This window comes from Streptomyces canus (assembly GCF_030816965.1).
Taxonomy (GTDB): Bacteria; Actinomycetota; Actinomycetes; order Streptomycetales; family Streptomycetaceae; genus Streptomyces; species Streptomyces canus_E.
The window spans coordinates 3,294,284-3,755,656 of record NZ_JAUSYQ010000002.1 but is presented as its reverse complement, the minus strand read 5'-3'; the positions used below and the strand labels follow the sequence as shown (position 1 = coordinate 3,755,656).

380 protein-coding genes, 8 tRNA genes and 13 pseudogenes (2 of these 401 only partly in view) are annotated in these 461,373 nt (G+C 70.8%); 225 read left to right on the top strand and 176 right to left on the bottom strand.

Translation table 11 applies throughout. The annotated features are described in order from the left end of the window. Nucleotides 1-375 carry the 5' end (the start) of a DUF4253 domain-containing protein gene (locus tag QF027_RS18035; protein WP_307075620.1) on the bottom strand. Its footprint begins 408 nt before the window's first position, so the window shows 375 of its 783 coding nt (coding positions 1-375); its start codon is at nucleotides 373-375; its stop codon lies beyond the left edge, outside the window. Nucleotides 376-466: 91 nt separating this feature from the next. Between QF027_RS18035 and QF027_RS18030 the strand changes: the two genes are divergently transcribed. Both QF027_RS18030 and QF027_RS18025 read left to right on the top strand, forming a co-directional pair. Continuing rightward, the gene (locus QF027_RS18030; RefSeq protein ID WP_307075618.1) at nucleotides 467-1,138 is read left to right on the top strand and encodes a class I SAM-dependent methyltransferase; all 672 of its coding nucleotides are present in this window, start codon (nucleotides 467-469) and stop codon (nucleotides 1,136-1,138) included. Between the two features lie 67 nt (nucleotides 1,139-1,205). Beyond that, complete coding sequence (locus QF027_RS18025) at nucleotides 1,206-1,793, top strand: DinB family protein (protein ID WP_307075616.1); 588 nt, start codon at nucleotides 1,206-1,208, stop codon at nucleotides 1,791-1,793. A gap of 46 nt (nucleotides 1,794-1,839) precedes the next feature. Here the strand turns inward: QF027_RS18025 and QF027_RS18020 are convergent, their stop codons facing one another. Further along, complete coding sequence (locus tag QF027_RS18020) at nucleotides 1,840-2,886, bottom strand: LacI family DNA-binding transcriptional regulator (RefSeq protein ID WP_307075614.1); 1,047 nt, start codon at nucleotides 2,884-2,886, stop codon at nucleotides 1,840-1,842. 265 nt (nucleotides 2,887-3,151) lie between these two features. Between QF027_RS18020 and QF027_RS18015 the strand changes: the two genes are divergently transcribed. From QF027_RS18015 to QF027_RS18005, 3 genes are read left to right on the top strand one after another with little or no spacing between them, the layout of a single operon-like run. Next, a complete protein-coding gene (locus QF027_RS18015; protein ID WP_306980999.1) occupies nucleotides 3,152-4,303 on the top strand; it encodes a Gfo/Idh/MocA family protein in 1,152 nt (383 codons plus the stop codon). Then, nucleotides 4,300-5,454 carry a dihydrodipicolinate synthase family protein gene (locus QF027_RS18010; RefSeq protein ID WP_307075612.1) on the top strand — a complete coding sequence of 385 codons (1,155 nt, stop codon included), beginning with the start codon at nucleotides 4,300-4,302 and terminating at the stop codon, nucleotides 5,452-5,454. The genes QF027_RS18015 and QF027_RS18010 overlap by 4 nt, the downstream gene beginning before the upstream one ends. Further along, nucleotides 5,451-6,281: a sugar phosphate isomerase/epimerase family protein gene (locus tag QF027_RS18005; protein ID WP_307075610.1), complete on the top strand. Its 831-nt coding sequence runs from the start codon at nucleotides 5,451-5,453 to the stop codon at nucleotides 6,279-6,281. The genes QF027_RS18010 and QF027_RS18005 overlap by 4 nt, the downstream gene beginning before the upstream one ends. 54 nt (nucleotides 6,282-6,335) lie before the next feature. Here QF027_RS18005 and QF027_RS18000 read toward each other — a convergent pair whose 3' ends face one another. The 12 genes from QF027_RS18000 to QF027_RS17945 all read right to left on the bottom strand — a co-directional run bounded on the left by QF027_RS18000 (nucleotide 6,336) and on the right by QF027_RS17945 (nucleotide 23,748). Next, nucleotides 6,336-7,193: a DUF1963 domain-containing protein gene (locus tag QF027_RS18000; protein WP_307075608.1), complete on the bottom strand. Its 858-nt coding sequence runs from the start codon at nucleotides 7,191-7,193 to the stop codon at nucleotides 6,336-6,338. Nucleotides 7,194-7,399: 206 nt separating this feature from the next. Further along, nucleotides 7,400-10,594 (bottom strand): RICIN domain-containing protein, encoded by a 3,195-nt coding sequence (locus QF027_RS17995; protein WP_306981008.1) that lies wholly within the window; start codon nucleotides 10,592-10,594, stop codon nucleotides 7,400-7,402. An 83-nt stretch (nucleotides 10,595-10,677) separates the two neighbouring features. After that, nucleotides 10,678-12,438, bottom strand: coding sequence for an amylo-alpha-1,6-glucosidase (locus QF027_RS17990; protein WP_306981011.1), 1,761 nt, complete (start codon nucleotides 12,436-12,438; stop codon nucleotides 10,678-10,680). 68 nt (nucleotides 12,439-12,506) lie between these two features. Next, complete coding sequence (locus tag QF027_RS17985) at nucleotides 12,507-13,331, bottom strand: carbohydrate ABC transporter permease (protein WP_307075606.1); 825 nt, start codon at nucleotides 13,329-13,331, stop codon at nucleotides 12,507-12,509. Next, entirely contained in the window at nucleotides 13,328-14,311 is a 984-nt protein-coding gene (locus QF027_RS17980; RefSeq protein ID WP_307075604.1) for a carbohydrate ABC transporter permease, read from the bottom strand. Before QF027_RS17980 ends, QF027_RS17985 begins: the two co-directional genes overlap by 4 nt. Nucleotides 14,312-14,331: 20 nt before the next feature. After that, nucleotides 14,332-15,576 carry a sugar ABC transporter substrate-binding protein gene (locus tag QF027_RS17975; RefSeq protein ID WP_306981018.1) on the bottom strand — a complete coding sequence of 415 codons (1,245 nt, stop codon included), beginning with the start codon at nucleotides 15,574-15,576 and terminating at the stop codon, nucleotides 14,332-14,334. Between the two features lie 164 nt (nucleotides 15,577-15,740). Next, nucleotides 15,741-16,796, bottom strand: coding sequence for a LacI family DNA-binding transcriptional regulator (locus tag QF027_RS17970; protein WP_306981019.1), 1,056 nt, complete (start codon nucleotides 16,794-16,796; stop codon nucleotides 15,741-15,743). Nucleotides 16,797-17,896: 1,100 nt separating this feature from the next. Then, the gene (gene rbsD, locus QF027_RS17965; protein ID WP_306981021.1) at nucleotides 17,897-18,286 is read right to left on the bottom strand and encodes a D-ribose pyranase; all 390 of its coding nucleotides are present in this window, start codon (nucleotides 18,284-18,286) and stop codon (nucleotides 17,897-17,899) included. After that, the gene (locus QF027_RS17960; RefSeq protein ID WP_306981023.1) at nucleotides 18,283-19,185 is read right to left on the bottom strand and encodes a ribokinase; all 903 of its coding nucleotides are present in this window, start codon (nucleotides 19,183-19,185) and stop codon (nucleotides 18,283-18,285) included. Before QF027_RS17960 ends, rbsD begins: the two co-directional genes overlap by 4 nt. A 66-nt stretch (nucleotides 19,186-19,251) precedes the next feature. Continuing rightward, entirely contained in the window at nucleotides 19,252-21,201 is a 1,950-nt protein-coding gene (locus tag QF027_RS17955) for an ABC transporter permease/substrate-binding protein (RefSeq protein WP_307075602.1), read from the bottom strand. Next, on the bottom strand, nucleotides 21,191-22,711 hold the full coding sequence (locus QF027_RS17950; RefSeq protein WP_306981027.1) for a sugar ABC transporter ATP-binding protein: 1,521 nt from the start codon (nucleotides 22,709-22,711) through the stop codon (nucleotides 21,191-21,193). Before QF027_RS17950 ends, QF027_RS17955 begins: the two co-directional genes overlap by 11 nt. Further along, the gene (locus QF027_RS17945; protein WP_306981028.1) at nucleotides 22,708-23,748 is read right to left on the bottom strand and encodes a LacI family DNA-binding transcriptional regulator; all 1,041 of its coding nucleotides are present in this window, start codon (nucleotides 23,746-23,748) and stop codon (nucleotides 22,708-22,710) included. Before QF027_RS17945 ends, QF027_RS17950 begins: the two co-directional genes overlap by 4 nt. Nucleotides 23,749-23,943: 195 nt before the next feature. On the opposite strand from QF027_RS17945, the gene QF027_RS17940 reads away from it, so the two are divergent. From QF027_RS17940 to QF027_RS17930, 3 genes are all read left to right on the top strand, one after another. Next, nucleotides 23,944-24,309: a hypothetical protein gene (locus QF027_RS17940; RefSeq protein ID WP_306981030.1), complete on the top strand. Its 366-nt coding sequence runs from the start codon at nucleotides 23,944-23,946 to the stop codon at nucleotides 24,307-24,309. 806 nt (nucleotides 24,310-25,115) lie between these two features. Continuing rightward, complete coding sequence (gene recD2 / locus QF027_RS17935; protein ID WP_307075599.1) at nucleotides 25,116-27,371, top strand: SF1B family DNA helicase RecD2; 2,256 nt, start codon at nucleotides 25,116-25,118, stop codon at nucleotides 27,369-27,371. A 231-nt stretch (nucleotides 27,372-27,602) separates the two neighbouring features. Further along, nucleotides 27,603-28,892 carry a citrate synthase gene (locus QF027_RS17930; RefSeq protein ID WP_057609626.1) on the top strand — a complete coding sequence of 430 codons (1,290 nt, stop codon included), beginning with the start codon at nucleotides 27,603-27,605 and terminating at the stop codon, nucleotides 28,890-28,892. Between the two features lie 614 nt (nucleotides 28,893-29,506). Here QF027_RS17930 and QF027_RS17925 read toward each other — a convergent pair. The 3 genes from QF027_RS17925 to QF027_RS17915 form a co-directional block, all read right to left on the bottom strand. Beyond that, nucleotides 29,507-31,729 carry a heavy metal translocating P-type ATPase gene (locus tag QF027_RS17925; RefSeq protein WP_307075597.1) on the bottom strand — a complete coding sequence of 741 codons (2,223 nt, stop codon included), beginning with the start codon at nucleotides 31,727-31,729 and terminating at the stop codon, nucleotides 29,507-29,509. Nucleotides 31,730-31,799: 70 nt separating this feature from the next. After that, entirely contained in the window at nucleotides 31,800-32,039 is a 240-nt protein-coding gene (locus QF027_RS17920) for a heavy-metal-associated domain-containing protein (RefSeq protein ID WP_306981040.1), read from the bottom strand. A 129-nt stretch (nucleotides 32,040-32,168) separates the two neighbouring features. Then, entirely contained in the window at nucleotides 32,169-32,825 is a 657-nt protein-coding gene (locus QF027_RS17915) for a TetR/AcrR family transcriptional regulator (RefSeq protein ID WP_307075595.1), read from the bottom strand. Nucleotides 32,826-32,947: 122 nt separating this feature from the next. On the opposite strand from QF027_RS17915, the gene QF027_RS17910 reads away from it, so the two are divergent. Next, on the top strand, nucleotides 32,948-35,251 hold the full coding sequence (locus QF027_RS17910) for an MMPL family transporter (protein WP_307075593.1): 2,304 nt from the start codon (nucleotides 32,948-32,950) through the stop codon (nucleotides 35,249-35,251). Further along, nucleotides 35,202-36,245, top strand: a complete 1,044-nt coding sequence (locus QF027_RS17905; RefSeq protein ID WP_307075591.1) for a zinc-dependent alcohol dehydrogenase family protein — start codon at nucleotides 35,202-35,204, stop codon at nucleotides 36,243-36,245. The genes QF027_RS17910 and QF027_RS17905 overlap by 50 nt, the downstream gene beginning before the upstream one ends. Here QF027_RS17905 and QF027_RS17900 read toward each other — a convergent pair. From QF027_RS17900 to QF027_RS17885, 4 genes are all read right to left on the bottom strand, one after another. Beyond that, the gene (locus QF027_RS17900; RefSeq protein ID WP_306981048.1) at nucleotides 36,226-36,792 is read right to left on the bottom strand and encodes a GNAT family N-acetyltransferase; all 567 of its coding nucleotides are present in this window, start codon (nucleotides 36,790-36,792) and stop codon (nucleotides 36,226-36,228) included. The two genes, QF027_RS17905 and QF027_RS17900, sit on opposite strands and share 20 nt — an antisense overlap. Before the next feature lie 154 nt (nucleotides 36,793-36,946). After that, complete coding sequence (locus QF027_RS17895) at nucleotides 36,947-37,147, bottom strand: helix-turn-helix transcriptional regulator (RefSeq protein WP_057609619.1); 201 nt, start codon at nucleotides 37,145-37,147, stop codon at nucleotides 36,947-36,949. A gap of 361 nt (nucleotides 37,148-37,508) precedes the next feature. Next, nucleotides 37,509-38,483, bottom strand: a complete 975-nt coding sequence (locus QF027_RS17890) for a helix-turn-helix domain-containing protein (protein WP_373432416.1) — start codon at nucleotides 38,481-38,483, stop codon at nucleotides 37,509-37,511. 116 nt (nucleotides 38,484-38,599) lie between these two features. After that, complete coding sequence (locus tag QF027_RS17885; protein WP_266527891.1) at nucleotides 38,600-39,517, bottom strand: sugar phosphate isomerase/epimerase family protein; 918 nt, start codon at nucleotides 39,515-39,517, stop codon at nucleotides 38,600-38,602. A 131-nt stretch (nucleotides 39,518-39,648) separates the two neighbouring features. On the opposite strand from QF027_RS17885, the gene iolC reads away from it, so the two are divergent. From iolC to mmsA, 5 genes are read left to right on the top strand one after another with little or no spacing between them, the layout of a single operon-like run. Beyond that, on the top strand, nucleotides 39,649-40,599 hold the full coding sequence (gene iolC, locus QF027_RS17880) for a 5-dehydro-2-deoxygluconokinase (RefSeq protein WP_307075588.1): 951 nt from the start codon (nucleotides 39,649-39,651) through the stop codon (nucleotides 40,597-40,599). Next, nucleotides 40,596-41,477 carry a Cgl0159 family (beta/alpha)8-fold protein gene (locus QF027_RS17875; protein ID WP_307075586.1) on the top strand — a complete coding sequence of 294 codons (882 nt, stop codon included), beginning with the start codon at nucleotides 40,596-40,598 and terminating at the stop codon, nucleotides 41,475-41,477. Before iolC ends, QF027_RS17875 begins: the two co-directional genes overlap by 4 nt. Nucleotides 41,478-41,487: 10 nt before the next feature. Continuing rightward, on the top strand, nucleotides 41,488-42,303 hold the full coding sequence (gene iolB / locus QF027_RS17870; protein ID WP_307075583.1) for a 5-deoxy-glucuronate isomerase: 816 nt from the start codon (nucleotides 41,488-41,490) through the stop codon (nucleotides 42,301-42,303). Then, nucleotides 42,300-44,177, top strand: coding sequence for a 3D-(3,5/4)-trihydroxycyclohexane-1,2-dione acylhydrolase (decyclizing) (gene iolD, locus QF027_RS17865; RefSeq protein ID WP_307075581.1), 1,878 nt, complete (start codon nucleotides 42,300-42,302; stop codon nucleotides 44,175-44,177). Before iolB ends, iolD begins: the two co-directional genes overlap by 4 nt. A 14-nt stretch (nucleotides 44,178-44,191) precedes the next feature. Next, on the top strand, nucleotides 44,192-45,694 hold the full coding sequence (gene mmsA / locus QF027_RS17860) for a CoA-acylating methylmalonate-semialdehyde dehydrogenase (protein WP_307075579.1): 1,503 nt from the start codon (nucleotides 44,192-44,194) through the stop codon (nucleotides 45,692-45,694). Between the two features lie 34 nt (nucleotides 45,695-45,728). Here mmsA and QF027_RS17855 read toward each other — a convergent pair whose 3' ends face one another. From QF027_RS17855 to QF027_RS17840, 4 genes are all read right to left on the bottom strand, one after another. Further along, the gene (locus tag QF027_RS17855) at nucleotides 45,729-46,265 is read right to left on the bottom strand and encodes a hypothetical protein (RefSeq protein ID WP_306981060.1); all 537 of its coding nucleotides are present in this window, start codon (nucleotides 46,263-46,265) and stop codon (nucleotides 45,729-45,731) included. Between the two features lie 464 nt (nucleotides 46,266-46,729). Then, complete coding sequence (locus QF027_RS17850) at nucleotides 46,730-46,861, bottom strand: hypothetical protein (protein ID WP_307075577.1); 132 nt, start codon at nucleotides 46,859-46,861, stop codon at nucleotides 46,730-46,732. A 43-nt stretch (nucleotides 46,862-46,904) separates the two neighbouring features. Beyond that, the gene (locus QF027_RS17845; RefSeq protein ID WP_307075575.1) at nucleotides 46,905-47,702 is read right to left on the bottom strand and encodes a DUF2637 domain-containing protein; all 798 of its coding nucleotides are present in this window, start codon (nucleotides 47,700-47,702) and stop codon (nucleotides 46,905-46,907) included. Then, nucleotides 47,695-47,901, bottom strand: coding sequence for a hypothetical protein (locus tag QF027_RS17840; protein WP_307075573.1), 207 nt, complete (start codon nucleotides 47,899-47,901; stop codon nucleotides 47,695-47,697). The genes QF027_RS17845 and QF027_RS17840 overlap by 8 nt, the downstream gene beginning before the upstream one ends. Before the next feature lie 430 nt (nucleotides 47,902-48,331). Here QF027_RS17840 and QF027_RS17835 point away from each other — a divergent pair, with 430 nt between their 5' ends. The 3 genes from QF027_RS17835 (at nucleotide 48,332) to QF027_RS17825 (ending at nucleotide 53,544) form a co-directional block, all read left to right on the top strand. Continuing rightward, on the top strand, nucleotides 48,332-50,980 hold the full coding sequence (locus tag QF027_RS17835) for an alpha/beta fold hydrolase (protein WP_307075571.1): 2,649 nt from the start codon (nucleotides 48,332-48,334) through the stop codon (nucleotides 50,978-50,980). After that, on the top strand, nucleotides 50,977-51,840 hold the full coding sequence (locus tag QF027_RS17830; protein WP_307075569.1) for an ABC transporter permease: 864 nt from the start codon (nucleotides 50,977-50,979) through the stop codon (nucleotides 51,838-51,840). The genes QF027_RS17835 and QF027_RS17830 overlap by 4 nt, the downstream gene beginning before the upstream one ends. A 147-nt stretch (nucleotides 51,841-51,987) precedes the next feature. Then, a complete protein-coding gene (locus QF027_RS17825; protein ID WP_307075567.1) occupies nucleotides 51,988-53,544 on the top strand; it encodes a vWA domain-containing protein in 1,557 nt (518 codons plus the stop codon). A gap of 654 nt (nucleotides 53,545-54,198) precedes the next feature. Here QF027_RS17825 and QF027_RS17820 read toward each other — a convergent pair. Further along, on the bottom strand, nucleotides 54,199-54,507 hold the full coding sequence (locus tag QF027_RS17820) for a hypothetical protein (RefSeq protein ID WP_307075565.1): 309 nt from the start codon (nucleotides 54,505-54,507) through the stop codon (nucleotides 54,199-54,201). 657 nt (nucleotides 54,508-55,164) lie between these two features. Here QF027_RS17820 and QF027_RS17815 point away from each other — a divergent pair. The 4 genes and pseudogenes from QF027_RS17815 (at nucleotide 55,165) to QF027_RS17800 (ending at nucleotide 58,565) form a co-directional block, all read left to right on the top strand. Beyond that, nucleotides 55,165-55,665, top strand: a complete 501-nt coding sequence (locus tag QF027_RS17815; protein WP_307075564.1) for a Mur ligase family protein — start codon at nucleotides 55,165-55,167, stop codon at nucleotides 55,663-55,665. Nucleotides 55,666-55,777: 112 nt separating this feature from the next. Beyond that, nucleotides 55,778-56,211 (top strand): annotated as a pseudogene (locus QF027_RS17810) (transposase family protein); the annotation flags it as partial. 650 nt (nucleotides 56,212-56,861) lie between these two features. Further along, nucleotides 56,862-57,107: a hypothetical protein gene (locus tag QF027_RS17805; protein WP_306981076.1), complete on the top strand. Its 246-nt coding sequence runs from the start codon at nucleotides 56,862-56,864 to the stop codon at nucleotides 57,105-57,107. 774 nt (nucleotides 57,108-57,881) lie between these two features. Beyond that, entirely contained in the window at nucleotides 57,882-58,565 is a 684-nt protein-coding gene (locus tag QF027_RS17800; protein ID WP_307075562.1) for an LPXTG cell wall anchor domain-containing protein, read from the top strand. A gap of 57 nt (nucleotides 58,566-58,622) precedes the next feature. Here the strand turns inward: QF027_RS17800 and QF027_RS17795 are convergent, their stop codons facing one another. Together QF027_RS17795 and QF027_RS17790 are read right to left on the bottom strand one after the other, a co-directional pair. Then, nucleotides 58,623-59,885, bottom strand: a complete 1,263-nt coding sequence (locus QF027_RS17795; RefSeq protein ID WP_307082412.1) for an NAD(P)-binding domain-containing protein — start codon at nucleotides 59,883-59,885, stop codon at nucleotides 58,623-58,625. Continuing rightward, the gene (locus tag QF027_RS17790) at nucleotides 59,885-61,144 is read right to left on the bottom strand and encodes a carboxylate--amine ligase (protein ID WP_307075560.1); all 1,260 of its coding nucleotides are present in this window, start codon (nucleotides 61,142-61,144) and stop codon (nucleotides 59,885-59,887) included. Before QF027_RS17790 ends, QF027_RS17795 begins: the two co-directional genes overlap by 1 nt. Before the next feature lie 173 nt (nucleotides 61,145-61,317). On the opposite strand from QF027_RS17790, the gene QF027_RS17785 reads away from it, so the two are divergent. Then, nucleotides 61,318-62,592 carry a glycoside hydrolase family 26 protein gene (locus tag QF027_RS17785; protein WP_307075558.1) on the top strand — a complete coding sequence of 425 codons (1,275 nt, stop codon included), beginning with the start codon at nucleotides 61,318-61,320 and terminating at the stop codon, nucleotides 62,590-62,592. Nucleotides 62,593-62,627: 35 nt separating this feature from the next. Here QF027_RS17785 and QF027_RS17780 read toward each other — a convergent pair. The 9 genes and pseudogenes from QF027_RS17780 to QF027_RS17740 all read right to left on the bottom strand — a co-directional run. After that, nucleotides 62,628-63,719 (bottom strand): annotated as a pseudogene (locus tag QF027_RS17780) (GNAT family N-acetyltransferase); the annotation flags it as partial. Between the two features lie 2 nt (nucleotides 63,720-63,721). Beyond that, nucleotides 63,722-64,381: a lipopolysaccharide biosynthesis protein gene (locus QF027_RS17775; RefSeq protein WP_306981087.1), complete on the bottom strand. Its 660-nt coding sequence runs from the start codon at nucleotides 64,379-64,381 to the stop codon at nucleotides 63,722-63,724. Then, entirely contained in the window at nucleotides 64,381-65,529 is a 1,149-nt protein-coding gene (locus QF027_RS17770) for a glycosyltransferase (protein WP_307082410.1), read from the bottom strand. The genes QF027_RS17775 and QF027_RS17770 overlap by 1 nt, the downstream gene beginning before the upstream one ends. 2 nt (nucleotides 65,530-65,531) lie before the next feature. Next, complete coding sequence (locus QF027_RS17765; protein WP_307075555.1) at nucleotides 65,532-66,296, bottom strand: polysaccharide deacetylase family protein; 765 nt, start codon at nucleotides 66,294-66,296, stop codon at nucleotides 65,532-65,534. Next, a complete protein-coding gene (locus tag QF027_RS17760; RefSeq protein ID WP_307075553.1) occupies nucleotides 66,280-68,076 on the bottom strand; it encodes a lipid II flippase MurJ in 1,797 nt (598 codons plus the stop codon). The genes QF027_RS17765 and QF027_RS17760 overlap by 17 nt, the downstream gene beginning before the upstream one ends. After that, nucleotides 68,073-69,428, bottom strand: a complete 1,356-nt coding sequence (locus QF027_RS17755; protein WP_307075551.1) for an O-antigen ligase family protein — start codon at nucleotides 69,426-69,428, stop codon at nucleotides 68,073-68,075. The genes QF027_RS17760 and QF027_RS17755 overlap by 4 nt, the downstream gene beginning before the upstream one ends. Nucleotides 69,429-69,433: 5 nt before the next feature. Beyond that, nucleotides 69,434-70,861 (bottom strand): exopolysaccharide biosynthesis polyprenyl glycosylphosphotransferase, encoded by a 1,428-nt coding sequence (locus tag QF027_RS17750; protein ID WP_306981099.1) that lies wholly within the window; start codon nucleotides 70,859-70,861, stop codon nucleotides 69,434-69,436. Then, a complete protein-coding gene (locus tag QF027_RS17745; RefSeq protein WP_306981101.1) occupies nucleotides 70,858-72,039 on the bottom strand; it encodes a glycosyltransferase in 1,182 nt (393 codons plus the stop codon). The genes QF027_RS17750 and QF027_RS17745 overlap by 4 nt, the downstream gene beginning before the upstream one ends. A gap of 50 nt (nucleotides 72,040-72,089) precedes the next feature. After that, the gene (locus QF027_RS17740; protein ID WP_307075549.1) at nucleotides 72,090-73,226 is read right to left on the bottom strand and encodes a DUF3344 domain-containing protein; all 1,137 of its coding nucleotides are present in this window, start codon (nucleotides 73,224-73,226) and stop codon (nucleotides 72,090-72,092) included. A gap of 337 nt (nucleotides 73,227-73,563) precedes the next feature. On the opposite strand from QF027_RS17740, the gene QF027_RS49610 reads away from it, so the two are divergent. From QF027_RS49610 to QF027_RS17720, 5 genes are all read left to right on the top strand, one after another. Beyond that, on the top strand, nucleotides 73,564-73,848 hold the full coding sequence (locus QF027_RS49610) for a DUF5949 family protein (RefSeq protein ID WP_373432415.1): 285 nt from the start codon (nucleotides 73,564-73,566) through the stop codon (nucleotides 73,846-73,848). Beyond that, complete coding sequence (locus tag QF027_RS17735) at nucleotides 73,803-74,420, top strand: tyrosinase family oxidase copper chaperone (RefSeq protein WP_307075547.1); 618 nt, start codon at nucleotides 73,803-73,805, stop codon at nucleotides 74,418-74,420. The genes QF027_RS49610 and QF027_RS17735 overlap by 46 nt, the downstream gene beginning before the upstream one ends. Continuing rightward, a complete protein-coding gene (locus QF027_RS17730) occupies nucleotides 74,407-75,270 on the top strand; it encodes a tyrosinase family protein (protein WP_307075545.1) in 864 nt (287 codons plus the stop codon). The genes QF027_RS17735 and QF027_RS17730 overlap by 14 nt, the downstream gene beginning before the upstream one ends. A gap of 74 nt (nucleotides 75,271-75,344) precedes the next feature. Further along, nucleotides 75,345-75,476, top strand: coding sequence for a transposase (locus tag QF027_RS17725; RefSeq protein ID WP_306981108.1), 132 nt, complete (start codon nucleotides 75,345-75,347; stop codon nucleotides 75,474-75,476). Continuing rightward, entirely contained in the window at nucleotides 75,473-75,817 is a 345-nt protein-coding gene (locus QF027_RS17720; protein ID WP_307075543.1) for a hypothetical protein, read from the top strand. The genes QF027_RS17725 and QF027_RS17720 overlap by 4 nt, the downstream gene beginning before the upstream one ends. Nucleotides 75,818-76,154: 337 nt before the next feature. Here QF027_RS17720 and QF027_RS17715 read toward each other — a convergent pair whose 3' ends face one another. The 3 genes from QF027_RS17715 to QF027_RS17705 form a co-directional block, all read right to left on the bottom strand. Next, on the bottom strand, nucleotides 76,155-76,565 hold the full coding sequence (locus QF027_RS17715; RefSeq protein ID WP_307075541.1) for a type II toxin-antitoxin system VapC family toxin: 411 nt from the start codon (nucleotides 76,563-76,565) through the stop codon (nucleotides 76,155-76,157). Next, on the bottom strand, nucleotides 76,555-76,833 hold the full coding sequence (locus tag QF027_RS17710) for a type II toxin-antitoxin system Phd/YefM family antitoxin (RefSeq protein WP_307075539.1): 279 nt from the start codon (nucleotides 76,831-76,833) through the stop codon (nucleotides 76,555-76,557). Before QF027_RS17710 ends, QF027_RS17715 begins: the two co-directional genes overlap by 11 nt. Nucleotides 76,834-76,967: 134 nt before the next feature. Next, nucleotides 76,968-77,040, bottom strand: a tRNA-Arg gene (locus tag QF027_RS17705). Nucleotides 77,041-77,363: 323 nt separating this feature from the next. On the opposite strand from QF027_RS17705, the gene QF027_RS17700 reads away from it, so the two are divergent. The 8 genes from QF027_RS17700 to QF027_RS17665 all read left to right on the top strand — a co-directional run bounded on the left by QF027_RS17700 (nucleotide 77,364) and on the right by QF027_RS17665 (nucleotide 87,140). Next, entirely contained in the window at nucleotides 77,364-78,971 is a 1,608-nt protein-coding gene (locus QF027_RS17700; RefSeq protein ID WP_307075536.1) for a dynamin family protein, read from the top strand. Between the two features lie 3 nt (nucleotides 78,972-78,974). Further along, a complete protein-coding gene (locus QF027_RS17695; protein WP_307075534.1) occupies nucleotides 78,975-81,023 on the top strand; it encodes a YfjP family GTPase in 2,049 nt (682 codons plus the stop codon). Between the two features lie 220 nt (nucleotides 81,024-81,243). Continuing rightward, entirely contained in the window at nucleotides 81,244-81,705 is a 462-nt protein-coding gene (locus QF027_RS17690) for a single-stranded DNA-binding protein (RefSeq protein ID WP_306981116.1), read from the top strand. Nucleotides 81,706-81,971: 266 nt separating this feature from the next. Next, complete coding sequence (locus QF027_RS17685; RefSeq protein ID WP_306981118.1) at nucleotides 81,972-83,384, top strand: Cys-Gln thioester bond-forming surface protein; 1,413 nt, start codon at nucleotides 81,972-81,974, stop codon at nucleotides 83,382-83,384. A gap of 33 nt (nucleotides 83,385-83,417) precedes the next feature. After that, nucleotides 83,418-83,783 (top strand): hypothetical protein, encoded by a 366-nt coding sequence (locus QF027_RS17680; protein WP_306981120.1) that lies wholly within the window; start codon nucleotides 83,418-83,420, stop codon nucleotides 83,781-83,783. A 611-nt stretch (nucleotides 83,784-84,394) separates the two neighbouring features. Beyond that, nucleotides 84,395-86,059 carry an energy-dependent translational throttle protein EttA gene (ettA, locus tag QF027_RS17675; RefSeq protein ID WP_306981122.1) on the top strand — a complete coding sequence of 555 codons (1,665 nt, stop codon included), beginning with the start codon at nucleotides 84,395-84,397 and terminating at the stop codon, nucleotides 86,057-86,059. Between the two features lie 2 nt (nucleotides 86,060-86,061). Beyond that, nucleotides 86,062-86,475: an acyl-CoA thioesterase gene (locus QF027_RS17670; protein ID WP_057609559.1), complete on the top strand. Its 414-nt coding sequence runs from the start codon at nucleotides 86,062-86,064 to the stop codon at nucleotides 86,473-86,475. After that, a complete protein-coding gene (locus tag QF027_RS17665) occupies nucleotides 86,472-87,140 on the top strand; it encodes a hypothetical protein (protein WP_307075532.1) in 669 nt (222 codons plus the stop codon). The genes QF027_RS17670 and QF027_RS17665 overlap by 4 nt, the downstream gene beginning before the upstream one ends. 11 nt (nucleotides 87,141-87,151) lie before the next feature. On the opposite strand, the gene QF027_RS17660 is transcribed toward QF027_RS17665, so the two are convergent. The 4 genes from QF027_RS17660 to QF027_RS17645 all read right to left on the bottom strand — a co-directional run bounded on the left by QF027_RS17660 (nucleotide 87,152) and on the right by QF027_RS17645 (nucleotide 94,851). Beyond that, nucleotides 87,152-88,108, bottom strand: a complete 957-nt coding sequence (locus QF027_RS17660; protein ID WP_307075530.1) for an ABC transporter ATP-binding protein — start codon at nucleotides 88,106-88,108, stop codon at nucleotides 87,152-87,154. Between the two features lie 139 nt (nucleotides 88,109-88,247). After that, entirely contained in the window at nucleotides 88,248-91,028 is a 2,781-nt protein-coding gene (locus QF027_RS17655) for an FtsX-like permease family protein (RefSeq protein ID WP_307075528.1), read from the bottom strand. Continuing rightward, nucleotides 91,021-94,251, bottom strand: coding sequence for an FtsX-like permease family protein (locus tag QF027_RS17650; protein WP_307075526.1), 3,231 nt, complete (start codon nucleotides 94,249-94,251; stop codon nucleotides 91,021-91,023). Before QF027_RS17650 ends, QF027_RS17655 begins: the two co-directional genes overlap by 8 nt. 186 nt (nucleotides 94,252-94,437) lie before the next feature. Then, nucleotides 94,438-94,851, bottom strand: a complete 414-nt coding sequence (locus tag QF027_RS17645) for a globin (protein ID WP_306981127.1) — start codon at nucleotides 94,849-94,851, stop codon at nucleotides 94,438-94,440. 68 nt (nucleotides 94,852-94,919) lie between these two features. Between QF027_RS17645 and QF027_RS17640 the strand changes: the two genes are divergently transcribed. Then, the gene (locus QF027_RS17640) at nucleotides 94,920-95,900 is read left to right on the top strand and encodes a methyltransferase domain-containing protein (protein WP_307075524.1); all 981 of its coding nucleotides are present in this window, start codon (nucleotides 94,920-94,922) and stop codon (nucleotides 95,898-95,900) included. A gap of 12 nt (nucleotides 95,901-95,912) precedes the next feature. Here QF027_RS17640 and QF027_RS17635 read toward each other — a convergent pair whose 3' ends face one another. From QF027_RS17635 to QF027_RS17605, 7 genes and pseudogenes are all read right to left on the bottom strand, one after another. Beyond that, complete coding sequence (locus QF027_RS17635) at nucleotides 95,913-97,655, bottom strand: FHA domain-containing protein (RefSeq protein WP_307075522.1); 1,743 nt, start codon at nucleotides 97,653-97,655, stop codon at nucleotides 95,913-95,915. A 38-nt stretch (nucleotides 97,656-97,693) separates the two neighbouring features. Next, complete coding sequence (locus QF027_RS17630; protein ID WP_306981134.1) at nucleotides 97,694-99,040, bottom strand: vWA domain-containing protein; 1,347 nt, start codon at nucleotides 99,038-99,040, stop codon at nucleotides 97,694-97,696. A gap of 98 nt (nucleotides 99,041-99,138) precedes the next feature. Next, nucleotides 99,139-100,440, bottom strand: coding sequence for a PP2C family serine/threonine-protein phosphatase (locus tag QF027_RS17625; RefSeq protein WP_306981136.1), 1,302 nt, complete (start codon nucleotides 100,438-100,440; stop codon nucleotides 99,139-99,141). Further along, nucleotides 100,441-102,975, bottom strand: coding sequence for a serine/threonine-protein kinase (locus QF027_RS17620; protein ID WP_306981139.1), 2,535 nt, complete (start codon nucleotides 102,973-102,975; stop codon nucleotides 100,441-100,443). It lies immediately after the preceding gene. 18 nt (nucleotides 102,976-102,993) lie between these two features. After that, nucleotides 102,994-104,328, bottom strand: a complete 1,335-nt coding sequence (locus tag QF027_RS17615) for a hypothetical protein (protein ID WP_306981141.1) — start codon at nucleotides 104,326-104,328, stop codon at nucleotides 102,994-102,996. 63 nt (nucleotides 104,329-104,391) lie between these two features. Then, complete coding sequence (locus QF027_RS17610) at nucleotides 104,392-105,456, bottom strand: glutamate ABC transporter substrate-binding protein (RefSeq protein WP_373430997.1); 1,065 nt, start codon at nucleotides 105,454-105,456, stop codon at nucleotides 104,392-104,394. Between the two features lie 14 nt (nucleotides 105,457-105,470). Next, nucleotides 105,471-106,881, bottom strand: a pseudogene (locus QF027_RS17605) (hypothetical protein). Between the two features lie 253 nt (nucleotides 106,882-107,134). Between QF027_RS17605 and QF027_RS17600 the strand changes: the two are divergent. Beyond that, nucleotides 107,135-107,725, top strand: coding sequence for an AAA family ATPase (locus QF027_RS17600; RefSeq protein ID WP_306981144.1), 591 nt, complete (start codon nucleotides 107,135-107,137; stop codon nucleotides 107,723-107,725). Here QF027_RS17600 and QF027_RS17595 read toward each other — a convergent pair. From QF027_RS17595 to QF027_RS17560, 8 genes and pseudogenes are all read right to left on the bottom strand, one after another. Then, a pseudogene (locus QF027_RS17595) lies at nucleotides 107,713-108,685 on the bottom strand (N-acetylglucosamine kinase). The gene QF027_RS17600 and the pseudogene QF027_RS17595 overlap by 13 nt on opposite strands. Beyond that, nucleotides 108,676-109,942: pseudogene (locus QF027_RS17590) on the bottom strand (6-phospho-beta-glucosidase). The pseudogenes QF027_RS17595 and QF027_RS17590 overlap by 10 nt, the downstream one beginning before the upstream one ends. Before the next feature lie 6 nt (nucleotides 109,943-109,948). Further along, complete coding sequence (locus QF027_RS17585) at nucleotides 109,949-110,842, bottom strand: carbohydrate ABC transporter permease (protein ID WP_306981151.1); 894 nt, start codon at nucleotides 110,840-110,842, stop codon at nucleotides 109,949-109,951. A 2-nt stretch (nucleotides 110,843-110,844) separates the two neighbouring features. Further along, complete coding sequence (locus tag QF027_RS17580) at nucleotides 110,845-111,786, bottom strand: carbohydrate ABC transporter permease (RefSeq protein ID WP_306981153.1); 942 nt, start codon at nucleotides 111,784-111,786, stop codon at nucleotides 110,845-110,847. A gap of 2 nt (nucleotides 111,787-111,788) precedes the next feature. Then, nucleotides 111,789-113,132 carry an ABC transporter substrate-binding protein gene (locus tag QF027_RS17575; RefSeq protein WP_306981156.1) on the bottom strand — a complete coding sequence of 448 codons (1,344 nt, stop codon included), beginning with the start codon at nucleotides 113,130-113,132 and terminating at the stop codon, nucleotides 111,789-111,791. Nucleotides 113,133-113,186: 54 nt separating this feature from the next. After that, on the bottom strand, nucleotides 113,187-114,380 hold the full coding sequence (locus QF027_RS17570; protein WP_266523559.1) for an ROK family transcriptional regulator: 1,194 nt from the start codon (nucleotides 114,378-114,380) through the stop codon (nucleotides 113,187-113,189). Between the two features lie 180 nt (nucleotides 114,381-114,560). Then, complete coding sequence (locus QF027_RS17565; RefSeq protein WP_306981159.1) at nucleotides 114,561-115,400, bottom strand: hypothetical protein; 840 nt, start codon at nucleotides 115,398-115,400, stop codon at nucleotides 114,561-114,563. A gap of 147 nt (nucleotides 115,401-115,547) precedes the next feature. Then, nucleotides 115,548-116,657, bottom strand: coding sequence for a mechanosensitive ion channel family protein (locus QF027_RS17560; protein ID WP_307075520.1), 1,110 nt, complete (start codon nucleotides 116,655-116,657; stop codon nucleotides 115,548-115,550). Between the two features lie 282 nt (nucleotides 116,658-116,939). Between QF027_RS17560 and QF027_RS17555 the strand changes: the two genes are divergently transcribed. After that, nucleotides 116,940-117,476: an HNH endonuclease gene (locus QF027_RS17555; RefSeq protein ID WP_020116449.1), complete on the top strand. Its 537-nt coding sequence runs from the start codon at nucleotides 116,940-116,942 to the stop codon at nucleotides 117,474-117,476. Nucleotides 117,477-117,565: 89 nt separating this feature from the next. Here the strand turns inward: QF027_RS17555 and QF027_RS17550 are convergent, their stop codons facing one another. The 3 genes and pseudogenes from QF027_RS17550 to QF027_RS17540 all read right to left on the bottom strand — a co-directional run bounded on the left by QF027_RS17550 (nucleotide 117,566) and on the right by QF027_RS17540 (nucleotide 120,186). Next, a complete protein-coding gene (locus QF027_RS17550; RefSeq protein ID WP_306986680.1) occupies nucleotides 117,566-118,912 on the bottom strand; it encodes an ABC transporter permease in 1,347 nt (448 codons plus the stop codon). 44 nt (nucleotides 118,913-118,956) lie between these two features. Further along, nucleotides 118,957-119,655, bottom strand: a complete 699-nt coding sequence (locus QF027_RS17545) for an ABC transporter ATP-binding protein (protein ID WP_306981164.1) — start codon at nucleotides 119,653-119,655, stop codon at nucleotides 118,957-118,959. Then, nucleotides 119,652-120,186, bottom strand: a pseudogene (locus tag QF027_RS17540) (PadR family transcriptional regulator). Before QF027_RS17540 ends, QF027_RS17545 begins: the two are co-directional and overlap by 4 nt. 151 nt (nucleotides 120,187-120,337) lie before the next feature. Here QF027_RS17540 and QF027_RS17535 point away from each other — a divergent pair. From QF027_RS17535 to QF027_RS17525, 3 genes are all read left to right on the top strand, one after another. Next, nucleotides 120,338-120,550: a hypothetical protein gene (locus tag QF027_RS17535; protein ID WP_306981168.1), complete on the top strand. Its 213-nt coding sequence runs from the start codon at nucleotides 120,338-120,340 to the stop codon at nucleotides 120,548-120,550. Further along, a complete protein-coding gene (gene malQ / locus QF027_RS17530; protein WP_306981170.1) occupies nucleotides 120,551-122,605 on the top strand; it encodes a 4-alpha-glucanotransferase in 2,055 nt (684 codons plus the stop codon). 240 nt (nucleotides 122,606-122,845) lie between these two features. Continuing rightward, nucleotides 122,846-123,136, top strand: coding sequence for a hypothetical protein (locus QF027_RS17525; protein ID WP_307075518.1), 291 nt, complete (start codon nucleotides 122,846-122,848; stop codon nucleotides 123,134-123,136). A gap of 102 nt (nucleotides 123,137-123,238) precedes the next feature. Here QF027_RS17525 and QF027_RS17520 read toward each other — a convergent pair whose 3' ends face one another. Continuing rightward, nucleotides 123,239-123,766, bottom strand: coding sequence for a TetR/AcrR family transcriptional regulator (locus QF027_RS17520; RefSeq protein ID WP_307082408.1), 528 nt, complete (start codon nucleotides 123,764-123,766; stop codon nucleotides 123,239-123,241). Between the two features lie 145 nt (nucleotides 123,767-123,911). Next, nucleotides 123,912-124,421, bottom strand: coding sequence for a MarR family winged helix-turn-helix transcriptional regulator (locus QF027_RS17515; RefSeq protein WP_306981174.1), 510 nt, complete (start codon nucleotides 124,419-124,421; stop codon nucleotides 123,912-123,914). A gap of 110 nt (nucleotides 124,422-124,531) precedes the next feature. Between QF027_RS17515 and QF027_RS17510 the strand changes: the two genes are divergently transcribed. From QF027_RS17510 to QF027_RS17495, 4 genes are all read left to right on the top strand, one after another. Next, entirely contained in the window at nucleotides 124,532-125,479 is a 948-nt protein-coding gene (locus tag QF027_RS17510) for an EamA family transporter (RefSeq protein WP_307082405.1), read from the top strand. A 254-nt stretch (nucleotides 125,480-125,733) separates the two neighbouring features. Continuing rightward, a complete protein-coding gene (locus QF027_RS17505) occupies nucleotides 125,734-127,044 on the top strand; it encodes a sigma-70 family RNA polymerase sigma factor (RefSeq protein ID WP_306981176.1) in 1,311 nt (436 codons plus the stop codon). Between the two features lie 77 nt (nucleotides 127,045-127,121). After that, nucleotides 127,122-127,880 (top strand): SDR family NAD(P)-dependent oxidoreductase, encoded by a 759-nt coding sequence (locus QF027_RS17500; RefSeq protein WP_306981178.1) that lies wholly within the window; start codon nucleotides 127,122-127,124, stop codon nucleotides 127,878-127,880. Between the two features lie 37 nt (nucleotides 127,881-127,917). Then, complete coding sequence (locus tag QF027_RS17495; RefSeq protein WP_306981180.1) at nucleotides 127,918-128,319, top strand: hypothetical protein; 402 nt, start codon at nucleotides 127,918-127,920, stop codon at nucleotides 128,317-128,319. Nucleotides 128,320-128,480: 161 nt separating this feature from the next. On the opposite strand, the gene pepN (QF027_RS17490) is transcribed toward QF027_RS17495, so the two are convergent. Beyond that, complete coding sequence (gene pepN / locus QF027_RS17490; protein WP_307075516.1) at nucleotides 128,481-131,057, bottom strand: aminopeptidase N; 2,577 nt, start codon at nucleotides 131,055-131,057, stop codon at nucleotides 128,481-128,483. Between the two features lie 142 nt (nucleotides 131,058-131,199). Between pepN (QF027_RS17490) and QF027_RS17485 the strand changes: the two are divergent. Both QF027_RS17485 and QF027_RS17480 read left to right on the top strand, forming a co-directional pair. Continuing rightward, a pseudogene (locus QF027_RS17485) lies at nucleotides 131,200-131,522 on the top strand (DUF1203 domain-containing protein); the annotation flags it as partial. Between the two features lie 174 nt (nucleotides 131,523-131,696). Beyond that, entirely contained in the window at nucleotides 131,697-131,882 is a 186-nt protein-coding gene (locus QF027_RS17480; RefSeq protein WP_373430998.1) for a DUF1203 domain-containing protein, read from the top strand. Here QF027_RS17480 and QF027_RS17475 read toward each other — a convergent pair. Then, entirely contained in the window at nucleotides 131,879-132,895 is a 1,017-nt protein-coding gene (locus QF027_RS17475) for an aspartate-semialdehyde dehydrogenase (RefSeq protein ID WP_306981184.1), read from the bottom strand. The genes QF027_RS17480 and QF027_RS17475 overlap by 4 nt on opposite strands. A gap of 207 nt (nucleotides 132,896-133,102) precedes the next feature. Between QF027_RS17475 and QF027_RS17470 the strand changes: the two genes are divergently transcribed. Then, nucleotides 133,103-133,624: a sigma-70 family RNA polymerase sigma factor gene (locus QF027_RS17470; RefSeq protein ID WP_306986683.1), complete on the top strand. Its 522-nt coding sequence runs from the start codon at nucleotides 133,103-133,105 to the stop codon at nucleotides 133,622-133,624. Nucleotide 133,625: 1 nt separating this feature from the next. After that, entirely contained in the window at nucleotides 133,626-134,321 is a 696-nt protein-coding gene (locus QF027_RS17465) for a hypothetical protein (protein WP_306981186.1), read from the top strand. Between the two features lie 60 nt (nucleotides 134,322-134,381). Here the strand turns inward: QF027_RS17465 and QF027_RS17460 are convergent, their stop codons facing one another. After that, nucleotides 134,382-137,690, bottom strand: coding sequence for a S8 family serine peptidase (locus QF027_RS17460; protein WP_306981188.1), 3,309 nt, complete (start codon nucleotides 137,688-137,690; stop codon nucleotides 134,382-134,384). Nucleotides 137,691-137,932: 242 nt separating this feature from the next. After that, a complete protein-coding gene (locus tag QF027_RS17455) occupies nucleotides 137,933-138,475 on the bottom strand; it encodes a CGNR zinc finger domain-containing protein (RefSeq protein WP_306981189.1) in 543 nt (180 codons plus the stop codon). A gap of 123 nt (nucleotides 138,476-138,598) precedes the next feature. Between QF027_RS17455 and QF027_RS17450 the strand changes: the two genes are divergently transcribed. The 6 genes from QF027_RS17450 (at nucleotide 138,599) to QF027_RS17425 (ending at nucleotide 144,943) form a co-directional block, all read left to right on the top strand. Then, nucleotides 138,599-139,042, top strand: a complete 444-nt coding sequence (locus tag QF027_RS17450) for a VOC family protein (protein WP_306981190.1) — start codon at nucleotides 138,599-138,601, stop codon at nucleotides 139,040-139,042. 2 nt (nucleotides 139,043-139,044) lie between these two features. Then, a complete protein-coding gene (locus tag QF027_RS17445) occupies nucleotides 139,045-139,926 on the top strand; it encodes a pyridoxamine 5'-phosphate oxidase family protein (protein ID WP_306981191.1) in 882 nt (293 codons plus the stop codon). A 9-nt stretch (nucleotides 139,927-139,935) separates the two neighbouring features. Further along, nucleotides 139,936-140,382 carry an NUDIX hydrolase gene (locus QF027_RS17440; RefSeq protein ID WP_306981193.1) on the top strand — a complete coding sequence of 149 codons (447 nt, stop codon included), beginning with the start codon at nucleotides 139,936-139,938 and terminating at the stop codon, nucleotides 140,380-140,382. 231 nt (nucleotides 140,383-140,613) lie between these two features. Then, nucleotides 140,614-142,377 carry a TIGR03767 family metallophosphoesterase gene (locus QF027_RS17435; RefSeq protein WP_306981195.1) on the top strand — a complete coding sequence of 588 codons (1,764 nt, stop codon included), beginning with the start codon at nucleotides 140,614-140,616 and terminating at the stop codon, nucleotides 142,375-142,377. Nucleotides 142,378-142,475: 98 nt separating this feature from the next. Then, nucleotides 142,476-143,615, top strand: coding sequence for a serine hydrolase domain-containing protein (locus QF027_RS17430; protein ID WP_306981198.1), 1,140 nt, complete (start codon nucleotides 142,476-142,478; stop codon nucleotides 143,613-143,615). A 143-nt stretch (nucleotides 143,616-143,758) separates the two neighbouring features. Beyond that, nucleotides 143,759-144,943, top strand: a complete 1,185-nt coding sequence (locus QF027_RS17425) for a glycosyltransferase (protein WP_306986684.1) — start codon at nucleotides 143,759-143,761, stop codon at nucleotides 144,941-144,943. Nucleotides 144,944-145,022: 79 nt separating this feature from the next. On the opposite strand, the gene QF027_RS17420 is transcribed toward QF027_RS17425, so the two are convergent. Both QF027_RS17420 and pepN (QF027_RS17415) read right to left on the bottom strand, forming a co-directional pair. Further along, a complete protein-coding gene (locus QF027_RS17420; RefSeq protein WP_306981200.1) occupies nucleotides 145,023-146,081 on the bottom strand; it encodes a hypothetical protein in 1,059 nt (352 codons plus the stop codon). A gap of 206 nt (nucleotides 146,082-146,287) precedes the next feature. Further along, on the bottom strand, nucleotides 146,288-148,873 hold the full coding sequence (pepN, locus tag QF027_RS17415; RefSeq protein WP_307082403.1) for an aminopeptidase N: 2,586 nt from the start codon (nucleotides 148,871-148,873) through the stop codon (nucleotides 146,288-146,290). A 136-nt stretch (nucleotides 148,874-149,009) separates the two neighbouring features. Between pepN (QF027_RS17415) and QF027_RS17410 the strand changes: the two genes are divergently transcribed. Continuing rightward, complete coding sequence (locus tag QF027_RS17410; protein ID WP_306981202.1) at nucleotides 149,010-149,672, top strand: DsbA family protein; 663 nt, start codon at nucleotides 149,010-149,012, stop codon at nucleotides 149,670-149,672. Here the strand turns inward: QF027_RS17410 and QF027_RS17405 are convergent, their stop codons facing one another. The 3 genes from QF027_RS17405 to QF027_RS17395 form a co-directional block, all read right to left on the bottom strand. Then, a complete protein-coding gene (locus QF027_RS17405) occupies nucleotides 149,673-149,870 on the bottom strand; it encodes a hypothetical protein (RefSeq protein WP_306981204.1) in 198 nt (65 codons plus the stop codon). Nucleotides 149,871-149,963: 93 nt separating this feature from the next. Next, complete coding sequence (locus QF027_RS17400) at nucleotides 149,964-151,391, bottom strand: FGGY-family carbohydrate kinase (RefSeq protein WP_306981206.1); 1,428 nt, start codon at nucleotides 151,389-151,391, stop codon at nucleotides 149,964-149,966. A gap of 13 nt (nucleotides 151,392-151,404) precedes the next feature. After that, nucleotides 151,405-152,448 (bottom strand): 2-hydroxyacid dehydrogenase, encoded by a 1,044-nt coding sequence (locus QF027_RS17395; RefSeq protein ID WP_306981208.1) that lies wholly within the window; start codon nucleotides 152,446-152,448, stop codon nucleotides 151,405-151,407. An 88-nt stretch (nucleotides 152,449-152,536) separates the two neighbouring features. On the opposite strand from QF027_RS17395, the gene QF027_RS17390 reads away from it, so the two are divergent. From QF027_RS17390 to QF027_RS17380, 3 genes are read left to right on the top strand one after another with little or no spacing between them, the layout of a single operon-like run. Further along, nucleotides 152,537-153,976, top strand: coding sequence for an FGGY-family carbohydrate kinase (locus QF027_RS17390; protein WP_307075514.1), 1,440 nt, complete (start codon nucleotides 152,537-152,539; stop codon nucleotides 153,974-153,976). A gap of 48 nt (nucleotides 153,977-154,024) precedes the next feature. After that, nucleotides 154,025-154,648: a histidine phosphatase family protein gene (locus tag QF027_RS17385; RefSeq protein WP_306981212.1), complete on the top strand. Its 624-nt coding sequence runs from the start codon at nucleotides 154,025-154,027 to the stop codon at nucleotides 154,646-154,648. A gap of 12 nt (nucleotides 154,649-154,660) precedes the next feature. Further along, on the top strand, nucleotides 154,661-155,437 hold the full coding sequence (locus QF027_RS17380; protein WP_306981214.1) for an SAM-dependent methyltransferase: 777 nt from the start codon (nucleotides 154,661-154,663) through the stop codon (nucleotides 155,435-155,437). Between the two features lie 129 nt (nucleotides 155,438-155,566). Here QF027_RS17380 and QF027_RS17375 read toward each other — a convergent pair. The 9 genes and pseudogenes from QF027_RS17375 to QF027_RS49605 all read right to left on the bottom strand — a co-directional run. Next, nucleotides 155,567-155,644, bottom strand: a pseudogene (locus QF027_RS17375) (superoxide dismutase); the annotation flags it as partial. A 101-nt stretch (nucleotides 155,645-155,745) separates the two neighbouring features. Then, entirely contained in the window at nucleotides 155,746-157,131 is a 1,386-nt protein-coding gene (locus tag QF027_RS17370) for an amino acid permease (RefSeq protein ID WP_307075511.1), read from the bottom strand. Between the two features lie 112 nt (nucleotides 157,132-157,243). After that, nucleotides 157,244-158,140, bottom strand: coding sequence for a TauD/TfdA dioxygenase family protein (locus tag QF027_RS17365; protein ID WP_307075509.1), 897 nt, complete (start codon nucleotides 158,138-158,140; stop codon nucleotides 157,244-157,246). A 13-nt stretch (nucleotides 158,141-158,153) separates the two neighbouring features. Then, on the bottom strand, nucleotides 158,154-159,497 hold the full coding sequence (locus QF027_RS17360; RefSeq protein WP_306981219.1) for an LLM class flavin-dependent oxidoreductase: 1,344 nt from the start codon (nucleotides 159,495-159,497) through the stop codon (nucleotides 158,154-158,156). Continuing rightward, on the bottom strand, nucleotides 159,494-160,219 hold the full coding sequence (locus tag QF027_RS17355; RefSeq protein WP_307075506.1) for an ABC transporter ATP-binding protein: 726 nt from the start codon (nucleotides 160,217-160,219) through the stop codon (nucleotides 159,494-159,496). The genes QF027_RS17360 and QF027_RS17355 overlap by 4 nt, the downstream gene beginning before the upstream one ends. Then, complete coding sequence (locus tag QF027_RS17350; RefSeq protein WP_306981223.1) at nucleotides 160,195-161,043, bottom strand: ABC transporter permease; 849 nt, start codon at nucleotides 161,041-161,043, stop codon at nucleotides 160,195-160,197. The genes QF027_RS17355 and QF027_RS17350 overlap by 25 nt, the downstream gene beginning before the upstream one ends. Continuing rightward, a complete protein-coding gene (locus QF027_RS17345; protein WP_307075504.1) occupies nucleotides 161,040-162,107 on the bottom strand; it encodes an ABC transporter substrate-binding protein in 1,068 nt (355 codons plus the stop codon). The genes QF027_RS17350 and QF027_RS17345 overlap by 4 nt, the downstream gene beginning before the upstream one ends. A gap of 154 nt (nucleotides 162,108-162,261) precedes the next feature. Continuing rightward, entirely contained in the window at nucleotides 162,262-163,485 is a 1,224-nt protein-coding gene (locus QF027_RS17340; RefSeq protein ID WP_306981227.1) for an ROK family protein, read from the bottom strand. A gap of 64 nt (nucleotides 163,486-163,549) precedes the next feature. After that, nucleotides 163,550-163,636, bottom strand: coding sequence for a putative leader peptide (locus tag QF027_RS49605; RefSeq protein WP_351988424.1), 87 nt, complete (start codon nucleotides 163,634-163,636; stop codon nucleotides 163,550-163,552). Between the two features lie 271 nt (nucleotides 163,637-163,907). Between QF027_RS49605 and QF027_RS17335 the strand changes: the two genes are divergently transcribed. Further along, complete coding sequence (locus QF027_RS17335; RefSeq protein WP_307075502.1) at nucleotides 163,908-164,483, top strand: biotin transporter BioY; 576 nt, start codon at nucleotides 163,908-163,910, stop codon at nucleotides 164,481-164,483. A gap of 187 nt (nucleotides 164,484-164,670) precedes the next feature. Here the strand turns inward: QF027_RS17335 and QF027_RS17330 are convergent, their stop codons facing one another. Continuing rightward, on the bottom strand, nucleotides 164,671-166,083 hold the full coding sequence (locus QF027_RS17330; protein ID WP_306981231.1) for an amino acid permease: 1,413 nt from the start codon (nucleotides 166,081-166,083) through the stop codon (nucleotides 164,671-164,673). Nucleotides 166,084-166,288: 205 nt separating this feature from the next. Between QF027_RS17330 and QF027_RS17325 the strand changes: the two genes are divergently transcribed. Continuing rightward, entirely contained in the window at nucleotides 166,289-166,774 is a 486-nt protein-coding gene (locus QF027_RS17325; RefSeq protein ID WP_307075499.1) for a ribose-5-phosphate isomerase, read from the top strand. 158 nt (nucleotides 166,775-166,932) lie between these two features. Continuing rightward, nucleotides 166,933-167,742, top strand: a complete 810-nt coding sequence (locus QF027_RS17320) for an Fpg/Nei family DNA glycosylase (RefSeq protein WP_307075497.1) — start codon at nucleotides 166,933-166,935, stop codon at nucleotides 167,740-167,742. Nucleotides 167,743-167,751: 9 nt separating this feature from the next. Here QF027_RS17320 and QF027_RS17315 read toward each other — a convergent pair whose 3' ends face one another. Beyond that, nucleotides 167,752-168,981, bottom strand: coding sequence for a GNAT family N-acetyltransferase (locus QF027_RS17315; RefSeq protein WP_306981237.1), 1,230 nt, complete (start codon nucleotides 168,979-168,981; stop codon nucleotides 167,752-167,754). 168 nt (nucleotides 168,982-169,149) lie between these two features. Here QF027_RS17315 and QF027_RS17310 point away from each other — a divergent pair, with 168 nt between their 5' ends. From QF027_RS17310 to QF027_RS17300, 3 genes are all read left to right on the top strand, one after another. After that, nucleotides 169,150-170,331 carry a PP2C family protein-serine/threonine phosphatase gene (locus QF027_RS17310; protein ID WP_306981239.1) on the top strand — a complete coding sequence of 394 codons (1,182 nt, stop codon included), beginning with the start codon at nucleotides 169,150-169,152 and terminating at the stop codon, nucleotides 170,329-170,331. A gap of 261 nt (nucleotides 170,332-170,592) precedes the next feature. Next, nucleotides 170,593-170,730 (top strand): hypothetical protein, encoded by a 138-nt coding sequence (locus tag QF027_RS17305; RefSeq protein ID WP_307075495.1) that lies wholly within the window; start codon nucleotides 170,593-170,595, stop codon nucleotides 170,728-170,730. After that, a complete protein-coding gene (locus tag QF027_RS17300; protein ID WP_307075493.1) occupies nucleotides 170,727-171,185 on the top strand; it encodes an HD domain-containing protein in 459 nt (152 codons plus the stop codon). The genes QF027_RS17305 and QF027_RS17300 overlap by 4 nt, the downstream gene beginning before the upstream one ends. Here the strand turns inward: QF027_RS17300 and QF027_RS17295 are convergent. Continuing rightward, nucleotides 171,182-172,300, bottom strand: a complete 1,119-nt coding sequence (locus QF027_RS17295) for an acyltransferase family protein (RefSeq protein WP_306981246.1) — start codon at nucleotides 172,298-172,300, stop codon at nucleotides 171,182-171,184. The genes QF027_RS17300 and QF027_RS17295 overlap by 4 nt on opposite strands. Nucleotides 172,301-172,665: 365 nt before the next feature. Here QF027_RS17295 and QF027_RS17290 point away from each other — a divergent pair, with 365 nt between their 5' ends. Beyond that, nucleotides 172,666-172,860 (top strand): hypothetical protein, encoded by a 195-nt coding sequence (locus tag QF027_RS17290; RefSeq protein WP_020136157.1) that lies wholly within the window; start codon nucleotides 172,666-172,668, stop codon nucleotides 172,858-172,860. Nucleotides 172,861-173,012: 152 nt separating this feature from the next. On the opposite strand, the gene QF027_RS17285 is transcribed toward QF027_RS17290, so the two are convergent. Further along, nucleotides 173,013-173,086, bottom strand: a tRNA-Gly gene (locus QF027_RS17285). 723 nt (nucleotides 173,087-173,809) lie between these two features. Between QF027_RS17285 and QF027_RS17280 the strand changes: the two genes are divergently transcribed. The 5 genes from QF027_RS17280 (at nucleotide 173,810) to clpX (ending at nucleotide 178,609) form a co-directional block, all read left to right on the top strand. Next, a tRNA-Pro gene (locus tag QF027_RS17280) sits at nucleotides 173,810-173,886 on the top strand. Nucleotides 173,887-174,081: 195 nt separating this feature from the next. Continuing rightward, nucleotides 174,082-175,482 carry a trigger factor gene (gene tig / locus QF027_RS17275; protein ID WP_306981250.1) on the top strand — a complete coding sequence of 467 codons (1,401 nt, stop codon included), beginning with the start codon at nucleotides 174,082-174,084 and terminating at the stop codon, nucleotides 175,480-175,482. Between the two features lie 333 nt (nucleotides 175,483-175,815). Then, a complete protein-coding gene (locus QF027_RS17270) occupies nucleotides 175,816-176,430 on the top strand; it encodes an ATP-dependent Clp protease proteolytic subunit (RefSeq protein ID WP_306986686.1) in 615 nt (204 codons plus the stop codon). Nucleotides 176,431-176,480: 50 nt separating this feature from the next. Beyond that, nucleotides 176,481-177,161, top strand: a complete 681-nt coding sequence (locus QF027_RS17265) for an ATP-dependent Clp protease proteolytic subunit (RefSeq protein WP_306981252.1) — start codon at nucleotides 176,481-176,483, stop codon at nucleotides 177,159-177,161. 161 nt (nucleotides 177,162-177,322) lie between these two features. Beyond that, nucleotides 177,323-178,609, top strand: a complete 1,287-nt coding sequence (gene clpX, locus QF027_RS17260) for an ATP-dependent Clp protease ATP-binding subunit ClpX (protein WP_007382022.1) — start codon at nucleotides 177,323-177,325, stop codon at nucleotides 178,607-178,609. Nucleotides 178,610-178,680: 71 nt separating this feature from the next. On the opposite strand, the gene QF027_RS17255 is transcribed toward clpX, so the two are convergent. Continuing rightward, complete coding sequence (locus QF027_RS17255; protein WP_306981254.1) at nucleotides 178,681-179,727, bottom strand: hypothetical protein; 1,047 nt, start codon at nucleotides 179,725-179,727, stop codon at nucleotides 178,681-178,683. A 136-nt stretch (nucleotides 179,728-179,863) separates the two neighbouring features. On the opposite strand from QF027_RS17255, the gene QF027_RS17250 reads away from it, so the two are divergent. The 11 genes from QF027_RS17250 (at nucleotide 179,864) to QF027_RS17200 (ending at nucleotide 195,291) form a co-directional block, all read left to right on the top strand. Continuing rightward, nucleotides 179,864-182,488 carry a valine--tRNA ligase gene (locus QF027_RS17250; protein ID WP_306981257.1) on the top strand — a complete coding sequence of 875 codons (2,625 nt, stop codon included), beginning with the start codon at nucleotides 179,864-179,866 and terminating at the stop codon, nucleotides 182,486-182,488. A 184-nt stretch (nucleotides 182,489-182,672) separates the two neighbouring features. After that, on the top strand, nucleotides 182,673-184,157 hold the full coding sequence (gene folC, locus QF027_RS17245; RefSeq protein ID WP_306981259.1) for a bifunctional tetrahydrofolate synthase/dihydrofolate synthase: 1,485 nt from the start codon (nucleotides 182,673-182,675) through the stop codon (nucleotides 184,155-184,157). A gap of 9 nt (nucleotides 184,158-184,166) precedes the next feature. Next, entirely contained in the window at nucleotides 184,167-184,523 is a 357-nt protein-coding gene (locus tag QF027_RS17240; protein WP_306981261.1) for a DUF4233 domain-containing protein, read from the top strand. A gap of 64 nt (nucleotides 184,524-184,587) precedes the next feature. Next, complete coding sequence (ndk, locus tag QF027_RS17235) at nucleotides 184,588-185,001, top strand: nucleoside-diphosphate kinase (RefSeq protein ID WP_306981264.1); 414 nt, start codon at nucleotides 184,588-184,590, stop codon at nucleotides 184,999-185,001. 308 nt (nucleotides 185,002-185,309) lie between these two features. Beyond that, nucleotides 185,310-186,329: a rod shape-determining protein gene (locus QF027_RS17230; RefSeq protein WP_266514304.1), complete on the top strand. Its 1,020-nt coding sequence runs from the start codon at nucleotides 185,310-185,312 to the stop codon at nucleotides 186,327-186,329. Between the two features lie 115 nt (nucleotides 186,330-186,444). Then, on the top strand, nucleotides 186,445-187,392 hold the full coding sequence (gene mreC / locus QF027_RS17225; protein ID WP_306981268.1) for a rod shape-determining protein MreC: 948 nt from the start codon (nucleotides 186,445-186,447) through the stop codon (nucleotides 187,390-187,392). An 11-nt stretch (nucleotides 187,393-187,403) separates the two neighbouring features. After that, the gene (gene mreD / locus QF027_RS17220) at nucleotides 187,404-188,081 is read left to right on the top strand and encodes a rod shape-determining protein MreD (RefSeq protein ID WP_306981270.1); all 678 of its coding nucleotides are present in this window, start codon (nucleotides 187,404-187,406) and stop codon (nucleotides 188,079-188,081) included. A gap of 131 nt (nucleotides 188,082-188,212) precedes the next feature. Then, entirely contained in the window at nucleotides 188,213-190,462 is a 2,250-nt protein-coding gene (gene mrdA, locus QF027_RS17215; protein ID WP_307075491.1) for a penicillin-binding protein 2, read from the top strand. Beyond that, a complete protein-coding gene (rodA, locus tag QF027_RS17210) occupies nucleotides 190,459-191,658 on the top strand; it encodes a rod shape-determining protein RodA (protein WP_306981274.1) in 1,200 nt (399 codons plus the stop codon). The genes mrdA and rodA overlap by 4 nt, the downstream gene beginning before the upstream one ends. A 64-nt stretch (nucleotides 191,659-191,722) precedes the next feature. After that, nucleotides 191,723-193,222 carry a CYTH and CHAD domain-containing protein gene (locus QF027_RS17205; protein ID WP_306981276.1) on the top strand — a complete coding sequence of 500 codons (1,500 nt, stop codon included), beginning with the start codon at nucleotides 191,723-191,725 and terminating at the stop codon, nucleotides 193,220-193,222. Nucleotides 193,223-193,311: 89 nt separating this feature from the next. After that, entirely contained in the window at nucleotides 193,312-195,291 is a 1,980-nt protein-coding gene (locus QF027_RS17200; protein ID WP_307075489.1) for a TIGR03960 family B12-binding radical SAM protein, read from the top strand. A 348-nt stretch (nucleotides 195,292-195,639) separates the two neighbouring features. Here the strand turns inward: QF027_RS17200 and QF027_RS17195 are convergent, their stop codons facing one another. After that, the gene (locus tag QF027_RS17195; RefSeq protein ID WP_306981279.1) at nucleotides 195,640-196,224 is read right to left on the bottom strand and encodes a TerD family protein; all 585 of its coding nucleotides are present in this window, start codon (nucleotides 196,222-196,224) and stop codon (nucleotides 195,640-195,642) included. Between the two features lie 91 nt (nucleotides 196,225-196,315). On the opposite strand from QF027_RS17195, the gene QF027_RS17190 reads away from it, so the two are divergent. From QF027_RS17190 to QF027_RS17120, 15 genes are all read left to right on the top strand, one after another. Then, nucleotides 196,316-196,843, top strand: a complete 528-nt coding sequence (locus QF027_RS17190; RefSeq protein ID WP_306981282.1) for a GNAT family N-acetyltransferase — start codon at nucleotides 196,316-196,318, stop codon at nucleotides 196,841-196,843. Between the two features lie 15 nt (nucleotides 196,844-196,858). Beyond that, the gene (locus QF027_RS17185) at nucleotides 196,859-198,040 is read left to right on the top strand and encodes a hypothetical protein (RefSeq protein ID WP_307075488.1); all 1,182 of its coding nucleotides are present in this window, start codon (nucleotides 196,859-196,861) and stop codon (nucleotides 198,038-198,040) included. 48 nt (nucleotides 198,041-198,088) lie between these two features. Further along, a complete protein-coding gene (locus tag QF027_RS17180; protein WP_307075485.1) occupies nucleotides 198,089-198,853 on the top strand; it encodes a TIGR03936 family radical SAM-associated protein in 765 nt (254 codons plus the stop codon). Nucleotides 198,854-199,116: 263 nt separating this feature from the next. After that, nucleotides 199,117-203,163, top strand: a complete 4,047-nt coding sequence (locus tag QF027_RS17175) for an Rne/Rng family ribonuclease (RefSeq protein WP_307075484.1) — start codon at nucleotides 199,117-199,119, stop codon at nucleotides 203,161-203,163. 211 nt (nucleotides 203,164-203,374) lie between these two features. After that, entirely contained in the window at nucleotides 203,375-204,442 is a 1,068-nt protein-coding gene (locus QF027_RS17170; protein ID WP_306981286.1) for a glucose-1-phosphate thymidylyltransferase, read from the top strand. After that, on the top strand, nucleotides 204,439-205,425 hold the full coding sequence (gene rfbB / locus QF027_RS17165) for a dTDP-glucose 4,6-dehydratase (protein ID WP_306981288.1): 987 nt from the start codon (nucleotides 204,439-204,441) through the stop codon (nucleotides 205,423-205,425). The genes QF027_RS17170 and rfbB overlap by 4 nt, the downstream gene beginning before the upstream one ends. After that, the gene (gene rfbD / locus QF027_RS17160) at nucleotides 205,422-206,315 is read left to right on the top strand and encodes a dTDP-4-dehydrorhamnose reductase (protein WP_306981290.1); all 894 of its coding nucleotides are present in this window, start codon (nucleotides 205,422-205,424) and stop codon (nucleotides 206,313-206,315) included. Before rfbB ends, rfbD begins: the two co-directional genes overlap by 4 nt. Next, on the top strand, nucleotides 206,312-207,904 hold the full coding sequence (locus QF027_RS17155; protein WP_307075482.1) for a glycosyltransferase family 2 protein: 1,593 nt from the start codon (nucleotides 206,312-206,314) through the stop codon (nucleotides 207,902-207,904). Before rfbD ends, QF027_RS17155 begins: the two co-directional genes overlap by 4 nt. Before the next feature lie 20 nt (nucleotides 207,905-207,924). Beyond that, a complete protein-coding gene (gene rfbC / locus QF027_RS17150; RefSeq protein WP_307075480.1) occupies nucleotides 207,925-208,512 on the top strand; it encodes a dTDP-4-dehydrorhamnose 3,5-epimerase in 588 nt (195 codons plus the stop codon). A 104-nt stretch (nucleotides 208,513-208,616) separates the two neighbouring features. After that, the gene (locus tag QF027_RS17145; protein ID WP_307075478.1) at nucleotides 208,617-209,411 is read left to right on the top strand and encodes a class I SAM-dependent methyltransferase; all 795 of its coding nucleotides are present in this window, start codon (nucleotides 208,617-208,619) and stop codon (nucleotides 209,409-209,411) included. 277 nt (nucleotides 209,412-209,688) lie between these two features. Continuing rightward, nucleotides 209,689-210,009, top strand: coding sequence for a 50S ribosomal protein L21 (rplU, locus tag QF027_RS17140; protein WP_030601628.1), 321 nt, complete (start codon nucleotides 209,689-209,691; stop codon nucleotides 210,007-210,009). Nucleotides 210,010-210,023: 14 nt separating this feature from the next. Next, the gene (gene rpmA, locus QF027_RS17135; protein WP_057615924.1) at nucleotides 210,024-210,278 is read left to right on the top strand and encodes a 50S ribosomal protein L27; all 255 of its coding nucleotides are present in this window, start codon (nucleotides 210,024-210,026) and stop codon (nucleotides 210,276-210,278) included. 105 nt (nucleotides 210,279-210,383) lie between these two features. Further along, on the top strand, nucleotides 210,384-211,820 hold the full coding sequence (gene obgE, locus QF027_RS17130) for a GTPase ObgE (protein ID WP_306981298.1): 1,437 nt from the start codon (nucleotides 210,384-210,386) through the stop codon (nucleotides 211,818-211,820). Between the two features lie 103 nt (nucleotides 211,821-211,923). Then, nucleotides 211,924-212,262 (top strand): hypothetical protein, encoded by a 339-nt coding sequence (locus QF027_RS17125; protein ID WP_307075476.1) that lies wholly within the window; start codon nucleotides 211,924-211,926, stop codon nucleotides 212,260-212,262. 2 nt (nucleotides 212,263-212,264) lie between these two features. Further along, nucleotides 212,265-212,399: a hypothetical protein gene (locus QF027_RS17120; RefSeq protein WP_307075474.1), complete on the top strand. Its 135-nt coding sequence runs from the start codon at nucleotides 212,265-212,267 to the stop codon at nucleotides 212,397-212,399. A gap of 81 nt (nucleotides 212,400-212,480) precedes the next feature. Here the strand turns inward: QF027_RS17120 and QF027_RS17115 are convergent, their stop codons facing one another. Beyond that, nucleotides 212,481-212,717 (bottom strand): hypothetical protein, encoded by a 237-nt coding sequence (locus QF027_RS17115; RefSeq protein ID WP_306981302.1) that lies wholly within the window; start codon nucleotides 212,715-212,717, stop codon nucleotides 212,481-212,483. 140 nt (nucleotides 212,718-212,857) lie between these two features. Here QF027_RS17115 and QF027_RS17110 point away from each other — a divergent pair, with 140 nt between their 5' ends. From QF027_RS17110 to QF027_RS17085, 6 genes are all read left to right on the top strand, one after another. Then, on the top strand, nucleotides 212,858-213,049 hold the full coding sequence (locus tag QF027_RS17110; RefSeq protein WP_307075472.1) for a hypothetical protein: 192 nt from the start codon (nucleotides 212,858-212,860) through the stop codon (nucleotides 213,047-213,049). A gap of 135 nt (nucleotides 213,050-213,184) precedes the next feature. Further along, nucleotides 213,185-214,735 (top strand): alkaline phosphatase D family protein, encoded by a 1,551-nt coding sequence (locus QF027_RS17105; RefSeq protein WP_306981306.1) that lies wholly within the window; start codon nucleotides 213,185-213,187, stop codon nucleotides 214,733-214,735. 89 nt (nucleotides 214,736-214,824) lie between these two features. Beyond that, entirely contained in the window at nucleotides 214,825-216,054 is a 1,230-nt protein-coding gene (locus QF027_RS17100; RefSeq protein ID WP_307075471.1) for a hypothetical protein, read from the top strand. Between the two features lie 144 nt (nucleotides 216,055-216,198). Beyond that, the gene (locus QF027_RS17095; protein ID WP_306981310.1) at nucleotides 216,199-217,698 is read left to right on the top strand and encodes a bifunctional cytidylyltransferase/SDR family oxidoreductase; all 1,500 of its coding nucleotides are present in this window, start codon (nucleotides 216,199-216,201) and stop codon (nucleotides 217,696-217,698) included. A 130-nt stretch (nucleotides 217,699-217,828) separates the two neighbouring features. Next, a complete protein-coding gene (locus tag QF027_RS17090) occupies nucleotides 217,829-219,904 on the top strand; it encodes a hypothetical protein (protein WP_306981312.1) in 2,076 nt (691 codons plus the stop codon). 161 nt (nucleotides 219,905-220,065) lie between these two features. Continuing rightward, the gene (locus tag QF027_RS17085) at nucleotides 220,066-221,259 is read left to right on the top strand and encodes a glycosyltransferase family 2 protein (protein WP_307075469.1); all 1,194 of its coding nucleotides are present in this window, start codon (nucleotides 220,066-220,068) and stop codon (nucleotides 221,257-221,259) included. On the opposite strand, the gene QF027_RS17080 is transcribed toward QF027_RS17085, so the two are convergent. Together QF027_RS17080 and QF027_RS17075 are read right to left on the bottom strand one after the other, a co-directional pair. Then, complete coding sequence (locus tag QF027_RS17080; RefSeq protein ID WP_373430999.1) at nucleotides 221,243-223,294, bottom strand: hypothetical protein; 2,052 nt, start codon at nucleotides 223,292-223,294, stop codon at nucleotides 221,243-221,245. The two genes, QF027_RS17085 and QF027_RS17080, sit on opposite strands and share 17 nt — an antisense overlap. A 101-nt stretch (nucleotides 223,295-223,395) precedes the next feature. Beyond that, nucleotides 223,396-225,408 (bottom strand): hypothetical protein, encoded by a 2,013-nt coding sequence (locus tag QF027_RS17075; protein ID WP_307075467.1) that lies wholly within the window; start codon nucleotides 225,406-225,408, stop codon nucleotides 223,396-223,398. A 301-nt stretch (nucleotides 225,409-225,709) separates the two neighbouring features. Here QF027_RS17075 and proB point away from each other — a divergent pair, with 301 nt between their 5' ends. The 5 genes from proB (at nucleotide 225,710) to QF027_RS17050 (ending at nucleotide 230,868) form a co-directional block, all read left to right on the top strand. Further along, nucleotides 225,710-226,816: a glutamate 5-kinase gene (gene proB, locus QF027_RS17070; RefSeq protein WP_307082401.1), complete on the top strand. Its 1,107-nt coding sequence runs from the start codon at nucleotides 225,710-225,712 to the stop codon at nucleotides 226,814-226,816. A 247-nt stretch (nucleotides 226,817-227,063) separates the two neighbouring features. Beyond that, nucleotides 227,064-227,618 carry a hypothetical protein gene (locus QF027_RS17065; RefSeq protein WP_306981318.1) on the top strand — a complete coding sequence of 185 codons (555 nt, stop codon included), beginning with the start codon at nucleotides 227,064-227,066 and terminating at the stop codon, nucleotides 227,616-227,618. Nucleotides 227,619-227,716: 98 nt separating this feature from the next. Further along, nucleotides 227,717-229,003 (top strand): glutamate-5-semialdehyde dehydrogenase, encoded by a 1,287-nt coding sequence (locus QF027_RS17060; RefSeq protein WP_306981321.1) that lies wholly within the window; start codon nucleotides 227,717-227,719, stop codon nucleotides 229,001-229,003. Between the two features lie 149 nt (nucleotides 229,004-229,152). Continuing rightward, a complete protein-coding gene (locus QF027_RS17055) occupies nucleotides 229,153-229,719 on the top strand; it encodes an SCO2584 family spore wall biosynthesis protein (RefSeq protein ID WP_306981323.1) in 567 nt (188 codons plus the stop codon). A 78-nt stretch (nucleotides 229,720-229,797) separates the two neighbouring features. Next, complete coding sequence (locus tag QF027_RS17050) at nucleotides 229,798-230,868, top strand: SCO2583 family membrane protein (RefSeq protein ID WP_307075465.1); 1,071 nt, start codon at nucleotides 229,798-229,800, stop codon at nucleotides 230,866-230,868. A gap of 101 nt (nucleotides 230,869-230,969) precedes the next feature. Here the strand turns inward: QF027_RS17050 and QF027_RS17045 are convergent, their stop codons facing one another. Further along, nucleotides 230,970-232,070, bottom strand: coding sequence for a M48 family metallopeptidase (locus tag QF027_RS17045; protein WP_306981327.1), 1,101 nt, complete (start codon nucleotides 232,068-232,070; stop codon nucleotides 230,970-230,972). Between the two features lie 145 nt (nucleotides 232,071-232,215). On the opposite strand from QF027_RS17045, the gene QF027_RS17040 reads away from it, so the two are divergent. The 7 genes from QF027_RS17040 (at nucleotide 232,216) to QF027_RS17010 (ending at nucleotide 236,629) form a co-directional block, all read left to right on the top strand. After that, the gene (locus QF027_RS17040; RefSeq protein ID WP_306981329.1) at nucleotides 232,216-232,374 is read left to right on the top strand and encodes a hypothetical protein; all 159 of its coding nucleotides are present in this window, start codon (nucleotides 232,216-232,218) and stop codon (nucleotides 232,372-232,374) included. Between the two features lie 117 nt (nucleotides 232,375-232,491). Beyond that, complete coding sequence (locus QF027_RS17035; protein ID WP_031051387.1) at nucleotides 232,492-232,656, top strand: hypothetical protein; 165 nt, start codon at nucleotides 232,492-232,494, stop codon at nucleotides 232,654-232,656. A gap of 79 nt (nucleotides 232,657-232,735) precedes the next feature. After that, the gene (gene nadD / locus QF027_RS17030; protein WP_057615891.1) at nucleotides 232,736-233,374 is read left to right on the top strand and encodes a nicotinate-nucleotide adenylyltransferase; all 639 of its coding nucleotides are present in this window, start codon (nucleotides 232,736-232,738) and stop codon (nucleotides 233,372-233,374) included. 16 nt (nucleotides 233,375-233,390) lie between these two features. Then, nucleotides 233,391-235,262 carry an LCP family protein gene (locus QF027_RS17025; RefSeq protein WP_307075463.1) on the top strand — a complete coding sequence of 624 codons (1,872 nt, stop codon included), beginning with the start codon at nucleotides 233,391-233,393 and terminating at the stop codon, nucleotides 235,260-235,262. A 114-nt stretch (nucleotides 235,263-235,376) separates the two neighbouring features. Beyond that, nucleotides 235,377-235,820, top strand: a complete 444-nt coding sequence (gene rsfS / locus QF027_RS17020; RefSeq protein ID WP_057615887.1) for a ribosome silencing factor — start codon at nucleotides 235,377-235,379, stop codon at nucleotides 235,818-235,820. Beyond that, nucleotides 235,817-236,476, top strand: coding sequence for a histidine phosphatase family protein (locus QF027_RS17015; RefSeq protein WP_306981337.1), 660 nt, complete (start codon nucleotides 235,817-235,819; stop codon nucleotides 236,474-236,476). Before rsfS ends, QF027_RS17015 begins: the two co-directional genes overlap by 4 nt. Before the next feature lie 80 nt (nucleotides 236,477-236,556). After that, nucleotides 236,557-236,629 (top strand) — tRNA-Ala (locus QF027_RS17010). Nucleotides 236,630-236,686: 57 nt separating this feature from the next. Here the strand turns inward: QF027_RS17010 and QF027_RS17005 are convergent. Continuing rightward, nucleotides 236,687-237,535 (bottom strand): helix-turn-helix transcriptional regulator, encoded by an 849-nt coding sequence (locus tag QF027_RS17005; protein WP_306981339.1) that lies wholly within the window; start codon nucleotides 237,533-237,535, stop codon nucleotides 236,687-236,689. A gap of 226 nt (nucleotides 237,536-237,761) precedes the next feature. Between QF027_RS17005 and QF027_RS17000 the strand changes: the two genes are divergently transcribed. From QF027_RS17000 to QF027_RS16985, 4 genes are all read left to right on the top strand, one after another. Continuing rightward, nucleotides 237,762-239,129 (top strand): MFS transporter, encoded by a 1,368-nt coding sequence (locus tag QF027_RS17000; RefSeq protein WP_307082399.1) that lies wholly within the window; start codon nucleotides 237,762-237,764, stop codon nucleotides 239,127-239,129. Between the two features lie 69 nt (nucleotides 239,130-239,198). Beyond that, complete coding sequence (locus QF027_RS16995; protein ID WP_306981341.1) at nucleotides 239,199-239,372, top strand: hypothetical protein; 174 nt, start codon at nucleotides 239,199-239,201, stop codon at nucleotides 239,370-239,372. A 3-nt stretch (nucleotides 239,373-239,375) separates the two neighbouring features. After that, complete coding sequence (locus QF027_RS16990; protein WP_003976229.1) at nucleotides 239,376-239,609, top strand: hypothetical protein; 234 nt, start codon at nucleotides 239,376-239,378, stop codon at nucleotides 239,607-239,609. Between the two features lie 98 nt (nucleotides 239,610-239,707). Beyond that, nucleotides 239,708-239,780, top strand: a tRNA-Ala gene (locus QF027_RS16985). A gap of 115 nt (nucleotides 239,781-239,895) precedes the next feature. Here the strand turns inward: QF027_RS16985 and QF027_RS16980 are convergent. Both QF027_RS16980 and QF027_RS16975 read right to left on the bottom strand, forming a co-directional pair. Beyond that, a complete protein-coding gene (locus tag QF027_RS16980) occupies nucleotides 239,896-241,509 on the bottom strand; it encodes an NADH-quinone oxidoreductase subunit NuoF family protein (protein ID WP_266564764.1) in 1,614 nt (537 codons plus the stop codon). Continuing rightward, nucleotides 241,506-242,840 (bottom strand): cytochrome b/b6 domain-containing protein, encoded by a 1,335-nt coding sequence (locus QF027_RS16975; protein WP_306981345.1) that lies wholly within the window; start codon nucleotides 242,838-242,840, stop codon nucleotides 241,506-241,508. Before QF027_RS16975 ends, QF027_RS16980 begins: the two co-directional genes overlap by 4 nt. 448 nt (nucleotides 242,841-243,288) lie before the next feature. Between QF027_RS16975 and leuS the strand changes: the two genes are divergently transcribed. The 8 genes from leuS to holA all read left to right on the top strand — a co-directional run bounded on the left by leuS (nucleotide 243,289) and on the right by holA (nucleotide 254,253). Beyond that, nucleotides 243,289-246,162 carry a leucine--tRNA ligase gene (gene leuS, locus QF027_RS16970; RefSeq protein WP_307075460.1) on the top strand — a complete coding sequence of 958 codons (2,874 nt, stop codon included), beginning with the start codon at nucleotides 243,289-243,291 and terminating at the stop codon, nucleotides 246,160-246,162. Nucleotides 246,163-246,278: 116 nt separating this feature from the next. After that, nucleotides 246,279-247,013: a hypothetical protein gene (locus QF027_RS16965; RefSeq protein ID WP_307075458.1), complete on the top strand. Its 735-nt coding sequence runs from the start codon at nucleotides 246,279-246,281 to the stop codon at nucleotides 247,011-247,013. 72 nt (nucleotides 247,014-247,085) lie between these two features. After that, on the top strand, nucleotides 247,086-247,931 hold the full coding sequence (locus QF027_RS16960; protein ID WP_307075456.1) for a DegV family protein: 846 nt from the start codon (nucleotides 247,086-247,088) through the stop codon (nucleotides 247,929-247,931). Between the two features lie 122 nt (nucleotides 247,932-248,053). After that, nucleotides 248,054-249,280 carry a helix-hairpin-helix domain-containing protein gene (locus tag QF027_RS16955; protein WP_373432059.1) on the top strand — a complete coding sequence of 409 codons (1,227 nt, stop codon included), beginning with the start codon at nucleotides 248,054-248,056 and terminating at the stop codon, nucleotides 249,278-249,280. Between the two features lie 14 nt (nucleotides 249,281-249,294). After that, entirely contained in the window at nucleotides 249,295-251,949 is a 2,655-nt protein-coding gene (locus tag QF027_RS16950; protein WP_307075452.1) for a ComEC/Rec2 family competence protein, read from the top strand. Continuing rightward, nucleotides 251,930-252,808, top strand: coding sequence for an arylamine N-acetyltransferase family protein (locus QF027_RS16945; RefSeq protein ID WP_306981357.1), 879 nt, complete (start codon nucleotides 251,930-251,932; stop codon nucleotides 252,806-252,808). The genes QF027_RS16950 and QF027_RS16945 overlap by 20 nt, the downstream gene beginning before the upstream one ends. A gap of 38 nt (nucleotides 252,809-252,846) precedes the next feature. Continuing rightward, a complete protein-coding gene (locus tag QF027_RS16940) occupies nucleotides 252,847-253,092 on the top strand; it encodes a hypothetical protein (RefSeq protein ID WP_306981359.1) in 246 nt (81 codons plus the stop codon). A 168-nt stretch (nucleotides 253,093-253,260) separates the two neighbouring features. Beyond that, a complete protein-coding gene (gene holA / locus QF027_RS16935; RefSeq protein ID WP_307075450.1) occupies nucleotides 253,261-254,253 on the top strand; it encodes a DNA polymerase III subunit delta in 993 nt (330 codons plus the stop codon). A 427-nt stretch (nucleotides 254,254-254,680) separates the two neighbouring features. Here holA and QF027_RS16930 read toward each other — a convergent pair whose 3' ends face one another. Then, entirely contained in the window at nucleotides 254,681-255,091 is a 411-nt protein-coding gene (locus QF027_RS16930; RefSeq protein ID WP_307075448.1) for a hypothetical protein, read from the bottom strand. Between the two features lie 646 nt (nucleotides 255,092-255,737). Beyond that, nucleotides 255,738-256,858 (bottom strand): IS630 family transposase gene (locus tag QF027_RS50025; RefSeq protein ID WP_444876089.1). Its coding sequence is split into 2 segments (ribosomal slippage): nucleotides 255,738-256,394 and nucleotides 256,397-256,858, totalling 1,119 coding nucleotides; the frame shifts between segments, so codons are not numbered across the junction. 314 nt (nucleotides 256,859-257,172) lie between these two features. On the opposite strand from QF027_RS50025, the gene QF027_RS16915 reads away from it, so the two are divergent. Beyond that, nucleotides 257,173-257,571 (top strand): nuclear transport factor 2 family protein, encoded by a 399-nt coding sequence (locus QF027_RS16915; protein WP_306981364.1) that lies wholly within the window; start codon nucleotides 257,173-257,175, stop codon nucleotides 257,569-257,571. A gap of 235 nt (nucleotides 257,572-257,806) precedes the next feature. On the opposite strand, the gene rpsT is transcribed toward QF027_RS16915, so the two are convergent. Next, a complete protein-coding gene (gene rpsT / locus QF027_RS16910; protein WP_306981366.1) occupies nucleotides 257,807-258,073 on the bottom strand; it encodes a 30S ribosomal protein S20 in 267 nt (88 codons plus the stop codon). 255 nt (nucleotides 258,074-258,328) lie between these two features. Here rpsT and lepA point away from each other — a divergent pair, with 255 nt between their 5' ends. Together lepA and QF027_RS16900 are read left to right on the top strand one after the other, a co-directional pair. Then, entirely contained in the window at nucleotides 258,329-260,197 is a 1,869-nt protein-coding gene (gene lepA / locus QF027_RS16905) for a translation elongation factor 4 (RefSeq protein ID WP_307075444.1), read from the top strand. Between the two features lie 232 nt (nucleotides 260,198-260,429). Then, nucleotides 260,430-262,304, top strand: a complete 1,875-nt coding sequence (locus QF027_RS16900) for an AMP-dependent synthetase/ligase (protein WP_307075442.1) — start codon at nucleotides 260,430-260,432, stop codon at nucleotides 262,302-262,304. A 112-nt stretch (nucleotides 262,305-262,416) separates the two neighbouring features. Here the strand turns inward: QF027_RS16900 and QF027_RS16895 are convergent, their stop codons facing one another. Together QF027_RS16895 and QF027_RS16890 are read right to left on the bottom strand one after the other, a co-directional pair. Further along, nucleotides 262,417-262,965: a response regulator gene (locus tag QF027_RS16895; protein WP_306981373.1), complete on the bottom strand. Its 549-nt coding sequence runs from the start codon at nucleotides 262,963-262,965 to the stop codon at nucleotides 262,417-262,419. Between the two features lie 13 nt (nucleotides 262,966-262,978). Further along, nucleotides 262,979-267,055, bottom strand: coding sequence for a HAMP domain-containing protein (locus tag QF027_RS16890; RefSeq protein ID WP_307075440.1), 4,077 nt, complete (start codon nucleotides 267,053-267,055; stop codon nucleotides 262,979-262,981). A 156-nt stretch (nucleotides 267,056-267,211) separates the two neighbouring features. Between QF027_RS16890 and QF027_RS16885 the strand changes: the two genes are divergently transcribed. After that, on the top strand, nucleotides 267,212-269,206 hold the full coding sequence (locus tag QF027_RS16885; RefSeq protein ID WP_306981377.1) for an ATP-binding SpoIIE family protein phosphatase: 1,995 nt from the start codon (nucleotides 267,212-267,214) through the stop codon (nucleotides 269,204-269,206). 31 nt (nucleotides 269,207-269,237) lie between these two features. Next, a complete protein-coding gene (gene hemW, locus QF027_RS16880) occupies nucleotides 269,238-270,470 on the top strand; it encodes a radical SAM family heme chaperone HemW (protein WP_306981379.1) in 1,233 nt (410 codons plus the stop codon). 117 nt (nucleotides 270,471-270,587) lie between these two features. Here the strand turns inward: hemW and QF027_RS16875 are convergent, their stop codons facing one another. Next, nucleotides 270,588-271,400 carry a DUF3097 domain-containing protein gene (locus tag QF027_RS16875; RefSeq protein ID WP_306981382.1) on the bottom strand — a complete coding sequence of 271 codons (813 nt, stop codon included), beginning with the start codon at nucleotides 271,398-271,400 and terminating at the stop codon, nucleotides 270,588-270,590. 31 nt (nucleotides 271,401-271,431) lie between these two features. Next, nucleotides 271,432-272,163 (bottom strand): MBL fold metallo-hydrolase, encoded by a 732-nt coding sequence (locus QF027_RS16870; protein WP_306981385.1) that lies wholly within the window; start codon nucleotides 272,161-272,163, stop codon nucleotides 271,432-271,434. Nucleotides 272,164-272,313: 150 nt separating this feature from the next. Here QF027_RS16870 and hrcA point away from each other — a divergent pair, with 150 nt between their 5' ends. Genes hrcA through QF027_RS16845 form a run of 5 tightly spaced genes read left to right on the top strand, consistent with a single transcriptional unit; the run spans nucleotide 272,314 to nucleotide 276,767 of the window. Beyond that, on the top strand, nucleotides 272,314-273,330 hold the full coding sequence (gene hrcA / locus QF027_RS16865; RefSeq protein WP_057615852.1) for a heat-inducible transcriptional repressor HrcA: 1,017 nt from the start codon (nucleotides 272,314-272,316) through the stop codon (nucleotides 273,328-273,330). Continuing rightward, nucleotides 273,331-274,470 (top strand): molecular chaperone DnaJ, encoded by a 1,140-nt coding sequence (gene dnaJ / locus QF027_RS16860; protein ID WP_007381949.1) that lies wholly within the window; start codon nucleotides 273,331-273,333, stop codon nucleotides 274,468-274,470. It abuts the gene before it with no gap. A gap of 52 nt (nucleotides 274,471-274,522) precedes the next feature. Next, a complete protein-coding gene (locus QF027_RS16855) occupies nucleotides 274,523-275,599 on the top strand; it encodes a nitronate monooxygenase (RefSeq protein WP_306981390.1) in 1,077 nt (358 codons plus the stop codon). Beyond that, nucleotides 275,596-276,357, top strand: a complete 762-nt coding sequence (locus QF027_RS16850; RefSeq protein WP_306981392.1) for a 16S rRNA (uracil(1498)-N(3))-methyltransferase — start codon at nucleotides 275,596-275,598, stop codon at nucleotides 276,355-276,357. The genes QF027_RS16855 and QF027_RS16850 overlap by 4 nt, the downstream gene beginning before the upstream one ends. A gap of 17 nt (nucleotides 276,358-276,374) precedes the next feature. Further along, complete coding sequence (locus QF027_RS16845; RefSeq protein WP_306981394.1) at nucleotides 276,375-276,767, top strand: VOC family protein; 393 nt, start codon at nucleotides 276,375-276,377, stop codon at nucleotides 276,765-276,767. Here the strand turns inward: QF027_RS16845 and QF027_RS16840 are convergent. Next, a complete protein-coding gene (locus QF027_RS16840) occupies nucleotides 276,709-276,999 on the bottom strand; it encodes a hypothetical protein (protein WP_306981396.1) in 291 nt (96 codons plus the stop codon). The two genes, QF027_RS16845 and QF027_RS16840, sit on opposite strands and share 59 nt — an antisense overlap. A 181-nt stretch (nucleotides 277,000-277,180) precedes the next feature. On the opposite strand from QF027_RS16840, the gene QF027_RS16835 reads away from it, so the two are divergent. The 5 genes from QF027_RS16835 to QF027_RS16815 are packed head-to-tail and all read left to right on the top strand — an operon-like array spanning nucleotide 277,181 to nucleotide 283,283. Continuing rightward, on the top strand, nucleotides 277,181-277,714 hold the full coding sequence (locus QF027_RS16835; protein WP_373431001.1) for a hypothetical protein: 534 nt from the start codon (nucleotides 277,181-277,183) through the stop codon (nucleotides 277,712-277,714). A gap of 45 nt (nucleotides 277,715-277,759) precedes the next feature. Next, nucleotides 277,760-280,975: a S41 family peptidase gene (locus tag QF027_RS16830; RefSeq protein WP_307075438.1), complete on the top strand. Its 3,216-nt coding sequence runs from the start codon at nucleotides 277,760-277,762 to the stop codon at nucleotides 280,973-280,975. A 33-nt stretch (nucleotides 280,976-281,008) separates the two neighbouring features. Then, entirely contained in the window at nucleotides 281,009-281,362 is a 354-nt protein-coding gene (locus QF027_RS16825) for a histidine triad nucleotide-binding protein (RefSeq protein WP_306981402.1), read from the top strand. A gap of 5 nt (nucleotides 281,363-281,367) precedes the next feature. Next, on the top strand, nucleotides 281,368-282,273 hold the full coding sequence (locus tag QF027_RS16820; RefSeq protein WP_307075436.1) for a ribonuclease Z: 906 nt from the start codon (nucleotides 281,368-281,370) through the stop codon (nucleotides 282,271-282,273). 20 nt (nucleotides 282,274-282,293) lie between these two features. Continuing rightward, nucleotides 282,294-283,283, top strand: a complete 990-nt coding sequence (locus tag QF027_RS16815; protein ID WP_306981406.1) for an adenosine deaminase — start codon at nucleotides 282,294-282,296, stop codon at nucleotides 283,281-283,283. An 8-nt stretch (nucleotides 283,284-283,291) separates the two neighbouring features. Here QF027_RS16815 and QF027_RS16810 read toward each other — a convergent pair whose 3' ends face one another. Together QF027_RS16810 and QF027_RS16805 are read right to left on the bottom strand one after the other, a co-directional pair. Beyond that, a complete protein-coding gene (locus QF027_RS16810) occupies nucleotides 283,292-284,476 on the bottom strand; it encodes an MFS transporter (RefSeq protein WP_306981408.1) in 1,185 nt (394 codons plus the stop codon). A 186-nt stretch (nucleotides 284,477-284,662) separates the two neighbouring features. After that, nucleotides 284,663-285,445 (bottom strand): IclR family transcriptional regulator, encoded by a 783-nt coding sequence (locus QF027_RS16805; RefSeq protein ID WP_307075434.1) that lies wholly within the window; start codon nucleotides 285,443-285,445, stop codon nucleotides 284,663-284,665. Nucleotides 285,446-285,602: 157 nt separating this feature from the next. Between QF027_RS16805 and QF027_RS16800 the strand changes: the two genes are divergently transcribed. From QF027_RS16800 to QF027_RS16790, 3 genes are all read left to right on the top strand, one after another. Next, nucleotides 285,603-286,505, top strand: a complete 903-nt coding sequence (locus tag QF027_RS16800) for a 5-dehydro-4-deoxyglucarate dehydratase (RefSeq protein WP_373432499.1) — start codon at nucleotides 285,603-285,605, stop codon at nucleotides 286,503-286,505. Beyond that, nucleotides 286,502-287,791 carry a glucarate dehydratase family protein gene (locus QF027_RS16795; RefSeq protein WP_307075430.1) on the top strand — a complete coding sequence of 430 codons (1,290 nt, stop codon included), beginning with the start codon at nucleotides 286,502-286,504 and terminating at the stop codon, nucleotides 287,789-287,791. Before QF027_RS16800 ends, QF027_RS16795 begins: the two co-directional genes overlap by 4 nt. A gap of 264 nt (nucleotides 287,792-288,055) precedes the next feature. Next, on the top strand, nucleotides 288,056-289,213 hold the full coding sequence (locus tag QF027_RS16790; RefSeq protein WP_306981417.1) for a carbohydrate kinase family protein: 1,158 nt from the start codon (nucleotides 288,056-288,058) through the stop codon (nucleotides 289,211-289,213). A gap of 171 nt (nucleotides 289,214-289,384) precedes the next feature. Here QF027_RS16790 and QF027_RS16785 read toward each other — a convergent pair whose 3' ends face one another. Then, entirely contained in the window at nucleotides 289,385-290,101 is a 717-nt protein-coding gene (locus QF027_RS16785) for an FAD binding domain-containing protein (RefSeq protein ID WP_307075428.1), read from the bottom strand. A gap of 227 nt (nucleotides 290,102-290,328) precedes the next feature. On the opposite strand from QF027_RS16785, the gene QF027_RS16780 reads away from it, so the two are divergent. Genes QF027_RS16780 through QF027_RS16765 form a run of 4 tightly spaced genes read left to right on the top strand, consistent with a single transcriptional unit; the run spans nucleotide 290,329 to nucleotide 293,558 of the window. Then, nucleotides 290,329-291,387, top strand: coding sequence for a PhoH family protein (locus tag QF027_RS16780; RefSeq protein WP_307075425.1), 1,059 nt, complete (start codon nucleotides 290,329-290,331; stop codon nucleotides 291,385-291,387). A 13-nt stretch (nucleotides 291,388-291,400) separates the two neighbouring features. Then, the gene (ybeY, locus tag QF027_RS16775) at nucleotides 291,401-291,898 is read left to right on the top strand and encodes an rRNA maturation RNase YbeY (RefSeq protein WP_307075423.1); all 498 of its coding nucleotides are present in this window, start codon (nucleotides 291,401-291,403) and stop codon (nucleotides 291,896-291,898) included. Beyond that, nucleotides 291,895-293,202, top strand: coding sequence for a hemolysin family protein (locus QF027_RS16770; RefSeq protein WP_306981425.1), 1,308 nt, complete (start codon nucleotides 291,895-291,897; stop codon nucleotides 293,200-293,202). Before ybeY ends, QF027_RS16770 begins: the two co-directional genes overlap by 4 nt. After that, a complete protein-coding gene (locus QF027_RS16765; protein ID WP_306981427.1) occupies nucleotides 293,199-293,558 on the top strand; it encodes an MmcQ/YjbR family DNA-binding protein in 360 nt (119 codons plus the stop codon). Before QF027_RS16770 ends, QF027_RS16765 begins: the two co-directional genes overlap by 4 nt. Here QF027_RS16765 and QF027_RS16760 read toward each other — a convergent pair. Continuing rightward, nucleotides 293,520-294,953: an MFS transporter gene (locus tag QF027_RS16760; protein ID WP_307075421.1), complete on the bottom strand. Its 1,434-nt coding sequence runs from the start codon at nucleotides 294,951-294,953 to the stop codon at nucleotides 293,520-293,522. The genes QF027_RS16765 and QF027_RS16760 overlap by 39 nt on opposite strands. 146 nt (nucleotides 294,954-295,099) lie before the next feature. Here QF027_RS16760 and QF027_RS16755 point away from each other — a divergent pair, with 146 nt between their 5' ends. From QF027_RS16755 to QF027_RS16735, 5 genes are all read left to right on the top strand, one after another. Next, a complete protein-coding gene (locus QF027_RS16755) occupies nucleotides 295,100-295,915 on the top strand; it encodes a helix-turn-helix transcriptional regulator (RefSeq protein WP_306986693.1) in 816 nt (271 codons plus the stop codon). A 607-nt stretch (nucleotides 295,916-296,522) separates the two neighbouring features. Further along, complete coding sequence (locus QF027_RS16750; RefSeq protein WP_059205404.1) at nucleotides 296,523-296,876, top strand: hypothetical protein; 354 nt, start codon at nucleotides 296,523-296,525, stop codon at nucleotides 296,874-296,876. 203 nt (nucleotides 296,877-297,079) lie between these two features. After that, nucleotides 297,080-297,553, top strand: a complete 474-nt coding sequence (locus QF027_RS16745) for a hypothetical protein (protein ID WP_306981431.1) — start codon at nucleotides 297,080-297,082, stop codon at nucleotides 297,551-297,553. Between the two features lie 143 nt (nucleotides 297,554-297,696). Further along, complete coding sequence (locus tag QF027_RS16740; protein WP_307075419.1) at nucleotides 297,697-299,013, top strand: beta-xylosidase; 1,317 nt, start codon at nucleotides 297,697-297,699, stop codon at nucleotides 299,011-299,013. A 49-nt stretch (nucleotides 299,014-299,062) separates the two neighbouring features. Further along, nucleotides 299,063-300,001: a WxL protein peptidoglycan domain-containing protein gene (locus tag QF027_RS16735; RefSeq protein WP_307075417.1), complete on the top strand. Its 939-nt coding sequence runs from the start codon at nucleotides 299,063-299,065 to the stop codon at nucleotides 299,999-300,001. Here the strand turns inward: QF027_RS16735 and QF027_RS16730 are convergent. Genes QF027_RS16730 through QF027_RS16720 form a run of 3 tightly spaced genes read right to left on the bottom strand, consistent with a single transcriptional unit; the run spans nucleotide 299,998 to nucleotide 302,037 of the window. Further along, the gene (locus tag QF027_RS16730; RefSeq protein ID WP_307075415.1) at nucleotides 299,998-300,369 is read right to left on the bottom strand and encodes a hypothetical protein; all 372 of its coding nucleotides are present in this window, start codon (nucleotides 300,367-300,369) and stop codon (nucleotides 299,998-300,000) included. The genes QF027_RS16735 and QF027_RS16730 overlap by 4 nt on opposite strands. A 10-nt stretch (nucleotides 300,370-300,379) precedes the next feature. Then, a complete protein-coding gene (locus QF027_RS16725) occupies nucleotides 300,380-300,718 on the bottom strand; it encodes a P-II family nitrogen regulator (protein ID WP_307075413.1) in 339 nt (112 codons plus the stop codon). Then, nucleotides 300,715-302,037: an ammonium transporter gene (locus QF027_RS16720; RefSeq protein ID WP_306981442.1), complete on the bottom strand. Its 1,323-nt coding sequence runs from the start codon at nucleotides 302,035-302,037 to the stop codon at nucleotides 300,715-300,717. Before QF027_RS16720 ends, QF027_RS16725 begins: the two co-directional genes overlap by 4 nt. Nucleotides 302,038-302,210: 173 nt before the next feature. On the opposite strand from QF027_RS16720, the gene era reads away from it, so the two are divergent. Further along, nucleotides 302,211-303,170, top strand: a complete 960-nt coding sequence (gene era, locus QF027_RS16715) for a GTPase Era (RefSeq protein ID WP_057615799.1) — start codon at nucleotides 302,211-302,213, stop codon at nucleotides 303,168-303,170. Nucleotides 303,171-303,338: 168 nt separating this feature from the next. On the opposite strand, the gene QF027_RS16710 is transcribed toward era, so the two are convergent. Then, the gene (locus QF027_RS16710; protein ID WP_307075410.1) at nucleotides 303,339-304,193 is read right to left on the bottom strand and encodes a helix-turn-helix transcriptional regulator; all 855 of its coding nucleotides are present in this window, start codon (nucleotides 304,191-304,193) and stop codon (nucleotides 303,339-303,341) included. 118 nt (nucleotides 304,194-304,311) lie between these two features. Between QF027_RS16710 and QF027_RS16705 the strand changes: the two genes are divergently transcribed. Next, entirely contained in the window at nucleotides 304,312-305,166 is an 855-nt protein-coding gene (locus tag QF027_RS16705; protein WP_307075408.1) for an NAD-dependent epimerase/dehydratase family protein, read from the top strand. A 94-nt stretch (nucleotides 305,167-305,260) separates the two neighbouring features. Here QF027_RS16705 and QF027_RS16700 read toward each other — a convergent pair whose 3' ends face one another. From QF027_RS16700 to QF027_RS16685, 4 genes are read right to left on the bottom strand one after another with little or no spacing between them, the layout of a single operon-like run. Continuing rightward, the gene (locus QF027_RS16700; RefSeq protein ID WP_307075406.1) at nucleotides 305,261-306,499 is read right to left on the bottom strand and encodes an MFS transporter; all 1,239 of its coding nucleotides are present in this window, start codon (nucleotides 306,497-306,499) and stop codon (nucleotides 305,261-305,263) included. Beyond that, nucleotides 306,496-307,818 (bottom strand): GH1 family beta-glucosidase, encoded by a 1,323-nt coding sequence (locus QF027_RS16695; RefSeq protein ID WP_307075404.1) that lies wholly within the window; start codon nucleotides 307,816-307,818, stop codon nucleotides 306,496-306,498. Before QF027_RS16695 ends, QF027_RS16700 begins: the two co-directional genes overlap by 4 nt. 58 nt (nucleotides 307,819-307,876) lie before the next feature. Beyond that, a complete protein-coding gene (locus tag QF027_RS16690; RefSeq protein WP_306981453.1) occupies nucleotides 307,877-308,143 on the bottom strand; it encodes a protealysin inhibitor emfourin in 267 nt (88 codons plus the stop codon). Nucleotides 308,144-308,164: 21 nt separating this feature from the next. After that, nucleotides 308,165-309,232, bottom strand: a complete 1,068-nt coding sequence (locus QF027_RS16685; RefSeq protein ID WP_307075402.1) for a M4 family metallopeptidase — start codon at nucleotides 309,230-309,232, stop codon at nucleotides 308,165-308,167. A gap of 329 nt (nucleotides 309,233-309,561) precedes the next feature. Between QF027_RS16685 and leuA the strand changes: the two genes are divergently transcribed. The 5 genes from leuA (at nucleotide 309,562) to QF027_RS16660 (ending at nucleotide 316,316) form a co-directional block, all read left to right on the top strand. Further along, nucleotides 309,562-311,283 carry a 2-isopropylmalate synthase gene (gene leuA, locus QF027_RS16680; RefSeq protein ID WP_307075399.1) on the top strand — a complete coding sequence of 574 codons (1,722 nt, stop codon included), beginning with the start codon at nucleotides 309,562-309,564 and terminating at the stop codon, nucleotides 311,281-311,283. Between the two features lie 185 nt (nucleotides 311,284-311,468). Next, on the top strand, nucleotides 311,469-312,161 hold the full coding sequence (locus tag QF027_RS16675; RefSeq protein ID WP_307075397.1) for a TerB family tellurite resistance protein: 693 nt from the start codon (nucleotides 311,469-311,471) through the stop codon (nucleotides 312,159-312,161). A 137-nt stretch (nucleotides 312,162-312,298) separates the two neighbouring features. Further along, entirely contained in the window at nucleotides 312,299-314,374 is a 2,076-nt protein-coding gene (locus QF027_RS16670) for an MMPL family transporter (protein ID WP_307075395.1), read from the top strand. Nucleotides 314,375-314,436: 62 nt separating this feature from the next. Continuing rightward, a complete protein-coding gene (locus tag QF027_RS16665) occupies nucleotides 314,437-315,654 on the top strand; it encodes a sensor histidine kinase (protein WP_307075393.1) in 1,218 nt (405 codons plus the stop codon). Then, the gene (locus tag QF027_RS16660) at nucleotides 315,651-316,316 is read left to right on the top strand and encodes a response regulator transcription factor (RefSeq protein ID WP_306981466.1); all 666 of its coding nucleotides are present in this window, start codon (nucleotides 315,651-315,653) and stop codon (nucleotides 316,314-316,316) included. Before QF027_RS16665 ends, QF027_RS16660 begins: the two co-directional genes overlap by 4 nt. 3 nt (nucleotides 316,317-316,319) lie before the next feature. Here QF027_RS16660 and QF027_RS16655 read toward each other — a convergent pair whose 3' ends face one another. The 3 genes from QF027_RS16655 to QF027_RS16645 all read right to left on the bottom strand — a co-directional run bounded on the left by QF027_RS16655 (nucleotide 316,320) and on the right by QF027_RS16645 (nucleotide 318,793). Next, nucleotides 316,320-317,255, bottom strand: coding sequence for a dihydrodipicolinate synthase family protein (locus QF027_RS16655; RefSeq protein WP_307075391.1), 936 nt, complete (start codon nucleotides 317,253-317,255; stop codon nucleotides 316,320-316,322). A gap of 93 nt (nucleotides 317,256-317,348) precedes the next feature. After that, the gene (locus QF027_RS16650; RefSeq protein ID WP_306981470.1) at nucleotides 317,349-318,269 is read right to left on the bottom strand and encodes a hypothetical protein; all 921 of its coding nucleotides are present in this window, start codon (nucleotides 318,267-318,269) and stop codon (nucleotides 317,349-317,351) included. After that, a complete protein-coding gene (locus tag QF027_RS16645; protein ID WP_307075389.1) occupies nucleotides 318,266-318,793 on the bottom strand; it encodes a SigE family RNA polymerase sigma factor in 528 nt (175 codons plus the stop codon). Before QF027_RS16645 ends, QF027_RS16650 begins: the two co-directional genes overlap by 4 nt. 81 nt (nucleotides 318,794-318,874) lie before the next feature. On the opposite strand from QF027_RS16645, the gene QF027_RS16640 reads away from it, so the two are divergent. After that, nucleotides 318,875-319,312: a phosphatase domain-containing protein gene (locus QF027_RS16640; protein WP_307075386.1), complete on the top strand. Its 438-nt coding sequence runs from the start codon at nucleotides 318,875-318,877 to the stop codon at nucleotides 319,310-319,312. On the opposite strand, the gene bla is transcribed toward QF027_RS16640, so the two are convergent. Next, a complete protein-coding gene (gene bla / locus QF027_RS16635) occupies nucleotides 319,305-320,216 on the bottom strand; it encodes a class A beta-lactamase (RefSeq protein WP_373432498.1) in 912 nt (303 codons plus the stop codon). The two genes, QF027_RS16640 and bla, sit on opposite strands and share 8 nt — an antisense overlap. A 96-nt stretch (nucleotides 320,217-320,312) precedes the next feature. On the opposite strand from bla, the gene QF027_RS16630 reads away from it, so the two are divergent. After that, a complete protein-coding gene (locus tag QF027_RS16630) occupies nucleotides 320,313-321,434 on the top strand; it encodes an abortive phage infection protein (protein WP_307075384.1) in 1,122 nt (373 codons plus the stop codon). On the opposite strand, the gene QF027_RS16625 is transcribed toward QF027_RS16630, so the two are convergent. Beyond that, nucleotides 321,422-322,903 (bottom strand): alpha/beta hydrolase, encoded by a 1,482-nt coding sequence (locus QF027_RS16625; protein WP_307075382.1) that lies wholly within the window; start codon nucleotides 322,901-322,903, stop codon nucleotides 321,422-321,424. The two genes, QF027_RS16630 and QF027_RS16625, sit on opposite strands and share 13 nt — an antisense overlap. A gap of 294 nt (nucleotides 322,904-323,197) precedes the next feature. Between QF027_RS16625 and recO the strand changes: the two genes are divergently transcribed. Next, a complete protein-coding gene (gene recO, locus QF027_RS16620; RefSeq protein ID WP_266523220.1) occupies nucleotides 323,198-323,950 on the top strand; it encodes a DNA repair protein RecO in 753 nt (250 codons plus the stop codon). A 19-nt stretch (nucleotides 323,951-323,969) separates the two neighbouring features. Beyond that, nucleotides 323,970-324,818 carry an isoprenyl transferase gene (locus tag QF027_RS16615; protein ID WP_306981480.1) on the top strand — a complete coding sequence of 283 codons (849 nt, stop codon included), beginning with the start codon at nucleotides 323,970-323,972 and terminating at the stop codon, nucleotides 324,816-324,818. A 31-nt stretch (nucleotides 324,819-324,849) separates the two neighbouring features. Here QF027_RS16615 and QF027_RS16610 read toward each other — a convergent pair whose 3' ends face one another. Both QF027_RS16610 and QF027_RS16605 read right to left on the bottom strand, forming a co-directional pair. Further along, complete coding sequence (locus QF027_RS16610) at nucleotides 324,850-327,249, bottom strand: M4 family metallopeptidase (RefSeq protein ID WP_307075380.1); 2,400 nt, start codon at nucleotides 327,247-327,249, stop codon at nucleotides 324,850-324,852. 253 nt (nucleotides 327,250-327,502) lie between these two features. Beyond that, entirely contained in the window at nucleotides 327,503-330,874 is a 3,372-nt protein-coding gene (locus QF027_RS16605) for an ALF repeat-containing protein (protein ID WP_307075377.1), read from the bottom strand. 392 nt (nucleotides 330,875-331,266) lie between these two features. Here QF027_RS16605 and QF027_RS16600 point away from each other — a divergent pair, with 392 nt between their 5' ends. The 4 genes from QF027_RS16600 (at nucleotide 331,267) to QF027_RS16585 (ending at nucleotide 337,286) form a co-directional block, all read left to right on the top strand. Continuing rightward, complete coding sequence (locus QF027_RS16600) at nucleotides 331,267-331,809, top strand: hypothetical protein (RefSeq protein ID WP_307075376.1); 543 nt, start codon at nucleotides 331,267-331,269, stop codon at nucleotides 331,807-331,809. A 55-nt stretch (nucleotides 331,810-331,864) separates the two neighbouring features. Then, nucleotides 331,865-334,066 carry a trypsin-like serine protease gene (locus tag QF027_RS16595; protein ID WP_306981488.1) on the top strand — a complete coding sequence of 734 codons (2,202 nt, stop codon included), beginning with the start codon at nucleotides 331,865-331,867 and terminating at the stop codon, nucleotides 334,064-334,066. Nucleotides 334,067-334,240: 174 nt separating this feature from the next. Continuing rightward, on the top strand, nucleotides 334,241-336,211 hold the full coding sequence (locus tag QF027_RS16590; RefSeq protein WP_307075374.1) for a DNA/RNA non-specific endonuclease: 1,971 nt from the start codon (nucleotides 334,241-334,243) through the stop codon (nucleotides 336,209-336,211). Between the two features lie 28 nt (nucleotides 336,212-336,239). After that, nucleotides 336,240-337,286, top strand: coding sequence for a hypothetical protein (locus tag QF027_RS16585; protein WP_306981492.1), 1,047 nt, complete (start codon nucleotides 336,240-336,242; stop codon nucleotides 337,284-337,286). A gap of 46 nt (nucleotides 337,287-337,332) precedes the next feature. Here QF027_RS16585 and QF027_RS16580 read toward each other — a convergent pair whose 3' ends face one another. Genes QF027_RS16580 through QF027_RS16565 form a run of 4 tightly spaced genes read right to left on the bottom strand, consistent with a single transcriptional unit; the run spans nucleotide 337,333 to nucleotide 340,430 of the window. Further along, nucleotides 337,333-337,749, bottom strand: a complete 417-nt coding sequence (locus QF027_RS16580) for a Fur family transcriptional regulator (RefSeq protein ID WP_307075372.1) — start codon at nucleotides 337,747-337,749, stop codon at nucleotides 337,333-337,335. A 58-nt stretch (nucleotides 337,750-337,807) separates the two neighbouring features. Further along, on the bottom strand, nucleotides 337,808-338,710 hold the full coding sequence (locus tag QF027_RS16575; RefSeq protein WP_306981496.1) for a metal ABC transporter permease: 903 nt from the start codon (nucleotides 338,708-338,710) through the stop codon (nucleotides 337,808-337,810). Further along, complete coding sequence (locus QF027_RS16570) at nucleotides 338,710-339,486, bottom strand: metal ABC transporter ATP-binding protein (protein ID WP_306981499.1); 777 nt, start codon at nucleotides 339,484-339,486, stop codon at nucleotides 338,710-338,712. Before QF027_RS16570 ends, QF027_RS16575 begins: the two co-directional genes overlap by 1 nt. After that, on the bottom strand, nucleotides 339,483-340,430 hold the full coding sequence (locus tag QF027_RS16565) for a metal ABC transporter substrate-binding protein (protein ID WP_307075370.1): 948 nt from the start codon (nucleotides 340,428-340,430) through the stop codon (nucleotides 339,483-339,485). The genes QF027_RS16570 and QF027_RS16565 overlap by 4 nt, the downstream gene beginning before the upstream one ends. Before the next feature lie 162 nt (nucleotides 340,431-340,592). Between QF027_RS16565 and QF027_RS16560 the strand changes: the two genes are divergently transcribed. The 4 genes from QF027_RS16560 to QF027_RS16545 all read left to right on the top strand — a co-directional run bounded on the left by QF027_RS16560 (nucleotide 340,593) and on the right by QF027_RS16545 (nucleotide 344,364). Continuing rightward, nucleotides 340,593-341,975, top strand: coding sequence for a glycine--tRNA ligase (locus QF027_RS16560; RefSeq protein WP_057615743.1), 1,383 nt, complete (start codon nucleotides 340,593-340,595; stop codon nucleotides 341,973-341,975). 86 nt (nucleotides 341,976-342,061) lie between these two features. Beyond that, nucleotides 342,062-342,673 (top strand): LysE family translocator, encoded by a 612-nt coding sequence (locus QF027_RS16555; protein ID WP_307075368.1) that lies wholly within the window; start codon nucleotides 342,062-342,064, stop codon nucleotides 342,671-342,673. A 67-nt stretch (nucleotides 342,674-342,740) separates the two neighbouring features. Then, the gene (locus QF027_RS16550; RefSeq protein WP_307075366.1) at nucleotides 342,741-343,751 is read left to right on the top strand and encodes an aldo/keto reductase; all 1,011 of its coding nucleotides are present in this window, start codon (nucleotides 342,741-342,743) and stop codon (nucleotides 343,749-343,751) included. A gap of 25 nt (nucleotides 343,752-343,776) precedes the next feature. After that, a complete protein-coding gene (locus tag QF027_RS16545) occupies nucleotides 343,777-344,364 on the top strand; it encodes a TetR family transcriptional regulator (RefSeq protein ID WP_307075364.1) in 588 nt (195 codons plus the stop codon). A gap of 6 nt (nucleotides 344,365-344,370) precedes the next feature. On the opposite strand, the gene QF027_RS16540 is transcribed toward QF027_RS16545, so the two are convergent. Beyond that, the gene (locus tag QF027_RS16540; RefSeq protein WP_069759084.1) at nucleotides 344,371-344,577 is read right to left on the bottom strand and encodes a hypothetical protein; all 207 of its coding nucleotides are present in this window, start codon (nucleotides 344,575-344,577) and stop codon (nucleotides 344,371-344,373) included. A 98-nt stretch (nucleotides 344,578-344,675) separates the two neighbouring features. Next, the gene (locus QF027_RS16535; RefSeq protein WP_307075361.1) at nucleotides 344,676-346,109 is read right to left on the bottom strand and encodes an MFS transporter; all 1,434 of its coding nucleotides are present in this window, start codon (nucleotides 346,107-346,109) and stop codon (nucleotides 344,676-344,678) included. Between the two features lie 95 nt (nucleotides 346,110-346,204). On the opposite strand from QF027_RS16535, the gene QF027_RS16530 reads away from it, so the two are divergent. The 6 genes from QF027_RS16530 (at nucleotide 346,205) to QF027_RS16505 (ending at nucleotide 355,280) form a co-directional block, all read left to right on the top strand. After that, nucleotides 346,205-347,104, top strand: a complete 900-nt coding sequence (locus QF027_RS16530; RefSeq protein WP_307075360.1) for an MmyB family transcriptional regulator — start codon at nucleotides 346,205-346,207, stop codon at nucleotides 347,102-347,104. A 382-nt stretch (nucleotides 347,105-347,486) separates the two neighbouring features. Continuing rightward, a complete protein-coding gene (locus QF027_RS16525) occupies nucleotides 347,487-348,236 on the top strand; it encodes a hypothetical protein (RefSeq protein WP_307075359.1) in 750 nt (249 codons plus the stop codon). Continuing rightward, a complete protein-coding gene (locus QF027_RS16520) occupies nucleotides 348,233-349,462 on the top strand; it encodes an MFS transporter (protein ID WP_307075358.1) in 1,230 nt (409 codons plus the stop codon). The genes QF027_RS16525 and QF027_RS16520 overlap by 4 nt, the downstream gene beginning before the upstream one ends. Nucleotides 349,463-349,475: 13 nt before the next feature. Next, the gene (locus QF027_RS16515; protein ID WP_306981518.1) at nucleotides 349,476-350,339 is read left to right on the top strand and encodes a LysR family transcriptional regulator; all 864 of its coding nucleotides are present in this window, start codon (nucleotides 349,476-349,478) and stop codon (nucleotides 350,337-350,339) included. 217 nt (nucleotides 350,340-350,556) lie between these two features. Further along, nucleotides 350,557-350,946, top strand: coding sequence for a hypothetical protein (locus QF027_RS16510; RefSeq protein WP_373432060.1), 390 nt, complete (start codon nucleotides 350,557-350,559; stop codon nucleotides 350,944-350,946). After that, nucleotides 350,943-355,280, top strand: coding sequence for a cation-translocating P-type ATPase (locus tag QF027_RS16505; RefSeq protein WP_307075354.1), 4,338 nt, complete (start codon nucleotides 350,943-350,945; stop codon nucleotides 355,278-355,280). The genes QF027_RS16510 and QF027_RS16505 overlap by 4 nt, the downstream gene beginning before the upstream one ends. Here QF027_RS16505 and QF027_RS16500 read toward each other — a convergent pair whose 3' ends face one another. Then, nucleotides 355,281-356,726, bottom strand: coding sequence for an MFS transporter (locus QF027_RS16500; RefSeq protein WP_307075352.1), 1,446 nt, complete (start codon nucleotides 356,724-356,726; stop codon nucleotides 355,281-355,283). Between the two features lie 96 nt (nucleotides 356,727-356,822). Between QF027_RS16500 and dusB the strand changes: the two genes are divergently transcribed. Continuing rightward, the gene (dusB, locus tag QF027_RS16495; protein ID WP_307075350.1) at nucleotides 356,823-357,977 is read left to right on the top strand and encodes a tRNA dihydrouridine synthase DusB; all 1,155 of its coding nucleotides are present in this window, start codon (nucleotides 356,823-356,825) and stop codon (nucleotides 357,975-357,977) included. Between the two features lie 587 nt (nucleotides 357,978-358,564). On the opposite strand, the gene QF027_RS16490 is transcribed toward dusB, so the two are convergent. The 3 genes from QF027_RS16490 to QF027_RS16480 all read right to left on the bottom strand — a co-directional run bounded on the left by QF027_RS16490 (nucleotide 358,565) and on the right by QF027_RS16480 (nucleotide 363,854). Continuing rightward, entirely contained in the window at nucleotides 358,565-360,316 is a 1,752-nt protein-coding gene (locus tag QF027_RS16490; protein ID WP_307075348.1) for a CDP-alcohol phosphatidyltransferase, read from the bottom strand. Nucleotides 360,317-360,492: 176 nt separating this feature from the next. Next, nucleotides 360,493-362,433 (bottom strand): amylo-alpha-1,6-glucosidase, encoded by a 1,941-nt coding sequence (locus QF027_RS16485; RefSeq protein WP_306981532.1) that lies wholly within the window; start codon nucleotides 362,431-362,433, stop codon nucleotides 360,493-360,495. Further along, nucleotides 362,430-363,854, bottom strand: a complete 1,425-nt coding sequence (locus tag QF027_RS16480) for an MGH1-like glycoside hydrolase domain-containing protein (RefSeq protein ID WP_306981533.1) — start codon at nucleotides 363,852-363,854, stop codon at nucleotides 362,430-362,432. Before QF027_RS16480 ends, QF027_RS16485 begins: the two co-directional genes overlap by 4 nt. 119 nt (nucleotides 363,855-363,973) lie before the next feature. Here QF027_RS16480 and QF027_RS16475 point away from each other — a divergent pair, with 119 nt between their 5' ends. Next, the gene (locus QF027_RS16475) at nucleotides 363,974-365,176 is read left to right on the top strand and encodes an ROK family transcriptional regulator (protein ID WP_307075346.1); all 1,203 of its coding nucleotides are present in this window, start codon (nucleotides 363,974-363,976) and stop codon (nucleotides 365,174-365,176) included. Nucleotides 365,177-365,594: 418 nt separating this feature from the next. Continuing rightward, a complete protein-coding gene (gene ppdK, locus QF027_RS16470) occupies nucleotides 365,595-368,315 on the top strand; it encodes a pyruvate, phosphate dikinase (RefSeq protein ID WP_306981538.1) in 2,721 nt (906 codons plus the stop codon). 166 nt (nucleotides 368,316-368,481) lie between these two features. Here the strand turns inward: ppdK and QF027_RS16465 are convergent, their stop codons facing one another. After that, nucleotides 368,482-368,790 carry an excalibur calcium-binding domain-containing protein gene (locus QF027_RS16465; RefSeq protein ID WP_307075344.1) on the bottom strand — a complete coding sequence of 103 codons (309 nt, stop codon included), beginning with the start codon at nucleotides 368,788-368,790 and terminating at the stop codon, nucleotides 368,482-368,484. Then, nucleotides 368,753-369,121, bottom strand: coding sequence for a MerR family transcriptional regulator (locus QF027_RS16460; RefSeq protein ID WP_306981546.1), 369 nt, complete (start codon nucleotides 369,119-369,121; stop codon nucleotides 368,753-368,755). Before QF027_RS16460 ends, QF027_RS16465 begins: the two co-directional genes overlap by 38 nt. Before the next feature lie 64 nt (nucleotides 369,122-369,185). On the opposite strand from QF027_RS16460, the gene QF027_RS16455 reads away from it, so the two are divergent. Next, complete coding sequence (locus tag QF027_RS16455) at nucleotides 369,186-369,917, top strand: alpha/beta fold hydrolase (RefSeq protein ID WP_307075342.1); 732 nt, start codon at nucleotides 369,186-369,188, stop codon at nucleotides 369,915-369,917. Further along, nucleotides 369,914-370,738 (top strand): TIGR03619 family F420-dependent LLM class oxidoreductase, encoded by an 825-nt coding sequence (locus QF027_RS16450; RefSeq protein WP_306981551.1) that lies wholly within the window; start codon nucleotides 369,914-369,916, stop codon nucleotides 370,736-370,738. Before QF027_RS16455 ends, QF027_RS16450 begins: the two co-directional genes overlap by 4 nt. 15 nt (nucleotides 370,739-370,753) lie before the next feature. On the opposite strand, the gene QF027_RS16445 is transcribed toward QF027_RS16450, so the two are convergent. After that, nucleotides 370,754-371,239 carry an excalibur calcium-binding domain-containing protein gene (locus QF027_RS16445; protein WP_307075340.1) on the bottom strand — a complete coding sequence of 162 codons (486 nt, stop codon included), beginning with the start codon at nucleotides 371,237-371,239 and terminating at the stop codon, nucleotides 370,754-370,756. A gap of 175 nt (nucleotides 371,240-371,414) precedes the next feature. Here QF027_RS16445 and QF027_RS16440 point away from each other — a divergent pair, with 175 nt between their 5' ends. Further along, nucleotides 371,415-372,341 (top strand): oxidoreductase, encoded by a 927-nt coding sequence (locus tag QF027_RS16440; RefSeq protein ID WP_307075338.1) that lies wholly within the window; start codon nucleotides 371,415-371,417, stop codon nucleotides 372,339-372,341. Nucleotides 372,342-372,356: 15 nt separating this feature from the next. Here QF027_RS16440 and QF027_RS16435 read toward each other — a convergent pair whose 3' ends face one another. The 6 genes from QF027_RS16435 to QF027_RS16410 all read right to left on the bottom strand — a co-directional run bounded on the left by QF027_RS16435 (nucleotide 372,357) and on the right by QF027_RS16410 (nucleotide 378,789). Then, complete coding sequence (locus tag QF027_RS16435) at nucleotides 372,357-373,007, bottom strand: LysE family translocator (protein WP_307075336.1); 651 nt, start codon at nucleotides 373,005-373,007, stop codon at nucleotides 372,357-372,359. Between the two features lie 101 nt (nucleotides 373,008-373,108). Then, a complete protein-coding gene (locus tag QF027_RS16430; protein ID WP_307075334.1) occupies nucleotides 373,109-373,870 on the bottom strand; it encodes an SDR family NAD(P)-dependent oxidoreductase in 762 nt (253 codons plus the stop codon). A gap of 130 nt (nucleotides 373,871-374,000) precedes the next feature. Continuing rightward, on the bottom strand, nucleotides 374,001-374,585 hold the full coding sequence (locus QF027_RS16425) for a TetR/AcrR family transcriptional regulator (protein WP_307075332.1): 585 nt from the start codon (nucleotides 374,583-374,585) through the stop codon (nucleotides 374,001-374,003). 46 nt (nucleotides 374,586-374,631) lie between these two features. Continuing rightward, nucleotides 374,632-374,982 carry a nitrite reductase small subunit NirD gene (gene nirD / locus QF027_RS16420; RefSeq protein ID WP_306981565.1) on the bottom strand — a complete coding sequence of 117 codons (351 nt, stop codon included), beginning with the start codon at nucleotides 374,980-374,982 and terminating at the stop codon, nucleotides 374,632-374,634. Continuing rightward, a complete protein-coding gene (gene nirB / locus QF027_RS16415; RefSeq protein WP_307075330.1) occupies nucleotides 374,979-377,573 on the bottom strand; it encodes a nitrite reductase large subunit NirB in 2,595 nt (864 codons plus the stop codon). Before nirB ends, nirD begins: the two co-directional genes overlap by 4 nt. 1 nt (nucleotide 377,574) lies before the next feature. Beyond that, nucleotides 377,575-378,789, bottom strand: a complete 1,215-nt coding sequence (locus tag QF027_RS16410; RefSeq protein ID WP_307075328.1) for an NAD(P)/FAD-dependent oxidoreductase — start codon at nucleotides 378,787-378,789, stop codon at nucleotides 377,575-377,577. A 303-nt stretch (nucleotides 378,790-379,092) separates the two neighbouring features. On the opposite strand from QF027_RS16410, the gene QF027_RS16405 reads away from it, so the two are divergent. Together QF027_RS16405 and cpt are read left to right on the top strand one after the other, a co-directional pair. After that, nucleotides 379,093-379,875: a sulfite exporter TauE/SafE family protein gene (locus tag QF027_RS16405; protein WP_307075326.1), complete on the top strand. Its 783-nt coding sequence runs from the start codon at nucleotides 379,093-379,095 to the stop codon at nucleotides 379,873-379,875. Nucleotides 379,876-379,889: 14 nt separating this feature from the next. After that, nucleotides 379,890-380,435, top strand: a complete 546-nt coding sequence (gene cpt / locus QF027_RS16400; RefSeq protein WP_307075324.1) for a chloramphenicol phosphotransferase CPT — start codon at nucleotides 379,890-379,892, stop codon at nucleotides 380,433-380,435. On the opposite strand, the gene QF027_RS16395 is transcribed toward cpt, so the two are convergent. Together QF027_RS16395 and QF027_RS16390 are read right to left on the bottom strand one after the other, a co-directional pair. After that, complete coding sequence (locus QF027_RS16395) at nucleotides 380,419-381,057, bottom strand: class F sortase (protein WP_307075322.1); 639 nt, start codon at nucleotides 381,055-381,057, stop codon at nucleotides 380,419-380,421. The genes cpt and QF027_RS16395 overlap by 17 nt on opposite strands. A gap of 111 nt (nucleotides 381,058-381,168) precedes the next feature. Then, complete coding sequence (locus QF027_RS16390; protein WP_307075320.1) at nucleotides 381,169-381,687, bottom strand: hypothetical protein; 519 nt, start codon at nucleotides 381,685-381,687, stop codon at nucleotides 381,169-381,171. A 277-nt stretch (nucleotides 381,688-381,964) separates the two neighbouring features. Here QF027_RS16390 and QF027_RS16385 point away from each other — a divergent pair, with 277 nt between their 5' ends. Beyond that, nucleotides 381,965-382,546, top strand: a complete 582-nt coding sequence (locus tag QF027_RS16385; protein ID WP_307075318.1) for an NADPH-dependent FMN reductase — start codon at nucleotides 381,965-381,967, stop codon at nucleotides 382,544-382,546. A 63-nt stretch (nucleotides 382,547-382,609) separates the two neighbouring features. Then, the gene (locus QF027_RS16380; RefSeq protein WP_307075316.1) at nucleotides 382,610-383,038 is read left to right on the top strand and encodes a VOC family protein; all 429 of its coding nucleotides are present in this window, start codon (nucleotides 382,610-382,612) and stop codon (nucleotides 383,036-383,038) included. 235 nt (nucleotides 383,039-383,273) lie between these two features. Here QF027_RS16380 and QF027_RS16375 read toward each other — a convergent pair whose 3' ends face one another. The 3 genes from QF027_RS16375 to QF027_RS16365 form a co-directional block, all read right to left on the bottom strand. Beyond that, complete coding sequence (locus QF027_RS16375; RefSeq protein ID WP_307075314.1) at nucleotides 383,274-384,173, bottom strand: aminoglycoside phosphotransferase family protein; 900 nt, start codon at nucleotides 384,171-384,173, stop codon at nucleotides 383,274-383,276. A gap of 76 nt (nucleotides 384,174-384,249) precedes the next feature. After that, on the bottom strand, nucleotides 384,250-384,597 hold the full coding sequence (locus QF027_RS16370; RefSeq protein WP_306981585.1) for a hypothetical protein: 348 nt from the start codon (nucleotides 384,595-384,597) through the stop codon (nucleotides 384,250-384,252). Nucleotides 384,598-384,673: 76 nt separating this feature from the next. Continuing rightward, nucleotides 384,674-386,320: a M4 family metallopeptidase gene (locus tag QF027_RS16365; protein ID WP_307075312.1), complete on the bottom strand. Its 1,647-nt coding sequence runs from the start codon at nucleotides 386,318-386,320 to the stop codon at nucleotides 384,674-384,676. A gap of 129 nt (nucleotides 386,321-386,449) precedes the next feature. Here QF027_RS16365 and QF027_RS16360 point away from each other — a divergent pair, with 129 nt between their 5' ends. Beyond that, nucleotides 386,450-386,869, top strand: a complete 420-nt coding sequence (locus QF027_RS16360) for a gamma-glutamylcyclotransferase family protein (protein WP_306981589.1) — start codon at nucleotides 386,450-386,452, stop codon at nucleotides 386,867-386,869. A gap of 1 nt (nucleotide 386,870) precedes the next feature. Here QF027_RS16360 and QF027_RS16355 read toward each other — a convergent pair whose 3' ends face one another. Both QF027_RS16355 and QF027_RS16350 read right to left on the bottom strand, forming a co-directional pair. Next, a complete protein-coding gene (locus QF027_RS16355; protein WP_307075310.1) occupies nucleotides 386,871-388,952 on the bottom strand; it encodes a molybdopterin oxidoreductase family protein in 2,082 nt (693 codons plus the stop codon). 276 nt (nucleotides 388,953-389,228) lie between these two features. Then, nucleotides 389,229-389,918 carry a SanA/YdcF family protein gene (locus tag QF027_RS16350; protein WP_306981594.1) on the bottom strand — a complete coding sequence of 230 codons (690 nt, stop codon included), beginning with the start codon at nucleotides 389,916-389,918 and terminating at the stop codon, nucleotides 389,229-389,231. A 213-nt stretch (nucleotides 389,919-390,131) separates the two neighbouring features. Between QF027_RS16350 and QF027_RS16345 the strand changes: the two genes are divergently transcribed. The 7 genes from QF027_RS16345 to QF027_RS16315 all read left to right on the top strand — a co-directional run bounded on the left by QF027_RS16345 (nucleotide 390,132) and on the right by QF027_RS16315 (nucleotide 399,753). Further along, nucleotides 390,132-390,926 (top strand): sirohydrochlorin chelatase, encoded by a 795-nt coding sequence (locus tag QF027_RS16345; protein ID WP_307075308.1) that lies wholly within the window; start codon nucleotides 390,132-390,134, stop codon nucleotides 390,924-390,926. A gap of 55 nt (nucleotides 390,927-390,981) precedes the next feature. Then, the gene (locus tag QF027_RS16340; RefSeq protein ID WP_307075306.1) at nucleotides 390,982-392,223 is read left to right on the top strand and encodes a deoxyguanosinetriphosphate triphosphohydrolase; all 1,242 of its coding nucleotides are present in this window, start codon (nucleotides 390,982-390,984) and stop codon (nucleotides 392,221-392,223) included. Between the two features lie 188 nt (nucleotides 392,224-392,411). After that, complete coding sequence (locus QF027_RS16335) at nucleotides 392,412-393,677, top strand: NAD(P)/FAD-dependent oxidoreductase (protein WP_306981600.1); 1,266 nt, start codon at nucleotides 392,412-392,414, stop codon at nucleotides 393,675-393,677. A gap of 29 nt (nucleotides 393,678-393,706) precedes the next feature. Then, entirely contained in the window at nucleotides 393,707-395,614 is a 1,908-nt protein-coding gene (gene dnaG, locus QF027_RS16330; protein ID WP_306981602.1) for a DNA primase, read from the top strand. 150 nt (nucleotides 395,615-395,764) lie between these two features. After that, nucleotides 395,765-397,054: an RNA polymerase sigma factor gene (locus tag QF027_RS16325; protein ID WP_306981604.1), complete on the top strand. Its 1,290-nt coding sequence runs from the start codon at nucleotides 395,765-395,767 to the stop codon at nucleotides 397,052-397,054. Nucleotides 397,055-397,099: 45 nt separating this feature from the next. Then, entirely contained in the window at nucleotides 397,100-398,566 is a 1,467-nt protein-coding gene (locus QF027_RS16320; protein ID WP_307075304.1) for a hypothetical protein, read from the top strand. Nucleotides 398,567-398,667: 101 nt separating this feature from the next. Continuing rightward, nucleotides 398,668-399,753 (top strand): IS630 family transposase, encoded by a 1,086-nt coding sequence (locus tag QF027_RS16315; RefSeq protein WP_307075302.1) that lies wholly within the window; start codon nucleotides 398,668-398,670, stop codon nucleotides 399,751-399,753. On the opposite strand, the gene QF027_RS16310 is transcribed toward QF027_RS16315, so the two are convergent. From QF027_RS16310 to QF027_RS16295, 4 genes are all read right to left on the bottom strand, one after another. Next, nucleotides 399,750-401,678, bottom strand: a complete 1,929-nt coding sequence (locus QF027_RS16310) for an ABC transporter ATP-binding protein (RefSeq protein WP_307075300.1) — start codon at nucleotides 401,676-401,678, stop codon at nucleotides 399,750-399,752. The genes QF027_RS16315 and QF027_RS16310 overlap by 4 nt on opposite strands. Further along, nucleotides 401,678-403,411, bottom strand: a complete 1,734-nt coding sequence (locus QF027_RS16305) for an ABC transporter ATP-binding protein (RefSeq protein ID WP_307075298.1) — start codon at nucleotides 403,409-403,411, stop codon at nucleotides 401,678-401,680. The genes QF027_RS16310 and QF027_RS16305 overlap by 1 nt, the downstream gene beginning before the upstream one ends. A gap of 169 nt (nucleotides 403,412-403,580) precedes the next feature. Beyond that, nucleotides 403,581-405,023, bottom strand: coding sequence for a xylulokinase (locus tag QF027_RS16300; RefSeq protein ID WP_306981611.1), 1,443 nt, complete (start codon nucleotides 405,021-405,023; stop codon nucleotides 403,581-403,583). A 141-nt stretch (nucleotides 405,024-405,164) separates the two neighbouring features. Beyond that, nucleotides 405,165-405,470 (bottom strand): YtxH domain-containing protein, encoded by a 306-nt coding sequence (locus QF027_RS16295; RefSeq protein WP_306981613.1) that lies wholly within the window; start codon nucleotides 405,468-405,470, stop codon nucleotides 405,165-405,167. A gap of 157 nt (nucleotides 405,471-405,627) precedes the next feature. On the opposite strand from QF027_RS16295, the gene QF027_RS16290 reads away from it, so the two are divergent. The 3 genes from QF027_RS16290 (at nucleotide 405,628) to QF027_RS16280 (ending at nucleotide 406,021) form a co-directional block, all read left to right on the top strand. Continuing rightward, a tRNA-Asn gene (locus tag QF027_RS16290) sits at nucleotides 405,628-405,700 on the top strand. 6 nt (nucleotides 405,701-405,706) lie between these two features. After that, nucleotides 405,707-405,779 (top strand) — tRNA-Asn (locus QF027_RS16285). 168 nt (nucleotides 405,780-405,947) lie between these two features. Next, nucleotides 405,948-406,021, top strand: a tRNA-Ile gene (locus QF027_RS16280). A 992-nt stretch (nucleotides 406,022-407,013) separates the two neighbouring features. On the opposite strand, the gene QF027_RS16275 is transcribed toward QF027_RS16280, so the two are convergent. Next, the gene (locus tag QF027_RS16275; protein ID WP_306981615.1) at nucleotides 407,014-407,142 is read right to left on the bottom strand and encodes a hypothetical protein; all 129 of its coding nucleotides are present in this window, start codon (nucleotides 407,140-407,142) and stop codon (nucleotides 407,014-407,016) included. Between the two features lie 129 nt (nucleotides 407,143-407,271). Next, the gene (locus QF027_RS16270; RefSeq protein WP_307075296.1) at nucleotides 407,272-408,111 is read right to left on the bottom strand and encodes an alpha/beta fold hydrolase; all 840 of its coding nucleotides are present in this window, start codon (nucleotides 408,109-408,111) and stop codon (nucleotides 407,272-407,274) included. Between the two features lie 131 nt (nucleotides 408,112-408,242). Here QF027_RS16270 and QF027_RS16265 point away from each other — a divergent pair, with 131 nt between their 5' ends. Beyond that, nucleotides 408,243-408,851 (top strand): TetR/AcrR family transcriptional regulator, encoded by a 609-nt coding sequence (locus QF027_RS16265; protein WP_306981620.1) that lies wholly within the window; start codon nucleotides 408,243-408,245, stop codon nucleotides 408,849-408,851. Nucleotides 408,852-409,645: 794 nt separating this feature from the next. On the opposite strand, the gene QF027_RS16260 is transcribed toward QF027_RS16265, so the two are convergent. Beyond that, nucleotides 409,646-410,059: a PIN domain nuclease gene (locus QF027_RS16260; RefSeq protein ID WP_306981622.1), complete on the bottom strand. Its 414-nt coding sequence runs from the start codon at nucleotides 410,057-410,059 to the stop codon at nucleotides 409,646-409,648. Beyond that, on the bottom strand, nucleotides 410,056-410,319 hold the full coding sequence (locus QF027_RS16255) for a type II toxin-antitoxin system VapB family antitoxin (RefSeq protein WP_306981624.1): 264 nt from the start codon (nucleotides 410,317-410,319) through the stop codon (nucleotides 410,056-410,058). Before QF027_RS16255 ends, QF027_RS16260 begins: the two co-directional genes overlap by 4 nt. A 677-nt stretch (nucleotides 410,320-410,996) precedes the next feature. On the opposite strand from QF027_RS16255, the gene QF027_RS16250 reads away from it, so the two are divergent. Then, nucleotides 410,997-411,506, top strand: coding sequence for a hypothetical protein (locus QF027_RS16250; protein ID WP_307075294.1), 510 nt, complete (start codon nucleotides 410,997-410,999; stop codon nucleotides 411,504-411,506). A gap of 173 nt (nucleotides 411,507-411,679) precedes the next feature. Here QF027_RS16250 and QF027_RS16245 read toward each other — a convergent pair whose 3' ends face one another. The 5 genes and pseudogenes from QF027_RS16245 to QF027_RS16225 form a co-directional block, all read right to left on the bottom strand. Continuing rightward, the gene (locus tag QF027_RS16245; RefSeq protein ID WP_373432496.1) at nucleotides 411,680-413,104 is read right to left on the bottom strand and encodes a family 43 glycosylhydrolase; all 1,425 of its coding nucleotides are present in this window, start codon (nucleotides 413,102-413,104) and stop codon (nucleotides 411,680-411,682) included. Nucleotides 413,105-413,171: 67 nt separating this feature from the next. Next, nucleotides 413,172-414,602: a family 43 glycosylhydrolase gene (locus QF027_RS16240; RefSeq protein ID WP_307082392.1), complete on the bottom strand. Its 1,431-nt coding sequence runs from the start codon at nucleotides 414,600-414,602 to the stop codon at nucleotides 413,172-413,174. A 308-nt stretch (nucleotides 414,603-414,910) separates the two neighbouring features. Then, nucleotides 414,911-415,132, bottom strand: a pseudogene (locus QF027_RS16235) (CoA-transferase); the annotation flags it as partial. Between the two features lie 125 nt (nucleotides 415,133-415,257). Then, nucleotides 415,258-415,509: pseudogene (locus QF027_RS16230) on the bottom strand (fumarylacetoacetate hydrolase family protein); the annotation flags it as partial. A gap of 342 nt (nucleotides 415,510-415,851) precedes the next feature. Then, a pseudogene (locus tag QF027_RS16225) lies at nucleotides 415,852-416,278 on the bottom strand (CGNR zinc finger domain-containing protein); the annotation flags it as partial. Nucleotides 416,279-416,454: 176 nt separating this feature from the next. On the opposite strand from QF027_RS16225, the gene QF027_RS16220 reads away from it, so the two are divergent. Beyond that, nucleotides 416,455-416,937 carry a Rieske (2Fe-2S) protein gene (locus tag QF027_RS16220; protein WP_307075290.1) on the top strand — a complete coding sequence of 161 codons (483 nt, stop codon included), beginning with the start codon at nucleotides 416,455-416,457 and terminating at the stop codon, nucleotides 416,935-416,937. Nucleotides 416,938-417,500: 563 nt separating this feature from the next. Then, nucleotides 417,501-418,565: a LacI family DNA-binding transcriptional regulator gene (locus QF027_RS16215; RefSeq protein ID WP_307075288.1), complete on the top strand. Its 1,065-nt coding sequence runs from the start codon at nucleotides 417,501-417,503 to the stop codon at nucleotides 418,563-418,565. Here the strand turns inward: QF027_RS16215 and QF027_RS16210 are convergent. The 4 genes from QF027_RS16210 to QF027_RS16195 all read right to left on the bottom strand — a co-directional run bounded on the left by QF027_RS16210 (nucleotide 418,528) and on the right by QF027_RS16195 (nucleotide 423,261). Continuing rightward, nucleotides 418,528-419,928 carry a glycoside hydrolase family 32 protein gene (locus QF027_RS16210; protein WP_307082390.1) on the bottom strand — a complete coding sequence of 467 codons (1,401 nt, stop codon included), beginning with the start codon at nucleotides 419,926-419,928 and terminating at the stop codon, nucleotides 418,528-418,530. The two genes, QF027_RS16215 and QF027_RS16210, sit on opposite strands and share 38 nt — an antisense overlap. 5 nt (nucleotides 419,929-419,933) lie before the next feature. Continuing rightward, a complete protein-coding gene (locus QF027_RS16205; protein ID WP_307082389.1) occupies nucleotides 419,934-420,794 on the bottom strand; it encodes a carbohydrate ABC transporter permease in 861 nt (286 codons plus the stop codon). A 65-nt stretch (nucleotides 420,795-420,859) separates the two neighbouring features. After that, on the bottom strand, nucleotides 420,860-421,855 hold the full coding sequence (locus QF027_RS16200) for a carbohydrate ABC transporter permease (protein ID WP_307075286.1): 996 nt from the start codon (nucleotides 421,853-421,855) through the stop codon (nucleotides 420,860-420,862). Then, nucleotides 421,852-423,261 (bottom strand): ABC transporter substrate-binding protein, encoded by a 1,410-nt coding sequence (locus QF027_RS16195; protein ID WP_307075284.1) that lies wholly within the window; start codon nucleotides 423,259-423,261, stop codon nucleotides 421,852-421,854. The genes QF027_RS16200 and QF027_RS16195 overlap by 4 nt, the downstream gene beginning before the upstream one ends. A 208-nt stretch (nucleotides 423,262-423,469) precedes the next feature. Here QF027_RS16195 and QF027_RS16190 point away from each other — a divergent pair, with 208 nt between their 5' ends. The 4 genes from QF027_RS16190 to QF027_RS16175 all read left to right on the top strand — a co-directional run bounded on the left by QF027_RS16190 (nucleotide 423,470) and on the right by QF027_RS16175 (nucleotide 427,661). Beyond that, the gene (locus QF027_RS16190; RefSeq protein ID WP_307075282.1) at nucleotides 423,470-425,047 is read left to right on the top strand and encodes a glycoside hydrolase family 32 protein; all 1,578 of its coding nucleotides are present in this window, start codon (nucleotides 423,470-423,472) and stop codon (nucleotides 425,045-425,047) included. Between the two features lie 372 nt (nucleotides 425,048-425,419). After that, complete coding sequence (locus QF027_RS16185) at nucleotides 425,420-425,821, top strand: hypothetical protein (RefSeq protein ID WP_306981653.1); 402 nt, start codon at nucleotides 425,420-425,422, stop codon at nucleotides 425,819-425,821. A 41-nt stretch (nucleotides 425,822-425,862) separates the two neighbouring features. Then, a complete protein-coding gene (locus QF027_RS16180) occupies nucleotides 425,863-426,693 on the top strand; it encodes a hypothetical protein (protein WP_307075280.1) in 831 nt (276 codons plus the stop codon). 110 nt (nucleotides 426,694-426,803) lie between these two features. Continuing rightward, on the top strand, nucleotides 426,804-427,661 hold the full coding sequence (locus QF027_RS16175) for a hypothetical protein (RefSeq protein WP_306981657.1): 858 nt from the start codon (nucleotides 426,804-426,806) through the stop codon (nucleotides 427,659-427,661). A gap of 134 nt (nucleotides 427,662-427,795) precedes the next feature. Here QF027_RS16175 and QF027_RS16170 read toward each other — a convergent pair whose 3' ends face one another. The 3 genes from QF027_RS16170 to QF027_RS16160 form a co-directional block, all read right to left on the bottom strand. Next, complete coding sequence (locus tag QF027_RS16170) at nucleotides 427,796-429,361, bottom strand: MFS transporter (RefSeq protein ID WP_307075278.1); 1,566 nt, start codon at nucleotides 429,359-429,361, stop codon at nucleotides 427,796-427,798. 174 nt (nucleotides 429,362-429,535) lie between these two features. Then, nucleotides 429,536-430,132 (bottom strand): NAD(P)H oxidoreductase, encoded by a 597-nt coding sequence (locus QF027_RS16165; RefSeq protein ID WP_306981661.1) that lies wholly within the window; start codon nucleotides 430,130-430,132, stop codon nucleotides 429,536-429,538. Nucleotides 430,133-430,207: 75 nt separating this feature from the next. Continuing rightward, the gene (locus tag QF027_RS16160) at nucleotides 430,208-430,957 is read right to left on the bottom strand and encodes an SDR family oxidoreductase (protein WP_307075276.1); all 750 of its coding nucleotides are present in this window, start codon (nucleotides 430,955-430,957) and stop codon (nucleotides 430,208-430,210) included. Nucleotides 430,958-431,191: 234 nt separating this feature from the next. Here QF027_RS16160 and QF027_RS16155 point away from each other — a divergent pair, with 234 nt between their 5' ends. Next, nucleotides 431,192-434,431 (top strand): BTAD domain-containing putative transcriptional regulator, encoded by a 3,240-nt coding sequence (locus QF027_RS16155; RefSeq protein ID WP_307075274.1) that lies wholly within the window; start codon nucleotides 431,192-431,194, stop codon nucleotides 434,429-434,431. A 392-nt stretch (nucleotides 434,432-434,823) separates the two neighbouring features. Here QF027_RS16155 and QF027_RS16150 read toward each other — a convergent pair whose 3' ends face one another. Together QF027_RS16150 and QF027_RS16145 are read right to left on the bottom strand one after the other, a co-directional pair. Beyond that, nucleotides 434,824-435,126, bottom strand: a complete 303-nt coding sequence (locus QF027_RS16150) for a DUF4232 domain-containing protein (RefSeq protein ID WP_307082387.1) — start codon at nucleotides 435,124-435,126, stop codon at nucleotides 434,824-434,826. Then, a complete protein-coding gene (locus tag QF027_RS16145; RefSeq protein ID WP_307075272.1) occupies nucleotides 435,127-435,519 on the bottom strand; it encodes a hypothetical protein in 393 nt (130 codons plus the stop codon). Between the two features lie 1,029 nt (nucleotides 435,520-436,548). Here QF027_RS16145 and QF027_RS16140 point away from each other — a divergent pair. From QF027_RS16140 to QF027_RS16090, 11 genes are all read left to right on the top strand, one after another. Beyond that, entirely contained in the window at nucleotides 436,549-437,616 is a 1,068-nt protein-coding gene (locus tag QF027_RS16140; RefSeq protein WP_307075270.1) for an ABC transporter substrate-binding protein, read from the top strand. A 2-nt stretch (nucleotides 437,617-437,618) separates the two neighbouring features. Continuing rightward, nucleotides 437,619-439,247: a sugar ABC transporter ATP-binding protein gene (locus QF027_RS16135; protein ID WP_307075268.1), complete on the top strand. Its 1,629-nt coding sequence runs from the start codon at nucleotides 437,619-437,621 to the stop codon at nucleotides 439,245-439,247. After that, entirely contained in the window at nucleotides 439,240-440,193 is a 954-nt protein-coding gene (locus QF027_RS16130; RefSeq protein ID WP_307075266.1) for an ABC transporter permease, read from the top strand. Before QF027_RS16135 ends, QF027_RS16130 begins: the two co-directional genes overlap by 8 nt. After that, on the top strand, nucleotides 440,190-441,155 hold the full coding sequence (locus QF027_RS16125) for an ABC transporter permease (protein ID WP_307075264.1): 966 nt from the start codon (nucleotides 440,190-440,192) through the stop codon (nucleotides 441,153-441,155). The genes QF027_RS16130 and QF027_RS16125 overlap by 4 nt, the downstream gene beginning before the upstream one ends. Beyond that, nucleotides 441,152-442,477, top strand: a complete 1,326-nt coding sequence (locus tag QF027_RS16120) for a M20 family metallopeptidase (RefSeq protein ID WP_307075262.1) — start codon at nucleotides 441,152-441,154, stop codon at nucleotides 442,475-442,477. The genes QF027_RS16125 and QF027_RS16120 overlap by 4 nt, the downstream gene beginning before the upstream one ends. Continuing rightward, nucleotides 442,468-443,205: an MBL fold metallo-hydrolase gene (locus tag QF027_RS16115; RefSeq protein ID WP_307075260.1), complete on the top strand. Its 738-nt coding sequence runs from the start codon at nucleotides 442,468-442,470 to the stop codon at nucleotides 443,203-443,205. Before QF027_RS16120 ends, QF027_RS16115 begins: the two co-directional genes overlap by 10 nt. Further along, entirely contained in the window at nucleotides 443,202-444,020 is an 819-nt protein-coding gene (locus QF027_RS16110; protein ID WP_306981682.1) for an IclR family transcriptional regulator, read from the top strand. The genes QF027_RS16115 and QF027_RS16110 overlap by 4 nt, the downstream gene beginning before the upstream one ends. Nucleotides 444,021-444,102: 82 nt before the next feature. Then, nucleotides 444,103-445,380 carry a hypothetical protein gene (locus QF027_RS16105; RefSeq protein ID WP_306981685.1) on the top strand — a complete coding sequence of 426 codons (1,278 nt, stop codon included), beginning with the start codon at nucleotides 444,103-444,105 and terminating at the stop codon, nucleotides 445,378-445,380. A 384-nt stretch (nucleotides 445,381-445,764) separates the two neighbouring features. After that, nucleotides 445,765-447,873: a xanthine dehydrogenase family protein molybdopterin-binding subunit gene (locus QF027_RS16100; protein ID WP_307082385.1), complete on the top strand. Its 2,109-nt coding sequence runs from the start codon at nucleotides 445,765-445,767 to the stop codon at nucleotides 447,871-447,873. A gap of 22 nt (nucleotides 447,874-447,895) precedes the next feature. Next, nucleotides 447,896-448,351: a (2Fe-2S)-binding protein gene (locus QF027_RS16095; RefSeq protein ID WP_306981686.1), complete on the top strand. Its 456-nt coding sequence runs from the start codon at nucleotides 447,896-447,898 to the stop codon at nucleotides 448,349-448,351. 85 nt (nucleotides 448,352-448,436) lie between these two features. Continuing rightward, entirely contained in the window at nucleotides 448,437-448,586 is a 150-nt protein-coding gene (locus QF027_RS16090; protein ID WP_306981689.1) for a hypothetical protein, read from the top strand. 232 nt (nucleotides 448,587-448,818) lie between these two features. Here the strand turns inward: QF027_RS16090 and QF027_RS16085 are convergent, their stop codons facing one another. The 3 genes from QF027_RS16085 to QF027_RS16075 all read right to left on the bottom strand — a co-directional run bounded on the left by QF027_RS16085 (nucleotide 448,819) and on the right by QF027_RS16075 (nucleotide 452,117). Beyond that, nucleotides 448,819-449,802 carry an HpcH/HpaI aldolase/citrate lyase family protein gene (locus QF027_RS16085; protein ID WP_307075258.1) on the bottom strand — a complete coding sequence of 328 codons (984 nt, stop codon included), beginning with the start codon at nucleotides 449,800-449,802 and terminating at the stop codon, nucleotides 448,819-448,821. After that, nucleotides 449,792-451,009, bottom strand: a complete 1,218-nt coding sequence (locus tag QF027_RS16080) for a CaiB/BaiF CoA transferase family protein (protein WP_306981693.1) — start codon at nucleotides 451,007-451,009, stop codon at nucleotides 449,792-449,794. The genes QF027_RS16085 and QF027_RS16080 overlap by 11 nt, the downstream gene beginning before the upstream one ends. A gap of 181 nt (nucleotides 451,010-451,190) precedes the next feature. After that, on the bottom strand, nucleotides 451,191-452,117 hold the full coding sequence (locus tag QF027_RS16075) for a LysR family transcriptional regulator (RefSeq protein ID WP_307075256.1): 927 nt from the start codon (nucleotides 452,115-452,117) through the stop codon (nucleotides 451,191-451,193). A gap of 179 nt (nucleotides 452,118-452,296) precedes the next feature. Here QF027_RS16075 and QF027_RS16070 point away from each other — a divergent pair, with 179 nt between their 5' ends. The 3 genes from QF027_RS16070 to QF027_RS16060 all read left to right on the top strand — a co-directional run bounded on the left by QF027_RS16070 (nucleotide 452,297) and on the right by QF027_RS16060 (nucleotide 456,676). Next, on the top strand, nucleotides 452,297-453,730 hold the full coding sequence (locus QF027_RS16070) for a CitMHS family transporter (RefSeq protein ID WP_307075254.1): 1,434 nt from the start codon (nucleotides 452,297-452,299) through the stop codon (nucleotides 453,728-453,730). Nucleotides 453,731-453,895: 165 nt separating this feature from the next. Beyond that, nucleotides 453,896-455,290, top strand: coding sequence for a prolyl oligopeptidase family serine peptidase (locus tag QF027_RS16065; RefSeq protein WP_307075251.1), 1,395 nt, complete (start codon nucleotides 453,896-453,898; stop codon nucleotides 455,288-455,290). 114 nt (nucleotides 455,291-455,404) lie between these two features. Continuing rightward, entirely contained in the window at nucleotides 455,405-456,676 is a 1,272-nt protein-coding gene (locus tag QF027_RS16060) for a poly(ethylene terephthalate) hydrolase family protein (RefSeq protein WP_307075249.1), read from the top strand. 419 nt (nucleotides 456,677-457,095) lie between these two features. Here the strand turns inward: QF027_RS16060 and QF027_RS16055 are convergent. Both QF027_RS16055 and QF027_RS16050 read right to left on the bottom strand, forming a co-directional pair. Then, nucleotides 457,096-457,212 (bottom strand): annotated as a pseudogene (locus tag QF027_RS16055) (class II glutamine amidotransferase); the annotation flags it as partial. A gap of 82 nt (nucleotides 457,213-457,294) precedes the next feature. After that, on the bottom strand, nucleotides 457,295-458,275 hold the full coding sequence (locus QF027_RS16050) for an FAD-dependent oxidoreductase (RefSeq protein WP_307075247.1): 981 nt from the start codon (nucleotides 458,273-458,275) through the stop codon (nucleotides 457,295-457,297). 108 nt (nucleotides 458,276-458,383) lie between these two features. Here QF027_RS16050 and QF027_RS16045 point away from each other — a divergent pair. Continuing rightward, nucleotides 458,384-459,232 (top strand): annotated as a pseudogene (locus QF027_RS16045) (LysR family transcriptional regulator); the annotation flags it as partial. Nucleotides 459,233-459,355: 123 nt separating this feature from the next. On the opposite strand, the gene QF027_RS16040 reads toward QF027_RS16045, so the two are convergent. Further along, nucleotides 459,356-461,373, bottom strand: partial view of an NPCBM/NEW2 domain-containing protein gene (locus QF027_RS16040; RefSeq protein ID WP_373432414.1) — the 3' portion only. Its footprint extends 1,210 nt past the window's final position; the window shows 2,018 of its 3,228 coding nt (coding positions 1,211-3,228); its start codon lies beyond the right edge, outside the window; its stop codon occupies nucleotides 459,356-459,358.

The following is a 461,373-nucleotide window of genomic DNA, read 5'->3' as shown; positions in this document are numbered from 1 at the left end:
CGGGCCGGCGGGCGCGAGCCCCGGCCATCTCTCGAACGGCGGCCCCGGACCGTGTGGCCAGGGCTCGACGTCCTCCGGCAGTTCAGAGGGGCCGGGGTCGGACCAGAACGGCAGCCGCTTGCGCCGGTACTCGGCGAAGTCGGCCGCGAGGACCTCGTCGAGCCGTACGGCGTCGGCGGCGGCCGGATCCGCGGGCCGCGGAGGGTCTTTGGGCCAACACAGGTGCGGGTACAGCCCGGTGACGGCAGCCTGCCTCAGCAGATCCGCCCACAACTCCTCGGCATCGTCCGGCAGTCCGTCGGAGAACCAAACCTCCGACGGCCCCCGTTGCTCGAACCGCCCCGAAGGCAGCCCGTCGGGCAGCGAAAAGACCATGCCAGGACGATAGAAGCGGCCACTGACAACGAGCCGTGAGCCGTGAGCGAACGGCAGGCCGTGGCACGGGAGCGGTGCCTAGCATCCAGGCATGACGACAGCGACGTACGACGACCACGCGGACTGGTACAACGACTACATGTCGCCGTCCTCCGCCGGGGACTTCATCGACAGGGTGCACACCACGCTCGGGCACCTGCTGGGTCCGGGCGAGGGAATCTGCCTGGACGTCTGCTGCGGCACCGGCGCGCACGCGGCCCCGGCGGCGGCACTCGGCTGGACACCGGTCGGCGTCGACCTCTCACGCGGCCAACTCCGGCACGCGGGCCACCGGTTGCCGGTGGTGGTCGGCGACGCGACGGCCCTCCCGCTGGCCGACGCTTCGGTCCCCGCCGCGATGTGCGTCCTGGCGAGCACGGACGTCCCCGACTACGCCGCAGTCCTGAGGGAGATCGCCCGCGTACTGACCCCCGGCGGCCGGTTCGTGCACCTCGGCGTCCATCCCTGCTTCATCGGCGCGTTCGCCGACTGGAGCGACGGGACGAGGATCGTGCTGGACGAGCGGTACGCCGACCGCACCCGCACCCTCGACTCATGGAACCCGGCCGGGGTGCGCGCCCGCGTCGGCGCCTGGCACATCCCGCTGGCCGACCTGCTCAACGCCACGCTCGCGGCGGGCCTGCGCCTGGAGCTGACCACCGAGACCGGGTCGGGCGGGATCCCCAACCTGTTCGGATTCGCGGCGGTGAAGGCCCGCCACTGACCATCAGGCGGTGAAGCCCCCACGGAATCTAGGTGGACAAAGATCGCGCCGACGACAGACTGACTCGATGACCGCAACAGACACCGGCACCGACCTTCGCCTCTACCTCCAGGACGCCCGCGACTCCCTGCTCCTGAAGCTCGACGGCCTCTCCGAGTACGACGTCCGCCGCCCCCTGACCCCGACCGGCACCAACCTCCTGGGACTGGTCAAGCACCTCACCGGTGCCGAGGCGATCTACTTCGGCGAAACCTTCGGCCGGCCGCTCCCCGGGGCCCAGCCCCTGTGGATCACCGGCGCCGCCGAACCGAACGCCGACCTCTGGGCGACCCCCGAGGAGACGCGCGAGCAGATCGTCGACGGCTACCGCCGGGCCTGCGCCCACGCGGACGAGACCCTCGAGTCCCTTCCCCTGGACACCCTCGGCCGCGTCCCCTGGCCCCCGCACTCCGAGCTCACCCTCCGCCGCATCCTGATCCACATGATCGCCGAGAGCCACCGTCACGTCGGCCACGCCGACGTCGTACGCGAACTCGTCGACGGGTCGGTGGGGCAGAGGGCGGAGGGGGACAACATGGCGCCGGGGGACGGGGATTGGTGGGAGCGGTACCGGAACCGGGTGGAGGAGGCGGCGAGGAAGGCGGGCGGGCGCTGACGGCTCCCTCGAAGGCGCCGTACAGCCACCCCCAGGGGGCGTCCCCTCAAGCCCGAGGAACCCCAGAAGACCCCCGGACCATCAGCTCCCCCCGAACCGTCGCGATCCCCCCGGGCGGCGGCTCCTCCCGTCCCATCGCGATCCGCCCCGCCCGGGCCCCCGCCTCCGCCAGCGGCAACCGCACCGTCGTCAGGGCAGGCACCGCGTCGATGCTGAACGGCAGGTCGTCGAACCCGGCGACCGACACGTCGTCCGGAATCCGCAGCCCGGAGTCCCGCAGGGCCGCGCACGCGCCCAGCGCGACGGAGTCGTTCGCGGCCACGACAGCCGTCAACGACGGATCCCGCCGCAGCAGCTCCAGCGTGGCCTCGTACCCGGACCGCCGGTCGTAGCGGCCATGGACGGTCCACCGCGGGTCCTCGGTGATCCCGTGCGCCTCAAGCGCCGCCCGGTGCCCCTCCAGCCGGTGCCGGGTCGTCGTGCGCTCCTCCGGCCCCGCGATGTACCCGAGCCGCCGGTGCCCGAGCCCGATGAGGTGCTCGGTGAGTTCCTTGCCCCCGCCCCGGTTGTCGAAGGTCAGCGCGAACGCCCCGGTCTCCGGCGCCGGCGGCCGCCCGCACAGCACGATCCGCGTGCCGGCGTCCGCGAGCTTGCGCAGCTTGGCGGACATCGCGGCCTTGTGCGGCGCGTCCTCCACCGCCCCGCCCGTCAGGACGACCGCCGCCGCCCGCTGCCGCTGCAGCAGGGTGAGATACGTCAGCTCCCGCTCCGGAGAGCCCCCCGTGTTGCAGACGACCCCGAGCCGCTCACCGCCCGCGCGCCCGCCCGGCCCCCCGATCTCCGACTGGATCGCACCGGCCATGATCCCGAAGAAGGGGTCCGCGATGTCGTTCACGAGGATCCCGACCAGATCCGAGGTGGCGGCGGCGAGCGAGCTCGCCGGACCGTTGAGCACGTAGTCCAGCTCGTCCACGGCCCGCAGCACCCGCTCACGTGTGGTCGCGGCCACGGGGTAGTTCCCGTTCAACACGCGCGACACCGTCGCGGGGGAGACCTGGGCGCGGGCCGCCACGTCCGCCAGGGTCACCGTCATCTCGTCGTCCTCCGGTCGTGCGCCGCAGCGCATCTCAGTCGTACTCCGTCGTACACGCGGGCACCAAGGTCCCGGTTCCGAGCCGACCTTAAGGCCATGACGCCCAGCTGTTCGCCCCCTCGAACAACTCACCCGGTTCGCGGTCTTGTCCAGACCGCTGGTCAGAGGCTAGCTTCTTCCTAGATAGAAAGCGCTTGCTGTAACGCTCATCAGTGGAGCGTGCGCGGCGCGAACAACCGCGTACGACTCCTACGAAGGGAATGACGTGACACGCAAGACGGTGCGTATCGCCATGAACGGTGTGACGGGGCGCATGGGCTACCGCCAGCACCTCGTCCGCTCGATCCTCGCGATCCGCGAGCAGGGCGGTCTCGACCTGGGCGACGGCACGGTGCTGTGGCCCGAGCCGATCCTGGTGGGCCGCCGCGAGCACGCCCTGAAGGCGCTGGCCGAGCAGCACGGCATCGAGCACATCTCCACCGACGTGGACGCGGTCCTCGCCGACCCGACCGTCGACATCTACTTCGACGCCCAGGTCACCTCCGCCCGCCAGGAGGCGATCAAGAAGGCGATCGCGGCGGGCAAGCACATCTACACGGAGAAGCCCACCGCCACCGGCCTGGAGGGCGCCCTGGAGCTGGCCCGTCTCGCCAATGAGAAGGGCATCAAGCACGGCGTCGTCCAGGACAAGCTCTTCCTCCCCGGCCTGCTCAAGCTGAAGCGCCTCATCGACGGCGGCTTCTTCGGCCGGATCCTCTCGATCCGCGGCGAGTTCGGCTACTGGGTCTTCGAGGGCGACTGGCAGACCGCCCAGCGCCCCTCGTGGAACTACCGCGCCGAGGACGGCGGTGGCATCGTTGTCGACATGTTCCCGCACTGGGAGTACGTGCTCCACGAGCTCTTCGGCCGGGTGAAGTCCGTCCAGGCCCTCACCGCCACCCACATCCCGCAGCGCTGGGACGAGAACGACAAGCCGTACGACGCCACCGCCGACGACTCCGCCTACGGCATCTTCGAGCTCGAGGGCGGCGCCATCGCCCAGATCAACTCCTCCTGGGCCGTCCGCGTCAACCGCGACGAACTCGTCGAGTTCCAGGTCGACGGCACCGAGGGCTCCGCCGTCGCCGGTCTGCGCAACTGCCGCGTCCAGCACCGCAGCGCCACCCCCAAGCCGGTCTGGAACCCCGACATCCCCGCCACCGAGGTCTTCCGCGACCAGTGGCAGGAGGTCCCGGACAACGCCGAGTTCGACAACGGCTTCAAGGCCCAGTGGGAGCTCTTCCTCAAGCACGTCTACGCCGACGCCCCCTACCAGTGGGACCTCCTGGCCGGCGCCCGCGGCGTCCAGCTCGCCGAACTGGGCCTGAAGTCCTCGGCCGAGGGCCGCCGTTTCGACGTACCGGAGATCTCGCTGTGACCATCCGACTTCCGGACTTCAAGGGGGGATTCAGGGCCTACGAGCCCCGCAAGGAACCCTTCGCCGCCACCCCCGGCACCCCCTTCACCTCCCGTACGGTCTTCTCGGCGGCGCACGTCGTCGCCGACCCGTTCGCCGACTCCACACCGGACTCCCCGGCCGCCGTCGACTGGGACGCCACCCTGGCCTTCCGCCGCCACCTGTGGTCGCACGGGCTCGGGGTCGCCGAGGCGATGGACACCGCCCAGCGCGGAATGGGCCTGGACTGGGCGGGCGCGGCCGAGCTGATCCGCCGCAGCGCCGCCGAGGCCACGTCGGTCGGCGGCCTCATCGCCTGCGGTGTCGGCACCGACCAGCTCACCGGCCCGGCGACCCTGGACGAGGTCCGGGCCGCCTACGAGGAGCAGCTCGCCCTCGTCGAGGAGTCCGGCGCCCAGGCCATCCTGATGGCCTCCCGGGCCCTCGCGGCGGCCGCCAAGAGCCCCGAGGACTACCTCGAGGTCTACGGCCACCTCCTGCGCCAGTCCGCCGAGCCGGTCGTCCTGCACTGGCTGGGCCCGATGTTCGACCCGGCGCTGGAGGGCTACTGGGGGTCGAGCGACCTGGACGCCGCCACGGACACGTTCCTCGAGGTCATCGCGGCCCACCCCGACAAGGTGGACGGCATCAAGGTGTCGCTCCTCGAGGCGCAGCGTGAGATCGACATCCGCCGCCGGCTCCCGCAGGGCGTCCGCTGCTACACGGGCGACGACTTCAACTACCCCGAGCTGATCGCGGGTGACGACCAGGGCTTCAGTCACGCCCTGCTCGGCATCTTCGACCCGCTGGGCCCGCTCGCGGCCGAGGCGGTCCGCGTCCTGGACACCGGTGACGCCAAGGGCTTCCGCGAACTCCTCGACCCCACCGTCGAGTTGTCCCGCCATCTCTTCCAGGCACCCACCCGGTTCTACAAGACGGGCGTGGTCTTCCTGGCCTGGCTGGCCGGCCACCAGTCGCACTTCACGATGGTCGGCGGCCTCCAGTCGGCCCGCTCCCTCCCGCACTTCGCGCGCGCCTACGAACTCGCCGACGGCCTGGGCCTGTTCCCGGACCCGAAGCTGGCGGAGGAGCGGATGAAGAACCTGCTGTCCCTGTACGGGGTGAACCAGTGACCGACCTGTCCCGCTTCTCCATCAACCAGATGACGGTCAAGCAGCTGTCGATGCCGGAACTCGTCGAAGCATGCGGCCAGTTGGGCGTCGTCAACGTCGGACTGTGGCGCGAGCCCGTCCAGACGTACGGCCTCGAGGCGACGGCCAAGCTGGTCCGTGACGCGGGCCTCACGGTCACCACCCTGTGCCGCGGCGGCTTCTTCACGGCGATCGACGCGGACGAGCGGGCCGCGGCGCTGGACGACAACCGCCGCGCGGTCGACGAGGCGGCGACGCTGGGCACCGACACCCTGGTGCTGGTCTCCGGCGGCCTCCCGGCCGGCTCCAAGGACCTGCACGGCGCCCGCGAACGCATCGCGGACGCCCTGTCCGTCCTGGGCCCGTACGCGGAGGAGCACGGGGTGAAGCTGGCCATCGAGCCGCTGCACCCCATGTACGCCTCGGACCGCTGCGTGGTCTCGACGCTCACCCAGGCCCTCGACCTGGCGGAGCGCTTCCCCGCCCAGCAGGTCGGCGTCACGGTGGACACGTACCACATCTGGTGGGACGACAACGCGCCCGCGCAGATCGCCCGCGCGGGCGCCGGCGACCGTATCCACACCTTCCAGCTCGCGGACTGGACGACCCCGCTGCCGGAGGGTGTGCTGAACGGCCGCGGACAGATCGGCGACGGCGCGATCGACATGCGGGAGTGGCAGCGGTACGTCGAGGCGGCCGGGTACACGGGCGCGATCGAGGTCGAGCTGTTCAACGACGCGCTGTGGGCCCGGGACGGCCGCGAGGTGCTCACCGAGACCGCCGAACGGTTCGTGGCCCACACCCTGTGAAGCGGGGGCCGGAGGGGAATCTCGGGACTTCCCCTCCGGCCCCGTCCGAAGCCCCTACGGATTCCGGAACACCGTCGTGAACGCGCGGTCGAAGCGTCGTGCCGCCAAGTCCGCGCGCTGGATCGACCAGCGGACGGTGGCGCCCTCCAGACCGTCGATCCAGGGATTCCACTCGGCGAGCAGCACCCAGTCCGCGAGGTCGTCCGACACCGGCTCGCGACGGCCCGCTTCCGCCTCCCTCAGCGCGCAGGTCATCGCCGTCCCCACGGGGTCGGTGTCGACGGCCTCCTGGTCGGCGTACCCGCCGAGCCGGAGCCGCCCCGCGGCGGCGATGTCGTCATGGGTCTCGGCCCACACCGCGGCCAGTTCCTGGGAGCGCGGATGCCCGGGCAGCGATACCCAGCGGGGCTCCTCGGGTATCTCGACCCAGTAGTGGTACGGCAGCGAGACGTCGACCGTCGCCCTGAGCGTCTCCTGCGGGAACTGCGCGAAGACCTCCTGGTACTCGTCGTCGTTCTCGAACCAGGCCCACCCCTCCTTGTCCCGCTCCTCCACGGCGGTCCCCGCCGGGACGTACACCACGTTGCCCATGTTGTCCCCGTCGCCGAAGTTCTCGGGATAGGCGAACAGCAGCAGGTGACCGTCGGGCGGCAGCGGAAGATCCGTCGCGCCGGCGGGCAGGGCCGCGAGGTCGATGGACGCGACGAAGGGGTGGAAGGGGTGCGGTGTCCCGACCGGAAGCATCAACGGCCCTCCGAACCGCCCCACCACCGGCCCGTCCCCGTCCTCGGCCAGCGTCGCGCAGGGCCTGGCGGTGCCCATCCACCGCTCCACGTCCTCGGCGGGTATCCCGCGCGCGAGCGCCTTGTCACGGAAGGGCCCTAATCTCTCTCGCATCTCGTCAGGAGTCATGGAGGAAACCTAGGGCCGGGCACTGACAAAAAAATCCGTGGACCCGTACAACCCTTCTCCCACCTCGCCTGTCGTACTTGGCATCAGGACTCTTGGAGGGGGATCCGGGGGGATCGCGGGGGTTCTGACGGGGAGGGAAAAGCCGAAGGGGTCCGGTCGTCAGACCGGGCCCCTTCGAAGTACGTGCGTGGTGGATCCGCCGCTGATCAGCTCTTGCCGAGCAGGCGCCAGATCTGGTTCTTCTTGGTGGTCAGCGTGCTCCCGGTGTCGCAGGTCCACTGGTGGACGAGGGCGCCGGGCGCGGTGGAGACGGTGCTGACGTCGACGCACTTGCCGCTGTGCACGGCGACCAGCTGGTAGTCGTGGCTGTTGCCGAGCGCGGTCACCGCTCTCAGCGTGAACCGCTGGTTGGTGCCGTTGAGGCAGGTCCACTGCTGGACGGCGGCCCCGTCAGCCGTGGAGAGGCCGGAGACGTCCAGACACTTGCCGCTGGAGTGGTTGACCACGGTGTAGGTGTCGGTCGTGCCGGTTACGGGGTGGAAGTCGAAGATCTGCTCCTGGCCGGTGCCGCAGGTGTTCTGCTGGTACTGGGTGCCGTTGGCGGTGGACTGGGCGGGGTCTTCGAGGCAGAGCGAGCTGTGCTGGGCGACCGCGGTGGAGGAGAAGCCGGTCGAGGCGCCGATGTGCAGGCTCGCGGGGGCGAAGGAGACCTGGTCGAGGTGGGGTGCGGAGCTGGAGCGCATGGGCTGCCCGATGTCGCTGCCGCCGCCGGAGTAGACGAGACCGATGGTGGTGCCGTCGTAGTTGTAGAGCTGCGAGGCGGTGAACTTGACGCTGTTGGCGCCCTTCGCGAGGGTCACCGGGACGGTGTAGTCGTTGAACTGGTTCCAGTGCAGGGTGCTGGCGAAGTTGACGCGGGTGGCGCTGCCGCCGTTGACGCTGACGTCCGCGTGCTCGGCGTACAGGTCCGGGTTGTAGTGGTTGGAGGGCAGTTCCTCGGCGTTGGCGTAGCGCATGGTCATGGCGTAGGTGCCGGCCGTGGGCGCGTTGACGTTGAGGGTGAGGGAGTTGGCGGTTCCGTTGCCGATGCCCGTGACGACGCCGCCGTTGGCCTGGCTGTAGGTGGTGTCGGTGGCCGCGGTGCCGGTGAGGGTGCCGTTCTCGGCCTGGTAGGTGACGACGTTCCCGATGGTGACGGCGTCGGTGGCGCTGAACGGGGTGACGGCCAGGTCGTCCAGGGCCAGGGTGCCGCTGGTGCCGGTCACCTTGACCTTGTTGATGCCGCCGTTGAGGTACACCCGGTTGGTCGAGGTGGACCAGGCTGCGGTTGTCGCCCCGGAGAGGGTCTGGTCGTCGGCGGTCCGGCCGTTGACGGTGAGGCCGGCCTGGCCGGTGTTGCGGTAGCGGGTCGTCAGGTCGGCGTATCCGTCCCGTGCGGAGTAGACCCAGAAGGTCGCGGACTTGCCGGAGGTGAGGTTCACCGCGCCGGCGCCGGACTGGCCCTGGGAGGTGTAGGTGGCGGTGCCGCTGTCCGAGAGGTTGGCCTGCTCGGCCTCGTAGAGCGTGGTGCCCTGCACGGAGGCGTCCTTGTACCGCAGGTCGATCTTGTCGATGATCGCGTCACCGACGGCCGCCCCGCCGTTGTCGCCGGTGGTGGCCAGGGTGATGGTGTGGCTGCCCGCGGTGAGGTGCACGGTGGTGTCGCTGTGCCCCCACACCACCCACTGGAAGCCCACCGGTATGTCGACCCTGGTCGAGGCGCCGCCGTCGACCCGCGCGTACACGTTCGTCGGGCCCTTGACGTCAGCGTCCTTGGCGTAGCTGCTGCCGAACACCGACAGGTCGTAGTCGCCGGTGGTGGGGACGGAGACGGGGAAGGAGATCACCGTGGTCGAGTTGGTGCGCAGGCCGCCGACGTCCTTGGTGCCGGAGGTGGCGAACTTGTCGACGTGTCCGGTGGTGCCCTCGGTGTTGATGTTGTAGCCGCTGCCGCTGAGCGTGGCGTTCTCGGCCTCGTACGTGCCCGTCCAGGTGGCGTCGGAGGCGGTGGCGCTGCCGGTGCCGCCCGGGGAGACGATCACCTGGTACGCGGACATCGCGTCGAGGGCGATGGGGACGGTGATCGAGCCGTCGGAGCCCACGGCGACGTCGGCGTCGGAGAGCCGGGTCGGGGTGGCCGACGAGCCGAGGTAGCCGCTGTAGCGGTCCTGGAACACGCTGACGTGCACGGTGCTGCCGAAGACGGCGGGGTCGATGTTCTTGATGACGGTGTCGGAGGCGCCGCTGGTGCCGCCCCCGGCGAGGATGACGCGCGCCTGCTTCTTGGCCGTGTCCAGGCCGGCCACGCCCTGGAGGGTGTACGCGGCGTTGGACGCGGCGCCGGTGACCTTGACGGTGTTGCCGCCCTTCATGGAGCTGTACCAGTTGTACAGCCACCACTGGGCGTTGGGGGTGTTCTGGGCCGCGGCGGAGTCGCCGAGGTTGCCGTTGATGTTCCAGTACGGCAGGTTGCCGTCGACCTTCTCGTCCTCGAGGGCCGCGATCCACTCGACCATCTGGCCGGGGTCGGTCAGGTGGTAGCGGTGCGCGTACTCGTTGAGGTTGACGGTGATCGGGGAGGTGATCCCCGCGGCGGTCTCCGCCGCGCGGTAGGCGTCGACGGTGCTGCGGACGTCCGCCGGGCTGCCCAGGGTGTGCCAGGTCGTGATGTCGGGCAGGCAGTTGTTGGCCTTGCAGTAGCTGAGGAAGCCGCTGTAGGCGAAGGAGTTGTAGCTGGTGAGGTTGGGTCCTGCCAGTCGTGCCGCGGGCCAGATGCCCTTGATGAAGTTGTAGGTCTGGCGCCACTCCGAGTTGAAGGCGGCCAGAGTCGACGAGTTGGTGCGCATGCCGCTGAACCAGCCTATGTCGGGCTCGTTGTAGGGCACGAAGACGATGTGGCTCGCGTAGGGGCTGGCCATCGCCTGCTCGACCTGGGTCTTCATGGTCGCCTGGTAGGCCGAGTAGCTCTCGCGCTCGTAGTTGGCCCGGTAGACGTCCGTCATGTAGATGAGGATGTCCCCGCCGCCGCTGTCGGTGAAGGGCTTGGCGATCTCCAGGGCGTCCGAGCCGGGGTGCTGCTGTCCGTCCTGGTACTTGGTGTTGGTTGTCGTCAGCCCCATCCCTTCGATGAGGTTGTTCGTCGGTACGTCCGGGCCGTACAGGCCGTACAGCGCCCCGGAGGCGCCGCCCCGGAAGGCTCCGGTGGAGGTGCCCAGATCGACGGTGAGGGTGGGGGTGGCGGCGGAGGCCGGCGCTGCCATCGCGGTGGTGACGCCGGCCAGGACGGTCAGCGGGAGCAGCGTCCTGGTGATGCCGTGGAGAAGGCGTCTGGTGGTCGAGCGCCTTTGCCCGATTCGTGGCATGTCCTTACGTCCCTTCAGGGATGTGGCTGGTTGTTGCTGCGCCGGCCCCCGTGCCGGACGTGTGGGTGGGTGTCGCTCGTCGGTCAGGCGACGGTGGTGTCGGCTGTGGCCTCCGCACGGCGCTGTCGGTGGTCGCGGGCGAGCAGCAGGTAGCTGCTCGCGGTCCAGGTGTAGGCGCGGTCGCGGAGTCCCTCGCCGGTCAGCGCGTCGAAGTTCTCGGCGAAGCCGGAGGTTTCGCACAGGGCGCGGAAGCGGGCGCTGATCTCGTCCGCGAGCCGGTCGTGCCCGGCGCGGCGCAGGCCGTCCTCGATGAGGACGGTGGCGGGGGCCCAGATCGGGCCGCGCCAGTAGCCGTCGGACTCGTAGTGGGGGGAGCCGGGGTGTTCGGTCGCCAGGCCGTACGCGGTGAGGTGGGCTTCGATCCGTTCGGCCAGCCGGTCGTGGACCTTGGCGGGGAGGCGGTCGCCGAGCACGATCGGCATCAGGTCGAGCAGGCTCGCGCTCGGGGAGAGGGCTCCGCCGTGGGCCGGGCGGCTCAGGAACCGTTCGCCGTCCCACAGCTCGTCCAGCAGGGCGGCCTGGAGGGCGTCGGCTGTCTCGGTGCGGCACCTGGCGTCGTCCGCGAAGCCGAGTTCGCCGGCCAGCCGGGCCAGTTCGTCGAGCTGGAGGATCAGCGTCGCGGTGAGGTCGGCGGTGACGGCGAGGCGTCCGGGGTCGAAGGTGGTGGCGTTGTCCCAGCCGCTGTCGTTGCCGTGCTGGTAGTGGGGCAGTGCGGTGCCGGGTGCGCGCCGGGCGGTGAGCCAGAAGTCCGTCCAGCGGGTCAACCTGTCGTACGCCTGCGCCAGTTGGGCCGGGTCGAGAGGTTCGGTGAGCCGGGTGCGCAGGTGACCCAGGGCCCAGCCGTGGATGGGCGGTTTGACGAAGTTGTAGAGGACCTCGGAGTGGGTGACGGAGTCGGGGAGGGCTCCGCTCTCGTCCTGGTGGTCGAAGGGCAGCGAGAACTGGTCCCAGGCGAGACCGGGGGATCCCGGGGCCAGCGCGAGGGCGTTGAAGCAGTGGTCCCAGCTCCACACCTTGTCCATCCAGTGCTTGGACATCAGCACACCGGGCCGGGTGACCAGGCCGGCCGGGCGTACGGTCGCCGACCACAGGACGTAGGCGGCGAGTTCGGCTGCCGGAGTGTCGTCCGAGCGCCAGGGGGCGACCGTGTCGGCGAACTCGGCGAACGATCGCCGCGCGGCCTCCATGACCTCGCCGAACGCCGCCGAGGTGCGGTAGGGCCGACGTGCACTGTCGAGTTCCTCGACCGCGACCTCCCACGATCCGTCGGCCTCGCCGGCGACCGTGAGACCGCGGTCCCCGGCGCCCAGGGCCTGGGAGCCGGACACCTCGGCGACCGTGCCGGACAGCACGGTGATCCGGTAGCGGCGCCCGGTCTCGTAGGAGGTGAACGTGTGGGCTCCGTCCACCGGGTCGCGGTAGAAGTAGGTGCCGCTGAACGGGGTCAGCGCCGGTGCCGCGGCGGAAACGCGCAGCGACAGACCCGCACCGCGCAGTCGTACGGTGTCTGGCGTCTCGTAGGCGAGGTCGACGCGTCCGGCCGCGCCGGTCCAGGTCAGCAGGCCCGGTGTGGCCTCGACGCGGGTCTCGGCGCGGTCGCCCGTCGCCGCGTCGAGGGGGACCAGGCTCAGGACGGCGTGCATGCCGTTCTGGTGCGAGACGAGGTGGAGGTCCTCCGCGTACGTCTTCTCCGCCACCACGGGGGAGATGCCGAACCAGGATCCGTGGGTGCTGAAGGGTATGTCGTGGACGGAGAAGGCCGGGCCGGACGGGGCGGCGGTCATGGTGGCGGTACTCGTTTCTTGAGCGGGGATCGTCGGAGATCTTCAGGGGAAGGGCCGCGCCGCGGACGTCAGTCCTTGACGGCGCCGGCGGTCACGCCTGCGGCGACGTAGCGCTGGGCGAGGACGAGGATGACCGTGGCGGGCAGGGAGGCGACGACGGCTGTGGCCATGATGGCGTTCCACTGCTGGTTGTTGTTGCCGATGTAGTGGTAGATGCCGAGGGTGATCGGCTCGTGGGCGCCGCCGTTGGCGAGGGTGCTGGCGAAGATGAAGTCGGACCAGGACCACAGGAAGGCGAACAGGGACACGGTGACGATCGAGTTGCGGCTCATCGGCAGGACGATGGACCAGAAGGTGCGCAGGGCCCGTGCTCCGTCCATCTGCGCGGCCTGGATCAGTTCGCCGGGGATGCCGGACATGAACGCGGTGAAGATGAGGACGGCGAAGGGGACGGCCAGGGTGGAGTCGGCGACGATCAGGCCGGGCACGGACTGGAGCAGGCCGAGGTTGAGGTAGATGGCGTAGAAGCCCATCGCCATGATGATGCCGGGGATCATCTGGGCTACCAGCAGGAGGAAGCTGAGTGCGCCCCCGCCGCGTGGGCGCAGTTTGGCCAGCGCGTAGCCGGCCGGGGCGGCCAGCGCCACGGTCAGCACGACGGTGCCCAGACCGATGACGAGGCTGGTGCCGAGGTAGGGCAACTGCTGGTCCAGGACGGCCCGGTAGCCCTCCAGCGTGCCGTGGGCGGGGAACAGGTCCGGTGGGGACTTGCGCATGTCCTGGTCGCGGGTGAAGGACACGTTGAGCATCCAGTAGACCGGGAAGAGCATGACCGCGGTGAGCAGGACGCCGAGGGGCGTCTTCCACCACGTACGGCTGGTGCCTGGGTTCATGACAGCGCCTGCTTTCGCTGGACCCGCACGTAGACCAGGCCGAAGACCAGGGCGGCGACGACGAGGAGGTTGCCGACGGCGGCGCCGGGTCCGAAGGCGGGCAGCAGGTTGCCGAAGCCGAGTTGGTAGGACCAGGTGGCGAAGGTGGTGGAGGAGTCGGCCGGGCCGCCCTTGGTCATGATCCAGATGATGTCGAAGACCTTGAGGGTGTAGACCAGGCCCAGCAGCAGGGTGATGGCGGAGACCGGGCGCAGCAGCGGGAAGGTGATGCTCCAGAAGCGCCGCCAGGGGCCCGCGCCGTCGAGGGCGGCCGCCTCGTACAGGCTGGTGGGGATGGACTGCAGGCCGCTGTAGAGGACGACCAGGTTGAAGGGGACGCCGATCCAGATGTTCGCGATGATCACCGAGGTCAGCGACCAGGTCGGCGAGGTCAGCCAGTTCACCGAGTCGACACCGATGGCGTGCAGGAGGGCGTTGACGATGCCGGAGTCGCTGTTGAGCATCCACGACCAGGTGGACGCCGACACGATCAGCGGCAGCAGCCAGGGCACCAGGAACAGGGCCCTCAGGGTGGCGGAGAGCCGGAAGTGCTGGTTGAAGAAGACGGCCAGCGCCAGGCCGATGCTGTACTGGAAGACCAGGCACACGCCGGTGAACACCACGGTGTGGAGCAGGGCCGGGGCGAAGGTCGGGTCGTCGAAGACCGTGCGGTAGTTCGCCAGGCCGGTGAAGGGCGCATCGCCCTGCACGAACGAGCGCACGGTGTAGTTGCGCAGGCTCAGATCAAGGTTGCGGTACAGCGGATAGGCGTAGAACAGGGCGAGGTAGAGGGTGACCGGGGCGAGGAAGGCCCAGGCGGCCCACTGCGGGGAGGCGGGACGGCGGCGGGTCGTGGTGCGGGCCGGGGTCGGGACGGCGGTCGCCGCCCCGTTCCCGTCGCGGACCGGCAGCGCAATCGGCGCTCGTGTCGTGCGGTTCATCAACGAGCCTCTGGCACTGGTTACTTGGCTGCGGACTGGGCGGCCGTGAGCGCGTCCTTCGGTGACTGGGACCCGCTCAGGGCGGACTGGACCGCCTTCCACAACTGCTCGGAGATCTTGGGGTACTTGGTGCCCAGGTCGTCACTGGTGCGTCCCTTGGCCGCCTTGACCGCGTCGACCCACGGCTTCAGCTCGGCGTTCGCGGCCACCTGCTTGTCCTGGACCTCGCTGGTGGGGGCCACGTAGGACAGCGTCGTGTCGGTGTCGAGCAGGTTCTGGCTGTTGGTCAGGCAGGACACCAGCTTCTGCGAGGTGGCGTAGCGGCCGGTGTCGTCCTGCACCGGGAGGGTGACGAACTCACCGCCCGTCGGTGCCGCGGCGCTGCCTCCCGTGGCGGCGGGGACCGGGATGACGCCGTACTCGAAACCGGCCTTGTCGGCGTTGGCGAGCTGCCAGGTGCCGTTCTCCGCGAAGGCGTAGTCGCCGCTCGCGAACTCCTGCCAGCTGGTCGTCTGGGTGTTGTTGATCACCGAGTTCGGGGCGTAGCCCTTGTCCAGCCAGTTCTTCCACAGCGACAGAGCGGAGACCGCCTGGCCGGAGTCGAGTGCGGTCAGCTGGGCGCCCGAGCCCCAGTACCAGGGCAGGAACTGGAAGCTGCCCTCCTCGGTGCCGATCGCGGAGAAGGTGATGCCCTTCTTGCCCGCACCCTTGACCTTCTCCAGCGCCGCGGTCAGCGACTTCCAGTCCTTCACCGAGGCGATGTCCACCCCGGCCTCCTTCAGGACCGCCTTGTTGTAGTAGAGGGCGAGGGTATTGGCGCCGATCGGGGTGCCGTACGTCTTGCCGCCCGACTGGCCAGCCGCGAGGAGGTTGGGATCCACCTTGGAGGTGTCCAGCTTGTTGTCGTCGGTCGTGGTCAGCACGCCCCCCTCGGCCAGGGTCGAGACGACCGGGTTGTCGACGATGAGGACGTCCGCGGAGTTGCCCTGCTGCGCCGCCAGCAGCGCCTTGTTCGTCAGGTCGCTGGTGTCGAAGCCGGTCCGCTTGATCTTCACGCCCGCCTCGGTGCCGCACTTGTCCAGCAGGTTCGTCCAGGCCGAACCCTTGGCGAACTGCGGGTACGGGTCCCAGACGGTGTACGTGCCGCTGTCCGCGGCCTTCGTGGAGGTCCCGCTCGCGCCGGAGGAACACGCGGTGGCGCCGGTGGTGACGGCGACGACGGTCAGGACTGCGGCGGTGAGACGCCGTCTGGCAGATCGGTTCATGGTGTCTTCCTCATGGGTTTTGGCACAGGCGTGCCCTGGGATCGGCACAGGTGTGCCCTGGGAGGGGTGAATGCGGGCCCGCTGGGCTCGCCGAACCCGGGCGGCGAGTTGCTCAGCCGGCCGGTATGGGGTGCGGATGGTGAAGTGGTGGGCGCGGGCGACGGTCAGGGGCGCATGGGGGTGCCGAAGCCAGGAGCGGGGTCGGCCGGCGTGGTGCCGGCAGGTGCGGTGCTCGCTCGCAAGGAGATCGGCGGTGCGAGCAGGTGGTGCCGGGCCGGTGAGTCGGGGTCGTCGAGCCGCTTGACCAACAGGTCGACGGCGAGGCGGCCCATCTGTTCCGCCGGCACGTCCGCGGCGGTGAGCTGCGGGGTCACCGTCTCCGCCCACCGGCCGGCCACCACCCCGGTGACGGAGAAGTCGCGCGGCACATGGCGACCGGCCTGGGCCAGGCCGCGGTAGAGACCGCCGAGCGCGGCCTCGTTCAGGGTGACCAGGGCCGTGGTGGCCGGGTCGTCATGCAGGATCCGCTCCAGACAGGCGAGGCCCGAGGCGGCGTCGTCCCCGCAGCAGTACGTCCGGACGGTGAGCCCGCGTTCTGCCGCGGCCTTGGTGAAGCCGTCCAGACCTCGGTGGGCCGACTCGTAGCCGGCCCTCAGGAGTTGTTCGGGCCGGTTGACGAAGGCGACTCGGCGGTGGCCGAGGTCCGCGAGGTGATGGACGCAGGCCGCCGCCAGCGCCGTGTGATCCAGTCCCACCCACCAGCTGCCCTCCGGGTGGGCGGTTCGGCCGATGGCGACCGAGGGGAAATCCACCGCGGTGAGGTGGTCGAGCCGGTCGTCCTCCAGCCGGATCTCCATCAGGATCGCGCCGTCGACCCGCCGCTCGCCCAGCAGCCGCTGGAACGAGCGGTCGCTGTCCACACCGCTCGGAGAAAGCAGCACGTCGTAGTCGTGGGCCGCGGCGGCCTCGGTGACGCTGCCGATGAAGTCCAACTGCATGCCGGTGTAGTGGTTCCCGGCCGGCGGGAAGACCAGACCGATGGTGTTGGTCCGGCCGTTGGCCAGGGCCCGCGCACTCGCGTTGGGCTGGTAGCCCAGCTCGTCGATGACCCGCTGGATCTTGTCGCGGGTCTCCTCGGACACGGGGCGCTTCCCGCTCAGGGCGTACGACACGGTGCTCCGCGAGACACCGGCCCGCTTGGCGATCTCACCGATGTTCACGGGGGCTCCTTGCCGACATGGGTCGAACCGGTTCGAGGATTCCGGGGTGCGAAATCAGCCAGATGTCGATCGTCGAACCGGTTCGCGTGAAGTGAAGGTAGGAGCAACTCGGGCGGGTGTCAACGCCTCGTGTCGAAATTCTCGTAATGGCCCGGAAACGTTGGTGTGCCGAGATTCATTGTCTGATTTGCCTGGGTGTAACCCAAATATTGGCGGGCTGGATGCCCGAATCTGTCGACGGTGGACACCGTGCCCCTGCCCGGGACGGTCGGCCGCGCGCGGCCGAGGAGATCCGTGTCGGGGGCTATTGCTGGCCGTTTCCTCCTGCCAGCGTGATCGAACCGGTTCGATGAATCGCCGTGGGCGAATGACCGTTTTTGAGGCGCCACTTCTGCGGAGATTTGCGGGGCCCCTCCCCCCTACGCCGTGTGCATCTGCCGCCCGGAGCTCCCCCTTCGGGCGGCAGGCTGCCACCGAGTGACCGTCGCGCTCGTACGTGGCGGCGGCTGCATCGCTGATCCGGCACACCACGGATCGGCCCCGTACGTACGCGACGGGTCGCATCCGATCGGATCCAGCGGCCGGGACGCCACGGGATGCACGGAGACCTCAGTGCGACAACGAAGGGCAACGATGGCAGTCGGTGCCGCGGTGGCAGCCGTCGTCACCGGAGCGAGCGCCGAGATCCCCGGACTGCGCCGAGCTCCGGGGCCGCTGGTTCTCCGAACCCGCCTCCCCGCGCGACGCCTCCCGCACGGTCGACGCCCTTCGGGACCTGCGCGACTGCATGGTCGGGCAACGGCATCAAGGACCGCGACGAACAGACCTCCGGGGCGTCAACCAGACCCGTGAGGGCCGTGCCCCCTCTTTATCTCCCGGGTGAGGAAAGGGAGTTGGGCCGTGTCCACGTCGACGGCATACGCCCGGTGGCGGCCGTTTGCGAACCCGTAGCTACGCCTGCGCACGGGCTTGCTCACCGACCACGCGGCCGAGGTTCGCGAACTGAGCACGACCCTCCTCCCGGCGCTGCGCCGCGCGGAGAAGCGCCACAACCCGCGCATGGTCCTCCCCGCGCCGTGAACGGCGGCGATCGGCCTGCCCTAGAAGAACACCCCGCACCTGAGCAGCACATTCGCATACGGCCGTGCCTCGCCCGTGCGGACGACGAGCCGCGCCCGCGCCGACAGCTCCTTGAGCTTCTCGTGGGAGACCAGGTCCAGCTCGGGGAAGCGGGCGTCCAGCAGGTCAGCAGCCGCCGGATTGGCGCCCCGTACCTCCGCCGCACCGGTGGCCCCCTCCACGACCAGCTCGGCGAGCAGCCCGTCGAGGACCTCCGCGAACGACGGCACCCCGGCCCTGAAGGCCAGGTCGACCACGCGCGGCCCGTCGGGGATCGGCATCCCGGCGTCACACACCAGCACCCCGTCCCCGTGCCCCAACTCGGCGAGTGCGCCGGAGAGATGACGGTTCAGTATTCCGGCCTTCTTCATACGGCCTCGACCTCGTCCGCCGTGGGGAAGGAGTCCTGCGCGCCCTTCCGGGTCACCGCGACCGCCCCGACCCGGGACGCGTACGCGGCCGCCTCCGCCAGTGCGGAACCGGCCCCGAGCCGGAACGCCAGCGCCGCCGTGAAGGCGTCACCGGCACCCGTCGTGTCCACGGCGTCCACCTTCACCGACGCCACCCGGGTCACCCCCGCCGAGGAGGCCACCAGCGACCCCTGTGCGCCCAGCGTGACCACCACCGACCGCGGCCCCTTCGCGAGCAGCAGCCGCGCCCAGTCCTCCGGCGCGTCACTCCCACAGGCGTCCCCGAGGATCACCTTCGCCTCGTGCTCGTTGACGATCAGCGGATCGCAGGCCGCGAGGACCTCGGTCGGCAGCGGCCGCGGCGGCGACGGGTTCAGTACGAACCGGCTGCCCGGCGCCAGATTCCGTACGACCTCCACGACCGTCTCCAGCGGGATCTCCAGCTGGGTCGACACCACCCGCGAGGCGTGGAAGAGGCTGGCCGCGCTCCGTACGTCCCCCGGCGTGAGGCGTCCGTTGGCGCCCGGCGACACCACGATGCTGTTGTCCCCCGACGGGTCGACGGTGATCAGCGCGACCCCCGTCGGCGCCCCGCCCACCAGGACGCCCACCGTGTCGACCCCGGCCGCCCGCTGCGAGTCCAGCAGCAGACGCCCGTGACCGTCGTCGCCGACGCGGGCCAGCAACGCCGTACGGGCGCCCAACCGGGCGGCCGCGACCGCCTGGTTGGCGCCCTTGCCCCCTGGATGCACGGCCAGGTCCGAGCCGAGCACCGTCTCGCCGGCCCCCGGCCGCCGCTCCACGCCGATCACCAGGTCGGCGTTGGCCGACCCTACGACCAGAAGGTCGTAGTCGTACATGAATGACTCCCCTAGTCAGTGACGCGGGGCGGGCAGTCGAAGCGACCGCCCGCCCGTGCGCCGACGTCAGCCCGTGAAACCGGCCACGTTCTCCTTCGTGACCACCTTCACCGGCACCTTGATGGTCTCCTCGACCTTCTTGCCCTCCAGGGCCTTGAGCGCGTTGTCCACCGCGATCTTGCCCAGCTGGGAAGGCTGTTGTGCCACAGATGCGTACAGCGTGCCGTCCTTCACCGCGTTCAGGCCGTCCGGCGTGCCGTCGAAGCCGACCACCGAGACCGACGTACCGGCCTTGGAGCCCAGCGCCTTGATCGCGCCGAGCGCCATCTCGTCGTTGGCGGCGATGACACCCTGGACGTCCGGGTGGGCCTGGAGCAGGTTCGACATCACGTCGAGACCCTTGGTGCGGTCGAAGTCGGCGGGCTGCTGCGCGACGACCTGGATGCCCGGGTAGGCCTTCAGACCCTGCGTGAAACCCTGCGCTCGCTCACGCGCCGCCGACGTACCGGCCTGGCCCTGGAGGATCACGATCTTGCCCTTGCCGCCGAGCTTCTCGCCGATGGTCTTGGCGGCGAGCTCACCGCCGGCGACGTTGTCGGAGGCGACCAGCGCGTCCACCGACGCCTTGTTGACGCCCCGGTCCACCGCGATGACCGGGATCTTCGCCTTGTCGGCGGCCTTCACCGAGTTGCTCGCCGCGTCCGAGTCCACCGGGTTGACGATGATCGCGCCGAGGCTCGAACTGGTGAAGTTCTGCAGCTGGTTGGCCTGCTGGGAGGCGTCGTTCTGGGCGTCCGTGACGGTCAGGTCCACGCCGAGCTTCTCCGCCTCGGCCTGGGCACCCGACCGGATCTGCACGAAGAACGGGTTGTTGAGGGTCGAGAGCGACAGACCCACCTTCGGGTTCGCCGTCGAGGACGAGCCGTTGTGCAGGAAGGAGGTCGCGCCGACGATCGCCACGGTGACCACGGCCGCGAGACCGTATGTCACCGCCTGGCGCCGCTTGCCGCCCTGCGAGGCACCGGCCACCGGGGTCGCCCCGGCCTTGCGGCGCAGGGTGTCGAGCAGCACGGCCAGCGCGATGACGACACCGATGACGACCTGCTGCCAGAACGCGGACACGTTCAGCAGGTTGAGGCCGTTGCGCAGTACCGCGAGGATCAGCGCGCCGATCAGCGTCCCGGACGCCTTGCCGGTGCCGCCCGCGAGCGAGGCGCCGCCGATGACGACCGCGGCGATCGCGTCCAGCTCGTAGCCGTCGGCGGCCTGCGGCTGCGCGGAGGACAGCCGGGCGGCGAGCACGACCCCCGCGACGGCGGCGAACACACCGGACAGCGCGTAGATGGCGAGCTTCTGCTTCTTCACCCGGAGGCCGGAGAGACGGGCCGCCTCCTCGTTGCCGCCGATCGCGTACATCGAGCGGCCGATGTACGTCCGTCCGAGCACGAAGGCCGCGAGGAGCCCCATGACGACCATGACGAGCACGGGCACCGGCAGCCAGCCGCCCAGCGTGTCACCGAGGTGCGACACCGAGTCGGGGAAGGCGATCGGGGAGCCCTCGGAGATCACCAGCGACAGACCGCGGGCCACCGAGAGCATCGCCAGGGTCGCGATGAACGGGGGGAGTTTGCCGTACGCGATCAGGAAGCCGTTGACGAGACCGGCCGCGATGCCGGTCACGACGGCCAGCAGGACCGCTATGAGGACCGGCACCCCGTGTGATGTCGCGCTCCACGCCAGGACGGTGGCCGACAGGGCAGCCACCGAGCCCACCGACAGGTCGATGCCCGCCGAGACGATCACGAAGGTCACACCGAAGGCGAGGATGGCGGTCACGGCCGCCTGGACGCCGACGTTGAGCAGGTTGTCGGTGGTGAGGAAGTCGCCCGACAGCGCCGACATGGCGATGACGAGGACGATCAGCGCGCTCAGCGCGCCGTTGTCGAGGAGCAGCCGGCGCAGGCCGCCGGTGGCGCTTTCAGCGCTCGATGTGCTCTTGAGCGTGTCAGTGGCCACGAGCGGCCTCCTTGTCGGTCGTGGGGTTGCTGACGGCGAGTGCCATCACGGAGTCCTGCGTGGCCTCGTCGGCGGCGAGTTCGCCGGCGATCCGGCCCTGGGCCATCACCAGCACCCGGTCGCTCATGCCGAGCACCTCGGGCAGATCGCTGGAGATCATGAGGACGGCGGCACCGGCCGCGGTGAGTTCGTTGATGAGCTGGTAGATCTCGACCTTGGCGCCGACGTCGATCCCGCGCGTGGGCTCGTCGAGGATCAGCACCTTGGTGTCGGCGAGCAGCCACTTGCCGATGACGACCTTCTGCTGGTTGCCGCCGGAGAGCGTCCGGACGTGCTGGTGCAGGCCCGCCATCCGCACCCCGAGCTGCTCGGCGATCCGCGCGGCGGCCTTCCGCTGCCCCTTGAGGTCGACGAGCCCCGCGCGTGTGGCGGCCCGCATGGTCACCAGCCCCAGGTTCTCCTCGACCGACTGATCGAGCACCAGACCCTGACCCTTGCGGTCCTCGGGGATCAGACCGATCCCGGCCGCCATGGCGGCGCCCACGTCGTGTCCCTTGAGGGGCGCCCCGGAGACCTGCACGGCCCCCTTGTCGTACGGGTCCGCGCCGAACACGGCCCGCACCACCTCGGTACGGCCCGCTCCGACCAGCCCGGCGATGCCGACGACCTCTCCGGCGTGCACCTCGAAGCCGATGTCGTGGAAGACGCCGTCGCGGGTGAGCCCCTCGACCTTCAGAAGGGCCGCTCCGGTGTCGCCGCGCTCGCGCGGGTACTGCTGCTCGATCGACCGCCCCACCATCAGGCGTACGAGCTCGTCCTCGGGCGTGCGGGCCGGTACCTGCCCGACGGACTTGCCGTCACGGATCACGGTGACCCGGTCGCCCAGGGCGGCGATCTCCTCCAGGTGATGGGTGATGAAGACGATCCCGACCCCGTCCTCGCGCAGCTTGCGCACGATCGCGAAGAGCTTGTCGACCTCCTCGGAGGTGAGCACGGCCGTCGGCTCGTCCATGATCAGCACGCGCGCGTTCAGGCTCAGCGCCTTGGCGATCTCGACCATCTGGAGCCGTGCGATGCCGAGTTCACGCACACGCGCGCGTGGCGACACGTTGACTCCGACGCGCTTCAGCAGCACCTCGGCGTCGGCCTCCATCGTCTTCCGGTCGATCATCCCGAAGCGGCGCGGCTGCCGGCCCAGGAAGATGTTCTCAGCGACCGTGAGATCGGGGACGAGGTTGAACTCCTGGTAGATGGTGGCGATCCCCAGCCGCTCGGCGTCCTGCGCCCCGCGGATGTGCACCTCCCGGCCGTCCACCAGCACGCGGCCCTCGTCGGGGTGGTAGGCGCCCGACAGCATCTTGATCAGCGTGCTCTTGCCGGCGCCGTTCTCGCCGAGCAGTACGTGCACCTCGCCCCGGCGCAGGTCGAAGTCGACGCCGTCGAGCGCGACCACGCCGGGGAAGGACTTCCGTATGCCCTCGATGCGCAGCAACTCGTCCTCGTTGCTCACGACTCGCTCCTGTTCGTTACGGGGTTCAGTGCGACGTTCCGGGGGGAGGGCTCGCCGCAGGAGCGGCGAACGACGAGACGGGCGGGGAGGGTGACCGACTCGGGGGGCCGCCCCTCGATGCGGTCGACGAGCGCGCGCACCGCTGCCCGCCCCAGCTCGCCCGTGGGCTGGGCGATCGCGGTGATCGGCGGATCGGTGTGCACGAACCACGGAATGTCGTCGAACGCGGCCAGGGCGAGGTCCTGCGGTACGCGCAGCCCACGCGCGCGTACGGCGTCCAGCGCGCCGAGCGCCATCAGGTTGTCGGCCGCGAAGACGACCTCGGGTGGCTCGGGCAGGTCGAGGAAGCCCTCGGTGACCCGCCGCCCGCTCTCGGCCTGGAAGTCGCCCTGCCCTATGTATGCGTCGGGCAGATCGAGGCCGTACGCCTGGAGGGCGTCCCGGAAGGCCGCGACCCGCTCCTGGCCGGTGGTGGTCGCCGCCGGGCCCGCGATGATGGCGAGCCTGCGGTGCCCCAGCCCGTGCAGATGGGCCACGAGATCGCGTACGGCGGCCCGCCCGTCGGACCTGACGACCGGCACGGCCACGCCCGGCATCCACCGGTCCACGAAGACCATCGGCGTCCCCGCCCGCACGGCGTCCAGCATCAGGGGGGATCCGCCGTCGGTGGGGGAGACCAGGAGTCCGTCGATCCGCCGGTCGAGCAGGTTCCGTACGTGATGGTCCTGGAGGTCGGGCCGCTCGTCGGCGTTGCCGATGATCACGCTGTACCCCAGCGCCCGGGCCTCCTCCTCGACGGAGCGGGCCAGCTCGGTGAAGTAGGGGTTCATGACGTCGCTGATGACCAGGCCGAGGGTGTGGGTCTGGTCGGTGCGCAGGGAGCGGGCGACGGCGTTGGGGCGGTAGCCCAGCGTTTCCACGGCGGCCAGCACACGCGTACGTGCGTCCGCGCTGACCGACGGATGGTCGTTCAGGACCCGCGACACCGTGGCGACGGAGACCCCGGCCTCGGCAGCGACATCCTTGATGCTCGCCATCGCCGCTCCACCTCCTTGTGGATCGTTCGTGGAATCGATTACATCGCTGTATGCAGAGGATTGGAATCGATTACACGACGGTTTGGCAAGACCCCGAGACAGGATCGTGATGTCGCGGGCCGCGTAAGAGCGGACCAGGCTGGAGGGAGCAGGAGTCGTTTCCCCAAGGCCATGGCGGGCCGGAGCGGAGGAGTCATGACAGCGGCCACTCACGACGACGTACCCGTCGTCCTCGCAGGCGACGGAGTGGAGGTGCGCACCGGGCCCATCGGCGGCGGCATGTCCGTCGGTTATCTCCGGCTGCCGGAGGGCACGGACATGGGCCCCGCCCTCAAGGGCCTCGACGGCGACGCCTGCCAGTGCCCGCACTGGGGCTACCTGTTGAAGGGCCGGCTGAAGATGCTCACGCCCACGGGCGAGGAGGAGTACTCAGCGGGACAGGCGTACTACTGGGGACCCGGCCATGTCCCCGTCGCCCTGGAGGACTGCGAGTTCGTCGAGTTCTCCCCGACCGAGGACCTCCGGAAGGTGATCGACCACATAACGTTGCAGGCGACATAGCCGGTCCCGGTGTGCGGGGGGCGTTGGGATCCTGGCGGCCCCGACCGCGACGGGTCGGATGCCTGGGCAGGGGTTGGTGCTGCTCCACCAGGGAGTGCGTGCAAGGCCGCATGAGCTCGATCGTGTGATCGTCCGCTTACGGGCTTACGGGCTTACGGGCTTACGGGCTTACGGCGCCCTGGTCTGGTTGGGCTAGCGTGGTCGTGCGGCCTGGGACACCGGGTTCGGCGTCAGCGTGCGGGGCCCCTGCTCCACCAGAGGATGGTTCAGGACCTCCCCGTCGCCTCTGGCCGTACCGACCTGACAGGTCGCGCAGGGCGGCGTCCAACAGCGGCCTCCGGCCGCGGGGGCCTCCCGGGCTCGGACCGCGCACCGGATGCGTGTCGCCGCCCCGGGGTCGAGTACGCCGGGGACCAGCTCGCCCAAGACCGTTCGGGGCGCGCGGCTGAACGGGCTCACTCCCGCTCAGTCCACAGGAACGGTGCATTCGCCAGCGGCGCTGTCATGTGCTGCCGTCCGTGTCGCCCGCCGCGGAGTGGCTGAGGGCGCGGCCTCCTCCGCCTTGCGCCCCACGCTCCGCGCGCCCGAACGGCCCGGTGGAAGACCATCCCCACGCTCCCGCTCGGCACGCTCACGACGTGCCCGTGCCTCGCGGCCGACCTGATCCGCGGGGCGGCACCTCCGCGGCCACGGCGAACCGCACGGCGCTGCCTGGAGACCAGGGTGATACCCAGGGGCCTGCGTGAAGCCGCCTGCCTGAGCCGGGTGATCGGGGCGCTGTCGGTGCCGGGCGGTACCGTCGGATCATGTCCAATCAGGCGGGGGCCTCCACGGGTGAACGACGACTGGCCGTCCTCGAAGGCGTGCTGGAACGCATCACGTACGCCAACGAGGACAACGGCTATACGGTCGCCCGCGTCGACACCGGCAGAGGCGGCGGTGACCTCCTCACCGTCGTCGGCGCGCTGCTCGGCGCGCAGGTGGGGGAGTCCCTGCGGATGGAGGGTCGCTGGGGCTCCCACCCTCAATTCGGGAAACAGTTCTCAGTCGAAAACTACACGACCGTCCTCCCCGCCACCGTCCAGGGCATCCGCCGCTATCTGGGCTCCGGCCTCGTCAAGGGCATCGGCCCCGTCTTCGCCGACCGCATCACCCAGCACTTCGGCATGGACACCCTGAAGATCATCGAAGAGGAGCCGAAGCGGCTCATCGAGGTCCCCGGGCTCGGCCCCAAGCGCACCAAGAAGATCGCCGACGCCTGGGAGGAGCAGAAGGCGATCAAGGAGGTCATGCTCTTCCTCCAGAGCGTCGAGGTGTCCACCTCCGTCGCCGTGCGCATCTACAAGAAGTACGGCGACGCCTCGATCTCGGTCGTGAAGAACCAGCCCTACCGGCTCGCCGCCGACGTCTGGGGCATCGGCTTCCTCACCGCCGACAAGATCGCCCAGTCCGTCGGCATCCCCCACGACAGCCCGGAGCGCGTCAAGGCGGGCCTGCAGTACGCCCTTTCGCAGTCCGCCGACCAGGGGCACTGCTACCTCCCCGAGGAACAGCTGATCGCCGACGCGGTGAAACTCCTCCAGGTCGACACCGGCCTGGTCATCGAGTGTCTCGCCGAACTCGCCCTGCCCGACGAGGACTCGGGCGAGCCGGGTGTCGTACGGGAGAAGGTGCCCGGCGCGGAGCCCGGATCCGAGCCCGTCACCGCCATCTACCTCGTCCCTTTCCACCGCGCCGAACTCTCCCTCTCCGCCCAGCTGTTGCGGCTCCTGCGTACCGACCACGACCGCATGCCGGCCTTCCACGACGTGGCCTGGGACAAGGCGCTGGGCTGGCTGAAGTCCCGTACCGGAGTGGAGCTCGCGCCCGAGCAGGAGGCCGCCGTCAGACTCGCGCTGACCAAGAAGGTCGCCGTCCTCACCGGCGGTCCGGGCTGCGGCAAGTCCTTCACCGTCCGCTCGATCGTGGAGCTGGCCCGCGCCAAGAAGGCCAAGGTCGTCCTCGCGGCCCCGACCGGCCGGGCCGCCAAGCGCCTCGCCGAACTCACGGGTGCCGACGCCTCCACCGTCCACCGCCTGCTGGAGCTGAAGCCCGGCGGCGACGCGGCCTACGACAAGGACCGTCCGCTCGACGCCGACCTGGTGGTGGTCGACGAGGCCTCCATGCTGGACCTGCTGCTCGCCAACAAGCTGGTGAAGGCCGTGCCTCCGGGCGCGCACCTGCTGTTCGTCGGGGACGTCGACCAACTGCCCAGCGTCGGCGCGGGGGAGGTCCTGCGGGATCTGCTCGCCGACGGCGGCCCCGTCCCCGCGGTGCGCCTCACGCGCGTGTTCCGGCAGGCCCAGCAGTCCGGTGTGGTGACCAACGCCCACCGGATCAACGCCGGGCAGCACCCCGTCACCGACGGCATGAAGGACTTCTTCCTCTTCGTCGAGGACGACACGGAGGAGGTCGGCCGACTCACGGTGGATGTGGCGGCCCGTCGGATTCCGGCCAAGTTCGGCCTCGACCCGCGCCGGGACGTTCAGGTGCTCGCCCCCATGCACCGAGGCCCCGCGGGCGCCGGCACTCTCAACGGTCTGCTCCAGCAGGCCATCACCCCGGCCCGTCCCGACCTGGCGGAGAAGCGGTTCGGCGGCAGGGTCTTCCGGGTCGGCGACAAGGTCACCCAGATCCGCAACAACTACGAGAAGGGCGCCAACGGTGTCTTCAACGGCACCGTGGGCGTGGTCACCTCGCTCGATCCGGTCGACCAGCGCCTCACCGTACTGACGGACGAGGACGAAGAGGTGCCGTACGAGTTCGACGAACTGGACGAACTGGCCCACGCGTACGCGGTGACCATCCATCGTTCACAGGGCAGCGAGTATCCCGCCGTGGTGATCCCTGTCACCACCAGCGCCTGGATGATGCTTCAGCGGAACCTGCTGTACACGGCGGTCACGCGGGCGAAGAAGCTGGTCGTCCTCGTCGGTTCGCGCAAGGCGATCGGTCAGGCGGTGCGCACGGTTTCGGCGGGGCGGCGCTGCACGGCGCTCGACTTCCGGCTCTCGGGCCTGTGACGAGCGCCCATGGTGAGGCGACGCAAAAAATGATCGATCAAATGAGTCACGTGGGTCACAGAGCCCTTCCGGAAGCGGTTGCGGACGGGCAGGATGAGCAAGTTGGCGGCACTCAGTGCCGCCGATACGCCCAACGGCCGACCCCGAGTGCACTCTCCTGCGCCAAATGGGGGATGGTAGAGACAGTCAGGGCAACCTCGAAGAAGAGGCACAACGTCGGTGAGGGATGACGTGAGCGACAACTCTGTAGTAGTGCGGTACGGCGATGGCGAGTACACCTACCCGGTGATCGACAGCACCGTCGGCGACAAGGGCTTCGACATCGGAAAGCTCCGCGCCCAGACCGGTCTGGTCACCCTGGACAGCGGCTACGGCAACACCGCCGCCTATAAATCCGCCATCACCTACCTCGACGGCGAGGCCGGCATCCTCCGGTACCGCGGCTATCCGATCGAGCAGCTGGCCGAGCGCTCCACCTTCCTGGAGGTCGCCTACCTCCTGATCAACGGTGAGCTTCCGTCCGTCGACGAGCTCTCGGTGTTCAAGAACGACATCACGCAGCACACCCTGCTGCACGAGGATGTCAAGAACTTCTACCGTGGCTTCCCGCGTGACGCCCACCCGATGGCCATGCTGTCCTCGGTCGTCTCCGCGCTGTCCACGTTCTACCAGGACAGCCACAACCCCTTCGACGAGAAGCAGCGCAACCTCTCGACGATCCGCCTGCTCGCCAAGCTTCCGACGATCGCGGCGTACGCGTACAAGAAGTCGATCGGTCACCCGTTCGTCTACCCGCGCAACGATCTCGGTTACGTCGAGAACTTCCTGCGCATGACCTTCTCGGTCCCGGCGCAGGAGTACGAGCCCGACCCGGTCGTGGTCTCCGCCCTCGACAAGCTGCTCATCCTGCACGCCGATCACGAGCAGAACTGCTCGACCTCCACGGTCCGCCTCGTCGGCTCGTCCCAGGCGAACATGTTCGCGTCGATCTCCGCCGGCATCAACGCCCTGTGGGGCCCGCTGCACGGCGGTGCCAACCAGTCCGTCCTGGAGATGCTCGAGGGCATCCAGGCCAGCGGCGGCGATGTCGACTCCTTCATCCGCAAGGTGAAGAACAAGGAGGACGGCGTCCGTCTGATGGGCTTCGGCCACCGGGTCTACAAGAACTTCGACCCGCGCGCGAAGATCATCAAGGCGGCTGCGCACGACGTCCTCTCGGCGCTCGGCAAGTCCGACGAGCTGCTGGACATCGCGCTCAAGCTGGAGGAGCACGCGCTCTCGGACGACTACTTCGTCTCGCGCAGCCTCTACCCGAACGTCGACTTCTACACCGGCCTGATCTACCGCGCCATGGGCTTCCCGACCGAGATGTTCACGGTCCTGTTCGCCCTCGGCCGCCTTCCGGGCTGGATCGCCCAGTGGCACGAGATGATCAAGGAGCCCGGCTCCCGCATCGGCCGCCCGCGCCAGATCTACACGGGCGTGGTCGAGCGCGACTTCGTCCCGGTGGAAGAGCGCTGACACCTGCCGGTGAGGTTGTTGAGGGGGCGTCGCTTCGGCGGCGCCCTTTCGGCGTCCGCGGTGCCCACACCCTCGTAGCCGATGAAAAGCGGAAGGCGCCCTGGCGACGGTCCCCCCACGGGCCGGCGTCCAGGGCGCCTTCCCATGTCCCGGTGCGGATTCCCCCCACGGGATCCGGCCGGGCGTCTGAGAGACCAGCGCCTGAAATCGCTGTCTTTCCGGTACTGCTGGTACTGCTGTTGAGCAGAACGAGCAAAACTCCTCGTACTACTCCTGTGTGCGGTCTGCCGGGACAACGCACGGTCGGGAGGGCCGCTCAAAGCTTCCCTAAGTACGTGCCCCGGCAACGCAGCTCCGAGGAAGTCCCCCAAGACATCCTCAGATGCCAGTCAACGCCCCCCAAGACGCTGCCTGACATCGCCAACTTAGACCGTTGAACCCCTTCGATGGTTACGTTCACATCACTGTGATCTGCGTCTCTTGCAAATGTCCGTTAGATACGCAAGAGCCCGGATATAGCGAACGAGACCCAAGCGTAAGGACGATGCGCGAGTCTTGTGAAGAGCTTATGTGAGCGTGGCCCCGGACTCCAGAGGGGTCGGTCAAAGGAATCCTCAACGGAAGGCACGCAGTCGCAGGCTGTTGGTCACCACGAACACCGAGGAGAACGCCATCGCCGCCCCGGCGATCATCGGGTTCAGCAGCCCGGCGGCGGCCAGCGGCAGCGCCGCCACGTTGTACCCGAAGGCCCACACCAGATTGCCCTTGATCGTGGAGAGCGTGCGCCGCGAGAGCCGGATCGCGTCCGCGGCCACCCGCAGATCCCCGCGCACCAGCGTCAGATCCCCCGCCTCGATCGCCGCGTCGGTCCCGGTCCCCATGGCGAGCCCCAGATCGGCGGCGGCGAGCGCGGCCGCGTCGTTGACGCCATCACCGACCATCGCGACGACACGTCCCTCGCCCTGAAGCCGCCGTACGGCAGCGACCTTGTCCTCGGGCAGCACCTCGGCGATCACCTCGTCGATACCGACCGCCCGGGCCACCGCCTCGGCCACCACCCGGTTGTCCCCGGTCAGCAGCACCGGCGTGAGCCCCAGCGCCCGCAGTGACCCCACCGCCTCCGCGCTGGTCTCCTTGACCGCGTCCGCGACGGCCAGGACACCGCGCGCCACGCCGTCCCACCCGACGACGACAGCCGTACGACCGTCCCGCTCGGCCTCTTCCTTCGCACGGGCCAGTTCGGCGGGCAGCACGTCGATCAGCCGCCCCACGACCACCTCGTGGCCCTCCACGCGCCCGCGTACGCCCTTCCCGGGGACGTTCTCGAACCCTTCGGCCTCGGGCAGCGGTCCGACCCGCTCCTCGGCGCCCACGGCGATCGCCCGGGCGACCGGGTGCTCGGAGGCGTGCTCCAGGGCGCCCGCGAGCCGCAGCACCTGCTGCTCGTCGGCGTCCTGGACGACGTGGACCTCCTGGAGGGCCATCCGGCCGGTGGTCACCGTGCCGGTCTTGTCCAGGACGACGGTGTCCACGCGCCGCGTCGACTCCAGGACCTCGGGCCCCTTGATGAGGATGCCGAGCTGGGCGCCGCGACCGGTGCCGACCATGAGCGCGGTCGGTGTGGCCAGGCCCAGCGCACACGGGCAGGCGATGATCAGCACGGCGACGGCCGCCGTGAACGCGGCGACGGTGTCCCCGGTGGCGCCGAGCCACCCCCCGAAGGTGCCGACCGCGATGAGGATGACGGCCGGTACGAACACCGCGGACACCCGGTCGGCCAGCCGCTGCACCTCCGCCTTGCCGTTCTGCGCGTCCTCCACCAGCTTCGCCATCCGCGCGAGCCGCGTGTCGGCCCCGACCCGCGTGGCGGCCACGACGATCCGCCCACCGGCGTTGACGGTCGCGCCGGTGACGAGGTCCCCGACGCCGACGTCCACCGGTACCGACTCACCCGTCAGCATGGACGCGTCCACGGCGGAGGCACCTTCGACGACGGTGCCGTCGGTCGCGATCTTCTCGCCGGGCCGTACGACGAACCGGTCCCCGACGCCCAGCCGCTCCGCCGGAATCCGCACCTCCCGCCCGTCCCGCAGCACGGAGACGTCCTTGGCCCCGAGCTCCATCAGGGCCCTGAGAGCCGCCCCCGCGCGGCGCTTGGCACGAGCCTCCAGATACCGGCCGAGCAGGATGAAGGCGGTGACTCCGGCGGCCACCTCGAGATAGATCGTCGAGGCGCCGTCCATGCCGCCGGCGGTGAGCTCGAACCGCTCCCGCATGCCCGGCATGCCGGCGTCACCGAAGAACAGGGCCCACAACGACCAGCCGAACGCGGCGAGTGTCCCGACCGAGACGAGGGTGTCCATGGTGGCCGCGGTGTGTCTGATGTTCGTCCAGGCGGCCCGGTGGAAGGGCCACGCACCCCAGACGACGACGGGCGAGGCGAGGGCCAGCGCGATCCACTGCCAGTTGTCGAACTGGAGGGCCGGGATCATGGAGAGCGCGACCACAGGGACGGCGAGCGCGACGGAGACGAGGAGCCGCTGCCGGAGGGCGGTGAGCTCGGGGTCGTCTCGAGACGGCTCCTCCGCGGGTGGGGCGGGCTCCTCGGCCGTGTACCCGGTCTTCACCACGGTCGCGACGAGGTCGGCGACTTCCACCCCCGCGGGGTAGCTGACCCGGGCCTTCTCGGTCGCGTAGTTGACCGTGGCGGTGACGCCGTCCATCCGGTTGAGCTTCTTCTCGACCCGGGCGGCGCACGAGGCACAGGTCATCCCGCCGATGAGCAGCTCGACTTCGGAGGTCGTCGCCAGGGGCGCGGGTTCGGTGATGCTGGACATGTACGGCAACTCCCTCAGGGGTGCGGGGGCTGCGTCCATGTGCGGCGCCGCACCCCCTGTCGCGACGTTCTCAGGCCCGTCCGACAAGCTCGAACCCGGCCTCGTCCACAGCGGCGCGTACCGCCTCCTCGTCCAGCGGTACCGAGGAGACGACCGTCACCTCCCCGCTGGAGGCGACCGCCTTCACCGAGCTGACCCCGTCGATCTCGGAGATCTCCCCGGAGACGGCGCCCTCGCAGTGCCCGCAGCTCATCCCGCTCACCTTGTAGACGACGGTGACGGAGCCGGCGGTGTCGGTCTGAGTGGTCATGTCGTTCTCCTGATGACTCATGAGAGGTGTGCACGGTCTACGGTGGCTACCATATACCCCCAGGGGGTATTTCTCCAAGGGAGACCCGAGGGGCGGGTACCCCACACAGGGGTGCTGGTGCTGGGCTGCCTACGGAGTCGTCGTGTGGCCGGTTCTGCCGAGCCGGTCGCCGACCAACGGGTCGAGATAGCGGGTCAGTGCGGTCTTCAGCTCCCGGATGTACGCGTCGCGCTCGGCGCCCTCGTGGGCGAGGACCAGCTCCAGGCCCGCCATGTAGATGCCCAGCACCATCTGCGCGGTGCGCTTGATGTCGGCGACGGGCGCTTCGGGGAGGATCGAGGAGAGCAGCCCTTCGACCCGGCCCACGAGGGTCACGTGCAGCGCGTCGTGCTCCTCGGTGAGCCGGCCGGGGATGTCGGGGCCGTGCATCAGCGCGAAGAACACCGGGTGTTGGCAGTTGAAGGCGATGAACCGGTCCACGGCGGCGCCGACCGCCTCCTCGAGCGGGGTCGCCGGGTCGACCGGGGCGAGCGCCTCGCCGTACGCCGTCTGCATCTCGTGCACGAGCCGGCCGCCCAGCTCGATCGCGATCGCTTCCTTGTTCGGGAAGAACTGGTAGAGCGTGCCGGGCGAGACGCCGGCCTCGCGGGCGATGGCGTTGGTGCTGGCCGCGGTGTAGCCCGTGGTCGTGAAGACGGTGGCCGCCGCGGCCAGGAGCTGGGTGATCCGGCGTTCGCCGCGCGCCTGGCGGCGGCGCGGCTGCTCCTTCTCCTCGTTGTCGGGCACGCGTTATCCCCAGCTCTCCGTACACGGTTGACAAACGCGAGCGGTCGCTCGCATTCTGGAAACGCGAGCGATCTCTCGTGTTTTGCATTCTACGGTTTTCACGGTGAAGGGGACACCGCACCATGACCGAAGTCAACAGCCCACCTCGTGTCGGCCGATGGACCCGCCTCGTCACCGCTCGCCCCAGGTTGTCGCTGCTCGCGGCCCTGGTGCTCACCCTCCTCGCCGTACTGGCCGGCAGCGGTGTCGCCGACCGCCTGGGCGCGGGCGGCTGGGAGGACCCGGACGCGGAGTCGACGTACGCCACCAAGGCGTTGGAGCGGGAGTTCCCGGACTCCCAGCCCAACCTCCTGCTGCTCGTCGACGCGGGCGACGCCTCGGTGGACGACCCGGCGGTGGCCGCGGAGGCCGAACGCCTCACCGCCCGCCTGGCCGCCGAGAAGGACATCACGGGGGTCGGTTCCTACTGGTCCGCCACCTCACCGGCCCTGCGCGCCGAGGACGGCCATGAGGCGCTGATCGCCGCCCGCATCACCGGCGACGAGAAACAGATGGGAGAGACGCTCGATCGCGTCGCCCCTTCCCTCCGGGGGACGCACGGCCCGGTGAAGGTCGAGATCGGCGGCATCGTCGCGGTGCGGCACGAGATGCAGACGATCATCCAGGAGGACCTCACCCGGGCCGAGATGATCGCCCTGCCGATCACGCTCCTGCTGCTGGTGATGGTCTTCGGCAGCGCGATCGCGGCCCTGCTCCCGCTCGGCATCGGCATCGTGGCGATCCTCGGGACGAACGCCGTGCTGCGCGGCCTGACCGAGTTCACCGACGTCTCCGTCTTCGCGATGAACCTCACCACGGCCCTCGGACTGGGCCTGGCCATCGACTACGCGCTGTTCATCGTCCGCCGCTTCCGCGAGGAACTGGCCACCGGAGCCGACCCGTTGACGGCCGTCGGGACCACCCTGCGCACGGCGGGCCGCACCGTCCTCTTCTCCGCCCTCACGGTCGCGGTGTCCCTGGCGGCGATGCTGCTCTTCCCGCAGTACTTCCTACGGTCCTTCGCCTACGCCGGGATGGCCGTCGTCCTGCTGGCCGCGGCAGCCGCCCTGACCCTCCTCCCGGCCGCCCTGATCCTGCTGGGCCACCGGGTCAACTCCCTGGATCTGCGCCGGCTGTTCAGGCGCGGAGCACCGAAGAAGAGCGACACGCAGGACGGCGGCACGGCCTGGGCGCGCACGGCGACCCTCGTCATGCGCCGCGCCCCCTTCTTCGCCCTGGGCACCACAGCCGTCCTGGTCCTGCTCGGGCTGCCCTTCCTGGGGGTGAAGTTCGGCACCGCGGACGACCGCCAACTGCCCGCCTCCGCCGAGTCCCATGTCGTGCAGCAGCACCTCAGGGACGGCTTCCCCGGCAGCCCCGGCGGCGGCCTGGAAGTCCTGGCCGAGGGCAGGGCGACCCCGGCGCAGTACGCCTCCTACAAGGAGCGGATCGCGGCTCTCCCCGAGGTCCTGCGGGTCGACGGCCCGTTGGTGAAGGGAGACTCGGCGTACTTCACGGTCCAGCCCAGGGGTGAGGCCGTGGACGACGGGGCACAGCGCCTGGTCGGTGAACTGCGCTCCACGAAGGCCCCCTTCGACACCAAGGTCACCGGCACGGCGGCCGTTCTGGTCGACTCCAAGCACGCGATAGTCGACCGCCTGCCATGGGCGGCGGTCTTCATCACGATCGTCACCCTGCTGCTGGTGTTCTTGCTGACGGGCAGCGTCCTGATCCCGATCCAGGCGGTCCTCCTCAACGCCCTCAGCCTGACGGCGATGTTCGGCGCGGTGGTCTGGGTCTTCCAGGACGGACATCTCTCCGGCCTCCTCGGCTTCACCAGCCCGGGCTCCATCGAGACAACGCTCCCGGTCCTGATGTTCTGCGTCGCCTTCGGCCTCTCCATGGACTACGGCGTCTTCCTCCTTTCCCGCATCAAGGAGGAGTACGACAGGACGGGCGACCACGAGGAGGCGGCCCGCCACGGCCTGCAACGCACGGGAGGTCTGATCACAGCGGCCGCGGTCATCCTCGCCGTGGTGATGGTGGCGATAGGCACGTCGAGGGTGACCAACACGAAGATGCTGGGCCTCGGCATCGCGCTGGCGGTGCTGATGGACGCGATGATCGTCCGCAGTCTGCTGGTACCGGCGGTGATGAGGCTGACGGGGCGGGCAACCTGGTGGGCACCGGCTCCTTTGCGGCGCTTCCACACACGGTTCGGGCTGAGCGAAGGGGAAGCCGAACGCCCCAGTGGCGCGGGGGATCGACATGCGGCACCGCCGCGGGGCGCGACCAGCCACGATGTACCGGCAGAGGAAAACGGCGAGGGGATGGCAGATGCGAGCGGTGATCTTCGAACGATACGGCGAACGTCTGGAGGTACTTGACGTCCCCGACCCCCACCCGTCGGACCACGGCGTAATCGTCCGAGTGGAAGCCACAGGCCTCTGCAGAAGCGACTGGCACGGCTGGCAAGGGCACGACCCGGACATCACCCTCCCTCACGTACCGGGCCATGAACTCGCCGGCGTAGTGGAAGCGGTCGGCCCTCGCGTGAGCGCCTGGCACCCCGGCGACCGGGTGACCGTCCCCTTCGTGTGCGCCTGCGGCACCTGCGCGTCCTGCGCCACCGGGGACCACCAGATCTGCGAGCGCCAGACGCAGCCCGGCTTCACCCACTGGGGCTCCTTCGCCCAGTACGTGGCGCTGGACCACGCGGAGGTGAACCTCGTCGCCGTGCCGCAGGACATGTCCTTCACCACGGCCGCGTCCCTGGGCTGCCGTTTCGCCACGGCGTTCAGGGCGGTCGTGCAGCAGGGCGGGGTCACCGCGGGGGAGTGGGTCGCGGTGCACGGCTGCGGCGGTGTGGGCCTGTCCGCGGTGATGATCGCGGCGGCTTCGGGAGCCCGGGTGGTGGCCGTGGACGTGTCTCCCCAGGCCCTGGCCCTGGCAAGGGAGTTCGGCGCGGTGGAGTGCGTGGACGCGACCGGCACGAAGGACACCGCTGCGGCGATCCGTGACCTGACCGGCGGCGGGGTCCATGTGTCCCTGGACGCCCTCGGCTCACCCGCCACCTGCGCGGCCTCCGTGAACTCCCTGCGCCGCCGCGGCCGGCACATCCAGGTCGGCCTGCTGCCTTCGCCGGACGGCACGACCCCGGTCCCCATGGCCCGCGCGATCGCCCTGGAACTCGAACTCCTCGGCAGTCACGGCATGGCCGCCCACACCTACCCGCCGATGCTGGAACTGGTCCGGGCGGGCGTCCTGCGACCGGATCTGCTGGTCACGTCCACGATCACCCTGGACGCGGTCCCGGACGCCCTGGCGGCGATGGGCACGGCACCCGGAGCGGGGGTGACGGTCATCGAGCCGTGGAGCTGAGGGCGGCCCACTCGCGGTCGAGGATGCCCATGATCACCCAGTCCACCCACTCGCCGTCCCGCAGATCGGCCTCCCGCCGCACACCTTCGACCACGAATCCGGCCTTCTCGTAGACCCGCAGGGCACGGGCGTTGTAGCCGTAGGCCTCCAACTCGATCCGGTGCAGGCCGAGTTGCTCGAAGCCGTAGCCGACGACCAGGCGGGTGGCCTCGGTGCCGAGGCCCCGGCCGCGTCCCCGGGGGCCGATGAGGGTGCGGAAGGTGCAGCTGCGGGCGTGGCTGTCCCACTCGTACAGGACGACCTCGCCGACGAGTTCGCCGGTGGCGCGGTCGGTGACGGCGAGGTCGAGGCGGTCGGGCTGCTCGGAGCGGGTGCCGTACCAGGACCGCAGCCGCTCCAGGGTGATTTCGCCGGAGGGAGTGCCGGTGAAGCGGACGACCTCGGGGTCCTCGATGATCTCCGCCATGACCTCGGCATCCGCCTCCGTGAACGGCCGCAGCACCGTCCTGTCGCCGGTCAGCACGGGCTTGACGGAGAAGTCGCTCATGGGCCGACTGTGCCAGACGCCGGCTCCTCCTGCTCCGGGATTTTCGGCGGGCGGGCACAGGACGGCTGCGGCGTCGCAGGTGCCACCGGTGGGTCGTCGGTACCGGAGGTGAGACCGTCGGTGCCCGCGGCGGGGTCACCGGGCGAGCCGGCCCTCAGTCCTTACTCCGTCCCCGGTTGCCCGGCCGGGACGCGACCCACGCGCGCACGGTGTCCGCGTACCAGAAGGGCTTGCCGCCCTCGACGTGATCGGGTGGCGGCAGCAGCCCGTGCTTGCGGTACGACCGCACGGTGTCCGGCTGCACCCGGATGTGCGCTGCGATCTCCTTGTACGACCAGAGCCTTCGGTCGGTCATGTGGTGCACCTCCCCGCGCGCACCGCGGCGGCGGCCGGGAAAGGTCGTCGGGGGTACCGGGCGCTGCGCTGGCGATCACAAAATCCTGCGCCCGGTGAACGACTCACGGTGACTTTCCGTCAGTGCCTGTATGCCTCGTGTGACGCGCAGCTCGCGTACATGGGACATGTGTGACACGGAGGGGGCGTTTGTGACAGAGGTGACGCAATGACGTACGCGGGCGCGAGGGCGTGGCGCGTTGACAAAGGGGCCAACTCCCCCTGTCGGCAGCAGGGCGGGCCGGACCCGCTGCGCCGGGCCCGACCCACCGGCTCCCCCCGGCCATCCCCCGATCAACCGGCTGGACGCGCACAGCGTGCAGTCAGGTGGTCCCGTCGGTCTTGGAGAAATCCGCACTTCGCCGGGAAGCATCGGCTGCAGCAGGCGTACCTGATGCACCGGTTGTCCCGGACGCAAGGATCAGGCTCGTCGCCTCCCCGTCCATCCGGTCCCCGGGCGGGGCGACGGCGAAGGGCAGCCGCCGGGCCGTCGTGAACTCCCGGGGCGTGCACCCGGTCATCGCCTTGAACTCGCCGCTCAGATGCGCCTGGTCGTAAAACCCACAGGCCACCGCGGTCTCCGCCTGTCCGCGCCCCGCGGCGAGCAGCCGCCGAGCCCGCTGCAACCGCAGGACTCTCGCCGCCGCCTTGGGCCCCAGCCCGATCTGCTCCCGGAACCGGTTCTCCAGATGCCGCACACTCCAGCCCACCTCCTCGGCGAGCCGCCGCACCGGCATGCCACCGCACGTCCGCACGAGTTCCGACCAGGCCCGCACCACCCGGGCCGAACAGGGCGTACCGGCGTCCCACCACCGCGCGAACACGTCGTCCAGCAACCGGAAGCGCTCCTCCCAGGAGGGCAATACGGCCAGCGCGGCGGCGAGTTCACCGACCCGCCGGTCCAGGGCGTGCGGAAGCGCGTCGGGATCGACGACCCGATCGGCGATCTCGTACTGCGGGGTCCCGAACAGCGTGAACGCGGCCCAGGGCGTGAGCATCACCTCGATGCCGGACAGCCGGCCGCCGTGTTCACCGACGGCGGGTGTGGTGGTGGGCCCGCAGAAGACAGAGACGAGTGTCTCCGGAGCCCGCCCCGCGCGCGTGATGCGCACGGGCTGCTCGAATCCCAACAGCAGCGTGGCGGCCCCGACGGGCGTTTCGAGGCGCCGCCGCGGCCGGTCCATCGCCAGCCGAACCCCGCGATAGCTCAACACCCCGGGCCGCAGCCGAGGATGAGGCGCCCCGAGGGCGAACTCCCAGAACCCACCGGACCCACGCCCGGTACGGACCGACACCATCGCCCCAGCTTCACAGTCGACGGGCCACGGCAACACCCTCTGGGGGCGCGGGGCTGTGTCAATCTGCGGCTCCGCCGCGCGGCCGCGGCCGGCGACCACCGGTCCGCGGCCGAGAACTACGCCCCGCAGGACCGCAGGAACGCCCTGGTCCGCTGAGCGATCGGCAACGGCCGATCCGGCTCACACGGATACATGTCCTGCTCGACGATCGCGAACAGATCGACATCCAGCCGCCCCGCCGCCTCCAGCACAGGGCCGAGCGCCGGCACACCCGAAGGCGGCTCACACATCACACCCTGCGCCACCGCGGGCCCGAACGGCGTCCCCTTGGCCCGTACGTCCGCGAGGATCTCCGGATCCACCTGCTTGAGGTGCAGATACCCGATCCGCGACCCGTACGTCTCGATCAGCTTGACGCTGTCGCCGCCGCAGTACGCGTAGTGCCCAGTGTCCAGACACAGCGACACCAGAGAGGAGTCCGTCCCGTCGAGGAACCGGACGACGTTCTCCTCGCTGTCGATGTGGGTGTCCGCATGCGGGTGGACGACGATCTGGAGGCCGTACTCCTCCCGCACCCGCTGCCCCAGCCGCTCGGTCAGCGAGGTCAGGTTCCGCCACTGCTCGGGCGTCAGCGAGGACGACTCCAGCACCTCACCCGTCTTGTCGTCCCGCCAGAACGACGGAATCACGACAAGATGCCTGGCACCCATCGCCTGCGCCAGCACCGCGTTGTCCGCGACATGCGCCCAGGTCTTCTCCCACACGGCCTCGCCGTGGTGCAGGCCGGTGAAGACGGTGCCCGCGGACACCTTCAGGCCACGCCGGGACACCTCCTCGGTGAGAACCGTGGGGTCGGTCGGCAGATACCCGTACGGCCCCAGCTCGATCCACTCGTAACCGGAGTCCGCGACCTCGTCGAGGAAGCGCTGCCAGGGGACCTGCTGGGGGTCGTCGGGGAACCACACGCCCCAGGAGTCGGGAGCCGAGCCGATCCGGATGCGGGACAGTGAGGGCTGAGGTGCGGGCGCTGTCATGCCGGTCAGCTTCGGTTCGGACAGCAAGCGCTGTCAAGGTCTCGTCCGAATGTCTGGACAAAACATTGACAGGGCTCGGCGTCCGGGGCTACAAACGCCGGGAGAGCCGACGCAGGTACGAAGGGAAGCCGATGGCGTACGACCTGATCACCATGGGGCGGATCGGTGTGGACCTGTATCCACTCCAGACCGGTGTCCCGCTGCCGCAGGTGACGACCTTCGGGAAGTTCCTCGGAGGTTCGGCGACCAACGTCGCGGTCGCCGCGTCCCGCCTGGGACGGCGGACCGCGGTGATCACCCGCACCGGCGACGACCCCTTCGGCACCTATCTGCACGAGGCCCTTCAGGGCTTCGGCGTGGACGACCGCTGGGTCACCCCGGTCCCAGGCCTGCCGACCCCCGTCACCTTCTGCGAGATCTTCCCGCCGGACGACTTCCCGCTGTACTTCTACCGGCAGCCCAAGGCCCCCGACCTGGAGATCGACGCCCACGAGCTGGACCTCGACGCGATCCGCGAGGCGAGCATCTTCTGGGTCACCGGCACCGGCCTGAGCGAGGAGCCCAGTCGTACGGCGACACTGGCGGCCCTCGCCCACCGCGCGAAGGCGGGCACCACCGTCTTCGACCTGGACTGGCGCCCGATGTTCTGGCAGGACCCGGCGCAGGCCCGCCCCTTCTACGAAGAGGCCCTGCGCCACACCACCGTCGCCGTCGGAAACCTCGACGAGGTCGAGGTCGCGACCGGCGTACGCGAGCCGCACGCCGCCGCCCGCGCCCTCCTGGACGCCGGTGTCGAACTGGCGGTCGTCAAGCAGGGCCCCAAGGGCGTCCTCGCCGTCAACAGCAGGGGCGAGTCCGCCGAGGTCCCGCCGCTGCCCGTGAACGTCCTCAACGGCCTCGGCGCCGGCGACGCCTTCGGTGGCTCCCTCTGCCACGGCCTGCTCAGCGGATGGGACCTGGAGAAGATCATGCGGCACGCCAACGCGGCCGGGGCCATCGTCGCCTCCCGTCTGGAGTGCAGCTCGGCGATGCCGACGACCGACGAGATCGACAGCGCAATCGCGGCGGGAGCGGTCAAGTGAGGGTCGACATCGCGGAACTCGTCCGCCTGCGTGCCGAACATCCCGAGGCGATCGCCGAGGCGGCCGCCCGCCGCACCCGCAGGCCGCTGCTCAACGACAACGGCCGTCTGATGATCGTCGCCGCCGACCACCCCGCCCGGGGCGCGCTCGGCGTCGGCGGCAACCGGATGGCCATGGCCAACCGCGGCGACCTGCTCGAGCGCCTCTGCCTGGCGCTGTCCCGCCCCGGCGTCGACGGCGTCCTCGCCACCGCCGACATCCTGGACGACCTGCTGCTGCTCGGCGCCCTGGACGGCAAGGTCGTCCTGGGCTCCATGAACCGCGGCGGCCTCCAGGGCGCGAGCTTCGAGCTCGACGACCGCTTCACCGGCCACCGCCCCGAGGACATCGAGCGCCTCGGCTTCGACGCCGGCAAACTGCTCCTGCGCATCGACTACGACGACCCGGGCTCCCTCACCACCATGGAGTCCACGGCCCGCGCCATCGACGACATGGCGGCTCGCAGACTCCCCGTGTTCGTCGAGCCGTTCATCAGCGGCCGCACCACCGAGGGCAAGGTCAGGAACGACCTCTCCGCCGAGGCTGTCAGCAAATCGATCGCCATCGCCTCGGGCCTGGGCGGCAGTTCGGCCTACACCTGGCTCAAGGTCCCGGTCACCGACAACCCCGACGACATGGGCGAGGTCATGGCGACCTCCACGCTCCCCGCCGTACTGCTCGGCGGCGAGGTCGGAGACGACCAGGACGGCGCGTACGAGAAGTGGCGCGGCGCCCTCCAACTGCCCACCGTGCGCGGCCTGGTGGTCGGCCGTTCGCTGCTGTACCCGGCGGACGGCGACGTGGCCGCCGCCGTGGACACCGCCGTAGGACTGCTGTGAGGGCCGCCGCATGACACAGAACGAGCTGTACGTCCCCAAGGGCGACTCCGCCAACGCCCAGTACACGCTGGACATCGACCCCAAGCGGGCCGGCTGGACCCACAGCAGCCTGCGCGTCGTCGAGCTGGCACCCGGCGGTACTCACACCTTCACCTCCGGTGACAGCGAGTGGATCGTGCTTCCACTGGAAGGCGCCTGTACCGTCCACATCGGTAACGAAGAGTTCCAACTCCTGGGCCGGGAAAGCGTGTTCGCCGGAGTCTCGGACTTCGCGTACGTGCCCCGGGACGCCCAGGCATCGATCGCCTCCGGCGCGGGAGGCCGCTTCGCCCTGGCAGGAGCGAAGTGCGAGCGACGACTCCCCGCCCGCTACGGCCCCGCGCCGGAGGTCCCCGTCGAAGAACGCGGCAGTGGCAGCCAGTTGCGGCACGTCCGCAACTTCGCCTCCGCCGACGCCTTCGACTGCGACAAGCTCATCGCCGTCGAGGTCGTCACTCCCGGCGGCAACTGGTCCTCATATCCGCCGCACAAGCACGACGAGCACCGGCCCGGCGTGGAAGCGGAGCTGGAGGAGATCTACTACTTCGAGATCGACGGCCCGAACGGTTTCGGCTATCAGCGCGTATCTCCCTCCCGTGAGGGCGGATCCGACGTCCTCGCCGAGGTCCGCTCCGGCGACGCCGTCCTCGTCCCCGACGGATGGCACGGCCCGTCGATCGCGCAGCCAGGGCACGACATGTACTACCTCAATGTCATGGCGGGCCCGGCCGAGACGCGCGAGTGGCGGATCTGCTTCCACCCGGACCACACCGAGGGGTACCGATGACCACCAGGCTCACGGTCGCGCAGGCACTCGTCCGCTTCCTGTCCGCCCAGTACACCGAACGCGACGGCGTACGGCAGCGGTTGATCTCCGCGACCTGGGGCATCTTCGGCCACGGCAACGTCGCGGGCCTCGGCCAGGCGCTCGTGGAGTACGCCGACGACATGCCCTACCACCAGGGCCGCAACGAGCAGTCCATGGTGCACGCGGCCGTGGGCTACGCACGTCAGTCGAACCGCCTCTCCACCCACGCGGTGACGACCTCCATCGGCCCGGGCGCCACCAACCTGGTGACGGGCGCGGCCCTCGCGACCATCAACCACCTCCCGGTCCTGCTCCTGCCCGGCGACATCTTCGCCACCCGGGTCGCCGACCCGGTCCTCCAGCAGCTCGAAGTGCCGTACGCGGGCGACATCAGCGTCAACGACTGTCTGCGGCCCGTGTCGAAGTACTTCGACCGCGTCACGCGCCCGGAAGCCCTGATCCCGGCCGCCCTCCAGGCCATGCGGGTCCTCACCGACCCCGTCGAGACCGGCGCCGTGACCCTCGCCCTCCCGCAGGATGTCCAGGCCGAGGCCCACGACTGGCCGGACGAGTTCTTCGCCGAGCGCACCTGGTTCGTACGACGGCCGGGCGCCGATCCCACCGAACTCGCGGAAGCCGTGCGGGCGATCAGGTCGGCCCGGCGCCCCCTGCTCGTCGCGGGCGGCGGAGTCCACCACAGCCGCGCCGAGGAGGCCCTCGCCGAGTTCGCGAGCGCCACCGGCGTCCCGGTCGCCTCCACCCAGGCCGGCAAGGGCTCCCTGCGCCACGACCATCCCCAGGACGTCGGCGGCGTCGGCCACACCGGCACGGCCACCGCGAACGAACTGGCCCGCCAGGCCGACCTGGTGATAGGCGTCGGCACCCGCTACACCGACTTCACCACGGCCTCGGGGACGCTGTTCGCCGCCGACGGCGTCCGCTTCCTCAACCTCAACATCGCGCCCTACGACGGCCACAAGCTCGCCGGTACGCCCCTGGTCACGGACGCCCGCAGCGGCCTCCAGGAGCTCACCGACGCACTCCGGCTGCACGCCCACCGGGTTCCGGGCGCGTACGTCGACGAGTACACGCTCGACAAGGAGCGCTGGGAGCAGCGCGTCGACGCCTGCTACGAGGCCGACGAGCCCGACGTCAGGCCGACCCAGCCGCAGGTCCTCGGCGCCCTGGACGCCCTGGTGGACGAGTCGGACGTCCTCATCAACGCGGCGGGCTCCCTCCCCGGCGACCTGCACAAGCTGTGGCGCGCCCGGTCGAGGGACCAGTACCACCTGGAGTACGGCTACTCCTGCATGGGCTACGAGATCCCGGCCGCGATCGGTGTGAAGATGGCCGCTCCCGACCGCAACGTCTGGGCGCTGGTCGGCGACGGAACGTACCTGATGATGCCGACGGAGATCGTCACGGCCGTGCAGGAGGGCATCGCGATCAAGCTGCTCCTGATCCAGAACCACGGCTACGCCTCCATCGGCGGCCTGTCCGAGACGGTCGGCGGCGAGCGATTCGGAACCGCCTACCGCTACCAGTCCGACGACGGCACCTACACGGGCGCCCCGCTGCCCGTGGACCTGGCCGCCAACGTGGCCAGCCTCGGTATGCGCGTGCTGCGCGCGAAGACCGTACGAGACCTCCGCGCCGCCCTCGAAGAGGCGCGGGCCGCCGACACTCCCACATGTGTCTACGTCGAGACCGAAACGGCCGACACAGTGTCGGGCGCGCCTCCGGCGCAGGCCTGGTGGGATGTACCTGTGGCCGAAACCGCGACCCGACCGTCTGCGGTGAAGGCCCGAGAGCTGTACGAACGGCACGTCTCTACCCGACGCCGCCATCTGTGAAGGAGTACTCGGTCATGACGAAGATCGTCAACCACTGGATCGGCGGCAAGACCGTCGAAGGCGCGTCGGGGAACTACGGGCCGGTCACCGACCCGGCGACCGGCGCGGTCACCACCAAGGTCGCATTCGCGTCGGTCGACGAGGTCGACGCCGCGGTCGCCGCCGCCAAGGACGCGTTCGCGACCTGGGGCACCTCCTCGCTCGCCAAGCGCACCACGATCCTGTTCCGCTTCCGGGCGCTGCTCGAGGCGAACCGGGACGCGATCGCCGAGCTGATCACCGCCGAGCACGGCAAGGTGCACAGCGACGCCCTCGGTGAGGTCGCGCGCGGCCTGGAGATCGTGGACCTGGCGTGCGGGATCACCGTGCAGCTCAAGGGCGAGCTGTCGACCGAGGTCGCCAGCCGCGTCGATGTCGCCTCCATCCGCCAGCCGCTCGGTGTCGTCGCAGGCATCACGCCGTTCAACTTCCCGGCGATGGTCCCGATGTGGATGTTCCCGATCGCCATCGCGACCGGCAACACCTTCGTCCTCAAGCCGTCCGAGAAGGACCCGTCGGCCTCCCTGAAGATCGCCGAGCTGCTGGCCGAGGCCGGTCTGCCCGACGGTGTCTTCAACGTCGTGCACGGCGACAAGGTGGCCGTCGACCGCCTCCTGGAGCACCCGGACGTCAAGGCCGTCTCCTTCGTCGGCTCGACCCCGATCGCCCGCTACATCCACACCACCGCCTCCGCGAACGGCAAGCGGGTCCAGGCCCTGGGCGGCGCCAAGAACCACATGCTGGTCCTGCCGGACGCCGACCTGGACGCGGCCGCCGACGCCGCCGTCTCCGCCGCCTACGGTTCCGCCGGCGAGCGCTGCATGGCCATCTCCGCGGTCGTCGCGGTCGGCGCCATCGGCGACCAGCTGGTCGACAAGATCCGCGAGCGCGCCGAGAAGATCAAGATCGGCCCCGGCAACGACCCGGCCTCCGAGATGGGCCCGCTCATCACCAAGGTGCACCGCGACAAGGTGGCGTCCTACGTCACGGGCGCGGCGGCCGAGGGCTGCGAGGTCGTCCTGGACGGCTCCGGCTTCACGGTCGAGGGCTTCGAGGACGGCCACTGGATCGGCATCTCGCTCCTCGACAAGGTCCCGACCACGGCGAAGGCCTACCAGGACGAGATCTTCGGCCCGGTGCTGACCGTGCTGCGCGTCGACACCTATGACGAGGGCATCGCCCTCATCAACGCCTCGCCGTTCGGCAACGGCACCGCGATCTTCACCCGGGACGGCGGCGCCGCCCGCCGCTTCCAGCTGGAGGTCGAGGCCGGCATGGTCGGCGTGAACGTCCCGATCCCGGTCCCCGTCGGCTACCACAGCTTCGGTGGCTGGAAGGACTCGCTCTTCGGCGACCACCACATCTACGGCAACGACGGCACGCACTTCTACACCCGCGGCAAGGTCGTCACCACCCGCTGGCCCGACCCGGCCGACGCCCCGGCGGGCGTGGACCTGGGCTTCCCGCGCAACCACTGAGAACGACGCAGCCCCTCGTCGGGTGACGTCCCGTCTACGGGGCGGGCCTGTCGGCGGTGCGGCCACCGGTCCGGCTGCGGGCCCGTGCGGTGGCCGCACCGCACGTCGGACACGGCCGCCGCACGTCGGCCCGTATCGACAGGGTGCCCAGCGCCTGCTGGAGTGCCAGTTCCACGGCAGCCGGGACGAACAGCGTGCCGGTGCCGTCGGGTGGGACCAGCCAGCGCAGGCGCCCGGTGGCCCGATACGGCGCGGGCACCGCGATCCACGCGTCCTCGCCCAGATAGCGAATGTCCGAGCCGATCCAGCAGTTCTTGGGATCCGGTGGCAGGAAGAAGCCCACCCGACGTGCGGCGGTGTCGGCGAGTACGGGACCGGGCGTCTGCGGAATGCACAGCAGCGTGTCGAGGGCCAGCACGCCCATCTCCTCCGGCACGCTCAGCACATCCCAGAACCGTCCGCAGGCCAGCACCGCGATCCCGGATTCCCCTCGCCACTGCCGCTTGCAGGCTCGCGGGTTGGTCGCCGCGGCGGCCAGCCATTCCATGGCCCGTTTCGGGGCTCTCTGCATTGATCTCCTCCGGGATCCCGTCGCCCGCCGGGCGACGCACTTCTCCCTCGCCGCCAGGGTGGTGACCCAGGCACGGTCATGATCGTGGGAGTTTCGCTCTCGCGGAAGGGGTGGCGAACCATGGCGAATGCGTCCAGGGTGTTCGCATCTTGAAAGGATGTTCCCCTGGTGTCGGGGTGTTCCTCGAGATCCTGCCCCGCCACCCGGGCAGCCCGGCGGACACCCGGAGGAGCCCAGGTCAATCCCGTGGCACGCGATTCACCTCCCTGCCCGACCGGCTGACGCGCTGCCTCTCTGAGGAGCCCCGCCCTTTGCCTCCGCGATGGACGAGCGGTGACAGGAAGGCACCGGCTGGGCAGGCAGGAAACCATCACGGCCGACGCTTCCGGCGGGCAGCCAAGGCTGGAAAACGACGTCTCACAAACCGACGACGTCCTGATCGAGCCGATTCTCCCGGCCTCGAATCAGAACTCCCCACCCGTCGCCTGATCTCTGCCGGCACACGCGACCCGATCAAGGTCCGCATGTTCTCGAACCTCCTGCTCGCGCGGCGTGTCGAGCACCACCAGTTCGCGAAACACCTCGACCGAATTCACTGAGAAGTCCGTTGATCGGGATTCGCGAACTGACGGCGCGTCTTCACAGGTCCGCGCTGGCTTGCTTGGACGACGAGGAGGAGTCGCGATGCCGCCGGGCGGCCTTGCGAGGGGGACGGGTCAGCGTGATCTGGCGCACCAGTTGGTGGAAGCAGGTCAGTGCGGCGATCGCCGGGAGCGCCGCAGCGGCGATGCCGGGAAGGGTCCTCGGTGCCTGGATGACGCACAGCGCCATGGCCACGGCCGAGAAGAACATCACGATGCACCACGAGTGCGCGGCGCGGCGCCGGTGCAGAGCGGCCCTCAGAACCGAGAGGGAGGAGACCATCCACGGCCCGTAGACCATCAGCGGCCACCAGCGGTCCGCGACGGAGTGGGCGGGGACCCCGGTGGCCACCTCGCGCAACGGGTCGTAGGCGACGATCCCGCTGAACACACTGACCATGGCGACGATGACGCTGGCCATCGAGGCGACCAGGAAGCTGACCGTCTGCATCCTCGACAGCAGCATCCTGGGCGTGCGGATCCGCCGGTGCGCCGGGGGACGCGGGCGCATGGCCGGCCCCTCGGGGGTGAACACCGGTTCCTGCTCCGGCAGGAAGCCGTCCTCGTACAGGGGAACCTCGGCCAACTCCTGCTCGGCGGTCTGGGCCTGCAGGAGGTGAGCCAACTCCTCGGCGGGGTCCCAGCTCGCCGTGACGTGCAGGTTGCCCGGGGCCCATGACTCTCTGTCGGGCACCGTACGGGCGGCGGTGCGGCGGGGCGAGTTCATCCACGCGTCGTGCAGGTTCTCAGCGACCTGGCCGTTGCGGAAGGCATAGGAAGGCTGTCTCTCATGCATGGCTGTTCCGCCGGGGCCGCGTACCGGGTACGGCAGGGAACTCGGTGGTGTCCGACAGGCGGGTGAAGTCGCCCTGGATCCGGCTCATCACCAGCAGGAAGTCGTCCAGCAGTGCCGAGGTGTACCTGAGCTCCACACGCTCCCTGCCGCGCTGGAGCACCGCGCCCGCCTCCGGGGCGGCGGACACCGGGGCCGGCATGAATGTCCACTCCCCGAGCTGTGAGGCGGGGGTCCTGGCACTGTGTGAATATCCGCCCGCGGGTGCCGTGGGGAGTTGTGCTTTCGTCATACACCCCACAACGAATTCATTTGTGACCCAGGTGTGGGGTATTCGAGTGAAATACGGCGTGCCCTCGGGCGAATTCGTGGCCTCGGCGCTTGAATTTTGTTTCGATCGTGCGATTGTCGGCGGGTTTGCGGTATGACCATGCGGTGATGAGTTGGGATTCCACCGGAAAATAGGGTTGCAGGTGACCGGGCGGCCGCGGACCGCGCCGGCACAGGGAGGGGGCGTGCGTCGTCGTACCACGCACGCGGTACGGGACAGCGGTCCCGTACGCCCGTGGGAGGGGGAGCGGTTCAGCCCGGGGGCTGCATCGGCTGTCCGTGGCGGCCCGTACCGTTGATGCATGGATCTTCGACTGCCCCGGCTGCGAGGCCTACTGAGGGGGCCGCGACGGCTCGCCGCCGCCGCGGCCGCCGTCGTAGTGCTCGCCGGCGCCGGGACCTGGACGGCCGCCGCCGACGAGGACGCGCCACCGGTACACCGCGCGGACCGGGTCATGGACATGGGGAACGGGGTGCGTATCGACACCTCGTACTTCACGTCCTCCGACGAAGGACGTCGCCCCGCCGTCCTCCTGGCCCACGGCTTCGGCGGCAGCAAGGACGACGTCCGGCAGCAGGCCCAGAACCTGGCCCGCGACGGGTACGCGGTCCTGACCTGGTCGGCGCGCAGCTTCGGCAGGTCAACCGGCAGGATCGGGCTCAACGACCCGAAGGGCGAGGTCGCCGACGTACGCAGGCTCATCGACTGGCTGGCGAAGCAGCCTCAGGTCCAGCTGGACAAGACCGGCGACCCGCGCGTGGGCATGGCCGGCGCGTCGTACGGCGGCGCGATCGCGCTGGAGACCGCCGGGTACGACGACCGGGTCGACGCCATCGCCCCGGCGATCACCTACTGGAACCTCGCCGACGCCCTCTTCCCGAACGGCGTGTTCAAGAAGCTCTGGGCGGGCATCTTCGTCAACTCCGGCGGCGGCTGCGCCAGGTTCGAGCCGAAGCTCTGCCAGATGTACCAGCGGGTCGCCGAGTCCGGCGTCCCGGACACGCAGGCCGTCAAGCTGCTTCAGGAGCGCTCGCCGTCCGCCGTCGGCGACCGCATCAAGGTGCCCGCCCTGTTGATGCAGGGCCAGACCGACTCCCTCTTCCCACTCGGCCAGGCCGACGCGGCCGCGAAGGCGATCCGCGCCAACGGCGCCCCGGTCGACGTCGACTGGATCGCGGGCGGTCACGACGGCGGCGACATGGAGACCAGCCGCGTCCAGGCACGCGTGCAATCCTGGTTCGACCGGTACCTGAAGGACGACAAGGGCACCGACACCGGCCCCGCCTTCCGCATCACCCGCACCGGCGGCGTCGACTCCACCGATGGCCAGGCACAGCGGCGGGGCGCGAGCGGCGACACGTACCCCGGCCTGGAGAGCGGACGGAAGTCCATCGCCCTGACCGGCCGCGAGCAGAGCTTCGCCAACCCGGCGGGCGCCAACCCGCCCGCCGTCTCGGCCCTTCCCGGCCTCGGCGGTGGCGGCCTCGCCCAGCTCTCCTCGCTCGGCGTCGGCGTCTCGCTGGACTTCCCCGGCCAGTTCGCCCGCTTCGAGTCGGCGCCGGTCACCGGCGACGTCCGGATCACCGGATCGCCGACGGTCACCGTCCACGTCGAGTCGACCCGCGACGACGCCGTCCTCTTCGGGAAGGTGTACGACGTCGGCCCGGGCGGCACCCAACAGGTGCTGCCCTCCCAGTTGGTCACGCCCCTCAGGGTGGAGGGCGCCAAGGCAGGCAAGGACGTGACGATCACGCTGCCTGCCGTCGACCACGACGTCGAGCAGGGCCACCGGCTGCGTCTGGTCCTCGCCTCCACCGACCTCGGGTACGCCTCTCCAGCCGCCCCGGCGACGTACACCGTCTCCCTGAAGGGCGACCTGTCGGTGCCGACGGCCCCCGGCGTGACGACCGCGGCCGCCCCGCTGCCCGCGTGGGTGTGGTGGCTGCCGCTCGCGGGCGCGGTGGTCGCCCTGGTCCTGCTGCTGACCGGCCGGCGCCGTACCTCCGCCGCGCCCCCCGACCCCGAGCTCGCCGAAGTTCCCCTGCAGATAACGGACCTGAGCAAGCGCTATGCCAAGTCGGCGGACCGGTACGCGGTCAAGGAGCTGTCCTTCCGCGTGGAGAAAGGCCAGGTCCTCGGCCTGCTGGGCCCGAACGGCGCGGGCAAGACGACCACCCTGCGCATGCTGATGGGCCTGATCAAGCCGGACGGCGGAGAGATCCGCGTTTTCGGCCGTGCGATCCGCCCGGGCGCCCCGGTGCTGTCCCGGGTCGGCGCCTTCGTCGAGGGCGCGGGCTTCCTGCCGCATCTGTCCGGCCGGGAGAACCTGGAGCTGTACTGGGCGGCGACCGGCCGCCCGGCCGAGGACGCTCATCTGGACGAGGCCCTTCAGATCGCGGGCCTCGGAGACGCGCTGTCCCGCGCGGTTCGCACGTACTCGCAGGGCATGCGCCAGCGCCTCGCCATCGCCCAGGCCATGCTCGGCATGCCCGACCTGCTGATACTGGACGAGCCCACGAACGGCCTCGATCCGCCGCAGATCCGCGAGATGCGCGAGGTGATGATCCGGTACGCGGCCGCCGGGCGCACGGTGATCGTCTCCAGCCACCTGCTGGCGGAGATCGAGCAGTCCTGCACACACCTCGTGGTGATGGACCGGGGCAGGCTCGTGCAGGCCGGCCCGGTCGCGGAGATCATCGGCTCCGGCGACACCCTGCTCGTCGGCACCGGAACTCCCGTGGAGGAGCCGGTCGTCGAGAAGATCGCCTCGCTGCCGGGCGTGACCTCGGCCGTACGCACCGACGACGGACTCCTGGTCCGCCTCGGGGCCGACGGCAGCGCACAGCGCCTGGTCGTCGAACTCGTCCGGCTCGAAGTGCCCGTCGAGTCCGTGGGCCCGCACCGCCGACTGGAAGACGCCTTCCTCACCCTGATCGGAGGCTCCGCATGAGCACGCTCGTCGAACGCCCGGAGGCGGCCTCCGGATACCGCACGGGCCGCACGCTTCCCGTCCGGGTGGAACTGATCCGCCAGCTGAAGCGGCGCCGCACGCTGGTCATGGGTGGGATCCTCGCCGCCCTGCCGTTCGTCCTGCTCATCGCCTTCGCCGTCGGCGGCGAGCCGGACGGGGGCGGCAACCGGATCACGTTGATGGACACGGCGACGGCGTCCGGCGCCAACTTCGCCGCCGTCAACCTGTTCGTGTCCGCCGGCTTCCTGCTGGTGATACCGGTCGCCCTGTTCTGCGGGGACACGGTCGCCTCGGAGGCCAGCTGGTCCTCCCTGCGCTATCTCCTGGCCGCTCCGGTGCCGCGCGCCCGGCTGCTGTGGTCGAAGCTCGTCGTCGGGCTCGGCCTCAGCCTGGCCGCGATGATCCTGCTGCCGGTGACGGCACTGGCCGTCGGCACGGCCGCCTACGGTTGGGGCTCCCTGGAGATCCCCACCGGCGGCTCGCTCGCGCCGGGCACGGCCGCCCAGCGGCTCGTGGTGGTCGTGGTGTTCGTCTTCGTGTCCCAACTGGTCACCGCCGGGCTCGCGTTCTGGCTGTCGACCAAGACGGACGCCCCGCTCGGCGCGGTCGGCGGCGCGGTCGGCCTCACCATCGTCGGCAACGTCCTGGACGCCGTGACGGCCCTCGGCGACTGGCGTCACTTCCTGCCCGCGCACTGGCAGTTCGCCTGGGCCGACGCCATCCAGCCCCATCCCGAGTGGTCCGGCATTATCCAGGGCACGGCCGTTTCCATAACGTACGCCGTGGTGCTGTTCGCGCTGGCCTTCCGGGGTTTCGCCCGCAAGGACGTGGTGTCGTAGGTCAACGGAGGATCACCTACCGGTCTCGACGGCCGCCTTCCGTGGCCTCTTCGAGATCCATCCGCAACGGTCCATAGCGCACGTTCCGTCCCCCAGCGCCGTCACAGTCACAGACATCGGCGTCAACAGACCAAGGGGGCACGGAAGATGGAGCGATATCGCATACGACGGCTGCGAGCCACCCTGCTCGCGTTCACCGCGGCCGGCGGCCTGCTGCTCACCGGGTGCGGCGGGAGCGACACGGGCGACCACGGCAGCGCGGACGGCGCGACCGGCTTCCCCGCCCCCGACTACCGCCAGGGCACCGGCGAACAGGACACCGACGGCACCGACGACGAGTCCAGCGAGGTGGCCCCCTCGCCCGACTACGTCTCCACCTTCGCCCTCGATGTCGACACCGCCTCCTACGGCTACGCCCGCCGCACCCTCGCCGACGGCCGGCTACCCGACCCGTCGACGATCCGCCCCGAGGAGTTCGTCAACAGCTTCCGCCAGGACTACGAACGCCCCGACGGCAACGGCTTCACGGTGACCGTCGACGGCGCCCGAACCAACGACGAGGACTGGTCCCTGGTCCGCGTGGGCCTGGCCACCCGGAACGCGCGAGACCAGCACGGCGGCCGCCCGCCGGCCGCCCTCACCTTCGTCATCGACATCTCCGGCTCCATGAGCGAACCGGGCCGCCTCGACCTCGCCCAGAAATCCCTCGATGTGATGACGGACCGGCTGCGCGACGACGACTCGGTCGCACTGGTCACCTTCAGCGACAAGGCCGAGACCGTCCTGCCGATGACCCGCCTCGGCGGTCACCGAGGCACGATCCACGAGGCGATCGACAGCCTGGAACCGACCTTCTCCACCAACCTCGCGGCGGGCGTCGAGACTGGCTACGCCACCGCCGTCGAGGGCCTGCGCGAGGGTGCCACCAACCGGGTCGTCCTCATCTCCGACGCGCTCGCCAACGACGGTGACACCGACCCCGACTCCATCCTCGACCGCATCGACGGCGCCCGCCGCGAACACGGCATCACCCTGTTCGGCGTTGGCGTGGGCAGCGACTACGGCGACGCCCTGATGGAACGCCTCGCCGACAAGGGCGACGGCCACACGACGTACGTCTCCGACCCCGACGAAGCGCGCAAGGTCTTCTGCGAGCAGCTCCCGAAGAACATCGACCTCACGGCCCGCGACGCCAAGGCCCAGGTCGCCTTCGACCCGGAGACCGTCGCCGAGTTCCGCCTGGTCGGCTACGACAACCGCCGCGTCGCCGACGACGACTTCCGCGACGACCACGTCGACGGCGGTGAGGTCGGCCCCGGCCACACCGTCACCGCCCTCTACGCCGTCCGCACCAAGCCCGGCGCCGTCGGCCACCTCGCCACCGCCACCGTCCGCTGGCAGGACCCCGAGACCCGCACCCCGCACGAGGAGTCGGGCCAAGTGGAGGCAGCCTCCATCGACCAGCCCCTGTGGAGGGCGAACAGTGGCCTCCAAGTCACCGCCCTGGCCGCCTACTTCGCAGACGCCCTACGCTCCGGCGACGGCGATGCCTACAGCGACGCCGACACCCGCTGGAGCCCGCTCCCCGCGGCCCCGTCCCTGCCGGAACTCGCCGAGCGGGCCGACAAGCTGGCCTTCAGCACCGACACCAAGGCGATACGCCAACTCGCCGAAGCGATCCACAGGGCCAGCGACCTCACATAGCAGGCACGGTTTCCGACTGCGCGCCCGGGAACACGCCGGTCACGAGTCCCAGCCCGGCCGCACGAGTGGCCCGAGACCGACGGCCGGACGAGGTCACGGGCGACGCGGGCCGCGCGATCGGGCAGATGGCGAGCCCCGTCTCCGGCCTGAGGTGACGAAGTCCCGCACTGACGGCAGCCCGAGCAGCACGGGCGATCCCAGCGGCACGGCAGCCCGCCCGCCGTATGTCCGCAGCGCCACGACCTGGCGTACCGCATCGGCGTCGGGATCACCAGAACGAGTGCGGTGTCCTCCGCGAAGGCGCATGCCCGCCCTCGCTCCGAAGGCCACCACCGCCGACCCCGCCGACCTTCCCTTCACCAACGGTCATGATGCCGCCGACTCCGTGGTCCTCCGCCGCAGGGAGCACGGCGCCTGGAGCCCGGTGGCCGCGACCGCCTTCGCCCGCGATGTCACCGCCACATCCGGGGGGTTGATCGCGTCGCTCCTCGACGTCGCGATCTGGGCCGCGGGCACGCAAAAAGTGCCTTCCTGCTCGGACTGCGGAGACCTTGGAACAGGCCCCTCGTCGCCCCAGCTCAGAAGGCACTTTCGCTCATCCGTTCGTGATCCGGACCTCGCCGGAATCGGAACGGCCAGGCTAACGGAGCACCGTCAGGCGCTGCAGGCCGTGGTTGTGGCACCGTCGGTCTCCAGCTCGGCGCAGAGCCGCGCAACCTTGTTCACGGTGACGGTGAAGGACTGCGCGACACCGGCCTGAACGGTCTGGCGCTGGTTCACGACGGCGCCGCCGACCGCGATTTTCGCAGTGACGGTCCGCGTCTCGTCGCATGCGAGGGTGAAGGTGACCTTACTGGTCAGCTCGTCGTCGACCTTATTGATGTCGACGGTACACGGGAAGTCCTGCTGCTCGGCTGCCTGCGCGGGCACGGCGGCGACGAACGGGGCGGAAACCAGCAGCACGGTGGCCGCCGAACGGAGCATGCGGTGAGGCATGGATTCCTCTCAAGTGTCACTGGAAGCAGGCCGCCACAGGCGGTCGCCTTTGATTACGGCGCCCAAATATCCCTTAAGCGCCTTTTCCGGGAGGATGTGACCACATGCCGCATGAAGCATGCAACATGGTGTTGCTCCACTCAGGTGATCTCCCGTTTGCCTGCAGCCGCAGGGCCCCCGGTCCGGCGGCCACAGCGGCGCATGTCCGCACTTCTGTGCTCACTGTGGGTCGTTTGATTTTCAGGGATGGAGGCCGAGGATGCCGCCGTCCGCGGTGAACTCGCCGTCGACCAGGCCGGCTCACGGTTGAAACCGGCGCAGGAGCCCCGCCTGCTGAAGCGCTTCGGCACCCGGTTCCGGCGCCCAAGCGCGGGCCGACAGGCCCTGCTCGCCTCCGCAACGGCCCCCCTACGGGCACCACCACCGCCTACCGCTACGTCACCGAAGCCGCCGAGTTTCTGGCTGATCCCGTTGGGGCGGGCGGTCGTGGCAGGGAACGTCAGGCGTCAAGGCCCTGTCGTGCCTTGAGCCCTGGAGCCCGGTGCGTCCCGGGAGGCGGTCCCTACCCTCTGGAACAGAACGTTCCGGAACGGGTGCCGCCAAGCGGACCAGCCCGTGACCCCGATGAGCCTGCAGGACATCGCGACCGTTGTCGGCGGCAGACTCCACAATGTGCCGGACCCCGGTGCCCTGGTCACCGGGCCTGCCACCTTGAACCTGCGAGAGAGTAGCAACGGACTGTTCGTCCCCCGAGTCGTGGAACGCCCTGACGGCTCGCGGGCCGATTCCCATCCGTTTGCGGCGCTGGCCGTCAGGTCGGGCGCAGTGGCGGTACTCACCGAGCATCCGGCCGAGGAGCCCGCCGTCGTCGTGCCGGATGTGCAGGCAGCTCTCGGCGCTCTGGCCGCACACCTGCTCGGCAGGCTCTCCAAGACCATGGTGATCGGAGTGACGGGCTCGTCGGGCAAGACCACCACCACGGACCTGACAGCTCACTTGCTCGGACACGCGGGACCGACGGTGGCGACTCAAGGCAATTCCCGCATCGGCTCAGCCGTCCATGCGTTGAGCTGGCCGCGGCCCGAAACCCAGCGGCCAGAACCAGTCTCGCCAACACCTCGTTGACATTGCTGACGTGCGTGCGGCAGTTGACCTGACAGACGGGTGAAGCCCCTGGTGGATGGGTTTTCGACCAAGAGAACCGTCTCTACCAGAGGATTCGTGATACCCGTCCGGTATCGACGTGTCCAGCTCTGCCCTTCGCTTCCTCGCCGACCGCTGGCGTCGCCCGAGCGCCGGCCGACAGGCCCTGCTCGCCCTCGCCCACCTCCGCAACGGCCACCCCTAAGCCCAACTCGCGGCCGGTCTCGGCGTCGGCACCACCACCGCCTACCGCTACGTCACCGAAGCCGTCGAGCTCCTGGCCGCCCTCGTCCCCAGGTTTGCCGAGCTGTACGGGTCGCCTCGACGAAGGCGTACGTGATCCTGGACGGGACACTTCTGCCCATCGACCGGACGGGCCGCCTTCTGTGGGCTTCATCGGCCCTGCCCGGCGCGGTCCATGACGTCCGGGCCACACGTGAGCACGGCATCATCGACGCTCTGGCCAAGGCCGGCCTCGGCTGCTGGGCGGACAAGGGCCACCAGGGTGCAGGCGGCACAGTGCGTCTCCTCGCAGGCTCCGCTTGCTCGGCGACCAGGATCACGAGTGCTGGTCGACGGCGGCGGCTCGGCCTTTCAGGCCGCCCGCCTGGCCTCCTACGTCGGCTTTGCTCCGGCGACCAGGTCGAAAGGGGCTCCATCCGTGCGAACACGCCCCACGGACCGGCAACCGACAACGGAAATGGGCCTACTGCGAGCGGCGACGATTCCGCAGGAGGACTCGCACCCAGAGTTCCTGCGTCCCCGCACCCCGGAATCCGGCCGTGTGACGCAGCCAGGGTTGACGAAGGACATAGGTGTGCCCTGAAGCGCGCGTTGTGCCACCACCGAACGGCAGATCGCAAGTCCCCGTGGCCAAAAGCGTGCATGTGTCAGCAGGAAGGGAGAGCCGCTGCTGGAGCACTGACTGCCGGCCCGCAGCTTTCGGGCTGGCGTTCGAAATGACTGTCATTCAAATCCGTTTCTCAGCTTGTGTGTCATTACCTCATTTGGTGGCTGACCTGATGCGGCCTGGGTGTTCGGCAGTCCATGCACCCCGCGTACAGGGCCATGTGGATGAACTTCCGGGCCCAGGGCCCTTTCAAGTTGTGTGGCCTTCCGTGGCGAGGCAATATCGGTGGCGTTCTTCCAAATCGGAAGAAACAGAACGGAGATGTCAAATGCGCAAGAGCATGAAGCTGGGCGCTGCCTCGACCCTCGCTGCGGTGGCCCTCCTTGCGGGTTCCGCCTCGGCTGCCAGCGCCTGCGATAACAAGCACGGCGGTGACGGTGACTCGCCCATCACCATCACCAACGAGAACACCAACGCCAACGTGAACGAGAACACCGCCACGGCCGTGGCCTCCGTCGACACCGAGGGCCTCCTCGAGCTGCTCGGCGGCCTGCTGGCCCCGCCCGCCCCGTGAGCCTTGTTGTGATCGCTCGAGTCTAGTTCGGCGATCCGGGGCATCCTTTCTCGATCCCCCAGGGCGTCGTGGCCTGACCTGAAAGCGTCTTTCCCTGACGGGTGGATGAGGTGACATCCTCATCCGCCCAGGGGAGAGGCGCTTTCCGTTTGCCGAGGCGGTCATCAGCGAAAAATCGCCACGTCGTAGGCGATCGCACCACGTAGCGCACTTCGGAGGGGACATGAGTGACACGGTCATCCTGCCGCGTTGCCCGGAAACGGGGAAGGCGTCATTCCGGACCGAGGGTGAGGCTCGCGCCTGGCTCGTCAGGCAGCCACTGATCCAGAAGATTCCGGACCGGATCTATCGGTGCCCCGGCTGTCGGCACTGGCACTTCACCGGGTCCCATCATCTGACCAGTCAGAAAATCCAATGGCGACGAAACCACGGCAGGCGTGAAGCCGCTCCCCGGCGCAGCCGCAAGAAGAGAAAAAAGGACTGACGAGAGAGTCGTTCCGGTTCGTTTCCCGCTGCACGGAACCGAACCCACGGACCGCCCCGGGCCCGGCTCTCGGCAGGTAATACTTATGGATCCCGGGCGTACAACACGCACAAGTTTTCGCACAGAACCTGTCAGTCCGGCGAATGGTTAGGCGTGTGAGCACACCAGCCGACTGGCTGTGGCACGGGCCGACCTTCGACCAGTTCTCTCGGTTCCAGGGTCACCTTTGCCCACTTCTTCAAGCAGGAAGACGACGAGAATTGCGACAGAACCTGAGTAAGGGAATGGTCGTGGCCGCCGCCGCGACCGGCATCCTGTCTCTGTGCGGCATCCCGGCGTTCGCGGACGCATACTCCGAAGGCACTCTGGAAGGATCGCTCGGTGCCCTGTCGGGTGCGCCCGACGCCCAGCCCGACGACAGCGCCCCTCTAGAGCACGCGGATCACAGCTCCGTCAGAGGGCGCGCCGACGCCGACACCGACGCTTACGGCGACGACAGCGACGACAGCGACGACGACGGTAAGGGTAAGGGCGACGACAGCGCCCACGGCGACACCGACGGTTACGGCGACGACAGCGACGACGACGGTAAGGGCAAGGGCGTCGTCGGCAAGGGCGACGACAGCGGCTACGGCGACGACAGCGGTTACGGCGACGAGGCCGGCTACGGCGACGACAGCGGCTACGGCGACGAGGCCGGTTACGGCGACGACAGCGACGACTCGGACACGCCGGCCACGACTCCCCACGGCTCGCCGCCCAGCAGTACTCCACCGGCGAAGACGCCGCCCCGTTCGGAGACACCGGACACGACTCCCCCCGCCACGCCGCCCGCCTCACCTGGGGTGCAGCCGCCCTCCCTTCCGAACACCGGTGCCGGGGAGGGGACGTTCATGGCCGCGGGTGCCGCCATGCTGCTGATGTCGGGTGGCGCCATCCTGTACCGCCGAGGCCGGGCCGCGTCCCGTCGGTAGCGTCCCGGTCCTGGTGCCGGACAGACCGTGTCCGGCACCAGGAGCCACTCCCGTACGTCAGTGGTCTGCGCGTACCGCTTCCGCGCGTCCCCGGCCCACCGCTGCGGGGATCCTGCCGACGGGCGGCGTGGTGCGCAGTCGGCGGCACACTCCTCGTACGAGCGTCGTGGCCGTGAACGTGGCGCCGTGGACGAAGCGCATGGCCGGCCCGAACGCGGAGGCGGTCACCAGTCCGCCCATGAACAGCCCCGGGTGTGAGGACTCGAAGTCCCGCCCGACCGCGGGGGAGCCGTCGACAGCCGTCGCCAGGCTCCCGCGTAGTTCTTCGGAGAGCAGGCCGAGCCGGTTCAGGGTCGGCCGGAAGCCCGTGGCCGCGATCACATGTCCGGTCTCCAGGGAGTACCGCTCCCCGGTCCGGCTCACCGTCTCCAGTCGTACGCCGCCCGTCACCGCACGGGCCGAGGCGACCTCGCGGTCGAGCAGCACCTCCACCGCCTGCTCGACCCGGTCCCGTACCCACCAGGCGCCCGCCGGTCCCAGCGCGGTGGCCGTGATGCGGGCCCGGGTCGGCTCGGGGAGGTGGCGGAAGAGCCCCGGGCGCTCGGCGTAGAACCAGTTGCGCCAGCCGCAGCCGAGCCCGCTGTGCGGGGCGCGGGCCGACTGCCACCAGGGGCGCTGCCACGGCGGTGGCACATCGTTCCAGGACAGCCCGTCGGCTCGGGCCAGTACCCGTACGCGCGTTCCCTGTTCGGCGAGAAGCGCAGCGGTCTCCAGGGCCGCCTGGCCGCCGCCGATCACCGTGACGTCCCTGCCGCGGAAGCGTTCCAGGTCACTGTGGTGACTGCTGTGCGAGATGAGCGCGGGGTGCAGGCCACGCAGTGGGGACGGCACCTCCACGAAGGGCATGACCCCTACAGCCAGCGCCACCGTCCGGGCGCGCAGTACTTCTCCGTCCTCCGTGACCGCCTCGAATCCGGCCGGGCGGGCCGTCAACCGGCTCACCATCCGCTCGTCCACGCGGGGTACGGCGTGGTGCGCGAACCACAGGCCGTACGCGGCGAACGTCGCCACCGGGATCGGGTCGGCGTGACGCGCCGTCAGGCCCTGGGTCGCGCAGTAAGTGTCCAGCCGCCAACGACCGCCGGGATCAGCGAGGTTGGAGGCCCAGGGCTCCGACTTGAGGAACATGCCGCGGGGCATGTGGTCCCGCCAGGAGGCCATGGGCCGCCCGAGGACGCGCAGGTTCAGCCCGGCGGCCGCGGCATGGGACGCGATGGACAGGCCGTACGGGCCGGCGCCCACCACCAGCAGGTCGTACATCAGCAACTACTCGCCTTCTCTTCGTCGGTCGGGATCGGCGTGGCCGCCTGGCGGACCACGCGGGTCGGTGCGGGTGCCGTCGCGGCCGCGCGCAGCCGCTCCCGCAGTCGGCGGGACACATGGCGGCACCACAGGGCCCACATCGCCCGGCCGGGAGCCGGGTCGTCCGGGGCGTGCCAGGCCAGTTCGCGTCCGCGGGGCACCGGCCGCAGCGCGGCGAGCGGTGCGTAGTTCTCCACCACGAACGTCCGTCCCTCCTGTGGCTCGCCCACAGGCAGTTGACGGTTTGTCAGGTCGAGGTGCAGGGCGCGTACGACGTCCAGGCCGGTGGTGTCGGTGAAGAGCCGGAACTGGGCGCCGGGGCGGGGGTTGAAGTCGAGCAGGTGGTAGCGGCCCGTTGTGCCGCAGCGGCGGAAGTCGAGGTCGAAGATTCCGCGGTAGCCCAACTCGCCGGTGAGCCGCTCGGCGAGCGCCCGCACCTGCGGGTTGTCGGTCCAGCGGCCGACCACGGTCAGGCCCGCTCCGCGCGGCCACGCCCGCTGCTTGCGGCCGGGTCCGCCCGCGCGCACAGCACAGGAGTGGTCGGCGTATCCGTGGAAGAACCAGTCGCGGTCCGGGCCCGGCGGCAGATACGCCTGCAGCAGCAGCGGGCTGCCGGCCTCCTCGGTACGCAGATACAGTTCCCGCGCCTGCTGCGCCGACCTCACCAGCACCGTGCTGTGCAGCCCGCTGCCCGCCGGTACCTGCCAGGGCCGGCTCCACTTCGCCACCATCGGCAGACCCAGCCGCCGGGCGGCGTCGGCGGCCTGCGCCGGGCTGTCCGGGATCACCGTGACCGGGTGCGGGATGCCCGCAGAAGTGCATACGAGGGCCAGTCCGGACTTGTCGGCGACGCGTTCGGGCAGTGCGCCGGGTGTGGCGGGCAGCAGATACGAGGGGGCGAGTTCCTCGCGCATGCGGCTTACGGCGACCGCACTCGCGTCGTCCATCGGAATCAGGACGGCGGGACGGGCGACCCGGGCGGCCACTCGGCGCAGCACGACGGCGATCTCGCGGGGTGATGCCCCGGGCGGCGGCGGAGGATGCATTTCGCGTACGAAGCGCGATCTGGTGACGGGACTTCCGGTGGAATCGGCGACCACGTGCACCTCCACTCCCGCTCTGCCGAGCGAGCGCACGGCCCCCAGCGTTCCGTGGTGAAAGGGATTCCGGTCGATCCGCAGCAGAACGGCGGGGACGCGGGTGTCGAGCAGCGGCACGGACTTCATTCCTTCGGGTCGGCTCACCCGTATCGGGGAGCGAGGCGCTCGAAAGTCGTAAGCGCGATGGCGACATTTCATTTCATGTGACTGACTTCATGTGACTGAGTGTCAGTAGTGCGACCGGGCAAAGAGCAACGCCAGGGAACAGAGTGAGCGGGAGAGGGGCAGGCATGGTTCTACAGAATTGCCGGGCCAGGACCGGACGGTTGACGGTCGTCGCCGCGGCAGTCGCCCTCTCGGCGGCGTTGGCGTCCGGCGCCGGTTCCGCGGCGGGGACGCCACTCGTCGGCGGTCCTCCCGCTCCGACGCCGACCGCCCCGGAGCAGGCAGCGCCCGCGGTGACCACATCGGACGCCCCGCCGACCCCTTCCGACACCGGGCCGGGGACCTCTTCTGCCACCGGGCCGACGACCCCGGCGCCCGGCACGGAGGGCCCCGCCTTCGGTGTCTTCCTCGACTCCGGGGCTCCGGGCGTGGCGGGCATGACGAGCCTCAGCAGCTGGCTGGGCGGCGCCGAGCTGCGCGTCGGCCACAGCTACCTGCCCGGCGACCGCTGGAGCAACATCGAGGGCACTCCGGGCTTCCTCGACGAGTGGGCGCGCTGGCGCAAGGCCAAGGGCGACCGGATGTTCGTCCTCAACGTGCCCATGCTGGAGCGTAACGAGGAGGGTGTCCCGGACGCCGAGGTCCGGTGGCTGTTGCGGCAGGGCGCCGCCGGAGAGTTCGATCACCACTTCCGCGCCCTCGCCGAGCGGCTGGTGGCGTTGAACGTGCCGGACACGATCCTGGTGCTGGGCTGGGAGATGAACGGCACGACGTACACCCATCGCTGTGGCCCCGACCCAAAGGCCTGGAAGAAGTACTGGAACAGGATCGTGACCGCCATGCGGTCGGTGCCGGGCCAGAGATTCCGGTTCGACTTCACACCGAGCCGCGGCCGGGACGCCATTCCCTGGACGCAGTGCTTTCCGGGTGACGACACCGTCGACATCATCGGCATGGACGCGTACGACCAGCCGCGAGGAGTTTCCTTCGACGAACAGGTGAATGAGCCCTACGGACTTCAAGCGCACGTGGATTTCGCGAAATCCCACAACAAGCCTATTTCCTATCCAGAATGGGGGCTGTTCCGCAATGGTGACAACGACGAGTACATGCGGCGGATGCTCGCTTGGATCGACGCGCACAAGCCGCTGTACAACACGCTGACCGACTACTGTCCGCACGGCGTCTGGCAGTGCCCGGCCAACCCCGGTTCGTCCCGGGTCTACCGGTCCGTGCTCTCCGGTCGCACCGGCTGGCCGGCGGCGCTGCCCGCACCCACCACACTTCCGGTCCCGTTGAGCTCGACCGTCTGCTCGCCACTGCTTCCTGGCGACTGGATCGAGTCCCGGTTCGACAGGAAGGTGTGCGGGCGTTTCGACGGGTGGTCGCGGACCCGGTAGCGGTCGGCGGCGACGACGGGCCCCGGGACGGGTCCGCCGTCATCGGTCCGCTCCCGGAAGCTGCTCAGTAGCTCCTTGCCCCGACGACGCGCGGCCACGTGGCCGACCACCGCCGACATCAGCGGAGCGGTGCGTCGACGGGCCAGCAGCAGCCGCTGGTTGGCCACGGGTTCGGGGCGCCAGTGGTGCTTGTAGGGCTCGTTGCCGCGCAGCAGGCTCAGAGTGTCCTGCCCGCCGCTGCCCGCGTGCTGGGCGCACGCGTCGAGGAGCATCGCCGCCACGTCGGCCTTGCGTTCCCGCAGGCGCGGATGGGCGCCGTACAGGTAACCGCCCGTGAGCCGGCGCGACTGCAGCGTGAGGTCCACGGCCACCACGTCACCGTCGAGCCGGAACTCGGTGACCACGGCGTCGCCGGAGCGCACCATCGGTCCCACGGACCGCACCAGGTGCTCGCAGAAGCGTGCCTGCAGGTGCTCCGACGTCACCTTCCGGCCCTGCCACTGAAGCCGGTGCAGTTCGATCAGCCGCTGAAGCGCCGAGTCGACCCTCTCCGGCGCCACGACGTGCCGCTCCACGCCGAGCGACCTCAGCCTGCGCAGCTTGGCGCGGGCCCGCTGGGCCGTGCCGGACGGCAGCCGGGACACCAACCCGTCCATGGGCACGGCGGGCAGCTCCAGGCACAGCGAGTCCCGCATCCGGTGACGGGGCCCGCTCCAGCGGTCGTAGACGTGCTCGGCCGCGCCGCCCGGCCGCACCTCGCGGAAGTCGATCAGCGCGGTGCAGGCGGCGTCCGACAGCGCCTCGGCCAGCACGGCGGCCGCCCCGTCCGCCCGCTCGTCGTCGATCAGGACGTCCCCGTAGTCAGAGATCGGCCCGCCGAGCGGTACGAGCGTGGGTACCGGGGCGCGCCGGAGCATCAGCGGCGCGGCGGCCACGAGTTCGCCGCCCTCGCGCACGAGCACCAGCCGCAGCCGGCCGGGTCTGCCGTACGACAGCCACCAGGAGTGCAGCCAGGCGTGGTTCTGGAACGGGGTCGCCGCGCCGCACCGCCGGTACAGCCGCTCCCAGTCCGGGGCCACCTCGGCGAAGGCGCGTGCGTGGGTCACGAGTTCCGTCGTGTACGACACCGTCACAGCTGTCCGTGCACGTCGGCGGCGGGCGCCGGGCCGGGCACCGAGGCGGGGGGAACGGACTGCTCGTCCCCGGTCCGCCTCGGCCGTACGAGCAGCACCAGTCCGCCGAGCAGGCCCCCCGCGCTCGCGCCGACCAGACCGGTCACCGTCGGTGACGCGGACGTCGGCTCTGTCGGCCGCACCGCCCGTGAGAACTGCACGAGTTCGACGTGGGTGCTGGCTTTGGTCTCGTTCGCGTGCCGGGTCAGCGCGCGGGTGACCGCGTTGGCCATGTCGGCGGCGAGCCGGGGGCGCGGGGAGGTGGCCGAGACGGCGACCATCGGCGCGTCCGGCGAGGCGACCGTCCGCACGCTTCGACGCAGAGTCGGGACCGGCACGTCCGCCCAGGCCTGTGCGTCTCCGAGCACCGCGAGGTCGGTGGCGGCACGGCCGTACGCCTGTGCGAAGCCGAGCGCGGAAGCCGGGTCGGACTTCTCGGTCGGTACGGCGACCACGTAGCTGGTCGCCGTGTACGTCGGGGCTTTGAGCGTGCCATAGGTGCCGCCGAGCAGGCCGCCGGCGAGCGCGCCGGCCGCGAGCAGCGACCACGGCCGCAGGAGGCCGGTCCGGGTCAGGCGGCCGGGCTGCCGGTGGTGTCGGGCGTGGTTGTCGGTCATCACGTACTGGCTCCCTGGGGTGAGCGGGGCAATGAGCAGGACAGCGCCGTCGCGTACACGTCCATGAGCCGGGCGGCGCTGTGAGTGATGTGGTAGCGGTGGGCCGCCTCCGGGGCCGTGCGCGGCCGCGGACCGGCCGCGCGCACCCCGGCCACGGCACGGGCGTACGCCTCCGGGCCGCCGCGCACCCGCCGGGCACCGGCGGTGGCCTGCGGGGGCAGGTCCTCGATCGCCGGGCTGGAGGCGTAGAGCACGGGCAGGCCGGACGCCAGGGCCTCCACGACCGCCAGCCCGAAGGACTCCTCCGGGCACGGTGAGGCGAGCAGGTCCATGGCGGAGGTGAGGGAGGGCAGGTCCGGGCCGGGGGAGCCGTCGGGGACGTAGGGGCGTTCGCCGGCGAACAGGACACGGTCGGCCACGCCTGCCTCGTGGGCCGTGCGGCGCAGGGTGCTCTCCTGCGGGCCGCCGCCGACCAGCAACAGCCAGTGGTCGTCCGGAAGCCGGGTCATCGCCCGGATGAGGACGTCGAAGCGCTTGCCCGCGCAGAGCCGGCCGATCCCGCCGACGACGAAGGCGTCCTCCGGCAGGCCGAGGCGTCGGCGGGTGCGGTGGCGCCGGGCCGGGTCGAAGCGGAAACGGGTGACGTCGATGCCGTTGGGGATGACCTCGATGCGCGGGGCGGGTACGCCCCAGCGCTTGAGGCGGTCGGCGACCGCGGGGGAGACGGCGACCGTGGCGGAGCCGAGTCGCTCGCTGGCGAGGTAGAGCGCGCGGACGCCCGCCGTCAGCTTCCGGCCCTCCATCTGGGAGTCGCCGAGGGAGTGTTCGGTGGCGACCACCGCCCGGACGCCGGCCAGGCGGGCGGCGAACCGGCCGTAGACACAGGCGCGATACAGGTGGGTGTGCACCAGGTCGTAGCCGCCGGCGCGGATCAGACGGACCAGGCGGGGCAGCGCGGTCAGATCGCGGTTGCCGTTCATGCCGAGGTGGTGCACGCGGACGCCGTCGGCGATCAGCCCGTCGGCGACGGTTCCCGGGTTCGTGAGGGCCACCACCTCGCAGTCGACGCTGAGGTGCCGCAGCAGCAGACGGAGCTGCTGTTCGGCACCTCCGGCGCCGAGACCGGTGATGATGTGCAGGGCCTTCATGGTCACAGGCCCTCCACGGGGGACCGGCGCAGCCTGTGCAGCTTGTGCTTGAGGTACAGCCGCCAGGCCGTGTCGTTCTGGCCGATGTGCAGACGGGGGAGGGCGTGCGGGCCGGTCAGGGGGCCGGGGTCGATGGCGCAGGCGTAGGCGTAGCCGGCTTCGCGTACGGCGGCGACAGCGCGTTCGTCGACCGTGCCGTACGGGTAGCAGAAGCCGTCGACCGGCGCGCCGATCAGCTCCGACAGCAGCGCCCTGCTGTCGGCGACCTCGGCCTTCACAGTGACGTCGTCGGCCCGGGTGAGATCGACGTGCGTCAGCCCGTGGGAGCCGATCTCCACGCCCTCACAGGCCGCGCGCCGGACGCCGTCCGCGGTCAGCAGTGCTTTGCGCGGACCCAGCGGGTCCCAGGAGTTGACGCCGCCGAGCCGTCCGGTCAGGACGAAGAGGGTGGCACCGAAGTGCCGACGGCGCAGCGCCGGAAGAGCATGCTCGAGGAAATCGGCGTATCCGTCGTCGAAGGTGAGACCGACCAGGCCCCGCCCCTCGCCCCGGGCCCGGGCGGCGAACAGTTCGCGCACGGACACGCCTCGAAGGCCGCGCCGGTGCAGCCAGGCCAGCTGCCGCTCCAGCCGCTCGGGTGTGACCGTGATGCGGTACGGGTCGTCGGAGCAGTCGTCCACGGAGTGGTACATCGCCACCCACGGGACCGGACCCGGCCGCGCCGTGGGGCGTCTGCCGGTACCGACGGATTCAACTGGAGCGACCATGCCTCAGCCTTCGTGTGACGGTACGTACGGAACGAAACGCGAACGTGCAGCCCTGGGCACCCAGGGCCCGTCCGAGCACGAGGAAGACGGCGGCCACGGTCACCGCGCCCACCGCGAGGCCGGCCACCTGGGACTGCGGCCCGCTCGCGGCGAACGCCCCCGCCGCCGTCGCGACCCCCGCCGCCAGCACCGGCCTGCTCAGCTCGGACAACACCTGCCGGGTACGGATCGGGACCCCGCGCGGGCTGCCGTACCGCACGGCTCGCCCATGCGGTGCCATGGGCGGTGCCGGGACGGCGACCGTGCCCGGCCCTTCGGGCCTTCGCGCTCCCCGGAGGCCTCTGCCGCCTGCCCGTCCCTTCGGCCCGCGCGGAGGGCCGAGGAGCAGCAATGCGGCCGTGACGGTGATACCGACGGCGTTGGCGGCGGCGATTCCCGACACCCCCCAGGACGTCACCGTCGCCTCCCCGATCCAGCAGGTCGCGCCCACGCCGACGGCCATCGCGCCGGTCGGATACCAGGTGGGCCGCCCCGCCGAGAAGTACGAGCGGATCAGGACCCCGACCAGGGTCTGGCCGAGCAGCCCGAGGGCGTAGACGCGCATGACGCCCGCCGTCACCACCGTGTCCTGTGCGGTGAAAGCGCCCCGCTGGAAGAGGATCGCGATGATCTGCGGGGCGCAGGCGACCACCGTGGCCGCGCCGACGAGCACCAGGCAGGAAGCCAGCACCAGGTCCCGCTCGACGCGGGCGCGGGCCCGTTCGGTGTCGCCGTCGGCGAGCGCCTGCGCCACCACCGGGAAGGTGACGGTGCACAGCATCAGCGAGAGCGTCATCGGGATCTGGGCCACCTTCTGCGCGTAGTTGAGGTGCGAGATGGCCCCGGAGGGAAGGGGGGAGGCGAGGAAGCGTTCGATCAGGACCTGGGACTGGCGGCACAGGGCGAAGAGGAGCACCGTACTGATCAGGGCGAGGTTCTTCGGCGGTGCCTCGATCCCGGCACCGCCGGCCGCGGACGGGTGACTCCTCAGATGCCGCCACAGGGAAGGCAGTTGGGCCGCCACCATCAGGCAGCCGCCCACCGCCACTCCGGCCGCGGCCGATCGCACGCCCCAGCGCCCGCCGAGCAGGAACATCGTGGCGATGATGCCGACGTTGTAGGCCACGTAGATCGTGGCGGGCGCCAGGTAGCGGCGGTGCGCCCGCAGGGCCGCGCTGCAGTACCCGGCGAGCCCGAAGCTCAGTACACAGGTAGCCGTCAGCCGGGTGCAGTCCGTGGCGAGGCGGGGATCCGGCAGGCCGGGAGCCAGAGCCTCGACCAGGTATGGGGCCGCGCCGATGACGAGCGCGGACACGGTGACGAAGCCGAGGGACAGACGGGGCAGGGTGCTGGCGACCAGGGAGCGGACCGGGTCGCCGGAGGCACCCTGCGCACGCCGGACCAGGGCGAAGCTGAACGCCGGGATCAGCGCGATGGCCAGCCCGTCCTCGATGAGCAGCGTGGCGGCGAACTCCGGTACGGTCCACGCCACCAGAAAGGCGTCGGTCTCGCTGCCCGCCCCGAAGAGCCGGGCCAGCGTCTGGTCCCGCACCAGGCCGAGCAGCGCCCCGGCGACCGACAGCGACGCCGTGATCAGGGTGGCCTTGGCGAGGAACTTCCGGGTGACCGCGGTCATCTCGGTGCTGTCCACGGCCTGGGCTGCGGCTCGCGCCGCGGGTACGTCCGTCCCGTCGGTCCCGCGACCGGGAGCCCGCGCGGTCGGCGGCGGCGTCACGGTCATCGCGCCACGGCCTTTTCCGTGCTCCTGCCCACCGGAACCGTCGTCACGGCCTCCGCCTCGCCGCTCCCGGCCAGCGCCCACCACGCCACCAGCCCGAAGCACACGGCGGACAGCACGGTGGAGGGTCCGCCGATGTCGGCGTACATGAAGTCGGTCAGCTGCCAGACCAGCAGCCCGCAGGCGACGAGCCCGCAGTCAAGGCCGTGCTCCTGGGGCCTGCGGGCCCGCACCACGGCCCGCACCCCGCACACCAGCAGGGCCAGCCAGCTCCCGGCGAGTCCCAGCAACCCGATCAGGCCCTGCTCGCTGAGCACCAGCAAGTACATGTTGTGCGGCGACAGCAGCGGCTGCCTGCGGTACGCGGCCCCCGCGCCCTCCGTGTCGCTGCCCGACGACAGCGCCGGCGAGGCGTATCCGTCCCGGTACTCGGGGAAGCCCTTCAACCCGACGCCGGTCAGCGGGTGTTCCAGCCACATGTCGGTCGCGGCCGCCCACATCGTGTAACGGTCGACGACGGACTGGTCGGGGGCGTCGGTGACCTGCGTGATGCTGTCGATCCGCTCCTGCAGCATCGCCGAGCCGACACCGAGGCCTCCCACCAGGACCACGCCCGCGGCCACCACGGCCAAGGCCGCCTTGAGTGCCCGCCGCACCCCGGCGAGCACCAGCTGCACCGTGCAGGTCACGGCCGTCGCGATCCACGCGCCCCGGCTGAAGGACAGCGCGAGCGGCAGCAGCAGCGCCAGCGCGCACAGGACGGCGACTCCCCGCTGCCGTACGGACGTCCGCCCCAGCGCGAGACCCAGCGCGCACACCAGGCCGAGGGCGACCACTGTTGCCATGCCCATCACGTCCTGCGGCCCGAACGTGCCGACCGCCCGGATCGGCTCGCCCTGATACGAGGCGCCGGTCCGGGTGACGTACTGATGCACCCCGAAGGCCCCCTGCACGACCGCGAGCCCCACGAACGCCCAGGTCAGCAGCCGGAAATCGGCCCGGTCGCGGATGAGCAGCAGGACCGCCGCCGGCACCAGCACGAAGATCTGCAGATACCGGCCCATTCCGGCGATCCCGGCCCCGGGCGCGTACGCCCCCGTGGCGGCGAGGGCCAGCCCGATGACCGGCAGACCCAGCACCACGGCGGCTGTGCACGACAAGGCCCGCCGCCGGTCCCGTACCAGGCGGATCGCGCAGTACAGCACCACGAGTCCGGACACCGCGTCGGCGGGACCCGGGCCGGCGTCACCGCTCGGAGGCAGCGGCAGCGCCAGCAGGACGAGCACGGCCACCACGGGCAGGACCGGCGTCAGGAGGATGCCCCGGCGCGCGAGCGGTGTCAGTGCGAGGCTCACCGCTCTCAGCTCCCCGTCGGACGAAGGAGCGTGGCCGCGGTGCGCAGCAGGATGCACACGTCCTGCCACAGCGACCAGTTGTCGATGTAGACGTTGTCGAAGCGGCAGCGGTCCTCGATGGACGTGTCGCCGCGCAGCCCGTGGATCTGGGCGAGGCCGGTGATGCCGGTCCGCAGACGGTGACGGTCCGCGTAGCCGGGATGGGTGCGGCTGAACTGCGCGACGAAGTACGGGCGTTCGGGCCGCGGTCCGACCAGGCTCATGTCGCCCCGGAGCACGTTCCACAGCTGGAGCAGCTCGTCGAACGAGGTGCGCCGCAGCATGCGGCAGAACCCGCGCATCTCGTGTTCGTTCGCCACGCTCCACCGGGTCGCCGACTCATGCGCGTCGACCGGGCGGTGAGTGCGGAACTTCAGCAGGGTGAAGGGTTTTCCACCCCTGCCGATGCGCTCCTGCCGGAACACCACGCCCGGCCCGTCGCTGATCCGCAGCGCCACCGCGCAGACCAGCAGCAGGGGACTGACCAGCAGCAGCAGCGTTCCCGACACCAGGACGTCGAGCGTCCGCTTGCCCGCGCTGCCGCGGAGCGCCGCGGACATCTCCAGGCGTCGGCAGGCGAACCCGGCCAGCCGCTCCTGCGTCGCATACGACGGAGAGTCCGCGTCGACCTCCCACACCGCGCAGCCCCACTCGGCCAGCGCGCGCAGCAGCGGTCCCTGCTGGGCCCGCACCGAGGGGTGGACGGCCAGTACCGCGCGCACGCCGTTCTGCACGACCGCCCGCTCGACCTCCTCACCGGTCGTCAGCACCGGCAGGCCCTCGGCGCCGTCCTGCCGTTCGGCCACGACCCCCACCGGCCGCACCCCGCACCACGGATGCCGCAGCACGGCGGCGGCCACGCGCTGCGCGGTCGGCGCCGGACCGATGACGAGCGCGGTGTGCGGGTGGCGCAGCAGCGCCGCGCGCCGTCTCGCGTGCATGGTGCCGCGCAGCGCGCAGCTCACCGCCGCGTGCACGGCGAAGCCCACCAGCAGGGCTTCTGCGGACAGCGCGTGGTCCGGCCGGTACGCCGCCACGAGCGCCGCGAGCGTCAGCCAGGCCACCGCGATCCGGCCACAGACGGCGGGCAGTTCGTCCAGAACCCCGGGCACCGACGGGCGCATGCGGTGCGGACGCAGCAACAGTGACACGGCCACCAGCAGGGCCGACGGGAGCGGACGGAACTGAGTCCCGGTCAGTGTCATGGCACCCAGCAGGGCGGCCGTGCCGTCCGCGACGAGCAGGGGCATCGGCGAGGCCGGCCGCACGGGCGGCCTGCGGGCGGAGAACCTCAAACCCGGGGCGGGGCCGCGGGGCGGCATGACCGAGACGGGCGAGAATCCGTGGTCCCGGGTCTGTGTGCCAGGGGAGGAGAGGGCGCTTTCCGCGGTCACGAGTGGATCGACTCCCTATGCTCTGGGGGCGCGACGCGTGGTGCGGGCCGCAGGCTGATCAGGTCGCGATAGACGTCCGCGACCGCCTCGGCGGTGTGCCGCACGTCGTGCGAGGACAGGACGTACCGGCGCCCCTGGTGGCCGAGCGACTCGCGCAGCGGCGGGTCGAGCAGCAGTCCGGTGACGGCCCCCGCCAGCACTTCCGGGTTCTCGGGCGGGACCACGCAGCGGGCGGCGAGCGCAGCAGGCAGACTCTCGCGGGCACCGTCGACGTCGGTGACCACCACCGGCCGCCCGCAGGCCATCGCCTCCAGCGGGGCCAGCGCCATGCCCTCCCAACGGGACGGCAGAACGACGAGATCGGCGGCCTGGTACCAGGGGGCGGCGTCGGCGACGGCCCCCGCGAACAGCACGGACCCCGGCGCGTGCGCCCGCAGCCGGTCGCGGTCCGGCCCGTCACCGACCAGGACGAGACGCGCGCCGGGCACCGTGCGGGCGACGGCACTCCACGCCGCCAGCAGAACGTCCTGCCCCTTCTGCCGGCACAGCCGCCCTACGCAGACGACCAGTGGCGCGTCGGGGTCGACCTCGCGCAACGGCCTCAGTCCGGCCCGTACGGCGCCGGCCAGGGCGGGGTGGAAGCGCTGCGGGTCGACGCCGTTGGGGATGACACTCCACCGCCCACTGATCCCGGCGCGCACGCCGGTCGTGCGCTCCGCCTCGCTCACGCACACCATGCGGGAGGCCCAACGCGCGCCCCACCGCTCCCACGCCAGCGCGAGCGCCGAGGTGGCCCCGCCGACGGCCTCGAACGACCAGGCATGGGGCTGGAACACGGTGGGGATGCGTCCCCGCACGGCGAGCCGCCCGGCGAGCCCGGCCTTCGCGCTGTGCGCGTGCACCAGATGAGGACGCACTTCGTCGATCACCCGTACGAGATGCCGTACCTCCCGCACGAGCGAAGGACCCGGTGACCGCGTCGCGTTCCAGTGCCGTACGTCCGCCCCCAGCGGCCGGAGCCGGGTGGTGAGCTCGCCGTCGGGGCAGACCACCGTGACGGCCCAATCGGCCGCGAGTTGCGCCCGCACCAGGTCCGTCACGACGCGGGCGGCCCCGCCGTCCACGGGCTGTGTGAGGTGAAGGACGCGCGGTCGAGGGTCGGATGGTGACGGATGCATGTGCGATGCCCTCAGCTCACCCTGGTACTCGGGACGGGAGGGAGCAGGCCTCACTGCTGTGCGTCGACGGCGACGAAGAGCACGCCGGCCCAAACCGCGTCCCGCTGTGAAACGAACCGGAAGGTCAACTGGTCACCGCTGTGCCGCAGGCCTGTCCTGAGGTCGAACACATCGGAGTCGTAGCCGAGGGTGCCGGCGTACGCGGGCACGCGCTGCGACTGGGCCTTCCCGGGCTCCCTGATGGTGGAGTTCAGGACGTCGTCGCGGGGGTTACCAGGGCTGGTGAGGGCGGTGCGGTGGGTCGCATGGCCGTGTGCGCGGCTGGTCGTGAGGGTGAGGGTGTCACCGGTTGCGCCGCGGTCGCCGTCGTACGTCACCAGCCCCGCACGGCCGCCCGCGCCCGCGGGGAAACGCAGCCCGCGCAGCCCGATCTCCTGCCCCGCGCCGGACTTCAGCGCGTCAAAGCCGTCCCACACGGCGAGGTGCCGCAGCGGCTGCGCCGGGTTCTCGTACGCCACCACCAGCGTCCAGCCACCCCACGCGCCGGCCGCCGACCTGCCCTTCGCCACGTTGACCTGGGCCACGGTGTACAGACCCGGCCCGCTCTCCCGAACCAGCCTCGTGACGTTCGCCGAGGCCTGGAAGGCGTCCGCGCCGTGCGCCACGCGGTGGCCGACGACCGTGTCCGCGAGGAGCTCCCGGTACTTCCCGCCCGGTTCGGCGATCAGCACCCGCCCGTTGTCCTTGGGCGGCTTCTGCTCGCCGACCCGCAGGTTGCCGCCCCAGTACAGCCGGGCGTAGCTGACCCGTGAGCCCTTGGGCAGACGCACCTGGGCGCGGGAGGAGTTGTAGGTGTTCGGGTCCTTGTCGACGTCGACGTAGGTCATGTCGAAGTCGCCGTTCCGTCCGGTCCGGCCCGCCCGCGCGGTCGGGCAGGAACGTGGCGCCGACAGCAGGGATCCGCGGACCGCCTTCGGGACACCGCAGGTGATGGAGACGTTGGCCGCGCGGGCGATGCCGCCGTGCTGGAGCGCGTGGTACCGCTGGGCGAATGCGAGACGGCCCGCCTCCGGCTGTGGCGGCGCGGCAGGCGCGACCGCCAGGGCAGCGGCGGGAGCCCAGATGCCGGCGACGGCGAGGGCGCCCACTGTCGCACGGCGCACCAGGGGGGCTAGGGAATTGCGCATGACCGGTGTTGCCCTTCGGGAGGTTGCGGTGTCAAAGGGGGCGGCACAAAGGCGAGGTGCGCGCGGAAGGGGCGCGTCGAGAGGTGCGCGTCACTCTAGCCGCAACCGGTGCTAATCAGTTCAAACCTGGCAAGCATGTTGAATGGGGGAAGTCGGATTTTTCTTAAATTGTCAGGCAGGCGGCGCGCGGCAGGGCGGGAAAGTCCCGCATGTGGGCCTGACGCTGCGTATCCCGCCGAGCTGTGAACCCCTCGTTCGTGTGGTCATGTCGACGCAGGTAGTCCGTTCGGGTGAGAGAACGTCCGAGTGTGTTCCGGCACGTCTGTAGGGTGCCGCGGTGACCTCAATCACCAGGGAAACGCACCCTTTACGAGCCCACGACCCGGGCACGCCCGCCGTCCCGGCATCGGGCGGTGAAGCTCTCGACGGTGACATGGCCTCCTTGCTCGCCCCCTCCCGCAAGGACGGCTGCGAAGGCTCGAAGCCCACGTCGGGCGCCGACGAGAAGCGGTTGAGCGACAAGGTCCCGCCGGTCGGTGACGCCTTCGGCGATGGCGCGCAACAACCCTGCGCACCATGGCCGACGGGCAGCCGTCGAGGGCCGGTCCGGGGGAAGCCGTGACCGGATCGGTGAACAACGCGGACCACTCCGCGAGTTCCGCGGCCGACGCCACGAGGTCCGCCGTCGGCTCCCCGGCACTCGCGGTCGACGCCTCGCCACCGGCTGCAGCCCCATACCCGTCGCCCGTCGTCAGGTTCACGCAGTCAACCAGGCGGAGGCTGGTGCTGCGGGGGCTGGTCGCGTCGGCGGCCGGGGTGGCGCTCGCGCCGGTCCTGGCCGCGTTGGGCTCATCGGAGGAGGCGCGGTTCGGCGAGACGTACCGCGGACGGCGCATCGTCGGCGTCAGACACGACGCCGGGCAGCAGGGAGACGACGTCTCCGGTGCGTGGCACGTCACCGTGGACGGTCGGCCACTGCACCTGATGCGTCGCGTGGACGGCAGTTGGATGACCATGATCGACCACTACCAGTCGTATCCGACACCGCTGGCCGCGGCGCGCGCGGCTGTGGACGAACTCGGCCCCACCGCACGGTTGGCCGTGGCGGACGGAAGCGGCAGCCGCATGCACGACAGCGGGACGCCGAGCGGCGGCCAGGGAGCCCAGGGGGGTCATCGCCATGTACACGCGTAAGGACGTCAGCACGCTCACCCCTACCGAGCGGCGCCGGTTCGTCAACGCGCTCCTCGAGGTCAAACGCCGTGGCGAGTACGACGAGTTCGTGCGCATGCACATCCAGTACTACGTTCCCGACGGCGAGAGCGGCCTGCGCGTGGCCCACATGGCACCCACTTTCCTGCCGTGGCACCGCAGGTTGCTGCTGGAGTTGGAGGGGGCGCTGCGCCGCGTGGACGAGTCGGTGACCCTGCCGTACTGGGACTGGACGCGTAACCGCAGCTCGACGGCCGTACCGTGGACCGAGGACCTGCTCGGCGGCACCGGGCGGCGTTCCGACCGGCAGGTCATGACCGGCCCCTTCGCCCGCCGGCACGGCCAGTGGACCATCAAGGAGGGGGTCACCGACGCCGAGTACCTGATGCGCGACCTCGGCCGCCCCCGGGACCCCATCGCCCTGCCCACGGCCACGGATCTGAAGTCTGCCCTCGCAGATCCGGTCTACGACACGGCGCCTTGGAACTCCACATCGGCCAAAGGGTTCCGCAACAAGTTGGAGGGCTGGGGACAGGGACACGGCGCGGTGTCGTGGCGCAACCACAACCGGGTCCACCGATGGGTCGGGGGCCACATGGCGACCGGCGCCTCCGTCAACGACCCGGTCTTCTGGATGCACCATGCCTTCGTCGACCTCGTGTGGTCCCGCTGGCAGCTGCGGCATCGGAACGCCCGCTATCTCCCCGCGAAGCCGCCCGGTCCGGGAGACGCCCAGCGCGGCCGGATCGTGGCGCGGAGAGAGAAGATGCCGCCGTGGGGTGTGACACCGGAGCAACTGGAGGACCACAGCGCCATCTACCGGTACCAGTAGCGCCGGTGACGACGTATCGGCGCGTGGCCCTCCCCTCGTAGCGTGAGGACTGCGACTGCTGGGGAAGTTGGGTCATGGCAGAGCAGCGTCGGAAGTTCGAGCCGGAGTTCCTTGAGGGTGCGGTCCGGATCGCGATGGAGACGGGGAAACCGGTCGCTCAGGTCGCGGGGGATCCGGGCGTCGGCGAGGGGTCCTTGGGGACGTGAATGAGCAGAGCCAGGAAGGCGTCCGAGGGCGCGAAGTCGGCGGGCTGATCGAGTGCGAGCGTGAGGAACTGCAGCGTTTGCGCAGGCAGGACGCCGAGAAGCTGAAGCGGATCAAGGAGCTTGAGATGAACGCCGTGCGCGCGGCGTTCAACGGCGCCCTCAAGGTCGAGTACGTCCACCGGCACACCGTCGCCGCCCGGGCCGAGGCCCGCGTCAAGATCGCCACCTGGATCGCCGGCTTCTGCAACACCCGTCGACTGCACAGCATTCGTGGCTTCAAAAGCCCGATCGACTACGAACATGAGTACCGCACCGGCCTCGCCCTGAGGGCGGCCGCATAGAGGAAGCCTCCACGTTCCCGGAGGATTGACACCGGACCAGCAAAAACGCCCTCCCGAAGGTGGGCGGAGACTGGGCGCCCCCGGCAGGACTCGATTCGCGGCCAAACGCTTGGAAGGCGCCAGGGGGTGAGCGATGTGCTCACCTGCGTACTCGCGGGTCTTTCGCGAACGAAAGCCGTCGAGGCGCTTGCTGTCCCTTCCTGCGCCCATCGGCTGGGTACTGCCCCGGCTCACCACGGCGCCGGAGTCGTAGGCAGAGCCCCGCGGTGCCCCGTACGCGGGAGCGCGCCGCTCGTCGACGTCGGGCGGATCGATACGGCAGCGCCGTGGCGGTCGCTCAGGCGCGGTGCAACCGGTCAGGCAGGATCTCGGGCCGCGTTACGGGCACGATGGTGATCAAGTCGTCGAGGCCCTTGAAGTCGTCGGGGTGGTGGTGAACAGGGGGAATCCCCCGGCGGCCGCCAGGGGCGGCGATCATCAGGTCGGCCACTGGGCGACGGGGCTTGCGGCCTGTGGAGACGACGGCGGCGCAGATTCTGCCGTAGATGCAGGCCGCCTCCACGCCGAAGGGGATGGGGTCGAATTCGTTTTCGGCGCGCTGCAGGACGTCCCTGCGGCGGGCCCGCTCGGCGTGTTCGTCGTAGTCGCTCTGCTCGCCGCCGCGCACCTGGTGGGGGCCTGCGGAGAGTTCCGCGAGGGTGATGGCGCTGATGGCCATCTCGGCAGGTAGCTCGTGCTCAACGGGCATACGGGTTGTTCAACTCCTGCTCGACGACGGCGTCCTGGTCGTCGAGGAAGGCGTCCAGCGAGATGTCAGGGGCGGTACGTGACCTGGCCGCGAACTCGGCGCGGGGGACGAAGCGGCGACGGCGGTGGAGCGGGATCAGCTCGCCGACACGATGCCCGTCGCGGGTGACGGTGAACGCATGTCCTCCCCCGAGGGCCTCCATGATTTCTTTGGAGCGGGTGCGCAGATCGTGCTGAGTGATCTCCGGCTGCGCCGTCGTGCTGTCCACGATACCGAAGGTGTGCTACCCGGTGCTATTCCGTTATTCGCGGTCGCGGACGGGTGAAGGTGCCTGTTCCAGAGCGATGTGCATCCGGACACGAAAAAGCCCCTCACGCGTTTCCGCAGGTGAGAGGGTATATGCGCCCCCGGCAGGACTCGAACCTGCGGCCAAGCGCTTAGAAGGCGCCTGCTCTATCCACTGAGCTACGGGGGCCGGGTGTGGTGGCCTCTGTCTTGGGGTGCCCGGGTGTGGGCCGGTCCGTGACGTTGCCGGGGACAAGGATAGGGCTCCCGCGTCCTTGCCCCTGTTGCTTCGCCTCCGTGGCTCGATGTGGAGGTTCGGTGAAGCGGTCCTGATAATCGCAGGCAGGTACGAATCGTGCACCGCTTTTGGCGCCTTGCGCACCGGGTGTTGTGCACTCGTTATGCCTGGACTGTGCCCGTGTCCCAGTCGCCCCTTCCGTCCGATGTGTTCCGTCGGCGCGCAGACATGCTCATATGCTTCAGAATTCCCCTAAAATTGGGCATTCTTCACATGTGGTGACCTTGGACGTACGGCCTCAGCTGCTCGACGCACTCTCCGCCCTGCGCGACCGTGTCGCCGCCGCACGCTTTCCCCTGCCCCTGCCAGGGGCCCCACGCGCGCGTGCCAACCGCGACGAACTGCTCGCCCAGCTCGACGACTACCTGGTGCCCCGGTTGAGGGACCCCGAAGCGCCACTGCTGGCCGTCGTGGGCGGTTCCACCGGGGCCGGCAAGTCGACCCTCGTCAACTCCCTTGTGGGACGGCGGGTGAGCGAGGCGGGCGTGCTGCGGCCGACCACGCGGACACCGGTGCTGGTCTGCCATCCGGAGGACCATCACTGGTTCAGCGGAATGCGCGTACTGCCCGACCTCACGCGCGTGTGGGTGCCTCAACAGGAGGCGGGGGACGAGCTCCTGCTGCCCGGCGAGGACCCCACGCGCGTGCTCCGCATCGAGACGGCCGACACCCTCCCGCCGGGCCTCGCACTCCTGGACGCCCCCGACGTCGACTCCCTGGTCGCCGACAACCGCGTTCTCGCCGCCGAGCTGATCTGCGCGGCGGACGTCTGGATCATGGTCACCACGGCCGCCCGCTACGCCGACGCCGTCCCCTGGCACCTCCTGCGCACCGCCAAGGAGTACGACGCCACGCTCGTGACCGTCCTCGACCGGGTGCCGCACCAGGTCGTCTCCGAGGTCTCGCGGCAGTACGGGGCCCTGCTCACCAAGGCGGGCCTCGGCGACGTGCCCCGCTTCACGGTGCCGGAACTGCCCGAGTCGGCTTGGGGCGGCGGGCTGCTGCCGGCCACCGCCGTGGCGTCCCTGCGGACCTGGCTCGTCCACCAGGTGCAGGACCCGGCCGCCCGGCGGTACGCCGTCGCCCGTACGGCCCACGGTGTGCTTGCCTCCCTCAAGTCCCGGATGCCGGAGCTGGCCGCCGCGGCCGCCGCCCAGTACGCGGCCGCGCTGCGGCTCACCGCTGCCGTCGAGGGGGCGTACGACAGCGAGTACGCGCGCGTGCGGGGGCGGCTGCAGGCCGGTGCCGTGCTCGCCGGTGACGCCCTCAAGCGCTGGCGGGCCTTCCCCCTGGACTGCACCGCCGCGGAGCTCCTGGACGCACTCGTGGAGAGCCTGGGCGCCCTGCTGCTGTGCTCGGTGACCGCCGCCGACGAGCGCGTCGACGAGGCCTGGCGGCGCGAACCGGCCGCGGCCGCGCCGGAACTGACGGACCGCGATCCGACCACGGAGAGCGCCGAGCACCGGATCGGGATGGCCGTACGGCGCTGGCGGCGGGAGCTGGAGGAGTACGCCGAGGAGGAGATCCGCGACCTCGACCGCGGGGTCGCGCCCGACCCGGAGACGGTCGCCGCCCTCGTCGCCACCGCGCTGCTCGGCGGACGCCGCGCGCGGGTCGCCGGTGAGGGGCTCGCCGAGCGGATCGGCGCGCACGGCGCCCTGCGGCTGCGCGACCGGGGCGGACGGCTGCTCGCCGAGCACCTCGACCGGGTCGTGCACACCGAACGCGAACGCCGACTCGCCCCGCTCGACGCACTCGACGTACACCCCGAACCCCAGGCCGAATTCATCGCCGCGCTGTCCGTACTGCAGAAGGAGAGGTGACCGATGACCGCCGTCACGGATCAGGACCACACGGAGCAGGCGGCGAACGCCGTATCGGGGGAATCGGGGGACCCGGAGAGGGGCGGGGAGAGGTCGGTCGAGGAGCCTTTGCCCGAGGCCGAGGCCGAGGCCGAGGCCGAGGCCGATGCCGAGGTGGAGCCGGAGGGTGAGGACGAGCACGCGCGCGTGGAGACGGTGTCGGGGCCGGAGAGCGGTCCTGAGCGGGACGAGGAGGGGAACGTGAGCGAGGCTCCGGGGCGTGCGCCCGCCGACGGTCACGCGCGTGCCGGGGCGGGGCGGGGGCGCAGGGAAGCCGGTAGCGGCTCCCCGGAGCCGGCCCACACCGCTGCCCCCGACGGCGACTGCGCGGACTCCTGGGACGACGGGCTCATCGCGCGCCGGGTCACCGCCGAAACCGAGCAGGCCGCCGCCATGGAGGTGCGTGGGCACAACGCACCGCCCCCCGCCCCGCTCACGTACGACGACCCCCTGCGTTCCCGTCTGGACGCGCTGCGGGAGCTGGTCGGGCTCTCGAGGGCCCGGCTCGACAGCCGCACGCTCGCCGAGGCCGGCCAGGTCCTGGACGAGGCGGCGGCCCGGCGCAGGCTCTCCGGGCAGCACACCGTCGTCGCCATCGCCGGTGCGACGGGCAGCGGCAAGTCTCAGCTGTTCAACTCGCTTGCCGGAGTGGCCATCTCGGAGACCGGCGTACGCCGGCCCACCACCGCCGCGCCGATCGCGTGCAGTTGGAGCGACGGTTCGGCCAGTCTCATCGAGCGGCTCGGCATCCCGCCCCGGCTGCGGCGGCGCCCGTTGCAAAGTGCCGAATCCGAGGCCCAGCTGCGCGGGCTCGTCCTGGTCGACCTGCCCGACCACGACTCGGCCGCGGTCCAGCACCGCGAGCACGTGGACCGGATCCTGGCGCTCGTCGACGCCGTCATCTGGGTCGTCGACCCCGAGAAGTACGCCGACGCGATCCTGCACGAGCGCTATCTGCGGCCCATGGCGGGCCACGCGGAGGTCATGTTCGTCGTGCTCAACCAGATCGACCGGCTGCCCGGGGAGGCCGCCGAGCAGGTCCTCGACGATCTGCGGCGGCTGTTGGACGAGGACGGGATCGCCCTCGGGGAGTACGGCGAACCGGGCGCCACGGTGCTCGCGCTGTCGGCGCTCACCGGGGACGGTGTCGGTGAACTGCGGGAGGCGCTCGGCCACTTCGTGACGGAGCGCGGAGCTCCCGCGCGGCGGATCGCGGCCGATGTGGACGCGGCGGCGTGGCGGCTGCGGCCTGTCTACGCGACGGGCCGGCGCACCGGGCTGAGCGAGGAGGCGCGCGACGACTTCGCCGCCCGGCTCGCGGACGCGGTCGGTGCCACCGCGGCGGGCGAGGCGGCCGAACGCGCCTGGCTGCGCAACGCCAACCGCGCGTGCGGAACACCCTGGTTGAGGCTGTGGCGCTGGTTCGAGGGCCGGCGCGAACCTTCCACGGGACGGCTGCCGGTGCGTGCCCAGCCCGACGAGGAGGCGACCGCGCGCCAGCGTGTGGAGCAGGCCGTACGGACGCTCGCCGACCGGGCTTCGGCGGGGCTGCCCGCGCCGTGGGCACAGGCGGTGCGCGAGGCGGCCGTACGCGGCTCCCAGGGGCTGCCCGAGGCGCTGGACCAGCTGACGGCCCGAGCCGGGCTGCCACCGGGCCGTCCGCCGCGTCCGGGCTGGTGGCCGGTGGCCGTACTGGCGCAGGCGTCCATGACGCTTCTTCAAATCGTCGGCGGGCTCTGGCTGGTGGGCCAGATCGTCGGGGTCATGGCGCCGAACCTGGGGGTCCCGGTGCTGCTGATGGTGGCCGGCATCATCGGCGGCCCGATCGTCGAGTGGAGCTGCCGGATTGCGGCACGGGGGCCCGCGCGGCGGTACGGCGTGGAGGCGGAACGGCGGCTGCGGGAGGCGGCGTCCGGGTGCGGGCGGGCGCGGGTGCTGGATCCGGTGGCGGCGGAGCTGCTGCGCTACCGGGAGGTCCGGGAGCAGTACGGCAGGGTCGTCGGGGTGGGGTGAGGGGCGTGACGGCGGTGGGGTGAGGGGCGGGTCTGTGGACCCGTTCCCTCGTTCGGGTGGCGGAGTTCTCCACAAGCCGTGGACCGTCCACAGGGCCCAGCGGGCTCGGCCCGGCGGAGGCAGTCTGGCTTCGCGGCCATCGCGGTGACGCGGTCGGCACGCAGACAGCAGCAGCCGTACGGGACGGGCCCGTACGCATGTCCGGGAGGGGATCCCAGTGATGAACGAGACGATGATCTGCGCGGTGGGGAACGTGGCGACACAACCGGTGTACCGGGAGTTGGCCACGGGCGCGTCGGTGCGGTTCCGGCTGGCGGCGACCGCGCGCTACCTGGACCGCGAGAAGAACGAATGGACGGACGGGCACACCAACTTCTTCACGGTGTGGGCCAATCGCCAGCTCGCCACCAATGTGTCGGGGTCGATCAACGTGGGTGATCCGGTGGTCGTCCACGGCAGGTTGAAGGTGCGCTCGGAAGGGCGCGAGGGGCAGCCGGCCTGGACCTCGGCCGACATCGACGCGGTGGCGATCGGCCACGACCTCGCGCGCGGCACCTCGGCCTTCCGACGCACACAGCGGCCGGAGAACACCGTCGCGGGTTCGTCCGCGCAGCCCGAGCCGGCCTGGGAGACACCGCCGGGTGAGACCGCGGACCGACAGGAGGCCGTCGCGGTGACGTGACGTCGGCCGAGAGCGCGGCGGCCCTGACCGAAGTGCGGCTTATCGGCGAATGCGTTCCGGATACCTTTGGTCGATTTGTCGATAAGCCCTGCGCGTGAAAGTGCTTGGCGATAACGATTCCGAGTCGGATCGATCTTCCGACCGCATCCCCGGGAAGAGGGGGCGGTCGCCTCCCTAGGATGCCGAACACAGCTCCCGGGGTTACTGATTCTGCTGGTGGGACCGCCACCCCGCTCGTCAACGGGTCCTGGTCGAAGGGGAATTCCGTGTTTTCTGCGTTCTCTGCGCTGTCCGTGCGCGGACGGGGGGCGGCTCGCCTCGCGGCCGTCACGTTCGTCTCCGGACTGCTCGCCGCTGGTGCGACGGTGGCCGTCGCCGACACGGCGTCCGCGGACGAGGCGGCGCAGAACCAGAGAGGGGCGACCGCCACCATAGGGGGCCTGAAGACCTACGGCGACGCGGTGATACACGACGCCGACAGCGATCTGCGGGTGCCGGCCGGACTGTTCGAGATGTCCGTCGAGGGCGGCGGAACCCTGCAGACGTACTGCGTCGACCTCTACAACCCCACGCAGAAGGACGCCAAGTACCACGAGACCGACTGGAGCGGCACCTCACTGGGCGCCAACAAGGGGGCGGGCAAGATCCGTTGGATCCTGCAGAACTCCTACCCCCAGGTCAACGATCTCGCGGCGCTCGCCGCCAAGGCCGGTATCGCCTCGGGCCTGACCGAGCAGGACGCGGCGGCCGGCACCCAGGTGGCGATCTGGCGCTACTCGGACCACGCCGACGTCGACGCCGTCGACCCGCAGGCCGAGAAGCTCGCGGACTACCTGGAGAAGAGCGCCCGTGACCTCGTGGAGCCGGCGGCGTCGCTGACGCTCGACCCGCCCGCGGTCTCCGGCCACCCCGGCGAGCTGCTCGGCCCGGTCACGGTGCACACCAACGCGGTCGGCGCGACGGTCACCCCGCCGGCGGACGCGGCCACGAGCGGCGTGCGGATCGTCGGCAAGGACGGCAGGCCGGTGACCTCCGCGAGCAACGGCAGCGAGCTCTACTTCGACGTTCCCGAGGACGCGGCGGCGGGCTCGGCCGACCTCACCGTGCAGGCCTCGACCACTGTGCCGGTCGGCCGTGCGTTCGCCTCCGAGAGCCGGAGCCAGACGCAGATCCTCGCCGGCTCCAGCGAGTCGACGGTCTCGGCGACGGCGAGTGCGACCTGGGCGAAGGAGGGTGCCGTACCGGCCCTCTCCGCGGCGCGCAACTGCACCGAGGGCGGCCTGGACATCACTGCGGTCAACCAGGGCGACGAGGAGTTCGCGTTCGAGCTGATGGGGACGGAGTACGCCATCGCGGCGGGCGAGTCCCGCACGGTGACGGTCCCGCTCCAGGAGGACCAGGCGTACGACTTCACGATCACCGGCCCCGACGGTCTCGCGAAGCGCTTCACCGGCGTCCTCGACTGCCGCACCCGCAGCAGCGAGACGGGCGCCACGACCCAGACGCTCAGCGAGCCCAGCCCCGCCACGGTTGCCGTCCCCACCACTGACGTCAACCTCGCCGAGACCGGCGGCTCCGCCACGACCCCGCTGATCGCCGGCACCGCCATCGCCCTGGTGGTGATCGGGGGCGCGGCCCTGGTCCTCACCGGCAGGAAGCAGAACCGGGCACAGGACTGACCGCGGCGCGTCGGTGACGGGCACAATGGCGTCATGACCAAGCCATCCGCATCACGGGCGCGTCATACCTCCCCGGGTTCGGTGATGTCCCTGTGGTCGCAGGACTCGGTGCTGTCGATCGGCTCGGTGGGCTCGGTCCTGTCCATCGGCTCCGTGGGCTCGGCGCTTTCGGCCGGCTCGATCGGCAGCGCCCTGTCGGTCGGCTCGATCGGCTCGGCCCTGTCCCTGATCTCGGCGGGGTCCTGGCTGAGCACGGGGTCGATTCTGTCGGCGCAGTCGAAGTGGTCGGTGCTGTCGTGGCGCACGTCCCACGGGCTGATGCGGTCCGCGGGTGCGGTGGGGGCGGTGGCTGTGGGCGCCGCCGTGTTGCTGGCGGTGCGGGGTGGCTCCGACGCCTAGGGGCGGCTCGCGCGTCGGCGAACCGGGTCACGAGATGCCGGGCGGCGCGGAAAGTGACGGCCCGGGCAGCGATCTGCGGCCGGCGTCGAGATCACTCGGACCGCGAACGAGCGCTTCCCTGATGAGCAGGCACGTCGAGAATGGACGTTCAGGCGGTGCCAGTCGGACTGGGTGCGGTGCTCCTCGGCCAGGGAGGGCCCGGCGGTGACGAGCTGGTCGCAGACGGTGGCGATCTCCGCGTGGACGGCCGCGATGGCGAGCCGGTGGGTGCGGAATTCGGCGGGTACACGGCGTTCCAGAGTTCCGCGCCTTCACTCGGTTCGATCTCGCAGTCCGGATACTCGCAGTCCGGATAGAGGCGCTGCGTCATGTGGGACGTCCGCGCCAGGTCCGCCGTTCCCACCTGTCGCAGAAGACCCGGCACCTCGCCATCCGCGTATGCGAGCAGTCCCGTCCTGGCTCCTGCGGTCTCTCCCCAAAGCCTCCGCCGCTCACAGAGAACCCCCAGGTCACAGCCCCCCGACCAAACGGGTTACCACCCAAGGGTGGACCTCAGGCAAGATGGGGTGTATCTGCCCACTGCCAGATCTCAAGTTGCCGGACGGTTTCTCTTGGCTGAGTACATCTACACCATGCGCAAGACGCGTAAGGCGCACGGAGACAAGGTGATCCTTGACGACGTGACGCTGAGCTTCCTGCCCGGCGCGAAGATCGGTGTGGTCGGTCCGAACGGTGCCGGTAAGTCCACCGTTCTCAAGATCATGGCGGGCCTTGAGCAGCCGTCGAACGGTGACGCGTTCCTGTCCCCCGGGTTCAGCGTCGGCATCCTCATGCAGGAGCCGAAGCTCGACGAATCCAAGACGGTCCTGGAGAACGTCCAGGACGGCGCCGCCGAGATCATGGGCAAGCTCAAGCGCTTCAACGAGGTCGCCGAGCTCATGGCGACGGACTACTCGGACGCGCTGCTGGACGAGATGGGCAAGCTCCAAGAGGACCTGGACCACGCCAACGCCTGGGACCTGGACGCGCAGCTGGAGCAGGCCATGGAGGCGCTGGGCTGCCCGCCCGGCGACTGGCCCGTCATCAACCTCTCCGGTGGCGAGAAGCGCCGCGTCGCGCTCTGCAAGCTGCTGATCGAGGCCCCGGACCTGCTCCTCCTCGACGAGCCCACCAACCACCTCGACGCCGAGTCGGTGAACTGGCTGGAGCAGCACCTCTCGAAGTACGCGGGCGCTGTCGTCGCCGTCACTCACGACCGGTACTTCCTCAACAACGTCGCCCAGTGGATCCTCGAGCTCGACCGTGGTCGCGCGATCCCCTACGAGGGCAACTACTCCACGTACCTGGAGAAGAAGGCCACGCGCCTCAAGGTCGAGGGCCGCAAGGACGAGAAGCGCGCCAAGCGCCTCAAGGAAGAGCTGGAGTGGGTCCGCTCCAACGCCAAGGGCCGCCAGACCAAGTCCAAGGCCCGCCTGGCTCGTTACGAGGAAATGGCGGCCGAGGCCGACAAGATGCGGAAGCTGGACTTCGAGGAGATCCAGATTCCGCCGGGCCCGCGTCTTGGCTCCATCGTCGTCGAGGTCAACAACCTCTCGAAGGCGTTCGGCGACAAGGTCCTGGTCGACGACCTCTCGTTCACGCTGCCGCGCAACGGCATCGTCGGCATCATCGGCCCGAACGGCGCGGGCAAGACCACGCTGTTCAAGATGATCCAGGGTCTTGAGCCCGCGGACTCGGGCTCGGTCAAGATCGGCGACACGGTCAAGATCAGCTACGTCGACCAGAGCCGCGCCAACATCGACCCCAAGAAGACCCTCTGGGCCGTGGTGTCGGACGAACTCGACTACATCAACGTGGGCCAGGTCGAGATGCCGTCGCGGGCCTACGTCTCCGCCTTCGGCTTCAAGGGGCCGGACCAGCAGAAGCCGGCCGGCGTCCTGTCCGGTGGTGAGCGCAACCGCCTGAACCTGGCGCTCACGCTCAAGGAGGGCGGCAACCTGCTGCTCCTCGACGAGCCCACCAACGACCTCGACGTCGAGACCCTGTCCTCGCTCGAGAACGCTCTGCTGGAGTTCCCGGGCGCGGCTGTGGTCATCTCCCACGACCGCTGGTTCCTGGACCGGGTCGCGACCCACATCCTCGCGTACGAGGGTGACTCCAAGTGGTACTGGTTCGAGGGCAACTTCGAGTCGTACGAGAAGAACAAGATCGAGCGGCTCGGCCCGGACGCGGCGCGGCCGCACCGCGCCACCTACAAGAAGCTGACCCGGGGCTGATCTTGCGGCACATCTACCGCTGCCCGCTGCGCTGGGCGGACATGGACGCGTACGGCCACGTCAACAACGTGGTCTTCCTCCGCTACCTGGAGGAAGCCCGTATCGACTTCCTGTTCCGCCCGGAGAAGGACTTCAAGCAGGGGTCCGTGGTGGCACGTCATGAGATCGACTACAAGCGGCAGCTGGTCCACCGGCACGCGCCCGTGGACATCGAGCTGTGGATCACCGAGATCCGGGCGGCGTCCTTCACCATCGCCTACGAGGTGAAGGACGGCGACGACGTCTACGTCCGTGCCTCGACGGTGATAGTGCCGTTCGACTTCGAGGCCCAGCGGCCGCGCCGGATCACGGCGGAGGAACGGGAGTTCCTCGAGGAGTACCGGGACGACGACGAGGAGGAGGCCGTCGCCGCATGACGGTGCTCCACCTCGCCGACGAGGGGGAGGCCGCGGACCTCGCCGCCTTCCTGTCCCGGCTGCTCCATTACGACCGCTCGGCCGCGGTCCGGCTCCAGGGGGCCGGTACCGCGCTCGCCGTCTTCGGGCGTCCGCCGTCCTTCGAGGTGCTGGCGATCCGGGCGGTGCGGCTGGCCAAGCCGTACGAGAACGGGCTCGACGCCACGCTCGATGTGACCGTGTCCGCCGGGGAGCTCCTCGAGTCCGTCGACGAGGGCGCGGGCACGGCTGTCGTGCCGCAGGCGGTGACCGGCCCGCCGTGGGCCGGAGTACTGCCACCGCGGGGCGGGTGGCAGGCGGTGGCCGGGTTGCCGGGACCGGAGGCGCTGCGGGCGCTCGTCCACGCCGGGGTCGCCGAATTCCGGTCCCGTACCGAGGAGTTGGGTCCCGAGGCGCGTACCCGGGCCGAACTCGACCGGATCGGGCGGGAGATCTGGTCCCGCACCGTGGCGGAGACGCGGCTTCCCGTACGGGCCGTGCACGCGGCCCAGTCACTGGGGTTCCTGCGCTCCGGTAGGGAGTTGGCGCTCTTCTCGTCGGGGGCGTGGCTGCGGCTTCGTACGCCTTTCGGCTCGATCGCCGTACGGCAAGGGGGACTTGGGACCCTCGGCGTCAGCGTGCGCTGATCGGCCGGTCGTCAGTCCCGGTCGCTGTCGTCCGGCCATACGCCGATGTGGTCCGGTTCCAGTTCCAGCGCCACCCTGTCGCGCATGCCCAATGCCTCGGTGTACTCCTTCGGGAGCTGGAGGCGGCCCGCGCGGTCCAGCATCGCGTACTCACGGGCGACCAGGGTTTCGTGGCCCGTCGTCGCGTCCACCTCGCTGCGGCGCAGGACCTCCGTGGACGTACGGCCGTCCCTGATGGCCACCGTCCGGCGGACCTCTCCGGCCACCGCCTGGTCGTGGGTGACGATGACGATCGTCGTACCGAGCTGTTCGTTGGCGGTGCGGAACGCGGCGAAGATCTGTTCCGCGGTGTGGGAGTCGAGTTCGCCCGTCGGCTCGTCGGCGAGAAGGACCGCGGGGCTGTTGGCCAACGCCACCGCTATCGCCACGCGTTGCTGCTGGCCCCCGGACATCTGGTGGGGGCGGCGGTTGCGGCAGTCGGCCACCTCCAGCAACTCCAGCAGTTCCAGGGCGCGTTCAGTTTGGGCACGGCGAGGTGTCCTGGCGCCCGAGAGCTGGATGGGGAGGGTGATGTTCTGGACCGCGGTGAGGTAGGGGAGAAGGTTGCGGGAGGTCTGCTGCCAGACGAAACCGACCGTCGCGCGGCGGTAGGCCAGGCGGTCCTTCGCGGTCATGGTGAGGAGGTCGTGGCCCGCGACTCTGGCCGCGCCCGCGGTGGGGGTGTCCAGGCCGGCGAGGATGTTCATGAGCGTGGACTTGCCGCTGCCGGACGCGCCCACGAGGGCGAGCAGTTCGCCCTCGCGGACGAGGAGGTCGAGGCCCTGGAGGGCTTGGACCTCCACGCCGTCCGTGGTGAAGATGCGGACGAGTCTGTCGCAGGTGATCAGGGCGTCGTGACCGTAGGCGGGGCGGTTGCGGGCCTGGGTCGCCTTGTGGGCGAGGTCGGTGAGGGTGGGGTTCGTGGTCATCGGCCTTCTCCTGGACTGCGGTCCGGCGTGCGGGCTGGTCGAAGGTCGGGTTCGCTCGCCGCCGGTCGGGCGCCTCTGTCTGCGGGTCGGAAGCGGTTCCAGCGGCACGACCGCCCGCAACCGGAGGCGACGAAGCCGTTCATCTCGCGTCCCCTGCCCTGAGCTCCTGCACCGACCCCCGTCTCCCCGACCACCACGCCTGTCCGACCCCCGTCCCCACCGCCAGCAGCAGCACAGCCGCCGCCGGTACCACCAGGGACAGGGCGTCCGTGCGCAACTCCGCTCCCGTCGAGGAGGGGTCGGCCGACGGGAGGGCGATGGCCGTCAGGTCGATCCCCGGGGACAGGAGGTGGATCGTGGCCCAGCCCGTGAGAGCGCCTCCGACAGCGGCCAGGACGGCCTGGGGGAGGGATTCGAGGATCAGGAGGCGGCGGCCCGCGGCCCGGGTCAGGCCCATCGTGCGGAGGCGGGCCAGGAGGGCCGTACGGTCCGGGGCCGTGCGCAGGAGGGACAGGAAGAGGGCCAGCACCGCGTATCCCGTGCCGGCTGCCACGGCGGTCGCGTAGACGCCTTCCGCGCCGGTCTGGAGGGGGGAGTCGACGTAGCGTTCGCGTTCCTCGGACCTCAGGTGCACGGACGCCGCCTTCGGGGCGGCCTTGCGTATCGCGGTCCCGTCCAGCGACGTCCCCGACAGCAGCACCGTCGTCGGCCGCGCCGCCGCCGGGCTCAACGCCTCGCGGTTCACGACCAGGAAGTCCGACCCCAGCACCGCGGGTGTGCGGTCGAGGACGGTGGTGATGCGGACGGTGAGCGTGCCGCCGTCCGGGAGGAGGACCGGGAAGGGGCGGGTGCCGTACGTCCGGGCGGTGGCCGTGGAGGCCAGGGCCGGGGCCGCCTCCCCGGCGGTCCCTCCTCTCAGCCTGGCGGCTTCGAAGGCGCCCATGTCCGTCCGGGACGACAGCGCCGCGTAGTCCGCGGGGTTCACCCCGACCAGCGGTACCGACAGTGCTCCGTTCTCCGGCTTCGCCTCGGAGGTGACGCTCACCGCCGACAGCGTGCTCACCCCCGGTTGACGGCGCAGCCGGTCCGGCAGCCCGGACGGGAGCGACGCCCCCGTCTCCACGCGCGCGTCGGCGCCGACCGCGAGGAGGGCCGCGTGGTCGCGGGCCTCCTGTACGCCCGCGAGGACCGAGCCGCCGAAGGCCGCCGTGGTCAGGGCGGTCAGCAGGGCCAGAAGGGGCAGCACCGCCGAGGCCGAGGTGCGGCCCGCCCGGGCCAGGGACAGGTGCGCCACCGCGCCCCGCAGACGGGCGGCCGGACGGGCCAGACCCCGCAGCGGCAGCGGGTACAGACGGACCAGGACCAGGGCGGCGACCACTCCCACCAGCACGGGTGCCAGCGAGACGAGGTCGTCGGCAGAGCCCGAGGTGCCACGGCGACGCAGCGACTCCACCGCTCCCACCGCCAGCACGAGCAGCGTCAGCTCGGCGACCGTACGGCGCCGGGACGGTCGTACGGACGAGATGTCCTCGCGGCCGGTGTGGACGCGGACCACACGGTGGACGGCCGCCGCGCGGAGGGGAAGGGCCACGCAGGTGACGGCGGTGACCGCCCCGGCGGCCGCGATCGCGTACGGGAAGCGGCCCTCGGGGACCGTGAGCAGCGCGGCGGCGAGCCCCAGGGCGCCCGCGGGGACGGCCACGACCGCCGTCTCGGCGAAGAGGCGGGCAGTGAGACCCGGCAGGGAGGCGCCGCGGGCCCGCAGCAGGGCGAGTTCGCTGCGCCGGCGGTCCGCGGTGAGGCCGCCCGCCATCAGGAGGACGACGACGGCGACCGTGCCGGCGCCGGACGCGGCGACCGCGACGAGCGGGGCGACGCTCTCGCGGAGCCGGTCGTAGGTGATGAGGACCTCGTCGAGGTCGGTGCTGATCTCGGTCTGGCCGTCGATCGCCGTCAGCTCGGTCACCGGACCGTCGATCTCCAGGCGCAGCTTCCGCAGTGCCGGACCGGCCTCCAGGGAGGCGAGCGCGGACCGCAGGGCCGGGGCGTCACGGGCCCGGAGTGTCCGCTCGGAGGGCGCCAACTGCCAGTAGCGCTCCGGGCGTCCCGGGGTGGCCAGCAGGACCGGGGCCGCCTCGGGGGCGACGAGCAGGGCGCCGAACCAGTACATGTCCACGGACGGCGCGGGCTCGCGGATCAGGGACGGGGTGCGCAGGATGGAATGGGTGGACCAGTAGGCGCCCTTCGGGTCGCGCGGAGTGACGATGCCCGTGACGCGGATGGGGAGGGTACGGCCGGCGGCGGGTGAGTGGATCACCGAACCCACCTTGATGTGGAGGGACTTGGCGGTGTCGACGGTGACCGCCGCCTCCAGCTCGGGTGCGGTGGCGGTCACGTGGTCGTCCGCGCGCGGCAGACGCCCCTCGGCGACCGAGGCGTGAGCGCCGAGGCCCGCCTGGGCGACCAGGGTCACCTCCGCGGGCCTGCCGGTCGGCCTCGGCAGCCACGGGTCCGGTACCGGGATGTTCAGGGTGGTGCGCACGCCGTACGTCGACTGGCCCGGGTCGAGGACGAGCGGGCGCGGGACCCCGGCGCGGACCTTGGCGTACTGCGCTGCCAGCACGTCGGGGCGCAGGACGTCCTCACGTTCGCTCGGCCTCAGCATCGGGGACGGCTGCGGGGCGTACACCTCTATGCCGGTCCGGTCGGCGCGCGCCTGCTCTGCGGCCCGGCGCAGTCCGGCGTCCTCGTAGCGGTCCACCGCCCGTGGGAACGCGGCCGCGAGGCACGCCGTCAGCGCGACCAGCACCGCGAGCGCGCACGCGGCGCCGGGCGCGGTCCGCAGCCGGGTGCGGACCCAGGGCACGGTCTCCCTGGAGCCCGCCGGCTCGCCCGTCCCGAAGAACCTCACCTCACTCACCCCCCTCACGCAACGCCCGCGCCGGATCCGCCCGCCGCAGCGCCAGCGCCGCCGTGACCAGGAGCGGGGCGAGGGCCACCGCCGCCAGCAGTGCGGCCGCCTGCGGGAGCGGGAGTTGCACCAGGACCCGCGGGACCGGTCTGGTCGCCTCGTCCGTCAGCACGATCAGCGGGACCACCGCCCGGGTCAGAACCGTGCCCAGCAACGCGCCCACCAGCAGCGCCAGCACCACCAGGACCCCCTGCTCCACGGCGACCGCGCGGGCCAGCCGGCGGCGCGGAGCCCCCAGGGCGCGCAGTACGGCGAACTCCGCGCCCCGCTCCCGCAGCGACCCCGCCGCGCCCACCGCGAAGCCGACCGCGGCCAGCGCCGCCGCCACCCCGGCCGCCGCGGCGAAGGCGGCCTCGGGGCCCGCTCCGAAGGGGTCGTCGCGCAGCTGCCCGGCGAGCTCGTCCCGCACCACGACCTGCGCGGGGTCCATGTCGGGCCGGGCCCGCAGCGCCGCCGCGACCTTCTCCGACCCGCCCGGCTCCGTCATCAGCCACCACTCGGTCGGCTCGACGCCGCGGTTGTACCGCGCCTGCAGCTCCCGGTTCACGGACCGCAGATCGACCAGCAGGGCCCCGCCGCTGTCCGAGGCCGTGGGCAACTCCCGTATCGAACGCACGATCCGCACCGACACCGTCTCGCCGCCCAGCGGCACGTCCAGCCTGTCTCCCGGGGAGGCGCCCGCCGAGGCGAGGAAGCGCTCGGTCGCGACGGCGGTGACCTCGGCCGGCTTCGGCTGCGGGGCCTTCATCCGGACCGTCAACGACCCCGTGCTCCACATGTCGTCGGACGGGATGAAACCTGTGCCGTAGTCCACCGTCAGCCGTCCGGACCCCGAACTCAGGCGCGGCGGGGCCGGTTTGGTCTTCGGATCCGGTGTCGAGGCGACCCCGTCGTGGCTTGAGGTGACCTTCCACGTGGTGGGCAACGGCAGCCGCCGTACCGTCCCTTCGGTGCCCGTGGCCGTCAACCCGGTGAGGGTGAAACGGTGTTGCTCGGCCGCGCCGCTCGGCACGGAGACGATCAGTTCCAGGTCGGTGAGGGTCAGTGGGCCCCCGGACACATAGACGTCCAGCGCGTGGGCGCGGCCGTCGGCGGGGAGTTGGCCGGCCGGGACCCGATAGGGAGTGCCGTAGCGGTCCTCCAGGGTGAGGGTGACCTGTGCCGTCGTGCTCGGCCCGGAACCCCGCAGGGCCGCCGTCAGCCGCAGCCGGGCCGTGTCCGCGGGCACCTTCACGCCCGCGACCGAACCCTTGGGCCCGAGCCCCTGGAGGAAGGGTCCGGAGTGCAGGTCGGGACGGATCAGCATCGAGGCGCGCGAGGTGTCGAGGGCCAGCACCGTCGCCACCTGGCTGCCGGACAGCGGCAGTTCGGAGCGGGCGGCGGGGGCGGCCCGTCGTACGCCCGCGACGGCCGCGTACTCCTCGGTGCGGCCGAGCCCCGCATCCCCGGAGGTCAGCACCCGCACCGGCGCCCCGGCCCGGAAGTCCGCCTGGTCGGACTGCGAACGGTCCCAGGAGGCGCCCTGTCCGATGGCCAGCATGCCCAGTGCCATCGCGAGGACCAGCAGCAGCACCGGGCCCGCCCCGCGCATCGGGCGGCGGGCGATCTGCCAGCCCGCCAGGGCCGCGGTCAGGCCGCGCCCGCCGGTCGCCCGGCGTTCGGCGAGCCGAGCCAGCGGCGGCAGCAGCCGCAGCGTCAGGACGGTCCCGGCCAGCAGCGCGAGCGCGGGCGCCGCCACCAGCAGCGGGTCCACGCCGAGCACACCGATGGGGGTCCCCCCGCTCGAGCGAAGCCGAGAGTGGGGGAGGTCGTCGGTCACGGCACCGGAGGTCTGGTGACTGAGCTGGAAGTACGCCACCCCGGCCACGGCCAGCAGCCCGAGGTCCGCCCCCGCGCGCACCGCACCGGGCAGCGCCCGGGCCCGGCTGCGCGCGAAGGAGGAGGTCAGCGCGGGCAGGGTCACCGCCAGCGCGCACCCGAGCGCCACTGCCGCCGCCACCAGCCACACCCCGGCCCGTCCGACCGCCGGCACCTCCAGGTGCAGCCCGATCCGGGCCAGCGGGCCCCGCCCGGCCAGCGTCCGGGTCAGCGGGGCCGCCAGCAGCGGCGCGCACAGCAGCGCGGGCAGCGCGAGCAGCGCCGCCTCCAGGGCGGCGAGGCCGGCGATCCGGCCGCGGGAGGCGCCGCGCGCCAGCAGCAGCCGGCTCTCGCCGGTGCGCTCACTGCTCAGCAGCCCCGCCACCAGCAGCAGGGCGCAGCCCGCGAGGAGCACCAGTTGCAGGGCGACGATCAGCAGGGTCGAGCGGGAGACGAGCAGGGAGCGGTCGGTGCGGTCGAGGACCTCGGGCAGCGAGGTCGACGCGGTCGTGGCGCCGCCGAGGGAGGACTCCTTGCGCAGCGCCGCGTTCCCCGCGACGGCCGTCGCCCGCAGCACGTCCGAGCGCGCGGTCGTCACCGTCGCGAAGTCGGCCGACGCCAGCCAGCCCGACGTCCCGACGCTCACCGTCCCGTCGGCCAGCACACCGGGATCGGCGAGCAGGGGGCCGTACGTCGTGAAATCGAGCTGTTTGATGCCCCGCCCGTGCAGGTCGTCGAGCAGCCAGTACGGGTCGTCGGCGCGGACGGGCCGGTACAGGCCGGTCACCGTCACCCGCACCGCCGGGCCGCGCAGCCGGTCGGTGAGGGTGAAGCGGGCGCCGGGGCCGAGATCGAGGGCGCGGGCGGCGGCCTGCGGGAGCGCCACCTCGACCCGCCCGTCGGCCCGCCCCGGCAGCCGTCCCTCGACCAGCCGCAGCCGGCTGCGGTCCAGTGCCGCGAAGTGGGTCAGGTCCGGGTCCCCGGACCGCTCCCGCTCGGGCTGCAGCGACCGCGGCAGCGCGTACGGACCCGACCGCAGGAACGTCCGCACGGTCACCGGCAGCCCGTCGAACGTCTGCCGCGCCACGTCGCGTACGGCGGTGTCGGCGGCCGTACGACGGTCCTCGGGGACGTCGGCCTTGACGACCAGCGCGGTGTCGGCGGCGTTGCGCGGGTCCTGAAGGGCGTGGCGCAGGGCCGCGTCACCGATCGCGCCGGAGTAGGCGGTGAGGGTCGCGAGGACCGCGGTGATGAGCAGGACCGTGAGCAATGCGGCGGCGAGCAGCAGCCGGTGCGCCCGCGCACGCAGAAACACAAAACGCGCGATTCCCCCGAACCCCGTCACCCGGCCCCCCGCCGTGTTGTGCAGATCTCCGGGCGAGGATGTCAGAGGTGGTGGTCACGGGTAAGCGCTTGTAGCGCGGACTTGACCGGATTGTGACCGGAATCCGGCGTCGGGCAACCGGAAAACGACCGGAATCCGGTATTCAGTGAGGGGTGATCAGTCGGCGGTGTTCACCATCGAAGCGGCCGCGTACGTCAGGTAGTTCCACAGCTGCGTCTCGTGCTCCTCGGACAGGCCGAGTTCGTCGACGGCGTCCCGCATGTGCCGCAGCCACGCGTCGTGCGCCTCGCGATTGACGACGAAGGGCGCGTGGCGCATACGCAGCCGGGGGTGGCCGCGGTTGTCGCTGTACGTCGTGGGGCCGCCCCAGTACTGCATCAGGAACAGTACGAGGCGCTCCTCGGCCGGGCCGAGGTCCTCCTCCGGGTACATGGGCCGCAGGACCGGGTCCCCGGCGACCCCCTCGTAGAAACGGTGGACGAGGCGGCGGAAGGTCTCCTCCCCGCCGACCTGCTCGTAGAAGGTCTGCGTCTGAAGCGTGCCGCGCCGGATCTCTTTCACGTCAACCATGGTCTCAGACGGGGCGGAGGAGGACTCAAGGCTTAGGACCTCCGGCGCTCAGGGTGCAGAGTGGAGGTATGGGCACGCACGCTCTCGGCAGGGATCTCGCCGAACTCGCCGCCTCGGCGCGGGCCGCGCTGGTGCGGGAGATCGACGTGAGCGGGGCCTGGGCCGCCGACCCGGTGTGGCGGGAGGCCTTCGAGGCGGTGCCCCGGCATCTGTTCGTGCCCTACTACTACGTGGGCGTCAGGGGAGGCTACGAGCGGCGCTGGGGCGAGAGCTCCGACCCGCGCGGCCGGGAGAAGTGGATGCGCGGGGCCTACGTCGACGCCCCGCTGGCCACCCGGCTGCGCGACGGGGAACTGGTCTCCTCCAGCAGTCAACCATCGCTGATGGCGATGATGCTGGTCGCACTGCGGGTACGGGACGGCGACCGGGTCCTGGAGATCGGCGCCGGCACGGGCTACAACGCGGCCCTGCTCGCGCACCGGCTCGGCGACGACTGCGTCACCACCGTCGATCTGGAGCCGGAGATCACCGAGGCGGCGCGCAGGCATCTGGCGGCCGCCGGGTACCACCCTGCCGTCGTCACCGGCGACGGTGCGCGCGGGGTGCCCGAACGCGCCCCCTTCGACCGGATCATCGCCACCTGCACCCTGTCGTCGGTGCCGGTCGCCTGGCTCGCCCAGTGCCGCCCCGGCGCACGGATCCTGAGCCCGCTCGCCACCGGGCTGATCGCCCTGACCGTCCGGGACGCCGGGCATGCGGAGGGACGGTTTCTGCACACGCCCGCCTACTTCGTGCCGCTGCGCGGGGCGGACCGGCACGAAGAGGGGTTCGTCGACTGGGACGGGGTGCCGAGCCGGGCCCGGGAGAACGAGCTGTTCCGCTTCCTGCTGGCGCTGACCCGGGACACCCTCGCACCCCGGGAGGCGTACGCGCTGTGGGAGCGCGAGGGGCAGCCGCGCCGTGAGCGGTACGGCATCACGGTCAGCGGAGAGCGGGAATGGGCGTGGCTGGACGACCCGGAGGGGCCGTACACATGGCCCCTCCGGTGACGTGGCCGTTCGCTAGCCGCGGCGGATCGTGATCGTCGTCCAGGCGCCGACGTGCACCCGGTCGCCGTCCTGGAGCGGCACCGGCACGAACGGCGTGATGGGCTCCTCGGCGCCGTTCACGGTGGTGCCGTTCGTCGAGTTCTGGTCGACGACCGCCCAGGAGCCGTCCGGTTGCTGGACCAGCACCGCGTGCTGGTGCGAGACGCCCGGGTCCTCCGGCGGCACCGACAGGTCGACGTCGGGGGTGTCGCCGGTGGAGTGCCGGCGGCGGCCGATGGTGACCTGGTTCCCGGTGAGCGTGCGCTGCTGCTCGGGGGAGTACGCGGGCAGGTTCAGGCCCGCGGCCTCGGGGCCGGAGCGCTGCATCATCGCCAGGAAGTAATCGCGGTCCGGGCCGATGGTCGCCGTCCAGGTCGCCGGCTGCTGCGGGAAGGACGGGCCGGGGGGTGCGGGCGGGGCCTGGGTGGAGCCGGGCTGCGGGTAACCGTAGCCGCCGGGGCCGCCGGGTCCGCCGCCGGGGGCGGTGGAGGACGGCGGGGAGAGGACCCAGTCGTCAGCGCCGCCGCCGAAGGACTGGCCGCCCGGCTGGGGCCGGTTGGTCTCCTGCGGGAAGGCGGGCGGAGCCGATGCGCCCTGCGCCTGGAAGCCTTGCGGGGCGCCGCTCGTGGCACCCGGGCCGGCGGGCGGGGTCGGTCCGGGGGGCGGCGGGACCGGGCGGGAGGGGTCGGCACCGAAGTTCGGCGGACCGCCGGGGCCGCCACCGGGGCGGGACGGGTCGCCGGGGAAGCCCTGCGGGCCGCCGGGACCCGACGGGCCGGGTTGCGTGGGGTGGCCGCCGTAGCCCTGTGGGCCGCCGGGGCCGGAGGATCCGGGCGGGCCGGACGGGGCCTGCTGGGAGCCCGGCTGCGGGTAGCCGTAGCCACCCGGTCCGGGGTTCCCGGGACCGCCGGGGCGGGAGGGATCACCGGGGAAACCGGAGGAGCCGGGGCCGCCCTGCCGGGAGGGGTCCGAAGGGAAACCGGAGGGGCCGGATGCGCCGGGGCGTCCGGGGTCGCCCGGGAAGCCCTGCTGACCACCGGGGCCGGAGGGGCCCGGACCGCCGGGTCGCGACGGATCGCCGGGGAAACCGGAGGGGCCGGACCCGCCGGAGCCGCCGGGTCCTCCGGGGTAACCGGAGGGGCCGGGTGCGCCAGGGCCCCCGGGGCGGGACGGGTCACCGAGGAAGCCGGAGGGGGCGCCAGGGCCACCGGGGCCGCCGGGTCGACCCGGGCCCGAGCGGCCCGACGGTTCCGAGCCGAAGGGGATCGGTTCCGCGGGGCGGTTCACCTGGGACGGGCGTGAGCCCTGGTACTCGTACGAGTCACCGCCGCCGAAGGACGGACCGGGCCCCGCCTGCTGCTGGAAGTGCGAGGGCGGGCCGCCGGAGCCGGCCGGCGGGCGCGGGGCGGCCGGGGTGTACGAGGTCGCCGTGTTGGTCAGGAAGTTCCACCGGCACTCCTCGCAGAAGGGCGCACCGCCCTCACGAGGGGTACGGCACTGCGGGCAGAGCTCCGGCTCGGCGTCCGGTACGGCGGACAGATGCGGACGTCCACCGGGCTGGCCCCCGGGACCGCCGGGCGGCGGGAAGCCGTATCCGCCTCCACCTGGACCGGGCGGCGGCGGAGGGGGCGGAGGTACGGCACCGGCCATGCGGTGACCGCAGACCTCGCACCAGTCGTCGGAACCCGACTGGTGTCCGTTCGGGCAGGTCGGCATGTCGGCGCTTCCCCCTCTCGGATCAGGGAACTACTACGTCACTTCTTTACACGAACAGTCTTTGTCGACCGGGTCTCGAGAGTCATCTCGTCGGCCTCCTCGACCTTCGCCTTCAGTCGCACAGTACCTGTCGTGGCGTCGACGACGTCGACCACCTTCGAAAGCAGTTTCGCAGTATCAGCGTTCCCGGAGTTGTTCGCGAGCTGGACGGCCCGGCCCAGTTTGGCCGTTGCTCCATCGATATCGCCCGCCTTGCGCAGATCGAGCCCTTGCTGGATGGCTTGTGCCAGTTCGGCCTGGCCGGTGTAGTGGGCGACTTGGGGGTTGATCGACGTCGAGGCGACCATGTCGTCGGTCCACACGGCCCTGACGAGACCCTGTGCGCCCAGGTTCTGCGTCGAGCCGTCGGGCTGCGGGACGACCAGGGAGACCCGGGCTGCGAGCATCTCCTGGCCGATGTTCGCGGCCGGGACCTCGACGCAGACGTGGTAGTCACGGGACTCGTCTCCCCAGGAGCCGGTGGGATAGTCCCCGGCACGCGGACCGGCCTCGGTGCGGCGGTCGGTGAGCTGCTCGACGGTGGGCGCGACCTGCTTGACGAACTTGATGGTGGTGCCGACCGGGGTCCACACCCTGAGGGCGACGTCCGCGACCTCCTTGCCCATGGCCGCCTCCATCATCTGCGTGAAGTCCGCGGCGAGTCCCGCCGGGTCGGCGACGATGTCGGCGGTGCCGAGCAGGGCGGAGGCGATCCCTGTGACTTCTTTCACTTCCCAGTCGGTGCCCACGCCCCGGGCGTCGCAGGTGAAACGCCCCGCGCAGGCGTCGAGGGAGGCCTTGAGGTCCTCCGGCGACTCGTGTTCGTTGCGGCCGTCGGTGAGCAGGATGCCGTGACGGATGGCGACGTCCGCGGAGGACAACAGCTGGTCCGCCAGGCGCAGCCAAGTGCCGATCGCCGTGCCACCGCCGGGGCTGAGCTTGCGCAGCGCCTGCTTGGCCTGATGACGGGTGGTGGCGTCGGCGACCGCGAGACCGCCGTTGCCCGGATAGACCTCCTTGCCCACGTGCGTGCCGCCGATCACCGCGAAGTGCACTCCGTCGCGCAGGGTGTCGATCGCGGCGGCGGTGGCGTCGCGGGCGTTGCGCATCTTGGTCGGCGGGTAGTCCATGGAGCCCGAGCAGTCGACCATGAGCGCCACCGCCGCCGAGGGCCCCTGCTCCGCCGACCAGAGGTGCGGGGCCGCGACCGCGCTTCCGATCGTGCCGCCGCCGGTCGAGGTCACCGTGACGATCGCGTTGACCTCGCGGCCGCCCTCGGGTAGGTACTCGTTCTGGTAGACGTCCATCGAGAACTGCGGCGCGTTCGACTTCGAGAAATTGGCCATGCCTACTCAAATCCCCCTCGCGTACCCCACATCCGTGGGGCGATGACTGATTGCGGACCGGTCCCCTCCGGTCCGCTGAGGCATCCCCGAATGTGGCCTCAGGCCGATCCTGCCCCCTGCGGAGGCGTCGGGAACGGCACGACGGCCACTGTTACGTTGTCGTGGCCCCCGCCGTCCAGGGCGTGGCCGACCAGGACCCGGGCGGTGTGCAGCGGGCGCGCGGCGGCGTCGGCCGGTACGGCCTCCGCCATCTCGTCGGCCGCCTCCGCGTAGTTCCACAGGCCGTCGGTGCACACCACCACCACACCAGGCCGGTCCGGCTTGAAGGAAGCGGTGTGCGGGTCGAGTTCGTAGGCGTCCGCGCCGAGCCAGCCGGTGATCGCGTGGGCGCGCTCGTCGGCGTACGCCTCGGCCTCGTTCATCAGGCCCGCGGCCACCATCTGGGCGGCCCAGGAGTCGTCCTCGGTGAGCCGGGCCGGGGGGGAACTGCGGTCCGTCGGCACCCAGTAGACCCGGCTGTCGCCGACCCAGCCGACGACCAGCAGGCTCGGGGCGACGATCGAGCCGACGATCGTGCACGCCGGGGCGTTCTGGTGCGGTTGGTGCTCGCGGGCCGTGGCGGGCTCCGCGGCGAGCGAGTTGACCGCGCGGGAGGCGGCGACGATCGCCTCGTGCATCGCCTGCTGGGGGTGCGTGCCCTGCGGCAGCGCGGTCAGCAGGGCCTCGGCCGCGGCCCGGGACGCGGCCAGGGAGGCGTCGTCGGGGCGGGTCGCGGAGGACACACCGTCGCAGACGACCGCGAAGGTGGCCGGCGAGCCGTCGGGCAGCACGCTGGTGCCGAGGCTGAAGGCGTCCTCGTTGCGGTGGTGGCGCAGGCCGCGGTCGCTGACGGCGGCGATCGGACCGGCCTCCTGCTCCATGTGGTCGCGCTCACGTGGCTGGGCGTGCCCGCAGTTCTCGCAGTAGCCGTCGTCGTCGACCCGGCCCGCGCGGCAGGCCACGCACACCTTGCTGCCCTCGGCCGGGGCGGGCGGTCCGGCGGCCACCCGAGGGTCGGGCGCCTGCAGGACGTACTCGTCGGGCTCCGGTGAGCGGTCGAAGCGCACGCCGGGAACGGGGGGGACCGGCGAGCCCACGACCGGTCCCGACGGAGGCGGTTCGTGCCCGCCCGACTCGGTGCCCCGCAGGTCGGCCGGCAGATGGACCTCCGCCGGCGGGTGCGGGACCTCGGGCCAGGGGCCGCCGGGGGGCGCGCCGTTCATGGCGATGGTCGGGCTGTCGTCCGGCCGTGCCGGCACGGCGGACAGGTCGTATCCGCACGCACCGCAGAAACGGTCGCCCGATTCGAGCGGCCACTCGCAGCTGGGGCAGGCGGACAGCTGGGGCATCTGCGACATCAACTACACCCACGTCCGGGGGCGGTAACGGTTGGCTCGTTCCACCAGGTCGATCCTCTCCTCGCCGCCCTGCGCGAGCCGGGCCAGCGTGCGGTACGAACGCTCCAGGCCGAAGCGCAGTCCTCGCTCGTCCAGTCCGCTGCCGAGCAGCGCCCGTCCCGCGGCGGCGGGGGCCACAGAGTCCTGGCCACCGGAGAGTATCCAGTCCAGGGCCGCGCCCAGCACCTCCGCCGACAGCTGCTCGCGGCGCGCCGGATCCAGACCGTACGCGTCCAGCGCCTCGACCTGCCCGGCGGCGGCGGTCAGGTCGTCCAGGAAGGGTACGTCGCCCGCGGTCGCGGTGCGTCCACGCAGCCGCGCGCGGACGGCGGCCACGCGGGCGGCGGTGTAGTGAATGGAGGACTCCGGCACCGACTCCAGCGTGTTCACCGCGCCACGGTGGTCCCCGGTCGCGAGCTGCACGCGCGCGAGGCCGAACGCGGAGCTCACATAGCTGGGGTCGGTCGACCAGACCAGGCGGTAGTACTCGGCGGCGTTGTCGAGCTGTCCCAGCACCTCCGCGCACAGGCCGAGGGCGAGCTTGGGGGCGGGTTCGCCGGGGAAGGCGTCGTAGATCGCGTCGAAGGCGAGCGCGGCGGCCTCGTGGTCGCCGGTCACCAGGGCGGCGACGCCCCGGTACCAGACCACCCGCCAGTCGTCGGGCCGTTCCTCCTCCAGCCGCCGCAACGCCTCGTCCGCGGTGTGCGCGTCGCCGTTCTCCAGCCAGGCCCGCACCTGCCGCAGGCGGGTCTCCGCGGATGCCGCCGGCGCGGCCGCGAGGGCGCCGAGCAGCTCGGCCGGCGCGGTGGTCATGAGCCCGGCGAGGAAACCGGCGTTGGGGTCGGAGGGGTCGACGTGCGGGACGGGCAGAGCCAGGGCGGCGGCGGGGGCGTCGGCGGACTTGACGATGGTGTTGACGGCTCCGCCGCCGGGCCGCTCGGGACCTGGGGTGCCGACCGGAAGAGCAGCGGACGCGGGGGCGGCCGTCCTGGGACTCCGCCGCCCCGCCGGAGGCACCCGCGTCCCCAGCCGCGACACCTCCCCGTCCAGCTTCGGGAACAACTCCGTGTCGGTGACGCGGAGTTCGGGGCCGAAGAGCGTCGACAGGGAGGGCCTGGCACGGCCCGTCTGCAGGGAGACGACCTCGCGCAGGACCCCGGTCAGCTGTTCCGACATCTCCTGCGCGGAGGCGAAACGGCGGGCCGGATCCGGGTCGGTCGCCCGGACCAGCAACCGGTAGAACGACTCGTACTGGCGGAAGACCTCGATGTGGTCGGGGTCGGGCAGCGAGTCGACGAAGACGTTGGTGTAGCCCTGGAAGTCGAAGGTCAGCACCGCCAGGGTGCGGGCGACCGTGTACAGGTCGGAGGCGACCGAGGGGCCCACCTCCGCGACCTCCGGAGCCTGGTAGCCCACCGTGCCGTAGATGGCCGACTCCTCGTCGTCCATCCTGCGCACCGCGCCCATGTCGATGAGCTTGAGCTGGTCCTCGGTCTGGATGGCGTTGTCGACCTTGAAGTCGCAGTACAGGAGGTTGCGGCTGTGGAGGTGGCCGAGCGCCTCCAGGGCCTCGATGCCGTACGCGCACGCCTGCTCGACCGGCAGCGGGTCCCGCTTGCCGGCGGACGAGCGGCGGTCGTTGGCGATCTCCTTGAGCGACTTGCCGCCGACGTACTCCATGACGATGTAGCCGTCGAGCGAGCCGGTGCGCTGGTCGAGGTGTTCCACGAAGTTGTAGATCCGCACGATGTTGGCGTGCTCGATCTCCGCGAGGAAGCGCCGCTCGGAGATCGCGGCGGCCATCGCGTCCTGGTCGCCGGTGTCCAGCAGGCCCTTGAGGACCACCCAGCGGTCGGACACCGCGCGGTCCACGGCGAGGTAGACCCAGCCGAGGCCGCCGTGCGCCAGACAGCCCGCGACCTCGTACTGGCCGTGCACGACGTCACCGGACTTCAGCTTCGGCACGAACGAGTACGGGTGACCGCACTTCGTGCAGAAGCCCTCCGTGCGCCCGGACTTCTCCCCGCGCGAACGCCCCACCGGGGCCCCGCAGTCGGAGCGCGAGCAGAACCGCTTGCGCTCGGGCACCTCAGGGTTGTCCAGAACCATCTCGCGCGGGTCGGGCCGCGGCACCCCGGGCACCTCGACGAGGCCCGCTCCGAGCCGGCCGCGCCCGCTCGAACCGGTGCCGGAGCCGGAGCTGCGCACCGACACCGAACGGCCCGTGGACTTCCCGGAGACCGAACGCGACAGCCGTCCCGACACCGAGCGCCGGGACTTCGACGACTGCGAGGACGTACGCGAGGAAGCGCGGCCGGTGGCGCGCGAAGTGCCGCTGACCTGCGAGCCCCTGCCGGTGGACGCCGAGCCGGCCCGGCCTCCCTCGGCCGAGACGACCGGCGCCAGGCCGCAGGTGTCGCAGTACAGCTCGCCGCCGCCCATGTCCTCGTACGTACCGTCGCAGCCGGGCCGCTGGCAGGGCTGCTGTTCCTGACTCATGACGTCGCACCCCCTTGGTCACTCACGTTCCGGGCCCCCACGGTCTTCGGGACCGCTCTTCTGCGGTACGCGCGGGGCTCCCAGCAGTTCGGCGGCCGCGTGCTGGTAGCGCAGCACGGCCTGTTCGGCGACCCGCAGGTCACAGGGCGCGCTCCACAGCATCCGCCGGGCCGCGTCGTAGCGCTCGATCAGGAACGGGTCCTCGGCCAGGCCGTGCCGTGCGACCTTCGCCTTGTACGCGTCGAGACGGCCGCGCAGCTCCGCGCGGACCGCCAGCGGCGCGGTGACCGCGGTCAACGACTCGCGGGCGCGCAGCAGTTCGTCCTCCGCCTTCTCCTCCAGGGACTCCAGGAGCGGGGACAGGCGGTGCCACTGGGCGTGTCTGCGGTACTCGGCGGCCGTCGCCAGCTGCTCCTGCAGCACGGTCGGCGGTCCGCTGACGACCGGCACCTCCGTGGCGGCGATCTTCGCGAGGACCTCGCCGCGCGCGTTACGGGCCTCGGCGAGCGTACGGTCCGCGCGGGAGAGCACGTCCCGCAGCTTGACCAGCCGGGCCTCCGCGTCCTGCCGGACGGTGAGCACGGCGTCGATCTCCCGGCGCACGTCCTCCAGGGCGCGCGCCTCACGGTCGTACGCCGTGGTGTCCGGCTTTCCGCCGCCGGGCGCCGAACTGCCCTGCGCCTGCCGCCAGAAGGCGAGCGGGTCGGAGATCACCCGCTCGCGCAGTGAGGTGAGCGCGCGGGTGATGCGTTCCAGGTCGTCGCCGGCCGGGTGTTCCCCGGGGCGCACGCCGACGGAGTGCGCGAGCCGGCGGGTGCGCTGGAGTTCGGCGGCCAGTAAATCTATCCGCGCGGGCAGCGCCGACCACACCGCGTCGGCGGCGACGACCATGTCCAGGCTCGACGCGTACAGGTCGTTCATCCGCTCGACGAGCGTCACCAGCGAGAACCGCTCGCTCAGCTTGCCCGAATTGCCGTGCAGGGTGGGCGCGTTGGCCGTGGCGGTCGCCGAGCCCGCGACGGTGACCGACTCGCCGCGCAGCAGCTCGGTCAGCTCCACCAGGTCATCGCGGCTGGACCAGCGACGGCGGGAGCGGATCTCGCGGGCCGAGCGCAACGCGTCCGAGTACGCGTCGAAGTACGCCCACAGCAGGGTGATCGAGGCGTCGGCGGACGTCCAGCGCTCCTTGGTGACGCCGGTGAGTTCGGCGCCCTCGAGGAGCCTGCGGCCCGCGTGGTCCTGCAGGGCGAGGAGCGAGGTCTCTATCGCCTCGTGCTCCGCGCCGAGCCGCGCCAGCGCACGGTCCACCTCGTCCCGGTCCATCACCGGCCCGGGGGGTCCCGTGACGCCCATCGATCACCTCTCGCTGCTGAAGGGTTGCTGAGTGGTTGTGAACAGTGTGCCGTTGACGGTCCGTCAGCTGGTGCGCAGGTACTGCGGTGCGGGCGGCTCCGACTTCGCCGAGTCCTTGTTCAGTGTGGCCGACAGCCACCGGTTGTACGACGCCTGCCAGCCGTCGGTGGTGTCCTTGCGGTAGTCCACAAGAATCTGGTTGACCCGGCGTACCAGATCGTCGGCGTCCTTCTTCATCGCCACGCCGTAGTACTCGGTGGTGAAGGGCGAGCCTTTCAGTTCGACCGTGGGGTCCTGGGCGGCCTGGCTGGCGGCGAGGGCGCCGTCGGTGACCACGGCGTCGACCTCGCCGAGCTGGAGCCTGACGAGGCAGTCGAGTTGGTTGGGAACGGTGGTCCTGAGGTCCGCGGAGGCGACGAGCTTCCCCGACTTCTTGTCCTCGTCCAGCTGGCTGAAGGCGGTCGAACCCTCCGCCGTGCAGATCTTCTTTTTCGCCAGCGTGCCGTCGTAGCCCTTGATGTCCGAGGACTTGGGGGCGAGGACCTGCTGCCCCGTCTTGAAGTACGGCGCGGAGAACGCCACGTCGGCCAGGCGCTTGCAGTTGATCGTCATCGTGCGCACCACCATGTCGACCCGGCCCTCCTGGATCGCCGGGATGCGCTGGTTGGTGGGGATCGCCTTGAACTGCACGGCGTTCGGGTCACCGAGGACGTCCTGCGCGATCCGGTGCACCAGGTCGATGTCGAAACCCTCCAGGTCGGCCGTCGGGCCGCCGTTGGGGTTGCGGTAGCCCCAGCGGTAGCTGTTCTGGTCGACGCCGACGATCAGCTTGCGCTTCTCGCCCTGCCGGGCCTTGATCTTGTCTATGGTCGGGCCGTCTGCGCTCGACGGGGACAGCGTCTGCTCCTCCGGGTGCGCCTTGATCGCCGGATTCGTGCAGGGATCGCCGTCCGCGACCTGATCGGCACGGGTCACGCCCGGCCCGCCGGTGCCCGTGCTGCCGTCGCCGTGCGACCGGGCCACCGGCAGGAGCAGTGCGAAGGCGAGCACCAGACCGCAGACGACCGCCATCGCCCCGACGCCGCCCCAGCCCCTGAGACCGGCCCGTACACGTCCACGCATCCGCATCGTCACGCCCCCTCTCACCGGTACTCCGACAGCCTGCGCCCGATGCCCAGGACCGCGCCGGCCGCGCCGAGGACGGCCAGGACGGCGGCGCCCGCCGGCAGTCCGGTCATCGCGCCCAGGCCGTCACCGGCCGACCGCGCGAACTCCTTCTCCTCGTGCGTCAGGGCCTTGGCGAGATTGTCGTCGACGCTGTCGAAGCACTCGCCCGTGGCGCCCTTGCCGCCTATGACCCGCTTCAGCGCCTCTTCGTAGTTGCCGTTGTCGTCCTGCGCGCGGGCCGCGGTGTGACGCTGCTTCCACACCGTCATGTTGCCCTCGGCGGCCGTCACCGGCTCCTTGCCGCTGCTGTCGTCGGCGAGCTTCGACGCCTCCGCCAGGCCCTTGCCGAGGGTGTCCATGTCCTTGCCGAAGTCGAAGTCGTAGGCGTCGTAGGTGACGTCCACACCCTGGGCGTTCTTCTTGGTGACCGTCTCGGCGCCGCGGGCCACGAGCGTGAGGTTCTCGTTGCCGCGGGCCTTGAGGGAGGCGATCCGGGCGTCGTGCAGCACGTTGAGCGAGCGCACTCCGTGGTCGTAGGAGTCGTTGAGCCCGGCGCGCGCGACGGTGTGACCGACTACCAGCCACAGCAGCACCACGGTCGCCGTCGCGGTGGCCGCGACCAGGCCGTGGTTGAGAACCCGGTTGGTTGGTGCGCCGGTAGTTGCGGTGCTGGGCCCAGGCGAGCCCGGCAAGGGCCAGGACGCCGAGGCCGATCGCGGCCCACGGGTAGGGCGTGGCGTCGGCGTAGTCGGCGCGCAGCCGCTGGTTCTCGCTGGTGTAGAGGTTCTGCGCCTTCGGGAGCATCTCCTCCTGCATCTTCTCGTTGGCGTACCGCAGATAGGCGCCGCCGACCGGGAAACCCTGGCGGTTGTACGTACGGGCCCGTTCCACCAGGCCCTTGTACTCCGGCAGCAGGGTGTTGAGCTCGGCCACCGTCTTCGCGGCGGGGGAGTCCGGGTCGGAGTTCGAGGCCGCCTTGACCAGACCGGCCGCGGCCAGGTCGATGTCCTTCTCGTACCGCTCGCGGGAGTCGGCCGTCTCCTGGCCGCCGGCGAGGAAGCCGCTGGAGGCCGCGGTGTTGGCGTCGGCCAGGTAGCGGTAGATGTCGGCGGCGGCGCTGCTGAGCGGCTGGCTCTTGTGCAGCACGTCGTCCGCCGCGGCGGCCCGGTCGTTGGTCTGCCAGGCGGTCACCGCGCCGAAGAGGACGACGAGCAGGGCGAGCGCCGCGCCGATGATGCGCAACCGGCCCGGTTCGGTGGTGGCGGCCGCGCGCACCTGGTCGAGACCTTCCGCGAACGCCGTACGGCGGGCGGGCGCCGCGGGTGACACCGGGGCGGGCGGGGGCGGCTGGGCCGGGGGTCCCGGCTGCGGTGGTACGGCCGGCATCGTGGGCACGCCGGAACCCGGTGGTGCCGTGCTGCTCTTCGGCGGGTGTGTCACCGTTTGACCTCCCCCATGGTCATCCCTCGCCGCAAGTATCGCTGCCGGGACCGACATCCGCACCGGGCTTCACTGGATCTTGATCGAACCGCAGCGGATCGCCTGCGGCGGCCCGGCCATGCCCCCGCACCACCCCTTGTCCATGAATACGCCACCGGAATCGGTTCGGTTCCCCCTGGGGGCGCGTAGGGTCGCCCTCGTGCGCGGGGTGCGAGTGGTGATGATCGGCGGAACGTCCAATACCGGCAAGTCCACGGTCGCCGGGGCGCTGGCCGAACGGCTCGGCTTCGAGCATCGGTCGACGGACCTGCTGGCGAGACACCCGGGGCGCCCCTGGCGCACGCCGGAGCGAGAGGTGCCGGCGCATGTGGCCGAGCACTACACGACGCTCGCCGTCGACGAGCTGATCGACTCGGTCCTCGCCCACTACGAGCGGCTCTGGCCCCGCATCGAGGAACTGGTCAGGACGCACGCCACCGGACCGGGCCTGGTCCTTGAGGGCTCGGCGCTCTGGCCGGAGCGGGTCGCGACGCTGGACGTGCCGCACACGGCCGCCGTATGGCTCACCGCTGACGAGGACGTCGTACGCGCCCGGATCCGTGCGGCCGGGCGCTACGACGCAGCGACGCGGGAGGAACGGTTCCTGACGGACAAGTTCCTCGCCCGCAGTGTGCGTTACCAGTCGCTGATGGTGGAGGCCGTGGACCGGCTGGGGCCGGCCCGCGTCGACGTCGGGAAGGACAGGTCCGTCTCCGAGGTGGCCGACGCGGTGCTCGCTCAGGCCTCGTAGTACGCCCGCGTCCTCGCCTGGACCTCCGCGGACGCCCCGGCCCGGTCGAGGCCGAGGAGTGCCGCGCCCAGGACCGGACTCGCCGTCACCACCCGGGGTACGGCCTTCGGGGCGCGCGCGGCCAGGAGTTCCCGCACGCCGTCGTCCAGTTGGGGGTGCCGGGCGGCCAGGACGCTGCCGCCGAGCAGGACCGGGGTCTCCTCGTCGAGGAGGTCGAGGCGGGTCAGGGCCACCGTCGCCATGGACACCACCTCGTCGGCCAGACGGTCCACGAGCGAGCGGGCCACCGGGTCGCCGGCGGCGGCTGTGGCGAAGAGCACCGGCGTCAGCTCGTGGCGGCGGGCGGGGGCGATGTCCTCCAGGTGCAGGGCCTCGATGAGGGCGTACATGGACGGCAGCCCGAAGTGCCGCGGGAGCACGCCGCGCGAGGTCGGTGTCGACGCCCCGCCCGTCCGCCGCGCGGGCCGCGTGCCACAGGGCCTCCTCCGCGAGGCCCCAGCCGCCGCCCCAGTCGCCGGAGATCCGGCCGAGCGCGGGGAAGCGGGCGGTACGGCCGTCGGGGCGCATGCCGACGCAGTTGATGCCCGCGCCGCACACCACGGCGACCCCGCGCGGTTCGGTGACACCGGCCCGCAGGATCGCGAAGGTGTCGTTGCGGACCTCCACCTCCGCGCCCCACGCGCGCGCGTGCAGTGCGGCCGCCAACTGCTGCTCCTCGACGGGGAAGTCGGCGTTGGCCAGACAGGCCGAGACATGGTCCACCGACCCGACCCCGGCCGCGGTGAACGCCTGTCCCACCGCGTCGGCGATCACGTCCACCGCCGCCTCGACACCCACCACCGGCGGCCGGAATCCACCGCCGCGGGCCGTGGCGAGGACGCTTCCGTCGGCCGCGACGACCGCGACGTCGGTCTTGCTGTTGCCCGCGTCGACGGCGAGGACACATGCGGTCAGGCCCACGCGAGATGCTCCCGGTTGTGTGCGATCAGTCGGTCGGTGAGGCCCTCGGCGTACTCGTACTGGCCGACGAGGGGGTGCGCGAGCAGCGCCTTGAAGACCCGGTCACGGCCACCACGCAGGGCCGCCGTCAGCGCCAGGTCCTCGTACGCCGTCACGTTCGCCATCAGGCCCGCGTACAGCGGGTCCACGGCGGGCACCGCCAGCGGGGTCGGCCCCTTCGGACTCACCGCCGCCTGCACCTCGATCACCGCGTCGTCGGGCAGGAAGGGCAGCGTGCCCCGGTTGAGGGTGTTGACCACCTGGTAGGGGCTGCCACCCCCGCCGAGCAGCCCGGCGGCCAGGTCGACCGCCGCCTCCGAGTAGTAGGCGCCGCCCCGCTTGGCGAGCAGCTCCGGCTTCTCGTCCAGGTCCGGGTCGCCGTACATCGTGAGCAACTGCCGTTCCATCTCCGCCACTTCGGCGCGCCCGGGACGGCTTGGTGCCCAGTTCCCGTACGACCTCGTCGTGCGCGTAGAAGTAGCGCAGGTAGTACGACGGGACCACGCCGAGCCGGTCCAGCAGCGGTCGGGGCAGGTGCAGGTCCCCGGCGATCGTGTCGCCGTGCTCGGTGAGCAGCTCGGGCAGGACGTCCTCGCCCTCGGGGCCGCCGAGCCGTACCGCGGTCTCCCAGGTGAGGTGGTTGAGGCCCACGTGGTCGAGGTGGATGTCGGAGGGGGTGACGCCGAGCAGCCCGGCGAACTTCCGCTGGAAGCCGATCGCCACGTTGCACAGCCCGACCGCCTTGTGCCCGGCCTGGAGGAGGGCGCGGGTGACGATCCCGACCGGGTTGGTGAAGTCGATGATCCAGGCGTCCGGGTTGGTGCGGCGGACACGTTCGGCGATGTCGAGGACCACCGGGACCGTGCGCAGCGCCTTGGCGAGGCCGCCCGCGCCGGTCGTCTCCTGACCGACGCAGCCGCACTCCAGGGGCCAGGTCTCGTCCCGCCGGCGGGCGGCCTGGCCGCCGACGCGGAGCTGGAGGAGCACGGCGTCGGCGCCGTCGACGCCCGTGTCCAGGTCGTCCGTCGTCGTGATCCGGCCGGGGTGGCCCTGCTTGGCGAAGATGCGGCGGGCGAGCCCGCCGACCAGCTCCAGGCGCTCGGCGGCCGGGTCGACCAGGACGAGTTCCTCGACGGGCAGCGTGTCCCGCAGGCGCGCGAAACCGTCGATGAGTTCGGGGGTGTAGGTCGAGCCTCCGCCGACCACGGTGAGTTTCATACGTGGTTAACCCTTCACTCCGGTCAGCGTGACGCCCTCGACGAACGCCTTCTGCGCGAAGAAGAACACGAGGATCACGGGGGCCATGACCAGCACGGTCGCGGCCATGGTGAGGTTCCAGTCGGTGTGGTGCATGCCCTTGAAGGACTCCAGGCCGTAACTCAGCGTCCAGGCGTTCTGGTTCTCCGAGGCGTAGATCTGCGGGCCGAAGTAGTCGTTCCAGGCGTAGAAGAACTGGAAGAGGGCCACCGCGGCGATCCCGGGCCTCGCCATGGGGATCACGACCCGTATCAGGGTGCGGAAGTCGCCGCAGCCGTCGACCTTCGCCGCGTCCACGTACTCGTTCGGGATCGTCATCAGGAACTGCCGGAGCAGGAAGATCGAGAACGCGTCCCCGAACGCCATCGGGATGATCAGCGGCCACAGGGTGCCCGACAGATCCAGCTGCTTCGCCCAGAACAGGTACATCGGGATGATGACGACCTGCGGCGGCAGCATCATCATCGAGATGACCAGCATCAGGGAGAGATTGCGGCCCCGGAAGCGGAACTTGGCGAGCGCGTACGCCACCGGGATCGACGACACGACCGTAAGGACTGTCCCCAGTCCCGCGTAGACCAGCGTGTTGCGCCACCAGGTCACAAAGCCCGGGGTGTCGAAGACCCGCTGGTAGTTGCCCCATTCCCAGGTGTGCGGGATCAGATCGCGGCTGAGGGCCTGGGTGTCGCTCATCAGCGAGGTCAGGAACACGAACACGAAGGGCAGCGTGAAGAAGAGGGCCGCGGCGAGGCCGAGGGAATGGATCGCGACCCACTCCAGGGCGGCCTTGCGCCGGGCGGTGCGCTCTGCGGGCGAGGCCGGATTCTTCAACTCCACCGGCCGGTCCAGTACTTGGGTCATGGTCAGTCACCTGCCTGGATGAGACCGCCCCGGCGCCGCATCAGGAACGCGGTGAACACCATCGACAGGGCGAAGAGGACGAGGGCGACGACACACGCGGAGCCGTAGTCGAAGCGCTGGAAGCCGAGGTTGTAGACGAGCTGGGGGAGGGTCAGCGTGGACTTGTCCGGGTAGCCGGGCTCGAACTGCGTGCCCGCGCCCTGGATCACACCCGAGGCGACCTTTCCGGCGATGAGTGGCTGTGTGTAGTACTGCATCGTCTGGATCACGCCGGTGACCACGGCGAACATCACGATCGGCGAAATGTTGGGAAGGGTGACGAACCGGAACCGCTGCCACGCCGACGCCCCGTCCAGCTCAGCGGCCTCGTACTGCTCCTGCGGCACGTCGAGCAGCGCGGCCATGAAGATGACCATCAGGTCGCCGATGCCCCACAGGGCGAGCAGGGTGAGGGCCGGCTTCGACCAGGTGGGGTCGTTGAACCAGCCGGGGGCCGGGATGCCGACCTTCTCCAGGACCGAGTTGACCGGTCCCGTACCGGGGTTGAGGAGGAACGCGAAAGCCATGGTGGCCGCGACGGGCGGGGCCAGATACGGCAGGTAGAAGAGCGTCCGGAAGATCCCGGTACCCGTCTTGATCTTCGTGATGAGCAGTCCGACCCCGAGGCCGAAGACGACCCGGAGGGAGACCATCACCACGACCAGCCACAGAGTGTTGCGCAGGGCCGGCCAGAAGAAGGGGTAGTGCTCGAAGACGTAGGTCCAGTTCTTCGTCCCGCTCCAGGTCGGCGGCTTGAAGCCGTCGTAGTGCATGAACGAGAAGTAGAGGGTCGACAGCAGCGGGTAGGCGAAGAAGACCGTGAAGCCGACCAGCCAGGGCGACATGAAGGCGATGGTCCGAAGCGCCGACCGGCGGCGCTTCGACGCCAGAGTGACGGTGCTCATCGCTACTTCGCCTGCGCGATGTCCGTGTCGATCTGCTGGGCCGCGTCGGCGAGGCCCTTCTTGAGGTCGGTGACCTTGCCGCTCTCGTAGGCGTAGCCGAGCTCCTGGATGGTGGTGAGGTACACACCGCCGTTGATCGAGGACGGGGCGGTCGTCGAGTTCGGGTTCGCGGCGATGTCGAGGAAGGTCTTGAAGCGCGGGTCGTACTTCAGCTTCGGGGACTTCAGGGCCGCGAGCGTCGAGGGCACGTTGTGGATGGCGTTGGAGAAGCCGACCACCGCGTCCGTGTCCGTGGTGATGTACTTCAGGAACTCCCAGGCCGCGTTCTGCTTGGTGCTGTTGGCGGCGATGCCGGCGATGGTGCCGGTGATGTAGCCCTTGCCGTACTGGTCCGCCTGGTCGTCGGGGACGGGCAGCGGGGCGACGCCGATGTCGAAGCCGGGCTTGGCGTCCACGGCCATGCCGAGCCGCCACTCACCGTCGAGCTGCATGGCGACCTGGCCGGTCTGGAAGGGGTGCTTGGGGCCCCACTCGTCGCCGAGCCCCGCACGGTACTTCTCCAGCTTCTTGTAGCCGCCGAGTTCGTCGACGAGCTTCTTCTGGAGGGTGAAGGCGGCGGAGACGGCCGGGTCGGTGGCGACCGTGGACTTGCCCGACTTGTCGAAGTAGGTGGGCGAGAACTGGCCCAGGTAGTGCTCGGTCGTCGTCTCCCAGCCGTGGTAGTTCGGCATGAAGCCGAGCTGCTTGTACGTGGCGCCCTGGGCGATCGTCAGCTTCTTGGCGTCGGCCTCGAACTCCGACCAGGTCTTCGGCGGCGAGGTGATGCCGGCCTTCTCGAAGGCGGTCTTGTTGTAGTAGAGCCCGTACGCGTCGCCGAGGAGCGGCACGGCACAGCGGTCGCCGTCGAACTGCGTGTACCCGTTCATCGCGGCCGGGAAGGTCTTCTCCGGGTCGATGCCCGACTTCTTGAAGAACGGGTTGAGGTCGGTCAGCGCGCCCGAGGAGCAGAACCTGCCCACGTTGTTCGTGGTGAACGACGAGATCACGTCCGGGGCCTTGTCGCCGCCCGTGCGCAGCGCCTGGTTGATCTTGTCGTCGGTCATGTTGCCGACGACGTTGACGTGAATGTTGGGGTGCGCCTTCTCGAAACCGGCGACCAGCGCCTTCACTCCCGCCACCTCGGAGTCCGCGCTCCAGGCGTGCCAGAAGTTGATGGTCGTCTCCTTCGAGGCGTCGTCCTCGGCGCCGGAGGAGGACTGGCCGGTACAGGCGGTGGTGACGAGCACCGCGGACACGGTCAGGACAAAGGCCGCTTTTCGGGCGACTGAGGGTATGGCTGTGCGCATGACGGGATCTCCCAGGGACGGGACGGCGTGGAAGAGGGGGGTGGGTACGGGGGTTCAGCGCGAGGTGTCGAAGACCTCGTCGCGGGTGGCCGCGAGCGCGCTCTCCAGCGCGCCGCGCAGCACGGGGTGTTCATGGACGTCGCCGACGACCAGCCGGGGGCGGGAGGCTGCCAGTTCCTCCAGCTCGGCCTGGACGAGGGCGCGCAGGGTATCGCCGCCGGCGGTGAGCGAGGCACCGCTGAGGACGACGAGTTCGGGATCGAGGACGGAGACGAGGGAGGCGAGACCGGTGGCCAGTCGGGTGGCGTAGGTCTCCAGGAGCAGCCGGTTCAGGACGGTGTCCTCGGTGGCGGCACGCTCGACGAGGGCGGCGGCGACCTCGGCGTACGGCCCCGAGGGGATGTCCGTCATACCGAGCTCACGGGCGAGGTGGGGGATGGCCTGGGAGCCCGCAAGCTCCTGATAGCCACCGCTGTTGGCTTTCCTCACCTGCCGCACCAGGGGTGCTCCGGGAACCGGCAGGAAACCCACCTCTCCCGCGCCGCCGGTCCAGCCGCGGTGCAGCCGTCCGCCCAGGACCAGGGCGGCACCGAGACCGCCCTCGTTCCACAGCAGCACGAAGTCCTCGTGCCCGCGGGCCGCCCCGAGCCGTTGTTCGGCCACGGCCACGAGGTTGACGTCGTTCTCGTACTCGACCGGCATGGGCAGGGCGGCGGCGAGTTCGCCGAGGAGGGCGGGGGTGTGCCAGCCGGGCAGGTGGGAGGCGTAGCGCAGTCGGCCCGTGCCCGGGTCGAAGGCGCCCGGCGTGCCGATGACGAGCCGGTGGACGTCGCCGCGGGCGAGTCCCGCCGCCTTGACCGCGCCGTCGAGGGCGTCGGTGACCTGCCGGACGACGGGCTGGGCTGGCCTGCGTCCCGGGGTCGGCAGTTCGAAGGATCCGACCGTGCGGCCGGTGATGTCGGCGACCGCGGCGAGGATGCGTTCGGGGGTGACGTCGAGCCCGGCGGCGTACGCGGCGGTCGGGTCGACCTCGTACAGCTGGGCGTTGGGACCGGGCCTGCCCTCGGTGGTACCGGTGGCGAGGACGAGGCCCGACGCCTCCAGGCGGGCCAGGAGCTGGGACGCGGTCGGCTTGGAGAGGCCGGTGAGCTTGCCGATCCGCGTACGGGAGAGGGGGCCGTGCTCCAGCAGGAGGTCGAGCGCGGCACGGTCGTTCATGGCGCGGAGTGTGCGTGGTGTGCCTGCCATGGTGCCCCTCTCCGTGACTGCCGGACGACTGTACTGTCCGGCGACTGTTAGGAAGGTTTCCTATCGGATGCAGGGAACATAGGTCTGGACCACCTGTCCGTCAAGAGGGGAACGACAAACCGCCCCCGCAGGAAACGGAGTCGTTACCTGCGGGGGCGGTCGGGGGGTGCCAGTGAGCGCCTACGTGACGTCGATGTAGTCGCCTGCGGCCGTCGCCGAGCCGGTGGTGCTCGTACCCGCGAAGACGTAGCGGTAGTAGCCGTCCTTGGTGGCCTTCGTCGTGGTCTTCAGCGCGCCGCCGGTCCCGGAGGTCACCGTCTTGACGGTGGTGTAGCTGCTGGAGCTCTTGGCGCGGAACTGAAGGGTGGCGTTCTGGGAGGTGTAACCCGAGTACGTGCCGGTCTCCCAGTTCGCCCGGGTCAGCTTGCCGGTGACCGTGATGGTCGCGCCCTTCTTCACCGGCTCGGGCGACGCGTTGACGGTGAGTCTGGCGGCGCGCTTGATCTGGAGGCCGCTGCCGAGGGGGCCCCAGGCGTCGTAGTTGTAGCCGATGCTGATGTGACCGTCCGAGTCGTCGTCGTCCTGGTCGATCTTGCTGTAGAGGCCGGCCGCCTTCCAGGTGGTGGCGTCAGAGGCCGAGTACAGGTAGTTCTCGGGGTCGATCGCCAGGGTCTCCTTGCACGACTCGGTGACGGTGGTGTCCGTCGTCGCGGTCGTGGTGCAGGTGGGCGCGGCCTCGGGGTCGATCTCGTTGGCCATCCTGCTGAGCGTGCCCCGGTAGAGCAGGACGCCGGCGAAGGTGGTCTTGTAGTCGATCGTCAGGTCGGAGGGGCGGGTGAGGGTGTATGTCACCGGCACGCTCACAGTGGCGGTGGTGCCGACGGCGATCGCTTTGCCGCTGTTGACCGTGACGGCGGAGAAGACCAGGTCGGGCGAGGTGGCCGCGGACGCGACGGGCGCGACCAGACCGGTCAGAGCCAGGGCACCGGACGCGGCGATGCCTATGGCGAGCTTTCTCATGTGTTTCCCCACATTCGAAGCGGGCCCCTGGGCGTTGCGCTCCAGAACAAGGGCCCGCTGTGGGGGTGACGCTAGACGATCACATCCGTGACCGGAACGTGGGGTTCACGTGAAGACGGTGAGAGTTCGCTGCTTCGCCGCCGACCGCTACTTCGCCGCCGGCCGCTGCGCCACCCCCGGTGCGGGCACCAGCGGGGAGGCCGCCGCGGCCTGCGGGGACTCGGAGTTGGAGAAGACCGACGGGGGCGCGACCGCCGCGGTCGAGTCGGCGGCCTCCTCCTCCGCGGTGACCGTCGTGCCGCCGACGATGCGGATGTCCGCCGCGTCGAAGGCGCGCTTGATGCGCCAGCGCAGCTCACGCTCGACCGTGAGGGACTTGCCGGGCATCGTCTTGGCGGAGACCCGCACGACCATGGAGTCCAGCAGGACGCTGTCCAGGCCGAGGACCTCGATCGGGCTCCACAGGAGCTCGTTCCAGGGCTCCTCCTTGCTCATCTTCTCGGCGACCTCGCCCAGCACCCGCTTCACGTTGTCGAGGTCCTCGGAGGCCCTCACGGTCACGTCCACGCCGGCCGTCGCCCAGCCCTGGGAGAGGTTGCCGATGCGCTTGACCTCGCCGTTGCGGACGTACCAGATCTCGCCGCTGTCGCCGCGCAGCTTGGTCACCCTGAGACCGACCTCGATGACCTCGCCGGAGGCCACGCCCGCGTCGATGGTGTCGCCGACGCCGTACTGGTCCTCCAGGATCATGAAGACGCCGGAGAGGAAGTCCGTGACGAGGTTGCGGGCACCGAAACCGATCGCCACACCCGCGACACCGGCCGACGCGAGCAGCGGGGCCAGGTTGATCTCGAAGGCGCCCAGGACCATCAGGGCGGCGGTGCCCATGATGATGAAGCTCGCCACCGAGCGCAGCACCGAGCCGATGGCCTGTGAGCGCTGCCGGCGGCGCTCGTTGTTGACGAGCAGACCGCCGATCGCGGTGCCGTCGACCGCCTGGGCGGTGCGGTTCATCCGGTCTATGAGCTTGGTGATGGCCCGCCGCACGACCATTCTCAGCACCGCGGCGATCACCAGGATCAGCAGGACCCGCAGGCTGATCGCCAGCCAGGTCGACCAGTTCTGCTCGACCCAGCTCGCGGCGTTCGTCGCGCTCTCCTGGGCGTCCTGGAGACTCGGCACGGCCGGCGTCGAGGTGTCCGAGGGGGACGGCGACGGCGACGGACTCGCGGCCAGTAGGACGGCGGACAAGGACACGGCAGGTACCTCCAGGTGCTGCGTCTGCCTTCCGGTACGGCGGTCAAGGTCACGAAAAGGTCACCGGTAAAGCAGGCTCACCACACTAACGGTGCATCGTGTGTGGATCGTTGCAATGTTCGGGGGAGAGACGGCTCTCACCTGGGGATGAAGAAAGGTGTGGTCGAAAACACTCCCAGCCCGTTACCGGGGGATGGTGGCGTTTCTCCCGGCCGAGAGGGGAAACTGACCTCAGAACGTCCCGGCGCGAGCCACGTGCCGCCGACGCCCAAGGAGGCATCCGTGCCGCATGTCCTGGTACTCAACGCGTCGTACGAGCCCCTCGGCGTCGTACCGCTCCGCCGCGCGCTCGTCCTCGTCCTGGAGAACAAGGCGGTCTCCCTCGAGGAATCCGGCGCCTTCATGCACAGCGCGACCGTCACAGTCCCCGCACCCAGCGTGGTCCGGCTCAAGCGATTCGTCCGGGTTCCCTATCGGGGGCCCGTTCCTCTCACCCGCAGGGCGCTCTTCGCCCGCGACGGGGGCCGGTGCATGTACTGCGGTGGCGTCGCAACCAGCGTCGACCACGTCATCCCGCGCAGCCGCGGGGGCAAGCACGTCTGGGACAACGTGGTGGCGTCCTGCCGGCGCTGCAACCACGTGAAGGCCGACCGACACCTGTTCGAGATCGGCTGGCGGCTGCGCCACAAACCCGCCCCGCCCACCGGTCTGGCCTGGCGCATCATCGGCACCGGGCACAGGGACCCACGCTGGCTGCCGTACTTGCAACCGTACGGCGCCGAAGACGCCATGGCCCGGATCGACGGCATCTCTGCCTGACGACGATCCGGGCCTTTGTGTTGCCGCACGCGGCGGCTGGGACCGGTCCCGGAGGCCCCCCGTACCTCCGGGACCGGAGCATCACCTGGTCACATGTGCCTGAGTTCCGCCGGGCGGACCGAGCGGCGCAGCAGCGGCAGTGAGGTGGCGGCGGCCAGGAGGCAGGCCGCGTACACCCCGAGCGGGACCAGGAGGGCGGCGTACGGCGTGACGGGCGACCCGTCCATGGTCAGCCGGGCGTACCAGACGCCGATCGCCATGCCTCCGGCGCCGCCCAGCAACAGGGCGGGGGCGAGCGGCAGGGCGGTCTCCAGGAGCAGCGCCCGGCCGAGCACCGAGCGCGGCACCCCGGCGGCTGCCTGCGCGGCCAGGCCCCGGCGACGGGTGGCCAGGGACTCGACGGTGCCGACCGCGAGGCCGCCGAGAGTGATCGCCAGGGCGACGAGGATCGCGGCGGCGGTCAGGTCCAGGCCCGCGGTGTAGAAGGAGCGGTCCGCCGCGAGGTACCGCGTCTGGTCCAGCTCGGCGTTCAGCGCCTGACGGACACCCACGAAGCCCGTCCCGACGACCGTCACCAGCAGCACCGCCGCATGGGTACGGGCCGCCGCCCACGGGTCCTCGCGCAGCCGCTCCGCCGCGATCAGCGTCGCCGCCGTACCGGCCCGGCGCGCGAGCACCCGGCCCATCAGCCCCGCCGTCCCCCCGACGAGGCCCACCGCGGCAGCGCCCACCACGACGAGCAGACCGGCCACGATCAGCGGTCCCCCTTCGAACGGCGACCTGCTGCCGTGCGGGCTGCCGCCGGCGGTCACGGCCACGGCGACCGGAGCCAGGGCGGCCACGAGCAGCACTCCCCCCGCGAACAGCAGCCCCGACGTCCGTCGCGAGCGCGACCGCACCCGCCGCACCCATCCCAGCGGCGAGGCGACCACCCGGCGCAGTGCCAGTGCACCCGCGCTCGCGCCCAGCACCGGCACGCCGAGGCCGATCACCGCGATCCCGGCCCAGGTGAGAGCGGTCGGGCTCCGCCACTGGCCCAGCAGCACCATCACCGAGGCGACCGTCGCGAGCACCGAACCGAGCAGACAGGCCAGGCCCGTCTCCAGCGCGGAGATCCGCCGTACCTGGGCGGACGAGGCGCCCGCCAGCCGCAGCCCCGCGAGACGCCGGTCGCGGTGCAGGGCTCCGATCCGGGCGCACTGGCCGAGGAAACCGAGAACCGGTACCAGCAGAAGCAGCAGGCTGACGATCACGCCGGCGCGGGTGCCGGGCTCGTCGAGGAGACCCGCGCCGACGGGGATGGCGTACTGCCCCTGGAGCGAGGCGAGGGAGACGGCGGCCAGAGCGAAGCCGGTCGCGAGCGCCGCGCCCACGGCCGTGAGCCCGACCCGCCACCACTCCCGCCGGTCGGAACCGCGGGTGAGCAGCCAGGCCATCCGGAGATCGGCCGCCAGGGGACCGTTGGTCCTGAGGTCGGTCGTCACGCCGTCACCCCCACCGGGACGACGGCCCCGTCGGCCATCCGCACCTCGCGGTCCGCGTACGCCGCCACCTGGGCGTCATGGGTGATCAGCAGGACCGCCGTGCCGGACTCCCGGGCCGTGTGGACCAGAGCCGTCATGACCTGCTCGGTCGACAGGGAGTCCAGCGCGCCGGTCGGCTCGTCCGCGAAGACCACCTTCGGCCCGGTGATCAGGGCGCGGGCCAGCGCGGTCCGCTGGGCCTGGCCGCCGCTCATCTCGCCGGGCCGGAGACCGGCCTGGCCGCGCACCCCGAAACGCTCCAGCCACTCACCGGCTCGCGTGTGGGCGTCGGCCCGGGAGACGCCCGCGAGCAGCAGCGGCAGCGCCACGTTGTCGACCGCCGTCAGCTCGGGGATGAGCTGCCCGAACTGGAAGACCACGCCGAACTCCGTCCGGCGCAGCTCGCTCAGCCGCTTCTCGGGCAGTTCGTCGAGGCGCTCACCGCCGTAGGAGACCGAACCGGCGTCCGGCCGCACGATCCCGGCCAGACAGTGCAGCAGCGTCGACTTCCCGCTGCCACTGGTGCCGGTGACGGCGAGGATCTCGCCGGCGTCCAGCCCGACCGAGGCGCCCCGCAGGGCCTCGGACCTGCCGTACGCCTTGACGAGGCCGCGGGCCGCGAGGAGCGGCACCGGGTTCTCCCCCGTTGTGTTCATGCTGAGTCGACCTCCGCGGTCAGAGTGGTGAGCCGGGCCGCCGTCGTGTTCATCCAGCGGAGGTCGGCGTCGAGGTGGTTGAGGGCGTAGTCCGCCGAGAGCACGGTCGCGAGGTCGGCCCCGTGGGCGGTCTTGACCGCCGTGAGCTCCCGCATCCGGGCCATGTGGGCGGCGCGCTGGGCCCGGAGATAGGCGTCCGGGTCGCCGCCGGCCAGGATCGAGACGACGACCTTGGCGAAGATCTCGTTGGTCACGAAGGGTGCGGGCGGGGCGATCTGCCCGGCCCACTGGGCCAGTTCACGCGTCCCCGCCTCGGTCGAGCGGTACCTGGTGCGCTCCGGGCCGCCGTCCGAGTCGGTGCCGTCGACCTCGGCGAGGCCGTCCCGGACCAGGCGTTGCAAGGTCGTGTAGACCTGCCCGTAGGCCAGTGGACGGGCCTCGGGGAAACGGTCGTCGTGGCGTCGCTTGAGGTCGTAGCCATGGCTCGGCCCTCTCGGCGAGCAGCCCCAGCAGGATGTGGCGGGTGCTCATGGAGATCAGTATGCATCACGTATATGTATTGAGTGAATAGTGATCGGTGGACATGACGAAAAGCACGTTCACCCCTCCGGTACGTCTGCCGTCGCGTCCTGTGGGTAGGGCTGCGGTGACCCCCGTCGTCGTACTCGACAAGGAGGCCCCCGTGGCCGCATCGGCACCCCTTCTGCTCTCGGCCCTGTCCAAACCCGAGGCGCCCGCTGAACACTTCTGTGTCTTCAGCGCCGAGGGCGCCTGCACGGAGACCCCGCTCACCAGCGAACCGCCGCTGCCCGACGCCGAACCCCTGACCAGTGAACCGCCGCTCGCCGACGCCGCCCCCCTGATCAGCGAGTCCGACGCATACCTGGAGCCGTAGATGACGGCGCCCCCCGGTCCGGAGCTGTCCCGCCTCGCCGAGTCGTACGGCGTCGCCACCTCCTACCAGCCTTCCCCGGACCGTACGGTCGCCGCCTCCGCCACCGCCGTCACGCTGGCCCTGGCCGCCCTCGGCGTCGACGCGGGCGACCCGGCCGCCGCGCTCGCGGCCCGTGAGCGTGAACTGCGCGAGCGCCTGCTGCCGCCGACGGTGGTGTGCTGGAGCGGCAGCCCGCCCGCCTTCCTGGCCGACCTGCCCGAGGGCACCCGGCTGCGCATCGCGACCGAACAGGGCGAGACCCGCTCGTCCGCCGACCAACTCCCGCCCGGCGTCCACCGGCTGACCGCCACCGCCCCCGACGGCCGCACCGCCGACGCCCACCTGATCGTGGCCCCGCCCCGGTTGCCGGCGCCGCCCGGGCGGTCCTACGGCCTGCTCGTCCAGCTGTACTCCCTGCTCTCGCACCGCTCCTGGGGCATGGGCGACCTCGGTGACCTCGCCGAACTGACCTCCTGGGCGGGACGCGCCCTCGGCGCCGGCTTCGTCCAGGTCAACCCGCTGCACGCGGCGGTGCCCGGCGCCCCCACCGACCCGTCCCCCTACCGGCCGTCCTCGCGCCGCTTCCCCGACCCGGTGCACCTGCGGATCGAGGACGTCCCCGAGTACACCCAGGTCGCGGACCCCGACCGGCTGCGGGCCCTGCGCGGGCGGGCCGAGCGGCTGCGTGAAGCGGTGCTGGAGAAGAGCGCGTTGATCGACCGGGACGCGGTGTGGGAGCTGAAGCGGGAGGCGCTGGAACTCGTCCGTGACGTCCCCCTCGGACCCGGCCGTCGCGCCGCCTACGCCGACTACCTCGCCGAGGGCGGCGAGGCCCTGGAGGACCACGCGACCTGGTGCGCGCTGGCGGAGGTGCACGGCTCGGACTGGAGCCGCTGGCCGGCCGGCCTCCGCGACCCGCGCTCGGCCGACACGGCCCGTGCCCGCGGCGAGTTGATGGACCGCGTGGACTTCTGGTCACGCCTCGCCTGGCTCACCGAGAGCCAGCTCGGCGCCGCCCAGCGGGTCGCGCGGGAGGCGGGGATGCCGGTGGGTGTCGTCCACGACCTCGCGGTGGGCGTCCATCCCGAGGGCGCGGACGCGTGGGCCCAGCAGGCGTACTTCGCGGCCGGGATGTCCGTAGGAGCGCCGCCGGACGCCTTCAACGCGCGTGGCCAGGACTGGGGGCTGCCGCCGTGGCGTCCGGACCGGCTGGCGGAGTCGGGGTACGCGCCGTACCGGCAGTTGCTGCGGGCCCTGTTCCGCTACGCCGGCGCGCTGCGCATCGACCATGTCATGGGCCTGTTCCGGCTGTGGTGGGTCCCGCAGGGGCGGCCACCGACGGAGGGCACGTACGTCCGCTACGACGCGGAGGCGATGCTCGCCGTGCTCGTCCTGGAGGCGTCGCGGGCCGGGGCGGTGGTGATCGGGGAGGATCTCGGCACGGTCGAACCCGGTGTGCGGGAGGTGCTGCGCGAGCGCGGGGTGCTGGGGACGTCGGTGCTGTGGTTCGAACGGGACTGGGAGGGCGACGGGCGTCCGCTGCCGCCCGACCGGTGGCGGGCGGACTGTCTGGCGACGGCGACCACGCACGACCTGCCGCCGACGGCGTCTCGTCTCACCGGGGAGCACGTCGAACTCCGGGACGGTCTCGGCCTGTTGACCCGCCCGCTGGACGAGGAACGCGCGGAGGCCTCGGCGGACACGGCGGAGTGGCTGGAGCTGCTGGCCCGTCTCGGTCTGCTGCACGGCACGGGGGGCGGCGCCGACCCCTCCTCGGAGGAGGCCCGGATCCAGGCCGTCCACCGGTTCCTGCTGCGCACCCCGGCCCGGATGGTGGGCGTCTGGCTGCCGGACACGGTGGGGGACCGCCGGCCGCAGAACCTGCCGGGGACGTGGGACCAGTACCCGAACTGGCGGTTGCCGATCGCGGACGGGGAGGGGCGGGTGGTGACGCTGGAGGACCTGGCGGCGTCGCCGCGGTTGCACGCGCTGGTGGAGGTGCTGCGGGCGCCGTAGGGGCCGTAGGGGCGGGCCGCGGGCCTCGGGAGCGGGCTGGGGGCGCCTGGAGGCGGCCGCTCGTACGACCCAAACGACTCATACGGCACCCCGGGCGGGGTGCTGCGGGCGCCGTAGGGGCGGGCCGCGGGCCTCGGGAGCGGGCTGGGGGTGCCGTGGAGGCGGGCGCTCGCACGGCCCGGGCGGCTCGTACGGCACCCCGGGCGCGCGGCCCGAACCGCGGTTGGATACTTTGACTCCGTGGACAAGAAGAACGCCCTGCGCGCCGGCGCCCTGGTGGCCGGTACGACGCTGATGATGCTGCTCATGTCGTCCCCCGCCTCCGCGCTGGTCCGCGACGACGGTGACGACCCCGGCTCGGGCCTGAGCGTCATCGAGACGCTGGGCCTCTTCGTCGTGGCCCCGCTCGTGCTGTTCGCGGTCATCGCCGGTCTGGTGATGGTCCTGGACAAGTCCAAGGAAGAGCACCGGGTGACCAGCCGCAACATCAAGACCAAGCCGGCCGGGGCCCAGGCCGGTTCGAAGGCCTGACCACGCCTTTCCCGGGGCGCCGACCCTGCCGCACGTACGCGCGTCAGCCGTACGTGGGCGAGGCCGGCGCCCTGGCGCGTTCTCAGGGGCCCGGCGCCGTTCTCAGGGGCTCGACGCCGTGAGATACCGCTGCACCGTGGGCGCGAGCCAGGCCACGATCTCCTCCCGCTCCAGCGCCACGGTCGGCGGAAACCGCAGGACGTACCGGGTCAGCGCGAGCCCCAGCAACCGCGTGGCGGTCGGCGCGGCCCGCGCGGGAGCCTGTTCCGGGTCCGGACACACCCGCAGGGCGACCGGCATCACCTGCTCCCGGAAGACGCCCTGCATCCGCTCGGCCCGCGCCTGATCGGTCGCGCCGACCCGCAGCAGCGCGGTGAGCACCTCGTTCTCCTCCCACAGGTCGAGGAAGCGCGTCACGAGTGCGCGGCCGATGTCGTGCCGGGGCGGTGAGCCGGGCTCCGGCAGGTCCAGTTCGACGGAGACGGCCGCCGCGAACAGGCCCTCCTTGTTGCCGTCGCCGTAATAGCGCATCACCATGGACGGATCGATGCGCGCGTCCTTGGCGATGGCGTGGATGCTGGCCCGCTCGTAGCCGTCGGCGGCGAAGCGCTCGCGGGCCGCGGCGAGGATCGCGTCGCGGGTGTCGTCGGAGCCGCCGTTCCCGTTCGCGTCTCGACCTCGCCCACTGGGTCATCCAGGCCGCGCTGAGGGAGGCGTCGCGCCCAGTGACGTACCGATGGACTGCTACCTCGTCGCGGGTCTGCGGGAGGCCGGGTCACTCCGATGAGTTCTGGGTCCCTTCGAGCAACTCCCGCAACAGGTCGGCCAGTTGGTCAGCCTGTTCGTCGTCGAGGTTGGACAGGGCCGCCGTCTGGGCCGCCAGTCCCGCTCCCACCGCCTCGTCGATGACGGTCAACCCCTTCTCCGTCAAAGTCACTTGGAGGCCTCGGCGGTCGTGGGGGTCGGGGGAGCGGCGGAGGAGGGCGGCGCGTTCCAGTTTGTCTAGGCGGCCCGTCATGCCGCCCGTGGTGAGCATCAGCGTCGAGGAGAGCCGGCGGGGGGAGAGGGTGTACGGCTCGCCTGCGCGGCGGAGGGTGGCGAGTACGTCGAATTCGCCGCGGGAGATGCCGTAGGGGGCGTACGCCTTGTCCGCGCGGTCGCCCATGATGCGGGAGAGGCGGTAGATCCGCCCGAAGACCTCCATGGCCCTGGTGTCGAGGTCGGGCCGCACGGCCGCCCACTGGTCGATGATCGCGTCGACGGCGTCCTTGCGCGGTGCACTCATGTGCCGAGTATCCGCAGGCTTCGGGTCGCCCGCAAGAAAGTGGCTTGCGGAAAAGTAGCTTAGGGATAAGCTACTTGCTGCCAAGTCATCACTGAGGGGGATCCGTGAGTATGCCGACCGTGAACCGCACCGCCACCGTCCTCCTCACCGCCCTCGCCCCCGTCTCCTGGGGCACCACCTACGCCGTCACCACCGAGTTCCTCCCCGCCGACCGTCCCCTGTTCACCGGAATGATGCGTGCCCTGCCCGCCGGGCTGGTGCTGCTCGCCCTCGCCCGGGTGCTGCCGCGCGGGGTCTGGTGGGGGAAGGCGACCGTGCTCGGGGCGCTGAACATCGGGGCCTTCTTCCCGTTGCTGTTCCTGTCGGCGTACCGGCTGCCGGGCGGGATGGCCGCGGTGGTCGGGTCGGTCGGGCCGTTGATCGTCGTCGGACTGTCGGCGGTGCTGCTGGGGCAGCGGCCCACGGCCAGGAGCGTGCTCACCGGCCTCGTGGCGGCCTTCGGTGTCAGCCTGGTCGTGCTCAAGGCGGCCGGGGCCCTGGACGTCGTCGGTGTGGCGGCGGCGTTCACCTCCGCCGCCTCCATGTCCGCCGGCACCGTGCTGACCAAGCGCTGGGGCCGCCCCGACGGTGTGGGCCCGCTCGCCCTCACCGCCTGGCAGCTCACCGCCGGCGGCCTGCTCATCGCGCCCCTCGCCCTCCTCGTCGAGGGCGCCCCGCCCGCCCTCGACGGCCGTGCGGTCGGCGGCTACCTCTACCTCGCGCTCGCGAACACGGCAGTGGCGTACTGGCTCTGGTTCCGCGGCATCGGCCGTCTCACCGCCACCCAGGTCACCTTCCTCGGCCCGCTGTCCCCGCTGACCGCCGCGGTCGTCGGCTGGGCGGCGCTCGGGCAGAGCCTGACGCCGGTGCAGCTGGCGGGCATGACGCTGGCCTTCGGGGCGACGGTGGCAGGACAGCTGGGGGTGCGGCCCGCTGCCGGCCGGTCGTTCGGGCCCGTTGACAGCAGTCGCCGGGAGGCTTCGGCAGACCTGACGGGTCCGGCGGCGCGGCAGACCTGACGGGTCCGGCGGCGCGATGGCAGGGGGTGCGGGTGCTGGAAGTTGGAAGCGCTGTGGGTGGGGGGTGCGGCCCGCTGTCGACCGGTCGTTCGGCCCCGGTGACAGCAGTCGCCGAGAGGCTTCGGCTGACCTGACGGTTCCGGGGGCGCGACGGCAGGGGCGCGAGGGCGCCGGAAGCCGGAAGCGCTGCGGGTGGCGCCGGGGGCGTTATAACGTCACCCCGATCCCGCGTTACGCAACTCCTGGAGGCGCACGTGCCCGAAGACGTCTGTCCGGTGTGCGGGAAGCCGCTCGCCGCTCGCGTCGGACGCACGGGCCGCGGCTCCGTGTACTGCTCCGCCGCCTGTCGGCAGAAGGCCTACCGGGAACGGCGGCAGCCGGCAGGCCTCACCGTGCAGGGACTCATCGACGACATCGGGCGGCAGGCCGGCCGGCTGGTACCGCAGCCCGCCGACGCCCTCTACTCGACCGTCGCCGAACTGTCCGCGTCCGTCGCGCAGTTGAGGCGCGTGGCCCGTACCGCACGCGACACCACCCAGGACTCCGGGGATTCCGTCACACCCGCCCCCGTGACGGAACTCGCCGAAACCGACTTCGCCGCCCTCACCGAGCAGTACCGCCGTGAGATCCAGGTGCACTGTTACCGCATGACGGGGTCGTACGACGAGGCCGAGGACCTCGTGCAGGAGACGTTCCTGCGGGCCTGGCGGGCCCGGGGCGGGTTCCAGGGGCGGGCGAGTGCGCGGACCTGGCTGTACCGGATCGCCACCAACACCTGTCTGGATCTTCTACGGCGCACCGCGCGCCGCCCGCAGCGCTATGAGCCGGTGCCGGGGATGAACCACGGAGCCGGGGAACCACCCGCCCGCGTCACCTGGTTGCAGCCCTATCCCGATGAGGAACTGCCCGTCGCCGAAGGGGAGTTGCCGGAGACGTCCGCCGTGTCCCGGGAGACCCTGGAGCTCGTCCTCCTGGCCGCGATCCAGCATCTGCCCGCCCGGCAGCGGGCCGCCTTCATCCTGCGCGACGCGCTCGGACTGACCGCCGCGGAGACCGCCGAGGCCCTGGAGATGAGCGTGGCCTCGGTCAACAGCGCACTTCAGCGGGCCCGGCCGACCCTGCGCGCGCACCTGCCCCGGGAGCGTGCCGACTGGCGGCCGGTGGCCCCGACCGGAGCGCAACAGGCCGTACTGGAGCGGTACATGGCCGCCGTCGAGCGTCTCGACCTCGACGCGATGGCCGCGCTGCTCGCCGAGGACGTCGTCCTCACCATGCCGCCGAACCCGTTCTGGTTCACCGGCCGGGACGCGCTCGTCGACTTCGTGCGGGTCAGCCTCGACCCCGCCTCACCGGCCTTCCTGGGCCACTGGCGCAGCCTGCCCACCCGCGCCAACGGGCAGCTCGCGGTGGGAAATTACGTCCGCAGGCCCGGGACCAGCGTCTACCGCGCCCAGGTCCTGGACGTCCTGCGCTTCGACACGGCCGGACCGGGCGACCGGATCGTGGAGATCACCTCCTTCGAGCCGCATCTCTTCCCCGCGTTCGGGCTCCCGCTGCGGCTGTGACCTCCCGACCGATGAGCATCCGCGGAGTCATACGTCTGCATGAACGTCACGTACGAACCACTCCCGAGGAGCTCACCATGCTGCTGACCGACAAGACCGCGATCGTCTACGGCGCCGGCGGTTCCATCGGCGGGGCCGTTGCCCGCGCCTTCGCCGAGCAGGGCGCGAGGGTCCACCTCGTCGGCCGGACCCGGCAGACCCTGGAGGCCGTGGCCGCCGACATCAAGGACGCCGAGGTGGCCGTCGTGGACGCGCTGGACGAGGCGGCCGTGGAGGCGCACGCCGAGCAGGTCGGGGACATCGACATCTCCATCAACCTCGTCACGCGCGGCGATGTGCAGGGCGCGCCGCTGGTCGACATGTCCGCCGAGGACTTCCTGCGGCCGGTCACCGACGGCCTGCGCGCCAACTTCCTCACCGCGCGCGCCGCCGGACGCCGGATGGCCGCCCGCGGTTCCGGTGTGATCCTCGCCCTCAACAGCGGTTCCGCGCACGGCAGTCCGATGATGGGCGGCACCGGGCCCGCGGACGGGGCGATCGACACGCTCGTGCGCAACCTGGCGATCGAGCTGGGGCCGAGCGGGGTGCGGGCGGTGGGCCTGTGGGTGGCCGGGGTGCCGGAGACGTTCACCGTCGAGAAGCTCGCCGCGGTCAATCCGGCCATCGACGAGAGCGCCGTCCAGGGCATCATCGACCACCTCGCCGGAATGCGCATGACCCGCCGCAACCCCACCCTCGCCGAGGTCGCCGCCACCGCCGTGTTCCTCGCCTCCGACCACGCGGGCGGCATCACCGGCACGTTCGTCAACGCCACCGGCGGCATGGTCAGCGTCTGAGCCCGCGGCCCCGCCACCACGTGCGCAGCCACAGGGCGTGCAGCCCGCCGAGCGTGACGACGACGGCGATCCTATCCAGCCGGTCCCAAGCCGCCACGGCGAGGGCGAACGCGACCCGAGCGGGTTCGTCGCCGAGAGCACCTGGCTCCATCCCCGCCGCCACGGCTGGGCCGCGGAGCCACCCGGGCGGTTCCACGGCCACTTCGCGACCCGGGGCGTCTCGGCCCGCCGTATCCCGCTCAGGGTGGCGGCGATGGCGAGCCGGGCCCTGGCCCGCACCGACCCCCGGACCGCCGAGATCCTCGACGACCTGGTGCGCGAGTGGAGCCGGGAGCTGGAGAAGACGTACGACCTGCGGTGGGTGCCGGTGGCCGTGCAGACCGGGCTGCATGTGCGGACGATGCTGCACACGGCCCGGCTGGTGTGCGGGGGAAGCTGAGGACGGTCGGGGGCGGGTGCGGACGATGCTGAGGACGGTCGGGTTGCGCGTGCGGACGATGCTGAGGACGGTCGGGTTGCGCGTGCGGACGATGCTGAGCACCGCCCGGCTGGGGTGCGAGGGAAGGCGGATGACCGGGGCCACCCGCCTCCCGCCGCGTTCTACTGCCCGGCCTGCGCGTCCGCGGCCTGGGCCTTCAGCGCCCGCTCCACGCCTGCGCGGGACTCGGAGACGAGCCGCCGCAGGGCCGCGTTGGGCTCGGCCGAGGCGAGCCAGGCGTCCGTCCTGTCCAGGGTCTCCTGGGAGACCTGGAGCGACGGGTAGAGGCCGACCGCGATCTGCTGGGCGATCTCGTGCGAGCGGGACTCCCAGATGTCCTTGACCACCTCGAAGTACTTGTCCGTGTACGGCGCGAGCAGCTCACGCTGATCGGTCTGGACGAAGCCTCCGATGACGGCCTCCTGGACGGCGTTGGGCAGCTTGTCGGACTCGACGACCTGTGCCCAGGCCTCCGCCTTCGCCTCCTCGGTCGGCCGCGAGGCACGGGCGGTCGCCGCGTGGCGCTCGCCCGCCGCCGTCCTGTCCCGCTCGTACTCGCCGGCGATCTCCGACTCGTCGTAGCGGCCCACGGCGGCCAGCCGCTGCACGAACGCCCAGCGCAGCTCGGTGTCGACGGCCAGACCCTCGACGACCTGCGATCCGCCGAGCAGCCCCTCCAGGAGGTCCAGCTGCTCCGGCGTACGGGCCGTGGCCGCGAACGCCCGTGCCCACGCCAGCTGGTGGTCGCTGCCCGCCGCCGCGGACCGCAGATGGGCCAGCGTGGCGTCGGTCCAGCGGGTCAGCAGGGCCTCACGGGCGGTGGGGTCGGCGTACAGCTCGATCGCCAGCTTCACCTGCCGGTGCAGCGACTGCACGACACCGATGTCGGACTCCTTGCCGATACCGGAGAGGACCAGGGAGAGGTAGTCGCGGGTCGCGAGCTCTGCGTCCCTCGTCATGTCCCACGCCGACGCCCAGCACAGCGCGCGTGGCAGCGAGGACTCGAAGTCGCCGAGGTGCTCGGTCACGAAGGCCAGCGACTGGTCGTCGAGGCGGACCTTGGCGTACGACAGGTCGTCGTCGTTGAGGAGCACGACCGCCGGACGGCGCTTGCCGACCAGCTGCGGTACGGCCGTCAGCTCGCCGTCGACGTCCAGTTCGACGCGCTCGTCAGGGACCAGCTTGCGGCTGTCGCCGTCGAGTTCGTACAGGCCGACCGCGATGCGGTGCGGACGCAGGGTCGGCTCGCCCTTCGCGCCCGCGGGCAGGGCCGGGGCCTCCTGACGGATCGCGAACGAGGTGATGACACCGTCCGCGTCCGTCTCGATCTCGGGACGCAGGATGTTGATGCCGGCCGTCTGGAGCCACTTCTGCGACCAGGTGCCCAGGTCGCGGCCGGACTTCTCCTCCAGCGCGCCCAGCAGGTCGGACAGCCGGGTGTTGCCGAACGCGTGGCGCTTGAAGTACGCCTGCACGCCGCCGAAGAACTCGTCCATGCCGACGTAGGCGACGAGCTGCTTGAGGACGCTCGCGCCCTTGGCGTACGTGATGCCGTCGAAGTTGACCAGCACGTCGTCCAGGTCGCGGATCTCGGCCATGATCGGGTGCGTGGACGGCAGCTGGTCCTGGCGGTACGCCCACGTCTTCATGGAGTTGGCGAAGGTGGTCCAGGAGTGCGGCCACCGGCTGTCCGGGGCGTACGCCTGGCAGGCGATGGAGGTGTAGGTGGCGAACGACTCGTTCAGCCACAGGTCGTTCCACCACTCCATGGTGACCAGGTCACCGAACCACATGTGGGCCAGCTCGTGGAGGATGGTCTCGGCGCGCATCTCGTACGCGGCGTCGGTCACCTTGGACCGGAAGACGTACTGGTCGCGGATGGTCACCGCGCCGGCGTTCTCCATTGCGCCCGCGTTGAACTCCGGCACGAACAGCTGGTCGTACTTCTTGAACGGGTACGCGTAGTCGAACTTCTCCTGGAACCACTCGAAGCCCTGCCGGGTCACCTCGAAGATGGCGTCCGAGTCGAGGTGTTCGGCGAGCGAGGGGCGGCAGTAGATGCCCAGCGGGACGGACTGGCCGTCCTTCTCGTACACGCTGTGCACGGAGTGGTACGGGCCGACGATCAGGGCCGTGATGTACGACGAGATCCGCGGGGTCGGCTCGAAGACCCAGACGTCGTCCTTCGGCTCCGGCGTCGGGGAGTTGGAGACGACGGTCCAGCCGGGCGGCGCCTTCACGGTGAACTGGAAGGTGGCCTTCAGGTCCGGCTGCTCGAAGGAGGCGAAGACGCGGCGGGCGTCCGGCACCTCGAACTGCGTGTACAGGTACGCCTGCTGGTCGACCGGGTCGACGAAGCGGTGCAGGCCCTCACCGGTGTTCGTGTACGCGGCGTCGGCGACGACCCGCAGGATGTTGCGGCCCTCCAGCAGGCCCGGCAGGGCGATACGGGAGTCCGCGAAGACCTCCGCCGGGTCGAGGGTGTCCCCGTTCAGCGTCACCTCGTGGACCGTGGGGGCCACCAGGTCGATGAAGGACTCGGCGCCGTTCTCGGTGACGTCGAAGCGCACCGTGGTCACGGACCGGTAGGTACCGCCCTCCTGCGCGCCGGAGAGGTCGAGATCGATCTCGTAGGACTCGACGCTGAGCAGCGTCGCCCGCTGCCGAGCTTCGTCGCGAGTCAGGTTTGTGCCAGGCACGCGGTCATCTCCTCGTTATGTCTAGGTTCGGCGGTTCGGTCATCCTTCCATGTGACTCGCGTCGCCGGGAGCCGCCGCCCACCCCGAACACCAGGTCCGTATTCCGCCGGTCGTCCGCGCGTGGCCGCGCCGGCCTGGTCCCATGACGACCTGCACCGCACGCCCCGTCGAACCGCGAGCCCTCAAGGAGCTCCGCACCGCCGACGACGCCGGCCGCCCCGTGGTCCCGTTCACCGACGACGAGGGCGGGGCGCCCCTGTGCTGCTGTCTGCGCCGCGGCGAGCCCGGCGAGCGGATCGCCCTCGTCTCCTACGCCCCCCTGCGCCGCTGGCGGCCGAGACCGGCGTGCGTTCCGGGGCGCACGACGAGCAGGGTCCCGTCTTCATCCACGCCGAGGAGTGCGCGGGGCCGACGGCCGGACAGGGGCTCCCCTTCGCCGACGCGCACCGGACCGTGCGCCGCTACCGAACACTTGCCCAGTGCTCCCTTCAGATGGAGGTGTAGGGCCTCCTCGCCCTGGCGCCCCGTAGGGGCGCAGCGCCACTGCTGAAGTCGCCTTGTCCGACCACGTAGTGGGCGGACCTACCGCCGGACGGGCGGGAAGTCAGGCCTGTGGAGGCCTTGTAAGACCACCTCCGGGTGGCAGGGGCCCGTGAAGCAGGAACCCAAGGGAGCACCGCGTACATCCTGGGCGGCCGGCTGGTCGAGGCCGTCGGCGACGACGCCCTCCGGAACGCGTTCGACGACCCGTCCGTGGCGCTCGTCCACGTCCGGGCCGTCGAGTACGGCTGTTTCCTCTACGAGGTGCGCAGGCCCTCGGCCTAGCCCTTGAGCTCGGCCGCCACCAGCTCCGCGATCTGGACCGCGTTCAGCGCGGCGCCCTTGCGGAGGTTGTCGTTGGAGATGAAGAGAGCGAGCCCGTGCTCGACCGTCTCGTCGCGGCGGATACGGCCGACGAAGGAGGCGTCCTGGCCGGCGGCCTGGAGGGGGGTCGGGATGTCGGAGAGGGCCACGCCGGGCGCGCCCGCCAGGAGCTCCGTCGCGCGCTCCGGGGTGATCGGACGGGCGAAGCGGGCGTTGACCTGGAGGGAGTGGCCGGAGAAGACCGGGACGCGCACGCAGGTGCCGGAGACCTTCAGCTCGGGGAGCTCCAGGATCTTGCGGGACTCGTTGCGGAGCTTCTGCTCCTCGTCGGTCTCGTTCAGGCCGTCCTCGACGAGGTTGCCCGCGAAGGGCAGGACGTTGAAGGCGATGGGGCGCTTGTAGACCTGGGGCTCGGGGAAGTCGACCGCCCCGCCGTCGTGGGTGAGCTTGTCCGCGTCGGCAGCGACCTTCTGCACCTGGCCGTGCAGCTCCGCCACGCCCGCGAGGCCCGAGCCGGACACCGCCTGGTAGGTGGTGGCGATCAGCGTCTGCAGGCCCGCCTCCGTGTCCAGCACCTTCAGGACCGGCATCGCGGCCATGGTGGTGCAGTTCGGGTTGGCGATGATCCCCTTGGGGCGGTCCGCGATCGCGTGCGGGTTCACCTCGGAGACGACCAGCGGGACCTCGGGGTCCTTGCGCCAGGCGGAGGAGTTGTCGATCACTACCGCGCCCTGCGAGGCGACCTTCTCGGCCAGCGCCTTCGAGGTCGCGCCGCCCGCCGAGAACAGCACGATGTCCAGGCCGGTGTAGTCGGCCGTCGCCGCGTCCTCCACCGTCACGCCGTCGAGGACCGACCCCGCCGAGCGCGCGGAGGCGAACAGGCGCAGCTCCGTGACCGGGAAGTCGCGCTCCTTGAGGATCCCGCGCATGACCGTGCCGACCTGTCCGGTGGCTCCGACGATTCCGACCCTCACGGCGACTCCCTATCTCTTCACACTTGACCGAGGCTTTTCCATCATGCGGCCGACCCGGGTCTCCCTGTCCAATTCTTTGCGCTCCATGCCCGAGGAATGGACTGCTGGACGGTGTGACGTACACCTCTCGGCGATTTTTCCGTGGGATCGGCCGAACGTTTCCGTGCGCTGCGGCGTCGTAGAGGAAACGCGGTGAGGGGGTGGCTTGTGCTGCGCAGAAGGGCACGCCGGGTCCAAGAGGGGGACGATCCCCTGGACGCGGCGCAGGAACGCCGGGTGCGGGCCGTGCTCGCCCTGGGCGGGGTGCCGCAGGCGGACCTGCCGGACGGGGTGCAGCAGGTCCGCCTGCGGTTGCTGGAGCGGGCGGCGAAGGGGTACGAGGCGCCACGGGACGTGTCCGCGTGGGCCGCGGTCGTCGCCACCAACCTCGCCATGGACTGGCACCGGGCCAAGAAGCGCCAGGAGCGGCTGGGGGAGCGGCTGGCCTCACTGCGCCAGCACGAGCACCCCTCAGGGGAGGACACCAGCGTGCTCTCCCTCGCCGTCGCGCAGGGCCTGGACGAGCTGCCCGACCAGCAGCGCCAGGTCCTCGTGCTGCGGTTCTTCGCCGACCTGCCGGTGCGCTCGATCGCCCAGGAGCTGGGCGTCCCGGAGGGCACGGTCAAGAGCCGCCTGCACACGGCGGTCCGGGCCCTGCGCGCCCGCCTGCACGAGGACGAGGTGGTGTGAGATGACCGCGGAACACGACGGTCTCGACGCCTTGATGGCCGCCATCACCGACGAACCGCCGCCCGAGAGCGCCGCCGCCGACCCGGCCTTCCTCGCCGAGCACCGCTCGGCCCAGGACGATGTCGCCCTCCTGCGCGAGCAGCTGCGGATCATCGCCGAGACCCTGACGGAGGCCGCACCGGCCGCGAAACCCGTTGCCCTGCGACCCTCCCGGGCCCGGCACCGCGCCCGCACCTTCGCCTTCGGCACCCTCGCGGTGGCCGCCGTCGCGAGTGTGGTCACCGGCCTCGGCTGGCTCCTCGGGCACAGCGGGGCGGACAACCTGAGCTCGGCAGACTCCGGGTCCTCCAAGGCGGAATCCGCCGTCCGCTTCGGCAGCCCGTCCTACCTGGCCTGTGCCGCAACGGTCGCCGAGGGCGAGGTCACCGTGGTCAAGGAGCTCCCCACCACCGGGGAACTCCAGGTCACCGTGCAGGTCACCCGCTCCTACAAGCCAACCCGCGGATTGGCGAACCTCACCTATGTGATCACCGAGTACGACCTTCCCGAACCCCTCGCCAAGGGCACCCGCGTCCTGTTCGGCGTGCCCCAGGGCTCGCCGAGCCCCGATCACTGGGTGGTCGGGGAGCAGGAGATCGCCCGGGAGCGGGCCTGGATCACCGCCTCGCTCCCGGCCTCGCGCGGGCTCACCTGCTAGCACACGAGAAAGGGCGGGCGCCCACCGGACGCCCGCCCCTTGTCGCCGTACGGAGAAGTGTTACGGCGTGACCTTCTCGATCTTCACGTTGCCGACGCCCGCGACCGTGCCGCGCGCGTTGACGAGGCTGACCTGGCCGAAGAACTCACGGCCCGCCGGGGCGGCGGCCAGGGCGGTGACGCTGCCGGAGACGGTCGTCGAGGCGCCGGTGCCGAGCTTGACCGGCGCGTCGGAGACGGTGACGGTGCCCAGGGTGCTGGAGAAGAACACGTCCTGGTAGTCGTACGCCGTGGAGCCAGCCGGGACCGAGTAGCCGGCGACCTCGATGGTGTACGTGCCGGCGGCGGGCGAGGCGACCGAGACGGCCTCCTCCGAGTCGCCGTCGGCGGACTGGCCGACCACGGCGCCCGAGGCGTCGTAGACCGTCAGGTCCAGGTCGGCGGAGACGTCGGAGACGTTGCCGATGGCGACGTCGAGCGACTTCGCGCCCGCGGGCACCTCGACCGTGGTGGTCTGGGTGGCGCCCTCGGCGATGGTCGGACGGGCCGTCTTGGACGAGCCGAGCGGGCCGCCGGCCAGCTTGCCGTCGATCGCGGCGAGCGTGTTGGTCACCTTCCAGGAGGCGGTGGCCGGGGTGCCGACCTTGGCCTCGGGGACGGTCACGGTCTCCGGGTCGAAGAGCGCGCCGTAGACGGCGACGTCCAGCTTGTACGGGTTGTCGAGCAGCGGCGAGGTGCGGCGCGACTCGACCTCGATCTCCCAGACACCCGCCTGCGGGTCCGCGTACGAACGCGCGTCGGGCTTGCAGCCGTTGCCGTCGAGGTAGTTGTTGTAGCAGTACGGGGTGCCGGTGTTGTCGACCGGGACGCCGTAGGGGTGGATGGCGATGAACCGGGTCTGGCTCTTGTCCTTCAGCCCGCCGATCGCGACCTCGAGGGACTTGGCGCCCGCGGGGACGGTCACGAAGTACGACCGGGTGCTGTTGCGCTGCACGGTGTTCGACGCGGTGTAGGTGTACTTCACCGGCGCCGAGACGACGACCGTGGTGAGGATCTGCTGGTCGACGCCCTCGGTCTTCGGGTCGTCGACGACCAGGATCGCGCTCTTGAGGCCCGCGGACTTCGGCTGGGCCTGGACCTTGACGGTCACCGGCTGGTTCAGCGGCAGCCTGATGTCGTCCTTGCCGAGGATCCGGAAGGTGTCACCGGCGTTCTTGGCGAAGTGCAGCTCGTGCGGGAGCGCCTTGTCCGCGCCGGACGTACGGGTGATGGTGACGTCGTACGTCTTCTTCTGACCGGCCTTCAGACCGCCCTCGCGGTCGTAGAGACCGGTGCCGTAGCCCGGGGTCTTCAGGAGCTGGTCGATCGCGGTGTCGACCGGGGCCTTCACGGCGTAGTTATTGGGCACAGCGTCGTGCGCGGTGGCGCCGTCCTTGATGGCGTCCCAGGCGTCCACGATGTCGATGAGGCCCGCGCCCTCCTCGTACGCCTGCACACCCTTGATGTGGTCGGCGGTCGAGGTCAGGGCGGTGCGCAGGGTGGCCGGCGTCAGCGCGATGTGCTTCTGCTTGGCGGCGCTCAGCAGCAACGCGGACGCGCCCGTGGCCTGCGGGGAGGCCATCGAGGTGCCCTGGAGCATCGAGTAGCCGGCCGGCAGTGTGTAGCCCGCCTCGGCGACCGGGGCGCCCGGCAGCCAGGTCTGCGTGGTGTTGATGGCAGCGCCTGGGGCGGACAGGGTCGGTGCGAAGCCGCCGTCCTCACGCGGACCGCGCGAGGAGAACGGCATCATCGCGTACTTCTTCTCCACGGCCGAGCCGTAGTTGGCGGCCCAGGTCGCCTTGGAGATGGTCGCGCCGACCGAGATGACCTTGTCGGCCAGGCCAGGGTCGCCGATGGTGTTCGCGCCGGGGCCGGAGTTGCCCGCGGAGATCACCAGCTGGACGCCGTAGGTGTCGATGAGGCGCGTGTAGAGCTCGGCGCGCGCGTTGTTGCCGTCGTTGAGCGCGGGCAGGCCACCGATCGACATGTTGACGATGTCGACGCCGCGGTTGACGACGAGGTCGATCATGCCCTCGGTCAGCGCCACGTTGGTGCAGCCGCCGGTCCAGGTGCAGGCACGGGAGGAGACGAGCTTCGCGCCCGGCGCCGCGCCGTTCATCCGGCCGCCGAACAGGCCGTTGGCGGCGGTGATGCCGGCGACGTGGGTGCCGTGCTCGGACTCGATGACACCGATGTTGACGTAGTCGGCCTTGCTGCCCGCGGCGTCGTAGACGACGTCCTTGCGGATCTCGACGACGAACGGCTGGCGCTCGGCCACGTCGGTCGACGGGTCGTCGGTGCCGAAGTATCCGACCTGGTAGCCGTCCTTGTACGGCTTCATCGGCGTGTCGTCGGCGAAGTTCTGGTTGTTGTTCAGGTCGACCCGGACGGTCCCGGCGGCCTTGTCGTACAGCACGCCCCAGGTGTCGGTGGTGTCCCCGTCGCGGTTCGCGTCGCCCTTGGCGTCGCCGCCCGTGGTCGCGGCCTCGCGGAACAGGTTGACCTGGTACGACCCGGCGGGCGCCGTCCAGGTGCGGCCGTCGAAGGTGAAGCTCGGGCCGGAGACCGCGGTGGTCATGCGCCGCCAGGTGGCGTCACCGTCGGAGACCGGGTCGGTCGCGGTGACCCAGTCGACGATCTTCCGCTCACCGGTGGTGGTCTTCTGCAGCGCCGGGTGGCCGAGGTCCACGCCGGAGTCCAGGATGCCGATCGTGACGCCGCGGCCGTCCGCCTTCGGGTGGTCCTCCACGAAGTCGACGGCGCCCGTCTCGAAGGACGGGTTGTACGGGTTCTCGGCAGGGGTCTTCGCGCTCGGCGCCGGGTAGGTCTTCGTGCCCTTGCTCGCGGCGCCCTTGGCGGTGTCGGCGCTCGGCGTCGGGTCGTCCAGCGGGATGTCCTGCTTGACGTCGATGCCGTGCACGGAGGAGAGCTTCGCGGCGGCGGCGATGGCCGAGTCCGCCTTCGCGGTGGGGACGGTCGCCCGGACGTAACCGAGCTTGTCGTACGTGAGGCCCACCAGGCCGCCCTTGACCGCGTCCAGCTCCGCGGCGACCTGCTCGGTCTTCCCGGGGGCGGTGGCGACCATCAGCGTGATGTTCTTGTCGCCGTCGGCCTTGGCCTCGGCGAGCGCGTCGGCGTCGTCCGAACCGAGCTTCTCGTCAGCGGACTTCAGGCCCGGGTCGGAGGCGGCGGGGGCGTCGTCCGCGGCGGCGGAGAAGGCCATGGGTATCGGCCCCGCCGCAGAGAGCGCGGCGACCAGACCGGCGGCCACCGCTATGCGCGCCACACGTCTCGCGCCCGATATCGGAGCGTGCTGGGGGGTGAGGGTCATCGGCATCCCTTGTAGGTAAAGGAACGAGCGGGTTGGTGACCGGGACCGATCGGTCCTGGTCACGGTGATCCGGAAGAAGACCCCGGATGACCGCACAGCTTTACGCATGGGATGGATGTTTAGGGAGAGTTGACCGAATCGATATGGGTGTATGGGGAAAACCCGCGATGCCCTTTGGGGACATCGGTGAAGAGGTGTGCGATAGCGGGCAATTCGCCGTGCGAGCCCTTTGGGTGGCCTTTTCAGGCGTCCTTGCTGCGCGCGTAATGCCGGGACGCCTTCGCGCGGTTGCCGCAGGTCGCCATCGAGCACCAGCGCCGCGTGCCGTTCCTCGACGTGTCGAAGAAGTGGAGCACGCACGTGTCGTGGGCGCATGACCGGATCCGGTCCGGTGCGGCGGTGAGCAACTCGAGGTAGTTGCGCGCGGCGAGCCAGGCGGGGCCCCAGTCGGGGTCACTCAACTCGGGTCGCTCGCCGGGACCTTGAGGGGTGAGCGCGACCCGGACCCGCCCGTGCTCCAGCACGGCGTCGACCAGGGGTGCCCCCTTCTCCAGCGACCCGTCCACCGCCGTGTGCAGGGCCTCCCGGGCCTGCTGGAGGTACCGCAGCGTCCTGCTGCCGGGGACGTAATCGCCGCTGAGTCCGGTCGAGTCGAGCCATACCGCGAGCCCGTCGACGTCGGTGAGGAGGTCCTGGAGGGTTCCCTCGCTCATCCACCGCGTGTTGAGCAGGTCGAGCGCGAGCGGCTCGCCGGTGAGCGGGCGGGGGTCGCGGGTGGCGGGCATGCGGGGGCTCCCTTTCGTGCTAACCGGTCAAGAGTACGTGACCGGTTGCATCCCTTGTCTCTAACCCTTAAAGTCGCTCACAAGGGTTAAACAAGCGAGTCATCCAAGCTGAAGGGGACAGCCGTGACCTTGCGCTCCGGCCACATCGGCCTGAACGTCACCGACCTCGACCGTTCGCTCGCCTTCTACCGGGACGTCCTCGGCTTCACGCCACTCGCCGAGGGCAAGGAGGAAGGCCGCCGTTACGCCTTCCTCGGCGACGGCGAGAACCTCGTCCTCACCCTCTGGCAGCAGGCCGGGCAGCCGTACGCAGCCGAGCGCGCGGGCCTGCACCACCTCGCCCTGGAAGCGGACACGATCGAGAAGGTGAGGGAGTACGAGGAGGCGCTGCGGGCGTACGGGGTGGACTTCGCCTACGAGGGCGTGGTCGCCCACCGCGAGGGCACGGGGTCGGGCGGCATCTTCTTCCACGACCCCGACGGCACCCGCCTGGAAATCTCCGTGCCGAGCGGCGCCGAGGAGGCCCCGGCTCCCTCCGGTACGGCTCCGACCTGCGGGTTCTTCTAGCCATGGGGGTCTATCACGCGGGCTCGCGGGCCGTGCAGGACCGAGTGGGCGTGCGCGAGCAGGCGGATCATGTGGGCCGCTCGGTCGGCCGGGGCATCCGGGAGGTCGCTGCGGCCTTCCTGGAGCTCCAGCCGCTGCTGGTCGCCGGCGCCGCGGACCCCTCGACGGGCCGGGTCTGGGCGTCACCGCTCACCGGGGCGCCGGGCTTCGTCCGGGCGACGGGCACGCAGCGGATCTCCGTCACCGGCGGCTGGTCCCCGGCCGACCCCCTCGCCACCGCCTTCGCCACGCCCGGCACACCCGTCGGCACGATCGCCCTCGACGCCCGCACCCGTCGCCGTATGCGCCTCAACGGCCGACTCGGGCCCACCGCACGGGGGTTCGCGATCGACGCCGACCAGGTGTTCTCGAACTGCCCGAAGTACCTGCAGAGGAGGACGTCGTACGAGGTCGTGGCCGACCGGCACCGAGGCGCTGCGCGACACGGCGCTGAACTCACCCCCGGTCAGGCCGAGTTCGTGTCGGCGGCCGACACCTTCTTCCTCGCCTCCGTGCGCGAGGGCGGAGCCGACGTCAGCCACCGGGGCGGCAACCCCGGTTTCGTGCGCGTCGATGCGCCGGGCGAGCTCAGCTGGCGCGACTACCCGGGCAACTCGATGTTCCTGACCCTCGGCAACCTCGCCGCCGATCCCCGGGCCGGCCTGCTGTTCCTCGACTGGACGACCGGCACGGCCCTCCAGCTGACCGGCGAGGCGAGCACCGAGTTCGGCGAGGACCGCAGGGTCCGCTTCACCGTACGGGAGACCGTCGAGACGCCGTCGGCGCTCCCTCTGCGCTGGTCCGCGCCCGAATACTCACCGGCCAATCCGGACCCGGCGCATTAACTTCCTCCTATGCGCAAGACGTTGAGGGTGGCGGCCTACGCCATATGCGTTCGCGACGGACAGATCCTGCTCGCCCGCTGGATCGACGGCGGCCGGCCGGAGTGGACGCTGCCGGGCGGCGGCATGGAGCACGGTGAGGACCCCCATGACACCGTCCTGCGGGAGGTGGAGGAGGAGACGGGCTACCGCGTCGAGGTCACCGGCCTGCTCGGTGTCAGGTCCCACCGGCCCCCGCCCCGCCGCCGCTTCGGCCGCACCGTCGAACACCACGGCGTGGGGCTCGTGTACGAGGCCCGGGTCACCGACGGCGAGCTGCGGTTCGAGGTCGGCGGCTCCACGGACATGGCCCAGTGGCACGACCTCGACGCGGTGCCGGGGCTGAACCGGGTGCCGCTGGTCGACTTCGGCCTGCGGCTGTGGCGGGAGCGGCCGGTGGCCGGACGGCCCGCGGAATAGGTGTCGTACCCCGGAAGATGAACACGGAGTGACCGCCCCCGGGCCGTTCGACGAGCGCTCCCGAACGCGCAGGGTGGCCCAAGATCCACGTACGGTGATCGGCGTTGCGTGTTGCCGTCTCGTTCACGCACAGGTCATTCCCGGTGCCAAGCATCCAGAGCGAGCGGGAAATGCGCACCAGCGACTCCCGCGACCACTGCCGACGCAGTTCGCACTCGGGGAGATCGCGCCATGTCGCGCACACGCTCTGTCGCCAGCATCACGCCGGCGGTCCACCGTCGTACCGTCCTCGCCGCCGCGGGCGCGGCCGCCGTCTCCGCGGGCGTCGGCTACGCCCTGCGGCCCACCGACAGCCAGGCCGCGACGACCGCCGGCCCCGCCGAGGCGCCGGTGGCCCAGCCCGTCCACCAGGCCGCTCCGGTCGCGGCCCCCCTGGCGCCGTACACCCGCGGCACCACCGTCGCCTCCATCGCCGCCCCGCGCACGAACTCCGGCTACCGGCGCCTCGGTGACGGCGCCGGCTGGAGCCGCAAGGTGCGTTCCGACCTCGCCGCCCCGAAGGCCGGGCGGGCCGGCCGCCGTACCCCGCTGGCCGCGTTCGTGCAGCTCACCGACCTGCACCTGATGGACAGCCAGCACCCGGTGCGTCTGGAGTACCTGCGCTCGACCGACGTGCACGCCTGGCGGCCCCAGGAGGCGCTGACCGTGCCGGGCGCGATCTCGCTCGTCGAGCGGATCAACGCCCTGCGGGGCGCCCCCGCCACCGGCGCCCCGCTCCAGTTCGCCATGACGACCGGCGACAACACGGACAACAACTCCCGCACCGAGCTGGACTGGTTCCTCACCGTCATGAGCGGCGGCCGCATCACTCCCAACTCCGGGGACCCGCGCCACTACGAGGGCGTCCAGAACAGCGGCCTCAAGCAGTACTGGCAGCCCGACTCGAGCACCCGTGACGCCGACAAGCAGCTCGGCTTCCCGCACCTGACGGGCTATCTGGCCGCCGCGATCCGGGAGCTCAACAGCCCCGGCCTCAACATCCCCTGGTACTCCACGGTCGGCAACCACGACAGCCTGCCACTGGGCTGCTTCGGCCACGGTGACTCCTGGCTCGCCGAGTACGCCGTCGGCGGCAAGAAGCTCATGTCGCTGCCCGCGTCCGAGTCGAAGAAGCTCCAGGACATGCTCAGGAAGGGCAACGACCCTCAGGGCCACGCCTTCCGCGACCTGCTCAAGGCGCACGCCCGGACCATGCGCTCGGTCACCCCCGACGAGCGGCGCGCCCCCTACACCGCCCGCGACTACCTCACGGCCCACCTCGACCCGGCGCACCGGGGCGTGGGCCCGGTCGGCCACGGCTACTCCACCGCCAACCTCGACGCGGGCACCCAGTACTACAGCTTCCGCATCGCCGACGACGTCGTCGGCGTCAGCCTCGACACCACCGACCCGGGCGGCCACTACCAGGGGTCCGTCGGCACCAAGCAGCTGCGGTGGCTGGACCGGACGCTGCGGGAGAACAAGGACTCCTACGTCGTCGTCTTCAGTCACCACACCAGCGACTCGATGGACAACACCCGCCCCGACCCGGCCCACCCGGGCGAGCGCCGCCACAACGGCCAGGAGGTCGTCGCCCTCCTCACCGGCCACAGCAACGTCCTGGCCTGGGTCAACGGGCACATCCACCGCAATGTGATCACCGCCCACTCGGCACCCGGGGGCCGTTCGTTCTGGGAGATCTCCACCGCCTCCCACATCGACTTCCCGCACCTCGCCCGGGTCATCGAACTGGCCGACAACAAGGACGGCACGATCTCGGTCTTCACCACCCTGGTGGAGTCCGCGGCCCCCCACCGCACCGACTTCGCCGACCTCTCCCAGACCGGCCTCGCGGCCCTCTACCGCGAACTGGCCTACAACGCCCCCGGCTCCAGCAACAAGCTCGGCGGCGGCTCGGGAGACCGGAACACGGAGCTGGTGCTGAAGAAGGGCTGAAAACGGATCAACTCTTCTGATCATTTCAACCTTCCCCCGCCGACGCGGGTCTCTCCCGCCGATCACGCTCGCCGAGCGTGCCCGAACAGGGGGAAGACATGACGGTACGTACGACAGTGGTGGCGACGGCGGCGGTGGCGCTCACGGCGGGCTTCGCCGCGCCGGCGATGGCGGCCGGAGCCGGGGACGGCGGCCATGACGCCACCCGGAAGGCCGTCCGCGCCGCGGTGCGGGACGGCGTCCCGGGTGTGACGCTGACGGCGAAGGACGGCGGGAGCACCTGGTCGACCACCGCCGGGGTCGGCAACCTCAAGACGCACGCGCCGCGTTCGGCGGACGACCGCTACCGCGTCGGCAGCATCACCAAGACCTTCGTCTCCACCGTGCTGCTCCAACTGGAGGCGGAGGGGCGGCTGTCGCTCGACGACACGGTGGAGAAGTGGTTGCCGGGCGTGGTCCACGGCAACGGCCACGACGGCAGCCGGATCACCGTCCGGCAGATCCTCAACCATACGAGCGGGATCTTCACCTACACCGCGGACGAGACCTTCGGGCGCACGTACTTCCTCAAGGACGGCTTCCTCGAGCACCGTTACGACACGAAGACGCCCGAGCAGCTCGTCGCGATCGCCATGGCCCACCAGCCCGACTTCGCGCCGGGCACGTCCTGGAACTACTCCAACACCAACTACGTCGTGGCCGGCATGGTGATCCAGAAGGTCACCGGACGGTCGTACGGCGAGGAGATCCGGCACCGCATCATCGACCCGCTGCACCTGATCGCCACCTCGGTGCCGGGCACCCGTGTCACCGTCCCGCAGCCCAGCAGCCGGGCCTACTCCAAGCTGGCGCAGACGGCGACGGGGCCGACGTACGACGTCACGAGGCTGAACCCCTCCCTCGCCTCCTCGTCGGGCGAGATGATCTCCGACTCGGCCGACCTGGACCGCTTCTACGCGGCCCTGCTGAAGGGCCGGCTGCTCCCGCCGAAGCAGCTGAAGGAGATGAAGACCACGGTGCCCGTCGAGGGCATCCCGAACGCCGGATACGGCCTCGGTCTCATCGACCGCGAGCTCAGCTGCGGGGTCCACGTCTGGGGCCACGACGGCGGCATCCACGGCTCGAACTCCGTGGCCGTGACCACGGCCGACGGCCGGCACTCCGTCGCCTTCAACTTCAATGGCGACTGGTCGGGGGACACCGACGCGGTCGTCGAGGCGGAGTTCTGTGGCGAGTAGTCGCACCGACGCGGACACGAAGCACGCAGTTCATCCGGACGTAACGTCCGTACCGCCTCATATCGGCTAACCCGCACTTCACGGGGATGGCTCGATCTGTGTGCAAGGCGGGTGGTCGTGTGCGTACGGGACGCGAACTGCGATTGCTGTCGGTGTACGAGGGTTTCTTCTCCGGTGGGGCCCGGATCGTGCACAGCGACATCGTGCTGGGCCTCACCGAGGGCGGCCAGCACCATCAAGTGCTGAGCCTGCACGGCGAGGTCCACCGGGAGGCGACCCGGCAGCGGATGGAGGATGACACCTGCTACCGGGCGCTGACCGCGGCCGGTGTGGGCGTCACCTCCCTCGGCCGCACGTTCCACGGCAACGGCGTTTCGGCCGACTTCACCGGTCCGGAGCTGGCTGGAACAGCCCGGGCGACGGCCGGCGCCGATGTCATCCTCTCCCTCAAGGAACAGCCCCTGGCGCTGCTCAACCAGGCGGGCCTGCCGCGCCGTCCGGTCGTGGTCTGTCTGCACCGCTCCGACCCGGAGAACCAGGGCGCCGCCCTCGACGAACTGAAGGCGGCCATCGCCGACGGCACGGTCGTCGCCTGCGTCTGCTGCGCCGAGTCGACCCGGGCCGCGTACCGGGCCGCCGGGATCCCCTCCGACCTGCTCCACGTGATCCCCAACGGCGTCGACCTCTTCAGCTTCCGCCCCGACGCGGCCCGCCGCCTCGCGGTCCGCACGGAGCTCGGCATCGACCCCGCGGCCCCCGTGGTCGTCTTCGCCGCCCGTTACGACGGCATGAAGAACGTCCCTCTGCTGCTCGCCGCCGCCCGCGCCTGGCTCGGCCGGGTCCCGGACGGGCAGGTGCTGATGTGCGGGGCGGGGATGACGGTGGGGAACCCCGGGCTCACCATGGACCTCGCGACGGCGTTCCAAGGGGCGACGGCCCTGTCGGACCGGGGGGTGCGCCTGCTGGGCGTCCGGCGCGACATGGAGATGCTGTACGCCGCCTCCGACGTCGTCGCCCTGACTTCCGCCTGGGGCGAGGCGGCCCCGCTGTGCCTGATCGAGGGCATGATGTGCGGCGCGGTCCCGGTGGCGACGGACGTCGGCGACAGTGCGGCGATCGTGGCGGGCCACGGGCTGGTCACGGCCCCGGACCCGGAGGTGATCGCGGTGGCCTGGTCACAGGCGGCGGCCGCACGCGCCGACCTCGCTCCGGCCCTCACGGCGAACCGCGAACGCTTCAGCCGTACGAGGATGATCGCGTCGTACGCGGCCCTGCTGGACCGCGCCGCCGCGGGCGCCCTCCGTCCCGCGCTGCCCGACCTGTTCTAGTGCCGCACGCGCGCGACGAGGAGGGGCCCCGGCGCCGTGGCCCCTCCTCTCTCCCTCCTGATCCCGCTCCGGTCCGTCACTACCGGGGCAGCACCACGACATACGCGGCGGGATCCCGGTCGCCGGAGGCCATGAGGGCCGTACGGACCACCGTCGCCTGTTGTTCCATCGCGTCCCGGAGTTTGCGGGGGGTGATGTGGACGACCGTGATGCCGAGGCGCTCCAGGTGTTCGCGCTTGCGGGCGTACTCGGACCAGAGGGCGTCGTCGTCCTGCCGGTGGCCCTGCCGGGGCGCGCGGGTGTCGAGCTCGACCGCCACCGCCTGCTCCGGCCAGTACGCGTCCAGGCCGCCCAGGTGCGGCCCGCCCGGCAGCCTCAGATCCACGTTCCACACCGGGTCCGGGAGGCCGTACTCGTGGACCATGCGGTACAGGCGGTCCTCCGCGATGACGCGGCCCTCGGCGAGCAGGGAGTCCACCGCGTCCACCACGTGCGGGCGACCGAGCAGCCTGGCCTCGGTCAGCGCCCGGACGACCGCGGCCGGTTCGCAGTGGCCGCCGCGGACCGCCTCCGTCAGCAGCCGGCGTACCGCGCCCGCGTCCGTCAGTTCGGTGACCGCGTCGGCGAGGGCGCGCGGGACCGGGGCGACCGGGACGCCGGTGACCTGTTCGGCGGCCGGGAGCGCCGACGTGCGGACGATCCGCGCGCCGCGCGCCGCGCGCAGCCGGCGCATCCTCGGGACCAGGACGTCGATCCGCTCCAGGGAGAGCAGCGGCGGGGTCGAGCGGAAGCCGTGCAGCCTCAGCGCCGCGAGGCCGGTGATCATCGCCTCCGCGTACACCGGGCGGTGCGGCTCCTCCGTGCCCGGCTGCGCCGGGACCCCGGCGGCGGGCTCCCGTGCCGCGTACATCAGCACCGCGTGCAGGCGCTCCTCGTTGGTCGGCGGGCCCGGGTGGAGCAGGAAGACACCCGGGAGGATCTGCTGCCAGGGGCCGCCGGGCCGGCACTGCTCGTTCGCTTCGGCGACCGAGACACCGCTCGTACGGAGCCGGCCGGCCGTCACGACACGGCGGTGCACCTCGGAGAGGTGACACAGGGGGCGGGGGGAGAGCGGGGGGAGCGGGGCGTTGTGGTTCATGCAGCGGAGATTGCCGCGTCCGGCCCGGCCGATAACCGCTGTTACACGCCTGTCGAAAAATACGGACAAGGAGGCACTAAAGGACGGGTGTTCGGGTGCCGAGTAGGCAGCGAAAACCCCTGGTCCATTCGGGCGGGACCAGGGGTTACGGCCGCTATTGAACGGATTTCGTAACGACTACCAGGAGCCCAAGCTCAGGCCACAGGTCATCCGTGGTTGACGGCCTGCGCATCGCACTCCTGCCCCCGCAGCGCCCGCGCCAGATCGTCCCGCCCTTCCAGCACCAGTCTCCGCAGCGCCGACGCCGCGTCCTCGTGGGCCGCGAGCCACGCGTCGGCCGCGTCCAGCGTCGTCCGCGAGTCCTGGAGGGAGGGGAACAGCCCGGAGACGGTGTTCATCGCGATCTGGATCGAACGGTCCTGCCAGACCCGCTCGATCACCGCGAAGTACTTCTCCGTGTAGGGCTCCAGCAGATTCCGCTGGGACGGCTGGTTGAACCCCGAGATGGTCGCCTCGGCCAGGGCGTTGGAGAGCGCGTCGGACTCCACGACCTGCGCCCACGCCTGCGCCTTGACCGCCTCGGACGGACGGGCGGCCAGACAGCGGACCTGATGGCGCTTGCCGGACGCGGTGTCGTCGCGGGCGAGTTCGGCGGCCAGCGCCTTCTCGTCGGCCAGGCCCCACACGGTCAGCGGTTGCAGGAACGCCCACCGCAGCTCCTGGTCGACGTCCAGCCCGTCGATGGCCGCCGTGCCGTCCAGCAGGCCCTGCAACAGGTCCAGGCCGGCCCTGCTCTCGGCCGTCCGCGCGAAGAACCGCGCCCACGCCAGCTGCTGCTCACTGCCCGGCTCGGCGGCGAGCAGCTCCCGCTCGGCCCCCTCGGCGAGCAGCCCCGCACCCCGGTCCCGCCACTCGGGCGCCGCGTAGTGCACGACCGCCGACTCGGCCCAGGCGTGCAGCATCTGCAGGACGCCGATGTCGGACTCGCGGCCCGCGAAGCGCAGCACGATGTCGATGAACTCCCTGGCCGGGAGCAGCGCGTCCCGTGTCATGTTCCACAGCGCCGACCAGCACAGGGCGCGGGCGAGCGGGTCGGTGAGGCCACCGAGCCCCGACTTCAGGGTCTCCAGGGAGCCCGCGTCGAAGCGGGTCTTGCAGTACGTCAGGTCGTCGTCGTTGACGAGCACGAGCTCAGGCGCCTCGGCACCGGCCAGCTCCGCCACGACCGTCCGCGGGCCGTCGACGTCCACCTCCGCGCGCGCGTACCGCTCCAGCGCACCGCCCCCGGCGCGCCGGTACAGGCCCACCGCCACCCGGTGCGGCCGCAGTTCCGGGTGGGACTCGGCCGCCTCCTGCACGACCGCCAGCTCGTCGACCCGCCCCTCGGCACTCAACAGCACCTGCGGAGTGAGGGAGTTGACCCCGGCCGTCTGGAGCCAGGACCGCGCCCACGCGCCCATGTCCCGCCCGCTGGTCTCCTCGAGCACCGACAGCAGATCGCCGAGGCGGGTGTTGCCGTAGGCGTGCCGCTTGAAGTAGCGCCGCGCGCCCTCCAGGAACGCGTCCTGGCCGACGTACGCGACGAGCTGCTTCAGTACGGAGGCGCCCTTGGCGTACGTGATGCCGTCGAAGTTGAGCTTGGCGTCCTGGAGGTCGCGGATGTCGGCGGTGATGGGGTGCGTGGAGGGCAGCTGGTCGGCGCGGTAGGCCCAGGCCTTGCGGCGGTTGGCGAAGGTGATCCAGGCATCGGTGAAGCGGGTCGCGCCGACGTTGGCGAAGGTGCCCATGAAGTCCGCGAAGGACTCCTTCAGCCACAGGTCGTCCCACCAGACCATGGTGACCAGGTCGCCGAACCACATGTGCGCCATCTCGTGCAGGATGACGTTGGCCCGGCCCTCGTAGGACGCCTGGGTGACCTTGCCCCGGAAGATGAACTCCTCGCGGAAGGTGACGAGCCCCGGGTTCTCCATCGCGCCGAGGTTGTACTCGGGCACGAACGCCTGGTCGTACTTCCCGAAGGGGTACGGATAGTCGAAGTGGTCGTGGAAGAAGTCCAGGCCCTGCTTGGTGACCAGGAAGACGTCGTCGGAGTCGAAGTGGGGGGCGAGCCCCTTGCGGCACAGGGCGCCGAGGGGAATCTCCAGACGCGTGCCGTCGTCGAGGACCCGCTCGTAGGAATCCGTCACGTAGTGATAGGGACCCGCCACCACGCACGTGATGTACGTCGAGATCGGCTTCGTCTCCGCGAACTGCCACACGCCGCCGCTCTCCGAGCCGACCCCGTTGCTCCAGACCACCCATCCCTGCGGCGCCCGCACCTCGAAGCGGAAGGGCGCCTTGAGGTCCGGCTGCTCGAAGTTCGCGAAGACGCGGCGCGAGTCGGCCGGCTCGTACTGCGTGTAGAGGTAGACCTCGCCGTCCTCGGGATCGACGAAGCGGTGCATGCCCTCGCCGGTGCGGGAGTAGGCGCACTGGGCGTCGACGACCAGTTCGTTGTCGGCTGCCAGGTCCTCCAGAGCGATCCGGGAGCCGTCGAAGACCGCGCCCGGGTCGAGGTCCCGGCCGTTCAGCGAGACCGCCGTGACGCTCGGCGCGATCAGGTCCGCGAAGCTCGTGGCCCCCGGCTCGTTGCACCGGAAGCGGATCGTGGTCACGGACCGGAAGGTGCGCGGGCCGTCCCCGGCCTGGTCGCCGACCGCCGAGCGCAGGTCGAGGGACACGTCGTACCCGTCGACGGACAGCAGGGCGGCCCGCTCCCGGGCCTCGTCGCGGGACAGATTCTCACCGGGCACGAGCGGTACTCCCTCGGGTGTGTTCAGCATGCGGACAGGCTCGATCCTGCCATGTGCTCCTGACATCGGTCAGCCGGGAATGGGGTGGGTGACGAGCGGTGTTGCGGGTTGCAACGAACACTTTTCTAGGAGACCCATGTCCGAGACCGCGAACACCTCCGGCAAGACCCCCGTCGACTTCTGGTTCGACCCGCTGTGCCCCTGGGCCTGGATGACCTCCCGCTGGGTCCTGGAGGTGGAGAAGGTCCGGGACATCGAGGTGCGCTGGCACATCATGAGCCTGGCGGTGCTGAACGAGGACAAGATCGACCAGCTGCCCGAGGAGTACCGGGAGATGCTGGAGACCAAGGCCTGGCAGCCGATCCGGGTGGTCACCGCGGCCTGGCAGAAGCACGGCTCCGACATCCTCGGCCCGCTGTACACCGCGCTCGGCACCCGTATCCACAACGAGGGTCAGGGCCCGGTGCGCGAGGCCGTCGAAGGCGCCCTGGCGGAGGTCGGCCTGCCCGCCGACCTGATCGAGTACTTCGACCAGAAGGACTTCGAGTTCGACGCCGAACTGCGGGCCTCCCACAAGGAGGGCATCGACAAGGTCGGCCAGGAGGTCGGCACCCCGGTCATCGCGGTCCCCGGCGCGGACGGCGAGCAGATCGCCTTCTTCGGCCCGGTCGTCACCCCGGCCCCCAAGGGCGAGGACGCGGCCAGGCTGTGGGACGGCACGCTCGCGGTGGCGTCGGTCCCGGGCTTCTACGAGCTCAAGCGCACGCGTACGAAGGGTCCGGACTTCAGCAACCTGTGATCACTTCTGCGGCTCGGGGAAGGAGGCCCCGTCGTTCTGATTCCCGAGCCGCTGATATCGCAGACACCCTTCACGGGCACATCGGTAGTACGCGCCCAGGCGGGTGTGCCTGGGCTTGTGCTCCCGTACGAACTTCTGCTCCTCGTCGGTGAGCGCCCGAAACTCCTGAAGCGTCCCACCACAGTTCGAGCACCGCATGAACACCATGTTGCTCCAGCCACTCAGGTGCGCGGGGCTGTCTCGACATGCGGCTCCCGCCACGCGGGCGCGACCACACGACGAAACCCGCGGCTAACGTCCGGTCTTGCCCCGCGCCACAGCCAACCGCTCCACATGCTCCTCGTACCCCTTCGCGTAGGACGCGGCCCGTTCCGGATCCGGCTCGACGATCGCCGTAGGTTCGGTCCAGACACCCGAGTCCAGCGAAACCCCGTACCGCTCCGCCGCGGCCAGCACCGCGCCCCGGGCTCCCACCTCCCCCTCCACGACCCGCAACGGCCGTCCGAGCACATCGGCCAGCAACCGCATCCAGGCGGAACTCCGCGTCCCCCCGCCGCACACGGCCAACGACCCCGTCAGCCCGGCCGCCTCCAGACAGTGCCGGGCCGCGTACCCGATCCCCTCGCAGGTCGCCCGGATCAGATCCGCCTTGGTCGTCTCCAGCGAGACCCCGCTGAGCTCGGCCCGCAGATGGGGCTCGACGAAGGGAGCCCGCTCCCCGGAGGGAGCGAAGTACGGCAGCACCCGGACCCCGTGCGCCCCCGGCGGGGTCGCCGCCAGCAGGTCGTCGACCTCCGCGTGTGTGACGCCCGTGGTCGACAGCACCCAGTCCAGCGCCGCCGTCCCGACCATCGCCGGCATGGCCCGCAGCCGGTGCCCGGGCCGGTCGGTGGAGATGTACAGCCCGGCCGGCTCCCCGGTCAGGTCCAGCTCGGTGGTGGCGACGAGCGCGGCCAGACAGGTTCCGACGATGAGGAGCCCGTCGCCCGGCGCGGTGACCCCGGCGCCCAGCGCGCAGGCCGGCAGATCGTACGGCCCGTTCGAGAGCCGCGTCCCCGCCGGCAGCCCCTCGCCCCGCGCCTCGCCCGTGGCGATCGGGTCGCCGATCGGGGGGAGCAGCCGCCGGCGACGGGTGAGTCCCAGCAGCTCGACCACCCGGTTGTCGTACGTCCGTGTCCGGGGATCGAGGAAGGGCATGGACGCGTCCGACACGTCCGTCGTCGCCCGCGCGGCACCCGTCAGCCGCTGGAAGACCATGTCCTTGCAGTACACGGCGGTCGCGGCGGCGTCCAGGGACTTCGGGTCGTACCGGTCGAGCCAGGCCAGCAACGGTCCCGGCGAGCCGGGAAACATCGCGCCCCCGGTCCGCCGGAACACCGTCTCGAACGTGCCGTCCGCCAGCCACTGGTCGAGCAGTTCGTGGGCCCGGCCGTCCATCCAGGACAGCGCCGAACGCACCGGCCGCCCCTCCTCGTCGACCAGCCACACCCCGTCGCCCTGACCGGTCAGCCCGGCCAGCTCCACCGGCTCCGGCACCCGCCCGGTCAGCTTGCCGAGGACGTCGACGACGGCGTCGTAGACCTCCGCCATGTCCTGCTCGACGAACCCGCCGTGCAGGGAGAGCTCCACCGGGCGTGACTCGACGGCCAGTTGACGGCCCCCGCTGTCGAAAGCGGCGGCCTTGACGACGGACGTGCCCACATCGATACCGACGTACATGGTGCCTCCCGGCTCAGGTCAGACAGTGCGCCAACGGCTCCCCCCGCACCCAGCGGCCCACCTCCTCCGCCGCGATCCTCGCCGCCTTCTCGGCCACCGCGCGGCTCGCCCCGCCGAGGTGCGGGGTCAGGACGACCCGGTCGGCCAGGGCGTGCAGCCGGGAGTCCGGGGCCAGCGGCTCGTGCGCGTAGGTGTCGAGGGCCGCCGCCGACAGCCGGCCGGCCTCCAGCGCGTCGCACAGGGCGCTCTCGTCGAGGAGCGGACCGCGGGCCACGTTCACCACGACCGCCCCCTGGGGTAGCAGGGCCAGTTCGCGGGCGCCGATCAGACCGCGGGTCTCGGCGGTGAGGCGGGCGTGCAGGGTGATCACCCGGGAGCGGGTGAGGAGCTGGTCGAGCGAGGACACGCGCAGGCCGTGGATCTCGCCGCGCACATAGGGGTCGTACACCATGACCTGCGCGCCGAAGGCGCACAGCACGCGCGCGACCCTGCTGCCGACGGCGCCGTAGCCGACGAGTCCGACGGGCAGGTCCTCCAGCTCCAGGCCGCTGTGCTCGTACGTGTAGTAGGCGGCGCCGCCCTCCCAACTGCCCTGTCCGGCCAGGAGGTCGTGGGCCTGCGGGATGCGGCGCACGGCGGCCAGCAGCATGCCGACGGTGAACTCGGCGGTGGCGGCGGCGTTGCGGCCGGGCGCGAAGCACACCCGTACGTCACGGGCCTTGGCCGCGTCGAGGTTCACGTTGACCGGGCCGCCCCGGCACACGACGACCAGCCGCAGGCTGTCGGCGGCGTTCAGCACCCGCTCGGTGACCGGGCCCATCTGGGTGACGAGGACCTCCGCGCCGTCCAGTGCCTCGATCAGCTCGTCCTCGGCGTCGCTCGCCTCCGTCACCTCCGCCACGGGCCCGAAGGGTTCCAGCGGCCAGCCGAGCCTCAACTCCTTCGTCTCCGCGGCGATGCCGCCCAGCTCGGCCTCGACGGCCCCGGCGATCAGCCCCGGCAGTACGAAGTGGTCGCCGGCCGCCACGACACGTACGGGATCGGTCCTCTGGGTCATCGTCGACCTCCGGATCGTCGCTTCACTGTCACGATGTTGAGCCGCGGGTCCGGGGTACGCATAGACCCCGTGCGGGTGGGAGGCCCCGATGACAGAGCTGACAGACGAGAACGAGACGGTGTGGCTGGGGATCGATCTCGGCACACAGAGCGTCCGCGCCCTTGCGGTCACGGCCGACGGAACCGTGCGGGGCCGGGGTTCCGCGCCGCTCGGCGGCCGGCGCGAGGGCGGGCGCCACGAGCAGGATCCGGGGGAGTGGTGGGAGGCCGTGCGTACGGCGTCCCGTTCCGCGCTCCTCACCCTGACGGGTGTACGGATCGGCGGGCTTGCGGTGTGCGGGACGTCCGGGACGGTGCTGCTGACGGACGCGGAGGGACGGCCGACGAGCCCGGCGCTCATGTACGACGACGCACGCGCGGCGGGCGAGGCGGCGCGGCTTCGGGAGGCGGGGCTCGCGGTACAGGACACGTGGGCGCTGCCGAAGGCGTTGTGGCTCGTCGGCGCGCACGGGAAGGGCCGGGTCACCCACCAGCCCGACATCGTCACCGCCCGGCTGGTCGGCAGGCCGGTGCCGACCGACTCCAGCCATGCCCTCAAGACGGGCTACGACCTCGAGCGCGACGCCTGGCCGGATATCGCCCTGGACCTCCCCGACGTCGTCCTGCCCGGCACCCGTCTCGGCGAGGTCTGCCCGGCCGCCGCGGAGGAGACCGGCATCCCCGCCGGGACCCCTGTCGTCGCCGGGATGACCGACGGCTGTGCGGCCCAGATCGCGGCGGGCGCCCTGCGGCACGGATCCTGGAACTCGGTGCTCGGTACCACCCTCGTGCTCAAGGGGGCCGCCCCGGACCCGGTGCGGGACCCCACCGGCGTGGTCTACAACCACCGCGCGCCGGGTGGTACCTGGCTGCCCGGCGGGGCATCGAGCGTGGGTGCGGGGGCGCTGCCGGCGGAGGTGGACCCGGAGGCCATGGACGAACGTGCGGCCGCCTTCGAGCCGTCCGGCGCGGTCGCGTACCCGCTGGTCTCGCGGGGCGAGCGGTTCCCGTTCCTGGCCCCGGACGCCACCGCCCTCCTCCTGGGCACCCCCGCCGACGACGCCGACCGCTGGGCCGGGATCCTCCAGGGCGTCGGGTTCGCGGAGCGCCTGTGCCTGGACTACCTGCACCACCTGGGCGCCCCGCTCGACGGCCCCCTCACCTTCACCGGCGGCGCGGCCCGCAGCCCGTACTGGAACCAGCTCCGCGCCGACATCCTCGGCCGCCCGGCCCGCGTGCCCGAACAGACCGAACCTGCCCTGGGAATGGCCGCCTTGGCGCTGCACGGCACCACGGGGACCCCCCTGGCGGAGGCCGCCGAGCACATGGTCCGCATCCGGACCCTCGTGCGTCCGCGCCCCGGCCGCACGGCCCTCTTCGCCGACCCGTACGCCCGTCTCGTCGGCGAACTCACCGCGCGCGGCTGGCTTTCGGCGCAGGTGGCGGCCCACGCGCGCGCCCGGCTCGACCGGGACACCACGGCATCCTGACGACGACCGACCGTGACCGACCGCAGAGAACCTGGAGACCGCACCCACATGAGCACGACCCTGCTGCTGGCCCGGCACGGACAGACCATCTGGCACGCCGAGAACCGTTACGCGGGGGTGAGCGACATCGGGCTCACCGACGAGGGGCGCGCCCAGGCGGAGGCGCTCGGCCGGTGGGCCGCCGTACACCGCCCCGACGCGATCTGGACGTCCCCCCTCTCGCGGGCGATCGCCACCGCCGACCCCGCCTGCCGTGCCCTCGGCATCACCCCGCGGCGCGAACCCGACCTCAGGGAGTGCGACTTCGGGGTGGTGGAGGGCCGTACCCTCGCGGAGTTCGCCGCGGAGGTGCCCGACGCGGCCGAGGCGTTCCGGGCGGACCCGGTGACGTATCCCTTCCCCGGCGCGGAGGACCCGCGCGAAGCCGCCGCCCGTGGAGCCGGCGCCCTGCGCGGCATCGCCGCCGCCCACCCCGATGCGCGCGTCCTGGTCGTCGCCCACAACACCCTGCTGCGGCTGGTGCTGTGCACGCTGCTGTCGATCCCGCTCGGGGAGTACCGCAGAGTGTTCCCGCGGTTGCGCAACGCGGCGATCACCGAACTCCGCCTCGGCGAAGACGGATCCGCCGCACTTCTCTCCCTCAATGTGCCGTGCGAGCCGGACAGGTCGTAGCACGATGGGCCCATGACGGAGATCGACACCTCGGTGCCGCATTCGGCCCGGATCTGGAACTACTGGCTCGGCGGCAAGGACAACTACCCCGTCGACGAGGCGGCCGGCGACGCCTACACGGCCGTCTTCCCCGGCATCGTCACGATCGCCCGGAGCAGCCGCGCCTTTCTCGGCCGCAGCATCCGGTACCTGGTCGAGGAGGCGGGCGTCCGCCAGTTCCTGGACGTCGGCACCGGGCTGCCCACGGTCGACAACACCCACGAGGTCGCCCAGCGCTTCGCCCCCGAATCGAAGATCGTCTACGTCGACAACGACCCGCTGGTCCTAGCCCACGCCCGCGCCCTGCTCACCTCGACACCGGAGGGCGAGACGGCGTACGAGGACCTGACGCTCTACGAGCCGGAGAAGATCCTGGAGGCCGCCTCCCGGACCCTCGACCTCACCCGCCCGACCGCCCTGATCCTCAGCGGCATCCTCGGCCATGTCACCGACTACGACCTGGCCCGCGACCTGGTCCGCCGGCTGGTGGCGGGCCTGCCCTCCGGCAGCTACCTCTGCGTCAACGACGGCTCCCGCGGCACCGACCCGGACTACGAGCAGGCCCAGGACGCCTACAACGAGACCGGCGCGGTGCCCTACCTCCTGCGTCCGGTCGACGAGATCGAGGCGTTCTTCGAGGGCCTGGACCTGGTGGACCCGGGCGTGGTGTCGGTCCCGCTGTGGCACCCGGACGGTGACTCGGCCCCCGCTCCGATCGGCCAGCACGGCGGCGTGGGACGAAAGTCCTGAGCCCCACGGGTCACAGGGGAGACCTCCGCGAGTCACGTCCTCGCGGGGGTCTCCCATCCTTCCGCCCGCCCACATGAAGGTTTGAGAAGACGATCACGAGGCGGGACGCTTGGGTGCGGGCCGCTCAGGGCCCTGGCCGACGCTGCCCTGGTGGTCGTAGACCTGCTCGACGATCAGCCGTCCACTGAGCGGCTCATGGGCGAGGACAAACCCCAGCGGGGGCCCTCCGACCTCTTATTGCGCAAAGCTTGCAACTGCATGCTAGCAACAAGAAGGCCCTCGCGGGGGGCCGCGCCTTCGAGAGGTGGTCAGGCCTCGGTGCGCGCCTTCTGCCGCGCGTACCCCGCACCCGCCAGGACCAGCGTCATGCCGCCCGTCCAGTACAGCTGTACGCGGGTGTCCGGTTCGCGGGCCATCAGGACGAGGATCGCGGCCATGCCCGCCAGGGCGACCCAGGTCAGGTAGGGGAAGGCCCAGGTGCGGACGGCAAGCCGCTCGGGGGCCTCGCGTTCCAGGGCGCGGCGCAGCCGGAGCTGGGAGACGGCGACGAAACCCCAGACGACGAGGATGACCGCGCCGATCATGTTGAGGAGCCAGGCGAAGACGTCGTCGGGGCGCCAGTGGCTGAGGACCACGCAGACGAAGCCGAAGACGCTGGAGGCGAGGACCGCCGGGCGCGGGACACCGCCGGAGACGCGCCCCAGGGTGCTGGGGCCGAGGCCCCGCGCGACCAGGGAGTAGGCGATGCGGGAGGAGCCGTAGACGTTGGCGTTCATCGCGGAGAGGAGGGCGATCAGGACGACCACGTTCATGAGCTGCCCCGCTCCGGGGATGCCCAGTTCGTCGAGGGCGGCGACGTAGGGGCCCTTCTCCACGACCGCCTTCGCGTCCCAGGGGACCAGCGTGACGATGACCGCCATCGAGCCGATGTAGAACAGCGCGATGCGCCACATCGCCGTCCGGACCGCGCTCGCCACGCCCCGCACCGGATCCTCGGACTCGGCGGCCGCGATGGTGACCGTCTCCAGGCCGCCGTACGCGAAGACGGAGGCGAGCAGGCCGACGACCAGGCCCTCGCCGCCGCCCGGGAAGAAGCCCCCGCGGCCGGTGAGGTTCGCGGTGCCCGGGGCGTCCGTGCCGGGCAGGACACCGGCGATCGCCAGCACCCCGAGGATCAGGAACAGGCCGATCGCGCCCACCTTCAGGGCCGCGAACCAGAACTCGAACTCGCCGAAGTTCTTCACCGCGGCCAGGTTCGTGACGCAGAAGACCACCATGAACAGGGCCACCCAGGCCCATTCGGGGGTCCCCGGCAGCCAGCCGGTCACGATCTTCGCGGCGCCGATGCCCTCCAGGCCCACGGCCGTGCACAGCAGGATCCAGAAGGACCAGCCGGCGGTGAAGCCCGCCCAGGGGCCGAACGCCCGCTCGGCGTGCGCGGAGAAGGAGCCGGAGGAGGGGTACGCGGCCGACATCTCGCCGAGCATCCGCATCACCAGCATCACGAGGAGGCCGGAGAGCGTGTAGGCGAGAACGATCGAGGGCCCGGCGGCGGCGATCCCCGCGCCGGAACCGACGAACAGTCCCGCGCCGATCACCCCGCCGAGAGCGATCATCGACAGATGGCGCTGCTTGAGGCCGTGGGTCAGGGAGGCGTCGGACTCCTGTGGAGCCTTGGCGGTGGTGCGGGGCATGGGCGGGTTCGTCCAGTGCGTGAGACGGGCAAAAACGCCCACAGTCTGGGCGGCCTCCCCAGGTCGGAGGGGAGGCCGCCCACCATGCGGATAGCGTCGGCACCCGCTGTGACTACGCCGCTACGGCCGTGTAGTGCGAGGCGTCGCCCTCGATCGAGTAGCTCTCCTTGCCCTCGATGCCCACCGGCACGTCCCCGGCGACGGTCACCCGGTGCAGCCGGCGCGGCAGACCGTCGTAGTTGTCGACGGCGTAGTGCTGGGTGATGCGGTTGTCGAAGAGCACGAGCTGGTTCTCCGACCAGCGGTGCCGCAGCAGGTTCTCCGGCCGGGTCACATACGCCTGGAGCAGGTCGAGGACCTTGCGGGACTCGCCCACCGACAGGCCCACGATCCGCTGTGCGAACCCGCCGATGAACAGCCCGCGTTCACCGGTCAGCGGGTGCACCCGGACCACCGGATGGGCCGTGCGGTACTTGATCGAGGTGAACTGGGCGCGCCGGGCGGCCTGTTCCTCGTCCACCGTCTCCTCCGGTACGGCGTAGTCGTAGTCGTTGGTGTGCTCGGCCCAGAGGCCGTCGGCCAGCCGGCGCAGCGGCTCCGGCAGATTCCGGTACGCGGCCGCCGAGTTGGCGATCAACGTCTCGCCGCCGTAGGGCGGGATCGTCAGGCTGCGCAGGGTGCTGGCCTGCGGCGGGTTGAGGACGAACGTGACGTCGGTGTGCCAGTTGTTGGCGGCGCGTCCCTCCTCGCTGTCGACGGGCAGGACGTTCGGGGCGCCGTCCACGGCGGGCACGGTCGGGTGGGCGGTGGTGAGCTCACCGAACTGCCGGGCGAAGGCCTGCTGACCCCGGTCGTCGAGGTTCACGTCACTGAAGACCAGCGCCTTGTGGACGTTGAGGGCGTCCCGGAGCGCGGCGGCCGTCTCCTCGTCGAGCGGCCTGGAGATGTCGACGCCAGAGACGTGGGCGCCGATACGGGCGGTGACCTTGCGGATCTCGATACCGGACATGGAGGGGTCCTTCCTAGGCGTGGACGGGCTGGGCGTACTGGTTCGCGGGGCGCGGAAGGCCGTAGCGCTCCCGCAGGGTCTGTCGGGGCCGGCTGTCGTACTCCGTGCGGAGCAGACCGCGGGTGCGCAGGATCGGGACGACGTGGTCGACGAACGCGTCCAGGCCGGACGGCAGGACCGGGGGCATGATGTTGAAGCCGTCGGCGGCGCCCTGCGTGAACCAGGTCTCGATGGCGTCGGCGACCTGCTCGGGCGTACCCGCGAAGGTGAGATGGCCGCGCCCGCCGCCGAGCCGCCCGATCAGCTGCCGCACGGTGAGACGGTCGCGCCGGGCCAGCTCCACGACGAGCGTGTAGCGGCTCTTGGCGCCCTCCACGGCGGACTCGGGCGGCAGGTCGGAGGGGAGCCGCCGGTCCAGCTCCAGGGAGCCCGTCGGCAGTTGCAGCAGTCGCTCCAGGTTGGCCACGCCGTGGTGGTGCACGATGTGGTCCTCCAGCTCCCGCTCCTTCGCGAGCGCCTCGGCCTCCGTGGCGCCGATGACGGGGACGATGCCGGGGAGCACCTTGATGTGGTCGGGGTCCCGGCCGGCCGCGGCGGTACGGGACTTGAGATCGGCGTAGAAGGCCCGGGCGTCCTCGATGGTCTGCTGCGCGGTGAACACCGCCTCCGCGTACCGGGACGCGAACTCCTTGCCGTCCTCGCTGGAGCCCGCCTGCACGAGCAGGGGGTAACCCTGGGGCGTGCGGGGCACGTTGAGCGCGCCCTCGACGCTGAAGTACGTCCCCCGGTGGCGGGGCGGGTGGATCTTCGTGTCGTCGCCCCAGACGCCGGCGGCCTTGTCGCCGACGATCGCGTCGTCCTCCCAGCTGTCCCAGAGCTTGAGGGCCACGTCGAGGAACTCACCGGCCCGGGCGTACCGGTCCGCGTGCGCGGGCTCGTGCTCCAGGCCGAAGTTGCGGGCGGCCTCCGCACCGGCGGTGGTGACGATGTTCCAGCCCGCCCGGCCGCCGCTGATGATGTCCAGCGAGGCGAACTTCCGGGCCAGGTTGTAGGGGGAGTTGTAGGAGGTCGAGGCGGTCGCGATCAGCCCGATGTGCTCGGTGGCCGTGGCCAGCGCCGTCAGGAGGGTGAGCGGCTCCAGCGCACCGGCGGGCCGCTGGGCGAGGTTGCTCCACAGTTGCGGCCCGTCGGCCAGGAAGAGCGAGTCGAAGGTGCCGCGCTCGGCGATCCGCGCGAGGCGGATGTAGTGGTCGAGCGAGACGTGCGCGAACGGGTCGCTCTCGGGGAGGCGCCAGGAGGCCTCGTGGTGGCCGGTGTTCATCAGGAACGCGTTGAGGTGGAGCTGGCCGGTGGTCATGCGTGGTCCTCCGTCACCCCGAGCGCGGCCAGCAGCCGCTCCCGGTACTCGCCCAGCAGGGGGTCCCGGTACGAACGCGGGTGCGGGCGGTCGATGGTCAGGTCGAGGCCGATACGGCCCTGTTCGAGTACGAGCACCCGGTCGGCGAGCACGATCGCCTCGTCCACGTCGTGGGTGACGAGGAGGACGGACGGCTGGTGGCGCTTCCACAGCTCGCGCAGCAACGCGTGCATCTTGATGCGCGTCAACGCGTCAAGGGCTCCGAACGGCTCGTCGGCCAGCAGGAGGTCGGGCTCGCGGACCAGTGAGCGGGCGAGGGCGGCGCGCTGGGCCTCGCCGCCGGAGAGCTCGTTGGGCCAGGCGCGTTCGCGGCCCTGGAGACCCACCTCGGCGAGCGCCTCCCGGCCCCTTTCCTCGCCGTCCGTGCCCAGCAGGACGTTGTCCAGCACCCGCCGCCAGGGCAGCAGCCGTGAGTCCTGGAAGACCACGGACACCCTTTCGGGAGCGGTGAGCCGGCCGCTTCCCACGACCTCGTGGTCCAGCCCCGCCACCGCCCGCAGCAGCGTGCTCTTGCCGGAGCCGCTGTGCCCGAGCAGGGCGACGAACTGTCCGGCCGGAATGTCGAGATCGATGCTGTCCAGGACCGTACGCCCGCCGAACGACCGGGTCAGGCCCCGGAGTTGGACGGCGGCCCGGGTCAGTTGCTCAGTGTGCGTCGCCATGACAGCACCTTCCGTTCGACGAGACGGACCGCGCTGTCGGAGACCAGGCCGAAGACGCCGTAGACGACGAGACCGACGAGGATCACATCGCTCTGGCCGTAGTTCTGGGCCTGGAACATCATGTAGCCGAGTCCGCTGGTGGCGTTGATCTGCTCCAGGACGACCAGGCCCAGCCAGGAGCCGGTGACGCCGAGCCGCAGGCCCACGAAGAATCCGGGCAGCGCGCCGGGGACGACGATCTGCCGTACGAAGGCGAACCTCGACAGCCCCTGCACCTCGGCGAGTTCGACGAAGCGGTGGTCGATGCCGGAGAGCGCGGCATGGGTGTTCAGATAGATCGGGATGTAGACGACGATCGCGATGATCGCGACCTTGAAGGTCTCGCCGATGCCCAGCCAGAGGATGAACAGCGGGATCAGACCGAGGGTCGGGATCGCCCGGTTGAGACTGACCGTCCCGTCGATCAGCGCCTCGCCGGCCCGGCTGAGACCGGAGGCCAGGGCCAGCACGACCCCGGCGACGAGCCCGATCGCGAAGCCGGTCGCCGCCCGCTGGAGCGAGGTCAGGATGTCGGTGGGCAGGGTCCCGTCGGTCCACAGATGGGCGCCCGTCCTCACCACCGTCCAGGGTGCCGGGATCGCGGCCGGGTCGAGCTGTCCGGCGGCGGAGGCGGCGGCCCACAGCGCGAGGAGGAGGACCGGCCCGGCGAGCCGGGCGGCGGGCAGCCGCCTGCCGGGGGAGAGCCGACGGCGCCTGCGGACCTGGGGCGTGCCCTTCGCCGGGGCGACCGTGACGGCGGCTTCGGTCGTGGTCACGGCGCTCACCTCCGGTACTCCGCGGCCACGGACTTCGCGGCGATGCCCTCGAAGCGGTGGTCGAAGAGGTCGCCCACGTCGAACTTCTTCACGAAGCCGCCCGCCGCCAGCAGATCCGCGGTCTCCTGCTCCCACGTGATCGCCTCGCCCCAACTCGGCGGGAACAGCGGCTTGTTGGCGAGCGCGGTGACCGCCTTGGCCTGGGCGAGGGTCAGGTTCTGCGTCTTGACGTAGAACTGCTCGTTCCAGATGTCGGGGTTCTCGTACGCCCACACCTGGCCCTTGGCCCAGTACGGGATGTAGGCGGCGACTGCGGCGGCCTTCGCGGAGTCGGCCAGTACGGAGGTCGGCGCCCACAGCAGGGTGAGCAGGTCGACGACGTCGGTGGTCACGGCGTGGGCGCCCTTGGCCTCGTACTGCGACAGGTAGGCGGGCGCCTGGCTGTTGGCGAGCGGCGCGACGTCCACCTGCCCCGACTGCAGAGCGGTGAAGAACTGGTTGCTGGTCAGCGGGACGAGCTTGACCTCGTCGTACGCGATGCCGGCCTTCTTCAACGCCCGCAGGAGGACGACGCCTTGGGCCTGGCCCTGGGAGAAAGCGAGCCGCTTTCCCTTGAAGTCCTCGACCGTGCGGATGTCGCTGCCGGGCTTGGTGACGAAGAGATAGCTCGGTTTGCGGGTGATGTTGATGGCGACGATCTTCGCGTCGAATCCCTGGTAGTGCGCCTGGATCGGCGGAATACCCGCGTTGGTGGCGACATCCAGGGAACCCGCGCGGAAGGCGTTGATGACATCGGGCCCGGCGGCGATATTGGGCCAGCTCGACACCTTGAACGGAAGCGCACCCAACTTGCCCAGTTTCAACTGGAGTTGCTGGATGCCGAGATACGAGGCGATCTTCAGGCTGGTACCCGCCGGGACCTTCGCGGCGAGCGGGGCGGACAGGGCGTCCTTGCTGTCTGCGGCGGCACTGCTTCCGGCGCAGCCGCTGAGCCCGGCGACGCCGGCCGCGGCACCGAGGATCGAGGAGAGGAACAGACGCCGGTCGATGCCGGACGTACGGGAAACAGGCATGGGAGAGCTCCCGGAATCAGCGCCGGAACAGCGCAGGGGAAAGCACGAAGAAGGAAAATCAACGCAGGGGAAATGAGCGCGTCACGCGGGGCAGCGTGTCAGCAACAAAGGGTGCGACAGTACAGGTGCGGGCTCATGAACAGGATGTTCGCGGTCATGCGGAGGCTCTGTCAACATTCGGAGTTTCTGAATTAATTCCGCTCAGGTGGGAGAGGGTGAGCGGATCCCGGTAGAGCACGTCGAGGGCCACCGCACCGCCCGCCACGGCGAGTACGGAATTCGGGAAACCCGTGGGCATCACGGACGTCGCGCGTTCGCCGCCGACCCCCTCGCGCAGGGCGGCGAGGCAGTCCTGCCGGTGCATGACACCGATCTCGGTCACCACGACCGTCTCCGGGTTCAGCATGTCCAGCAGCAGCCGTGCCGCCCGTCCGACGGCACCCGCACGCTCCACCAGCAGCCGTACCGCCTCCGGATCGCCCGCGGCCGCAGCCGCGACCACATGCATCGGATTGCCGCCCTCGATGACCTCCGCCTGCCGGGCCCGCCGGCACAGCGTCCGCTCGCTCAACTCGGCCTGGAGGCAGCCGGTCCGGCCGCACGCGCAGGGCTCGGTGCCGCCCGGCACCGGCAGATGGGCGATGGCGCCCGCCTGCGAGCGCGGCCCGTGGTGCACCTCGTCGTTGGTGGCGAACGCCGCGTCCACCACGTTGCCGACGAACAGGTGCAGCACGCTCCGGCTGCCGCGCGCCCGCCCGAACAGCCGCTCCGCGTTGACCAACGCCCGCGCATGCCCGTCCACATGGACCGGCAGCCCGGTGCGGGCGCCCAGTACCTCCCGTACCGGCACCTCGTGCCAGCCCAGCAGCGGGTGCTCGACGACGGTCCCGGAGTCCCGGTCCACCCAGCCGCCGACGGCCACGCCGACGCCGAGCGGCCGGCAGCCGGGGGCGGCGTCCAGCAGGGCCCCGAGCGCTTCGGCGGCCCGCGCCAACACCGGCTCGGGAGCGGTGTGTTCGTGCTTCAGCTCGCGGTGCGCCAGCACCCGGCCGCGCAGATCGAGCAGCGCGACCGTGGTGTACGGCACCGCCACGTGCACGCCGCCGACCACGAACCGTGAGTCGTCCAGGTCGACGGGGACGTGCGGGCGCCCCACGCCGTTCGACCGCCGGGGCGCGGCCGACTCGCGGATCAGCCCGAGCTCGCTGAAGCGGGCGCAGTAGTCGGTGACGGAGGCCGGGGACAGCCCGGTCAGCCGGGAGATGGTGCTGCGGGCCACCGGGCCGTGCTCCAGCACGGACCGCAGGACCACGCTGGCGCTGGTCCGGCGCCGGGACATGGGAGTCGGGGTGACAGGGGGTGCCTCGGTACGGGGCATGGAAGACCGTCCTCGGGAACGGGGGCCGACACGTCTCGGAGGATGAGGCGTGCCGGAGCCCGCCTCACGCCGGACGGCGACAGACGGCCGTGCCCACACGTCGCAGATCGACGTGGCGACGCGACGAGAAGTACCGGGACTGGGCGACCATGACTGGAAGAGTAGGTCAGGAACGGTGAATCCCACCAGACCGCTAGGATTCGTTTGGAGATTCCCCACAGCGGCGAGAAACAGGCCCCCGTATCCCCGACCACCTCACCTCCGTGACAAGGGTCACGCCGAACCCGGTGTAACCGGCACTCTTTGTCGGGAGCCCACCAAGCCCCCGTTCCCCGCTTTGTCGGGCGCTGACGGTGATCGGCCGGAGCGCGCTGGGATAGCGTCACGACGTCCCCCGCCGTTCACACCCTCGCGGAGTCCCCATGAGCACCGCCGTCGCCCCCCTTCGCACCGGCCAGGTTCTCGCCGACCTGATCCCCGCCTCCCGCGTCCGGGACGTCGCGCTCGTGGTCGGCGGCGCCGCGCTCACCGGCCTCGCCGCGCAGCTCTCCGTGCCCGTGCCGGGCTCCCCGGTGCCGGTGACCGGCCAGACCTTCGCCGCGCTGCTCGTCGGCACGACCCTCGGCGCCCGCCGCGGTGTCGCCTCCCTCGCCCTGTACGCGGTGGCAGGCCTCGCCGGTCTCCCGTTGTTCGCCCAGGGCACCTCCGGGATCTCCGTCTCCTTCGGCTACATCCTCGGCATGATCCTCGCCTCCGCCGCCGTCGGCGCCCTGGCCCGCCGCGGTGCCGACCGCTCGCTCCTGCGCACGGCGGGCACGATGCTGGTCGGCGAGGCGATCATCTACGCCATCGGCGTCCCCTACCTCGCCTACGCCGCCGACCTGTCGGCCTCCGCCGCGATCGCGGCCGGCCTCACCCCGTTCCTCCTCGGTGACGCCCTCAAGGCCGCTCTGGCGATGGGCGTGCTCCCCACCGCCTGGAAGCTCGTCAAGCGCTGACACGCCTCCCGAAGAGGCTCGCCGGGTCGTACCGCGACTCCGACTCGGCGAGCCTCTTTCGCGTACTCATTCCAGATCCACCGGCACCGGTCCCACTCCGTCAGCAGCGCACGCGAACGCAGAACGCACAACGCACACGCGAAGGGCCCCGCGGCACAACGCCACGGGGCCCCGGTCACACGCCTGTTCAGCCCACGGAGACCTTGTCCGTCACCTCACCGGCCGAGGCGGCACCCGCCCGCCCGCGCCCGGCCTTCTCCTTCACCACGGCGATGACCAGCACCACCGCCGCGACGAGCAGCGACAGCAGCACGGTCTCCCGCCCGTCGTGCTCCGTGTCGGTCAGCATGTACGCGAGCACGAACACGATCAACGCGGCCGTCGCCCAGGTCAGATACGGGTACAGCCACATCTTCACGACCAGCTTCTCCGGCGCCTCGGCCTGGATGATCTTCCGCATCCGCAGCTGCGAGAAGCAGATGACCAGCCACACGAACAGGGCCACCGCACCGGAGGAGTTGACGAGGAAGAGGAAGATCTTGTCGGGGGAGAGGTAGTTGAAGAAGACGGCGACGAAGCCGAACACCACCGACGCGAGGATCGCGGCCATCGGCACACCCCGGCCGTTGACCCGCGCGAACGCCTTGGGCGCGTCTCCCCGCTCGCCGAGCGAGAACGCCATCCGGGAGGCCGTGTAGAGGCCGGAGTTGAGACAGGACAGCACCGAGGTCAGCACGATGAAGTTCATGATCTGACCGGCGTGCGCAATCCCGAGGGAGTCGAGCGCGGCGACGTAGGAGCCGTCGTCCTGAATGGACTTGGAGTCCCACGGCAGCAGGGTGACCACGACGAAGATCGAGCCGAGGTAGAAGACCGCGATACGCCAGATGATGCTGTTGGTCGACTTGGTCACGGCCCGCTGCGGGTCCTCCGACTCACCGGCGGCGAGCGTCGCGATCTCGCTGCCCATGAAGGAGAAGACGACGAGCAGTACACCGGTGAGGATGGCCCCGGGCCCGTGGGGCAGGAAGCCGCTGTGGTCGGTCAGGTTGGAGAGCCCCGCCTGGTCGGCGTCGACGCCGGGCAGGACACCGAACACGGCGAGCAGACCGATGACGATGAACGCCCCGATCGCCACGACCTTGATTCCGGCGAACCAGAACTCGAACTCACCGTAGGACCCGACGGAGACGAGGTTGGTGGCGGTCAGCACCACCATCACGATCAGCGCCCACCCCCACTGCGGTACGGCGGGTATCCACCCTTCGAGGATCTTGGCACCGGCGGTCGCCTCGACGGCGAGCACGACGACCCAGAAGAACCAGTACAGCCAGCCGATGGAGAAACCGGCCCAGCGCCCCAGCGCCCGGTCGGCGTGCGCCGAGAAGGAACCGGAGTTCGGATTCGCGGCGGACATCTCACCGAGCATCCGCATCACGAGGACGACCAGCGTGCCGACGAGCGCGTACGACAGCAGGATGCCGGGTCCGGCGGTGGCGATACCGGAGCTGGAGCCCACGAAAAGGCCCGCTCCGATGACACCGCCGATGGCGATCATCGAGAGATGACGGTTCTTGAGTCCGGCCTGGAGACCAGTCATACGGGGAATTCCTTCGTGCCGGGTGGTGGGGTTCCCGTACGAGCGGTGTACGGGTCGGTCCAGTGAATCGGAGGCGAAGAAGTTCGTGAACCTTTGAATCCAGATTGTTACTTGAGGTTTCCTTGAGGTTCCATTGTCGGGTTCACGGTTTTCCTGGCCGACACCCGGGGCTGCTGCCCTGAAACAGCCGTGTCACACTCATCCCATGCGCGTGTATCTCGGCTCCGACCATGCGGGCTTCGAACTCAAGAACCACCTCGTCGACTGGCTCAAGGCGGCCGGTCACGATCCGGTCGACTGCGGTCCCCACATCTACGACGCCCAGGACGACTACCCGCCGTTCTGCCTCCGCGCCGCCGAGCGCGCGGCTGCCGACCCCGACGCCCTCGGCATCGTGATCGGCGGCTCCGGCAACGGCGAGCAGATCGCGGCGAACAAGGTCAAGGGCGTCCGGGCGGCCCTCGCCTGGAGCGAGGAGACCGCGTCGCTGGGCCGCCGGCACAACAACGCCAACGTCGTCGCGGTGGGCGCTCGCATGCACACCACGGAGGAGGCGACGAAGTTCGTCGAGACCTTCCTCGCGACGCCGTTCTCGGGCGACGAGCGCCATCAGCGCCGCATCGACATGCTGGCCGATTACGAGACGACGGGCGACCTGCCGCCGATCCCGGCGCACCACCCGCAGCAGTAACGGTTCAACCCCTCCGGCGCTTGAGGAGCGGGGGCCCGGGGGCGGAGCCGCGGGGGCCGGGTCGAAGGGGCGCCGGCCCCTGGAGGACGGGACGGGCAGGGGCGGCGGGGGCGAAACCCCCATGGCCCGCCCCACCTGCGGACGAAGAAGGAGCCACCGTGCCAGAGGGGCACACCATCCATCGCCTGGCATCGGACTACGCGGACCGCTTCTCCGGCACAGCCCCCCGCGTCACCAGCCCCCAGGGCACGTTCTCGGACGCCGCCGCCCTCCTCACCGGCTCCGAACTCACCCGCACCGAGGCCCACGGCAAACACCTCTTCCTCGGCTTCCGCGACACCGACTGGGTCCACATCCACCTCGGCCTCTTCGGCAAGGTCACCTTCGGCGCGGCCCCTGCACCCCCACCCACCGACACGGTCCGCCTCCGCCTCGCGAACACCACGGCGTACGTCGACCTCCGCGGCCCCACGACCTGCGCCCTGATCACCCCCACCGAGAAACAGTCGATACACGACCGCCTCGGCCCGGACCCGCTCCGCGAGGACGCCGACCCGCACGCCGCGTACCAGCGGATCTCCCGCAGCCGTACGACGATCGCCGCCCTCCTGATGGACCAGAAGGTCATCGCGGGCGTAGGCAACGTCTACCGCGCGGAGGTCCTCTTCCGTCACCGCGTCGACCCGTACTGCGCGGGCAAGGACATCACCCCCGCCGAGTGGGACGCGATCTGGACCGACCTCGTCGAGCTCATGCGGGAGGGCGTGCGGAACAACCGCATCGACACCGTCCGCCCGGAGCACACCCCGGAGGCGATGGGCCGCCCGCCCCGCGTCGACGACCACGGCGGCGAGGTCTACGTGTACCGCAGGGCCGACCTGCCCTGTCACATCTGTGGCGGCGAGATCCGCACCGCCGGTCTCGCCGCCCGCAACCTCTTCTGGTGCCCGGCCTGCCAGAAACCCTGACGACAGGCCCTAGAACCCGTGCGGCAGCCAGGGCGCCACCGCCGACCCGAACCCCACCGCCGCCTCGGCCAACGCCCCCTGCCGTATCTCCCGCACCAGCCCGGCCCCCGCCAGCGAGGCGAGGCTCACGCCGCCGAGATAGGCCGCCGCCAACTCCCGTACGGACAGGGCGAGATCGGCCGGGTCCGTCGTACGGTCGCACGACGCGCCCTTGGCGTCCCCGCTGAGCCGCCAACGCCCGGAGTTCCAGGGGCAGAACGAGTCCTCGACCTCCAACACCACGTCAACCGGCGTCTGATACGTCCGCGCCTCCAGCGCGGCCCCGACGTCCACCAGCCGCACATGCAGCGCGTCCCGCACCAGCAGCGAACAGCGCCGGACGTCGGAGACGAGGTACTGCCAGACCTCGTCGACCGGCCGCCGCCGCACGTCGATCCGCGAGGTGAGGTCGAGGTCGAACAGGAACCGCCACAGCGCGCCGTGCGTGGCCGGATCCAGCGCCTCCAGGTCGGAGACCACCACCGTGCCCCTGGGCCCGGCCGGCTCCCAGTCCGCCTTGACCCGGTACCGCACGAACCCCACGACCTCCCCGTCCCGCTCCGCGACCACGCACTGCAGCGGTGAGGCGCCGCCCCGGTCACTCTCCGGGTCGAGCAGCCACAGCCGCTCCCAGCCGGGGACCCGGGCGATCATCCCGGGCCGCCGCGGTACGAGCCGGGCGTACACCGCCTCGCACGCGTCGAGCACGTCGGCGGGCGCCGCGTACCGCAGCCGTACGTCGTCGGTGCCGGGCGGTACGGACAGCCGCACCCGGGTCGTGTCGATCTCGGCGTTGACGTGATAGGTGGCGGCGCCGTACCCGAACCGGCCGTAGATCACCGGCTCGGAGGCCGTGAGCACGGCCAGCGGCTCGCCCCAGGACCGTACGTCGTCCAGCTGGCGCCGCATCATCGAGGTCAGCACCCCGCGCCGGCGGTGCGTGCCGGCCACGCCGACCATGGTGACGCCGGCGGCGGGCACGGAGGCACCGCCCGGCACGGTCATCCGGAAGGCGAACGCCCCCGCCGTGCCCACACACCGCTCGCCGTCCCAGGAGCCGATGAACCGGTCGTCCACGCTGAGCTCACGCCACAGCTCCTGCTCCTCGGCCGACTCCGGGACCCCGCCGAAGGCGCGGATCAGGTTGCCGTACCACTCGTCCCATTCGTCCTGCCGCAGCACGCGCAAGTCAGTCCCCATGAACCATGCCTACCAGGGCATTGCGGGACGAGCGAGGGAATTTCCCGGGACCCGTCGCCGGCCGGGGCGTTCACCGCTCTCCGGAGACTGTGAAGTTGAACCTCGCACGGGGGACAAGTCGTACCTCCTGTGCCAAGCAGGGGGTTCGACGGATAAGGTCCCGAACTAATGGCAGCAGGACGAGAGCGGCGCGCGGAAGCCGAGACGTTCACGGCCCGGTTGAGGATGCAGTGGCACCGGGTCCGCGTCGGCCTGCGCAGAAGCGCCGTGGACTACTTCCGCGGCGACGGCTCGGACTGGGTCGCGCTGGCCGGTCTGCTCCTGACCGTCCCGGTGATCGCGGCCATTACTTTGATGAACTCGGTGTGGTGCTCACCGGCCGCGCTGGTCCTGCCGATCGTCGCCGGCGGACTGCTGCTGCGCCCGGCGAGCCTGCTCGGCCTGTACGCGGCGGCGGCGACGGCCCTGATCGTGGAGTCGGTGCAGCTGGGGCCGTACACCGAGGGACCGTCCCGGGTCACCCCGGGCGTGGTCCTGGTCGTGGCCGCCTGTGGCTTCTTCGGCCTGCTGATCGCCCAGTTCCGCAGCCGGGTCGGGGTGCCCTGGCGGCGCGGCGGCACGATGCTGTTCGACCTGCGGGAACGCATCAGGGTGCAGAGCAAGCTGCCGCAGCTGCCGCAGGGCTGGCACCGGGAGATGGCGCTGCGTCCCGCGGGCGGGCAGTCGTTCTCCGGTGACTTCGTCGTCGCGGCCCGTACCAACGGCGGCCGGACGCTGGAGGTCGTCCTGACGGACGTCTCCGGGAAGGGCATGGACGCGGGATCGCGTGCGCTGCTGCTGTCGGGGGCGTTCGGCGGCCTGCTGGGTTCACTGCCCCCGCATGCCTTCCTGCCCGCCGCGAACGGTTATCTGCTCCGCCAGGACTGGGACGAGGGTTTCGCGACCTCCATCCACCTGGTCCTGGACCTCGACTCCGGCGACTACGAGCTCTACTCGGCCGGCCATCCGCCGGGGCTGCAGCTCAGCGCGGGCAGCGGCCGGTGGGAGGAGAAGGCCGCGGAGGGCCCGCTCCTCGGGGTCTACGACGGCGCCCAGTTCGACCCGGTGAAGGGCGCGCTCCGGCCCGGTGACGTGTTGATGCTCTTCACCGACGGTCTGGTCGAGACGTCCGACCGGGACATAGTGGAGGGCATCGACCGCCTGACGGGCGAGGCCGACCGCTATGTGGCGGGCGGCTTTCACGGTGCCGCGTGGCACCTGATCGAGGCGGTCGCGAAGGACGTCAACGACGACCGGGCGCTGCTGCTGATCTGCCGGGAAGGGCCTACGGCCCAGGCCGTGCCCCGCTGACCATGACCCCAGGGCGGGGATCACCGCCGCCCGGCACCTGCACGGGACCGCCCGCCTCGGCCAGGTCTTCCAGGCCTTCGACTCCGGGACGGCACAAAAGTGACCGCGGATCCTGTCCACGTACCGACGCGGCCTGGGCCTCGCCCGGGTGACGACGGCCCGCGCCGGCCTCGCGACCCACGTCGGCTCCGCCTTCGACACGGAACTGTGGACGAAGGGCGGAACTCCCGTCGCCCTCGGGGCACTCGGCACCCTCTGGTGATGACCGCCCTCGGCACGGCCATCGCGCTCGCCGCCCTCGTCCACGGCGCCTTCGCCGGCACGATCATCGTGCTCGGTCTCACCGAGGCAGGCCTCCCGGCCCGTACGGCGCCGCGGCGCGACACACTGGAGCAATGACCGACGAGTTGACCCTGGCCGAAGTCGAGGCCCTTGCCCGCGCCGCGCACGAGGGCCAGACCGACAAGGCGGGACGGCCCTACGCCGAACACCTGCGGGCCGTCGCCGAGGGCGTACGCGCGCGGGGCGGCGGCGACGAGCAGATCGCGGCGGCCTGGCTGCACGACTCCGTCGAGGACGACGCGCTCTCCGCGCACTGGCTCGACCAGGCCGCGCTGAGCCGCCGTACGAAGGACATCGTGCTCGCCGTCACCAAGCGGGCCGGGGAGCCGCCCGAGGTGTACGCCCGGCGCATCCTGGCGACCCCGGGCGCGCTGCTGGTGAAGGAGGCCGACCTGGCGCACAACGCGGACCCGGCGCGCCTGGCGGTCCTGGACGAGGTGACGCGGAAACGACTGACCGAGAAGTACGCGGGGATGCGCGCGCTTCTCGGTCTGAGCCGGGTGTCTGACTAGGCGTCGACCTTCTCGCGAGGAGCCGTCGTCCGTTCGCGAACCCGGGCCAGGTCGGTGGCGTCCTTCCTGAACGCCCAGTTCATGTCGGGCTCCATCGCGAACCGGAAGACCCGGCGCACCGGCGAGGTGCACAGCAGGGTGACGGCGATCGCGGCCAGAGCACTCACGGAGAGCTCGCCGAGCGGCCGGTGCAGCCAGGCGTGGTCGAACCAGCCCGCGAAAACCGCGCCCTTGATCAGGAAACCGTGCAGCAGATAGCCGTACAGCGTGCCCGCGCCGAGCGCGGTGAACCACATCCGCCGACCCGGCACCCAGGCGAAGAAACAGGCCGTCAGCAGCAGCGAACTGCCGAACATGGCCAGCACCATGACCGGTCCCGTCCACCAGGGCGCGCCCATCTCCTGGGCGGCGTTGCGGTGGTAGAACCACTCGGTGTTCATCCGCGGCACCGCCCACCAGCCGACGGCGAGGGCGGCCGCGAACACCGGCACCGCCGCGATCCGCATCGAGCGGCGCCGCACCGTACGGAAGTGCTCGGGCTTCATGACGAGGCCCAGCACGAAGTACGGCAGGAACTGGAGCACCCGCTGGAGGTCCAGGTCGTCGCCGATGTCCGGGGTCACGGACGCCAGCATCGCGATGCCGAGCGCGAGCGGCAGCGGCCACCGCACCAGCTTCCAGATCGGCGTCGTCAGCCGCCAGATGAACAGCGCCACCAGGAACCAGGTCAGGAACCACGGGTCCAGGAGGCTGATGTCCATGCCCGGATCGTGGTCGGCGTAGCGCTTGAAGAGGGAGTACGCCGTCTCGAAGAGGACGTACGGCACGGCGACGCCGGTGATCAGCCGCTGCAACCGGTCCGGGCGCATGTCGAAACTGCGGGAGAAGAAGCCGGAGATGACGATGAACGCCGGCATGTGGAACGAGTACACGACCGTGTACACGCCCTCCAGGATCCGGCTGTCGCCCTTGAGCGGCTCCCAGGAGTGCGCGACGGCCACCAGGACGATCGCCAGGTACTTGGCGTTGTCGAAGAAGGCGTCGCGCTGCTTGGTGGGCGGCGGGTCCTGCGGCGAGCGCGGACGGGGGACTGCGTCGGCGGCGGCTGGAAACATCTGAGGCACCCTAGCCTCGGCTGTCTGTTTCCGTAAAACCGGTCGTCTCGTGGCCGGTTGTTCACTTCTGAGTCGACTTCAACAGGCCTGCATTGTCAGGATTCATCCATCAGAAATGCCGCATAACGACAGCCTTCACGAGTCTGTGTCGACCATTCGAATTCCCTGCGAACGTGATGTGCGGACGCGGTGGGTGAACACCGAAAGGAACCGGCCACGGGGTGGGGAGCGTGTATCGGCATGGCCAAACGTTGCCTCACCTGCCGCATATGCGGGCCGCGTTGGTGGCACGATGGTTCTGGCGGGGGTCGCGGGGTCGCGTCCCCGGGCCGGGAGAGCGGGACCGACCGAGGGTGTGATGAGTTGTGGCCATTTCGCTGTCAGTGGTGCTGCTGTTGGGGATCATCCTGGTGGTGTTGATGCGGGGAGGATCCATCAAGGCCGGCCCCGCCATAGTCGCGGTGCTCTTCGGCTTCTTCCTCGCCTCGACCGGCATGGCCGACGACATCCAACGCTTCCTGGACTCGATAGCGGACACCATCAACTCGATCCAGTTCTAGCCCGGGCCACCGGACGAACGCGACAAAGACCTCCGGCCCGGTCCCCTCGGGGGACCGGGCCGAGGTTCCACGTCGGAACCGACGGTCGGTGAAACAGGAAACGATCAGGGCCAGGTCGGAGGATTGATCCTCCGACCTGGCCCTGCGTCGTATGGAGCGGGCGACGGGAATCGAACCCGCGTAGCTAGTTTGGAAGACTAGGGCTCTACCATTGAGCTACGCCCGCACAGCATGCGCCGCGGTCCGGTGACCGACGGCACGAAAGCATCGTACCGGGTCGTCACCCCTCGTCGCACACCCCTTCCGTCCCGCCACGACCGGGCGAGTCCTCGACGGGGCGCACCGGGGCGCGTAGGGGCGCTGCCGCGGACGACACGCGCCGTCGGCGACGCGATCGCCAGGCCCGGGAGCGCCGCGGAACTGTGTCCGTCGAACGCCTGAGCGTCCTCGCCTCGGGTCGCGCACGGGCGGTCCCGACCCACCCGCGGTGCGCCATCCATATCCGCCGACGCCACCCCGGTCCCCTGGTGGGTGCGCTCGCCGCGTGTGTCCTTTGCGGCAGGCGCCTCGCGCATCGTGCGCAGCCTGTGGCCGGAGCTTGAGCGGGTCGGCCCACGACGCGCCGCTCGCGAGGCGTGACAACCAGTCCCGCTCGGTTGCCGGCACTGTCCCCAGCCCGGCCTCACCTGGCGGTTCACCCGCGGAGCGGTTGCGGCCGGGGTGAGGTGCGGGAGGCCCGGCCTCGCTGTGCGTGTCCGTCGGCGCACGGCGCGCGGCGCGTGTGGGGTTGTGGGCGGGCGCTTGTGACGGCGCGGCCGGGTGGTGGCCGGGCCGGTGCCGGCTGCTCCAAGCGCCCCGGGGGAGGCGCGCGGGGCGGGGTTCTGCCTGGCGCTCGCGAAATGCGGCAGCCCCGCTGCCTGCGGGCATGTACCCTACGTCTCGCACCAGACGGGGTGTGGCGCAGCTTGGTAGCGCGTCCGCTTTGGGAGCGGAAGGCCGTGGGTTCAAATCCCGCCACCCCGACCACCTGCGCGATCACCTCGCGCGGCCGTACACAGTGATCGCCTTTGGGGCGTGTCGCCGCTGCCGTTACTATGCAAGCTGCACGCCCGTGTGCCTCATCCTCTGGATCTCCACTGGAAGTCCTCCGGGCGGCGAATCCGCCGGAGCCGCTCTGGCTCCGGCAGAAACCAAGAAGTCAGCCCCCAAGGAGACCGAACCGTGAAGAGCGCCGTGGAGACCCTGAACCCGACTCGGGTTCGGCTCAGCATCGAGGTGCCCTTCGAGGAGCTCAAGGACAGCCTCGACGCGGCGTACAAGAAGATCAACCAGCAGGTCACGGTGAAGGGCTTCCGGAAGGGCAAGATCCCGGCGCGCGTCATCGACCAGCGGTTCGGCCGCGGTGCGGTGCTGGAGGAGGCCGTCAACGACGCGCTTCCGAAGTTCTACACCGAGGCGGTCAACGAGGCCGAGATCGACGTCCTCGGTCAGCCCGAGGTCGACATCACCGAGCTGAAGGACGGCGAGACGCTGAACTTCACCGCCGAGGTCGACGTCCGCCCGGCCATCGAGATCCCGGACTACTCCGGCATCGAGGTCGAGGTCGACGCGGTCGAGGTCAGCGACGAGGACGTCGACAAGGCCGTGACCGAGCTGCGTGAGCGCTTCGCGTCGACCTCCCCGGTCGAGCGCGCCGCCGAGGACGGCGACGTCATCACCATCGACCTGGAGGCCAAGGTCGAGGGCGAGGTGCTGGAGGACGGCGTCGCCAGCGGCGTCTCCTACACCATCGGCTCCGGCGAGCTGCTGGACGGCATCGACGACGCCGTGAAGGGCCTGGAGGCCGGTGGCGAGGCCACCTTCACCTCCGAGCTCAAGGGCGGCTCCGCGGCCGGCAAGGAGGCCGAGGTCACCGTCAAGGTCACCCAGGTCGCCGCCCGCGAACTGCCCGAGCTGGACGACGAGTTCGCTCAGCTCGCCTCCGAGTTCGACACCCTCGACGAGCTCAGGGCGGACAGCCGCAAGCGCCTCGAGAACATGAAGCAGTACGACCAGGCCACCCAGGCCCAGGAGCGCGTCCTGGAGAAGCTCCTGGAGCTCGTCGAGGTGCCCGTCCCCGAGAAGCTGCTCGAGGACGAGATCAACACCCGCAAGCACAACCTGGAGCACCACCAGCTCGGCCAGATGGGCCTCGACCTCGAGAAGTACCTCGAGATCCAGGGCAAGACGGCCGAGGAGTTCGACACCGAGACCAAGGAAGCCGCGGTCAAGGGCATCAAGACCCAGTTCGTGCTGGACGAGCTCGTCAAGCGCGAGAAGCTGAACGTCAACCAGGAGGAGCTCACCGAGCACCTCATGCGCCGTGCCGCCTCCTCCGGCATGTCCCCCGACCAGTTCGCCCAGGCGGTCGTCGAGGGCGGTCAGGTCCCGCTCCTCGTCGGCGAGGTCGCCCGCGGCAAGGCCCTGGCCGTCGTGGTCGAGGCCGCCACGGTCAAGGACACCAACGGCGAGGTCGTCGACCTGGACGACGACGAGGACGAGACGGCCGCGGCCCCTGCCGAAGACGCCTCGGCCGCCTCCGAGGAGACCCCGGCCGAGGCCGAGGAGAAGACCGAGGGCTGAGCCCACGGCACCTTGCAAGGTCGCAGGACGGGCCCCCGGGGACTTGTGTTCCCCGGGGGCTCTCCCGTCGTACGGGACGGCGGCCGACCGAGGGGCGCGAGGCGGCCGGCCGCCGCAAACCCGGAGCCGTCCACGAACGGGAAGCCCCGCGGCGCTACGCCCCCGGCGAACACCCCGCTTACCGGGATTCTCCGAAGGGACCAGCGCGTTAGGGTCCATGACTACGAGGGCAGGGAAGTCCCCGACTGCCCCAGCCCCGCACGGAACACGCAGGGAAACGTGAGACGGCCCGGCGCCGTCGTAAGACGAGCAGGTGGATACGTGACGAATCTGATGCCCTCCGCCGCCGGCGAGCCTTCCATCGGTGGTGGCCTCGGCGACCAGGTCTACAACCGGCTGCTCAACGAGCGGATCATCTTCCTCGGCCAGCCGGTCGACGACGACATCGCGAACAAGATCACCGCACAGCTTCTGCTCCTTGCCGCGGCCGACCCCGACAAGGACATCAACCTCTACATCAACAGCCCGGGCGGCTCGATCACGGCCGGCATGGCGATCTACGACACCATGCAGTTCATCAAGAACGACGTGATGACGATCGCCATGGGCCTCGCCGCGTCCATGGGCCAGTTTCTGCTCAGCGCGGGCACCCCGGGCAAGCGTTTCGCCCTCCCGAACGCCGAGATCCTGATCCACCAGCCCTCCGCCGGTCTGGCCGGTTCGGCCTCGGACATCAAGATCCACGCCGAGCGGCTGCTGCACACCAAGAAGCGCATGGCCGAGCTCACGGCCCAGCACACCGGCCAGACCGTCGAGCAGGTCACCCGGGACTCGGACCGCGACCGCTGGTTCGACCCCGAGGAGGCCAAGGCGTACGGCCTCATCGACGACGTCATCACCACGGCCGCCGGTATTCCGGGCGGCGGCGGCACCACCACCGGGGCCTGAGGCCCCGGGAAAGCCCCCAGCCGACCGCCTCAGCCCCTAGGAGACAGACAGTGAACGACTTCCCCGGCAGCAGCCTGTACGACCGCACACGCGCCGAGTACACGGGTCCCTCGGCGGAGTCCCGCTACGTGATCCCCCGCTTCGTCGAGCGCACCTCGCAGGGCATCCGCGAGTACGACCCGTACGCGAAGCTCTTCGAGGAGCGCGTGATCTTCCTCGGCGTGCAGATCGACGACGCCTCCGCCAACGACGTCATGGCGCAGCTGCTGTGCCTGGAGTCGATGGACCCCGACCGGGACATCTCCGTCTACATCAACAGCCCGGGTGGCTCCTTCACCGCGCTGACCGCGATCTACGACACGATGCAGTTCGTGAAGCCGGACATCCAGACGGTCTGCATGGGTCAGGCGGCCTCCGCCGCAGCGATCCTGCTGGCCGCCGGTACGCCCGGCAAGCGCATGGCGCTGCCCAACGCGCGCGTGCTGATCCACCAGCCCTACAGCGAGACCGGCCGCGGTCAGGTCTCCGACCTGGAGATCGCCGCCAACGAGATCCTCCGGATGCGCGCGCAGCTGGAAGACCTGCTGGCCAAGCACTCCACCACGCCGATCGAGAAGATCCGCGAGGACATCGAGCGCGACAAGATCCTCACGGCCGACGACGCCCTGGCGTACGGCCTGATCGACCAGATCATCTCCACCCGGAAGATGAACAACGCCGCCGTCCGCTGACCCGGACCCCGTAGGATATGCCGCCCCTTGGCACAGCGCACGTCAAAGTGAACCCTGCCAAGGGGGGCCCGAACGGGGGGCCCGGCAAGGTACCGTCGGACATAAGGCAGCACCAGGAGCCGCTGGACCTAGGCGTCTCCCAGGCGAAGGGGAAGCACACCGTGGCACGCATCGGTGACGGCGGCGATCTGCTCAAGTGCTCGTTCTGCGGCAAGAGCCAGAAGCAGGTCAAGAAGCTCATCGCAGGGCCTGGTGTGTACATCTGCGACGAGTGCATCGATCTCTGCAACGAGATCATCGAGGAGGAACTCGCGGAGACGAGCGAGGTGCGCTGGGAGGAACTCCCCAAGCCCCGCGAGATCTACGAGTTCCTGGAGGGCTATGTGGTGGGCCAGGAGTCGGCCAAGAAGGCCCTCTCCGTGGCGGTGTACAACCACTACAAGCGCGTCCAGGCCGGCGAGAACGGCGGCGGCAGCAGCCGTGACGACGCGATCGAGTTGGCGAAGTCCAACATCCTCCTGCTGGGCCCCACGGGCTCCGGCAAGACGCTTCTCGCGCAGACGCTGGCCCGCATGCTGAACGTCCCGTTCGCGATCGCGGACGCGACGGCGCTCACCGAGGCGGGATACGTCGGCGAGGACGTCGAGAACATCCTGCTGAAGCTGATCCAGGCGGCCGACTACGACGTCAAGAAGGCCGAGACCGGGATCATCTACATCGATGAGATCGACAAGGTCGCGCGGAAGAGCGAAAACCCGTCGATCACGCGGGACGTGAGCGGCGAGGGCGTGCAGCAGGCCCTGCTGAAGATCCTGGAGGGCACCACCGCCTCCGTGCCGCCGCAGGGCGGACGCAAGCACCCGCACCAGGAGTTCATCCAGATCGACACGACGAACGTCCTGTTCATCGTGGGCGGTGCCTTCGCGGGCCTGGAGAAGCTCATCGAGTCCCGGGCGGGCGCCAAGGGCATCGGCTTCGGGGCGACGATCCGCTCCAAGCGCGAGCTGGAGGCCAAGGACCAGTTCGAGGACGTCATGCCCGAGGACCTGGTGAAGTTCGGCATGATCCCCGAGTTCATCGGCCGCCTCCCGGTCATCACCTCCGTCCACAACCTGGACCGCGAGGCCCTCCTCCAGATCCTGGTCGAGCCCCGCAACGCACTGGTCAAGCAGTACCAGCGCCTCTTCGAACTCGACGGCGTGGAGCTGGACTTCGAGCGCGAGGCCCTGGAGGCCATCGCCGACCAGGCCATCCTCCGCCAGACCGGCGCGCGCGGCCTGCGCGCCATCATGGAAGAGGTCCTCCAGGGCGTCATGTACGAGATCCCGTCCCGCAAGGACGTGGCCCGTGTCGTCATCACGGCGGACGTCGTCCACTCCAACGTCAACCCGACCCTGATCCCGAGGGACGCCCGAGGGCGCGGCCCCGGCGAGCAGAAGACGGCGTAGCGACAGCACGCAGAACAGCCGAAGGGGCCCCGGTCAACCGACCGGGGCCCCTTCGCTGTTGAGCTCTGGCGTCAGGCCTTGACGCGAACTTCCTTGCGGAGCTTGGCCGTCATGTCGGCCGCGCCCGAAAGGTCCGCCGTCTTTCCGGCCATGGCGTCCGCCATGTCGATCGGGATGACCACACCCAGCGTGCTGTGGTCGCCCCAGATGCACACCGGCATGCTGATCGAGCTCGGACCGGAGCCGGAGCTGTCGGAGACCTTCGTCTCCTGGCACTTGAGAACCGCGCCGTCGAGACCGGCCGGCGTGTACGCCTTCGGGCTGCCGACGGCCTCGCCCTCGGAGTCCTTCTCGGCGCTCTTCTTCATCTCGCCGAACATGGCGTCGACGACCTTCTCGGGGTCGTCGATGTCCCCGTAGACGCCCATGAAGTTGACCATCTTCATGGCCAGGTAGTTGGTCGCGTCGCCGGACTGGTAGGTGGCGTTCACGTCCTTGGCGTTCTTCACGCCGTGCTTCTCGGCGTCCTTGACATCGTCGGCGCTGAAACCGTCCGCGCCGGAGCTCGCGGCCTTCTTGTAGTCGGTGAGGACCGTGGCCGGTGTGGCCAGCTTGTGCGCCCCGTCGTCCGCGATGTCCGACCCGCCGCCCCCGCCCCCGCCGATCACGAGGTACGCCCCCACCGCGATCGCGGCCACGACCGCCACCGCGCCGATGATGATGCCGATCTTCTTCCCGTTGCCGCCGCCCGGCGCCGGGGGCTGCGGGACGCCGTAGGGGGCCTGGCCGTACGGCGGCTGCTGGCCGTACGGGGCCTGCTGGCCGTAGGGAGCCTGCGGCTGGCCGTACGGCGGTGTCTGCGGTGGCACCCCGCCCTGCTGCGGATAGCCGTAGCCCGGCTGCGGAGGCTGCTGTCCGGGCTGCGCGGGCTGCTGTCCGGGCTGCTGAGGAGGCTGTCCCGGCTGCTGGGGCGGCGGTGCCTGCTGGGGGTAGCCGTAGCCGGGCTGGGGCGCCTGCGGCGGCTGGCCGTAGGGGCCCGGCTGGCCGTACGGCCCGGGCTGCTGCGGCTGACCGGGCTGCTGGGGCTGCCCGTACGGGCCCGGCTGGTTGTGACTCATCTCTGGGTTCCCCTCCAGATGCTTATGTGTTCCCGACATCCTGGCTCAGGCGCAAGCGGCACACGGCATCGGGGCCCCTACCGTTACAGAGCAAACACGTTTCGGGACACGCCCGAGACACCCCTAAACTGACCCCGTGACCGAGAACGCTCAGCAGCAGCCCACAGCGCCCATCACCGAACTGCCGACCCAGTACACGCCGGCCGAGGTAGAGGGGACGCTGTACGAGCGCTGGGTGGAGAAGGGTTATTTCACCGCCGACGCGAAGAGCGACAAGCCCCCGTACACCATCGTCATCCCGCCGCCGAACGTCACCGGCTCGCTCCACCTGGGCCACGCCTTCCAGCACACGCTCATGGACGCGCTGACGCGCCGCAAGCGCATGCAGGGCTACGAGGCCCTGTGGCTGCCGGGCATGGACCACGCCGGTATCGCCACCCAGAACAAGGTCGAGCAGCAGCTCGCCGAGGAGGGCAAGTCCCGACACGACCTGGGGCGCGAGGAGTTCGTCGAGCGCGTCTGGCAGTGGAAGGAGGAGTACGGCGGCCGGATCCTCGGCCAGATGCGCCGCCTCGGCGACGGCGTCGACTGGAGCCGCGAGCGCTTCACGATGGACGAGGGCCTCTCCAAGGCCGTCCTCACCATCTTCAAGCGGCTCTACGACGACGAGCTGATCTACCGCGCCGAGCGCATCATCAACTGGTGTCCGCGCTGTCTGACGGCCATCTCCGACATCGAGGTGGAATACCAGGAGGACGCGGGCGAGTTGGTCTCCATCCGCTACGGCGAGGGAGAGGACAGCCTGGTCGTCGCGACCACGCGCGCGGAGACGATGCTCGGTGACACGGCCGTCGCCGTCCACCCGGACGACGAGCGGTACCAGCACCTCATCGGCAAGCAGATCAAGCTCCCGCTCACCGACCGCACCATCCCGGTCGTCGCCGACGCCCACGTCGACCCCGAGTTCGGCACGGGCGCGGTCAAGGTGACCCCGGCACACGACCCGAACGACTTCGAGATCGGCCGCCGTCACGACCTGCCGTCCCTGACGATCATGGACGAGCACGGCGTCATCACCGTCCACGGCCCCTTCCTCGGCCTGGACCGCTTCGAGGCCCGCTCGACCGTCGTCGGCGCCCTCAAGGAGCAGGGCCGCATCGTCGCCGAGAAGCGCCCCTACATGCACTCTGTCGGCCACTGCTCGCGCTGCAAGACCACGGTCGAGCCGCGCCTGTCCCTGCAGTGGTGGGTCAAGGTCGGCCCGCTCGCCAAGGCCGCCGGTGACGCGGTCCGCGACGGCCGTGTCAAGATCCACCCCGAGGACATGTCGAAGCGCTACTTCGACTGGGTCGACAACATGCACGACTGGTGCATCTCGCGCCAGCTGTGGTGGGGCCACCGCATCCCGATCTGGTACGGCCCGGGCGGCGAGGTCGTCTGCGTGGGACCCGACGACGAGCCGCCCACCGGCGAGGGCTGGACCCAGGACTCCGACGTCCTGGACACCTGGTTCTCCTCCGGCCTGTGGCCGTTCTCCACGCTCGGCTGGCCCGAACAGACCGAGGACCTGCGGAAGTTCTATCCGACCGACGTCCTGCTCACCGGCCACGACATCATCTTCTTCTGGGTCGCCCGGATGATGATGTTCGGCCTCTACGCCATGGACGGCCAGGTCCCCTTCCACACCATCGCGCTGACCGGCCTGGTCCGCGACGAGTTCGGCAAGAAGATGTCGAAGTCGAACCCGAACGCGGTGGACCCGCTGGTCTGGATGGACGCCTACGGCTCCGACGCCGTCCGCTTCACCCTCGCCAACGGCGCCAACCCGGGCGCGGACGTGCCGATCGGCGAGGACTGGGTCAAGGCCTCCCGCAACTTCACCAACAAGATCTGGAACGCCACCCGCTTCGCCCTCATGAACGGCGCCACGGTCGAGGGTCCGCTGCCCGACGCCGCCGAGATGTCGGCGACGGACCGCTGGATCCTCTCCCGCCTCAACACCACGGTCGCCCAGGTCGACGCGTACTACGACGACTACCAGTTCGCCAAGCTCGCCGACGCGCTCTACCACTTCGCGTGGGACGAGGTCTTCGACTGGTACGTCGAGCTGTCGAAGACGACGTTCTTCGCGGGCGGCGAGCAGGCCAGGGTCTCCGGGCGGGTCCTCGGTGAGGTCCTCGACGTGACGCTGCGGCTGCTGCACCCGGTCATCCCGTTCGTGACGGACGCCCTGTGGACCACCCTGACCGGCGGTGAGTCCCTGGTCGTCGGCGAGTGGCCGGCCGACAGCGGCTTCCGCGACAAGGACGCCGAACTCGAGATCGGGCTGGTCCAGCGGGTCGTCACCGAGGTCCGCCGGTTCCGCAAGGACCAGGGCCTGAAGGACGGCCAGAAGGTCCCCGCCCGTCTGGAGCTCGACGGCACCGCCCTCGCGCCCCACGAGGCCGCCATCCGTCAGCTCCTGCGCCTCCAGCCGGAGGGCGAGGGCTTCGCGGCCACGGCGACCCTCCCGGTCGCGGGCGCCACGGTCGCGCTCGACCTCTCCGGCACGATCGACGTGGCGGCGGAACGCAAGCGCCTCGCGAAGGACCTGGCGGCGGCCGAGAAGGAGAAGGCCCAGGCGAACGCCAAGCTCGGCAACGAAGCCTTCCTCGCGAAGGCCCCGGACAACGTGGTGGACAAGATCCGGGGCCGCCTGGCCAAGGCGGACGAGGACATCGCGAGGATCCAGGAGCAACTGGACCGCTTGCCTGAGGCGTAAGGCTCATGGGGCTCCGGGGTCGTATGGACTTCGGGGCCCTGCGGCTTTCAGGGGCGCGGGGCCGTATCGATATGCGGCTCCGCCGTGTGGGCGCGACCAGCCCCCACGCACCCGCAGCCGCCCGCGCAGACCAGCCACCCCACTCCGTAGGCACTCTGTCAGTCGGCGTCCGTAGACTGGCCCCGTGAGTGACACCGACCCCTTCGACGAGATCGTCGCCGCCGAGACCGACCGAGACCCCGACCTCGCGGTCATCGAGGCCGGCAGCCGCACCCTGCGCACCCAGGGCGCCCCGCCGGAGGCAGATGTGCCCGCACGCCCTGCCGACCCCGAGGTCGACAAGGCCCTGCGCGAGGTCGAGGGAGAGCTCGCCACCCGCTGGGGCGAGACCAAGCTGGAGCCCTCCGTCAGCCGCATCGCCGCGCTGATGGACGTCCTGGGCGAGCCGCAGCGGTCGTACCCCTCGATCCACATCACGGGGACGAACGGCAAGACCTCCACGGCCCGCATGATCGAGGCCCTCCTCGGCGCCTTCGAACTGCGCACGGGCCGGTACACCAGCCCCCACGTCCAGTCGATCACCGAGCGCATCAGCCTGGACGGCGCCCCGATCACGGCCGAGCGGTTCATCGAGACGTACGAGGACATCAAGCCGTACATCGAGATGGTCGACGCCTCGCAGCAGTACCGGCTGTCCTTCTTCGAGGTGCTGACCGGCATGGCGTACGCCGCCTTCGCGGACGCGCCTGTCGACGTGGCCGTCGTGGAGGTCGGCATGGGCGGCTCCTGGGACGCCACCAATGTCATCGACGGCCATGTCGCCGTGGTCACCCCCATCGACCTGGACCACACCGACCGGCTCGGCGAGACGCACGCGGCGATCGCCGGCGAGAAGGCCGGGATCATCAAGCAGGGCGCGACCGTCATCCTGGCCCAGCAGCCGGTCGACGCGGCGCAGGTGCTGCTGAAGAAGGCCGTCGAGGTCGACGCCACCGTCGCGCGCGAGGGCCTGGAGTTCGGGGTCGTCTCGCGGCAGGTCGCCGTGGGCGGCCAGCTGGTGACCCTGCGCGGCCTCGGCGGCGAGTACGAAGAGGTGTACCTGCCGCTGCACGGCCCCTACCAGGCACACAACGCCGCCGTGGCGCTCGCCGCCGTGGAGGCGTTCTTCGGTGTGGGCGCCCAGCGCCAGGACCGCCTCGACATCGACACCGTCCGCAAGGCCTTCGCGGCCGTCTCCTCCCCGGGCCGTCTCGAAGTCGTACGGCGTTCCCCGACCGTCGTCCTGGACGCCGCCCACAACCCGGCGGGCGCCCGCGCCACCGCCGAGGCGGTCGGCGAGGCCTTCGACTTCAGCCGGCTCATCGGCGTGGTGGGCGCGAGCGGTGACAAGAACGTACGGGGGCTCCTCGAGGCCTTCGAGCCGATCTTCGCCGAGGTCGTGATCACACAGAACTCCAGTCACCGCGCGATGGACTCCGACGAGCTCGCCGCGATCGCCGTCGAGGTGTTCGGCGAGGAGCGCGTGCAGGTCGAACCGCGGCTGCCGGACGCGCTGGAGGAGGCGATCACGCTGGCCGAGGAGGACGGCGAGTTCGCGGGCGGCGGAGTACTCGTCACCGGGTCGGTCATCACGGTCGGCGAGGCCCGGCTGCTGCTGGGAAGGGGCTGAGTCCCGAGCATGCGTACGCTCTGTGCTTCCACGCTGATCGGCGAGTTCTTCGTCATCGGCTTCGCCGGGCTGGTCGCGATGAAGGACCCCGACCTGGCCACCTCCACGGTGTGGACGGTCAGCGGCATCGCCATGTTCCTGTGCCTCGCGCTGTGCGCGGTGGTGACCCGGCCCGGCGGCGTCGCCCTCGGCTGGGCGCTCCAGATCGCCCTGATCGCCTCCGGCTTCGTCGTGCCGACCATGTTCTTCATGGGCGCGATCTTCGCGGCACTGTGGTGGGCCTCCGTGCACTACGGCCGGAAGATCGACGAGGCCAAGGCGAGATTCGCCGCCCAGGCCGACTCCCCTGCACCTGACGCTGTGTGACGAGCGCACCGACACGCCCTGTAATCTCGTCCCACCGCACATGTCAGCAGGCAAGGAGCCCCTCGTGAGCCAGCGCACCCTCGTCCTCCTCAAGCCCGACGCCGTCCGTCGTGGCCTGACCGGCGAGATCATCAGCCGTATCGAGCGCAAGGCCGGCTGGCAGATCACCGCGCTGGAGCTGCGCACCCTGGACCAGGACACGCTGGAGCAGCACTACGGCGAGCACAAGGGCAAGCCCTTCTACGAGCCGCTGGTGGAGTTCATGGCCTCCGGCCCGGTCGTCGCGCTGATCGTCGAGGGTGAGCGGGTCATCGAGGGCGTACGCCAACTGGCGGGTCCCACCGATCCGATCGCCGCCGCGCCCGGCTCCATCCGCGGCGACTACGGCGTCATCGTCCGCGAGAACCTGATCCACGCCTCCGACTCGGAGGAGTCCGCCGAGCGCGAGGTGAAGATCTTCTTCCCCGGGCGCGCATAGGTCGGTGCGTAGGTTCAGTGGCCTTTTCTGACAGGCTGTCAGTTCATCCGCCCGTCTGACCTGGGACGGCCGTAGATTTTCGGCCGTCCTTCGGCATATGCGTGCCGATAGAGGGAACGAGTGCCCCCTATGGACCGTCTCCACAAGCGAGGCGGCGTCTGATCTGCTGACAATGGCGAAGACCCTCGCGCAGTGTTCGTGCAGGCGCGTTTACCATGGAAGCCTTCACGTCACAGCACCCACTTCGCCGACCTGAAATGCCCTCAAAAGCTCCCAGGAAGGCCAGACGAATCCTGATGGGGAACTCAATGTCGTTCATCGGCCGTGACATGGCTGTCGACCTCGGGACCGCCAACACGCTGGTGTACGTCAGGGGTCGCGGGATCGTACTCAACGAGCCGTCCGTCGTCGCGATCAACACGAACACCGGTGGAATCCTCGCTGTCGGCGCCGAAGCGAAGAAGATGATCGGGCGGACCCCCGGCAACATCGTTGCCGTGCGGCCGCTGAAGGACGGCGTGATCGCCGACTTCGAGATCACCGAGCGGATGCTGCGCTACTTCATCCTGAAGATCCACAAGCGGCGGTATCTCGCCAGGCCGCGCGTCGTCGTGTGTGTCCCCTCGGGCATCACCGGCGTCGAGCGCCGCGCCGTCATCGAGGCGTCGTCCCAGGCCGGCGCCCGCCAGGTGCACATCATCGAGGAGCCCATGGCGGCCGCCATCGGCTCCGGCCTGCCGGTCCACGAGGCCACGGGCAACATGGTGGTGGACATCGGCGGCGGCACCACAGAGGTCGCGGTCATCTCCCTCGGCGGCATCGTCACCGCCCAGTCCATCCGGGTGGCGGGCGACGAACTGGACAACGCGATCATCCAGCACATCAAGAAGGAGTACTCGCTCCTGCTGGGTGAGCGGACGGCCGAGCAGATCAAGATCACGATCGGCTCGGCGTACGAACTCGACGCTGACGAGCACACCGAAATCCGTGGCCGGGATCTCGTCTCCGGGCTGCCCAAGACCGTCGTCATCTCGGCCGCCGAAGTCCGCAAGGCGATCGAGGAACCCGTCAACGCCATCGTCGACGCGGTCAAGACGACCCTCGACAAGTGCCCGCCGGAGCTCTCCGGCGACATCATGGACCGCGGCATCGTCCTCACCGGCGGTGGCGCCCTGCTGCGCGGGCTCGACGAGCGGCTGCGCCGGGAGACCGGCATGCCGATCCACATCGCCGAGGACCCGCTCGACAGCGTGGCGCTCGGCTCCGGGAAGTGCGTCGAGGAGTTCGAGGCGCTTCAGCAGGTGCTGGACGCCCAGCCGCGCAGATGACGTAACTCTTCGATTCCGCCGTACGAGATGATCTCCTCTCGTGCGGCGGATCGTTGATATCGAGGCATAAGCTCCCACAAACGCAACTCCAATAAGAAGGGCACGGCCGCCGCACGTGAGGGACACACGAGAGAGCCGGCTGCTCCTGGTGCTGCTGATCGCCGTCGCGTTCGCGCTGATCACAGTGGACATCCGCGGCGGGGAGGACTCGCCGGTCGACGGTGCCCGCCAAGGCGCGGCCGCCGTGTTCGGCCCCATCGAGAACGGTGTGTCCGCCGCGGTCGACCCGGTCGGCAACGCGGTCTCCGCCATCCGCGACTCCGGCGAGCGGCACGACCGGCTCGCCGAGCTGGAGAAGGAGAACGCCGCCCTCAAGGCGAGACTCGGCAGCGACGACCGCAACTCCAGCCGCCTCAAGCAGCTCGACAAGATGCTGAAGATCGCCGGCAAGGGTCAGTACGGCATCAAGGGCGCCCAGGTCATCGCCATAGGAGCGGCCCAGGGCTTCTCGTGGACCATCACCATCGACGTCGGCGCCAACGACGGCATCCAGCGCGACATGACCGTCCTCAACGGCGACGGACTGGTCGGCCGCGTCACCACGGTCGGCCCGAACACCGCCACCGTGCTCCTCGCCAACGACCCCGACTTCACCGTCGGCACCCGCATGGAGTCCACCGACGAGCTCGGCTTCGCCTCCGGACAGGGCGACCGCCCGCTGCGCGTCGAACTCCTCAACGGCAAGGCCGAGATCAAGAAGGGCGACCGCCTGGTCACCTTCGGTTCGCAGGCCGACAAGCCGTTCGTGCCCGGCGTCCCGGTCGGCGTGGTCTCCCGCGTCGACCCCTCCGGCGGCGACCTCACCCGCACCCTCTACGTCACGCCGTACGTCAGCTTCACCAAGCTCGACATCGTCGGCGTCGTCGTCCAGGCCCCGAAGAAGGACCCGCGCGACACGGTGCTGCCCGCCAAACCGAAACCGACGCCCACGCCGACCGTGACGGTCACCGTCACCCCGTCCGCCAATGCGCCGGTCGACGGCGAGATCCAGCAAGAGCAGTAGGAGCTGTAGTCATGCGCGTCAACCGGATCCTGCTGTCCTCCGCCCTGATCGTGGTCGCCCTGGTGATCCAGGTGAGCATCCTCGCCCGCCTGCACCTCCCGGGCGCCGTCCCCGACCTGCTGCTCCTCACCGTCCTCGGCCTCGCCCTGGTCTACGGCCATGTCGGCGGCGCCCTCGTCGGCTTCGCCGCCGGCCTCCTCGCCGACCTCGCCCCGCCCGCCGACCACGCCGCCGGCCGCTTCGCCCTGGTGCTGTGCGTCATCGGCTACCTCGCGGGGCTCGCCAAGCCGGAGAACGGCAGACTCAAGTCGGCCACCGGCCCCATGGTCGTCGTGGTCGCCGCCGCCATCGGCACCACCCTGCTGTACGCCGGTGTCGGCGCCCTCGTCGGTGACACCGCTGCCCGCCATGTCGGCCTCGGCAGCCTGCTGTTCACGGCAGCCCTGTACGACCTGCTGCTCGCCCCCTTCGTCGTCCCCGGCATCATGGCGCTCGCCCGGCGCGCCGAGAACGACCCGCTCGCCGAGACCGGCTCCGCGGGCAACGCGGCGAACATCTCCTCCGGATGGCTTTCCTCGGGCACCGGTCTGAAGATCGGCGGCCAGCGGGGCGGCCTCGGGAACCTGAAGACGAAGGCACGGACCCGGACCGCGCGGGTGGGTCGCATCAAGGGGGTCAAGCGGCTGTGAGGGCGGGCGAGTTCAGCGCAGGCAATTTCACTCGAACGGGTGCGCCGGGGCGGAACGCGGGTTCACAGGTCCGCCGTTCATCATTCGTACGCGCACACACGTCGGCGCACTGAGAGGGGGCGGAAACCGCAGTGACCAACATCCCCGAGACCGGGCGGACCCCACGGGTCCAGATCCGGCTCGTCGTGATCCAGATCCTCGTCCTCTCCCTCCTCGGCACCCTCGGCGGCCGCCTCTGGTATCTCCAGATCCGCGAAGGCGACGCGTACGCCAAGGAAGCCTCCGGAAATCACGTCCAGCAGGTCGTCGACCCCGCGGTGCGCGGCTCGATCCTGGACGCCCGCGGAGTGCCCCTCGCGGACAACGAGACCCGGCTGGTGGTCTCCGCCTCCCGCACCGACCTGCTGAAGATGAAGGACGACGGCAAGGCCGTCCTCGCCAAGCTGGGCAAGGTCCTCGGCATGTCCGCCAAGGACGTCATGCAGAAGGTCCGGCTGTGCGACGCGAAGACGCCCCAGCCCTGTTGGAACGGCTCGCCGTACCAGCCGATCCCCATCACCGACGAGGCCACTCCCAAGCAGGCCCTGCAGATCCGCGAGCGCGCCGAGGACTTCCCCGGCATCACCGCCGAACCCGAGGCCGTGCGCCGCTATGCCGCCCCCGGCAAGTCCAACGCCGCCCAGGTCCTCGGATACCTCTCGCCGGTCACCGACGAGGAGATCACCAAGGCCCAGGACACCGACTCGCCCTACCTGCGCTCCGACCAGGTCGGCCGCTCGGGCCTGGAGCGCCAGTACGACAAGGCACTGCGCGGCAAGGCCGGCGTCACCCGCTACGAGGTCGACAACCTCGGCCGCGTCATCGGCGAGGCCGAGGCCGACGCGGCCCAGCCCGGCGCCAACCTCGTCACCAGCATCGACTCCCGCGTCCAGCGGGTCGCCGAGTACGAACTGCACGAGGCGATGAAGACCGCCCGCAAGCAGTTCGACAAGATCACCGGCGAGAACTACAAGGCCGACTCGGGCGCTGTCGTCGTGATGGAGGCCAAGACCGGCCGGATCGTGGCGATGGCGTCCGCCCCGACCTACGACCCGAACGTCTGGGTCGGCGGAATCTCCGCCAAGGACTACAAGAAGCTCACCGGCAAGGGCTCCGACTACCCGCTGCTCAACAGGGCCATACAGGGTCAGTCCGCACCCGGTTCGACGTTCAAGGTCGTCTCCACGGCCGCCGCGGTCGAGGCCGGCTACGAGTGGGACGGCGGCTACCCGTGCACCAGCTCGTACTCGGTGGGCGGCCAGGTCTTCAAGAACTTCGAAGGCGAGAGCTTCGGCCCGATCTCGCTCGGCCGGGCGCTGGAGGTCTCCTGCGACACCGTCTTCTACGGCCTCGCCGACCGGGAGTGGAAGAAGGACGGCGGCATCAACCCCAAGAAGGGCGAGCCGAAGGACTACTTCTACAAGGCGGCCCACCAGTTCGGCCTCGGCAAGGAGACCGGCATCGACCTCCCCAACGAGGTCACCGGCCGTGTCCCCGACCGCCAGTGGAAGGAGTCGTACTGGAAGGCCAACAAGGACGCCTGGTGCAGGACCGGCAAGAAGGACGGCACCTACGTCGAGAAGATCGCGTACGAGAACTGCCTCGAGGGCAACAAGATGCGCGAGGGTGACTCCATCAACTACTCCATCGGTCAGGGCGACACCCTCGTCACCCCGATCCAGGAGGCCAGGATCTACGGGGCGCTCGCCAACGGCGGGACCATATACCAGCCGAGCATCGGCAAGGCGATCATCAGCGCCGACGGCAGGACCGTCCAGGAGATCAAGCCCAGGGCGACCGGGAAGCTTCCGGTCAGCAAGGCCACCCTCAAGGGCATGGACACCGCACTGGAAGGCGTCGTCACCCGCGGTACGGCCGCCTGGAAGTTCGGCGGCTGGCCGCAGGACAAGATCCCGCTGCACGCCAAGACCGGCACCGCCGAGGTCTACGGCAAGCAGACGACGTCCTGGCTGGCCACGTACTCCAAGGACTACACGGTCGTCATGACGATCGCCCAGGCCGGAACCGGCTCCGGCGCCTCGGGTGAGGCCGTGCGCCACATCTACAACGCCATGTACGGCGTCTCGGCCGACGGCACCATCGACAAGAAGAACGCGCTGCTGCCCACGCCCGAGAAGAGCCTGCCGAAGGTGCAGACGGACGGGACCATCAAGTCCCCGAAGATCTCCAAGGACCCGGCCAAGGACCAGCGGGCGAGCCAGGAGGCCGCGCCCGAGCCGGACGAGACACAGCAGGGCGCGACCGTGAACACGCCGGCCAACGGGAACCGTGACACCCGAAGGCGGCGCCGCAGGAGGGGAAGCCGGAGGATGCTCACATGACCGGGGCGAACAGCTTCCAGGTCTCCGGGTACGGCCCCGCGCGTGCGGGCTGGACCCGGCTGCTGGCCCGCGACTCGCTCGCCCGCCGACTGGACTGGCCGATACTGTTCGCGGCCCTCGCCCTGTCCATGATCGGCTCGATTCTGGTCTTCTCGGCGACCCGCAACCGCACCGAGATCAACCAGGGCGACCCGTACTACTTCCTGATCCGCCACCTCATGAACACCGGCATAGGGTTCGCCCTGATGATCGGCACGGTGTGGGTCGGCCACCGCACCCTGCGCACCGCCGTGCCCCTGCTGTACGGCGCCTCGCTCTTCCTGATCCTGCTGGTCCTCACCCCGCTGGGCTCCACGGTCAACGGCGCCCACTCCTGGATCGTGATCGGCGGCGGCTTCTCGCTCCAGCCCTCGGAGTTCGTGAAGATCACGATCATCCTGGGCATGGCGATGCTGCTCGCGGCCCGGGTCGACGCGGGCGACAAGCCCTACCCCGACCACCGCACCGTGCTCCAGGCCCTTGGCCTCGCCGCCGTACCGATGCTCATCGTGATGCTCATGCCCGACCTCGGGTCGGTCATGGTCATGGTCATCATCGTGCTCGGGCTGCTGCTCGCCTCCGGCGCCTCCAACCGATGGGTCTTCGGACTGCTCGGCGCGGGCACGGCCGGTGCGATCGCGGTCTGGCAGCTGCACATCCTGGACGAGTACCAGATCGCCCGCTTCGCCGCCTTCGCCAACCCGAGCCTCGACCCGGCGGGCGTCGGCTACAACACCAACCAGGCGCGGATCGCCATCGGTTCGGGCGGTCTGACGGGCGCGGGCCTGTTCCACGGTTCGCAGACCACCGGCCAGTTCGTGCCGGAGCAGCAGACCGACTTCGTCTTCACCGTCGCCGGCGAGGAACTGGGCTTCGTCGGCGCGGGCCTGATCATCGTCCTGCTCGGGGTCGTCCTGTGGCGGGCCTGCCGGATCGCCCGCGAGACGACCGAGCTGTACGGCACGATCGTGGCCGCCGGAATCGTGGCGTGGTTCGCCTTCCAGTCCTTCGAGAACATCGGCATGACCCTCGGGATCATGCCGGTCACCGGTCTCCCCCTGCCGTTCGTGTCGTACGGAGGCTCGTCGATGTTCGCGGTGTGGGTCGCGGTGGGGCTGCTGCAGTCGATCAGGGTGCAGCGGCCGATGTCGGCGTAGGCCGGGTGCGCCGGGTGGCGGCGGCCCTCTGCCGCAACCGCCCGCTGACCACTAGATTCGAGTCATGGCGGACACAAAGCGGGAGATCGAGCGGAAGTACGAGTCCGACAACAGCGGCCTGCCCGATCTGACCGGAGTCGCCGGAGTCGAGGCCGTCGTCGACAAGGGTGTCGCGCATCTGGACGCCACCTACTACGACACGGCCGACGAACGCCTCGTGGCGTCCTCGATCACCCTGCGCCGCCGCACGGGCGGATCGGACGCGGGCTGGCACCTGAAGTTGCCCGTGTCCGAGGGTGTGCGCGACGAGATCCGGGCCCCGCTCTCCGACACCCTCCCCGACGAACTCGCCGCCCTGGTCCGCTCCCGGGTCAGGGACGTCGAACTGCTGCCCGTGGTCCGGCTGCGCTCGGACCGTGATGTGCGCCACCTCCTCGACGCGCAGGGGCAGTTGCTGGCCGAGGTCAGCGTGGACGCCGTGCGCGCCGAGCGGCTCAGCGGCGGCGTCGGCGACGCCCAGTGGACCGAGATCGAGGTGGAGCTCGCCGACGGCGGCGACCCGGTCTTCCTCGACAAGGTCGAGAAGCGGCTGCGCAAGGCGGACGTACGGCCGTCCGGTTCCGCCTCGAAACTGGCCCGGGCTCTTGCGGAGACGGCCCCCAGGAAGAAGAGCCCCGTCACAGCGGATCCGGTGACCGCCGGCGACCACGTCCTCGCGTACGTCCGCGCCCAGCGGGACGCGATCCTCGAGCTCGACCCGGCCGTCCGCCAGGACGCCGAGGACTCCGTGCACGGCATGCGCGTCGCCACCCGCCGGATGCGCAGCACCCTCAAGTCGTACGGCACAGTCCTCGACCGGGACGTCACCGACCCGATCGGCGACGAGCTGAAGTGGCTGGCCGGCGAACTGGGCGTGGACCGGGACCGCGAAGTGCTGGCCGGGCGCCTGACCGCGGCTCTCGACGAGGTGCCGCGGACGCTGCTCTCCGGGCCTGTCGCCTCGCGGCTGAGCACATGGGCCGGTGACCGGCCCGGCGGGGCGAGCGCCCGGCTGATCGGCGTCCTGGACTCCCGGCGCTACCTCGCCCTGCTCGACACCCTGGACGCGCTGATCGCCGACCCGCCGCTGCTGAAGGCGGCCGGGAAGAAACCCCACAAGGTCATCGCCAAGGCCGTGCGCAAGGATTTCGGGAAGGTCGCCGGGCTCGTCGGGCAGGCGCTGGAGCTGGAGGCCGGCGCCGACCGGGACGCCGCGATCCACGAGGCCCGCAAGAAGACCAAGCGCACCCGCTACGCGGCCGAAGCGGCCCGCCCGGTCCTCGGCAAGCCGGCCAGGACCATGGTCAAGTCCATGAAGTCGCTCCAGAACCTGCTGGGGGAGCACCAGGACAGCGTGATGGCCCGGCAGACCCTGCGCGAGCTGTCCGCGGTCGCCCACGCGGCGGGGGAGAGCGCCTTCACCTACGGGCTGCTCTACGGGCGTGAGGAGCGGCGGGCGGCGGCCGTGGAAGCCGAACTGCCCGGCTTCTGGGACGGGATCAAGGGCGAGGCGGACGCCCTCTGACCTTCCGGGCGTACGGGGGGTGGTCGCGGCCGCGTTACGCTAGATGGTCACCCCTGTCAGTTCAGCCAAGCCCACCGAAGGTTCGCGAGATGCCTGCCGAAGTCGCTGCGGCCGCAGAGTCTGTGTTTCCGCAGCTCGAAGCTCTGCTCCCGCATGTGCAGAAGCCGATCCAGTACGTCGGCGGAGAGCTCAACTCCACCGTCAAGCCGTGGGAGTCCTGTGACGTCCGCTGGGCACTGATGTACCCGGACGCGTACGAGGTCGGTCTGCCCAACCAGGGCGTCATGATCCTCTACGAGGTCCTGAACGAACAGGAGGGCGTCCTCGCCGAGCGCACCTACAGCGTGTGGCCGGACCTGGAGGCGCTGATGCGGGAGCACCACGTCCCGCAGTTCACGGTGGACAGCCACCGGCCCGTGGGCGCCTTCGACGTGTTCGGCCTGTCCTTCTCCACGGAGCTGGGCTACACCAACATGCTGACGGCACTGGACCTGGCGGGCATCCCGCTCGAGTCCAAGGACCGTACGCTCGACGACCCGATCGTGCTGGCCGGCGGCCATGCGGCCTTCAACCCCGAGCCGATCGCGGACTTCATCGACGCGGCGATCATCGGCGACGGCGAGCAGGCCGTGCTCGACATGACGCAGATCATCCGTGAGTGGAAGGCGGAGGGCCGGCCGGGCGGCCGCGAGGAGGTCCTCTTCCGCCTCGCGAAGACGGGCTCGGTGTACATCCCCGCGTTCTACGACGTCGAGTACCTCCCGGACGGCCGTATCGCCCGCGTCGTACCGAACAGGTCGGGCGTCCCGTGGCGCGTGTCGAAGCACACCGTCATGGACCTGGACGAGTGGCCGTACCCCAAGCAGCCCCTCGTCCCCCTCGCGGAGACGGTCCACGAACGCATGTCGGTCGAGATCTTCCGCGGCTGCACCCGCGGCTGCCGCTTCTGCCAGGCGGGCATGATCACCCGCCCGGTCCGCGAGCGCTCGATCACGGGCATCGGCGACATGGTGGAGAAGGGCCTGAAGGCGACGGGCTTCGAGGAGGTGGGTCTTCTCTCGCTCTCGTCGGCGGACCACTCGGAGATCGGTGACATCGCGAAGGGCCTGGCGGACCGGTACGAGGAGGACAAGATCGGCCTGTCCCTCCCCTCCACCCGCGTCGACGCCTTCAACGTGGACCTGGCGAACGAACTGACGCGCAACGGCCGCCGCTCGGGCCTGACCTTCGCCCCCGAGGGCGGCTCCGAGCGCATGCGCAAGGTCATCAACAAGATGGTCTCGGAAGAGGACCTGATCAGGACGGTCTCCACGGCGTACGGCAACGGCTGGCGCCAGGTGAAGCTGTACTTCATGTGCGGCCTGCCGACGGAGACCGACGAGGACGTCCTCCAGATCGCGGACATGGCGACGAAGGTGATCGCCGAGGGCCGCAAGGTCTCCGGCCAGAACGACATCCGCTGCACGGTCTCGATCGGGGGCTTCGTCCCCAAGCCCCACACGCCCTTCCAGTGGGCCCCGCAGCTCTCGGCGGGGGAGACGGACGCCCGCCTGGCGAAACTCCGCGACAAGATCCGCGGCGACAAGAAGTACGGCCGCTCGATCGGCTTCCGCTACCACGACGGCAAGCCCGGCATCGTGGAAGGCCTGCTGTCGAGGGGTGACCGGCGGGTGGGCGCCGTGATCCGCGCCGTCTACGAGGACGGCGGCCGCTTCGACGGCTGGCGCGAGCACTTCTCCTACGACCGCTGGATGGCCTGCGCCGACAAGACGCTGCCCGCCTTCGGCGTGGACGTCGACTGGTACACGACCCGCGAGAAGACGTACGAGGAAGTCCTCCCCTGGGACCACCTCGACTCCGGCCTCGACAAGGACTGGCTCTGGGAGGACTGGCAGGACGCCCTCGACGAGACGGAGGTCGAGGACTGCCGGTGGACGCCTTGCTTCGACTGCGGGGTGTGTCCGCAGATGGACACGCACATCCAAATCGGCCCGACCGGCAAGAAGTTGCTGCCTCTGACGGTCAAGAACGGCGGTCCGACGCCCGCCGCGAGTGGTCACACGCACTGATGTGAGCGAGGCATTCGGCCGGTCGCCGACTCGGTTGGGAACAGGGACTCTGTCCCTGTTCCCAACCGCCCTGAGTTGGACGGGCTTCACATGTGCAGTTGTGTGGTGGTGCGGCTGACGGCCAGGAACTGCCGTCGCCTGTCCGTCAGTTGCAGAAGATGAGGATGGGCAGGAGGCCGTTGCCGCACTGGAAGTGCGTGGCGGGCGTCGCGGCCACGGCGGATGTGGCAGTTGCCACCCCCGCCGCACAAGCGATGCCCACGGCGACGCTCGCCGCGGGCGGGGAACGTCCTTCTCGGAGAGAGGTGGGACGAACTCATCATGCACACCTCTCGCTACCGGGACCCGCTACTTGCTCGCGGCGAAGCGCATGAGGGCCAGTTCGTCGCCCTGCTTGATCTTGCCGGTGGTGTTGATGACTTCGAGCTTCCAGGTGCTGCCGACCCGGACCGCCTTGGCGACCGCGCAGCCGTTGTCCGTGGTGAGCATGCTCGGCCAGATGTCGGCGACCTGCTGGGAGCTGCCGCCGCTGGCGTCGTAGACCTTGAAGCTGATGTTGCGGGCCTTCTGGAAGGAGCTGCCCTTCTTGTAGGCGGCGGCGACGAAGACGATCGACGTGATGTGCGGCGGGATCTTCGCGAACTCGACGGTGACCGTCTCGTCGTCGCCGTCCCCGTGGCCGGTCTGGTTGTCGCCGCTGTGCAGCAGGGAGCCGTTGCCGATGGGGTCGAGCGAGTCGAGGCCCGCCAGGCGTACCGGGTCGCCGTCGTGCATGGCTATGGCGATCAGGTCGAGGTCCGTGCCGGACTTGCGGCGGAGCTTGCCGATCACCCCGCCGCTGGCGCCCGCGGTGGGGTCCCAGGAGACCCCTATGGACAGATGGGTCACGCCGTCCAGGTCGGCGGGGCCGTCTTCCTTCGTAAGCGTAATCATGGGGACATAGTGCACGGGCGCCCGCCGGGTCACGGAACAGACCCGTGAAACCCGGTGGCCCGGCGGCCCCTGGTCTCGCCATCATGGGGCGATGCCGCAGCTGACCCTGCCCGACGTCCGGTTCCACGCCTCCTACCTCGACGCGGTACGCGAGTTCACCGATGCGGGCCAGGACCCGGCCGTGCTGGAGAGCGGGCAGCTCGGGCTGTACGAGAAGGCATGGCGGGAGCCTGCGGGATTCGCGGCCTACGTGGACATGCTGCGTGCGGAGACGGAACGGCCGCGCAGGCCGGACTGGGTGCCGATGACGAACCTCTGGTACGTCGAGGACGACACCTTCCTCGGCAGGCTCTCGATACGGCACCGGCTCACCCCGTACCTGCTGGAGCTCGGTGGCCACATCGGATACGTGGTCCGTCTCGGCGCCCGGCGACGGGGACACGCCACCGCCATGCTCGCCGCCGCCCTGCCCGTCTGCCGTCAACTGGGCATCGACCGGGCCCTGGTCACCTGTGACGCCACCAACACCGCGTCTCGTAAGGTGATCGAGGCCAATGGCGGAGAATTCGAGGACCGGCGCGGCATAAAGCTGCGGTACTGGATCCGTACGGGGAACTGAGGCGTCTACGTCGTTATGGACCTGGAGAAGCAGCCCGCGCCGCAGGCGCCCCCGCCCGAGGGATGCCTGACCGTCGCGATTCGCATCCCCGTACGCATCGTCGTGCTCGTGCTGGTCGTGCCCGTGCGGATCGTGTGGGACGCGTTCGTCGTGGTGGGGCGGTTCCTGCGGGACAGCGTGCTGCGGCCGCTGTGGCGGGCGCTGGTGGTCTGGCCCTGCGTGGCCCTGTGGCGCTACGTGGTCGTGCCCCTCGCCAAGGCGGTCGGATGGCTCGCCAAGGTGCTCGTCGTCCTCCCTCTGGTGTGGCTGTACCGGTATGTGCTGACGCCGGTCGGGCAGGGCATCGCGTGGCTGGCGCGGGGGATCGTGGCCGGGCTGGTGTGGGTGTACGCGCGCGTGCTCACTCCGGTCGGGCACGGGATCGTGTGGCTTCTCAAGGGCGTCGGCGCGGTACTCACACTGATCGGGCGCGGCATCGCGTGGGTCGCGCGGGGGATCGTGGCCGGGCTGGTGTGGGTGTACGGGCGCATGTTCACTCCGGTCGGGCACGGGATCGTGTGGCTCCTCAAGGGCGTCGGTGCCGTGCTCGCCTGGATCTTCACGCCGATCGGGCGCGCGATCGTCTGGTGCGCCAGGGGGCTCGCATGGCTGGCGAGCACCGTTGTCACCGGCATCGGTGTCGCCCTGTACTGGATCGCCCGCATCCTGCTCGTCCTGCCGGTGGTCGCCCTGTGGCGCTGGGTCCTCGCGCCCATAGGGAGGGTCCTCGCCGTCGTCGGCCGGGAAGTGTGGGACGCGCTCGGACACGCCTGGCGGATCGCCGGGCACATCTCCCTCGCTGTCGGCCGGTTCCTCGGGACCCTCTTCCGGTGGATCTTCGTCGAGCCGGTGCGCTGGGTGTACCGCGCGGTGCTGACCCCGGTCGGGCACGTGATCCGGGACGTGGTGCTGCGCCCCGTCGCCGAGGCGGCGCGCAGTGTGGGACGGATCACCCGGGCAGCCCTCGCCTCCGCCCGCGAATCCGTACGGCAGGCCCGGGCCGACTTCCGGCGGATGCTCTTCGGCGATGCGGGCGCCGTGCGCGATGCCGGCGCTGTCGGCGAGACCCGTGAGCGTGAGGCGGTGGCCCTGCGGGAACCGACGGGCGCCGACACACGTACTCTTGGTAGCAGTACGACCGCACTCACGAAGGACTGAGCGACACTGGGCAAGCGACAGCCCGAAGGCCCGCCGCCCGCACCGGCGGTGCAGCGCATCCGACTGCGCTACACCAAGCGCGGCCGCCTCCGGTTCACCAGCCACCGTGACTTCCAGCGCGCCTTCGAGCGTGCGCTGCGCCGCGCCGAGGTGCCCATGGCGTACTCGGCGGGGTTCACGCCGCATCCGAAGGTGTCGTACGCCAATGCCGCACCCACCGGCACGGGCAGTGAGGCGGAGTACCTGGAGATCGCGCTCACGCAGGCGCGCGACCCGGAGAAGCTCCGGCTCCTCCTCGACGAGTCGCTGCCCGCCGGGCTCGATGTCGTCGACGCGGTCGAGGCCCGGACCTCGGGACTCGCCGACCGGCTCACCGCTTCCGTGTGGGAGCTCAGGCTGGACGGCGTGGACCCGGCAGAGGCCGGGCGCGCGGTCGCCGCGTTCAACGCCGCCGAGGCGATCGAGGTCCAGCGCACCACCAAGAACGGTCTTCGGACCTTTGACGCCCGCCCCGCGGTCGTACAACTTGAAACGCACAGTGAACCTGCTGATAGGCCGACCGGCCAGCCCTGTGCGATACTGCGGCTGGTTGTTCGGCACGTGACGCCTGCCGTTCGACCCGACGACGTCCTGTCCGGTCTCCGCGCCGTGGCCGACCTGGCGCCGCCGGTCCCCGCAGCGGTGACCAGGCTGGCGCAGGGGCTGCTCGATGAAGAGACCGGCACGGTGACCGACCCGCTCGCGCCCGACCGCGAGGCAGTCGAGGCCCCCTCAACGGCCGAACCGACTGCCGCCGCGAAGGCGCCGGCGTAAGGAAGGTCCCGCGAAGGACGGGCGTCGTAGCGCAGCCCTCGTACTCGGGAGCCACCTGGGTCGGGCAGTGCACTGACCACAAGACTTTCGCCAGGCCGTACCCAACAAGGGCGTACGGAACCGGCGAGACAGGACACAGAGAGCTCCCGTGCGGCGCCCGCGCCCCGGACGGCGGCACCGCGCATCGCGCGAGCCGCGGACGTCACCGGCATCCCTGCCGGACCAGGTGCGGCGCCCGGGAGCCTGACGGGAGAAATGCCCGCATGCTCGAACCGACCGAACCCCTCGAGGGTTCCGAACAGAACACTCCCAGCGACACCCTGCCGCCGCGTCGTCGGCGCCGTGCCGCGTCCAGGCCGGCGGGACCGCCGGTCGCCGCCGCCCCGGGCGGCGAAGAGGTCGTCGCTCCGGCCATACCGGCCGCGGAGTCGGAGGACCTCGTCACGGACGAGGAGGAGAAGCTCGACGAGAACGTCGAGACCACCGAGACCGCTGCGCCCGCCGGGCGTCCGCGTCGGCGTGCGACGCGCCGGGCCTCCGCGCCTGCCGGGGCCCCCGCGGCGGCCGAGGCTGCCGAGACCGTGGTGCCGGTGGTGACCGAGGCACCCGCCGAGACCGCGGCCGCGGAGAGCGCGCCTGCCGTCGAGGCCGAGGACGCCGCCCCGCCCGCCGGGCGTACACGTCGGCGCGCGACGCGTCGGGTGTCCACCCCCGCTGACGCGCCCGTGGCCGCCGAGGCCGAGGCTCCGGTGACCGCCGAGACGCCTGCCGAGGCCGAGAGCGCCGATGAGGCGCCGGTTGCCGAGACCACCGCGCCCGCCGGGCGTACGCGTCGCCGGGCCTCCCGGCGTGCCGCCGCGCCCGCCGGTGCTCCCGAGGCCGCGGAGACGGTCGAGTCGCCTGCCGCCGCGGAGGTCGCCGAGACCGTCGAGCCGGTGGCCGCGGAAGCGCCCGCCGAGACCGCCGATGCCGAGGACGCCACCTCGCGTCGTTCCCGCCGCCGTGCCACGCGCCGCGTCTCCGCGCCTGCCGGTGCCCCTGAGGCCGAGGCCGCCGAGGCCACGCCGTCCGAGCCGGTCGCAGAGGCCCCCGCCGTGCAGGAACCCGCCTCCGAAGCCCCCGCACCCGTCGCCGAGACCCCCGCCGAGGACGCCGCCCCGCGCCGTGCCCGCCGTCGGTCCGTTCGCCAGGCCGCCACCGGGTTCTCCGAGCCCGCGCGGCGTGCTCGCGGTGCCGAGGACGAGGACGAGTCGGTGCGTCGGCCGGCGCGCCCCGCGGTCGCGGTGTTCCAGGCGCCCGTCTTCACCGAGCCGCAGTTCCAGACCCCGCAGCGGGCCGCAGCCGAGGCCGCCGCGGAGGCGGAGACCGGGCAGAGCGAAGAGCCGGTCGAGTCCGCCGAGCCGGTCGAGGAGATCGCCGAGGAGCAGAGCGGGCCGCGGCGCCGCCGCCGTCGTCGGGGTGCCGGTGACGAGCCTGAGGTGCAGCAGACCGCCGCCGAGACCGTCGTAGAGGAAGAAGAGACGGACGAGGCCGCCGACGAGGACTCCGCAGACGCGGATGACGTCGAGGAGACCGGGTCGCGGCGTCGCCGTCGCCGCGGTGGCCGTCGCAGGCGCCGGGGCGAGTTGGCCGAGGCGTCCGGCGACGAGGACTCGGAGGACTCCGACGAGTCCGCCGCCGGCCAGTCCGCCCAGGACGACGAGGGTGCCGAGCAGGACGACGAGGACGACGAGGACGCCCGATCCGACGAGTCCGGCGGCTCCAGCTCCAGCCGTCGCCGCCGTCGCCGCCGTCGCCGGGCCGGGGACTCCTCCGCGGACACCGAGCCCGATGACGGCGACCCCGAGCGGACCGTCGTCAAGGTGCGCGAGCCCCGCCCCCTGCGGGAAAGGGTTTCGGAGCCGTCCGACGAGGTGCAGTCCATCAAGGGCTCGACCCGTCTGGAGGCCAAGAAGCAGCGCCGCCGCGAGGGCCGTGAGCAGGGCCGCCGTCGGGTCCCGATCATCACCGAGGCCGAGTTCCTCGCCCGCCGCGAGGCCGTCGAGCGGGTGATGGTCGTCCGGCAGAGCGGTGAGCGCACGCAGATCGGCGTGCTCGAGGACGGTGTGCTCGTCGAGCACTACGTCAACAAGGAGCAGGCCACCTCGTACGTCGGCAACGTCTACCTGGGCAAGGTCCAGAACGTGCTGCCGTCGATGGAGGCCGCCTTCATCGACGTCGGCAAGGGCCGCAACGCGGTGCTCTACGCCGGTGAGGTCAACTTCGAGGCGCTCGGCATGGCCAACGGGCCGCGCCGCATCGAGAGCGCGCTGAAGTCCGGTCAGTCGGTGCTGGTCCAGGTGACCAAGGACCCGATCGGCCACAAGGGCGCGCGGCTCACCAGCCAGGTCTCGCTGCCCGGGCGCTACCTCGTGTACGTCCCCGAGGGCTCCATGACCGGCATCAGCCGCAAGCTCCCCGACACCGAGCGCGCGCGTCTGAAGACCATCCTCAAGAAGATCGTCCCCGAGGACGCGGGCGTCATCGTACGCACCGCCGCCGAGGGCGCGAGCGAGGACGAGCTGCGCCGCGACGTCGAGCGGCTGCAGGCGCAGTGGGAGGACATCCAGAGGAAGGCGAAGAGCGGCAACGCCCCGACGCTGCTCTACGGCGAGCCGGACATGACCGTCCGGGTCGTCCGCGACATCTTCAACGAGGACTTCTCCAAGGTCGTCGTCAGCGGTGACGAGGGATGGGAGACCATCCACGGATACGTCTCGCACGTCGCGCCCGACCTGACCGACCGGCTGTCGAAGTGGACCTCCGAGGTCGACGTCTTCGCCACGTACCGGATCGACGAGCAGCTCGCCAAGGCGCTGGACCGCAAGGTCTGGCTGCCCAGCGGCGGTTCGCTGGTGATCGACCGGACCGAGGCGATGGTGGTCGTCGACGTCAACACCGGCAAGTTCACCGGTCAGGGCGGCAACCTCGAGGAGACGGTCACCAGGAACAACCTGGAGGCGGCCGAGGAGATCGTGCGTCAGCTCAGGCTGCGCGACCTCGGCGGCATCATCGTCATCGACTTCATCGACATGGTCCTGGAGTCCAACCGGGATCTGGTGCTGCGGCGCCTGCTCGAGTGCCTGGGCCGGGACCGGACCAAGCACCAGGTCGCCGAGGTGACCTCGCTGGGCCTGGTCCAGATGACCCGCAAGCGGGTCGGCCAGGGCCTGCTGGAGTCCTTCTCCGAGACCTGCGTCCACTGCAACGGCCGCGGTGTCATCGTGCACATGGAGACGCCGACCTCCGCCGGTGGCGGCGGCAAGCGCAAGAAGCGCGGGCGCGGTGGTGACGAGCACGTCCACGAGGCCGTGGCCGCGGTAGAAACGCCCGAAGCGCCCGAAGAGGTCGAGACCGAGGCCGAGCTCGCCGCCGAGGTGGCCGAGCCGATCGCGCTCACCCCGGCTGAGTTCGCGCCCGACGAGGAGCTGTACAGCAGCGTCGCCGAGGCGGAGGCCGCGGCCACCCGCGGGCGTGGCCGGCGTAGGGCGAGCCGTCGGGCGTCCGCTCCGGCCGGCGCCCCGAGGGGTGGCGGGTCGAGGAGGTCGGGCGGTGCCGAGGCGCCGGCCGACCAGGAGAGCCCGGTCTCCGAGGACGTCGAGGTGCCGACCGCTCAGGCCGTGCCGGCCGAGGTGGAGGCCGAGCGTCCCGTGCAGCCGGAGACGGCCGCCGAGGCGCAGGCCGAGCCGGTCGCCGCGGAGGACCCCGTCGTCGAGGCCGTGTCCGCGAGCGAGCCCGCCGCCGACGAGGCCGCTCCCAAGGGCCGTACACGCCGCCGGGCCACCCGGAGGGCATCGGCCCCGGCCGGTTCCCCGACGGGTGCCGAGGCCGCCGTGGTGACGGTCGCCGAGACCGCGCCGGTGGCCGAGCCGCAGGCCGAGCCGGCCCCGGCCGCGTCGGCCGAGCCCGAGGCGGTCGCCGAGAGCGCCGCCCCGGCCCGTCCGCGTCGTCGTGCCGTCCGCAAGGCCACCGCGCCCACCGCGTCCGAGGAAGCGGCCGTCGTGGTCGTGCCCTCGGCGGAGGCCCCGGCCGAGGCGGAGGCGGAAGCGCCCGTCGAGGAGGCGGCTCCGGCCAAGAAGACGGCCCGTAAGACGGCCAAGAAGGCCACGGCGAAGAAGGCCGCGACCAAGAAGGCCACCACCGCCAAGAAGACGGCGGCGAAGAAGACCGTGGCCAAGAAGACGACCGCGAAGAAGGCGGCGTCGAAGAAGACGGTGGCGGCCGAGCAGCAGTCGCCGCGGTCCGTCTCGACCCAGGCCGACGAGGCCTGACGGACGGTCACCGCATAGTTTCGGCCGTCTGAAGATCGAAATCCGCTCCCGGTTCGCCGGGGGCGGATTTCGTGATTCTGTGGCTATTGCGACTGACAGAAAGTTGTCAATCGGTGATCGATCATGTGAATGGCTGGTGAATCCCCGGCCTGTCCCCAGGGTTATGATGTGAGCCGAGATTGACGCTTAATTTAGACAAAAAGGGATTTTCGTGAAGGCTCTCGTGCTCTCCGGGGGAGCGGGCACCCGCCTCCGCCCGATCACCCACACGTCCGCCAAGCAGTTGGTGCCGGTCGCCAACAAGCCAGTGCTGTTCTACGGCCTGGAGGCGATCGCCGAGGCCGGGATCAGCGAGGTGGGCATCGTCGTCGGCGACACCGCGGACGAGATCCGTGAGGCGGTCGGTGACGGTTCCCAGTTCGGGATCAAGGTCACCTACATCCCGCAGGAAGCGCCGCTGGGCCTCGCCCACGCCGTGCTCATCGCGCAGGAGTTCCTCGGTGACGAGGACTTCGTCATGTACCTCGGCGACAACTTCATCGTCGGCGGCATCACCGGTCTGGTGGACGAGTTCCGCGCCGAGCGGCCCGAGGCGCAGATCCTGCTGACCCGGGTCCCCAACCCCACCTCCTTCGGTGTCGCCGAACTCGACGCCGACGGCCGGGTGGTGGGCCTGGAGGAGAAGCCGAAGCAGCCCAAGAGCGACCTGGCGCTCGTCGGCGTCTATCTCTTCACCCCGGCCATCCACGAGGCCGTCCGCTCCATCGAGCCGTCCTGGCGCGGCGAGCTGGAGATCACCCACGCCATCCAGTGGCTGATCGACCAGAAGCGCGACGTCCGCTCCACGACCATCTCCGGCTACTGGAAGGACACCGGCAACGTCACCGACATGCTGGAGGTCAACCGGTCGGTCCTGGAGACCGTCGAGCCGGTCAACGAGGGCACGGTCGACGAGACCAGCGAGATCATCGGCCGGGTCCGCATCGAGGCGGGCGCCAGCGTCCGTGGCAGCCGGATCGTCGGTCCTGCCATCATCGGTGCCGGCACGGTGGTCAATGACGCCTACATCGGTCCGTTCACGTCCGTCTCCGAGGACTGCCGGATCGAGGACAGCGAAATCGAGTACTCCATCGTGCTGCGCGGTTCGTCCGTGACCGGCGTGCGCCGCGTGGAGGCCTCGCTCATCGGACGTGATGTCGAAGTCACGCCCGCGCCCCGTAACCCCAAGGCACACCGGCTCGTGCTCGGTGATCACAGCAAGGTGCAGATCTCTTCATGACCACTCGGATTCTGGTGACCGGCGGTGCCGGCTTCATCGGCTCGCACTACGTCCGTACCGTGCTCGGCCCTCAGGGCCCAGGTGACGTCTCGATCACCGTCCTGGACAAGCTGACGTACGCGGGCAACCCGGCCAACCTCGACGAGGTGCGCGAGCACCCGGGCTTCGCCTTCGTGCAGGGCGACATCTGCGACCCCGAGCTGGTCGGCAAGCTGATGGCCGAGCACGACCAGGTCGTCCACTTCGCCGCCGAGTCGCACGTCGACCGTTCCATCGACGGTGGCGCGGAGTTCGTGCGCACCAACGTGGTCGGCACCCACACCCTCATCGACGCGGCCCACCGCGCGGGCATCAAGACCTTCGTGCACATCTCCACCGACGAGGTCTACGGCTCGATCGACGAGGGCTCCTGGCCCGAGACGCACCCGCTGGAGCCCAACTCGCCGTATTCCTCGGCGAAGGCGTCCAGTGACCTGATCGCGCTGTCGTACCACCGCACCCACGGCCTCGACGTGCGGGTGACCCGCTGCTCCAACAACTACGGGCACCACCACTTCCCCGAGAAGGTCATCCCGCTCTTCGTGACCAACCTCCTCGACGGCAAGAAGGTCCCGCTGTACGGCGACGGCGGCAACGTCCGTGACTGGCTGCACATCGACGACCACGTCCAGGGCATCGAGCTCGTGCGCACCAAGGGCCGCGCCGGCGAGGTCTACAACATCGGCGGCGGCACCGAGCTCTCCAACAAGGAGCTCACCGGTCTGCTGCTGAAGGCGTGCGGCGCCGACTGGGAGACCAGCGTCGAGTACGTCGAGGACCGGAAGGGCCACGACCGTCGCTACTCCGTCGACTGCACGAAGATCCGCGAGGAGCTCGGCTACGAGCCCCGCAAGAGCTTCGAGCAGGGACTCGCCGAGACCGTGCAGTGGTACCGCGACAACCGCGCCTGGTGGGAGCCGCTGAAGGAGCGGGCCGCGCTGTGACCGACAACCGCACCTGGCTGGTCACGGGCGCGGGCGGCATGCTGGGCCAGGACGTCCTGGCCCGGCTGGCCGAGGCGGGGGAGCGGTATGTCGCCCTCGACCGCGCGGCGCTGGACCTCACCGACGCCGAGGCCGTGAGCGCGGCGCTGGACGAGCACCGGCCCGCCGTGGTCGTCAACTGCGCCGCCTGGACGGCCGTCGACGACGCCGAGACCCGCGAGGACGAGGCGCTCGCGATCAACGGCGACGGGCCGCGTCACCTCGCCGACGCCTGCGCCGGTACCGGCGCCGTGCTGCTGCATGTCTCCACGGACTACGTCTTCGCCGGGGACGCCCAGGAGCCGTACGCGGAGGACGCCCCCACCGCGCCCCGCAGCGCCTACGGCCGCACCAAGCTCGTCGGGGAGAAGGCCGTGCTGGGGATCGAGCGCGGGTACGTCGTGCGCACCGCCTGGCTCTACGGCACCGGCGGCCCCAACTTCGTCCGCACGATGATCAAGCTGGAGACCGTCAAGGACACCCTCGACGTCGTCGACGACCAGCGCGGCCAGCCCACCTGGACCGTCGACCTGGCCGACCGCCTGGTGCGCCTCGGCCAGGCGGCTCTCGCGGGGACCGCTCCCGCCGGTGTCTATCACGGCACCAGCGGTGGTGAAACGACGTGGTTCGGGCTCACCCGGGAGATCTTCCGGCTGCTGGGCGCCGATCCCGAGCGGGTCCGGCCGACCACCAGCGCGGCGTTCGCCCGCCCCGCGCCCCGGCCCGCCTACAGCGTGCTCGGGCACAACCGCTGGCAGCAGGCCGGCATCGAACCGATTCGTGACTGGTCCGAGAGTCTCAGCTGCGCGATGCCCGTGTTGGTCGCGGAGCTCCAGGAGGGGAACCCATGACCGTGAAGGTCAGCATCATCATCCCGGTCTACAACGCGGGGGACTACATCGAGCGCCCGATCAACTCGCTCCTGAAGCAGTCACTGCCGCAGGACGAGTTCGAGGTGATATTCGTCGACGACGGATCGACCGATGATTCCGCGGAGCGGCTGAAGAAAATAGCCGACAACACGGAGAACTTCCGGGTGTTCTCCATGCCGAACTCGGGCTGGCCCGGGCGTCCCCGCAATGTCGGTGTCGCCAACGCACGCGGAGAGTACATACATTTCCTCGACCAGGACGACGCCTTGGGGCCGAAGGCGCTGGAGGTGATGTACGAACGGGCGCAGAAGAATCGTTCCGACATAGTCGTCGGTAAGGTCAAGGGCAACATGCGCGGCCCGATTCGTCTTTTCCGTGAGTCGGCCGACAGCGTCGGCCCGGAGTTCGCCGAGCTGTACGAGACGCTGACCCCGCACAAGATGTTCCGGCGCCAGTTCCTGCTCGACAACGACATCACATTCCAGGAGGGGCGCTGCCGCCTGGAGGACCAGATGTTCCTGGCCAAGGCCTATCCGCTCGCCAAGAGCATAACGATAGTCAGCGATGTCGTGTGTTACGACTGGAGCAAGCGCGACGACGGCAGTAACAACAGCAAGAGCCGGACCGAGCCGGGTGACTACTATCCCTGGCTCGCCAAGACCGCGCAGATAGTCAAGGCCAACACGAGCCCGGGACCGGTGCGCGACGCCTTCCTGACGCGCAATTACCGCGTCGAAGTCCTGCGGAACACCTCCACACAGGGTTTCCTCAAGGGCGATCCCTTCAGCATGGGGCACTACGAGGCGGCCCGTAAGGTGGCGGTCGAGGAGTACTCGGATTCCGTCCGTGAGGGGCTGCCGCCGCTGTGGCGGTTCCGCGCCGAACTGCTCGAGGCCGACCGTGTCGAGGACCTGCGCAAGGTGGCCGAGCGTTACCGTGACACCGTCAGTGAGGTCGAGTTCAGCGGCCCGGTGCGCTGGCGGCGGGGTGTGCTGGTCGCGCCGTTCCGGGCCCGGCTGCGCTACCAGGACGGTGCCACGGTGAAGGTCAGGAAGCTGGGCGACGGCTACGGCCTCGACCTCGCCGTGGTCCAGGGGATAGACGGCGGGCCGGAATGGTCCTTCAAGGACATAGAGAACCGTGCGGTCGTGGATTTCCAGCTGCGTCAGCGCAACAAGTCGCAGGCTTGGTTTGCCGAGGTCGAGTCCAAGCTGGCGGTGGCCGCCGACGGGACTGTGGAGATCAAGGGAACCGTCCGCGTCGACCCGGACACGGCGGCATGTGGCGGTCGGCTCCCCAAGGGGCTGTACGACGTCCACGTCAATGTCCAGATGCTCGGGATCGAACGCATGGCCCGTATCGAGGGCGGCCCCGTGAGCGAGCTGCTGCCCTGCGGTGGTGAGCGGTCCCAGCGACTGAACATCCAGGCCGCTCCGTACTGGACCAGGGACGGGCGGCTCGCCCTCGACATCGGCGGGAACATGCACCCGGTCCCGGACAAGTCCCGTGATTCCCAGGCCACTTGGCGAAAGGTCGCCAAGAAGGTCAAACGAGTTCTCTCATCCTGAACCGGAGGTCCCGCTCCATCATGAAGCCCCTTTCGATCGAAGGCGCCTGGGTCCACGAGCCCAGCGTCTTCCCGGACGAGCGCGGCAGCTTTCACGAGTGGTTCCGCGGAGCGGATTTCCGCGCGAGCACCGGGCATGACCTGTCCCTTGCCCAGGCGAACTGCTCGGTCTCCCGACGCGGCACCCTCCGCGGGGTCCACTTCGCCGACGTGCCGCCGAGCCAGGCCAAGTACGTGAAGTGCGTACGCGGCGCCGTGCTCGACGCCGTCGTCGACATCCGGGTCGGCTCTCCCACCTACGGGCAGTGGGAGCTGGTCCGTCTCGACGACGAGACACACGCCTCGGTCTACCTGTCCGAAGGCCTCGGACACGCCTTCCTGGCGCTGACCGATGACGCGACCGTCGTCTACCTCTGTTCCGAGGGCTACGCGCCGGGGCGGGAGCACGGCATCCATCCCCTCGATCCCGAGCTGGGCATCGAATGGCCGGCGGATGTGGAGCCGTTGCTTTCGGACAAGGACGCCGCCGCTCCGACGCTGGCGGAGGCGGCGGCACAGGGCCTGCTGCCCCGTTACGAGGACTGCGTCGCCTATCGCTCGGAACTCTGAAAGCCTATGAAGTTACTGTCCGGTAGGTGTTTACTCCCCGGTCGAACCCCGGCTAGCTTCCGTAAATCGCTTAGTCGTCAACCACCTTGAAGGGCGCACTTTACGTGGATCGGCACGGGTTTCTCCGCCAACTGCACAAGGTCTATCGCCCCCGTAACTACCTTGAGATCGGAGTGAACGACGGCCGCAGTCTGACGCTGTCCCGCGTTCCCACGGTCGCCGTCGACCCGGCGTTCAAGGTGACGTCGGAGGTCAGCTGTGATGTGCACATGGTCAAGGCCACGAGCGACGACTTTTTCGGTCGCAAGGACCCGCTGATCCACCTGCGCAACGGCCGCAACCCGTTCCGCGCGCTCGCCCGCCGCGATCCGCTGAACTTCCTGGGCGGTGACCCGCGGATCGAGATGGCGTTCATCGACGGCATGCACCTCTTCGAGTTCGCGCTGCGGGACTTCATGAACGTCGAGCGGCACTCGCGCTGGTCCAGTGTGATCGTGCTGGACGACATGCTGCCGCGCAACGTCGACGAGGCGGCCCGCGACCGGCACACGGGCATGTGGACCGGCGACGTGTTCAAGGTGGCGCAGGTGTTGCGGCGCTACCGCCCCGATCTGGTGGTGGTGGAGCTCGACACGAAGCCCACCGGTGTCGTGGCGGTCTTCGGAGCCGATCCGACCAGCACCGTGCTGAAGGACAACTACGACAAGATCATGGAGGAGTACCGCGCCGACGACCCGCAGGTCGTTCCGGAGGAGGTACTGCTGCGCAAGAACGCCGTCCAGGGCGAGATCCTGCTCGGGGCGGACTTCTGGCCGGCCCTCGTGCGGGCCCGCAATCTGCGCCGCCCCCGCTCGGCATTCGCGCCGATCAGCCGCAGCATCCGAGCGGTGACCGGCTGACACCGGCTGGTCCGCCGGGCCGGGTACCCACGGCCCGGCGGGCGCCATTCTGATTCAGCGCCGCGGCCGCTCCCGTTTCCCGACCGGCTCGAGGTCCGATTTGACCCCCACGCCGGGGCCCCGTAGCCTTGAGCGTCGGCGTGTCCATCGTGGCCGCCACATCCCCGTAAACCTCTTCCTTCCGGGTGCTCCGGCTGTCCGGGAGAGGTCGCCCGTGCTCTCGGCCGGGCGGCTGGACTGCGGGGGTGCCGTTCCCGAGCGAGAGAGTGAGATCCGCGTGTACGCCATCGTGCGCAGCGGTGGTCGCCAGCACAAGGTTGCTGTCGGCGACATCGTTGAGGTTGACAAGATTTCCACTGCCAAGGTTGGCGACACGGTCGAGCTCTCGACCCTGCTCGTTGTCGACGGCGAAGCTGTCACCAGCGACCCGTGGGTGCTGGCCGGCATCAAGGTCCAGGCCGAGGTCGTGGACCACCACAAGGGCGTCAAGATCGACATCCTTCGCTACAAGAACAAGACCGGCTACCGCCGTCGTCAGGGCCACCGCCAGCAGTACACGGCGATCAAGGTCACTGAGATCCCCGCGGCTGCGAAGTAAGGGACTGAGGAGAGATGGCACACAAGAAGGGCGCATCGTCCACCCGTAACGGTCGTGACTCCAACGCTCAGCGCCTCGGCGTGAAGCGCTTCGGTGGTCAGGTCGTCAACGCGGGCGAGATCCTGGTCCGCCAGCGCGGCACCCACTTCCACCCCGGCGCGGGCGTCGGCCGTGGCGGCGACGACACGCTGTTCGCCCTCGAGGCCGGTTCGGTGCAGTTCGGCACCAGCCGTGGCCGCAAGGTCGTGAACATCGTTCCGGTCGCCTGATCGGAAACTTTCGCGAGGCGGACCTCACTTCCCTGGTGGGAAGGCGGGTCCGCCTTTCGCGTGTTAAGCCAGTAGTACTCGTGACGTTTTTGGAGGCACCGAACCATGACCACCTTCGTGGACCGCGTCGAACTGCATGTCGCCGCGGGTAACGGAGGTCACGGCTGTGCCTCCGTCCACCGTGAGAAGTTCAAGCCGCTCGGCGGCCCGGACGGCGGGAACGGCGGTCGCGGCGGTGACGTGATCCTCACCGTCGACCAGTCCGTCACCACGCTGCTCGACTACCACCACTCCCCGCACCGCAAGGCCACCAACGGCAAGCCCGGCGAGGGCGGCAACCGCTCCGGCAAGGACGGCCAGGACCTGGTCCTGCCGGTACCGGACGGCACCGTCGTCCTCGACCGGCAGGGCAACGTCCTCGCCGACATGGTCGGGCACGGCACCTCGTACGTCGCCGCCCAGGGCGGCCGCGGCGGCCTCGGCAACGCGGCGCTGGCCTCCGCCCGCCGCAAGGCCCCCGGGTTCGCGCTGCTCGGCGTGCCGGGAGACCTCCAGGACATCGTCCTGGAGCTCAAGACCGTCGCCGACGTGGCGCTGGTCGGCTACCCGAGCGCGGGCAAGTCCTCGCTGATCTCGGTGCTGAGCGCGGCCAAGCCGAAGATCGCCGACTACCCCTTCACCACGCTGGTCCCGAACCTGGGCGTGGTGACCGCCGGCTCGACCGTCTACACCATCGCCGACGTGCCGGGCCTGATCCCGGGCGCCAGCCAGGGCAAGGGCCTGGGTCTGGAGTTCCTGCGGCACGTGGAGCGCTGCAGTGTCCTCGTGCACGTCCTGGACACCGCCACGCTGGAGTCCGACCGCGACCCGCTCTCCGACCTCGACATCATCGAGGCGGAGCTCAGGGAGTACGGCGGCCTCGACAACCGTCCCCGCATCGTCGTCCTGAACAAGATCGACGTACCGGACGGCAAGGACCTCGCCGAGATGGTGCGGCCGGATCTGGAGGCGCGCGGCTATCGCGTGTTCGAGGTGTCCGCGGTCGCGCACATGGGGCTGAAGGAGCTGTCCTTCGGGCTCGCCGAGCTGGTGGGCAAGGCGCGGGCCGCCAAGCCCAAGGAGGAGGCGACCCGGATCGTCATCCGGCCCAAGGCCGTGGACGACGCGGGCTTCACCGTGGTCCGCGAGGAGGACGGGCTGTACCGGGTGCGCGGCGAGAAGCCGGAGCGCTGGGTGCGGCAGACCGACTTCAGCAACGACGAGGCCGTCGGCTACCTCGCCGACCGCCTCAACCGCCTCGGTGTGGAAGAGCAGTTGATGAAGGCGGGCGCCCGCTCGGGCGACGGCGTCGCCATCGGCCCCGAGGACAACGCGGTCGTCTTCGACTGGGAGCCGACCGTCATGGCCGGCGCCGAGATGCTCGGCCGGCGCGGCGAGGACCACCGCTTCGAGGCACCCCGGCCGGCCGCCCAGCGCCGCCGCGACAAGCAGGCCGAACGGGACGAGGCGACCCAGGAGTTCGACGACTTCGAGCCCTTCTGAGTGAATGCCGGGCGACGTCCCGGCATACCGAAGGACAGCCAACGGCCCTTCCTGACAGTCGTACGGGGCAATCCGTACGACTGTCACAGGAGGAACGTGGCATGTGCGTGCCACGAAGAGGGTGGCGCACGGGCTCGCCGTCGCCCTGGCGCTCGGCGGGATCGTCACCCTGCCCACCGACGGCTGCGCCGACTTCGCGGTGGCCGCGCCCGACCGGACCGTCGTGGGGAAGGCGAAGGCCGGGTTCGTCGGTGTGCTGTACGGCTCGGCGAGCGACCTGAAGACCTCCACGAAGCAGGTGTTCAGCCAGAACAGCGCGGGGACACCGGGCACCGCCGAGGTGGGCCACCGGTTCGGCAGCGCGCTCACCACCGCCGACCTGGACCGGAACGGATACACGGACCTGGTCGTCGCCTCCGGCTCGGCGCGAGCGACCTGCTGACCGTGGGCGCTCAGCACGACCTGTCGGCGATCGGCGGGCCCTTCACCCGCGGCGGCTCGGCCACCGGGAAACGCCAGGTGGTCAAGGACAGTTACGACAGCCGTGTCCTCAACCCGGCCGTCGGCGACCTCAAGTGACGTGAATCGGGACGGCTGCGACGACATCGTCGTGGGCGGGGGCCGGGCCGGGCCGGGCCGTCGACGGCTACGAGGGGACACCTACCGCGCCAAGGGCGGCCGTATCACCTGGATACCCGGTGCCTCGGGCGCCCCCGACGGTGTGGCCGCGCAGTTCGTCAACCAGGACAGCCCCGGCGTGCCGGCACCGCCGAGCGGGGCGACGGCTTCGGGACCGACATCCAGCTGGCCGGCGTCGACGGTGACGGGTACCTCGACGTGGGCACCGGCGTCGTGCTCAGCGGCCGGGCCGACGAGCTGACCGGCGCCGGCTCCCACCAGGTGGTCACGCAGAACAGCATCCGTCCATGTAGGTGACGCGAACGGCGACGGACTGGCCGAGGTCGCGGTCGGCGCCCAGGGCGAGAGCCCCGGCTCGGGATGCGTGGGGTCCCTTCCGCTCCCGGCGGGAGTACGTCGTGTCGCCTGGCGGTGCGCCGCTTCCGGCCGCCACCCTGGCACCGAACGGAACGTTCACCTTCGGCCACACCCTGCTCGGTACGCCCGCCGCGAAGGCCCGTCTGGGCTGGGGCTTCGTCAACGAAACCCAAAAGATCGTCAGTCGGCAGTGTCTTGAAGGCCGTTGCGCCGGGATCACGTTCATCATGTGATGCCCGAGTCGCAACGGCTCTTCTGTTGTCTACCTGTTTGTCATGTACGCGGACGCTCTGGTTCAACGCCCGGATCCCCCCGAAGCGTGAGCTTCCAGGGTGTCCAAGAGGTCAGCGACGCAAGGGAGTTCGCCCATGTACGGAGCAGCATCACCCGGCCGACGCCGCTTTCTGACCGCAGGCGCCGCCGTGCTCGGTGCCGCCGCCTCCGCCCAGCTGTGGCTGCCGGGTACCGCGCGAGCGGCGGAGACCCCGCTGCCCGACGGTGTGTTCAGCCTCGGTGTGTCCTCCGGTGACCCGTTGCCGGACGGCATCGTGCTCTGGACCCGGCTCGCCCCGGACCCGCTGAACGGCGGAGGTATGCCCGACAGGGTGGTGCCGGTGGATTGGGAACTCGCCGAGGACCAGCGTTTCAGAACCGTGGTCCGCCGGGGCACCGCCCAGGCCCTGCCCGCGTTCGGACACAGCGTGCACGTCGATGTACGGGGCCTGCGCGCGGGCCGTACGTACTGGTACCGCTTCCGCGCCGACGGCCAGCTCTCGCGCACCGGCCGCACCCGCACCGCCCCCGCCCGGCACACCTCCCAGGGCAGCCTGTGCGTCGCGCTCGCCTCCTGCCAGAACTGGCAGCAGGGCTACTTCACGCCGTACGCCGACATGCTGGACCAGGACCCCGACGTCGTGCTGTTCGTCGGCGACTACATCTACGAGTCGGCGCCGTCGTCGGCGGGTCCGCGCCGGCACGAGGGCACGGGGGAGCCGTACACCCTCGTCCAGTACCGCAACCGGTACGCCCAGTACCGCACCGACCCTGACCTCGCCGAGATCCACGCGAGCACGCCCTGGGTGGTCACCTTCGACGACCACGAGGTCGACAACGACTGGGCCGGCGAGATCCCGCAGGACCCCGACAAGCAGCAGCACGACGCGTTCGTGGCCCGGATGACCGCGGCCTTCCAGGCGTACTACGAGCACATGCCGGTCCGTGCCACCGCTTTCCCCGGGGGCCCGCACATCCAGATGTACCGGCGTCTGGAGTTCGGCCGTCTGGTCCGGCTGAACCTGCTCGACACCCGGCAGTTCCGCAGCGACCAGGTCACCGGTCAGGCGGCCGCCCAGGATCCCTCGCTCACCATGCTCGGCGCCGAGCAGAAGCAGTGGCTCCTGGACGGGCTGCGCGACTCACCGGCCCGCTGGAACGTCATCGCCTCGCAGATCATGATGGCCGAGACCGACATCCTGCTCGGCGAGGGCAAGCTCTGGTACTACGACGCCTGGGACGGCTACCAGGTCGAGCGCAACGCGCTCCTGGAGGAGTTCAGAAGCGTGCGCAACCCGGTCGTGCTCTCGGGCGACCGTCACCTCACGATGATCAGCGACCTCAAGGAGGACTACGCCGACCCGTCCTCCCGGGTGGTCGGCGCCGAGTTCGTCGGGACGTCCATCTCCAGCAACGGCGACCAGGACCAGGCCGCCTTCCACGCCCAGTGGGACCCGCTGAAGGCCGACAATCCGCACTGGAAGGTCATCGACGCGCACCGCGGCTACCACCTCTTCGACATCGACCGGCACGGCATCGACGCCCAGGTCCGGGTCGTGGACACGGTGGTCAAGCCGCAGGCGACGCCCAGCACGCTGGCGCGGCTCCGGGTGGACGCGGGCAAGCCCGGAGTCCGTTTGGTGTGAGGACGTTGCCTGAGAGGGGCCTGGTCTTCATCACGGTCCCACGCTCCTCTCAGGTAACGCTCAGGCACTTCTCTTACCGTCCTCTGACTATGGAGACGGACTGTACGAGTAACGACCTTCCGGTGAACGGCGTGACCGATCCGCTGCCCGCCGGCACGCGCCTGCTGCACATCGGCCCCCACAAGACCGGCACGACCGCCATCCAGGGCGCGCTGTTCGCGGCGAAGGACCTGCTGCCCGAGCACGGCGTCGTGTTCCCGGCGCACAGCAGACACCCCATGGAAGCCGCCCCGGCCGCGTGCGCGAGGCCCGCGATGATCGGCGACACCGTGCCCACCGAGAAGCACTGGACGCGGCTGCTGGAGCAGGTCGAGGCCACCGGCGGGAAGACCTCGGTGATCAGCAGCGAGTTCTTCGCCGACGCCGAGGGCGACGACACGATCGCGCGGATCGTCGAGCAGCTCGGCGGGATGGGGGTCCCCCCGCTCGAGCGAAGCCGAGAGTGGGGGAGCGTCCACGTGCTGGTCACTCTGCGTCCGCTGGTGAAGATCATGCCCTCGCAGTGGCAGCAGTACGTGCAGAACGGTCTGCGCATGGGCTACGACGACTGGCTCACGCACATGCTGAGGAAGGCGCCCTACGAGCAGCCCAACCCCAGTTTCTGGCGCCGCCACCGGCACGACCGGCTCGTGGAGCGCTGGGCCCGGGCGGTCGGTGCGGAGCGGATCACCGTCGTCGTGGTCGACGATTGCGACCGCGAGGGCCTGATGCGCACTTTCGAACAACTCCTCGGGCTGCCCGAGAATCTCCTCCAGCCCGTTCCGGATGCGGCGAATCGCTCTCTTACTCTCGCCGAGACCGAAATGCTGCGGAATCTTAACAAGGAATTCCGCGGCAATGGACTGCCGGACGAGTTGTATTCCAAGCTCATCCGCAACGGCGCGGTCATGCATATGAAGAACGCGTGCAGTCCAGCGTCCGAAGACGTGAAGATCCTCACTCCCGAGTGGGCCGTGGAGGCCGCCGCCGAGGTCGGCGCCGAGATGGTGGGGCGTATCGGTGACCTGGGTGTGCGGGTCGTCGGTGATCCGGGGCTCCTGTCCGCCGTACCGAAGCTGCCTGCCCTGGACGGCGTCCCCGCCCCGCGGATCGCCCCCGAGGTGGCGGCCCGGGCGCTGTACGGGGCGCTCGCCGCGGCGGCCGAGACGCCGGTGCGGCACACCTCGCCCGCCAAGGCGCGCACGGTGCACCAGACGCCGTCGAAGGAACTCATACGGGTACTCGGACACCGGTGCCTGAAGAAGCTGCGCCGCCGCTGAACTCCGGCACGATCGTCGTTACTGGCAGTGCAAGATGAATGACAGGTAGCGCGTACATATGCGGTGAACGGCGGTCACCTTGCACAGCGGTAACCGCAAGTGGGACCATTTCCCCGTTCCCTGTCGCCCCGAGGTAGGTCTTCTGTGTCCCAGCACATCGCCAAGCCCCGTACCACCGCAGTGATCCTGGCCGGTGGTACCGGTCAGCGCGTGGGTCTCTCGATCCCCAAGCAGCTGCTGAAGATCGCCGGCAAGGCAGTCATCGAGCACACTCTGACCACCTTCGAGAAGGCCGACTCCATCGACGACATCATCGTGCTGATGGCGCCGGGTTATGTTCCGGACATAGAGAAGATCGTGGACAAGGCCGGCTTCCGGAAGGTCAAGAAGATCATCGAGGGCGGCGCCACCCGGAACGAGACCACCGAGCGCGCCATCGCGGCCCTCGGTGAGGGCCTGGCCGAGGGTGAGGACCTCAACGTCCTGTTCCACGACGCCGTACGCCCGCTGCTCTCGCGCCGTGTGATCGACGACTGCGTGGTCGCCCTGGAGCGCTTCCAGGCCGTCGACGTCGCCATCCCGTCCGCGGACACCATCATCGTGACGCGCACCCACGGCCTGGACGGCGAGTTCATCACCGAGATCCCGGACCGCTCCCGGCTGCGCCGCGGCCAGACCCCGCAGGCCTTCAAACTGTCCACCATCAAGCGCGCCTACGAGGTCGCCGCCGGGGACCCCAACTTCCAGGCCACGGACGACTGTTCGGTCGTGCTCAAGTACCTGCCGGACGTGCCGATCCACGTCGTCGCGGGTGACGAGTACAACATGAAGGTCACCCAGCCCGTCGACGTCTTCATCGCCGACAAGCTCTTCCAGCTCGCCTCGACCGCGGCTCCCGAGCAGGTGAGCGACGAGGCCTACCGCGAGCTGCTCACCGGCAAGACCATCGTCGTCTTCGGCGGCTCCTACGGCATCGGCAAGGACATCGGCGAACTCGCCGAGTCCTACGGCGCCAAGGTGTACGCGCTGGGCCGCTCCACCACCGGCACCCACGTGGAGAACCCGGAGGAGGTCGACGACGCGCTGTCCAAGGCCTACGCCGAGACCGGGCGCATCGACTACGTCGTCAACACCGCCGGCGTGCTGCGCATCGGCAAGCTGGCGGAGACCGACAACGCCACCATCGAGGAGGCGCTGAAGGTCAACTACCTGGCCCCGGTGCAGATCGCGCGCTCCTCGTACAAGTACCTGGCGGAGACCAAGGGCCAGCTGCTGCTGTACACCTCCAGCAGCTACACCCGCGGCCGCGCCGAGTACAGCCTGTACTCCTCGACCAAGGCGGCGATGGTCAATCTGACGCAGGCCCTGTCCGACGAATGGGCGGGTGACGGCGTCCGGGTGAACTGCATCAACCCCGAGCGAACCGCCACGCCCATGCGCACCAAGGCCTTCGGCCAGGAGCCCGCGGGCAGCCTGCTGTCCTCCGAGGCGGTGGCCCGCACCTCGCTCGACGTGCTGCTCTCCGAGCTGACCGGGCATGTCATCGACGTCCGCCAGCAGGACCCGACGGCCTCCGCGGGCCAGGCCTCCGGCTTCGAGGCCGCGCTGGCCAGTGTTCTGGACCGTCAGGACGGCGTGGCATAATCAGGGCCAATTAGTTTTCGTTAAATTCAGGCCTCTGTGGCTGCCCGTTCCTGGTGCATTCACAGGGGCCTGAAGCCTTAAGCACCATTAATTCGTAAACAACCGGCATCCCTCCCAGAGCAGGTTTTCAGTGATAAGCACCGCTATTCGCGTCGCCCGGGTGGGCAGCGCGGCAGAGCTGGCCGCGGCGGTCCTCATGCTGGCGGGTTTCCCCGCCATAATGGTGGCCGCGCTCATCCCGAGCGTCCCCGCCTTCGCGGCCGCGACCGCCGTCACGTACCTTGCGGACCACTATCTGCACCGCCAGGGCAGTTATCTGATCAACCGCCTCAGCAAGGTGCGCGCCGGACTGTCGATCCGCTTCCTGATCAGACAGCTCCTGCTGATCCTGCTGCTGGCCCGGCTCGACCTCTCCGACAACCTGATCTTCTACGGGGCCACCGCCTGCTTCATCGCGTTCTACGGCCTCCAGGCCCCGCACGGTGCCCTGGTCACCCTGATCCGCAACCGCCGCCGGCTCCCGGTCGCCACCCGCAACGTCGACCTGGCCTCCCGGATCCGCATCCCGGACGCTCCGCCGATCGGCCTGCTGAACCGGTCGGCCGAGAAGATGCTCCACCTCGACCTCGCGGCCGTGGTCGGCATACTCGTCGCCGCCGCGATGGACTCCAGGCTGCCCGGCTTCATCGGCATCGGTGTGACGATCGTCCTGGGCTCCCTGTACGTCCTCGCGCTGATGCCGTACGTGAGCAGGAAGAAGATCCCGCCGAACGCCGACGAGGTCCTCGCCACGGTCGACGACTGGCTGCGCGACTACAAGCCGGAGACCGTGCTGTACTTCTCCGGTTCCAGGGACTCCGCCTACCAGGTCAACATGTGGCTGGAGACCATGGAGCAGCTGGACTCCAAGCCGCTGATCATCCTGCGTGAGCGCGTCATCCTGCAGAACCTCGCGCCCACCACGGTCCCCGTCATCTGCGTGCCCGGAGGGGTGCACCTGATGAACATGGACCTGTCCACGGTGCGGGTCGCGCTGTATGCCGCGAACGTCGGCAAGAACATCCACCTGTTGCGTGTCCCCACCATGAAGCACGTCTTCATCGGCCACGGGGACAGCGACAAGCTGGCGAGCGTCAACCCGTTCAGCAAGGCGTACGACGAGGTGTGGACCGCGGGCCGGGCGGGCCGCGACCGCTACGCCATCGCCGACGTGGGTGTCCGCGACGAGGACATCGTCGAGGTGGGCCGCCCGCAGCTGGCGCCGATCCAGAAGCGGCAGGGGACGCCGGAAGGCCCCCGCGGCGGAGCCGCTGAGGGATACTGCCCGACCGTGCTCTACGCCCCCACCTGGGAAGGCTGGGACGGCGACCCGGGCAACACCTCGCTGATGCTGGCCGGCGAGAACATCGTGAAGAAGCTGCTGAAGGCCGACCCGCCGGTGCGTGTCCTCTACAAGCCGCACCCCTTCACCGGCACGGTCCTCGCCAAGGCGGGCGCCGCGCACCAGAAGGTCACCGCGCTGATCGAGAAGGCCGCCACCGAGCGCGCCACCGATCCCCGCTTCCAGGCCGACGCCGCGGCCCAGGCCGCCGCCAAGGCCGAGCTCGCCCGGATCGAGGCCCGGCTCGCCGTCCTCGCCGGCAACGGCGGCGACAAGGGCGACGAGGCCGAGGCCAGCCGTGACGGCGTGGTCGACGTGGCCAAGTACGAGGAGATCGCCCGTCTGCGCGGCGAGTGGAACGACGCGTACTGGCGTTCCTTCCCGGTGTGGGAGCACCGGGTGGTCACGGGCGCCGAGCCGCGGCTGTACGACTGCTTCAACGTCTCCGACGCGATGGTCTCCGACATCTCCAGCGTGGTCTCCGACTTCATCGCGAGCGGCAAGCCGTACGCGGTGACGGACTCCGCCGAGCTGGGTGCGGAGGAGTTCAAGCGGCAGAACACCGCCGTGCGGGCCGCCACGATCCTGTCCAACAGCGCCGCCGAGCTGGGCGAGCTGCTCGAAGCGGTCCGCGACCCGGCGGCCGACCCGCTGGCCGAGGACCGGGTGGAGCTCAAGCAGTACCTGCTCGGACCGGACGAGCCCACGTCCATCGACCAGTTCAACACCGCGGTGGCGAACCTCGCGATCAAGGCCGAAGCGCGCAATGTCGGCCAGGAGTCACGGGCGGCGGCCTCGGCGGCGGAGGCCACGACCAAGGCCTGACCTCCCCTTCGTAAAGGAAGGGCCCGGATTTCGGAGTGATCCCGAAATCCGGGCCCTTCCTGCGTATGTCCCGGTGCCGGATGCAACCCTTTCCCTCGTCCGGCCGTCTAGGGGATTGCCCCTGAGAGGAACTGGGGGAAACAGACCGCGATGGGGGAGACGTGACCGTTGTGCAGCCTGATGTGACCGTGGTCATCGGGGCGTACGAAGCGATGCCGTATCTGGTCGACTGTCTGGCCTCCGTCGAGGCACAGACCATCGGCCACGCGCGCATCGAGGTCATCGCGGTCGACGACGGCTCGGCCGACGGCACCGGGGAGTACCTGGAGGAGTTCGCCGAGCGGACCTCCCTCGACGTCACGGTGATCCGGCAGGACAACTCCGGCGGCCCCAGCGGCCCGCGCAACGTCGGTCTGGGCAAGGCGACCGGGCGTTACGTCTTCTTCCTCGACGCCGACGACCGGCTCGGCCCCGAAGCCCTGGAGCGGATGGTCGCGATGGCCGACCGCAACGGCACGGACGTCGTCCTCGGCAGGGTCGAAGGTGTCAACCGCAAGCCGCCGACGTCGATGTGGGGGCGGACCCTGGAGCGCACCGACGTCTTCTCCTCCAACATCAAGTTCACGCTGAGCGCGCAGAAGCTGTTCCGCCGCGCGTTCCTCGAGCGGCACAGCATGCGTTTCGACGAGTCCCTGTGGACCGGCGAGGACGCGCTGTTCACCATGGAGGCCTATCTGCGGGCCGACGGCGTCTCCGTGATCGCGGACCACACCTGCTACTACCTGGTGGGCCGCGAGGACGGCAAGCACGTCACCAGGACCGGCAGCCACACCCTGCGCTTCGACTCCGCGCGCGCTCTGATGAACCTGATCGCCGAGATGGTCCCGGCGGGCGCGAGACGCGACGTGCTGATGGTCCGTCCCTTCCTCGTCACCCTGCTCCCGCAGTTCGGCCCGAAGTTCCTGAAGGACAGCGAGGCGGTACGCCGGGAGAAGCTGGAGTTGGCGAAGCCGCTGGTCGACGCGTACTGGACCGGTGAGGTGGCCCACCGCCTCCGGGTGCATGAACGTCTGCGGCTCGAGCTGGTGGCGATGGGCCGCCCGGATCTCCTGGTGGAGGTCCTGGAGTTCCTGAAGGCGAAGAAGACCCCCGAGACCGTGTTGGAGAAGGGTGGCCGCCGTGTGTATTTCGCCTACCCGTTCTTCCGTGACCCGTCGACGGGCCTGCCCGACGCGCTCTATCTGGCCGAGCCGCGCGAGGCCCGTGAGGTGCCGGGCTACAGAGAGATAGGGGTCGACCAGTTGCTGCGCCGGGCCGTACGCAAAGCGCGAAGGGTCCTCACCCCGGCAGGGTGAGTGTCCCGGAGACGGACACGGTCTCCTCGTCCCGCCGCTGCCCGGGGACCCGCCGCTTGCGGGCCACCGCACACAACGCCCGAACGGCCATGTCGAAGCGTTCCTGCGAAGACGGCTCATCCGCTCCCAGCAACCGCCGCTTCAACTCGGCTCGCGCCTCGGCGAGTTCGTCCAGTTCAGGCTGTCGTACGGCCTTCAGCAGCCCGCGCACCCCCACCGCGTCCGGGGTCAGCACGATCGCCGCCCCCGCCGTGGGAAACGCCGCACGAAACGCAGCCTCGCTCAACCCGCTGGTGTTCGCGACAGCGTACGGTTTCCCGCTCGCCAGGAAGTCGCTGACCACGCTCGACACATCGCTGATCAGCAGGTCGGCCCGGTTGAAGCAGGCGTACAGCGTGGGCCGGGCGTCGGTCACGACCTGGTGCTCCCACTCCGGCAGCGAGGCCCAGTACGCCCGCTCCCAGGCGGCGGTCGCCCGGGTCACCGCCTCCGCACGGCCCGGTTCCGGCGTGGACTGCAGCAGCATCCGCTCGACCGAGTCCGCGGCGGCCCGGAACGACGCGATGGTGAGCCGGTCCAACTCACGTGTCCGGCGGGAGAGTTCGCCGTCGTCGGCAGGTCGTTCCCCCGACCGCTGCCGGTTCGCCGCCCGCACCAGCTCACGGATCCTCTGGTCCGCCGCGCCGGCCCGCGCGTCCACCGATCCGGTCAGCGGATGCGGCTTGTACAGCAGCCGTACCCCGGGATCGGCCAGCAGCGCACGCACGATGTTCTCGCCCGCCTCGATCACCGACGTGTTGCCGGGGTTGCCGTCCCAGCCCTCCCAGGTGGGCGCGTACAGCACCGTCGTGTACGTCCCGGTCGGCGGCCCCTCGTACGGCCGTACGGCGTCCAGCTGCGGGCGGCCGATCTCCACCACGTCCTTGTCCTCGACGCCCACCTCGGCCGCCGCGTACCGCTCGCGGGCCGCGGGACCGGCCACCCACACCTCGTCGTAGGCCTTCGCGTACGGGTTGCAGGAGGACAGCTTGTCGCTCTCGCCGTGGTTGACGAAGGTGTGCTTGATCGTGGGGATGCGCAGGACCTGGGAGGTCTTGCCGGAGTTCGACGGGTGGATGAGGACCTGGAGCGTGGACTGCTCCAGGCGCAGCAGCGTGGACACCTTCGGCAGGCAGACGATCGGGACGTCGGTCGCGGCGATCTTCTGCATCATGAACCGCTCGCGCAGGATGATGACCGGTCTCCCGTCGAGCTTCGCGAGCGGCTCCAGCCACATGTTGGCCTGGTAGGCGGAGGAGGCCCCGCCGGAGAAGTACAGGCCGACGGTCGGCCGGTACTCGGCGAGCCATGCGTCGAACCAGTCCAGCACCTCCTGCTCGCCCGCCGGACGCCGGCTCGGCAGCAGTCGTACGAGAAGGTCGTACAGACCCATGAGGGCGAGCCCGAGGGACATCGCGATGCCGAAGGCCGCGCACCGGGGTTCGCCGGTGGCCGCCGTGACCAGCAGGCCCGCCGTGGCGGGCAGGCCGTGGACCAGGAGGCGGGGGCCGGGGCGGCGCAGCAGGGCGGGCGGGGCCGGGGTCAGGCGGAGCGCGGAGGCGTCGATGTTCCGGGTGACCACCGGGAGGGTGCGGGTGCGGCGGACCAGGACGGAGGCCGCCTGGATCGCGCAGTGCAGCGCGTAGAAGGCGAGCAGACCGGCCACCAGCACGGTGTACGCCGTCTCCTCGTCCTCCGGGGTCAGCCGCAGCAGGCCGAGGACCAGCAGCAGGTCGCGCAGGACGTGCCGCACGGTGATGTCCGCGTGGGACTTGGCGAACAGGGAGACCATGCCGCGCTGCCACCGGTGCAGGACGCCCTCGACGGCCAGGGAGGCGGCCGTCGCGGCGAGCAACAGCGGGACGTGCGGACGCAGGGCGGCGACGGCCTGGGCGACGACGGCGGCTGCCAGGACGGCGGCGACGAGGACTCTCGTCGCGGTCTGCCGGCCCGGCAGCCGCAGCGCGGACCGGAGGCGGGGGAGGGGTGTTCGCACGGGGGTCACTCCAAGGTCGTCGCGAGACGGACGCCTTGGTTAACGCGTGCCGACCTCCGGACGACACGCGCGTGTCCTGTGCCCTGCGGGGTGGGGAAGTGCTATGCGACGGGTTCGTGCTGGGCGACGTGAGCGACCGGCGCGACGAGATCCTCGGCCCGTTCCGCCACCGCCTTGTCGGCCAGGTCGTTCACGGCGGTGTTGAACCGTTCCATGGACGTGGGCCGGTCGGGCCCCAGCACGTACTCCTTGAGAGTGCGGCGCCGCGGGGCCATCGGGTCGTGACGGGGTTCGCGGACCGAGCGCAGGATCTCCGGGAGCCGGGTGCAGGCGCGGTCGAGCAGATAGGCGCCGCCCGCGGTGGTGTAGGCGGCCCGGAACTCCTCGTCGGGCAGGTCCCGGGCGTTGGTCAGGACGTACGGCTTGAGGCTGGCCACGAAGTCGGCGACCACCGAGGAGACGTCACTGATGAGCAGGTCCGCCTGGTTGAAGCACTCGTACAGGGTGGGGAGTTGTTCGAGGATCACATGATGCCGTGCGGTGCTCTGGCTCGCCCAGAAGATCCGGTGCCACTCGTCCCGCAGCTCCTGCCACTCGGCCGCGCCGTCCCGGTCGGGGACCCGCGCGTCCCGCAACTGCTGGGCGTCGTCGCCCTCGTGACGCCCCGACATCTCGTCTAGACGGGCCCGGATCTCCCGCAGCCCGGCTCTCGCGGCTTCGGTGTCCTTCTCGTCGTCGGCCCGCAGCAGTTCCCTGATGGCCCGGTCCGCGGCGGCCGCCTCGGGTGAACGCTTGCCGGTGAGGGGGTGCGGCTTGTAGATGATCCGGACGTTCTCCGCGAGGAGCTTCTCGATCAGGGGTACGCCCATCGGGATCAGCGACGTGTGGCAGTCGTCGTCGCTCCAGCCCTCCCAGGTGGGTGCGTAGAGGACCACGGGCACCGGGCCGGCGATGTCCTCGGCGTGCGGCCGGACCGGGGCCAGCTGCGGGCGGCCCACCTCGACGATGGCGTTGTCACTGATGGCGTGCCGCACCCGCCGGTAGCGGTCCCGGCCCGCCCGCCCGGCCACCCAGATCTCGTCGTACACCTTGCTGACGCGGTTGCTGCTGGCGAGCTTGTCGCTGTCGCCGTGGCCGATGAAGACGTGCTTGGCCTCGGCGACGCGCAGCATGTGGACGTTCTTGCCGGCGTTGCCGGGGTAGAGGACGACCCGGACGCCAGACAGCTCGAGCTCGGCCAGGTCGTCGGCCTTGGGCACGCAGACCACGGGGATCCGGGTGCGGCCGAGGAAGCGGAAGGAGGCCCGCTCGCGCAGGACGATCACCGGGCGCCGGTCGAGCTGCTCCAGCGTCTCGATCCACATGTTGACCTGGTACATGAAGTCCCGGGACACCGCCGCGAAGCTGAAGTACAGGGCCACCTCGGGCCGGTACGCGTCAAGCCGGCGGTTGACCTCGCCGATCACCGCGTCCCGGCGGGGCATCCGGCGGACCGCGCGGAACTGTCCCAGCAGGGCGATGAGGGCGGCCGAGGCCGCGCCGATCGTCAGCGCGTAGCCGACGTAGGCCGAGTACCACGTGCCGGTCGCCAGCGCGACGATCAGACCCGCGTGGGCCGGCAGATCGAGGTGGAGCAGCTTGCGCAGGAAACGCCGGTAGAGATAGGCGGGCGGGCGTTCCGGTATGTCGATCCCGCTCATGTCGAGATTGCGCACGATCATCGGGAGTATCCGGCGCCTGCGGATTGCGTGATGCAGTGCCGAATACATCATCACGAGCAGGAAATGGGCGCTGAGGACGGCGAGCCCGGTGACCAGCACAGCGCCCGGCGCGTCCATCCGGTCGGCCAGGGCGAGCAGCATCACGGTGCGCACGGCGAACCGCATCGTGCGGCTGAGCTGCAGGGTCGCCAGGCGCCGGACGAATCCCGGGGCCTTGACGTGCAGGGCCTCGTCCGCCAGGTAGGTCACGGCCCACGCCGCCGTGAAACCCCACAGAGACGGCAGCAGTGCCAGGACGGGCAGCGCCGCGAAACCGGCACCGAAAAGGATCACCAGGAGAAGTTCGGTCTTCCCGGGAACGCGCAGGGCGGCGCACAACCGACGGATCGTCATGGGCGGGGCTTTCTCGAGCTACGGCAATGACCTTGTTGTCGGCAGTTGGACACGAGGCGGAGGTGAATGGTTGTACATCTTGGTGTCGAAAAGAATTCACTTCCGATTAACGGGAAGGTGTGATTCCGATTCCCTTGGACTTTCTCAAAAAGGGAACCGAACCGGCCCTGGAACGCGTCCGGCACCGGGTCCGGGGACTGGACGGACGCGCGTCCCCGCGTCCCCTTCGCGTACATTGCGGACGAGGTACCCGAAGTGGCGCGAGGGGACAGGACACAAGGTGGCAGGGGCAAGGCAGGCTGTGGGCGAGGCCCGCAGGATCGTCGTCAAGGTGGGTTCCTCGTCGCTGACCACCGCCGCCGGCGGCCTCGACGCCGACCGGGTCGACGCGCTCGTCGACGTCCTCGCCAAGAGCCGCAGCGGCGGAGAGCGCGAGATCGTCCTCGTCTCCTCAGGAGCCATCGCCGCCGGACTCGCCCCGCTCGGGCTGCGCCGCCGCCCCCGGGACCTCGCCCGCCAGCAGGCCGCCGCCAGCGTCGGCCAGGGCCTGCTCGTCGCCCGCTACACCGCCTCCTTCGCGCGGTACGGCGTCCGCGTCGGCCAGGTGCTGCTCACCAGCGACGACATGAGCCGCCGCGCCCACCACCGCAACGCCTCCCGCACCCTCGACAAGCTCCTCGCGATGGGCGCCTTCCCGATCGTCAACGAGAACGACACCGTCGCCACCGACGAGATCCGCTTCGGCGACAACGACCGGCTCGCGGCCCTTGTGGCGCACCTGGTCCACGCCGACCTGCTGGTCCTGCTCTCCGACATCGACGGCGTCTACGACGGCGACCCCAGCAGGCCGGGGACCTCGCGGATAGCTCAGGTGCGGCAGCCCGAGGACCTGGCGGGCGTCGAGATCGGCAGCGCGGGGAAGGCGGGCGTCGGCACCGGCGGCATGGGCACCAAGGTCGAGGCCGCCCGGATCGCGGCCGCCGCCGGCATCCCCGTCGTGCTGACCAGCACGATCCACGCGGCCGAGGCGCTGTCCGGCGGTGACACCGGCACGTACTTCCACCCCGCCGGCAAGCGCTCCGCCGACCGGCTGCTGTGGCTCCAGCACGCGTCCACCCCGCAGGGCTCGCTGACCCTGGACGACGGCGCGGTGAAGGCGGTCGTCGACCGCCGCAAGTCGCTGCTGCCGGCCGGGATCGCTTCGGTCGAGGGCGAGTTCGTCGCGGGCGACCCCGTCGAGCTGCGGGACGGCACGGGCCACGCGGTGGCCCGCGGGCTCGTCAACTTCGACGCCAAGGAGATCCCGCAGCTGATCGGCCGCTCGACCCGGGAACTGGCACGGGATCTGGGACCGGCCTACGAGCGGGAGGTCGTCCACCGGGACGATCTGGTGATCCTGCACCCCTGAGGGCCGCTGTCGGCGTCTTCGGGCGTCTTCCGGCGTCTTCCGGCGTCTTCCGGCGTCTTCCTGGCGTCGTCCGGTGCCCGGTGTGCTCCAGGTGCCCGAAAACGGGGTGAACGCCCTGCCAAGAGCGTCGCCCTGAGGTGGACGTTCCGCAAAATCGCCCCACGAACCCCTGCGGCCTGCTCAACTTTGTCCCAGGGACACATTCCGCCCGACCCGTGGGGTCGACCTGTGCATGAAGGAGGCCGTCGTGAGACGAGTGCGCCCTGGGGCGGCGGCGTCCCGCGATGGTGCTGCGCCTTCCCGCGGCGGGTCCGGCCCGCCCGTCGTGAGGGAGTCCGGCGGTTCTCCGGCGCGAGCTGCGGACGAGGCCGGTGGCTCTGCCGCGCGGCCGGCCGGCGAGGAGCGGGCCCTGACGAGTGTCGCGGCCGGCGACCGGTTCGAGGGTGAGGAGCCCCGGGATCTGCCGCGCCTGTGGCACGTCACCCTCAGCGTCTCCGGCGGGGAGGCCCCGCTCAAGGAGGTCCGGCGCGCTCTCGAGCAGCTCGCCCACGACCATCCCTTCCTGCTGACCAGCCGCTATGCCAACGACCACGCGGAGATCCGGTACTGGGAGGAGGCCCGCGACCTGCACGACGCGGCCGCCGTCGCCCTGCGCCTGTGGGGGGAGCACCGCCAGACCGCGGGACTGCCGCCTTGGGAGATCGTCGGCCTGGAGGTCATCGACCGCCAGACCTACCACCAGCGCATCGCCGAGGGCTACGGTCCGCCGCCGGCCACCCCGGTCGGAGCGCACCCGTTCTGATCACCCGTTCTGATCGTGGCACCCGGCGTCCCTTTGATCCCGTCTCGCGCTGTGGAACAACAGGTGGACGGTCCCGTCCGGCGCACTACCCTTCCGGTATGACCTCGCTCTCGCCGTACGACTCCATGACCCCGGTCACCCAGGCCGCATACCGGGCCAAGGCCGCCGCCGCCGACCTCGCCCCGCTGCCCAGGGCCGAGAAGGACGACGCGCTGCTCGCCATCGCGGACGCCCTGGAGGTCCGTACGAGCGAGATCGTCGAGGCCAACGCCAAGGACGTCGCCAAGGCCCGGGAGGCCGGGACCAGCGAGGCGATCATCGACCGGTTGACGCTCACCCCGGAGCGGGTGCGCGCGATCGCCTCCGACGTCCGGGACGTCGTCGCCCTGCCCGACCCGGTGGGCGAGGTCGTGCGCGGCTCGACCCTCCCGAACGGCATCGACCTGCGCCAGGTCCGCGTCCCGCTCGGCGTGGTCGGGATCATCTACGAGGCCCGCCCGAACGTCACGGTCGACGCCGCCGCCCTCTGCCTGAAGTCCGGCAACGCCGTCCTGCTGCGCGGCTCGGCCTCCGCATACGAGTCGAACGCCGCCCTCGTACGGGTCCTGCGCGACGCCGTGGGCGGCGCCGGGCTGCCCGCCGACGCCATCCAGCTCGTGCCCGGCGAGAGCCGCGAGAGCGTGCGCGAGCTGATGCGCGCCCGCGGCCTGGTCGACGTGCTCATCCCGCGCGGCGGTGCCTCGCTGATCCAGACCGTCGTCACGGAGTCGATCGTCCCCGTCATCGAGACCGGCACCGGCAACTGCCACGTCTACGTCGACGCCCACGCAGACCTCGACATGGCGATCGACATCCTGATCAACTCCAAGGCCCAGCGGGTCAGCGTCTGCAATGCCGCCGAGACCCTCCTGGTCCACCAGGACATCGCCCCCGAGTTCCTGCCGCGCGCCCTGGACGCCCTCGCCGAGGCCGGGGTGACCGTCCACGCCGACCAGCGGGTACTGGCGTACGCGAAGGACACCAAGGCGACCGTCGTCGAGGCCACGCTCGACGACTGGGACACCGAGTACCTCTCCTACGACATCGCCGCCGCCGTCGTCGACTCGCTCGACAAAGCCGTCGAGCACATCCGGCTGTGGACCTCCGGCCACACCGAGGCCATCGTCACCACCTCCCAGCAGGCCGCCCGCCGCTTCACCCAGCTGGTGGACTCCACGACGGTCGCGGTGAACGCCTCCACCCGCTTCACCGACGGTGGCCAGTTCGGCTTCGGTGCGGAGATCGGCATCTCGACCCAGAAGCTGCACGCGCGCGGTCCGATGGGCCTGCCGGAGCTGACGAGCACGAAGTACATCGTGACCGGGGACGGTCACATCCGGCGCTGACGGCCTCCGCGCACAGGGGCGCGCACCTGCGCATATGCGTCCGTCACGCGCCCCCGCCCCGCTTGCGTGGCGTACGAGAGGTGTCTCACCAGGCGGATGAATTTCCATACCGTCTGCCCAAATTGACCCCCCAGGTCTACTCTGGATCCGTGCCGGAGGACGTGGGGGGCACGCCGTTCCCTGACGGCTGGGAGCCCGACGACGACCACGACCGCGGGGTGTCGGACGAAGAGTTCGCCTCCGTGGTCTTCGACGAGGCCTTCGTACGGGCGGCCGTGGTGCACGAGCCGACCGCCGTCGAGCGCCTCCTGGCCGCGGCCCAGGCGAGAGCGGAGGCCTCCGAGGCCGACGCCCGCCGCGCACGCCCCAGAGGCGAGCGGTACGAGGACGGCTATGGACCCGGCGCTTTCGGCCATGATCCAGAGCTCGACGACCTGGACGACACGGACGTCCTCGAAGGCCGCTACGGCGCCCCGGGGACGTACGGCAAACAGTTCCGCTGGCACCGCCCCGTCGCCTGGATGCTGGCCCTCGTCATGGGCATCGGCATGGTGGCGCTGGCCTTCACGGCGGTCTACAGGGGCTCCTCCTCCGGGAGCCGGGACCGGGTTCCGCCGCCGGCCTCGACCGGTCTGGAACACGGGAGCACGGTGACGCCCTCGGCGTCCGCCGACTCCTCCCAGCCAGCCCTCTCCGCGGTCCCGCGAACGCCCTGACACTCCTGGTGAGAACCTGTCAGAACTTGTCGCACAGCAGGGCGTTTACCTGAGCTCCGCGAGACCTACTCTGAAGATATGGGAGGGCCAGGAGACCCACCTGAGGGGACACCCGAGGGCGGCCCCGTGGGTGGTGAGGACGAGTACCGATCCGTCGTCTTCGACGAGTCGTTCGTTCGCGCTGCCCGCCTCCAGGAGTACTCCGCGCAGGAGCGCATGACCGACCACGCGCCCGCCGTGCGCCGCCGCCCGCCGCTGCGCCGGGGACTGTCCCGGCAGGCGCTGATCCTGTTCCTGCTGATCGCCCTCGCCTTCGGCACCGCGATCTACATGGGTGTACGGCACCCCTACCAGACCTCCGCGGTCCGCCAGCCCGTCGAGCCCCTGCGGATGACCGTCATACCGCTGGCCCCCGAGGGCAAGGTCCCGGGGCACACCGACGCCGAGTACCTGTACGGGCACAGCCCGGCCGCGCAGTACCGCGTCGGCGCCGAGGGCATCCCGCTGCCGGCCTCCCGCCGCACCGCGCACTTCTCCGACAGCCAGGTCGTGTCCGCGCTGACCACCGCCAAGGACTACATCGTGCGGTCCTCGCTCGACCCGGACGTCCTCGTCGGCAACCAGGTCCGTGCCGTGCGGGTGCTCCTCGACACGGACCAGCTCGACCAGTTCGACCAGAGTTTCGCCCACCCGGCAGCGGACGGGCGGCACGCGCCGACCGGGTGGCTGGTCCGCTTCGACCCCGCGGAGACGCGGCTGGCCGACCACAGGATCCGGGTGCAGGGGAGCTTGCAGGCCGCCGAGACCGACTCGTCGACGCTGGAGGTCACGGCGGACCACACGTTCGTGTACGCGCTGCGTTCCGCGGCCGCGGACCCCAGGGCCGAGGTGTCGCTGTTCACCGTCCGGCGTGAGCTGCACTTCCGGTTCGACCGGGACGATCTGCGGATGCACACGACGCAGCTGGTCGTGTCCTATGTCCAGGCCGGGCCGCTGTCGTGTGCGGAGGACTCCACGAATCGGCTGCATCCCTTGCTGGCCGGGGAGACGGCGAAGGCAGGCGGGCCCGCGGGGACGGATCCGTATGCGACGGGGAGTGCCACGGCGCTGTGCGGGTCGCTGGCGACCGGTGCGCAGCCGAAGGTGTGACCGGGGTACGAGGCCGGTTCGGTCCCCTACCGGCCGGTGGGGCCGGTCGTGCGCACGCGGCGGAGCCGCACGGCGACACAGCCCCCGCGCCCCCTGGGGTCTCAGTCCTCCTCGTTGTCGCGGGACGTGTCCGTCGGGGGCTCGTCCTCCCGTGGGGCCGAGTTTGAGAAGCCGCCGAAGCCCCTGCGTACCCTGCCGCCCAGATCGCCCGCTCCGCCCGCGATGTCGCTGACCAGCTTCATCAGGGGGTCCTTGGAGCTCTTGACGTTGGTCGCGTAGCTCGCCGCCGACTCGCGGAAGGAGTCCGTGACCGAGGTGTCCTTGTCCTCGGTGCGGCGCGGGTAGTGGCCGTCCATGATCCGCTGGTGGTCGCGGGACTCGGCCCACTTCTTCAGCTCGGCCGCCCGCACGGTGGTGAAGGGGTGGGAGCGCGGCAGGACGTTCAGGATCTTCAGCACGGAGTCGCGCAGGTCGCCGCCGGCCTCGTACTCCTCGGCCTGCTTCAGGAACGCGTCCACGTTCATCTCGTGCAGATGGTGACCGCCGGCCAACTTCATCAGGCCGCGCATCGAGGCCTTCAGATCCTGGCCGACCAGCAGGCCCGCCCGGTCCGCCGACAGCTCCGACTTGCGGAACCACTCGCGCAGCGCGGTCACGATCGCCATGATCGCGATGTTGCCCAGCGGGATCCACGCCACCCTGAGGGCGAGGCTGGTCAGGAACAGCAGTATGGTCCGGTAGACCGAGTGGCCGGACAGGGCGTGGCCCACCTCGTGGCCGACGACCGCCCGCATCTCCTCCTCGTCCAGCAGGTCGACCAGACCCGTGGTGACGACGATGATCGGCTCGTCCAGGCCGATACACATCGCGTTGGGCTGCGGGTCCTGATTGACGTACATCGGCGGGACCTTCTCCAGGTCCAGGATGTAACACGCGTCCCGCAGCATGTCGTTGAGGTACGCGAACTGCTGGTCGGAGACGCGCACCGAGTCGGACAGGAACAGCAGCCTCAGACTCCGCTCCGGGAGCAGACCGCTGAGCGCCTTGAACACCGTGTCGAAACCGCTCAGCTTGCGCAGCGCCACCAGGGCGGAGCGGTCGGCGGGGTGTTCGTACGCACGGGAGGAGATTCCCGGGAAACGCCTGCGCTGCCTGCTCGGCACGTTCTCGTGCCCGTTGTTCTGATGGCCGTCGTCGGACATGTCTTCCCCCATGTGCGTCTTTGGCTGTGCCCTTTGACCTCTGTGATCCTTTGCGGACCCTTGTGCGGCCCTTTGCGCCCCCGAAGCAGAGCCCAGCCTAGGCGGAGATAGCGTGGACGGGCAGTACAGCGAAGGAGTCCACGTCATGGAGCACACCCGGGCCGCCTGGCTCACCGAGGCCGCGAGCGCCGCCGAGCAGCAGGGATCCGGAGATCTGCTCAGGGTGGTACTGGTCGTGATGTTCCTGGGCTGTGCGTTCACCGCGTGGTTCCTGCTGCGGGGGTACAAGCGGAAGGACGACTGAGAAGGGGCGAAGGTTCCCCGCCGTCCCCAACGGTGGAGTCGGCGTGATCGCCCTCACCGCGCCCGCTTACCATGGGCCGACAGCTTTATCCCGCCCACCGGATAGGTCCTGCCGAAGATGAGCTTCCACAGCACCGCTGCCCAGTTGGTCACCCTCGCCGCAGAGGGCGAGGAGCACGGCGGCAACCACGAGAGCCTCGACCCCTTGGTGACCGGCGGCGCCGCGTTCCTCATCCTGCTGCTCCTGCTGTGGATCACCACCCGTTTCAACCGCGACCGCTGAGGCGCCGAGTGCCCAGAGCGGGGCACTTCGGGCCTCCGCCGGCCGGTGTCCTCAGATCGGGCCGGTAGGGTCTGCACGCATGGGAGAGCAGGACATGCCTACCGGCCCGGGCAACAGCCCGTCGAACCCCGGCAAGCGCCGCCTCGGCGTCATGGGCGGAACGTTCGACCCGATCCACCACGGGCACCTCGTGGCGGCCAGTGAGGCCGTCGCGCAGTTCCATCTGGACGAGGTGGTGTTCGTACCGACCGGCCAGCCGTGGCAGAAGACCCACCGCCGGGTCTCCCCGGCCGAGGACCGCTACCTGATGACGGTCATCGCGACCGCCGAGAACCCGCAGTTCTCGGTCAGCCGCATCGACATCGACCGCGGTGGCGCGACCTACACCACGGACACGCTGCGCGACCTCAAGTCCCTCAACCCCGACACCGACCTCTTCTTCATCACGGGCGCCGACGCCCTCGGCCAGATCCTCACCTGGCGGGACGCGGAAGAGCTCTTCTCTCTCGCGCACTTCATCGGAGTCACCCGGCCCGGCCACACTCTGGCCGACCCCGGGCTGCCCGAGGGCGGCGTCTCCCTCGTCGAGGTCCCCGCCCTGGCCATCTCCTCCACCGACTGCCGGGCGAGAGTCGCCAAGGGCGACCCCGTCTGGTACCTGGTGCCGGACGGAGTCGTGCGTTACATCGACAAGCGCGAGCTGTACCGCGGCGAGTGAGCCGAGAGGGGCACCGGTGAACGACCGATACGACGCGGGCTACGGCGACGATCAGGAGAACCAGTACGCACTCGTCGGCTATGACGATTACGGCCGACCGGTGTACCAGCAGGTCCCGCCGCAACAGGCCCCGCAGCAGCAGTACGACCCCTACGCGCAGCAGGGCTACGGCTACGACCCGTACGCCACGGGCAACCGACAGGCCGCGCCGTACGACACGGGCACCCAGAACCCCGTCCCGCCGTACGACCCCTACGGCGCCGGCGACACCGGTCAGCAGGCGCCCGTGCCGCCCTACGACCCCTACGCCAACGGGGCCCAGCAGGGCGGCGGTTCGGCGGCGTACGACCCGTACGGCCAGGCCGCCGCGAGCGGTCAGCAGCCCCGGGTCGCCGAGCAGACCGCCTACATCCCGCAGCAGGGCGGGTCGTCCAGGGGCACGCAGGCCGGCCGGGGCCATGCGCAGGGCACGCAGGCCGGCCGGGGGCACGCTGCGGGCCCTCAGACCGGCCAGGGCTACCGCCCGGCGGTCGAGGAGGACCTTGCCGACGCGGGTCGTCCCGGTGCCGCCCGTCCCGGCGCGGACCCCGCCGAGGGGGAGGAACGGCAGTACCACACCGCACAGTTCGCGTTCGTCGAGGAGCCCGACGGTGACTCCGAGGACGTCATCGACTGGCTCAACTTCACCGAGAACCGCACCGAACGCCGTGAGGAGGCCAAGCGCCGCGCCCGCAGCCGGCTCGTCGCCCTGGTCGTCGTCCTCGCCCTGGTCGCGGTGGGCGGCGTCGGCTACCTCTGGTACGCCGGAAAGCTGCCCGCTCTCTCGGACCCGGAGAGCAAGAAGGGCACCACGATCGCGGCGAGTGCCCAGAACCGCGACGTGATCGTCGTCCATCTGCACAACACAGCGAAGGGCGGCACCTCCACGGCGCTGCTCGTCGACAACACCACCACCAAGCAGGCCACCACCGTCCTGATCCCCAACTCCCTCGCCCTGACGGCCGACGACGGCACCACGACGACCCTCGCCAAGTCGGTCGACGACGACGGCTCCTCCGGGACCGTCGACTCCCTCGACACCGTCCTCGGCACCGACATCGAGGGCACCTGGCGTCTGGACACCCCCTATCTTCAGAACCTGGTCGACCTCGTCGGCAACATCGACGTCGACACCAACACCGCCGTGCCCGACCCGGACGCCAAGAAGAAGGGCCAGGCGCCCCTGGTGAACAAGGGGAAGGGCCAGACCCTCAGCGGCAAGATGGCCGTCGCCTACGCCACCTACCGCGCCTCCGGCGAGGCCCAGAACGCCCAGCTGGAGCGCTTCGGCCAGGTCCTGCAGGGCGTGCTGCGCAAGCTGTCCTCCGACCCGACGGCCGCGACCACCACCGTGCAGACACTGGCCCAGATCCTGGACCCGTCCCTGACCGACAAGGATCTCGGCACCTTCCTCGCCAAGCTCGCCGACCTCGCCAAGGGCGGCGACTACAAGACCGCGCTGCTGCCGGTCCAGCAGGACGGCACGCTGAGCGCGGCGGCCAGTGCCGGCGTGGTCAAGGACGTCCTCGGCGGCAAGGCGAAGAGCCCCGACAAGGACGCGGCCGTCAGCGTCTCCGTCCAGAACGCCACCGGCACCAAGGACAACACCGAGAAGGCCCGCGTCGTCCTCCTCAACGGCGGTTTCACCTTCGTCGACGGCGGCACGCCCTCCTCGGCGCAGGCCACATCCAAGGTCGTCTACGCCGACGCCGCCGACAAGGCGAATGCCACCGAGGTCGCCAAGACCCTGGGCCTGCCCGCCGGCGCGGTCACCAAGGGCACCCTGTCGTCGAGCGCGAACGTCTCCGTGGTCCTCGGCCAGGACTACAAGCCGTCCTCCTCGTCCTAGGCCCGGTCTCCGGCTCCGAAGCGTCACCCCACGTGATCTCCACGATCACGTGGGGTGCCGTCGGCGGTCCGTGAGACCCTTGATGTCAATCGACCGCCGACCGAAAGCCTTGTAGTGACCGCCACTGACCGTTCTCTCGAGCTCATCAACGCCGCCGCGCAGGCGGCCGCCGACAAGCTCGCCCATGATGTGATCGCCTACGACGTCAGCGACGTCCTGTCGATCACCGACGCCTTCCTGCTGGCGTCCGCACCCAACGACCGCCAGGTCAAGTCCATCGTCGACGAGATCGAGGAGCGGCTCTCGAAGGAGCTCGGCGCCAAGCCGGTGCGCCGCGAGGGCGACCGCGAGGCCCGCTGGGTCCTGCTCGACTACGTGGACATCGTCGTGCATGTCCAGCACAGCGAGGAGCGGGTCTTCTACGCTCTGGAGCGGCTGTGGAAGGACTGCCCCGAGCTGGAGCTGCCGGCCGATGCCAAGGCGACCCGCGGCAAGGCGGAGGAGCACACCAAGCTCCGGGCCGAGGAGGACGCCGCCGAGTTCGGGGAGCCGCGGTGACCGCTCCCGCCGACCGGAAGGGCCGGGGCCGTCGCGTCATCCTGTGGCGGCACGGCCAGACCTCCTGGAACGTGGAGCGCCGCTTCCAGGGCACCACCGACGTCGAGCTCACCGAGACCGGTGTCGGCCAGGCCCGCAGGGCCGCCCGGCTGCTGGCCTCCCTCCAGCCCGACGCCATCGTCGCCTCAGACCTCCAGCGGGCCGCGAACACCGCGGCCGAGCTCGCCGCGCTCACCGGCCTGGAGGTGGCCCACGACGAGGGCCTGCGCGAGACTTACGCGGGCGTCTGGCAGGGGCTGACGCACGAGGAGATCATCGCCCGGCACGGTGAGGAGTACGCCGCGTGGAAGCGCGGTGAGCCGGTGCGCCGCGGCGGCGGCGAACTGGAGACCGAGGTCGCCGACCGCGCCGCTCCCGTCGTGCTCCGGCATGCCGAGAAGCTCCCCGAGGACGGCACCCTTGTCGTGGTCAGCCACGGCGGCACGATCCGCACCACCATCGGCCGGCTGCTTGGTCTGGACGCCCGGTACTGGGAGAGCCTCGGCGGACTCTCCAACTGCTGCTGGTCCGTCCTCGGCCAGGGTGCCCGCGGCTGGCGCCTCATGGAGCACAATGCCGGCACTCTCCCGGAGCCGGTGCTCGGCGACGACGACTGAGGGCTCCGGACCGGATTTCACTTCCGGCAGGTCGCAGGCTAAAGTTCTTCTTGTTCGCCCGCCGAGCGGGAAGAACACAAGGGGCTATAGCTCAGTTGGTAGAGCGCCTGCATGGCATGCAGGAGGTCAGGAGTTCAATTCTCCTTAGCTCCACAGATCGACACTCTGTTGAGTTGTCAAAGATCGGTGATCATCAGGGTCCCGCCTCCTTCAGGAGGCGGGATTTTCTGTGTGCTCCCGCAGCCGCGCCGCTTTCTCCCGCGTCTCCTCGTCCTCCGGTGTGTAGACCACGATCCGGCACTCCGGCATCCCGTCGATCGACAGCGATTGGGACGTCATCCGCAGTTCGCCCACCGCCTTGTGACGGAACGTCTTGACCCGTGGCCCCGGTTGCACCACCTCTCCGCTCGCCCACAGCTCGGCGAAGTACGGGCTGGCCGCCGCCAGCGCGGCTATGAAGCTTTCCCAGGCCGGCTCGCCCACATGTCTGCCGTACGAGGACCGCAGCGTCGCCACCATGACGGGCAGCTCGCGCTCCCGGTACATCAGCGGACAGGCCCGCTCGGACACCGTGAACAGCGTCCACAGCGCGTTCGCCACCCCGATGTCGACGATCTCCGGGATCAGGAACAGGTCCCGGTAGCCGGGATTGGTGGCCAGGATGTCGTAGCGCGAGTTGTAGACGACCGCCGGAAGCGGGTCGAGGGCGTCGATGATGCCCTGCACCTCCGGGCTCGTCGACCGTGTCAGGCCCTCCGGAGCCGGGGCGAACGGCACCTGCGCCAGGCGGTACAGATGCTCCCGCTCCGGAGGGTCCAGCCGGAGCGTGCGGGCCACGGCGTCAAGGACCTGCGCGGACGCGTTGATCGGCCGGCCCTGCTCCAGCCACGTGTACCAGGTCACACCGACGCCGGAGAGCTGGGCGACCTCCTCGCGCCGCAGTCCCGGGGTGCGGCGCCTGAGGCCCGGCGGCATGCCCACGTCGGCCGGAGTCACCCGGGCCCGCCTGCTGCGCAGGAACGAGGCCAGCTCGGGCCGTCGTCGCTGTGTCGTCCTCATCGTCACGTCCCCCCTCGTCCCGACCATCCTCGGTGCCGCACGCGGCGCTTGCCAGGTGCTGGCAGTACCAGCATCGGCGGGCTCTCGGCACCTTTACCGGGATGTCCTCAGGCTCGACGGCATGACGACAACGCCCCGGACGGGACCGAATCCCGCACTCGATTCCCCCTCTGCAAAAAGTGAAGCACCCGCCACTGACAACCGGCCCCGGCCGCTGCTCGCGCTCGTGCTCGCCGCCCAGTTCATGGCGCTGCTCGACGTGTTCATCGTGAACGTCGCGGCCCCGACGATCGGCACGGAACTGCACGCCTCCGGCGCCCAACTCCAGCTGGTCGTCGCCGGATACGCCATCACGTACTCGGTGCTGCTGATCACCGGCGCCCGGCTCGGCGAACGGTTCGGGCACGGCCGGGTCCACCTCGCCGGGCTCGCCCTGTTCACGGCGGCCTCGCTCGCCTGCGGGCTGGCGCAGGGAGCCACCGAACTGATCGTCTTCCGGCTGGTGCAGGGCGCCGGCTCGGCGGTGATGATCCCGCAGGTGCTCAGCCTGATCCAGCGCAACTTCACCGGTGAGGCCCGGATGAAGGCGCTCGGCGTGTACTCGGCGGTCCTCGCGGTCGGCGCCGCCGCCGGGCAGGTCGTCGGTGGAGTTCTGGTCAGCGCCGACCTGTTCGGCACGGGCTGGCGGCCGGTGTTCCTCGTGAACGTGCCGGTGGGTCTCGTCCTGCTCGCCGCAGGCGCCCGTGTCCTGCTGCCCGGGGACCGTCCGACGCCCCGGGACCGGGCGCGCGGTCTCGACCTGCCCGGCCTGGTGCTGCTCGGCGCGGCCGTGTCGCTGTGCACGGTGCCGCTGGTGCTCGGGCAGGAGGAGGACTGGCCGCTGTGGTCCTGGCTGTCCCTGGCCGCCGCCGCGATCCTGTTCACCGTTTTCTGCGGCTACGAGTCCCGGCTGGCGAGGCGCGGCGGTGCCCCGCTGATCACACCGAGCGTGCTGCGCCATCCCGGCATGGGCCTCGCCGTCTTCCGGATCATGGCGGTCATGGCCGTCAACGGCGGCTTCCTCTTCGTGCTCACCCTGTACGTGCAGGGCGGCCTCGGCTACAGCGCGCTGCGGGCCGGGCTCTCCTTCGCGCCGACCGCGGTGATCTTCGGCATCGTCGGACTGACCTGGCGCGCCTGGCCGGCCTCCTGGCAGCGGCTGTTGACGCCCGCCGGGTTCGTGATCACCGCGCTGGCCTCGCTGGGCGTGGGCCTGGCGCTCAAGGACGGCGGCGACGGCGGCGTCGCGCTGTACGCGGCGTACGCCGGCGTGGGCGTCGGGCTCGCGCTCGCCTTCAGCCCCACACTCACCGGCGCCCTGGCCACGGTGCCGCCCCGGCACGCGGCGGACGCCAGCGGCCTGCTCGCCACGGTCACCCAGCTCGGCCAGCTGATCGGCGTCGCGGGCTTCGGCACACTGTTCTTGAATCGACTTGAGTCACTGGGCCCCTCTGAGGCGTATACCTCTGCGGAGGCGCTTTGGACGTGCATGTTCGCGCTGGCCGGGACCGCCTTGGTGGGCGCCGTGTCCGGACTGGTACTCAGGCGTCGCTGACCGTATTGGTCCGGCCGTGGCAGAATCAAACGGCCGGAAGGGGGCGCGGCCCTACGGGAGGGAGTAGTGATGCCTGCGAGCATCCTCGTGGAGGTCGGCCACCTCCACGAAGCGGCGTCGACAAGGGACACGACGGTCCGCCTCATCTGCCCTTCCTGCGGTTCTGTCCATGTCGCCCAGGTACTCGGCGACAACGGCGGAATCTCCTACGTGTGCACGGCCTGCGGCCACAGCTGGAGCTGAACGATGGGTGCACACAGGCGAAAGTGCGACTGGTGCGGCAGCGGAACGCCGATCGTGCGGGACATGGAGCCGGTCAATCCCGACTACCAGTACTGGTGCGAGGAGTGCGCGCGGGCGCTGATCATAAAAGGCGACCCCATCGAGACGTACCGCGAACTCGAGGGTGAGCCGATCTACGGCCGCCTCCTCGAAGAACACTGCACGCTGAAGCGGTTCTACTCGTTCGTGACCGCTTGACGTTGCCCCTCCCGCCCCCAGGGAAACGATTTGGTGTTCCACCCGGTGGACCGTGTAATGTTGGCGTCGCCGCCGGGGAAACCCGCGGAACACCGTTCGGGGCTATAGCTCAGTTGGTAGAGCACCTGCATGGCATGCAGGGGGTCAGGAGTTCAAATCTCCTTAGCTCCACAGAAAGATCCCGCCGGATCATTGATCCGGTGGGATCTCGGCGTTTTCAGAGGCAGTTGTGGCCGGACAGCCGAAAGGGCCGCCCTCTTCAGGGCGGCCCTTTCGTGGTGTCGGTTCAGCGGCCCAGTGCGCGGCGCCCGCGGCCCTGGGAGAGGACCGGCAGGTTGCGGGAAGGACCCTTGTCGCGTGCTGTCTCCTCCTCGAGACGCAGGGCGAGCGCGGGGCAGCGACGCACCGCGCGTAGCGCCTTCGCCTCTGCGTAGCGAGGCACCTGCGCCTGGGCGACCGTCGGGAAGCCGTCGGCGCCGAGTTCGAAGACCTCGGGCAGGATGTCGGCGCACAGACCGTGGCCCCGGCAGAGCGTCCAGTCGACGTAGATCTTCTGACGGCTGGGACCGCTCTCCTCGGCCTCGGCGCCACCCGGGATGCCGGTGGGTGTCCTGCCGCCCTCGAAGAGCGGCAGAACGCCCTCCACGGGCCGTCCGCAGCCGTTGCCGAGGACATGGGCGGCCAGGTCGTCCGTGAACGCCTTGATGGTCGACTCCAGGAACATCGCGGAGCCGTCCGGGTGCGAGCAAGCGCCGCGCCGCTTCACGTTCTTGGCGACCTGCTTGAGGGCCTCCAGGGCGGCAGGGCCGCCGCCGTTGAGGATGTCCTCCATGCCGCGCGCGGCGGCCGGCAGACCGAGATAGCAGGGGCCGCACTGACCCGCGCTCTCCTCGGCCAGCCACTGCGCCACACGCAGCGACTCACCCAGCGGGCAGGTCTCCTGAGTGATCGGCAGGATCGCGCCGGCGCCGAGCGCGCCGCCCACGGCGTCCAGGGAGTTGCGGGAGACGATCGCCTCGTTGACCGTCGCCGCGTCGATCCACTTGCCGTGGTAGCCGCCGGTCAGCACGCCCTGCGGGACCGGCGGGGCGCCGGCCAACTGCAGGACGTAGCGCAGCGGTACGCCCGTGGGGACCTCGATCACCATCGGGCGCGCGACGGCGCCGGAGACCGTGAGCATGACGGTGCCCGGCTCGTCGTACAGCCCGGTGTTGCCGTAGCGCTCCGGGCCGATGCGGGCGGCGATCGCGAGTTGCGCGAAGGTCTCGGCGTTGGACAGCAGGGTCGGCGCCCCGCCGACGCCGCTCTGGGAGGCGCTGATCTTGCGGCCGGGCGGGATGGCCGGGCCGCCGTCGATGGAACGGATCAGCGAGGCCGCCGCTCCGGTGACCATACGGACGGGATTGCGCTGCACGCGTGCGCGTAGAGCCGATCTGCGGCCGTTGCTGAGACCGCGTTCGGCGAGGGCGGCCTCCATGGACCGCTGGGTGGACTCCCGGGTGACCCCCACCACGAGCGTGCGGGCACCCAGGGCTTCGGCGGCCAGGAGGGCGCCGTCCAGGATGAGGTGCGGGGCACGGTTGATGAGCACCGTGTCCTTGCGGCAGGCCGGTTCGTCCTCGCTGCCGTTGACGACGACGACCGGGCGGACGCCGCGCTTGATCGCTGCCTCGGCGACCGAGCGCAGCTTCTTGTGGAAGGGGAAGCCGGCTCCGCCGCGTCCCTTCAGGTTGATGGCTTCGGAGAGCTTCGCGAGTTGCTCCCCGCCCATGGGTTCGAGCGGGCCGTGCACCTTCAGGTGCATGGGCAGGTCAAGTCGTTCGACAAGGTCGAAACCCGACGTGAGCTGAGGAAGGCCGACCACGCGGACTTCTGGTACGTCGGGCAGGGCCTCGTTCACCTATAGCCTCCGGAAGGCGTGTTCCAAGGTTCGCCCGAGCCCGGTGCGTCGAAGTCGTACGACTGACCGGGCGTTGCATCCGTGGCGGGACCGCTGTTGTACGTGTCATTCGGGTTGTACGCGCCGTAAAGGGTGTTCGTCTCACCTGTGTCGCGCACATCACCTGAGAGATAGCTGGCCGTGCCCGAATTACCGCCATACGTCGGGATGTTGTACCCCGTGTCCTGGAGCGGGTCGTAGGCGGAGGGGGGTGCTTCGCCGACCGGCGGCGGGGACGGGATCGGCCAGCTGCCGGAGGTGCTGCCACCGCTGTCCATGCGCGCGATGGGGTCCGTGGCGGCCTGCATGTCCATCGGCATGTCCATGCGCGCGGTCTGGCCGGTGTCGAAGGGCTGTTGTGCGCCCGGTGACACGGCGCGATAGGCGGCGGCGAATCCGCTGCCCGCGGGCTCCGGGGCCGGTGGGGCCTGGTAGAGGGGCATGCCGCCGGTCTGCTGGGTCAGGCCCTCGTAGCCGGGCAGGGCGGACTCCGAACGCCGTCCGGCGGGCTCGGCGGACCGGCGGCTCTCGCGTCCCGGCGCGGCGGTTTCCGCGGCCCGCCGGGCGCGGCTGGCTTCCAGTTCCTCGCGGCCCGGCCGCTCCTCGGTGCCGAGGAGCATGGCGATCCGGTCGGTGACCTTGCGCTTGAAGGGGCGAGGTGCCGAGCGCAGGGCGAGGGCTGCTATGACACCGAGCACGCAGAGCGCGTACATGTACGTGAAGATCGGGGCCTTCACCGCGCGCCCCGCGTACAGGCCGTGGATCAGCCCGGCGCACCAGGCCGGGTAGGCCAGCATGTGCATCGCCCGCCACCGTGCCGCGACCGGGGCCGGGGAGGCGAACCGGTTGCGCAGGGCGCCGGTGATGCCGACGAAGATCATGAGCTGGCCGGCCAGGGTGCCGAGACCTATGAGGCCCCCGCTGCTGCTGAAGCCGAGCCCGAACGGGATGAACGCGGCGATCCAGGTCGTGTGGTCGAGAGTCAGTTTGATCCCGATGTGCAGCAAAAGGAACGCGATCGAGCCCACGGCGGTGATCCGGTGGATCCCCTGCGCGACGATCCGCTGCCGGGTGTTGAGGATCAGCCGGTCCTGCGCGACGAGCCCCCAGATCACGGAGCAGGTGAGGAGGACAAGCGTCACCACGCCCGCTCCGAAGTTGAGGAAGTCCTGGAGCCAGACACCTCCGTACACCACGACCAGAGGGATGGCCAGCAGAAAGACGGCCGTCGCCACCCCGTAGGCCGACCGGCCGGTCCTGGGGAGCGTGCTGCTAGTACTACGAGGGTTCATGGGGGCAACTCCGAGCGGTTCGGGAAGGCGGTCCCGCTGCCGCACTCTAAGTGGCGCCATACCGATGGGTACGGCATTTGAGTTATTGCGTTGTTATCAAACGACTGCGGGGCCGTTGTGATGTCCCTTAGTAGCTGTTACGCGAAGTAACCATTGACCATGGCTCGGTTCCTGTGTCGGATCGGACGGTTGCGCTCGACTGCGGCGGCGAGTGCGGCACCCGGTGCCAAAGAGGCATACGTAAGCTCGTCGCGGCTTGCTCAACGGCTGCGGTACTCTGACGCCATGCGTGCCGTACGCCTTCTGCTTAGCGAGCCGCGCTGATCAGTCCCGACCACCGGTGAAGACGTGGTCGGAATCGGCGCGGCGTCCCCTCCTGTGCGAGGGGATTTTTCGTTTCCGGACGACACAGCCGCTGGCAGAGACGATCGATGGAGCTTTGAGGACCATGAGCGAGACGAACCCCGCTGCCGCCGAGGTGGCCGCGCCGCACCGCTACACGGCCGCCGTCGCGGCCGAGATCGAGGCACGCTGGCAGGACTTCTGGGATGCCGACGGCACCTATGCGGCGCCGAACCCCAAGGGCGACCTGGCGGGCGATCCCGGGCTGGCCGCCAAGCCCAAGAAGTACATCATGGACATGTTCCCGTATCCCTCCGGTGCGGGCCTGCACGTCGGCCACCCGCTGGGCTACATCGCCACCGACGTCTTCGCCCGCTTCCAGCGGATGACCGGCCACAACGTCCTGCACACCTTGGGCTTCGACGCCTTCGGCCTGCCCGCCGAGCAGCACGCCGTGCAGACCGGCGAGCACCCCCGGGTCACCACCGAGGCCGCCATCAACAACATGAAGTCCCAGCTGCGCCGGCTGGGCCTGGGCCACGACAAGCGCCGGTCGTTCGCCACGATCGACCCGGAGTACTACAAGTGGACCCAGTGGATCTTCGTCCAGATCTTCAACTCCTGGTACGACGACGAGGCGAAGAAGGCCCGCCCGATCTCCGAGCTGGTCGCGCGGTTCGAGTCCGGTGAGCGCGCGGTTCCCGGTGGCCGTTCCTGGGACGCCCTGTCCGCCGCCGAGCGTGCCGACGTCCTGGGCGAGTACCGCCTGGCGTACGCCTCCGACGCCCCGGTCAACTGGTGCCCGGGTCTGGGCACCGTGCTGGCCAACGAGGAGGTCACCGCCGACGGCCGCAGCGAGCGCGGCAACTTCCCCGTCTTCAAGGCCAAGCTGCGCCAGTGGAACATGCGGATCACCGCGTACGCCGACCGCCTGCTGGACGACCTGAACGAGCTGGACTGGCCGGAGGCCATCAAGCTGCAGCAGCGCAACTGGATCGGCCGCTCCGAGGGCGCCCGCGTCGACTTCCCCGTCGACGGCGAGGCGATCACGGTCTTCACCACGCGCCAGGACACCCTGTTCGGCGCGACCTACATGGTGCTGGCCCCCGAACACCCGCTGGTCGAGAAGTTCACCCCGGCCGCCTGGCCCGAGGGCACGCACGACGTGTGGACCGGCGGTCACGCCACTCCGGCCGAGGCCGTCGCCGCCTACCGCGCCCAGGCCGCCTCCAAGTCGGACGTCGAGCGCCAGGCCGAGGCCAAGGACAAGACGGGTGTCTTCACCGGCGCGTTCGCCACCAACCCGGTCAACGGGGAGCAGATCCCCGTCTTCATCGCCGACTACGTCCTGATGGGCTACGGCACCGGCGCGATCATGGCCGTACCGGCGCACGACACGCGTGACTTCGCCTTCGCGCGCGCCTTCGAGCTGCCGATCCGCTGTGTGGTCGAGCCGAGCGACGACCGGGGCACGGACGCCTCGACGTGGGACGACGCCTTCGTCTCGTACGACGCCAAGATCGTGAACTCGCACGGCGAGGACGTCTCTCTGGACGGCCTGGGCGTGACCGACGCCAAGGCGCGCATCACCGAGTGGCTGCAGCGCAAGGGCATCGGCGAGGGAACCGTCAACTTCCGGCTGCGTGACTGGCTGTTCAGCCGCCAGCGCTACTGGGGCGAGCCCTTCCCGATCGTCTACGACGAGGACGGCATCGCCCACTCCCTGCCCGAGTCGATGCTGCCGCTGGAGCTGCCCGAGGTCGAGGACTACTCGCCCCGCACCTTCGACCCGGACGACGCGGACACCTCTCCGGAGACCCCGCTGTCCCGCAACCAGGACTGGGTCGACGTCACCCTGGACCTGGGCGACGGGCGCGGTCCCCGCCCGTACCGCCGCGAGACCAACACCATGCCCAACTGGGCCGGCTCCTGCTGGTACGAGCTGCGCTACCTGGACCCGCACAACAGCGAGAAGCTGGTCGACCCGGAGATCGAGCAGTACTGGATGGGCCCGCGCGCGGGTCAGCCGCACGGCGGTGTCGACCTGTACGTCGGCGGCGCCGAGCACGCAGTGCTGCACCTGCTGTACGCGCGCTTCTGGTCCAAGGTCCTGTACGACCTGGGGCACATCTCGTCGCCCGAGCCGTTCCACAAGCTGTACAACCAGGGCATGATCCAGGCCTTCGTCTACCGCGACAGCCGGGGCTTCCCGGTGCCGGCCGCCGAGATCGAGGAGCGCGACGGCGCCTTCTTCCACAACGGCGAGCAGGTCAAGCGCGAGCTGGGCAAGATGGGCAAGTCCCTGAAGAACGCCGTCACCCCCGAGGCGATCTGCGAGGAGTACGGCGCCGACACCCTGCGCCTGTACGAGATGGCGATGGGCCCGCTGGACGTCTCGCGTCCGTGGGACACGCGCGCGGTGGTCGGCCAGTACCGCCTGCTGCAGCGGCTGTGGCGCAACGTCGTCGACGAGGCCACCGGCGAGGTGACCGTCGTCGACACCGAGCCCGACGAGACGACGCTGCGTGCCCTGCACAAGGCGATCGACGGGGTGCGCCAGGACCTGGAGGGCCTGCGCTTCAACACCGCCATCGCCAAGGTCACCGAGCTGAACAACCACCTGACCAAGGCGGGCGCCGCGGTTCCTCGTCCGGTCGCCGAGTCGCTGGTGCTGCTGATCGCGCCGCTGGCCCCGCACATCGCCGAGGAGCTGTGGCGCAAGCTGGGCCACACCGACTCGGTCGTCCACCAGGACTTCCCGGTCGCCGACCCGCGGTACGTCGTGGACGAGACCGTGACCTGCGTCGTCCAGGTCAAGGGCAAGGTCAAGGCCCGACTGGAGGTCTCGCCCGCCATCTCCGACGACGAGCTGGAGAAGGTCGCGCTGGCCGACGAGAAGGTCGTGGCGGCGCTGGACGGCGCGGGCATCCGCAAGGTGATCGTGCGGGCGCCGAAGCTGGTGAACATCGTTCCGGCGTAAAGCCCCCTAGGGGTTGCGTGCGGGCAGGTTCGGGGTTCTTCCGGAACTCCGAACCTGCCCGCCGCGTTTACCTTTGAAGAGCGGCGAGTGCCGTGTCGGGGCGGAGGAGGAGTTTCGTGGAAGCAGTGATCGCGATCGTGGCCCTGCTTTTCGTGCTCTTCGTGGCCCTCGGCGCATACGCGACGGTGAAGGTGGTCGGCGCCGCCAAGCGCGGTGTGGACCGCACCATCACCCAGGCCCGGCGCACGGTCGAGGACCACACCCTGCGCGCCAAGTCCTTCGCCCAGCTCGGCCCGGCGGGCGAACTGGCCCAGCTGCGGCTGAAGCTGCGCACCTCGATGCGGGCCACCCAGGACGCGCTGCACGCGGGCGTGGCCGAGGACGAATCCCTCAAGGAGTCCCTCGGCCTCTTCCAGCGGCTCAGCGCCCACGGCCACGAACTGGACGGCGAACTCAAGCGCCTGGAGTCCGAGCCCGACCGTACGACGCTCGCGGAGCGCCTGCCCGGCCTGCGGGAGCGCACCGAGCGCATCACACAGTCGGCGGACTCCCTGCGCTGGGCGGCACGTGACCGCGCGCGACGCTTCGCCGACGACGACCTGGACACGCTGAGCGCGCAGATCGACGTCGAGTCCGGCGCCCTGCGGCACTGGACGAAGGCCGAGCCCACCGCCACACCGCCCCCATGGCCCGAGACTCCCACGGCCGGCGGCAGTACCGAGCAGCAGACCTGGCCCGAGACGCCTCGCTCCCGCACCGCAGAGGAGCCGACGCGGCCCGCGATCACCCCGTCGGGCCCTCGTCCCACCTATCCCTGGCAGAAGAAACCCCGTCCTGAGAGCACGACTTGATCCAGACACGGCAGCCCCGGGTGACAGGGGCCGGGCTGCCACCCGGACGCTACGGCAGGTAACCTCCAGCTCATGTCCCGCCATGTCGCGATCGTCACGGATTCAACGGCCTACCTGCCGCAGGGGACGATGGAGCGGCACGGCATCACAGCGGTACCCCTGACCGTGGTCCTCGGCGACCGCGCGCTGGAAGAGGGCACCGAGATCTCCACCCGGTCACTGGCCCAGGCACTCCAGAAGCGACGCTCCGTCACCACCTCGCGGCCCAGCCCCCAGGTGTTCGCGGAGCACTACCGCAAGGTCGCCGAGTCCGGCGCCACCGGCATCGTGTCGCTGCATCTGTCCGCCGAGCTCTCCGGCACCTACGACGCGGCGGTCATGGCGGCGCGCGAGGCGCCGGTGCCGGTGCGCGTGGTCGACACCGGCATGATCGCCATGGCTCTCGGGTTCTGCGCGCTTGCCGCCGCCGAGGCCGCGGAGACGGGCGGCACGGTCGACGAAGCGGTCATGGCGGCGGAGAAGCGGGCAGCGGGCACGTCCGCCTACTTCTACGTCGACACCCTCGACTATCTGCGCCGTGGCGGCCGGATCGGGGCCGCGCAGGCGCTCCTCGGATCCGCGCTCGCCGTCAAGCCGCTGCTGATGCTGGTCGGCGGGCGGATCGAGCCCCTGGAGAAGGTGCGGACGGCGTCGAAGGCCATCGCCCGCCTGGAGGAGATCGCGGCCGACCGGGCCGGCAGCGCGCCGGTCGACATCGCGGTCCATCACCTGTCCGCCCCCGACCGGGCGTCGGCTCTCGCGGACCGTCTGCGGGCGCGGGTGACGGGACTTGTCGACCTGCATGTGAGCGAGGTCGGGGCGGTGATCGGGGCGCACACGGGACCCGGGTTGCTGGGGGTCGTGGTCTCGCCCCGGTGACGGATCCGCGCGGGGTGCCTGAGTCACTCGTCCGAGTGGCGGAGTTTTCCACAACCAGTGGGTAATCCCCGGGAATTGACCAAGATCATCGCGAGAGTGCGGATGTGGCCGATCCTCGGCGCATGGCACTTCGATCACGCTCACGTACAGCGACGGCGACCAGCGGGCCGGGCCGCGGCCCCCATTCCGACGGGCGCTCACGGCATCGCCGACCGCCTGGTACCCAAGGCCGGGTCCGGCATCGGCATGCCGCCTCGGCGGACGAACTCCAGCGGCGGGCGGAGGTGCTCTTCGCCGAACGGACGGGGGAGCGGAGGGACTCGGGGAAGGGGCCGCCGCCGGGTGGGCCGGACGTGGCCGACGAGGTGGCGGTGGGCGACCCGGAGCGCCTGGAGGCTGCCGGTGCCGTCGATGTCGCCGAGGCCGGTTCGGCCGCCGATGCGGTCGGGTTCGTGGAGAGGGCTCGGTGGGAGACGGGTGCTGCCGACGAGAGCCGGCGGGACGGTGGCGCCGAGGAGGGGCGCGACGCTGGTTCTCGTGAAGGGGTTTGGAGGGACGCCGATACCAGGGGTGGGGCCTGGCGAGACACCGATTCCGAGAACGGGAACAGGTACGGGGACAGGGACTGGCGGGAGCGGGCCGGGTCGGCTCTACGAGAGCGGATGCCGGTGTGGCTGCAGGCGCGGTGCGGCCTGGAGCGGCGGAACGTGGTCGCGCTCTCGGTGCTGCTCGTCGTGGCCGCGGTGTTCGCCGTGCAGCACTTCTGGACGGGCCGGACGCAGACCGTCCAGGCACCCGAAGTGGTGCGCGCGGCCGCCCCGTTCGAGGAGAACGGGGCGAGCAGCGCAGGTGCAAGGCGGGCAGCCGGTCCGGCCGTCTCCGGCGGGGCCCCGAACACGGCCGGACCCGCCGCCGGGGCCGAGATCGTCGTGGATGTCGGTGGCAAGGTCCGTGAGCCCGGCATCCAGCGGCTGCCGGCCGGCTCGAGGGTCGCCGACGCGTTGAAGGCGGCCGGTGGAGTGCGGCCGGGCACGAACACCGACACACTCAACCGAGCGCGGTTCCTCGTGGACGGCGAGCAGGTGATCGTCGGCGGCCCGGCCGCACCTGCGCCCGCGCCCGGCACGGGAGGTTCCGCCCCCGGCGGCCCGGCGGCGGCTCCCGTCTCCTTGAACACGGCCACCGTGGACCAGCTCGACACCCTGCCCGGCGTCGGCCCCGTACTGGCCCAGCACATTGTCGACTACCGCACCCAGCACGGCGGCTTCCGCTCGGTGGACGAACTGCGCGAGGTCAACGGCATCGGCGACCGCCGCTTCGCCGATCTGCGGAATCTCGTACGGCCATGAGGCACGGCTCCAGGATGCGGCGAGGGCATGAGAGCGAGGTGCCGGTGCGGACCGCTGTGCACGCCGCCTCGGGGAAGCGGCTCGGGGACGCCCACCCCCGGCAGGAAGGGCCTACGGATCTGCGGCTGGTACCGGCGGCGCTGGCGGCCTGGGGCACGGCCACTGTGACCCTGGATGCCTCGTCGGGGTGGGTCACGGGGGTGGTGACCGGATGCCTGGTGCTCGCCTGCGTGTTGTTGTCGGGACGGTGGCGCGGGGTGCGGGGCCCGGGAAGGGGCGGCCGGGTGCCGGTCGCCGCTGTGCTGCTCTGTGTCGCGGCGGCCGCCGTGTCCGCCGGGCTGCACGGGGCCGATCTGCGACGGGGACCGGTGCCCGCGCTGGCCCGGCAGTACGCCACCGTGACCGCCGAGGTCGAGGTGACCTCCGACCCCCGGCTGACCCGGCCCCGGATCATGGGGGACCACGCGGCCCCGACCGCAGTCGTCATCGGCGCCGACGTCCGGCGGGTGGAGACGGCGGACGGGCGGGCGGTGGGGACGCGGGCGCCGGTGCTGTTGATCGTCGACGCGCGTGCGGGGGCCGGCTCGGGTGCACAGGGGGCCCGTAGTGCGCCGTCCGCGATGGAAGGTCCGGCTCGGTCGCCCTGGCTCGGGTTGTTGCCGTCCACGCGGGTGCGGGTCACCGCGCGTGCCGCGCCGACGTTGGCCGGGGGTGACCGGGTCGCGGCCGTACTGCGGGTGCGGGACCGGGGAGGGCCCGAGGTCGTGGGGGAGGCGTCGGGGACGCAGCGGTTCGCGGGACGGTTGCGGGCAGGGCTGCGGGAAGCCACCGACGGGTTGCCTGCGGATGCCCGGGCACTGTTGCCGGGGCTGGTCGTCGGGGACACCTCGCGGATTACGCCCGAGTTGGACGAGGCGTTCAAGGAGACCGACCTCGCGCACACGCTCGCCGTCTCCGGCAGCAACCTCACGATTCTGCTCGCCCTGCTCATCGGGCCGCCCGGACTCGCCCAACTCGTCGAGCGACGGGGGCTGGCGCCCCGCCTCGGGGTGTCGCTGCGGACGACCGCGTTGCTCGGCGGCGGGCTCACGCTGGGGTTCGTCGTCGTGTGCCGGCCGGACCCGAGCGTGCTGCGGGCCGCGGCCTGCGGGGCCGTCGCGTTGCTCGCTCTCGCGACCGGACGCCGCAGATCACTGATCCCGGCGCTGGCGACCGCCGTACTGCTGCTGGTGCTGTACGACCCGTGGCTGGCCCGCAGTTACGGCTTTCTGCTCTCCGTGCTGGCCACCGGCGCCCTGCTCACGCTCGCGCCGCGCTGGAGCCTGGCGTTGCGCCGGCGCCGGGTGCCGCCACGGCCCGCGGAGGCGTTGGCCGCCGCGGCCGCCGCGCAGGCCCTGTGCGCGCCGGTGGTCGCCGTGCTGTCGGCGCGGGTGAGCCTGGTGGCGGTGCCGTGCAATCTGCTCGTGGAGTTCGCGGTCGCCCCGGCCACGGTGCTCGGCTTCGCGGCGCTGGCGACGGCACCCGTGGCGATGCCGGTGGCCAAGGCGCTGGGCTGGTGCGCGAGTTGGCCCGCCGGGTGGATCGCGGACGTCGCCCGGGCCGGGGCGTCCCTGCCCGGCGGGGGAGTGGACTGGCCGGGCAGCTGGACAGGGGCGGGGCTGCTGGCTCTCGTCACCGGGCTCCTGCTGCTCGTCGGTCGACGGCTGTTGCGCCATCCCTGGTGGTGTGCCGTCTGTGCCATGGCGTTCGTGCTGGCGGTCGTGCAGCCGCCACCACTGACCCGGGTGATCACGGGCTGGCCACCGCCGGACTGGCGGCTGGCGATGTGCGACGTGGGCCAGGGCGACGCGATGGTGCTGGCGGCGGGCGAGGACACGGGAGTGGTCGTGGACGCCGGACCCGATCCGGGGCTCGTCGACGCCTGTCTGCGCACGCTCGGCATCACCAAGGTGCCGCTCGTGGTGCTGACCCACTTCCACGCCGACCATGTGGCGGGGCTGGCCGGGGTGCTGCGGGGGCGGTCGGTGGGGGCGATCGAGACGACGGGGTTCGAAGAGCCGCTGGACCAGGCCGAGGCCGTACGGCGGGAGGCGGCCGCTCGGCGGATTCCGGTGACGCGTGCCGTGGCCGGGGAGGAGCGGCGTGCGGGAGCGCTGACCTGGGAGGTGCTGTGGCCGCCGGCGGGCCCGGCGACGGTGGCGGCGACGGACGGGCCGAACGACGCCAGTGTCACGCTGCTCGTACGGTCGGCCGGGCTGCGCTTCCTCCTCCTCGGGGACCTCGAACCCCCGGCCCAGCAGGAGCTGTTGAGGTCACCGGCGGGTGCGCTGCTGGCCGGGGTGGATGTCCTCAAGGTCGCTCACCACGGTTCGGCCTACCAGGACCCGGAGCTGATACGCCGGGCCGCCCCGCGGCTCGCGCTCATCTCCGTCGGCGCCGACAACTCGTACGGCCATCCGGCTCCCAGCACGGTCGCCGCGCTGCGGGCCGGGGGTGCGGCGGTGCTGCGGACGGACCGGGACGGGGCGCTGGCGGTCGCCGGGGCGGGCGGCGGAAACAGAGCCGGAGACGAGGACGGAGGAGGAGCGGGTCGCGGCGCCGGTGGCGGTGAAGGCGGTGGGGAGCTGTGGGTGGCGCGAGACTGGAGGCATGAATCCCACACAGGTTGACGCATATCTCCGCCGACTGGGAGTCCAGCACCCGGCGTGGCCCACCGTGGAGGTCCTGCGCGAGCTGCATCTGCGCCATCTGCAGACCGTGCCCTTCGAGAACCTGTCGGTCCACCTCGGCGAGGAGATCGTGCTGGAGGAGGAGCGGCTGGTGGGGAAGGTGGTGGGCGCCCGGAGGGGAGGGTTCTGCTACGAACTGAACGGGGCGTTCGGGGCGTTGCTGGCCGCGCTCGGCTTCGACGTCACGCTGCTCGCCGGCCGGGTGTACGGGGACGAGGGGCGGCTCGGGATCCCGTACGACCATCTCGCGCTGCGGGTGCGGACGGTGGACGGGGGCGAGTGGCTGGCCGATGTCGGGTTCGGGGCGCACAGCCACTACCCGCTGGCGTTCGGGGAGCGGGGTGAGCAGGAGGATCCCGGCGGCACCTTCCGGATCGTCGAGGCGGGGCCCGATGCCGCCGGGGTTCGGAGCGGGGACGGGACGGCGAAGAAGGGAGGGGGTGATGCCGCGGATCTGGATGTCCTCATGGGCGGCAGGAGCCAGTACCGGCTGGAGGTGCGGCCCCGGGCGCTCGGTGATTTCGTGGCCGGGGCCTGGTGGCACAGCACCTCGTCGGCCTCGCACTTCACCCGGTCACTGGTGTGTTCAAGGGTGACGGAGGACGGCGGGCGGATCACTCTCAGCGGCCGTACCTTCAAGGTGACGGCGGCCCACGGGGCGCGGGAGGAACGGGAGTTGCAGACGGACGAGGAGGTGCTGGGGGCGTACCGGGAGAAGTTCGGTATCGAGCTCGACCGGGTGCCGACTGTGCGTCACCCCGACGGGAACGGCTGGGTGCAGGTCGCGCCGAAGGGGTGAGTGGCCGGGGCACTGGGGCCGAGCTGGAAAATGGTGCCGTGAGCGATGTGAGACATGTGCTGGTACTGCCCGATCGGGATGCCGCGGAGGAGGTCGTCGAGGCGCTCTCGGAGCGGTTCGGCGTGGATGAGGAGCCGCAGGTCGTTCGGGACGCGCTGGCGGGGGAGGACGATGCGGAGGACGCGCAGTGGCTTGTGGTGCTGCGGGATGCGGCGGGGCGGTTGGATGCCGGGGAGCTGAACGAGTTCGTGGGGGCGTGGGACGGGTGGCGGGAAGAGCCGTGATGCAGCGGCTCGGGGGTGCTTGAGGCGGGTTTCGCCCGCCGGCTTGCGAGGTGCCGTTTCTTCGGTCGGAATGACCGCGTCCGTCCGGCACCGGTGGGGGACTGCGCGGCCGGCCCCCACCGGCCCGCAGCTACGGCGCTGTCAGTGCCGCGTGCCATGCTGTACGCGATGGCCAAGAAGACTGCTCATGACGACCCTCTCGCTCCGGTGACCCTTGCTGTGGGGCAGGAGGAGCTCCTGCTTGACCGGGCTGTGCGGGAGGTGGTCGCTGCTGCTCGGGCCTCCGACGCGGATACGGATGTGCGGGATCTGAGTCCGGAGCAGGTGCAGCCGGGGACGCTTGCCGAGTTGACCAGTCCGTCGTTGTTCGCCGAGCGCAAGGTCGTGGTCGTGCGCAATGCGCAGGATCTCTCCGCCGACACCGTCAAGGATGTGAAGGCGTATCTCGGGGCGCCCGCCGAGGAGATCACCCTCGTGCTGCTGCACGCGGGGGGAGCCAAGGGCAAGACACTGCTCGACGCCGCGCGGAAGGCGGGGGCGCGAGAGGTCCTCTGTCCGAAGATGACCAAGCCGGCGGACCGGCTGGCCTTCGTGCGGCAGGAGTTCCGGGGGACGGGGCGGTCCGCCACACCCGAGGCGTGCCAGGCTCTGGTCGATGCGATCGGGAGTGATCTGCGGGAGCTGGCGTCCGCCGTGTCTCAGCTGGTCGCGGATGTCGAGGGGACGATCGACGAGGCCGTCGTGGGGCGGTACTACACGGGGCGGGCCGAGGCTTCCAGTTTCACCGTTGCCGACCGGGCCGTGGAGGGGCGGGCCGCGGAGGCATTGGAGGCGTTGCGGTGGTCGTTGTCGACCGGGGTCGCGCCGGTCATGATCACCAGTGCGCTGGCCCAGGGCGTACGGGCGATCGGGAAGCTGTCGTCCGCAAGGGGCGGGCGGCCCGCTGATCTCGCGCGTGAGCTGGGGATGCCGCCCTGGAAGATCGATCGGGTGCGGCAGCAGATGCGGGGGTGGACGCCGGACGGGGTCGCCGTCGCGCTGCGGGCCGTCGCTGAGGCGGACGCGGGGGTGAAGGGCGGGGGGGACGATCCCGGGTACGCCCTGGAGAAGGCGGTTGTGGCGATTGCTCGGGCGGCGCGGTCCAGGGGGCGCGGTTACTGAGGTTTTCGGGTTGGTGTCGGGGGGTGATCCCTGCGCTACGCCGGTTGTATGCGATACGCGAGAAGACCTCGGTGATCGCGAAGGATTTGCGGGTGAGCGAGCGGTCGGTGGAACCGTCGGCGAAAGCGACTTCCGACATGAGCGCGTCGGCGATCTGGTGCTGTGAACGCAGCCGCCCGCGCAGCGTGACGGCGGTCTCCAGCAGCGCGCTGCCGACCACGGCTGGTCCTTGGCAGTGGCGTCTGTGGGGGCCTCCCGCACCCCTTTCGGCGGCGGTTGAACCGGGCTCAGGCACGTATCTCCTGAGGACGATCAACAGACCTGTCGCTGGATACTGGGAGTGACGCCGCGCGCCAGACCTTCGGTTTACGCCGGGATGCAGTCCATCGCCCGGCTCATTCGATGGCGTAGGTGATGAGGACCGCGCTCAGCGGATGGCCTGGGCCTGGACCGTCCACGTGGTGTGAAACGTCATCCCTTGACAGCGGATGTCGGAGTCTTCCTTCAACTTCACAGCGGCAGCCAGGACGAATGGCAGGTTGGCCTGGCTGAGGTCAAGCGTGGGCAGGGGGCCCACGCCGGCTGTGGACAGTTCGATCTGATCGTGGCAGTACGTCATGTCGTCGGCGTTCGCCACGGTGTCGACAACGACTTCGCCGACGGCAATGGAGGTCAGTTGGGCCCTTACATTGCTGTTTGGGTTGGTGAAGGTGAGGGTGACGTCTGCGGTTTCACCGGGCAGCAGTGTGGCGGTTTGCTCGCCGGTGACCGTGATGGGGACGAAGTACTCGGCGGAGCCTGCCACTGGGCCCGATGTGCTCTGCTGGATGAAAGGCATGATGTGCCTCCTGCTCAGACGGACTGGATGTGCGTAGGAACGGTCTGTCCTCGGCGGCCCGTGCTTCACCGACGCTCCTCAGCGATCAGTGGGCGCTGCCGTGGATTTTCTTGCCGGGACCTGGAGTCGGCGGCTCACAGCCGCCCGGGAGCCCGATCAGCCGATGTGGCCACATCGGCCTATAGGCCTGGGAAGGGGCCAGCGCTCTGTCGCCGAGAACGCGTACGGCCCTCCCGCTCAGGCCGATCAAAACAGTGGTGAGGGAAGAACACGTCGGCCGGAAACCGCTGCCTCTGCGGGCACTCAGGAAAACGGTCAGGACGGCAGCCGAACCCCGGCCTGGAACGCCGTCCCTGGGGCCGACGGTGGGCCAGCTGCCACTCTCCCGTGGAGGGACGGGCGGCCCACCTGTTCGGATACGTAAAGTAACCCATTTGCACCACGTCGTTGACAAGCATGTTGACGTCACGTCACCCGAACGGTGGAGCGCTCGGAGTCGGCAGCCCGCGGGAAGTGCGCCCTTCGGGTCGTCCCGCATGCGATGGCCTGACAGGGCCTGGCCTGGGCGCGCCCGCGACATGGGTGAGGGCCGGCCGACGGGAGTCGCTCCCTGAGCCGGCCGGCCCCTGTGTCTTGTATGCGGCCGTCATGCCCTCACGGGCGGCCGGTTCACGGGTACTGAAGCTTTTCGTATTAGCGTCAGATTTGGGGTGATGGTCAGTCCGGTCTCTGTCAGGCAGCCGTCGATGAGGTCGGGGCGGTGCTGGATCTGGCTCAGTGCCCGGCGCAGGGTGCGGGTGAGGTGGTCGGGGTCGGTGAAGGCGACGTTGGCCAGGGCTCCGCGCCGAAGTAACGACCAGATCCCTTCCACCGGGTTGAGATCGGGTGCGTAACTGGGGAGCTGGCAGATGGTGAGCCAGTCGTGGTCGGCGGCGTATTGGCGCATCCCAACTGCCCGGTGAGTGTTCAGATTGTCCCAGACCAGAACGATGGGGGCGCCGAGCTGCAGGTGAGCGCGGACGGCGAGGTCGCGGTAGTCGGTCCAGGCGAAGCTCTTGCGGGCGCCCTTCCAGGGCAGGTGGAAGCGCGGACGGTAGATAAGCCGGGACCTCTCGCCGGGCTTGTAGCAGGCCAGCGCGGCGATCGAGATCCGACGCCGGGACCGGCCACGGACCCGCACCACGGGAGTGCGTCCGCGCCGGCTCCAGGTTCGGGCATGCGGCGGCGTCATCGCGAACCCGGCCTCGTCCTCGAAGACGATGTAGGCCCCGAGCGCCGCCGCGGTGCTTCCACCTGCGGCCACACGTCTTTCTTCCACAACCCCACGGCGAGTTCGTCGCGCTCGAGCGCCCGGAGGGCCGGGCTCTGCCAGGACCAGCCGTGCCGGTGCAGCAGCCGCCACACCCCCGAGATCGAGCAGGTGACATGGAACTTGCGGGCGATCGCCGTCTTGACGCGTTCCAGCGTCCACCGCTGGTCTTCCCAGCCGTGCGCGGCCGACCCCCTGCCGAGTTCCTCCTCCAGCACGGCGAACTGCGCCTCGGATATTTTGGGTGATTTCGCCGGGCCTGAGGACGCCAGCGCCGTCGCTCCACCCTCGCGCCAGGCACGACGCCACCGCTCCACCGACCGCTCGCTCACCCGCAAATCCTTCGCGATCACCGAGGTCTTCTCACCCCGCACGAACCGCTCGCCGGCCTCCCGCCGGACACCCTCACGAAAGGCCCGCCGCTCAGCAGTCAGGCCCCCTCCCTGCGCGTATCGCATACAACCGGCGTAGCGCAGGGATCACCCGCCGTCACCCCCGACACCAACCCGAAAACCTCAGTAGCAGGACCCGGGTGGGGTGCGCTTCGGCGCGGGAGCCGTCGCGCCATCGGGGGTCCCCCGCATTGCCGTAGTGCGTCTGTGGCATGCGCTGTGGTCGGCCGCGCAGTTCCCCGCGCCCCGTCGCGTGACCTCTCACGCCATGCCCCACCAACCTGGTACCACCCCCTCCTGCTGTGGCTCCCCCCAGCGCTCGGGAGGAGAATCGTCATGTCAGCCGAACATCGCCGGACAACGGAGAGGTGGCGGTCGTCATGGCTGAGCATCCGCACGCAGTGCTCGTTCGCAAGGGGTTCGAGGCGTTCATGCGGGGGGATCTGGACACCCTGCGGGAGTTGATCGCGAAGGACGCCACGCATCACGTGCCCGGCAGTCACCCGCTCTCGGGGGACTTCAAGGGGCAGGACGCGATCATCGACATGTATCAGAGGCTCGGGCAGGAGACCGGCGGGTCGATGCGTCTGGAGATGCTCGGGATCGCCGTGGACGGGCGTGGTCACGCCGTCGGGATGTGCCGGTTCACGGCCGAGCGGAAGGGCCGGCGTCTGGACGACACCGGGTGCATCGTCTTCCGGATCGTCGGGGACAAGGTCACCGATCTCGACGAGTGCGTCGAGGACATCGACAAGAACAATGAGTTCTGGGCGGACTGAGTCACCCGGCAGAGAGGCATCCACGCACGTCATGACGAAGGCCCCGGTCACCCTGCCCTGGGGAAGGGCGCGGCACCGGGGCCTTCGGTTCAAGCTGTCGGAGTCACGCCCGCGTGGCGAACGCAGGCCGCGCGTGGCTCCTGGGGGCCGGTCGGGAGCGGATGAGAGAGGGCCCGCTCTGGGTCCTTCCGGCGGTTCGGTCCCGTAGAAACGGGACCGGTCAGATCAGAAAGAGTCAGCCCTGGACGCCGGCGACCTTCGAAGCAAGCGCCGCCTTCTTGTTGGCGGCCTGGTTCTTGTGGATGACGCCCTTGGAGACGGCCTTGTCGAGCGCACGCGCAGCAGCGCGCTGGTACTCGGTGGCCTTCTCGGCGTCACCCGCGGCAGCGGCCTCACGGGCCTTGCGGATCGCGGTCTTCAGGGAGGACTTGACGGCCTTGTTGCGCAGCCGGGCCTTCTCGTTGGTCTTGATCCGCTTGATCTGGGACTTGATGTTCGCCACGAATGAGCCTCTACAGGTTCAGGCACGGGGCCAGGAGGATTCCCACGAAGGGAGACCCAGGGTCCCGTACCAGGTGATTTCTCGGAGTTGTGCCTCGCGCTGAGAGGGCATGAGGACACAGCCACTCAGACTACCAGCGGCTCCGCGAGTGGCCCAAACCGGTCGCCGGTCCCCGCCCGTGGGACCATGGAGGCTACGTATCGATCCGACCCGAGACCGCAGACACTGCGGACGCCTCAAGAATCAGGACCCTGCGTGCCCGCGATCCCCAGCCACGTGCCCGAGCCGAGCCGTACCGACCCGGCTCTGATCCGCAACTTCTGCATCATCGCGCACATCGACCACGGCAAGTCCACGCTCGCCGACCGGATGCTCCAGCTGACCGGCGTGGTCGAGCAGCGCCAGATGCGTGCTCAGTACCTCGACCGCATGGACATCGAGCGTGAGCGCGGAATCACGATCAAGTCACAGGCGGTGCGTCTGCCGTGGGCCCCGACCCACGACAAGACCAACACGCACATCCTCAACATGATCGACACCCCGGGGCACGTCGACTTCACCTACGAGGTCTCGCGGTCGCTCGCCGCCTGTGAGGGCACCGTCCTCCTCGTCGACGCCGCCCAGGGCATCGAGGCCCAGACCCTCGCCAACCTCTACCTGGCGATGGAGAACGACCTCAAGATCATCCCCGTACTGAACAAGATCGACCTGCCGGCCGCCCAGCCGGAGAAGTTCTCCGAGGAACTCGCCAACCTCATCGGCTGCGACCCCGAGGACGTGCTCAAGGTCTCCGCCAAGACCGGGCTCGGCGTCGAGGCGCTGCTCGACAAGGTGGTGGCGGAGGTTCCCGCCCCGATCGGCGTCCAGGACGCTCCGGCCCGCGCGATGATCTTCGACTCCGTCTACGACTCCTACCGGGGCGTGGTGACGTACGTACGAGTCATCGACGGACAGCTCAACAAGCGCGAGCGCATCCGGATGATGTCCACGAACGCCACGCACGAACTGCTGGAGATCGGGACCAACTCGCCGGAGATGCTCTCCGCCGACGGTCTCGGCGTCGGCGAGGTGGGCTACATCATCACCGGCGTGAAGGACGTCCGCCAGTCCAAGGTCGGTGACACGATCACCACCCTGAACAAGGGGGCGACCGAGGCGCTCGGCGGTTACAAGGACCCCAAGCCGATGGTCTTCTCGGGCCTGTATCCGCTGGACGGCTCCGACTACCCCGAGCTGCGCGACGCCCTCGACAAGCTCCAGCTCAACGACGCCGCCCTCGTCTACGAGCCGGAGACCTCCGCCGCCCTCGGCTTCGGCTTCCGCGTCGGCTTCCTCGGCCTGCTGCACCTCGACGTGATCCGGGAGCGGCTGGAGCGCGAGTTCGGCCTCGACCTGATCGCCACGGCCCCGAACGTGGTCTACCGCGTCCTCATGGAGGACGGCACCGAGCACACCGTCACCAACCCGAGCGAGTTCCCGGAGGGGAAGATCAGTGAGGTGTACGAGCCCGTCGTACGCGCCACGATCCTTGCCCCGTCCGAGTTCATCGGCTCGATCATGGAGCTGTGCCAGACCCGGCGCGGCACCCTGCTCGGCATGGACTACCTGTCCGAGGACCGGGTCGAGATCCGCTACACGCTTCCGCTCGCGGAGATCGTCTTCGACTTCTTCGACCAGCTGAAGTCGAAGACGCGCGGTTACGCGTCGCTGGACTACGAGCCCACCGGCGAGCTGGCCTCCAGCCTGGTCAAGGTCGACATCCTGCTGCACGGCGACAAGGTGGACGCGTTCTCGGCGATCACGCACAAGGACGCGGCCTACGCCTACGGTGTGCGGCTCGTCGCCAAGCTGCGCGAGCTCATCCCGCGGCAGGCCTTCGAGGTGCCCATCCAGGCCGCCATCGGCTCCCGGGTCATCGCCCGCGAGACCATCCGCGCCATCCGCAAGGACGTCCTCGCCAAGTGCTACGGCGGTGACATCTCCCGTAAGCGGAAGCTCCTTGAGAAGCAGAAGGAAGGCAAGAAGCGGATGAAGATGGTGGGTTCCGTGGAGGTTCCGCAGGAGGCCTTCATCGCCGTGCTCTCCAGCGATGACAGCGCGGGGTCGGGCAAGGGCAAGAAGTAACCGCGGGTTACAGCCGGTTGCCCGTCGAATCGGATGGAAAGGGGTCCGTCGTGCGAAAGTGCGGTGGACCCCTACGCGTGCGTAGGGTCGCGCTCAGTAGGAAGTGACAGGCCGCCGCCCCTTACGAACGGCTCGGCCGCGCTTTACTCTGATCCCTGCTCGATAGTTACTCGCGAGTTAAACAACAGCCGCAACCTGAGCCAGCCGCATTGTCGCGGGCCCGGAGGATGTCGTGAGCGACACACAGACACTGATCGAGAACCGTCCGCCGAGTGTGGCGACCGTCTTCCTGGAGCGCGTTGCGGCCACGCCGGACGCCGAGGCGTACCGGTACCCGGTGCCGGCGGCCTCCGGGCAGGGCCCGGACGACTGGAAGTCGCTCAGCTGGGCGCAGGCCGCGGAGCGGGTGTACGCCATCGCGGCCGGGCTGATCGAACTGGGAGTGCAGCCGGAGCAGCGAGTCGCCCTCGCCTCCTCGACCCGGATCGAGTGGATCCTCGTGGACCTCGGCATCATGTGCGCCGGCGCCGCCACGACCACGGTCTACCCGCAGACCAACGCCGACGAGTCGGCGTTCATCCTCTCCGACTCCGAGAGCCGGGTGCTGATCGCGGAGGACGCGGCCCAGCTCGCCAAGGCGGTCGAGAAACGCGGCGAACTGCCCGCCCTCACCCATGTCGTGGTGATCGACCCGGCCGGTGTCGAGACCGCCGACTGGATCCTGACCCTCTCCGAGCTGGAGGCCCGTGGTGCCGCCCGCCTCGAGAAGGACCCCGAGCTGATCAAGGAGCGGGTCGGCGCGATCACCAAGGACCAGCTCGCGACGCTGATCTACACCTCCGGCACCACCGGCCGTCCCAAGGGTGTACGGCTGCCCCACGACAACTGGGCCTACATGGCGAAGGCGACCGCCGCGACCGGCCTGATCAGCAGCGAGGACGTGCAGTACCTGTGGCTGCCGCTCGCCCACGTCTTCGGCAAGGTGCTCACCTCCGGGCAGATCGAGGTCGGTCACGTCACCGCCGTCGACGGCCGCGTCGACAAGATCATCGAGAATCTGCCGGTCGTGCAGCCGACGTACATGGCGGCCGTCCCGCGCATCTTCGAGAAGGTCTACAACGGGGTCGCCGCGAAGGCCCGTGCGGGCGGCGGCGCCAAGTACAAGATCTTCCAGTGGGCGGCCGAGGTGGGCCGTGAGTACGCCAAGACCGCCCAGGACACCTTCCGGCGCACCGGGGTCGCGTCCGCGCCGTTCGGGCTGAGCGCCAAGCACAAGGTGGCCGACGCGCTGGTCTTCTCGAAGATCCGGGAGGCGTTCGGCGGTAACCTGCGGGCGTGTGTCTCCGGGTCCGCGGCGCTCGCACCCGAGATCGGGTACTTCTTCGCCGGCGCCGGCATCCACATCCTCGAGGGCTACGGCCTCACGGAGTCCTCGGCGGCCTCCTTCGTGAACCCGGGCGAGGCCTACCGCACCGGTACGGTCGGCAAGCCGCTGCCCGGCACGGAGGTCCGTATCGCGGATGACGGGGAGATCCTGCTGCGGGGCCCGGGGATCATGGAGGGGTACCACGGGCTGCCCGAGAAGACCGCCGAGGTTCTCGAGGCCGACGGGTGGTTCCACACCGGGGACATCGGTGAGCTGTCGCCCGACGGGTATCTGCGGATCACCGACCGCAAGAAGGACCTCATCAAGACGTCCGGCGGCAAGTACATCGCGCCCGCCGAGGTCGAGGGGCAGTTCAAGGCGGTGTGCCCGTACGTGTCCAACATCCTGGTGCACGGTGCGGACCGGAACTTCTGCACGGCGCTCATCGCGCTGGACGAGGTCTCGATTCTCGAGTGGGCCAAGGAGAACGGGCTCGAAGGGAAGTCGTACGCGGAGGTCGTCGCCGCGCCCGCCACGGTGTCCATGGTCGAGGGCTATGTGAAGCAGCTCAACGAGGGGCTTCAGCGGTGGCAGACGATCAAGAAGTTCCGGTTGCTGCCGAGGGACCTGGACGTGGAGCACGGTGAGATCACGCCGAGTCTGAAGCTGAAGCGGCCTGTTGTGGAGCGGGAGTACAAGCACCTCATCGACGAGATGTACGCGGGGTCTCGGGAGGCGTAGCGCGTAAGCGGAGGGGAGCGGGGCTGCTGGGCGGCCGGCGGTACGTCGTGGCTTGTCGCGCCCACGCGGCGAAGCCGCATACCGATACAGCCCCGCGCGCCCCTGACGCATCTCACCGTTTCTCCAGAAGGTGCCGGAGTTCCTTGATCCTCGTGCGCTGAGGTTCCGTCAACTCCTGCTCCAACTCGTCAAGTTGTTTGCTCACCTCCTGGTAGTCCGTCCGTTGCCGTGCCAGCAGTCGCTCCAGCTGCTGGTTCTTCCTGTGCAGGTCCAGGAACACGCTGACCTTCGCGCGGAGCACCCAGGGGTCGAACGGCTTGGTCAGGTAGTCCGCGGCGCCCGTCGCGTAGCCGCGGAAGGCGTAGCCGGAGTCGTCCTCCGCGCCCGTGAGGAAGATGATCGGGACGTCCTTCGTCTGGTCCAGGCGCTTGATGTGCGCCGCCGTCTCGAAGCCGTCCATGCCCGGCATGCGGACGTCCAGGAGGACCAGGGCGAACCGGCGGCGGAGCAGGGCCTTCATCGCCTCCTCGCCCGAACGGGCGCGGATCAGTGGTTCGTTGAGGGATCCCAGGACGGCCTCCAGTGCGATCAGGTTGTCCTCCATGTCGTCGACCAGGAGGATGCCCGCGCTCTCGTCGATCCTTGCCTCGGCGCTGCTCATGTGACTGCCTCATTCAGTCGTCGGTGGGTGGGACCACCGCTTCCTCTGCGTCGGTCCGCTCCTCCGTCTGAGCCCCCTCGGGGTCCAGGAGTGCCCAGACGACGGTCAGCAGCTGGTCGACGTCCACCGGCTTGGGTACGTAGTCGTTGGCGCCGCGCGCGATCGATTTCTCACGGTCTCCGGGCATCGCCTTCGCGGTGAGCGCGACGATGGGCAGTCCGGACCAGCGCGCGGTGCGGCGGATGGCGGCGATGGTCTCGTAGCCGTCCATCTCCGGCATCATGATGTCCATCAGCACGAGTTCCACATCCGGGTTGCGCTCCAGGGTCTCGATGCCCTCGCGGCCGTTCTCCGCGTACAGGACCGGCATGCCGACCCGGCCCAGCACATGGGTGAGGGCGAAGACGTTGCGGATGTCGTCGTCGACGATCAGCACCCGGCGTCCCGTCAGCACCTGTCCTGCCCGGCCCGCCGTCCACGCCTCCAGCTTGGTGGGGGCCGGCCATGAGTCCTCGGCGTCGTGGGCGGTCGGGTAGGGCTCGCCGGACAGGTCCTCCGGGGCCGGCAGGAGACGGTCCTCGGTGGTCGGGCCGGTCGCCGGGTGCCCGGGGCTGACGACGGGGACGTAGAGGGTGAAGGTGGAGCCCTTGCCGGGTTCGCTCTCCGCGACGATACGGCCGCCCAGCAGGCCCGCGATCTCCCGGCTGATGGACAGACCGAGCCCCGTGCCGCCGTACTTGCGGTTGGTCGTGCCGTCGGCCTGCTGGAACGCTTCGAAGATCACCGGGAGTTTCTCCCGTGCGATGCCGATGCCGGTGTCGGAGACCGCGAAGGCGACCACGTCGTCGCTGTCGCGGACGTACACGTGCTCGGGATCCTTGATGCGGTTCACGCGCAGCTCGACCCGGCCGCCGGCGGTGAACTTGATCGCGTTGGAGAGCAGGTTGCGCAGGATCTGCTGGAGCCTCTGTTCGTCCGAGTACATCTCGCGCGGCACGTCCTCGCCCACCGCCACCTCGAAGGCGAGCCCCCGGTCCAGGGTGAGCGGGCGGAAGGTCGCGTGGACGTAGTCCAGCAGCTTGATCAGCGGCAGCTTCTTCGGGCGTACGTCCATCCGGCCGGCCTCGATCTTCGACAGGTCCAGGATGTCGTTGATCAGTTGGAGCAGGTCCGAGCCCGACCGGTGGATCGTCGTCGCGAACTGCACCTCCTGGTCGGAGAGATGGCCGTCGGGGTTGTCGGAGAGGAGCCTCGCCAGGATCAGCAGGGAGTTCAGCGGCGTGCGCAGTTCGTGCGACATGTTCGCCAGGAACTCCGACTTGTACTGCGACGACGTGGCCAACAGGGCCGCCTTCTCCTCCAGTTCTGCGTTCGAGCGCTGCAACTCCGCCTGCTGCTTCTGGAGTTCGTCCGAGCGCTCCTGGAGCTGCATCGCCAGGCGCTGGGACTCGCCCAGCAGGGACTCGGTGCGGGAGTTGGCGATGATCGTGTTGATGGCGACGCCGATGGTGTTCACGAACTGGTCGAAGAAGGCCAGGTGGACATCGGAGAAGCGGGAGAAGGACGCCAGCTCGATCACGCCGAGGAGCTTGTCCTCGAAGAGGATCGGGATGATCACGACGCTCGCCGGAGCGGCCTCGCCCAGACCGCTGTTGATCTTGATGTAGTCCGGCGGGGCCTCCTCCACCAGGATGCGCTTCTTCTCGCGGGCCGCCTGGCGCACCAGGCCGTGGACCGGCATGCCGCCGGTGTCGACGGTCGCGCCCTGCGCCGAGCCGTAGCCCGCGATGAACGCGAGTCCCTTTGCGGGAACGGTGGTGCGCAGAGCGGCGCCGTCCTCGTCCGGGTCGGCCAGGAAGAACGCCCCGTACTGGGCGTTCACCAGCGGGGTCAGCTCGCGCAGGATCAGGTCGGCGACCTCCATCAGGTCCCGGTGGCCCTGCATCAGGGCGGCCAGGCGCGCGAGGTTCGACTCCAGCCAGTCCTTGGCCCGGGTCGTCTCGCGGAGGTTGGCCACCATCAGGTTGATGTTGTCCTTGAGCTCGGTGACCTCGCCCTGGGTCTCCACGGTGATGGCGCGGGACATGTCGCCCTGGGCCACCGCGGAGGCGACCTCGGCGATCGCCCGGACCTGGGTGGTCAGGTTGGACGCCAGCTCGTTGACGTTCGTCGTCAGCCGCTTCCAGGTGCCGTACACGCCCTCGACCCGTGCCTGGCCGCCGAGCTGGCCTTCGGAACCCACCTCGCGGGCCACGCGGGTGACCTCGGAGGAGAAGGAGGAGAGCGTGTCGACCATGGTGTTGATGGCGGTCTTCAGCTCCAGGATCTCGCCGCGCGCGTCCACGTCGATCTTCTTGGAGAGGTCACCGTTGGCCACCGCGGTCGTCACCTGGGCGATGTTCCGCACCTGCGACGTCAGGTTGTCGGCCATGTAGTTGACGTTGTCGGTCAGATCCCGCCAGACCCCGGAGACACCCAGCACCTGGGCCCGCCCGCCGAGCCGGCCGTCGGTGCCGACCTCGCGGGCCACGCGGGTGACCTCGTCGGCGAAGGCCCTCAGCTGTTCCACCATCGTGTTGACGGTGTCCTTCAGTTCGAGGATCTCGCCGCGGGCGTCGACCGTGATCTTCTTCGACAGGTCGCCGTTGGCCACGGCCGTGGTGACCTGGGCGATGTTCCGCACCTGAGACGTCAGGTTCAGGGCCATGAAGTTGACGTTGTCCGTCAGATCCTTCCAGACACCCGACACGCCCCGCACCTGCGCCTGACCGCCCAGATTTCCTTCGGTGCCGACCTCGCGGGCCACGCGGGTGACCTCGTCGGCGAAGGCCGACAGCTGGTCCACCATCGTGTTGATCGTCGACTTCAGCTCGAGGATCTCGCCCTTGGCCTCGACCGTGATCTTCTTGCCGAGGTCGCCCTGGGCCACCGCCGTCGACACCAGCGCGATGTTGCGGACCTGCGAGGTCAGGTTGTCCGCCATGAAGTTGACGTTGTCGGTGAGGTCCTTCCAGACGCCACTCACGCCCCGCACTTGAGCTCGCCCACCGAGATTGCCCTCGGTGCCGACCTCGCGCGCGACCCTCGTCACCTCGTCCGCGAAGGCGGAGAGCTGGTCGACCATCGTGTTGATGGTGGACTTCAGCTCCAGGATCTCGCCCTGCGCGTCGACGGTGATCTTCTGGGACAGGTCGCCGTTGGCCACGGCCGTGGTGACCTGCGCGATGTTGCGCACCTGCGACGTCAGGTTCGACGCCATGAAGTTGACGTTGTCGGTGAGGTCCTTCCAGACCCCGGACACCCCGCGTACCTGGGCCCGGCCGCCCAACTGCCCCACGGTGCCGACCTCGCGGGCCACCCGGGTGACCTCGTCGGCGAAGGCGGAGAGCTGGTCGACCATCGTGTTCACGGTCAGCTTCAGTTCGAGCAGCTCGCCCGTCGCCTCGACCGTGACCGTACGGGTCAGATCGCCGCGGGCCACCGCCGTGGTCACCAGGGCGATGTCCCGGACCTGCGCGGTCAGCCGGGACGCCATGGTGTTGACCGCCTCGGTCACGTCCCGCCAGCTGCCCGACAGACCCGTCACCTTGGCCCGCCCGCCCAGCCGCCCCTCGGTGCCGACCTCGCGGGCCACCCGGGTCACCTCGCCGGTGAACAGGGAGAGCTGGTCGACCATCTTGTTCACGGCCCGGCCGAGACGTCGTAGATCACCGCGCAACTGCCGGTTGCCGTCGTGCAGATCGACCCGCTGGGTCAGATCGCCGCCGGCCACCGCATCCAGGACCCGGGTCGCGTTGGCGGCCGGGGCCACCAGGGCGTCGAGCAGCTGGTTCACGTCGTTGACCCGGGAGGTCCACGACCCCTGCCCCGGACTGGGGGAGAGCCGCTCGTCGAGTCGGCCGTGCCGCACCAGCTCCCGCTTCACACGGTTGACCTCGCCGGTGAAGTGGACACTGCGGTCCACCAGCTGGTTGAAGACGGCCGTCAGCTCGGCCACGATCCCGTCCCCGGACTCCGGCATCCGGCGGAAGGCGCCGTCCCGGGCCGCGGTCATCGCGGCGAGCAGAGGGCGCAGGTCCGATGCTCGCATCCGGTCGGCATTCTGTCCGTCTTCGAGCACAGGTGTACCACTGTTCTCACTCATGGCGGCCCACTTCGGTAACTCGGCGCTTATGGGCGTGGCCAGTCTGTCACTCTGTCCGCATCGACTGAGGTGTATTCGTCCGAACTGGTTCGGGAGACGGACATGGGGGCCATTCCTGCGCAACGGGAGTCCGTTGCCGGTGCGTCCGACGTGCCGACGCGCGACGGCGACGCGCTCCCGCACGCACCGGCGCACGCCCACGCCGCCTTTCCCGGCGGTCCGCTCGCCCCTGGCTCGGCGCGGGCCCTGCTACGGGCCACGTTCACCGAATGGGCCGAACTCGCCCTGCCCGGCACCGAGTTCCTCACCGACCGGCAGACCGACGACGCCGTGGTCGTGGTCAGCGAGCTCGTCACCAACGCCGTCATCCACGCGGGCACCGACGTCGAGCTCGACTGCCGCCTGGAGGCGCACACCGGTGCCCTCGTCGTCGAGGTCCTCGACCACCATCCCTCGCGCGCCCCTCGCGACGGTGACCCAGAACCGTCGTACGGCACACCGGAGTACGGGCGCGGGCTGCGCCTGGTCGCCGCGCTCGCCGAGACCTGGGGCATCACCTACCGCACGGGCGCCAAGACCGTGTGGGCGCAGCTGCCGGCCGGAGGCAAGGAGGCCCTCGACGGGATCCAGGCGTACGCCGGGGACCGCGCACGTGACCGGGCGCTGCGGGTCGCCGGGATACTCGCCCCGGAGTCGCCCCCGTTCCGGGCCCCGGTCCCGCCCGCGCCCGCCGCTCGCGGTGAGCACGACTGGGACTGGCTGAATCGCGGTGCGCTGTCCTTCCTCGCCGAGGCCTCCGACCTGCTCGCCGGCCAGCTCGACGAGAACCTGGTGGCCGCCCTCGCCGGCCAGCTGATCGTGCCGCGACTGGCCGACTGGTGCGCGGTGTGGCTGGAGGACGAGGTCGCCGGGCGCTGGGGGTCCCTTCGTCAGGGTGAGGCCGAGAGCGGGACCGGCTGGGGCGAGGGCGGTGTGTCCGGGCCCCGGCTGGCCCGGGTCTGGCACTGCTCCGAGACCCGGATCGAGGATCTGCGGCAGGCGCTGGAGAAGGAGCCGCCGGGCACCTCGGGGCCGGACCATCCCGGGCCGGTGCCGTTCCCCTGGCCCGGTGTGGCACTGGGTCCGCACGGCACACACGGCTCCGCGCTCGCCTACCGCCTCACGGCAGGCGGCCGCCCGCTGGGCACCCTGGTCATCGGCCGGGCCGGGCTGGTCTCCTTCCCCGACGAGATCACCGGGCTCGTCGAGGACCTCAGCCGCCGGGTGGCGCTCGCCATCGGCGCGGCCCGCCAGTACGCGCGCCAGGCCACCATCAGCGCGGTGCTCCAGCGCGGTCTGCTGCCCGGCGCGGTCGCCGAGATCCCCGGGGTGCGCAGCGCCCTGGTGTACGAGCCCTGCGACAAGGGCGGGCCCAGCGGCGACTTCTACGATCTCTTCCCGGCCGGTGACGGCCGCTGGTGCTTCGCCGTCGGTGACGTCCAGGGCAAGGGCCCCGAGGCCGCCGTGGTCATCGGACTCGCCCGGCCCTGGCTCCGGCTGCTGGCCCGCGAGGGCTACCGCGTCGCCGACGTCCTCGACCGCCTCAACCAGCTGCTCCTCGACGACGCGACAGAGGCCGCGGACGCGGCGGCCCGGGCCCTGGCCTCCGCGGGCGGCCGCCCCATGAACCCCGGCGACGGCCCGCAGACCCGCTTCCTGTCCCTCCTCTACGGCGAGCTCGCGCCCTTCGACGGCGGAGTGCGCTGCACCCTCGCCTCCGCCGGGCATCCGCTGCCGCTGCTGCTCGGATCGGGTGGCGAGGTCCGTACGGCCGCGCGGCCGCAGACCCTGCTCGGGGTCGTCGAGGACGAGACGTACACCAGTGAGACCTTCGAGCTGCGGCCCGGCGACAGCCTGCTGTGTGTCACCGACGGGGTGACCGAGCGGCGCAGCGGCTCCCGGCAGTTCGACGACGAGGACGGGCTCGCGGACGCGCTGGCCGGGTGCGCGGGGCTGGACGCCGAGCTGATCGCGGAGCGGATCAAGCGGCTGGTCCACGAGTTCGGGGCGCGGCCGCCGGAGGACGATCTGGCGCTGCTGGTGCTGCAGGCGGAGTAGGTGTCCGCCGGGGTGCGGGACAATGGAGGACATGCCTTCCGCACTCCCCGACGGCGAACCCGTCCCCGACGACGGCTCACTGCCCGCGTCCGCGCTCACCGGGTCCGCCGACCGCCCTCTCGGCTTCTATCTGCACGTCCCGTACTGCGCGACCCGCTGCGGCTACTGCGACTTCAACACCTACACCGCGACCGAGCTGCGAGGTTCGGGCGGGGTGCTGGCCTCCCGCGACAACTACGCGGAGACGCTGATCGACGAGATCCGCCTGGCGCGGAAGGTCCTCGGCGACGACCCGCGCCCGGTCCGCACGGTGTTCGTCGGCGGCGGCACGCCCACGCTGCTGGCCGCCGGGGATCTCGTACGGATGCTGGGGGCGATCCGTGACGAGTTCGGGCTGGCCCCGGACGCGGAGGTGACGACCGAGGCGAACCCGGAGTCGGTGGACCCGGCGTACCTGGCCGAGCTGCGGGAGGGCGGCTTCAACCGGGTGTCCTTCGGGATGCAGAGCGCGCGGCAGCATGTGCTGAAGGTGCTGGACCGCACGCACACCCCGGGGCGGCCGGAGGCGTGCGTGGCGGAGGCGCGGGCGGCGGGGTTCTCGCATGTCAACCTGGATCTGATCTATGGCACGCCCGGGGAGTCGGACGACGACTGGCGGGCGTCCCTGGAGGCGGCGATCGGGGCCGGACCGGATCACGTGTCGGCGTACGCGCTGATCGTCGAGGAGGGCACCCAGCTGGCTCGCCGTATCCGTCGGGGCGAGGTGCCGATGACGGACGACGACGTGCACGCGGACCGGTATCTGATCGCGGACTCGGTGCTGGCGGAGGCCGGGTTCGACTGGTACGAGGTGTCGAACTGGGCCACGTCCGAGGCGGGCCGGTGCCTGCACAACGAGCTGTACTGGCGGGGCGCGGACTGGTGGGGAGCCGGGCCCGGGGCGCACTCGCACGTCGGCGGGGTGCGCTGGTGGAACGTGAAGCATCCCGGGGCGTACGCGGCGGCGCTGGCTTCCGGGAAGTCTCCGGGAGCGGGGCGTGAGCTCTTGTCGGACGAGGACCGGCGGGTCGAGCGGATTCTGCTGGAGCTGCGGCTGCGGGAGGGGGCGCCGCTGTCGCTGCTGCGCGAGGAGGGTCTGGCCGCTTCTCGGCGGGCGCTGGGGGAGGGGCTGCTCGAGGAGACGCCCTACGAGGAGGGCCGGGCTGTGCTGACGCTGCGGGGACGGTTGCTGGCGGACGCGGTGGTGCGGGACCTGGTGGACTGATGGGATCGGTGCGGGTGAGCGGGGTCGTGCCTGCGGCTGCAAGGGGCAGGAATGCCCTACTGGGGGAGTGCGTGCCACACCCCGCGACGTCGGCATGATCCGCCGGACAAGCCCCGACTAGGGCGCCGTCACGAAGTCGATCAGTTCCTCCACCCGGCCCAGCAGCTCCGGCTCCAGATCCTTGTAGGAGCCCACCCGCTTCAGGATCGCCTGCCACACCGCGCCCGTGTTCTGCGACGGCCAGCCCAGCGCCCGGCACACGCCCGTCTTCCAGTCCTGGCCGTGCGGTACCCGGGGCCACGCCTCTATGCCCAGGGACGACGGCTTCACCGCCTCCCAGATGTCGATGTACGGATGGCCGACGACCAGGGCGTGTTCGCTGGTCACCTCCTGTGCGATGCGCCACTCCTTCGTGCCGGGGAGCAGGTGGTCGACCAGGACCCCGAGGCGGGCGTCCGGGCCCGGCGCGAATTCGGCCACGATCGACGGGAGGTCGTCCACGCCCGACAGGTACTCCACGACCACGCCCTCGATGCGCAGGTCGTCGCCCCAGACCTTCTCCACCAGTTCCGCGTCGTGGCGGCCCTCGACGTAGATACGGCCCGCGCGGGCCACGCGCGCGCGGGCGCCGGGGACGGCCACCGAGCCGGACGCGGTACGGGTGGGTCGTACAGAAGCGCCCGAAGCGCCTGACGGCTTCACCAACGTGACCACCCGGCCCTCCAGGAGGAAACCGCGCGGCTCCAGCGGGAACACCCGGTGCTTGCCGAAGCGGTCCTCCAGCGTCACCGTGCCCGCCTCGCAGCGGATCACCGCGCCGCAGAAGCCCGTCCCCGGCTCCTCGACCACCAGACCGGGCTCGGCGGGGACCTCCGGCACCGCCTTGGGCTTCTTCCACGGAGGGGTCAGGTCGGCGGAGTACTGGCGCATTCGGATGACGATAGGAGAAGCGGCTCGGGAGTCATGACGACACGCCGAAGCGGGCCGCCAGCGCGTCCCGTTGTGCCCGGACGAACGCCGCGTCCACCACCGCTCCGTGACCGGGCACGTACAGCGCGTCCTCGCCGCCCAGCTCCAGCAGTCGGTCCAGCGCGGCGGGCCAGTGCGGCGGTACGGCGTCCGGGCCCGCCTGCGGTTCGCCCGACTCCTCGACCAGGTCGCCGCAGAAGACGACCTCCGGGGAACCGGGGACGAGGACGGCGAGGTCGTGGGCGGTGTGGCCGGGGCCGACGTTCGCGAGCAGCACCTGGCGGCCGCCGCCGAGGTCGAGCGTCCACTCGCCGCAGACGTGATGCCGGGGAGAGACGAGGGCGTCCACCGCCTCGTCGGCCATCGCCGGGTCCAGCCCGTTGCGCACCGCGTCCGCCCGCAGCTCCGCACGTCCCAGCCGTCCCCTCAGCACCGTCTCCGCACCCACCGCGCCGAACACCTCCGCGCCGGCGAACGCCGCCGCCCCGAAGACATGGTCGAAGTGGGGGTGGGTGAGCGCGAGATGGGTCACACGATGACCGGCGAGTTCCTCGGCCTGTGCGCGCAGGCGGGCGCCCTCCGCGAGGCCGGAGCCGGAATCGATCAGCAGGGCCGTGCCCTCGCCGATCACCAGGCCCGCCGTGCAGTCCCAGCCGGGCAGCCGGCACCGCCCCACCCCGGTCGCGACCCGCTCCCACCCGAGCTCTTCCCAAGTCACCGTCATACCGCGACGCTAGCCGTACAACCCGTTACGCAGGGACCAGCCTTGCCCATGGACTACCCCACCGCCGTACACTGGCCGGGGAGCGCTGGCACTCGGACGGACAGAGTGCCAGGCGAGGCGCCAAGGGAACGACTTCTGGAGGTGTGCGCGATGCTGAGTGAACGCAGGCTCCAGGTGCTGCGCGCCATCGTCCAGGACTACGTCGGCACCGAGGAGCCGGTCGGGTCGAAGGCCCTGACCGAGCGGCACAACCTCGGCGTCTCCCCGGCGACCGTCCGCAACGACATGGCGGCCCTGGAGGACGAGGGGTTCATCGCCCAGCCGCACACCAGTGCCGGGCGGATCCCGACCGACAAGGGCTATCGGCTGTTCGTCGACAAGCTGGCGGGCGTCAAGCCGATGACCGCGCCCGAGCGGCGCGCGATCCAGAACTTCCTCGACGGCGCCGTCGACCTCGACGACGTCGTGGCCCGGACCGTGCGGCTGCTCGCGCAGCTGACCCGGCAGGTCGCCGTCGTGCAGTACCCGTCCCTCACCCGCTCGACCGTGCGGCATGTGGAACTGCTCTCGCTCGCCCCCGCGCGCGTGATGCTCGTGCTGATCACGGACACCGGCCGGGTCGAGCAGCGCATGGTCGACTGCCCGGCGCCCTTCGGGGAGGCCTCGCTCGCCGATCTGCGGGCCCGGCTCAACAGCCGGGTCGCGGGACGGCGGTTCGCCGATGTGCCGCGACTGGTCGAGGACCTGCCCGAAGGCTTCGACGTCGAGGACAGGGGTACGGTCACGACAGTGCTCTCCACCCTCCTGGAGACACTCGTCGAGGAGAACGAGGAGCGGCTGATGATCGGCGGCACCGCCAATCTCACCCGCTTCGGACATGACTTTCCCCTCACCATCCGGCCCGTCCTGGAGGCCCTGGAGGAGCAGGTCGTCCTCCTCAAACTCCTTGGCGAGGCGGGGGATTCGGGCATGACCGTACGCATCGGTCACGAGAACGCCTACGAGGGACTCAACTCCACTTCAGTGGTGTCGGTCGGCTACGGTTCGGGCAACGAGGCAGTCGCCAAGCTCGGCGTGGTCGGACCGACCCGCATGGATTACCCGGGAACGATGGGAGCGGTACGCGCAGTGGCACGGTACGTCGGACAGATCCTGGCGGAGTCGTAAGTGGCCACGGACTACTACGCCGTTCTCGGCGTGCGCCGCGACGCGTCGCAGGATGAGATCAAGAAGGCGTTCCGTCGGCTCGCGCGCGAGCTGCACCCGGACGTCAACCCGGATCCGAAGACGCAGGAGCGGTTCAAGGAGATCAACGCCGCCTACGAGGTGTTGTCGGACCCGCAGAAGAAGCAGGTCTACGACCTCGGCGGCGACCCGCTCTCGCAGGCCGGCGGCGGTGGCGCGGGCGGCTTCGGGGCCGGTGGGTTCGGGAACTTCTCGGACATCATGGACGCGTTCTTCGGCACGGCGTCGCAGCGGGGTCCGCGCTCGCGCACGCGGCGCGGCCAGGACGCGATGATCCGTCTCGAGATCGAGCTCGACGAGGCGGCCTTCGGCACGACGAAGGACATCCAGGTCGACACGGCGATCGTCTGCACCACCTGCAGTGGTGAGGGCGCGGCGCCGGGGACCTCCGCCCAGACGTGTGACATGTGCCGCGGCCGCGGTGAGGTGTCGCAGGTGACGCGGTCCTTCCTGGGCCAGGTCATGACGTCCCGGCCGTGCCCGCAGTGCCAGGGCTTCGGCACCGTGGTCCCGACCCCGTGCCCGGAGTGCGCCGGCGACGGCCGGGTCCGCTCGCGCCGCACACTGACCGTGAAGATCCCGGCCGGCGTGGACAACGGCACGCGGATCCAGCTCGCGGGTGAGGGCGAGGTCGGTCCCGGTGGCGGTCCCGCCGGTGACCTCTACGTCGAGATCCACGAACTCCCGCACTCGCAGTTCCAGCGGCGCGGCGACGATCTGCACTGCACGGTCACCCTCCCGATGACGGCCGCGTCGCTCGGCACGAAGGTGCCGCTGGAGACGCTGGACGGCATGGAGGAGGTCGACATCCGGCCCGGTACCCAGTCCGGCCAGTCGATCCCGCTGCACAGCCGGGGCGTCACCCACCTGCGCGGCGGCGGCCGGGGCGACCTCATCGTCCACGTCGAGGTCCAGACCCCGACCAAGCTGGACCCCGAGCAGGAGCGCCTCCTGCGCGAGCTGGCGAAGCTGCGCGGCGAGGAACGGCCCACGGGGCAGTTCCAGCCGGGTCAGCAGGGGCTGTTCTCCCGGTTGAAGGATGCGTTCAACGGTCGTACCTGAGCTGTCGAAGGCCCGATTCGGACTTGTTCGGAGGACGTGACAACATGCCGTCATGTCCTCCGCGCTGACCGGTCTCTTCCGTCATCCGATCGTGCAGGCCCCCATGGCGGGCGGCGTCTCCGTGCCGCGGCTCGCCGCCGCCGTGTCCGAGGCGGGCGGGCTCGGGTTCCTCGCCGCCGGGTACAAGACGGCCGACGGGTTGTACCAGGAGATCAAGCAGCTGCGCGGGCTGACCGGGCTGCCCTTCGGGGTCAACCTGTTCATGCCGCAACCCGAGTACGCCGACCCCGCGGCCGTCGAGGTCTACGCCCATCAGCTCGCCGGCGAGGCCACCTGGTACGAGACCGAGCTCGGCGACCCCGACAGCGGCCGTGACGACGGCTACGACGCCAAGCTCGCCGTACTCCTCGACAACCCCGTGCCGGCGGCCTCCTTCCACTTCGGCATCCCGAGCAGCGAGACCCTGGAGTCGCTGCGCCGCGCCGGCACCTTCACCCTCGTCACCGCGACCACGCCCGAAGAGGCCCTCGCCGTGCAGTACGCGGGCGCCGACGCCGTCATCGCGCAGGGCGTGGAGGCCGGCGGTCACCAGGGCACCCACCGGGACCTCCCCGAGCAGGACGGCTCCGGCCTCGGACTCCTCTCCCTCGTCGCCCAGATCCGAGAGACGGTGACCATCCCGATCGTCGCCGCCGGCGGCATCATGCGCGGCAGCCAGATCGCCGCCGTCCTGGCCGCAGGCGCGAGCGCGGCCCAGCTCGGCACGGCGTTCCTCGCCACACACGAGTCCGGCGCCCACGACGTGCACAAGCAGGCGCTGACCAACCCCCTCTACGTCCGCACCGAGCTGACCCGCGCCTTCTCCGGCAGACCGGCTCGTGGCCTGGTCAACCGTTTCCTGCGCGAGCACGGACCGTACGCGCCCGCCGCCTACCCCGAGGTCCACCACCTCACCGCCCCGCTCAGGAAGGCCGCCGCCAAGGCCAAGGACGCCCAGGGCATGGCGCTGTGGGCGGGCCAGGGGCACCGGATGGCACGCGAGCTGCCCGCGGGACAGCTGGTGGAGATACTCGCCGCCGAACTCGACGCCGCCAGGACAGCGTTGTCAGGCATGGGGGACCTGCGATGACCGCACCGGTGTTCGTCGTCGAGCGCTTCGTCGAGCAGACCGAGCCGGGGAGCGGCGGACGCTACGTTCTCGACGGCCCCGAAGGCCGCCACGCCGTCTCCGTGAAGCGGCTCCAGCCCGGCGAGGACGTCATCCTCACCGACGGGGCCGGGCGCTGGGCCGACTGCGTGGTGCTCGGCACCGAGGGCAAGGACCGGCTGATCGTCCAGCTCGACTCGGTGAGCGAGGAACCCCAGGCACAGCCCCGCATCACCGTCGTCCAGGCCCTCCCCAAGGGCGACCGCGGGGAACTCGCCGTCGAGACCATGACCGAGGTCGGCGTCGACGCCGTCGTGCCCTGGCAGGCCGCCCGCTGCATCACCCAGTGGAAGGGCGACCGGGGCCTGAAGGCGCTCGCCAAGTGGCGGGCCACCGCCCGCGAGGCCGGCAAGCAGTCCCGCCGGGTCCGCTTCCCGGAGGTCGCGGACGCGGCGACGACCAAACAGGTTGCCGCACTTCTCGCCAAAGCCGACTTCGCCGCCGTGCTCCACTCCGACTTCGACCGCGGCAGCGAGCCGCTGGCCACCGCCGAACTCCCCGACGAGGGCGAGATCGTACTGGTCGTCGGACCCGAAGGAGGCGTCGCCAAGGACGAGTTGGCGCTCTTCGAGGAGGCCGGTGCGCGCGCCTACGTCCTCGGGCCCACCGTGCTGCGTACCTCGACCGCCGGAACCGCGGCGACCGCTCTGCTCCTCGGCCGCACCGGCCGCTGGTCCTGACCCTTGGAAGGACGGCTGTGGAACTCGCCCAAGTACGCCTGCTCGTCACCGACTTCGCCGCCTGCTACCGCTTCTACGGCGAGGTCCTCGGCCTCAAGCCCCAGTCGGGGGCGACGGGCGGGCCGTACGAGAAGTTCAGCCCCGCCACCGGCTCCGCGGGCATCGCCCTGCAGGACCGGTCGATGATGGCGGAGGTCCTCGGTGAACTGGGCGACACGGCCACCGGCCACCGCTCCCTGGTCGTGCTCCGCGTCGACGACCTGGACACCTACTGCGAGCAGATCGCGTCCCGCGGTGCCACCCTGCTGCACGGCCCGTCCCCGATGACGGACCGGATGCGCGTCGCCCACCTCAAGGACCCGGAGGGCAACCTGGTGGAGCTGCAGGAGTGGCTGCTGCTGCGCGGCTGAGCACCGCGTCGAACAGGTCCCAGCCGTCCAACTCGGCTGCACCGGGCAGGAGTCCGCGGTCCGTCGCCTCGTCGACCAGATGCCGTACGACACCGGGTTCGTTGAGGTTGAGCAGCTTCCCGGGGCCGGTCGACACGCAGCCGACGTACGAGTAGCCGCCGGAGATGCCCCCTCGTTCGCCCTCCCGGAAGACGACCCGGGTGCGGACCCCGTCGCGGACCAGGTGGCACATCGCGGCAGACGTCGCCGTCGCGGTGCTTGTGCCGGACGCTCCACAGGTAGGTCGTCCGGCCGTCCACGACGAGCGTTCTCGCCGCACGGTCCTTGCGCATCCGCCCACCGTAGCCCGACCGGCGCGCAGGTGGCCGTATGCGCCCTACCGTCCCCGGCGGGACAGTGGCAGGCTGCCCCCCATGGTGGCGTTGAGACGGAACTGGCGTCGGCCGCGCGGGGTGCGAGTAGCGGGTGTCATGGGGGTTGCCGTGCTGGCCGTGGGCGGGGTCGCCGCGTGTGATCCGACCGGCGTGGTCAGCTCCGCGACCGTGTCGTACACCACCGACCAGCTGGTCACCAAGGAGCTGAACCGGCAGAAGGCCGACGTGAGTTGGCTGACCTGCACGGCCTCGTACGACAACGGCGACCGGACACCGAGTTCCAGTGTGAACACCGTCGCCACCGTCGACTGCGACGGGAAGACACGGGACGGCAAGGACATCACCGTCAAGGGCAAGGTGACCCGGACCGTCAGCGGCGCGTGTGTGCGCGGGGACCTCACCGCCACCGTCGGCGGCAGGCAGTGGTTCCACGTGGAGGGGCTCGGCGACTGCAACGCCACGCCCACCCCGCCGGTCAACAACCCTGGGCAGCCCGGCCCGACCGTCACGGTGACCGTCACGAAGACGATCTGGTGCCAGAACGACCCGCAGTGCTGGCCCGACGGCAAGTGATCGAAACCTCTGTGCACGGGGACCGCCCGTGCGTAGGGTGATCGGGTGACACAGCCTGCGACGTCTGCATATCTCCGGTTTCCGCATCTGCAGGGCGAGCTGGTGGCCTTCACCGCCGAGGACGACGTGTGGCTCGCGCCGCTCGACGGCGGGCGCGCCTGGCGGGTCAGCGCGGACAACGTGCCGGTCACCCACCCCCGTATCTCGCCCGACGGCACGACCGTCGCCTGGACCTCCGCCCGCGACGGAGCCCCCGAGGTGCACATCGCCCCGGTCGACGGCGGACCGTCCAGGAGGCTGACCCACTGGGGCAGCGCCCGCACCCAGGTGCGCGGCTGGACCCCGGACGGCGAGGTCCTCGCGATCACCACCCACGGCCAGGCCAGCCTGCGCCGCAGCTGGGCGCACACCGTCCCGCTCGACGGCGGCCCCGGCACCACCCTGCCGTACGGGCCCGTCGGCCAGGTCGCGTACGGACCGGCGACCGTGATCCTCTCCGCGCCCATGGGCCGGGAGGCCGCCTGGTGGAAGCGGTACCGGGGCGGCACGGCGGGCAAGCTGTGGATCGATCCCGAGGGCGACGGCGAGTTCGTACGCCTGCATGAGGAGTTGGACGGAAACCTGGAGTACCCCGTGTGGGCGGGCGACCGGATCGCCTTCCTCTCGGACCACGAGGGCACCGGGGCCGTCTACTCCTCCCTCGCCGACGGCTCCGACCTGCGACGGCACACCCCCCTCGACGGTTACTACGCCCGGCACGCGGCAGGTGACGGCACCCGGATCGTCTACACCTCCGCCGGCGAGCTGTGGATCCTCGACGACCTCGACGGCGCCGAACCGCGCCGCCTGGAGGTCCGGCTCGGCGGACAGCGCGCCGACCGGCAGCCGTTCCCCGTGGACGCCTCCCGCTGGTTCGGCTCGGCCGCCCCCGACCACACCGCGCGCGGCAGTGCGGTCGCGGTGCGCGGTGCCGTCCACTGGGTCACCCACCGCTCGGGCCCGGCCCGCGCGCTCGCCGCCGAACCCGGCGTCCGGGCCCGGCTGCCGCGCACCTTCCGCACGGAGGGCGAGGAGTGGGTGGTGTGGGTGACGGACGCGGAGGGCGACGACGCCCTGGAGTTCGCGCCCGCCACCGGTCTCGCCCCCGGCGCCACCCCGCGCCGCCTCGCCGCGGGACAACTCGGCCGCGTCCTGGGTCTCGCCATGGCCCCCGACGGCAGCCGGGCCGCGGTCGCCGCGCACGACGGCCGCGTGCTGCTCGTCGAGCGGGAGACCGGCGAGGTCCGCGAGGTCGACCGCAGCGAGGACGGCGACGTACGGGGGCTGACCTTCTCGCCCGACTCGGCCTGGCTCGCCTGGTCGCACCCCGGCCCCGCCCCGCTCTGCCAGCTCCGCCTCGCCAACACCACCGACCTGTCGGTCACCGAGGCGACCCCGCTGCGCTTCCAGGACTACGCCCCCGCCTTCACCCTCGACGGCAAGCACCTGGCGTTCCTGTCCAACCGCTCCTTCGACCCGGTCTACGACGAGCACGTCTTCGACCTCGCCTTCGTGGTCGGCGACCGCCCGCACCTGATCACCCTGGCAGCGACCACCCCGTCCCCGTTCGGCCCGCAGCGCCACGGCCGCCCCTTCGAGGCCCCCGACAAGGACGAGACCCCCGACAGCGAGGGCACCCCGGCCACCCGTATCGACCTCGAGGGCCTCGCCGACCGGATCGTGCCCTTCCCGGTGGAGGCCGGCCGCTACTCCAACCTCCGCGCGGCCAAGGACGGCGTCCTGTGGCTCCGGCACCCCGTCCAGGGCGTCCTCGGCTCCTCCCGGGCCACCCCGGACGACCCCGACCCCAAGACCGACCTCCAGCGCTACGACCTCGCCCAGCAGCGCCTCGAGCACCTCGCCGCCGACGCCGACCACTTCGCCGTCAGCGGCGACGGCAAGCGGGTCCTGCTGTGGACCGACGGCCGCCTGAAGGTCGTACCGAGCGACCGCCGTGCCTCGAACGACGACGACAGCGACACGAACATCAGCGTCGACCTCGGCCGCATCCGCCAGACCGTCGACCCGTCGGCCGAGTGGCGCCAGATGTACGCGGAGACCGGCCGCATCATGCGCGACCACTTCTGGCGCCCGGACATGAGCGGTGTCGACTGGAACGGCGTGCTCGACCGTTACCGACCCGTCCTCGACCGTCTGGCCACCCACGACGACCTCGTCGACCTCCTCTGGGAGGTCCACGGCGAACTCGGCACCTCCCACGCCTACGTCACCCCCCGCGGCGGCCACGGCCACGGCCCCCGCCAGGGCCTGCTCGGCGCCGACATCTCCCGCCACGAGGACGGCCCCCAGGGGTCGGCGCAGTGGCGCATCGACCGCATCCTGCCGACCGAGACCTCCGACCCCGACGCCCGCTCCCCGCTCGCCGCACCCGGCGTCGCGGTCCGCGCCGGGGACGCGATCGTCGCGGTCGGCGGCCACCCGGTCGACCCGGTCACGGGCCCCGGCCCGCTCCTGGTCGGCACGGCGGACAAACCGACCGAGCTCACGATCTCCCCGTCCGGCGGCGGCGAGCTGCGGCACGCGGTCGTCGTACCGATCTCCGACGAGGAACCCCTGCGCTATCACGCCTGGGTCGCCGACCGCCGCGCCTACGTCCACGAGAAGTCCGGCGGGCGGCTGGGGTACTTGCACGTCCCGGACATGCAGGCCCCGGGCTGGGCCCAGATCCACCGCGACCTGCGGGTCGAGGTGGCCCGCGAGGGGCTCGTGGTCGACGTCCGGGAGAACCGTGGCGGCCACACCTCCCAGCTGGTCGTCGAGAAGCTGGCCCGCCGGATCGTCGGCTGGGCGCTGCCGCGCGGGATGCGCGCCTACAGCTACCCGAGGGACGCGCCGCGCGGCCCTGTCGTGGCGGTGGCGAACGAGTTCTCGGGATCCGACGGCGACATCGTCAACGCGGCGATCAAGGCGCTGGGCATCGGCCCGGTGGTGGGAACACGCACATGGGGCGGGGTCATCGGCATCGACAGCCGCTACCGCCTGGTCGACGGCACGCTGATCACCCAGCCGAAGTACGCGTTCTGGCTGGAGGGTTACGAGTGGGGCGTGGAGAACCACGGGGTGGATCCGGACGTGGAGGTCGTGCAGAGGCCGCAGGACCACGCGGCGGGCAGGGACACGCAGCTGGACGAGGCGGTGAGGATCGCCCTGGAGGCGTTGGAGAGCAGTCCTGCCAAGATTCCGCCGACCCTGCCTGACTAAGATGCCCCCGAGATCCGAGGCGAAAGGAACACCATGCCAGGGGAACCCCAGGGCGACTGCCTGTTCTGCAAGATCGTCGAAGGCCACATCCCGGCGACGATCGTCCGGGAGACCGACACCACCGTCGCCTTCCGGGACATCAACCCTCAGGCCCCCACCCACGTCCTGGTGATCCCCAAGGCCCACTACGAGACCGCCGCGGCGCTCGCCGCCGCCGCGCCCGAGCTCGCCGCCGACGTCCTCCGCGAGACCCAGGCCGTCGCCGAGGACGAGAAGCTGGAGAGCTACCGCACCGTCTTCAACACCGGCAGCGGCGCCGGCCAGACCGTCTGGCACGCCCACGCCCACGTGATCGGCGGCCGCGGCCTGCACTGGCCGCCCGGATAACCCACGTGTCCGTACGTGAACTGGTCGTCCTCGGCACAGCCAGCCAGGTCCCCACAAGGCACCGCAACCACAACGGCTACCTGCTGCGGTGGGACGGCGAGGGCATCCTCTTCGACCCCGGCGAGGGCACCCAGCGTCAGATGCTGCGCGCCGGGGTCGCCGCCCACGACCTCAACCGGATCTGTGTCACCCACTTCCACGGCGACCACTCCCTCGGCCTCGCGGGCGTGATCCAGCGCATCAACCTCGACCGGGTCCCGCACGAGGTCACCGCCCACTACCCGAAGTCGGGGCAGCGCTTCTTCGACCGGCTGCGGTACGCGACGGCGTACCGGGAGACCGTCCGGCTCACCGAGGCACCGGTCGCCGAGGACGGGGTCATCGCGCGCACCGGCGGCTACACCCTCCAGGCCCGCAGGCTCTCCCATCCCGTCGAGTCCTACGGCTATCTCCTCACGGAGGCCGACGGCCGCCGCATGCTCCCCGACCGCCTCGCCGCGCACGGCATCAAGGGGCCCGACGTCGGCCGGATCCAGAGGGAGGGCTCCCTGAACGGCGTCCTCCTCGACGACGTCAGCGAGGTCCGCCGGGGTCAGCGGTTCGCGTTCGTCATGGACACCCGCCTCTGCGACGGCGTCCACGCCCTCGCGGACGGCTGCGACCTGCTCGTCATCGAGTCGACCTTCCTCGACGAGGACGAACAACTCGCCGTGGAGCACGGTCATCTGACCGCCGGTCAGGCCGCGAGGGCCGCCCGCGACGCCGGTGTACGGCATCTCGTGCTCACGCACTTCAGTCAGCGGTACGCCGAACCGGAGGAGTTCGAGCGGCAGGCGCGGGCGGCCGGCTACGAGGGCGAGCTGACCGTGGCCCACGACCTCCTGCGGGTCCCGGTTCCGAAACGGCGATAAAGCAGCCGTACGATGCGTTGATGTCCCTCCCCAAAGCTGAACTGCACCTGCACATCGAAGGCACCCTGGAGCCGGAGCTGGCTTTCGAGCTCGCCGCGCGCAACGGCGTCGAGCTGCCGTACGCCGACACGGACACGCTCCGCAAGGCGTACCGTTTCGAGGACCTCCAGTCCTTTCTGAACCTGTACTACGAGCTCATGGCCGTCCTGCGCACCGAGCGGGACTTCGAGGACCTGGCGAACGCCTATCTCGCCCGGGCCGCCGCGCAGGGGGTGCGGCACGCGGAGATCTTCTTCGACCCGCAGGCGCACATCGCGCGCGGCGTGGGGATGGGGACGGTCGTCGAGGGATTGTGGCGGGCGCTGGCCCACAGCGAGGCCGTGCACGGCGTGTCGACGCAGCTGATCATGTGCTTCCTGCGGGACGAGTCCGCGCAGTCCGCTCTCGCGACCCTCGAGGCCGCCAAGCCGTATCTCGACCGGATCGTCGGTGTGGGGCTCGACTCAGCCGAGGTGGGGCATCCTCCGGTGAAGTTCCGCGAGGTGTACGAGGCCGCGGCGGCGCTGGGACTGCGGCGGGTGGCTCACGCCGGGGAGGAGGGGCCGCCGGAGTACATCGTCGAGGCGCTGGATGTGCTCGGGGTGGAGCGGATAGACCACGGGCTGCGGTGCATGGAGTCTCCGGAGTTGGTCGCGCGGCTGGTGCGGGACCGGGTTCCGCTGACCTTGTGTCCGTTGTCCAACGTGCGGCTTCGTACGGTCGATGTGCTCGCCGGCCATCCGTTGCCGGCGATGCTGGATGCCGGGTTGCTGTGCACGGTGAACTCCGACGACCCGGCGTACTTCGGGGGGTATGCGGGGGACAACTTCGACGCGGTGCGCTCGGCGCTGGGCCTGGGCGAGGAACGGTTGCGGGAGCTGGCCCGCAACTCCTTCCTCGCGTCCTTCCTGGAGCATGACGAGGAGTTGCGGGCTCGGTACCTCGCGGAAGTCGAGGCCTACGAGTTCTGAGGCGGCACCTATGCGGCCGTTGCCCTGTCGTACGTCTGGGTCTCCACCGGGATCTCCACCACCGGGAGTTGACGCCTGCCCGCACCCGTCGCGACCGCCGTCATCGGTACGGCGATCAGCAGCAGGCCGACGGCCAGGACCGTGCCCATCGCCGGGAAGCCGGCCTGCGTGGCCAGCAGGCTGCCGGTCAGCGGTCCCGCCGCCGTGCCCAGTGAGGATGCCGAGCCGACCAGGACCGCCCAGCGGCCGCGGGGGTCCAGGGAGGCGGCCAGGCCGATGACGTACGACAGGACGATCGGGTAGAGCGTGTTCCACGCGATCTCGCCGGACGCGAAGGACGTCAGGTCGGTCGCCGATGCGCTGAGGGTGATGCAGGCGGCGATGAGGACGGTGCCGCCGCCGATGGGGAGCGCGCGGCCGAGGCGTGGGCCCAGGGCGCCCGCGCCGACGACGCCCAGCAGGCCCGCGCCGAGGGCGATCGCGAAGACGGCGCCGACCGTTGCCTCGGAGAGGTGGGCCTGGGTGAGGCCGATGCGGCCGCTGACGCCCCAGAGGGCGTTCTGGGCGAGGGACCAGCAGAGCAGAGTGCCGGCGAGGAGGAGGCCGGCACGAGGGTGGGGGAGCGGGGTGCGCGTCTCCCGGCTTCGGGCGGGGGCCGTGGCGAGGGGGAGACGGCCCGTCAGGGGCCAGACCGCCAGCGCGGTGAGGGCGATCGCGGCCAACGGCCGGCCGTGACCGGGGCCCAGGTGCGGAACGGTCAGGTACACGGCGCCCGCGAGTGCGGAGACACCGAGGAGCCCGACCGTGGTGATGCGGTGCGGGTCCGGCTGGGCGGCGATGCCGGTGGCGGCCACCGCCGTCGACGTACCGGATCCGAAGCCGCCGATCAGCGCGCCCACGACGACGGCCGGGACGGCGTGGGCGAGGGCGGCGCCGCCGTAGCCGAGGACGGCGAGGGCGAGGCCGATGCGGGCGAGGGTGCGGGGGCCGACGCGGTCGACGCGGGAGGCGAGCAGGAAGCCTGCCGCCGCTGAACTCAGCAGCAGCGCGCTGCCGACGGCACCCGCCTCGGTGGCGGTGAGCGGAAGCCCCGAGTCGAGCCTGCCGACGGTGGTCGGGAGGAGATAGGGGGCGAGGTACCCGGCGGTGAAAAGGGCAACGAGGGGCCAGGGCAGGGTGGTGCGGGCGGACACGGGCGTTCCCAGGGCATGCGAAAGAAGCGGCTCGAAAAGGGGGTGGGCGCAGGCCGTCGACGGACAGGAACGCGCGAAGAATTTGTATCAAGCACGCGGTTGCGGAAGAAGCCCAGGCTGCGTGATGTGGCTCACGTTTCGTTTGGAGTGAGGGAAGTCGGGTAGAAGCGGGCCCCCCAGTGCCCCCTAACGCCAACCAGGGGCGCCGCCCGCGCCCGGTACCGTCGCCTCGATCTTGCCTCTGATCTCGCGCATCACCGCGATGATCTGCTGCTCGTGTTCCGACGTCAGACGGGCGACCGGGACCGAGCAGCTGATGGCGTCCTGCGCGGGGGTGTCGTAGCGCAGACAGAACCCGAAGCCGACGATGCCGAGGACGCCCTCCTCGCGGTCGATCGAATAGCCGCGTGCGCGGATCTCGGCGAGGTCCGCCAGCAGGGACTCGCGGGTGGTGTGGGAGTTCGGGGTGAGTGCCTCGTACGGCCCTTCGGGGAGCCTCTCGTCGGGCCACTCCGCCAGCAGCGCCTTGCCCAGCGCGCCGACGTGCGCAGGCAGCCGGCGGCCCACCCTGCTGATCGTCCGCAGGTACTCGTGCGACTCACGCGTCGCCAGATAGGCCACGTCCCGGCCGTCGAGCCGACCCATGTGGATCGTCTCACCCAGTGCCTGGGACGCTTCGTCGAGATACGGCCGTACGACCCGCACGCGCACGTCGGAGTCCAGGTAGCTGGTGCCGGTGAGCAGGGCGTGGATGCCGATGCCGTAGAGCGAGCCGGTGATGTCGGTGCGGACCCAGCCGCGCGAGATCAGGGTCTGGAGCAGCGCGTACATCGAACTGCGCGGCACCGCCAGCGCGTCCGCGAGCTCCTGGAGCCGTGCCGGGTGGTCGCCGCGCGCGGCCAGCAGTTCGAGGAGCTCGACCGTGCGGGCCGCCGACTTCACCTCGCGGACGCCACCTGTCTCTGACATGCGCTGATGGTAATCGGCCCGCCGAACCGCACGCCGACCCATTGACGGACGGCGTTCGCCTATCTAATCTTCATCTCCATACGTAGATACTGTCTACATGGGGAGATGAGCGAGGGTGACCCTCGACCCGGACACGGCCCGACGACTGCGGGACGGCATGGCACGCGGTGTGCTGTCGTTCCCGCTCACGAGCTTCCACGATGACGGCACCCTCGACCCGGACGGCTTCCGCGCCCATGTCGCCGCCCAGATCGCCACCGGCCCCGGCGCGCTCTTCCCGGCCTGTGGCACCGGTGAGTTCTTCTCGCTGGACGAGGACGAGTACCGGCAGGTCGTCACCATCGCGGTCGAGGAGGCCGGCGGCCGGCTGCCCGTGGTCGCCGGAACCGGCTACGGCTGGGCACAGGCCGTTCGTTTCGCCCGGATCGCCGAGGAGGCGGGCGCGGACGCGCTGCTGGTCCTCCCCCACTACCTGGTCGCCGCCCCGCAGGACGGACTGGTCGCGCAGCTGGAGCAGATCGCGGCGCGGACGCGGCTGCCGCTCATCGCCTACCAGCGCGGCCAGGTCGCCTTCGGCGTGGACGCGTTCAGGCGGGTCGCCGAGATCCCCGGTGTCATCGGCCTCAAGGACGGACACAGCGACCTCGACCGGCTCCAGCGCCTCACGCTCGCCGCCCCCGAAGGCTTCCTGTTCTTCAACGGCGCCTCCACCGCCGAGATCCAGGCCCGCGCCTACGCCACCGTCGGCGTCCCCGCCTACTCCTCGGCCGTCCACGCCTTCGCCCCCGAGATCGCGAACGCCTTCTTCACCGCCCTGCGCGACGGCGACGAGGGCGACGGCACGGTCGGGAAACTGCTGCGCGACTTCTACGTTCCGCTCGTCGAACTCCGCGACCGCGTGCCCGGATACGCCGTCTCGCTCGTGAAGGCGGCGGCACGGCTGCGGGGACGCCCGGTCGGGCCGGTGCGCGCGCCGCTCACCGATCCGTCCGCCGCCGACCTGGCGGACCTCGAGCGGCTGCTGGCCTCCGGACTCGACCTCGTAGGAGCCGACCTGTGAACCTCACGATCGCCGACGTCCGCCTCACGCCGATCCTCGTCGCCGATCCGCCCCTGCTGAACACACAGGGCGTCCACCAGCCGTACACGCCCCGGCTGATCGTCGAGGTCGAGACCGCCGACGGGGTCACCGGGGTCGGGGAGACGTACGGCGACACCAAGTACCTGGAGCTGGCACGGCCGTTCGCGTCGAAGCTGATCGGACGTCAGGTCGGTGACCTGAACGGCCTGGTCACCGTCGCGGATCAGATGGCCGTCGATTCCTCCCGGGTCTCCGGACAGGTCGACGTCGGCGGGCTGCGGGGCGTGCAGACGGCCGACAAGCTGAGGCTGTCCGTGGTCTCCGGATTCGAGGTCGCCTGCCTCGACGCGCTGGGCAAGGCCCTCGGGCTGCCGGTGCACGCCCTGCTCGGGGGCAAGGTGCGCGACGCGGTCGAGTACAGCGCGTATCTGTTCTACAAGTGGGCCTCCCATCCCGAGGGCGTCGCCTCCGAGAAGGACGACTGGGGGGCGGCCGTCGATCCCGCAGGGGTGGTGGAGCAGGCCCGGTTGTTCACTGAGCGCCATGGCTTCACGTCCTTCAAGCTCAAGGGCGGGGTTTTCCCGCCGGACGAGGAGATCGCGGCGATCAGGGCGCTGGCCGAGGCGTTTCCCGGGCACCCGCTCCGGCTCGATCCCAACGGGGCCTGGAGCGTGTCGACTTCGCTGAAGGTGGCCGCGGAGCTCGGCGATGTCCTGGAGTACCTGGAGGATCCCGCGCTGGGGACGGCGGCCATGGCCGAGGTCTCCGCCGGGACCGGTGTCCCGCTGGCCACCAACATGTGTGTGACGACCTTCGCGGAGATCAAGGAGGCGTTCGCCCGGGACGCGGTTCAGGTGGTGCTCTCGGATCACCACTACTGGGGCGGGCTGCGGAACACCCAGCAACTCGCCGCGATCTGCCGGACGTTCGGGGTGGGAGTGTCCATGCACTCCAACACGCATCTGGGGATCTCGCTGGCCGCGATGACGCATGTCGCGTCCACCGTGCCCAACCTTCACCACGCCTGTGACTCGCACTATCCATGGCAGTCGGAGGACGTGCTCAGCGAGCGCCTGACGTTCGAGGGCGGGGCCGTGAAGGTCTCCGACGCGCCCGGCCTCGGCGTCGAACTCGACCGGCAGAAGGTGGAGTTCCTGCATCGGCGGTGGCTCGATGACGACGGCTCGCTGCGGGAGCGGGACGACGCTGCGGCCATGCGGGTGGCCGAGCCGGGGTGGGTCACGCCGGTGGTGCCTCGTTGGTAGTGGCCGGGTTTTTTCAGCCCAGCATGCTGGAGGGGGCTGGGCCTGGACGTACGGTCCTTCTCGCCGGGGTCATGACGAGCGGATCCGGACGCGGACGGACGGCCCCGGCGGTCACCGCCGCCACTGGAGCCCCTGGGGCCACACCCGGCGCGCCCCGGACCTGCGACGGCCTGACGTGGCGGGCGGGTCGCAGGTGAGCGCCGACGCGTTGTCGGCGGCGTGGTGCAGACTGGCCTGATCCGCACCACGTCCAGGGAGCGCACCGTGATCGCGTCCAACGCGTCCACCGGAAAGGGACCGTCGCACTTCGGAGGGACCGGGCACGGCCAGGCCCGGGTCGACCCTCTCGCAGCTCTGCGGGTACCCGACGATCCCCCCTGGGACGTCTACCTCACCGGCACCGTGTTCCTCGACATCATCTTCACCGGGCTCGACTCCGCCCCGGTGCGCGGGACCGAGTCCTGGGCACGCGGGATGGGGTCGAGCCCCGGCGGCGTGGCGAACATGGCCACGGCCCTGGCCCGGCTCGGGCTGCGCACCTCACTGGCCGCGGCCTTCGGCGACGACCACTACGGCGAGTACTGCTGGGACGCCCTCGAACAGGGCGAGGGCATCGACCTCTCCCCGTCCCGGACAGTCTCCGGCTGGCACTCGCCGGTCACCGTGTCGATGGCGTACGAGGGCGAGCGCACCATGGTCTCCCACGGCCACGAGCCGCCCCCGGAAGCCGTGCTCATCCAAGAGGGCGCGCCGGACCGCCCCCCACGCGCGCGTGCGGCGGTGGCGTCCCTCGAGCCGGGGAAGAGGGCCCCCTGGATCGCTCAGGCGGCACGCGAGGGCACCTGCATCTTCGCCGACGTCGGTTGGGACGAGACCGGGGCGTGGGACCTGGCGGGCCTCGCCGACCTCGAACACTGCGAGGCCTTCCTGCCGAACGCGCAGGAGGCGATGCGCTACACCGGCGCCACCTGCCCGCGGGAGGCTGCGCACGCGCTCACCGAACATGTACCGCTCGCCGTGGTCACCCTCGGCGCGGAGGGCGCGTACGCCGTGGACCGGCGTACCGGGGAGACCGCCGAGGTCCCGGCGATCGAGGTCGAGGCGCTCGACCCGACCGGCGCCGGGGACGTCTTCGTGGCCGGCTTCGTCACCGGCACCCTCGCGGGCTGGCCGCTGGCGGACCGCCTGGCCTTCGCCGGCCTGACCGCCGCGCTCTCCGTCCAGGAGTTCGGCGGTTCCCTCTCCGCGCCGGGCTGGTCCGAGATCGGCGCATGGTGGCGCAAGGTCCAGTCCGTCGACTCCCAGGACCCGACCGCACTGCGACGGTACGCGTTCCTGGAGGACCTGGTCCCGGAGGAGGAGTCCCCGGTCTGGCCCCTGCGACGGGCGGTACCGACGATCGGATTCGGCCGGTCGGCCTGAGGCCGGCGCGCGAGGGCGGCGCGCGAGGGCGGGCCGACGGGTATCGCCGCGGGCTGGGTCCGTCCCTGCGGCTCGTCGAGGGGTCGGGCCGTCAGTGCCGTGGGAGGTCCGGGTCGGGCCGTATCGCTGCGTGGCGGTCCGCCTCCGTGGCACGTCGAGCAGGTTGGTGCGTCAGTGTCCGCCCGCCCGCTCCAGCACCGTCACCACCTGCTCCCGGACCACCTCGCGGGCCGCGGCGGGCAGCGCCCCGATCGTCGTACCGCTCAACACGTCGAGCACGCTGTCCGCGCCCGCGGAACAGGGCACGCTCTCGCTCAGGAACTCGTAGCCGTCGCGGACGGCCACGCGCAGGACCGGGCGGTCGTCCGCGTGGACGGCCGTGGCGACCACCAGGGGCGGCGGCCCACCCGGGGCCTCGGCCACCTTGCGGTAGCCGCTGACGAGCGGATCGCGCCAGTGCAGGCTCAGCAGCAGCGGCTTCTTGGCGATCAGCTCGGCCAGGTCCGCCTCGAACGGCCCCTCCGCCGCCAGCACCTGCGCGCGGGCGTCCAGGACGAGCGCCGCGGGCAACAGACAGCGCAAGGTGCTGCCGACGATGTTCCCGCCGACCGTGGCGGCCCGGCGCACGGCCCCGGTGCCGACGCCCGACGCGGCCCGGTGCAGCACCTCCGGTACCCGCTCGTCGATCCGGTGCAGCAGGACCGCCGCGCCCACCTGCCCGGCCCCGAGAACGTTCGCCTCCGGCACCTCGCGCAGCGACACGGCCTGCTCGGGAAAGCCGTCGCGTTGCCAGGCGGCCCACACCAGCGTGGCACCGCCGACGGGTGTCGCCCCGTCGGTCAGACACTCCTGTGCCTCGGGCAGGGACGTGGGCAGACGCAGCAGCACGGTCTTCCTTCTTCGAACAGTCGAGATCGTCGAACACACAGGGCGGTGAGCGCATTCTTCCCGGGGCCCGGGGGGAGCATGAAGGGCTCACCGCTGCATCCGGGGCGCCCTGATCGTCGAAAAGCCCTACGGCGTTGTCAGTGCACCGTCGTACCCTTGAAACCGCGAGGCCGCCTTCCACTGCGCGGCCATGACGAGGAGGAACCGCAGGCGTTGAGCGCCGGCCCATGACTCAGACACCCACAGGTCACAGCCCCGCGCAGGGGCAGGCGAGAGCACAGTTCACGGTCCCCGCCCAGCACCCCATGGTCACGGTCCTGGGATCCGGCGACTCCCTCCTGCGCGTGATCGAGAAGGCCTTCCCGGCGGCCGACATCCATGTCCGGGGCAACGAGGTCAGCGCGACCGGCGAGGCGGCGGACGTCGCCCTCGTCCAGCGCCTGTTCGACGAGATGATGCTGGTGCTCCGCACCGGACAGCCGATGACGGAGGACGCAGTGGAACGCTCGATCGCCATGCTGCGAGCGAGCGAGAACGGGACGAGCAACGGCCAGGAGACCCCGGCCGAAGTGCTCACACAGAACATCCTGTCCTCGCGCGGCCGCACCATCCGCCCCAAGACCCTCAACCAGAAGCGGTACGTCGACGCGATCGACAAGCACACGATCGTCTTCGGCATCGGCCCCGCCGGTACCGGCAAGACCTACCTCGCCATGGCCAAGGCGGTGCAGGCCCTGCAGTCCAAGCAGGTCAACCGCATCATCCTGACCCGCCCGGCGGTCGAGGCGGGAGAGCGGCTGGGCTTCCTGCCCGGCACCCTCTACGAGAAGATCGACCCGTACCTGCGCCCGCTGTACGACGCCCTGCACGACATGCTGGACCCGGACTCGATCCCGAAGCTGATGGCTTCGGGGACGATCGAGGTCGCGCCGCTGGCGTACATGAGGGGTCGCACTTTGAACGACGCCTTCATCATCCTGGACGAGGCCCAGAACACGAGCCCCGAGCAGATGAAGATGTTCCTCACCCGGCTCGGCTTCGACTCGAAGATCGTGATCACGGGTGATGTGACGCAGGTCGACCTGCCCAACGGCAGCAAGTCGGGTCTGCGCCAGGTCCAGGACATCCTGGAGGGGCTCGACGACGTGCACTTCTCCCGGCTGTCGTCCCAGGACGTCGTACGGCACAAGCTGGTCGGCCGTATCGTCGACGCGTACGAGAAGTACGACAACGAGAACGGTACGGAGAACGGCACCCACAAGGGCGGCCGGAACAAGCGGAAGTAGACAAGCCAGCACCATGTCGATCGACGTCAACAACGAGTCCGGAACCGAGGTCGACGAGCAGGCGATCCTCGACATCGCCCGTTACGCCCTCGCGCGGATGCGCATCCACCCGCTCTCCGAGCTCTCGGTGATCGTCGTGGACGAGAACGCCATGGAGCAGCTGCACATCCAGTGGATGGACCTGCCGGGGCCCACCGACGTCATGTCCTTCCCGATGGACGAGCTCAGGCCGCCCAGCAAGGACGACGACGAACCCCCGCAGGGCCTCCTCGGCGACATCGTGCTGTGTCCCGAGGTCGCCAAGAGGCAGGGCGAGGAGGCCGAGACGCAGCACTCCATGGACGAGGAGCTCCAACTCCTCACCGTCCACGGCGTGCTGCACCTTCTCGGGTACGACCACGAGGAGCCGGACGAGAAGGCCGAGATGTTCGGCCTGCAGGCGGCCATCGTGGACGGGTGGCGGCAGGAGAAGGGGCTCACCGGCCCGTCTCCCGCGCCGACCGTCTCATGAGCCTGCCCCTCGTCTCGGGCGCGATCGCCCTGGTCGTCGTCGCCTGGCTCGCCGCCTGCGCGGAGGCGGGCCTCGCGCGCGTCTCCAGCTTCCGCGCCGAGGAAGCCGTACGCAACGGCCGGCGCGGCAGCGCCAAGCTCGCGCAGATCGCCGCCGACCCGACCCGCTATCTCAACGTTGCGCTGCTGGTGCGCGTCGCGTGCGAGATGGCGGCGGCCGCCCTGGTGACCTACGCCTGCCTCCAGGAGTTCCCGGGCACCACCCGCGCCCTGCTGGTCGCGATCGGGGTCATGGTGCTCGTGTCGTACGTCGCCGTCGGCGTCTCCCCGCGCACCATCGGGCGTCAGCACCCGCTCAACACGGCGACCGCGGCGGCGTACGTCCTGCTCCCACTGGCCCGGATCATGGGGCCGATCCCGTCGTTGCTGATTCTCATCGGCAACGCGCTCACCCCCGGCAAGGGCTTCCGCCGCGGCCCGTTCGCCTCCGAGGCGGAGCTGCGCGCGCTGGTCGACCTCGCCGAGAAGGAGTCGCTGATCGAGGACGACGAGCGCCGGATGGTGCACTCGGTCTTCGAGCTGGGCGACACGCTGGTGCGGGAGGTCATGGTCCCGCGGACCGATCTCGTCGTCATCGAGCGCTACAAGACCATCCGCCAGGCGCTGACCCTCGCTCTGCGCTCGGGCTTCTCGCGTATCCCCGTGTCCGGGGAGAGCGAGGACGACATCGTCGGGATCGTGTATCTGAAGGACCTGGTCCGCAAGACGCACATCAGCCGGGACGCCGAGTCCGAGCTGGTGTCCACCGCCATGCGGCCCGCCGCCTTCGTGCCCGACACCAAGAACGCCGGCGATCTGCTGCGCGAGATGCAGCAGGACCGCAACCACGTCGCCGTCGTCATCGACGAGTACGGCGGCACGGCCGGCATCGTCACCATCGAGGACATCCTCGAGGAGATCGTCGGCGAGATCACCGACGAGTACGACCGCGAGCTGCCGCCGGTGGAGGATCTCGGCGACGACCGCCACCGGGTCACCGCCCGCCTGGACATCACCGACCTGGGCGAGCTGTACGGGCTCGACGAGTACGACGACGAGGACGTGGAGACCGTCGGGGGGCTCCTGGCGAAGGCGCTGGGCCGTGTGCCCATCGCCGGGGCCTCCGCCGTCGTCGAACTTCCGGACCACCGGCAGCTCCGCCTGACCGCGGAGGCCGCGGCCGGACGCCGGAACAAGATCGTGACGGTTCTGGTGGAGCCGGTGGGCGCGGCCGCAGCTGCCGAAGAGGAGAAGGAGTCCGAGTGACCCCTCAGGAACTGCGCGCGCTCTGCCTCTCCTTCAACGCGGTGGTGGAGGATTTCCCGTTCAACCCCGAGACCTCGGTCTTCAAGGTGCTGGGCAAGCTCTTCGCCCTGACGAACCTGGACGCGCGGCCCCTGAAGGTCAACCTCAAGTGCGACCCGGAGGACGCGATCCGGCTGCGTACCGACCATCCCGGGCTGATCGTCCCCGGTTACCACATGAACAAGCGCCACTGGAACACCGTCACCGTCGACGGCGAGCTCCCGGACCGTCTGGTCCGGGAGCTCGTCGAGGACTCGTACGACCTGGTGGTGGCCGGTCTACCGCGCGCCGACCGGCTCCGCCTCGACCGCCCCTGAGCGCACCCGCAGTCCCGTCGCGACCAGGACCGCCGCCGCCAGGACGATCACCGTGTCCAGGGCGAGGACTGTGTGGACGCCGGAGAGCAGGTCGTCCGAGGTGGTGGCGAGGACGCCCAGCAGCGGGATGCCCACGGTGATGCCGACCTGCTGGGTGGAGGTGACCAGGCCGGTGGCCAGGCCCTGCTCCTCGTCCGGGACACCGGAGGTCACGGTGATGCCGTACGAGATGATCGCGCCGAGGTGGCACATGCTGGCCAGGGAGACGGCGGCCGTGGCGAGCCAGACGGACCAGCTCCCGGTGCCCAGGCCCAGCAGGGCGGCGATCAGGGTGCCCTGGCCGACGAGCGAGCCGACCAGCGTGCGGCGCGGGCCGAAGCGGCCGATGACCCTGGCGGCGTAGCTGCCGGCGACCGCCGACAGGACGCCCTGGACGCCGAAGACCAGGCCGGTCTCGAAGGCCGACAGGCGCAGGACCTCCTGGAGGTAGAGGGTCAGCACGAAGACGACGGTCGACATCATCGAGAAGGTGACCAGACCGCCGATGTTGCCCCACGCCACCGTGCGGCGGCGCAGCATGGGGAGCGACACCAGGGGTGCTTCGGTACGGGACTCGATCGTCACGAAGGCGGCGAGGAGCAGGACGCCCATGACCAGGGTGATGAGGACGTCGGTGCGGGCGAAGCCGTGGTCGGCGGCCGTCGAGAGGGCGTAGATCAGGGACAGCAGGCCGCCGGTGACCGTGATCGCGCCGGGTACGTCCAGGCGGGGGCGGTCCGCGGTGCGGGACTCGGGGAGCAGGCCGGGGGCCAGCGGGAGCACGATCAGGGCGAACAGGGAGAGCAGGCCCATCGTGGAGCGCCAGCCGAAGGCATCGGTGAGGGTGCCGCCGGCCACCATGCCGACGGTGAAGCCGAGCGAGAGCAGGGTGCCGGAGATGCCCAGGGCCCGGTCGCGGGCGGGGCCCTCGGGGAAGGTCGTGGTCAGCAGGGACATGCCGGTCGGCACGATCGCCGCCGCGCCGAGGCCCTGCAGGGCGCGTCCGGCGAGGAAGGACGCCGGGTCCCAGGCGAAGGTCGCCAGCAGGGAGGCGGCGCCGAACAGGGCGAGGCCCGCGAGGAAGAGTTTCCTACGGCCGTACAGGTCGCCGATCCGGCCGAACAGGAGCAGGAAGCCGCCGGACGGCAGCGCGAACGCGGTGACCGCCCACTGCAGGGCGGAGGGGCTCATGCCGAGGTCCGCGCCGAGGACGGGCAGGGCCACGTTCAGGACGGAGAAGTCCAGCGCGACCATGAACTGGGCGGCGCACAGGACGAACAGGACGAGCTTGTCGCGCGTCGACAGCCGGGGGGTGTCGAGCGTGCCGGGGACGGGGTTTGTGGTGTCGATCGCCATGGGCAAGAGCCTGCGCGCGTCGGAATAGCCGTGGGGAGCGGCAAGTTGTGCTGGTGGTGGCACCACCAGGCAACAGCGAGGGGGATGCGTTCGTGCCCGAGGTCGTACCCAAGAGTGAGCGGCATCGTGAGCTGCGCGAGTTCCTGATGAGCCGGCGGGCCCGGGTCTCACCCGCCGACGCCGGGCTGCCGGACGGCGGGGCGCGGCGGCGCACGCCCGGGCTGCGGCGCGAGGAGGTCGCGGTGCTCGCCGGCGTGGGTGCCTCCTGGTACCAGTGGCTGGAGCAGGGGCGGGACATCTCCGTGTCCCCGCAGGTCCTCGATTCCGTCGGTCGGGTGCTGCGGTTGAGCAACGCCGAGCGGCGGCATCTGTACGTCCTCGCCGGGCTGAACCCGCCCGCGCCCGAACCGGCCGCGAACCACGGCTGTGAGGGGCTGCGGCGGCTGATCGACGCGTGGATGCCGTATCCGGCGCACATCATGGACGCGTACTACAACTGCGTGCTGTACAACGAGGCCGCGGGCTGGGTGCTCGGTATGCGGCCGGAGAACACCCAGAACTGTCTCGTCGACTTCTTCACCGATCCGCTGTACCGGTCGCGATCGCACAGCTGGGAACAGAACGCGCGCACGGTCGTCGCCCAGTTCCGGGCGGCAGCCTCGGCGCGGCCGGACGACGAGGGGTTCCAGGACGTGCTGGCCCGGGTGCGGTCGGTGAGCGCCGAGTTCACCGAGCTGTGGGAGCGGCGGGACATCGAGGACGCCGGAGTGATCCGCAAGGAGCTCGACCATCCGCTGGTGGGGCTGCTGTGCGTGGAGTCCACGGCGATGCGGGTGCCGGCCCGACCCGATCTGACGGTCGTGCTGCACACCCCCCTGGACGAGGCACACACCGCGGCCAAGCTGGAGTGGCTGGCCTCACCGGAGGGACGACGGGGGGCGATGTACCCCGTGGCGGGGTGACGCGTCCGGCGACGACGGGCGTCTGCGGGGTGGGTGGCGGACCCGTGATGGGGGAGTGCTTCTGGTGGCCGGTGCGTCTCCGTGCGGGCGATGTTCCGCGTGGCGGTGCTTCAGGGGCCGGTTCTGGTGTGTTTCGTGGTGAGTGGCGGACCGGTGATGGGGAGTGCTCTTGGCGGCCGGTTGGCCTCCGTGGCGGGCGATGTACTCCCTGGTGGAGTGAGGTGTCCGGTGACGGGTGGCGTTCCCGGTCGTGGGTGGCGGACGCTGGGCAGTGGGGTGATCCGGTCGTGGGTGGCGGACCGTGGCCGGCAAGGGGTGCTCCGGCCGTGGGTGGTGAACGCTGGGCAGGTGGGGTGATCCGGCCGTGGGTGGCGGACCCGTGGCTGGCAGGCGGTGACCTGGCCGTAGGGAGAAGCCGTGGCAGCCGGGCACCCGGTGTTTGGTGGGTGTAGTCCGTGGCTGGTGGTGATCTGGGGTTGGTGGGTGTAGTCCGTGGCTGGCGGTGACCCGGGGTTGGTGGGTGTAGTCCGTGGCTGGCGGTGACCCGGGGATGGTGGGGCGTACCCCGTGGCCTGGTTCGGGTGGGAGCGCTTCGTATGCTCCTGTCATGACCGACAACAGCGCGCTTGACCCCGAGGACCGCAAGATCGTCACCCTGGCTCGTTCGGCGCGGGCTCGTAACGGGGTGCCCGAGGGGGCGGCCGTACGGGACGACACCGGGCGGACGTATGTCGCGGGGACGGTGGCTCTTCCCTCGTTGCGGTTGAGTGCTTTGCAGACGGCGGTGGCGATGGCCGTGGCGTCGGGGGCGAAGTCCCTGGAGGCGGCGGCCGTGGTGACGGACGCCGAATCGGCCTCCGACGAGGACCGGGCCGCCGTCCGGGACCTGGGCGGGCCACAGACTCCGGTGCTGGTGGCAGGGGTCGACGGCACCGTGCGGAGCACCGTGACCGCAGGCTGATACCCCCGGTAACACTTGGCCGGAATTCCGGCTTGCCGTTCCCCGTCCCACGCGCATCAATGGAACCGGAGATTCCGACGGACCGTCAGATTCAGCTCGCGCGGCGTCCCGCACCACGCCCGTGAAGCCCGGCCGTCCGTCGGGACGCACCCCCCGTCCATCCCCACATGGCAGTCCCCACCACGGGAAGGGAACCGGATTCCATGAAAGGCAAGCGCACAGGCACTGGTGCGGCACTGGCCGTCGGCACGCTCGCGGCCCTCGGACTCGCGTTCGCACCCACCGCCCTGGCCGTCACCCCGGACACCGCGACCATCGACGCGGACTGTGGCCTCTACGGCAGCGGCGAGGCCACCCTCACCGCCACCCAGGACGGCACCGCCGCCACCGTCACCGTCACCTCGGCGATCAACGCACCGCTCGCGCTCGACGAGGACTCGATCGCCTCGACCCTCACCTTCGTGAACGCGAACGGCGGCACCACCACCTTCACCGGCACGGAGAACCCCGCCATCGCGGCCGGCGATCCGGTCACCGTCGGCCCGCTCAACGGCACCGTGGCGTCCGGCGACAGCCTGGAGTCGTACGGCGGTTCACTCCAGATCGTCGTCTTCGGGATCACCGTCACCTGCACGGCGACCGGCCCGCAGTCGCCAGGACCCTTCGTGTTCGACTGATCCTCCCGGCAAGTCCCGTGGTTGCCGCAGAAACTGACAGGCCATCAGGTTTCTGCGGCAACTCCATTGACTTCTCACGCGATCCACACATCAATGCCCCCTGTCGGCACAGGACTTCAGGAGCTTCCGGAGGGGGCACATCCATGGGTTCGACGACTCGAAGACGCCGTCTGGCGTCCTTTCTCGGGGCGACCGCGCTCGCGGTCACCGCGGGCGGCACACTGGCCTGTCCGGCCGGTGCCGCCACGAACGTGGACTTCGCCACGCACTGCATCCCGCCCGCGGTCGCGGGCATTCCGCCGATCGACGGCACCACGACGGCCGCCATCGCCGTGGACAACACCAGCCCCAAGGTGGGCGACACCGTCACCGTGACCTACACGGTGGTCAAGCCGGCCGCCAGCAACCCCACGGCCATCGCGCTGCCGGCCGACATCATGACGCCGACCGGCAAGGTCACCCTCGGCGGGGCCCAGACCGGTGCCGTGACGGTCGCCGGACCGAAGAAGAACGACCCGGTGCCGGGCAACGGCGCCTTCCCGTCGTTCTCGATGACCGGCACCTTCAAGGTCACCTCACCCGGCGCAATCACCCTCTCGCCCGGCGATTACAACATCCACACCAGCTACATCCTCGAACTGGACACGCCCTGCACGGTGATCACCCCGCCCGCCCCGGTCTCCGAGACGGTCACCGCGACGGACACGAACCCCGTCAACGAGCGGGACATCGCGCTGGGTTCGGCCTCCGGGAAGCCCGGTGACAGCGTCACCGTCACCGGCAGCAAGTTCACCCCGGGCGCGACGGTCACCCTGGCCGGGCGGTCCGGAGCCGCCCAGACCGCGGACACCGCCACCGCGACGGCAGACCCCTCGGGCGCGTTCAGCGGCTCGCTCGTCGTCAACGACAAGACGACGACCGGTGTCGTGGCGTACGAGGGCAGCGTGTTCAGCGACGCCAAGGGGGCGGGGCCGAAGACGTACGTCGTCATCGATGACACTCCCGTCCCGGCCGGCAGCCAGAAGGTCACCACCACGGTGAAGGCAGGCACGCTGTCCATGTCCCAGGCCGGGGACGCCGTCAGCCTCTCGGCGGTGGACTACGGCAAGGGCGGGGCCTCGACCGGTGACCTGAACAAGGTGACCGTCCAGGACTTCCGCGGCGGACCCGCCGGCTGGTCCCTCACCGGCAAGGTCACCGACTTCACCGGACCCGGCGCCAAGATCGACGCCGGTGCGCTGAGCTGGAGTCCCGCCTGCGCCACCAAGGCGGGCAGCCCGAGCACCTGCCAGGTCGGTTCCGCCGGCACGGTCGGATCCTCGGGAGCGACGCTCGCGTCCACGCCCAACGGCACGCTCACCGGCGGTGAGTTCACCGTGGACGCCGGACTCTCCCTGAACGTACCGGCGTTCACGCCTCCCGGCACGTACTCCGGCGTTCTCACCCTCACGCTCAGCTGACCGTACGGGCGCCCGCACCCGCCCGTCCGCCTCTTGGGGGTCCGCACCCATGCGCAAGCTGTACGTCCTTCTCCTGAGCCTGTTCCTGGTCACGGCCGCCGCGCCCGCGTACGGCGCCGACAACGGCAGCTGGTCCGTGTATCCCGCCGCCTCGCAGATCGCCGCGCGGCCCTACTTCTATCTCTCCGCCGACCCCGGGCAGAGCATCGACGACAAGGTGGTCGTCAGCAACAAGACCGGTCGGCCGCTGACCTTCCGGCTCTACGCCGCCGACGCCTACAACACCGCCCGCGACGGCGGTTTCGCCGTGCGGACGGTCGCGGAGAAGCAGCGCGGGGTGGGGGTCTGGGCGAAGCCCGCGAAGTCCCGGGTGACCGTCCCCGCGCACGGCAAGGTCACCGTTCCGTTCACGCTGTCGGTGCCCGAGGGAGCCGAACCGGGCGACCATCCCGGCGCGTTGGTGGCGCTGGACGAGCGGATCGACAAGGGCGACGGCGCGGTGGCGCTCGGTGTGCAGCGGGCCGTCGCCGCGAGGATCTATCTGCGGGTGGGCGGACCGGCCGTGCCGGCGATCGCCGTCGAGGACGTCCGCGTCAGCCATCACCAGCCGCTGGTACCGGGGTTGGGGGACAGCGGTGCGACGATCTCGTACACCCTGCGCAACACGGGCAACGTCACCCTGAACCCGAAGGTGGAGCTGCGGGCCACGGGGTTGTTCGGGCGTACATTGCTCGCCCGCGAACTCGCCAGGATCCCGGGGGAGTTGCTGCCCGGGCAGCGGGTCCGGCTCAGTGAGCCGTGGCAGGGTCCGCCGCAACTCGACTGGGGCGACGTGAAGCTGACGGCGAGCGCGAAGGACACGCGGGAGTCGGCGAGCGCGTCCTTCTTCGCGTTGCCGTGGCTGGTCGTGGTGGTGCTGGGGGCGGCGGCCGCCGTGGGGACCGTGCTGTTCGTCAGGGCACGTCGGGCGCGGCCGCGGATCGTCTAGTCACGGCCCAGGGCGCGGCGCAGGACGCCCCTCTTCGACGCGGGGGGTTGCGCGGGAGGGGGATCCTTCGAGGTGACGAGCTCGGCGACGGTCAGGCGGGCGTACTCGGTGCGGGTGTAGGGCTCGTCCCGGTCCGAGGGCCACGACTCCCTGGTGAGCTCCAGCAGCCTGCTCGTCTCGGAGGTCCGGAACACGAGGTGGCCGTACTCCTCGGCGCGCCAGAGACCCTTCGGGTAGGAGAGGCTCAGCTCCTCGGCGCGCGCGAGAGCCTGCTCCCTGCCGCCCTCCACATGAACCTTGTCCTTGAGGAGCCCGTTGCTGTCGCTCCACCCCTCGTTCTTCTCGACGAGCACGTACCACCCGCTCACGGCGCCTCCCTCAGAGCGCGTCCGGCCCGCGCTCGCCCGTCCGCACCCGTACGACCGTCTCCACCGGCAGCGCCCACACCTTGCCGTCACCGATCTTGCCCGTCCGGGCGGCCTTGACGATCGCGTCGATCACCGGGTCCGCGTCGGCGTCGTCGACGACGACCTCGATGCGGACCTTGGGGACCAGGTCGACCTGGTACTCGGCGCCGCGGTACACCTCGGTGTGGCCGCGCTGACGGCCGTAGCCGCTGGCCTCCGTCGCGGTCAGGCCGTGGACGCCGATCTCCTGGAGTGCGGTCTTGACCTCGTCGAGGCGGTACGGCTTGATGATCGCGGTGATGAGCTTCATGCCTGGGTCTTGGCTTTCTGATCGGAGGGGGCGGAGGGGATCACGGAGGACGCGCCGACCGGGGCACCGTGGCCCAGGACGCCGTGATCGTATGCGGTCTCGGCGTGCACCGTAAGGTCCAGGCCGGTGTGCTCGTGCTCCTCGTCGGCCCGGAAGCCCAGCACCTTGTCGATCAGCTTCCCGATGCCGTACGTCACCAGGAAGGCGTACGCCCCCACGGCGACCACGGCCACCAGCTGCTTGCCGAGCTGGGCGAGCCCGCCGCCGTACAGCAGTCCCTCCGTGCCGCCGGTCATCTCCTTCACGGCGAACACGCCGATCAGGAGCGTGCCGATGACTCCGCCGACCAGGTGGACGCCGACCACGTCGAGCGAGTCGTCGTAGTTGAGCTTGAACTTCCAGCCCACCGCGTACGAGCAGACGACACCGGCGGCGAGGCCGACGACGAGTGCGCCGAGGAGGGAGACCGAGCCGCAGGACGGGGTGATCGCGACCAGGCCCGCGACCGCGCCGGAGGCCGCGCCCAGGGTGGTGGGGTGGCCGTCGCGTTTCTGCTCGACGAAGAGCCAGCCGAGCAGGCCGGTGCAGCCGGCGGCGAGGGTGTTGAGGAAGGCCGCGGCCGCGAGGCCGTTGGCGCCGAGGGCCGAGCCCGCGTTGAAGCCGAACCAGCCGAACCAGAGCAGGCCCGCGCCCAGGACGACCATGGGGAGGTTGTGCGGCCGCATCGCGTCCTTCTTGAAGCCGAGACGCGGGCCGAGGACGAGCGCGAGGGCGAGACCGGAGGCACCGGAGGTGATTTCGACGGGCAGACCGCCCGCGAAGTCCAGGGCGCCGAGCTTGTTCAGGACCCAACCGCCCGGGCCCCACACCCAGTGGGCGACGGGAACGTATACGAGCAGTGCCCAGACCGGGACGAACACCAGCCAGGCCCCGAACTTCGCGCGGTCCGCGATCGCGCCGCTGATCAGTGCGGCCGTGATGATCGCGAAGGTGAGCTGGAAGGTGGCGAAGAGGAGGGTGGGGACGGTGCCGTGGACGCTGTCGGGGCCGAGGCCGCTCATGCCGGCGTGCTTCAGGTCGCCGATCAGGCCGCCGAACGTGTCGTCGCCGAAGGCGAGGGAGTAGCCGGCGGCCAGCCACACGACCGTGACCAGGGCGATCGACACGAAGCTCATCATCAGCATGTTGAGGACGCTCTTCGTGCGGACCATGCCGCCGTAGAACAGGGCGAGGCCCGGGGTCATCAGCAGGACGAGGGCGGTGGCGGCGAGCAGCCAGGCGGTGTCACCGGTGTCGATGCCTTGTGCGGCGAGGGACATGGGGTCTCCAACGAGGTGGGGGCTCGTCAGAGGGTCACCGGCGTGCGTTTCCGGTTGCGCACGGGGGTGTTTCCGACGTGTTTCATTGCGCTGGGGTTTCCGGAAGCTCACGGTCGGGCCGGTGTGCGGGCGCCTGTGCGGCGGGGCTCTGTGGATCAGGGAGAATGGGGCGCATGAGCGTTCGCAGTCAGTCATCCGAGCCGCCGGCATCTTCGGAGGCACCCCACCGCGCCGGCTTCGCCTGCTTCGTGGGCCGCCCCAACGCGGGCAAGTCCACCCTTACGAACGCTCTGGTCGGCCAGAAGGTGGCGATCACCGCGAACCAGCCGCAGACCACGCGGCACACGGTACGCGGGATCGTGCACCGGCCCGAGGCCCAGCTGATCCTGGTCGACACCCCCGGACTGCACAAGCCGCGCACGCTGCTGGGGGAGCGGCTCAACGACGTGGTGCGGACGACCTGGGCCGAGGTCGACGTGATCGGCTTCTGTCTGCCGGCGAACGAGAAGCTCGGGCCCGGGGACCGTTTCATCGCGAAGGAACTGGCGGGGATCAAGAAGTCCCCGAAGGTCGCGATCATCACGAAGACGGACCTGGTCGACTCCAAGACCCTGGCCGAGCAGCTGATCGCCGTCGACCAGCTCGGCAAGGAGCTGGGCATCGAGTGGGCGGAGATCGTCCCGGTGTCGGCGACCGCGAACAAGCAGGTCGACCTGCTGGCGGACCTGCTGATCCCGATGCTTCCCGAGGGCCCGGCGCTCTACCCCGAGGGCGATCTCACCGACGAGCCCGAGCAGGTCATGATCGCAGAACTGATCCGCGAGGCCGCGCTGGAGGGCGTCCGCGACGAGCTCCCGCACTCCATCGCGGTGGTCGTCGAGGAGATGCTCCCCCGCGAGGACCGCCCCGCCGACAAGCCCCTCCTCGACATCCACGCCTTCGTCTACATCGAGCGCCCCAGCCAGAAGGGCATCATCATCGGCCCCAAGGGCAAGCGCCTGAAGGAGGTCGGCATCAAGTCACGCAAGCAGATCGAGGCCCTCCTCGGCACACCGGTCTTCCTGGACCTCCATGTCAAGGTGGCGAAGGACTGGCAGCGGGATCCTCGGCAGTTGCGGAAGCTGGGGTTCTGAGCGGGGTGGGTGGGGGTTGCGTCGGCGCTTTGAGGGGGGTCGGCGTCGAGGCGCTGCTGGGTACGCCGGCCGCGCGGCGGTAGCCGCATGTCGATGCAGCCTGGACCTCCATGTCAAGGTGGCGAAGGACTGGCAGCGGGATCCTCGGCAGTTGCGGAAGCTGGGGTTCTAGGGGGTCGCCGCCTGCGGGGACAGGTCCTGCACGCCCACCACCCTCAGCAGTTGGAGTCGTTCGTACGCCTCCGTCCCGGGGCGGGCCGTGTGGACCACCAGGAGGTGGTGGTGTTCGTGGCTGACCATGACTTCGCAGTCGAGTTCCAGTAGGCCGACCACGGGGTGGACGAAGCGTTTCGTCGCCTTGTTGCGCTGGGACACCTCGTGTTCGTCCCACAGGCGGGCGAACTCCTCGCTGGCCGCGCGGAGTTCGGCCACCAGCGCGGTCGGTTCCGGATCGTCGGGGCGGGCCGCGGCCACCGCGCGCAGGGTGGCGACCTGGGTGCGCGCGTGGTCCGCGAGGTCCTCCTCGGGGAAGAGCGTGCGCGCGGTCGGGTCCAGGAAGAAGCGCCGGACCAGGTTGCGGTCGCGGCGCGGGCGGGACATCGCGTCGCCCACCAGGGCCCTGGCCATCGCGTTCTGCGCCAGCACCTCGCCACAGTCGTTCACCACCTGCGCCGGGGTGTCGTGCAGCCGGTCCAGGATCAACAGCAGCCCTGGGCGGACGTGCGCCGACGCCGTCTCGCGGCGCGGGGGCTCCTCGCCGGTCAGGTGGAACAGATGGTCCTGCTCCACGTCGGTCAGGCGCAGCGCCCGGGCCAGCGCGGTCAGCATCTGACGGGACGGGCGCGGGCCGCGGGACTGTTCCAGTCGCGTGTAGTAATCCACCGACATCCCCGCCAGCTGCGCCACCTCCTCGCGGCGCAGACCGGGCGTGCGGCGCCGGGCGCTCGGCGCCAGACCCACGTCGGACGGGTTCAGCCGGGCGCGGCCACGGCGCAGGAAGTCGGCGAGTTCGGCTCGGTTCACCCCTTAAGCGTGCGGCACCCCGTCCGGCTTATCCAGGGTCTGCCGATCCCCCGATCAAGAGGTCTCTCCCGGTGCCCGCGCGGCCGTTCCACGCTGGTCCGGACGAGAGGAGCACAACATGCTGACTTTGGTGACAGGTACGACGGGACAGGTCGGCCGGCGCTTCGTGCCCAGGCTGCTGGCGCAGTCCCGGCAAGGGGAGCAGGTACGGGTGCTGGTGCGGGACACGGCCCGCGGTGAGCCCTTCGCCGAACTCGGCGCCGAGGTCGTCGTAGGAGATCTGCGCGACACCGACGTCCTCCGCAAGGCCGTCGCGGGCGCCGACGCGGTCGTGAACGTCGCCGCGGCCTTCCGGGGCGTGCCGGACGAGGAGGCCTGGGCGGTCAACCGGGACGCGGCCGTGGAGCTGGGCCGTGCCGCGGTGGCCTCCGGCGTTCAGCGGTTCGTGCAGGTCAGCACCGGTCTTGTGTACGGCGAGGGGCGGGGGCGCCCGGTGACGGAGGAGGACGAGAGCCGGCCCGGCGGTTCCATGTGGGGTGCCTATCCCGCGTCCAAGGCGCAGGCCGAACGGGAGCTGTTCGCGCTGGAGGGGCTCGACGTGCGGGTCGGGCGGCTTCCCTTCGTCTACGGCGAGGGGGATCCGCATCTCGCCCAGTCCCTGATGTGGGCCAAGAACTGGGCGTCGACCCAGCGGCTGCACATGGGGCACCACGCGGATGTCGCCCAGGGGCTGTTGCGGATCCTGCATGCACCGGGGATCTCGGGGCGGATGTACAACATCGCCGACGACGCGCCGGTGACTGCGGTCGAGTTGCATCAACTCAACGGGGTCGAGATTCCGGGCGAGTTGTACGAGCAGGTTGATCCCGATCCGTGGCTGGTGATCATGTCCACGGAGCGGATTCGGCGGGAGCTGGGGTATCGGCCGCTGTATCCGTCTGTGTATGCGGCTCGGGAGGCCGGGGCGCTGTAGCTCTGGGCCGGTTGTCGTCTGCGGCCCGGTGGGGGCTGGTCGCGCCTACGCGGCGGAGCCGCACATCGATACAGCCCCGCGCCCCTGAGGAGACCTAGTCAACGCCCCTTATACGCCCAACCAGCACCGCTCCCGCCAAACCCACCACCGCCGCCAATCCGTACAGGACCCGGTATCCCCCGAGGTGCGTGACGATCGGTGCGGCGATGGCGGGGGCGGCCACCTGGGGGAGGGCGTTGGCCACGTTGATGACGCCCAAGTCCTTGCCCCGGTCCAGAGCCGTCGGCAGGACGTCCGTCATCAGGGCGAAGTCGACCGACATGAACACCCCGAGGCCCACCCCGAGCAGTGCCGCCACGACGATCGCGCTCGACCAGGTCTGCCACACCGCGAGCACTCCCGTGGCCACCGCCATCAGCACACCGGACCAGCGCACGAACGGCTTGCGGCGCCCCACCCGGTCCGACCAGACGCCGCCCACCACCACCGTGGCCAGCAGCGCCACGCTGTCCACCGCGGTCAGGATCAGCACGCCCTGCTCGGGGTCGTCGTAGTGGAGGCGGTCCCGCAGGTAGTAGAGGAGGTAGAGAAGCACCAGCGCGTTGCTGAGGTTGATCAGGAAGCGGGTCAGCCAGGCCCAGGCGAAGTCGGGGTGGCGGCGGGGGCTCAGCCAGAAGCCGCGCGCGAACGACCGCCACGACCAGGCGGGGCGGTCCGCCGCCGCCAGCCGGAGATCCCGGTGGCGGAGCACGTACGGCAGCACCCCCGCCAGCGTGAACACCGCGCAGGCGGAATAGCCCGCCGCGATCCCGCCGGCCGCCGTCGCCAGACCCGTGCCGACGACCGCGCCCAGGATCTGCGCCGCCCCGATCCAGCCACCCACCGCACCCCGCTGGAACCGCGGCACCCGGTCCGGTACGGCCGCCGTGACCGCTGCGAAGGCCGCGTTCAGGGTCAGCTGGACCAGACACCAGCCGAGCGTCATGACCCACAACCCGCCCGCCCCGCCGAGCACCAGCAACGACAGCGCGCCGCCCGCCGCGCCGGTCACGATCCAGGGGCTGCGGCGGCCCCGGCGGGCCGTGGTCCGGTCCGACAGCGCGCCGAAGAACGGGTTCGCCGCCAGCGACACCACCGCGCCCACGCCGGTCACCCAGGCCAGCAGCGTCTCCTTCGACATCCCGGCGCCGGGCGCGAAGTCCTCCGCCTGCCGGGCCAGCAGGATCTGCAGCGGGCCGTACCAACCCACCCAGATCGCCACGTTGGCCAGCGAGAGGGACGCGGTCCAGCCCTTGCCGACGCGCTCGACGGGCTCCGAGAGAGCCGTGCTCACCTCTGCGCCCGGAGCAGCTCCTGGTACCAGGCGTACGACGCCTTCGGGGTCCTGGCCAGCGTCTCGAAATCGACGTGCACCAGCCCGAACCGGCGTGCGTACCCCTCCGCCCACTCGAAGTTGTCCATCAGCGACCACACGAAGTACCCGCGCACGTCCACGCCTGCCTCGAGCGCCTTGTGCAGGGCGCGGATGTGGCTGTCCAGGTAGGCGATGCGGTCCTGGTCGTCGACACCCTCGTAGGAGCAGCCGTTCTCCGTGATGACGACGGGCGGGAGCCGGTCGCCGTAGCGCGCATGGAAGGCGGTGAGGAGTTCGGTGAGCCCCTCCGGGACTACCGGCCAGCCGAAGTCCGTCACCGGAACGTTCTCGATCTCCTGGACGGAGAAGGGGAGTTCGGCGGGGATCGTCAGACCGCCGAACTCGATGTCCTCGCCCTGCGGGGCGCCCACGCGGGTCGGGGCGTAGTAGTTGACGCCGTAGAAGTCCAGCGGCTCACCGATGATCTTGAGGTCGGCGGCGACGTCGCCCGGCATCAACTCACCCAGTCCTGAAGGGTATTCACCCAGCAGGACCGGGTCGGCGAACAGCCGGTTCAGCAGCAGGTCGTAGAAGTCCGCCGCCTCCAGGTCCGGTTGCTCCTGGGAGGCCGGCCAGGTGGGCCCGTGCGAGTTGGCGATCCCGATGTCCGTGGCGCCGGACGCGCGCAGTGCCTGGACGGCCAGGCCGTGGCCCAGGAGTTGGTGGTGGGCGGCGGGCAGTGCGTCGAACATCAGCTGCTCGCCCGGGGCGTGGGCGCCGAGCGCGTGGCCGAACAGGGTATGTTCGGCGGGCTCGTTGAGGGTGATCCACTTCTTGACGCGGTCGCCGAGACGGTCGGCCACCAGGGACACGTACTCGGCGAACCGGGACGCCGTGTCCCGCTCCAGCCAGCCGCCCCCCTCCTGAAGCGTCACCGGCAGGTCCCAGTGGAAGAGCGTCGGGACCGGACGTACGCCCGCCCCGGCCAGTTCGTCCACGAGACGGTCGTAGAAGTCGAGGCCGCCCTCGGAGCGCACCCGCGGCCAGGAGATCGAGAAGCGGTACGCGTCCACGCCCAGGCCGGCCAGCAGGGAGACGTCCTCGCGGTAGCGGTGGTAGTGGTCGCAGGCCACCGCCGCCGTCGAGCCGTCCTTCACCCGTCCCGGTTCGGCCGTGAAGGTGTCCCACACGGACCGCTCACGCTTGTCCGCCGCGCCCTCGATCTGATGGGCCGAGGTCGAGACGCCCCACAGGAAGCCGGCCGGGAACCGGGGGATCGCATGCTCTTGAGTCGCCATGCGCCGGATCATCGGTACCGGCGGGTAGGGAAGTCAACGGGCAGGCGTGAACAAGCAGTTACGCGCCCTCTTTGAGCACCTTCGAGATCAGTTGGCGCTGCTCCTCCGTCAGCCGGGGATCGGCCGCGTACACCGTCCTGCCGTCCACGGTGATCTCGTAACTGAAGCCGTCCGGAACCCCGACGGGCCGGGTGCCCCGGCCGGCGGCGAGAGCCTTCTCGGCCAGGGCCTGCCATTCGTGGGCATCGGGCCGCCCGGAGGTGTCGACCTCCTTGTGCCGCTCGATGCCCGCGAATCCGCCCGTGCGCCGCACCTGAATACGCATGGGTCCCTGTCTAGTACGGACTCAGAGGATCCGCACCCCGACCTGCTCCCAGGCCTTGGACACGGCCTGGAGTTCGTCGCCCTCGTCGAAGCGGGCCTTCGCCGCTGCGACCGTGAGCTTCGCGAAGTCGGTGAACAGGGCCCGGTCCGAGAGTTCGCCGCCGGTCAGGACGTCGTACCAGATCTGTCCCGCCTTCTCCCAGGCATGGCCGCCGAGTGCGTTGGCCACCAGGTAGAACGCGTGGTTGGGGATGCCGGAGTTGATGTGCACACCGCCGTTGTCGCGGCCGGTGCGGACGTAGTCGTCCATGGTGGCGGGCTGCGGGTCCTTGCCGAGCACGTCGTCGTCGTATGCGCTGCCTGGCTCCTTCATGGACCGCAGGGCCTTGCCGGAGACGCTGGGCGCGAGCAGGCCCGCGCCGATCAGCCAGTCGGCCTCGGCAGCGGTCTGGCCGAGCGTGTACTGCTTGATGAGCGAGCCGAAGACGTCGGACATCGACTCGTTGAGGGCGCCCGGCTGGCCGTAGTAGGTGAGGTTCGCCGTGTACTGGGTGACGCCGTGGGTGAGTTCGTGGCCGATGACGTCGATCGGGATGGTGAAGTCGAGGAAGATCTCGCCGTCACCGTCGCCGAACACCATCTGCTCGCCGTTCCAGAAGGCGTTGTTGTAGTTCTCGTCGAAGTGGACGGTCGCGTCGAGCGGAAGGCCGTCGCCGTCGATCGAGTGGCGCGCGTAGGCCTTCAGGTAGAGGTCGAAGGTGGCGCCGAGACCGGCGTAGGCGCGGTTGACGGTGGCGTCCTGGCCGGGCTCGGAGCCCTCGGCGCGGACCTTCCTGCCCGGCAGGTCGCTCTTGTGCCCGGCGTCGTAGACGGTGCGCAGCGGCTGGTCCGACGGTGCCTTCGCCGTCGGCGCGGCCGCGAGGCCGAACTCGGTCGTCACGCGGCGGCGGCCGCGCAGCTCGCTGTCGCGCATCAGGGTGCGCCGGGCGGGACCGGAGAGTGCGGGGTCGTCGTTCCGGGCCAGCTTGTCGAGGACATGCGGCGGAATGACGGTGCAGAAGACGGGCTCGAAGCCCCCGTGAGTCGTCATGCCCGGCACCCTTGCACTGAGTCATGACCGTGTCACTAGCCGCAACCATGATTGGTGAAATATGCGGACAGGGAAGCGCACGCTCCGTGACGAAGTGGTATGGCGCACTTTTTGTCCGCTTCTCTCCTTTTCGGTTCCCTGGTCCCGCATACTGATACGGCGCCCCGCCCGGGGAGCGGCTCCGCTAGCATTCTGCGCATCATGCGTTTCGGGCTGCTTCTTCTTAGCTGCCGCGGCGAGGGCCTGTAGTCCAGGTCGACTCCCTCCCCGCGGAGCTTCGCGTTGCGTGTCGGCCGTCCTTCCCGGACATCCTGAGGAGCCCCGCAATCATGGCGAACCGCCAGCAGCCCAGCACCATGCCGATCCACAAGTACGGCCGGTACGAGCAGGTCGACATCCCGGACCGCACCTGGCCGAACAACCGGATCACCGTCGCCCCCCGCTGGCTCTCCACCGACCTGCGTGACGGCAACCAGGCCCTGATCGACCCGATGTCGCCCGAGCGCAAGCGCCGGATGTTCGATCAGCTGGTCAAGATGGGCTACAAGGAGATCGAGGTCGGTTTCCCGGCCTCCGGGCAGACGGACTTCGATTTCGTACGGTCGATCGTCGAGGAGCCGGGCGCGATCCCCGACGACGTCACCATCTCCGTACTGACCCAGGCCCGCGAGGACCTGATCGAGCGGACCGTCGAGTCGCTGAAGGGCGCCAAGCGCGCGACCGTCCACCTGTACAACGCCACGGCTCCCGTCTTCCGCCGCGTGGTCTTCCGCGGCTCCAAGGACGACATCAAGCAGATCGCCGTCGACGGCACCCGTCTGGTGATGGAGTACGCGGAGAAGCTGCTGGGCCCCGAGACCGAGTTCGGCTACCAGTACAGCCCCGAGATCTTCACCGACACCGAGCTGGACTTCGCACTGGAGGTCTGCGAGGCGGTGATGGACGTCTACCAGCCGGGTCCGGGTCGCGAGATCATCCTCAACCTGCCCGCCACGGTGGAGCGTTCGACCCCCTCCACGCACGCGGACCGCTTCGAGTGGATGCACCGCAACCTCTCCCGCCGCGAGTACGTGTGCATCTCGATCCACCCGCACAACGACCGCGGCACCGCCGTCGCCGCCGCCGAGCTGGCGCTGATGGCCGGCGCCGACCGCGTCGAGGGCTGTCTGTTCGGGCAGGGCGAGCGCACCGGCAACGTCGACCTGGTCACCCTGGGCATGAACCTGTTCTCGCAGGGCGTCGACCCGCAGATCGACTTCTCCGACATCGACGAGATCCGTCGGGTGTGGGAGTACTGCAACCAGATGGAGGTCCACCCGCGCCACCCGTACGTGGGCGACCTGGTCTACACGTCCTTCTCCGGCTCCCACCAGGACGCCATCAAGAAGGGCTTCGACGCCATGGAGGCCGACGCGGCCGCGAAGGGCGTCACCGTCGACGACATCGAGTGGGCGGTCCCGTACCTGCCGATCGATCCGAAGGACGTCGGCCGCTCCTACGAGGCGGTCATCCGCGTCAACTCGCAGTCCGGCAAGGGCGGCATCGCGTACGTCCTGAAGAACGACCACAAGCTGGACCTGCCCCGCCGGATGCAGATCGAGTTCTCGAAGCTCATCCAGGCCAAGACGGACGCCGAGGGCGGCGAGGTCACCGGCTCCGACATCTGGGCGACCTTCCAGGACGAGTACCTGCCCAACCCCGAGAACCCGTGGGGTCGTATCCAGGTCAGGAACGGCCAGTCGACGACGGACACCGACGGTGTGGACACGCTGCGGGTCGAGGCGACGGTCGACGGCGAGGACACGGTCCTGACCGGTAGCGGCAACGGGCCGATCTCGGCCTTCTTCGACGCACTGGCCAAGGTCGGCATCGACGCCCGGCTGCTGGACTACCAGGAGCACACGATGAGCGAGGGCGCCTCCGCGCAGGCCGCCTCCTACATCGAATGCGCGATCGACGGCAAGGTTCTGTGGGGAATCGGCATCGACGCGAACACGACGCGTGCGTCGCTGAAGGCGGTCGTCTCCGCCGTCAACCGAGCCGCTCGATAATCCCTCTGACCGGTGGTTTTGGGGCCTTGATCGCTGTATACGGCGATCAAGGCCCCGTCGTTTATCGGCCACCGACGCGTGGAGGTCACGGGTAGGTCTCGCCGGGGGGCTGACTCCGCCCCGCTCATGTGGCTAACATCACGCAAGCGCGGCGATGTTGCCGCGGCGTTACGCGGAGGTGCGACGTGCTGCCAGGACGGGGACGAACCGGTGCCGCCAGGCCTGCGCGCTTCCTGGGCACCCGTACCGCGTGGACGACCGTCGGCGACGGCGAGTTCTTCTGCCCCGGATGCGGGGGCGACCGCAACTTCCAGCGACTGACGGGCCGTCGCCGACTCGTCTTCCTGGGCGTCCCGGTCCTGCCGCGCGGCGACACCGGCCCGGTGGTGGAATGCGCGGCCTGCCGACGCCACTTCGGCACGGACGTCCTCGACCACCCGACCACGACCCGCTTCTCCGCGATGCTCCGCGACGCCGTCCACACCGTCGCGCTCGCGGTCCTGGCGGCGGGCGGCACCTGCTCGCGCACCTCCCTGGAGACCGCGGCCGCCACGGTCCGCGCGGCGGGCTTCGACGACTGCACCGAGGACCAGCTGGAGGCCCTGGTCGAGGCCCTCGCCGAGGACACCGGCCGGGTCTACGACCGCCCCTGCGGAGCCGGCCTCGCCATAGAGCTCCACGAGGCCCTCGACCCGCTCGCCCCCCACCTCGCCCCGGCGGGCCGCGAGTCGATCCTCCTCCAGGCCGCCCGCATCGCCCTCGCGGACGGCCCCTACACCCCGGCGGAGCGGGACGTCCTCACCACCGTGGGCACGGCCCTGACGATCTGCGCGGACGACGTCACCAGGCTGCTGGTCGCGGCCCGGACGCCGTCCTGATACTCCCCCGGGAGTAGTCCGCGCCCCGGGCCACCCCTGGCAGTACCCCCCGACTCGCCCTCCCGCCCGACGAACACCGGCCCTTGCGCCGGGAGTCTGGAAGCGATCCAGACGTCCGACCGGAGGGAGGCCCGTCGATGGGGGCCGCAAAGATGAGCACACGGCGACGACGTGCCGTGCCCTGGCTCGTGCTGGGGTTGTGGATCGTCGTGCTGGCAGCCGTGTCGCCGTTCGCGTCGAAGCTCGCGGACGTGCAGCGGGACCGGGCCGTGGACTATCTGCCGGCGAGCGCGGACTCGACGCAGGTCGCGAAGATCCAGGACCGGCTGCCCGGGGGCGAAGCCACGCAGATGGTCGTCGTCTATCACCGGGACGGCGGGCTGACGGCGGCCGACAAGGCGACCGCGGCCGGGCAGATCGGGCGGATCGCGGACGCGCACCCGCTCACCGCCGAGCCGCAGGGCATTCCGTCCAAGGACGGAACCACCGTGATGTATCCCGTCGCCAGCACCGAGCCGGGCACGGACGAGAAGGCCCGCGACCGCCTCGTCAACGACGTGCGGGACATCGCGAAGGGCGGGCACGGACTCGGCGTCGAGGTCGGCGGGGAAGGAGCCCTCGCCACCGATGCAGGCGAGGTCTACGACTCGCTCGGCGGCCCGCTGCTCTACACCACCGCCGCGGTGGTCGCCCTGCTCCTGATCGTCATCTACCGCAGCCCGCTGCTGTGGCTGGTGCCGCTCGGGGTCGCGGGCATGTCGGAGTTCCTGGCCCGGGCCGTCGCCTACGGCCTCCACCAGGGGTTCGGGACCGCCGTCACCGGTCAGAGCGGCGGCATCATGACGATCCTCGTGTTCGGCGCCGGCACCGACTACGCACTGCTGCTCGTCTCCCGGTACCGCGAGGAGCTACGGCGCGCCGAGCGGCCGTACGACGCCATGGCGGCCGCGCTGAAGGGTTGCGGGCCCGCCGTGCTCGCCTCCTCCGGGACCGTGGCCGCGGGACTGCTGTGCCTGCTCGCCGCCGACCTCAACAGCAGCCGCGGAATGGGCCCGTTGGGGACGGTCGGCGTGCTGGTCGCGCTCGCCGCGATGATGACGCTGCTGCCCGCGGTCCTGGTGCTGCTCGGCCGCCGGGTGTTCTGGCCGCTGGTGCCGCGCTACGGCAGCACCCCCAAGGTCCGCCGGTCGCTGTTCGCCGCGATGGGCAGCTCGGCCGGGCGGCGACCGCTCACCGTGCTGGCCGGCGGGGCCGTGCTGCTCGGGGCGCTCGCGCTGGGCGTGCTGAACCTGCCCGGCAGCATCAAGCAGGAGGACTCCTTCACCAGCAGGCCCGACGCCGTCGCCGCCATGGAGACGCTCGCCGAGGCCTATCCGGAGCGGGGCACCCAGCCCATCACCGTCATCACCCCGGCCGACCGCGCCGACGCGACTCTCGCCACGGCCCGCGGTACCGAGGGCGTCGACAGTGCGCGCAAGGGCCGTACCGGAGACGGCTGGACCGAGATCTCCGTCACCGCGAGGAACGCTCCCCAGTCCGCGGGGGAGACCGCGACCATCAAGGCCCTGCGGGACGGACTCGACGGCTCCTACGTCGGCGGGCCCAGCGCACAGCAGCTCGACCTGAAGGACACCAACGCCCGGGACCGGACGATCGTCGTGCCGATCGTCCTCGTCTCCGTGCTGCTCATCCTGATCGTCCTGCTGCGGTCCCTCGTCGCGCCGCTGCTCCTCGTGGCGGCCGTGGTCGCCGTGTGGGCCGCGGCCCTCGGCATCGGCGGGCTGGTCTTCGGGCCGGTGTTCGGGTTCGAGGGCACCGATCCGGGGCTCGGGCTGCTGTCCTTCGTGTTCCTGGTCGCCCTCGGCGTCGACTACGGCATCTTCCTGATGCACCGCATGCGCGAGGAGTCCCTGGCCGGCGCCGAACCGGTCACCGCCGCCCTCACCGCGCTGCGCACGACCGGTGGGGTCATCGCCTCGGCGGGCCTGGTCCTCGCGGCCACCTTCGCGGTGCTCACCAACATGCCGCTGGTCCAACTCGTCGAGCTGGGCTTCGTGATCGCGGTGGGCGTGCTCCTCGACACCTTCCTCGTGCGGACCTACCTCGTCACCAGCGCGGCCGTCGCGCTGCGGCGGAAGGTGTGGTGGCCGGGCCGGCTGTCCCGGGCGCCCGAGCCGCCGGTCCGGACCGAGCGGCAGCCGGAACCCGTGTGACGAGGTCACTCCTGGGCGCCCTTCCCTCCCGGAAGGGCGCCTTCCGCCCCGAGGATGACACCATGCAGGAGACCACGAGGCCCCGCCTGGGGGACCGGATCATGGCGGCGGTCAACCGCGACCCGCGGACCGCCCCGCACGGCACCCGCAACGACGCGCTGCTCGCCGTCGTGCTGGCGGTGGCAGCCGTGTGCGGCGCGCTGTTCACCGACGAGGCCCGCCGCCCGGACGCCCTCGGGTGGACGCTGCTGCTGGCCGCCCATGTGCCGATCGTGTGGCGGCGGCGCCGCCCGATGCTCGTACTGGCCGCGCTGCTGGCGGTGATCGTGCCGTACCACGCCCTCGAGTACAACCACCTCGCGCCCACCCCGGTCGCCTACGTCGCCCTCTACACGGTCGCGGTCACCGGCCGCCCCCTGCGGACGGTCCTGACGGGCGCCATCGTCCTCGGTGTCTCCACGAGCGTCATGCTCACCGTCAGCACCCATCAGGCCGTCGAACTGCTGCGGATCTCCGGCTGGATCATCGCGGTCCTCTTCTGCGGCATCGACGTCCGCTACTACCGTCAGTACGTGGCCTCCATCGTCGAGCGCGCCGTCCGCGCCGAACGCACCCGCGAGGAGGAGGCCCGCCGCCGGGTCGCCGAGGAACGGCTGCGCATCGCCCGCGACCTGCACGACCTGCTCGCCCACAGCATCACCCTGATCGGCGTCCAGACCTCCGTCGCCGCGCACGTCCTGGCGGCCGACCCCGAACGCCTCGACCGGGAGGCGGTCGCCAAGTCCCTCGACGACATCGCCGAGACCTGCCGGACCGCGCGCGGCGAACTCCGCACCACCCTGGAGGTACTGCGCGAACACGGCCCGTCCGACACCCGCGGCCCGCTGCCCGGCCTCGACGGCCTGCCCGACCTCGTGGCGGCGGCCCGGCTCTCGGGCGCGCGCGTCGAACAGGACCTGCGCATCCGCACCGATCCGCCGCCGGCCGTCGGCGCCGCCGCCTACCGGATCGTCCAGGAGGCGCTCACCAACGCGGTCCGGCACGCGGGACCCGAACCCGCCGTACGCCTGAGGCTGTACGACGAACCGGGCGCCCTGCGGGTGTCGGTGACCGACGACGGCACCGGGCCCACCCCCGGCGGCACCCCCGGCTTCGGGCTCGTCGGCATGCGGGAGCGGGCCCGCAGCGTCGGTGGCACACTCGTCGCCGGACCACGCCCTGACGGCGGCTTCGAGGTGACGGCAGCGCTGCCGCTCACCGTGGGGGAGGGAACCGTATGACCATTCGCGTGCTGCTCGCCGACGACCAGACCCTGGTGCGGGCCGCGTTCGCCATGCTCGTCGAGTCGGCGCGGGACATGGAGGTCGTCGGGGAGGCGGGCAGCGGACGGGAGGCCGTGGGGGCGGCCCGCGAAGTGCGGCCCGACCTGGTGGTGATGGACATCCGCATGCCCGACCTGGACGGCATCGAGGCGACCCGGCTCATCGCCGCCGACGAGGAGCTCGCCGGGGTGCGGGTGCTGGTCCTGACCACCTACGACACCGACGAGAACATCGTCGAGGCGCTGCGCGCGGGCGCCTCCGGGTTCCTGGTGAAGGACACCCGGCCGGCCGAACTCCTCGACGCCATCCGCACGGTGGCGGCCGGCGAGGCGCTGCTGTCGCCGGGGCCGACGGCCCGGCTGATCGAGCGGTTCCTGCGCAGCCCGTCGGTGCCGGTGCCGGGCGGTGGTCCCGAGTGCCTCTCCGACCGGGAGCGCGAGGTGCTGGCGCTGGTCGCGCGCGGCCTGAACAACAGCGAGATCGCCGAGGCCCTGGGCCTCAGTCCGCTCACCGCGAAGACCCACGTCAGCCGGATCATGGGGAAGCTGGGGGCGCGGGACCGGGCACAACTGGTCATCGTGGCGTACGAGTCGGGGATGGTGACTCCGGGGACCCCCTAGGGCTCAGCGCAGCCCGGCCCCGGCCAGGAACCTGCCCACCCGCTCCACCTCCGCCTCCGACAACGGCACCTGCGGCTCCGCCGTCGCCCGGCAGTCGATCACGCCCCGCAGATACAGGGCCGCCTTGAAGGCGCCGAGCGCCGCCGACGATCCGCCCATGCGGGCCCGGTCGCCCACGTCCACCATGCCGAACAGGGCACACAGCCGCTCCTGTTCGGCGCGGGCCGCCTCGAGGTCACCCGCGCGGAACAGGCGGTCGAGACGGACGTATCCCTCGGGGTCGACGTTGGCGAGACCGGGCACCGCCCCGTCCGCGCCGACGGCGAGGGCCGCGTCGACGATGAGTTCGGAGCCGGTCAGGACACTGAACCCGGTGATGCCCGGGTGGGCGCGGGCGCCGGAGACGACCGTGCGGAAGCCGGCGAGGTCTCCGCTGGAGTCCTTGAGGCCGGCCAGGACGCCCTCGGCGGCCAGCTCCAGGACCACGTCCGCGGGGAGCTTGGTGTGGACACCGCTCGGCAGGTCGTACGCGATGACCGGCACCGGGCTGCCGGCCGCGACCAGCCGGTAGTGACGGGCGATCTCCACCGGGTGGGTACTGGCGTAGAACGGCGCGGTGACGACCACCGCGTCGGCGCCCGCCGCCGTCACCGCCCGCACATGGTCCAGGACCCGGGCCGTCGTCATGTCGATCACCCCGGCCAGCACGGGCAGCCGACCCCCGACGTGCCCGGTCACCGTCTCCACCACCAGCCTGCGCTGGGCGTCCGTCAGGAAGGCCGCCTCGGACGACGTACCGAGGACGAACAGCCCGTGCACCCCGCCCGCGACCAGATGGTCGACGAGCCTGCGCAGCGAGGGGACGTCCACCTCGCGGTCAGGTGTCAGGGGCGTGCAGACGGGCGGGACGACACCGGTCAGCGGGGCGGGCAGGGTCATCGGGGCTCCTCGGGATCGGCCGTCCACTGATCCTCCCTCACAGGTGAGGGGGCGCCGACCCCTGTACGGCGCCCCCTGTCCCGAGCTGCCTCGCTACTGCACCTGCTGGTACGTCTTGTCCTCGTCGGAGTCGTAGATCAGCTTGCCGCCCTTGTCGTAGCCCTTGATGTGCGGGTTCCTGGTGACCTCCCGGGTCAGGGTGCCGGAGGCGACGAACCAGCCGTGGTCGAGGACCGCCTCGCTTTCGGCGCCGCCGTAGGAGACGGTCACCTTGGCCACCGTCGGATCCACCGTGCCGATGAAGCCCCAGCTGAACGGCAGCTTCCAGTTGCCCTTGTTCATGAAGGACTGCTGGTAGAGCTTGTTGCTGCTGCTGTCGGGCAGCACCGGCGGGGAGTCCGGCTGCCGGTCGCTGCCGACACTGGTGCCGAGCCCGGAGGCCTCGCCGTTCTTGATGTTGCAGACGAGCTGCGTCTGCGTCGGCTTCTCCTTCACGGCGACCACGAAGATGCCGTCACCGGGCGAGTTGAGGTCGCCGGTGCTGTTCAGCGCCAGGATGATCCGGTACTCGTCGGCCTTGCCCAGGTTCGAGTCGCGGGCACCCATGGCCACGTTCTGCCGATCCCACGCGAGGCACTTGTCCAGCCCCTCCACGGCCTGCTCCAGCGTGATCCCGTCCCGGAGCTGACCCGCCGTGGCCGGTCCCGCCGGCCCACTGGGCGTGGGGGAGGGGGTCGGGGTGGGTGTCGGCGTGGCGCTCGCTGACGCCGTGGGCGTCGTCGCCGTGTCGGCCGTCCCCGTGCCCCCGCCGCCCACCGCGAACGCCCCCACCGGCACCGCGGCCAGGGTCGCCAGGACCGCCCCGGCCACCGCCACCCGGCGGCGCCGCTCCACCACGCCCTTGCGGCGGATCTGCGGATACGGCACCGGCGACGGCCGGATCGTGTACGCGTCCTCGGTGAGCAGCTCCCGCAGTTGCTCCTCGAAGTCCCGCTCCTCTTCGCTTTCGCTCATTTCGTGCCTCCCTGCGGGGCGCTGTCCATGACCTGCGCGAGCCCCGGATACGTACGCAACTTCGCCAGCCCCTTGGAGGCCTGGCTCTTGACCGTGCCCGGGGAGCAGCCGAGCACCTCGGCGACCTCCGCCTCCGACAGGTCCTCCCAGTACCGCATCACGACCACCGCCCGCTGCCTGGGCGGCAGCCCGGCCAACGCGCCCAACAGCACCCCGCGCTCCTCGACCCGCGCCACGGCCTCGTCCCGCCCCGCCCGCTCCGGCGGCGCGTCGGTCAGCGACTCCTGCACGCGCCGCTTGCGGAAGCGGTCACTGTTGCAGGTGACGAGCATCCGCCGGACGTACGCCTCCGGGTTGTCGCTGCCCGACACGCGCCGCCAGGAGCGGTACGCCTTCGCCAGCGCGGTCTGCGTCAGGTCCTCGGCGTGATGGGCGTCGCCGGTGAGCAGATAGGCGGTCCGCACGAGGTGCGACCACCTGGCTCTGACGAATTCCTGGAACCGATCCTCTAGTTCGGCCTGCATCAAGCACCCTCCCTCGCCCACCAGACCACGGTCGGGGCGGATTCGGTTGCCCGGGCGTCGATGACCGGTTCGAATGGGGTCATGAACGGGTGGGACGAACAGGACTCCGGTGTCCTCCGGCTGCCGTCCGGGCGCCTGGTACGGGGCCGGGGCCTGCGGCACGCACTGGACCCGGACGCGCCGAGACCGTCGTACGGCGTCTATCTGCTCGGCGGCAGTCCGCCGGAGGTCCCCTGGGCCTCCCGCTGGCTCCGCCGGCCGGACTTCCGCCTGCCGGCGGACCACGGGGAGGCCCGCGGCGTCCTGATCGACGCCTGGGAACGGTCGGCCGCCGAACGGGTCGAGATCGCCTGCGGGGGCGGCCGCGGCCGCACCGGAACGGCCCTGGCCTGCCTGGCGGTTCTGGACGGCGTACCCCCGCAGGAGGCGGTCGCCTACGTGCGCGAGCGCTACGACCGGCGGGCGGTGGAGACGCCGTGGCAGCGCCGGTACGTCAGGCGCTTCCGGCCGGTCACGTGAGGGTGCCGGCGACCGCCCGCGCCGCGTCGGCGACCAGCGCGTCGTCCCTTACGGCGTCCTGCGCGGGCATCGTCGACAGCACGGACAGGACGATCGGGTCGCCCTCGTCGGTCCAGGTGACGCCCACGTCGTTGGCGGTGCCGTAGGAGCCGCTGCCCGTCTTGTCGGCGATCGTCCACGACTTCGGCAGTCCCGCGTGGAAGCGGTTCACGCTGGTCGTGTTGGTGAGCAGCCAGTGCGTGAGCAGCTCACGGTCCCGGCGGTTCAGCGCGTCGCCGAGGACCAGCCGGCCGTACGTGCGACCGATGGCGTACGGGCTCGTCGTGTCCGTGCGGCGCCACGGCTCGGCGGTGTTGAGCTCGGGCTCCCAGCGGTCGAGGCGGGTCACCCCGTCGCCGAGGGAGCGGGCGAAGCGGGTGATCGCGGTGGGGCCGCCGAGTTCGCGCAGGAGGAGGTTGCCGGCCGCGTTGTCGCTGTGGGTGATGGCCACCTCGGCGAGCTCGGCGATCGTCATGCCCTCCGCGAGATGCGCGGCCGTCTGGTCCGAGCCCGGGATCACCAGGTCGTCCGCGGTGTAGTGGATCCGGCGGGCGAGGACCTCGCCGTCGCGGTCCAGGTCGCGCAGGACGGCGGCGGCCGCGAGGGTCTTGAACAGGGAGCACATCGGGAAGCGCTCGCCGGCGCGGAAGCCGACGGACCGCTTGGTGGCGAGGTGGTGGGCGAAGACGCCGAGCCGGGCGTCGTACCGCTCTTCCAGCGCGCGCAGACGGGAGGTGACGTCGTCGGCGGCATACGCGGTCGTACCGGTCAGGACGGTGGCCGTGCCGGCTGCCAGGAGGGCGCGGCGGGACAGTTTTCCGGAGCTTAAGATCTTTCTCTCCTTCGCTCGGTGACAGAGGCCGATCTCTTCAGTGATCGACGTCCACGGTCATCCCTTGGTTGCACCGCCGTAGACCATCGGCGGACGGACAGACGCGTCCGCGGCCGACACAGTGGCGGCATGGAGAAGACAACGGGGATCGACCGGGCGCAGTTTCTCGCCGGGGCCGCTGCCGTGGGGGCCGCGGCGCTCCTGCCCGCGGGACGGGCCGACGCGAAGGGACGACGGCACGGACTCACACGCCACGGCGTCGTCTACACCGTCGGCGAGGGCGAGACGCCCGCCACCGCCTGGAACGCCGCCCGCATGCGCGCCGATGTCCGCGCCATCCGCGACGACCTGCACGCCGACACCCTCGACGTCACCGGAGACGGTGTCGAACGCCTCACCGCCACCGCCGCCGAGGCCGCCGAACGCGGGCTGCACGTCTGGCTCCAGCCGACCCTCGGGGACGTGCCGCGGCGGGACATCCTCGACCACCTCGCCGAGTGCGGCCGGTTCGCGGAGCGGCTGCGCCGGCAGGGCGCGAGCGTCGAGCTCAGCGTGGGCTGCGAGTTCTGGCTTTTCGTGCCGGGGATCCTCCCGGGGGACACGGTCCTGGAGCGGATCGAGAACCTGATGAACGGCACCTACGACCGGGTGAGGACGCAGCGCGAACTGGACCGCTTCACCGCGAGGGCGGCCGAGGTCGGCCGCTCGGTCTTCCACGGCCGCCTCGGCTACGCCGCCGCCCAGGACGACGAGGTCGACTGGAACCTGTTCGACGTGGTCGGCATCGACTACTACTCGTCCTTCCGTCAACCGCGCGAGTACGTCCGCGAGTTACGGCAGTACCTGCGCTGGGGCAAGCCCGTCGCCATCACCGAGTTCGGCACCTGCACCTTCGTCGGCGCTCCCGAGGCCGGCGGTATGGGCTGGGACATCGTCGACTACGACAAGGACCCGCCGGAGATCAAGGGGAACGTCGTCCGCAGCGAGCACACCCAGGCCGTCCATCTCATTCGACTCCTCGATGTCTTCGAGTCGATGGGCCTCTACGCCGCGATGGCCTTCGAGTTCCTCACCGCGGACGCCCCCCACCGCCCCGACGACCCGCGTCACGACCTCGACATGGCGAGCTACGGCATCGCCAAGGCGATCAAGGACCGCCCCGACGACCCGCGTTCGGACTGGCACTGGGAACCGAAGGAGGCGTTCCACGCCCTGGCCCGCCGGTACGGACGGTGCGGTCAGCGGCAGTAGAGGTCCCCGGCGGGCCGCTTGCCCGTGGCCAGGAAGCGGGACACGGTCGCGTCGCCGCACGCGGTGCCGTTGTCGAGGTAGGCGTCATGGCCGGTGGAGTCGTTGGTGACCATGACGGCACGCCGGCCGAGCGCCTCGCGCAGCCGCAGGGCACCGCTGAGCGGGGTGGCCGGGTCCCGTTCGTTCTGCACCATCAGGATGTTGGACGGGCCGCGGTCGCTGACGCGCACCGGCGCCTCCTTCGGTGCCCACGGCCAGGTGGGGCACGACATGGCGTTCCTCGGCATGCCCCCGGTCAGCGGGAACTCGGCACGGCTTTCGGCCACGCCCTCGCGGTAGACCGCCGGGTCGCTCGGCCAGGCGGCGTCGTTGCAGATGGTGGCGGCGGCGACCGCGGTGACGTTCTGGAGGACGGCCTCGGGCGGGCCCGCGGGCGCGGGCGGCACCGTACCCTTCCGGGCGGCCAGGATCAGCCGGGCGAGCGCCGGGTAGTCGTCGGGGTCGTAGAAGGAGTCGAGCATCGTCTGGCGCAGCTCGTTGCAGTTCAGCTCCTCGGGGTTGGCGCCCGGCCAGGGGATCGGCTCGCGGTCCAGGCGGGCGGCGAGTTTCAGGAACAGCGGGCGGACCTCGGCGGCCGTGTCGGCGAGGCGGTCCGGATTGCCGGGCGCGGAGGCCCACTTGGCGAACTCCGGGAAGTTGTCCTCGGCGCCCCGCTCGAACGCGGCGAGCCAGGCGCGTTCCGCCAGCACCGGGTCGGGGTTGTCGTTGCTGTCCAGGACGACCCGGTCGGTGCGCCGCGAGAACAACTGGAGGTAGGCGTCGGCGACATAGGTGCCGTACGACACGCCCCACATGGACACCCTGGTCTCACCGAGCGCGGCCCGCACACGGTCCAGGTCGCGGGCCTCGTTGAGGGTGCTGATGTGCTTGATGAGCTCGCCGCCGTTGCGCGCGCAGGCCTCGGAGACGCGCTTCCCCGCGGCCATGTTCGCGTCGACCGAGCCGTCCGCGGCGGGCCAGGGCAGCAGGGTCGTGCGGGCCAGGTCCCGGTGTTCGAGCCCGCAGTCGACGGCCGTCGAGGGCGCCATCCCGCGCGGTGCGAACCCGATCAGGTCATAGGCGTCCCGCACGGACCGCGGCAGCTTCTGCCCCTTTTCCGACGGGTCGTTCATGCTGTCACCGCCGGGTCCGCCGGGGATCAGCAGCAGGGCACCGCGCCGGGCGTCCGGGTTCTCGCTGCGGATACGGGAGACGGCGATCTCGATCTGCGGGCCGTCCGGGTCGGCGTAGTCCATGGGCACGGAGACGGTGGCGCACCGCTGACGCGGATCGAGACCGCTGCCCTCGCACCTGGTCCACTTCAGCGCCTGGGCGCCGGCGGAGGCGGAGGCGGACAGCGGGGTCAGGACACCGAAGACGACGCCCGAGGCGGCGGCGATCAGGGCGAGGCTTTTCGTCATCTGCTTCATGGCAGGAGCCTCGCGGATCGACCGCCGCGACCCCATCCGGCCAACTGCCGCATTTCCAGGGGGGTTTACCCCACCTGGGGTCCTGGGGCCGGCAGGCTCTCGGGCCCACACGCTTCTCCAGGGACCGCTCCTCTTCCGGCTCGGGCGCTCAGGCACCATCCCCTCGGTGCGGGGCCGGCGGCCGACCACAATCGGGCACACCGACGACCACGGTTCCCGCGTAGGCGAGAATGGGCTCATGAGTCTGTTCCGCTACGACGGCATCGCGCCGCGCACCCGATGTGGAGGCGCGCGATGAGCCTCTTCCGGGACGACGGGGTCGTGCTGCGGACGCAGAAGCTGGGGGAAGCGGACCGGATCATCACGCTGCTCACGCGCGGGCACGGGCGGGTGCGGGCCGTGGCCAGGGGGGTGCGGCGGACCAAGTCGAAGTTCGGGGCGCGGCTGGAGCCCTTCTCGCATGTCGACGTGCAGTTCTTCTCGCGGGGGAGCGAGCTCGTCGGGCGCGGGCTGCCGCTGTGCACCCAGAGTGAGACCATCGCTCCGTACGGTGGCGGGATCGTCTCCGACTACGCCCGGTACACCGCCGGGACGGCCATGCTGGAGACCGCCGAGCGGTTCACCGACCACGAGGGTGAGCCCGCGGTGCAGCAGTACCTTCTGCTGGTCGGGGCCCTGCGGACCCTGGCCCGCGGCGAGCACGCGCCTCACCTCGTGCTCGACGCCTTCCTCCTCCGCTCCCTCGCTGTCAACGGCTACGCGCCCAGCTTCAGCGACTGCGCGAAATGCGGAATGACCGGGCCGAACCGGTTCTTCTCCGTGGCCGCCGGAGGCTCGGTCTGCGTGGACTGCCGGGTGCCCGGCAGCGTCGTACCGTCGCCGCAGACCCTGGAACTCCTCGCCGCGCTGCTTACGGGAGACTGGGAGACCGCGGACGCGAGTGAGCCGCGGTACGTCCGGGAGGGCAGCGGGCTGGTGTCCGCCTACCTGCACTGGCATCTGGAACGCGGGCTCAGATCCCTGCGTTACGTAGAGAAGCAACCCTGAGAGGGAGACGAGAACCACCATGGTCGTACGCGGGATCCTCGGTCGTCAGCGCCGTGAGTACAAGGCGCCCGAGCCGCACCCGTCCGGCGCCCGCGCGCCGAAGCTCCCCGGTGAGCTGATCCCCGAGCATGTGGCGATCGTCATGGACGGCAACGGCCGGTGGGCCAAGGAGCGCGGGCTGCCCAGGACGGAAGGGCACAAGGTCGGCGCCGAGCGGGTGCTGGACGTGCTCCAGGGCTCGATCGAGATGGGTGTGCGCAACATCTCCCTCTACGCCTTCTCCACCGAGAACTGGAAGCGCTCGCCCGACGAGGTCCGCTTCCTCATGAACTTCAACCGCGACTTCATCCGCAAGACGCGTGATCAGCTCGACGAGCTCGGCGTCCGGGTGCGCTGGGTGGGCCGGATGCCCAGGCTGTGGAAGTCCGTCGCCAAGGAGCTCCAGGTCGCCCAGGAGCAGACCAAGGGCAACGACAAACTGACCCTGTACTTCTGCATGAACTACGGCGGCCGGGCCGAGATCGCCGATGCCGCGCAGGCCCTCGCCGAGGACGTGAAGGCCGGCCGCCTCGACCCGTCCAAGGTCAACGAGAAGACCCTCGCGAAGTACCTGTACTACCCGGACATGCCCGACGTGGACCTCTTCCTGCGGCCCAGCGGCGAGCAGCGCACCTCCAACTACCTGCTCTGGCAGAGCGCCTACGCCGAGATGGTCTTCCAGGACGTCCTGTGGCCCGACTTCGACCGCCGTGACCTGTGGCGGGCGTGCGTCGAGTTCGCCTCCCGGGACCGCCGCTTCGGCGGGGCCGTCCCGAACGAGGAGCTGCTCGCCATGGAGGAAGCGATGAAGGGCGAGCCGGAGGACTGACCCCCGACCCGCCCCGTCGTCGTTCAGGGGATCAGCTCGTCGTCACCGCCGTGTCGTCGATCACGAAGCTGGTCTGGAGCGAGGAGTCCTCGGCGCCCGTGAACTTCAGGGCGACCGTCTGCCCGGCGAAGGCCGACAGGCTGAAGGATTTCTGGACGTACCCGGAGGCCGCGTTCAGGTTCGAGTACGTGGCCAGGGTCGTCGACCCGGCGGTCACCGTCAGCTTGTCGTACTGCGTGCTGGTGGTGGTCTCCGCGGTGTCGACGTGCAGGTAGAAGGTGAACGTCGTTCCCGTGCAGCCGCTCGGGATGGTCACCGACTGGGAGAGCGTGTCGGTGTGGGTGGAGCCGTAGCCGTCCAGCCACGCCTTGTAGGAGCCGGTGCGCGCGGCCTGGCTGCTGGAGTTGGTGATCACTCCGCTGCTCGCGGTCCAGGTGGTGCTGCCCGACTCGAAGCCCTGGTTGCCCAGCAGCTGGGAGGAGGTGCAGCTGCCGCCGCCCGACGAGCTCACCGTCCAGGTGAAGGACGCCGTACCGGTGGCTCCGGTGCTGTCGGTCACCGTGACCGTGGTGCTGTAGCTGCCGGCCGTGGTCGGGGTCCCGGAGATCAGCCCCGTGGAGCTGCTGATCGACAGACCGGTCGGCAGTCCGGTCGCGGCGTAGGTCAGTGACCCGCTGTTGGTGGAACTGGCCGAGACCTGCAGGCTCACGGCCGTCCCGACCGTGGTGGACTGGCTGCCCGGGTTGGTCACCGTCACGCCGGTCGACGGCACGGTGATGTGGCTGCCGACGTTGATGCCCGCGAAGGCGTTGCCGACCCCGGCGTACTGGGCGGAGCCGGCGCCGTACAGCGACGCGGCGGCGCTCAGTGCGGCGGTCCGGGCCCCGGCGTAGTTGGTGCTGGACGTCATGTACGTCGTCAGCGCCTTGTACCAGATCTGCAGGGCGGCGGCCCGGCCGATCCCGGCGACGGCGACACCGTCGGAGGTCGGGCTGTTGTACGTGACCCCGTTGATGGTCTTGCTGCCGCTGCCCTCGGAGAGCAGGTAGAACATGTGGTTCGCGGGCCCCGACGAGTAGTGCACGTCGAGGTTGCCGACGCCCGAGTACCAGCTGTCGGCCGAGCCGCCGTCCTTGCTGGGCTTGTCCATGTACCGCAGCGGCGTGCCGTCGCCGTTGATGTCGATCTTCTCGCCGATGAGGTAGTCACCGACGTCGGTGGAGTTGTTGGCGTAGAACTCCACACCGGTGCCGAAGATGTCGGAGGTCGCTTCGTTCAGCCCGCCCGACTCACCGGAGTACTCGAGGCCCGCGGTGTTGGACGTGACACCGTGGCTCATCTCGTGGCCGGCCACGTCCAGCGAGGTCAGCGCGTGGGTGCTGCTGGTGCCGTCGCCGTAGGTCATGCAGAAGCAGTCGTCGTCCCAGAAGGCGTTGACGTACGCCGAGCTGTAGTGGACGCGGCTGTAGGCGGCGACACCGTCGTTCTTGATGCCGCTGCGGCCGAACGTGTTCTTGTAGAAGTCCCAGGTGGTCTGGGCACCGTAGGCCGCGTCGACACCGGCGGTCTGGGTGTTCGAGCCGGAGCCGGTGCCCCAGGTGTCGTCGGCGTCGGTCATCAGGGTGCCGGTGCCGGACGTGCCGTTGTTGAGGCTGTACGTCTTGTGGCCGCCGCGCGTGGTGTCGTACAGCTGGTACGTCGATCCGGACAGCGTGGTGCTCAGGGAGACCGTCCCGCTGTACTGGCTGTTGCCGGTGCCGGTCTCGATGCCCTCGTAGCGGGCGAGTTCGGCGCCGGTCGTGGCGTCGGTGACGACGTGCAGCTTGCTGGGTGTGCCGTCGTCCTGGAAGCCGGAGACCACCGTCTCCCACGCGAGTTTCGGCGTGCCCGAGCCCGCCCAGATCACCTTGCGGGCGCTCTGTGCGGCGGGGTTCTCGGCGTCGAGCGCCTTGGCGGTCTTCAGCGCCTTGGCCTCGGCGGACGCCTTGCTGTACGCGGCGGTCGTGGACCTGACCGAGACGGTACGGCGGTTGTTGTTGAAGGTGGTGCTGAGCGTGCCCGTCGCCTGTGCGGCCGGGGGCGTGTGCACGACCAGGTCGCCGCCGAGCACGGGGAGGCCGTCGTAGGTGCGTTCGTAGCGGGTGTGGAGGGTGCCGTCGTTGTCCTTGACGACGTCCTTGACGACCAGCTTCTCCTTGGCGCCGAGGCCGAGGGAACCGGCGGTCGCCGCGGCCCTGCCCGACGCGCTCTTGATCAGCGCCGTGCGCTGGGCCGGGGAGAGTTTCGCCTCCAGGCCTCCGGCGCGCAGCGGGCTGGGGTGGGGGGCTTGGGGCTTCGCGGCCGCGGGGACCGTCTGGATACCCATGGCGAGCAGTGATGCGGCGGCGACCAGAGAAGCGGTGGCGGCCGATCTTCGGGGGGAGGGTCTCACTCGTACTCCTACTGCGACGGGGGTGGAGGTGCCGTGCGGGAACTGCGTGAGAGCTGGGGGGAGCGCGGCACTGTTGACCCGTCCATGTCATGCAAGGAGGGAGGAGTCAAGGGTTAACCCTCGACGACCCTGTGAGAACGCCATGAAAGGGGCTCCGGCGGCAGCGGACGGACTGGCCCCACTCACGACATCAGGGCCTCCTGGCGCACCGGTCGGCGTGGACGCCCTCCGAGCTGCCAAGAGGCCCTGTGGGTCAGAACATCGACGACAGGCCGCTGGTGATCGAGGAGACGAGCTCCTTGCCCTCCTGCGCGACCTGCTTCACCGCGGGAGCCACCCTCTTGGCGACCGGGGTGATCCACCTGGACTGGCCGTAGGTGACCAGGCTCAGCGCGGTGCCGCCCGCGGACCACAGGAACTCGCTGCTGGTGAAGCCGTATTCGATGCCGGTGAACAGGGTGCTCAGCGCGCCGGCTCCCATCGCGATGCCGCCGAAGATCGCCGCGGCCGGAACACCCACGATGGCGAACGGGGGAAAGACGAGGCTGGCGAGTCCGAGGCCGGCGGAGATCAGTCCCGCCCCGATGCTGACGTAGTTGAAGGCGTCGGCCCACCAGCCGGCGTCCGAGTACCACGCGTCGTTGTCGGAGCCACTGCCGTTCTGGTTGACGTCGTCGTTGGTCTCGTTGTCGGCCGGGTTGCTGCCGTTGTTCCGGTCCTCCTGCGCCTTCTCCGCGGCCTCACGGGCGGCCTCGCGGGCCTCGTCCTGGCGCTTCTGGGCGACGATGGCGCGCGCCTGGCTGGCGGCGGCCGCCGCCGTGGCCGCGTCCCGGCCCGCTTCGAGTGCGGACTGGCGGGCGCTGGCCGCGGACGCCTGGGCGCTGTAGGAGGAGTTCAGGGCGGAACGAGCCGCGTCGATCGCCTTGTTCGCGGAGTAGTTGGCCGAGCGGGAGGCGGTGCGCGCCGTCGCCGCCGCCGCCGAGGCCTTGTTCGCCGAGGCCTGCGCGTCCGCGGCCGACTTGTCCGCCGCGTCGGCGTTCTGCCTGGCCTGGTCGGAGTACTGGTCGGCATCCTTCCCCGCGGCGATGGCCCGGTCGGCCCAGTCCTGCGCGTCCTGGGCGGCGTCGCGGGCGGTCGCCGCCACCTGTGACGCCAGTGCCGCGGTCTGCTGCGCCGTGTAGGCGGTCTTGGCCGCGGCGGCGATCGCCCCCTGGATCGCGGCGACATGGGTGGCGGAGTCGTGGTCGAGCTGGGCCGCCGCGTACTGCACGACCTGGACGAAGTTCCGGCGCATCCACGTCGGCCCCTCCAGGGCGACGTCCCCGTAGGCCTTGGTGTAGTCGCCTCCGTTCGCCACCGAGGTCGCGGTCTCCACCGCGTCGTCCTCCCGTACGGCGGCGGGGTAGGTGCGGTCGAAGAAGTCCTGCAACGCCTCCGGGGTGTTCTTGTCCAGCGCGTCGTTGGCCGCCTCGATGACGGCCTTGCCAGGCTTCTGGTCGAGGATGCGGCCGATCTGCACCCGGTTGTCGTCCTGGGAGGCCCGGATCACCCCGGAGGTGAGGAAGTCGCCCACCGCCGTGGCGCTGGTGCTCGCCAGAGCCGCGTGCGCCGCCGCGGCGATGGCGGGGTTGGACACCTGGGCGAGGTAAAGGACCGTCTCCCGGTCGTCCTGGTTCTGGGCGACGCCCCGGTCCAGGTCGATCCAGGAGAACACGTCGTCGTCGCTGCCGGACAGCGCGAACTGGGCGGCCTCCCGCGTCCAGGCGCCCTTGGCCGCGAGCAGCCCGGTGGCGGCCTTGCGGCCCAGGGTGGCGGCGAGCGACAGGTCGCCGTCCGTGAACAGGGCCTTCTCGGCCGCGCTGATCAGGTCCTTGATCGCCTGGTCGGTCTGCGCTTCCTGGGCCCGCTTGTTCGCGTACTCGGCCTGCTCCTGCGCCTCGATCTCGGCCAGCAGCCGGGCCTCGTCCAGGCCCTGCAGCCGTTCCTGCTCCAGGCGGGCGAGCTCCGCGTCCCGCGCCGCCTTGGCGACCGCCATGGCGTCCGTGACGGCCTTGACGGCGGTTTCGGCGGCCTTGACGGCCTCGCCGGCGTGGGCGGTGGACTTGTTCGCGAAGTCGATGGCCTTGCCCGCGTTCGCCACGGCCTCGTCGACGGCGTCGGCCGCCTTCTCGGCGTGGGCGGCGGCGGAGTTGGCGGCATCCCGCGCGGCACTCGCGGCCGAGGCCGCCGTATTGGCGAGGGCCTGCGCGGTGGAGGCGGCGTTGGTGGCGCGGTTGGCGGCGGCGCTGGCGATGGCGGCCTGCCGCTTGGCCTCGGCGGCCTGCGACTGGGCGACGCCGGACGCGGCCGCGGCCTGCGCGGAGGCGGCAGCGGCGGCCGCGGAGTTACGGGCCGCGGAGGCGGCCGAGGCACTGGCGCTGACGGACTGCGCGCAGGCGGCCCGCGCGTAGTCGGCGGCCTTGGCCGCGGTACGTGCCTTGGCGGCGGAGTTGCGGGCGGCGACCGCAGCGTCCTTGGCCGCCTGCGTCTTGCTCGCGTCCTTGGAGGCCGCGATGGCCGCGTTGTAGGCACGGGACGCGGCCCCTCCGGCGGCGGACGCGGCGTGCGAGGCGGCGGTGGCCGCCCAGGAAGCGCGGCGGGAGGCGTTGACGGCCGCGTTGGAGGCGTTGATCGCGATACGGGCGGCGTTGGCCGCACCCGTGGCCGCACTGGCCGCCTTGCGGGCCGCCGCGGCGGACTTCTGTACGTCCTCCTTGGCGGCCTCGGCCTCGGCCGCGGCCTTCTCCGCCGCCTTCTTCGCCTCGGCGGCGGCGGCCTGGGCCCGCTCGGACGCCTCGACGGCCAGATCGGTCTCGGCCTGGGCGCGCTTGCCCTCCCGGTCGACGACAGCGACGAGTTCCTCGATGGTCGCCGACTCCTGGTCCCGGGCGCGTGCGATGTGCTGGCCGGTGTCGAGGAACCACTGGATGTCCGTCGCGGAGCCGTTCAGGGCGCGGTTCGCGTACTTCTGCACCTCGGGCCCGGCGTTGACCAGCATGGCGGCGACCTGGGTCTGCGAGTCCTCCAGGCGGGCGGTGTACTGGCCCTCCGTCAGGAAGGCCTCCAGTGCCGAGCGCGTGCCTGTGTCCAGGGCCGCGGACGCCTTGCGCTGGACCGCCTTTCCGCCGGTGGCCGACAGGATGGCGGTCGCCACCTGAAGGTCTTCCAGGAGAGCCGACTCGTAACCGTCCTGGAGGAAGGCGGCGATGGCGCTGTCGCCGTTGTCGAGAGCGGCGACGGCCTCGCGGCGCAGGCCCTTCCCGGAGCGCGCGAGGTAGCTGGCGATCGCGACGCGGTTGTCCTCCGTCGTCACCGTCGGCAGCGTCTGGGCGAGAAAGGTTCTGATGTCGGCGTCGGTGCCGGAAAGCGCGTCGGCCGCTGCCGCCTTGGTGGCCCTGCCGCCCGTCATCCAGGCCCTGACCACCTTCGCCCGGTCGGTGTTCGGCAGCGCCAGCGGATCGGCCGTCGTCGCTGCCGCGTCGGCCGCTCGGGCCACGGGCGCCCACGTCAGGGGCGCGGCGGCGACGGCCGTCACAGCGGCGAGCGAGCCGAGGACTCGTCTGCGGCTCCAGAAGATCGTCTGCATATGGGTTTTTCCCCGTGGTTTCTGTGTGGCCCCGGTGTGTGGGGCGTATGCGTTGCCTGCGCAATGACGGACCATACCAACGTGGGTTCACAGAGCAATCAATTTGGCGCCGTGAATTTAAAAACCAGTCGGAACCCTCCACCGAAAGCTTTCTTTACCTTTTCGTTATAGGAGCCGTACAACCCTCGCGGGGGTGTGGCGAGCGTCACGTCGGGCTTGCAACTGCCGTCCCTTTTACGAGTTTTGGAGGAGTGGACAAACACCAGGAAGCGATGTGGCATCTAGGCGGGGGAAAGCGATGTGGGAGCACTCGCGGCTTTGGCTATTTCCTTCACGTTTGCCTTGAACAACGTTACTGACATCGATTCGGAAGCAACGAGTTTAGGAAAGTGATGAAGTCGCGTACGACATTTGCGGCGCAGCCGCGGCGCAAGAGATTCCTGACCCGCACCCTGGGCACGGCGGCGGTCGGCGCCCTGGCGTGGGCCGCCCTGGCGGTCGGCATCCCCGGCGGATCCCACGCCGGGGCCGGCACGGCCGCGACCGTCGCGGACAGCGCCCCCGGTTACGCGGTGGAGGACTTCGACTACCCGCAGGCGGACAAGATCCTCGCGGAGAAGAACATCCTGCTCAAGCGGGGCGACGGTCACATCACGCTCGCCGACTGCGCGACCGGCACCGGTCAGCTGGAGGTCCAGGCGCGGGACAAGAGCAAGGTCTGCTTCGACGTCAAGGGCACCTCGGGCTGGCTGACCCTGGAGCTGCCGTCGGTCTACCTCATCCGCGGCAACGACTACACGACCGAGGCGGACATGACGGTCGGCACCGAGGAGCAGTCGTACGACATCGCCAAGAACACCTGGACCCCGGTCGGTGAGAGCGCGGACGAACAGGCCCGTGAGTGGACGCTGCTGGAGCTGCGCACCTCCAAGTAGCGCCGTGTCGCGCCCTCCTGTCCGATCCGCCGCCATTCACCAGGGAACCGATTCCATGACCTATGCCAGACCTGTGCGCCTGGCCGCACTGGCCGCCACGGTGACCCTCGGCTGCGCCGTCCCGGCCGCGGCCGTCACCGGCCCCGCCGTCGCCGCCGCCGACACCACCTACGCCTACACCGCCCAGATCACCGTCGGCGACCACGACCGCGGCTGCTCGGGTGTCCTGGTCGACCGCGAGTGGCTGCTGACCGCGGCCAGCTGCTTCGCCGCCGACCCGGCCACCAGCCTGAGCGTGCCCGCGGGCAAGCCGGCCGTGAGGACCACCGCGGTCATCGGCCGCTCCGACCTGACCGGCACCGCCGGTGCGGCCCGCGAGATCGTCCAGCTGGTCCCGCGCACCGACCGCGACGCGGTCCTGGCCCGACTGAACCGCCCGGTCACCAACGTCAGCCCCATCGCCCTGGCCACCACCGCACCCACCGCCGGTGAGACCCTCACCCTGGCCGGCTACGGCCGCACCGCCACCGAGTGGGCGCCGCTGAGCCTGCACACCGGCACCTTCACCGTGGACTCCGCCACCGCGACGAACGCCTCGGTCACCGGCACCAGCGGCACGGCCGCGTGCATGGGCGACACCGGCGGCCCCCTGATCCGCGCCGGCGGCGGCACCGCCCAACTCGCGGCCCTCGCCAGCCGGTCCTACCAGGGCGGCTGCTACGGCATCGACACCGGCGTGACCAGCACCGCCGGCATCACCACCCGCGTGGACGACCTCACCACCTGGGTGAGCTCCACCACCGGCGCGGTCCGCGCCACCGACTTCAACTGCGACGGCATCGAGGACATCGCGATCTCCGACCCCGAGGCCACCGTCGGCGGCGACGCCAAGGCCGGCCTGGTCCGGGTCGTCTACGGCGGCGGCAAGGGCACTGCCGAGATCCAGCAGGACCTCGACTGGGTCTCCGGCGCCGCCGAGGCGGGCGACGGCTTCGGCCAGGCCATCGCCACCGTCGACTACGACGAGGACGGCTGCACCGACCTCGTGGTCGGCACCCCGGCCGAGGACCTCGAAACCGTCGCCGACGCGGGCATGGTCGACATCCTCCACGGCGCGACCGGCGGCCTCGGCACCGGCGCCAGGAAGGACACCCACCTCGAACAGGGCGCGGGCACCGGTTCGCTGGCCGCGTCCGCCAGTGAGAGCGGTGACCGCCTTGGCCAAGCCCTGGCCGCGGGCACCACCGCCGCCGGCGAGCCGTTCGTGGTGATGGGCGTGCCCGGCGAGGCGCTCGGCTCCGTCGCCAAGGCCGGCAGCACGATCTATCTGCACGGCACCACCAACATCGCCGTCAATCAGGAGGCCACCGGGGTCTCCGGCGCTGCCGAGGCCAACGACGAGTTCGGCACCAGCATCGCCGCCGACGCCAACCACATCGCCATCGGCGCCCCCGGTGACGCCATCGGCTCCGACGCCGACGCCGGCAACCTGGCCGTCTTCTCCCACACCCTGAACGCCGAGGGGCGTCCCACCCCGCTGTTCGGCCTGGACCAGGACCTCGACACCGTGTCCGGCGGTGCCGAGGCCGGTGACCTGTTCGGCCAGTCCCTGGCGCTGGTCCCCTACCGCCCCTCGGGCGCCGCGGCGGCCACGGAGTCGATCCTCGCGGTCGGCGCGCCCGGCGAGGCCCTGAGCATCGACGGCGTGAACAAGGCCGAGGCGGGTCTCGTCCTGACCTTCCGGATCACCGCCGCGGGCGCCTACAGCCAGCTCAACGGCTACGACTCGGGCACCGGCGAGGACGACGTCTCCGGCACCGCGGAGGCCGGCGACCACTTCGGCCAGACCCTGACCGCCGTCAACACCGCGCCGCGCGCGGTGAGCACCACGGCGACGATGAAGCTCGCCGTCGGCATCCCCGACGAGGCCATCGACACCACCGCGAGCGCGGGCGCCATCAGCACGTTCTCGCTCCTGGGCACGCCCGGCGCGAACGACCGCTGGATCGAGGCCGGCGACGGTGACGGCATCCCCGGCACCCCGGGCACGAACCACAAGCTCGGCAGCAGCCTCCACTACACCGGCACCAGCCTGTACGCCGGCCTGCCCTACGGCCCGTCCACCTACGGCACCCTCTACGCCCTGCCTCTGTCCAACGTCACCGCCGGCGGCACCGTCGCCGCGGTGACGACGTACCAGCCGGGCGCGGGCGGCCTCCCGGCGGCGGACGTCAGCTTCGGGTACGCGGCGCGCTGACCCAAGAGCCCCTGGGGTCCGGCAACAGCCGGTTCCCGGGGGCTCTTCCGGTACCGGGCGTCGTCGAACGCACCGGGACTTCGCTGCCGACGGCGCGCGTCTTCCGCCGTCGCGGCTGATCAACATCCCCTGAGCTATCGGCAGTTGACCGGTGCCCCCGCCAAGAGGAGAGGTATGACGACCAAGCGTGCGATACGACCTGAACGGCCTGGACGAATACGGGTCGGATCGGCCGTACTGACCCTGCTGACCGTGATGACGCTGGGGCTCACCACGCCCGGCGTGAGCCATGCGCAGCAGGGGGCGGAAGGGGAGCCGCGACACGTGGGCAGGATCGATTCGGCGGATCTGCCGGCGACCGCGCCCCTCACCAGGACCAGCGCTTTCCCGGCGGAATCCGGGGAGCACTGTGAACCCACGCGCGCACGGTCGAAGGAGCGCCGGGCGGGCGCCGCCGAGGCATGTGTGAGCACGATCCCCGCCCCGGCCAAGAGCGCGGCTACACCACAGCAGACGCTCGCTGCGGGCGCGGCCGCCGACTCCGGCAGCTGCGACATCACCAGCCCCGGCACCTACTCCTACCAGCGCTTCGAGTACTGCGTGAGCGGGGTGAACGTCGTCTACATCCTGCGTGACAGCAACGGCAAGGAGATCGGACGCGGCACCCTGGAGGTCTCGACCAGCGCGAGCCTGCCCAAGACGGGCACCACGTGGAACGAGCAGGTCACGGTGAAGATGACCGCCGCGAGCGGCGATGTCACCGCCCTCAACGCCAAGTTCCGGGCCTCCTGCGGAACCGGCTGCACGACGACGACGGCCGCGCCCTGGTACGGCGGCAACCTGACCCTGGGCCAGTCCCTCAGCGGCACCGTCGCCTACTCCTCGACGCCCGCCCCGGGCACCGACGTGGAGTTCACCACCTCGTACAAGCTGTACGTGACCTCCCCGGGTGCCACGGCCGTCGACCCCAACGCCTCGTGGGACAACCCCCGCAAGATCCGCTGCGACGACGCCGTCCGGGACGTCGCGGGTGATCCCACGGCGTCGCCGGGCTGCGTCATCCCCGCGGTCACGGCCGCCGTGCCGATGAGCACGCAGGGCTCGGACCAGGGCGGTGCGGTGGCGGCTTATCTGTGGGCCCAGCGGAACCTCGTCGACCACTGGGGGCGCGACACGCTGCTGACCCGGGCGAAGAGCGGCGTGGCCGACCGCAGGAGCAGCACCTGTGGAAGTGCGGCGTCGAAACCGTTCGCGGACGCGACAGACCTCATTCCGACCGACACGTGTGCCCAATTCCCCTTCGCGGAGACCAAGGAAGGAGGAACGGACGGAGCCCAGTGCGCCGAGGTCATCCCCCACCAGGGCAACGGCGGGTGGATCATCTTCGAGCTGGGGGGCGGTTCGGATCTGGACCCCGCCAGGCCCTGCGTGCGTGCCCATGTCGCGCTTGCCGACAAGCAGTTCGCCGACGGCCAGCTCTCGGAGGGCTTCAAGAGCCAGCGGGTCATCGACGCCGACCAGTTCAAGCTGGAGCTCACGGCGTCGATCGACGGCTCGCACGCCGCCTGCCTGGGGGTCTCGCCGGAGGGGGCACGCCCGGCCGGCAACGGGTGGATCTGGAACACCACCGAACCGGTCGCCCACGTCAACAAGACCACCAGCCCGCTGGGCCCGGCCGGCGTCCGGGCGGCCACGGCACAGGCCTGCCTGGGGAAGATCCCCGGACCGGGCAGTCCAGCCGACGGAGACATCACCGGCTGGCAGGACGCACGTCTGTTCGCTCAAGCGAACCAGCTTGACGCCGCTGGACTTTCCCGGTGCCACCTGATCGCCAACATTCTTGGCGGGAGGATCTCGCAGAACCTCGTCCCGTGCTGGCAGGTGGGGATGAACACCGGTGACGGAAGCATGTGGGAGTACGAGGAGCAGGTCCGGGACGAGGTGGCGGAGCAGTCGTTCGGAGAGGACGACGCGATCCTCTACCGGGTGACGCCCAAGTACCTGGACGCCACCAGCACCATTCCCGTGGGAGTTACGATGAGCGCCACTGTCGAGCGGGAGGACGGATCGGTGGAGCAGCTGTTCCCCGACGTCTACATTCCCAACACCCAGGGAAACACCGGGCTGTTCAATCTCGGTAACTGACCCCCTGTTCGTGCCATCGGGAGCCGGAATGAGTTTCACCACCCCACCGCGGCCTCTGGACGTCACCGCGGTCTTCCCTCAACTGGCCCCGCTGGCGCGCACGGCGACCCGTCTGCACCCACGCCCCGGGTCACCGTCGCCGCACGACAGCTCCGTCGGCGGGCCGCTGCTGTGGCCCGCCGACCAGCCGTGGCCGTACTGCGAAGGGCCGCACGTGAGGAGCGGGGCGAGAGGGGTCCTCTCGCCGGACGACCTCCGCCTGCTGCGCCGCAACCGGGCGGCAGCGGCCGACCGGCGGCGCCGCGATCCTCAGGCGCCCGCGGCCACGCCAGAGGAACTGGCCACCGAGCGGCGGATCAAGGCCGGGCGCCCGTGGCCCGAGGGCCCGATCGCCATGCTGCCCGTGGCCCAGCTGTACGTCCGCGACATTCCCCTGCTGCGCCCGCCCGGGGAATGGGAGGCCGATCTGCTTCAGGTCCTCTGGTGCCCTTTCAACCACCCGGCACACCCCAGAACCTCGCTGTTCTGGCGGTCCGCCGCCACCGTCACCGACGTACTCGTCACCCCGCCCGAGCCACCCGCGATCCAGTCCCGCGGTTATCTGCCGGAGCCGTGCCTGCTCGCACCGGAGCAGGTCACCGAGTTCCCCGACTTCATGGAGTTGAGCAAGGAGCTGCAGCAGCAACTGGCAGACCTGCGCAGGTGGCAGGCGGCCGGCGCGGCGGTGGACAGCGCGTACGCGGCGGCCCCGGACGAGTTCTACCGGGAGAAGCTGTCCCACGCCCCCGGCTGGAAGGTGGGCGGCTGGACCCGCTGGGGCCTCACCGACCCCATCCCCCGGCTCTGCCCCGAATGCGGCACCGAGGCGGACCCGCTGCTGACCATCGCCACCACCGAATGGAGCGCCCGCACCACCAGCTGGGCTCCCGAAGAGGAGCAGGCCGACCCCACGCCGCTTCTTCCCGGCACCCCTCCGGCGAACTTCACCATGATCGACGTCGCCCGAGGCTACGACCTGCAACTCCACGTCTGCCCGGCATCGCCGGACCATCCGCACATCGAGCTGGTGCAGTGAACGCGTCCGACGCGTGAACCACCGTTCCCGGACCAGGGCCGCGGTTTCAGCTCTGGGAGGCCGCGCAGTCCGCGCAGGTGCCGAAGATCTCCACGGTGTGCGCCACGTTGACGTACCCGTGCTCGGCGGCGATCGCGTCGGCCCACTTCTCCACGGCCGGTCCCTCGACCTCCACCGCCTTGCCGCAGACCCGGCAGACCAGGTGGTGATGGTGCTCGCCGCTGGAGCAGCGGCGGTAGACGGACTCGCCGTCGGAGGTGCGCAGGACGTCGACCTCGCCCGCGTCGGCGAGGTTCTGGAGCGTGCGGTAGACCGTGGTCAGGCCGACGGCGTCGCCCTTGTGCTTGAGCATGTCGTGCAGTTCCTGCGCGCTGCGGAACTCGTCGACCTCGTCGAGGGCCGCCGCCACGGCGGCCCGCTGCCGGGTCGCGCGGCCCTTCACGGGCGGTCCTGCGGTCGTCACGGGTTCCTCCTTCGTTCGGCGCCTGCCGGGCCATTGTGCCAGCCCGGCCTGTGCCGGGTCAGACGCCGACCGGGCCGTCGGCCTCCCGACTGGCCGGAATCGCACACTCGGCGGGGTCCGGGGCGGGTCGCGCGGCGGCGGCCGCCCGGGCCCGTCGCCTGGCCAGCGGGGTGGCCAGACCCGTCAGAACGACGAAGGCCCCGATGGTCAGCAGCACGATCGTCGCGCCGGGCGGCACGTCCTGGTAGTACGAGGTCACGGTGCCGCCGATCGTCACCGTCACACCGATCGCCACCGCGATCGCGAAGGTCGCCGCGAAGCTCCGGGTGAGCTGCTGCGCCGCCGCCACCGGCACCACCATCAGCGCGCTCACCAGCAGCAGCCCGACCACGCGCATCGCGACGGTCACCGTCACCGCGGCCGTGACCGCCGTCAGCAGGTTGAGCGCCCGCACGGGCAGACCGGTGACCCGCGCGAACTCCTCGTCCTGGCTGACCGCGAAGAGCTGCCGGCGCAGACCGAGGGTGACGAGCACCACGAACGCGGCCAGCAGACAGATCGCCGTCACGTCGGACTGCGAGACCGTCGAGAGGGAACCGAAGAGGTAGGACGTCAGGTTGGCGTTCGAGCCGCCGGGCGCGAGGTTGATGAACATCACGCCGCCGGCCATACCGCCGTAGAAGAGCATCGCGAGGGCGATGTCCCCCCGTGTCCTGCCGTACCAGCGGATCAGCTCCATGAGGACCGCGCCGAGGACCGAGACCAGGGTCGCCATCCACACCGGCGACCAGGAGAGCAGGAAGCCGAGGCCGACGCCGGTCATCGCGACATGGCCGATGCCGTCGCCCATGAGGGCCTGGCGGCGCTGGACGAGGTAGATACCGACGGCGGGGGCGGTGATGCCGACCAGGACGGCGGCGAGCAGCGCCCGCTGCATGAAGGCGTAGTCGAGGAAGTCCATCAGCTCAGCAGTCCCGTGCGGATCGGCTCGTGGTCGTGGGGGTGGACGTGGTCATGGCCGGGCAGGGCGTGCTGGCCGACGGCTCGCGGGGGAGGGCCGTCGTGCTGGACGCAGCCGTCGCGCAGGACGACCGCCCGGTCGATCAGGGGCTCCAGCGGGCCGAGTTCGTGCAGCACGAGCAGGACCGTGGTGCCCTGGGCGACCTGTTCCCCGAGCGTCCGCGCGAGCACCTCCTGGCTGGCCAGGTCCACGCCCGCCATCGGCTCGTCCATGATCAGCAGTTCGGGTTCGGCGGCGAGCGCGCGGGCGATCAGCACCCGCTGGTGCTGGCCTCCGGAGAGGGCGTTGACGGAGTCCTTCGCGCGGTCCGCCATGCCGACCAGCTCCAGGGCCCGGCGGACGGCTTCCTTGTCGGCCCTGCGGAGCACACCGAAGCGGGCGCGGGACAGGCGCCCGGAGGAGACGATCTCGGTGACGGTCGCGGGGACGCCGCCCGCGGCGGTGGTGCGCTGCGGGACGTATCCGACCCGCGCCCAGTCCCTGAACCGCGCGCGCGGGGTGCCGAAGAGCTCGATCTCCCCTGCGGACAGGGGCACTTGGCCGATGATCGTGCGGATCGCGGTGGACTTGCCGGAGCCGTTGGCGCCGAGCAGCGCGACGACCTCACCGCGGTGCACGGTGAGGTCGATGCCGCGCAGGACGGGCCGCGAGCCCAGGTCGGCGCGGACTCCGCGCAGCGCGATGACGGGCTCGCTCATGCCGTCCTCCGGTGTCATTTCGCTCCCAGCGCGCTCTGCAGCGCCTTGAGGTTGGCTTCCTGGACCGCGAAGTAGTCCTTGCCGCGGGACTTGGCGGTGATGCCCTCGATGGGGTCGAGGACGTCCGTCTTCAGCCCGGCGTCGGAGGCGATGGTCTTCGCGGTCTTGTCGCTGACGAGCGTCTCGTAGAACACCGTCGTGACGCCGTCGGCCTTCGCCATCTTCTCAAGGTCCTTGACGCGGTCGGCGCTGGGCTCGGACTCGGGGTCGAGGCCGTTGATGGCCTCCTCGGTGAGGCCGTAGCGCTCGGCGAGGTAGCCGAAGGCGGCGTGGGTGGTGATGAAGACCTTGGTGCCGGTGTTCTCGAGCCCGGTCTCGAACTTCGTGTTCAGGGCGCCGAGCTTCTTCACGAGCGCCGCGGTGTTGGCCCGGTAGTCGGCCGCGTGGTCCGGGTCGGCCTTCTCGAAGGCCTTGCCGACGCCCTCGGCGACCTGGGAGTAGCGCACCGGGTCCAGCCAGATGTGCGGGTCGAGGCCGTTGAGCTCGTCGTCGGCGTGGTCGTCGTGCTCGGCCGCGTGGCCGCCGACCTCGTTGCCGTGCTTCTCCAGCTCGGTGAGGGAGGAGGCGTCGATCTTGGTCTTGATCTCGGACTGGTTCACCGCGTCGTCGACGGAGGGCTGGAGGTTCTTGAGGTAGAGCACCGCGTCGGACTCCTGGAGCTGCGCGGTCTGCTGGGCGCTGATCTCCAGGTCGTGCGGCTCCTGGCCGGGCTCGGTCAGGCTGGTGACGCTCACGTGGTCGCCGCCGATCTGCTCGGCGAGGAAGGCCATCGGGTAGAAGGACGCGACGACGTCGAACTTGCCGGTGCCGCCCGCGGCGGCGCTGTCGGTGGAGCAGGCGGAGAGGCCGGCGAGGGCAGCGGCCGCGGCGACGGTGGGTATGAGGCGACGTCGTACGTTCATGACAGTCATTTTCATCAAATATGGAAACGGTTGTCAACAAACGGGCTGAGCGGCACCGATTTGATTGGGGGGCAGCCTCCGCCGGTAACCTGAAGCATTCGCTCTGAAGCACTGCTCCGTAGAGATTGCTTCGTCGCCCGTCGTCGTAATGAAGAGAGCACCGTGGCCGCCGACAAGATCGACACCATCGTCAGCCTGAGCAAGCGCCGTGGCTTCGTATTCCCTTGCAGTGAGATCTACGGTGGCCAGAAGGCCGCCTGGGACTACGGACCGCTGGGTGTCGAGCTCAAGGAGAACCTGAAGCGCCAGTGGTGGCGTTACATGGTGACGTCCCGCGAGGACGTGGTCGGTATCGACTCGTCCGTGATCCTGGCCCCCGAGGTCTGGGTCGCGTCCGGTCACGTCGCCACCTTCTCCGACCCGCTCACCGAGTGCACCTCCTGCCACAAGCGGTTCCGCGCGGACCACCTGATCGAGGCCTACGAGGCCAAGCACAAGCGCGAGCCGGAGAACGGCCTGGCGGACATCAACTGCCCCAACTGCGGCAACAAGGGCCAGTTCACCGAGCCGAAGCAGTTCTCGGGTCTGCTCTCCACGCACCTCGGCCCGACGCAGGACACCGGCTCCATCGCCTACCTGCGCCCCGAGACCGCTCAGGGCATCTTCACCAACTTCGCCCAGGTGCAGGTCGCTTCGCGCAAGAAGCCGCCGTTCGGCATCGCGCAGATGGGCAAGTCCTTCCGCAACGAGATCACGCCCGGCAACTTCATCTTCCGCACCCGCGAGTTCGAGCAGATGGAGATGGAGTTCTTCGTCAAGCCGGGCGAGGACGAGAAGTGGCAGGAGTACTGGATGGAGCAGCGCTGGAACTGGTACACGGGCCTTGGTCTCCGCGAGGAGAACATGCGCTGGTACGAGCACCCGGCCGAGAAGCTCTCGCACTACTCCAAGCGCACCGCCGACATCGAGTACCGCTTCCAGTTCGGCGGCAACGAGTGGGGTGAGCTGGAGGGCGTGGCCAACCGCACCGACTACGACCTCGGCGCCCACTCCAAGGCCTCCGGCCAGGACCTCGCGTACTACGACCAGGAGGCCGGCGAGCGCTGGACGCCGTACGTCATCGAGCCCGCGGCGGGTGTCGGCCGCGCGATGCTGGCGTTCCTGCTCGACGCGTACGTCGAGGACGAGGCGCCCAACGCCAAGGGCAAGCTGGAGAAGCGCACCGTGCTGCGCCTCGACCACCGCCTGGCCCCGGTGAAGGTCGCGGTCCTCCCGCTCTCCCGCAACGCCGAGCTGTCCCCGAAGGCCAAGGGTCTCGCGCAGGCGCTGCGCCAGAACTGGAACATCGAGTTCGACGACGCCGGCGCCATCGGCCGCCGTTACCGGCGCCAGGACGAGATCGGTACGCCGTACTGCGTGACGGTCGACTTCGACACGCTCGAGGACAACGCGGTGACGGTCCGCGAGCGGGACTCCATGAAGCAGGAGCGGGTGTCTCTCGACCAGATCGAGGGTTACCTGGCCGGACGTCTCGTCGGCTGCTAGTTAGTTCCCCCCGTTTGTCTTTGGCCCCCGATACAGGCCTCGCTTTGGCCCTGTGTCGGGGGCCGTTCCATGTCCAGGCTGGCCCCATGAGCCTCGCCTTTCTCCTGACCACCCTCGTCGTGGTCGCCACTCCCGGCACCGGAGTCGTCTACACGCTCGCCGCCGGGCTCTCCCGTGGTCCTCGCGCGAGCGTCGTCGCCGCGTTCGCCTGCACGCTCGGGATCGTGCCGCACGTCCTGGCCACCGTCACCGGGCTCGCCGCACTGCTGAACGCGAGTGCGGTGGCGTTCCAGGCGGTCAAGTGCGCCGGGGTCGCCTACCTCCTGTACATGGCCTGGGCGACCGTGCGGGACAAAGAGGTGATCGAGGTCGACCAGGGCGGCGCGCCGCTGTCCGCGGGACGCGTGATCGCCCGGGGTGTCCTGATCAACCTCCTCAACCCGAAGCTGACGATCTTCTTCTTCGCGTTCCTGCCCCAGTTCGTGAGCCCGGCCGAGCCGCGCGCCCTGCCGCGCATGCTGGTGCTGAGCGGGGTCTTCATGCTCGCGACCTTCGTGGTCTTCGCCGCCTACGGGGTGCTCGCGGCCTCCGTCCGCAGCCATGTGATCTCCCGGCCCCGGGTCATGGCCTGGCTGCGGCGGAGCTTCGCGGCGTCCTTCGTACTGCTCGGAGCGAAGCTGGCCACGACCGACGCGTGACCGCCACAGGACAGGTGACAGCTGACAGATATTGAAATCTGTCAGCTGTCATGGCAAGGTGGACGGCATGACGATGCGAACCCGAACCCTCGGAACCACCGGCCCCCAGGTCTCCGCCCTCGGCCTCGGCTGCATGGGCATGTCCGGCATGTACGGCGAGACGGACCGCGCGGAGTCGATCGCCACCATCCACGCCGCCCTGGAGGCCGGCGTCACCCTGCTGGACACCGGCGACTTCTACGGCATGGGCCACAACGAACTGCTGATCAACGAGGCACTGCGCACCGCTCCGGCCGCCCTGCGCGAGAACGCGCTGCTCAGCGTGAAGTTCGGCGCCCTGCGCGACCCGGACGGCGCCTGGTCCGGCTTCGACGGCCGCCCCGCCGCCGTGAAGAACTTCGCCGCGTACTCCCTGCAGCGCCTCGGCGTCGACCACATCGACGTCTACCGCCCCTCCCGTCTCGACCCGCAGGTGCCGATCGAGGAGACCGTCGGCGCGATCGCCGAACTGGTCGAGAAGGGCTGGGTCCGGCACATCGGGCTCAGCGAGGTCGGCGCCGACACCATCCGCCGGGCCGCCGCGACCGCCCCGATCACCGACCTCCAGATCGAGTACTCCCTCATATCCCGTGGCGCCGAGCGGGAGATCCTGCCCACCCTGCGCGAGCTGGGCATCTCCGTCACCGCGTACGGAGTGCTCTCACGCGGGTTGATCTCCGGCCACCTCACGGCCGACCGGCAGCTCGCCGCGAACGACTTCCGTGCCCACTCGCCCCGCTTCCAGGGCGAGAACCTCCAGCACAACCTCACGCTGGTCGAGTCCCTGCGCAAGATCGCCGAACAGAAGGGCGTCACGGTCGCGCAGATCGCCATCGCCTGGGTGCTCTCACGAGGTGACGACATCGTGCCGCTGGTCGGCGCGAGGACCCGCGAACGGCTCGGCGAGGCACTGGGCGCCCTGGACGTGGCCCTGGACGCCGCCGACCTCGCGGCCATCGAGGACGCCGTACCGGCGGACGCGGCGGCCGGCCAGCGGTACGCGGCCCCCCTGATGGCCATGCTCGACAGCGAACGATGAACACCGTGCCAGGTACGGTCTAGGCATGCCACCGAGCACCGAGACCCTGACCGCCGAGCGCATCCTCGAAGCAACCGAGGAGGTGCTGCGCCGCCACGGCCCGGCCAAGGCCACCGTGGTCGACGTGGCGCGCGCGCTCGGCGTCAGCCATGGCAGCGTCTACCGGCACTTCCGGACGAAGGCGGCGCTGCGGGAGGCGGTGACGAAGCGGTGGCTGGACCGGACGACGGGGATGCTGGCCGTGATCACGGAGGCGGACGGTGACCCGGAGGCCCGGCTGCGGGAGTGGTTCGCCGCGCTCTTCGAGGCCAAACGCCGCAAGGCGGGAGACGATCCGGAACTGTTCGCCACGTACACGGTGCTGACCGGTGAGAACGTCGAGGCGGTCGTCGAGCACCTCACCGAGCTGACCGGCCAGCTGACCCGCGTCGTCCAGGACGGCATCGACGCGGGCACCTTCACCGTCACCGCCCCGGCCACCACGGCCCTGGCCCTCTTCCAGGCCACCGCCCGCTTCCACGACCCCGGCTATGCCGGTGAGTGGGAAAAGCCGGGTGCGGAAGAGGAGTTCACGGCGCTGCTGGAGCTGCTGGTACGCGGCCTGAAGGCCTGACCGCCGCTACGTCTGCGACGGGTCCACCGTCGCCTGGTGTGCCTCCGCCAGGTGTTCCTCCGCCTTCAGCCAGGGCAGGAACTGCGCTCCCTTGCGCCAGCCGCAGGTGTCACATCTGATCGTGCGTTGCGCGCCCTTGCGCTGCACCTGGACCACGTGTTCGCGGCCGTGCTGGTCCCAGCGGCTCACCCTGCTCGTGTTGATCTGCAACATGTGCCTCGCCTCCGGCTAGGAGTGTGCAGCAAGAACAACATCAACAGCAGTATCTTCACGGGGCGTTCGCCAGGACTTGAGCCAGGCCGGCGGCCCGGTCAGTCGATCGTGCGCGGTAGACGCAGGCTCAGTACGCCCGTCAGGGCCACCCCGGCCAGCTGGACGAGGAGCGTCGTCACCAGGGCGTCCCGCATGCCCATGCCCGGCGCCAGAGCGAGGAAGAGGCTGCCCAGCGTGGCCACGCCGAGGGCCAGGGAGACCTGCTGGGTGGTGACCATCACGCCGCTGCCGACACCGGCCCGGGCGGGCGGCACCTCGGACAGGACGATCCGGAAGACCACGGGCAGTTGGAGGGCCTGGCCGACTCCGGCGATCGCGCCGCCGGGGAGGAGGGGAAGCAGGCCGAGGTCAGGCCAGGAGGAGTGCGCGGCCAGGATCATCAGGCCCAGGCCGACCCCCTGGATCAGCGCGCCCGCGGTCACCACCCGGGTGCCGTAGCGGGCGATCAGCCGCGGTCCGGCGACCGACGTGAACAGGAACGTCACCGCCAGCGGGACCAGTGCGAGACCCGCCTGGACGGGGCTGCGGCCCGCCCCCTCCTGAAGCGCCACCGCGATCACGAACATGAAGCCCGCGAAACCCATCGAGAAGGGCAGGATCAGCAGCAGACCGCGGCGCAGGGACACCAGCTCGAAGAGGCTCGGCGGAACCAGGGGAGTGCGGCCCTCGCGGTCCGCCCGGAGCTCCACCGCGAAGAACGCCCCCGCGAGGAACGGGAACGCCGCCAGCGACAGCCATGTCCACAGCGGCCAGCCCGCCGCCCTGCCCTCGGTCAGCGGGGCCAGCAGCGCGAGCAGGGTCGCCGCCAGCAGGACCGTGCCGGGGCCGTCCACCGGCTCCGGGCGGGGGGAACGGGTCTCGGGGACCGTACGGGCCGCGAGGAACAGGCCGAGCAGCACGACCGGGACGTTCACCAGGAACGCCGCCCGCCAGCTCGTGCCCGCGATGTCGGCCGCCACCAGGACACCGCCGAGGATCTGGCCCGCCACCATGGCGAGGCCCGCCGTGGCGCCGTACAGGCCCATCGCCCGCGCCCGGCGGGGACCGGCCGTCGCCGACTGGATCGTGGCGAGCACCTGCGGCAGCATCGCCGCCGACGCGGCGCCCTGGGCGACCCGCGCCGCGACCAGCGTCCACGCGGTCGGCGCGAGCCCGCACGCCAGCGAGGTCAGCCCGAAGGCCAGCATGCCGCCCAGGAACAGCCGGCGCCTCCCGAACAGGTCGCCGAGGCGGCCGCCGAGGACGAGAAGGACGGCGTACGCCAATCCGTAACCCGCCACGACGAGTTCGAGGACCGACTCGCTCGCGGACAGGTCCGCGCCGATGGTGGGCAGCGCGACGTTGACGATGAAGAAGTCGATGAGGGGGAGTGCCGCGGCGAGCAGCACCGTGAACAGTCCGAGGCCGCCCAGCTGGGGTGGCGCGGCCGGGCGGACGGAGTGTGGAGTGGTGGTTTCGGTGGTCACACCCATGAGCCTGCGCCCGCTCCCAGAGGGGTACCAGAGTCTTCTTATCCTGGTAGAAGAACCACCTGGCAACAGGGTTCCGATGCAGGCAGGCTGGAGGCATGACGACGATGGCCCAGGAGACAGCCGTACCCGTGACGGCGACCGCGTCCGCCTCGGCGATCCGGCGCCATGAGCTCGCCGCCTTCCTGCGCCACCGCCGCGAGCACATCGCCCCCGAACAGGTCGGTCTGCCCCGCGGCCGCCGACGCCGCACCCCGGGTCTGCGCCGGGAGGAGGTCGCCCAGCTCTCCGCGGTCGGCGTCACCTGGTACACCTGGCTGGAGCAGGCCCGTGACATCCAGGTCTCCGTGCAGGTCCTGGACGCCCTCGCCCGCGCCCTGCTGCTGGACCCGACCGAGCGCTCGCACCTCTTCCAGCTCGCCGGGGCCGTCGACCCGACGCCGGCCACCGTCTGCCCGTCGATCACCCCCGCGATCCGGCAGGTACTCGAACAGCTTGAGCCGGTCCCGGCCTGTGTGCAGAACAGCCGCTACGACATCCTCGCCTACAACCGCACCTACGGCCTGCTGCTGTGCGACCTGGACGCGGTGCCGCCCGAGGACCGCAACTGCATGGTCCTCTGCTACACCAACGACGACTGGCGCTCCGCGATCGTCCACCTCCCGGAGGCGCAGCGCCTGATGGCCGCCCGCCTCCGTGCCACCATGGCCGGACACCTCGCCGAGCCCGGCTGGAAGATGCTCCTGAAGCGGCTGCGCACGGAGTCCCCGGAGTTCCGCGAGGTCTGGGACCGGCACGAGGTCATCGAACACCGGGGCCGCCGCAAGGAGTTCATGAACCGTTACGTCGGCCGTGTCTCCGTCGACCACACCGACCTGTGGCTCGGCCCCGAGGCAGGGCCGCGCATGGTGACCTACGCCCCCGCGGACGAGGAATCCCGGCTGCGGCTGGAGAAGCTGCACGCGATCGCTCTGGAACGGACCTCGCGTCCTGCGTGAGCGAGATCTCAGCGCCCTTCCCGCACCGCTCCCACCTCGTCGTATGCGCCAGATGGATGCAACATGCGCCTGGTGTATTGGATCGTGCCCCCGTCCGCTCGGTGTACTTCCCGGACTGATCGAGACCGTGCCACAAGCACGGCCCAGTCACAGGGGAGAGCAACAGCGTGTACGAGCAGTTCCTGTCGGCCAAACTGCGTGACCTGCAAGCGGGCGGACAGTACCGGGAGTTCGTGGACATCGACCGGCGGGCAGGACGCCATGCACCGCGCGGTCGACGAGTACGGGCCGGATCAGGCGGTTCACGCAACATCGGCGGAACCCACGCCCACTCCGGGCACTTGAGACCTCGCTCGCCGAATGGCACGGCAAGGAGGCGGCGTTGGTCTTCCTGAGCGGCTACGGCTCCAACGACGCCACCCTCCAGTGCCTGCTCAGGCTGCTGCCCGACGTCCACGAGCACGAACTAGGGCTCGTCCGCGCCCACTTGACGTGGGGCAAGGACCGCATCAACGACCACCGCCCGACCGTCGGCGTCACCAGCGAGGTCATCCACAGCCTCGACCTGGCCCGGTACGTCACGGGAGGCGACGAGCCCCTGAAGGTGCGCGACGCTCTCGGCGTCACCTCCGACTTCTCGGTCTCGGGACCCGAGGTCCTCGACAGCGTCGCCCTGACCGCCACGCTCGGCGAGGCCCCGGTGACGGTGTACAGCAGCTTCACCAACATCGTCCGCCAGCGCACCGTCGACCTCGCCTTCCGGGACCGGCGCGGACAGCTCGTGTACGCCAGTTGCGTCTACGACACCCCCGTCTGGGACGCCGACCACCTGCGCGTCTGGCGGCGCGAGGACGGCCGGGAACACACCCTGTGCGAGATCGACACCAGGGACGTCCAGGTGCCCGACGCACAGCGCGCCGTCGTCAAACTCCGCCGCCTCGCACCGGACGTCGTACGCCATGTCGCCGACGGGACACCGCCAAGGGTGCCGTTCGCGGGGCTCGCCGAGTCCGTCGGGACGCAGCGCCTGCTCAACGACATCGAAACCGCCGCCCGCACCACCGGGCCGGCCCGCTACTTCCCGCAGGGCCGCACTCCGGTGACCGAAGTGGACTGGGAGCGCCTCGGATGACCACACCCACCCCTACCACCCCCATGAACCGGCTCTACCTCCTCGTCCTCGGAGCCTTCGCGCTCGGCCTCGACGCCTACGTCATGGCAGGGCTGCTGCCCAAGGTCGCCGCCGACCTGCACACCAGCGAGTCCGCGGCGGGCCAGATGGTGACCCTCTTCACCCTCTGCTACGCCCTCGCGGCACCGGTGTTCGCGACCGCGCTGGCCGGACGGCCCGCCAAGACCATCCTGACCGCGGCCCTGCTGCTGTTCACCGCCGCCAACGCGCTCACCGCCCTCGCCGGCAGCCTGGCCGTGCTGCTCGTCGCCCGGGCCCTCGCGGGCGTCGGCGCGGGCGTCTACTCACCCATGGCCGCCGCCACCGCGGCCTCCCTCGCCGGTGAGGAACGGCGCGGCCGGGCCCTCGCCCTGGTCATGGGCGGGATGAGCATCGGCACGGTGATCGGCGTACCGGTGGGCGTGCTGCTCGCCGACCACGTCGGCTGGCGCGGCACGCTCTGGCTGATCACCGGCCTCGGCGCCGTGGCCATCGCCGGGATCGTCCTCGCACTGCCCCGTCTGGAGGCCGCCCCGCCGCCGCCCCTGCGCGAGCGCGCCCGCATCCTGGCCCGGCGCCCCGTGGCCGCGATCGCCGGGGTGTCCCTCATCGCCGGTGTCACCAGCCTCGGCCTGTACACCTATCTCGCGCCCTTCCTCACCGACGCGGGCGGCATCGACTCGACGCTCGGCGCGATGTGGGCCTGGGGCCTGGGCGGTGTGGCCGGAAGCCTGCTGATCGGCCGGATCGTCGACCGCACGGGACGGCCCTACGCCGTCGTCACCGTCGTCCTGCTCCTGCTGTGCCTCTCCCACCTGCTGCTGCCCGTCGCGGCCCGGGCGACCTGGGCTCTTGCTGTGCCGCTGGTGGTGTGGGGCGCGACCGGCTGGGCGCTCCAGGTCCCCCAGCAGCACCAGCTCATCGCCGCCCGCCCCGACCAGGCGCCCGTCGCGGTCTCCCTCAACAGCTCGGCCGTCTACCTCGGCAGCGCGCTCGGCTCCGCCCTGGGCGGAGTCACCCTCGCCGCCGGAGTGGCCCCCGCGGACCTGCCGTACTGGACGGGCGCGCTCGTGGCCGTCGGGCTGGTGGTGCACCTGGTCCTGGTTCGCATGCCGCGATCTGCCGACGCGGAGGAGGAGCCCGGCCGGAACGCGCGCACGCCGGAATCGGTCACCGCGGGTGAGTAGTACCGTCGTGACAATGGACGTAGGACTGCAACAGCTGCGCTGTTTCCTGACCTTGGCGGAGGAACAGCACTTCACCTGGGCCGCGGAACGGCTCGGCATCCCCCAGCCCACGCTCAGCCGCACCATCCGCAGGCTGGAGGACCACGTCGGCTGCCGGCTGCTCGACCGGACCACCCGCCACCCCCGGCTGACCCCGGACGGTGAACGCCTCCGCGCCGAACTCCAGGTCCTGCTGCCCCGCCTCGAAGCGGCCCTGCGTCCCGTCCCGCAGGAGGAGCCCCTCAGCCTCGGCTACACCTGGGGCTTCCCCCGCCGTCGCGGCCGGGACGCCATCGACCTCGTCGAAAGCCGGCACCACATCCTGGTCCAGCCGGTGCGCCGGGACGAGCGGCTGGCCGGTGTCCACACCGGGGCGGTGGACGCCGCGCTGCTGTGGGGCCCGGTCGAGGATCCCCGCCTCCACACCGTGGAGATCGCCCGCGAGGAGCGGGTCGCCGCGGTGTCGGTCCGTTCGACGCTCGCCACGCGTTCCCGGGTCGGCTGGCGGGACCTGGGCCGCCGCTGTCTCGTCCTGAACACGGTCAGCGGCACTCTGGCGCCCGGCGACTGGCCCGCCGACGCCCGGCCCGAGATCGGTTGCGAGGCCGCCAACCTGGACGAGTACCTGCATGCCGTGGCCGCCCGCCGGGGCGTGGGCGTCCTTCCGAAGTCGGTCGCCGCCCAGCATCCCGACCCCGACGTCCTGTACCTCCCCCTCACCGGCGCCCCGCCCGCGGTCCTGCACTACGTCTATCCCCGCACGAACCCCCACCCCCACGCGGAGAACCTCTCCAAGGCGTTGCGGGACGCGGAGCGGCCGGTGCTCCAGAGCGCCTGACCGGTTGTCGCCGGTGGGGATGATCGCCCGCTGTGCGGGAACCCGGTCGGTGCGAAGAGAAGACCCCCCACAGGCGAGGCGAGTCATGGCCGAGCAGAAGTCGTCGCAGCAGGTAGCAGAGTCAGGATCACCGTCAACGGCGCAGGGGCTTCCACAGCCGCTGCGGGCGGCCGTGTCGGTACTGGGGAGGGTTCCCGGGGCCGGGACGGTGGGCCGGGTGGCCGGTGGAGCGCTGGACCGGGTCGGGGCGGTGTCCCCGCGCGGCCGACGGCTCGCGGTGTACGCCGGGGCCGGGGTACTCGGCGTCGCGGGAGTCGTCGAGTGGCCCGTCGCGGTCACTGGGGCGGCGGTGGCGTGGCTGACCCAGCCGAGGCCGGGGGAGCCGGAGGAGTCGGGGGACGAGAGCCGGCCCACACCCCGGGTACTGGCGTCGTCCCACGGCAGGCCGTCCCACTCGTCGTACGGTTCATCGCCCTCCCCGTCCCTCCGCACGCCCTCCGACAAGCTCCCTCCGCACGAGACGGCGTCGCCGTCCGACCGGGGCGGCCCGGCGGCGCCACCGCGAGCCGTACCCGATCCGGGGACTGAGGACCAGGACCAGCGATGAACCGAGGACTCACGACCGCCGCCGCGGGCCTCGTCCTGGCCGGCCCGCGCCTGCTGGCCAGGAACACGCCCGCCGCGGTCGGCGCGGCCGCGGGAGCGGTGGCCGGAACGGCCCGGGCAGGCGTACGCACAGCGGACTTCGCGGCACGGGCGACGAGGGCCGCTCGCGCAGCCCTCCCGGGAGCACCCCAGGACTGGCGAGCGGGCCACCGGGCCCATCTGGCGCTGCGCGCGGAGACGGACACGGACGGAGAGCACGGAGAACAGCGGGCCGACACGGAGGCCGGTGCCGGCCCCTCGTCCGCACCGCCGCGCTCCACCCGTACCGAACACCGCGCCCGCCGTCTTGTCACCGCCCTCGCCGAACACCCCGACATCGCTCTGGCCTACTGGGACCAGGGCCTGGGGCGGCTCGTCGTGACCGCGGCGGAGGGAGTGGCCACCGAGCGGGTCGTCGAGCGGGTCTCGGTGCTCGCCGAGCGGTACGGGCTGGTGGCGGCCGGCCAGGATGTCGAGGAGCTCGCCCACCCTGGTGACCCCGGCTCCATACGGACCGCCGGCGTGGCGCTCGCCGCCGACGCCGTCGGAGTCGCCGCCGCGTTCGCCGGGTCCGCGCTGCGGCTGCCGGCCTCGCCGCGGCCGGTGACGGCGGTGGTGACGTTGCTGCGGGAGAACCCTCGCTTCAGGGGCTGGCTGCGAGGGCGGCTCGGGAACGCGCGGATGGACGTGGCGCTGGCCGTCGTGAACGCCGCCGTGCACGGCGCCGGCCACAGTCCCACCTCCCTGCTGCTCGACGGAACGCTGCGCACCTGCCAGCTGGTGGAGGCGGTCGTACGGACGGCCACCTTCGAAGCCGTCCACGACGACCTGTGCGTCCCGGACCGGGACAGCCTGCCCGCGGACCTGGCCCTGCGCCCGCCGCCACGCCCCTCGCCCGCCCAGGAGTACGCGGGCCACGCCGCGGCCGGCAGCATCGCCGGCGCCGTCGCCGCGCTGCTCGTCAAACACGACGTGACCGAGGCCGCCGAGGCGGTCCTCGCCGGTTCCCCGAAGGCCGCGCGTTACGGTCCCGCCGCCTTCCACGCCGTACTGAGCGCAGCGCTGTCCCGCTCCGGCGTCCTGGTGCGCGACCCGGACCGGCTGCGACAACTGGAGACCGTCGGCACCGTCCTCCTGCACCCGAGCGCCCTGCGCACCCCGGGCGCGGGCGCAGACCCCTGGGCGGAGCCCGTGCTGGACGCGGCCCGGCGCGCCGGACTCCGCGTCGTCGTCGTGGACGACCCGGCACTGGCCGACTTCACCGGCCTCGCGGACCAAGTCGTGGACGCCGAGCGGCCGTTGAGGGACATCGTCGACCAACTCCGCGACGACGCCGATGGCGATGACGACGCCGAGGGTGGCGGTGGCGTTCTCACCATCGCCCGCCCCCAGGACGCCGACGTCGTCGCCGGACTTCTCCGCGGCGACGTGGCCGTCTCCCTCACCGACGGCGGCTGCGCGGTCGCCTGGGGCGCCGATGTCCTCGCCCCGCACGGACTGCCCGACGTCTGGCGGCTGTTGACGGCCGTGCCGGCGGCCCGCGCGGTCGGCCGCCGCTCCCAGACCCTGGCCCGCTCGGGCGCCGCCCTGTCCGGACTCCTCGTCGCCGTCGGCGAGTCGGGCCGCGGCCGACGCCGTACGGCACTCCCCGGCCTCCGGCACGCACCCGTCGACGCGGCCGCGGCCGCCGCCCTCTTCACCGGAACCCGCGCGGCCCTCCGCGTGGCCGGCGCGAGCCTCCCGCACCCGCGTCCCCGGGTGGCCTGGCACGCCCTGGACCCGGACGACGTACGCGACCGGCTGGAACAGGAGGCACCCCCGGAGCCGACGCTCGTCGAGCAGACGACCGCGCGGGTCCGCACCGCCGCCGACACCGTCGTACGACTGCCCGTGCTGGCCCCCGCCAGGTGGTCGGCGCAGCTCGCCCGGGCCGTGCGCGGGGAGCTGGACGACCCGCTCACCCCCGTCCTGGCGGTCGGCTCGGCCGCGTCCGCGATCCTCGGGTCCGCGATGGACGCCCTGCTGGTGGTCGGCGCCCTCGACCTGAACGCGCTTGTCGGCGGACTCCAGCGGCTGCGCGCCGAGCGGGCCCTGTCCGGGCTGCTCGCCCAGCAGAAGCAGAAGGCCCGGGTCGCGGAGGAGGACGCGGAACCGCATGTCGTCGACGCCGCCAAGCTGAGCCCGGGGGACGTCATCGAGCTCACGCTGGACGACGTCGTGCCCGCCGACGCCCGCCTGCTGTGGGAGGACGGCCTGGAAGTGGACGAGTCAGCGCTGACCGGCGAGTCCCTCCCGGTGGACAAGTGCACCGACCCCAGCCCGCACGCCCCCGTCGCCGAGCGGCACTGCATGGTCTTCGAGGGGACGACCGTGGTGGCCGGACAGGCCCGCGCGGTCGTCGTGGACACCGGCGACCGCACCGAGGCCGCCCGCGCCGTCGCGCTCGCCGCCCGTACCCCGGCCGCCGCCGGAGTCCAGGCCCGGCTCCAGGAACTGACCCGCAAGGCACTGCCGTTGACGATGGCGGGCGGCGCCGCGGTCACCGGGCTCGCCCTGGTGCGCGGCACGCCCCTGCGCCAGGCGGTCAGCGGCGGGGTCGCGGTCGCGGTGGCCGCCGTACCGGAAGGGCTGCCGCTGGTGGCCACGGTCGCGCAGCTGGCGGCGGCCCGCCGGCTCAGCGCGCACGGCGTCCTGGTCCGCGCCCCGCGCACCCTGGAGGCCCTGGGCCGCATGGACACCATCTGCTTCGACAAGACCGGCACGCTCACCGAGAACCGGCTGCGCCTGGTCCGGGTCACCGACGCGGACGGCACGGTCCACACCCTCGACGAGCCGGGTGCGGACGGCCCGCTGCGGGTCGCGGCGCGCGCCTGCCCCCAGCTCGACGGCGACTCCGAGCAGCGCCCGGCCCACGCCACCGACGAGGCCGTCCTGGACGCGGCCGCCCCCGACGAGGAGTGGACGCAGCTGGAGGGCCTCCCCTTCGAGGCCGGCCGCGGCTACGCCGCCGCCGTCGGGCGCCCGGGTGACGGTTCCCCGGTCCTGGTCCTCAAGGGCGCCCCCGAGACCGTCCTGCCCGCCTGCGCCGACCTGCCCGCCGAGGCCTCCGAACAGGCCCAGGCGCTGGCCCGGGACGGCCTGCGCGTCCTGGCGGTGGCCCGGCGTCCGCTCGACGGCGACGAGAAGGCCGCACTCGAAGAGCCTTTGCGCGACCTGGAGTTCGTGGGTCTGCTGGCCCTCGCCGACGTCGCCCGGGAGACCTCCCCCGACCTGGTCCGCGGACTGCGTGAGGCGGGCGTACGGCCTGTCGTGCTGACCGGCGACCACCCGCAGACCGCCCACGCCATCGCCACCGACCTCGGCTGGCCCGAGGACGCCACAGTCGTCACCGGCGACGAACTGGCCGCCGCCGACCGCTCGGCCCGCTCCCGGATGCTGCGCGACGCCGATGTCGTGGCCCGGGTCGCGCCCGAGCAGAAACTCCAGGTCGTCGAGGCGCTCAGGGACGCGGGCAGGGTCGTCGGCATGGTCGGCGACGGCGCCAACGACGCGGCCGCCATCCGCGCCGCCGACATCGGCGTCGGCATCAGCGCCCGCGGCTCGGCCGCCGCCCGCAACGCCGCCGACCTCGTCCTGACCGGCGACGACCTCACCGCCCTCATCGAGGCCGTCCGCGAGGGCCGCGCCCTGTGGCACAGCGTCGCCGACGCCATCGCCATCCTGATCGGCGGCAACGCGGGCGAGGTGGGCTTCGGCATCCTCGGCACGCTCCTGTCGGGCGCCGCACCCCTGACCACCCGCCAGATGCTCCTGGTGAACCTCTTCACCGACCTGTTCCCGGCGATGGCGGTGGCGGTGACGCCGACGGAGAAACCGACGGAGGACGAGCCCTCGGTCGACACGATCCTCGGCGCCGCTCTGACCCGGCAGATCCGCGACCGCGCGATCACCACCTGCCTGGGCGCCACCGTGGCCTGGCTGATCGGCCGCTTCACCCCGGGCACGGCCCGCCGCTCGACCACGATGGCGCTGTGCGCGGTGGTGGGCACGCAGCTGGCCCAGACCTGGGCGGACCGCCGGGAGAGCCCCTTGGTCCGCTTCACGTCCCTGGGCTCGGCGGTGGCATTGTTCGCCGTGGTGGAAATCCCGGGCGTGAGCCAGTTGTTCGGCTGCACGCCGCTGGGGCCGCTGGCATGGGCGGGGGTGGCGGCGGCGATCACGCTGGCGCTGGCGGGGCAGAGGTTTGTACCTGTTGTGGAGCGAACGGTACTGAAGCAACTGCGCTCGGTGGGCTGACTACGCGCTGACTCCGGCGGCTTCGCGTACCTCGGCCGACTCCAACCGCTCGGCCGTCCGCTCAGCGGAACGCCGGGCCCACGGCCCAGTGGTCGCCGCCCCGAGCACCAGCACGGCAAGCCCGCAGCCGGCCAGAATCCACCACCCCGGCACCGCGGCCGGCACGAACTTCTCCTTGTACGACGAGGAGCTCACCCCGGCAGCCAGCACCGCCCCGATCACCGCGACCCCGAGCGTCTGCCCCAGCTGACGGCTCGTGGAGGCGACGGCGGCCGCGACCCCGGCCTGGGCCCGTGGCATCCCCGACACCGCCGTATTGGTGATCGGCGCGTTGACCAGCCCGAAGCCGATCCCGAACAGCAGGTAGCCGAGGAACAGCGTCACATCGGAGGTCTCCGCGTCGAAGGCGGCGAACAGCACCCCGCTGGCGGTGATCATGACTCCCGCCGCGACCAACGGCAGCCGCGGCCCCCGGCTCCCCACCAGCCGCCCGGCGAGGGGCGCGCACAGGAACATCGGCACCGCCATCGGCAGCATCCACAGGCCGGCGTGCAGCGCGTCCAGGCCGTGGACGTTCTGCAGATACAGCGTGGACAGGAACAGGAACCCGCCCAGACCCGCGAACGCGCTGATCGCGATCACCGTCGCCCCGCTGAACGGCGCGGACCGGAAGAACCGCAGGTCGATGAGGGGCTCGTCACGCCGGGGCTCGTACCAGAGCAGTCCGGCGAGGGCGACGACGGCCACGACGGCGAAGGGCAGGACGTAGGAGAGCCCCGAGGCCGGCGCCTCGATGATCGCGTACGTCAGTGAGCCGAACAGCGCGATCACCAGGACCTGTCCGACCGGGTCGGGGCGGCGGGCCTTGGGCGCCCGGGACTCGGGGACGTACCGCAGGGTGAGCAGCAGGGCCGCGAGGCCGACCGGCAGGTTGACCCAGAAGATCGAGCGCCAGCCGACCGAGTCCACGAGTACGCCGCCGACCAGCGGTCCCGCGGCCATGGAGATGCCGACGACCGCGCCCCACACCCCGATCGCCCGGGCGCGCTCGCGCGGGTCCGTGAAGGTGTTGGTGATGATCGACATCGCGACCGGGTTGAGCATCGAACCGCCGACCGCCTGCACCATGCGGAAGGCGATCAGCGCCTCCAGGTTCGGCGCGGCGGAACACAGCGCGGAGCCGATCGTGAAGACGATCAGGCCCGCCATGAAGACGCGCTTGCGGCCGATCCGGTCTCCCGTGGAGCCGGCCAGCATCAGCAGCGAGGCGAGGACGAGGGTGTACGCGTCGATCGTCCACTGGAGACCCGCCGTGCTCGCGTCCAGGCCCCGCTGCATGGCGGGCAGGGCGACGTTGAGGGCGGTGGTGTCGAGACTCACGATCAGCAGACTCATACAGCAGATCGCGAGTACCAGCATGCGTCGGCGAGGGCTGAGCTCGGGCATGCGTGCCATCGTACGCCGATGTCGATAGTGCGTCTAACTAATGGTTAATACATGATCGATGCGGGGGCACCCCGGGCCGTGCGTGACAATGGGGGAATGTCCACGACCGCGCTCACCGAGAACACGCCCCTGCGGATCGGTCCGCACACCGTGCAGCCGCCTGTCGTCCTGGCTCCGATGGCCGGGATCACCAATGCGCCCTTCCGCACCCTGTGCAGGGAGTTCAGTGGGGGCAAGGGGCTGTTCGTCAGCGAGATGATCACGACTCGGGCGCTCGTCGAGCGCAACGAGAAGACCATGCAGCTGATCCACTTCGACGAGAGCGAGACGCCTCGTTCGATCCAGCTGTACGGCGTCGACCCCGCCACCGTCGGCAAGGCCGTCCGCATGATCGCGGAGGAGGATCTCGCCGACCACATCGACCTCAACTTCGGGTGCCCGGTGCCGAAGGTGACGCGGAAGGGGGGCGGGTCCGCGCTGCCGTACAAGCGTCCTCTGCTCCGGGCGATCCTGCGCGAGGCCGTGAGCGGGGCGGGGGATCTGCCGGTCACGATGAAGATGCGCAAGGGGATCGACGACGACCACATCACGTATCTGGACGCCGGGCGGATCGCGGTCGAGGAGGGGGTCACCTCCATCGCGCTGCACGGTCGTACCGCCGCCCAGCACTACGGCGGCACGGCGGACTGGGACGCGATCGCCCGCCTGAAGGAACACGTCCCGGAGATTCCCGTGCTCGGCAACGGGGACATCTGGTCGGCGTCGGACGCGTTGCGGATGGTGGCGTCCACCGGCTGCGACGGCGTGGTCGTCGGGCGGGGGTGTCTGGGGCGGCCGTGGCTGTTCGCGGACCTGGTGGCGGCGTTCGAGGGGCGTCCGGAACACATCGCCCGGCCTTCGTTGCGCGAGGTGGCCGATGTCATGGTCCGGCACGCCACGCTGCTGGGGGAGTGGATCGGCGACGAGTCCCGCGGGGTCATCGACTTCCGTAAGCACGTGGCCTGGTATCTGAAGGGCTTCGCGGTCGGCAGCGAGATGCGCAAGCGGCTCGCGATCACGTCGTCGTTGGCGGAACTCCGGTCGGGCCTGGACGAGTTGGACCTGGACCAGCCCTGGCCGACGGGCGCCGACGGGCCGCGTGGCCGCACGTCCGGCAACAACCGGGTGGTCCTCCCGGACGGCTGGCTGAGGGACCCGTACGACTGCGCGGGCGTCGGGGAGGACGCGGAACTGGACACGTCGGGGGGTTGACCAGTCGGGTGCGGGTTCGGTGGGGGCGGGCGTTGTGCGCAGTTCCCCGCGCCTCTGAATGCCTGCGGCGGCCCGTTTCGGCTTCGGCGGGGGCTTGTGTAGCGCGTGCGGGTGTGTCGTGGGTCGGGGCCGGGGTGGGGGGTATCCGTCCTCGGTCCGGCGGTTGCTGTTGCTTGGGCGGTCCTCGGTAACGGAGTCCGGCCGCTGCGGGCGGACACCCCCCACCCCGTCCCCTGCGCGCCGCACGCGGCCAACGGCCCGTCGTGGCTCGCGACTCCCCCCCACGGCCCGTCGTGGTGCGGCGTGCGGCGGACGGTCCGTCGGGCCGCGCGGGGCGACGAAGGGCCCGTCCTGGCGCGCGAGGTGGCCAACGGTCCGTCGTGGCGTGCGAGGTGGCGAACGGCCCGTCGGGGCGCCGGTGGCTGCAACTCCCCAGGGGCGCGGGGAACTGCGCGACCAGCCCCCACTCACCCGCACCCGCCCGACAACCCCGCCCGGCACCCCCTAGGCGCCCGGCCCACTCACCCGCACCCGCCCGACAACCCCGCCCGGCACCCCCTAGGCGCCCGCCCAAGCCCAGCGCAGCGCTACCCCTTTGACGGGTGCGGAGTCGAGCCGTACGCCGTCAGGAAGCGGTCTCGGAAGGAGCTCATCTTCCAGACCGGGGCGTTGTGCGCCGGCTTCAGGCCGTCCGTCCAGTGCCAGGACGCGATCTTGTCGAGAACCTTCGGGTCCTTGGCGACGATCGAGATCGGCACGTCACGGCTGGCGTTCTCCCCGCTGACCCGGGCGATCGGCTGGTGGTCGCCGAGGAAGACGAGGACCGTGTCGTCGCTGCCGTAGCGCTCCAGCCACTGGGTCAGTGAAGTGACCGAGTACGAGATGGACTTGCCGTACTCCTGCTTGGAGCGGGTGGAGTCGGCGATGATCTCGGACGGCTTGGTGCCCGCCTTCTGGATGCCCCTGAAGATCGAGCCGTCGCCCAGTTCGTCCCAGTCGACCATCTTCGGGATGGGCGCCCAGGGCTGGTGGCTGGAGGTCAGGATGATCTCGGACATCAGCGGCTTGTCGCGCTTCTTGCCGTGGACCTGGCGCTGGTAGGCCTCCAGGGCGTACTGGTCGGGCATCGTCGACCAGCTGAACTTGGGTCCCTGGTAGCCGAGTTGGAAGGCGTTGTAGACCTTGTCGAGGGCGTAGTACTTCTGCTCGGGCCAGCCCTTCTGGACGCCCGGCATCACCCCGACCGTGTCCCAGGCGCCGGTCTTCTTGAAGGCCTTGGTGAGGCTGAGGTGGTCGCTGGCCATGACCGTGCGGTAGCGCTGCTGGTTGTCGATCCAGAGGCCGGAGAGGGTCGTCGAGTGGCCCAGCCAACTGCTGCCGCCGTACGTCGCCGAGGTCAGCCAGCCGCTCTTCGCGTGGAAGCCGGCCTTCGCGAGGGCCGCGGTGCTGGTGTCGAGGGTCTTGTCCACGCCGGGCGCGATGGCCGGGTCCTCGACGGCGCTGCGGCCGTAGCTCTCGATGAAGGTGAAGATCATGTCCTTGCCGCGCAGGTCGGGCACCAGCTGGGAGCCGGGCGTGTTCCCGAAGGCGTCGACCTTGGCCACCTTCTGGAACTCCGCCTCGTCCCGCACGGTGTACAGCACCCGCTTGGCCTGGGTGGTGGCGAGCGCGGCGGTGTGTTCGGAGGCCAGCGGAGTGCCGAAGATCTGCAGACCGAGCGCGGAGCAGGTGACCCAGACGGTGGCCGCGACGAGGGTGCCCCGGGTGGCGGTCTGCCGGTCCAGGACCAGCAGACCGCTCAGCCTGACCATCGCCAGCGCCATGACGGCCAGCAGCAGAAGGACCATGACTACCGCGCCGACCGCGGCACCGACCGCCACTCCCTTGCCCATCGAGTCCGCGACATACGACTGCGCGTCGTCGAGCAACTCCCAGTCGAGGACGACATTGAAAGGCCGCCCGAGGTAGTCGTTGAATCCCATGTCGAGCAGGTTCAGGATCGTCATCACTCCGAGCCCCACCCCGGACACCACGGCCACCACCAGCCGCGGCCGACGCGGCAGCGCCAGCGCCACGGCCGCCCCAAGGATCGCCTCCGCCGGAATCCGCACGAACGCCCGCATGTGCAGATAGGCGACCTTGTTCGGCAGAAGCAGGGCGCCCAGGACGAGCAGAGCGGCGAGGATGTTCAGGGTCCAGCGCGTGTTGCGTACGGCGGTCGGGTGCGCGTCCCGCCGGCGGACGAGACGCGCGCGCAGGGACGGCTTCCCGGCCGGCGCACTGTCCGCACCCGTCGCCTCGGCCTCGGGTGACGTGCTCTCTGCAAGGGTCTCGGACACCCGAGGGTCCTTCCGTACGGGTCCTGGTAGAAGGCGGACCCGATATGGGGTCTCGGATCCGCCACATTCCCGTACGTCCGGCTTCCGGCAGCAGTTCACCGCTCGGGGCAAACACCGGGCAAACGCGTGGTCAACGGTCAGGTGAGGGCTTTTCCCACGGCCTCACCCGCGGGGCACTACGCGCCCCCCACCGCCGTCAGCAGCGCGAGCGGCGCCGCTGCGGACCGTGCCTCCCGCACACACGCGTGCGGATACGGCACCGGCTCCCCATGGGTCTCCCGCCCGTACCCCGCCAGAACCTCCGGCAGCCGGTGCCCGGTGGCCGTCGCCGCGTCCACCAGTCCGTGCGCCACCGCCCGCGCCTCGTCGTGCAACCCGTACCGGGCCAGCCCCAGCGTGATCAACGCGTTGTCGTGCGGCCACACCGAGCCCCGGTGGTAAGAGAGCGGGTGATACGCCGCCTGTCCGGCCGCCAGTGTCCGCACCCCCCACCCGGAGAAGAAGTCGGGCTCCAGCAACCGCCGCCCCACCAGCTCGCCGTACTCCTTGTCGAGCAGCCCCGACCACAGCAGATGCCCGGCGTCGGAGGCCAGCGCGTCGACCTGACGGCCCTCGCCGTCCAGTGCGAGCGCGGGGAAGGTACGGTCCGGCATCCAGAAGTCACGCTGGAACCGGTCCCGCAGATCCGCCGCGGCCTGTTCGAGGAGCGCCGCGTAGGTCTCGTCCTCCCACACCGTGCGCGCGACCCACGCGGTCCGGCGCAGCGCGTCGTACGCGTAGCCCTGGGCGCCCGCGGCCATCACCGGTCCGCCGGCCCGTGCTCCGTCGGCGCCGCAGATCGCGCCGGGGGAGTCCTTCCAGTTCTGGTTGGCGAGGCCGCCCTGGTCGGCGCGGTAGACGAGGTAGCCGCGCGAGGTGAGTCCGCCGTGGTCGAGCATCCAGCCGATCGCGGCACGGGCGTGGGGCTCCAGGCGCCGGGCGAGCGGGAGGTCCCCGGTGTGTTCCACGTAGGCGCCGAGCAGTACGAGGAACAGCGGGGTGGCGTCGACCGAGCCGTAGTAGCGGCCGTACGGCACCTGCCCGAAGTGGGCCAGCTCTCCGTGCCGCACCTCGTGCACGATCTTGCCGGGCTGGGCCACGGAGGCCGCGCCGGTCTCGGTGGCCTGGGTCGCGGCGAGCGCGGGGAGCGTTGCGGCGGCCAGCTGGGGGCGGTAGGGGAGGGCGAAGAGGGAGGTCAGGAGGGCGTCCCGGCCCAGCAGGGTCAGGAACCAGGGGGCCCCGGCGGCCGGGACGCGCAGTTCCTCGCCGTCGGGGCCGGTCGCCGGGACCTGGAGCGAGGCGAGGTCGGCGAGCCCGCGGGCGCAGGCGGCGGCGAGCTCCGGCCAGCCGGTGGGGAAGGCGATGCCCTCCACGAACTCGCCTTCCAGCGAGAGGAGTTTCTGGTTCAGAGCGGCCGGGGAGCTCGGGACCCGGCGGGCCCGCTTGTCGCCGTGCGGCCGGGCCATCACCCGCAGCGTCAGCTCGGCCGTGCCGTGCGGCTCCAGCTCCAGCGTCCAGACCAGGCGCCTGGCTCCGGTGCCCGTCTCCTCGACGCCGTCCGGGGCGGGGTCGGCCGTCACCGTCGTACAGGAACGCCATTCGGCGCGCTGGTAGGTGAACTCCACGCCGTCGTCGAGGATTTCACGGCGGCGGGTCGCGCCGGTCTTCGTGTAGGTGCGGTAGTCGGAGCGGAGTTCGAACTGGTCGGTGAAGTCGGCGTCCGCGGTGACCGCGAGGCGGACCGTCGTCGGCACCGGGCGGTTGCTGGTGACCCGGAGGGATTCGACGAACGAGCCGTCCCCCACTGCCTGTTCGCGGAAGAGCGTGCAGGCGGGCGGCTCCTGGCGGCCGCCGCGCGGGACGAGGACACAGCGCGCGGTGTCGCCGTCGGCCACCGGCGACAGGGCCTCCGGTACCGCGCCGTCGACCGTGAGCTGCCAGCGGCTCAGGTGCCGGGCGTCGCGTACGAACAACCCGTCGGGGGAGCTGCCGCCGCCCCGGACGCCGCTGATGTCCCCGCCGTCACCCACGGCAGCGAACGTCCCGCCGTGCACGAGCAGATGATGCCGGTCCGTCATCGCCGGTTCCCTCCCTTGAGTCCCATGTCCGCCGTGACTGTGGTGTCACTGTGCAGCAGGTCGAGCGCGAGCGCGGCGGTCCAGCTGAAGCCGGTCGCTCCGCAGGCCTCTCCGGTGTACGGGTCGACGTACTCCGCGAAGTCGGTGGTCTCGGCGAGCTCGAGGGCCGACTCCCGCAGCGCGTCGGCCCGTCGGTGCTCGCCGTGGGTGCGCAGCCCGCGTTCCAGCAGCCAGGCGGTGTTGAACCAGGCCGGGCCGCGCCAGTAGCGGTGCGGGTCGAAGGCCTCGCCGAGGAGGTCGTAGCTGGGGACGAGGCGGGTGGTGGTGCCGAGGCCGAAGTGGGGGCCGCAGGCGGTCCGCACGACCGTCGTGACGATGTCCCGCGGGAGACCGGGGAGCAGCAGGGGGAGCAGGCCGGAGACTCCGCGCTCGGGGATCAGGGCGCCGCGCCTGTCCTGGGAGGATCCTCGCAGATCCCGGCACAGGAACATCCCGCTCGCCGGATCCCACAGCCGCTCCACCAGAGCCGCCGTCAGCCGCTCCGCGCGCGCGTGCCGGGCCGTGCCGGGCGCCCCCAGCTCGTCGGCGATCCGGGCGAGGGCGTGTTCGGAGGCGATGAGCAGGGCGTTGAAGGCGGGGTCCTCGACGGCGAACTCTCCGCCGCCGTCGGCGTATCCGGCGTCCCGGTAGTCCGTCGCCAGCCGCACGTACCGCCCGTAGTCCAGATCCGTCGGCCGGTCCTCGGCGGCTCCGTGGTCGAGGTCGGCGCGGCGGAAGGAGCGGGCCGGCGCCGGTGTGACGCGGGACAGCGGCAGATCCCAGGCGGGGCTGTTGTCCATACCCTGTTCCCAGGGGTGCACGACGGACGCGAGGCCGCCTCCGCCCAGGTCGCGGCGGTGCAGGAGGTAGCGGTGCCAGGCGGCCAGGCGTGGGTACATCCGGGCGAGGAAGCCGCGCGCACGGGACAGGCCGGGGTCGGCGCGGTGGACCAGCCACACCGCCAGGGCGTGCACCGGTGGCTGCACGATGCCGGACGTCTGTACGGTGCGCGGGGCGCCCGCGGCGCGCCCCGCGGTCGAGGAGCGCCAGAAGTCGGGGCTCGGGAAGTACGCGTCGAGCGGTACGGAGGGGTTGAAGACGATGTGCGGGACCCGCCCGTCACCCCACTGGGCCGCCAGCAGCGTCTCCAGCTCCGTCTGGGCCCGCAGCGGGGAGAGGTGGCGCAGGCCGATCGCGATGAAAGCGGAGTCCCAGGACCACTGGTGCGGGTACAGACCGCGCGAGGGCACCGTGGAGGCGCCGGTCCAGTTGCCTTCCAGCACCCTCGCCGCCCTGACGTGCAGGGGATGTGACGAACCCGGCGGATCGTATGCGATCGAATGCGCGGCGGAAGGGGTGATGAGCTGGGCAGTGCGATCCACTCGGGGCTCCCCGAAGACGTGTGACCGACCGGTTCGGTCAGGGCTACCGTAGGGTTACGTCTATTTAACACGCAAAACTCAGAATGTAATGCAGAGTTGAGAAACACAAGGGGGTGCGCATGACCGGACGGAGTCAGACCGGCGCCGGAGATCTGCTCGAACTGGTCCGCAGCGGGCGAGCCGTCACGCGCGGGGCGCTCCAGCAGGCCACCGGACTGTCCCGGGCGACCGTCGGCCAGCGCCTCGACCGGCTCTTCCGCGCGGGCTGGCTGCGCGAGGGCGCCGGGGGCCCCGTCGACTCGCCGCTGGGCGGCCGCCCCTCCATCACCCTGGAGTTCGACGACGCCCATGCCGTCGTCCTCGCCGCCGACCTGGAGACCCGGCACGCGCGCGCGTGCGTGCTGTCGCTGACCGGCGAGATCCTCGCCGAGCACAGCGGCACCCTGGTGATCGAGGACGGCCCGGACGCCGTGCTCGGCGAGCTGGGCCGCTGGTTCGCCGAGCTGCTGGAGAAGGCGGGGCACCGCGCGGAGGAGGTCTGCGGGATCGGGCTCGCCGTGCCGGGCCCGGTCGACCTGGAAAGCGGCCGGGTGGTCCAGCCGCCGATCATGCCCGGCTGGGACGGTTACGACATAAGAGGCCGCCTGGCCGGAGCCTTCACCGAGCACACCGGGACCGGTCCGGTACCCGTGCTCGTCGACAACGACGCCAACCTCATGGCGTACGGCGAACAGCGCACGGCCTACCCCGACTGCTCGGCGTTCGTGCTGGTCAAGGTCTCGACGGGCATCGGCGCCGGAGTCGTGGTCGACGGCTCGGTCTACCGGGGCATCGACGGCGGCGCGGGCGACCTGGGCCACATCCGGGTGCCGGCGGGCGCGGAGGCGCTGTGCCGCTGCGGGTCCTACGGCTGCCTCGCCGCCGTGGCGAGCGGTGGTGCCGTGGCGCGGCGGCTGGCGGCGGCCGGGGTGCCGGCTGCCTCGGGATCGGATGTGCGGGACCTGCTCGCGTCCGGGCATCCGGAGGCGGCGGCGCTCGCACGTGATGCGGGCCGGCAGGTCGGGGACGTGCTGGCGACCGTCGTGACCCTGCTGAACCCCGGGGTTCTGATGATCGCCGGAGATCTGGCAGGTACTCCCTTCCTCACGGGTGTACGGGAACTGCTGTACCAGCGGGCGCTGCCCCGCTCCACCGCCCGGCTGGAGGTCGTGACCTCGCGGCTGGGGGATCGGGCCGGGCTGATCGGGGCGGGTGCGCTGGTCGTGGAGCATCTGTACGCGCCCGAGCGGATCGAGGAGAGGTTGCTGGCCATGGGCGTATGACGCCCGTGTTTCCGCCTCCGTTTCCGTCCGGATGCCCGTCCGCATGGTGAAATCCGGCTCCCTGTGGCAGCGTGATTCTCGCCACCCTTGAGAAGGGTGCCGCTCGGATGAGCGGATCTTGGGCGACTGCACTTCTCCAAGGGGTGGCACTGAGTGCCACCCCTTGATCGTTCATCGATCGAAATCAGGCGTGCGAATAGCCGCTCGGATGAGCGGTTAGGAGGGTCAGCAGAAGTTGTCGCGTTCAAGAAGTGAAAACATCCGCCGCGTGTCGCTTGCCAAGCTTTGACTTTCGATCCGCTGGCGGACGACTGGTTACGGGCGTATGACGCCCGAGCAGACGTACCCAGACGCCTTCGATCTGGGTATGTTCCTCGCCGTCAGGGCAGCCACCGCGTCCTCGAGGGAGTCGAGACCCGTGTCGGAAAACAAAGAACCCCACGTAGCCAAGTTCGTCTACGACTTCACCGAGGGAAACAAGGACCTCAAGGACCTCCTGGGTGGCAAGGGCGCGAACCTCGCCGAGATGACCAACCTGGGACTCCCCGTTCCCCCCGGCTTCACCATCACGACGGAAGCCTGCAAGGTCTACCTGGACAGCGGTGAGGAGCCCGCGGCACTGCGTGACGAGGTGAGTGCGCACCTCGACGCGCTGGAGCAGCGCATGGGCAAGAAGCTCGGCCAGGCCGACGACCCGCTGCTCGTCTCGGTGCGCTCCGGCGCGAAGTTCTCGATGCCGGGAATGATGGACACGGTCCTGAACATCGGTCTCTCCGACAAGTCGGTCCAGGGGCTCGCCAAGCAGGCCGGCGACGACCGTTTCGCCTGGGACTCCTACCGACGGCTCATCCAGATGTTCGGCAAGACCGTCCTCGGCGTCGACGGCGACCTCTTCGAGGAGGCCCTCGAGAAGGCCAAGGAGGCCAAGAAGGTCACGGTCGACACCGACCTGGAGGCCGCCGACCTGAAGAAGCTCGTCACCGCCTTCAAGAAGATCGTCAAGAAGGAGGCGGGCCGGGACTTCCCGCAGGACCCGCGCGAGCAGATGGACCTCGCCATCCACGCGGTCTTCGACTCCTGGAACACCGACCGCGCCAAGCTCTACCGCCGTCAGGAGCGCATCCCCGGCGACCTGGGCACCGCGGTCAACGTCTGTTCGATGGTCTTCGGCAACCTCGGCCCCGACTCCGGCACCGGTGTCGCGTTCACCCGTGACCCGGCCTCCGGTCACCAGGGCGTCTACGGCGACTACCTCCAGAACGCCCAGGGCGAGGACGTCGTCGCGGGCATCCGCAACACCGTCCCGCTCGCGGAGCTGGAGCAGATCGACAAGAAGTCGTACGACCAGCTGATGCAGATCATGGAGACGCTGGAGAACCACTACAAGGACCTCTGCGACATCGAGTTCACCATCGAGCGCGGTCAGCTGTGGATGCTCCAGACCCGGGTCGGCAAGCGCACGGCGGGTGCGGCCTTCCGCATCGCGACCCAGCTGGTGGACCAGGGCCTGATCGACGAGGCGGAGGCGCTCCAGCGCGTCACCGGCGCCCAGCTCGCCCAGCTGATGTTCCCGCGCTTCGACGAGAACACCAAGGTCGCGCAGGTCGGCCGGGGCATCGCGGCCTCGCCGGGCGCCGCCGTCGGCAAGGCGGTCTTCGACTCGTACACCGCGGTGAAGTGGTCGCGTTCGGGCGAGAAGGTCATCCTGGTCCGCCGTGAGACCAACCCGGACGACCTGGACGGCATGATCGCGGCCGAGGGCATCCTGACCTCGCGCGGCGGCAAGACCTCCCACGCGGCCGTGGTCGCGCGCGGCATGGGCAAGACCTGTGTCTGTGGCGCGGAGGAGCTCGAGGTCGACACCAAGCGGCGCCGGATGACGGTGCCGGGCGGACACGTCGTCGAGGAAGGCGACCTGATCTCCATCGACGGCTCGTCGGGCAAGGTCTACCTGGGCGAGGTCCCGGTCGTGCCGTCGCCGGTCGTCGAGTACTTCGAGGGCCGGATGCACGCGGGTGCCAACGACGCCGACGAGCTGGTCGAGGCCGTGCACCGGATCATGGCGTTCGCCGACCGCAAGCGGCGCCTGCGGGTGCGGGCCAACGCGGACAACGCCGAGGACGCGCTGCGCGCCCGTCGCTTCGGCGCCCAGGGCATCGGCCTCTGCCGTACCGAGCACATGTTCCTCGGTGACCGCCGCGAGCTGGTCGAGCGGCTGATCCTGGCCGACACGGAGGCCGAGCGCGAGGAGTCGCTGAAGGCGCTGCTCCCGCTGCAGAAGCAGGACTTCGTGGAGCTGTTCTCGGCGATGGACGGGCTGCCGGTGACGGTACGGCTGCTGGACCCGCCGCTGCACGAGTTCCTGCCCGACATCACCGAACTGTCGGTCCGTGTGGCGTTGGCGGAGTCCCGTCAGGAGCCGCACGAGAACGAACTGCGGCTGCTCCAGGCCGTGCACCGGCTGCACGAGCAGAACCCCATGCTCGGCCTGCGCGGAGTGCGCCTCGGCCTGGTCATCCCCGGCCTGTTCACCATGCAGGTCCGCGCGATCGCGGAAGCGGCGGCCGAACGCAAGAACGCCAAGGGTGACCCGCGCGCGGAGATCATGATCCCGCTGGTGGGCACGGTCCAGGAGCTGGAGATCGTCCGCGAGGAGGCCGACCAGGTCGTCGCGGAGGTCGAGGCGGCGACGGGTGTGGACCTGAAGCTGTCGATCGGCACGATGATCGAGCTCCCGCGCGCCGCGCTGACCGCCGGTCAGATCGCGGAGGCCGCGGAGTTCTTCTCCTTCGGCACGAACGACCTCACCCAGACGGTGTGGGGCTTCAGCCGGGACGACGTGGAGGCGAGCTTCTTCACGGCCTACCTGGAGAAGGGCATCTTCGGCGTCTCCCCGTTCGAGACGATCGACAAGGACGGCGTGGGCTCCCTGGTGAAGCTGGCCGCCGAGGCGGGCCGCAAGACCCGCCCCGACCTCAAGCTCGGCGTCTGCGGTGAGCACGGCGGCGACCCGGAGTCGGTCCACTTCTTCCACGAGGTGGGTCTGGACTACGTCTCCTGCTCCCCGTTCCGCATCCCGGTGGCTCGCCTGGAGGCGGGGCGCGCGGCGATCACGGCGAACGGCAGCGACCACCGGTAGGCCCCTGACGGCCCCTGACGGCCCTGGAGCCCCGGATCCGCCGCCCGTCCCCGACCCTCACCCGATGGGCGGCGGCTCCGGATCACGAAGAAGGGGCGGGAACCCTGTGCGGGGGTCCCGCCCCTTCTCTCCTTCCTCGCGTCCTCAGGTTCCTCGTGCGCGCGGCTCAGCGCACGGCGCGGCGACTGCGCGCCGTGGCCACCAGCGTGCCGCCGGTGAGCAGGAAGGCCGAGCCCGCGGCGGCGAGGTACACGGTGCTGTCGCCCCCGCCACCGGTCTCGGCGAGGTCCGTGCCCTTCGCGCGGGTGTCCTCGGCCGCTGCCGCCGCCTGGTCGTCGTGGGCCCTGAAGTCCGCGGGCGGCCGGTCGCAGGCGATGCCGTCGCCGTCCCGGTCGAGATACGGCCGTCGTAGTGCTCGTCGCCCTCCCGCCGCCGCGTCAGTGGACCCGTTCCTGCCGTGCCTCGGTCGCGTCACGGAACGCGGCCAGCGCGGCCCGGCGCCGGCGCAGATCCGCGATGTCGGTGTCCATCCGGTCCAGGTAGGCGGCCATCGTCCGCAGCACCTCGGGGCACGGGTCGATCCCCGGCCCGGCGTCGGTGGCGCACGGCAGCATCTCGTGGATGGCATCGGTGCTCAGCCCCGCCGCCAGCATGCCCCGGATGCGCGCCACGACATGCGGGGCGTCGGGTGCGTAGACGCGGTACCCGCTGCTGTCGCGCCCTGGGCACAGCAGGCCCTGCTCCTCGTAGTACCGCAGCAGCCGATGCGGTACGCCGGTCCGCCGCGACAGCTCGCCTATCAGCACTGATTCTCCTCACCGCACTCGGGACTTGACCCTCACACCGATGTGATGGGTCAACGTACGGGGCATGCGCGATTCATCCCTCTCCCTTCCTTCTCTCGCCACCACCGTCACGGGCACCGGCCCGGCGCTGCTACTGGCCCATGGCGCCACCGGCAGCATCGAAGGCAACTTCGCGCCGGTGCTGCCCGCTCTCGCCGCCGCACACACCGTCGTCGCCCCGGACTACCCGGGCTCGGGCAGGACCCCGGCTGCCGACGCCCCGTGGGACCTCGACGCGCTCACGGACGCGGTCGTCGACTCCGCCGTACGGCGTGGCGTCGAGCGGTTCGCGCTGCTCGGGTTCTCGCTCGGCACGCAGGTGGCGGTGCGTGCCGCCGTACGTCATCCCGAGCGGGTGACGGCGCTCGTGCTGACCGCCGGGTTCGCCCGGCCCGACGACCATCTGCTCGGCCTCCTGCCCGGCTGGCGGGCCGAGGAGCCGCCCGCCCTCCGCCCGCACCTCGACCTGATCCCGTTCCTCGACGTCACCGCCGACCTGTCCGAGGTCGGTGTCCCCACACTCGTCATAGCGACGACCGCCGACAGTCTGGTTCTGCCCGAGGGTTCCCATGCCCTGGCCGCCGGGATCCGGGGTGCGCGGTACACGGAGATCGACAGTGATCACGTGGTCATGGTCGAGCGGCCGCAAGAGTGGCTGGAGCAGGTCCTCGGCTTTCTCCGCTCCCTGCCGTCGTCGTCCTCGGACGGGGAGGCCGGGAAGGCCGGGAAGGCCGGGAAGGTCCGGGAGGGGGAGTGAAGCTCCAGGTCGTCCTCCCCAACGAGACCGCGGACACCGACCCGCGCCGGCTCGTCGACCTGGCGCGGCGGGCCGAGGACCTCGGCTACGACACGGCATGGCTGCCCGACCACGTCCTACCGCCCGGTGAGTACGGCCCGGTGTACGGAGGCGTCCTCGAACCGCTGGTGACCTTGGGCTGGCTGGCGGCCGCGACCAGCCGGATCCGGCTCGGCACCTCCGTGCTCGTCCTGCCCCTGCGCAGCCCCTTCGTGGTGGCCAAACAGGTCGCGACCCTCCACGCACTGTCCGGCGGCAGGATCACCCTGGGCGTGGGGATCGGCTGGGACACACGGGAGTTCACCGCCGTAGGCGCCGACTTCGGCAGCCGGGCGGCCCGTACGGACGAGGCGATCGCCCTGCTGCGGCACCTGTTCCGGGTCGGCCGGGGGCCCTTCGAGGGGCGCTGGTACGGCTTCGACACGGGCGTCTTCGAGCCGCGACCCCGCGGTGCGGTGCCGGTGATGACCGGCGGTGTCTCCGACGCGGCCCTGCGGCGGGCGGCCCGGTACGCCGACGTCTGGCAGGGCGTGGGCCTGGACCCCATGGCGTTCGGCGAACGACTGGCCCGCTTACGGGCCCGTACAGGTGACCGCACCGTCTCCCCGGGCACCCGGCTCGACTGGTCCGCCCCGGATCGTACGGCCGACGACGCGGCCCGCACCGCCGAGGCGTTCCGGGCCGCCGGGGCGGAGCATCTGGCGGTGCACTTCGGCGCTCCGGACACGTACGCCGACCGCATGACCGACTTCGCCCGGGCGGCCCGTCACTCCGTGGGCTGAGGGTGCGCCCGGCCGTCAACTGTCGCAGGCCACCCCGTCGTTGTCCCGGTCCAGGTGGGAGGCGTACCCCGGCTCACCGCGGTGGATCGGGGCGGCGCCGGCGGCGCGGGCCTCGGAGCAGTTGGCGTAGTAGACGCTGTCGGAGCCCGTGTCGGACCCGGAGTCCGTGTCGGCCTCGGCCTGTGCCGTGACCGTCCTGGTGGCCTTGACCGTCTTCGTGGCGGTCACCGTGACCGCGGGTTCCGGCTCCGGGGTCGCCGTGGTGGTCGCCGTCGCCGTCGCGGTCACGGTCACCGTCGGCTGCGCCTTGGCGGCGGCCGGCTTCGCGTCGTCCGCCGTCTTGTCCGGGTCGCCGGCGCCCATGCCGACGCCGAGGAAGAGTCCGAGCGCGAGAGCCGGCAGAACGTACCGCTTCCGGGCCCACCTGGGGGCGGGCCGGGAAGCGGGCGGCGGCGCCGGCTGCCACTGCGGTGCGGGCTGGGTGTTGTACGGGTTGGCCATGTCGTCCCCCTGAAGGTGTTACGTGAGGGGATGACCGTATTGCCGATGTGTCGATTGTGGAGGTGAAGTGTTCATTCCGTGACCATTGCATGGCGCATGGTGTGCGGGACGGATTACATCCGGTGCGCCGCGCTCGTAGGGTGGATCCCACGCCGTCTGTGGAGGGAGCCCGGTCATGTCAGGCTGGAGTGCCGAGGACATCCCCGGTCAGAGCGGACGCGTGGCCGTCGTCACCGGGGCCAACAGCGGCATCGGGTACGTCACCGCGCGGGAACTCGCCCGCCGGGGCGCCCGCGTGGTGCTCGCCTGCCGCAGCGAGGCGCGCGGAGCCGAGGCCCGGGACCAGCTGGTCGGCGAAGTCCCGGGAGCGGAGGCGGAGTTGGCCCAGCTGGACCTCGGGGATCTGGCCTCCGTAAGGGAGTTCGCGGCCGCGTACCCCTACGACCGCCTCGACCTGCTGATCAACAACGCGGGCGTGATGGCACTGCCGTACGGCACCACGGCGGACGGCTTCGAGACCCAGTTCGGCACGAACCACCTTGGCCACTTCGCGCTGACCGGTCTGCTGCTGCCCACGCTTCTCGGGACACCCGCCGCACGCGTCGTGACCGTCTCCAGCACGATGCACGCGCTGGCCAACATCGACATCGACGACCTCAACAGCGAGCGCCGCTACCGCCGTTGGGTCGCCTACGCCCGCTCCAAGACCGCCAACCTCCTCTTCGTCCACGAACTCGCCCGCAGGCTGGCGGCCCACGGCTCGGACGTGGTCGCGGCGGCGGCGCACCCGGGGTACGCGGCCACCAACCTCCAGACGGCGGGCCCGAGGATGGCAGGCCGCAGGGCGGCGGAACGCTTCATGCGGGTCGGCAACCGTTTCTTCGCCCAGTCCGCCGACGCCGGCGCCCTCCCCACCCTCTACGCGGCCACCGCCCCCGACGTAGCGCCCGACTCCTTCACGGGCCCGTCCCTGGCAGGGTGGCGCGGTTCCCCGGCCCCCTCCTGGCGGGCCCCGTGGACCCGCGACGACCGGGCGTCCTCGCGCCTTTGGGCCGCCTCGGAGGAGCTCACGGGGGTGGCGTACGACGCCCTGAAGGTCTGAGCCCTCTGAGCCCCCTCAGTCCTTCCGCCCCGTCACCGCCACCGTCACACCGAGGCCGATCATGGTCAGTCCGCCGACCCCGCCCACCAGGGACAGGCGGCGCGGCGAGCGGGCGAACCAGCCCCGCGCGGTCGCCGCGACCAGCCCCCAGACGGCGTCGGAGACCAGCGCGATGACGTTGAACACCAGCCCGAGCAGCAGCATCTGCGCGGCCACATGGTCCTGGCCGCGGTCCACGAACTGCGGCAGTACGGCGGCGAAGAACACGATGGTCTTGGGGTTGGTCACGCCGACCGCGAACCCCTCCCAGAACGTCCGCAGACCGCCGTGCCCCGCCGCCGCAGCCGTCACGTCCTCGGCGAACGCCGCGCGCAGCGACCCGCGCCCGCGCCACGCCTTGACGCCCAGGTACACGAGGTAGGCGGCACCGGCGAGCTTGAGCGTGGTGAAGACCAGGACCGAGCGCTCCACGATCGAGCCGACCCCGAACGCGACGGCCAGGACCAGCACATAGGCGCCGACCGTGTTCCCCGCCACGGTGGTCAGGGCGGCACGCCGTCCCTGGGCGAGCGCCCGGCCGATCACGAACAGCACGCTGGGTCCGGGGACCACGATCAGCAGGAACGACATGGCCGCGAAGGCGAGAAGACGGTCGGTGGGCACCATGTCGCCCATGCAAGCACGGGGGACTTTCGCTCTCCAGCCGATTTTCGCCAGCCGATCTCCGCCCAGCCCATCTCCGACGGCCGACTTTCGCCAGTGGATTTTCAGGCCGTCGCGCCGCTGTCCACCACCAGGTCGGTGCCCACCACCGAGGAGGCGTCGTCCGAGGCCAGGTACAGGACGGCGGCGGCGATCTCGGACGTGGTCGAGACACGGCCCAGGGGGAGGACGGCCTTCGCACGCTCGGCGCGGTCCGCCTCCGTCTCGCCGGGGCGCAGGGACATGGGCGTGTCCACCGCGCCGGGGCTGACGGCGTTGATGCGGACACCGTCGTGGATGTGGTCCAGGGCCGCGCCCCGGGTGAGGGCGGAGACGGCCGCCTTGGTGGCGGCGTACGCGGCGGCGCCGGGCGCGCGGGTGTGGGCGCCGAAGGTGGAGGCGATGTTGACGATCGCGCCGCCGGAGGGCTGCGAGCGCATCTGGCGGATCTCGGCCCGGAGCGCCAGGAACATCCCGGTGAGGTTGATGTCGAGCTGCTCCTGCCAGTCCGCCGACGACAGTTCGGCCAGGGGCTGCCCGCCCCGGAACACCCCCGCGTTGTTGACGGCCACGTCGAGCGAGCCGAAGCGGTCCACGGCGGCGTGCACAACTGCCTGGATCTCGGCGTCCCGCGCGACGTCCCCGGTCACCATGAGTGCCTTGCCGCCCGTCTCCTCGATCAGCCGGACCGTTTCCGTCAGCGGCTCCCGCCCGCGTCCGGCGACGACCACCTGCGCACCCTCCGCGGCGAACGCCAGGGCGATGGCTCGGCCGATTCCCGAGCCCGCGCCGGTGACGAGAGCGGTCCTGCCGATGAAGCGCGTCATGATCTCCCCTGATTCTTGACCGACTTGTTCATGACCGACTTGTTCATGGCCGACTTGTTCATGACCCTTATTCTTGACCGATCGGTTCAGTATGGCGGCAAAAAAGGGGCGCCACCCGCGCTGAAAGGGTTCAGTCGAGCAGTGCCAATGCCTGTTCCGCCGCGTCCCGCACCCGGGCCGGGTCCGCCGACGCCTTGCCGACGACACGCAGCCCCTGGAGCAGTACCAGCAACATCCTCGCGAGGGTCAACGGGTCGCGGTCCGCCGGCAGTTCGCCCTGCGCCTGCGCGCGGGCCAGCGCCGAGTGCAGCACGGTCTCCAACTGGTCCCAGTTGCGCTCGACGTGTCGCGCGGCCGCCGGGTCGTGCGGGGCCAGTTCGGCCGCCGCGTTGGTGACCATGCAACCGTTACGGCGCAGTTGTTCGTCGGCGGCCTCCGTGGCGTACCGCCGTACGACCCTTCGCACGGCCGGCAGAGCGGGCCCCGGTTGGGACAGCTCCCGCACGATCGGCGGGAGTCCTGCCCTGTCGTAGCGGTCCAGCGCCCTCAGATACAGCTCGTGCTTGCTGCCGAAGGTGGCGTAGATGCTGGCCCGCCCGATACCGAGGTGCTCCACGAGGTCGGACATCGACGTCGCCTCGTAGCCGCGCCGCCAGAACAGCTCCAGAGCTGCCTGCAGCGCGGTCTCGGGATCGAACTCCTTGGTCCTGGCCACGTGTCGCAGCCTAGACTTATCGAGAACGGTCGGTCAAGAAAGGTTTCTACGCCGCCCGCACCGCATATGTCGTGATCCGCACCGACTCGTCGTCCAGGCACTGCCCGGTCTCCAGGTCGAAGCGCTGCTTCAGCAGTGGCGAGGCCACGAACGGCCGTCCCTGGTGGGTGCCGGTCAGGCCGCGGGAGAGGACCGCCGCGCCGCCGAAGGGGTCGCGGTTGTCGATGGCGTACAGGTTGCCGGCGCGGTCGCGGAACAGGGCGGCCTGGCGGCCGTCGGGCAGCAGGGCCGCCACGCCCCGGCCGGGGAGCAGCCGGGCCAGCTCGCAGACCGCGAACCAGTCGTCGTTCAGCTGGATTTCGACCTTCAGGTCGGTGGTCTCGGGTGCCAGGGTCATCGCTGGGCGCTTCCTTCCAGGGGGCGGTGGCCGATGGTCAGCAGCGGCAGGTCGGGCTTGATCTGGTCGCGCTCGGGGACGAAGCCGACGACCGGGTCGGGGGTGTCGGGGGCGTTCACGAAGGACACGAACCGGGCGAGCTTCTCGGGGTCGTTGATGGTGGTCGCCCACTCGTCGGCGTAGTGCGCCACGTGGGCCGTCATCAGGGACTCCAGCTCCTCGCAGATGCCGAGGGAGTCCTCCACGACCACGTCACGGACGTGGTCCAGGCCGCCGGGGATGCGCTCCAGCCAGGTCGAGGTGCGCTCCAGACGGTCCGCGGTGCGGATGTAGAACATCAGGAACCGGTCGATCAGCCTGATCAGTTCGGCGTCCGAGAGGTCCTGGGCCAGCAGGTCCGCGTGGCGGGGGGTCGCGCCGCCGTTGCCGCCGACGTACAGGTTCCAGCCGTTGGAGGTGGCGATGACGCCGAAGTCCTTCGACTGGGCCTCCGCGCACTCACGGGCGCAGCCGGACACCGCCGACTTCAGCTTGTGCGGCGACCTCAGGCCCCGGTAGCGCAGCTCCAGGTCGATCGCCATGCGGACCGAGTCCTGGACGCCGTAGCGGCACCAGGTCTGGCCGACGCAGGACTTCACCGTGCGCAGGGACTTGCCGTAGGCGTGGCCGGACTCGAAGCCGGCGTCCACCAACCGGGTCCAGATCAGTGGGAGTTGCTCGACGCGGGCGCCGAACATGTCGATCCGCTGACCACCGGTGATCTTCGTGTAGAGGCCGAAGTCGCGGGCGATCTCACCGATCACGATGAGGCCCTCCGGGGTGATCTCACCGCCGGGGATGCGCGGGACGACCGAGTAGGAGCCGTTCTTCTGGATGTTGGCGAGGAAGTGGTCGTTGGAGTCCTGCAGGGACGCCTGCTCGCCGTCCAGGACATAGCCGCTCGCGCCGATGGTCGGGGCGAGGGAGGCGATGATCGAGCCGACCGCCGGCTTGCAGATCTCGCAGCCGTCGCCGCCCTTGGCACCGTCGCGGCCGTAGCGGTCCAGGAGGTCCTGGTAGGTGTTGATGCGCAGGGCGAGGACGATCTCGTAGAGCTCCTCGCGGGTCTGCGAGAAGCAGCCGCACAGGCCCTTGTCGACCTCGACGCCGGACGCCTCCAGCTCGGCGGTGACCAGCTGGCCGAGCACCTTGACGCAACTGCCGCAGGTCGTACCGGCCTTGGTGCACTTCTTCACCTCGGGCACGGTCGTGCACTGGTGGTCGGTGACCGCGGCGCGGATCGTGCCCTTGCGGACGTTGTTGCAGGAACAGATGATCGCGTCGTCCGGCAGCGCGGTCGGGCCGAGCTGGACGGACTCCCCGGCACCGGCGGGCAGCACCAGCGACTCGGGCTTGACCGGCGGGACCGAACCGGTGAACGCCTTCAGGGTGCCGTACGCCTCCGCGTCGCCGACCAGGATGCCGCCGAGCAGCGTGCCGTCGCGGCCGATGACGAGCTTCTTGTACAGGCCCGCACGCGAGTCGGAGTAGACGACGTCGAGGCAGTCCGCGGTCGCGCCGTGCGCGTCACCGAAGGAGGCGACGTCCACGCCGAGCAGCTTCAGCTTGGTGGACAGGTCCGCGCCGAGGAAGGCGGCCTCGTCGGAGGCGATGGTCGCGGCGGCCGTCTCGGCCTGCTCGTAACCGGGGGCCACCAGGCCGTACACCCGGCCGTCGGAGGCCAGCGCGCACTCGCCGATCGCGAAGACGTGCGGGTCGGCGACCGTACGGCACTGCTCGTCGACCGCGATGCCGCCGCGCTCGCCGACCGTCAGACCGCAGTCACGGGCCAGCTGGTCGCGGGGGCGGACACCGGCGGAGAACACCACCAGGTCGGTGGCGAGTTCGCTGCCGTCGGAGAGCTTCATGCCGGTGACGGCACCGGCCTCGTCGACCACGATCTCCTGCGTGCCCACCCCGGTGTGGACGCTCAGACCCATCTCCTCGATGGTGCGCAGCAGCGCCGCGCCACCGCCCTCGTCGACCTGCACCGGCATCAGCCGCGGCGCGAACTCCACGATGTGGGAGGTCAGTCCGAGCCCCTTCAGCGCGCCGGCCGCCTCCAGACCGAGCAGACCGCCGCCGACCACGGCACCGGTGGTGCGGGTCTTCGCGTACTCCTCGATGGCGAGCAGGTCCTCGATCGTGCGGTAGACGAAACAGCCCTGGGCGTCCTTGTTGGGGACCGGCGGCACGAACGGGTAGGAGCCGGTGGCGAGGACGAGGGTCTCGTACTCGAAGACCTGCCCGGACTTCGCGGTGACCTTCTTCGCCTCGCGGTCGACAGCGACGGCGGGGTCGCCGATGTACAGCTCGATGCCGTGCGTCTCGATGAACTCCATGTCCGTCACGGAGAGGTCCTCGGGCGTCTTGCCCGAGAAGTACGAGGTGAGCGCGACGCGGTCGTACGCGGGACGCGGCTCCTCGCACAGCACGACCACGCGGTGGGTGGCGGTCATGCCGCGCTCGGCGAGTGCTTCGAGGAAGCGCTGGCCGACCATGCCGTGGCCGACGAGCACGATCGTGGGGGTGGGCCCCGGGGTGGCGGTCATCTCAGGAGCCTCCATCGTTGGTGAGCAGGTGGAGCAGCGGGCCGCCGTCGGAGGGGAGCGGCTCTGCTCCCTCCCAGGCGCGGGCGAGCGCGCCGACGGTGCCGAGTTCGCCGACGAGGACCCCGCCGACCAGGCGGTCGTCGCGGACGACGACCTTGCGATAGGTGCCGCGGGTGGCGTCCGCGAGCTGGACGACGTCGTCGCCCGGGAGCGCCTCGGTCTCGCCGAACGCCGCCAGATCGAAGGCGGTCTGGCCGGGCAGCGTGAGCCGGGTCAGAGAACGGGTGCCGGTGTAGCGGGCGTTCACCCGACCGGCCAGCAACTCGGCGAGCACATCGGCCTGTTCCAGGGCCGGGGTGGCGAGGCCGTAGACATTGCCGTCGTGCTGGGCGCAGTCGCCGATGGCGTGGATGTACGGGTCGGACGTGCGCAGTTCGTCGTCGACGACGACTCCCTTGCGGACCTGAAGGCCGGCGGTCTGCGCGAGACCGACACGGGGATGGACCCCGCAGGCCAGGACCACGATCTCGGCGTCGAGGGCGTATCCGTCGGCCATCTCGACCGAGCGGACCGCGCCGCCGACGCAGCGCACGTCACGGACGCGCAGATCGGTGTGGACCTCGACGCCGAGGTCTGCGAGGTGGCGCCGGACCAGCTTGGACGCGCTCGGGTCGAGCTGGCGCTCCATCAGCCGCTCGGACTGCTGGGCCAGCATGACCTGGGCGCCCCGCTGGGCGAGCGCGCGGGCCGCCGAGACCCCGAGGAGTCCGCCGCCGATCACGACCGCCTTCACTCCCGGCCGGACCGCCTTGGACAGACCCAGGCAGTCGTCCATGGTGCGGAAGGCGTGGACGCCCTCCGGCAGCACATGGTCGGGGGTGAACAGACCGCGCAGCGGCGGCAGTACGGGGTTCGAGCCGGTGGCCAGAACCAGCCGGTCGTATGCGATCTTCGAACCGTCCGCGCACTCGACGGTCCGCGCCTTGCGGTCGATGCCCACGACCCGGGCGCGGGTCAGCGCGGCCGGTGCCGGAAGCGCGATGACGTCCGGGGTGTACCGTCCCGCCAGCACCTCGGCGAGGAGCACCCGGTTGTACGGGCGGTGCTCCTCCTCGCCGACGAGCGTCACGGGCGTGCCGAGCTCTCCGAGCCGCCGGGCGAGCCGGACGCCCGCGAGCCCGGCGCCGATCACCACCACACGCGTATTCGAGGTCATGTCTAGGAGCGTGCGTTGCGGGTGTTACCCGACCGCATCACGTCTGTTTCCCGCGAGGAACGCTGCGCTCAGCAGGTGCCGGGGGCGGATGTGAGGGTTCGGGGTCGGCGGCTGGTGCGCGCTGTGAGGAAGGGGCGCGGTGCGGGCGTCGGTGCCGGTGAGGGCGTACGGCGTGGTCTACGACCCGTCCTCCGTCAGCCCCCTGGGCAGCGCCCCGGTTCCGCCGCCGTGTGACGGTACGCACGTTCCGCCGCCGCGATACGCGGTCCAGGGTGCCGCCGGGGGTCCCTTAAGGTCGCGATCATGCCCGACATATCACTGGCCGTGATCGTCGTCCTGTGCGTCGCAGCCCTCGCCGCAGGCTGGATCGATGCCGTGGTCGGCGGCGGAGGGCTCCTTCTGCTGCCGGTCCTGCTGCTCGGCCTGCCGGCCGGCACCCCGGCGGCGTACGCGCTCGGCACCAACAAGGCGGTCGCCATCGTCGGCACCTCGGGCGCCGCCGTGACATACGCCCGCAGGGCTCCCGTCGACGTACGGCTGGCCGTCCGCGTCGGGGTCGCCGCCGTCGCCGGGTCCTCGGCCGGCGCCTTCCTCGCGGCGGGGATGAGCACGGAGGTGCTCAAGCCGCTGATCATGGTCGTACTGCTCGGTGTCGCCGCCTTCGTCATCCTGCGGCCCGCCTTCGGTACCGCCCCCGCGACCGGGCCGGCCACCCGCCGCCAGATCCTCGCCGCGATCGGTCTCGCGGGCCTCGGCATCGGCTTCTACGACGGTCTGATCGGCCCCGGCACCGGCACGTTCCTGGTCCTCACCCTCACCGCCGTCCTCCACCTCGACCTGGTGACCGCCTCCGCCACCGCCAAGATCGTCAACTGCTGTACCAACGCGGGCGCACTGGCGATGTTCGCCTTGCAGGGCACCGTCCTGTGGCGGCTCGCCGCTCTGATGGCCCTCTTCAACCTCGCGGGCGGCATGCTGGGCGCGCACACCGCGCTGAAGAAGGGCAGCGGGTTCGTACGGGTCGTCCTGCTGACGGTCGTGTTCGCGCTGGTCGCGAATATTGCGTACGAACAGTGGCTCGCCTGACTTACCGTGACGCCGTGATAACTCAGGTGATCGTGCTCAACGGCGGTTCCAGCTCGGGCAAGTCCGGGATCGTGCGCTGTCTGCAGGCGGTCCTGCCGGACCCGTGGCTGGCCTTCGGGATCGACGGGTTCGTCGAGTCGATGCCCGCCTCGCTCCAGTCCTCCGGCACGGGCATCGAGTTCGCGGCGGACGGCGGAGTGAGCGTGGGCGAGGAGTTCACGCGGCTGGAGGCGGCCTGGCGGGCCGGGGTCGCCGCGACGGCCTGGGCGGGTGCCCGGGTGATCGTCGACGACGTGTTCCTGGGCGGCGCGCACTCGCAGGAACGGTGGCGCAAGTCGCTGGACGGACTGGACGTGCTGTGGGTCGGCGTCCGGTGCGACGCGGAGGTGGCCGCGGGGCGGGAGATCGTCCGGGGCGACCGGTCGCGGGGGATGGCCGAGAAGCAGGCGGAACTCGTCCACCAGGGCGTGGTCTACGACATCGTGGTCGACACCACCCACACCGAGGCCCTGGACTGCGCGCGCGCCATCGCCGAGGCGGTCGTCAGCGGCTCCCCGTGAGGTGCGCGAAGACCACCACGTTCCCCCGGTAACCGGTCGAGCGTGAGTAGCCCCCGCCGCAGGTGATCACCCGCAGCTCTGGCCTGCTCGCGGACCCGTACACCTTCTCGTCGGGGAAGTCCTTCGCTTCGTACACCTCGACCGCGTCCACCGTGAACAGCGCGACGCTTCCGTCGCGCCGGTCCACCTCGATCGCGCTGCCCTTACGGAGGGCGCCGAGGTCGTAGAAGACGGCGGGTCCTTCGGCGTTGTCGACATGCCCGGCGACGATCGCGGTGCCCGTCTCGCCCGGGGTGGTGCCGGCCTCGTACCAGCCGGCGAGGTTCTTCCTGCCGGCCGGCGGGACGGCGAGGCTGCCGCTCCGGGTGAGGGCGAGGCCCATCAGCGGCGCGTCCACGCCGATCGCGGGGATGCGCACGCGGTCCGGCGGGGACGGCGGCAGCGCGGGCGCCGCGGCCCGGCGGGTGTCCACACCCGAAACCCGCCCGGCGTGCGCCTGGGCCGCGGACGGCTGCGGCGGGGCGTGTGTCTCGGCGCCGCTGCGCAGCAGCCAGGCGCCGGTGCCCAGGGCCACCACGGTGACGCCCGCTATGACGGTGTTGCCGAAGCTGCGGTTGCGCACAGGAGCCTCCTCCTCGACGGCCTGCCCGTCCCCCTCCGGGCCGCGAGGGGCATCGGACCCGGAGGGGGAGGGGACATGCGGTACCGGCGGACGGACAGCGGAGGGTGTCCGTCAGATCCCGTCGCCTCTCGCCCGGCGATGCAGGAGCCAGGTACCGCCCGCGGCGGCGACGGCGAGAGCCGCCACACCGGCCGCGGTCTGCACGGGATCGGGGCCCAGAGCGCCACCGACCCCCGTCTTCACACTTCCTCTGGGATGCACCGGCTGACGCTGCGAGGTCAGCGTGACCACCAGGTCACCGGTCACCCGCCGGCCGCCCCCCGCACAGGTCGCGGCGATCTCGTACGTCCCCGGCTGCGCGCTCGGCGGCACCCGGAACTGTCCGATCGCGTCACCCTCGTGCGTGCTGGGCGCCAGCGTGAAGGAGTCCGCGCCCACCGCGCTGGCGTCCCCCAGCGCCGTCCCGCCGTCCCCGCACGCGGTCGTGTTCACCGTGACCTGACCGCCCGGCAGCGCGGACGACGGGAACACCTCGAGACCGTCCGAGTCCCCCGCGTACGCGGGCGCACAGACGAGACCCGCGGCGACGACGAGCGCGCTGCCGGTCAGCAGCCGGGCGGTGGGGCGCATGATGCTCCTTCGAGCTCTCGAGGGGATCCCTGTGCCTTCGAGGTAAGTGGCAGTGGGCCGAGCCCGCTTCCTGAGAGTTCGTCACAAATGTGGTGAATGGGTGTCAGATCGCTGCGCCCCGGACCGGTTCGGGCGGAGTTTCAGCAGGTCATCGCCGTACGGCGGGCGGGTCGCCGATGAGAACCCGAAGAGTGCGCGGCGCGCGTGTGAACGGGTGACCCGTCGCCCGTGATCCGCGCTTGACCTCAACCTTGGTCGAGGTATCAGGCTGTCCCTCATGCAGACAGACACCGCTCCCCTCCACGTCGCCCTGGTCATCGGCAGCAACCGCCACGGCCGCTTCGGCCCCGTCGTCGCCGACTGGCTCCTCGACCACCTCCGCGACCGCGACGACCTGCTCCCCGAGATCGTGGACGTGGCCGAGACCGACCTGCCCATGACCATGGCGCCGAGCCCCGAGACGACCGCCGCCCTCGCCTCGGTGACCCCGAAACTCGCGTCGGCGGACGCCTTCGTGGTCCTCACCCCCGAGTACAACCACTCGTACCCGGCCGGCCTGAAGAACCTGATCGACTGGCACTTCACGGAGTGGCAGGCCAAGCCGGTGGCCCTCGTCTCGTACGGCGGCATCTCGGGCGGCCTGCGCGCGGTGGAACACCTGCGCCAGGTCTTCGCCGAACTCCACGCGGTGACGGTCAGGGACACGGTGAGCTTCCACAACGCCGGGGGTTCCTTCGCCGACGGTCGCCTGAAGGATCCGTCGGGTCCGGACGCCGCGGCGAAGACGATGCTGGACCAGCTGGTGTGGTGGGGACAGGTGCTGCGGGAGGGGAGGGCCGCCATGCCGTACGGAGGGTGAACGGCCGGCGGCCGGGGATGTCGCGCCTGGCCCCCGTATCGACGCTACGGTGAGGTGATGGGCATGGAACAGCGCATCACCCTGATCACGCTGGGCGTCTGGGACCTGGCCCGTTCCAAGGTCTTCTACGAGGCTTTGGGCTGGCGGGGCCAGGAGGTCGCGGAGACCGTCTTCTTCCAGGCCGGGGGGCTGGGTCTGGTCCTGTGGAGCCGGGAGAAACTGGCGGCGGACTGCGGCCTCGAACCGGGCCCGGCGTACGGCTTCGGCGGTATCGCCCTCGCCCACAACGTCCGTTCGCAGGCGGAGGTCGACGCCCTCCTCGCGAAGGTGGCGGAGGCGGGTGGCACCGTCACCAAACCGGCCGCGGTGAACGAGATCGGCTTCTACTCCAGTGCCTTCACGGACCCGGACGGCCATGCCTGGGAGGTGGCGTACAACCCGGGCTTCCCCCTGGCGGAGGACGGCACGCTCACGCTTCCGGACTTCGGCTGAGCGCCCGCCGGCTTTGCCGCGGGGCCGCGGTGGGGCGTCGATCGCCCGCAGGGCCGTCGCGGCGGGCAGCGCCTGAGTGGCGGAGTCCTTTTCGCTTTCGTGCCCGCCCGGCGGAGGCCTTGCTGCTCCCGGGTCGGCCCCGTGGTGAGCGCCGTACCGCGCTACCGAATACGGCGGTCGCGTGCCGGCCCAGGCGAGCCCCGCGCCCTCCGTGACGCCGGCGAACCACGGTCGCTCAGGGCCCGGCGAGCGTTTCCTCGATGGCCCGCATCCCCACCGCTGCGAGGACCGGGTTCTTTCCGCCCCGGTAGTAGTGCACCGCGCCCACTCCCCAGAGCAGGGCCCACGCGCGTCCCCGCTCCCACGTGGCGTCGTCGAACTCCGCCGCCTCCCGGAACAGGCGGCGGCTCTCGCCGGTGAACAGGGTCCAGGCCGGGAGGGTGTCCGCCGTGGGCTCACCGGTGCCGAAGCAGCCGAAGTCGATGACCGCGGTGAGGCGGCCGTTCGCAGTGAGCAGGTTGCCGGGGAGGAGGTCGGCGTGGAGCCAGACGGGCGCGCGGTCCCAGTGCGGGAGTCGGACGGCCTCGTCGGCGAGGGCGGTCGCACGGGTCGCGTCCAGGATGCCGTGGGCGCCGAGGTCCCGGATCGCCAGCCGGGTGTCGTCGTCACAGAGGTGGAGGGGCCCAGCGCGGTAGGAGGCCGGCCCACCGGTGGCGTCGACCGCCCGCAACGCCGTGACGAACCGACCCAACTCCACGGCCGCCTCGGCGAGTTCGGCGATCGGTGAGTCGTAGGCGTTGTCCCCTGCCAACCACCGGTACACCCCCCAGGGCAGTCCGTATCCCCGACCGGGTTCCCCCTTCGCCAACGGCTCCGGCACGGCCAGCGGAAGATGCGGTGCCAGCACGGGCAGCCACCGCTGCTCGAAGTCCACCTGGTAGCCGCCACCGGGCAGCCGCGGCAGCCGTACGACCATGTCGTCCCCGAGCCGGTACATCGCGTTGTCGGTGCCGGCCGAGTCGACGCGGGTGACGGGGAGTTCGCCCCACCGCGGGAACTGGTCCGCGATCAGCCCGCTCACCAGCTCCGTGTCGATGTCGAGCTCGTCGGCGTGCATCTTCGTGGTGGACGACACGGGACTCCGGGGGAGAGGGGCGGACGGCGGCGATGGAGCGTATCCGCGCGTCCGGCGCCGACGCCATCGCTTTTCGTCAGCCCGCGGTGCCGGAGGCGAACCCCTGCGCGAGCGCGCGGTGCCGCTCGGCGACCCGCCTCGCCTCGGCCGGGGTGACGGAAGAACCCGGCAGGCCGCCGATGCGCTCGATCTCGTCGGCGAAGCGAAGATGCTCCGAGCGGGCGTGCTCCCGGCAGGGCAGGCACGTCACGTGGTCCGGTCGCGGCGAGGTCATGGCGTACGGCACCCGCAGCCCGCACCCGGTGGGGACGACGCTCGGCAGGTCCCCGGCCAGGCCGAACGTGGCCGCGAGCATGTTGCGGACGGCGGCCTCGCCGCGGACCACCTTCACCTCGACATGGATGTGCGGATCGTCCTCGCCCACGTGCCCTCCTCGTCCCACGGGTACGGCCGCCCCGGAACCCGAGGCGGCCGCGTCACACTCAGGGGACCGGTGAACGTCAGTTCACGTTCACCGCGCTCCAGGCCGCCGCCACCGCGTTGTACTCCGTGCTGCCCGCGCCGTACAGATCCTTCGCCGCGTTCAGTGTGGCCGTCCGCGCCCCCGCGTAGTTGGTCGAGGATGTCATGTAGACCGTCAGCGCCCGGTACCAGATGGCGCCCAGCTTGTCGCGGCCGATGCCGGTGACCGTGGAGCCGTTGGAGGTGGGGGAGTTGTAGCTGACGCCGTTGATCGTCTTGGCGCCGCTGCCCTCCGCCAGCAGATACGCGAAGTGGTTCGCGACGCCGGAGGAGTAGTGGACGTCGAGGTTGCCGACCGAGCTGCTCCAGGAGTCGGCGGAGCTGCCGTCCTTGGAGGGCTTGTCCATGTAGCGCAGGGCGTCGCGTCCGAAGCCGGAGCGGACGATCTTCTCGCCGATCAGATAGTCGCCGGTGTCCGAGGAGTTGCCCGCGTAGAACTCCACCAGAGTACCGAAGATGTCGGAGGTCGCCTCGTTGAGGCCGCCAGACTCGCCCGAGTAGGTCAGCGCCGCCGTCTTCGAGGTCACGCCGTGGGACATCTCGTGGCCCGCCACGTCCAGCGACACCAGCGGACCGAGCTGGGTCCCGTCACCGTCGCCGTACGTCATGCAGAAGCAACTGTCGTCCCAGAAGGCGTTGTTGTAGTTCGTGCCGTAGTGGACGCGGTTGTAGGAGCCCTTGCCGTCTCCGCCGATGCCGTTCCTGCCGTGGACGTTCTTGTAGTAGTCCCAGGTGACGTCGGTGCCGTACTGCGCGTCCACCGCCGCCGTGGCCCGGTCCGAAGTCGCCCCCGTCCCCCAGTGGTTGTCGGCGTCGGTGAACACGGTCGACGGCGCCCGGCTGAGGCAGATGGTCAGGAAGCACAGGTCGGTCTTGTTGGCCGCGTCGCCGGTGTAGGTGTTCCCGCGGGTCGCGTCCTTCAGCTGGTACGTCGACCCCGACTGCGTCGTCTGCAGCGAAACCGTCCCGCTGTACAGCGACTTGCCGTCGCCGGCCGCCTGCTCGATGCTGTCCCACGCGTCGATCTGCGCGCCCGTCCGCGCGTCGGTGAGCACCGTCCGCGCCACCGGGTTGCCGAGGGAGTCCTGTGCGGCGGCGTTCGTCTGCCAGGCCAGCTTCGGCGCTCCGTGCAGGGCGTCGACGACCAGCTGCGGCTTGGCGGTCAGCTTCTTCAGCGTCTCGCCGAGGTTGGCGGCCTTGAGGGCGTTCGCCGCGAGGTCGGCCGCCTTCGGGGCGGACAGGACCGGGGTGACGCTGGCGAGGGATATCGCGCTCCTCGTGGCGCGCGAGGAGCTCTTGTACGCCCCGTTCGGCGCGAGGTGGACCACGAAGTCGCCGCCCAGTACGGGCAGTTGGCGGTAGGTGCGGTCGTAGCGGACGTGCTGGGTGCCGTCGGCGTCGACGATCACGTCACGGACCTTCGTGGCCTGGGCGGAGGTGAGGCCCAGCGCCGAGGCCCGGTCGGCCAGGACGGAGGCGGCGTTCTCGAGCGCGGTGGCCCTGGTCGGTCTGTCGGCCGCACCGGCGGCGGGGGAGAGGGCGGCGGCCAGCAGGGTGGCGGCGACTCCGGCGGTGGCGAGACGGCGGGAACGGGCACCTCGGACGTACGGCCGTATCCGACTCATCGGTCTCCTCTGAAAGGCGCCAACGCGGCGCGTGGGGTGGCGCGGACGTTGACGAAGATTTAAGAGGTCATGACAAGCCGTGTCCATACCCCGTCACGTGCAGGTTTGTGAGAGGAGAGAATCGTTTCTGTGACCCCTGCGAGACTCCCGTTCTTCGTCTACGGCACCCTCCGCCCCGGCGAGGCCAACCACGACCTCTTCCTGCGCGGCCGTATCCGCTCCGAGGAGCCGGGCCGACTCACCGGCGCGCTGCTCTACGACGGCCCCGGCTATCCGTACGCCGTCGAGGAGACCGGGGGCGAGGTCATGGGGGAACTCGTCACCCCACGGGACGACGTCTACGCCGAACTGCTCGCCGCCCTCGACGAGTTGGAGGAGTACACCCCGGGAGACCCGCGCAACCTGTACGAACGTGTCGCCCGCGAGGTGATGCGCACGGCCGACGGCACGTCGGTGCGTGCCTGGGTCTATGTAGCGGCTCCCCCCGTCGCCGCCCGTCTGCGCACCCGCGGCAAGCTGATCGAGAGCGGCGACTGGCTGCTCGGGTGAGCTACCGCTCCACGGCCTCCACCCGCACCGCGCACGCCTTGAACTCCGGCATCCGGGACGTCGGGTCCAGCGCCGGGTTGGTGAGGGTGTTGGCGCGGCCCTCGCCGTACCAGTGGAAGGGCATGAAGACGGTGTCCGGGCGGATGCCGAGCGTGATGCGGGCCGGTGCCACGGCCCGCCCGCGCCGTGAGACCACGGCGACCGGGTCGCCCTCGGCCGCCCCGAGCCGCTCCGCGAGCCGCGGGTGCAGCTCCACGAACGGCCCCGGCGCGGCGGCGTTCAGCTCGTCCACCCGGCGGGTCTGCGCCCCGGACTGGTACTGCGCCACGACCCGGCCGGTCGTCAGCAGCACCGGGTACTCCTCGTCGGGCTCCTCCGCGATCGCCCGGTGCGAGACGGGGACGAAGCGGGCCCGGCCGTCGGGGGTGGCGAAGCGGTCCAGGAAGAGGCGCGGGGTGCCGGGATGCACCACCGTGTCCTCCGTCGGACACGGCCAGAACACCCCGTTCTCCTCCGCCAGCCGCCGGTAGGTGATCCCGGAGTAGTCGGCGGGGCCGCCCGCGCTCGCCCGGCGCAGCTCCTCGAAGACCTCCTCGGGGTCGGTCGGGAACCCCTTCTCCACCCCGAGGCGGTCGGCGAGTTCGTGCATGACCTCCAGGTCGCTGCGGATGCCGTCCGGCGGCGTGATCGCCTGACGGCGCAGCAGCACCCGTCCCTCCAGGTTGGTCGTCGTGCCCGTCTCCTCGGCCCACTGCGTGACCGGCAGGACCACGTCCGCGAGGGCGGCCGTCTCCGAGAGGACGACGTCACAGACGGCAAGGAAGTCCAGGGACTTGATGCGTTCCTCGATGTGCGCGGCGTGCGGCGCCGACACCACCGGGTTGGAACCCATCAACAGCAGCGACTTGATGTCCGTGCCGAGCGCGTCGAGCAACTCGTAGGCGCTGCGCCCCGGTCCGGGGAGCGAGTCGGGGTCCACGCCCCACACCTCGGCGACATGCGCCCGCGCCGCCGGGTCGTCCAGCTTGCGGTAGCCGGGCAACTGGTCGGCCTTCTGGCCGTGTTCGCGCCCGCCCTGTCCGTTGCCCTGCCCGGTCAGACAGCCGTACCCGGACAGCGGACGCCCCGCGCGGCCGGTCGCCAGGCACAGGTTGATCCACGCGCTCACGGTGTCGGTGCCCTTGGACTGCTGCTCGGGCCCGCGCGCGGTGAGCACCATCGCGGACTCGGGCTCGCAGAACAGCCGTACGGTCTCCCGGAGCTGGGGCACCGGAACGCCGGTGATCCGCTCCACGTACTCCGGCCAGTGGGCCATCGCGGCGGCCCGCGCCTCCTCCCAGCCGGCCGTGCGCTCACGGACATACTCCTCGTCGACCAGCCCCTCGGCGACGACCAGGTGCAGCAGACCGAGCGCCAGCGCGAGGTCCGTCCCCGGCCGGGGCATCAGATGCAGGTCGGCCTGTTCGGCGGTCTTGGTGCGGCGCGGGTCGATGACGATCAACGTGCCGCCGTTCTCCCTCAGTTCGGTGAAGAACCGCAAGGCCGGCGGCATGGTCTCGGCGAGGTTCGAGCCGACGAGGATCACGCAGCCGGACTTCGGGATGTCCTCCAGCGGGAAGGGCAGCCCCCGGTCCAGGCCGAAGGCCTTCATGCCGCCGGCCGCGGCGGACGACATGCAGAAGCGCCCGTTGTAGTCGATCTGCGAGGTGCCGAGGACGACCCGCGCGAACTTGCCGAGTGTGTACGCCTTCTCGTTCGTCAGGCCGCCCCCGCCGAAGACCCCGCACGCGTCCGGGCCATGCTCCGCGCGCGTGCGGGACAGCGCCTCGGCGATCCGGTCCAGTGCCTCGTCCCAGCCGGCGGGCACGAGCGTGCCCCCGGAGCGCACCAACGGGGAGGTCAGGCGCACCCGGGACGAGAGCACCGCGGGTGCCGTACGGCCCTTGCCGCACAGCGCCCCCCGGTTCACCGGGAAGTCCGCGCGCTCGCTCACCTCGACGGTCCCGTCCGGAGCGGGGGTCAGGTTCATGCCGCATTGCAGGGCGCAGTACGGGCAGTGCGTGGGCGTCGCGGAGTTCTGCATGCCTTTCAGCGTGCTTCCGCCGTGTTACGCCGGGAACGGCTCCGTGTTACGCGGCCAAGACGGCGACCTCCCGATCGGCGCCCAGGAGCGGTGAGGCGCACACTCGTCCACCTGGGAGTCGACGCAGGGCGGTACGGATGTTGCGTGCGATGTGAAAGACGCCACATGTGGTGCGTCCGTTGCCCTCGCCACCCGTCCGGTCCGCGAGGGCGTACTTCAGTACCGGCGCAGGAAGCTCCGCACCTGTCCGGTGGCGGCGCCGAGTACCCGTCGGCCTCAGCGGCGGGCCGAGGCCAGCGCGTCCGTCACACCCGGCTCCTTCGGCCCCAGGAACCGCGGATCCGGCCGGAGCACCACGTCCACAGCCGCCTTGCCCGCCGCGAAGAGCTCCCGGGTGCCGCCGTAGTACCACGTGGCGTCGTGCTTGGCGTCGACACCGATGCCGTACGACGTGACACCCGCCGCCTGGCAGAGCGCGACCGCCCGCCGGATGTGGAACCCCTGGCTGATGAGCACCGCCTTGTGGACCCCGAAGATCTTCCTGGCGCGGACGCAGGAGTCCCAGGTGTCGAAACCGGCGTAGTCGCTGACGATCCGCGTGTCCGGAACGCCGTGCCGTGTCAGGTACGCGCGCATGGCGTCGGGCTCGTCGTAGTCCTCGCGGCTGTTGTCGCCGGTGACGAGGACGACCTCGATCCGGTTCTCCCGGTACAGCCTCGCCGCCGCGTCGAGCCGGTGGGCGAGATACGGCGACGGCTCGCCGTCCCACAGCCCGGCACCGAAGACGACGGCCACCTCGGTGCGCGGCACATCGGCCGTCGTCCGCAGCCGGTCACCCGTCACGACGTACATCCAGGTCGACGGCAGCAGCGCGAGCACACACCCCGCCATCACGGCCTGCACGAGCCTGCGCCGCCCGGCACGCGTGCGTGGCAGGCGCGGTCTGCGCACCTTCGGCAGTCGCATCGGACGCCTCCCTCCCCGGTCGGCCATTCGACAACCAGAGACGTGCTGTCAGGCCGATCGGTTCGCCCGCCGGTGCGTGACCAGCCTCACTGCCGGACGAGAATGCCCAGGTCACGCAGCCTCACACCCCCACACCCCGCGTGGTGAACCGTCGGAAAGCACGCGTTATTGCCGTGAAACGGGGTGGCAACCTCAGGCCGTCACCATCGTTCCATGAACCGGATCAGCAGCCAGCTCGGCCTCGTCTCCCTCGACGACAGGCGCCGCCCCGAGCCGCCCGCGCTCGTCCTGGTCGCCCACGGCAGCCGCGACCCGCGCACCCTGAACACGGTCCACAGGCTCCTGGACCAGGTCCGCGAGCAGCGCCCCGGCCTGCCGGTGCACCTGGGCCACATCGAGCTGAACGAGCCCCTGCTGCCGGACACGCTGGCGTCCCTGGGTACGGCGGAGGCGGTCCTGGTCCCCCTGTTGCTCAGCCGCGGCTACCACGTGAAGCGCGACATCCCGGAGATGGCGGCGGCCTCCGCGGCACGCACACGCGTGGCTGCCCCGCTGGGCCCGCACCCCCTTCTTGTGGAGACCCTGCACGCTCGCCTGATCGAGGCAGGCTGGAGCACGAACGAGGAGACCCGCCGTACCGGCGCGGTGGTCCTTGCGGCGGCGGGCTCCCGCGACCCCGACTCGGCGGTGGACACCCGCCGCACGGCTCATCTTCTGTCGGACCGCCTGGGCGTCCCGGTGGTCCCGGCCTACGCCTCCGCGGCGACCCCGACGGTCGACACGGCGATCCGCGCCCTGGCGGCGCGAGGTCGCGACAGGGTGGCGGTGGCGTCGTACTTCACCGCCCCGGGTCTGTTCGCGACCCAGTGCGCGGAGAAGGCCCCGTGGATCGCCTCGGCACCCCTGGGCACCCACCCCGCGATGGCGGACCTGATCCTGCACCGCTACGACCAGGTCACGGGCCGAAGGGGCGCGACCAGCCAGGAACTCCCCGCACTGGCCGTGTGACAGCACCCGGGGGACGTACCGGCGAAATGTCAGCCCCTGCCCGTACTGTCAAGACATGCCGTACGACCTGCAGTCAACCGAACGCTGGGCCCCAGAACCCGACAAACGCCCCGGCCGCACCGCCTTCCAGCGCGACCGTGCCCGTATCCTCCACTCCGCCGCGCTCAGAAGGCTCGCCGGCAAGACACAGGTCGTCACACCAGGAACCCGCAGCCACGCCTGGGACGCCAGCCCCCGCACCCGGCTCACCCACTCCCTTGAGTGCGCCCAGGTCGGCCGTGAGCTCGGCGCAGCGCTCGGCTGTGACCCGGACCTGGTCGAGGCCGCCTGTCTGGCCCACGACCTCGGCCACCCCCCGTTCGGCCACAACGGCGAACAGGCGCTGAACGAGTTCGCCGACGACTGCGGCGGCTTCGAGGGCAACGCCCAGTCCCTGAGGCTCCTGACCCGCATCGAGCCCAAACGCTTCACCGACGAGGGATCGGTGGGACTGAACCTCACCAGAGCCACCCTCGACGCCGCCACCAAGTACCCCTGGCCCCGCGGAGCGCACCCGTCCCGGAAGTTCGGCGTCTACGAGGACGACCGCCCCGTCTTCGACTGGATCCGCAAGGACGCCCCGGGCACCCGCACCACCTTCGAGGCCCAGGTGATGGACTGGGCCGATGACGTGGCCTACTCGGTCCACGACGTCGAGGACGGCCTGCACGCGGGCCACGTCGACCCCAACTGCCTGCACGCCGAACCGGAACGCCGGGCCGTCTTCGAGGTGGCCCTCGGCAGGTACGTCCCCGCGGACACCGACCCGGCGGAACTCGCGGAAGCGCTCGACCGCCTCCAGGACCAGCCCTGGTGGCCGCACGGCTACGACGGTGCGGCCGTCGCGCAGGCCCGCCTCAAGGACGCCACCAGCCAGCTCATCGGCCGCTTCTGCCTGTCCGCCGAAGCCGCCACGCGCGAGCGGTACGGCACCGGGAGACTCACGAGATACGACGCCGAACTCGTCGTACCGCACGAGACCCGCCTGGAGTGCGCGGTCCTCAAGGCCGTCGCCGACCGGTATGTCATGCAGCGCGCCGAGCAGGAGCGGCTGCGGGCCGATCAGCGGATCGTCGTCGCCGAACTGGCCGACGTGCTCACCGTCCGCGCCCCGGACGGCCTCGAGCCCCAGTTCCGCGCGCTGTTCTACGACGCGCCCGACGACCGCGCGCGCAAGCGGGTGATCGTCGACCAGATCGCGTCCCTCACCGACGCGTCCGCCCGTTCGCTTCACGCCCGTCTCACGGGACACCTGTGATGCTTGCGGGACACCTGTTGTGTGGAGGAGACGGGAGTGACATGGATCGAGACCGAATGTGACCCTCCGTGGCCTGATCGAGCCACTCCCTCTTCCCCCATCACACTCCGTGCGGGACGCTCCCATGTGGCGGCACCCGCTGTGTTTTCTGGGGAGACACCCCCCAGACCCCCCGTAGGAGGCATCAAGTGGTCGACGCGGATCAGACATTTGTCATCGTCGGAGGAGGTCTTGCCGGCGCGAAGGCGGCCGAGACGCTCCGCACGGAGGGCTTCACCGGCCGCGTGATACTGATCTGCGACGAACGCGACCACCCCTACGAGCGCCCGCCGCTCTCCAAGGGCTACCTCCTCGGCAAGGAGGAGCGCGACAGCGTCTTCGTCCACGAACCCGCCTGGTACGCGCGAAACGACATCGAGCTGCACCTCGGCGAGACCGTGGACGCCATCGACCGTACGGCGAAGACGGTCCGCTTCGGCGAGGACGGCACCGTCGTCCGCTACGACAAGCTGCTGCTGGCGACGGGCGCGGAGCCGCGCCGTCTGGACATCCCGGGGACCGACCTCGCGGGCGTCCATCACCTGCGCCGCCTCGCCCACGCCGAGCGTCTCAAGGGCGTCCTGGCCACCCTGGGCAGGGACAACGGCCACATCGTGATCGCCGGCGCCGGCTGGATCGGCCTGGAGGTCGCGGCGGCGGCCCGGGAGTACGGCGCGGAGGTCACCGTCGTCGAACCCCTGTCGACCCCGCTGCACTCGGTCCTGGGCCCCGAGCTCGGCAACCTCTTCGCCGAGCTGCACCGCGAGCGTGGTGTCCGCTTCCACTTCGGCGCGAGACTGACGGAGATCGTCGGGCAGGACGGCATGGTTCTCGCGGCCCGTACCGACGACGGCGAGGAGCATCCCGCGCACGACGTCCTCGCGGCGGTCGGCGCCGCCCCGCGCGTGGCTCTCGCGGAGGCGGCCGGGCTCGAACTGGCGGACCGGGCGCACGGCGGCGGTGTCGCCGTGGACGAACAACTGCGCACCTCCGACCCGGACATCTACGCGGCGGGCGACGTGGCCTCCTTCCACCACGCCCTCTTCGGCAACCGGCTGCGCGTCGAGCACTGGGCCAACGCGCTCAACGGCGGCCCGGCGGCGGCGCGAGCGATGCTGGGCCGCCAGGTGACGTACGACCGGGTGCCCTACTTCTTCTCCGACCAGTACGACCTGGGAATGGAGTACAGCGGCTGGGCGCCCCCGGGCACGTACGACGAAGTGGTGATCCGGGGAGACGCCGGGAAGCGGGAGTTCATCGCCTTCTGGGTGAAGCAGGGCCGTGTGCTGGCCGGGATGAACGTCAACGTGTGGGACGTCACGGAGCCGATCCAGAGCCTGATCCGCTCCGGGGCTCAGGTGGACACCGAGGCGCTGGCGGACCCGCACGTTCCCCTCGTCAGCCTCGTCCCGTAGGTGTCAGTACCTCCCCGTAGACTTCACGCGTGGCAGGACGGATCAACGACGAGGACGTGAAGGCGGTACGGGACGCGGTCCCGATCGACGCCGTGGTGTCCGAGTACCTCCAGCTGCGCAACGCGGGCGGGGGCAACCTCAAGGGCCTGTGTCCCTTCCATGACGAGAAGTCGCCGTCCTTCCAGGTCAGTCCGAGCAAAGGCCTCTTCCACTGCTTCGGCTGCCAGGAGGGCGGCGACACCATCACGTTCGTGATGAAGGTCGACCACCTCTCCTTCTCCGAGGCGGTCGAGCGCCTGGCAGGCCAGGCCGGCATCACCCTGCGCTACGAGGAGGGCGGCTACAACCCCTCCCACCAGCGCGGCGAGCGCATCCGCCTGGTCGAGGCCCACAAGATCGCCGCCGACTGGTACATGGAGCAGCTGGCCACCAGCCCGGAGGCCGACACCGGCCGCCAGTTCCTCGCCGAGCGCGGCTTCGACCAGGCCGCGGCCGCGCACTTCTCCGTCGGCTACAGCCCCCAGGGCTGGGACCACCTCACCCGCTTCCTGCGCGGCAAGGGCTTCACCGACAAGGAGATCCTGCTCTCCGGTCTCGCCCAGGAGGGCCGCCGCGGCCCCATCGACCGCTTCCGCGGCCGCCTGATGTGGCCCATCCGCGACATCGGCGGAGACGTCGTCGGCTTCGGCGCGAGAAAGCTCTACGAGGCGGACAACGGACCCAAGTACCTCAACACACCCGACACGGCGATCTACCGGAAGTCCCAGGTCCTCTACGGCATCGACCTCGCGAAGAAGGACATCGCTAAGGCGTCCCGCGCGGTCGTCGTCGAGGGCTACACCGACGTCATGGCCTGCCACCTCGCCGGCGTCACCACCGCCATCGCGACCTGCGGCACCGCCTTCGGCACCGACCACATCAAGATCCTGCGACGCCTCCTCATGGACAACGGCTCGGCCCGCGTGATCTTCACCTTCGACGGCGACTCGGCCGGCCAGAAGGCGGCCCTGCGCGCCTTCGAGGACGACCAGAAGTTCGCCGCCGAAACCTACATCGCGATCGCGCCGGACGGCATGGACCCCTGCGAGCTGCGCCTCGCCAAGGGCGACGAGGCGGTCGCCGACCTGGCCGAACCCCGCACCCCGCTCTTCGAGTTCGCGCTGCGCCAGATCGTCGTCCGCTACGACCTCGACACCCCCGCCGGCCGCGCCGCCGCCCTCGACGAGGCCGCCCCGATCGTCGCCCGTATCAAGAACAGCGGCGCCCAGCACGAGGTCGCGGTCCAGCTCGCGGGCATGCTCGGCATCCTCGACACCCAGTTCGTGGTCAAGCGGGTGGCCCAGCTGGCCCGGTGGGCCCGGGACCGCGGCGGCAAAGGCCCGGCCCCGTCGGGACGCGGCCCGCAGCAGCAGCCGTACGACAGAGCCCACCGCCCCGCCGTCTCCGGCCCCGCCCTCACCCTGCGCAACCCCGTCTACGCCACCGAGCGCGAGCTGCTCAAGCTCGCCCTCCAGCGCCCCGAGCTGGTCTCCCCGGCCTTCGACGCGTACGGCATCGACGAGTTCACCGCCCCGCCCTACGCCGCCGTACGCCAGGCCATCATGGACGCGGGCGGCGCGGAGTACGGCGTGCAGGACTCCCAGGACTACCTCGTCCGGGTCCGCGAGGCCGCCCCCGACGACGCGGTCCGCGCCATGGTCACGGAGCTGGCCGTCGAGGCGATCATGCGGCGCACGGTCGACGAGAACTACGCCGGCGAACAGCTCGTCACGGTCCGCCGCCGCGCCGTGGAACGCCGTATCCAAGAGATCCAATTCACCGTGAGGCGCCTGGAGGCGGGTGGCGATCCGGCCCAACTGGCTGCCGCGAAGAACGAGCTGTGGGTTCTCCAGCAGTACGACCGGGCCCTGCGCGACCAGGGTGCTGCCGCGCTCTGACGCTGCGGTTCCCGTACGCCTTTCACGTGGTTTGGGGTCGTCGCCCCGCCTACTCGTAAGGCAAAGTAACCAGGCGGTCACGGACCGGACTCAAAAAGTCCCCGCACGCCCCTCGTGGCGGCGATGTGTCGTACTCCACACTGGGTTCCGGTGCCTGAGTCCTCGGAGCGCGGCCGATCCGTCCCCAGCGGGTCCCAGACCCCCGCGGTTCCGCTCATCGCGTACGGGACGGACAGCGGCGAGGCCGCCGACTCCGCCCCCGAAGTACCGCTGCCGCACTCCTTGGCAGCGATCATCCTGGAGGTCGCCCCCGTGCAGACCCAGACCCTGACACAGACCGAGAACGGTACGGACGACACGACAGAGCAGGACGCCGAGACCGACGTACTCGTCGCGGTGCCCCCGCAGAGCCGTGTCGCGCACCACCCCGAGGCGGAGCCGGACACCCCGCCCGCGGAAGCCCTCGAGAACGTGGAGACCGAGCCGGTCGAACCGCCCGAGCCGCCCCGCGGCCGCGTCGACACCGGCGGCCCGTCCTCGGACCTGTTCCGCCAGTACCTGCGGGAGATCGGCCGTATCCCGCTGCTCACCGCGGCCGAGGAGGTCGACCTCGCCCGCCGGGTCGAGGCCGGCCTGTTCGCCGAGGAGAAACTGAGCAACGCCCCCGACCTGGACAGCCAGTTGGCGCTCGACCTGGACCGCCTGGTCGTGCTGGGCCGGATGGCCAAGCGTCGCCTCATCGAGGCGAACCTGCGTCTCGTCGTGTCCGTCGCCAAACGGTACGTCGGCCGCGGCCTGACCATGCTCGACCTGGTTCAGGAAGGAAACCTGGGCCTGATCCGGGCGGTCGAGAAGTTCGACTACGCCCGCGGCTACAAGTTCTCCACCTACGCCACCTGGTGGATCCGCCAGGCCATGTCCCGGGCCCTCGCCGACCAGGCCCGGACGATCCGCGTCCCGGTCCACGTCGTCGAGTTGATCAACCGGGTCGTCCGCGTCCAACGCCGCATGCTCCAGGAACGCGGCTACGAACCGACCCCGGAAGAGGTCGCGACCCACCTCGACCTCACCCCCGAGCGCGTCAGCGAGGTCCTGCGCCTGGCCCAGGAACCGGTGTCGTTGCACGCGCCGGTCGGCGAGGAGGACGACGTCGCCCTCGGTGACCTCATCGAGGACGGCGACGCCGCCTCGCCGGTCGAGTCGGCGGCGTTCCTGCTGCTCAGGGAGCACCTGGAAGCGGTGCTGTCGACCCTGGGCGAACGCGAGCGCAAGGTCGTGCAACTCCGGTACGGCCTGGCCGACGGGCGCCCCCGCACGCTGGAGGAGATCGGCCGCATCTTCGGCGTCACGCGCGAGCGGATACGGCAGATCGAGTCCAAGACACTGAACAAGCTGCGGGACCACACCTTCGCGGATCAGCTGCGGGGTTATCTGGACTAGTCGGCCGCCCACAGGGCGAACGGATGTGCTGGCTAAGGTGCGCCCATGCACCACAGCCACGTCGACGGCGTACCCGTTCTGCGGTCCTCCGAGCCGGGGCCGCTCCACGCCACCCTGCGCTTCGGCGTCGGGGCCCGCGACGAGACGTATCGCACGCGGGGCGTCACTCGCCAGGTCGCCGCCCTCGCCGCGCACGAGACGCGACGACGGCTCCCCGTAACAGCGGAGCCCGTCGTGTACACCGGCGTCGAGGAGACCCGGTTCACCGTCTCGGGCACCCCTCAGGAAGTCACCGACATCCTGAGGACCCTCTGCCGTGCCCTGGGCGAGCCGCCCACCGGCCGGCCCGACGAGACGGCGTTCAGCTGCGACGACGAGGCGGCCGTATCCCTCCACCCGCTGGCCGCCGCCGCCCTCAACGCCCGGTACGGGGCGCAGGCCGCCGGCCTGCTGGGGCAGGAATGCACCGGCTGCCTGCCGCCGACCCCGGACATGCTGCGCACGCACGCCGCGACCTGGTTCACCCGCGCCAACGCCGTCCTGACCCTGACCGGGCCCGACCCCGTCGGCCTACGGCTGCCTCTGCCGCCCGGCGAACGCCCGCACCGCTCGGCACCCAAGGCCCGCTACCCGCGCGCCTCCTGGACCCACCGGGGCATCGAAGGCGTGGCCGTCTCCCTGGAGGCTCCCGCCGGGTCCGCTGCCGTGGCGGTCGCCCACCGGATCGTCCGGGAACGGATGACCGCCGCCCTCGCCCGCCGCTCGGCGTCCGCCGCTCCGGCCGAGGCGGCCACGGTGCCGCACGACTCCGACACCGACGTCCGGCTGCTGTTCACCCCGGCCCCCGCGGGCGACACCGAGGAGGTCGCCGCGACGGTGTGGTCGGAGGCGCTGCGCCTGGCCAGGATTGAACCCGCGCAGGACGAGGTGGACCGGCACCGCGACGGTCCGGGAAGTGCCGGTGCACAGCCGTGCGCCCTCGACATGGCCGCCCGCACCGCGCTGTTCGGGACCCCCTGTCCCCTGGAGGGCGTCACCCCCGGCGACGTGCGCGACGCCTGGCAGCGGGCCATGGCCGGGGCTCAGCTGGTCGTCCCGGAAGGCCTGCTCCTCCACCTGGCCGGACCGGACGGCCGCCGGCTGTGGTGCACGTCCTGCTGGACCTGGGACGAACTCCCGCCGTGGGGTGAGGCGTTCCACGAACCCCTGGTGAAACGCGCGTTCCGCCGTGCTGGAGAACGCCATTGGACGGTTCTGACGCCGGAGGCGGTGGTGACATGCCGTACCGGCGTCCATCACGCGCTCCGCTTCGACGATGTCGTCGCGCTTCAGCGGTGGGGACCCGAGCGCGTCCTGATCGGCCGGTGCGGCTGTGACATCGGCATCGACCCGGCCTGGTACCGGGGCGGGCGGCGGCTGGTCCGCGCCGTGGACGAGGCCGTCCCGGCGGAGCTCGCCTTCGACGGCGCCGAAGGGGGCCGCCCACCGGAGGGACGGCCCCCACACGCCTAGTGAGCCGGTTTTGAGTTCTCCCGTCGCCACTTGAGTCGTGTTCCGTTTCGGATTGCGGCTTGGGCGGTGACGGGGCTGGTGGTTTGCGGTCTGCTGTGGGGATGGGCGACAGCAGGCTTGCGCCGCTGGTGTTATCCGATACCGAGCGGCGGACGTTGCAGGGATGGGCCCGGCGCCGGACGACCGCGCAGGGCCTGGCCCTGCGGGCACGGATCGTGCTGGCCTGCGCGGACGGCGGCAGCAATATCGCGGTCGCCGCGCGGCTGGGCGTCAACCGGGGCACCGTGACCAAGTGGCGGGCGAGATTCCTGCGCGACCGGCTGGACGGGCTCAGCGACGAACCGCGCCCGGGAGTGCCACGAACCATCACCGACGCCCAGGTCGAAGAGGTGGTGGTGCGCACGCTGGAGGAGACACCTCCAGGTGGGACGCACTGGTCGAAGCGGGAGCTGGCCAAGGTCGTGGGGATCTCCCCGGCGAGCGTGTTGCGTATCTGGCACGCCTTCGGCCTGCAGCCATGGCGGACCGAGACCTTCAAGATCTCTCCGGACCCCCTCCTGATCGACAAGATCCGCGATGTCGTCGGCCTCTACCTCGCCCCGCCGGCCAACGCCGCGGTGTTCGCGGTGGACGAGAAACCGCAGATCCAGGCCCTGGAACGAACCGCGCCGGTCCTGCCGATGCTGCCCGGAGTGCCCGAACGGCGCAGCTTCGACTACGTCCGGCACGGCACCGTCGATCTGTTCGCCGCCCTGAACACCGCGACGGGCAAGGTGATCTCGAAGCTGTCCGCGCAGCACCGGGCCGTGGACTTCCGTGACTTCCTCGACCAGATCGACCGCCAGACCGAGCCCGGCCTGGCGGTCCACGTGATCTGCGACAACCTCTCCGCCCACAAGGCGCCGGTGGTGCACAAGTGGCTGCTCACGCATCCCCGCTTCCACCTCCACTTCACGCCCACCTACTCGTCATGGATCAATCAGGTCGAGCGGTGGTTCGCCGAGTTGGAACGGCGCTGTCTCGAACGCGGGGTGTTCTGCTCCCTCGACGATCTCAAGGCTGCACTCGAGGATTGGATCAAGGTCTGGAACGACCAGGCCAGACCCTTCAAATGGACCAAGACCGCCGACCAGATCCTCGACCGAATCTGCCGCTACTGCTCACGCATCTCCGAACCAGCTCACTAGTCGACCTCCGCCACCGCCTGCGCGAACTGGGCCTGGTACAGGCGCGCGTACGCCCCGTCCGCCGCCAACAGGTCCGTGTGCGTGCCCTGTTCGACGATCGAACCGTTCTCCATGACGAGGATCGTGTCCGCGTCCCGGATCGTCGAGAGGCGGTGGGCGATGACGAACGACGTGCGGCCGTGCGCCAGTTTGGCCATCGCCTTCTGGATCAGCACCTCCGTGCGGGTGTCCACCGACGAGGTCGCCTCGTCCAGCACCAGGATCACCGGGTCCGACAGGAACGCCCGGGCGATGGTGATGAGCTGCTTCTCACCCGCGCTCACCCCGCTGCCCTCGTCGTCGATCACGGTGTCGTATCCGTCGGGGAGGGTCCGGATGAACCGGTCCGCGTGGGCCGCCCGTGCCGCCTCCTCGATCTCGCCCCGGGTGACCTCGCGCGAGGCGCCGTACGCGATGTTCTCCGCGATCGTGCCCCCGAACAGCCAGGTGTCCTGGAGCACCATGCCGATCCCGGCGCGCAGGTCGTCCCGGGACATGCGGGCGATGTCCACCCCGTCGAGGGTGATCCGGCCGCCCGAGACGTCGTAGAACCGCATGAGGAGGTTGACCAGGGTGGTCTTTCCGGCTCCCGTCGGCCCGACGATGGCGACCGTGTGTCCGGGTTCGACCTTCAGCGAGAGGTCCTCGATGAGGGGCTTCTCGGGGTCGTAGCGGAAGGAGACACGCTCCAGAGCGACCCGCCCGCGCAGTTCCTCGGGCCTCGCGCTCGACACCGGGTCCGCCTCCTGCTCCTCCGCGTCCAGGAGTTCGAAGATCCGCTCGGCCGAGGCGACACCCGACTGGACGAGGTTCGCCATCGACGCGACCTGCGTGAGCGGCATCGAGAACTGCCGGGAGTACTGGATGAAGGCCTGCACGTCACCGATGGACAGCGAGCCGGACGCGACCCGCAGCCCGCCGACGACCGCCACCAGCACGTAGTTGATGTTCGAGACGAACATCATCAGCGGCTGCATGACCCCGCTGTTGAACTGCGCCTTGAACCCGGCCTCGTACAGCGCGTCGTTCTGCTCGGCGAACTGCGCAGCCGACTCGTCCTGGCGGCCGAACACCTTCACCAGGGTGTGCCCGGTGTACATCTCCTCGATGTGGGCGTTGAGCTTGCCCGTGGTGCGCCACTGCTGCACGAAGTGCGGCTGCGAGCGCTTGCCCACGCGTGTGGCGACGACGAACGACAGCGGCACGGTGACCAGCGCGACCAGGGCCAGCAGCCAGGAGACCCAGAACATCATCGCGAGCACACCGATGATGGTGAGCAGCGAGTTGATGAGCTGGCCCATCGACTGCTGGAGGGTCTGCCCGATGTTGTCGATGTCGTTCGTGGCCCGGGACAGGACCTCACCGCGCTGGCGCTTGTCGAAGTACGACAGAGGCAGCCGCGACAGCTTCGTCTGCACGTCCTCGCGCATCCGGAACATCGTGCGGTTGACGGTCCGGTTGACCAGCCGAGTCGCCACCGCCATCAGCAGCCCCGCGACGAGGAACACCCCGACGGCGAACAGCAGTACATGTCCCACGGCGGTGAAGTCGATGCCCTCGCCGGGCGTGAAGTCGGTGCTGCGGAGCATGTCGGCGACCTGACCGTCGCCGCGTTCCCGCATCGACGCGAGGACCTCCTCCTTGCTGGCGCCGGAGGGCATCTGCCGTCCGATGATGCCCGCGAAGACCAGGTCGGTGGCCTCGCCGAGGATCTTCGGCCCGACCACGTTGAGGCCGACGCTCAGCACGACGCAGAACAGCATCGCGTAGAGGGTCAGCCGCTCCGGCTTGAACTGGGCGAGCAGCCGCCTGCCCGACACCTTGAAGTCGATCGACCGGTTCTCGGGACCGGTGCCGGCCATCATGCGCCCCATGGGCCCGGCCATCAGGCAGCCTCCGCTTCCGTGAGCTGGGAGAGCACGATCTCCCGGTAGGTCTCGTTGTCCGCCATCAGCTCGCGGTGGGTGCCGGTGCCGACGACCCGGCCCTCGTCGAGGACGACGATCCGGTCGGCGTCGCGGATGGTGGCCACCCGCTGGGCGACGATCACGACGGTCGCCTCCGAGGTCTCCTCGGCGAGCGCCGCGCGAAGGGCCGCGTCGGTCGCGTAGTCGAGGGCGGAGAAGGAGTCGTCGAAGAGGTAGATCTCCGGCCGCTGCACGAGCGTGCGCGCGATGGCGAGCCGCTGCCGCTGACCACCGGAGACGTTGGTGCCGCCCTGCGCGATGGGGGAGTCAAGCCCGTTCTCCAGCCCGGAGACGAAGTCCTTGGCCTGCGCCACCTCCAGCGCGTGCCACAGCTCCTCGTCCGTGGCGTCCGGATTGCCGTAGCGCAGGTTCGTGGCGACCGTGCCCGCGAAGAGATACGGCTTCTGCGGCACGAGCCCGACGGTCTTGGCCAGCAGCACCGGGTCGACCTCGGCGACGGCCACCCCGTCGACGAGCACCTCGCCGTCGGTCACGTCGAACAGCCGGGGGACGAGCCCGAGCAGCGTGGACTTGCCGCTGCCGGTCGAGCCGATCACGGCGGTCACCTCGCCGGGCCGGGCCACCAGGTCGATCGCCTTGAGCACCGGCTCCTCGGCGCCCGGGTAACGGAAGCCCGCGCCGCGGATCTCCAGATGCCCGTGCCGCCGCAGTTCGCGGACGGGAGCCAGGGGCGGCACCACGCTGGAGGAGGTGTCGAGAACCTCCTGGACGCGCTCGGCGCACACCTCCGCGCGCGGCACCATCATGAACATGAAGGTGGCCATCATCACGGACATGACGATCTGCATCAGATAGGCCAGGAACGCGGTCAGATCACCGATCTGCATCCCGCCGCTGTCGATCCGGTGCGCACCGAACCACACCACCGCGATCGAGGACAGGTTCACCGTCGTCATGACCACGGGGAACATCAGCGCGAGCAGGTTGCCGGTCTTGAGGGAGATCTCCGTGAGGTCGCTGTTCGCCTTCCGGAAGCGGTCCTCCTCGTACGTGTCGCGCACGAACGCCCGGATGACCCGGTTGCCGGTGATCTGCTCGCGCAGCACCCGGTTCACCGTGTCGAGACGCACCTGCATGGACCGGAACAGCGGCCGCAGCCGCCGTACGATCAACGTCACGCAGATGCCCAGCGTCGGCACCACGGCCACCAGCACCCCGGACAGCGGCACGTCCAGGCCGAGCGCCAGCACGATGCCGCCCACGCACATGATGGGCGCCGACACCAGCAGGGTGAACGTCATCAGGGCCAGCATCTGGACCTGCTGCACGTCATTGGTCGTACGCGTGATCAGCGTGGGCGCCCCGAACTGGCCGACTTCGCGCGCGGAGAACGACTGCACCCGGTCGAAGACCGCCGCCCGAAGGTCCCGGCCGAGCGCGGCGGCGGTCCGGGCGCCGTAGAACACGGCCCCGATGTTGCACACCACCTGCGCCAGCGAGATGCCGATCATCAGAGCGCCGAAGCTCAGGATGTAGCCGGTGTCGCCGTTCACGACGCCGTTGTCGATGATGTCCGCGTTCAGCGTGGGCAGGTAGAGGGTGGCGCAGGTCTGCAGGAACTGCAGCAGCACCAGGATGGTGATGGGTTTCTTGTAGGGCCTGAGATAGGTCCGCAGAAGTCGTATGAGCACGCTACGTCTCTCGGAGTCGGCGACGGGGCGGGTGGTTGCCCCTGGCCCCTATCGTCGGACACCCCACCCGTGTTACCCCAACCGATTAAGCCGACAGCAGTGCTTCGTACGGCTTTACGGGTTCTCGTGGGCCCGGACTCCTACCGGACTCTTACGTTCCGCGGCTTGCCTACCGGAACGCCCCCGGGTACGTCTGCTCCCGCACCGACACGTACTGCTGCCGTACCGCCTGCCCCACCGCCAGCTCCTCGCCGGGCTCCAGGACCTGCGCGGCCGGGCCCTGCCACATCGGCGGGGTGCGCGGATCGAGCGTGCCCTGCTGCACCCCGAGCGCCCAGGCCGCCTGCCGGGCGGCACCGATCGCCGCGTAGTCCGCCGGTTGCGGCACGACGACCTGCGCGCCGAACAGCGCGGGCGCGGCGGCCTGTACGGCGGACAGCTCGGCCGCGGCCCCCAGCAGGAAGACCCGCCGCACCTCGACACCCCGGCCGCGCAGCACGTCGAGCGCGTCGGCGAGCCCGCACAGCATGCCCTCGAACGCGGCCCGCGCCAGGTGCTCCGGCTTCATCGACTCCCGCCGCAGCCCGCTCAGCGTCCCCGCGGTGTGCGGCAGGTTCGGCGTCCGCTCACCTTCCAGATAGGGCAGCAGTACGAGGCCGTGGGCGCCCGGTGTCGACTTCATCGCCAGCTCGGACAGGCTCTCCAGATCCCCGAGGCCGAGCATCTCGGCGGCCCCGCGCAGGGTCCGTACGGCGTTCAGGGTGGTGACGACGGGCAGGTGCATGCCGGTCGCGTCGGCCAGGGAGGTGATCATCCCGCTGTTGTCGACGAGCGCCTCGGGGTGCACGGCCATCACGGATCCGGAGGCGCCCAGCGACACCACGGCGTCGCCGAGCCCGATCCCGAGGCCGAAGGCGGCGGCCATGGTCTCACCGGTTCCGGCGGAGATCAGCAGCCCCTCCGGGGTCGTACCGGCCGCGTCCGAGGGGCCGATCACCTCGGGGAGCATCGCCTGGTGGCCGAGGGCCAGTTCGACCAGGTCGGCGCGGTAGGCGCCGGTGGCCGCGGACCAGTAGCCGGTGCCGGAGGCGCCGCCGCGGTCGGTGGTCCTTCTGACCGGCCGGCCGAGGAGCTGCCACACCAGCCAGTCGTGCGCCTGGAGCAGCACGGCGGTGCGCAGGGCGGCGTCGGGCTCGGTCTTGTTCAGCCAGCGCAGCTTGGTGACGGGCTGCGCCGCCTGCGGCACACACCCCACCGCCTGGGCCCACGCCTCGCGCCCGCCGAGCGCGTCGACGAGGTCGGCCGCGGCCACCTGCGCGCGCTTGTCGCCGCCGACCATGGCGGGACGGACGGTGTTGCCCTGGGCGTCGAGGGGTACGACGGCGTTCTGCTGCGACGACACGCCGATGGCCTGCACGCCCTCGAGGAGACCGCCGCCGGCGGCTTCACCGAGGGAGAGGAGCCATGCCTGGGGGTCGACGTCGGATGCGCGGCCGCCACCTTCCACCGGGTGCGCGGCATACCCCTGCTTGAGCACGGCACCGGTGTCTGCGTCGCAGACGACGATGCGAGTGAAATCGGGTGAGCTGTCCAACCCGGCGACTATCCCCATGGCGCAAATTCTATGGGCGTAGCGTCGTAGCGGCGCGCACGGATCCGCCGACGCGGGACCGCCGTGACCGCTCGCGCCTCGTGGCGGAGCCGTGGACCGGCACCGCCCCGCGCCTGCGGGTGGCGTGCGTCACTGTCGGCTTCACGTGGTGCTGGTGCCCCAGTCGTCCTCCGGCGCGCCGTTCGTGTTGCGGTCCCGGAGCGAGCGCACCCGCTGGGTCACGGACTCCGGCACCCGGTCGCCGACCTTCTCGCTGACCGCGTGGTAGGCCTTGCCGGCGAACTGGCGGCCCTGCTGCGCCGCCGTCTCCGCGGTGTTGCGGACGGCGGGGTTCTGGGAAACCTGGCGGGCGGACTTCTTCAACTGTTCGTAGCGCTCGCGCCCGGCACGGGTGCCCAGCACGTAACCCAGAGTCAGTCCGACCACGAACGTGAGCTTGTAGCGCATGGCGGCCACCCTTCTCTTGTGTAGGTCTCCGGTGCGATGTCGGTGTCGGGGGAACCGATTGGCGGAGCACCCCCCTGCTTGCGCTAATGTATGTGTCGCAGCGAGCGCCCGCCCACTGGCGAATACCCAGGGAGGTACGTTCGATGCAACGAAGCGATCCTCCGTAGCTCAATTGGCAGAGCAGCCGGCTGTTAACCGGCAGGTTACTGGTTCGAGTCCAGTCGGGGGAGCTTCGATCTTCCGTAGCTCAATTGGCAGAGCAGCCGGCTGTTAACCGGCAGGTTACTGGTTCGAGTCCAGTCGGGAGAGCAGGAAGAAGGAGGACCCCGATGGGGTCCTTTTTCATGTCCGCCGCAACCGTGCAGGTCACGGCCTAGTCCTGAAGGGCATGCGAAGTCGCCCCTGCGAGGCAGGAGATCGTATGAGCGGCTATGCTGCGGCAGACGGCGCGCACGCATGTACGCGACACGCCGCTATGGGGCGGTAGCTCAGCCGGTTAGAGCAGCGGACTCATAATCCGTCGGCCGTGGGTTCGAGTCCCACCCGCCCCACCTGCGCAGGCTTCTGACCTGCGGAAACGTTCATTTTGTCCTGTCGGATCGTCAACTTTGCCTGAACGGACTGAATCCGCTGCTCGTAGGTTTGAGGTCCGGCAGCGTTCCGGGGAGATCCAACCCCTCTGACCTGCGGCGGAGTAGTTGTCTAAGGTTGCCGCTCTCGGTCCGGGCGACTGCGCTGCGGGTCGTCCCCAAGACCCAGGGGCCATACAGGGGCCGGGAGGGCGCGGCCGGGGTCAGGCCGAGAGTGTTTCCGGGCCGATTTCGTGGTCCCGTTTGCTGGTTCGGCGGCATGGAGCTGCCGTCCACCGTGCGGACGGTCGAGTGCCGGGCCGGCACTGGAGGCGGCGCGGATGCCGGTGCGTCTGGCAGACAGGCCCGAGGTCAGGGAAACGGCCCGAAGAGGAAACGGTCCCATGGACGGCGCACCGCGTTCATCAAGGCTGAGCCATGTGCGGTCAGCGCACCATCTGGCGCCGGTGAGGAAGATCGCGGCCGAGCTGGAGCGCAGCCCCTCGACGCCGTCGCCGCCGAACTCAACGGCCGACCACGCAAGACGCTCGGCTGGGAAACCCCAGCCGAGCGCCTGCATACACTCCTCACGACCGCCTCACACTGACCACGTGTTGTGCCGGCCTCGACGGCGCCGCCAGCCGTGTCTCGAACCTGCTCGTCCTTGCCCGTGGTGCGGTCGCACTCCGAGGGCGTGGTGCCTTGGCGGCCGTGGCGAGAAGGCATACCGCTTCGACATGGGTACGCATGGCGCCCGCTTCGACCGGGCCGGCGATGGCCCTCCTGCCGGCGTGGTCGGCCTCGACCAGGATGCCTTCGCCGGGGATGCCCTGGTCATGGGAGGTGGGCCGAGTCTGGATCGGAGCCGCGCGGCGCGACCTCGCGGTCATCGCCGGTACACCGGTGCCCGACTGGGTCGTACGTACGCCGAAGCGCCCGAGGAAGGCGACTTCCTCGGGCACAAGGCGTTCCGGTCAGGCGGCGTAGGTCGGGTAGTCGGTGTAGCCGACCGTGCCGCCGTCGTAGAAGGTGGCGGGGTCGGGGGTGCTCAGGGGTGCGCCGGCGCGGATGCGCTCGACCAGGTCGGGGTCGGCGAGGGCCATCGAGCCCACGGTGGCGACGTCGGCGATGCCGTTGTCGATGCCCTTGGCGCGGGTGGCGATTTCGGTGCCGGCCAGTCGGGGGTGGGGGACACGCCCAGGACGTGCCGTTCGCCTTTCGCGCGCGGCTGGTTACTCGTCGAGGAACTGAAGCGCGTGCTTCAGGAACCGCTCGGGGTACTGGAACTGCGCTCCATGCCCGGCATCGGGGTAGATCAGCAGTTGAGCGTTGGGGATGTTCTGGGCGAGGTGCCAGGAGTTGATCGAGGCGATCATCACGTCGTTCTCGCCGTTGAGGACCAGTGTCGGCTGGGTGATCGCGTTCAGGAAGGCGTAGGGGTTCTCGCCGGGCAGCGGTTCCGCATAGGCGATCACCGCTTCGACCTGCGCCTGCGCGACTGCGGGCGAGCTCGGCGGGTCCTGGTCGGCCCGCTGGTGACGCCGCTCCCAGAAGGCCCGGCCGGCTTCGATCGCGGCTTCCGAGCGGCCGAAGAACAGGAAGAGGAAGTTCTCCAGGACGTGGACCGGATTCAGCGCGTGGTCAGGCACCTGGGGGTCACTCGTCGGGTCCCCGCCTCGGAGGCCGGTGCCGAGCAGGAGGAGCTTGCGCACCAGCTGAGGGTGGCGCAGCGTGACCTCCTGTACCTGGAAACCGCCGATCGAGAAGCCGAGCAGATCGACCTGCTCCAGCCCCAGCGCCCGGATGACCGCGGCGATGTCGTCGGCCATGTCCTCCATCCGGTTACGCGGCTTGCCGGATGACGAGGCGATGCCGCGCCCGTTGAAAAGGATGACCTCTCGGCCTTCGGCCAGGCCGTCGGTGAGCAGGGGGTCCCAGTGGTCCATTCCCCCGCGGAAGTGCTGGACCAGGAAGATCGGGACGCCGGAGGGCTTGCCCCAGCGGCGGTAGGCGAACCGGTCGCCGTCGACCTCGATGTACTGAGTCGGTGCGGTGGCATGCGTATCGCTCATGGCCTGAGCCTTTCTGGTGGGGATGAGCAATACGATGACGTTCGTAATCTAAAAAGTCAAGCCTTTAGATGTCGATCGGCATCTATGTATGCTTGACCGTCGAGTATCGATCGTGGAAGGGGAGGCCGGCCATGCGAGTGACCAAGGCGCAGGCGGAGCAGAACCGTGCGCACATCGTCGCGACAGCCGCCAGGCTGTTCCGCGAGCGCGGCTATGACGGTGTCGGCGTGGCGGAACTCATGGCAGCCGCCGGGTTCACCCATGGCGGGTTCTACAAGCACTTCCGTTCCAAGGCCGACCTGATGGCCGAAGCGTCCGCGAGCAGGCTCTCGCAGATCGCGGCACGGGCAGAAGGCGTGGACCCGGCCGAGTTCGTCGAGAGCTACGTCTCCCGGGAGCATCGCGACGGGCGCGGCGGCGGGTGCACCATCGCGGCTCTCAGCGGCGATGCCGCACGTCAGCCGGCGGACATCAAAGCGGAGTTCGCCGCCGGGATCGAGCAGTTGCTGACGGTCCTTCAGGCCCCAGGCGACACGCCGGCGGATGCGGACCAGCGTGGGGACCGCACCACTCTGATCGACATGCTCGCTCATTCGGTCGGCGCGGTCATGTTGTCGCGGGCATGCCCAGATGATTCTCCGCTGGCGGACGAAATCCTCGATGTCTGCCGCCAGGGGATTCTCGCCTCGCTGGCGCACGGCAGCAGCGATCAGCCGGCGGCACGGCGTCCGGAAGCCTGACCGCAGTCGACCGACACAGGGCCGACCACCCGAGGGTCAGACGTCCGCCCGATCCCGTCAGCTCGCTCTGGGAGAAGGCGACTGAGCTGGATAGGGTGACGAGGAAGCGTTTGGCCTGCGGAAATGGCCGCAGAGGCTCCGCCCGGAGTAGAGGGTCGGGGCCTCTGCGCGTTGAAAGGGAAATCCGCTGTGCGAAGGTTCTATCCCCTTGGTTGAACTGTGCGGACATGGCTGCTTCCGTGACGACCGTCGAACGCATCGACCTCCAGGGGCCGTTGAGGGGCCACAAGGACAGGAACAGACCGACAAGCACTGCAAAGGGCTGACACGGATCAGCACGTCTGACCTGCAAGAACGGTGTGAATCGGCATTGATCGGCAAGGACCGCCAAGATCCTCAAAGGACTCATAATCCGTCGGCCGTGGGTTCGAGTCCCACCCGCCCCACTGTGTAGGGCTTTGACCTGCGGAAACGTCTCATCTGGGGTGCGGATGCAGGGCTTTGGGCTGCGGGGCTGAATCCGCTGTTCGTGAGTTCGACTCTGTGGCCGTCAGTGTGCGTTGGGATCGCTTTGACCTGCGCAGACGTATCGGCCTGCGGCTGGAGGATGGCGTCGTGCGTGGGCTGTGCGAGCGTCTGGACGTCGAATTCTGGACGCTGGCTGGACGCGAGGATCCGGAAGTGGTGCCGCCCGGTGACCCCTGGGTGTCGGGAGGCGGCCCAGGCCACAGCGGACTGACCGCCAGGCGGCCAGGTCGGTCAGAAGCTCGGTGCCCGTCGGCACCGCGCGAGCATTACTTCCTGAGGTCGATCGTGCGGACCGGCTGCCCTGTTGTGCGTGCGATGGTCTCGAAGTCGCGGTCGTAGTGGAGCAGAGTGAGTCCCGCTTCTTCCGCGGCTGCGGCCACCAGGAGGTCCACGGGGCCCGCGCTGCGGTGTTCTCCCTTGGCAGTCAACTGTTCCTGGATGACGCGGGAGCGGCGGTAGACACCGTCGGGCATGGGGCACCAGGCGTAGTGGGCTTCGAGTGCCGACTTCAAGCGGGCGCGTTCCGTGGCCGAACGGGCCGAGTAGAGGACTTCCAGTTCGGTGAGGTCGCAGATCGCGACGAGGCCGGCGGCGATCCTGTCGTCCCATTCGGCCGTGTTCTGGCGGAGGAGGACGCGGGCGAGGGCGGAGGTGTCGATGAGGTAGTCGGCGACTGTCACTCGTGCGCTCCCGCGCCGCGGTCATCGTCCGCCGCGCCCGCGCTCGTGGGGCGGTATGCGCTTTTGTCCAGCAGTAGGTCGATGTCCAGAGCGCCCTCGGCCACCAGTTCGCGGGCCTCGTCGAGTGCTCGCAAACGCCGGTAGCGGGCCGTGACTTCCCGCAGCGCGGTGTTGATGGTGTCGCGTTTGGTAGAGGTGCCGAGCTCTCTGGCAGCTGCTTCCAGTGCCTCGTCGTCGAGATCAATGACCGTCCGACTCATGGCGGCCTCCTCCACTTGAGTGTATAAGGCGAAGTGTATCAAGATACAAGATCTTTTGTATATTCCATGGTGCGGAGCCGCAACCGTTTGTGTGGAAACGGTCCGTACAGGAAACGGTACGAAGGGACACTCGGGGTGCGCGGAGACGACTGTGCACGTTCACCCCGTTCCGTGGGAGGTGCTCGTCCTTTGGCGCGGGGGACGGGGGCAAGCCCAGCCCGCGCGGGGCCGACACGACGTCTGTGCCGTCCCAGATGTGGATGCCGGAGCTATCCCCGCCTGCGGGGCCGACGTCTTCAGCTCCGGTGAGAACCCGTTCCTCTTGGAGCTATCCCCGCGCGCGGGGCCTAGGAGTTATCCCCGCTTGTGCGGGGACAGTCCTGGCGCCCAGGCCGCCGAGCTCGCCACAGGGTGGTCGGCCCCGCGCAGGCGGGGATGGCTCCTGCCCTCAGGGCCGATGCCAAGACCCAGGGGCCGTACAGGGCCCGGGATGGCGCAGACGTGGATGACGCGAGATCGGCTGTTGCCTGGATTGGGGCTTGCGTGCCGGTAGCGGACCCTGAGCCGAGTAGTAGCGGGGTTCCCGCTGCGAGTGCCTCCTGGCGATTGCCATGGCTCCCACGGCAACAGCCCCAAGAGGAAACGGCCCCGACCCGAGGGGGCTGTCTGGCCGTCTCGTGCAGTGCTCTGACCAGCCGCTGGGACGGGACGGGACGGTCGCCGACCGACGGTCGGTCCGCCGCGCAGCCGCCGGCGCCGGCGCATCCTCCGCCTCCAGCACCTGGGCGAACCAGGCGGACAGCAGGTCGATCAAAACGGTGCCGAGGCGGGGCGTCGTACGGCTGGAGGACGTCGGCCTGCTGTTCCAGCCCGGTGAGGAACCCCGTCAGCAGGGCGCCCACCCCGGTGAGCACCTGACGGCCCAGGTCAGCCGGCAAGTGCACTCCGTACGGCCGCGACGTGTCGCTCACACACAGATCGCTCGGGCCAAACGCCTCGGCTCGCCCCACATGCTCGAACCCCAGCCTGCCGCCGAGCACCAGCGCCAGGAGGGACATCTCCGGATCGGACTGCCGCACCGCTTCTCGGTACGCCGGAACCCCGTCGGCAGGTGCGACGTCGGCCACGCCAACACCGGCCCCAGTTCCAGCAGCCTCTGCCGCGCCCAGAAGTCATCGGTGAACTGACTGCTCATATGGCTGAGGGCAATCGGCTGGCGCATTAACTCGCACCAGTACTCAAACCGATGCTCCCTGGGCACGTCGTCGCTTCGGAAGACCGTTCCGATCATGTCCGGGCCAACCAACGGAGGCCGCCTTCGACACCGGTCCGCGGCCCCGGTGAGAGCCGTCCGCACGTGCTACTGCGCGTAGAACGTGGCGTCCGCCCGGTCCGTGGCCGTGCTCGGCGTCTGCGTGTACAGCAGGTAGTTGAAGTGGCGGAGGTAGCGGCCGGGTGAGCCGTACGACTCGTAGGAGACGCCGGCCGAGTCGGACAGACCCGCCCTCTTGTAGAAGGTGGCGTCGGACGCGAACTGCGCCGTGCCGTCGTTCTTCTCCAGCCGGACCTCGAAACTCGCGTTGCTCCGCAGGTAGTAGCCGGGGAAGTTGGCCGACTCCAGCGACACGGTGCCGCTGCCGGCCAGGCCGGTGACCACGCGGAACTGCGAGTCCGCCAGCGGGCTGACGTTGGCGTCGATGCGGCCGCGGTAGTCGAAGTGGCGGATGAAGCGGTCCGCGAAGTTGTACGACGAGAAGCGCTGCGGGGTGACCCCGTCGGCGACCGGGATGCCGAAGTCGGGGGTGCCGTCGGCCTTCCAGTACACCTTCTGGACGCGGGTACGGCGGTTGGGGTCGTTCAGCGGGTCGCCGGTGATGTCCTTGTAGCTGCGGTCGTGGTAGACGAGGATGTCGGACTTGCCGTCCTCGGAGACGGTGAAGGAGTTGTGGCCCGGACCGTACTGGGAGGTCGCGTCGCTCGTCTTGAAGACCGGCTGCGCACCCTTGGTCCAGGAGGCCGGGTTGGTCAGGTCGGCCGTCGATGAGGCGGTCAGCATGCCCAGGCAGTAGTTGGAGTCGGTCGCGCTGGCCGAGTAGGTCATGAAGACCTTGCCGCCGTGCTCGATCACCGCCGGGCCCTCGTTGACCTTGTAGCCGATGGTCTCCCAGGACAGCGTCGGCTGGGAGATCTCCGCCGGAGTGCCGGTGAGCGTCCAGGGGTTGGCCATCTTGGCGATGAACAGGCTGGTGTTGTTGTTCTCGGCCGGGTTGCGCTGGGCCCAGGCGAGGTAGCGGACACCGCCCACCACGAAGGTGGTGGCGTCGAGGGAGAAACTCTCCCACGTGGTCTTGATCTGGCCCTTCTCGGCCCAGGTCGCGGTGAGCGGGTTGGCTCCGGTGCCCTCCAGGACGTACATCCGGATCGCCCACTGGTCACTGGTGGAGCCGGCGGCGAAGTACACGTACCACTTGCCGTCGATGTAGTGGATCTCCGGTGCCCAGATGTGGTTGGCCATCACACCGCTGGCGTGCTTGGTCCAGATCGTGGTCTCGGGGGCCGTCGACAGGCCCTGGATGGTGGTGGCGCGGCGCAGCACGATGCGGTCGTACTCGGGGACGGTCGCGGTGAAGTAGTAGTAGCCGTCGGTGTGCTTGAAGATGTGCGGGTCGGCGCGCTTCTCGGCGAGCGGGTTGGTGTAGGTGACGCCGGGGGAGGCGGGCACCGCCGCGTGGGCGGCGGTGCCGGGCCCGGCGAGACAGCCCACCAGGGCGAAGAGGACGGCCATGAGCAGCCGTACGGCGTTGCGTCTCAAGGGGTTGCTCCAGATTACGGATGCGGGGTGCGGAGGGAGGTCAGGTCGTGGGGACGAGGCGCCACTGCTGGCAGTTGTTGTTCAGCCAGGTCCACAGCCGTACGTCGGTCCCGTTCGTGGTGCCGCAGTTGGCGACGTCGGCGACCTTGCCGCTGTTCTCGTTCACGATCCGCACGTAGTCGCCGGTGGCCGTGTAGACCAGACGGAACTTCTGGCAGTTGTTGTTCAGCCAGGACCACTGCGCGATGTCCGTGCCGTCGGTCGTGGCGCAGTTCGCGGTGTCCGCGACCTTGCCGGTCGCGACGTTGACCAGTCGGCTGGTGTCGTTGCCGAGGTCCTCGACGCGCCACTTCTGGTTGGCGCCGCCGGTGCAGCTCCACTGGAAGATGTTGGTGCCGTCCAAGGTGTTGCCGCCCTCGACGTCCAGGCACTTGCCGCTGTTGCGGTTCACCAGGGTGTACGCGGTCGGGGTCGTCGCGGTCTCGCCCGAGGGGCCGGGCAGCGTGGTGCCGAGGGCGACCGGGGTGCCGAAGTTCGGCGTGCCGTCCGCGTTCCAGGTGAACTTCTGCGCCCGCGTCGTACGGCCGTTGCCGCAGCCGCCGTTCGCGGAGTCGTTGGCGTGGTAGACGATCCAGTTCTCGGTGCCGTCCGGCGAGGTGAAGAAGCCGTTGTGGCCGGGGCCGTAGACACCTGCCGCGTCATTGCGCTGGAAGACCGGCGTGGACTTCTTCGTCCAGGAGGAGGGGTTCAGCGGGTCGGTGCCGGTCAGTTCCAGCTGGCCCAGCTTGTAGTCCGCGGTCCCGCAGAAGCTGGCGGAGAAGGTGAGGAAGGTGCGGCCGTCGTGGTAGAGCGGCTCGGGGCCCTCGTTGACCGCGCCGCCCGAGGTCTCCCAGCTCGCGGTGGGGCTGGAGATGATGGTGAAGGTGTTGCTGGCCAGCGTGTACGGGTTGCTCATCGGCGCGATGACCAGGCTCTGCTTGCTGCCGTTGATGAAGCCGCTGCCGATCAGGTACAGGTTGTTGTTGTTCTGCAGGACGGTGGCGTCGATGAGCCAGCCGCCAGGGGTGAGGTTGGAGCCGCTGAGCTGGTTCTTGTAGGTGTACGGGCCCATCGGATCGGTGCCCGCACTCTCCAGGACGTGGGTGCGCTGGGAGTCGCAGCAGGCGACACCGCTCTGTCCCGCGGAGTAGTACAGGTACCAGTGGCCGTCGAGGAAGTGGATCTCCGGCGCCCAGATGTTGGTGTTGCGGGTGGAGGTGGTGTCACTCCAGATCTGGACACTGGCGGCCGTGGAGAGCCCGGCCAGGGTCGGCGACTTCCGCATGGTCAGCACACCGGTGAAGGACGTGGTGACCAGGTAGTAGTTGCCGTCGTAGTACTCGAGCCAGGGGTCGGCGCCCTTCTGCGTCTTGACCGGGTTGGTGTACGGGCGGCCCTCGGCGGCGGCGGCCGGGGTCGTCGCCGACACCATGGCGATCAGGACGGCGAGCACGCACAGGATCAGGGATCTGTGGCGTCTGGCGGGGGGCTGCTCGGGCTTCTTCGGCATGCGGGGACCGTTCCTGTCCGTAATTTCGAACGTGGTTCGTAAATTCGGTCAGAAGATAAGCGGGGGTCAAGATTCCGTCAACGCTTTCGTCACACGCGCTTTACCTGTGCGACTCCGTCCCGCGTACCAGGCGCGACGGAGCCGCTCACCGGCCGGCTCTCACGTCAGCCTGATGGAGCAGTCCGGCGTGCTCCTCAAGCACCCGTTTCAAGGCGGGAGTTGAAGGGGTTGAGGTTGCCGTGTCGGTCGCCGCGGGCGGCCCGTACGAGGGAGAAGTCGGTGGTGACGGCTTCTTCCAGGAGGTACGTCCGGCTGCGGAACTCCCGCGTCTCCTTCGGCGGGGAGGCCACGGAGACACTGCCGTCGGGGCCGTAGCGCCAGGGCAGTCCGCCGTCGGCGAACTGGGTGCCGACCCCGGCCGGGGTGTAGAAGGCGGGCTCTGCGGCATCCCCACCGTGCTCATCGGCGCCCTGCTCGTGCAGGGCGCCGACGGCCTGCGCGTCGTCTCCATGTTCAGAGCCGGAGGCTTCGGGCTGGGGAGAGCCGTAGCTCCGGCCCGATTCCAGTCGGTACGGGGTCACACCCTGCGGCGGGCGGACGGCAGAGGCACCGGGGCAACGCCTTCAATGACGGTGTTGCTGATGGTGCCGATGCCCTCGACCGTCATGGTGACGATGTCGCCGGGGACGAGCGGCGGGGGTTCGAAGTTGCCGCCGCGGCCCCAGAGTTCGGCCAGGCAGCCGCCGTTGCCGCAGGTACCGGAGCCCAGGACGTCGCCGGGGTGGATCCAGGTGCCGCGGGAGGCGTACGCCGCCATCTCCTCGAACGTCCGTGGCTCGCGGGATCGCTTGGGCCAAGGCGGTTCCTGCTGGGCTTGGCCGACCTGGCATGCCCGGCGGCACGCTGGTGAGTCGGTGAGTCGACGTTCGCCGTCCACTCGATGCGACCGCGCCCGTTGGTTCGCGCCGGGGAGTGCGAGCAGGCCTGCCCACACTTCCCGGCGCTGCCAGCGGCGGAAAAGCCCGCAGACAGTTGCTAGGCCCATGGCAGGACGGAGAGGTCCCGCTTCGAAGCCCCGGTCCGCACTCACCACCGGAACCTCGATCACCATCCGCTTCGACCTGGACGGTTGGCGGTCGTCGCTGCGGCGGCCCGCGTCCATCGATCGTCCTCAGCGGCATGGCCATCCACCGCCGGCTGCTGATAGTGGCTGCCGGTATGGCGAAGGCGCAGAAACGTAGTGGCGACGTGCCTTTTCGCGGTTGCCGCAGACGGCCATCGAGCACCAGCGGGCACCGTTGGCGCGGCTGCGGTCGAGCAGGAACAGCCGGCACTCGTCGTTGGCGCGGGGCGTAGCCGGCCGGGCAGTTGCTTCTCGGTGGCGGCTCGGGCGAGAACCGCCGCGACGGCAGGCCGGGCCTGCGGAGGAGCTTGATCATCCACTGTCCACCAGATCCCGGAGTGATCTCCGGGATCTGGTGGACCTTCGAGCAGCGGGCTCAACGCGGCGGGCGAGCTTTCTCCGCGCAGTATGTCCCGCGTCTCACGCAGCAGCGCCAGTTCCGCGGGCTGTCTTCGCCGCCGTGCTCCCGCGCCCAGGGCCCGAAGGGGAACGGTGCGTCGACACCTAAATCGACAGCAACGCGACAGCGCGCTTTTACTCACTCCTGGGCTTGAGCGGGTCAAGATCTCGACACGGTCTGAATCGCGGTCGATCGACACCTGCACCGCATGCACAGATCTACGAAACGTGCCAGCGAAGGGAAACGTCAGCATGACCAGCGAATCAATTGAGCCCACCGGGGCACCGGCTCGCCGTACCATCGTGGCGGCGGTCGGAGCAGCGGGGCTCGCCGTCGCGCTGACTGCGTGCGGATCGGACGGGTCCTCCGACTCCTCCTCCACAACCCAGGCCGGCGCCAATGCGAGCGGCGGCGACGCGAGCAGCAGCGCCTCGTCCGGCTCCGGCGGCACGGCCCTCGCCAAGACCTCCGACATCCCGGAGGGCGGCGGCAAGATATTCAAGGACCAGGGCGTGGTGGTCACCCAGCCGACGGCGGGCACGTACAAGGCGTTCTCGTCCAAGTGCACGCACCAGGGCTGTGCGGTGGCCAGCATCACCAACGGCGTCATCGTCTGTCCGTGCCACAAAAGCGAGTTCTCGGTGGCGGACGGCAGCGTGAAGAAGGGTCCCGCGACCAAAGCGCTGCCCGCCGAGCAGATCACCGTGAGCGGGGACTCGATCACCCTGGCGTGACGCCCGTACGTGGGGGCCGCTTGAAGCAGCCCCATGCGGACGGCGACGGTCCAGATCGCGGTGGTGATGCCGTGGGCGTCGGCGAGGAGGGCGCGACGGCGAAGCCGCCGTCGCGCCACAGGCGGTAGACCCCGACGGCGCGGGCGTGCCTTCTCGGTCCCGTCTCCGGTGCGCACTTCAACCCTCAGCACGTCGAGCGCCCGCCGGTCCGGCGTCAGCACGCGCTCGAAGAGTTCGACGGGGGTCCTCCGGGTTGTGGACCGCTCGGGATGCGCCTTGGCCATGGCCGGTAAGTGGTGAGGAAACGGCCCCGAGAGAAAGCGGCCTCGCACGGAGCCCTCGACGGTTGTCGGGGGCGGTCGAGGCCGAGTCTCGTTGAGGCGTGCTGACAGCCGCGAGGGACGGCGGTCGGACGTCCACGGTCGCACGGCGACCTGTACCCCGGCGTGCCGAGGCCAGCGGCTGTTCCACCCCGGTGTCCCGTTCGGTCTGCGGCGGCGGGCTCCGCGACATCTCCCGCGGGTAGGCTTCGCCAGATCAGGCGAAGTCGGCGGGGACGAGGCATGGGCGGGGTCGAGACGACGCGGGGTGGCGGGGCTGAGCGGGCGACCTCGCGGGATGTCGCCCGGCTTGCCGGGGTGTCGCACACGGCCGTGTCCTTCGTCTTCAACGGGCGTGCCCAGGGCAACCTCTCCGCCGAGACGCAGGAGAAGATCCGCAAGGCGGCCGAACAGCTCGGCTACCGGCCGAACGCGGTCGCCCGTGGCCTGCGCCGGCGTCGTACCGCCGTGATCGGTCTGGTCACGGACGAGATCGCCACCTCGCCGTTCGCCGGGCGGCTGCTGCGCGGGGCCATGGACATGGCGTGGAGCAGTGAGCACCTGGTGCTCACCGTCGACTCCGGGCAGGATGCGGTCGCCGAGGACGCGGCTGTCGCCGAACTGCTCGACCGGAGGGTCGACGGGATCATCTACGCCGCGCTGTCGTTGCGCCGCGCCCGAGTCCCGGAAGGGCTGCACCGCACGTTCGCCGTGTTCGCCAACTGTCTCCCCGAGGACGGCTCCCTCCCGGCCGTCATCCCCGCCGAGCGGGCCGGTGGCCGCAGCGCCGCACGCGTCCTTGTCGACGCGGGCCACCGCCGTGTCGCCCTGGTGGGCGGTCTGGACGACATCGCGACCGCGGAACGGCTGCGCGGCTTCCGGGACGCGCTGCGGACGGTGGGGCTGACGGCTGGGAAGGACTGGGTCGTGCGCACGGGAGGGGAGATCTCCGCCGGGTACGAGGGAGCGCTGCGGCTGCTGGACGGTGTTCCCGCCCACCGGCGGCCCACGGGGATCGTCTGTTACAACGACCGGGTCGCCGCGGGCGTCCTCCACGCCGCCGCGCGCCTGGGCCTCGACGTGCCCGCCGAGCTGTCCGTCGTCGGCTATGACGACCAGGAACACATGGCGGCTTTCCTCAGCCCGCCCCTCACCACGGTCGCTCTGCCCCATCGCGCGATGGGAGAGACGGCCGTCCGCCTGCTCCTGGACGCCATCGACAGCGGGACCGCGCCGCCGGTCACCACCCGGCGGCTGGAGTGCCCCGTCGTCACGCGGGGTTCGGTGGGACCAGCTCCCAGCCCGTGACCTCGACGTCCGTCCCCGCCACGGTCAGCTCCGCGATGTCGTCGTCCCGTCGGTACACCCGTTCCGTGGCCGTCGCCCGGTCACCCGCGAACAGTTCCAGCAGGGAGCCGTCCACGAGGATCCGTACGGTGAGGGTCTCGCCCGGCGGGGTCGGCAGGACCAGGGGGGCCGTGCCGTCCGGACGGGAGCGTGGCCAGGCCGTGCGGTCCAGGGTCACCGTGCCGGACGCCGGATCGAGTCGCACGGTCAGTTCGGCCCCGGACGTGGCCCGCAGCAGACTCACGGTCGCCGCTGAACGGGCGGTCACCAGCAGGTCGTACGCGAGGGGGAGTGGCCGGTGCGATCCTGGTGCGGCCGTGAACGGGACGGCCGCTCGCAGTAGTTCGAGCTCCGGAGCCGGTACGACCCGTAGTGTGCCGTCCTCGTGGGTGTCCATCACCCGGGGTGCCGTGAGGACGCCGGACCAGCCCGCGCGGTCCACCTCCTCGGGCGGGCGTGACTCCCAGGACCAGCCCCAGAGCAGGGCACGGCCGGACTCCGTGTCCTGCAGGACGGAGGGGGCGTAGAAGTCACGGCCGAGGTCCAGCGGGCCGCCGCCCGTACCGGCCGCGAACCTCGGTCCACCGTCCGCCTGCTCCACCAGACGGCCCGTGACGTACGCGGTGCTCAGCGGGTCGCCGTCCCACAGGGCCACCGCCAGCACCCAGTCGCCCCCGGGGGTCGCCCACAACTGCGGGCACTCCCAGCCGATCGCCCGCTTGCCGAAGGCGCGGGCCGCCACCGGGTCCCGGCCGTCCAGCAGGACCCCGGCGAACCGCCAGTCGTACAGGTCCTCACAGTCGTACACCAGGACGGACGGGGTGCCGTCGGCGTGGCCGGCGCCCATCAGCGCCCAGCGGCGTCCGGCGAAGCGGAAGACGAAAGGGTCCCGGAACATCGTCACGCCCAGGCCGGGTGGTGGGCCGGCGACCACCGGCACCGGCAGTTGCTTCCACTTCTGGAGGCCGTCGTCCTCGGTCACGGCGAGACAGATCGCGCTCAGGCCCTGGTGGTCGTGGTCGATCCCGGAGTACACCGCTGTCGGTACACCACCGTCGTCCACCACGCAGCCGGACCAGCAGCCCGCCTCGTCCGGGCCGTCGGGCATGGGGCGCAGGGCGATCCCGTGGTCGTCCCAGTGGGCGAGGTCGGGGCTGGAGGCGTGGCCCCAGTGAACGTTCGTGTGCACGGGGGCGTCGGGGTTGTACTGGTAGAAGAGGTGGTATCGATCGCCCCAGCGGAACGGGCCATTCGGGTCGTTCATCCAGTTGGCCGGCGGGCGGACCCTGAAACGCGGGCTGTTGGCGTCGTTCGACCGGCTCACGGAACTCAACGATTGACTCCTGCGGATGTGATGCCCTCGCGCAGAGGGCGCTGGCCGACGACGAACACGGCGACGGCGGGGATCATGGAGAGGACGACTCCGGCGAGGACGACGGAGATCGAGCCGGTGCCGAGGTTGCCCTGGAGGGAGACCAGGCCCAGGGGCAGCGTGAGGTTCTCGGTGGAGGTTTCGAGGATCAGCGGCCGGAAGAACTCGTTCCAGTGGTAGTTGAAGGCCAGCACGCCGACGATGGCGAGACCGGGGGCCGCCAAGGGGGCGTACACCGAGCGGAAGACGCGCCACGGACCCGCGCCGTCGATCATCGCCGCCTCGCCCAGGTCCTTCGGCATGCCCATGAAGTACTGGCGCATCAGGAAGGTGCCGAAGGCCGTCGGGAAGGCCGGGACGATGAGGCCGAGCAGAGTGTCGGTCAGACCCATCGTCTTCAGTTCCAGGAAGACCGGGACCATCGTGACCTGCAACGGCACCATCATCGTGGCCAGGACCAGCGCGAACAGCGGCTTCTTGAAGCGGAATTCGAGGCGGGCGAAGGCATAGCCCGCCAGGCCCGCGGTGATCATCTGGCCGGCCGCGATCAGCGCGGTCACCAGGGTGGAGTTCAGCGCGTACAGCCAGACGTCGATCTGGTCGAAGACCCCGCGGTAGGCGTCGACGGTGGGGTTCGTGGGGATGATCTTCGGCGGCAGGTCGAAGGACTCCGCCGGCGTGCGCAGTGACGTCGACACCGTCCAGATGACCGGGCCGAGCGTCAACAGGGCGCACAGCGCCAGGCCCGCGATCCGGCCCCAGGGCGCCAGGCCGTGCCGTACGCGTGACGCGGTGGGGCTCGTACGGGGACCCGGCATCGAACCCGATGCCGGGCCCGATACCGAACCCGAGAGGGAACTCGTACTCATCTGACTCACCCGGCTCACTGGTAGTGGACGTAACGCCGGCTGAGCCGGAACTGGAGTGCGGTGACCGCCATGATCAGGGCGAAGAGCAGGACGCCCACGGCGGACGCCTCGCCGAAGCGGAGCTGCTCGAAGGCCGTCTCGTAGATGACCATCACGACCGTGCGCGTCGAGTCGCCGGGACCGCCCGCCGTGAGGACGTACGGCTGCTCGAAGACCTGGAGGGCGTTGATGATGCCGACCACGGACGCCACCAGTAGCGTGGGCGACAGCAGCGGCAGGGTGATGGCGAGGTGTTTGCGCACCCCGCTCGCGCCGTCCAGCGAAGCCGCCTCGTGCACCTCCTTCGGGATGTTGTTCAGGCCGCCGACGAACAGCAGGAACGAGAAGCCGAACTGCTGCCAGACGTACGCCAGGACCACGGCCGCCATCGCCCCGTTCTCCGAGGTCAGCCAGGGGACCGAGGGGACACCGACCGTGCCGAGGAGCCAGTTCACGGGGCCGAAGTCCTGGTTGAACAGGTACTTCATCACCACCGAGATGGACGCGGCGGACAGCACCAGCGGGAAGAAGAACGCCGAACGGAACACGGACCGCAGCCACTTGGGCATCTGGCCGTTCACCGCGATCGCCAGCACGAGCGCGATCAGCAACTGGAGTGCGACCGCGAGCACCATGAAGACGAGCGTGTTGCGGAAGGAGACGAGGACCGTCGAATCGGTCAGGATCTCCCGGTAGTTGGCCGCTCCGGCCCACCGCGGGTCGTCGATCACGTCCCACTGGAACAGGCTGAGGACGACCGAGCCGACGATCGGTACGACCGTGAAGACGACGATGCCGACGACGGTGGGCGCGAGGAACAGGACGGCGAGGAGACGGGTGCCCCGGGTGCGGAGGGTGGTGGCGGCCGTGGACTCGGATGCCTTACGGGGCTGACCGGTCCCGCGGTTCCTGCGGCTCCTGCGGATGCGGGAGGGCTCCGGCCCCACGGGCCTGATCTCGGTGTTCGTCACACTTCACGCTCCATGGCCTTCTCCAGGTCCCCCTGCAGCCGGCGCAGCGCGGGACGCACCGCGCCGGGGCTCGCAAGGGCGGTTCCGGTGTGCTTGATCAGCAGCTGTTCGACCTCGTTGACCTGCGGCGGGGCCGGGATCGGGCCGGTGGTGGGGATCTTGTCGAGGGTGTCGTAGAAGACCTGCCAGTGGGCCGGGCCGGTCTCCCGGTAGCGGGCCTCGTCGACCATGGAGCGGCGGGCCGGAGTGGTCTGGTTGGCCGCGAAGAGCTGGGTCATCACGTCCTTGCGGGCGGTGTACTTGATGAACTCCCAGGCCTCGTCCCGCATCTTCGACGTGCGCAGCATCGCGTACCCGGCGGCGCCGAACTGGTGACGCCGGGTACGCCGGCGCGGGAAGTACCGCACGTCGTAGTCGGCCGGTTTCATGCCCGCCTGGTGCAGGCCGCCCGCCCAGAAGCCGCCCGCGGGCGTGACGCCGACGCGGCCGGTGGAGAAGACGCCGACGAGGTTGCGGCCGTCGCCGCCCTCCGGCCGGGTGCACAGGTCCTCCTGGACGAGGGAGGAGAGGTAGTCGTAGACCTCCGTGACGCGGTCGGAGTCGGCCAGGGGTGTCGTCCACCGGTAGCCGCCGCCCCGGCCGCGCCGCTGTGCCTCGGGATAGAAGGAGTTCCAGAGCCAGTCGCCGCCGGGGGCCTTGGACTCGGTGAGGAGGTTGGTGTCGTTGGCGAAGAGCCAGGGGACCACTCCGCCCCACAGCCGGTTGGTCCAGAAGTACGGGGTGAACCGGTCGCCGTTGCTGCGTTTCATCGCTCGCAGCAGCGTGGTGAAGTCGTCGTGGGTCCAGTCGTCGTCGGGGAGGTCGGCACCCGCGCGTTCGAGGACCCGGCTGTTGAGGTACATGTCGGCCGCGTTGAACTCGACCGGCAGCTGGTAGAGGCTCCCCTCGTACATCATCGACTCGACCAGCGAGGGATGGACGTCGGCGAAGTACGTGCGCAGCTCGGCCGCGTCCCGCTTCGCCCACCTGTCCAGCGGTACGCCGAGCCGCTGGGCGAAGAGCTGCACGCCCTCGGTGGCGACGTACACGAGGTCGGGTGCCGTGCCCGCGGCGATCTGGGTGAGGATCTTGGAGAAGAAGTCCGACCAGTCGTAGGCCTGTACGGGGTTGATGCGGATCCTGATGTCGGGGTGGACCTCGCGGAAGCCGTCGCGCAGGGCGCGCTGCGCCTCGGGGTTGAAGGCGGAGCCCAGGGTGGCGATGACGAGCGAGCCGTCGTCGCGGCCGGGGATGTCGGCGCCGGTGAGGCGGTCCCAGCCGGCCGCGACACCGGCGAGAGCGGCGGCTCCGGCGCCGTATGCGCCGTAACGCATCAGGGCCCGTCGGGAGAGGAGCGAGTCGGTCATCGGCGAGCCTAACTCGTGTTAGCCGGAGTGTGATTTCACGATGATGAGAACCCCGCTGCGGCTCTGTCAAGGGATGTGCGCGGATGGGAAGTTGCGAACGGGCGGGCGCGAGAGGGCTTGACCTTTAACGAGTTAGGTATACGGTTCCGGTCCAGATGAGCCGCGTCCCGACGACGACGTCGGGGAAGGGAGGCGCACGATGCGTGGCATGAAGAGGAGTTCGCTCGGCCCGGGGGAGACACTGTCCAGGCGGTCGCTGCTGACGGCCTCGGCCGTCGGCGCCGCCGGTGTTCTGCTGCCGGACCTCGTGAGACCGGCGGTGGCGGTGCCCCGCGAGGCGACGGCCGCGTGCACGGGCAGCTACCGCGCCGAGTACCACTTCACGGTCCCCGACCAGTGGATGAACGACCCGCAGCGCCCGATCTGGATCGACGGCGAGTACCACTACTACTACCTCTACAACGCCGACTACTCGACGGGCGGCACGACGGCCGGCACCGCCTGGCGCCTGGCCACCAGCACCGACCTCGTCTCCTTCACCGACCGGGGCATCGCCGTGCCGAAGGACACGACGCCCAACGGCGATGTCTGGTCCGGCTCGGCGGTGGTCGACACGGACGACACGGCGGGCTTCGGTGCGGGCGCGGTGATCGTCCTCGCCACCATGGCGCCCGACGAGGTCACCCAGGCCCAGTACCTGTACTACTCGACGGACGACGGCCGCACCTTCACGAACCACGGCACCGCCCCGGTCCTCCCCAACCCCGGCGTACGGGACTTCCGCGACCCCAAGGTGATCCGCGACGAGGAGCGCGGGCGGTGGGTGATGCTGCTCGCCGAGAACGACAAAGTCGGCTTCTACCACTCCGCCGACCTCAAGGCGTGGACGTACGTCGGCGGCTTCATAAAGGGCGGCATCGGCGTCCTGGAGTGCCCCGACCTTTTCCGGATCAGGGCGGACGACGGGACCTGGAAGTGGGTGCTGGGCGCCAGCGCCAACGGCAAGGGCTCCGGGCTGCCGAGCACGTTCGCGTACTGGACGGGTTCCTTCGACGGTACGACCTTCACCGCCGACGCGTCCGATCCCCAGTGGCTGGACCACGGCTGGGACTGGTACGCGGCGGTCACCTTCGACAAACGTGACGCGAGCGGGATCCTGGACTCTGACGCGCGGTATGCGATCGGCTGGATGAACCACTGGGACTACGCGACCACCACGCCCACCATCGAGTGCGACGGCTTCAACGGGACCGACTCGATCGTCCGAGAGGTACGGCTGAAGCACGCGTCGGGTACGTATTACCTGGCGTCCCAGCCGGTGGCGGCCCTGGACGACCATGTGTCGCGCACGGTGGACCTCGGCGACATCGCGGTCGACGGCACACGACCGCTCGACTACACGGGTACCGCGTACGAGCTGACCTGTGAGATCACCTGGGACCAACTGGTCGGCGCCGGCCTCCAGTTGCGGCGGTCGTCGGACGGTGGGCGGCACATCGACGCGGGAGTCTACGGCGACTACGCCTTCGTCAACCGCGGTTACACCGTGAGCCCCGACACCTCCGGCCGTTGGCAGGAGAGCCGCACGCCGTTCGACCTGTCCGCCGGCACGGTCCGCCTGCGGATCCTCGTCGACCGCACGTCCGTCGAGATGTTCGTCGGCGACGGCCGGTACGTGCACTCGACCGAGGCCTTCCCCGACCCGTCCGACACCGCACTGGCGCTGTTCACGATCGACGGGCAGGCGGTGTTCCGGAACGTGGTGATCCGGGAGTTCACGGTCTGATCCGACGGGGCGGTGGCCGGGGCGCGCCGGGAGGCTGCCGACGACCGGCGCGCCAGGGCTCTCCATACCGAGGCAAGCCAGGGCCTGTCCGGCGGATCAGGTCGGCTGCAAGAGACGGCGCTTTCCAGGCAACCCGAGCGGGGTCATGGGGGTCCCCCCGCTCGAGCGAAGCCGAAAGTGGGGGAGACTGACGACAACGCGTTCGCCTCCTGGTCGCCCGTGGACCTCGTCGCCGAGAGCAGACAGCGTGTTTCCGCGCGCCGAAGCGACGGCGGAGGAGATCGCGGCGGCCAGGCGGCGATGGCACATACGTACACGAAATACGTACTCCTACCGACGTGTCCCTGACACGTGTGCCGTTTTCTTGCATTCATGACGACACCGGGCGTGAAAGCGCAGATGCCGACGAGTGTCAGGCTGGCGTTGGTGGGGGTTTGGGTCCAGGCCGTGCTGAACCTGGCGGCGGGATTCCTGTTGCTGGCCTTGGTGAACGACGCGGCGGACCACGGTCAGGACGAAGGGGCCGGGCTGCTCCGGTTCCTGGCGGTGCTGTCGCTGCTGATCGCCGGGGCGCTTCTGCTGTGCGGCGTTTTCGCGGGCAAGCGGTCGAACGGGATACGTGTCACGGTCATCGTCATCGAGGCGCTGAGCCTGCTGATCGGTGTGCTGGGCCTGCTCCAGGGCGGCTTCTCGGCTCTCCCGGGCATCGTCTTCGCCCTCGTCGTGCTGCGAAACTTCAGCGCCGTGGAAGCCAGGAACTGGTTCGACCGATGAGGTGCGTACCGAGGCGCACACCTGGGCGGAAAGACTCCGTCGTGCCGGTCGTCGCGGCACTCGCCGTGGCCGTCCTGTTCACCGGGGGTTGTTCGAGCGCCCACGGCACCTCCCATTCCGGGGATCCGTCCGAGAGCGCGACGGGGGTGTCCGAGTCGCCGAGCCCTTCGCCGACCCCGTCTCTCACTCCCCCGTATCCGACGGGGGCGTCCGGTTGCCACGACAACAAGGGGTGGACGGCCGAGGAATCCAGGGACTGGGTCCGGCTCGCCGTCGACACGCCCAAGGAGAACTCTGTGAGCGTCGGGCTGAGGATTGCCAGCCTGCCGGGGTACATCGGACCGCTCTGCCGGAAGATCACGGTGCAGGTCGAGTTCTGGAAGCTGGTGTACGGAGTCGCGAACGGCGCCGACGGCGAACGCCTCTCGGACGGGGCGCGACCCGACTACTACTTCGACATCCGCCGGGTGAAACGCGTCGAACTCCATGAGGACGCGGGCGTCGAGCGGAAGATCGCCCTGCCCGCTTCCCTCTACGCGACGGACCGCAGTCCCTGTGAGGGCGCCCTCCTCTCGATCACCGTGGGCAAGCCGCTGACGAGCAAGGAACTGCCCAAGGAGGTCGAGGTCGGCGGCGAAGAGGACCTCTGGGGTCGCGCCACTGTGGACTTCCGGTCGCAGCGGGTCGCCGACTACGAACTGTCCGAGCCCTCGGCACCGCAGGTGTGCAGCCCGGACGGCAAGCCCACCGCCGACCCGGCCGATGTACCCACACCGGGCTCCCAGCCGACGGACCTCTACCCGACGGACCTCTACCCGACGCCCGACAGAAGCTTCGACATCGACGACCTCCTGCGCTCTCCCACGCCCTGAACTTCTTCCGCGGGGAGCCGGGCACGCACCGGCCTCTTCACCACCACATCAACAGGCCCTGCCACAAGGACAGTTCGGCAGGGCCGCCCGACCTCACCTTGGGGAATCACATGCGCATACGCGCTGCTGCCACCGTCCTTTCCGGCGCCGTCGTACTCTCGGCGCTCGTTCTTCCGAGCGCCGCCCAGGCAGCGGAGCACCCTGGGGCGGCGACGGATCTCAGAGTCTTCGCCTCGCAGAGCGTCCGGCCGCAGGACGCGCTGGGCGGCACCACATTCAAGAACGGAGTCGTCAACAAGGGCAAAGACATCGTTCTCGGCGTAACGGGCAAGAAGGCCGTTCCCGTCACGTTCACCGCCTTCGACGAGGAAGGCGTAGCCATCACCCAGGCGTTCCTGTGGCAGGGCACCGACAGTTCGAGCACGGACACCATCACCGGCGGCCTGGAGTCGGACGACTACCCCACCTGCACGGAGACGCCGGTCCAGAACGGCTACAGCTACAGCTGCAAGACGGTCTTCACCATCGACCCCGCGGTCGCCTTCAAGGACGGCAACGGCACCGCGGGGACCTGGAAACTCTTCCTGGGCGCCTACGACCTCTACGCGAACGCCAGTTACGACGACGACGTCGCCAGGACCAAGATCAAGCGTGCCGCCAAGCTGACCGCCAACGCCTCCCCGGAGCCGGTGAAGAAGGGCAAGACCATCACGGTCACCGGCAAGCTGAGCCGCGCCAACTGGACCACGGGCAAGTACGCGGGATACACGAGCCAGCCGGTGCAGTTGCAGTTCCGCAAGAAGGACAGCAGCACCTACACCACCCTCAAGACGGTCAAGACCAACAACACCGGCGCCCTGAGCACCACCACCAAGGCCGGCTCCGACGGCTTCTACCGCTTCGTCTTCGCCGGCACCACGACGACCGGCACCGCGAAGGCGACCGGCGACTTCGTCGACGTCAAGTAGGCCGCTTCCCGGCCGAGACCGCGGTGGCCGGTTCGCAGAGGCTGACTGATCACCGCCGAGGGGGCACCCGGGCCAGGCTCAGTCCTGCTCCGCGCGGGCGTCCCCGAAACGGCTCCCGGTGCGGCGGCGGGCCATCAGCGTGGCCGGGACGGTACCGCTGGTGCCTCGTCCTGGAGCCGGTCGTTGCCACGGGGCGCCGGCTCCTCCTCCGGAGCCGCTGCCGGGATCGGCGGGATGTGACGCAGCAGTGTCATCACCAGTGCCGCCGTCACCAGCGCGAAGCCCGCGCTCACCGTCGCCGCGGTCTGCAGTCCCGAGGTGAACGCCTCCCGGGCGACGGCGACCAGTTCCGTACCGTTCGGCAGGCGCTCGGCCGCTGCCAGCGCCGCGCCCAGCGTGTCCCGTGCCTCCGGCGGGGCGTCCGAAGGGATGCCGCCGCGGTAGACCGCCACGGCGACACTGCCGGTGACCGCGATGCCCAGAGCCAGGCCCAGGTCGTACGCCGTCTGACCGGTCGCCGCCGCTGCTCCCGCCTTCTCCGGCGGAGCGGAGCCGACCGCCAGCACCGTACCGAGCACGCTGATCGGGGCCACGCCGAACATGATCACTGCGAGCGCGGTCGACGTGGGGACGACACCGGTCGTCACCACCATCGTCCCGTAGCCGGTCAGCGAGACCAGCAGGCCGCCGAACAGTACGTAGGCCGGGCGGACGCGCCGTGCCAGTACCGGCGTCAGTTGCGAACCGGTCACCAGCCCCGCAGCGCCCGGCAGCAACCACAGCCCCGCCTCCAGCGGTGACTTTCCCGCCACCGCCTGGAGGTACTGCGGGACCAGGTACTCGACGCCGTTCAGCGCCGTCATGCCCAGCAGCAGCGTGAGCAGGGCACCCGTGAAGGCCCGGTGGCGGAAGAGGCGCAGGTCCAGGAACGGGGTCTCCAACCGGTTCTGACGGCGGATGAAGACGATCAGGAAGCCCAGTCCGGTGGCGAACGCCGTGGCCGCCGTCGCGTTCGGGCCGTGCTCGGCCACGCCCTTGATGCCGTACACCAGTGGCAGCACCGTCAGCAGGAAGAACAGCACGCTCGTCAGGTCCAGCCGTCCGGCCGCCGGATCGCGGTACTCGGGCAGCAGCACCGTGGCGACGCCCAGCACCGGCACCATGACCGGCACACCGATCAGGAACACCGAGCCCCACCACCAGTTGTCCAGCAGAACGCCTCCGGCGATCGGCCCGACGGCCAGGCCCACGGAGAGGGCGCTCACCCACATAGCGATCGCCGTGGCCCGCTGTCGCGGATCGGCGAACATATGGCTGATCAGTGAGAGCGTGGACGGGAGAACGGCCGCCCCCGCCACGCCGAGCACCGCACGGGCCATGATCAGGGTCTCGGGGTCGGGCGCGTAGGCGGCGACGAGCGAGGCCGCGACAAAACCGGCCGAGCCGGCCATCAGCAGCTTGCGGCGGCCGATGCGGTCACCGAGCGTGCCCATGATCACGAGCAGGCCGGCGGTCAGGAAACCGTAGATGTCGGTGATCCACAGCACTTCCGCGCCGCTGGGCCGCAGGTCGGCGGTCAGATAGGGCGTGGCCAGCCACAACACGCCGAGGTCGGCCGTCATCAGAGTCACGGGAAGCAGGAGTACGGCGAGGCCGAGCCATTGGCGGGCACCCGCCCGGGAGGGCGTCAGTGAAGTCATGGGGAGACTGTCCGGTGCGGTGCTTCGGGTTCGGCTCGGACGGTGTTGCGGTGCTGTTGCGACGGCGCCCGGGAGCGGCGACGAGCAGCACAGAGGCGAGCGACGGTGGGAGGAAACGGCCGCGGCCACCCCGATGGCCCAAGGCCGGCCGGGGTGGCCGCGGTGGTGCTCTTGTCAGTTCCGTTGGTCCAGGGCCGCCGCCGCAGCCGACAGGATCTTCCGTACCCGGCCCGGGCGCGACGCCTCCGGGACGCCGGAGAGCTCGGTGTCGAACACGAGGCGGACCGTCGAGTCGGGGATGCCGCAGTACTGCGATATCCCCACGCGCAGCTGGACGTCCATCGCGGTGTCGAGGCCCGCCTTCTCGTACTCCGGCGCGGAACCGCCCGCCAGTCCCAGCCACACCATCCGCCTGCCCGCGAGGCGTGGCGTGCTGCGGCCGTACGCGAAGCCGTAGTTCCATACCCGGTCGATCCAGCCCTTGAGGATGGCGGGCGGCCCGAACCACCACACCGGGAAGACGACGAGGATGTCGTCGGCGGCCGTGATGCGCTCCATATGGGCGTGCACCACGGGCGAGTACCGCTTCTCACGGTCCGCCCAGTCCGGTTCGTCGACCGGAGCCAGGCGCGGGTCGAACTCCTCGGCGTACAGGTCGAGCAGGTCGACGGTGCCGCCACCGTCCTTTATGCGGGCGTGCAGGTGGGCGGCCGTCTGGGCGGTCAGCGAGTCGGGGCGTGGGTGGGCGACGACGAGGAGGGTGTGGGGCATGATGCGGCTCTCCTTCCCAGGAGCGGGGGCGCCGGCCTCGGAGGCCGGCATCGGGCGGGGGATCAGTTGCCGGGATCAGACGCCAAGGCCGGAGCCGCCGCTGGCGTCGATGCTCTGGCCGGTGACCCAGCGGCCGTCGTCGGAGGCGAGGAAGGCGACGACGTCGGCGACGTCGTCCGGCCGGCCGACCCGATTGAAGACGGAGAACGCGGCGGCGTGTGCCTTGGCGTCAGGATCCGCCATCCATGGGTGGATGTCCGTCTCGATCGTGCCCGGGGAGACGGCGTTGACCGTGACGCCCCGCGATCCCAGAGTCTGGGCGAGCGTGAGGGTCAGCACCTCCACCGCGCCCTTGGCGGCGGCGTAGGAGGTCATCCCGGGGAAGGCGACCTTGGTCACGCCGGAGGAGATGTTGATGATGCGGCCGCCGTCGCGCAGCCGGTCCAGGCCCTTCTGAATCACGAAGAAGGGCGCCTTGGCGTTGACCGCGAAGACCTTGTCGTAGTCGGCCTCGGAGACCTCGTGGATCAGGCCCGGGCCCGCGATGCCCGCGTTGTTCACCAGGATGTCGACACCGTCGGCGTGCTCGTCGAACGCCTTCCAGAGAGCGTCGGCGTCGCCGGGAACACCCAGCTCGGTACGGAAGGAGAAGGCGCTGCCGCCCGCGGCCTCGATCGCGGCCACTGTCTCCTTCGCCGCCGTCTCGTTCGAGGCGTAGTGCACGGCGACACGGGCGCCGTCCCCGGCCAGCCTCACGGCGATGGCCCGGCCGATGCCGCGGCTGCCGCCGGTGACCAGTGCCGTCTTGTTCGTCAGTCGTCCCATGGTGGTTCTCCTTGGTCGGTGTTCCGACGTGCCGCGTCCCGCGCGGGGATTCCGCGTTGGGGGTCCCGCGTTGTGGGGTCCGCGGTCTGCGTTCCGTTTGCTTCGGATGCTCGGATGCTCGGATGCTCGGAGTTCGGTTGAGAGGACTGTCGTGCCCGGCGCTTCGAGTCCGGCTCGGGCGGTGTTACGGATCTGTTCGGGTGGGTTCGGGGCGGCCGGGTTACCGTGGGCGGCATGCGATTCGGGGTACTGGGGGAGACGGCCGTCTGGACGGATGACGGGCAGCCCGTCCGAGTTCCCGAACTCAAGGTCCGTGCCCTGCTCGCCTCCCTGCTCGTCGAACCGGGACGGCCCGTCGCCGCGCACCGGCTGATCGACGACCTGTGGGGTGACGAGCCGCCCGGCAACCCGACGCGGGCCCTCCAGGCGAAGGTCTCCCAGCTGCGGCGAGTGCTCGACGAGGCCGAGGCGGGCGGGCGTGAGCTCGTAGTGTCCCGTGCGCCCGGCTACCAACTCGTCGTTGCCGAGCAGGCGTTGGACGCCCACCGGTTCGCCGGGCTCGCCGCGCGGGCGAGGACGGCGTCGGACGCCCGCACCAGGGCTGGGCTGCTGGCCGGCGCGCTGGCCTTGTGGCGGGGGCCCGCGTTCGCCGATTTCGCGGAGGAGCCGTTCACCCGGGCGGCCGTGAACCGGCTGGAGGAGGACCGGCTCGCCGTACTCGAAGCGCATGCCGAGGCACGGCTGGACGCGGGCGAACACGCCGAACTCGTCGGCGAGTTGGCCGAGCTGGTCGAACGGCATCCGCTGCGAGAACGGCTGCGGGCCGTGCAGTTGCGGGCGCTGTACCGGGCCGGCCGGCAGAGCGAGGCGCTCACCCAGTACGAGGACCTGCGCGCCCGGCTCGCCGACGAACTCGGCCTCGATCCGAGCCCGGAACTCGTCGAGCTGCACGGGGCGCTGTTACGGCAGGAGGTCGGCACAGGTGCCCCGGGTGCCGCCCCGAATACCGCGGCCGAGGCCGCCCGTGGAAACATCCTCACGCCGATCAGCGTGCTCGTCGGCCGGGACGACGACATCGCCGACGTACGCGAACTCCTCGCCGGGCGCCGACTGGTCACCCTGACCGGGCCCGGCGGCGTCGGCAAGACCCGGCTCGCCGTGGCCGTCGCCGAGCAGATGTACGACACCTGCCCGGACGGGGCGTGGCTCGTCGAACTCGCCGGCGCCGGGGCCGGCGGCGACCTGGCCGAGGTCGTCGCCGTCGCGATGGGGCTGCGCGACGACGGGGTCTGGGGCGTACGGCCCGAGGGCGGCCTGACGCCGGGCGCCGCCGAGCGACTCGCCGACGTGCTGCGCGGCAAGCGGATGCTGCTCGTCCTCGACAACTGCGAGCACGTCGTGGACGAAGCCGCCGCGCTGGTCGAACTGCTGCTGCGCACCGCGCCCGGACTGGTTGTCCTGACGACGAGTCAGGAGGCGCTGGCACTCGCCGGGGAGACCCTGTGGGCCGTGCCGCCGCTGGATGTCGAGGGTGCGGTCGAGCTGTTCGCGGTGCGGGCGGCGGCCGCCGCGCCCGGCTTCGCGCTCGACGACGACAACCGCGGTGCGGTGGAGTCGATCTGCCGTCGGTTGGACGGCATCCCGCTGGCCCTGGAGCTGGCCGCCACACGAGTGCGGGCACTCGGGGTGCACCGGCTGCTGGACCGGCTCGACGACCGGTTCCGGCTGCTGGGCGCCGGACAGCGTGGCGTCCCCGCACGGCAGCAGACCCTGCGCGCGATGATCGACTGGAGCTGGGAACTGCTGAGCGAGCCCGAGCGGGTGGTGCTGCGGCGGCTCGCCGTGCACGCCGAGGGCTGCACGCTGGAGGCCGCCGAGGAGGTGTGCGGGGGCGACGGGGTGGATGTGCTTGATCTCCTGGTGCGGCTGGTCGATCGGTCGCTGGTCGTCGTCGCGAGCGACCGGTACCGGCTCTTGGAGTCGGTGGCGGCGTACTGCGTCGAGCGGCTACGGGAGGCCGGTGAGCTCGCGGCGGTACGGCAACGGCATCTCGCGTACTACACGGGGCTCGCGGAGACCGCCGAGCCGCAGTTGCGCGGGCCCGGTCAGCGCGAGTGGCTGACCAGGCTGGACGCCGAGATCGCGAACCTGCGCTGGGCGTTGGAGGGAGCGGTGGAGCGCGGTGCCGCGGCGCACGCGCTGCGGCTCGTCGACGCCCTCGCCGGGTACTGGGTCCTGCGCGGGCGGCTCGGCGAGGCGCGCCGCTCGGTGACGTCCGCGCTCGAACTGGCGGGCGGTGACACGGCGTTGCGTGCGCGGGTGCGGGTGTGGCAGGTCGGCATCACGATCCTGGGCGGTGACGGCGAGGACCGGGCCGCGCGCATCGAGGCGGCGCTCAAGGAGTACGGGGAGGTGGGCGACGTCGCCGGGGGCGCGTGGGCACGGTGGTTCCTGGCGCACACGCTGTGCGGCACGGGCGATCCCTCCGAGGGCGGGGTGCTCACAGGGCAGGCACTGGAGGGATTCCGGGAGCTCGGCGACCGGTGGGGCGAGGCGGCGGCACTCGCCGACCGGTCGGTGCAGCGGCTGCTGACCGGCGACCCGGCGGGCGCGGAGAGGGACGCGGCGCGGAGCGTGGAGCTGTTCGGCGCGGTCGGCGACGCCTGCGGGCAGTTGTGGTCGGTGTACCCACGGGCGGCGGTCGCCGAGATCCACGGCGACTACGCGCGGGCGACCCGTCTGCAGCGGGACGCCCTGGTGACGGTAGAGGAATTCGGGCTCTCCACCCACGCGGTCGACCTGCTGTCGGGGTTGGGGCGGATCGCACTGCTGACCGGCGACTTCGACGGGGCTCGGGAGTACCACGAGCGCGCCCGGCGCTCCGCGGCCGAGATCGGCTACCGCGCGGGCGAGATCAACGCCGAGCTCGGGCTGGGGCTCGGCGCGCGGCGCGAGGGCCGGCTGGACGAGGCGGAGACGCATCTGCGGGCGGTGCGGGCGTGGCACACGGACGTCGGACTGGACGGTGCCAACGCGCTGCTCCTGGCCGAGCTCGGGTTCATCACCGAACTGCGGGGCGATGCGGGGGAGGCGCGGGCGCTGCACGAGGAGGGGTACGCCACGGCATGCTCGACGGGCGACCCGCGGGCGGTCGCCCTGGCCCTGGAGGGCCTGGCCGCTGCCCTTGCCCTCTCGGGCGAGGGGGAGCCGGCGGCCCTGCTGCTGGGCGCCGCCGCCGCCACCCGCGCCGCCACCGGCGCTCCCCTGCCCCCGGCGGAACGCGGCGATGTGAACCGCGCGACGGTACGGGCGCGGGAGGTACTGGAAGAGGGGGCGTTCGAGGCCGCATTCTTGCGCGGCGAGGGGCTCGATCCGGAGGAGGCGGTGGCGGTGGCAGCGGCAGGCGGGACACCGGCTGGGGCGGCAGGGCGTGCGTCGGTGAGCCGGCAGCGTCTCCGCGGCTTCAGTTTTTGATCCTGGGGACGTGTTGGGGGCGCGGGGTTGCGGTGGGGCCTGCTGACCACCGTCCGCAGGCCCTCTACCGGCCGCCCGGGAAGCTTCCGTGCGGGAAGCTTCCGTGCGGGACTGCCGACCGGGTTCGGCCGCAACGTCGAGGAACTCGCACCAGGGCGTGAGGCCTGTTGTGCGTGGGGCGGAAACTGCCCGCACAGAAAACGGCCCGGTCTGTTCGATGAGCTGCTCGAGTGGGGTGCCGCCGTCGCCCCAAGCCGACCCTGGTGGAGGCGCCGGCCGGCACCGGCCGGGCCGAGAGCGAACCGTGTGACTGCTTGTGAGGGGCCCCGGGATCCCCGGGGCCCCTCGAACGCGGTGGCAGGCCGCGGGGCAGCCGGCGTCCGGCGGCCCCGTCAGTGGGCGAACAGGGGCGACACGGCAGCCTCCGAACTGCTGTTCCAATACGTCACGCGGGCCTTGTCGTCCATGCGCACGCCGCCCTTCGGCAGCTCCAGGAGTACACCCTCGCCCGTGTTGGTGTCGGGGCTCTGACCGTGCGGGGCGAGCGCCAAGTTCTTCACGAGGGTGCTCACGTCGTCGTTGCTCTGGCGCAGGAGCAGACCCGCGTACGCCTCCTTGCCGGGTGCGAGAGTCACCTCGGTCTGCGGCTTGGAGTTCTCGAAGACCGCCACGAGCCGGCCGTCGCCGTCCTCCAGTCAGAGTACCGGATAGGTCCGCAGCTTGCACGCCTTGGTGCCGGTGTTGGTGACGGTCAGCAGGAGCTTCGAGTCGTCCTTCGTGGGGGGCACGGCCCACTCCACCTTGACGTCGGTGTCGTCGTCGGGGCAGTTGCCGTCGATGCCCGTGGGGTCGTCCGCGGCCTCGCCCGGACGGCCCGGCGCGGAAGACTCGGCAGAGGACGGCGCGGAGGTCGAGGGGACAGCCGACGTGGACGCGGAGACGGAAGGGGAGGTGGAGGATTTCGACGGCGGGGTGGCGCCGGCCTTGTCGTCGCTCGGCTGGCAGGCCGTGGCGGTCAGGAGTGCGGCGGCGGTGAGGCCAAGGGTGCCAAGCGTCCGGGCGTGGGTGGTCTTGCGGAAAATGCGCATCGTGAGCCCCCGTGGCTGCTGACGTACTGGGATTGGTCTTGACAGGATGCTCACCCTGGCTTCGGATTCACGCCTCCCGCAAGGACTGTTACGGCTCTCGCACACGAGGGTGACGGTTCCGTCGTGCGGGACCGTCCCGAAAGCTGCAACATCGGCATCGCCCGAGGGTGTGGCAGCTCCCGGCCTGGTGTCGTCACCGAGCAGGTCACGTCGTCGACCAGGGCTGCGCGCGCCTCGGGTGCGCGGGATCGAGCCGCCTCGACGATCCGGATCAGCCCGGCCGTCAGGCCCTCCGCCTCGGAGTCGGTCTCCATACGAAGCTCCTCACGGACGAATGGCTGGGCTCCTTACATTTCGCGCGGGGGTCATGGTCGGTCGCGCCGACGCCGGGGTGTGCCCGCCCTCCCGGGGGCGGGCATGGCGCACTCGGCCCCAGGGCGCGGGGCCAGCTGCGGGTCCGGTAGTCGTAACCGGCGAGTCGCGCGTCGCCGTCGCCGTCGTAGAAGTTCTACCGGCCATCGCCGTCGCGGGTGACGTTGATCGTGTACCTAGAGCCGTTGAAGTGGCCGACGGACCCGTTGCCATCCTGGTCCGTCAGGGCGGGAGGTACGTCGGGTGGATGCCAGGGATACGGGAGGGGACCGAAGGGGCCCTGTCTGAACCGGCATGTCGACCAGGAAGGTCGGCCGCGTCGAACGGCACCGTCACGTAGGCCGTCCTGCCGTCCGACGTTTTGACGCTGACGAGGTTCGGTGTTCGCCCAGGCACTGCGGTGACCAACCGCCGTCGCAGCCCTCCGAGCGGCCATGTTGTGCAATGCGAAATTTAGTGTTGCAGACGTGGTGCCGGGCCGCGCGCACCTCCTACATTGCCGTCTCAACACAACGGTCCTCATCGGGCAAAGCGCCCCCCACCGGCCGGAACGCCGCTGTTCCGGCGCCGCGGGCCTCGCGAAAGACCGCTCCCGACCTCACCAACACCCGGCCACTCGGTCTGGCCTGGGTCTCCCGAACGAACTGAGGAGCTTCCATGAACGCAGGTTCTGTACGCGGTGCGGTGGCAGTCGCAGCCTCCCTGTGCGCGCTGGCCGGCATCAGCGCGTGCGACGTCCAGTCCGACAGCTCCACCGCCAAGAGCGGCTCGAGTGCCTCCCCGGCGGCGGCCAAGGACCTCAAGGTCGGCTGGTCGACCATCTACCTGACCCCGTCGTGGATGCAGCAGACCCTGAAGATGATGGAAGGCGACGTCACCAAGCTGAAGTCGGCGGGCAAGGTCAGCTCGTTCAAGACCTTGAACGCCAACGGCGACACCTCGCAGCAGATCGCGCAGATCCGCGCCATGATCCAGCAGAAGTACGACGTGATCATCGTCGACGCCGGCTCCTCCACGGCGCTGAACCCGGCACTCGAGCAGGCCGTCGCGGCCGGCATCACCGTGGTGGCCTTCGACTCCCTGCCGACCAGCACGAAGGTCATCAGAGTCGGCACCGACCAGAAGGCGTGGGGCTCGATGATGGCCACCTGGCTGGCGGACAAGCTGAAGGGCAAGGGCACCGTCATCGCCATGAACGGCCCGGCCGGCGTGGCCGTGAGCGAGGACCGTTGGGCCGGCGCCGCGGCCGTCTTCAAGAAGTACCCCGACATCAAGATCGTCAGCAACGTGCACAGCGAGTACAACCTCGCCCCCGCCGCCCAGGCCTTCGCCTCCGCCTACTCCGCGCACCCGGACATCGACGGCGTCTTCTCACAGGGCGGCGCGCTGTCGGCGGCCGCGCTGCAGACACTGGTCAAGCAGGACAAGAAGCTCGTTCCCGTCACCGGCGAGAACTACAACGGCTTCCTGAAGATGTGGCGCTCCCACCAGAAGGCCGGCTTCTCATCCATCGCCACCGCCCAGCCCAACTACCTCGCGGTCATCGCCCTGGAGGCGGCGGTCGCCAAGCGCGAGGGCGTGTCCGTCCCGCAGGACATCACCGTCCCGCTCCCCGAGATCACCGACAAGAACCTGGCCGACTACGTGAAGCCCGACCAGCCGGACGACTCGTACCCGATCAACGACCTGCCGCAGTCCGAGATCGACAAGCTCATCGGAAAGTGACCATGGCGCCGTTGCTGAGCGTGGAAGAGCTGTCCAAGTCCTTCGCCGGGAACCAGGTGTTGCGGGAGGTGAGCTTCACCGTCGAGCCCGGAGAGGTCCTGGCGCTCGTCGGTGAGAACGGGGCCGGCAAGTCCACCGTGCTCTCTCTCGTCACCGGGCTGCTGACGCCCGACTCCGGCCGGGTCGTCCACGACGGCGCTCCCGTCACCCGGGCGTGGTCTCCCCACCGCGCCCGGGCCGCCGGGATCGGCTCCGTCCACCAGGAGTTGAGTCTCAACCCGCACCAGAGCGTCGCGGAGAACATCTTTCTCGGCGCCTGGCCCAGTCGGCGGGGCCTGGTGCGGGCCCGCGACCTCGCGGCGCGGGCCCTTCCCCTGCTGGAGCGGGTCGGCCTGGACGTCGACCCGCGCACCCGGGCCGGTCGCCTGTCGCTCGGCCGTCAGCAACTGGTCGAACTGGCAAAGGCGCTGGCCGGCGAACCGCGCCTGCTGATCCTCGACGAGGCGACCTCGGCACTCGACGAGGAACAGGTCGGCGCCGTCTTCCGGGTCGTGCGTGAACTGCGCGAACACGGCGGCTCAGTGATATTCGTCAGCCACCGCATGGCCGAACTCTTCGCCGTCAGCGACCGGTTGACCGTGCTGAAGGACGGGGCGGTGATGGCGACACGGGAACGGGAACGGACCGACCACGACGACATCGTGCGGCTGATGGTGGGGCGTGAACTCGCGGCCCTCTTCCCGGAGAAGGCGACCGAGCCCACCGGTGAGCCCCTGCTCCGGGCCCGTGACCTCACCGTCGCCGGCGCGTGCTCCGCCGTCGACCTGGACCTGGTTCCCGGCCGCATCCTCGGCCTCGGTGGACTACAGGGCCAGGGCCAGCGCGAGGTGCTGCGTGCCCTGTTCGGCCTGGCCCGCCACACGGGACAGGTCACGCTCGACGGGCGGCCGGTACGGCTGCGGTCTCCGCGTGACGCGATCCGGCACGGCATCGCCTACGTCCCCGAGGACCGCAAGACCGAGGGCGTGCACACCGCGCGCAGCGTCCGCGACAACCTCGCCCTGCCCAGCCTGCGCACCCTCGCCCCGGGTCGCCGTCTCACGACCGTCGACCGAGCCGCCGAGACGCGGCTGGTGGGCGAACTGATCGAGCGGTTGCAGGTCAAGGCCGCGTCGCCGGCGCAGGAGGCCCGCCGCCTGTCGGGCGGCAACCAGCAGAAGGTGGCGCTGGCCAAGTGGCTGCCGACCGGCCCCCGGGTCCTGCTGCTCGCCGAACCCACGCGGGGCATCGACATCGGCACCAAACGCGAGATCTACCACCTGCTGCGCCGCCTCGCCGATGACGGCCTGGCCGTGCTGGTCACCTCGGGAGACACCATGGAACTGGTCGGCCTCTGCGACGAGGTCGCGGTGCAGTACGAGGGCACGATCGTGGACCGCCTCGCGGGCCCGGCCCTGACGGAGGAACGCCTCGTACGGGCCTCGGTGATGGGCACGGCCACGGACCTGGCCGCGAACGTGCCGCCCGACCTGGACCCGGACCTCGACCTGGTTTCGGACCCGGACCCGGGCCTCGACCCGGTTTCGGATTCGGACCCGAAGACAGAGCCCGGGAGTGTGACCCATGCGTGAACGGATCACGTCGGCCGCCCGCGGAAACACCGACCTCGTGGGACTGCTCGTCCTCCTGCTGGCGGTGCTCGTGGCCTACCAGCACTACGACTCCAGCCTGCTCAGCCCCGCCTCCGTCACCATCCTCTCCGCGCAGTTCCTGCCGCTGATCCTGGCCGCCGCGGGGCAGACGACCGTGATGCTGCTCGGGGGGATCGACCTCTCTCTGGGCGCCGTACTCGGGCTCGCCATGGCCGTGTTCGCCACCTACGACGCACACAGCGCGGGCGGCGTCGTGACCGCGGTCGTCGCCGCCCTGTGCGCGGCCGTCGCGGCCGGCGCGGCCAACGGAACACTCGTGGCGTACGCCGGTCTGCCCCCGATCGTCGTGACGCTCGCCGCGTCGTTCCTGTGGAGCGGCGTCACCCTGATCGTCCTGCCGCAGCCCGGCGGACATGTCCCGGGCGGACTGGTGAACGCGTACAACAACGGCTGGAACGGCCTCGCGGTACCCGCCTTGGCCATCACCCTCGTGCTCGCCGCATGGAAGGTGCTGCGCACCACCCGCCACGGGCTCGCCCTCTACGCCGTCGGCGGCAACGAACACGGCGCCTACGCCAGTGGTCTGCACACCCGCGGTACGAAGATCGCCGGGTACGCGCTGGCGGGCGCGTTCACCGGACTCGCCGGGATCGGGCTGGCCGTGCAGACCGGCTCGGCGGATCCCACCATCGGCACGCCGTACACGCTCAACTCGATCGCCGCGTGCGTACTCGGCGGCATCAGCTTCTTCGGCGGGGTCGGCCGGATGCGCGGCACCGTCCTGGGCGCGCTGGTCATCGGTCTGCTCACCAACCTGCTGCTGTTCACCGGGATCTCGCCCTTCTACCAGCTCATCGTGCAAGGAGTGATCCTCGTGGTGGCGCTCGCCCTGAAGACGTACCTCACTCGGGAGGCCGCCGTATGACCGGCGTGACGGGCACGATCCGCAGGGATGCGGTCGTCGCGCTGCGCGGCAGCCGCGCGGCCTGGGCGTTCGGCGTCCTCGGCGTCACCTGGCTCGCGGCGATCCTGTTCGCGGACGGCTTCGACAGCGTCTCCAACGTCCGCTACCTGGTGCAGACGGCGTCGTTCCTGGGCATCGTCGCGGTCGGCCAGACCCTCGTCGTGATCATGAGCGGTATCGACCTGTCGGTGTCCGGCGTGGTCGCCCTGTCCGCGGTCGTCTGCGCCAAGGTCGCCTCCGGTACGGGCGGCGGCGTGAGCGGAATCATGGCGGCACTGGCGCTGAGCGCGCTGGTGGGCGCCGTGAACGCGGGCGGTGTGGTGTGGCTGCGGGTGCCGCCGATGGTGATGACCCTCGCCACCGGCACCATCCTGTCCGGCGCCCTGCTCGTGTACACCGACGGCTCACCCAGTTCGGCCCACCTGCCCCTGCTCGACTCTCTCGCCAACGGCCGACTGCTGGGGGTGCCCTGGGCGTTCGTGCTGTGGCTGGTCGTCACGGCCGTCGCCGGCTGGCTGCTGCACCTGTCCCGCACCGGCCGGTACGCGTTCGCGCTCGGCGCCGGCGAGCACGCGGCCCGCGCCTCCGGAGTGCCGCTCGGCGCGACGGCGTTCACCGCGTACGTGTCCTGCGCGCTGCTCGCCGGAGTGGCCGGACTGGTCCTGCTCGGCTTCACCGGAACCAGCTCGCTGACGATGGGCAATCCGTACCAGCTCCTGTCCATCGCCTCCGTCGTGCTCGGCGGCACCTCCATCCTCGGTGGCCGGGGCCACCTCCTCGGCACGGTCGGCGGCGCCCTGCTGCTCACCCTGCTGACCGCGCTGCTGATCTCCTGGAACCTCTCGGAGGGCGTCCGCCAGGTCGTCCTCGGCGTACTGATCATCGGCCTGTTGCTGGTCTATGCGAGGGAGCGCAGGACATGACGTCCCCGGCGTCCCAGGACGCGGCCGACGCTGTACGGGACATCGTCCGCGATCTCGTACGCATCCCCAGCGTGAACCCACGGGGCGCGCCGGGCGACGGGGGAGAGACGGCGGTGGCCGCCCGTGTACGGGACTGGCTGGGCCGGCACGGCGTACGGGCCGAACTGCACGAAGTACTACCGGGACGGTGCAACGTGGTGGCCGTCATTCCCGGCCGGGACCCGGCGGTCGTGCTCCTCGAATCGCACCTCGACACGGTCGAGACGGACGGCATGACGGTCCCGCCCCACGACGGCGAGGTCCGCGACGGCCGGCTGTACGGTCGGGGTGCCTGCGACGCCAAGGGGCCGCTCGCCGCGTTCATGCTGGCCGCCGCCGAACTCGCCCGTGGCGGGCCGCCCCCGCTCACTGTGGTGCTGGCCGGGGTCTGCGACGAGGAACACGCCTACCGGGGTGTCCTGCACCTGCTCGAAACGCTGGCCGACCGCCGTGTCGTCGGCGCGCTGGTCGGCGAGCCCACCGGACTGGTGCCGGCCACCGCCCACAAGGGCGTCGTGCGCTACACCGTGCGCACCACGGGCCGGCCAGGGCACAGCTCGCGCCCCGAGGAGGCGGTCAACGCGATCTCGCTGATGGCCCCCGTCATCGCCCACCTCGCCGCCACGCGCCTGGCCGTGGCACCGCACCCGCTCCTGGGAGCCGCCACCCGTTCGGTCACCCGGGTCCGCGGCGGCACGGGCCCCAACACCATCCCGGGCAGCTGCGAGGTGGACATCGACCGCCGCACGCTGCCCGGCGAGGACCCGGAAGTCGTCTGGCAGCAGGAGCGCGACGAACTCACCGCCCTCGGCACCGAGGTGGACCCTCCGTTCACCGTCGACCCGGCCCTGGACACCCCGCCCGACATCCCTGTCGTCACCGCACTGTGCGATGCCCTCGCCGCCCACGGCCGGCCCCGCGACCTCCAGGGCATGCCTTTCGGTACGGACGCCAGCAAACTGGCCCGGGCCGGGATCCCGTCGGTGGTCTTCGGGCCCGGCTCGGTGACGGACGCCCACGCGGCGGCCGAATCGGTGGACCTGGCGGAGGTGGAACTGGCCGCGCGGATCGTGGCGGCCACGATCCGCGAGACGGGGAAGCGGCTCCACGAGCGTTCACTTTCCTCCGTGGACGTCCCGCCGCCGGAGCGAGCCCGCAGGGATTCCTCCGCGGACGACGCCCTGCCGCGCGCGGCCGCGTCCGCCGACAAGCCGTCGCAGGAGCGAGTCCGCAAGGTCTCCCACGCAGACGTCCCGCCGCAGTGGCGGCGGCCATGCAACTGACCGACCACGTCCGTCTCCTCGCCAGCGGCGCCGCCGGGTTCGATCTCAGCGACCCGCTGGACTGCCACGTCTACCTCGTGCGCGGCAACCGCCGCAGTGTCCTCATCGACGCCGGCGCCGGCCGCTCCGCGCTCAGCATCCTGCGGAAAGCGGGCAGCACGGGCACCGACCCGGACCACCTCCTGCTCACCCACGGCCACGCCGACCACGCGGGAGGAGCCGCCGCTCTCGCCGAGGAACTGCCCGGACTGCGCGTGCTGGCCGGGGCCGCGGCGGTGCGCTGGATCGCCGAGGGCGACGAGCGGGGCCTCAGCGTGGACAGGGGCAAGGCCGCCGGTGTCTACCCTGCCGACTACGCCTTCCGGCCCTGCCCCCGCGTCGAACCCCTCACCGACGGCATGGAAATCGATCTGGGCGGCGGAGTCGTCGTCCGGGCCGTCGCCACCCCCGGCCATGCCGACGGCCACACCTGCTACCACCTGTTGACCCCGGCCTACCAGGCACTCTTCTCCGGAGACTGCGTCTTCACCGGGGGACGCATCTCGTTGCAGAATCTGCATGACTGCCGCGTGCCCGCGTACGCCGACAGTCTGATGCGGCTGGCCGCGCTCGACGTCGACGCGCTCTTCCCCGGCCACCACGAGGTCTCACTCGCCCGGGCCGGGAGGCACCTGGCCACCGCCCGCGACGCCGTCGCCCGCGGCCTGCTGCCGAGGAGTACGACATGACCGCACCGGTCCGCCGCAACCAGGCCACCTCGCTGCGCCGCGCCCTCACCGTCCTCGAGTACATCCGCGACCACGCCGGCACCGGCCGGGGCATGTCCCTGACCCGGATCGCGGAGGATCTCGGCATCAACAAGAGCACGGTGCTGCGCCTCACCTCACCTCTCATGGAGTCCGACCTGCTGGTCCGCGACCGCGAGACCGGCTGGTTCCGGCTCGGCCACGGCACCCTGCGGCTCGGCCAGGCCTACCTGTCCTCACTCGACCTGCGGACCGTCGCGGCCGAACCGCTGCGGGTGCTCCAGCACCTGGTGGGGGAGACCTGCCACCTGGTCGTCTACGAACCGCCGGACGTCGTCTACATCGACAAGGTGGAGAACGAGACCAACGTCCGCATGGGCTCCCGCATCGGCAGCCGCGTCCCCGCCTACCGCACCGCCGTCGGCAAGGCCATCCTCGCCTGGCAGGGCGAGGAGGCGTTCCGCGTAGTGGTGGCCGCCGGAATGCCGCCGGTCACCGCGCACACGGTCACCGACGCCGAACGACTGCGCCTCGAACTCGACCGGGTCCGGCGCCGGGGTTACGCGATCGACGACCGGGAGAACGAACCGGAGGTACGGTGCGTCGCCGCACCGGTCTTCGACCACACCGACGCGCCGGTCGGCGCCCTGAGCGTCTCCGGCCTCACCACCCGGATGACCCCCGCCCGGGTCCGTGAAGTGGGCCCCATGGTCGTCCGCATCGGCATGGAAATCTCCCACGTCCTCGGCTCCTCCCGCGGACGGGACCGCGACCAGCACAAGGCCACCGACCAGTGAAGGCCTTCCGGCCGACCGCCCCCCTGGGGGCCCCGCACTCCGCCCCTGCCCACCGCCCCGGAAAGCGACAGGATCGAACTCCATGCACCCCAGCCCACGGACGTCCCCGGTGCGCCCGACATCCCCGGCCGTCCCGTCCACGTCCTCCGTCTACACCTTCGTCGAGGACCTCCGCGCGGAGGGCACGGACGCCGTCCTCGACCGGGTCCTCGGCGCGTACGGCTGCGACACCCTCACCGTCGCCGCCGCCTACCACCGCGCCCGCGACGTCACTCCGCACGGCCCCACCCGGGTCACCCTTCGGCAGGACGGCACCCACTTCCCGCCGCCGGCCGACCTCTTCGACGGAGTGGGCCTGAAGCCGCCGGTGCAGCCCGGCGCCGAGCGGGAGCCACTGCGCGAACTGCGCCTGCGTACGGCGGAACGCGGCGCCGCCCTGCACGGCTGGACCGTCTTCCTGCACAACACCACGCTGGGCCTCGCCCGCCCCGACGTCACCCAGGAGAACTGCTTCGGCGACCGCGCCGCCCCCGCCGATCTGTGTCCCGCCAACCCGGACGTGCGGGAGTACGCCGTCGCGCTCGCCCGTTCCGTGGCCCGGCAGGGGGTGGACGCGGTGGTGTCCGAGTCACTGCACTTCGGCTCCTTCGGCCACGGCTACCACCACGAACGCAGCTTCGTACCGCTCGGCCCCGTGGAGGAGTTCCTGCTCGGTCTGTGCTTCTGCCCATCCTGCATCGAGCGCGCCGACAGCGCGGGAGTGGACTCCGCCGCGGCCCGCGCCGAGGCCACGCGCACCGTCGGTCGGCTGCTCGACGGCGCCGACCCGCTGCCGAACGCCCTCGTCCTCGAGGAACTCGCCGACGTGGCCGGGGAGTTCGTCGCCGCGTATGTACGGACTCGCTGCGACACCGTCACCTCACTCGCCGCTGCCGTGGCCGACGCCGTGGCGAGCGAGGGCTCTCGGCTGGTCTTCCTCGATCTGACCGGCGCGGTCAAGGGGTACGCGGACGGCCTGCCGACCGGCGCGCTCGCGGCCGAAGAGGCCTGGCGGATCGGTGTCGACCCCGCGACGGTCGGGGCCGTCGTCCCCGCCTACGCCATCCTCGCCTACGCCCGCGACCCGGCCCGCGTCGCGGCCGACACCGCCGCCTACCGGGCCGCCCTACCGGACACCTGCACCCTGCGGACCGTACTGCGCCCCGGGGCACCGGACACCGCGTCCGCCGACGCGCTCGCGGAGAAGACGGCAGCGGCCACCGGTCCCGGACATGCGGACGCCGTGGACTTCTACCACTACGGTCTGCTCCCGTACCCCGTGCTGGACCGCATCCCCACAGCACTCAAGGCGCGCGGCTGACGCCACGGCGCGACGGGTCGGCTGCGGACCCGGCAGGCGGACGGCCCGTCGGACGACCGGCGTACGTCCGTCATCGGCTCCCCAGCCCCGGCGACCGCCGATTTCCCATCCATGCTGGGGAAAGAACACGGATCGGCGTTGATCGGAAACAGCCGAGCCCAGGCGGTCGTGATCGCGTACGAGACAGGGCTGGTGACACCGGGAGGGTAGGTGGGCGCCACCGTGCTTCCGAAGCCCGCGCACGCGACCGCGGGGCGGAACGCACCCAGGCGGCTCGGCTCCCGCAGGCAACCCCGAAGAGCGCTGACCCCTCATACCAGTCGAAGCACCGGGATACTCGAAGAGGAGCGTCCGTTGGCCCGTCAGTGGTCCCGCCGGAAGTTCGTGGTCTACTCGCTCGCGGCATCCACGCTGACCGTCGCCGCGCCCCTCGGCTGTGACGCGGCTCCGGCGGAAGGCTCCGAGCCCACCGCGGCCACGACGCGCCGGCCGTCCGACGTCCTGGTGACCGGCACCGACGAGGAGATGCTGGTCCTCGAAGTCACCGAAGCCAACAAGGTCGTCGTACGACTGCCGCGCGTCGAGGTCGGCCAGGGCGTCACCACCGCGGTCGCCATGATGATCGCCGAGGAACTGGATGCCCGGCTCGCCGACGTCGACATCCCGCTCGCCGACGCCCGCGCCAAGGGCAACCAGTTCACGGGCGGTTCGAGCTCGGTGAGGTCGCTGTACGGTCCGGCCCGTGAGCTGGCCGCCGTGGCGCGTGCCAAGCTGGTGACCGCGGCGGCCAGGCGCTGGAACCTCCCCGCGCGGTCCCTGCACACCCGGAACACGAAGGTGATCGCACCGGACGGGCGTTCGGCCACCTTCGGTTCACTGACCGCGAGCGCCGCCCGGATCACCCGGCCGGCCGTGTCGAGCACACCCAAGCCCGCGTCCCGGCACCGGGTCATCGGGCGACCGACGACCCGGATCGACGCCCGGGACATCGTCACCGGCAAGGCCAAGTACGCCGGGGACCTGTCGGCGGCCGGAGCGAAGCCGACCGTGGTGGCCCGGCCGCCGACGCTCGGCGGGCAGCTCGTCTCGGTCGACTCCCGGGTCGCACGCGCGATGCCGGGCGTCCACGCCGTCGTCAAGGTCGCCGGTGGGGTCGCCGTGGTGGCGGAGTCCTTCCACCACGCCTTCAAGGCGAGAGACGCCCTGCGGATCACCTGGGCGCCGGGTCCGCTGGCGTCGCTCTCCGATGCCGCGATCCGCTCGCGGCTGCGGGCCGCCGTCCCACGGCTCGGCAACCCGCCGCGCGGATCGGCCCAGACGGAGGGCGAGTTCGAGTTCGCCTTCGTCAGCCACGCCCCCATGGAGGTGCTGACAGCGGTGGCGGACGTTCGTGCGGGCCGCGCCGAGATCTGGTTCTCCTCCCAGACGCCGATGGACGCGCGGGAGAGCATCGCCTCGGCGGTCGGGCTGCCCAGTTCGAAGGTGAAGGTGCACGTCATACGAGGCGGCGGCTCCTTCGGCCGGCGGCTGAACCACGACGCCGCGATCGAGGCGGCCCTCATCTCGAAGGCGGCACGCCGGCCGGTCAAGCTGATGTGGAGCCGCGCCGACGACATCCGGCACGGCCGGATGCGCCCGGCCAGCCATCACCGGATCCGGGCCAGCCACGCACGGGGCAGGGTGGTGGCGTTCACGCACGCGATGGCCTCGGTGAGCGAGTCGTACGAGGGGCAGGGCCTTTCCGCCCAGGGGTCCGCTCGGGAGGGGGTGACGCCGGCCGCCGCACCTGCTTCCGGCCCGCTGCCCAGCGACAGCGGCCTGTACAACTTCGGCCGGGTGTCCGGGAACTCGGGATCGGTCGAACTGGCGATACCCCTCGGCGCCTGGCGGTCGGTGGACTCCGGGACGATGCGGACCGCGGAGGAGATCGTCGTCGACGAGGTCGCGAGGACCCTGGGAAAGGACCCGGTCGCCTTCCGGCGCACCACGCTCAGGAACAAGGCCGTCAAGGCCGTGCTCGACAAGGTCGCGGACGCCGGTGACTGGGGCCGGACCCTGCCGGCCGGCCGGGCCCAGGGCGTCGCCGTCCACGAGGAGTACGGCTCCTGCGTGGCCTGCCTGGTCGAAATCGACGCCACCGACCGGAAGAACCCCCGGGTGACCAAGGTGGTGATGGCGGCCGACGTCGGAACGGCCGTCAACCCGCGCGGCCTCGAGGCGCAGCTCATGGGCACCGCGATCGACGGCATCTCCACCGTCCTCCAGGCCGGTCTGCACATCGACCGGGGCGCCGTCCGCGAGAGCAGCTACGCCGACTTCCACTACGCCCGTCAGCGGCACGCCCCGTTGCGCTTCGAGGCACACATCATGCCCTCCCGGCGGGAACCGGGCGGGGCGGGCGAACTCGGCGTCCCGGCCGCGGCCGGCGCCGTCGCCAACGCCTATGCCCGGGCGACCGGTTCCAAGCCCCGCCGCTTCCCTCTCCACTTCTGACCCGCCCTACGAGAAGGTGCTGATGCCCTCCTACTCCTTCGTCCTCAACGGGAAGCCGGTCACTGTCGAGGCCCCGTCCGACATGCCACTGCTGTGGGTCCTGCGGGACATGCTGAACGTCACGGGACCCAAGTACGGCTGCGGCGTCGGCGTCTGCCGTGCCTGTACGAGCCACCTCGACGGCGAGGAGATCCAGCCCTGTGTCGTGCGGGTCGCGGACTGTGCGGACCGCGAGGTCACCACGATCGAAGGCCTGGCCGACGGCGACAAGCTGCACCCCGTGCAGCAGGCATGGCTCGACCGCGATGTCGCGCAGTGCGGCTTCTGCCAGCCGGGCCAGATCATGGCCGCGGCGGCCCTGCTGAAGAAGACGCCCCGACCGACGGACGCCGACATCGACGACATCGAGAACGTCTGCCGCTGCGGTACCTACTCCCGGATCCGCGAAGCGATCAAGAAGGCCGCGGCGAACGGCTGACGGCCGGCCATGGGGGTCAGGGCGTCGTTTTCGGCGGTGCCATGGACATGCTCCGCCGTGGGTGTCCCGGCACCCCTCGCCGATCATGAGCGTCATCGCCACCGCCGCGATGACCGGTACCGGTGCCGCGGCCATCCTCGGCGGTCTGAAGGTCGCGGTGAACGCCGCCCTCGTGCTTTTCGGCGCCCTCACCAGCGCCCTGTTCCTGCGTGGTGCCCGGTCGAGCGCACAGTGACTCACGGCGGTACGAGCCCCGCTGCGGCCTGACCACCGGTGACGGGGCGGGTGCCCCACGTCCCCACAAACCCACTGGGCGGCGCGGTGGCTCGACGCGGGGACGCGGGGACGCGGCGCCCCGGAGATCCTCGCCGCCGTCCTGCCGACGCGGACACGCCGGACGGCGGCCCGTCCGCGTGGCCGACGACCACCACGGATCACGGCCCGTCGGCAGCGGCGGCGTTTCGTGATCACGGGCCGGACGGGAGGAGTTCCTCAGCGAGGCGAACCGGCGTCCCGTGTCGTTCGAGGACAAGGCGTGCCGTAGCGGCCATGGCCTCGTCGACCATCTCACCCTGGAATGCCACAGCGCCCGTCCCGTCGCCCTGTGCAGCCTCGACCGCCGCGATCAGCTCTGCGCAGCGGGCGAGTTCGTCGGGGCTGGGAGAGAACACCTCGTTGATCACGGGGACATGGGAAGGGTGGATCGCCATCATCCCCTCGTAGCCGAGGGAGCGGTTCTGTTCGGCGAGGGCACGCAGCCCCACCAGGTCGCTGATGCGCGTCCACAATCCGGTGACCGGGTGCGGCACTCCTGCTGCCCTGGCGTCCAGCAGGACGCGGGAGCGCAGAGCCACCGTTTCCTTTCCCTGTGGGCTCCAGCGGTAGCCGACGGCGCGTTCCACGTCGCCGCCCGGGGCGGTGAGTGCGCCCAAGTAGGCGATGCGTGACGCGGCTTGGGCGATGTCGTAGGCCTCGCGCAGGCCACGGGCCGTCTCCAGCAGGGGCACCAGGGCGACCCGCCCCGGCGACAGGCCCTGTTCCTGTTCGCACCAGTCCAGCAGCCGGTCGGCGAGCTTCACGTCCTGAGCTGAGCGGACCTTGGGGAGCACGATGCCGGTGAGCCCGGGCCGTACGATCGCCCGCAGTTCTTCGGCTCCCGCCCAGCTGTCCAGCGGGTTGACACGGACGAAGAGCGCCATCCGTCCCGCTTGATCGGTCGCCGCCGCGGCCCGGGTGATGGCGTCGGCCACCTGTGCCCGGGCGGCGAGCTTGCCGGAGGCGGGCACCGCGTCCTCCAGGTCGAGGACGGCCGCGTCGGCGCCCGCCGCCCGGGCCTTGGGCAGCCAGTCGGTTCTGGTGCCGGGGACGAAGAGCAGGGAGCGCAGCGGGGGCCGGTCGACCGCTCTCGTGTCCGCCTCGGCACGCCTCGCCGAAGACGCCTCAGATGACATCGCTCTTCTCCAGGTGAGCCAGTTCCTCCGCACTGAGTCCGAGCCACTGCCCGTAGACGAGGTGGTTGTCCTGCCCGAGGGCGGGTCCCGTGCGCCAGACCCGGCCGGGCCGCTGCCGGAAGTGCGGGATCACCGCCTGCATACGCACCGCACCGAGGTCGGGGTCGTCGACCGTGACGATGTCCTCGCGTTCGGCGTACACAGGGTCGGCGGCGATGTCAGCGGCGTCGAACACCCGTGAGGCCACGACTTCGGCACGGGCGAACTCCTCCAGGCACTCACCGGTGCCGCGCTCCGCCACCCAGTTCCGCAGGCCCTCGTCCAACTCCCCGCGCCGGTCGTGCTGTTGCCGCGCTGCGGCGAACTCCTTCTCGGGGAGTCCCAGCAGGCGGACGATGTTGCGGACCGAGCGCAGCGTCGCGGAGGTCACCGTGATCCACTCGCCGTCGCGGGAGCGGTAGGTGTTGATCACGGCCGCAGGGGCGACCGCCAGCTGGTTGCCGGAGCGGTCGGGCACTTGTCCCAACTGGTCGTGGACGATGACCTGCCACTCCACGAGACGGAACAGGGACTCGAAGAGAGCGAGGTCGATCCACTCGCCGTCGAAACCGGGGTCGTGGTCACGGCGGTGCAGGGCGGCGAGGACGGCGTAGGCGCCCATCAGACCGGTCACGGCGTCGCCGTGCGAGAAGCCGGTGTGGACGGGTGGGCCGTCGGGAAAACCGGTCAGATGGACGACTCCGCTGCGTGCCTCACCCATCTTGCCGAAGCCGGGGGCGTCCGCCTGCGACGAGGTGGCGCCGAATCCGGAGATCTGCAGCAGTACGGCCCGGGGATTGATCCGGTGCACGGAGTCCCAGTCGAGTCCCCAACTGCGCAGGCGTCCGGCGCGCAGGGTGACGATGACGACGTCCGCCCAGGCGACGAGCCGGCGGGCGACGGCCCGGCCGGCCTCCTGGTGCAGATCGAGGGTGACCGAGCGTTTGTTGCGGCCGGCGACCTTGAACCACAGAGGGACACCGTCACGTTGAGGCCCCATGGCGCGGGCCGCGTCTCCGGCGCCGGGGGGCTCGACGTGTACGACGTCGGCCCCTTGGTCGGCGAGCATCGAGCCCGCCAGCGGCCCGGCCACCACATGGGCGAACTCGACCACTTTCAGCCCGCGCAACTGCCCGCGTCCGGCGGTGTTCCGCTCGTCTTCCGACACCGATGCGCTCCCTCGACCCTGCTGTTTCGCGTTGGCCCCCGGCTGCGTCGTCGGCGTTGTGCGGCACGGTCGACGCCGTTCGGGTCTTCCACAGTGCAGGAGCGGGGAAATGCCTGTCGAGCAAAAGAAGGCCATCAATCAATGCGAAGAACGCATGAATGGGGAGGGGTGGTGGGCGGCCTCATGCCCACGAAACCCCGGGCGGAAGAGGGCGGCCCTGGAGGCGGAAGTCTTCGAGTGTCTCCAGGAACCGCTGCGTCACGACGGGGAGCGTTCGCCGAGTGCGCAGCGCGATGTCCAGGCGCCGGTCCACCACGGGTTCCACCAGAGGACGGCAGACGACGCGCCCGGCGCCCATGAGCGGGAGCACGAGGGCGGGCATCGCCGACACCCCGAGACCGGCGGTCACCAGTCCGCCCACGGTCGCGATACTGCCCGCCTCGGCCGCCGGTGCAGCGTGCGCGTCGATCTGGGCGAACGCCGCATCGGTGAGCCGGCGCACGCTCGAGTCGCGCCCGACGGCCAGGAACGGCCGGCGAGCCAGGTCGTCCCAGGCGACTTCGTGGCGGTCGGCGAGCGGGTGGCCTTCCGGCAGCACCGCGACGAAGCGGTCCCTGACCAGGGGGCGGTGCTCCAACTGCTCGGGCGGATCCCCGACGGTGGTGATCGCGAAATCGGCGTCACCGGACAGGACCCGGTCCAGGACCAGCCGCTCCAGCCCGTCGAGGAGGCGTACCGCCACCTGCGGCCGCCGCTCGCGGAAGCCGGAGATCACCTGCGGCAGGAGCACCGCGGCGACCGAGGGCAGGGTGGCCACGGCGACCGTTCCCGACTCGCCGAGCAGGAATCGCCTGAGTTCCTTCATGCCCGCCCGGTGAGCGGTGACGATCTGCTCGGCGATACGCAGGGCCTCGGCGCCCGCCGCGGTCAACTGCACGTTACGGGTGTCACGTTCGAGGAGTTGGACGCCGAGCAACCGCTCCAGGTCCGCGACGGCGCGGCTGAGCGAGGACTGGGACACGTGCATCTCCGCGGCGGCCGCGGTGAAGCTCGCGGCCCGGGCGACGGCCACGTATGCCGTCAGTTGTCGCAGGGTGGTGGCCTCCATGGCCGACGAGCATAGGCCCGCCCGCGCACATTGATGCGCTTATCGCATGGACAGATCTCGGTTTGATGCTGGACACCGATTCGGTGATGCTCCGAAACTCTCGCGTAACACCTCGGCTTGCCCCCGCCCAGCCCCGCCCACCGCCGCCGAGGGCCGTCCCCGAGAAAGCGAGCGCCGCCATGCCGGCAGCCCTGGGCTTCGCCACGATCGCCGTCCTGCTGCTGCTCACCATGACCAAACGCGCCTCGGTCCTGGTCGCTCTGATCCTGCTTCCGGTGCTGGCGGCGCTCATCGGCGGCTTCGCGAGCGATCTGGGCGAGCTGATTCTCGGTGGGCTGTCCAAGGTGGCCCCCACCGGCATCATGATCGCCTTCGCGGTCCTGTACTTCAGCCTGATGGTGGACGCCGGGCTCTTCGACCCCCTGATCCGTGGTCTGTTGCGTGCGGCGCGGGGGGACCCGTTGCGGATCACCGTCGCCACGGCCGTCCTCACGCTGTGCGTGGCCCTGGACGGCGACGGCGCCTCCACCTTCCTGATCACCGTCTCCGCGCTGCTGCCGGTCTACAAAAGACTCGGCATGAATCCCCTGGTGCTGTCCGGAGTGGTCTGCCTGGGCGCGGGCGTGATGAACATGGTCCCCTGGGGTGGTCCGACCGTACGCGCCATGGCGGCGCTGAAGCTGGACAGTTCCGAGGTCTTCAACCCCGTGCTGCCCGCGATGGGCTTCGGCGTCGCCTGGGTGCTGGTGGCCTCGTACCTGCTCGGCCGCCGGGAGCGCAACCGTCTCGGCACGCTGTCCCCGCGGGGTCCGGCCGCGGACGTGCCCAACGGCGAGGACGAGCGGGGCAACCGTGAACCCGCCGCCTCGACGACGACCGTGACTGCCGAGCCGAGCCGGCAGGTCACTCGGACGACGGCCGACGGGCAGGAACGTCAGGCCCTTGGATCCCCCGGGGACGGGCCCGGTGCCGTCCGGGTCCCGCCGCTCCCGCGGACCTGGCTGAACATCTTCAATCTCCTGCTCACCGTCGCTCTCGTGGTCTGCCTGATCCAGGAAGTGCTGCCGCTTCCGGTGCTGTTCGTCCTCGGGTTCGCGATCGCGGCGCTGGTCAACCACCCCACCTGGGAACAGCAACAGGCGCTGCTCGACAAGCACGCCAAGAGCGTGGTCCTGGTCACCACGATGATCTTCGCGGCCGGTGTCCTCACCGGGATCCTCAGCGGCACCAGGATGATCGACGAGATGGCCGAGACGTTCGTCTCCGTCGTCCCCGACTCCTTCGGGTCGCACCTGCCCGTCGCGGTGGCCGTCACCGGCATGCCGCTGAGCCTGGTCTTCACCCCGGACGCCTACTACTTCGGGGTGCTGCCCGTGCTCGCCGAGACCGCGAACGGTTTCGGCACGGACCCGGCCGAGGTCGCCCGGGCCGCCATTCTCGGCCAGATGACCACCGGGTTCCCGCTCAGTCCGCTCACCGCGTCCACGTTCATCCTGGTCGGCATGAGCGGTGTGTCGCTCGGCGAACACCAGCGCTTCATCTTCCGCTGGGCCTTCGGCACCACCCTCGTCATGACCGCCGGCGCCCTGGTGACCGGCGCCTTCCCCCTGTGACCGGTGTCCCGCCGACCGCGTACTCCCGGCAGCCACCGCGCACGCCGCTCAGGTCCACGACGTGCCACCCGCTTGCGAAGCCCGGCGGAGGCCCGGAGCCGGGCGACCGGAGCCACCCACAGAGGCACCTGGTCCGGGTGCCCCCACCGACTGAGACGAGGACACATGAGACGGATCACCAGACGTACGGTGCTCGCCGCCACCGCGGGTGCGGTCACGGCGCCGGCCGTGAGCACGGCAACCGCCGCGGCCGCCGACCCCACGACGACCACAACCGAGGGACGACAGGCGGCCTCAGGACTCAATCCGGTCCTGCGAACGGACCTCGTCACGCAGGTGACGCCGAGGAACAACTGGCTGGTGACGGCCGTCGCCATCCAGTACGCGCAGCGCATCGACCTACGCGGCGGGGTGATCCCACCCTCCGCCTTCGAGGTGCGGGCCACAGTCGGCGGGCAGACAGCGGCTCGCACGGTGACCCAGGTCTACTCCGGCACCGCCGCCGAAGTGGACGACCGGTCCCACCCAGGACGGCCGGGGGACCGCCTGATCGTCGAACTCGACCCGAACGACCCCAACGCGCGGGCAGCCGGCACCGATCCCCTGCCGCTCGACCGCACGTACTCCGTCAGACAGGTGGCGGACGTACGTGCCCCGGGAGGTGAACCGGTACTCAGGGCCGGTCCGTTCGCGAGCCGGAACGACGACGTCATCACTCCCGTGGTCGACGACTTCACCGCCGGCTCCTTCACCGACTCCGCGGGTTTCGACATGGACTTCCGGCTGTACCAGCCCGCGGACTTCGTACGGAACCCTCGGACGCGCACGCGGTACCCGCTCGTCGTCACCCTGCACGGCGGTGGCGAGGTCGCGGACAACAACATGACCCAGCTCACCTCCAACCGGATCGCGGTCACGTTCGCCAAGCCCGAACGACAGCGCCGTGACCCCGCGTTCGTCCTCTCTCCCCAGATCCCCCTGCCCCGTCCCATGGACGGACCCGACGGCACGGACTGGACCGACGCCAAAGTCCAGGCCGCGCTGAGCGAACTCATCGACACCTTCGTGCGCGAGCACTCCCGAGCCGTGGACACCAACCGGCTCTACCTCGTCGGACTGTCCTCGGGCGGTCGCGGTATCTACAGCCTGCTGGCGAAGCGACCCGACGTGTTCGCGGCCGCCCTGCCCACGGCCGGCTGGGGCGACCCGGCCACCATGGAAAAGATCACGCACATCCCGATCTGGGCCGACCACTCCGTCGACGACCCGGTCGTCCCCTACCGCGAGGGCAGGTTCGGCAAGCCCGGCACCTGGACGCTCATGAACGCCCTGGAGACCGCGGGCGCGCGGGTCAGCCGAGGGGAGTGGGCCAACGATCTGCCGAAGGCGCAGTTCGAGGCCCGGTCCCGGGCGCTCCTGCGGCAGGCCCGGGCCACCCGCAGCCACGTCCTGTTCACCAGCTACACGCCGGGAACGACACCGGTGAACCCGCACCTCGCATGGGCCCAGACGTACGAGAACGACGTGGTCGTCGACTGGCTCTTCGAACAGTCCCGCTAGCCGGCCCCTCGCTGTCCGGTTACCGCGCTCTCACCGCCTTCCGGAGGTAGATCCATGCATTCACCCGGTCGCTCGACCGACACGACCGTGCCGTTACGGACCCGACCCCCTGCCATGACGGCACTGATCGCACTGGTCACCGCCATCGGCTTGGCGCTGACTCTGCTGACAGCCGCCGCCCCGCCGGCGGCCGCCGCCGACCTGCTGTCCCAGGGCAAGCCCGCGACCTCCTCGTCCACCGAGAACGCGTCCACCCCCGCGTCGGCGGCGGTGGACGGCGACACCGGTACGCGCTGGTCGAGCACGTTCAGCGATCCGCAGTGGCTGGGAGTCGATCTGGGCTCCACCGTCACCGTCAGCCGAGTGGTGCTGCGCTGGGAGGCCGCGTACGCCCGCGCGTTCCAGATCCAGACCTCCGACAACGGCACCGCCTGGACCACCGTCTACTCGACCACGACAAGCACCGGCGGCCTTCAGACCCTCGACGTGAACGGCGACGGCCGGTACGTCCGCGTCCACGGCACCCAGCGGGGCACCGCCTACGGCTACTCGCTGTGGGAGTTCCAGGTGTACGGCTCCGGTGGCGGCACCCCTCCGGGCAACGGGATCCCGGACCCGACGACCGCTTCCCTGGAGGCCACCAACGGGCCGCTGACCACCGCCACTTACACCGTTCCCCGTCCCGTCGGGTACGGCTCCGGCACGGTCACGTACCCGACGACCGGTGGCCCGTACCCCGGCGTCGTACTGATGCCGGGCTATCAGGGCACACAGCAGAACCTGCAGTGGCTCGCACCGCGCCTGGCTTCCTGGGGCTTCGTCGTCATCAACGTCGGAACCAACACCCTCACCGACGATCCCGCATCGCGTGGCCGCCAGATCAGCGCCGCCGGCACCCAACTGCTCGCGCTGGGCAACGCCACCGGCAACCCCATAGCGGGGAAGGTCAACGGCACGCTCGGCGCGGTCGGCCACTCGATGGGCGGAGGCGGCGTCATGGCGGCCCTCCGGGACGACTCGCGCTTCCGGGCGGGCGTGCCCACGGCCCCGTACTACCCGAACGTGAACTTCTCCTCGGTCACCGACCCCACGTTCTTCCTGACCTGTGAAAGCGACCCCGTCGCCCACGGCAACAGCTACGCGGTGCCCTGGTACAACTCCATGTCCCAGGCGGAGAAGCTCTACATCGAGGTGCCGGGCGACCATCTGTGCCCGATGACGGGCTACGGCGACAAGGCCAAGCAGGGCAAGTGGATCGTGTCGTTCCTCAGTCTCTGGCTGCGTGCCGACACCCGCTTCAGCCCGTTCCTGTGCGGTCCCGTCCGGGACAGCGACAAGAACAACACCTCCCTGGTCACGCGCTGGATGGACACCTGCCCGTACTGACCGGCTCGCTCGGAGCGCTCCGCGGCCCGCCGACGCAGCGCTCCGATCCTGCTCCCCACCCGTCACGGAAGCCCCGCCGAGGCACAGCGACACGGACGGGCCGAACGGCCACACCCGCCACTCGACCGGGTCCAGGCCCTACGTGGAGCGGTGTGTCGCCGCGGGACGCACGAGCGCCACCCCACCGCACCGGGAGCCGGCAGGACGCGCCCCTGTCGCCCGGCGGATGGTCCGCGCCCCCATCGCCACCTTGCGCGCCGCCCCGTCGGACGCGTCGCCCCATGCGTGAAAGCCCCGGCGTTCACGCCGGGGCTGAAGCGCATGGCTTGTGAGCGCGCGCCGTACGGCCGGGTTTCTTCAGGCGGCCGACGACCTCACGGCACTCGCGGCCGCACGGGATGGGTGAAGCAGACGAGGCGTCACGCCGGTTGCGGGGCGAAGGGATGCAACTCCTCGGCTCCGGCGTGTACGACTCCGTAGCTGCTCTCGGGTACCTCGTTCCAGGCGCCAGGCAGATCACCGACGGGCTCGGACACGAAATCCTCGAGAACGGGAACAGCACGAACGGGAGCGGCACAGGCGTACGTGGGGGCGAAGGGGAGGTGCGAGCGGCAGGGTTCATCCCGGCCGAACGGCCCCGGCGACAAGGGCTGTCGCGGCGTCCGCGCAGCCCCAGGCCAGGGTGACTCCGGCGCCTCCGTGGCCGTAGTTGTGCACCAGCCGTCGCACCCGTCCGTGAGGGTGCGGGTCGGCCTCCAGGCGGACGCCGCCGTCCCGGTACGGTCGCAGGCCCACCCGGTGGCCGAGGACCGGTACGCCGGCCAGTTCCGGCAGCAGTTCGGTGCAGCGGCGCAGGATCGCGGCGGCGGTGGCCGGGGATGGCGTGGTGTCCCACTCGCCGATCTCGAAGGTGCCGCCGAGGACGATGTCCGTGCTGCGGGGGTGGACGTAGGTGTAGCCGTCGGCGTTGTCCGCGTCGCGTACGGACGTGTGCAGACCGGGGTTGGCGACGAGGACCAACTGCCCCCGCACCGGCCGCACTTCGGTGTCGCCGCACAGGGCGCGGGCGCCCAGGCCGGAGGCGTTCACCACTGCGGGCGCCCATACGCTCGCCTGTTCCAGGGCGTCGATACGGCGATGGATCAGCGTGCCGCCTGCCTCGGACACGCTCTGCTGGAGCCAGGGCAGGTAGCGGGACATCTCCACGGACGGAACGGTGAACGCCCAGCCCGCGGTGAAGGGGGCCCGTACTTCGTCCCTTCGCAGGACGCGGAGGTCGGGGACGGCAGCGGCCCACCAGGGGACGTCGTGGGCCGGGCCGCGCAGCAGCATCCGGGTGGGGCGCATGACCACGCCGGGTACCCCGTCGGACGCCTGGCGGGCGAACTCGTCGTAGGTGTGGGCGGCCCAGTCCAGTACGCGCGCCTCGAACCGGGTGCGGGTCGGATACCAGACGGCCGCCGCGACGGAGGACGTCGTCACGATCGACGGCTCGGCCGCGACCACAGCGACGCGGGCACCGGCCTGCTGCAGGCGCAGTGCGGTGGTGAGCCCGATGACTCCGGCGCCGACGACGACCGCGTCGAACCTGTCGCCCATGCTTCCCCCTTGATCGCCGAACCGTGTGCTTCCCACTGTCGGCGGGGAGCTGACGAGCTGTCCAAGACCAGTCATGTCCAATGCCATAAGGCGTGCTTATAGTTGAGGATGGACCTGCGGCGGCTGCGGTATTTCCGCGTGCCGGCCGAGGAGTTGAACTTCACGCGGGCCGCGCTCCGGCTGCACATCGCCCAGCCCGCCCTGAGTCAGCAGATCAGGGCGCTGGAACGGGACATCGGTGCTCCGCTGCTCGCACGCACCAGCCGGGGCTGCCGGCTGACCGTCGTCGGCGAGGTCGTGGCTCACGAAGCCGGTGAACTGCTGGCCCGCGCGGACGCGGCGCGGGAACGGATCCGTGCAGCCGTCGGCGGGCACCAGGGGCAACTGCGCCTGGCCCTCACCCGCTCCGCCCGCGGCGGCTGCGTCGACGCCCTCCTCGCCGCGTTCCGTACCCTCCATCCGGACGTGGATCTCGTCGTACGGACGGGGTGGACGGCGCACAACATCACCGAGCCGGCCGGGAGGCTGGATGCCGCCTTCGTACGGCCGCCGCTGGACGACGCGGGCCTGGAGTGGCGGCGCATCGCCCGCGAGGAACTCCTCGTGGCCGTGCCCGCCGATCATCCTCTCGCCCGTGAACGCAGGGTCACCCGCGGGCGCATCGCCGCCGAACCCGTGATCCTCTGGCCGCGCGAGAACGCCTCCGGAATGCACGACGTGATCTCCCGGCAGCTGTGGCCCGACGGCGGGCCGCGCATCGTGCGGGAAGAACCCGACGACGAGCAACTCCTCCTCAGCGTCGCCGCGGGCACCGGCATCGCCCCGGTGCCCGAGGGGCGTGCCCGTGCGCTGCGGATTCCAGGGGTGCGGCTCAAGCGGGTGACCCCGCCCATCCCCACCGCGGACCTCGCCCTGGCCCACCGGTCGGCAAGCACCGCGCCGGCACTGCGAGGGCTCCTCAGCCTCGTCGGCGCTCTGCCCGGGGCCTCGGCCACCCCTGATCGACATGTTCACGACCCCGCGGCTTGCCGGGCGGGCGGTGCCGTGAAGGGCGCCGCCCGCTCGGAGGTGTGCTGCGCCCTAACTCGCGCAGGTGAGACGGGCGTCGGCCCAGTCCGCGTGGTCGTGGGCGTTGCCGTCGCCGCCGTCCGCGATCACGAGGTGCAGCTGCTGGGCACCGGTGACGTCGAGGTCCAGGGGCAGGGGCTGTGAGGTGCCGGTCAGGACGGGGGTCGTGGTCAGCGTCCGGCCGTCCGCGGTCACGGAGAACGTGACCGAGCCGTACGGGGCGACCTCGTCGTCGATGCCGACGGTGGCGGTGAACCGGGTGCAGTTGCCACCGAGGAAGAACGCCACGTCGCTGTCGGTGTGGGTGCCGAGACCCTTGTCGTGGACGGTGCCGCGGATCGTGATCGGCAGTCCGTCGCCTGCCGCCTGCTCGCCGTTGGAGGTGTCGCGTTCCACCGGGCCCCAGCCGTTGCTGCTGGAGACGAACGACAGGTCGCTCAGGTAGGGGCTCCCGGTGGGCGGCGGGATCGGCACCTCGGTCTTCGCGGTGCCGTACGTCCAGTGCTGCACGCCGCCGCGGACGTAGGTGGCGAGGGGCGAGAAGGTGACGGACACGGGGGTGGCGGCGGCCGTGGGGGCGGTGACGGTCCAGCTCGCCGTGACGGATTGGCCCGGTGCGACCTTCGAGAAGGTCGTCGGTGTGGTGGCGGTGACCGTCCAGCCGTCCGGGGCACCGGGCCGCAGGGTGAGGCCGGTGGCCGCGTCGCCCGACGCCGGGACGGTGAAGGTGGTCTTCAGGGTCGCCGACTCACCGCGGTGGATGGTTGCCGGCAGGTCAGCGGCGAGGGTGGCCGGGGCTTCGGCGGCCTGCTTCACGGGGGTGATGCTGAGGTTGTCGAACTCGTCGGTCTGGTAGCCGACCACGCCGATGCCGACCTGACCGGAGGCGTACGCGGAGTCGTCCACCGCGCCGACCGGCTTGCCGTCCACGCTCGCGGTGATCGTGGTGCCGCTGAAGCTCAGGCCGAGCTTGTGCCAGCGGTTGGTGCCGAGTGCTCGGGTGGTGCCGTCGGCGAGGGTGGCCAGTCGGCCGCCGGTGTCGCTCTTGACCACCGACCACTTGCCGGTGTCGGCGACCCGCAGGAAGTAGCCCGCCTGGTGGGACTGCGGCCGCTGCTGGTCACCCACCCGGCCCATGAGTTCGACCGTGCCTACCTGCTCCAGGTAGACGTCCGAACTGACCGTGTAGTTCTTCCAGTCGGTGTCGCCGAGGAGGGCGAACGCGTCACTGTCGTCCTGCCACTCGATGGGCTGCTGCGCGGCCATCTGCCGGACACACTGGCCGGAGCGTCCGCCCTTGCACGGCGCGGTCTCGAAGGAACCCTGCATGTCGGACAGGTACTTCGCCTCCCGCCCGGGGGTCTTCTGCTCGAAGGAGTCGTTGTAGGGGAGCGCGAGGTGGCCCTGCTTCGGGCTGACGGCGTTGCCCTTCCCCTGACCGGTGGTGGTGGTCAGGGAGTAGACGTAGCCGGGCTGGAGGGTGACCGTGAAGTGTCCGTCCGCAGGGGTCACGTCACCGGTGTGCACGAAACCGGCGGAGGTGCCGCCGGACTTGAGGTCGGTGGCCCAGATGTGCACCGGGCCGGTCGGCAGTCCGCCGCTGACCGTGAAGTCGGCGGTCTGGGAGCTGCTCGCGGTGGAGGTCTCCAGGATGGTGCTGTACGCCGAGTTGTCCGGCGACTTCAGGGTGACGTAGCTGCCGTTGACCCGGTCTCCGCCGAGGTAGCCGCTCGCCTTGTCGACGAACTTCCAGCCGGGCTCGGTCACTTGGGTGACCTGGGCCGTCGTCCAGAGGCTGGTGCCGATGTCGTACGCCCCGGACCAGGGCTGGTTCGCCACCGCGAGACCGACCGTGTCGTACGGCAGGTTGGGGTAGATCGCCGCCAGCAGCGGCCAGTTGAGGTAGGCGGTGAACTTGCCGTCGAGGTAGCCGCGGGTGATGGAGCGGATCAGGGCGCCGGCGCCGGTGTTCTCGTCCAGGGAACCGTTCTCGCTGGCCCACAGGGGTTTGCCGGTGGCCTGGGCGTTGG

Bases quoted from the DNA above. Each gene is read 5' to 3' on its own strand.
- QF027_RS17100 (WP_307075471.1), top strand. From the start codon at position 214,825: ATGGAGACGGACTGTACGAGTAACGACCTTCCGGTGAACGGCGTGACC.
- QF027_RS16645 (WP_307075389.1), bottom strand. From the start codon at position 318,793: ATGCAGGCCGAACTAGAGGATCGGTTCCAGGAATTCGTCAGAGCCAGG.
- obgE (WP_306981298.1), top strand. From the start codon at position 210,384: ATGACCACCTTCGTGGACCGCGTCGAACTGCATGTCGCCGCGGGTAAC.
- QF027_RS17465 (WP_306981186.1), top strand. From the start codon at position 133,626: ATGACCGCGGAACACGACGGTCTCGACGCCTTGATGGCCGCCATCACC.
- mreD (WP_306981270.1), top strand. From the start codon at position 187,404: ATGCGCGTCAACCGGATCCTGCTGTCCTCCGCCCTGATCGTGGTCGCC.
- QF027_RS17585 (WP_306981151.1), bottom strand. From the start codon at position 110,842: ATGACCCAAGTACTGGACCGGCCGGTGGAGTTGAAGAATCCGGCCTCG.
- QF027_RS16545 (WP_307075364.1), top strand. From the start codon at position 343,777: ATGCCACCGAGCACCGAGACCCTGACCGCCGAGCGCATCCTCGAAGCA.
- rodA (WP_306981274.1), top strand. From the start codon at position 190,459: ATGACCGGGGCGAACAGCTTCCAGGTCTCCGGGTACGGCCCCGCGCGT.
- QF027_RS17640 (WP_307075524.1), top strand. From the start codon at position 94,920: ATGGGCACGCACGCTCTCGGCAGGGATCTCGCCGAACTCGCCGCCTCG.
- QF027_RS16585 (WP_306981492.1), top strand. From the start codon at position 336,240: ATGAGTTTCACCACCCCACCGCGGCCTCTGGACGTCACCGCGGTCTTC.
- QF027_RS17830 (WP_307075569.1), top strand. From the start codon at position 50,977: ATGAGCACGCTCGTCGAACGCCCGGAGGCGGCCTCCGGATACCGCACG.
- QF027_RS17815 (WP_307075564.1), top strand. From the start codon at position 55,165: ATGAGCCTGCAGGACATCGCGACCGTTGTCGGCGGCAGACTCCACAAT.
- QF027_RS17035 (WP_031051387.1), top strand. From the start codon at position 232,492: ATGAGCTTCCACAGCACCGCTGCCCAGTTGGTCACCCTCGCCGCAGAG.
- QF027_RS17920 (WP_306981040.1), bottom strand. From the start codon at position 32,039: ATGACCACTCAGACCGACACCGCCGGCTCCGTCACCGTCGTCTACAAG.
- QF027_RS17500 (WP_306981178.1), top strand. From the start codon at position 127,122: ATGCTGCTGACCGACAAGACCGCGATCGTCTACGGCGCCGGCGGTTCC.
- iolD (WP_307075581.1), top strand. From the start codon at position 42,300: ATGACCACCAGGCTCACGGTCGCGCAGGCACTCGTCCGCTTCCTGTCC.
- QF027_RS17430 (WP_306981198.1), top strand. From the start codon at position 142,476: ATGACGGTACGTACGACAGTGGTGGCGACGGCGGCGGTGGCGCTCACG.
- QF027_RS16125 (WP_307075264.1), top strand. From the start codon at position 440,190: ATGACCGGCGTGACGGGCACGATCCGCAGGGATGCGGTCGTCGCGCTG.
- QF027_RS16340 (WP_307075306.1), top strand. From the start codon at position 390,982: ATGCCGTACGACCTGCAGTCAACCGAACGCTGGGCCCCAGAACCCGAC.
- QF027_RS16570 (WP_306981499.1), bottom strand. From the start codon at position 339,486: ATGACACCGGAGGACGGCATGAGCGAGCCCGTCATCGCGCTGCGCGGA.
- QF027_RS16170 (WP_307075278.1), bottom strand. From the start codon at position 429,361: ATGACTTCACTGACGCCCTCCCGGGCGGGTGCCCGCCAATGGCTCGGC.
- hrcA (WP_057615852.1), top strand. From the start codon at position 272,314: ATGCTGAGTGAACGCAGGCTCCAGGTGCTGCGCGCCATCGTCCAGGAC.
- QF027_RS17630 (WP_306981134.1), bottom strand. From the start codon at position 99,040: ATGGCCAATTTCTCGAAGTCGAACGCGCCGCAGTTCTCGATGGACGTC.
- QF027_RS16950 (WP_307075452.1), top strand. From the start codon at position 249,295: ATGCGGCGAGGGCATGAGAGCGAGGTGCCGGTGCGGACCGCTGTGCAC.
- QF027_RS16145 (WP_307075272.1), bottom strand. From the start codon at position 435,519: ATGCGCATTTTCCGCAAGACCACCCACGCCCGGACGCTTGGCACCCTT.
- QF027_RS17255 (WP_306981254.1), bottom strand. From the start codon at position 179,727: ATGAGTCACAACCAGCCGGGCCCGTACGGGCAGCCCCAGCAGCCCGGT.
- holA (WP_307075450.1), top strand. From the start codon at position 253,261: ATGGCCAAGAAGACTGCTCATGACGACCCTCTCGCTCCGGTGACCCTT.
- QF027_RS17660 (WP_307075530.1), bottom strand. From the start codon at position 88,108: ATGACCACGAACCCCACCCTCACCGACCTCGCCCACAAGGCGACCCAG.
- nadD (WP_057615891.1), top strand. From the start codon at position 232,736: ATGGGAGAGCAGGACATGCCTACCGGCCCGGGCAACAGCCCGTCGAAC.
- QF027_RS17580 (WP_306981153.1), bottom strand. From the start codon at position 111,786: ATGAGCACCGTCACTCTGGCGTCGAAGCGCCGCCGGTCGGCGCTTCGG.
- QF027_RS17890 (WP_373432416.1), bottom strand. From the start codon at position 38,483: ATGGTGTCGGTCCGTACCGGGCGTGGGTCCGGTGGGTTCTGGGAGTTC.
- leuA (WP_307075399.1), top strand. From the start codon at position 309,562: ATGGCGAACCGCCAGCAGCCCAGCACCATGCCGATCCACAAGTACGGC.
- QF027_RS17885 (WP_266527891.1), bottom strand. From the start codon at position 39,517: ATGACAGCGCCCGCACCTCAGCCCTCACTGTCCCGCATCCGGATCGGC.
- QF027_RS16475 (WP_307075346.1), top strand. From the start codon at position 363,974: ATGACCGGACGGAGTCAGACCGGCGCCGGAGATCTGCTCGAACTGGTC.
- QF027_RS17805 (WP_306981076.1), top strand. From the start codon at position 56,862: ATGCGCAAGAGCATGAAGCTGGGCGCTGCCTCGACCCTCGCTGCGGTG.
- QF027_RS16650 (WP_306981470.1), bottom strand. From the start codon at position 318,269: ATGAGCGAAAGCGAAGAGGAGCGGGACTTCGAGGAGCAACTGCGGGAG.
- QF027_RS17855 (WP_306981060.1), bottom strand. From the start codon at position 46,265: ATGCAGAGAGCCCCGAAACGGGCCATGGAATGGCTGGCCGCCGCGGCG.
- QF027_RS17680 (WP_306981120.1), top strand. From the start codon at position 83,418: ATGACCAAGCCATCCGCATCACGGGCGCGTCATACCTCCCCGGGTTCG.
- QF027_RS17840 (WP_307075573.1), bottom strand. From the start codon at position 47,901: ATGCCGGCCCCGGTGTCCGCCGCCCCGGAGGCGGGCGCGGTGCTCCAG.
- QF027_RS17340 (WP_306981227.1), bottom strand. From the start codon at position 163,485: ATGCCCCGTACCGAGGCACCCCCTGTCACCCCGACTCCCATGTCCCGG.
- QF027_RS16115 (WP_307075260.1), top strand. From the start codon at position 442,468: ATGCAACTGACCGACCACGTCCGTCTCCTCGCCAGCGGCGCCGCCGGG.
- QF027_RS16505 (WP_307075354.1), top strand. From the start codon at position 350,943: ATGAACCGAGGACTCACGACCGCCGCCGCGGGCCTCGTCCTGGCCGGC.
- QF027_RS16095 (WP_306981686.1), top strand. From the start codon at position 447,896: ATGCCCTCCTACTCCTTCGTCCTCAACGGGAAGCCGGTCACTGTCGAG.
- QF027_RS17230 (WP_266514304.1), top strand. From the start codon at position 185,310: ATGTCGTTCATCGGCCGTGACATGGCTGTCGACCTCGGGACCGCCAAC.
- QF027_RS16705 (WP_307075408.1), top strand. From the start codon at position 304,312: ATGCTGACTTTGGTGACAGGTACGACGGGACAGGTCGGCCGGCGCTTC.
- QF027_RS17760 (WP_307075553.1), bottom strand. From the start codon at position 68,076: ATGACCGTGACGCCGCCGCCGACCGCGCGGGCTCCCGGTCGCGGGACC.
- QF027_RS16660 (WP_306981466.1), top strand. From the start codon at position 315,651: ATGACCATTCGCGTGCTGCTCGCCGACGACCAGACCCTGGTGCGGGCC.
- QF027_RS16540 (WP_069759084.1), bottom strand. From the start codon at position 344,577: ATGTTGCAGATCAACACGAGCAGGGTGAGCCGCTGGGACCAGCACGGC.
- QF027_RS17295 (WP_306981246.1), bottom strand. From the start codon at position 172,300: ATGTTTCCAGCCGCCGCCGACGCAGTCCCCCGTCCGCGCTCGCCGCAG.
- QF027_RS16685 (WP_307075402.1), bottom strand. From the start codon at position 309,232: ATGACGACTCACGGGGGCTTCGAGCCCGTCTTCTGCACCGTCATTCCG.
- QF027_RS17770 (WP_307082410.1), bottom strand. From the start codon at position 65,529: ATGAAGGCCCTGCACATCATCACCGGTCTCGGCGCCGGAGGTGCCGAA.
- QF027_RS16500 (WP_307075352.1), bottom strand. From the start codon at position 356,726: ATGCCCGAGCTCAGCCCTCGCCGACGCATGCTGGTACTCGCGATCTGC.
- QF027_RS16135 (WP_307075268.1), top strand. From the start codon at position 437,619: ATGGCGCCGTTGCTGAGCGTGGAAGAGCTGTCCAAGTCCTTCGCCGGG.
- QF027_RS17510 (WP_307082405.1), top strand. From the start codon at position 124,532: ATGCCGACCGTGAACCGCACCGCCACCGTCCTCCTCACCGCCCTCGCC.
- QF027_RS16605 (WP_307075377.1), bottom strand. From the start codon at position 330,874: ATGCAGACGATCTTCTGGAGCCGCAGACGAGTCCTCGGCTCGCTCGCC.
- QF027_RS16240 (WP_307082392.1), bottom strand. From the start codon at position 414,602: ATGGTGTCGGCGACGACCCCGGCCGCCGCCGCCGAGGGCCGCCCGTAC.
- QF027_RS16630 (WP_307075384.1), top strand. From the start codon at position 320,313: ATGGAGAAGACAACGGGGATCGACCGGGCGCAGTTTCTCGCCGGGGCC.
- QF027_RS17270 (WP_306986686.1), top strand. From the start codon at position 175,816: ATGCCCTCCGCCGCCGGCGAGCCTTCCATCGGTGGTGGCCTCGGCGAC.
- rpmA (WP_057615924.1), top strand. From the start codon at position 210,024: ATGGCACACAAGAAGGGCGCATCGTCCACCCGTAACGGTCGTGACTCC.
- QF027_RS16220 (WP_307075290.1), top strand. From the start codon at position 416,455: ATGACCAGCGAATCAATTGAGCCCACCGGGGCACCGGCTCGCCGTACC.
- QF027_RS16755 (WP_306986693.1), top strand. From the start codon at position 295,100: ATGAGCCGGCGGGCCCGGGTCTCACCCGCCGACGCCGGGCTGCCGGAC.
- QF027_RS16565 (WP_307075370.1), bottom strand. From the start codon at position 340,430: ATGAACGTACGACGTCGCCTCATACCCACCGTCGCCGCGGCCGCTGCC.
- QF027_RS16065 (WP_307075251.1), top strand. From the start codon at position 453,896: ATGAGACGGATCACCAGACGTACGGTGCTCGCCGCCACCGCGGGTGCG.
- QF027_RS16690 (WP_306981453.1), bottom strand. From the start codon at position 308,143: ATGCGTATTCAGGTGCGGCGCACGGGCGGATTCGCGGGCATCGAGCGG.
- QF027_RS16050 (WP_307075247.1), bottom strand. From the start codon at position 458,275: ATGGGCGACAGGTTCGACGCGGTCGTCGTCGGCGCCGGAGTCATCGGG.
- QF027_RS16725 (WP_307075413.1), bottom strand. From the start codon at position 300,718: ATGAAGCTCATCACCGCGATCATCAAGCCGTACCGCCTCGACGAGGTC.
- QF027_RS17785 (WP_307075558.1), top strand. From the start codon at position 61,318: ATGGTTCTACAGAATTGCCGGGCCAGGACCGGACGGTTGACGGTCGTC.
- QF027_RS16245 (WP_373432496.1), bottom strand. From the start codon at position 413,104: ATGGCCGTCCTCTTCGCCCTGGTGGGCTGTCTCGCCGGGCCCGGCACC.
- QF027_RS17410 (WP_306981202.1), top strand. From the start codon at position 149,010: ATGTCCGAGACCGCGAACACCTCCGGCAAGACCCCCGTCGACTTCTGG.
- QF027_RS17565 (WP_306981159.1), bottom strand. From the start codon at position 115,400: ATGAGAAAGCTCGCCATAGGCATCGCCGCGTCCGGTGCCCTGGCTCTG.
- QF027_RS17360 (WP_306981219.1), bottom strand. From the start codon at position 159,497: ATGACCACCGGCCAGCTCCACCTCAACGCGTTCCTGATGAACACCGGC.
- QF027_RS17310 (WP_306981239.1), top strand. From the start codon at position 169,150: ATGGCAGCAGGACGAGAGCGGCGCGCGGAAGCCGAGACGTTCACGGCC.
- QF027_RS17610 (WP_373430997.1), bottom strand. From the start codon at position 105,456: ATGCGGATGCGTGGACGTGTACGGGCCGGTCTCAGGGGCTGGGGCGGC.
- QF027_RS16215 (WP_307075288.1), top strand. From the start codon at position 417,501: ATGGGCGGGGTCGAGACGACGCGGGGTGGCGGGGCTGAGCGGGCGACC.
- QF027_RS17980 (WP_307075604.1), bottom strand. From the start codon at position 14,311: ATGAACCGCACGACACGAGCGCCGATTGCGCTGCCGGTCCGCGACGGG.
- QF027_RS16735 (WP_307075417.1), top strand. From the start codon at position 299,063: ATGCGCAAGCTGTACGTCCTTCTCCTGAGCCTGTTCCTGGTCACGGCC.
- QF027_RS16355 (WP_307075310.1), bottom strand. From the start codon at position 388,952: ATGCAGAACTCCGCGACGCCCACGCACTGCCCGTACTGCGCCCTGCAA.
- QF027_RS17200 (WP_307075489.1), top strand. From the start codon at position 193,312: ATGCCTGCCGAAGTCGCTGCGGCCGCAGAGTCTGTGTTTCCGCAGCTC.
- QF027_RS18030 (WP_307075618.1), top strand. From the start codon at position 467: ATGACGACAGCGACGTACGACGACCACGCGGACTGGTACAACGACTAC.
- QF027_RS16975 (WP_306981345.1), bottom strand. From the start codon at position 242,840: ATGAACCCTCGTAGTACTAGCAGCACGCTCCCCAGGACCGGCCGGTCG.
- QF027_RS17570 (WP_266523559.1), bottom strand. From the start codon at position 114,380: ATGGCAGGCACACCACGCACACTCCGCGCCATGAACGACCGTGCCGCG.
- nirD (WP_306981565.1), bottom strand. From the start codon at position 374,982: ATGACCCTGGCACCCGAGACCACCGACCTGAAGGTCGAAATCCAGCTG.
- QF027_RS17405 (WP_306981204.1), bottom strand. From the start codon at position 149,870: ATGCGGTGCTCGAACTGTGGTGGGACGCTTCAGGAGTTTCGGGCGCTC.
- QF027_RS16550 (WP_307075366.1), top strand. From the start codon at position 342,741: ATGACGATGCGAACCCGAACCCTCGGAACCACCGGCCCCCAGGTCTCC.
- QF027_RS17745 (WP_306981101.1), bottom strand. From the start codon at position 72,039: ATGCATCCGTCACCATCCGACCCTCGACCGCGCGTCCTTCACCTCACA.
- QF027_RS17985 (WP_307075606.1), bottom strand. From the start codon at position 13,331: ATGAACCCAGGCACCAGCCGTACGTGGTGGAAGACGCCCCTCGGCGTC.
- QF027_RS17365 (WP_307075509.1), bottom strand. From the start codon at position 158,140: ATGTCCGGTATCGAGATCCGCAAGGTCACCGCCCGTATCGGCGCCCAC.
- QF027_RS17900 (WP_306981048.1), bottom strand. From the start codon at position 36,792: ATGAGCGACTTCTCCGTCAAGCCCGTGCTGACCGGCGACAGGACGGTG.
- ybeY (WP_307075423.1), top strand. From the start codon at position 291,401: ATGTCGATCGACGTCAACAACGAGTCCGGAACCGAGGTCGACGAGCAG.
- QF027_RS16090 (WP_306981689.1), top strand. From the start codon at position 448,437: ATGAGCGTCATCGCCACCGCCGCGATGACCGGTACCGGTGCCGCGGCC.
- QF027_RS16350 (WP_306981594.1), bottom strand. From the start codon at position 389,918: ATGCGACTGCCGAAGGTGCGCAGACCGCGCCTGCCACGCACGCGTGCC.
- QF027_RS17975 (WP_306981018.1), bottom strand. From the start codon at position 15,576: ATGAACCGATCTGCCAGACGGCGTCTCACCGCCGCAGTCCTGACCGTC.
- QF027_RS17440 (WP_306981193.1), top strand. From the start codon at position 139,936: ATGCGCAAGACGTTGAGGGTGGCGGCCTACGCCATATGCGTTCGCGAC.
- QF027_RS16455 (WP_307075342.1), top strand. From the start codon at position 369,186: ATGCGCGATTCATCCCTCTCCCTTCCTTCTCTCGCCACCACCGTCACG.
- QF027_RS17945 (WP_306981028.1), bottom strand. From the start codon at position 23,748: ATGGCGAGCATCAAGGATGTCGCTGCCGAGGCCGGGGTCTCCGTCGCC.
- QF027_RS17615 (WP_306981141.1), bottom strand. From the start codon at position 104,328: ATGGGCGTCACGGGACCCCCCGGGCCGGTGATGGACCGGGACGAGGTG.
- QF027_RS16110 (WP_306981682.1), top strand. From the start codon at position 443,202: ATGACCGCACCGGTCCGCCGCAACCAGGCCACCTCGCTGCGCCGCGCC.
- QF027_RS16165 (WP_306981661.1), bottom strand. From the start codon at position 430,132: ATGCCCCACACCCTCCTCGTCGTCGCCCACCCACGCCCCGACTCGCTG.
- QF027_RS17695 (WP_307075534.1), top strand. From the start codon at position 78,975: ATGACCGCCGTCACGGATCAGGACCACACGGAGCAGGCGGCGAACGCC.
- QF027_RS17330 (WP_306981231.1), bottom strand. From the start codon at position 166,083: ATGACTGGTCTCCAGGCCGGACTCAAGAACCGTCATCTCTCGATGATC.
- QF027_RS17040 (WP_306981329.1), top strand. From the start codon at position 232,216: ATGGAGCACACCCGGGCCGCCTGGCTCACCGAGGCCGCGAGCGCCGCC.
- recO (WP_266523220.1), top strand. From the start codon at position 323,198: ATGAGCCTCTTCCGGGACGACGGGGTCGTGCTGCGGACGCAGAAGCTG.
- QF027_RS17730 (WP_307075545.1), top strand. From the start codon at position 74,407: ATGTACACGCGTAAGGACGTCAGCACGCTCACCCCTACCGAGCGGCGC.
- QF027_RS17960 (WP_306981023.1), bottom strand. From the start codon at position 19,185: ATGTACGACTACGACCTTCTGGTCGTAGGGTCGGCCAACGCCGACCTG.
- QF027_RS16380 (WP_307075316.1), top strand. From the start codon at position 382,610: ATGGAACAGCGCATCACCCTGATCACGCTGGGCGTCTGGGACCTGGCC.
- QF027_RS16130 (WP_307075266.1), top strand. From the start codon at position 439,240: ATGCGTGAACGGATCACGTCGGCCGCCCGCGGAAACACCGACCTCGTG.
- QF027_RS16930 (WP_307075448.1), bottom strand. From the start codon at position 255,091: ATGCCTTTCATCCAGCAGAGCACATCGGGCCCAGTGGCAGGCTCCGCC.
- QF027_RS16720 (WP_306981442.1), bottom strand. From the start codon at position 302,037: ATGTCCCTCGCCGCACAAGGCATCGACACCGGTGACACCGCCTGGCTG.
- QF027_RS17315 (WP_306981237.1), bottom strand. From the start codon at position 168,981: ATGGGGACTGACTTGCGCGTGCTGCGGCAGGACGAATGGGACGAGTGG.
- QF027_RS17185 (WP_307075488.1), top strand. From the start codon at position 196,859: ATGGACCTGGAGAAGCAGCCCGCGCCGCAGGCGCCCCCGCCCGAGGGA.
- QF027_RS16815 (WP_306981406.1), top strand. From the start codon at position 282,294: ATGTCCCTCCCCAAAGCTGAACTGCACCTGCACATCGAAGGCACCCTG.
- QF027_RS17385 (WP_306981212.1), top strand. From the start codon at position 154,025: ATGAGCACGACCCTGCTGCTGGCCCGGCACGGACAGACCATCTGGCAC.
- QF027_RS17305 (WP_307075495.1), top strand. From the start codon at position 170,593: ATGACCGCCCTCGGCACGGCCATCGCGCTCGCCGCCCTCGTCCACGGC.
- QF027_RS17645 (WP_306981127.1), bottom strand. From the start codon at position 94,851: ATGGTTGACGTGAAAGAGATCCGGCGCGGCACGCTTCAGACGCAGACC.
- QF027_RS16270 (WP_307075296.1), bottom strand. From the start codon at position 408,111: ATGAGCGATACGCATGCCACCGCACCGACTCAGTACATCGAGGTCGAC.
- QF027_RS16430 (WP_307075334.1), bottom strand. From the start codon at position 373,870: ATGACGCGCTTCATCGGCAGGACCGCTCTCGTCACCGGCGCGGGCTCG.
- QF027_RS17575 (WP_306981156.1), bottom strand. From the start codon at position 113,132: ATGCGCACAGCCATACCCTCAGTCGCCCGAAAAGCGGCCTTTGTCCTG.
- QF027_RS16435 (WP_307075336.1), bottom strand. From the start codon at position 373,007: ATGGTGCCCACCGACCGTCTTCTCGCCTTCGCGGCCATGTCGTTCCTG.
- QF027_RS17190 (WP_306981282.1), top strand. From the start codon at position 196,316: ATGCCGCAGCTGACCCTGCCCGACGTCCGGTTCCACGCCTCCTACCTC.
- QF027_RS17075 (WP_307075467.1), bottom strand. From the start codon at position 225,408: ATGACGATCCGTCGGTTGTGCGCCGCCCTGCGCGTTCCCGGGAAGACC.
- QF027_RS17995 (WP_306981008.1), bottom strand. From the start codon at position 10,594: ATGCCACGAATCGGGCAAAGGCGCTCGACCACCAGACGCCTTCTCCAC.
- QF027_RS16915 (WP_306981364.1), top strand. From the start codon at position 257,173: ATGGCTGAGCATCCGCACGCAGTGCTCGTTCGCAAGGGGTTCGAGGCG.
- QF027_RS16315 (WP_307075302.1), top strand. From the start codon at position 398,668: ATGGGCGACAGCAGGCTTGCGCCGCTGGTGTTATCCGATACCGAGCGG.
- QF027_RS17735 (WP_307075547.1), top strand. From the start codon at position 73,803: ATGGCCGACGGGCAGCCGTCGAGGGCCGGTCCGGGGGAAGCCGTGACC.
- QF027_RS17835 (WP_307075571.1), top strand. From the start codon at position 48,332: ATGGATCTTCGACTGCCCCGGCTGCGAGGCCTACTGAGGGGGCCGCGA.
- QF027_RS16295 (WP_306981613.1), bottom strand. From the start codon at position 405,470: ATGCGCTACAAGCTCACGTTCGTGGTCGGACTGACTCTGGGTTACGTG.
- QF027_RS17060 (WP_306981321.1), top strand. From the start codon at position 227,717: ATGACCTCGCTCTCGCCGTACGACTCCATGACCCCGGTCACCCAGGCC.
- QF027_RS16875 (WP_306981382.1), bottom strand. From the start codon at position 271,400: ATGCGCCAGTACTCCGCCGACCTGACCCCTCCGTGGAAGAAGCCCAAG.
- QF027_RS16515 (WP_306981518.1), top strand. From the start codon at position 349,476: ATGGACGTAGGACTGCAACAGCTGCGCTGTTTCCTGACCTTGGCGGAG.
- QF027_RS17925 (WP_307075597.1), bottom strand. From the start codon at position 31,729: ATGTCCAGCATCACCGAACCCGCGCCCCTGGCGACGACCTCCGAAGTC.
- QF027_RS17940 (WP_306981030.1), top strand. From the start codon at position 23,944: ATGACAGCGGCCACTCACGACGACGTACCCGTCGTCCTCGCAGGCGAC.
- QF027_RS49605 (WP_351988424.1), bottom strand. From the start codon at position 163,636: ATGGTCGCCCAGTCCCGGTACTTCTCGTCGCGTCGCCACGTCGATCTG.
- QF027_RS16990 (WP_003976229.1), top strand. From the start codon at position 239,376: ATGGGTGCACACAGGCGAAAGTGCGACTGGTGCGGCAGCGGAACGCCG.
- QF027_RS16895 (WP_306981373.1), bottom strand. From the start codon at position 262,965: ATGAGCAGCGCCGAGGCAAGGATCGACGAGAGCGCGGGCATCCTCCTG.
- recD2 (WP_307075599.1), top strand. From the start codon at position 25,116: ATGTCCAATCAGGCGGGGGCCTCCACGGGTGAACGACGACTGGCCGTC.
- QF027_RS17775 (WP_306981087.1), bottom strand. From the start codon at position 64,381: ATGACCGACAACCACGCCCGACACCACCGGCAGCCCGGCCGCCTGACC.
- QF027_RS16770 (WP_306981425.1), top strand. From the start codon at position 291,895: ATGAGCCTGCCCCTCGTCTCGGGCGCGATCGCCCTGGTCGTCGTCGCC.
- QF027_RS16955 (WP_373432059.1), top strand. From the start codon at position 248,054: ATGGCACTTCGATCACGCTCACGTACAGCGACGGCGACCAGCGGGCCG.
- QF027_RS16555 (WP_307075368.1), top strand. From the start codon at position 342,062: ATGAGCCTCGCCTTTCTCCTGACCACCCTCGTCGTGGTCGCCACTCCC.
- QF027_RS16740 (WP_307075419.1), top strand. From the start codon at position 297,697: ATGGGTTCGACGACTCGAAGACGCCGTCTGGCGTCCTTTCTCGGGGCG.
- QF027_RS16120 (WP_307075262.1), top strand. From the start codon at position 441,152: ATGACGTCCCCGGCGTCCCAGGACGCGGCCGACGCTGTACGGGACATC.
- QF027_RS16855 (WP_306981390.1), top strand. From the start codon at position 274,523: ATGTCCTCCGCGCTGACCGGTCTCTTCCGTCATCCGATCGTGCAGGCC.
- QF027_RS16695 (WP_307075404.1), bottom strand. From the start codon at position 307,818: ATGGCGACTCAAGAGCATGCGATCCCCCGGTTCCCGGCCGGCTTCCTG.
- QF027_RS16140 (WP_307075270.1), top strand. From the start codon at position 436,549: ATGAACGCAGGTTCTGTACGCGGTGCGGTGGCAGTCGCAGCCTCCCTG.
- QF027_RS16275 (WP_306981615.1), bottom strand. From the start codon at position 407,142: ATGGCCCTCGCCGACCCCGACCTGGTCGAGCGCATCCGCGCCGGCGCA.
- QF027_RS17325 (WP_307075499.1), top strand. From the start codon at position 166,289: ATGCGCGTGTATCTCGGCTCCGACCATGCGGGCTTCGAACTCAAGAAC.
- QF027_RS16205 (WP_307082389.1), bottom strand. From the start codon at position 420,794: ATGCCGGGTCCCCGTACGAGCCCCACCGCGTCACGCGTACGGCACGGC.
- QF027_RS17665 (WP_307075532.1), top strand. From the start codon at position 86,472: ATGACGGTGCTCCACCTCGCCGACGAGGGGGAGGCCGCGGACCTCGCC.
- QF027_RS17380 (WP_306981214.1), top strand. From the start codon at position 154,661: ATGACGGAGATCGACACCTCGGTGCCGCATTCGGCCCGGATCTGGAAC.
- QF027_RS17460 (WP_306981188.1), bottom strand. From the start codon at position 137,690: ATGACCCTCACCCCCCAGCACGCTCCGATATCGGGCGCGAGACGTGTG.
- QF027_RS16085 (WP_307075258.1), bottom strand. From the start codon at position 449,802: ATGTCATCTGAGGCGTCTTCGGCGAGGCGTGCCGAGGCGGACACGAGA.
- QF027_RS17740 (WP_307075549.1), bottom strand. From the start codon at position 73,226: ATGCGCAATTCCCTAGCCCCCCTGGTGCGCCGTGCGACAGTGGGCGCC.
- QF027_RS16345 (WP_307075308.1), top strand. From the start codon at position 390,132: ATGAACCGGATCAGCAGCCAGCTCGGCCTCGTCTCCCTCGACGACAGG.
- QF027_RS17635 (WP_307075522.1), bottom strand. From the start codon at position 97,655: ATGCCGACCTGCCCGAACGGACACCAGTCGGGTTCCGACGACTGGTGC.
- QF027_RS17845 (WP_307075575.1), bottom strand. From the start codon at position 47,702: ATGCATGAGAGACAGCCTTCCTATGCCTTCCGCAACGGCCAGGTCGCT.
- QF027_RS17355 (WP_307075506.1), bottom strand. From the start codon at position 160,219: ATGGCGACGCACACTGAGCAACTGACCCGGGCCGCCGTCCAACTCCGG.
- QF027_RS16190 (WP_307075282.1), top strand. From the start codon at position 423,470: ATGAAGAGGAGTTCGCTCGGCCCGGGGGAGACACTGTCCAGGCGGTCG.
- QF027_RS16805 (WP_307075434.1), bottom strand. From the start codon at position 285,445: ATGTCAGAGACAGGTGGCGTCCGCGAGGTGAAGTCGGCGGCCCGCACG.
- QF027_RS17335 (WP_307075502.1), top strand. From the start codon at position 163,908: ATGAGCACCGCCGTCGCCCCCCTTCGCACCGGCCAGGTTCTCGCCGAC.
- QF027_RS16840 (WP_306981396.1), bottom strand. From the start codon at position 276,999: ATGTGCCACCTGGTCCGCGACGGGGTCCGCACCCGGGTCGTCTTCCGG.
- QF027_RS17445 (WP_306981191.1), top strand. From the start codon at position 139,045: ATGGGGGTCTATCACGCGGGCTCGCGGGCCGTGCAGGACCGAGTGGGC.
- QF027_RS16885 (WP_306981377.1), top strand. From the start codon at position 267,212: ATGGGGGCCATTCCTGCGCAACGGGAGTCCGTTGCCGGTGCGTCCGAC.
- QF027_RS16310 (WP_307075300.1), bottom strand. From the start codon at position 401,678: ATGGCCGGGCCCATGGGGCGCATGATGGCCGGCACCGGTCCCGAGAAC.
- QF027_RS16600 (WP_307075376.1), top strand. From the start codon at position 331,267: ATGAAGTCGCGTACGACATTTGCGGCGCAGCCGCGGCGCAAGAGATTC.
- QF027_RS17050 (WP_307075465.1), top strand. From the start codon at position 229,798: ATGGGAGGGCCAGGAGACCCACCTGAGGGGACACCCGAGGGCGGCCCC.
- hemW (WP_306981379.1), top strand. From the start codon at position 269,238: ATGCCTTCCGCACTCCCCGACGGCGAACCCGTCCCCGACGACGGCTCA.
- QF027_RS16825 (WP_306981402.1), top strand. From the start codon at position 281,009: ATGCCAGGGGAACCCCAGGGCGACTGCCTGTTCTGCAAGATCGTCGAA.
- QF027_RS16835 (WP_373431001.1), top strand. From the start codon at position 277,181: ATGGTGGCGTTGAGACGGAACTGGCGTCGGCCGCGCGGGGTGCGAGTA.
- QF027_RS17240 (WP_306981261.1), top strand. From the start codon at position 184,167: ATGCGTACGCTCTGTGCTTCCACGCTGATCGGCGAGTTCTTCGTCATC.
- QF027_RS16760 (WP_307075421.1), bottom strand. From the start codon at position 294,953: ATGGCGATCGACACCACAAACCCCGTCCCCGGCACGCTCGACACCCCC.
- QF027_RS16185 (WP_306981653.1), top strand. From the start codon at position 425,420: ATGACGACACCGGGCGTGAAAGCGCAGATGCCGACGAGTGTCAGGCTG.
- QF027_RS16575 (WP_306981496.1), bottom strand. From the start codon at position 338,710: ATGGACTTCCTCGACTACGCCTTCATGCAGCGGGCGCTGCTCGCCGCC.
- QF027_RS17715 (WP_307075541.1), bottom strand. From the start codon at position 76,565: ATGCCCGTTGAGCACGAGCTACCTGCCGAGATGGCCATCAGCGCCATC.
- QF027_RS16590 (WP_307075374.1), top strand. From the start codon at position 334,241: ATGACGACCAAGCGTGCGATACGACCTGAACGGCCTGGACGAATACGG.
- QF027_RS16960 (WP_307075456.1), top strand. From the start codon at position 247,086: ATGTCCCGCCATGTCGCGATCGTCACGGATTCAACGGCCTACCTGCCG.
- QF027_RS17545 (WP_306981164.1), bottom strand. From the start codon at position 119,655: ATGAACACAACGGGGGAGAACCCGGTGCCGCTCCTCGCGGCCCGCGGC.
- QF027_RS16535 (WP_307075361.1), bottom strand. From the start codon at position 346,109: ATGGGTGTGACCACCGAAACCACCACTCCACACTCCGTCCGCCCGGCC.
- QF027_RS17045 (WP_306981327.1), bottom strand. From the start codon at position 232,070: ATGTCCGACGACGGCCATCAGAACAACGGGCACGAGAACGTGCCGAGC.
- nirB (WP_307075330.1), bottom strand. From the start codon at position 377,573: ATGACCGCCACCCCGGGGCCCACCCCCACGATCGTGCTCGTCGGCCAC.
- QF027_RS17765 (WP_307075555.1), bottom strand. From the start codon at position 66,296: ATGGTCGCTCCAGTTGAATCCGTCGGTACCGGCAGACGCCCCACGGCG.
- QF027_RS16070 (WP_307075254.1), top strand. From the start codon at position 452,297: ATGCCGGCAGCCCTGGGCTTCGCCACGATCGCCGTCCTGCTGCTGCTC.
- leuS (WP_307075460.1), top strand. From the start codon at position 243,289: ATGAGCGAGACGAACCCCGCTGCCGCCGAGGTGGCCGCGCCGCACCGC.
- QF027_RS16390 (WP_307075320.1), bottom strand. From the start codon at position 381,687: ATGCGCCCCACCGCCCGGCTGCTGACCGGCAGCGCGCTCGTCGTCGCC.
- QF027_RS16105 (WP_306981685.1), top strand. From the start codon at position 444,103: ATGCACCCCAGCCCACGGACGTCCCCGGTGCGCCCGACATCCCCGGCC.
- QF027_RS16320 (WP_307075304.1), top strand. From the start codon at position 397,100: ATGCACCACAGCCACGTCGACGGCGTACCCGTTCTGCGGTCCTCCGAG.
- QF027_RS17175 (WP_307075484.1), top strand. From the start codon at position 199,117: ATGCTCGAACCGACCGAACCCCTCGAGGGTTCCGAACAGAACACTCCC.
- QF027_RS16445 (WP_307075340.1), bottom strand. From the start codon at position 371,239: ATGGCCAACCCGTACAACACCCAGCCCGCACCGCAGTGGCAGCCGGCG.
- QF027_RS16750 (WP_059205404.1), top strand. From the start codon at position 296,523: ATGACCGACAACAGCGCGCTTGACCCCGAGGACCGCAAGATCGTCACC.
- QF027_RS17620 (WP_306981139.1), bottom strand. From the start codon at position 102,975: ATGAGTCAGGAACAGCAGCCCTGCCAGCGGCCCGGCTGCGACGGTACG.
- QF027_RS18020 (WP_307075614.1), bottom strand. From the start codon at position 2,886: ATGACGGTGACCCTGGCGGACGTGGCGGCCCGCGCCCAGGTCTCCCCC.
- QF027_RS17825 (WP_307075567.1), top strand. From the start codon at position 51,988: ATGGAGCGATATCGCATACGACGGCTGCGAGCCACCCTGCTCGCGTTC.
- QF027_RS16625 (WP_307075382.1), bottom strand. From the start codon at position 322,903: ATGAAGCAGATGACGAAAAGCCTCGCCCTGATCGCCGCCGCCTCGGGC.
- QF027_RS16995 (WP_306981341.1), top strand. From the start codon at position 239,199: ATGCCTGCGAGCATCCTCGTGGAGGTCGGCCACCTCCACGAAGCGGCG.
- QF027_RS16440 (WP_307075338.1), top strand. From the start codon at position 371,415: ATGTCAGGCTGGAGTGCCGAGGACATCCCCGGTCAGAGCGGACGCGTG.
- QF027_RS16255 (WP_306981624.1), bottom strand. From the start codon at position 410,319: ATGAGTCGGACGGTCATTGATCTCGACGACGAGGCACTGGAAGCAGCT.
- QF027_RS16850 (WP_306981392.1), top strand. From the start codon at position 275,596: ATGACCGCACCGGTGTTCGTCGTCGAGCGCTTCGTCGAGCAGACCGAG.
- QF027_RS16745 (WP_306981431.1), top strand. From the start codon at position 297,080: ATGAAAGGCAAGCGCACAGGCACTGGTGCGGCACTGGCCGTCGGCACG.
- QF027_RS16195 (WP_307075284.1), bottom strand. From the start codon at position 423,261: ATGACCGACTCGCTCCTCTCCCGACGGGCCCTGATGCGTTACGGCGCA.
- QF027_RS16665 (WP_307075393.1), top strand. From the start codon at position 314,437: ATGCAGGAGACCACGAGGCCCCGCCTGGGGGACCGGATCATGGCGGCG.
- QF027_RS17905 (WP_307075591.1), top strand. From the start codon at position 35,202: ATGCGAGCGGTGATCTTCGAACGATACGGCGAACGTCTGGAGGTACTT.
- QF027_RS16060 (WP_307075249.1), top strand. From the start codon at position 455,405: ATGACGGCACTGATCGCACTGGTCACCGCCATCGGCTTGGCGCTGACT.
- rfbB (WP_306981288.1), top strand. From the start codon at position 204,439: ATGACCACTCGGATTCTGGTGACCGGCGGTGCCGGCTTCATCGGCTCG.
- QF027_RS17205 (WP_306981276.1), top strand. From the start codon at position 191,723: ATGGCGGACACAAAGCGGGAGATCGAGCGGAAGTACGAGTCCGACAAC.
- QF027_RS17400 (WP_306981206.1), bottom strand. From the start codon at position 151,391: ATGTACGTCGGTATCGATGTGGGCACGTCCGTCGTCAAGGCCGCCGCT.
- QF027_RS18025 (WP_307075616.1), top strand. From the start codon at position 1,206: ATGACCGCAACAGACACCGGCACCGACCTTCGCCTCTACCTCCAGGAC.
- QF027_RS16075 (WP_307075256.1), bottom strand. From the start codon at position 452,117: ATGGAGGCCACCACCCTGCGACAACTGACGGCATACGTGGCCGTCGCC.
- QF027_RS17455 (WP_306981189.1), bottom strand. From the start codon at position 138,475: ATGCCCGCCACCCGCGACCCCCGCCCGCTCACCGGCGAGCCGCTCGCG.
- QF027_RS16265 (WP_306981620.1), top strand. From the start codon at position 408,243: ATGCGAGTGACCAAGGCGCAGGCGGAGCAGAACCGTGCGCACATCGTC.
- QF027_RS17390 (WP_307075514.1), top strand. From the start codon at position 152,537: ATGACAGAGCTGACAGACGAGAACGAGACGGTGTGGCTGGGGATCGAT.
- QF027_RS17005 (WP_306981339.1), bottom strand. From the start codon at position 237,535: ATGAGGACGACACAGCGACGACGGCCCGAGCTGGCCTCGTTCCTGCGC.
- QF027_RS16405 (WP_307075326.1), top strand. From the start codon at position 379,093: ATGCCCGACATATCACTGGCCGTGATCGTCGTCCTGTGCGTCGCAGCC.
- rfbC (WP_307075480.1), top strand. From the start codon at position 207,925: ATGAAGCCCCTTTCGATCGAAGGCGCCTGGGTCCACGAGCCCAGCGTC.
- QF027_RS16300 (WP_306981611.1), bottom strand. From the start codon at position 405,023: ATGGGGATAGTCGCCGGGTTGGACAGCTCACCCGATTTCACTCGCATC.
- QF027_RS16670 (WP_307075395.1), top strand. From the start codon at position 312,299: ATGGGGGCCGCAAAGATGAGCACACGGCGACGACGTGCCGTGCCCTGG.
- QF027_RS16640 (WP_307075386.1), top strand. From the start codon at position 318,875: ATGAACGGGTGGGACGAACAGGACTCCGGTGTCCTCCGGCTGCCGTCC.
- era (WP_057615799.1), top strand. From the start codon at position 302,211: ATGAGCGTTCGCAGTCAGTCATCCGAGCCGCCGGCATCTTCGGAGGCA.
- QF027_RS17370 (WP_307075511.1), bottom strand. From the start codon at position 157,131: ATGCCCCGCACCACCGCCAAGGCTCCACAGGAGTCCGACGCCTCCCTG.
- QF027_RS16595 (WP_306981488.1), top strand. From the start codon at position 331,865: ATGACCTATGCCAGACCTGTGCGCCTGGCCGCACTGGCCGCCACGGTG.
- QF027_RS16410 (WP_307075328.1), bottom strand. From the start codon at position 378,789: ATGACCTCGAATACGCGTGTGGTGGTGATCGGCGCCGGGCTCGCGGGC.
- dusB (WP_307075350.1), top strand. From the start codon at position 356,823: ATGTCCACGACCGCGCTCACCGAGAACACGCCCCTGCGGATCGGTCCG.
- QF027_RS17155 (WP_307075482.1), top strand. From the start codon at position 206,312: ATGACCGTGAAGGTCAGCATCATCATCCCGGTCTACAACGCGGGGGAC.
- QF027_RS16890 (WP_307075440.1), bottom strand. From the start codon at position 267,055: ATGCGAGCATCGGACCTGCGCCCTCTGCTCGCCGCGATGACCGCGGCC.
- QF027_RS17895 (WP_057609619.1), bottom strand. From the start codon at position 37,147: ATGACCGACCGAAGGCTCTGGTCGTACAAGGAGATCGCAGCGCACATC.
- QF027_RS17725 (WP_306981108.1), top strand. From the start codon at position 75,345: ATGGCAGAGCAGCGTCGGAAGTTCGAGCCGGAGTTCCTTGAGGGTGCG.
- malQ (WP_306981170.1), top strand. From the start codon at position 120,551: ATGACGGCGCCCCCCGGTCCGGAGCTGTCCCGCCTCGCCGAGTCGTAC.
- QF027_RS17910 (WP_307075593.1), top strand. From the start codon at position 32,948: ATGACCGAAGTCAACAGCCCACCTCGTGTCGGCCGATGGACCCGCCTC.
- QF027_RS17550 (WP_306986680.1), bottom strand. From the start codon at position 118,912: ATGGCCTGGCTGCTCACCCGCGGTTCCGACCGGCGGGAGTGGTGGCGG.
- QF027_RS16520 (WP_307075358.1), top strand. From the start codon at position 348,233: ATGACCACACCCACCCCTACCACCCCCATGAACCGGCTCTACCTCCTC.
- QF027_RS17990 (WP_306981011.1), bottom strand. From the start codon at position 12,438: ATGACCGCCGCCCCGTCCGGCCCGGCCTTCTCCGTCCACGACATACCC.
- QF027_RS17395 (WP_306981208.1), bottom strand. From the start codon at position 152,448: ATGACCCAGAGGACCGATCCCGTACGTGTCGTGGCGGCCGGCGACCAC.
- QF027_RS16385 (WP_307075318.1), top strand. From the start codon at position 381,965: ATGCAGACAGACACCGCTCCCCTCCACGTCGCCCTGGTCATCGGCAGC.
- QF027_RS16155 (WP_307075274.1), top strand. From the start codon at position 431,192: ATGCGATTCGGGGTACTGGGGGAGACGGCCGTCTGGACGGATGACGGG.
- QF027_RS16530 (WP_307075360.1), top strand. From the start codon at position 346,205: ATGACGACGATGGCCCAGGAGACAGCCGTACCCGTGACGGCGACCGCG.
- QF027_RS16780 (WP_307075425.1), top strand. From the start codon at position 290,329: ATGACTCAGACACCCACAGGTCACAGCCCCGCGCAGGGGCAGGCGAGA.
- QF027_RS17195 (WP_306981279.1), bottom strand. From the start codon at position 196,224: ATGATTACGCTTACGAAGGAAGACGGCCCCGCCGACCTGGACGGCGTG.
- QF027_RS17345 (WP_307075504.1), bottom strand. From the start codon at position 162,107: ATGCCTGTTTCCCGTACGTCCGGCATCGACCGGCGTCTGTTCCTCTCC.
- QF027_RS17300 (WP_307075493.1), top strand. From the start codon at position 170,727: ATGACCGACGAGTTGACCCTGGCCGAAGTCGAGGCCCTTGCCCGCGCC.
- QF027_RS17515 (WP_306981174.1), bottom strand. From the start codon at position 124,421: ATGAGTGCACCGCGCAAGGACGCCGTCGACGCGATCATCGACCAGTGG.
- QF027_RS16800 (WP_373432499.1), top strand. From the start codon at position 285,603: ATGGCACGCGGTGTGCTGTCGTTCCCGCTCACGAGCTTCCACGATGAC.
- QF027_RS16870 (WP_306981385.1), bottom strand. From the start codon at position 272,163: ATGACGGTGACTTGGGAAGAGCTCGGGTGGGAGCGGGTCGCGACCGGG.
- QF027_RS16365 (WP_307075312.1), bottom strand. From the start codon at position 386,320: ATGAGTCGGATACGGCCGTACGTCCGAGGTGCCCGTTCCCGCCGTCTC.
- QF027_RS16160 (WP_307075276.1), bottom strand. From the start codon at position 430,957: ATGGGACGACTGACGAACAAGACGGCACTGGTCACCGGCGGCAGCCGC.
- iolB (WP_307075583.1), top strand. From the start codon at position 41,488: ATGACACAGAACGAGCTGTACGTCCCCAAGGGCGACTCCGCCAACGCC.
- iolC (WP_307075588.1), top strand. From the start codon at position 39,649: ATGGCGTACGACCTGATCACCATGGGGCGGATCGGTGTGGACCTGTAT.
- QF027_RS16945 (WP_306981357.1), top strand. From the start codon at position 251,930: ATGAATCCCACACAGGTTGACGCATATCTCCGCCGACTGGGAGTCCAG.
- QF027_RS17435 (WP_306981195.1), top strand. From the start codon at position 140,614: ATGTCGCGCACACGCTCTGTCGCCAGCATCACGCCGGCGGTCCACCGT.
- QF027_RS17105 (WP_306981306.1), top strand. From the start codon at position 213,185: ATGTACGGAGCAGCATCACCCGGCCGACGCCGCTTTCTGACCGCAGGC.
- mmsA (WP_307075579.1), top strand. From the start codon at position 44,192: ATGACGAAGATCGTCAACCACTGGATCGGCGGCAAGACCGTCGAAGGC.
- QF027_RS18000 (WP_307075608.1), bottom strand. From the start codon at position 7,193: ATGACTCCTGACGAGATGCGAGAGAGATTAGGGCCCTTCCGTGACAAG.
- QF027_RS17795 (WP_307082412.1), bottom strand. From the start codon at position 59,885: ATGTACGACCTGCTGGTGGTGGGCGCCGGCCCGTACGGCCTGTCCATC.
- QF027_RS16615 (WP_306981480.1), top strand. From the start codon at position 323,970: ATGGTCGTACGCGGGATCCTCGGTCGTCAGCGCCGTGAGTACAAGGCG.
- QF027_RS16175 (WP_306981657.1), top strand. From the start codon at position 426,804: ATGCGCATACGCGCTGCTGCCACCGTCCTTTCCGGCGCCGTCGTACTC.
- QF027_RS17690 (WP_306981116.1), top strand. From the start codon at position 81,244: ATGAACGAGACGATGATCTGCGCGGTGGGGAACGTGGCGACACAACCG.
- QF027_RS16655 (WP_307075391.1), bottom strand. From the start codon at position 317,255: ATGACCCTGCCCGCCCCGCTGACCGGTGTCGTCCCGCCCGTCTGCACG.
- QF027_RS17420 (WP_306981200.1), bottom strand. From the start codon at position 146,081: ATGAACCACAACGCCCCGCTCCCCCCGCTCTCCCCCCGCCCCCTGTGT.
- QF027_RS16485 (WP_306981532.1), bottom strand. From the start codon at position 362,433: ATGACGGACCGGCATCATCTGCTCGTGCACGGCGGGACGTTCGCTGCC.
- rbsD (WP_306981021.1), bottom strand. From the start codon at position 18,286: ATGAAGAAGGCCGGAATACTGAACCGTCATCTCTCCGGCGCACTCGCC.